We start from the raw sequence: 338,900 nt of genomic DNA, 5'->3' as shown, positions 1-338,900 counted from the left end.
ATCTGCCGTGGACGTTTGAGATTTGAGAAGAGTTGCTCCTAGTACGAGAGGACCGGAGTGAACGAACCTCTGGTGTTCCGGTTGTCACGCCAGTGGCATTGCCGGGTAGCTATGTTCGGACGGGATAACCGCTGAAAGCATCTAAGCGGGAAGCCTCCTTCAAGATAAGATCTCACTGGCACTTAAAGTGCCCTAAAGAGCCGTTCGAGACTAGGACGTTGATAGGTTGGGTGTGTAAGTGCTGTGAGGCATTGAGCTAACCAATACTAATTGCTCGTGAGGCTTGACCATATAACACCAAAATGGTTTCAAGAGTGTGAAGAAAACATACTCGCTGTACTACAGACTACGATACCAACACTGGTTTGATACTTGGTTATTACTATTTCAAAAGTTTTATTGTTAAAGACTCAAGTTCACGAACTTGCGTGTTTTGGCTAAGGCAAACAGAAGCCCCCCAAAACGATCGCAAACCCGTTTGCTTGACGATCATAGAGGCGTTGAACCACCTGATCCCATCCCGAACTCAGAAGTGAAAGGCGCCATCGCCGATGGTAGTGTGGGAGATCCCATGTGAGAGTAGGTCGTCGTCAAGCATCATACAAAGGAAGCCCTGATAGCGATGCTGTCAGGGCTTTTTTGTGTCTGCGATTTTCCTCATCTCAGGCATCAACGCATCAACTCAGTTAGATTGCGCATCCCTTTTGTACCCCGCTTGCGCCTGTCTCATGCTTCGACGCGTCAGCGCGTGACATCAAATGCGTGCGCCTTATGGCATCGACCAGAGAAGGCGTTCAGAAAAACACAGGCATAGCACCACCTGATCCCATCCCGAACTCATAAGTGGCTCTCAACACGCCGCAGGCGCTCACCATCGCCGATGGTAGTGTGGGAGATTACCTGTGAGAGTCCCGCAAGGGCATAGATATCGTCAAGCATCCTACAAAGGAAGCCCTGATAGCGATGCTGTCAGGGCTTTTTTGTGTCTGCGGTTTTTCGCATCTCAACGCAGCTAGATTACGCACCCCTTCTGTGCCTCGCTTGCGCCTGTCTCATACTTCGACGCGTAACATAAAAAGGCTAGGGCTTACTTGATATGTTTTGACTGATTCTCGTAAACACTCTCGAACAACTTAGCTCGATTAGTCGAGTTAGCGGGTTAAATTAAGTTGCTTGCTCTACCTATAGGCGAGTTAGTGCACGGTATTTGACTAATGATAACTACTTAGGAACAACCAAAGCGGCTATGTATATAAAAACTTAAGTTATTTAATATTAACTTAATAAAAGTCTGCTAGGTGATGTGATGTTTTTTCTTCGTGGTTTTATTTATCTATTTGCATTAGTCGGGGTGGCTCACTGTATTTCTTTAGAAGCTTATCAGCTGGGTACGGCTGCAGAGTACAGTGAGTCATCATTGGTAGAGAGAATGCAGGATTTATTTACATTCTCTAGTGCGTTGACTTTTTTGGTGTGCGCATATTTTTCTAAGTCACTGCGTCAGGCATGTATTTTACTCAGTGCTTTAATGTTTATGATGTTTGTCCGTGAATCAGATTCATTCTTGGATCTCTATGTATTCGACGGTGCTTGGCAATTGTTCGTGGGCGGTATTCTGGCGATGACGCTTTATTATTTGCGCCATCAAGTAAAAGAAAGCTACTACTCGTTAAAGCACTTTTCGGAGACCTCTAGCTTCGGGTTTGTTGTGTCTGGTTTGGTTATAGTGTTGGCCTTTTCTCGAATGTTTGGACGAACTAGTTTTTGGCATAGTTTGATGGGCGATGCATACGTACGTTCAGTGAAAAATGTAGTGGAGGAGGGAACAGAGTTACTCGGTTACGCAATAGTCATGATTGCGGCGACGGAGCTGCTTTATTTCGTCTGTGCTGCGGTGAAACAAAATAAAGCCGCTTCACGAGTTACGTCTGATAATTATGCTAAATCTAAGTTAGCTCATTAAGTTCATTTCTCAGCCAGTGCCTTAGCTGCTTAAGCGCTGGTTCATGCCTTCTGCTGTGTTTGTAGGCAATATAAAATCGGTCTTCAGCATTATGTGCAACACAGGGCAGTTTGATTAGCCCATCCTTAGGGTCGTTTTCGTTAAACATATAGTCGTTGACTAGCGCGATGCCTAAGGAGTGCGCTGCTGCCTCATGAGCAAGCATTAGATGGCTAAACCGATGAAAGTTGATGTCATCGGGTAGCTCTTTACCCTGTTCCTTAAACCATCTTCTCCAGTCTTCAGCGTAACTCTCATACATGCTGTAGGACGTAATTAATGGAAACCTTGCTAGTATTTCAGGGTTTGTTTTTAGTTCGTGTTGTAGTTCCTTATCACTGAATACATTAAGCTCAGACAAAAGCTCTTGATAAAAGCTTTGATTGCATACTGGGAATAATCGTTCCGTATAGAACCATTCAAAATCAAATCCTCGTTTTTCACTTTCAATAGTAATAAAACAGTCTGCTGTTCTATCTGATAGCTCAGGCTCAGAGAACGTCATTTCAATAGTGAGATCTAAGTTTGGATATTGTCGCTTAAGGTTTGGTAAGCGTGGGATAAGCCAGTAAACGGCAAATGAGCTGTAAACAGCCAGCCTCAATTTTGTTTCAGTAACACCTTTTACATTCTCCGTTGCCCGAGCTATTTGGTTTAAAGAGCCGGTGATATTGTCAAGATAGAGTTTGCCTTCAGTGGTCAATTCCAGCTTTCTTCCTGAGCGGATAAAGAGCTGCTCTCCAAGGTGATCTTCAAGTGTTTTGATGTGATGAGAAACTGCACTTTGGGTAATGTGCAGCTCGTTTGCGGCAAGTGAAAAGCTATTCAATCGCGCAACGGCTTCGAATACAGGTAGTGTTTTGAGAGGAGGTAGGTTCATATTTATCCATCTAAAAAACTAATACTAAAGTAAATTATATCATTTTATTGAATTCTATATCCTCTCTATACTCCGCGCCAATTAGTAATTTGATGAAAGGTGTATTGCCGTGTCAGGTAAAACAATCAGTAGTGCCATTTTAGTGTTAGTGATGGGTAACTTAATGGCGACAGTATGTGATGTATTGGTAAAGCTTGCCAATGCTAACGAAGCTGTTTTCCAGTTTACGTTTTATCGCGTTCTCTTTATGTGTCTTGTGCTGCTTCCATTTGTTGTCGGCAAACGAGTTGAGCGTCCATTAGAGGGGCTAAAGTTACATATTTTAAGGGGTAACCTTTGGATTCTTACGTCGGTGTTGTTGGTGATTTCCTTATCCCAGCTACCTCTCGCGACGGCGAATGCGGTTTTCTATACAGCACCAATTTTTATCATTTTGTTAGCGGTTATCTTTTATAAGGAGAGGCTCACTAAGACGGTGGTTTTTGCAGCGGTATCTGGCTTCTTAGGTGTGCTAGTGATTCTTAAGCCAAGCTATATTGGCTGGGGGATGTTAAGTGCGTTAGGATTCGCATTCGTTCTGGCTGTTAATAGCTTACTGGTTCGTAAGTTGCCTGAAGGGCAGGGAGCGATGCATGGATTATTTATAGCGCAAATGTGTGCATTGCCTTTAGCCGGTGGCCTTGCAATATGGGAAGGCGGTTCTCTTTCTTGGGAGCAGCTTGGGCTGGCATTTGGTGCGTCGATTTGTTCGGTGCTGTATAGCTTAGGTTGCTTGGTTGGATATCGTTATGTGGCGTCTAGCCAAGTGAGTTCAGCAGAATACTCTGGTCTATTGTTTGCGATATTTGCTGGTTGGTTTATGTTTGCTGAAACGGTTGATATGAGTTTATTGCTTGGCGCTGCTTTAATTGTGGTGCCGCTGATTTATATTGGACGAAAAGACATTATGGCTGAGCGACGTAAGCGCAGAGAGTTGGCCGCGCAGGCATCGGTGCCAGAGTTTTAAGTTATAGAAGTGCCGCTGAAAAAAAGCCCAGTTTGTAAGCTGGGCTTTTTGCTGTTAGTTGCTTTTTGTTGGAGATTTTGGTGGTAAAGAAGAATTGTTCTGTTGTGGCTCACCTGTCTTCAAAAGGTTGAGTAGAGTGGTTCGCTCCATGCTTGCTTTAAGCGCTAAATCCATTTGATATTGGTAGGTGGTTTCCCAGTCAGAGCTGTTTGGTAGCATGTCACTTAAGTCACCAATTGCCTGCCTCATTACTGCAAGGTAGGCCTGAATATTCTCTTCTTGATCAATCAAAATATTCTTTAGTGCATTGGCGCTGCTGTGGCGTAGATAGGTTTTAAGTGTTTCGTTTTCGGCGCTTATGGCACTTAACTGAGTGTTTTGCTGCTCTATACTCTGGCGCATAGCATTCAATTGATTTTCTACTTTGGTTTGTGTCTCTGCCATCATCTCTTCGTTATTGTTTGAAGACGTAAGAAAGTATGTCAGAGCCGCTGAAGCGGATACGCTGATGAGAAAGCAAAGTAAAAAGCTAACGACTAAGCCAATTGGTAGCTTACTTTTTTTGGGTGGGGTGCTGTCTTGAGCGTCCGACTGATCTTTATTTCCTGCTGATTGACTCATAGATACCCTCTTAGCTGCTAGCGATTTGATTACTTCTTATACGTATCGGATAAAACCATAAAGATATAACAACAAATATGCTGGAATTTATTCAGTTTTAGTAGTGTTGCCCTTAAAATACCGCAGATTCTAAATATGTGCTAATAACCTACTAAATTTGTCAGGTAAATACTTGATCAAAATAGTAGGTTTTGTGTATGATCGAAATATTCATTAGCACTTAAGTGGAAAGTTTATGCGCTTAACAACAAAAGGTCGTTACGCGGTAACTGCAATGCTTGATTTAGCGCTGCACACAGACAATGGACCTGTTTCGCTTTCAGATATATCGATTAGGCAAAGTATCTCTTTGTCCTATCTTGAGCAGCTGTTTGCAAAGCTCCGTAAAAAAGAGTTAGTAACCAGTGTTCGGGGCCCAGGTGGCGGATATCGCTTGAGTCGCGATCGAAGTGAAATTTATGTGGCGCAGATTGTAGATGCGGTAAACGAATCTGTAGATGCAACAGGTTGCCAAGGGAAGAGTGATTGCCAAGGTGGTCATACTTGCCTGACGCATCATTTATGGTGTGATTTGAGTGATCAGATCCATGATTTTTTGAGTCAAATTAGTCTTGAGAAATTGGTCAATCGCCAAGATGTTCGGCTTGTTGCCGAGCGACAAAATAAAGACGGCAAGGTGTCGGCTACAGCTTCTCAAGAGAAGATCTCTGCAGCCCTCATCGGTTAACGAACACAACTAGCAGGGCATGTCCCTGGAAGAATGAGTGAGTTTCTAATATGACTGAGCAGATTGATAAGGCGTTAGCTCGAGAGTACGAAGCGGGCTTCGTTTCTGCAGTGGAATCAGAAACCTTCGAGCCTGGTCTCGATGAAGACGTGATTCGCCGAATCTCTGAGGTCAAAGGTGAACCTGAATGGATGCTCGAGTGGCGTCTTAAAGCGTTTCGTGTTTGGCAAGAAATGGAAGAGCCTGATTGGGCTCATCTGTCCTATCCTAAAATTGACTTGCAATCGGTGTCTTATTACTCTGCACCAAAGAGTATGAAAGACAAGCCTAAGTCTCTTGATGAAGTGGATCCAGAGCTTTTACGTACCTACGAAAAGCTGGGAATTCCGTTAGTCGAGCAGCAAATGTTGGCAGGCATTGCTGTTGACGCAGTATTTGACTCTGTTTCAGTTGTAACGACTTTCCGTGAAAAGTTAGAAGAAGCAGGCGTTATTTTCTGCCCTATTTCAGAAGCGGTTCACAAATATCCAGACCTAATTAAAAAGTACATTGGTAGCGTCGTACCGACAAAAGACAACTATTTCGCAGCACTTAACTGCGCTGTGTTTACAGATGGTTCATTTGTCTACATCCCCAAAGGCACTCGTTGTCCAATGGAGCTATCAACTTACTTCCGTATTAACGAGCAAAATACGGGGCAGTTTGAGCGCACCTTGATCATTGCCGATGAAGGTTCTCACGTAAGTTATCTTGAAGGTTGTACAGCACCTCAGCGTGATGAGAATCAATTGCACGCCGCGGTTGTTGAATTGGTTGCGTTGGACAATGCAGAAATTAAATACTCAACGGTTCAAAACTGGTATCCAGGTGATGAAGACGGTAAAGGCGGTATTTATAACTTTGTAACTAAGCGTGGGATATGCCATACCAATGCCAAGATTTCTTGGACTCAGGTAGAAACCGGTTCTGCTGTTACGTGGAAATACCCAAGCTGTGTCTTAAAAGGCGATAACAGTATTGGTGAATTCTATTCTGTTGCCTTGACGCGTGGTCGCCAGCAGGCGGATACCGGTACAAAAATGATCCATATTGGTAAGAACACCAAATCAACGATCATTTCGAAAGGTATTTCTGCCGGTAAGAGTAATAATTCCTACCGCGGTCTTGTGCGAATGAATCCAGGTGCGGAAGGTGCGCGTAACTTTACTCAGTGTGATTCATTACTGATCGGTGATCAGTGTGGTGCTCACACATTCCCATACGTAGAAAGCCGCAATCCATCAGCGATTGTTGAGCACGAGGCGACGACATCGAAAGTAAGTGATGATCAGATGTTTTTGTGTCGACAGCGTGGAGTTGATCCTGAAAAAGCGGTATCGATGATTGTAAACGGCTTCTGCAAAGAAGTATTTAAAGAACTCCCTATGGAGTTTGCCGTTGAAGCGGGCAAACTTCTCGAAATTAGCCTTGAAGGCTCTGTAGGTTAGGTTGAGGAACCCATTGAACATGTCAAACGAAAACGTTTTGTTATCGATCAAAGATTTGCACGCAAGTGTAGAAGAAAAAAACATTCTCAAAGGTCTCAACCTAGACATTAAACCTGGTGAAGTTCATGCCATCATGGGCCCGAACGGTGCAGGTAAATCAACAACAGGTTATGTGCTTTCAGGTCGAGATGGTTACGAAGTAGACAGTGGTTCGGCAACGCTGGATGGTCAAGATCTGTTTGATATGGATGTAGAAGAGCGCGCACGTGCCGGCCTATTTCTAGCGTTCCAATATCCAGTCGAGATTCCTGGCGTTAGTAACCTTGAATTCTTAAAGGTGTCTGTTGACTCTCAACGTGAAGCTCGTGGTGAAGAAGCGCTTACGTCAGCTGAGTTTTTGAAGCTTGCCAAAGAAGCGTGTAAGCAAGTTAACTTACCTGTTTCATTCTTGAAGCGTGGTGTTAACGAAGGGTTTTCAGGCGGTGAGAAGAAGCGTAATGAAATCATGCAAATGATTCTTCTTAAGCCGAAGCTGTGCATCCTTGATGAAACAGACTCAGGTTTGGATATCGACGCGATGCAAGTGGTTGCAAATGGTGTAAACAGTCAGCGTGATTCAGAGCGCAGCTTTATTGTTGTTACCCACTACCAGCGTCTTCTGGACTACATCAAACCAGATTTCGTGCACGTATTAGCAGACGGTAAAATTGTTAAGAGTGGCGACGCCTCTCTAGCGAAAGAGCTGGAAGCACAAGGTTACGCTTGGCTGCAAACAGAGCCTACAGAAGACGAAATTGAGGATTAATCATGAGTGAATGGTTACAACACGCCATCGCTCATGCAGATAGCATCCAAGATGGTTTTGCAGATCAGCGTGCTGTGTCATTGGCGCTGCTGAAAGATACGAAATGGCCTAGCCGTAAAACTGAAGCATGGAAATACACGCCGCTTCGTGCTGTTGAGCGTAGTTCAGCGGTTTTTAAAGAAGAGTCGCCTGAGCTAACGCCAGTAGACGTAGTGGGTCTTGATTTCCTAGAGTTGACGTTTGTAGATGGTCAATTGGTTTCAATGCCAGAAGACCTACCTGAAGGTCTTACTATTGAAATGCAAGAGTCTGATTTGTTCACTACGATTAAGCCTGAACGTCATATTTTTGGCTTAGTTAATGATGTGTTAGCCGCCGATGTCGCTGTGGTTACTGTTGCTGAGAACGTAAAAATTGACTCGGTTTTACGAATCAATAATTTACTAAGCAATGGCGCACAAGGTCATATTCGCGTGGTGGTTGAGCTAGAAGCGGGTGCTGCGTTAAAAGTTGTTGAAAATGCTGAAGCGCATGGCGCGACATTAACAACGGCTTACACCGAATTTCTGATTGGTGTTGAAGCCCATCTCGAGCATTACCGTTTTGCATTGCAAGCGGGTGATAATGTTGCTTTGGGTGGCAGTCACTTTAAATTGCTGGGTAAAGCGACGCTAAACAGCAGCATTATTGGCTTTGGTAGTGATTTGCAACGTATCGATACCGATATCATTTATGCAGGTGAAAAAGCCGAAGCTAAGTTGAATGCGATTTATTTATTAGATGGCACTGAATTATTTGATTTACACGCAAACGTTGAGCATGCCGTACCAAACTGTACAACGGAAGAGAATATTCGTGGTATAGCGGGTGATCGCAGTCGCGCAGTGTTCAATGGCCGTATTCATATTCATCGTGATGCGCAAAAGACGCTTGCAGAGCTAAATAATCGCAACCTTTTGTTGTCTGATAAAGCGGAAATCAATACTAAGCCTGAGTTGGAGATCTATGCCGATGATGTGCGTTGTGCTCATGGTGCAACCATTGCAGAGATCGACAAAAAAGCATTGTACTACCTACAAACACGTGGCGTAAGTCGTTCTCAAGCACAGCTAATGCTGAGTTTTGGGTTTATTAATGAGTTGATTGATCAGATGCCTACTGCTGCACTAGCAGAATGGGTACGTCCGATTATTCGTGATCGATTTGCTCAGATGGAAGTAAAATAAGCGAGAAGCATATGAGTCTTGATGTCGCTGCTATTCGTGAGCAGTTTCCAATTTTAAAACGCGAAATCGATGGCAACCCTCTGGTCTATCTTGATAATGCAGCGACGACTCAGAAGCCGCAGTGTGTTATCGATGCGCTGGTGGAGTATTACTCTCTTTATAATTCAAATGTACATCGAGGTGCTCATCGTCTAGCCGACGAAGCGACGCGTAAATTTGAACACGCGCGCGACATCGTTAAAGACTTTATTAATGCGCCAAAGCGTGAAGAAGTGATTTGGACATCGGGCACAACCGAAGGCATCAATATGATTGCTAACGGTTTGTCTAAGTTGCTGAAAAGCACTGATGAAGTGATTGTGACGGGGATGGAGCATCATGCCAATATCGTTACTTGGCAGCAAGCCTGTAAAGTAGCGGGTGCGACATTACGTACCGTACCCGTGACGGATAAAGGCGAGCTTGACTTAGATGCGTATGTTTCATTGTTAAATGAAAATACCAAACTGGTTGCTTTTCCACATGTATCGAACTCGCTGGGAACGGTTAACCCTATTGCGTGGTTAACAGAACAAGCGAAGAAATTCGATGCGTGGGTGTTGGTGGATGGCGCGCAAGGCATTGCTCATGGTGATGTGGATGTGCAAGCGATAGGCTGTGATTTTTATGCATTCTCGGGCCATAAAATTTACGCACCAATGGGCGTGGGAGTTTTATGGGGCAAAGAAGCATTATTGGCTGAGTGGCCTGTATGGCAAACCGGTGGTGAGATGATTGCAACGGTAACGCTTCAAGATGCCACTTGGAACGTTTTACCGTATCGTCTAGAAGCGGGTACGCCAAATGTGGGTGATGCGATTGCTTTAGGTGAGGCGATTCGTTGGTTCGATGCTTTTGATCATGCTGAGGTTGCGGCCCATGAGCAGGCATTGATGTCTCGCGCAACAGAGCTTGCCAAAGAGTTTGATGGCTTACGTATGATTGGCGAAGCGGAGCATAAAGTCGGAGCATTTAGTTTCGTGCTCGATCAAGGTCACCCAGCTGACATTGGGTTCTTATTGGACCGCCAAGGTATTGCTATTCGTACGGGAGATCACTGTGCCCAGCCATTAATGGCACGTTTTGGTGTCCCTGGAACCGCCCGTATGTCTTTCTCTATCTACAACACAATTGAAGAAGTGGAACTGTTCTTCAAAGCATTGAAGAAAGTTCACATGATGTTGGCCTAGGAGGCATATTATGTCGACAGAAACATTTGATCCGAACCAAAGCGTGTCGTTAACCGATGCAGCACGTAAGTTCTTTGCCTCGAAGTTGACCGCTGAAGCCAGCTTGGTTCGGTTAAGTACAAAAGAAAGTGGCTGTACTGGTTATGCTTACGTATTAGATATTGTAAGTGCGCCAGAAGCAGGTGATGCGATTATAGATTTTGATGGTGTTAAATTGGCCATTGATGATCAGTCATTGACGCTTCTGCAAGGTACTGAAATTGATCTTGTTAAAGAAGGGATCAATCAGGTCGTGAAATTTAATAATCCTAACGTTATAGCTGAGTGTGGCTGTGGCGAAAGCTTTAGTGTGAATTAATAGCATGCAAAAAATGGTCGTAACTCAACGTGAGTGTCCTGCTCGCCGAGTACCGAGTGGTGATCCTACCACCATCCCTGAAGGTCAGTTTATTACGATCAATCAGGCGCTAGGTGGTAACTACACCGTTACTTTTCAAGGTAACATGCTGCGGATTGATGGCACCGATGCGGATGCAATTGGTCAAGAGCCTGAAGTGCTGAGCTTTAATGACGATGGTTCTGGTCAGGTAGTAGAAGATCAAGTTTGGAAAGCGCTTGATAGTGTATACGACCCAGAAATTCCGATTAGCTTAGTGTCTTTAGGATTGATATACAGTGTTGCGATTGATGCAGACAGTAAGCGTGTCGACATTAATATGACGTTGACGGCGCCTGGTTGTGGTATGGGGCCAGTATTAGTCAGTGATGTTAAGTATCGTGTTGCGAAAGTTCCGAACGTTACTGACGTTCATGTGGAACTGGTGTTTGATCCACCTTGGTCTCGTGACATGATGAGTGAAGAAGCTCAGCTCGAAGCGGGCTTGTTCTTCTAACGCATACAGTTTGAGCATAAAATCGATTACAATACCCAGCGGCCAATGCTTAACCCATTGGCCGTTTTCTTTTTGGACCGCACAACAAGCGAGGCATTATGTCTTTACCGACGACAGAAGAAATTATTGATGACATCTCCTTTTTTGATGATTGGGAAGACAAGTACAAATACATTATTGATTTAGGTAAATCACTGCCTGAATTTGATGACGCTTGGCGGACACCTGAGCGCTTAGTGAAAGGCTGTCAAAGCAACGTTTGGATTCAGCCAGGTGCTACGCAAGATCCTGTCAAAGGAGAGGTGTTGACCTTCTCAGTAGACAGTGATGCAGTGATTGTCCGCGGCTTGTTAGGTGTTGTGATGGCGGCTTACAACGAAAGAACGCCGGCTGAAATCATTGGTTTTGATATCGACAAATATTTCTCTGAGTTGGATTTAGAGAGCCATCTTAGCCCGACTCGTGGTAATGGCCTGCGTTCGATTGTGGGTCGTGTGCAAGCCATTGCGAAAGCGTCTGTTTAGTTTTTAATTTTTGCGTTACCTTGGAGAATTTCCATGCAAACACCTGTTTACCTCGACAACTCAGCGACTACGCCAGTTGATCCTCGTGTCGCCGAAAAAATGATGCAATGTTTGACGCAAGACGGCAATTTTGGCAATCCTGCTTCGCGATCGCATTTATTTGGATGGCGTGCTGAAGAGGCTGTTGAAGATGCGCGTTTACAGGTAGCAGAATTGATTGCAGCAGAAGCGCGTGAAATCGTATGGACATCGGGGGCAACCGAGGCAAACAATTTAGCGATTAAGGGGGTGGCGCATGCCAATAAACTTAAAGGGCGTCATATTGTAACCTCTATGATTGAGCACAAAGCAGTGCTTGACCCTTGTCGTCAGCTTGAGCAAGAAGGGTTTGAGGTAACTTACTTACAGCCGAATGCACGGGGTGAAATTACCGTGTCTAGTGTTGTTGAGGTATTGCGTGAAGACACCATTCTTGTGTCACTGATGCACGGCAATAATGAGCTGGGTGTTGTGACAGATATTGCAGCGATTGGCCATGAAACGCGTCAAAGAGGCATCTATTTTCATGTTGACGCTGCGCAAACCACCGGTAAAGTTTCCATTGATGTGAATGCCATGAAAGTGGACTTGATGTCGCTAACCGCCCATAAAACGTATGGTCCGAAAGGGGTTGGCGCTTTGTATGTGCGCCGTATTCCTAAGGTGAAGCTCGAAGCGCAAATGCACGGCGGTGGCCATGAGCGAGGTATGCGTTCAGGTACGCTTGCTACTCACCAGATAGTTGGTATGGGTGAGGCGTTTGCCATTGCTAAAGCAGACATGGTTGAAGACTGTACTCGTATCCGTGCTCTTCGTGAAAAATTATGGGATGGTCTAGCTCAAATGCCTGGAGTACATCTGAATGGTGACGCTGAAAATCGAGTTGTAGGTGTTGTTAACGTGGGCTTCGATGGTGTAGAAGGTGAAGTATTGCTGATGTCATTATCTGATGTTGCGCTTTCTTCTGGTTCCGCTTGTACCTCAGCAAGTTTAGAACCATCGTATGTGCTGCGAGCCATTGGGCTATCCGACGAGTTGGCTCATGCCTCATTGCGTATGTCGGTTGGCCGCTTTACCACGGAAGAAGAGATCGACTTTGTTATTGAAACCGTCAAAAACGCTGTGTTACAACTGCGCGGCGCTTAATAACGGAAAAAAGGATATATTTTCCGTTATTATCCTTAAAAAAGCCTGTGGACGCATACAAATTTCATCAAGACATGCGTATAATCCACGCGCTAAAACTTATTAGTCGAGTCCGCAATATCGCGTACTCTTAGAAATACAATTTTGGAGTTTATCATGGCGCTAGAACGCACTCTATCTATCATCAAGCCAGATGCTGTTGCTAAAAACGTAATCGGTGAAATCTACTCTCGTTTCGAGCGTACTGGTTTGAAAATCGTTGAAGCTAAATTGATCCAACTAGACGACGAGCTAGCGGGTGGTTTCTACGCTGAGCATAAAGAGCGTCCATTCTACAAAGACCTAGTTGCATTCATGACTTCTGGTCCTGTTGTTGTTTCTGTTCTTGAAGGCGAAGGCGCTGTTCTACGTCACCGTGAACTAATGGGTGCGACTAACCCTAAAGAAGCAGCGGCTGGCACTCTACGCGCAGACTACGCTGAATCTATCGATGCGAACGCTGTTCACGGTTCTGACTCTGTTGAGTCTGCTGCACGTGAAATTGCTTACTTCTTCGGTAAGTAATTGATTTTAAACCTCTCTTTTCTTTTTTGGAAAGATGGTTATAGAGAAGCGGGCCTATGGCCCGCTTCTTTGCAGAGGCTTCTGAAAAGATTAACGTTTTTCAGAAGCTTTTTTGTCTACACTTAACGCTTTAGGGCGAATGATTGATATTTATGACTGACACCGCAAAAGTAAACCTACTTGGCCTTTCTCCAGAGAAACTGATTGAGTTTTTTGAGTCGATTGGCGAAAAGAAATTTCGTGCAACGCAAGTGATGAAATGGATTCATCAAAAGGGCGCAGAATCCTTTGAAGAGATGACGGATGTCAGTAAAAAACTGCGTGCGAAGCTTGAAACAATTTGTGAAATTCGTGCACCTGAAATCGTTTCTCAAAACATCTCTACAGATGGCACGCGTAAGTGGATCATTCGTACTGAAGGTGGTCAAAACAACTGCGTTGAAGCGGTATTAATTCCTGATGGTGATCGCGCAACATTATGTGTCTCTTCGCAAGTGGGTTGCTCTTTAGATTGCAGCTTTTGTTCGACAGGTAAACAGGGCTTTAACCGTAATCTTACGGCTGCAGAAATCATTGGCCAGGTTTGGATTGCGATTAAATCTTTTGGTCCAATGGATCCGAGTGGCCCGCGTCGCGTGACAAATGTAGTGATGATGGGCATGGGCGAGCCTTTGATGAACTTCGAGCCAGTAGTGGACGCCATGACCCTGATGATGCATGACAATGCGTATGGCTTATCAAAGCGTCGCGTAACACTGAGTACATCTGGTGTGGTGCCGCGAATTTACGATCTCGTAAAACGTACCGATGTTTCATTAGCGGTTTCATTGCACGCGCCTAACAATGCACTGCGAAATGAACTGGTGCCAATTAATAAGAAATACCCGATCGAACAGTTGCTCGAGGCGTGTCAGCATTATCTTGATAACCTTTCTGATAAACGACATATCACCATCGAATATACAATGATGGCAGGCGTCAATGACCAAGAGGTGCATGCACGTGAGCTCTCGACGTTGTTGCAGGATTTAGAATGTAAAATTAACTTGATTCCGTTTAATCCTTTCCCGAACTCTGGTTACGACAAACCGTCAAATAATCAGACGCGACGCTTCCAAAAAATCTTAGCCGATGATGGATATACAGTAACGGTTCGTACCACTCGCGGTGATGATATTGATGCTGCATGTGGTCAATTGGTTGGCGATTTCATGGATAAAACGCGTCGTTCGCAAAAGTACATCGAATTGCGCCAAGTATCAGAATAAGGTTGTTCAAAAAGGCAGTTTTTAAGTGAATAGGCGTGACTTGTAAGTAACATGTCAGATTTACTTAGAAACTTGCCGTTGATAGAAAAGATTTTCATCATTTTCGCGTGATTGGTTTGATGGGCGGCAACAATCTTGATTTAATACAAAGCTTATAAAAGAAAGCGCTTTTTATTAATATTCAGGCATTTATTGTCCGCTTCATTGGACTTAATCAAACGCTACCATTTTGTCTGTCGTGCGATCCACCCGCATGAAACTGACCATACATTTGGGTAGCCCAGCGCTTCCATGCCTGCTATACCAAGGTAATACCATGACAACTGATTTAGAGATGGATATCGCTCGCGAACAAGAAAGAAAAACGCTGGATATTGGCCAGAGTTTGCGGGCGAAACGTCTGACCCTGGCTATAGATGAGCGCCAAGTGGCGACGGAATTAAAGCTTTCTATCGAGCATGTCTATGCATTAGAAAACAATGATTTCATTCGTTTTCGGTCAACGACGTTTGCTCGTGGCTATATTAAAAGCTATTGCCGTTTGTTGGGAGAAGATCATCGTCCTGTTTTAGCTGCTTTTGATGAGCAGCAGTCCGTAAAAGAAAGCAACATTCGTCCTGTGGACAACGTGAAATCTCAAGCTTCAGGTCGTGACCCTATCTTTGTCATTGTTTCAGCTATCATTGTTGCAATTATTGCGTTCGTCGCATTTTGGTGGCCAGCCCAATCCTCTGAGCCTGATGTGCAGCAAGATCCTGTGGTGCAAGAACAATCTGCCGAGTTAAATGAAAATCAAAACGGTACACCTGTCGAAGAAGAGTCTGTTGAGACAGATGCACCAACTGGTGATCAGGCCGCCTCTGAACTTAATGAGCCTGAGGTGGATTTAGAATCGCTTGATTTATCCGCATTGTCGAATATTGAAACGCAAACAGTCTTGGATGAAGCAGCTGACGTAGTGACAGGTCTTTCGGCAGAAACCATTGCCTTACTTGAAGATGCGGGAGTCGATCCGCAAGACGTTGTTGAAGCCACTCGTGAGCCAGAGCCTGTTCCGGCTCCCATTGAGATTGAATCACCGGCTTTTAATCATGATATTGTGATGACGTTTGATGCAGATTGTTGGACACAAGTACGCGATAGCACAGGCCGTGTTATCTTTTCTGGTGTAAAATCCGCTGGTAGCAGTCTTGAATTAGACGGTCAGGCCCCATATCGAGTAACGTTAGGGTACGCCCGTGGCGTGACTGAGCTCCTATACAAGGGAGAGCCATTCGACTTTTCCACTTATATACGTAAAGATCTAGCTCGTTTTGAGCTTGAGTAGAGATAAGCATGCATTTCGAATCTCCAATTAAACGTCGCCACTCCCGCCAAATTATGGTGGGAAATGTACCGGTTGGCGGCGATGCACCGATTAGTGTGCAAAGTATGACAAACACAGAAACCTGTGATGTTGCGGCAACGGTCGCTCAAATTCGTGCGATGCAAGACGCTGGCGCAGATATTGTACGTGTCTCTGTTCCATCGTTAGATGCTGCAGAAGCATTTAAGTCTATTCGTGAGCAAGTTGATCTACCGCTGGTTGCAGACATCCACTTCGATTACAAAATCGCTTTGAAAGTGGCTGAGTACGGTGTTGATTGTTTGCGTATTAACCCGGGTAATATCGGTAATAAAGATCGCATCCGTGCTGTGGTGGATTGTGCTCGTGATAAGAACATTCCGATTCGTATTGGTGTGAATGCAGGGTCGTTGGAAAAAGACTTGCAGAAAAAATACGGTGAACCAACGCCCGATGCTCTGGTTGAGTCGGCTTTTCGTCAGATCGAATATTTTGATGAACTGGACTTCCAAGAGTTTAAACTCAGTTTAAAAGCTTCGGATGTCTTTATGACCGTAGAAGCCTACCGTAAAATCGCAAGCCAGATTGATAATCCCCTTCATTTGGGGATTACAGAAGCAGGTGGTTTACGTTCAGGGACAGTGAAATCCTCCATTGGCTTAGGCTTATTGTTGATGGATGGCATAGGCGACACCTTACGGGTTTCATTAGCTGCTGATCCCGTGCAAGAAGTCAAAGTGGGTTGGGATATGTTGCGTAGTTTGAAGCTGCGTAATCGTGGCATTAACTTCATTGCCTGTCCAAGCTGCTCGCGCCAAAATTTCGACGTAGTCAAAACGATGAATGAGTTAGAAGAGCGTCTAGAGGACATTAAAGTCTCTATGGATGTTGCGGTTATTGGGTGTGTAGTGAATGGTCCAGGTGAAGCGAAAGAGGCTGACCTAGGTTTAGCTGGCGGTAGCCCAAATAACTTGGTTTACTTAGATGGCAAGCCCAATACAAAAGTTAAAAACGAAACCTTGGTTGACGATCTTGAACGAATGATTCGAGACAAAGCCTTGGAGAAAGAGAAACAAGAATTGAATCTTATCGCTAAGTCATAAGGGCACGAACAGTGGGTCGTAAAGTACAAGCAATTCGCGGAATGAACGACATTCTGCCAGGTCAATCTTCAGTTTGGCAGTATCTTGAAAAAACAGTAGCTCAAGTTGTATCGGGCTACGGCTACCAGCAAATTCGTTTTCCTATCGTTGAGCATACTGAGTTGTTCAAGCGTGGTGTCGGTGAGACAACGGACATTGTTGAAAAAGAAATGTACACCTTTGATGACCGTAATGGCGAATCGCTGACCTTGCGTCCTGAAGGGACTGCAAGTTGTGTGCGAGCTGCAGACCAAGCTGGGTTGTTGTTTAATCAAACGCAACGTCTTTGGTATGTCGGTCCTATGTTCCGTTACGAACGCCCACAAAAAGGTCGTTACCGTCAATTTCATCAGATTGGTGTCGAGTCTTTTGGCATGGCTACACCGGACATCGATGCCGAACTGATTATTTTGTCAGCGCGTTTGTGGAAGAAACTGGGGTTACTTGAACACGTTGAGTTGCAACTGAATACGATTGGTGTTGCCTCAGCGCGTGAATCTTTCAAAGCTGCGTTGGTTGAGTACCTAACACAATACAAAGATCAGTTGGACGAAGACAGTCAACGTCGTCTATCCACTAATCCATTGCGTATTTTGGATTCAAAAGACGAAAATACTCAGAAGGTATTGGTTAATGCACCGAGCCTAGAGGATTTTATCGACGAAGAATCTCAAGCGCATTTTGACCGCCTTCAGGCGATCTTAAAAGCCAATGATGTGCCGTTTGTGATTAATAACAAACTTGTGCGTGGCTTAGACTACTACGGTAAAACAGTATTTGAGTGGGTGACATCGCACCTTGGTGCTCAAGCAACTGTCTGTGCAGGCGGTCGTTATGATGGCTTAGTTGAGCAACTCGGTGGTAAAGCTACCCCTGCGGTAGGCTTTGCTATGGGGGTTGAGCGCTTAGTGTTATTGCTAGAAACGCTAGATTTAATACCGAGCGAAGCAAAAGATACAACCGATGTATTTATGGTGTCATTTGGTGATGCTGCGGAACTTCAATCATTTGTTGTGGCCGAATCGTTACGTAATGCCGGTCAAAATTGGACTGTGTTGCGCCATTGCGGTGGTGGTAATTTTAAAAATCAAATGAAAAAAGCCGACAAGTCTGGTGCGCGATTCACATTGATTATTGGTGATAGCGAAGTAGAAGAGGGCGTTGTGCAGGTAAAAGACATGCAGACGGGTGAGCAGACTTCTTGCGCCAATTCTGATTTAGTCGGTAATTTGCTAGAGAAGCTAAACGGCTAAGGGCACTGCGGGTGCCATCGTTCGCAATAGGATTATGAGGAACAAAGTGTGTCTGAATTAAAGACTGAAGAAGAACAGATTGAAGCGTTTAAAAACTGGTGGAAGAAAAACGGCACCTCTCTAGTGTTAGCTGTAGCCGTTGGTGTAGGCGGTTACTTTGGGCTTCAAGCTTGGCAGAACAGCCAAGCCAATCATATTTCTGAGGCCTCATCGTTGTACCAAAATCTAACCGAAGCAGCGGCGGATCTGGACAAAGAAGAAAACCAGAAAACGGTGCGCTTTATTGCTCAGCAATTAGCAGATGATTACGATGACACAGGCTATGCTGTGTTTAGCCAATTATTTGTTGCGCGCATTGATGCTCAAGCGGGTGATTATGACGCCGCTGAGAGTGCTCTATCAAAGGTTGTAGAGCAGTCAGAAGATGCGTCATTTGATGCCGTAGCAAATATTCGAATTGCGCGACTTCAGGCTGAGCAAGAAAAATACGATGCAGCGATGACAACACTTAGTGCGGTGTCACAAGCTGAGTTTGCTGGACAAGTTGAAGAGCTGCGCGGCGACATTCTATTGGCTCAGGGTAAGCGAAAGCAAGCTCGTGAAGCTTATGAAAGTGCTGCAGCTGCAATGGGAGAAGATGCACAGCATCCTCTATTAGAGATCAAAATGAAGGATTTGGTGAAGGGCTAGTTGACTATGTGGAAGCCAATGATCGCGGCAGCCGTTGTAAGTGCTGCATTGCTACAAGGTTGTTCAACACGACTGTTACCGCCACCTTCTGGCGTCGATCAAGAAGTGTACTTCGATGCTAACTGGCGTACCAAAGTAAATGGTGGCGCAGGTGAGCAAACTGAGACATTCAATATCGTGGCGCAGGATGGCACGCTAGCATTAGTAACGAGTCGCGGTGCTTTATATGAATTGGCTCAAGCAAATGGTCAACAAGTGAAACACCTAGAAACAGGATATCGTCCGAGTGCGGGTGTTTCTCGCGATGGCGATACTTTCTTTTTTGGTACTTTTGACGGTGAATTGGTCGCAGCATCACTGGCTGAGCAAAAAGTACTGTGGACTCAGTCTTTAACGTCCGAAATCTTGTCTGAGACAGGTAACGGTGAAGGCCGTGTTGCGGTTCAGACGGGTGATGGATGGTTAACCGTTATGGACGCCGCGACGGGCAAAACGTTGTGGCGAGATAAAGAAGATATTCCGGCTCTAACCGTTCGTGGTACAAGTGCCCCGATTATCGAAAGCGGCAAAGTGATTGCAGGCTTCGCCAGCGGTAAGGTCAAAGCGTATAACTTACGTACTGGTGACCAGATTTGGGAATACTCAGTGGGTAAACCCGAAGGTCGTTACGAAATCGAGCGTTTGACTGATATTAGCGGCCGTTTAGTATTCGAAAACGGGCTGATCTATTCTGTGGCTTATAATGGCACATTAACTGCGCTCGCACCGCAAACAGGTCGTCCTGTTTGGCAACGTAATATTTCCAGTGCGGTCGGTGTGGATGTGAAAGGTAATGAACTAACCATTATTGATCAAGATAATGTGGTCTATGCACTAAACGCTCGTAATGGTTCTACGCTTTGGCAAAACGACTCGTTAAAAGAGCGCGATTTGGCATCGCCTGTATTTTATAAAGAATACGTAGCTGTTTTGGATCGTGGTGGTTGGATCCATTTGTTAAATCGAACCACGGGTGAAGTGGAAGCGTGGACGCTGGCGGACTCGAAACGTCCTGCTGGCAGTCGCATGGTGTCGAATGATGAACAATTGTTTATACTTACGCCAACAGCGAATGTGACTGCGTTACACTATTGGTAACAGATGTAGTCTAGAGCGGAAGCTCAAAGCACTTTTTAAAGAGGCTGCTTCGCTCAAAAGGCGTAGCAGCCACTTTGTATTTTTATAGGTTGAAAAAATGATCCCAGTTATTGCATTGGTCGGTCGACCCAATGTTGGAAAATCTACTCTGTTTAATCAGCTGACGCGTTCACGCGATGCGCTTGTTGCAGATTACCCAGGCTTAACTCGTGACCGTAAATACGGCGATGGCAAAGCGGGTGAGCACGAATTTATCGTTATTGATACAGGTGGTATCAGTGGTGACGAGCAGGGTATTGATGAGCATATGGCACGTCAGTCGCTACTTGCTATTGAAGAAGCCGATGTGGTGCTGTTTTTGGTTGATGGCCGCCATGGTTTAAACCCTGCTGATGAAATGATCGCCAATCATTTACGTCGTTCTGAAAAGACGATTTACTTAGTGGTCAACAAAACAGATGGTATTAATGAAGACATTGCATTAGCAGACTTTTACTCGCTAGGTATGGGACAGTTGTATTCTATCGCTGCAGCCCATGGTAAAGGTGTGCGATCGCTGATTGATATCGTCATGTTGCCGTTCGCTGAGCGTGTTGCCGAAGCACGCGAGCAAATCGAGTTTAATGCAAAAGGTATTCGTATCGGTGTCATCGGCCGCCCTAATGTAGGTAAGTCGACGCTAGTAAACCGCATGTTGGGTGAAGAGCGTGTAATTGTTTATGACTTGCCAGGGACGACCCGTGACAGTGTCTATATACCTTATAAACGTCATGACAAAGACTACACCTTGATTGATACGGCAGGGGTGCGTCGTCGTAAGCACGTTACTGAAGCCGTTGAGAAATTCTCGATTGTTAAAACACTGCAAGCAATCCAAGACGCTAACGTTGTTATTTGTGTGATTGACTCGCATGAAGACTTGGTTGAACAAGATCTTCATATGATTGGTTATGCCTTGGATGCCGGTCGTGGATTGGTGATTGCCATCAACAAATGGGATGGTCTGAAAAAAGACGAACGTGAACATATTAAGAAAGAAGTTGAGCGTCGTTTAGGTTTTGTGCCTTATGCGAAAGTCCACTACATTTCCGCGTTACATGGAACGGGCGTGGGCGATCTGTATGACACTATTGAGGAAACTTACGAATCTTGTTATGCCAAATGGTCTACCAATCGACTCACTAAGATTCTTGAAGATGCGGTTTCAGAGCATCAACCACCAATGGTAAAAGGCCGCCGTATCAAATTGCGTTATGCTCACCAAGGGGGTTCAAACCCTCCACGTATTGTTGTGCATGGTAATCAAACCAATTCATTACCGGGTAGCTACAAGCGTTACTTAGAGAATAAATTTCGTACCGTTTTAAACATTACGGGAACGCCTATTTCGTTTGAATTTAAATCGTCGGATAACCCATACGCGCCGAAGAAGTAATTCAAGTCAAAAGATATGAAAAGCCCTGCTAGGCGACAACTTAGCAGGGTTTTTTTGTCTGTGCTCGACATTAGTCTTAAAGCTATTGTTCTATAAAAGACGATCCGCTACTTTGAAGGCAATTGGACACACAAAGAAAAATAATAACGGAGCGCTTATGTCTCAATCGGTGGAATTTTCAACCCTACCATTTGCTAGCCATTTCAAATTAGGGGTCATTCGGCTTGCCTCACCCCGCACATTAAATGCTTTAAATCTTGAGATGATTGAAGCGATCTCTGAACAGTTACTCGTATGGCAAGAAGATCCCGTTATCTCAGCGGTTTGGATAGAAGGTGCCGGTGAAAAAGCCTTTTGCGCTGGAGGAAATGTGGTCGATGTGTATCGATCACTGATTGAACAGGATGACAATGGTCTGTTTAGTGAGCGGTATTTTGGTAGTGAATACCAATTGGACTTATTAATCCAACGCTATCAAAAACCGGTCATTAGTTGGGGTCATGGTTATATTATGGGCGGCGGTATGGGACTGTTCATGGGAGGCGATTATCGAGTGGTCATGCCTTCGAGTCGACTGGCGATGCCCGAAATCAAAATTGGCTTATATCCGGATGTCGGTGCCAGCTATTTTTTGAATCAACTCCCCGAACATTATGCGCGTTTCTTGGCGCTAACAGCGTATCAAGTTAATGCGACAGACGCCTGTGAGTTAGGTCTAGCTACGCACTACGTATGTGATGACGCTTATACACAGGTATTGCAGCAATTGGCATCCGGTACGATAGATAATTCTGAGCGTAACCAGGTTGCTCATCATATTGAACGAGTATTGCACGGCTTTACGCTGGCTGATGAGGTGCCTTTATTACGTCCGGAGTTGATGTCTCATGACAAAGCGTTGAAAAACTTAATGAGTGGTGACATCGTCAATATTTATCAATCGATGAAGCAATATCAGACTGATAGCTCAACTTTGCAAGCTGCGCGCGATAACTTTCTTAAAGGCAGTCCGCTGTCAGCCTGTTTGATATTGGAGCAGTTAAACTGGGGGATAGGGCAAACATTAGAATCCGTTTTTCAACGTGAAACCGTATTATCCGTCAACATCAGTGTGCATGGTGACTTTTGTGAAGGAGTTCGAGCTTTGCTGGTCGATAAAGATCAAACGCCTACATGGCAGCATGCGTCTGTGTTAGAAGTGCCAAAAGAGACACTTCATCAGTATTTCGCTCCGAGGGCGGCTAGGTCTCAGATATCGAGCTAGCGGCTTTTTGTTCGCAGTCCTGTAAAACAATTTTAAGTGCGGCAATAGCCGTTTCATTGGGAATTTCATTTTCTTCTAGCAGTGCGATTAAGTCGACGGCTAGTTTAATATGGTCCGGTGCGGAATCTAACGACATAGGGATATTTTCTGCATATTTGCTGTCATGTTATTGGTATAAGCTTTTTCTATAATAAGTAATATAACGACTGTAAAGAAGTAAAATGTTAACACATCCTAGAGGTGCGCGTGGTTACAAATGAATTTTGGTTAGAACGCTGGCAAGCGGGTCGAATAGGCTTTCATCGAGATGAAGTCAATCCATGGTTAATTCAGTATTGGCCTCAGATTGGTCGAGGAGCCAAGGTACTGGTGCCATTATGTGGCAAGTCAGCCGATTTGTTATGGCTAGCGAACCAAGGCTACGATGTAACAGGTGTTGAGCTGTCACCGATGGCCGTGGTTGAGTTCTTTGGCGATAACGATTTAACGTATCAAACAGAGCAAGTTGGCAGTCTAAAAGTCCATACTGCATATGGGTTAGCCTTGCGTATTGTGGAAGGGGACTACTTTGATTTTCACGAAACAGGTTTTGATGCTTGTTATGACCGTGCCGCATTGGTTGCGATACCTGAAGAAAAGCGTGAGCAATATGTACTTCATACAAAGCAGCGCCTCACTCCGGAAGCAACTTTGCTGCTAATTACATTAAGTTATGATGGCGATCAAGCTGGACCTCCATTTTCGGTCTTGGACTTTGAGGTGAACGAATTGTGGGGTGACTGGATACGAAAATTAGCCAGTGAAGATCTACTCCAATTAGATGAACGTTATCAAAGTCATGAACGCACTTTTTATGAAGAAAGTGTGTGGCGGATTACCGGTTAATAATATCCCTATATACCTGAGTATTTTTCTGGGATAATAGCCGTCATTCACGATTCCTGATTCATCAATTTCCCAAGCGAACATCGCTTGGGATAGAGTTCTTATGACCAAACGACACAAAACCGCTCCAGATATATTTTCTTACCCCCAGTATTGGGCCGAATGTTATGGCGTTGCGCCATTTTTACCGACTACCCGCGAAGAAATGGATGCCTTAGGCTGGGACAGCTGTGACGTTATCATCGTCACCGGCGATGCCTATATAGACCATCCAAGCTTTGGCATGGCAGTAATGGGCCGTGTCTTGGAGGCTCAAGGTTTTCGTGTCGGTATTATTGATCAACCCGATTGGCGCAGCCCTGATGACTTCATGCGCTTGGGTCGTCCAAATCTGTATTTTGGTGTGACAGCGGGTAACATGGATTCCATGATCAACCGTTACACGGCCGACCTTAAAGTTCGCAACGACGATGCCTATACGCCTTATGGTGCAGGTGGCAAACGTCCTGATCGAGCAGTTATTGTCTATTCGCAACGTTGTAAACAAGCCTTCCATGACGTTCCGGTGATGATCGGTGGTATCGAAGCGAGCTTGCGTCGTATCGCTCAATATGACTATTGGAATGATGAAGTTCGTCGTTCCGTGTTAGTGGACTCTACCGCCGACATCTTGCTCTACGGTAATGCTGAACGCGCTATTATTGATGTGACTCATGCCGTCGCCGCCGGTAAAAAAATGGATGAACTGGAAAACATCCGAGGTACCACGATTATTCGTGATACGCCTCCAGGTGGCTACACTGAAATCGACTCGACGCGTGTTGATTGGCCGAGCAAAGTAGATAAAATTTATAGCCCCTACGAATACATTCCGGAAGGTAAGTGTCAAACTGGTGAGCAAGAAGACGACGATGTCATGCCGATTCGTGTGATTCCAGCGCCGTTACGTAAAGGTGAGAAACTCAACCCTGAGAAAACCTATATTCGCTTACCGTCTTTTGAAAAAGTATCAAAAGACCCTGTGTTATACGCACATACTTCGCGTATTTTGCACATGGAATCCAACCCTCACAATGCGCGTGCCTTGATTCAAAAGCATGGTAAAAAAGAGATTTGGGTTAATCCACCGCCAATTCCATTGGAAACCCCAGAAATGGATGGTGTGTTCGATTTACCGTACGCTCGTGTACCACACCCTAAATATCAGAAAGCGCGTATCCCAGCCTATGACATGATAAAAACGTCGATCAATATTATGCGAGGTTGTTTTGGTGGCTGTACGTTCTGCTCTATTACTGAGCATGAAGGGCGTGTCATTCAATCGCGTTCGCATGAATCGATCCTAAATGAAATCGAAGACATCAAGCAAAAGGTGCCCGGCTTTACCGGTCACATTTCTGACTTGGGTGGACCGACTTCGAACATGTATACGTTGAACTGTAACGATGATGAGGTTCAAGCGTCGTGTCGTAAGTTGTCTTGTGTGTATCCAACGATCTGTTCAAACCTTAAGACTGATCATAGCGCGACGACGTCACTCTATCGCAAAGCACGCTCTGTGGAAGGTATTCATAAAATCTCGATCGCATCAGGTTTACGTTACGACTTGGCGGTAGAAGACCCCGAGTATGTGCGCGAATTAGTTACGCATCATGTCGGCGGGTTATTAAAAATTGCGCCAGAGCACTCTGAAATGGGTACCCTGTCGAAAATGATGAAACCGGGTATGGGCACTTATGACCGCTTCAAGCGCATGTTCGATAAGTATTCAAAAGAAGCGGGTAAGAAACAGCATTTGATTCCTTACTTTATCGCGGCTCACCCAGGCTCTAGCGATGAAGACATGATGAATTTAGCGGTCTGGTTGAAAGAAAATGACTTCAAGCCAGATCAGGTGCAAACGTTCTACCCATCGCCAATGTCGTTAGCAACAGCGATGTATCACTCAGGTAAAAACCCATTACAAGGGGTGACCTACAAGAGTGAAGATGTTTACATCCCGAAAGACTACAAGCAGCGAACGACTCAAAAAGGCTTCTTACGTTATCATGATCCAAGTAACTGGCCTGCGTTACGTGAGACCTTGCGAGTCATGGGGCGTGCTGATCTGATTGGTAATGGCAAAGGTCAATTGGTACCAGACGAAGAAAAAGACAAGCGTACGCCACGTCGTCCAACGAAAGCCAAACCAGGGCAAAAAACGGGTGCATCGCACTCTAGTAATCGCCCTACGTTTGAAAAAATCGCTGAAAACGAGCGTACTCAGCGCAAGCAAAATAAGACAAATGCGTCCAGCACAGAGAGCCGTCCAGCTAAAACAGGTGGTGGTGCGAACCGTTCAAAATCGAAACGACCTGCAGCAAGCAGAACCCGTTAATAGATTAAGGACGACTGCATACTATGTGGTCGTCCTTTGCACCAACTTGTTCACGTAATAGCAAAAGTACCCTTAAAAAGGTGCATTCTCTTCGAAAATCTCCCATAATTCAGCCCCATTATTGGTATACATTATGCATTGATCAAATTAGACACGGTGCTAACCCGCGTTAATACCTCCACAAGAGGTTTACGTTACTAACCTGCGCTCAACCAAAAGTAAGCGTGATGATTGGGAAAACAACTATGAAACTGACACATCAATGGCTTTCAATTCTTGAAGGCTGCATTCTCGTGGCCCTAGGCCTGCATATTTTGAATTCAGTCGGTCTTTTGATCAGCGGTACCGCAGGCATCGGCATGATTCTGTTAAAACTGACCAGTTTAAGCTTTGGACAATTATTTTTCGTTTTAAATTTACCTTTTTACATTTTAGCGTGGCGCGCGCTCGGCAAAGAATTTGCGTTTCGTACCCTTGCTGCGGTGAGCATATTGTCCCTGCTATCTGAATTGTTCCGTCATATCGTACATCTTGAGGTTCATCCAATTGCTGCGGCGATCTTAGGCGGTATGCTGGTAGGGTTTGGTTTGATCATTTTATTTCGTCACAATGCATCACTAGGTGGTTTAAATATTTTGGCGGTCTATTTAGAGCGTCGTTTTAACATACACGCGAGTCGTACCACACTCATTGCTGACTTATGTGTGCTGTCTGTCGCGGTACTTGTACTCGACGGGTGGAGTCTGCTGTATTCTTTATTAGCATTCCTATTATTAAGCTCGGTTGTTGGGCGCTATCATCGTCCGCCAAAATGGGCGCAAAACAATGAGACCAAGCACGCCTAATGAACGCTCAAAAAGTTGTTATTGATCATTTCGATGAAGAGTTGGTGTCCTATCGAACGTTATTGGATGTTTGCTACCGTAGCGTCCATGCCATTCCTGATGTGATTTATTCACCTGAGCAAAAGTCTGTTTGGGCCCCGGACTGTTTAGAAGTTTCAAGCTGGCGCCAACGGCTTCAAGAACGTAAGGTTTGGGTCGCTTTGGGGGTGCAAAATAAAGAGTGCTTAGGATTTATTGAATTAGATCTAAAGGGCGATATTGAATGCCTTTATGTGTGCCCGCGAGTTCAACGTCAAGGCATTGCAAAGGCCCTAGTGATCAAGGCCAGAGAGTATGTCGTCCATCACTATGGAAATAAAACAGAGTGGCGAGTCCAGGCGTCGGATGCCGCTTATGAGTTTTTTCTGAAGTTTGGCTTTTTACCTACTCAGCGCAATCAAATTGAGCGATTCGGTGTTTTGCTTGAAAACACGAGTATGGCAAAATCCCTGCTATAGCTTTTTAACGAGGTGTTGCAAATGGATAGTCTTGAATTAAAAATCCCACCAGCGTTGTTGTTCATTTTAACAGCGACTGTGATGTGGGCCAGTGCTGGGTGTTTACCTGCATTTGACTCAGTAGGGTGGTTTTTGTGTGCTTTGGGATGGTTCAGTTTTGTCATTGGTGGCTTGTTTTGTGTGCTAGGTGTGTTGTGGTTTGTGATACATCATACAACACCTGATCCGCGTGATCCCTCGCAGTCCAGTACGCTGGTAACATCAGGTATTTACAGCAAAACTCGTAATCCTATGTATTTGGGCTTTGTACTATTATTAAGCAGCTATATGTTTTGGCAAGGTTCGCCGCTGATGGCGCTTTACATCGCTGCGTTTGTTTGTTTCTTGACGCGTTATCAAATTATTCCTGAAGAGCGTATTTTAGGGCATCGCTTTGGTCAGACCTTTCAAGAGTACACCAATCGTGTACCACGTTGGTGGTAAAGTCGATCACATTATAAAAGCCCAAACAGTGCTCTGTTTGGGCTTTTTAGTGTTCGGTTAGCAGGTTTATTTTTTAGAGCTGACTATTTTGGCAGCAATACTGTGTCGATGACGTGGATAACACCGTTTGACTGCTTCACGTCAGCGATGGTGACATGCGCCATACGGCCGTTTTCATCTTCCAGCATAATCGTATCGCCTTTGTAGGTTGCGGTTAGAATACAACCGCCTAATGTGGGTACTGGGTGAGCGCCCATATCATCGTCAATCATGGTTGTGATCGCGCTTGATAGAGCATTGGTGCCGACGACATGGCAGGTTAACACTTCTTGTAGAGCGGCTTTGTTTTCAGGTTTTAACAAGTTTGCTACCGCGCCTTTAGGTAATTTATCAAACGCTGCATTCGTTGGCGCAAACACTGTAAATGGACCCTCACCTTGCAATGTATCGACAAGACCTGCTGCTTTCACTGCCGCCACTAGAGTCGTGTGGTCTTTAGAGTTTACGGCATTTTCGATGATGTTCTTGCTAGCGTACATCGGTGCACCGCCCACCATAGGGTTGTCATGTTTGTCTGCCATGCTGTCATGGCTTGATGGCGTGCTTGAACAGCCAGTAATCGCTAATGCAGTGGTCACCGTTAGTGTTGTAAGAAGTTTCATGGTAGTGCTCCCGTTTTGTTATGAATTATGAACCTTGTACTCCTACACACGTGGCGTTATTCAGAAAGTTTCAAAATTTTTAAAATTAATTTGGATGAAAAGTCATTGCCACACCATTTATACAATGGCGCAGGCCTGTAGGCTTTGGCCCGTCTTCGAAAATATGGCCCATGTGGCTGCCGCAGCGACGGCAATGCACTTCGGTGCGGGTCACGAACCAGCTGCGATCATCTTTGGTGCCGACCGCATTAGGTAGACTGTCGTAAAAGCTTGGCCAGCCGGTTCCGCTGTCAAATTTCGTTGCTGAATCATAAAGAGGTAGATCGCAACCTTTACAGTGGAACAGTCCTGTACGTTTTTCATCGTTAAGTGGGCTTGAGTAGGCACGTTCTGTGGCCTCTTCACGCATGACTTGGTATTCAAAGTCTGTCAGTAGTGTGCGCCATTCCGCCTCTGTTCTCGTTATTTCATAGTTGGCTTCACTGACCGCTGATGCGATTGCAGTCATACCACGGCTCATTAGTGCCACGGCTAACGTGCCTTTTAAAAAGTGACGTCTGTTCATGAGGTGACTCCTATTATTAATATACTTATAAGAGACGTAAAAAAAGCCAAGAAAGTTTCATCTCTCTTGGCTTTAGACGCCGCAAAGTGCGTTTTTCTTACAGTGCTACTAAGTTAAAGTGCCACTGTGTCGGCGACGGCTAACACAGGCCCAGTGGGTTGTCCTGTCGGTGAACCTCCTTTAGGTTCTAAACTAATTGCCATATGCGCATTAGAGAGTCCGGCTAACCAGCTCACATCCAATGAAATCTCTTGGACATTGTTGATGTCTAAGACGCCCAAGGACATAGGCGCGCCATCACCAATCGCAACCCAAAGCTCATAATCTCCCTCTAACGAAGCGGAGCCTTGTAAAGGTTCGATACGCAATTGCTTGTCGTCTACATCGACAAAGACATCAACCACCAGATCCGTTGTTTCAGACACTAAATGTGTTTGATAATTCGCTTCAAATTGAGCAGGAATGGCTAACCAAATGCCTACGGCTAATACCACGGCAGCCGCCATCGCCCATAAAGGCGACCGATATTTCTCTTTTTGGTCGAGTTTAATTAAAGGAATCACGTCTGATTGTGCTTTTAGATAGTTCTCTAGCTGGTGTTTAATGTGTTCTGGAGGAATACTTTCATCCCACTGATCCGACAAGTTTGCGAAATGTTCTGCCCAATAAATATAGGCCGCTTTGGCAACAGGGTCCGTCCGCATTTTTTGTTCAAAGGCTTGCGCGTCAGCTGATGATAGCAGTCCTAATGTGTACTCGGCTGCGACGACATGTTGTTCTGGTGATGAATTCATTGGCCCATACACCCCTGTAATTTGAGTAAGCTACGCCTTAACCAAGTCCGCATCGTGTTCAATGGAACAGAAAATTGTTCTGCCAAATCGGCATAGCTTAACCCTTCTAAGTAAGCGCCTTTTACGGCATCGGCGCGGTCGGGCTCCAGTGTATTCAGACAGTCTTCCAGTTGACGTTGAGTTTGCGATGTATGAGCACATTGCTCAGGGCCATCCAGCTGTGATTCCAGCTCATAGTCTTCCATGGATTCAGTTGGCTTGCTGGCTTGAGATCGGCGTCGATCAATAGCGCTGTTGCGTGCAATGGTGATCAACCATGTCATTGGGCTTAGCCCATTTGACTGGTACTGAACCGCCTTATGCCAGATTTTAATGTATGCCTCTTGAAGAACGTCTTGTGCTGTTGCCTCGTCCTCTAATACACGTAGACAAACCCCATAAAGTTTCGCGCTGGTGCAGTCATAAAGTTCAGAGAAGGCTTGTTGATTTCCTTTGGCTATGTCGATAAGCATTTGCTCGATCTCAGACAATTCGCGCATGGAGCTTCCTTTTTAGAGTGATGTGGCCCATAGGTCATACGTAGCTTACGCTGATAAGTGTAGATTAGATCAGAGTGGTTATTAGTATTAAAGACTGGCACAAACTTAGCAAGTCGCTTAGCATCTGCATCAGCGCCTATTTGCGGCGCATTACAATGTTTTTCAAAATCGTTAGGACATTAGAACATGCCAAAAGCCAGTGAAATTAAGCGTAATACAGCCGTTGATTACGATGGTAAAACTTATATTGTGCGTGACATCGAGCGTTCGGTGCCACAGGGCCGTGCCGGAGGCAGTCTATATCGCATGCGTATGTATGACGTGGTGACTGGTCGTAAAATCGATGAGACATTCAAAGATTCAGAGATGCTAAACCTAGCAGACCTAATTCGTCGTCCAGCGATGTTTTCGTACATGGATGGCGACGACTTCGTCTTTATGGATCAAGAAGACTACACGCCTTATAACCTAAATAAAGAAGCGATTGCTGATGAAGCTTTGTTCTTCAATGAAGAAACGGCGGGTATTCAAGTGGTGTTGGTAAACGATGCGCCAGTCGCATTAGAACTACCACAAGTGGTCGAATTGACGGTAACAGAGACTGACCCATCCATTAAAGGTGCGTCAGCAACGTCACGTACTAAGCCAGCATTATTGTCTACGGGAGCAACCATCCAAGTGCCTGAGTACATCGGTACAAACGATCGTATCCGCGTGAATGTAGAAGAGCGCAAATTCTCAGGCCGTGCTGAGAAGTAACGCTAAAGAAGCTTAGTTTTAAAAGCCGTGACGGTCGTCACGGCTTTTTTATGAGTGATTTACTGGTAGCCCTTGGCTTGTAACGCGAACAAATGCGCGTACTGTCCCGCTTGTTCTAGTAATTGTTCATGGGTACCACGTTCTTTAATTTCACCGTGCTCCATGACAATGATTTCGTTGGCCAAGCGCACCGTCGAAAAACGGTGGGATATCAAAATTGCCATTTTGCTTTGGGTGTGCTCTTGAAAGTGAGCAAATATCTCGGCCTCCGCCGCGGCATCCATGGCTGAGGTGGGCTCGTCCAACACTAATATATCGGCTTTTTCGCGCATGAACGCGCGCGCTAGGGCGATCTTTTGCCACTGGCCACCGGAGAGCTCTTGTCCGCCTTTGAACCAGCGCCCTAATTGTGTGTGGTAGCCATCGCTTAAGTCCCCTATGAAGTCTGTGGCTTTGCCCAACTCTGCTGCTTGGTGCCAGCCGTCTTCATCATGAAAACGTGTTTCATCGCCTGCACCGATGTTCTCACCGACGATAAATTGATAGCGAACAAAATCTTGAAAGATCACACCAATACGAGTCAGTAGGGCCTGTTCATCCCAGTCTTTTAGATCCAAGCCATCCAATAGGATACGACCATGTGTAGGTTGGTAAAGGCGGGTAAGCAGCTTTATTAACGTGGTTTTGCCTGAACCATTTTCGCCGACAATGGCAAGACTGGTGCCTGGGCGAATGTGTAAATCAACATTGTTTAACGATGGCGCAGGATTTCCCGGATAAGAGAAGCTAACTTGCTCAAAACGGATGCCATCCCCCGGCTGAGGGCCAACTGTTTGCCCAATTTGACTTGCTAGCGTTGGCTGTTCGAGGTATTCGTATAGGTTTGATAAATACAGGTTGTCTTCGTACATACCGCTAATACTGGTTAACGAAGAAGCCACCGCACCTTGGCCTTGCTTAAACAGTAATAAGTACATGGTCATTTGACCAAGCGTAATGGCACCGATGACCGTCGAAGTGACGATCCAACCATAAGCACTATAAAACACTAAGGTACCGATAATCCCAAGTGCAAAGCCCCATGTTTCGCGGCGTACTATTAAGCGTTTGTTCTCACGAAACATCTTTAAAAATATGTCTCGATAACGCCCTAAAAAACGTTTGCTCAGCTGGTAAAGGCGCACTTCCTTAATATTGTCTTCGCGTGCCAGCAAAGTCTCTAAGTAGTTTTGCTGGCGAAATTCCGGCGAACGCCAGCGAGCTAATAGAAACGCATCGCCACTGAATTTCGCTTCGGCAATAAACGCAGGCAACGCACCCAACACTAATAGTACTAATGCCCATGGCGAAAACTGCCATAGCAAAACAGCAAAACTGATCAAAGAGATGCCATTCTGCAATAAGGCGAACGTTTTGTTGACCAATGCCAGCGGGCGGCTTGAGGCTTCTCGGCGGGCGCGAACCAGCTTGTCATAAAATTCAGAGTCTTCGAATTGCGCCAGTGAAAGGGATTGTGCTTTTTCCAAAATAGTCATATTGACGCGTTGACCTAATAGCTCTCGTAAAATCGCCTGCAACGCTGCCAACCCTCGTTGACTGCCACTCATAATCAGCACAATAAAGGCTTCGATCATGACGTAATAGAGTGCCGGGAAGTAATCAATGGTCCCAGTGGTTTGATAGCTGTCCATGGCGGCGACCACGGCATCGACAATCAGTTGCCCCACATACGCCATAGCGGCCGGAAGCACCCCTGCAATTAACGTTAGAACAGCGAGGCCAATGGTCAGCTGGGAGGAGGTGGCCCACACCAATTCCAGTGCGCGTTTGCTGTAACGGAACACGCCAAGCATGTTCATATCAATAGTATTGCGGTTAGCATTTGCGCGTTTCATGTAAAGCGTTCCTGTGAGCCTGAACAGATGTTCGTATTGTAACGCTATCCGGGTGTCATCGAATACACTCAAGTCATGGCGTGCGTTTTCAATTTGACTTGGTTTCAGGGCGCCGCTAAGGTTCGAGATTCGTTTTACACAAAGGTTTCAAGAGTGAAGCCTTTTCGGTAGGTACTCATGGCAGATGTGATGTTCAGTAACTTTCCATTCACCGCGGTAGCAGGGCAAGACACTCTGAAATTGGCGTTGATTCTAAGCGCTATTAACCCTCGTATTGGTGGGGTATTGATTGCCGGTCCCCGTGGCAGTGCCAAGTCAACATTGGCCCGAGGGTTAGCCGGAGTCATGCCTCAACACGATGCATTGGATACGCCATTTGTCACCTTGCCGTTAGGCGCGACGGAAGATCGATTACTTGGCTCATTAGACATCGACGCGGTACTTAATGACAAACACGTCAGGTTTCAACCTGGGTTGTTGGCCAAAGCCGATCAAGGCATCCTGTATGTCGATGAAGTGAATCTATTGCCTGACAGCCTAGTGGATGTACTGTTGGATGTCAGCGCCAGTGGCGTTAACCGAGTAGAGCGAGATGGCGTCAGCCACGAACATAAAGCCCGATTTGTGCTGGTGGGCACCATGAACCCCGAAGAAGGCGAATTGCGTCCGCAATTAAAAGATCGCTTTGGTCTTATGGTGTCTTTATCGAATCAATACAGCTTAGAGGAACGCGTGCAAATTGTCCGATTACGGGATGAATATGACCAAGACCCAAAAGGTTTTTGCGATGCCTTTAAATACAAACAGCGCAATTTACGCCAAAGTATTAACCAAGCCAAAACACGCTTAACAAAGATTAAGTGTGCCGATGCTTTACGCATGGATATTGCCAGCCGCTGCCAAGATGCAAACGTTGACGGTGTGCGAGCTGATATTGTCTGGGTTCGGGCCGCTGTCGCTCATGCCGCATGGCGAGGTACGGACACCGTTTCCATTGACGATGTACAAGCGGTTGAAGAGTTTGTGTTAGCTCATCGTCGTCAGCAAGCTCAGGCTCCTAAAAGTTCCGCGCCTCCTAGCTCACCGCCACCGAGTTCAAGGCGCCCGCCAGAGTCGAAGCAGGAGGAAGCAACGCCGGGAAAGTCTTTACCTTCACCGCAGAATGAATCTGAATCTGTTGGTGAGTTTGGTAGTATGCCCCCTGAACTACAAACGACCCAAGACGTGCTTGGGCTAAGTACCGCATTTTTTAGCGAAGCTGTGGTTCGGCCATCCCTTTATGGCTCCTTCGGTGCTGGCAAACAGCGTGGGGGAAACCAAGGTGGTACTCGTCAAGGCAAGCGGCAAACCGGCGCTATTGATATGGCGCAAACGCTGCGTAGCAGTTTAGGACAATGGCCTCCGCAACAATTAGTGCGACGTAAAGGCCGTGAGGGCAAAGTGGTTTTGCATTGTATTTTGCTAGACACTTCCGGTTCTACGTTGAGTGATCAGACCTTTGCTAAAGCCAAAGGGGTGGTACTCGACATTGCTGAGCGCGCCTATTTGCAACGAGAAAGGATCAGTATTTTAGGGTTTGGTGGCGAGCAGGTCGATTGGTTGCTACCACAGGTACGTGCTCCACACAGTATTCGCACTCAACTCGATGCGTTCACAGCCGGAGGCGGTACGCCCATCCATCAAGCGCTTGAGGACGCTGAGCGCTACTTGGCTCAAGTCAAACATCAACAGCCAGATATAGAAGTGTTCAGTTATATTTTGACCGATGGGCGAGTCACAGGTGCTTTTGCGAACCAATCATGGCCGGGACAATTGACTGTCGTAGACACAGAGCTCGCATCGGTTAAGCGTGGTCGTGCTCAGGAGTTGGCGCAAGCCATATCGGCCGTTTACATTCCATTAAGCAACCTACTTGCTCCATAGCAACTTTCAATAGAAGTGATGACAATGACAACAAACGTGGCCTATTGCCCCGCATTATTTTTAACTGCTCCGGCGTCTAACCAAGGCAAAACCACCATTACTGCGGCATTAGCACGTTACTTTACCGAGCAGGGGAAAGTGGTACGTGTGTTTAAAACCGGTCCAGACTATCTTGATCCACAGATTTTAGCGCAAGCCTCCAAGCAGCCTGTTGAGCAATTGGATATTTGGATGGCTGGAGACGAGTATTGTCAAAAAATGCTGTTTGACGCTGCGCAAGAAGCGGATTTAATCTTGGTGGAAGGCGCGATGGGCATGTTTGATGGAGAGCCCTCAAGCGCCGATTTGGCGGCGCGATTCAAGATACCCGTAGCGATTGTTATGGATGTTCAAGGGATGGCGCAAACGGCCGCTGCGGTAGCAACTGGCTTGGCAAATTTTCGCGATGATGTGACTGTCGCAGGATTGATCGCCAACCGTTGTGGCAGTGAGCGTCATGCGCAATTGATCCGTGATGCCTTGCCTAAGAACTTACCGTTATTAATCAGCCTGAAGCGCAATGATGAAGTGATGCTGCCTGAGCGTCATTTGGGATTGGTTCAGGCGTCAGAGGTTGGCGATGAGCTAGAGGCGTGTTTTAGTGCCGCCGTTCGTTGGTTAAGTGAAACCGAAGATACCAGTTTATTAACCCTACCAGAACCGATCGCATTTTATGCGCCAGAAGGAGCGCCTCAAGCAGACCTAGGTACACCGTTGCAGGGCAAAACGATCGCTGTTGCTAAAGACGAAGCCTTTAGCTTTATCTACGATGCCAACCTGCGCGTGTTGCAAGCCCTAGGTGCACAGGTGACGTTCTTTTCACCGTTGCGAGACCGATTGTTGCCGCCAGCGGATGCGCTATGGTTACCGGGTGGCTATCCGGAATTGCATGCGCAAAAGCTTTCTGAAAATCGAGTCATGTCAGATCAAATCCAAACCTTCTTTGCCGCAAATAAACCGATATTAGCGGAGTGCGGTGGGCTGCTGTATTGCTTAGAAACCTTGACTGACCTGGAGCATAACACCTATCCAATGTTGGGATTAATTCAAGGTGACGGTGCCATGCGTGGTAAGCGGGGTTGCCAAGGTATGCAAACCGCTGCGTTACCAGAAGGAGACATTCGCGCTCATGCGCATCATCGTTCTTTAAGTGAAAATACGCCTGAGCCGCTCAGTCATGGCCGTCGCCAACGACATCCAGCGCCGGGGGAGCCTATTTTTCGCGACAAAGGACTGACGGCCAGTTACCTGCATTTATTCTTTGCCTCGAACTTTGCCGCCACAGCCGTGCTGTTTCTTGGCGAGAGTGAGTAATACGGTATGTGGCCGGAAAGCAGTGAGCAAGCCAAACCTCTTCGGTCGGGGTTGACGACAGGGGCATGTGCCACCGCCTGCAGCGTTGCTGCAGCGATGATGTTGTTGGGCAAAATGCAACCAGAGCAAGTGTTTATCACGTTGCCTAAAGGGCAAGAGGTGCCGCTTACTATCACGTCTTACGAGGTTCATAACAACAGTGTGACGGCCTTTACTGTTAAAGATGCGGGCGATGATCCTGATGTGACACATGGTGCCACGGTTTGGGTAACATTAGCGCTAACGTCACAAACAGGCATTCAGTTTGCTGCAGGGCAAGGGGTTGGTATCGTCACTCGCACAGGGTTACTGCTTGATGTGGGCGAACCGGCCATTAATCCGGTACCACGTAAAATGATCTCAGACCATTTAACAGCCTTGGCTAAAGAGCAAGCCTATTTAGGTGGGTTTAAGGTGACGGTTGGCGTTGAAAAGGGTGAGCAGATCGCGCTGAAAACAATGAACCCTCGTTTAGGGATAGTGGGGGGGATTTCGATTCTTGGGACAACGGGAATTGTGCGTCCGTTTTCCTGTGGTGCTTATATCGCATCGATTCAACAGGGGGTTGATGTGGCGCGTGCCAATGGCCATCGCCACATTGCCGCGACAACGGGAAATGCCAGTGAAACGGCCATTCGCGAGCGTGATGCTTTAGAGGATATGGCCTTAATCGAAATGGGTGACTTTATTGGCGCATTACTCAAGCATGTGAGGCGTCTTGAAAATCAAACAATGCAATTAAACAAACTGACGATTTGCGGTGGTTTTGGAAAAATCAGCAAATTGGCTCAGCAGCATATGGATTTAAACTCGCGTGCATCCTCGATCGATTTAATGTCCTTAGCTGAATTGGCGAGTACGCTGGGAGGCAGTGAATCCCTGAAAAAGGCAATGTCTCAGGCGAATACCAGTGTCGAAGCTTTGACGTTTGCTCAGGCTGAAGCGCTGCCGTTGGCGGATGCGGTTTGTCTGCAGGCGCTCGACTTTTGTCGACGATTTATACCTTCGCATATGGATTTAGAGGTACTGGCCATAGACCGTAAAGGGCAGTTTGTTGGGCAAGCCATTGAGCCAAAGGGGCGGTTATGAGAATTCTATTATTAGGCGGCACGGCTGATGGTCGCCATTTGGCGGAGCGATTGAGTCAGTTACGCCATGAGGTGTTGTATTCCATTGCTGGATTAGTTCGAGTGCCGACGCTGCCTTGTGAGGTGCTTGTGGGTGGTTTTACTCAGTTTGGTGGCCTAGCGATGTTTCTAAAAGAGCGGCAGGTAGACTTAGTGATTAATGCGACTCACCCTTATGCGGCGAATATGAGTACAGCAGCGATAGCAGCAGGTGAACAAACAGCTGTGCCTGTTTGGCGTTTTTTACGCTCAGCTTGGACACCCCAAGCCGGAGACGACTGGCGCGAGTACGCTGATAATGACACGTTACTGGAGCAATTAAACGGCTTTAAACGACCTTTACTCAGTGCAGGGCAGATGACGCTTCCATTGCTTCAAGCATTAACATCTCAAAACTCTTTTGAGCAAGGTGTTTGGCGTACGGCAGCGTCGCCGACATGTGATGTGCCCGCCAACATTACTTGGTTAAAAGCCATTGGACCGTTTGATGTAAAGCACGAAAGACAGCTACTCGAAGCGCATGCAATTGATGTGATCGTGACCAAAAACAGTGGGGGAGATTCGACTTCTGCTAAGCTTGAAGCCGCACGTGAGCTAGGTATCCCCGTGTTACTGCATCAACGCCCAACTGTACGGGATGCTAAGCAAACCTTTTCAGATTATTCTCAACTCATTAATGCGGTTCAAGCGATCGTATCAACTTCATCTCGTACTCAGGGAACGCAACAGCAGTGATTTACAAATACGATGCAAGCCCGCAGGGCATCGAGCAGGAAAGCTTTCGACAAATTCGTGCCTTAACCCAATTAGACCATTTACCCCGTGATGCGCAACAAGTCGTCATGCGAGTCGTACACAGCTTAGGGCTGCCAGATATCGCCAAACAGATACGTTTAAGTGATAACGCTTGTGAGATGGGCCGAATCGCCTTGGCGCAAAACTGTCCGATTCTTTGCGATGTAGAAATGGTGAAGCAGGGGGTGACCAAACGTATGATCGAACGCGAGCCTTTGTGCTTTTTGAATCATCCAAAAACAGCTGAGCTGGCTAAAAGTAAAGATGAGACGCGCTCTATGGCCGCCTTAAGTCTTTGGCAAGAGCATCTTGCCGGCAGTGTGGTATTGATTGGCAATGCGCCTACGGCACTGTTTCGTTTGCTGGAAATGATTCGTGCAGGCGCGCCAAAACCGGCGTTGATCATCGGTATGCCAGTTGGTTTTGTTGGAGCGGCTGAATCCAAGCAAGCTCTATGGAATGACCATAAAGTGTTGGGCGTTGAGTGTGTGACCTTACTCGGTCGCATGGGCGGCAGTGCTGTTACATCGGCCAGCTGCAACGCTTTATTACGCTGTAATATCGGCGAATATTATTAAATTCAGGGTAGGGAATGCTGTGAAAATTCATGTTATTGGATTAGGGATAAATGAACAGGCGCAATTACCAAAAGAAGCGCAAGAAGTACTCGCTAAGCTTACCGAGACAGATAAATTAGTGGGCAGTGAGCGCCAGTTGTCGATGGTGAAAATGTATGGCACCACCGCGCAAACGCATCTATTACCTAAACTAAAGGACTTAAAGCATCACATGGATGAATGGGCTTCTTTAGGTGTGCAGCGTGTGGTGATTTTAGCCTCAGGTGATCCGCTGTACTATGGTATTGGTGCATGGGTACATCGTTCCTTTAGTGATCAAGAAGTGCGCTTTTACCCAAATGTTTCCAGTATCCAAGCTGCTTGTCATCGTTTGGGGATCTCCCTGCAGAATGCTCAGGTGTTCAGTGTACATGGCCGCCCGTTGGCCTCGATTCGTACTCAGCTTCATCCATCTAAAACGCTGTTGTTGCTGACCGACAAAACCAACAATCCTCAAGCCATTGCCAAAGAGTGCGTTGAGATGGGACTTGGTTTGAGTGAGTTGTTTGTCTGCGAGCGCCTAGGTTACGAACATGAACGTGTGGTTCGCTATACGGCCAATAGCTTGGCTCATGTGGAAGACGCATTTGATCCCCTAAATGTGGTTATTGTTAATACCAGCGCTCAGCCGGGACGTTTGCCTTCCACACCGGGTTTTAAAGATAGTTTATTCGTCACAGATAAAGGTGATGGTCAAGGGATGATCAGCAAACGCGAAGTGCGTTTAGCAGTACTTTCCTATCTTGGTGTTGAAGCCAAAGAAGTTGTATGGGATATCGGCGCTGGCTGTGGCGGAGTTAGCGTTGAGTTGGCTTACTGGAACCCCGAGAGTGAGGTCTTCGCAATAGAGCATCATGAAACGCGATTATCATGCTTAGAGGCGAATCGTGAGCGTTTTGGTGTGGTCAAAAATCTACATGTTGTGCAAGGGCGAGCGCCAGAGGCGTTGGCTAATTTACCGGTACCTAAGCGCGTCTTTATTGGCGGGAGTGATGGTGAAATGCAGGCGCTTCTCGATGAGGTATGGCAGCGTTTGCCTTTAGGAGGCGTGTTGTTAGTCAATGCTGTGACCGATGCCACGATGATGGAAACCATGACATTTTTAGCAAAACGCGATACGGCGCAAGATGCCTATGATGAAAGCTCAACGCTTCAAGTGTATCGCGGCGAACGATTGGCCGGTAAACGTATACGCCGACCACATTTACCCGTTAGTTTGTGGCGCTTTGAAAAATGTTTATCAGGAGAGAAAGCCTAATGGCGTCACACGGAATTTTATATGGAGTAGGTGTAGGGCCAGGTGACCCTGAGTTATTGACCTTAAAAGCGGTTCGTCATATCGAAGAGGCCGATGTGATTGCGTATCTCGCGGGTGAGTCAGGTCAATCTCAAGCCAAGCAAATTGCGCAGATTGCCTTAGATCGTCGTCAGCCAGAGTTGGATGATATTGTGATCGGAATGCCGATGTCGACGCAACGGGATGCAGCGAATGAGGCTTATGATCAAGGAGTCACCTTAATCGCCTGCGCATTAGAGCAAGGCTTAGATGTCGCTTTTTTATGTGAGGGGGATCCCTTGTTTTTTGGCTCTTTTGCTTATGTGATGGAGCGCTTAATTCATCGCTTCAAAGTACAAGTCATTCCTGGTATTTCCAGTGTTCATGCGGCGGCGTCAGCGTTACAGCATCCTTTGGTGGTATTGAAAGAGTCTTTTTGTGTCATGAGTGGTCGTCATACCCACGAGCAATTGAGCGAAGCGCTTAAGCAACATGATTCCGTTGTGATCATGAAGGCTGGGCGTGCTCGACCGAAGATTTTGCAAGCCTTACGTGAGACACAGCGAGTGGCGGATGCTCAGTATCTTGAGCACATCGGCCGTGACAACGAGCGTATTGAGCGAAATGTGAGTCAGTTGGCGGATGACGCAGGGCCTTACTTTTCGTTGTTTGTGATAACACGTCAAGAGCGAGGTACACGGTGATACGTATCATTGCCTTAACGGATGCAGGGCTGGCGTTGGGTAAGCAACTTCATGCAGCGTTGCCACATAGCCAATTACATTTTAAGCCCCAGCCGTTTGCTGATGTCGTACAAGGCTATTTTCGCGAGGGTGATGCGCTGTTGTTTATTTGTGCTACCGGCATTGTTATGCGTACCCTAGCGCCCGTCATTGCAAGCAAGCACCAAGATCCCCCTGTATTGGTAATGGATGAATTAGGGCAATTCGTGATTCCATTATTGTCAGGACATGAGGGTGGCGCCAATCAGTGGGGGCTGGAAATGTCAGAGTTAATGGGGGCGCAATTGGTTATGACCACGGCTAATGCCTATTTAAATCCAGTGTATACGCTTGGCATGGGATGCGAACGTCATTGTCCATTACCTTATTTAGAAGACTTAATGCTACAAGGGCTGGCACAAATAGGCTTAACACCCGAGCAAGTATCGGGACTTTACAGTATCGATATTAAAGCCGATGAAACACATTTGATTGAATTGGCGCGTAAGTATCAATGGCCTTTTATAACGTACTCAGCTCACGCTCTATCAGAGGTTGAGCCGTTACTGAGTACGCGCTCGGACTATGTGTTTAAAACCGTTGGTGTGTATGGCGTTGCGGAGTCTGCTGCCTTGGTGGGCGCGAGAAGTAGAACAGGCGCCTCACCGGAGCTCTGCTTAAACAAAATCAAGAACACCAAAGCTACCTGCGCGGTGGCTCGAAGTTATCAGGTGTAGGTCAATTAACCTACAGCGTGACCAGTTGTTTAACAGCGGCACTTAACGTGCTTGTTTGCTTGGCAAAGCAGAAACGCACCAAACGCAGGTCTTCTGGCGGCGTTTGGTAAAAAACAGAAATCGGAATGGCCGCGACACCTGCGGTTTCAATCAGCCACAACGCAAATTCGCTGTCAGGTATATCTTGGATAGCACTGTAATCCATCAGTTGGAAGTAGGTGCCTGGCGACGGTGTAAATGTGAACCGGCTGTCGCTCATTGCTTTATTGAAGAAATCCCGTTTTTGCTGATAGAAGCTCGGTAGTATTTCATCGTGTTCGGGGTGCGCCGCTAGATAGTCAGCTAAAGCCAACTGCATCGGTGTGCTGGAACTAAACGTCAGATATTGATGGACTTTTCGAACCTCAGCCATTAATGCCGCGGGGGCAACGCAGTAACCAATCTTCCAGCCTGTTGTATGGTACGTCTTTCCAAATGAAGACACGACAACGCTGCGTTTAGCTAGAGCCTTGTGACGTAACACGCTTTGATGTTCAGCGCCTTCAAATACGATATGCTCGTATACTTCATCGGACAGAACTAATAAATCATGCTGCTCCGCTAACTCGTACAACGCATCTAAATCATTGCTCGAGAATACTGTCCCCGTTGGATTATGAGGTGAGTTAACGATAATGATCTTAGTTTTCTCGGTAACGGCATTTGCGACGGTTTGCCAATCAATGGCAAAGGAGGGTGGCAATAGGGCAAGGTGCACCGGTATGCCCCCATTTAGGCGAATAGCGGGATCATAGGAGTCGTAAGCTGGGTCAAATACAATGACTTCATCACCCTGTTGTACAAACGCTGAAATCGTTGCGAACAAGGCTTCTGTCGCACCGGATGTGACGGTAATGTCGGTGTCTACATCGGCTTGGTGATTGTAGCAACGCGACAACTTGCTTTGGATCGCCTGACGCAGGGTAGGAACACCTGTCATCGGAGCATATTGGTTGGCGCCTTGCTGAATGTAATGACCCACTCGGTTTAATAGCTCGCTTGGCCCATCAAAATCTGGAAAACCTTGAGAGAGATTGATCGCTTGATGTTTGGCGGCCAATTCAGACATTTGCGTAAAAATGGTGGTGCCAGTACTGGGGAGTTTACTATCAAATTGGCGCATAATTTTGTTTCCTTCTAGGCGAAATCGCGTTGCTAATGCTAATTCAGAGTGCTGCGGAGTTAAAGAGTCAAAACAGTTACTGATATTGATGCCCAGCTTTGTTATAAAGTGTCGATTCCGACAGTAGGAGAAATGAATGTCTGGGGAAGTAAACGAAACAAAAGGTCGCCTTACTACGCGTACCGTAGCAATGCCTGGGGATACAAACCCAGCAGGTGATATTTTTGGTGGTTGGGTAGTGTCTCAAATGGACATCGCGGCTGGTATTTGTGCTGGGCAACGTGCTCAGTCACGTGTGGTGACCGTCTCATTGGATGGGATGAGTTTTATTCGTCCAGTTAAGGTGGGCGATATATTAGGTGTTTATACGTATGTGAAAGCAGTAGGGCGTACCTCCATGGATATTCATGTGGAAGCATGGGTTCGCCGAGGACGGATCGGAATACGTGAAAAAGTAACAGAAGGTCTGTTTAAGTTTGTTGCTATAGACGATGCTGGGAAATCAACACCGATTCCAGCAGAAAAAGATCTGCCGGATTATGTTCATGAATCTATGAACGAATTCTAATATCCGTATTTCGCACAATAAAAAAGCAGCCTAAGCTGCTTTTTTATTGAAAATCAACCATTAAATCATCGAGCCAATCGCAAGTTGCTCATTGTCTGAATCAATCATTTTGTTCAGGTCCAGAAGAATCACTAACTCTTCTTCCTTCTGGTAGACACCTTGGATAAACATCAGCGCTTCATCGTTACCGACACTAGGGCTTTGTTCGATTTCACCTTGATACAAGTAAAATACTTCTTTTACAGCATCAACTAGCATGCCTATTTGCTCGCCATCATGTTCAATAATGATAATGCGTGTGTCATCGGAAATAGTACACTCAGGTAAACTAAATCGAACACGAGTATCAATTACCGTTACAACATTACCGCGAAGGTTGACGATACCAAGGACATAAGACTGAGCTCCTGGAACAGGAGCAATTTCACTGTAACGCAAAACTTCTTTGATTTGCATTACATTGATGCCGTAAGTCTCATCCAAAAGTTTGAAAGTAAGGTATTGAAGTAATTCTCCCTTCTTACTTTCAGTAGGCAAATTTCCTGATTCTTTGATTGTCGCTAATTCAGACATGGCTCTAAACCTATTATCAATCCGATGATATGCGCTAATGCGCTGCTCGTTTACTTAGTAGAATAGACGAAATACAACGCATTGGCTTGATAAATTAAGTAACAATTAGTTGTCTTGTTGTATGCCAACAATTGTCCAATTGCCTTGAGCATCTTCAAGGTTTTTCTCTAAATGCCATACTTCATTGGCTTCAGTGGTTTGATCACCTTCTTTGATCCAACCGCTAAAACGTAATGAAATAGAAGCTGTTGAGCCGATAAACTCACCACGAACAAGGTCTACCATTAAGGAAACGACTTCTGTGCGAGGTTTATCTGAACCATATTTAGCACGCTCTTCACGCAACATAGCACAAACATCAGCGCTAAAGTAGTCACTGATTTCTTCGAAGTTGTTGTTGTCCCATGCTTTTTGCAGTGTCACATAATGGTTCTTGGCTTCAGCAATGAAGGCTTGTTCATTAAAGCCTGGCGGAAGTTGGATCTCAGGTTGAGAACCAAAGCCAGAAATACCAGACATCGGTGACGGCTGTACGTTGTCGCGTGTCGAATTGGGCATTTCACGGTACATACCTTGCGCGCCAGCTGTTTGCGCAGCTTGACGTTTCTTGGCAAAGAAGAATTTGTAGATCAAGAAGCCGATCACTGCGAACAGTAGAATATCACCAAAGGAAATACCATCGAATGCACCGCTGCCCATGAGTGCGGCAAATAAGCCACCCGCCAATAGGCCACCTAAAAGTCCACCACCTAAGCCGCCAAGGAAGCCTGATTTCTTAGTAGTACCGCCTGCAGCAGCCGCTTTTGATGTGCTGCTACTTGTCGGGCTAGTTGCACTTTTACTGGTAGAAAAACTTTTACCAAAGCTTTTGCTGCCACCAAGACGTTTTGCTTCCGCATCAGAGGCAAAACCTCCCATACCGATTGCTAATACAAATGCCATAAGTAAGGCATAAACTGATGTTCTCACGTTATTTCTCCAAATCAGACGAAGTTAACCAAACCAACTGCTTTACGAAGGTCAGAGATCAGAGCTCGTGCTCGGGCACGGGCTTTTTCAGCACCGGCCTGTAAAACTGCTTCGATTTCGGCAGGGTTCGCCATAAGCTCAAGATATTTTTCTCTTGGCTCTTCTAGTTGACTATTAATCAGTTCAAAAAGTTCCTTCTTAGCTTCACCCCAAGCGATACCCTCTAAGAATTTTTGGTGCATCTCAGCTGTTTGTTCAGGTGTTGCGAAGGCTTTATAGACATCAAATACGGTAGAGCTATTAGGGTCTTTAGGCTCTCCAGGTTCAAGCAAGTTGGTGACGATTTTGTTAATCCCTTTTTTTAATTTCTTTTCAGTATCAAAAAGTGGGATGGTGTTGTTGTAACTCTTACTCATCTTACGGCCATCTAAGCCTTTTAAAATGGCACTGTCATCGCCAGCGACCACAGCTTCAGGCATGACAAAATGCTCACCAAACAAATGGTTGAAGCGAGAGCCAATATCGCGCGCCATTTCAATGTGTTGAATCTGATCGCGGCCGACGGGAACTTTATTGGCATTAAAAGCCAGAATGTCCGCTGCCATTAAAACGGGGTAGCAGAATAGACCCATTGTGATGCCATAATCTGGGTCTTGGCCTTTATTGACATTGTCATCAACGCTTGCTTTATAAGCATGAGCACGGTTCATTAAACCTTTTGCGGTGACGCAAGTCAGTAGCCAGTTAAGCTCAGAGATTTCAGGAATATCAGACTGACGATAGAAAGTTGCTTTGTCAGTATCTAGGCCACACGCTAGCCAAGTTGCCGCGATTTCTAGACGAGATTGTTTTACACGCTCTGGATCCTGACATTTAATCAAGGCATGGTAATCGGCTAGAAAGAAAAAAGATTCTGTGTCTTCGCGTTGGCTGGCTTCAATGGCTGGGCGAATTGCGCCAACATAGTTGCCTAGGTGGGGTGTCCCCGACGTTGTGATACCGGTTAAAACAATTTCTTTACCCATTTTTCCTTACTCAATCATATAAAAAGGTGTGTGTACCCTATCATAAAAGTTAGGGTACACGTAGCCTAAAACCATCCTATTTCAAACGTGGAAAAGCCACTACTATTTACTCGGTTCGAATCTGACGAAAGGTAAGGTTGATACGTGGTGTGTCGACTTTTTTAGTGGACGGAAGGCTGTGTAACCAATGGCGTTGAGTCGCGCCTTTCATAACCAGTAAACTGCCCGAGTCTAGTTCAACCGAATAGGTTTCTTTAGTGTCTTTATGTTTGAAAGAAAACTTACGTTTTGCGCCAAAGCTTAGAGACGCAATCACACCTTGTTCGACCAGTTCGCGTTCCGCATCACTGTGCCAAGACATACCTTCAGAACCATCATGGTAAAGATTCAATAAGCAGGAGTTGTAATGTTCTTGCGTCTGTCGTTCAACGTGTTCTTTTATTTCTAATAGAAGAGGAGTCCATAACTTGGCTGTTTTGGTGGTTTTAGAGTAAGTGTATTGAAAGGCGTGTTCCGCATACCAGGCTACTTTACGTTTGGTGATGATGTGTTTGCCAAAAATCACGGCTTGATCATGTTGCCAATCGATTTCGTTAAGTAGTTGGTTAAAGTAAATGTGGGACTGCTCTGGTTGAATCAAATGGCCGCAATACGTTACATCGCCATCGTATGGCAAAAGAGACAAAGGCTCCGATTCAATTTGTGAGAAGAGATCTTTCATTTACGTCGATGCCCTTATTTGTGCGAACTACTAACAGATGATTACTCGGTTGTCCCGTATTTCGGATCACTTTGTAATAAGGGAATTATGGTCGTAATGTTATCGTTGGTGGTTTTGCTGCCTACAGCTTTTACTCAATAAGTGGAGATCCGTTAAGCCGCATTTGCATATATAAAATCCCTACGCGCCAATACGAAATGCATAAATAATGCTGTTTTTAGTCTTACTGTGTATTAGGGAGGATATGACGAGTGTTAGGAAGTATGGTGGAGCCTAGCGGGATCGAACCGCTGACCTGTTCGCTGCCAGCGAACCGCTCTCCCAGCTGAGCTAAGGCCCCAATCAATTCAAAGATATGAACTAATTAACGAAAATGGATTTTATGGATGTAGGTATCGCATGTCAATAAAATCAGAGCAACAAAAACAAACCGTTACATGGGAGGTCTATTAATTTACACAATTCCTGTTTATCATGAATCGGCATTTTGGGGGCGTCGGTTTTATTAAGCTCACAGTTTTTTTGCGAATCGAGGGTGCTCAATAATGGAAACAGTTGCTTTTGATCAACTTTTAATGGCGCAACAGCCTATTTTCGACAGGAATCGAAAGCTGTTTGGCTATGAGTTACTGTTTCGGGGAGAGCATGAAGAGCATGCTGTCTTTGATAACCCGCAAATGGCAACAAGCCAAGTGTTGGTCAACTTATGCATGGGCATCAGTGAACTTAATACGCAACTTAGGCAGCCTTTTTTTATCAACATGACAGCAGAGCTTGTGTTGTCAGAAGCTTTTTTTCCTATCTCCCCTGATACCGTCTTCATTGAAATTCTAGAAAATCAAACGATTACGCCTGAATTCATTTTGGCGATTAAAAAATGGCATGGGCTGGGTTTTCGTTTTGTTTTAGATGATTATGAATATTCAGCGTCCTATCAGCCACTTTTACCTTACATGTCGATTGTCAAAATTGATGTGCTCAGTACTCCTCCAAACAGCATTGTCAACGAGATTGAGCGACTAAAAAATTTAGGCTTAAAGTTAGTTGCAGAAAAAGTTGAAAATGAAGCGATGTTTATGTCGTGTCTTGAGATGGGGTTTGATTACTTTCAGGGCTATTATTTATGTCGACCTGAAATAGTTAAAGGGCGACGTATAGAATCGGATACGCAGAATGCCTTACGCCTGCTTAATATATTGCAAGATATAGATGTATGTATTAACGAAGTGTCTAAATTGGTAGCACAGGCTCCCGCATTATCTTTCCAAATGTTACGGTTGCTGAATAGCCCGGTCGTTGGGTTGAGAGTGTCTGTTTCTTCGATTAAAGAAGCCGTTACTTACCTTGGGTTAACGCAGATTAAGCGTTGGACAATGCTAATAGCGCTAAGCGCTAACAATAAAAGCAATTCAACTGATATTAGGCAGCTTTTAGCACGGGCTCGGTGTTGTGAGCTCATAGCGCTGCAATCTAAACATATAAACAGTGATGAAGCGTTTATGGTTGGTTTGATGTCGGGGATGGATGCAATTCTTCAGATTCCAAAAAGCGAGTTACTACAGCAAATTAAACTTAATAGTGAGTTAGAAGACGCATTGAAACAATATAAAGGTAACTTGGGGAAAGTCCTTTACAGTGTAGAGTGTATGGAGCGAGGGATGTTAGAAAAACTTTTCAAACTTCCTATGGGGATTCGTAACCAACTAAGTTCACACTATTTTGAGTCGTTAGTGTGGTCTCAAGGTATTTTAAGTACACTTGAATAATTTTCCACTAAGCCATTGACAGCGTTCTAAAAAACACTAGAATATGCGGCACAATTTCAAAGCCAGTGTGGTGGAATTGGTAGACACGATGGATTCAAAATCCATTGCCTATAAAGCGTGCCGGTTCGAGTCCGGCCACTGGTACCATATTAAAAAAGCCGACTTAGTTCCTAAGTCGGCTTTTTTATTTTCTATCGAGCCCAATAGGCTTGTTCTAAGCTGTCTTCTCGCTCAGGTAGTCCTTTTGATAGCCTTGGAGAGTGTTGGCTTAGAATTTCATAGCTTACACGATTTGCATATTTACAGACTTGCGCGAAAGAAGAATAGGTTAAATGCTTGGTTTCGTGCTTACTGCTGTTTGGTACTTGCTGTTGATGAAAACCATTGGCCGCGATGTCATGTAATAATGCTGATAAAGCGCCATCACCAGCTCCATTCGTATTGCGGATGCGCTCAGGTCCACCCATGTAGGGATCAATGTGCGAATATACTTTTATAGGGGATTGGCAGTCTTTTTTGCGCTGAGGGCGAGAGAATTCCCAGCGATTGAAATCTGCTATCTCAGCGGACTTAATGGGGTGCGTTGTTTCACGTTTATGAACGTCATCACTGTAGCCACATAGATACAGCCCTTCCGCTCCCGCTGTTAGTAGCACCATATCACACCAATCTAAGGCTGTTTGCGCAGCCAGAAGTACGCTTGATTGACCTGTTAATGCTTCCGCTTCTTGTTCGTTCATCGCAACGACAGACACGTAGTCTTTGATAATGTGCTCTATCTCATCACGGTATTCTTCGACTAAATGCTGGGTGCCCAGCGTTAGCACCACGGGAACATTATGCTTGTTTGCCAGTTCTAGACATTTCATTAGTGTGGCTTTGATCGGCTTATTGGCGTGTCGAAGCGGGTAGGCACAGGTAACAAAGGCCGATGCATTAGAAATGATCTCTTCCGTCACAACCTCTGGGCAGATATCGTCCATCGCATTAGGGGCGATAGCAAACGTACGCTCACCATCTTGACTTATAAGTGTAATACCTCGGCCAATGTCTTCCTCAACACCTTGTAAGTGGCTCATATCGACCTTGCTGCTGGTATGACATATGTAGTGATACTCTGGCGAATTAAGCATGATGCTATTAGACATCACTCCAAGCAGAACAGATTTGTCATCGGCTAAAACGGAGTAGTTATGCAAGGTGTTACCAATCGTACCGCCTGCAAAATGATCGGATATTCGTCCTTCTGCGACCAGTTCGCGATAGATTTTGCTCGCGGTTTCTGTGTCGACTAGGTTTGATAAGCCTTTTCGGATACCATGTCGCGCCATAAAATCGTCTTCGACGGCTGCAATAACATCGACAATGGTTTCATCTAAACCGACGATGTAGGTATCTTTGCTTGGCTGAACTTCAGACTTAGGTAAATTGGAATTTGCCTGAGTGACTGGGAAGTAATGTTTAAGTTTGCGTCGACCGGGGAATTTCATCTTTGTAATCCAGCAGTTAATTGCTCTCATTTTAACAAAATATTGACCATACGGGCAGGAAATAAGTGGTATGAATGAACAAGCGCTGATGCGTTACAGTCGACAATTGCTTCTTACTAATTTTGATGTTGAAGGTCAGATGTCACTGTCTGGCAAGCGCGCTGTCATTATTGGGGCCGGTGGCCTTGGTAACATTGCAGCCACGTATCTTGTGGGAGCAGGGGTTGGCTCATTAACACTGATTGATGATGATGTTGTTGATGTCAGTAATTTGCCGCGTCAAGTGTTATATACGCAGGAGGATGTGGAACAACCTAAAGTATCGGCTGCATATAAGCAGTTGATCGCCCGCAATGAACATGTCGATATCGTGCCAATCAATGCGCGTTTGAGTGCCGCAAACATCGATCAATACTTAGATGGCGCCGATGTGATTTTGGATTGCTGTGATAATTTCACTACACGGAAAATGGTGCATCGCTGGGCGTTGGCGCGTCAGTGTCCTTTAGTCAGTGGTGCGGCCATTCGTTGGGAAGGGCAGTTGATCACTTTTCGCTACGACCAAAACGTAACGCCTTGCTATGAATGCTTATACCCTGATTTGTCAGATCAACAGCTCAGCTGCAATAGCAACGGTATTATTGGTCCTGTTGTTGGTACGATTGGAGTTCAGCAGGCGCTTGTGGCCATAAAGTTACTCAGTGGAGTGGGCCAAGTTAAACATGGGTCATTGCAGTTATTTGATGGGCTCAGCGGTGATTGGCGCACTATGCGGTTGTCTCCGGACCCTGAGTGCCCTTGTTGCGGTGCTCAAAATTCATAGAATACCCCTATTTTCTCAATTAATTTTTTTCGGTGTCTATTTGCTAGCGGTTTCTTTATCCTACGCCCATAACGAAGCCGTGTTACACCTCGGCTAGGATATTTAATTTAAGGAGCATTCCATATGAGCGATGTTAAGCACGCTAAATTAATGATCTTGGGCTCAGGCCCAGCTGGTTACACTGCTGCAGTGTATGCGGCTCGTGCCAACCTTAACCCTGTTATGGTAACAGGCATGCAGATGGGTGGTCAGCTAACCACGACAACGGAAGTAGATAACTGGCCCGGTGATGTAAACGGTGTACAAGGTCCTGAATTGATGGATCGTATGCGTCAGCACGCAGAGCGTTTTGAAACAGAAATTATTTTTGACCACGTTAACAAAGTAGATCTACAAAACCGTCCATTCCGTCTAGAAGGCGACAGTGGTGTTTATACCTGTGATGCGTTGATCATCGCAACCGGTGCGAGTGCTCAGTACCTAGGTATGGAAAGCGAGCAGAAATTTATGGGGCAAGGCGTGTCGGCTTGTGCCACCTGTGATGGTTTCTTTTACCGTGGCCAAGATGTTGCCGTGATCGGCGGCGGTAATACGGCCGTTGAAGAAGCGCTTTACCTAGCGAACATTGCTAAAACAGTAACGGTTATTCACCGTCGTGATAAATTCCGTTCTGAAAAGATCTTGTCCGACAAGTTACTTGAAAAAGCAGAGAATGGTAATGTAAACATCGAATGGCACAGCGAATTAGACGAAGTACTTGGTGATGGTTCGGGTGTGACAGGTGTACGTATTAAGAATAATCAAACAGGTGAATACAAAGAGCTAGCGGTAGCCGGTCTTTTTGTTGCCATTGGTCACAAACCAAATACGGACATGTTTGCAGGTCAACTGGACATGAAAGATGGTTACCTATCGGTGCAATCCGGAACACACGGTAACGCAACGCAAACCAGCATTGAAGGTGTGTTTGCGGCAGGTGATGTGAGCGATCATATTTATCGTCAAGCGATTACCTCAGCGGGCACAGGCTGTATGGCGGCATTAGACGCAGAGCGCTTCCTAGATGGATTAGAAGGCTAATTGCCGTTTAGGCTTAGTATTTGCTTAAACGAAAAAAGCCGATCCATTTGGATCGGCTTTTTTATTGGTTCATCTTGTAATCAAACGATTACTGAGCGTTGTAAGCTTCTACGCCTTCAACCAATGCTTTGCGTGCTTCGTCAGCATTCGCCCAGCCTTCAACTTTTACCCACTTACCTTGCTCTAGCTTCTTGTAGTTTTCGAAGAAGTGCTCGATTTGGTCGCGAAGTAGTTGAGGAATATCATTCACATCTTGGATGTGAGTGTATTCTTTGCTTAGTTTGTCATGTGGAACTGCAACAAGCTTAGCGTCCATACCTGCTTCATCAGACATGTTAAGTACGCCAACTGGGCGGCAACGGATGACGGAACCAGCAACCACTGGATATGGTGTGATAACTAGAACGTCAACTGGGTCGCCGTCGTCAGCTAGTGTGTTGTTTACGTAGCCGTAGTTAGCTGGGTAGAACATAGGCGCCGTCATGAAACGGTCTACGATCAACGCGTCCATGTCTTTGTCTACTTCGTACTTAACTGGGTTTGCCTCGGCAGGAATTTCAATGATTACGTTGATGTCGTTTGGCACGTCGCGGCCAGCTGGAATGTGTTTGAAGCTCATGTTTAATATCCACTTGTGTTAAGTAATGGCGGCAATTATAGAAGTTCGCCTCTTTGGATGCTAGTCATCCCAAAGTCTTAGAAGAAATAATCGTTATAGAAAGCTAAAAAAAGCGGGAAAAATGTCCTTAATACGCGTTAAGTTATTGCTTTCTTTCTAAATTTAGCTAGTCTAAGGGTGTGATCAAAATATAGTCGAGAGGACACTGATGACAAAATCTGAGCTGATAGAAATGCTAATAGACCAGCAGCCGCATCTACCAGTCAAAGAGGTTGAGTTGGCTGTAAAGGCAATGTTAGAGCATATGTCTGAAGCATTGGCGAATGGCGAACGTATTGAGATTCGTGGTTTTGGTAGTTTCTCTCTGCATTACCGTGCACCTCGTATTGGTCGAAACCCTAAAACTGGTGAATCAGTTGAGCTGGGCTCTAAGTACGTTCCCCACTTCAAGCCTGGTAAAGAATTGCGTGAATTAGTGAACTCTGTCGCAGATACGAAAGAGTTTGGCTAATTTTCTATCGAAATTTTCTCTGCTCGACGGCATAATAAGCTGAATGACGCAGTATATGGGTGTTTTATGCTTAAATGGCTGAAGCGAGTGGTACTCTTAGTAGTCCTAGCTTTTTTCTTATTTATCGGTCTTTTCTTTGCAATCCGAAACGGACAAGTGATAACGCTTGATCTGGTTTTGTGGCAATCGCCAGAGTTAAGTGTCGCTTTGTATATGATTATTGCTTTTGCAGTAGGCGTCATTTTGGCGTTGGCATCGTCTAGCATGTTGCTTTTTAGATTAGAGCGTCGTGCGCGCAAGCAAAATAAGCAGCTTGTGAATTTACAAACTGAAATTGATAATCTGCGCAAAGCATCTTTGTCTACCGAATTAGCGGAGCGGGAGTAGTCCCTTGACCGAATGGGGCTTATTTGTAGTTCTCTTTGTCGCCTTATTCATCGGTTGGGTGTTAGGGCGTCGTCGCACTAAAGAAAATCAGAAAGAAGATTTTAAAAAAGTCCCAAACGATTATTTTCGGGGCCTAAATCATTTACTTAATGGGCAGCAGTCGGAAGCGATTGATGCCTTCGTTGATTCATTAGAAGTTAATTCTGATACCTTCGATATCCATTTGACGCTGGGTAACTTGTTTCGTAAGAAAGGAGAAATCCAAAAAGCGATCAATATTCATCAGAGTCTATTAGCTCGCCCTGACATCTCACCTAGAGATACGCGACTTGTTCAACTAGAACTCGCTAGCGATTTTATGTCTGCCGGTTTATTGGATCGTGCTGAACGCCTGTTGTTGAATATTGCTGCTCGTAAAACAGAGTTTCAAAAAGAAATCTTTACGTTGTTGGTGGATTTGTATGAGTTCGAGCAGAGCTGGGACAAAGCCATCCGCATGGGTCATCAACTTCAAAGTGATTTCCCCACACGTAAACAAGCTCAGCGTTTAGCGCACTTTTACTGTGAATTGGCAGAAGAAGCCATCAAAAAAGAGCAATGGACGACGGCTTTTCAAAAATACAAATCCGCCATTGATGTGGATGTTGATTGTGTGCGCGCCAGTATTGGTTTATCTGATATTTATCTCAGTCAGAAACGCTACCGTGATGCCATAAAGGAGCTTAAATCCGTAGCCGATCAGGATCATGAGTTTTTACCGATTGTCATCCCTATGCTGCGGGACAGCTACTTAAAAGTATGGGGCAGTGGTGGCTATCTTAAGTTTTTGCAAGAACAGCTTAAAATGCACCCGTCGGCAACCTTAATACGAGCTCTGACGGAACATTACGCGCAAGATGACAAAGAGTTCGCAGAACAGTTTATAATAACGCAGCTTCGTGCCCATCCAACGATTAAGGGGTTTCAAGAGCTGATTGATATGCAGCGCGCGGAATCAGATGGTCACGATCAAGAAAACTTAAGTGTCTTATACGAACTTATTGAACAGTTAACCTCTTCTAAACCAAAACATCGTTGCCGTCAGTGTGGCTTTTCTGGTCATCAGCTGCATTGGCAGTGTCCGAGTTGCAAGAGCTGGGGCACGGTAAAACCGATTCATGGTTTAGAGGGTGAATAGATTTTATTGCAGAGGATTTTAAATGACTTGCCCATCCCCAATCGTTGTAGCATTAGACTATCCGACAATCGAACAAGCTACTGCGATGGCAAAGCGCTTAGACCCAAAATTGTGTCGCGTTAAAGTTGGTAAAGAGTTGTTTACCAAAGCGGGTCCGGCGATTTTGGATGAGTTGCATACGTTAGGCTTCGATGTCTTTTTAGACCTTAAATTTCACGATATCCCCAACACGGTTGCCAACGCTGTAGCGGTAGCAGCCAAAGCAGGTGTTTGGATGGTCAATGTTCATGCCAGTGGTGGTCGTCGTATGATGGAGGCTTCAGCGAATGGACTGGCTCAGATTCACGACCACAATACGCTATTGATTGCGGTAACAGTGCTGACTAGTATGGACGAAACGGATCTAGTGGAAGTTGGTATTGACTTATCGCCACAGGATCATGTGATGCGTTTAGCCAAACTGGCGCAATCGTCCGGTATGGATGGCGTGGTGTGCTCTGCTCAAGAGTCTTCCATGTTGTCTGAAACATTAGGCAAAGACTTTGTGCTGGTGACGCCAGGTATTCGTCCAGCTGGATCAGACCAAGGCGATCAAAAACGTATTATGACGCCAGTACAAGCCATGGCGGCAGGTAGTCATTATCTCGTAATGGGGCGTCCTATTACGCAAGCACAAGATCCTATCCAAGTATTAACTCAGGTCAATAATGAGTTAGGTGTTGTTGCATAAACATTGAGCAGACTTACGTATGTGATATTCTGAAAGCCGATCAAATTGTTGATCGGCTTTTTATTTGATTGGCATGAAGCCATTAACCCTGCATAAGGAGTATGCGAATGAAATCATTACTTAAGCGTATTGTGGCCGTTTCCCTGTTGTCTTTTCCTGTTTTTTCCATGGCGGTAGAGCCTTTAGATATTAATTCAGCAACGTCGGCTGAGTTAGATCTGGTATTGACTGGCGTAGGGCAAAGTAAAGCGGAAGCTATTATTGCGTATCGTGATCAGAATGGCCCTTTTACCACGATTGAAGACCTGACCAAAGTGAAAGGGATCGGCCCGGCGTTATTGGAAAAAAATCGAATGGTGATTCAGGTTAAAGAAGCTGGAGAATAGCGGAAACGAGAAAAGAAGGGGGATCTGGTGATCACCCTTCTTGATGGCATAGTGCTTCAAAAGCCTGATTTTGCGTAAGATAAATCTCACCGGTAAGATGAGAAATGAAAGCGGACCCTTTGAGCCGATCCATTACTGGTCCTTTCACTTCTGAAAGATGAAGCCGAATATCTGTGGATTGTAGACGTGCGCAGATCATCTCAAGACTTTCCAAAGCGCTGGCATCAATCATGTTGACGGCGGTACACATGAGAACGACGTCTTTTACTTGTTTTTGCTCGGCAACCAGTTGATTGATTTTATCTTCCAGCATTCGCGCGTTCGCAAAAAATAAACTTTCATCGATACGAACCGTTAGTACTTCGCAATTTGTTTCCACTTGGAAACGCTCGACATTACGGAAGTGCTCTGTTCCTGGGACACGTCCTACTACGGCTATGTGCGGGTGGCTAGCGTGCCAAAGAAATAGAATCAAAGATAAGCTGACACCTGTTATGATGCCTGCCTCAACGCCGACAAAAAGTACCATAAAGAAGGTTGCCAGCAAGGCGCTTACATCTTGTTTAGAGTAACGCCAAATATGAATAAAACTTTTCAGATCGATGAGCTGTACAACAGCAACAATGATTGTTGCGGCTAATACTGCTTTAGGAAGATAGTAAAACGCGCCGGTTAAAAAGCTTAGTGTCAGCAAGATTAACAGTGCCGTGAAAACCCCCGTCATCGGCGTTTTTGCTCCCGCATCAAAGCTCACTACTGAGCGAGAAAAGCCACCCGTAACAGGGAATCCACCGCTAAACGCAGAACTTAAGTTTGCCGCCCCCAGCCCCACTAATTCTTGATTCGGATCGATACTTTGACGGCGTTTGGCTGCAAAAGATTGAGCCACTGATACGGATTCAACAAATCCCACAATACTGATCAGGATAGCGGCGGGGAGCAAGTCCATCGCCATCTGAAAATCCATCTTAGGTAACGCCAGTGGTGGAAACCCACTTGGTACGTCGCCAACCACTTTGACCCCTTCAGTGTTCAGCTGGAAAACCGCCACGATTAACGTCATGATCACGACGACCAATACAGGGCCGGCTTTGGATGCGAGCTGAGCATGGTGATCAGATAAGCCGAACATGATTAATATTGACTTAAAGTGTTGGCGTAACAGATAGAGTGCTAACACGGCACTGACACCGATTAAAACAGTGTCGACATTAGTTTGAGGTAGATTCGACCACAAGGTGGTCATCATATCGATCAAGTTGTGACCTGATGCCTGTATTCCAAGTAAATGCTTTACTTGGCCCAGTGCTATTAAGATCGCTGATGCGCTGATGAATCCAGAGATTACGGGATGACTGAGTAGATTGGCGAGAAAGCCGAGTTTAAACAGCCCTAGTAACAGTAAAAACAGGCCTGAGATAGCGGCTAACAAGATAACAATCGCTAAATATTCCGCCGTGTTGGGCGCCGCGAATTGCAACGCCGCTGTGCCTGTCATCATAGAAACAACCGCTACCGGTCCGACAGCCAACGTTCTGCTTGAACCAAATAAGGCATAGGCAACCAAAGGCAAAATACTGGCATACAAACCTACGGCAGGCGGAAGGCCTGCTAGCATAGCGTAGGCTAAGCTTTGTGGAATCAGCATGATGGTCACGATGACACTGGCCATCATGTCCGTTTGCATGTCTGTCCGGGTGTAGTCTTTAAGCCATACCGTTGCCGGTAAGTAGCGGAGTAATCGATTCATTGCGAATCCTATACCAAGTTAATGGGAGTTTTAATGTAGCGCGTGCCATTTTCTTCGGCAGGCGGTAAATCCCCAGCGCGCATATTGATCTGTACGGATGGCCAAATTAAGCGTGGCATGCCTAACGTAGCGTCTTTTGTTGTGCGCATGTGACAGAAAGTTGTTTCTGAAATACCTTGATGAATATGCACATTGGCCTGTTTTTGCTCCGCGACACTGGTTTCCCATTGGTAGTCTTCCCGTCCTGGAGCTTTATAGTCGTGACACATAAATAGGCGAGTGGATTCAGGCAGAGCAAAAATTTTCTGAATTGAACGATATAAAGTCGCTGCATCTCCACCAGGGAAATCGCAGCGAGCGGTGCCGTAATCGGGCATGAATAGAGTGTCGCCGACAAAGGCTGCATCACCAATAACATAAGTAACACACGCTGGAGTGTGGCCGGGAGTATGCAGCACTTCCACGGTCGAATGGCCAAACTCAAGCGTGTCGCCTTCTTCAACAAGATGATCAAACTGAGAGCCATCTCGTGCAAATTGAGGCTCTACATTCAATAGCGTACCAAATGTATTTTGCACGATCGTGATGTTGTTGCCGATCACAATTTTTCCGCCCAACGCTTGCTTTAAATACGGTGCGGCAGATAAATGATCTGCATGGACGTGAGTTTCAAGGATCCAGCTTACGGTTAAATCACGGCTTTTAATGTATTCAATAATATTATCAGCTGAGTCGGTTTTTGTGCGACCGGATGCGTGGTCATAATCTAAAACGGAATCGATGATGACGCAGTGGTTTGACGATGTGTCAGTGACAACATAAGAAACCGTAAAGGTGGCTTCATCAAAGAATGCTTGAGTGTGTGGTTGAGCAGACATTTTGCTTACCTCTTTTAAGGTTATAAGGTTATTCCTATATATTATATGTTGTTTGTTATATTAGCAATGTCGAACATAGAGCGATTCAGACTAGTGCAAAGGGGTTTTATACACTTTCTTTCTAATGCCAAGTTCTTGTTGGGACTCAGACCACTAAATTTGTTAGTCTTTAAGGTCTAGCTGATGTAAAGGGTAGGGCATAAACGTGTCGCAAGAGTTTCAAGTAGTTTCACAATATCAGCCGGCTGGTGATCAGCCTGGGGCCATCAAAAAATTGGTGCAAGGCATTGATGCGGGGCTTGCTCATCAAACGTTACTAGGGGTGACGGGTTCAGGTAAGACTTTTACCGTGGCCAATGTGATTTCGCAGGTCAAAAGACCGACGATTGTCATGGCTCACAACAAAACGCTCGCGGCGCAACTGTATGGTGAGTTCAAAGAGTTTTTTCCTAACAATGCCGTAGAATACTTTGTTTCCTATTACGACTACTACCAACCGGAAGCCTACGTTGCCGCATCGGATACCTTTATTGAAAAAGACGCTTCGGTAAATGAACACATCGAGCAAATGCGTTTGTCGGCGACCAAAGCCTTATTAGAACGCGAAGACGTTATTATTGTCGCCACTGTGTCCGCTATTTATGGCTTGGGCGACCCGCAGTCTTATTTGAAAATGATGTTACACATGGATCGAGGCGATCACATTGACCAGCGTTCCGTATTGCGTCGCTTAGCCGAATTGCAATACACGCGTAATGACATGGTTTTTGAACGTGGTAATTTCCGTGTACGTGGCGATGTGATTGATGTTTTTCCTGCTGACTCCGAAGACGAAGCGATTCGAATTGAGTTGTTCGATGATGAAATTGATAACCTTGCGATATTTGATCCGTTGACCAATCGCACGATTCGTAAAGTTCCGCGTGTCACCATTTACCCAAAAACACATTACGTCACACCTCGTGAAACCATCGTCGAAGCAATTGAAAAAATCAAAAAAGAGCTGGACGTTCGCCTAGAGCAATTAAAATCGCTCAATAAATTGGTTGAATTACAGCGCTTAGAGCAGCGAACGAACTACGATTTGGAAATGATGCAGGAGCTAGGTTATTGCTCCGGTGTTGAAAACTACTCTCGTTATTTATCTGGTCGCCCAGAAGGCTCACCACCGCCTACATTGTTTGATTACCTGCCTGACAATGCATTGCTTATTATCGATGAATCTCATGTGACCGTTCCGCAGATTGGTGCGATGTATAAAGGCGACCGATCGCGCAAAGAAAATTTGGTGGAATATGGTTTTCGGTTGCCTTCGGCACTGGACAATCGCCCGATGAAATTCGAAGAATGGGAACAGATTAAGCCTCAGACAATTTTTGTTTCTGCAACGCCGGGTAAATATGAAGAGCAGCATCAAGACTGGGTCGTTGAGCAGATTGTCCGCCCGACGGGTCTGATTGACCCGGAAATTGAAGTTCGTCCAGTGACGACTCAAGTCGACGATTTGTTGTCTGAAATTAATAAACGATTGCCAACCGGTGAGAGGGTTCTCGTCACCACACTGACAAAACGTATGGCAGAAGATTTAACGGACTACCTGCATGAGCACGGTATTCGTGTGCGTTATCTTCACTCTGACATCGACACTGTCGAACGCGTTGAAATTATCCGAGATTTGCGTCTGGGTGAATTTGATGTGCTGGTTGGGATTAACTTGCTGCGAGAAGGTTTGGATATACCGGAAGTGAGCCTAGTCGCGATTTTAGACGCCGATAAAGAAGGCTTCTTACGATCAGATCGCTCCCTCATCCAGACCATCGGTCGTGCGGCCCGTAACGTGAAAGGTAAAGCGATACTGTATGCTGATCGCATAACAGGCTCAATGCAACGTGCCATGAACGAAACCATTCGTCGTCGAGCTAAGCAAGAAGCCTTTAACGAAGAGCATGGCATTACTCCGACAGGTATTACTAAATCGGTTGAAGACATTTTAGAAGGCGCCTATAACCCTGGCGCTGGCAGTCGAAACAAATCGAAGCAGACTCGCAAGGTTGCAGAAAAAGTAAAAGACTATGAAATCGAAACGATGGACGACGTAGCCGAAGTGCGCAAAGCCATGATAGAGCTACAAAAAGAGATGATGACAGCGTCAGAAAACTTACAGTTTGAATTGGCAGCGGGTTACCGAGATCAAATACGTATCTTGCAGAAGAAACTGAAAGACGTTGGTGAATAAGCTAAGGAATCAGACATGGCGTTGACTCTACATACCAGAAACATTATTCGTGTGATCGACAATGGGGTGATTGTAAACTGCGTTATCTTGAAAATGTGCTTGGAGCACGTGGTCGTCAAGTTTCGCGATAAACAGTACAAAGTACCTTATCATTTGATTGATGAAGTCATTGGACACGAGCTACTTGTGGCGCTTGAGGACGAATAAATAGTGAGCGAAAACAATTGCTTAAAAAATTTATTTAAACACTTGATCTGAAAAGCTCCCTGCGTATAATAAGCAGCACTTTAGGACTATAGCTCAGTTGGTTAGAGCGCATCCTTGACATGGATGAGGTCGGCAGTTCGAATCTGCCTAGCCCTACCAGAATTTTAGGTATAAGAATCAAGAGCTTACAGTTTTCTGTAAGCTCTTTTTTTTCGCCCTTTATCCGTATTTTATCCTTTCCTTATCCTTACGCTGACTTTTTTGGTTATGTTGGAAGCTCCTCACGCTTATTATTTCGTCGCTCAGATTTATCTTAGATTAGTTACATAATCAGTCAGCCCTTATCTTTTCTTGACCCTTATAGGGTGTAAAAAAACTTAGCTTTGAGTAAGGTTAGGTGGTTAAGGTAGGCTTGATGTAAGAGACAGTCGGCTGTTTTGCCCATATGCTTTTCACAGGGATTAATAGATGGAATTGAATGAAATTTTTGGTCTTATAATAACCATAGCTTCTTTGTTGATTGCTTATTTGGTTTATAGAATATCCGTTAGAACACATCTTTCTACCAAAGGTAACCAGGATCTCGCGGTCTACAAAACCTTCATATATGAAGGTTATATCGAAGGAGGGTTTAGTCCTGAGTTTAAATTGAGCATTGATCAAAAAGAGTACGGTTACCGTGAGGCTAGGTCAAAAGCACTTAAATCATATTTTGTTGATTCTTGTGCGTGGAGAGAAAGTTCCTCTATCGGCTCAATAGGCACTGAAACCAGTTGGCCATGGGAGAATCAAATTGCTTATCATACCGCAGACTCATTGCAGAATTTGGGGTTGTCGGTTATTTCCGGAAGCGTTCCTGCTGGCCTAGTGTTGATTAGCGTGTCTGATTCGATCATCGATGATTGGCTTATCTGTAAGGATTGGATTAAATCATACAGGGACGTGGAATCAGTGCATCGGCTTGATAGCACAGAAGAGTTGGGTTTTACCTCTTTTCACAGGCGTCATGCTGAATGGATAGTTTTATTAGCTGTCCTGTGGATGAAGAAAAACTGGAAATATAAAAACGCTGACTTAGTTATTGAGTTGTATTCTGATGACGGTTCAGGGCTGTCGATAATGAAGAATCGTTTTCTAGAGATATGTCAGCAAGATAAAGTGCTAATGAACGTAATAACGAGACAAGAAATAAAAGCACTAATTGGTATTAATGTGCCTAAGTAGTGCTCTTGGTAAGGATGAGTGACGATATTATATTCAACCCTCTTCATCCATCAATTTGACCAGTTCCGTTGGTAAACGGTGGTCTTTCCAGTTGATGTCGTTCATATCGATCTTGCTGATGTCTAGCCCCGCAGCAACTTGCAGGGGCTTGGATGCTTCATGGCCATCAATGTAGTGATCGGTCATTTCTACCGTTGCGTGGCCAGCTAGAGCCATGATGTATTCTTTCGGATGACCGGCCTTAAAATACAGCATGATGCCTAGTGCGCGGATGTCGTGAAACGATGGCCGTTGTTTTGGTTCTAAATGATCGTATGCCCCGCTTAAGTCACGGTATTTCTTAAAATGCTTAGTTAAGTAATCTGGTAATACAGCGAATGGATGAGGCTTTGCCGCGATGTCGCGCCGATCGCGTCGTTCAGGGCGGCAGTGAATCAGATATGGGCAATGCGTTGGGCTGGTGATTGCACTGTGAACCGCCAGCCATAAAGGCCCACCCATTTTGATGTTTAAATGAACCGGTGCTTTGTAGTTACGTGTTTTACGCTGGAGTACTCGGATCGATCGAGTCTGTATGTCGATATCCCGAGCGATCTGGATTTCAGTTAAGTCGCTGCGGCGCTGTAGGCTATAAAGCCCAATGTCCATGGCACGCTTTAACCAATCCGGTGCAACTTTGTAGATCTTACAGTAGCCATCCCATGTGTGACGCTGGCGAATACGTGCGTCGGGCTCTTGGGCCTTTAACTGATCGGCAGGGTTGATATCACAGTAGCCTGCGTTAATGGCATAGCGAAAAATCTCACGCATAAGCGGAGCATGCTTTTGTTGCGCATGAGGCGTTTTGGTTTTAAGTAAATTGTTTAGGTCAAACGTGCGCATGTCTTGTACGCGGATTTTAGACCACATTTCCATGTATTCGACTAACTTGCCCAGTTTGATGGATACCGTGTTTTTGGCCTGTTTTTTGTTTTCCAGAGCAGTAAGTAGTGTTTGCTTATACTCATCTAGCACCTGCGACATGGGTGGGTTACTAGGGTTGTAGGTGCGTAACTCTTCTGCGCGTTTCGTGATGCGATTAACCAGTGAGTCTTTATCCGTCAGTGCGATATTAAGTGCCGTGGCCGCATCCACTGCAACCGCGTCACCAATGTTTTTGCCTAATGACTCCAACTTGCCATCCGGCATCTTGTAGTAATAATACGTCCCGCTTTTGTTACGCATGATTTTTAAGTTGCGAGCGAGTCTATTAGGTCTTGGTGGGTTCATCTTAGCTCCGTACCTTTCTTGATTTCGTGCTTTAATAAGATTGCATCAGCGAGTGGATTGCCCGTCGTTATCTGATCTATACGCCTTTCTTTCGGTTTCTCTGGCGTGTCGCCGTGATAACCATACGCAGGTTCCCCGTCAGGCAATACCCATACAAACCATAGTTTCCCTTCTAGTTCCCCTGGTAACTCACCCGCTTTAAGTTGTTTGCGTAGTCGACCCAATTCTTTCTCGGGCTCCATAAAATGCTGCTTTGCATAATCACGCAAGCGTTGCTTGCGTGGCCACTTTGGCTTCATTCCATCATTTACCATGCTTTACCTCCTAGTGAAGGGCGGTCTGCAATAATGGCACGCATCGCGGCTTGTGCCGCACTTTGACCACGACTGATCCGAATACCATAGGTTTGCTCTTCTTCTTGTGAGTCCTTTGTTTTACGGTTATTCCGCAATGCTTGTTCTTGCTCGGGCGTAATGTTTTGCATCAGCGTGTAATGCGTAATGTTCAATTCTGTGAACGTCGCGTTGATGCCAAGCCCTCTTTCGATGGCGTCGTCTACGGCGGCGCGTAAACCTTCCGGTGTTTCCAAGCCTTCTTTTCTAGGCAAAGGCGTTCGGCCTTTGTGCTTTAACTTATCCTTGTTGATCAATAGGGCAGTCATTTGCTCTGGTGTGGCTAAGCGGCGGAGGCGTTTTAATCCAATGCCGATTTCATGTGCAGCACCGTAAGGGCTTCGGCCCGCGTCGATCATGGCGGGGATTTGTGCTGATACCTGTTTATCTGTCATAAGTTTAAGAGTCATTTTCATCACCTATGCTGCCTGTTGCTTTGTTATTTCGTCATAGCGTTTGATGACGTCAACGATCGCATAGCAGACCCAAAGGTACTGATGGGTATACTCGGTGCAGTCGTATTCATAGAAGCAATCAAACTGAAAGTCATGTTTGTTAAAGCGGCTGATAAACTCGTCTGCTTCTTCCTTGTATTCGATGTGCTCTATGTCCATAGCGATCGCGATACGAATCTCTTTGTTCAGGATGATTTCGGCTTCGTCTTCCAAGTCGTCGAGCGGATCGAGGTTGTTTTCAATAAAGCGGCATACCTCGCTACGAAACTCATCAGCTGACCACTTCTTGCCATACTCAGAGCCGCGCGGCTCTGCAACGAGCTTCTCACCCCAGTAACCAGTGTTGATATCTTTGCCACGGAAAAACTCGAACATATCCGGCGTGCGTGTAAACACGTAATCGCCCATATCACCGGTAACCGCTAAATAGCCCGGCCAAGTGGTGATGTTGATCGCATAGATAGAAGAGCCTTTTTCGCCAAAGCGCATATGCCGATATAGGCCATCATCTTTCAAAATGGTTAGCTCATGATTAACGGTGTCTTTGCTAAAGTTATCGAATGCTTTTTGTGTTGTGTCTTTCATGGTTTGTCTCCTTACATTCCGGCCGCTTGTTTCGCGACAACATCGGGTAACACGATGAATGCGCTGGGTTTCTCTACAAAGACCAGTTTCACCGCCTGCGCATGATTGGTTGAGTGCTCGCAACGGATCAGCATTTGGCCTAGCTGAAAAGCATGGCCGTCTAGGCATTCCCGTTTATGTCTGCCAGCACCGCCGCCCATTACAGAGGTACTGATTTCTATGGTGTTGCACTGGCCGCGCACAGTTAACTCTCGATCAATGATCTTCAAGCGAAAAAGAGGGTGCTGCTCTTCATCAAGAACGATAAGTGCTCGACCTGGATAAAGCGTCTTAATGTATGGATGTACCTCGCTCATGCTGCGGTCCCTTTTTTCATAGGCTTGCCAATCAGCTCATCACGCACGATCGCCACGCTTTTTGGGGCGTCAATCGCATAGGCGACCTGTGAACCCAGCTTTGGGCGTGCCCCGATGTGAACGACCGTTGCCTCTGTGCTCGGCGGTACCGTGATGGTGATGCCCTCGTTAGGGCGACGCGTAAGAACTAATGACATGATGTAACTCCTTGTTGAGCTTCGTGCGTTCCTTTAGGGTTGAGTTTCCAACCAAAAAGTAAGGAAGGCTTATGCAAGTTAAAGTTTCGTTTGTTATCAAAACTGATATATCGATCAAGCATTTAAAAACCATTCACTCTGGTTTTATTGAACTTGAGCACATGCCTCGTGTTGGCGAGACATTTAAATTCCCTGCCTTGTTTAATGAGTTCTCTAAACGCTTTCCCGATATCATTGAGCCTGAGGGCGTCATTTTTGATTCAGGTGTAGATCTCGTCGATAACCAAGGCGGTGATTCGTACCTAGTTGTTTATATCCCCACCAGTCGCAGCAGTGAGCGCCGGTTGGCCGACGCTAGGCGTTCGATTCTTGAAATTAACGGTTGGCTCTAGGCGATTAACAAAGCTTTCTAGTTTCTCCAAAATCTCTCGAAGTTCTGCTGACTCGGGAGATTTAAAAGTGCAGACACAGTCATAAGCGTTACTTATTCCCTCCTGTGCAGTTACTAGGTGCTCTAGAAATTTCGCTGCCTCATCAACGTACTTAAGGTTCATATCTCTTCTCCTATCCAAAAACGATCTCTGAAAGCTCACGACGGCCACCGCGTACTCTGATTGTGCGGGTCGTGCGAGTGGTGTGGTGTCGTGCCAGCTCTATGTCTGCACTGTTGAAAAAAGGCGTATCGAGCACAGTCGTCACCAGCGCGGCAAACATCATGGCGATCGCAGTCGCTCTGTGTGTGGTGCGGCTGATTTCGGCTGGCTCGATACGAAACTGAAGATCACCAAGGGCAATGGCCGTTGCTACCGCTTGCGTCAGATTACTGGCGCCGTAATGGCGAATGGCTTTGGTGTGGTGATCTCGAATGGTTGGCTCTGTGCGACAAATAGTTCGCGCAATCTCCTTGCCCTTCATGCCTTGTGCCGACATAGCGAGGATCTCAAGGGCGCGTTTGCTTATCTGAGCGGTGCTGTCGCAGGGGGTAAACGTAATGTTTCTCATGTCGGCCTCTTGCCTAAGTGTTTGTGTTGACTGAAATATAGTATTAAGTAGTATATGTAGTCAACATAAGGAATAAATAAAAATATAAACAAATATACTGTATATGTGTACAGTATATTTGTGGTTTTGGTGGGTAGGTTGCGAGATGGAGGTAGTCTTGCGGGAGGAAGAGAGGTTAAATGATCAAAGGGAAGAGTTGGCAATTAAGCTGGCTAAAGCTCAGTTCGATGGCGATCGCGGTATGATTGCTTACTACCAAATTTTAATTGGTTTGATTGATCAAGATATTGAGGCCCTAGAAGATGTTGATGCTGAAGTTGAGTGATTACATGCGTTACCCAGGTCCGAGATATAAGAAACTAGGACCAGATAGTGGAGAAATGCTCCGCGACGATATTATTTGGCCTTTGTTCGCGAAAGATCACGATTTGGTGATTAACTTGGACGTTAAGGGGTTTGGTTCATCGTTTTTAGATGAAGCGTTTACTGGGCTGGTTTTGAACTACGGATTGAAACGATCTGATATTGAGTTCTTGTTAGAAAACCTGATGTGTGAAAGTGACTGCACTATCGTAGAAGAGATTAGGGAATATATAAATAATGTGCTGAGTGATTAGTCATCACTCAGCTTTAGGTGCATCATTAGCTGCTCGTACACTCTAGAAAAATCAACGGCATCATCCTCAGGTGCTCTATCTTCCTGAATTGAAATGCGTGCATTATATAACTGACAAATTGCAATTAAGCTTGCGTACAGTTCTTGAGAATGCATTTTTCGACCATCCGCTTCGACAGACGAGACCAGTTCTTTTGCGGTTCTAAGAATTAAGTCTGTATCAATCTTATTTGTCTGTGGCGTTTGGTTTGGCTCTTTGTCCAAAAAGCCATTTGGTAACGAAAGGGCGTACTCGATCTGACGGGCCGCTTGGCTGCCAATACGCTTTTTACCATTGAGTGCATAGCTCAACCAGCTTGGGCTAAAGCCTATGCGTTCCGCTACCGCATTCCTTGATATCTTTTCGTTGTACTCTAATGCCGTAACTTGTCTTTCTAAGGACTTTCTTCGCCATTGGTACACCCATGAGTTGTCGAACTCATCTTGATCCATGTCTGCAACACGCATCGCGTCATCAAGGCTGACGTCTAGTAGTGTGCATATCCCTCTCACTTCGTGAAAAAGAAATGGAGTCTTACCAAGTAAACGTCTGTTTAATTGATCCATTGAAATGTTTAAATGCTCCGTAATATCGGAGCGCTCGAAGCGCGATGCATCAACTAAGCGTTTTATTGCTTCGGACACGCGCAGTGCGTCGTCCTTCCCCTCTGTAGTGGGCCTCTTTTTATCGGCGGTCATTTACTCATCTCTGTTTAGTTGTCAGTAATCGCCATTTTTTAATTAATATACAGTTAATTAATTAGTGAGCAATTCTATTACTAATTTTCCTAAATGACACCTTAGGGGTCATATTTGAGCTTTTTCGGTCAATTCGATCGTTTTTTAGGAGAGTTTTAAGAGACTGTGAAATGTGCGAAATTTGCAGGGCGGTTTGTTTTGTTCTTTTTATTCTCTAAAAACTAGACTCAGTATGTTATTTTGTTCTACTATCGCTGGTGTCGCTACTATAGATATTCATGGTTTTTGAGAGAGAATGTGAATTTTTGTGGCAAAAGACCTCAATAGAGGTGCTCCCTAGGCCCGCTGTGAAGCGCCCCGACGGAGCAGAGTAGAGTAAGGAGCATGATATGAGTAAGCCACAACCAAGCGTTGCCAGTGTTCAAGTTAGCTTAGAAGGTCTAAGCGCGAACCTTTGGAGTACGGTTGCCAAGCTTTCCGATGCAGGTTTACGTGATACGGAGGTGTTTCGCCAGTTGGATGCAACCGGCGAAATGGTAGATGGTCTGGTGAAAAGCCTATCAGCTATCTCCGTTCCAACCGAACTCTTTAACCAGAAATGATCTGGTATGCTCGCCAAAGTATGGCTCGCATCGTATTAATGGCGTCAGCTCATTGTCTTTGAGTGTGTATTCCACCTCTCTGACGATGACTGTGGTAACACCCTGCAAATAGCCGCCATCTTGTTGCAGGTCTAATAACTCGCCAAACCTCGGAACAGGGCCTTTTACCGATTCGATGGTTTGAGTAAGCGCGTTATTTTTTGTATAGATCTCTATGATCATGCATTCCTCCTTGTGGGGGTGAGTAAGTGAAATTCATCCAATACTTGGATGCAAAAGACCACGTTATGTGGGCTCTTAGTCGGCACGCTGTGAAGCGCCCGAGCAGAGTTGGAAAGGGGATGTCCTTGTGAAGCTACCACGCCCATTTGGGTTCAGTCTATTAGCTAATAGTCGTCGTGGTAGTGGAACGACTGACCCGCATTTGAGATTGACCCAATCAAACGAAGCTGCATTGCACGCCCCTTCGGGGGCTTTTTTAATCAAGCAGCTCATGAGCTGGGACGATCCAGAACTTTGTAGGCTGGTTGATGCGATCAATCAGCAATTCGGACAACTAGGAGACACATCAATACAAGAGACTAGGCAAGATGCCGACTCGCTAGAGAAGATATTAGATCAACCTTGAGTTGATGTATCTGTGATTTTTTTGACAGGTACAGAGCTATGAGTAATAATTTGAACGTTGCTGCAAAATCAGCACGCTGGATTGCCACCCAGTTTAATTCTCCCAAGGGCCGACGAACCGCCCATGACAGCGGTTTTTTTTCGTCTGCTGCTCGCTCACGCCTGTCTGATTTATGGACGGTGGGGCGACTGTGCCATCTTCGGATGGGCAGGTCTACCTTGGGAGCCTGTTGTGGTAACACAGTCGTCAAACCACCGTCCACCCAATTCCTGAAATTACCACTTCAGCTGGGTGGCTCTAAAATCCTAAGGAGTCACATCATGGCACAATTGCGCCTATTGGTTGACGATCGCCTAAGCGTTTACGCTAAGCGAGTTCGCAACGCTATCAAACTACTGCCTGTTTTCGGCGGTTCCCCTCGCATCCTGTTGGACGAACAGGAGATTTCCCAATTATCCAAGATTTCTGTTGATAAGGTTCGCCAAGCTATCAAAGAGCTACAGCGCGAAGGTTATCTGGCCCGTATGTTTCAGGGTCGCCGCTCCAAATCCAATGTATACGCCTTGCTGAATCCTTCCATGACGGGCGATGCGATGGAGGTTTGGGCATGAAATACGACTTTACACAAGAAGAGCTTCTCGAAGCGTTCGAATACCTACCTGAAACGGGTCAACTGCGTTGGAAAATAGGTACTTTGGAAGGCCGAATTACAGGGCATATTGGTGCATATGGTTATACTTTTCTGACTTTTAAGGGAAAAAAGAGATTCGTGCATCGCATAATATTTCAGATGCATAATGGCTGGCTTCCTGAACAGTTGGATCATATTGATAGAGACAAATCTAACAATAGAATTGAAAATCTAAGAGCCGCTACTAACGCTGAAAACATGAGAAATCGCGGAACTCTAAGTAGTGACAAAAATAAACATAAGGGAGTTTATAAATACGGTAACGCAAAATCTTGGTCAGCTGAAATTTTTGTGGATTACAAAAGAGTTCGTTTGGGTAACTTTGATAGTGAGATCGCGGCGGCTGCAGCTTATAACAAAGCAGCGCTGGAACATCATGGTGAATTTGCCTGTTTGAATGATGTGACTCTATCTGATTCTGAAATTGAAAAAAGCAGAGTGGTTTCTAATTATGGCAAAAAAGGCTATATGGCTGGATTGCCGAAGAAGAGACCCCGAGATTTATTGAAATGGGGCTTCTTGGGTATCTACAAGCGAGGCAATCGCTTTCGTGCTGGTATCAAAGTCAATGGAAAGCACAAGTATTTAGGTTCCTTTAAAACAGCGGAAGAAGCTGCTCGTCGCTATGACGTTGAGGCCATCAAACTCCATGGCGATAAAGCGAATCTTAACTTTCCCCTAAATGAAGCGGCTGGGGGTGATGTATGAAGCAGATAATTTTCATCAATCAGCAGAAGGCTGTTGAATGGGGGTTAAACTTCTCTCAAGCGGCTGTGTTTTCGCACCTTTATGAAGTTGCCAAAGGTAAGCAGTACGAATGCATGATTAGCTACAGCGGAGTGGTTTCCGAATTGCCGGCAGTCGTTGATAAGCCTGATACGGCCTATCGCTTAATTCGCCAGTTGGCCAAGCTTGAGCTGATTTCCCTTGAGTGCTACGAAGGTTATGCGCACTTCACATTGCTTGAGAAAGCGAGGGGGTGGAAGTGAGTATAACCCCAGCTGTGGCGGCCATTGGTCGCCTTGGCTTCACTGGTAATGTGACGCCTAAAATTTGGTACAAGCAAATCTCATTGCCTTCTGGTCGCCCTGATCATAAGGCCATTACTCTATTGTCTGAGATTCTGTATTGGTACCGCCCGACTGAGATTCGTGACGAGCATACTGGTCAGGTTGTCGGCCAACGCAAAAAGTTTTCAGACGATAAATTACAGCGCTCTTATCAGTCGTTTGCAGATGATTTCGGTATGACGAAGCGTGAGGTGCAGGACTCTCTGAAACGCTTGCGTGACGCTGGTTTGATTACTCTTGAGCTACGTTCTAAGACTATTGGCGGTAATTATTACTCAAACCTGCTTTTCATTGAGCCTGTTGCTATCGAAATCGACCGCATTACGTTTCCGAATGTTGGTGAGGGTATTACACCTAACTGTAATACCTCCTCCGAAAATTCGGAGGAGGTCCCACGTGAAAATGTAGGAGGGGTTACGTCGAAACGTGGGACGTATACAGAGATTACTCAAGAGACTTCTCAGAGAAGTAATTTAGATATTTTGTCTGATTCGGATTCTGCTGACGTAACACCCCACCCGCAACCAGAACCGAATCCAAAACCAAAATCAAATCGTGCTTCTGGCGTACCGGAAGATTTCTTGGTCGATCAGCGCATGTTGGATTGGCTGACCGAAAATCAAATCACGACCGACTGGCGAACCGAAACCAGCAATTTCCTTGATCACCACCGGGCCAAAGGTTCGAAGATGGTGGATTGGGTTGCTTCGTGGCGAACGTGGATGCGCAACTCAATGAAATTTGCCCGGCCAGCGGCTCAGGTGCCAGCACCGCCGACGGCTAAGGTTCAAGTCAGCGACAGCTTGTCGAATATTCACGATACCGATTGGTGAGGGGGTTGCGATGCACGATTTGTTTGATGATTTGCCAACAGCTGAGACAGCGTATCGCGAAGCAGCGAGCCACGCACACGATCTGGCAAGCTGGAAACCGAGCCACCCAGTGGTGTACGAAGCGGGCCGCCGCATAGGGTTCTACAAACTGCGCCGCCGTGACACTGGCGGAGGCAAGCGCGCCTTTGAACGTGAATTCAAAAAGGTATGCGACGCATGGCGACGAGGCGAACGCTTCCGCCGCGAAGTGATCGAGCCAAGAGTCACCACCGGCCGCGAGCGATTGAGCGAACAGGAACGCATGCACCGACAGCAGATCGGGCAAACATGTATTCGGGAACTGAAAGCGATGTTGGGGAGGTAGCGGGATGGAGTCAGTAACATTGAAGGCTTTGCAGTTTTATCGCAAGGATGTCCAAAAGCAGTACGACAAGGTTGATGCGATCGTGAACGGTAACCACGTTGAGCAATGGATTGCGGTGCGTAAGCAGTTTGCTGAACTGGTTCAAGGTAAACCGCTTGGAGAGCTTGGCAAAGCTGAGCTTGAGCAAATGCACCAGCTGGCTACAGAGGAAAAACGATTAGCTAGGCTCGTTAAGGCGAACAACTCGAAAAACAGCGGGAAGTGGTGTGATCTTAAAATTGAGCTAGAAGAGATCGACCGTGAGATTGCGAATATCAACTGGCGAATGAGCATGAGGAATGCGGGATGAGTATGTTTAAAAAGTATTTTAGTGCGGTAAAGCGTGTGGATGACCTTGAGGCAGAGGTAGCCGACCTGAGGGACCGCTTGTCTGTTGCTCAGGCTAAGCTAGCGAATGAAGCTTTGCGAACGCTTGAACGCAAAGTTCAGGGGCATTCTGGGAAAGGTTCGAACGGGCCACTGTATCCGATTAACCCCGAAGTTTATGAAGCGTGGGTCATTGAGTCGCAAGAGGGGCACTTCTCTTTTAGACGGCTAATCAACGGGCGGATCAATGAAAGCTACCGCCCGATGGATCAAGACGAGGCGACGCTAGCGGCCACGGCTATTATTCATGGTTTTCAACCACCACGTCGCCTTTATCGTTTAGATAAACCGACTGGTTGAGTGGCGATACTGACTTTCTATTAGCTATGAATGGCTAATATTGTTGATTTAGCTATATGCGGTTAAATGCAGGGAAATAGTCTGATTTCGATTATAGAGTTTGTTGCACTCTTTCTGCTACTTTAACTAGTAGTTGGTAAAAGGAGTTTGTATGGAAAGCAACAACGTAATGATTCTGAAGTATGAGGGCGGTTTAACCGATCATCATGTTATTGATGCGGTGCGTTTTGGCCAATCAATACAAGGTGTGGGGAAACTCTATTCGTCAGTTGGACATTTTCTGTATACCGGAAGTGTTCTAAAGCCGCGTCAATTATCAATGGTACGTGTACATGCTACGGAAAGCGGTGCAGGTTGTTATGAAATTGGTGCAATGCTTGCGGTGGTTGGTGCGACTCAAGATATGTTTTTTACTGATAGTGTGAATGCCTATCGATGGCTCATGGAGAAGATCGTTCACTTGATCCATGGTGAGGGGACTGGTCGAGCAGACTATGAGAAGACAGCAGGTGAGATTATGGACAAAGCAAATGAAGATAAGGCAGTAAGTGAAATACTGGCTCATGGTTTAGTTGCTGCAAATAGTGAGCAAAAAGTTATCCAGTCTGAGTTGATTGCAGCTCTTAGGGACCTTGCTATGAGTAATCAACCGGCTTTAAGGCAAGCAGTCGCGCCAGTTGGACGGGATTGCAATACCTTGACCCAGCTTGGATCGATTAAAACAACTGAGGCGGATGCCGATGCCATTCGCTCAAAAGAGGATTTAGAAGTGGGTGATATGCAAGAGTATCGCTGTGAAAGGATTAGTAGCTTAGATACTGAAACAGGCTCATGCAAACTGAAGATTGAAGGTATTGAAGGCGTGATCTCGGGTAAGATCAGTGATCCTGTTCTGTTTATTCCACATAATCTATATTCGCAAGCACTCGATATGCATTCGCCTTTAATTATCAGTGCTAAGCCGCTCTTGAAAGACGGTGCGATTTGTAAGTTGTATATTGCAGATGCTAAGGCGGTCTAATGAGTATGCGTTTAGAGACTGTTTGGCTTTGGATTAAAGTATGCCAGCATTTTTTCAGGATTGTTGGTGGTGTGTTTTTTATGTTGGCTATCGTGGCCGCGCTTTTATGGTTTAGTGATACATCAAACAATAAGGCGGAGCCGATTGTTGTAATGCTGGGGCTGATCAGTTCATTGTTTTTATCTCTGCCCTCAATCGCAGAATATTTTTTACCTAATAGAAAGCCGGTTAGGCATATGACTCTCGGTGAAATATTGGAATTTATTCCTAAAACTAACCCAGATGACCACTGGAATGGCATATCGAGAAGTTGGACTAGTGAACGTTTTCTTAAAGAAGATCCTCGTCTTCGTTTTAGAGCTAAGTTTGTTGATGATGGCATTCAAAATGAAGACTATAAAGACGAGTGGGCTAATAAGCATCCAAACCCAAGCGCTATAGGGTATTGGTATGAGTTGTATTATGATGGAGCATATTTAGATCGTTTTATACTTGTAGACATTGATGGAAACAAAGCAAGTATTCCACCGCCTTGTTACAAGACAGGAAAAATAAAAAAGCTCGATTATCATGTGGCAAAAATATTCGACTCTAGAGAAACGGTGGATGAATATATTCGAAGGTCAGGCTTAGAAGTAGAGGACTAAATTACTCTTAATAGGCTACGCGGTCTGCTAGCCTGTATTAATAAGCATGTTTCCGAAGCATGTTTATTAATACACACATCATCGTCGTGATGACGAGGAGACTACAATGCGTTGGATGAATCGCAATAAACCGCAATCACTTGGCGGTATTTCGTGGGCGGTGTTAGACCGTCACCTTTCTTATCTTGTTAGTTCGGCTTTAGATGCTGGCTGGCATGGTCAAAGTAACGCCGGCACTATCTGCGATATGCTGGAATCGGGCGTGATGCCTGACTTTCAGGGCGGGGGCAACTCAAATGCGAAGATGATTCGCGAAGTTGAGAAGCTGACCACCTCCGATAGTAAGCTTGGTTACCTATTTAGCGATCTTACCGATATGCAGCGCTTATGTCTGTTTGCTGCGGCGTTGGCCGATGGCCGTAAGAATGAGTGGGGCGAGGCTCCATCCAATGCAGCGATCTGTGCCATGTTGCCAGGCTATGCGGCAGAGCTTCGTTTAAAGGCGCCGCACAAGACACTGCGACCTGAAAACTTCGCCAATCATGTGGCGGCGGGGCGTTCGGCTTTTATTAAGCGTGTTGAGCAGGAGTTAGCTGGTCGCGGTATTAAGCTCTATGAGTAAGCGCATCACAGATACGTTGATTAAGGCGACGCTTGCTGCAGGTGATCGTGAATGGCTATTTGATGATCGTCGGGTGGAATTTCGTGCCAATGCCCGTCGATCGGGCGGTACCTTTTATGATGTGCGTTATGTGGGAAAGCGTAAGGTACGCAAACCATTGGGTAAGTGGCCTGCACTGAAAGCTTCCGATCTATTCAAACGTTTGAGTGAGATACGGGCGCAATTACTCGCGGGCCAGCGCTCGACTTTAAAGGTGGATGGCATCTTAGAGTGTGATTCGCTGTTGCTTTGGTTTGCGGATCACATCGAAGCGGATAAGTCATTTTCCGAGGGTTACGTTGATGTGGCTCAGTCATTTATCAGTAATCATTTATTGGATGCTTTTGCTGGAGTGAAGCTTGGCGAGTTGTCTAGGGCCATTGTGTATAAGCGACTCTATATGCCCAAGCAGGATGCTATGGCGGTTTCTACTATAAAGACGATGTGGGGCGTTTTAAAAAGAGCGTGCTCATTAGCGGGTAAGCTGGAGTTGATCGCCCGTGACCCCTTGGCGGGTGTAGGCTGGCGAGACTTTACCAATGCTAAGGAAACACGCCGATCGGGACGGATTAAGCCTTATCAGTTACCAGAGCTAGCCGAACATATTAACGACTCACAGTACTGGCATCGTTTGTTCTTTATTATGCAGCTGTGCCACGCCACTCGGATTGAAGAAACCAGCCTGGTCGAATGGTGTCATATTTCCCTTGATGATGGGATTTGGTATATCCCTGCAGAGAACACGAAAACAGGTGTTGAACACCGGTTGCCACTGGCCCCTGCAGTGGTTGAGTTGCTACGAGATGCCAAGGGCAAAAGCAAAGGGCGCTTTATGTTCTCCCAGTCCGGTAAGAAGCCAACCCACACCTCAACAATCAGCCGCTGGTACCAGCAGTTGTCTAAAGATTTTGGTCAGAAGTTCACGTCACACGATATGCGCAAACTCGCTCGGGACTACTGGCAAGAGATCGGGGTGGATAGTCGAGTGGCTGAATCGTTGCTTAACCACGCGCAAGGCGATCTGGAAGGCAGATACCAGAGCCGCTACGCATGGCCATTGATGAAAGAAGCGGTGGATGGGATTACTAGAGAGCTGACACAAGCTTAGATTTTTGCGAATCTCTCCAATCTTCTATTGGCTTCATTCTCAAGATTTTCATAAGAAAGACTAGCATGATAGTTAAGTAGCTTTACTTGACTATCGCTGTAATATACATTCTCTATGTTGAAATTAAGTGCCTTAATACTATCTTTTAACTTTTTGGTTAGTCTATAGAAGTGATCTTTTTCAGCTTGGCTTTCATAAATGCTATTAAAAATAATTCTATGTCGTATGATTTTTTCTTTAAGCTCTTTTACTTTTTCTTCGACTTCGTCCATTTGATTTATTGCTTCTTTAAATTTATTACGTTCAGAATCTTCTTCTTCAGTGATTGTCTCGTCACTAAAAATATTAGGGGGCTGTTTGATAAATCTATCAGGATTTGTGTAATAGAGTGGGAAGCTTAATGAATCAATGAACTTCTCTTTTTCATTTTTTAGGTTTTCTTCAATAAAAGTTGAAATATTTAAATAACTTTCTTTATTAAATGTTGAGAAAAATATCAATGTGGAAGTTTCATTAATGCTGAGTAGTGTGGATAATATTCCTTTATTGATACCTATCTTTTCTAATGATTTCTCTATAAATGAAACAGTATTTAGAATTGTTTTTTTATTTTCATTGGTAAAGGTTTTTTTAGGTTCGGTTAAATCCCGGCTAATTTTTATATCTAAGTTGCCTCTTATTTTATTGAACTCATTCATGAATATATTGAAGAAAGCATCTTGTCTTTGTCCTTCAATTGTTTTCTTTTGTTCTCTAACTTCGTCGTGAGTTTCTTGTAACTGTTTTTTTTGAGATTCTAGTGTTTTGTATTGTAGAGCTACTGTGATTACTAATAATATCGTTCCGAATGAGCTGAAAAATGAAGTCGTTACTCCAAATGAATCACCGAATTGAGCTATTTTTTCGATGTTGTCGCTATGTAGTGCTTTCGTTTTAGATTCTATAAAATAAAAGTAAGCTATAAATAATATTAAAAAAAGTGAGGCTAATAATGTACAGAAAAAAATATCTAGCTCACCTTTTTTTTTGTATATATTGAAGGTGATTAGGATGATTGCAGCTAAAGGTAATAATGACCATACAGCAGCGGGTATGCTACCTAAAAATGAGGTGATGTCAGAAATGTTCAATGTGGTTTCTCCTTGGTGAGCTTACGTAACTTGTCTTGCAGCTCTTCAATCTGATCGATGACTATGTGTTGGTGGTCTTCGGGGATTTCTGAAATATCTTGGAAGGTGACTTGCTCTAGATCCTTAAGCAGCTTTAGTAGTTGTTCCATCTTCGTTCCTCCATGAACTGAAATTGAGCACTGAGTGTAGCTGGGGAGGAAAAGTACGTCTACTGACTTGGGTTAAGTAAATGGTTTCTTTGAATACAGAGAAAAGTAAGCCCAGTTTGACTGGGCTTGTGGAGTTGGCATTATTTTTCTAGATCGAATATTTCTTCCAGCTCACGCTTGATGCGGTGGTACTCGCCCATCGCTTCATTACTGAAGTAAATATGTGCAGGAACACCGCTGCTTAGCACCAGAATGATACCTTTTTTGATTTTGCCTTCATCGAAATCAACAAAAGAAAAAGCTTCTATTTTGTTATCAGCAACATAGATAGTTTCGCCCATAGGTAGATCATAGAAGATCAGTTCAATGCCTTCTTGTTGATGGATTGCAATTACTTTGCGGCTCATGTTCATCCTTACTAGTTTAAATTGTTCGGCAATAAGTTATGGAGCCTAACTCAGGCAAATCAAGTTCTCGGCTTGGTTATACTTGTTATCAATGAGTAATCGCACTGGAAGGGATGATAGAACTGAAATATACTGGTTATTTATACAGTAAATTTTGGTGTTTTATGGGTCATTCTGTCTTTGCTCTGGTTGATTGCAATAATTTCTATGCGAGCTGTGAAAAGCTGTTTCGACCTGATTTGAGGTGTAAGCCAGTCGTCGTTCTATCGAACAATGACGGCTGTGTCGTTGCTCGATCTAAAGAGGTGAAAGCACTGGGAATAAAGATGGGGGTTCCGATCTTTCAAATACGTGATGAGATCGAGCAGCATGGCATCGTGTGTTTTTCCTCGAATTATGCGCTGTATGCAGACTTGTCGAGTCGGGTTATGTCTATCTTGGAAGAGGAAGCCCCAAGGGTAGAGATCTACTCTATCGATGAGGCGTTTATGGATTTGACTGGTGTTGCTCACACAGTCGATTTACTTGAGTTTGGTCGTAAGGTGAAGGCGAGGGTGGATCAGCATGTTGGTATTACTGTGGGGATAGGGATTGCACCGACTAAGACATTGGCAAAGTTGGCGAACCATGCCGCTAAGAAGTACCCCGCGACAGGGCAAGTCGTTGACCTTATGAGCCCAGCCCGTCAGCGCCGTTTGATGGCGTTGGTGGATGTGGGTGATGTTTGGGGTGTTGGCCGTCGTATAACGGAAAAGCTGAAAGCGCGAGGTATTCATACGGCCTTGAATCTAGCGGATGCTGACCCAAAAACGATTCGTCGTGAGTTTTCAGTGGTGTTAGAGCGAACCGTTCAAGAGCTCAATGGTATTTCGTGTTTGGAATTGGAGGCGCTTGCTCCAACGAAAAAGCAAATCGTCTGCAGTCGTTCATTTGGTCAGCGCATTACTGAGAGGTCAGAGTTACGTGAGGCGGTGGCAAAGTATATGTCACGGGCCGCTGAGAAGTTACGCGGTGAAAAGCGCTTGGCCAGAGTGGTGCAAGTGTTTGTTAGAACTGGCGTGTTTAATTCTAGTGACCCTCATTACTCAGGGTCTCTATCTGTTGAGCTACCTAACCCCACTGATGATACGAGAGACTTACTGGAAGCGGCGGACGTGTTGTTTAGCCGTATCTATAAAGCGGGTTATCGCTACGCGAAAGCGGGCGTGATGCTGACCGATTTTTACGAACACGGCACCTATCAGCATGATTTGTTTCGCGGATCGTTCGAGCGCAAACAGTCAAAAGAGCTGATGGGCGTGCTTGATCAGATTAATCATAGCGGTTTAGGGAGTGTGTTCTTTGCTTCACAGGGGACCAGCCCACAATGGGCCATGAAGCGAGAACACTTGTCACCCGCTTATACGACACGTTGGGAGGAATTGCCGGTTGTTAGATAGGAAGCATTGCTTCGAGGGTAACTCAAAGATATATTTTGATCACTTTTAGATTGAATTCGCGGTTCTATATCTCAACATAAGGATTTTTGTTCATGGACAATAATATTTTAAGCTTTTTAAACTCTGATTTCTTTATATCTTCATTACAAGCATTTGCCTTAACTATTTTTGGTGCATGGGTTTGGGATACATTTCTGCGAGTTAAGAGGCGATATAGTACTCAACGAGCGGATAGGAAGAGCCAAAAAAGCTTTGCTAGTTACAACCCGGCTGACGATGGTCTTATTAAATTAAATCAATGGTCACTGTCTCACCCTTTAAAAAGGCGTAATCACAAAGTTATTGTTGATCCACAAAGACCTAGCCAAGGATTCATTCCGTCTGAAAAGTTAACGCTTGAATCAGAGAAGCTTCAAAAAGCAGGTTATTCTGGTGATATATGTTATTTGACAGGCGTACAAATAGATCATAATGAGAGTGTTGCTGGTAGAGTTTTTAGTTTAAAGGTAACTCCTTGTGATTATTCAGAGCATATTGCCGCTTGTAAGATAGTAGGATCAGATGACAAAACTAGGAATGAGATCATTTCTCGTATGAGAGACAATCCATTTAAATATTTATCCAATCCGGTCCCCTCAAATATTTTTGTAAATGTTGTTGTTTTAAGTCGTGAAAATTTTCTTGCGGTTAGACGATCTAGGTCAGTAGAGACAGCTAAGGATGAATGGGTTCCAGGTGTTGCTGAAACAATGAAAATCAAAATCGATTTGCCTGGTGATGAGGAGGACTTATTTACATTGTCGCGTAGATGTTTAAAAGAAGAGTTAAACCTTGATGAAGATATGTACGGAGAGATCAATATAGCATGGTTTGGGTTAAGTGAGCTGACTCTTGGTGCAATAGCGATTGCTGTAGTAGAACTAAAAGATGATATTACTGAAATGTATGTTGAAGATTTAGCCAGCAATTCTCATAGTTCTTATGAACAAGATGGTTTCAAGTGGTTTCCCTTAAATGAAGCAAAACTAACTAGTTTTATTGATGGTACTGATAAAGATCTATCTAACATGAGATGGATTAATTTCACAAAGAAAAGCCTTATCGAAGCTTTGAGATTTAAAACTCTTTTTAGACTATGATGCCTGAAACTCCACTTCAGGCCATTACCTATTCCCATTAGACGTTATCTTTCTTTTGCTAAGCTGTACGGATAGTCATCCGTGCAGCTTAACAACCACATCCCCAAGTAGCCCGTAAGTTAGATTCTTTTGTGTTCATTTTGTGTTTCCCTTCTTTTAATTTCCGTCACAATACCGTCACAATATTGCATATTGTATTAGCTTTAAAGTCTTTTGTGCTGTGGCTTTGCGGTCTGTTGCGCAAGTTTCCTATTAAGATAATTGCATTCGCATTTCGCGCGCGTGACGCTTGAATACCTATGAATTAGCGAGTACATTTTGTCCATGCTGTGATTTTTGTGTTCACGGCAAACAAATCAACAGAACCCAGCCCATGTGCTGGGTTTTGCCGTTTCTGGGCCTCGCTTTCTGCGGGGCTTTTTCGTTTCTGGACTGGACGCACCCTATGAAATTCCTACCGGATGAGCTTCTACAAACAGCGGCATTCGTATTGGTCGGTGTGCTAGGTGGAGCTGTGAAATATCTTCGTGACTTTCAACTAAATGCTAAAAAATTCTCGTTAATTCATATGCTTATCGCTGTTTTTACCGGTGGTTTCTTAGGCATGTTGACGTTCTTTCTGTGTGCATCCATGAGTATGCCGCCAGCTATGACAGGCTTTATGGCTGGTGTTGCAGGCCTTATGGGAGACGAAGCCATCAAACTCTTTATAAGCCGTTTTAAGCGAGATCTACCATGAGCATTAATCTTGAACAGTTACGCCAATACATTGTAATTCCAACGCTTTCAAGCCTTGGCATGTATAGCAAAGCCGCGGAACAGCTGGTGATGGGCACGATCACTCAGGAATCAGATGGCACGTTCTTGAAGCAAATTGGCGGCGGTCCAGCGCTTGGCATTATTCAGATGGAGCCAGCGACGCATAAAGACATTTGGTTGAACTTCCTAAAGTACACCGATTGCTTATGTGGCGATATTCGAGAGCTGATCAGTGCTGAGGCCGATGAGGCCTTTGATTCGCGTGGATATCCAGACGAGTTAGAGCTGATTTCAAACCTGAAATATGCCGTGGCAATGTGCCGAGTTCACTATTGGCGTAAGCCTCAACCCCTTCCAAATTCTAATGATATCAATGCGTTAGCAGAGTATTGGAAAGAGCATTACAACACTTTCAAAGGAGCTGGCACTGTTGCTCAGTTCGTTAAAAACTTTCCGGCTGAGCTGTACGGATTAACACTGGAGAATGTCTCATGACAATTAAAGACAATGCTAAGAAAGCGGTCGCAGTAGCGGCTAAGAACAAGCTGGCTACAACCGTGATTGGTTTAGCTGTGACGGCTGCAACTGGTGTGGCATTGCCTGAGCCTGTGACATCGGCACTGGCAGCGTGGGTAATGAGCCTGTTTGGTTAGTAGTTACTATCAGTAAAAGCGGGTCCTTTTGGGGCTTTTGGGTCGTTACGGGTGCTCTAACCGCGGGTTCTCAGTATTTATGAAATTTTTGAATTCCTAGGTTGTTGTTTGGTCAGGTTGGCGAAGTTGGTGTATTTGGTATGTCTAAGTCTAAAAAAGAGCTTGGGCTCGTCAATAAAACTACCCTCGTTAGCAGTCTAGGAATCAGCTCGCAAGCGTTCGACAAATGGGGCGTAAACGCCCGTGAGAAGCGGGGCCGCGAGAATTTCTATGCTGTATTTGATGTGGTGCAAAACCGTGTCGATAACGCCACCCAAAACCTGCAGAAAACCAGCCCCAAGAAAGGGGCTAAAAATGCGCAATTAGACCAACTAGATGAAGACCTTTTGCGAGCTGAGAAGCTCCGAGAGGAAATCCGCGCGCTCACTCTGAAAAATGACATTCTCGAATCCAAGTCGATGCCTGTTGACTTGGTTTTTGATGTGCTTGCTTCGATCGTCACAGAGCAAGTCACCATCCTTGAGACGCTGCCCTTATTGATTAAGCGTCATAACTCCGATTTACCCAGCCACGTTATCGAACAGATACAAAAAGCAATCTCGCAAATGAGCGCAGTGGCTGCGACCCTTGAGGACAAACTGCATGACAAAGTTGAAGATCTTGTCACCGCAGCAGAGGGCAAAATTAAGTGAGGCAATTGAAAAAGCGTTCAGTCTTTTCAAAATCAAAGAGCCACTGACTGCCGTTGAGTGGGCTGACAAACACTTTTACCTGTCCGCAGAGTCCAGTTACATAAAGGGCAAATGGAAAACACGCCCGTACCAAGTCGCAATTCTGAACGCGATGGGTCATGCCGATATTGAAGAGGTCAATTGGGAAAAGTCAGCCCGTGTTGGTTATACCAAACTGATTGTCGCGGCGATCGGTTACTTCATCGAGCATAAAGGGCGGAACATTGCACTTTGGCAACCGGATGATGGTGCCCGTGATTCATTCAGTAAAAAACACATTGATTCAATGATTCGTGATGTTAAACCGGTGCGGTCAATATTCCCGTGGTTTAACGCTAAGCATAAAAATAACACGATCGCGTCGAAAGTATTCGAGACGCAAAACCAGATTTATTTACTCGGTGGAAAAGCCGCCAAGAATTTTCGCGAAATCTCCGTCGATGTCGGTATTTATGACGAGCTGTCCAAGTTTGATAACGATGTCGAAAAAGAAGGTTCACCCTTATCGCTGGGTGATAAACGTTTGGAGGGCTCGGTATTTCGCAAGTCGATCCGAGGTAGTACGCCGTCTGAACATCTAAGTGATGAAGTGCCGTGCTTAATTCATGAAGCGGCCAGCAAAGCTGATCACTACATGCGGCGTTATATTCCTTGCCCGCATTGCAAAACGCATCAAGTGTTGATCTGGGGAAAGGGCGGAAGCGAAGGGCTTCGCTTTGACGCGCATGGTTCTGTTGAAGAGCGTGCAAAATCGGTTCATTACATCTGTCAGTCATGCGAAGAGCGCTTTTACTACAAAGACTATTTAGCGGCTGATGAACATGGCTTCTGGGCCAGTGAAGACGGCTTAAAAACCTACGATGGTTATATTTTCTTTGATGAAAATGGTGAAGTTGTCCAGGCGCCGCGCTCAATCTCGTTTCACTGTTGGTCTGCCTATTCGCATGACTCGCCATGGTCCCAGATCGTGCGCGATTGGATTCGGTACCACGGCACCCGCGAAGGTCTAAAAACCTTTATCAATACAACGCTTGGAGAAGTGTGGGTCGATGAAGAAGACGGCTTAAATCACGACGACTTATTCCGTCGCCGCGAGCATTACGCCGCAGAGGTGCCATTTAACGAATGCATTATTACGCAAGCAGTCGATACCCAAGACGACCGGTTTGAGATTGAAACAGTCGCGTGGATTGAAGGCGAAGAGAGTTACCGAGTTAGCTACGAAAAGCTTTATGGCGACCTAACCCAGCCGCATATCTGGAAAACGCTCTACAAGCGATTAACACGAACATTCACCACGCCAAACGGCTCACTGATTGACCCCTCGATTCGCATGATTGACTCGGGCGGCCACTATACCGATCAGGTATACCAGTTCTGTAAAGAGTCGGGTTCTCGTGAGTTTGTGGCGATCAAAGGTGCCAGCCAAAGCGGCAAGCCGATCGTTACATGGCCTAAAAATCGAAACGAGCACGGCGTGTATCTCGCCATGATTGGTACGGATACAGCAAAAGAAACCCTGCATTCTCGACTCGTTCAGACTGTCGAAGCGGAAACGGCTCACGCCGCTGGAATGTTCCATTGGCCAGTGTCTGACGAGTTCCCGAAACAGTATTTCGAGCAGTTACTCAACGAGCGGCGCAAGCTGAAATACATCAAAGGGCGCCCTGAAATTGTTTGGGACGCAGGCGGTCGACGCAACGAGCCATGGGATTTGGCCGTCTATAACCTTGCGGGTATTCGACTGCTGCAGCAGCGTCGCGGTATTGATCTAAGCCAATACAAAAACACCCAGCGCATTGTCGATGAAGACGATGTTGAAGACGAAGAAAGCGGCACACCCACGATCGCCGAAATCATGCGCCGTAGGAAATAAATATGACCCCACAGCAAAAACTTGAAGAAGCCGAGACCGCTCTACATGAGTTATCTCTTGGAAAGCGCGTGGTTGAGATCGGGCGGGGCGGAAAAACTCTTAAGTTTACCGCCGCCAACATGAGTGATCTTCGCCGTTACATCAACGAATTGAAACAGCAAATAAGCGGCACACAACGCCGCCCAATGAGAGTATCGCTATGACCCAGCCAGCCATTCAGTTCTACGACCATAACAACCGCCCAATCGCAAGTGCCGGTGGCTATGACGGCGCAGGCGATGGAATGGCAGGGCAGACACGAGGCTGGTCGCCTAGCGCCCGAACCGCCGATGCCGCACTTTTGCCAGACCTTGAACTGGGTAATGCTCGTGCTGAGGACGTGGTGCGCAACAATGCCTACGGCGCTAATGCCGTGCAATTGCACATCGACAACATTGTTGGTGACCTGTTTCGACTGAGCTACAAGCCTAATTGGAAGCGCCTTGGCGTTCCGGAAGAAGAAGCCCGCGCTTTTGCTCGCGAAGTAGAGATGCTTTGGAATGAGATCGCAGAAGATCCGGGCTGTTATCTTGATGCTGAGCGCAAGCGTACATTTACGATGATGATCCGCGAGGGTGTTGGTACTCATACGCGCCTCGGCGAGATTATGCGCGTGCCAATCTGGACGAATAGCTACGATTCACCGATCCGCACCGCAATCAAAACCATCAACCCTCAACGGGTATCCAATCCCGATGGCATGATGGACACAGCCCGTATCAAGGGGGGTGTTGAGCAAAACCGACATGGTGCGGCATTGGCTTACCATCTGCGTAACGCCAGTGAATACGGATTAGGCAGCGGCCTTGGTTACAAATGGGAACGAATTCCACGTTTTACGCGTTGGGGGCGCCCTCGCTTTATTCATATCTTTGAGCCGTTCGGCGAGGGCCAAACGCGCGGAGCGAATCAGTTTTTAAATGTGCTTGAGCAGATGCAAATGATGCCCAAGATGCAAAAAACAAAGCTCCAAAACGCCATTGTCAGTGCTATGTACGCCGCCACCGTTGAAAGCGATTTGGACTCCAAAGAGGTGTTCGAAATGCTGGGTGCAGGGAAAGCCAGCACCACAATGACAAACTATCTATCTAAACAAACGCAATATTATGACGAGGTGAATTTAAAGCTGGGCGGCGTCAATGTCCCGCATTTGTTGCCCAATACCCACCTCAATATGCAAACCTCCGGCAATGTCGACAATGGTTATGTTGAGCTTGAATCGAGTTTGCTGCGTACGTTAGCAGCAGGTACCAATTCGTCTTACGAAGAGTTGTCCCGTGATTTTAGACAAAGTTCTTACAGCTCGAACCGCGCATCCATGCTTGTGAGTTGGCGTTACTACAAAGGGCGTCGCAAGATCATCGCGGCCCGTGATGCCACCATGATTTTTCGTTTGTGGTTTGAAGAAATGGTGCTCAGCGGTCAGCTTCGCTTGCCGCGTGCAAAGATGGATTTATACGACGCTCTTGCCGCATGGACTAACTGTACATGGATTGGCACAGGTCGCATGGCCATCGATGGTGTGAAGGAAGTCAAAGAAGCGCTTTTGCGTATCGAAGGTGGCTTGTCTACTTACGAAAAAGAGCTCGCAAATATGGGTGAAGACTATCAAGAAGTGTTTGCCCAGCAAGTGCGCGAAACCGAAGAGCGCAAAAAAGCTGGATTGCCGCCGCCAAGCTGGTCGCAGGTCGAGGCATTTGCACCAGCTGAACAACCCCAAGAGGCCTAACCATGTCAGCCAATTTAAAACACATTGCGAGTCGGGCGCTGGATAAGCCTTTGTTGCTTGATCCTGGCTATGCTCGCACATTCTTTTCTGCTCTTTGTCCTCGCCTCGGAATGGGTATCACTCAAATGGTGGATGCTGATGGCGAGGTGATGACAGGCGAGAAAATGCACATCGAAGCGTCAAGCTTCATGAGTTCACGTGATCGCCAGCGACCTTATCAAGTGATCGATGGCGTGGCTGTGGTGCCAGTATCCGGCACGTTAGTACATAAGTTTGACCACGTTAAGCCCTATTCTGGTATGACGGGTTACAACGGCATTATTGCTCGTGTTCAAGCGGCCATTTCAGACCCCGAAGTAAAGGGAATCTTGATGGATATGGACACACCGGGCGGTGAAGTGGCTGGCTGTTTCGATGCGGCGCAAACGATCCGATCGTTTGCGCAAGAGGGCGGTAAACCACTCTGGGCTCTAGCTGATGATATGGCGTGTAGCGCAGGCATGGCGATTGCCAGTGCCGCCGATCGTCGCCTAATCACGCAAAGTGCTGTGATGGGCTCGGTTGGTGTGGTGATGGCTCACCAGTCTTACGCGGGAAAGCTTAAAGAAAACGGTATTAAAGTGACGCTGATTCATTCGGGCGCGCACAAAGTCGACGGCAACCCATACGAAGATTTAAGCGCTGAAGCATTAGAGAAATTTCAAACTAGCTCCGACACGCTTCGTCAAGAATTCGCCGCTCTGGTATCAGAGCATACAGGTTTATCGGTCGATGCTGTGTTAGCGACTGAAGCCAAGACTTATCGCGGTCAAGAAGCCATTGATATTGGCTTTGCTGATCAACTTGTTAACGGTAATGAGGCGATCGCCATCTTTGCCGATTTCCTCAACCAACCCAAAACCAATATGTCAGGAGTGAGCATGGCCACTACTAATACAGAGCAGCCAGCGGCAACTACGCCAACGGCCCCAGCACAGCCAAGCGCTGAAACAGCGCCGCAAATGAGCGAAAAAGAGCGCATCAAAAGCATCATGAAATGTGAAGCGGCAACTGGTCGCGAAAAGCTTGCAGAGCACTTTGCATACGACACCGATATGAGTGTTGAAGCGGCACAGGCAGCCCTTGCTTTGGCTCCAAGTGCTCAAGCGCCGGATGCAACCAGCCAACAGGCTCATGCTGAAAAACTTGATCAGCTGATGCAGCAAGAAGGCAACCCGAATATCACTGATGATGTGGACCCTTCTGCAGAGATGAGTAATGTGGATGCCATTATGGCAGATTATGAATTGGCTAGCGGCCTGTAACTCGGAGATAGACAATGTCTGATACCTACACTTACACCCCAGTACAAGAATTGGCGAGCTCAGAGCAGCCGCATAACGCCCGCGCGCTGATCGGGGCAAACCAGACGATTGAGCGACTAACGCCGCTAGGTCAGAAAACAGCAGATGGCACCGTAGTGGTTTGGGATCCTGCTGCGACAGATGGCTCACAAAAAGCCGTTTATCTTGGTGCATTCGACGCCACAATTGGCGGTACGGCGGAGTACAAAAAAGTGATCAAGTCAGGTGACTGGAATACTGATGCAATCAAGTGGCCTGATGGTACAGCGGCTACACAAAAAGCGCTGGCTTTCGTCGGTACACCGATTTCCCACCAGCCGATCTAGCATCGCCTAGCTCTTAATTTCTCTTTTCTAATTTCTAAATGCCGTTAACTCGGTAGGAGTTCTCTATGTCTAATTTTGACACGGTCACGTTGCTAGGCGTGAAACAACGACAAAAGCCTTTTGAGGCATTTTTTAAACGCATGTTCTTTGGTACAGAGCTTTTTTCAGAAACTGAAAAAGTTGCTATCGATGAGCTGGTACCAAACCTTCGCTTAGTACCGTTCGTATCGCCTATTGTGGCCGGTACAGTACGCCGCCAAGATGGTAGCCGCACCACATCTTACCAGCCGCCTTACATGAAACCGCTAGATTTAGTTTCACCCAAGCAAATGATGAAGCGTTTGCCAGGCGAAGCGCTAAACGGAAAAATGTCACCAGCCGCGCGCTTGAATGCAACAGTTGCGCAGCTTCTAAAAGATCAAGAAGAGGCAATGGTACGCACAGAAGAGAAAATGTGTGTCGATGCAGTCTTGACAGGGAAATTCGTTATTGAAGGCTCCGAAGAGCACGAAGCAATGGAAGTGGATTATGGTCGTAATGCTGCAAACAACATCACGCTAATTGGTCTAGAGCGCTGGTCTCAGCTGGATAAAGAAACGACCGATATGGCTCAGATCATTGAAGAGCTTGCCGACCTGTCCTCGGGTATTCCAGATCTCATCATTTACGACAAAAAAGCCTATTCAGAGTTCGCCAGCTTCAAATCTGTGAAAGACGGGCTTGATACAAAGGTCGCCAACGGCAACAGTGAGCTGATGCTTGCGCCTGAAATCAAGAAAGTCGTGCAGTTTAAGGGCCGCTTCGGTCAGTACGATATCTGGGTTTACAACGGTGAATACGAAAAAGACGGCGGTGAACGTCAGCGCCTAATGCCGGAATACGGCATGGTTATGGGCCCATCTGTTTACGATGGTGTGATGGCTTATGGTGCTATCCAAGACGTTGAGGCGGGCGACGACGGTGTCGCGCGGGCAAAACGCTGGCCTAAAGTGTGGGTGAATAAAAACCCAAGCGCGCGTTACCTAATGACGCAATCAGCACCGCTGCCAATTATGCCGGATGCCAACGAATTTGTAGTCGCAATCATCGACGGTCCAGTGTAACCACTAGCCAAACCAACACCACAAAAGAGGGCGCATTGAGCGCCCTTTTTGTTTCCGTTTATTACCAATTAGGAGCCTAAACCATGGCCACTGCACAAAAAACTGCTGATGATCAGCAAGACGATCAGAACAAAACTCCAGCGAAGACGGCATCAAAGATGCTGATTGTCACTAAGACGTTCTACACGCAAGGCAAAGACAAAAAGCGCGTTAAGTTCATCGCCTCACCAAAGCCTCAAGACTTGGGCGAACATGCCGCGATGGCCGTAGAAGCAGGCGTTGCACGTCTTCCAACGAAAGACGATGAGTGATCCATTCGCTATGCTCGATGACGCTGTCGTTGAGCATTTTGGTCTCTCTGGGACCGCGACGGATTTAGAGGGCAATGTCACGCCGATTAAAGTCGATGTGAATGACACTTTTCTTGATCTGATGAGCGGTGATGTGACGATTAATGCCAATGAAGCCAAGATTGGTGGCAAAGGCATTAGCTGGATCACAACTGAGCACGAGCTTGAGATTAACGGACGTAAATTCCGTGTCGATCGCGAGCCTGAAGAGGACATTTACGGATGGACCGAAATCTACGTGAGCCGCATTTATGATTCAGATTGATATCGATCCCGCTCAATTGGTGCCGAGTCTTGGGGCTATTGAGCTGACTCAAAAAGAGATCAATGCGGCCGCTCATCGTGCCCATCAACGCACTGCGAAAGCGGTGCAACGACACGTACTGAAAGCGCTGTCTAAAGAGCTTGAAACCAAGAACAACAAAGCCATGCGCCGCCGCATCGTGTTAAAGCGCCGCGACGGTAAGTTTTCGTTGTTTGTCGGTTTAAATGATTTGCCTGTTAGCTCGCTCAAAGGGCGAATGAAGCAAGTTAGCAACGGCGTGGTGTTTCGTAGTCAGCGCTTTGAAAAAGCGTTTATTGCAAAGATGCCCAGTGGCAAGAAGTCCGCCTGGCGTCGCAGAAACAAGAACAGAAACTCGCTTGTTGAAGTAAAAACGCCAATTCAAAGCGATGCGGACTCCGCTATACGCCGTCAGATTTACGACGATATCGTCGAGCTTTTTAGACACCATTTTGAAACAGATATAAAAGGCCGACTGGCTAAAAAGGCAGCGAAATTATGAAGACCACGACGATTGATGGCCTTTATAGTGCTGTCATTAGCAAAATTGAAGCGCTGAACGTGTTCAGTGCGGTGCACGATGAGCTGAATACTAGCAATATTCGCCGTAAAGAATGTGTGGTCGAGCTGGAAAGTGTCGATTTTAGCGACGGCGGCAATGTCTATGAAGGTATCGATAAAGTCTCGGTGACGTTTTCCATCCTTGTTTTCTATCCAGAAAGCCGCGGTAAAAAGCCAGTGCGTGAAGTACGTGAGCTAGCGGTACGTGTTGCCCGACTGTTTAGCGGTGCCAAGATTGAGGGCGGGGACGCTTCCCCCATCCAAACAATGGAAGATAACAGCTTTGATGATTTGAACAGTCATGCTGTTTGGGAAGTGCAAGTGCAAATCGATGATGTGCATTTGGGCGAGTTACCAGAAGAACCAACGCAACCGAGCGAAGTGCTGGCATCGTGGGTACCTGATGTTGGCCCCGATCATATCGACGATTACAAGCCCATTGATCAGAGTCTTCAGTTATGAATACACGCGAGATTGAGCAAGCAATAGCTGCTGTGATCATCATCGCTAATATTCATGAGCTGGACTACGAAACACGCAAGCTCCGTTGCATTCACGGCGAAACTCTGACCGCTTGGCTTCCATGGCCAGCGGAAATCGGCGGCAATTTCATCCGCTGGCGACCGTTGCGCGTTGGTCAGCAAGTGGTACTCGCGTCACATGCGGGTGATCTGACTCAAGCAGCGATCATCGGCATGCTGTACAGCAATGACATCGTGCCCGAAGAAACCAGCGAGTTGATAGACGTTACCGAGTTTACGGACGGCTCCAAGCTGCGCTACGACAGCGAAAATCAGAAATACGAGATCATTGTCGATCAACAGAATGTCACTGTGAGCAAAGACGAGATCAAAGCCACGTTTGCAGACAAAGCCACCGTTGAAATGAACGCTGACAAAGTCAACGTCGAATACGGCGGTAACGCATCGATCTTAATGAACGCGTCACAACTAAAAATCACCCATGGATCAAGTAGCATCACGCTCGATTCGTCCGGTGTCAGTGTCAACGGCGCCCGCATTGAGTTGAATTAATTATGCCTTTTGAATTTTCCTATGGCTGTAATCCAAACGGTGGCGGTGGTGATGAAGGCAACATCCATGAGACGTTTTTCGAGTTGCATGAGCTGACGCAAAATGTCAGCGGTTTTGTGAAGCTTCTTGCTGTTGATGGTGACGAAGATCAGAAAGAAACGGCGTATGTAACAAGCTATGCGTACTCGATTACGCCAGCGTATCCGCTAGGAATTTGGTCAATCAACTCAAGTTTGAGTGAAGGCGTGACATTGCAAGCGAACTCAATTGCAGGCTTCTTTCCGATTGAGTTTGTTCATTATCTCGATAACGGACAATCCATCTTTGCGGATTTCTGGCACGAAGTGCCGATGGGTTCTGAAATTGTTGAATTTCGCCCGAGCACGCTTAGGACGTTTACCTATTCACTGACAGTGACCGCGACCACGTCGTCGGGCGCTGTGTATTCCACCACGCTGGATATGACAGTCGAGCACGACTGGACACCTGGCAAACTAAAACTATTGGAGTATGTCGATGCTATCCGTCGCGCAAATGGGTAAAACCTCAACGGGCCACGGTAGCTATGCGCCGGTGCCCAGTGTAACGGGGGCTAGCACGGTTTTTGTAAATGGCATCCCCGCATTACGTCAAACAGACACGTACGCGCCGCATTGTGTTGGGCCAGCGTGTCACGTTGGCTCGGTGCTAATGGGCTCATCCAGCGTGTATTGCGAAGGGCTGCAGCTTGCCCGTATCGGCGATCCGATCGATTGCGGTGATGTGGTATCCGCAGGCTCTGCCAACGTCTTTGCAGGGGACTAATTATGGGTATGAACGAAACAACGGGCAAAGCGCTCGATGGCTTCGCACATTTGCGACAAAGCATCCGCCGTTTGCTGACCACGCCGATCGGCTCGCGCGTGATGAACCGAACCTATGGCTCAAGGCTGTTTAGACTGATTGATGCCCCTGTTAATCCCGCCACGCAAGCACTCATTTATCAAGCTGTTGCTGAAGCGCTGGATCGATGGGAACCACGCTACGAATTAGAGCAAGTAAGCCTGCATCGCTACGAACAGGGGCGACTAACGCTCAATCTTGTAGGGCGATATGTGCCCACGGGTGAGCGGGTCACAATTGAAAATTTAGAGGTATAGCATGTCATTGGACGCGATTGATTTTACACAGTTGCCCGCCCCGGACGTCGTGCGAGCGCTGGACTTTCAGACCATATTTGACGAAATTAAAGCCGATTTTCTAGCGCGAGACGAAGACTATGGCAATCTAGCAGAGGGCGATCCCGCATGGGTGTTGCTTGAAGTGGCTGCCTACCGTGAGTTCACGATTCGTCAACAAATTAACGACGACGCTCGCGCCGTCATGCTGCCTTATGCTGTCGGTGCTGATCTCGATAATCTCGCCGCGCTGTATAGCATCGAGCGAGCTGTAGTCATTGAAGGCGATCCCACGGCTAAGCCGCCGATTGAAGAAGTGTTGGAAACCGACGCGTCATTGCGCCGTCGCACACAGTTGGCATTTGAAACAGCTGCTGTGGCGGGGCCAATTAACGAGTACATCGCCCATGCGCTCAACGCATCGGGCGAGATTAAAAGCGTTTCTGTTGATGTGCCGCGTTTTGATTATGTGGCGATCCCATCGCAAGCCTCTCAGTATTTACCCGTGGGTACCATTGCCTTAGCTCCTACGTATGATGCTGGGCTCATCGATCCGCAACCGGGTGATGTGGCACTTACTTTGTTGGCCCATATAGGCACAGGGGAAGTGGAGCAAACGCTGTGCGATCAGATTAAAGCCACGTTAGACGATAAAACACCGGTGACAGACACGGTATTTGTGCGATCGGCACAGATCGTTGAGTTTGATGTCTCCGCGACGCTGTATTGCTACGCGGATCTGGGTGCAGAAGAAGCGATCGCCAACGCGACTGCAGCATTAAATACTTACGTCGCGGGTGCTCATCGTCTGGGCTATGACATCACATTGTCAGGTATTTATGCTGCGCTTCATCAAACGGGCGTACAGCGCGTAGAGCTTCACGCACCGACAGCAAACATCATCATCGGCAAGCGTCAAGCAGCGTACTGCACAGGCATCAATCTTGATTACGGCGGGGTGGCTGAATGAGTTCACTATTACCGCCAAACAGCACGCAATATGAACGCGATTTAGAAGCGTCCATGTCACGCATCAGTGATGTACCGGTGCCGATTCACACGCTGTGGAATCCTCAAACCTGCCCAGAAACGCATCTCGCGTGGCTGGCGTGGGCGCTAAGCGTGGAGGGCTGGCACGACGAACTTACCGAGCAAGAAAAGCGCGAGATGATCGCTCAATCAGCGGATTACCACCGTCGCAAAGGCACAAAAGGCGCAATTCTTGAGATTGCACGCTGGATACTTGATATAGCAGACCTTGACCAGCATCGCGCATTTGAGGCGCCGCCGCATTCGTTTCGACTGCGAGTCAGTGATGAGGGACGCATCAAGAGCAAAGCGCACTGGGATCGTTTAGTAAGAATGGTCAACAGTGCCAAAGCGGCCCGTTCTAATTTCTTCTCACTGCAGATCAAAAAGAAAGGCCAGCAAAATATCTATCTCGGCGGAATTATCAATCACGTCACTCAAACAGACCTAGGCCATGGCGTACGCGCTGAGTTTGATCAGCAAAATACATGGTTCGGTAGCGTTATTAATACGGCCACGCGCTCTAACGTGGGTCATGCTGTGACGCCGCTATTTGATACACAAATTCAACTGCAAAAAACCGCTGTGCATTGCAGCGCAAACTACTCTATTGGAGCGATGTTAGATGGCTAACTTCCCCGGACTGATAATGACCGCCGCTGGGCGGAACCTACAAGCCAAAGCCCAAACGGGCCAGCCGCTTAACTTTTCTCGTGTCGCGATCGGTGACGGTGAAAAACCTGCGAATTACGAGCCGCTTGTTGCGCTTGTTGATGAGAAATTGTCGCTGAATATCGTGAATTTCGAGCTGCTAGGCGACGGCACATCGAAACTGCATGTATTACTCACCAATCAAAACGTAGTGGAAGGCTTTTTTATCCGCGAAATCGGTGTGATGGCGATCGACCCAGATACTGGCGACGAGCTGCTATACAGCTATTCCAATGCCGAGCAATATTCCGATTTTCTGCCCGCGTTTGGGGGTGAAACATTCGTTGAAATGCTTTTCGATCTTATTACAGTTGTTGGCAATGCATCTAATGTCACAGCAGTGATTGATGATTTCCTTGCGCACGCGACGAAAGCTGACGTGGATGCCCTAAAACCATTTGTGGTCCCAGTGGGCGGGCAAGTGGATATGCTGCTTAAAAAAGCCACTAATGCCGACGGCGACACGGAGTGGTACGACCCGACCGAGGGAATTCAATTTCGTATCGGCTCCGTGACCGAGGAGCGTACAGCAGTAGAAGGGCAAACGGCCTTTGCACTCATGAAAACGCTGACGAATGGGCTGGCTGTTTACGTCAACGGTCTGCGCATTCCGAACAGCGACTGGTCGTCTGCGGGTGGCTCGCAAGTGGTGTTGGATGAGCCCCTAAACGACGGCGACAAAGTCCAGTTTGTGAATAACGAAGAAGTCAGTACCGCGTCATTGGCTCGCGTCTCGCTGAATGGCCCGAATCTTGTCTATCAGGGGACATCAAACGACTACACGATCACAGACTACGATACGTTTTCAACGTATACAGTGATGTCGAACATTGGCACGGCAACCCATAGCAACGGCGTGATCACGCTGGACATTCCAGCGGGTGCCGAATCCGACGACGGCATAATGATGACCGTTCAACGTAATTCGGGCTCGATGTCATTTAGCATCGCGCTAGGCACGCAAGCTGTTGCACAACCGCAGATCACATCGCCAGAGCACAATGCGACAGATGTTGGCGAAACACTCACGCTCACCGCGTCAGCGTTTCAGACGTATCCTGCAGGCGTAGATACACAAGCCTCGGCCACATGGCGTATCGCTACCGATGCGGCCATGACGAATGTTATTTGGGAATCAGTAGATGACATCGTCAATCTAACAGCCATCAAAGTACCAAGTGGCGTGTTGGCAGAGCTGACAGAGTACTACACCGATGTAGAGCAAACCGGTAACGCGATTGGTACCAGTATTAAATCGAATCCGATTAAATTTACAACGTCAGATCAGTTTGTGCCGACAGTGCCAGGCACGCCATTCGGTGGCGGGTACTACGTGGGTATCATGGACCCGCCAGACGGGCCGCGCTATGCGTTGATTGTTGCACCGAAGTCCGTAGAGGTAACGCTGCAGTATAAAAACTCAGATAGCTTTAGTGCAGGCACAGGGTCACTGTGGGATGGTCAGCTAAATACATCCAATATTGATGATGCAGTTCACCCAGTAGCACAGTATGTGTCTAGCTTGTCGATCGGCGGTTATCATGACTGGTATGTCCCTGCGCGAGATGAGTTTGAGGTTTTATATCGTAAATTTAAATTGTCAACGGACGCTAACAAAACAGGCGCAAGACCGTTGGGTGGATATTTTGGGGAAAACTTAAATAGCGTGCCTGTCGGCGACGCATACTCAGGAGTTGATCCAGTTCAGACGTCTGTTTCTGATTTTATTGTAAATGGGTCGGAGTCACTTGAATCCACATTTTATTGGACCAGTTCTCAATACGATTCCAATGGGTATATGTGGGTCCAATATGCGATTAACGGAGACCAAACATCACGATCCAAAGTTTCTGGATTACGAGTCCGCCCCGTCCGTCGCATCCTCTTAGACTAAAGGTGTCCAGATATGTATGTAATTTATACTCAAGTGGATGCTAAAACGGGCGTCCCAGCATCCCAAACTCTTATGCGCAACGGCCCCAAAATGCCCGAAGGCATTACGTTCTCGTTCGCATTGGAATCTCAATACCCACTTAAAAACGATCAACATCCTGTGTTCTACGGCACAACGGACCGCGACGATCTACCCGAATGGGTCGATATCATCACGCAAGAGCAATTCGAAGCAGATCGCGATGCGGAAATGCAGGCGCGATATGACAAGTTGCTCGCTCAAAAGATTGAGCAAGCCGCCGCCGAGCGTTGGCGTGTCGAAACTGCCGGCATTACGCTGGATAACGGGGCGTTCGTTAATACGGCGGAAAAAGATCAAAACCGCATTAGCAATGCTTACTCATCCCTTAAAAATGGCTTAGTCGATCAAATCGACTTCAAAGGTGCCAATGGCTGGGCGGTGATGACGCTGGTTGAGCTGGAGCCCATTGCTAAAGCGGTTGCTCAGCACGTTAGCACGTACTGTTTCGGTGCCGAGCGTGATGTGACCGATCAACTAAATTCGATGGATTACACAGCACTGCAAACAGCGGATGTGCAGCAGCTTTTTGAAGACGCGTATCAAGCGCGTAAGGAGCTAGATAATGCGTAAAGTCATTTTAGTGGGATTTGCTGTGGCTGTAGTTGGGTGTTCATCAAAAGGTGCGCTCACTGCTGATCAAAAACAAACGCTGATCAGTGAGTACAGTCAGCAAAAGACGTTTGAAATCGAATGTGCAACAGGCTGTCGTGTGGCCTACAAAGACCCGCGCGATCAGTTGCAGTTGCCCAGCGAAACAAACGGCTATGACGTACTCAACACGGCCATTAAAACCGTTGGCGGTATCGCTACATCTGCCATGCCTTATGCCGCGATTGGCGTAGTGGCCACAGAGGGCATTCGTAATTCTGGCGGCAACGGATCGAACAACAGCGCAGCGTACAACGCGAGCTATGACAACGATACGTCTACCGCGACGACAACAGAAACCAGCACGAATACAAGTACGCAAACGGAGTCGGCTGTAAACAGCTCCTACAACGAACGTGTGCCGATTGCCCCCGAGGAATAGTCATGATCCAAAAAAAACCATGGCTCTATCAGTTGGAGCGTGATTACGTTTTCAAACACCCGCTGTTGCGCGGTATCGAGTTTGAAAACGCGTGGGTCACAATCCGAAACGGCACTCTGACGATCAAAAAGAATTACGCATGGGATGGCTGCACACCGAAATGGTCGGTTTTTGGCGTTTGGTGGGTTGGCGTGCCTGACGGCATTCTACGCCTCGGCAAACCGTGGATGTATTTTGCATCTCTGATACACGATGCGCTTTGCCAATTCCGCAATCTGATCAAGATCAGTAAGCGCGCAGTCACGCAAATATTCAACGATGTCATGGAGCGCGATCAATTCCCGCTTCGTCCCGTTTATCGCTGGTTCGTGGACAAGCTCGGGCCTCAAGACTTTCTAATCAACTAAATATACACAGGCCGCGAAAGCGGTTTTTTTGTATCTAAATTTCACTAACAAGCCTCGCATCTGCGGGGCTTTTTCGTTTCAGGAGGCCAGAATGGCTGGTAACGGTTTTCTTCATGGCGTTGAAGTCAATGAGATATCAAATGGATTACGACCAATTGAGCAGGTCAGCTCATCCATCATCGGAATCGTGGGGACGGCACCTGGTGCTGATCCTATGGCGTTCCCACTCAATACGCCAGTGCTAGTAGCAGGGTCTCGCTATGAGGCTGCAAAGCTTGATGTAACAGAAGATGGCACGGGGGGGGGTACGCTGCCTCCGGCGCTTGATGGCATATTTGATCAGATCGGTGCAACCGTCGTTGTGATTCGAGTGCAAGAAGAAATCATCGAAAATGACACGCTGACTAATGTGATCGGCGGAACCGATGCTGATACTGGTCAGTATTTGGGAATTCAGGCACTACTTTCATCGAAGTCTGTTAATGGTAAAGTGCCGCGTATTTTGTGCGCCCCTGGGTTTACGCATCAAAAACCTGTTGATGGAGACGGTAACCCATCAGCCAACCCCGTTGTTGCGGAATTGATTGCCATCGCTGAGCGGATGTCTGCAATCATTGTCGCAGATGGCCCGAACACGAACGATGACGCGGCAGTGCAGTATGGAGCGGACTTCGGTTCCGAGCGCGTTTATGTAATTGACCCGTGGGTTAAGGTTTTTAAAGCGGGTGAAACTGTAATTGAACCCGCGTCCGCTCGCGTTGCGGGTGTAATTGCAAAAACAGACTACAACATCGGATTTCATCAGTCCCCATCCAATCAGCCGATTAACGGCATCATTGGCACAGCGCGAGCCATCGACTTTGAGTTGGGTGACGAAAACTCACGTGCAAACCTTCTTAACGAGCAGAAAATCGCGACAATCATCTACGAGGATGGTTATCGATTGTGGGGGAACCTTTCTCTATCCGGTGATCCTAAATGGAAATATTTGTGTGTGCGTCGTACTGCAGATGTGATCAATGATGCGACCAAACAATCCCATTTCTGGGCCATTGATCGTGGCATTACTACCACTCTTGTCTCTGATGTTGTCGAGGGTATCAATGCTGAGCTGCGTGCCATGAAAAACCGTGGACAAATCATCGGCGGTTCGTGCTGGGCTAACGCTGACTTGAATACGCCAGAGTCAATCCAATCAGGTCGATTATACATCGACTACGATTTCACACCGCCATATCCAAACGAACGCATGACGTTCCGATCAATGCTAGTTAATGGCTACGCAGTAGAGGTAATTGTCTAATGTCTATTGATATTTTAAAGAACTTTATGTTGACCGCAGACGGGTTTGGTGAAGTGGGTTTGATTGATGAATACACGCCTCCATCACTTGAAATTCTAACAGAGTCAATCCGCGGTGGCGGCATGGACAGTGAAGACGCTGTCGATATGGGTATGGCTCCAATGGAAGTGACCTTTAAGATGAATGGCTATCATCTTGATATCTTAAAAATGTGGGGTCTTGGTGAAGGCACAACTAAACCGTTGACGGCGCGTGGCTGGCTACAAGACGAAGATGGGACTAACACTGCTTTAGTGCACAACATGACCGCGCGCATTTTGAAGGTTGAGCAGGACACGTGGAAGGCGGGAGAAAAAAGTGGTGTCGTTATTACGGCTCGGCTGCGTTTTTTCAAAGCAACGCACGGTTCAACAGTTATTCACGAAATTGATGTAAAAGGTGCCACTCGTATTATCGGTGGTGTAGATCAGCTGACTGGAATGCGTACAACGCTGGGGCTATAACATGACGCAACAAACTCAAAACCAAAACGCTCAAGAAGCACCAGCACTAGCATGGCTAAACGAATCTGACGACGGCGAGTCCGTCGTCATTACGCTGAAAAAGCCGATCGAAGTCGATGGTCAAAAAGTCGAAACGCTCACAATGCGTGAGCCGACGGTTTTAGATCAGAAGCTGGCTCAGAGTAACGCCAAAACAAACATTGACATGGAAACTCAGCTGTTTGCCAACCTTTGCGACATTCCTTCTGATGTTGTGATCAACATGAAGCTGTCTAACTATGATCGTTTGCAAACCGCGTACTCGTCTTTTTTAGACTAAGCCTCGACGATATCCGCACTCACTCACTTGCACTTGCGAGTCACACGGGCTGGTCATGGTCCGAGATCCAATCTCTACGAATATCAGAATTTCTCTGGTTTATAGAAGGACTGCCGAAACATGGCGATTAATCAAAGATTAAATACCGTCATTGAAATTGGCGGGGCTGTGTCGCGCACGCTCGTCGGCGCGACTAATAAAGCGCGTGGCCAGCTGAAAGGAATCGGCGGGGCGATGGATACGATCAAGCGTAAGCAAGATCAGATCGAGCGCTTTGATATCAAGGGGCTGCGTGAGACTCGTAACAAACTGCGCGGTGTTGAACACAACATCGCCGGTTTATCGGATGAGATCGAGAAGAGCAAAGCGAAATCGCATCAAGCTGGGCTTGCGTACCGTCGTGCGGGCGATCGTGTCAACGAAATGGCCCGCGAGATGAAAGGGGCGGAAGATCCGACCGGCGCACTAGCTCACGAGCTGGATCAAGCGAAGCGGGAAGCGACGCGATTAGAGCGTGAGTTTAAAGCCGCGAAAAAGGAAACCAGCGGCCTAGAAACGCAAATGCTCGGGGCGAGAAATGAGTCTAACAAGCTAAGCCGTCAGTTTGATGAACAACGCAATGCGGCCAAGTCTGCAAAGAATGCTCTCAAGGAAATGGGCGTTGATACGCGCAAACTCGCAGACGAAACCGCAAGACTGCAGCGCCGCCAAGCTTTACTCGAGAAAACCCAGAAAAGCATCGGACGCACTGGCGACAAATTCGGCAATATGACGCACCGAGTGGGCTCATTTGCCCGCACTGCGTCTGTTGGTTTGGGGCTCGTTGGTGGTGGCCTATTTGCTGTGGCGAACTCAACGAGTGAGCTGGGCGACAAAGCCGCGAAAACCGCCGATAAGCTGGGCTTGCAGATCGGAGCGCTGCAAGAGCTGCGCTATGCTGCGGAACGCTCGGGCGTGTCATCGAATACGATGGACATGGCAATGCAGCGCATGGTGCGACGTTTGGCAGAAGCCAAGAATGGCTCAGGTGCTGCTAAGGACGCGATCGAAGAGTTGGGGCTGTCTGCGCAAGCGCTGGCTAGTATGACGCCTGACGAAGCCATGAACGAAATCGCGGACGCATTGAAAGGAGTAGAAAACCAGTCCGATCGAGTGCGCTTGGCCTTCAAGTTCTTTGACTCAGAGGGCGTGTCCATGGTGAACATGCTCAAGGACGGTAGTGACGGCCTCAAGCAATTGCGCAAAGATGCGCGTGATACAGGGTATGTGCTCAGCGAGCAAGCGGCGCGAGATGCTGAGGCATTTCAAGATGCCTTGCTTAATGCCAAGCTCGGCATGGCTGGCTTTAAGAACACGATCGGCTCCGCGATCATGCCCGTTATTACAGACATGATGGGCGAAATGTCGGCGTGGCTGCGTGAAAACCGTGGTCAAGTGATTGAGTTCTCTAAAAACTTGGCTTCTGGACTGCGTAAAGCCGTGCCGGTGATCGGGCAAGTAGTTCAGGGGCTCACATCGACTGTTCAAACGATCAGTCGAGTGACGGAGACGGTTGCAGGAATGGTCGGCGGCTATGAAAACCTCGGTATGATCGTCGGTACCGTTTTCGCAGGGAAAGCGATCGCGTCGGTGGTTACGTTCGGAGCCAGCCTTGCATCTACTCTGTTCACTGTAGGTAAGCTCATTTTCACGTTTGGCAAATTCGCCATGCTCGCTAATCCAATTGGATTAGTTGTCGGCGCAATAGCAGCGATCGGCGCGGGATTATATCTCGCATATAACAAAGTTGAATGGTTCCGTGAAGTCGTGGATGGAGCTGCCCGTGCTGTTATCGCCAGCGCAAAAGCGTGGGTCGGTGGGGTTGTCGGTTTCTTCACAAGCGCATGGGAAGGCGCGAAAACAGTTGGCCGTGGTTTGATGTCCGTCGGTGAAACCATCGTCAATTTCTATGCCTCTGCATTTAAAACCGTGTTTACGCTCCCGAGTCGTATTATCGGCGCCTTTTCGGGTGTGGGTGACAGTGTTTTAGGCATGTTCAGTGGCATTAAAAACACGATCGTCGGTTTTATCGACTCGATTGTTGATCGAATCGGCAGTGTGATCGACAAATTTTCATCATTGAAAAACGTCGGCAGCACTGTAAAAGGCTGGTTTAGCTTTGGGGATGACGAAGAGCCAGCGAAGAAGGCGCCTAAAATCGGCAAAGCGGTCGAGCAAAGCGGTTTCTTCAGTCGCTTAAATCCGTTTTCAAACGATGAGCCCGTTAAATCAGAGACACAGCAGCGCGTGAAAGACGCCACGGCTCAGGTTGCAAGCAATTCAATTGTGAACGACCAGCGCTCAAACGTCGCAAACAGCTCTACTGTCAATGACCAGCGCTCTAGCGTAGTGAATAACTCAACAGTGAATGATCGTCGCTCAAATGTCGTAAAAAATGCAATTGCAAATGATCATCGATCAAACAGCTCAACGGTCAATGACCAGCGCTCAGCGAAAACCGAACACAACTACACGATCACCAACCACATCACTGTCAATCAGCAACCGGGGCAAGATGGTCGTCAGTTGGCGGCTGAAATCGAGCGCATCTTACGTCAGAAAATGCGCGGTTCCCTCTCTGATCAACCAAGTGGAGCATTCTAATGCCGGATATCATGATGGTTTTGGGAATATTCCCGTTTTCTATTGATACCGCCGCGTATCAGAAATTGACTCGACGTAAGTCGTGGGATTGGCAAACGCAAGCATTGATCGGGCAACGTGACGCCCAGCAATACATGGGACCAGGGGAGGAAGTGATTTCTCTCGAAGGCGTAGTGTACCCGCACTACGCCGGTGGCCCCGTGCAACTGGCGGCACTGCGCGCGATCGGTGACAGTGGATTGCCTCAGCTGATGGTCAGCGGTGCTGGGGTGCCCATGGGTAAGTGGATCGTGTTGTCTGTTGAGGAAGAGCAAGGGCCATTTTTTGAACGTGGTGCACCGCGCAAACAGACGTTCAAGATGGAGTTGAAGCGTTATCAGGAGGGCTTGAGTTTTGCCAGCTTCTTATAATTCAGTGGAACAAGACACGGTTGATTACATTGTCTGGAAACACTACAAAACGCAGTCAGCACGCGTGGTTGAGCGGGTATTTGATGCAAATCCGCATCTTGCTCGACAGCCGCTTGTGCTGCCTGCAGGTGTCGTGATTAATCTGCCCGACCTTGAATTAGTCACAACAACCCAAGGGGTGCGTTTATGGAGTTAATTGAACAAATCGCCCAAGGATTGATTGGCGGTGTCGATGTGGCTCCTGCATTCAAAGTCAAAGCCAACGGCACCGATATTACTAACAAGCTCAATGAACGCTTGATCAGCCTACGACTCACGGACGAGTCAGGCGATAACGCCGATGAAGTCGATATTGCTCTTTCAGATCATGGCGAAACAGAGCTCACTATTCCAGAGCCTGGCACAGAGCTTGAGGTGTCATTAGGCTACGACGGCACACTCGTCGAAATGGGCAAATACATGATCGACGAAATCGAGATCAGCGGCCCGCCGGATACTGTCAATATTCGTGCTCGAGCAGTCGTGCAAACAGAAGGCGCTCAAGGCTCAAAAATACTCATGACAACGCAAAAAACGCGAGCATGGGAAGCCGGTACCACGTTGGGTGATCTAGTGCGATCGGTCGGCGCAGAGCATGGCATCACGCCCACTGTTGCGTCGGAATTCAATACAATCGTATTGCCCCATGTGGATCAAGTGAACGAGTCCGACATGGCGTTGCTCACTCGACTATCCAAACAATACGACGCGATCGCCAAGCCAAGCGGCGACTATCTCGTATTCGCCAAGCGCGGTGACCTCACCACGCCAGCAGGTACCAGCATCCCCGATGTGGATTACACACGCGAACAAACGGGCGGTCACCGATTGCTCATCAGCCGCCGCGTCAAATCCGGCAGCGTCATAGCGCGGTACCGAGATATCCCCACCGCCAGCACGCTCGAGATCAAAGTGGGAAGCGGCGAACCTGCCAAGCGACTCACTAAAACGTATGGTACCGAAGACGAAGCTCAGGCCGCCGCGGATGCAGAATACAAACGCAGCCAGCGCAACGAACAGCGCCTAGAGCTGGATGTTGTGGGTAATCCCTACCTCGTCGCCGGTGGAGCCATCAACGTCAGCGGATTTCGTTCCGGAATAAACGGGCAATGGCTCATAGATCGCGTAGAACACGAAATAACAAAACGAGGCGGGTACAGCTGCGGAGTGCAGTGTAAACAGATATAGTTAGTCAAAACAGGAGGATGTATGAAGTATCTGGTAATTGCACTGGCTCTATTTTCGTCTCTAGCTAATGCAGAAGTCGTAAAACAATCAAAATCAGGGATCTGTCATGACGCAAGCTCCTCATATTATTCGAGGACCAAAATTTTTACATCTTTTGATACGCTAGAAGGTTGTTTGGCGGCTGGTGGCAAGTTGCCTAAAGGGCATAGCTCAGCGGCTAAAAATAAAACAGAAGTTGGCTATAGTCGTGATAAGTTTGGTCATGGCTGGGATGATGCTGATAGAGACTGTCAGAATACGCGTCAAGAAGTTTTGATTTCTATGTCTACTAACCCCGTTCGATTCGCAGATGAGAAACAGTGTCGAGTGACTTTCGGTCGTTGGATTTCGACGTACAGTGGCGAAGTGATCTTTGACGCCTCAACAATGGATATTGATCATGTGGTTCCTCTAAAGTGGGCATGGGATCATGGTGCAGATAAATGGAGTCAAGAAAAACGCGAGCAGTTTGCTAACGATCCAGTGAATCTTGTGGCTGTTGAAGCATCCCTAAACCGTTCAAAAGGGGCTAAAGGATTGGATGAATGGTTACCACCAGCGAACCAAGAGCAGTACAAAGCTAGGTTCAAGCGTATTTTGTTGAAGTATGGTTTCTCTGGAATTTGAAGAAAACCGAAAAGGACAGGACGCACTATTCTAGTGACATAATAGGCCTAATCAAAAGCCGCTCTAAGATTCTTATAGAGCGGCTTTTGATTTCCAATAGGTATGTAAGTGTTTGATTTTATTGCCATCAGGTTAAGGTAAATTACACCACTCTTACATGTATATTTTCTATTTAATTCAGTGGCTTACATTCATAGTGAGCCTACTTTGACATGGATGAGGTCGGCAGTTCGAATCTGCCTAGCCCTACCAAAATTTAAAAAAGCCGAACCCAGTGTTCGGCTTTTTTATGTCTGATTTTTGTCTGCGTTACTTCATATTCTGCGTTTACGACCAGCAGTAGGCTTGAATCTACTGCTGGCTGCATCAAGCAAAGATCTAGTTGAAATCCATTTAAACGATGATTACTGCTTAGGTTTAAGTGCTAGCTTACCTTGTTCAATTGAAAGATCTAATGGAACACTGGATAGCAAGCGAAGCGTGTTGTTTGTCGTGTCTAATGTGTAAACAGGGTTAGACGCTAGGTAACCATTAATCAGCATCATCACTTCTTTACTGACAGGGGCTAAATTACCCTTATAACCGGCGGCATCAATGGTGCTATCTAATAAAGACAACGAGCGTACAAAGATGGCTTTCTTTTCGCTGTCATAGTAAGGCGCGCCTTCCATTTCAAGGCTTAATTTGGCTGGGTATTTAAAGCCAAATACATTGATGCTGGCTGTTGCTAAAGCACTTAAACGCACAACATCTCGTCCATCCGGGCCGATATCCACGGTCATATCGTCAACCGCTAGCTCTAAAGGAATGCCAGCTAATTCTGACTGCTTCTGTAGTTTTCCAAGCTGGCTGTCGAGCACGCTTTCCAGTTCAGCATTAGATACTGTGTAAGTGGATAATTGTGACAACGTCGCACAACCACTGATAATGATGGTCAATAAAACAACGATAAAAGCTTTCATAATGGCGCTCATAAGTTCAAATAGAAACGCTAGTGTACCGTGTCTCAGGTGAGCGTGTAAAAGTTCTCTCGCATCGTTTTAAAGAGTATCCCATTTCTTTTGAGGCCAATAAGAAAACGAGCTTGGATGACTGCTCAAGCTCGTTTTTGATACTACGCTGCTGTGTTAATAATCAGCCGCATGGCATACGCCAATGCACTCACACTGATGATGCCGATTAGATAGAGCAGTGCGAACCACTGCCAAGACTTGAGTTTCATTAATAGCCCTCCTGATAGTCTTCCACCTTACCGGCAAATACACGATAGCCCCAAAACGTATAAGCCAAAATAAGGGGTATGAAAACCAGAATGCCTACCAGCAAGAATTTCAAGCTAGAATCAGGCGCTGCGGCATCCCAAATGGTCAGTTGATTGGGTATTAGGTAAGGAAATAAGCTGACGACTAGCCCTGCAAACCCCAGTGCAAAAATACCAGCAACAAACCAAAACGGACGTACTTCATGGGCGTTATTGTTAAAGCCGCGCCAAGCCAAAAAGGCAAGCAGGCATGAAACAATAGGTAGCGGGCTGAGGTACAAAAAGTTCAACCCATCAAACCATCGAGTACGAATGTCGTTGGACGATAAAACCGTCCATAGGCTGACGGTCAACATGGCCAGCATCACAATGACTAATAAGCGTTTCGCCAGATGAGCCGCGTGTTGCTGTATGCGAGACCGACTTTTCATATAAAGATAACTGGCGCCCAGTAACGCATAACCTGCCATCACGCTAAAGCCGGTTAAAATGGCAAAAGGAGACAACCAATACCAACTGGCTTCGGATATTTGATCCGCGTTGACACCTTGGACGATCGAGCCCAGAATCAATCCTTGGCAAAACGCTGCGATCGCTGAGCCAGCGCTGAACGCCAAATCCCAATATGGGCGAGAACGGTGCGCTTTAAAGCGATACTCAAAGGCGACGCCACGAAATATTAAAGCAAACAGCATCAAAATAATGGGTAAGTAAAAGGTGGAAAGAATGCCCGCATAGGCCGCTGGAAAAGCGGCAAACAGAACAACGCCTCCAAACACCAGCCAAGTTTCATTGCCATCCCACACATGAGAAATCGATCGCATTAAATGATCGCGTTCGCCTTCTCGATCAAACCATGGATATAAAATCCCAACCCCCAGATCAAAGCCATCGAGCAGTACGTACATCAATACCGCAAACCCTAGGATTAGAAAATAAAACAAGATTAAGTCCATTATTTTTCTCCTTCTTCATGTTTTAAGTTCTTTACCCACGCTAACGCGTAGCCAGGTGCTTTCATACCGATGAGTTGCTGTTCTAAATGCGCCATACTTGGCGGCCCTTTCTTAATCAGTTTGCGCATGAAGTATAGATAAACGCCCAGAAGCAAAGTGTAAATCACAACAAACCCAATCAGCGTGAAGAGCACGCGTTCAGCAGGAAGCGGTGAGACCACATCGCTGGTGCGTACTAAGTTGTAAACCAGCCATGGTTGACGACCTACTTCGACCACATACCAGCCCGCCAATACCGAAATGACACCAGATGGCGTAAACAGGGCGAGAGCGGCTAGGAAAGGTTTGTTTTCAAACAGGGTGCCGCGCTTTCTCAGCCATAGGGCAATGAATGTCAGAGCAATCATGCCGAACCCAAGCCCAACCATCACCCTAAAGGACCAGAAAACCAATGGCACATTGGGGCGGTCTTCCGGCGGGACCGCTTTTAGCCCTTGAACAGCACCGTCAAAACTGTGGGTAAGAATCAAACTTCCCAAATTGGGAATGCCCAGTTCGAAGTCATTGGATTCCGTTTCCATATTGGGCATAGCGAACAACAACAGAGGGACGCGCTCTTCTTCAGCGGGCCAGATACCTTCCATTGCTGCCAACTTCGTGGGTTGATACTGTTTAACGTTCAGGCCGTGGTGATCACCAATGTAAGCTTGCAGAGGTGTCAGAATTAAGGCAATCCACATGGTCATCGACAGCCCTTTTTTAGCGAACGCCACATGTTGTTTTTTAAGCAAGTAATAAGCACACACACCTGCGACGACAAAGGTCGCCGTTATCAAAGAGGCCAACAGCATATGGCTCAAGCGATAAGGCATTGATGGATTGAAAATCACCTCAAACCAACTGGCGACATGAAACTGCCCGTCTACGATGGTGTAGCCTTGCGGTGTTTGCATCCAAGAGTTTGCAACGATGATCCAAAAGGCCGATATCCAAGTCCCCACGGCGACTGTGACCGTTGCGAAAAAGTGCAGTTTTCGTCCGACACGCTGCCAGCCAAACAGCATGACACCTAAAAAGCCCGCCTCTAAGAAAAACGCAGTCAATACTTCATAGGCCATTAAGGGGCCTAATACAGGGCCGACAATATCGGAAAATTTCGAGAAGTTGGTGCCAAACTCATACGACAGGACGATTCCTGACACCACCCCCATACCAAAGGTAATGGCAAATGGCTTGATCCAAAATTTGGCCAACTGTAAGTAGCGTGGATCATGGGTTTTGAGCCATAGACCTTCCCAAATGGCAATCAAAGTGGCTAAGCCAATAGTGATGCTTGGGAAGATGATGTGAAAGCTCACTGTAAACGCAAATTGTAGGCGAGAAAGTAACGCTGTATCGAGTTCCATAAGAGAATCCGTTTAAAAACCGTGAAGGGTGATCGTCTTAAATTGAGATAAATAATTTGAATACCTAGGCATTCACGTTTAAAGCGTCCGCTGTTTTAGATGCCTCCCTTGCCAGCGCCTAACGGCAAGGGGTGCAATGGCTAACAAGATAATGCTGATAAGTACCATGCCATCGATCAGTAAAGTTTGAAGTTCCATAGGTGTTGCCTCGGTTTTCGTTATGATTATGAGTTAAGTCATGTTTAATTGGTTAAAGCAACCTATGTGCCAAAGTGGTTATATGTTTTAAGTTATTGAATTTAAAGTATAAAAAATACCATTTGAAGAGAGTGTAAACTATGTTTACGATTAAGGTTGGGTTTTAGGTGTAAACGAGGTTTACGTTTTGATGTTGTCGACAGTGTTTGAGCTTTCTATCTGGGTAACCAGTGTATGTGGTGTACTGGTAGCGGGCTGGTTGATATGGCGCGCCGATAAGCAGCGCGATTTAATGGCTTTAGCAGGCTTTGCTGTGATGATGGCGCTGTGGTGTTTTGGGCACTTAGCGCTCTTTCATGAACAGCATGCAATAGGTATGTTTCTGTTACTGGCTAACCCTCTTATGCCGACCTTCTTTCTGCATTTTGCGGTGCTTTTTGTCAATGAAGGCCCAGCTCAGCGCCCTTGGTTAAACGCTCTTTCTCGATATATGCCCTGTGTCTATCTGACCAGTGTGATGGTGATGATTTACAGCGTTTGGGTAGGGGCAGGGGATACTACTCCGTTGATTGATGGGCGACCATTTTTCATCTTTAACCAACTTGGCGCGATAAATTTAGGTTACACGGTGTTGGTGGGTATCGCGGGTCACGGGGTATTACTTTTAGGGTGGCAGCAGCATTCGGGGAATAAGCGTCGCTCCATTCTCGCTATGTTTGGGGTAGGCGCATGGGGCTTACTATTGGCCACCAGTTTTATTTTCCCTTCTTTGGGGATTAACGTTTTTCCGTATCCAATGTTGCTGTTACCCAGTTACTTGCTGTTGTTGGTTTACGGGGTTGTGCGCTATCAAATATTGGCGGTGAACCGCTTTGCTAACCGAGCGCTGCTGGTGTTGGTTATGATGCTGGTCGTCCTGTGTGTGATTGCGGTCTTGGGGACTTTTTCTGGGCGAATCGGGCTGGTTGCGTTAACCAACGTACCGATCTGGCAGCTCTGGTTGTATTCTCTTGTGGTGCTCTTAATTGCGGCTATGGTCTATCCATGGGTACGACAATTGTCCGAGCGGATGGTGTTTCCTGGCGCCGTGCTCAATGAACAGATACTGGAACACTGGAGTCGTCAGTTGGGTCAGGCGAAATCTTGGCATGACTTGGTGACAGAGGGGGAGTCATTATTACTGCAGCAATTGCGTTTGCCAGTTAGTATCTGTTTATCCGGTCATGCCAAGTCTGATGGGCACTATCTAGTACTTGATAAAGCCGAGTCCGGCTGGTTTTCACACAGTGAAAACAGCGATGACTTAAGCCCCGGTATGCGCTTAACGTTGGAGGTGTTTGGCTCGTTATTTGCCACCAGTTGCGCCGCCTTAGAGCGCTCGTTAGCGTTAGCTGAAACAGAGCGTAAGCGTCTTGATGAACAGCATTTAGTTGAATTGGGCAGCTTGTCTGCGGCCATGGCGCATGAGCTTCGTAATCCTTTGAACATTATTTCCATGGCTTCCTACAATGCGCCTGCGGACACTCGACGACACATCCAAGAGCAACTGACGCGAGCCGATCGACTGGTAAGTGACATGCTGGTCTACTCTGGGAAGATAACTCTGCAATACCAACCGGTTTCAATCAAGCCGTTGGTCAACAGCGTGATTGCATCCCTTAATACGGAAAACGTTTTAATGACGTTGCAACTGGCAGATGACGTAACGGTGCAGGCCGATCCCCATCGTTTACAGCAAGTGTTTATCAATTTAATCGACAACGCTTTGGCGTATGTGCGCAATCAAACAGATGGCTCGATCTGTATTGAAGCTCAAACCGATGCTCAATCATTCATTTGTCGAATTCATAATAATGGCCCAGCGTTGGAGGCATCGCTTCACGGTGATGAATTGTTTCGCCCCTTTGTTACCAAACGAAGCGGAGGCAGTGGTTTGGGGTTGGCCATTGTTAGACGAATTTTAGACGCCCATTTAGGGCAAATTGCCCATCGAAATGACTGTGGTTGGCCGGTGACATTTGAATTTAGCTTGCCACTCAATGCTGTACATCAACCCTCAGGAGAACCCATAGATGTCTGATAAAAGTTATATTTTATTAGTGGATGATGAGCCTGCTTTTCGTGAATTAGCGGGTAGCTGGTTATCCCAGCAAGGCTTCAGGGTTAAAAGTGTCGGTTCTGTCTCAGAGGCATTAGAAGCAAAACAGATTCATGGAAGGCCTGATTTAGTGCTGCTGGATTTATCGTTGCCGCCGCACTTTGACCCGCAAAAAACATTGTTGGCAATGCCTGAATTTGAGGGCTGTCCGATCATCATCATCACAGGGCATGCTGAGCGAGAGTTGTCGCTACAAGCGATCGCTCAAGGCGCTTGGGACTTTATCGCCAAGCCTGTTGACCCCGATATGTTGGCCGTTGTGGTGCGCCGTGCGTTAGCGAAAACACGTTTAGAGCGAGAGCTGCAGCGCTTGCAAAACACCGCACCAAAGCATGGCGCGGAGGTGTATATTGGTTTATCCGATAATGCTCAAAAGATTCGTGCGCTGATTGAGCGTATCGCGCCGACCGACGTGCGCGTCTTAGTAACAGGGCCTTCGGGGACAGGCAAGGAGGTGATTTCTAGGGCGCTGCACGATTTAAGTACGCGTGCGCAAGGGCCTTTTATCTCCGTGCATTGTGGCGCGATACCGGCTGAGCTGCTGGAAAGTGAACTGTTTGGTCATGTGAAAGGTGCGTTTACTGGCGCGGAGAAAGACAAGCAAGGGCTGTTAACGTTAGCGGACAAAGGGACCTTGTTCCTTGATGAGATTGGTGAGATGCCAGCGCCCATGCAAGTGAAGTTATTACGTGTGCTGCAAGAAGGCACTTTCTATGCCGTGGGTGGCCGAACATTGCAGAGCATTGACGTACGTATCGTGTCCGCAACCAACGCAGACCTAGTCGAGTTAGTCAGTCAAAATGCCTTTCGTGAAGACTTATATTACCGCATTAAAGGTGTTGGGATTGAAACGCAGGCGTTAGATAAACGCCCACAAGATATTCCTATTTTACTGCAAACCTTTATCAGCGACTTGGAGCGCAAGCACGCTCGCTCGTTGGCTTTGTCGTCCGACGCACTGCAGTGGTTTAGAAACCGATCGTGGCCCGGCAACGTACGAGAGCTGAAAAACACCCTTGAAAGCGTCGCCGCCATTTGTGTTGCAGGGCAGATAACACTGGAAGAAATCAACCTCTTGAATTTTGACGTACCCGCCATGTCAATCGAATCATCACACAACACAAGCTTATCTATTAACCGTGAGGACATTACGCTAGAGGAATCGTTAGACGTTCAAGTGCAAAAGCTTGAAATCCGCTTAATCCAACATGTGCTTAAACAGTCGGCTGGCAACAAAACCCAAGCCGCGAAAATGCTAGGTTTATCACGCCAAGGATTGATCAAAAAGATTGAACGCTATGGGGTATGACGGATGATGAATACGTGGCTTACAGTGCGTAAATTGTGAACAGTCAAAGTTAGAAGGGTCAGCAAAGAGTAGGAGGTTGACCTTCTCTAGCAGAAAAGCGATCGTATTTCGTTAGAACTCAAGCAACAGGCAGACACGCAAGCGGGGCAAAGCATGTTTCACCGCCGAACAGGCGGCTTAGAAATAATGCCATGCTATTGACCTCTTAGCTCTTAGCTTCACCGCCGAACACGCGGCTTGAGGATTGGCCATATTTAGAGCGTAGCTTTGGTCAATTTTGAATGCATCAAATTGGAAATTCTGTGATGCATGAAAGACTTAAGCTCTCTGAGCCAAAGCGATCAGTTGAAATGCCGGTTTATGGCCTTTTACTTAGGTCGAAATTCAGATAATAAGTGCACCACTCATGGTTGAGTGGCTTGATAATTTCCGGACAGTCATCTAAAAATAAATTAATGGATTATCACGATTGTAGGTAAGAAGCCGATATGTGTCTGTAATAGTTAAAGCCAATGTAGTTATTTTTAGGTTGTTTTTTGACCTGATTATGTAAGGGAAAATTTATAATCCACCTTTTTAAGCTAAAAAACGATAATTTAGACTAAGCTATTATTTAGGTTTCTTTATTATGAGTTTATAGTTGCAGGGATCAGATAAGTTGTATGCGCTGTATGTTGCATGAATCAGTCACTATATCTGTTTATTAGTATGTGCTTATTAAATACAGGTGGCGTGAAGTTTTTTCATGGCAGTACTAATAGGGATTATGACCCCCAACAATAGTAGGATTACTATTGTTTAAGGATGTTAATCAGTGTGTAATATTTGTAAACTCTAATAGAAAGTGCAACGAAAATAAGGGCTTACAAATTGTAATGATTCGTTAGTCATAGGTGAAATGAATTAGGAATGGCTTATAATCACTCTTGTTTAGAAGGGTGCATTTGGCTTGATTACATGATTGCTAACAGCGCGAAGCCCCTAGCAACTATGAATGATCAATAAGGATTGTTTTATGCTGAAGTTGTCTTTGACACATGTTTTTGCTGTCGCTGTCGCGATCAGTTTAGCTTTATCTGGTTTCTTTTGGCCCGCGCTCTTTGTCCTATTTTTGTCTGGATGCTTGCTCGTTTTTTTAGCCCGCCCTAATACTGCTCAAGTACCTGACTCCGATTTGGATGTTCATACTACCGTATCCGCTGCCGATCACACGGAAGCGCACAAGTTATTCCATGATGAATTAGTACCGCTATTAGACATCTGTAATGATGATCTTGAAAATGTACTGACGACTCAGCGAAGCGCCATCGATGTATTAAGCAGTTCATTTGACGATACTCATCGCCTAATTGGTCAACAAGCGGAGTGTATTCGTTCATTGATTAATGATGGTCATGATGGATCTCGTAGCCATAGTGAAGTGATGCAAGAGTTTGCTGATCAAACGGCTGAGACTTTAGATCGCTTTATTAATACCACCGTTGAAATGTCTGCTGAATCGATGGATTTGTTAAGTAAAGTCAGTGAAATTCATGAAGAAATGCCTGTTGTCACTAAGGCGCTTAAAGACATTGATGACATCGCGGAACAAACCAATCTACTTGCCTTGAATGCGGCCATTGAAGCGGCGCGAGCAGGTGAAGCCGGTCGCGGTTTTGCAGTGGTCGCTGATGAAGTTCGAAGTTTATCTAATCGATCAGCAGGGTTTAGTGTCGCAATACAAGGGCAATTGCAAAAGATCCAAAATCAGGTAACTGAATTAACTCGATCAATGGAGAAATTAGCGGCACATGATGTGACTTATATCATGGAGTCCAAGCGTACCATGCAGCAAGTGCTTGAGCATATTGTAGAAAAAGCGAGCAGTGATTCATTGGTTACGAGTGAGTTGGATGGGTTAGCTACCAGTATTGATGAGGCGATTTTCTCGGCGACGCGTGGTCTCCAGTTTGATGATATTAACCGTCAGAATGTTGAGTACACCATTGATACATTAAGGTTTATTGCCGAGCATCTAGAAAGTATCAAACACTCTTCTTTTGAAGATCTTGAACATGTACTGAAAGACAAACTAGAAATCATCAAGCTTCGAAGTAAAGAACGTCACAACCCCGTATCGCAGCAAGATGTGGCCAGTGGCGATATCGATTTATTTTAATTTATTTAGGAAACGCTATGTCTCAATCAGCGGTAATCAGCATTCCAGAGCGATTCGATTTTAGTACTCATAAATGGTTCACAGAAGCTTATGAAAAAGCTTTGAATGATACAAATCAAATCGTATTAGATTTTTCGAGAGTTTCTTATGTTGATTCTTCTGCATTAGGAATGATGGTGTTACTTCGTAGAAAGCTGATTGGTGTCGGTGGTAAAGGGTATATTCGTAATGCATCTGGCACGGCTAAAGACATTCTTGAAATGGCGAATTTCAATACTTTGTTTGAGTTTGAATAGGTCGACTAAATGCCATCTGAAAACTGTGTTCTAATTTTAGAAGATGATATCAGTACTCGATTAATTGTTTCGAAGTCTCTAACAGTACAAGGCATTAACTCTATTGTTGCTGCAAATATTGCCGAGGCAGAAGCACTTATTCCAAAGCATGACATTTGTTTGTTTTTGCTTGATGTGCATTTACCGGATGGCGATTCCACCTCTTTAGTGGCAACACTGAGAGAGACTCATCCTCTTGTTCCTATTCTTATTATGACAGGGGACTATGAGCAAAATCGTGTTTCAGAGTTTTTTGATTTAGGTGTGCGTGATTTTATTAATAAACCCGTTCATCCAATCTTGCTAGCAAGTCGAGTCAGCAGTTTTATTAGAAGCTATGCGACGGAAAAAGCGCTGTTCGAAGCAAATGAAATGTATCAAAGAATTGCGCATGAAAAAGAGCAAGAAGAGGCGTTGGCGCATTACGTCTACAATCACATACTTAAAGTTCACACAACTAAGATTGCTGGATTAGACGTTGCTATTCGATCTTCTGGCCGCTTTTGTGGTGATATGTTGCTTTCGGCTAAAGCGCCCAATGGTAGCTTGATCGTGATGTTAGCTGATGCGACTGGGCACGGTATGGCCGCTGCACTGACGATCTATCCTATGGTGTCAACATTTGCGGCCATGGTAAGCAAAGGATTGTCATTGGGTGCGATCTTGAGGGAGTTGAGTTCAAAGCATAATCAGTCGATTCCTCAGAACCGCTTTGTTGCCGCTATTTTGCTTGAAATTTCGCCAAAAGATAATAGCTTGAAGGTTTGGAACGGTGGGATGCCTGCGGCATTAATGTTTGATAAAACAGGTGAGCTAACAAAAGTTACGTCGAAAAACGTTGCTATCGGTATTTTGCCAGAAGATTTAATTAGTACGAAAATGGAGTCTTTTGAATTAAGCGATATTAAAAAAATAGCCTTGTTCAGTGATGGGTTAATCGAAAACAAAGTCATCGATGGTCGTAATATCCCATTTAGTGAAGGTTATGACATCATTGCCAAAAACCTAGATGACTCTCATGGTTTATTATCGTTGATGCACGGATATGAGCTGTTTGAAGGCGAAAGTAGCGACCACGACGATATGACCCTTGCGGTGTTAGATCTAGAGCTTATACAAGAAGAGCTAAGGGAAGAGGAACCTGAAGACTTACAGATACCAGGCAGTTTTGATTTTTCGTTTGAATTACGCGGTAGTTCATTAAATAACGAAAAGTTCGCGTTTAGTTTGTCAGATTTGTTGAGCACCTACGGTTTTAATAAAGAGTTTTGTCAAAAAGTGTTTACTGTTGTAACAGAGCTATTGGTAAACGCAGTGGATCACGGTATTTTTAATATACCGTCAAATTTAAAAGAAGAAGATTTTATTACCTATCTCTCAATGAGAGAACAAAAAAAAGCCAACGTGTCACCCTCAGATAAAGTAATGATAGAGGTTAAGTGGGATGAAATTGAACACACTTTATTTATCTCTTTAGGTGATAGCGGTGCAGGTTATAAAGTAGAAAATATTGAAACAGCTGATGACACAGCGGCATATGGACGTGGAATCAAATTGATCACCTCTTTGTGCAAAACGTTTTTCTACGATCAAGAAATAAACACTACACATGTTAGTTTGAAATATTAGAGGGCTTTATGAGCAAGAAACTGCTGATCGTTGATGATTCACCATCTGTTCGTCAAATGGTTGAAATGACTTTAAAAGGGGCTGGGTACTCGGTCAAAGCAGCAAAAGACGGCCAAGAGGCGTTGAACTTTTGCAAGGCTGAGCGATTCGATTTTGTATTAACAGACCAAAATATGCCAAATATGGATGGCGTTACTTTGATTAAGTCATTACGAGCAATGCCTGCTTACTCTCGCACGCCACTGATTGTGCTAACAACAGAGGCAAGCGATGCAATGAAGCAAAAAGGTAAAGCTGCTGGTGCGACGGGATGGATGGTAAAACCATTTGATCCGAAAAAACTGCTAGAAGTTGTATCGAAGGTTTTGCGCTAACGAAATAAACCGGGAACGGTCTACTCGGAGAGTAAGATGGATAACTTAAGTCAGTTTAATGATGCCTTTTTTGAAGAGGCACAAGAGCACTTAGAAACAATGGAAACATTGTTGCTGGATTATGATGTGGTTGCTCCAGATATTGAGGAGCTTAACAGTGTATTCCGTGCCGCTCATTCTATAAAAGGCGGCAGTGCAATTTTTGGCTTTACCGCCATGACAGGGTTAACTCATGTCATGGAGAATATGTTGGATCTAGCTCGAAATGAAGAGCTGGAATTAACAAATGAACTGATTACAGTCTTACTCGAAACGGTAGATGTACTTAAAGATATTCTCAACAACTACCGTAATGACGAAGAGATAGATTGGGATACGGTAGAAGTTAGCAAACAGCGTTTAGAGAATGAACTGGCCAACGTAGCGAATGATTTACCGGTCGGTAACGCCACTGAAGCACCTTCGAATGATGGCTCGAACTCTGAGACAGAAGCGGAAGAAGGCTTTGGCTTTTTCGAAGACACTGTTGCAGAGACAGACGAAGATCAAGGTTTTGGCTTTTTTGATGATGAACCCTTAACTCAGCTGAGTTCAACTGAGGGCGAAGAAGACGGTTTTGGCTTCTTTGATGAGAATATCCCGTCAGACTCAGAGGACGATCAAGGTTTTGGTTTTTTTGATGAAGATACAGAATCTGAAGTAAGTCAGAGCGATGAAGAAATAGAAGGTTTTGGTTTTTTTGAACAAGATGATGATGCGCTTAATGTAGACATGACTACAGACGAAGCGGATCAACCTTTACGTAATGACTCGGCAGAATCTAAGAATACTCAGTCATCAGAAGAAGGCTACGGTTTCTTTGATGAGAAGATGAAAGCCCGTCAAGCGCAAGACAAAGTTGATGACGCCAATGGCTATGGGATTTATTCCAACGGTGATGGCAACGCGCAAGCGGCTAATTCTGTTCAGAAGCCTTCGAAGTTTGCAACAAAGTCTAAAACACCCACTAAAAATGCGCCTGAAGCGAAAAGCACAGAAGCCACCAGCATTCGAGTTGAAACCGTCAAAATTGATAAATTGGTGAATTTAGTAGGTGAATTGGTGATCACTCAATCAATGCTCAATCTTATTGGCCAAGACGTGCATGAAGCGATGGCTGAAAAAATGATGACGGCATTGGCTGAGTTAGAGCGCAATACTCGAGAAATCCAAGAAGCCGTCATGTCAGTTCGTATGTTGCCCATCTCCTTTGTATTTAACCGCTTCCCTCGCTTAGTGCGTGATTTGTCGGTCAAAATGGAGAAGCAGATTGAGCTTGTTATTGAAGGTGCGAGCACTGAGATAGATAAGAACTTAGTTGAAAAAATCTCTGATCCACTGACTCACTTGATACGCAACAGTGTTGACCATGGTATAGAAAGTCCTGAGATTCGAGCCGCTAGTGGCAAGTCTGAAAAAGGCACTGTTAGGCTGTCTGCCGTTCAAAAAGGGGGAGAAATCGTTATCTCTATTTTGGATGATGGGGCTGGCTTGAACCGAGAAAGAATCGTTGCCAAAGCGGAAGAAAAGGGAATTGATTTACCTGAACCGTTAACCGATGAAGCGGTTTGGCAACTTATTTTCGCTCCAGGCTTCTCTACAGCGGCTGAAGTCACGGATATCTCTGGCCGTGGTGTCGGCATGGATGTTGTGCGTAGAAACATTGAGTCTCTCGGCGGGCGTGTTGAAATTACTTCGTCGCTAGGAATAGGTACTGAGTTTGTAATCAGTTTGCCTCTTACACTGGCGATCTTAGATGGTATGTGTGTTCAAGCTGAAGAGCAGATTTTTGTCGTTCCATTGGTGAATATTGTCGAAAGCATTCAACCCATGAACGACCAGATACGAGTGATCAAAGGCAGCAAGATTTTATGGGCTCGTGAAGAATATTGGCCCTTGGTTGATATTGGCAAACGGCTCGGCGGTCGAGCGGAAAGTATTAACTCACTCGATTTAACGCAAAGTATTGTGGTACTCGTTGAAACGGCTAAGAGCCGCTTCGGTTTGGTGGTTGACACACTTGTTGGTCAACAGCAAGTCGTTATAAAAAGCTTAGAACGCCATTATCGCCGTGTTGAAGGCGTCGCCGGCGCAACAATTATGGGAGATGGCGGTGTGGCACTTATTCTTGATGTCGATTCTTTGACTCAATTTATCAGTTCAGATTCAGGAGGCGCATCATATGCCGTCAGAGCAGCAGGGTAATGTTTCTTCTATGCCAACTCGTGAATTTTTAACCTTTGTCTTAGGTGATGAAACCTATGCTTTGGATATTATGACCGTCAAAGAAATTCGCGGTTATGAGACCACAACTAAAATTGCCAACGCGCCGAGCTTTATTAAAGGCGTTATTAATTTACGTGGTGACATTGTTCCAATTATTGATTTACGTATTAAATTTGGCATCGGTGAAGCAACGTATAACGAGTGGACGATCGTCATTATGTTAAACATTCACGAGCGTATTGTTGGGATTGTGGTGGATGGTGTCTCCGATGTAATGAATTTAGAAGAAGACGACATCAGGCCTGCACCAGAGTTTGGTGTGGCGTTTGACAGTCAGTATCTGCATGGGCTTGCCGCCTTGGAAGATCACATGGTGATTATTGTGGATATTGAGGCGCTTATCTCAAGTGATGAGTTAGGGATTTTTGAAACGGCCTAGTTAGGTAACAACTTTACCACTTGGTGCTTTTTGCCTAAGGCACATAAAGCTGCAACTTAGGTGACAACAAATATGGGTAGGAAGGCTGAATATTATGTTTAAAGGCTTATTTGCAAAACCATTAGAAGAGGGGCAAGTCATTGCTTCTCAGGCAGAGTTGACCAATTTAAGAGGACAGCTTGAAGCGCTATCAAAATCACAAGCGGTTATTGAGTTTGATCTTAAAGGTAACATTCTTTTTGCTAACGATAACTTTTTGGATGCCTTAGGCTATTCCCTTGATGAAGTTGTGGGTAAGCATCACAGTCTTTTTGTTGATGACGCCTATAGACACAGTCATGAATACCGAGACTTTTGGACTAATTTAGGGCGTGGTGAATTTCAATCTGGTGAGTTCTGTCGTATTACCAAGCAGGGTAAACGTATCTGGATTGAAGCAAGTTATAACCCTATTCTTGATGCGGAGGGTAAACCGTTTAAAGTGGTTAAGTTCGCTTCCGACATTACGGAAAAGAAAAATGAGTCTGCAGATTTTGCTAGCCAACTTGAAGCCATTTCTAATGCGCAGGCGGTCATCTCTTTTGATCTTGATGGCAAAATATTGACGGCCAACAGTAACTTCCTATCCGCATTGGGTTACTCGCTTGATGAAGTAGTTGGCAAACATCACAGTATGTTTGTGGATACCGAGTATCGCCAATCTGAAGAATATCGAGACTTTTGGCGTAAGTTAAACAATGGTGAACACTTTGTGGGCCGTTTTCCACGAGTGCGTAAAGATAACTATGTTATCTGGATTCAAGCGAACTACAGCCCTATTCGTGATGCATTAGGCAATATTTATAAAGTAGTGAAATACGCGACGGATATTACTGCTCAAGTTGAGGCTGAACAGCAGCTACAGTTGGCGGTAGAAGAAGTGAATGATGCCATTGAAGCCGCTGTTTCAAATGATCTTACCAAGCGCGTACCGCTTGATGGCAAGACTGGTTCTTTATTGGGGTTGTGCCAAGGTGTGAACGGGCTACTGTTGTCTATGACCGACATTATTGCTCAGATTAAAGATGCTTCTGATGCAGTCTACACTGGCGCGCGCGAAATCTCTAATGGCAACACAGACTTATCTCGTCGTACTGAGCAGCAAGCCGCCAATCTTGAAGAGACCGCTTCAAGTATGGAGCAAATAACCAGCACGGTACGTCAGAACTCCAATAATGCTAAAGAAGCAACGGGGCTAGCAAGTAATGCCGAAACAGTTGCCATGGAAGGTGGTGAGTTAATTGATCAGGTTGTTGTGACGATGGCTTCTATTAATGAGTCGTCGCAAAAGATCTCCGATATCATCGGCATGATTGATGGCATCGCTTTCCAAACCAATATTTTGGCCTTGAACGCAGCTGTTGAGGCCGCTCGCGCTGGCGAGCAGGGGCGAGGTTTTGCTGTGGTGGCGTCAGAAGTTCGAACGCTAGCACAACGTTCCGCGAATGCAGCGAAAGACATTAAAGGTTTGATTTCGGAATCGGGTGCGAAAATTTCTACAGGTAATGAGCTGGTCAACAAATCTGGCGATACCATGAAAGAAATTGTGTCGGCGATTAAGAAAGTGAGCAACATCATGTCAGAAATCTCTTCCGCCTCTGTTGAGCAGTCTTCGGGCCTTGATGAGATTGGTAAAGCGGTGTCTCAAATGGATGAAATGACTCAGCAAAATGCGGCGTTAGTAGAAGAAGCGGCGGCCGCATCGGAAAGTCTGTTGAGCCAAGCGGATCAACTAGCGTCTAACATGAGTCAATTTATCATTGATGACTCTGGCTCCGTACCTCAGCGTCGTTCGGCTTTGGCTTCACCTGCTAAGCGTGCAGAGATTGCCGCGCCAAGAAAGTCGATCCCTTCACCTAAGAAAACAGCACCGGCTAAAGCGCCCGTTAAAAGTAAACCATTGCCTAAGCCAACAGTAGAAGATGATGACGGCTGGGAAGAGTTTTAATTAATAGTTTGTTTGGAGGGCGGTATAACAGCCCTCTAGGCAATCCTTCTAGACTGTGGTGTGTTTAGTGGTGCCGCATGTATGGAAAGCGCTTCAGCGGATGGCACTCGTTTTGTTCTAGCTTTGATGCTGTCAATTCATAAGGGCATTAACTTCCTATTCTTAGTAAAGGTTTTCTCTATGGATCGCGAATTTGCTTACACCGATGCAGATTTTAAAAAAGTTCGCTCTGAGCTGCGTGCGTTTGCTGGTATTAACCTTGCCGACAGTAAAGTCTCTCTAGTTTACAGTCGGTTGGCCCCTAGAGTTCGTAAGTTAGGCTTAAATTCGGTTAAGCAGTATTTAAGCTACTTAGAAAGTCATCCTGCAGAGCAAGAGAGTTTTATTAATGCTCTTACGACGAATCTAACGTCTTTTTTTCGCGAGCCGCATCACTTCGAGCTATTGCATGAATTTATCCAATCAGGAGAGCAGTGCGAAAAGATTTGGTGCGCTGCGTCGAGCACAGGTGAAGAGCCGTATTCGATTGCGATGACGGTTGTGAAGTCGCTAGGTCGCTTTGATGCTCCGATAAAAATAGTGGCATCGGATATCGATAGTAGTGTTTTAAATAAAGCCAGCAATGGCGTTTATTCCATTGACAAAATAGAAGCGATTGCCAATAAGAAGAATTTTTTTCTGCGTGGTAAAGGCCCCAATACCGGTATGGCTCGTGTTGTCCCTGAGTTACGAAATTTAATCGAATTTAAACAAGTAAACTTGTTGGATAGCAATTACCCTGTCAAATCAGGAATGGACGTTATTTTCTGTAGAAACGTTATGATTTATTTTGATAAAGAGACACAGGTACAGATTCTTGAGAAGCTGCTTGAGAAGCTGCGACCTGGCGGGTTGTATATTGCAGGTCATTCAGAAAACTTCAATCATTTGGGGCATTTGATGACACCGGTCGGTCGAACCGCATATAGAAAGGTGTGAAGGAGGTTTTATGGCGTTAAGAGATGCCGCGCAGGAGCACTTGGCAACAAAACATTACTTTGATCGTCAGTTTGATATCGATGCGATGAAGGTTCTCCCTGGCGAATACTTCGCGACAGACAATGATATGATGATTACGACCTTATTGGGCTCATGTGTTGCTGTTTGTCTATATGACCCAATTTCTCGGGTGGGAGGCATGAACCATTTTCTATTGCCTGAAGGCGATCCAAACGACTTATTATCAGCCACAGGCCGTTATGGAGTCTATGCCATGGAGATGCTGATTAACCATTTAGTGAAGATTGGTGGTCGAAGAGACCGGTTTAGAGCGAAAATCTTTGGTGGTGGCTCTGTTATTAAGGGCATGGTATACAGTAATGTCGGTCAGAATAATGCGGAGTTTATTCAAGGCTATTTGCAAAACGAAGGTATCCCAGTCGATGCTTCCGATCTTTTAGATATCTACCCAAGGCGCGTTAATTTCTTTCCCGTAACGGGAAAGGCGATGATGAGAAAGCTTAAAAATCATTACGATGATGAACTGATTGATAACGAGCAGCGCTATCAAAAAGCAGTGGTTGAAAGTCAGGTTGACTCTGGCGATATCGATCTTTTCTAAATAAGGGATATCCATGCAACATCTTCCAATTCGAGTATTAGTGGTCGATGATTCGGATATTATTCGAAGACTGCTAACTGAAATATTAAATTCTGATCCTGGTATCGTGGTGGTGGGTGCGGCGGCAGATGCGTTTGAGGCTAAAGCGCTCGTTAATAAATTGCAACCTGATGTGATCACTCTTGATGTGGAAATGCCTGAGGTGGACGGCATTCGCTTTTTAGAAGTGTTAATGAAAGTCAGGCCGACGCCTGTCATCATGATATCAACACTAACCCGCTCGAAAGCCGACATTACGTTGAGGGCGCTTGAACTGGGGGCGGTAGATTACATAGCCAAGCCGATTGTCGATGATATTGCTGTGTTCCAGCGTTATTCTGGTACGGTCATTAATAAAGTTAAAATGGCTGCAAAAAGCCATGTTGGTCATGCTACTAAACCTCCCAAAGCACCTGCTCAATTAGCGTCTCGGACTAATCGAGTCATTGCCATTGGCGCATCGACAGGCGGAACTGAAGCCATTGCGCATGTGCTACAACAATTGCCAGCGAGTCATTTTGCTGTGGTGATGACTCAGCATATGCCTGCAGGTTTTACGACTACCTATGCTGACCGTTTGACTCGCAATACGGGTTTTACCGTTATCGAGGCTCAAGGTGGTGAGTTGGTCCGCCCTGGTTATGCTTATTTGGCGCCTGGAGGATACCACATGCGTGTGAAACGAAAAGGCAATGAACTTTATACAGAAGTGTTTGATGGAGAGAAAGTAAGTGGCCATAAACCCTCAGTTGATGTTCTTTTTGATTCCGTTGCTTCAGAAATAGGTAAGTTTGCCATGGCGACTTTATTGACTGGCATGGGAAAAGATGGCGCTCAAGGGCTTAAGAAGATACAAAACTCTGGAGGCTTCACGGTTGCCCAAGATGAAAGTACTTGTGTGGTATTTGGTATGCCACGTGCTGCCATTGAGCTTGGTGCTGCTGATGCGGTTGCGCCACTTGATAAGATTGGTGAGACATTAATCGAAAGCCTTGCACCTAAAAGTGAAAATTAGACGGCGCAAATGTCGCTCTCTCCGCACAAAAGAATCTATGCATGAATGATCAGCCCTTTACTCCCCCCAGCGGTTTGTATCACGAACTTGTTGAGCAAGCTAAAATCTCAGATGACCCTTCTCAAGCAGATGCCTTAAATGCTCTCGATCAATTGTGGAATCAGTTAACCGGTCAAGCAGACATTTCTGATGGACATTTAGGCGTGTACCTTTGGGGAAATGTCGGTCGTGGTAAAACGATGTTGATGAACCTGTTTTTTCAGTCTTTGCCAACAGGTATGGCAAAGCGCCAACATTTCCATCATTTTATGACCGCGTTACATCGAGAGCTTAATACGACTTTTGGGGTTTCCAACCCGCTTGATCAAATTGCTGCTCGCATGGCGAAAGAAGTAAAAGTTATCTGTTTTGATGAGTTCTTTGTCTCAGATATTGCCGATGCCATGTTGCTGGGGAACTTTGTTCAAGCCCTATTCAAAGAGGGGTGCAGTCTCGTGGCGACGTCTAATATAGCGGTAGGTGACTTGTTTCAAAACCAACTGCAAAAAGACCGCTTTGCGCCAGCCATTGAAACCCTTGAACGACATCTACATAGCTTTCATTTGACAGGAAATGTTGATCATCGGTTTAGGCTTCCTATTGATCAGGCAATTTATTTCACTGATAAGGAACGCTTTAATCTATTGATGGCTGATCTATTTTTGATGTCGGAGCAGCAAGGAAGTGAAATAACGATTAATTATCGTAAAATGCCAGTGTTGGCTGAAAATACATGCGCTCTATGGTGTGATTTTAAAGATTTATGCGAGAGTCCGCGTTCAGCGCATGACTACATTGCTTTAGCTCAAAAGTATGACCGTATCGCTGTATCCGGCATTCCAGAGCTCAGCAGTACTCCTTATGAGCATATTAAAGCCAGAGGGACAGAAGATGGTGCAATGGGGTCTGGCTTTACAGGTGAGCGAGAAGTAGTCCATGGCTTAAACGATGATGCAGTGAGACGGTTTATCAGCTTAATTGATGAGTGTTACGACCAGCGTATTAACATGGTGTTTCAAGCCGACGTTCCGTTAGATAAGCTGTATACCAATGGCATCTTGTTATTTGAATTTCAGCGTACATTTAGCCGAATGACGGAGATGCAGACTAAAGGTTATTTAGATATAGAAACCTGCTAATACAGCAGCGATTGAAAGTATTATCTTACGAGCTGTTCTCTTACCGTTTCAGGAAAAAATGATTTCCTAGTCAGTATATTGAGCTTTATCAACCCAGAGCAGTTTTTGTTCTATAAAATTAAGTTATGAAAATAATGTGGCGGATGCTAGATGCAGGTTTTTTGGTATATTTTTCGCGCGGACTTGCGTCGTCTAATTTTACTATTAACGATAGGGTGTGTTCTGGTCACCTTTGGTAATAGTTATCAGGCTATTTATAACGTTCAGCGCAAACTGCTTATCGATAATACGCTAGAAGCGAATCAACGCTATGCTGCAAAAGTAGCCGAATCGGCAGAAATGCTACTAACGTCTGCTCAAGACTCAGTGGCCTTTAGTGCAGAGTTGCTGGCGGGTAATTTTCATTTCTCGGGTAAGCCTGAGGAAGAAATGTACCGTCTTGTAGAGCAATCCGAAGTCTTTAACTCAGCCATTATTGTTAATAATGAAGCGGAAGTCGTTGCGACCTACCCAGAGGGGATTCTTCAGAAAGGTTTTGTGTTGCCTGAGAATACACGCCAGTCCTATTACGAACGTAAACCACTTATTACAAACCCCTTCCATTCCGTTAGTGGCAATACGCTGATTAGTATCTCTCACCCTATTTGGGGTGAACATGGTCATTATTTAGGCTATATATCTGGCACGATCTATCTTAATAAAAATGGTTCGTTATCTCGCTTAATGAAAGATCACTTTTTCACGGATCAAACCTATCTCTATGTTGTTGATCAATTTGGTGAATTATTGTTTCATGTCGATCCAAATCGAATTGGCGAAAATGTCTCGCAACTGCCTCTAATCAAGCAAGCGTTGGGGAGTGCGGAAGGCAGTCAAGAAACCATCAACTCTTTAGGTATCGAGATGGTAGCTGGATATGCATCCGTTCCTTCTGCAAACTGGGGCGTTGTCGTCCAGCGCCCTAAAGATAAAGTAATGAAGTCTCTTAATGACCAAATGCTGAACGTATTATGGGCGAGTTTACCGATTGCGCTTCTTACGTTTATTGTTATTTGGGTACTGGCTTACCTAATTTCGAAACCACTTCGCCAGTTAGCGCGCAGTGCTGCGAATGTAAACGATGTAGACATGCAACGGCAGATTGTCTCTGTACGTTCTTGGTACTTTGAGGCATCCCAGCTGAAAATAGCGGTTCTAAATGCTATTGGATTACTGAATGATAAGATCCATAAGCTCGATGTTGACAGTCATACAGACCCACTGACGCAGCTCCATAACCGCCGAGGTATGCAGCGCCTATTAGATGACTTTGAAGCAAAGCATCTACAGTTTTCAGTATTAGCTTTGGATATTGACCACTTTAAGTTAGTGAATGATTGCTACGGGCATGACACTGGAGACTTGGTTATCCAAGAGTTGGCAAAGACAATGCAAAACTTCATCGAAGACAGCGATATGGTGTGTCGAGTAGGAGGTGAAGAGTTCTTGATTTTCTTACCGAATACAAGTGGTGAGAGTGCTGTAAGTATCGCTGAATCGTTGTGTGAACATGTAGCTAATACTGTCATGCCTAAGGTAAAGCGCATTACGGTTTCGATTGGCGTTGGCTGCGTAGAGAATGACATCGATATGGCTGATATTGACATGGCGATTAAACAAGCGGATACCGCTCTATACGATGCCAAAAACGCTGGACGTAACCGTGTGAAGTCTATGTTAAATTCTCAGTGACATAAGTCGTAGAGCATGGTTGATCTGCACATTCACCAATGTCGCTTTTAATTGTAATGACGTGGCGCGGCGCGTCTGGGGATGTGTATCAAATGTAAGCCGTATTGCTTTGCTTGGGTGACGGCTAGAGTGCTGGGTGAGGCAAGGTGACCTAGGCTGGCAACTTGGCCTCGTACTGCTTTTAGAATTAATTCAGTACTGCAGCGACTGCTCATTAAAATATGGCAGCCTTTTAAGTTACTGGACGTGCTGAGCGCTTTTCCGATGAGCTTATCTAGTGCATTGTGGCGCCCGATATCTTCCGCAAAGCATAAAAACGTGCCTTGCGGGTCCATTAGCATGGCTCCGTGAATCGCGCCTGAAATCCCGCCCACAAGCTGATGGTTTGAGAACTGCTCTTTTGCGGTATTCCACTGCTCGTCGGTTAATGTGGGGGCAGGGCTTAGAGGCGCTAAACATGGAAAGCTTTGTTCTATGGCTTCGATGCCACACAAACCACAGCCACTAGCGCCTTTGCGTTGACGCATAATGCTGGATGAGCGGTGCTGTGCTCGTCCTGTCAGTTTCAGGTTGGCCGTTATGTGCGTGGGTACACCTTCTTGTTGCCCGCTATCTGTTTCGATGTCGATGTCTAAGATTTCATTGGTATGTTCGATTAAACCTTCTGAATGCGCAAAACCAATGACAAAGGCTTCAATATCGACAGGCGTTATTAAGATGACGGCATAATTTAGGTCATTGACGCTGATGGCAATCGGTACTTCTTCGACTAAATCTATTTGATGCTGACCTAGTTCATTCGTGTAATGTAATTGCTGTGTACCACTTTTGTTCATAATGTCTTCAACGCCTTAAACCGATGGAAACGACCTGCGCCCAATTTAACGTAAATAAACAGGTTATGACATGTCTGTTTCAGACAGTCAGCTGACTTTTGTTGCATAAATGATGATGTTATATCGTGATTTTTCTAGCCTTACTCCGTTCTTATGGTCTGCTGTAGAAGAAGATTGAGGTAAGGAGGCGCCTATTTAACTTACTGACTGTGTATCAAGATACTGTAATAGATAGGTTTTCGTAAGATTGTATTACGCCAGAGACTGTCATTTTTTTTTAGACTCAGGCAAGATGTCACAGACCTTTAACAACTACTGATAGAATGCCTGTATTTTTAGGCATTTTATATATTAAGACGGCAGCAGAGAGCTGCCACGGAAAGAAGTTTACTCTCTATGGTTCAACCGAAAAGGAAACCCCGCTGGCTGCCAAGTGGCCCTCGCTTATGGGCACTGGTCTTGGTATCAGTCTTTGTCTTGCTTTTGATGATTTATGAGGCCATGGTCGAGGATGACCAACGCGCTGAAAATTATGATGCCTTACCTAATAGTCGCATCTCGTTAGCGCCGATAAAAACACAAACGCCGAATGCTCCGCCGCCGCCATCCTTAGATTCTTTGGCTCCGCCTGAGTCTATTGGTGTACGTCAGAATGAAGATCAGACCGTTGTAGATCAAGTTACTCAGTCACTTCCTAAACCGCGTCTTGTAGAACATATAATCAAGTCTGGAGACACGCTAGAAGGGATTTTTCAGCGCTATGGATTTACCATTGGTACGCTTTACGATGTTTTAGAAGCGGATCAAGAATATTTGGTATTAGAGCCCCTTCAAGTAGGGGATCGCTTACGGTTTCAGACAAATGATCAAGATCAGTTAGTTCGAATCTCCCGTCGTATCGACCCGAGCCGAACCATTGCTTATGTAAAACATGAAAATGGTGGCTTTGTTTACAAGGAAGAGCGCAAGCCAATCACTTGGAGTCAGTTTGCCAAGCATGGCAATGTTGAAGGTACGTTTTATGTGTCCGCTAAACGTGCCGGCCTCTCTGATGCTAACATTATGATCATCAGTGATTTGCTCAAAAATCGCTTAGATTTTCGTCGAGATATTCGTGCAGGTGATCCGTTTGATGTGGTGCTGAAGCAAGGTGACGTTGACGGTGAAGAAGTTGGTAGTGAGCAGGTTGAAGCCGTTCGTATCAAGGTTCGTGGTCAATATTACCAAGCCTTCTTAAATAGTTCTGACGGACGTTTTTATGATGAAGAGGGCAATAGTCTAACGTCAGCCTTACGACGTTGGCCAACAGCAGTGAAGTACCGGATCAGCTCTGGCTTTAACCCGAATCGTAAGCATCCAGTAACAGGGCGCGCGTCGCCTCATAATGGTACTGATTTAGCGACACCAAGTGGTACTAAGGTGTTAGCGACTGGAGATGGCATAGTGACTCGAACAGCAAATCATCGTTATGCGGGTCGTTATATCGACATAGACAATATCGGCAAATACAGCACGCGTTTTTTACATTTGAGTAAGATATTAGTGCGTAAAGGGCAACGTGTTAAGCGCGGACAAGTCATCGCTTTATCTGGCTCGACAGGGCGAGTTACTGGACCACATTTACATTATGAACTGCATGTAAATAAACGCCCGGTTAACCCAATGCGGGCTAAAATCCCAACGATGCAAGCTATTCCAAAAGATGAGCGAGCGGAGTTCAATAAAGCAATCGCTTCTTGGACAGAGATGATGGACGCGAAAGATCTTTTGTAGAAACAGCTTTAGAATCAAAAAAACCGGCTTCGAAATGAAGCCGGTTTTTTTATGGTAAGCAGCCACAGTGAATCTGAGTTTACTTTAGTCCGCTAGGCTATGCTTTCTAGCTCGGGCGTCAGAGTGAGCATGACGCTGAGTTTTCTGCTTAGTCGTTACTTCATCTGTGTAGGAGAACGTGGCGCGCTTATAAGCCTTTACTCGATACTCTTCTAAGTTGCCTTGCTCGACCGCTTGCAATATCGCGCAGCCAGGCTCATTCGTATGAGTGCAATCATTAAAGCGGCACTTCTCAGCGATCTTAGCTACCAGTTCAAAATCAGACTCTGCACTCATTGCCGCATTGGCTTGCAATTCACGTAGTGCTGGCGAGTCAAGTAATACCGCACCATTCGGCAGTCTGAAGAGCGATTCTTGCGGCTCAGAAAACTGAGTTTCAGGCTCATCAAGATCAACTAGGCTTCGGACTAGACGTGATTTACCTGCGCCAGGCGCGCCTAAAATCGCAATCGTTTTACCTGGCTTGAAAAAACCTTTCAGAGCGTCTAATGGCTCTGCTGATTTTGTATTAACGGTTTCAATCATGAGAAGTGGATTCAATCGTTGAACCAGGTCGCGCTTTTCATCAACAGAGTCACACAAATCTGCTTTGGTAAGTACCACAATGGCATCTGCTTCGGCATCATGAACTAAGTCGTAATAGCGCTTAATTAAATCCAAATTAAACGTGTCGTCTAAGGCACTGACGATTAATACAGTGTCGACGTTAGAGGCGATTAAATGTTCGCCTTGATTGAACAGGGCGCTGCGGTCGAGCTTGCGAACAAAGTGGTTTTCCTTGTTTACAACAACCCAGTCACCAATGGTCATTTCTGGTTGGTGTGATTGTTTGGTCAAGGTAAGCAGTCCACATTCGGACAGCAATTTGTATTGCGAGGGTTCCACTTGGCAAACACGTGCAATGTTATGTGTTTCAAGGTCATCCAATGACAATTGCTGTTGGAAGTAGGTTTGCCATCCTAGATCAAACATTGAGATCGATGCATCCATTAAGATAACTCCAGGCGCAAAAGCACCAACGTACAAAATAAAGAAAAGCCACTAGAATGCAAAAAGTCGCTTTTCCCGTGAGCAATTGGCTATGGTTATAGATAGTGCAGTAACAAACAGCCAACAAATTCGAGATTAGCACAGTGTTTGACCAGTACAAATGTATTTTTAGTGTTTTTAACGCTTTCTAAGTGTGCAATCTCAAGGATAAAAATGGGCATATCTTCTGCATAGATTTACCTATTAAGGCGTAACCGTTAATGTAGCTTAAGGGAGCATCAAAAAAAGCGTGATAAACAAGCATTTAGGTTTATGTGGGTAGGGAGAATAAATATGTTGTTACAAACAAATGTCTATTTGTTGTTGGCGCTCGGTTTTGTCGTGTTAAGTGCTACGACAGCAGATTTGTACTTTCGTAGCGCATGGGTATGGGCAGCGTTGTCGTTTTTTGTCGTAAGCTTAGCGTACATTTTGAACAAGCCAACGATATTTCGAAAGCGTGCAAACGGTACGATACCTATGGCCATACGATGGACGTTATGGCCATTTTTGTGGGCAACACAGTTATACAATGCTATTGCTCGAAGCCAAGATAAAGTGCCTGCGATTCAAGAAATTGAGCCTGGTCTATTCCTCGCCCGTCGCTTATTTCCTTCCGATATTCACTTTCTAAAAAGTAATGATATTTGCGCGGTGCTTGACGTAACAGCGGAATTCGATTCATTGAATTGGACGTTATTAGGGGAAGACATTGATTATTTAAATGTGCCCATTCTTGATCACTCAGTCCCTACTGAAATTCAGGTAAAGCGAGCGCTTAACTGGATTCATACGCACCGAAAGGACGGCCGCAGTGTGGTTGTGCATTGTGCACTAGGTCGAGGTCGCTCCGTTTTCATGTTAGTGGCTTATTTATTAAGTCAACATCCCGATAAAACCCCAGCGGCTATCATTAAACACATTAAAGGCATCCGTCCAAGTGCTCATTTGAACAAACGCCAACTCCATGTCATTACTAAGATGCACCACCAGAAGCAGCTAGTGGTTCGTAACAGTGCTTGGTTGATTGCCAATCCTGTTGCCGGTACGCGTCAATGGCAGGAGAGTAAAGATCAAATTCTCGAACTTCTTTCTCCGTACTATGACCTAACCATTCGAACCACTTCAAAAGAGCATAACGGCAGTTACTGGGCACAGAAAGCCGTAGTGAATAAACCTGATTTAGTCATCGCTTGTGGCGGAGATGGCACTGTGGCCGAAGTCGCGCAAGAATTGGTGAATACTCCTGTAAAGCTCGGGATCATTCCATTGGGTACCGCTAATGCGCTTAGTTACGCGTTATGTGGTGTTGGGGTCAAATTAAACCCAGTTAATACAGCTTGCTTAGCGATAATTGAAGGCATTGAAAGCCGAATTGATACGGCTCGTTGTAACGACGAGGTGATGCTCATGTTGTGTGGTGTTGGTTTCGAGCAACAAATGATTGAAAAAGCCGACCGAGAAAAAAAGAACACCAGCGGGCAGTTTGCGTATCTGCAAGGCCTGTCTGAAGCAGTGGGAGATAATAAAAGTACAAAATATCAGCTACAGTTGGATGATCAACCAGTGATAACGGTGGATACCCCCAGTTTGACCATTGCCAATGCCGCGCCGATTACTACTTTACTAGCACAAGGTCGTGGTGCGCCTGATATTACCGATGGTGTCATGGACTTAACATGGCTATCACCAGATCGACCACAGATACTCAACTTGTTAGAGTTGGTAGGGCATGGATTGACCAGTCGACTGGAAGATCACGATTACGAAGGAATTCATCATGATACGGCTTATCGAGTGGTGTTGACGTCTGACGAAACGATTTCATATGTATTAGACGGTGAAAATCGAGAGGCGGATGAGCTTCACGTTGAAATGATTCCTAAATCATTATCTGTGATGGTCCCAGTTAAGTTGGATAAAGCTAGAAACAAAATAGAAGACCGCCAAGAGTAGCGGTCTTCTAGATCGTTTTATTGCGGGATGCGAATTTTCAGGCTGCCAACAATTTTACCGTTATTATCAACGGTTGGAGCATCGAACTCTAGCTCATATATACTGCGATTTGGACCAAATGTACCGATCAATTTATCATTAATAATAATCTGATAGGTCTCCGTAAAGGTCATATTTAAAGGCTCAGATGTTGAGTTTTCCATTAGGAAATTTTCCTTTAAACGAACCACCCTGGATTCTCCTCGAATCCAGTTGCCAACAAGAGGCTGGGCATTGAATGAAGTCGGTTCTGTTACTTCAAGATTAGACAAGTGAACTTGCAGTAAATCACCTTTACTTGGTGACTCACGGCGTTGTTCAACACGTTTATCAAGCTCGACAATCTGACTAGTCAGATTATTCGTATAAGACGATAGCTCAGCGACTTTACTTTTTAGCATCGCTACATCATCCGTTGAAGGAATAGAAAGGCTTGTTTCATTCAATGGATGACCAAGACGCGTTTCCAGTTCTTGGATGTTTTGCATGGCTAATGTCTGTAATGACTTATATTTGGCCAGCAATTCCTCTTTTGATAACTGGGTCGTCTCAAGTGCTTTCGTGACAACCGGCTCGGTTACATCTTCTGCATCGTTAACGTTTTGCGAACTGTCAATGGTATCCGGTTCGCTAGGTAATGAGGCAGAGGAGGTGGGTTTTGTCGGTAAGGAACACGCGGCTAACAAAAGCGGAAGAAGTACAAAACCTGTACGTAAGATCCTCATGGTTGAAATGATTCCTAGTGATGAAAATGGGGATAGTTATAGTTAACAAGTATGCGGTAATGGGGGAGTGATGTCGAGTGACGAGAGGCCTAACAAGTCGAGGTAAGCGTAAAGTTTCCTCGACTTTTGCGAAGATGGCTTATTGTTGCGAATTCCACTGGATGCAATCGTCCAGTGTAATGCCTTTTCCACCAAATATATCCAATGCGCTACCAATGGTGAGATCGACTTCACCCTTCGATAATGCATGTACACGTTTGAGGTCTTCAAGAGAGCGTGCGCCGCCAGCGTAGGTGACGTCAATAGGGCAGCCTTGACCGAGTAGTGTGACGAGATCTTCGTCAATACCAGCTTGAAGCCCTTCGACGTCTGCTGCATGAATCAGGAACTCATCACAGTGATTCGCTAATTCAATAAGGTTTTCAAGGTTCACTTCCGTTGAAGTAATGGTCTGCCAGCGATCCGTGGCGATAAACCAACTGTTATCAACACGACGACAACTTAAATCTAGAACCAAGCGTTCAGTCCCTGTTTCTCGTTTGATTTGATCTAAACGATCCCATGAGAATTCCCCATCTTCAAATAGGTAAGATGTCACGATCACATGAGACGCACCAGCTTTGAGGTACTCCGCCGCGTTTCGTACAGTAACACCGCCGCCATACTGTAAACCATTAGGGTAGGCGCGTAAGGCGCTTAGCGCTTCTAGCTTATTCAGTTTGTCTTTACCCAGCGCAATCACATGACCACCTTTAATTTGGTGTTCACGATAAAGATTAGCGTAATACGCGGCATCGTATTCGCTAATAAAGTTCTCTTTAGCGCCAGTATCATTCAAGCTACCGCCTACAATTTGTTTCACTTTGCCTTGGTGTAGGTCGATACACGGACGGAATAGTGTCACTGATGACTCCAGTTTTTAATCAAAAGGGGGCTGATTGTAACGAACTTGTCAAAAGATGCGAAGTAGCAATATGCAATCGACATGTCCTGTTACAATTGTTGCGAATGATTAACCAGCACGAGTCAATGTATGCCTTTAACAATATCCAATACGATTGAAATTCCGGATCATGAAATAGAAATGACCGCCATTCGAGCACAAGGGGCGGGAGGGCAAAACGTTAACAAAGTGTCCAGTGCTATCCATTTACGCTTTGATATTGTCAACTCATCTTTACCTGACCGGATAAAAGAGCCTCTATTGGCAATGAAAGACAGTCGAATTTCGAAAGATGGTGTTCTGGTAATTAAAGCTCAGCAATTTCGTACTCAAGAAGCCAACCGAGAAGATGCTCTAGCGCGTTTATTAGAATTAATCGACCAAGTCAAAACCCCCGCCAAAGTGCGTCGACCAACCAAACCCACTAGAAGCTCACAACGTAAGCGTATGGATGGCAAAAAACAGCGCGGACAGCTTAAAAATCAACGTCAGCAAAAGTGGGATTAGCGTATTCATTGCCGTAGGTTATATGAAATAACTGTAAATTCGAAATAGATATAAGCTTATTACTTTTTACGTTGACTCTATTGTATAAAGAGAATCTAATATGCCCGTGCGATGCATTATGGGCGTTATACAGCTTTGTGTTGAAAGGCGATAAGCGATCTTTGATTAAAGTAAGGATTGTGTAAGTTTAATATGAGTGAAGCTATTAGTATCATTTATTGATCTATCGCAATGACCCATAAGCAGCGCTAATCGATAATTCACGTGTATGCCAACCATACATATTGTGAATGATTGGCATTTGTTGGCGACCGAACAAAATAAGAGCATGGACAGTGCCTAGGAAAAAAAGCCGCCGTTCTATTACGTTAGACATGGGTTAAGATCATGATTAATGAAGCAGTTGTAGAGCTCTCGCGATTACAGTTTGCGCTAACGGCTATGTACCACTTTTTGTTTGTACCTCTGACCCTCGGCCTCTCTTTTTTACTCGCAATTATGGAATCTGTGTATGTCATTACTGGCAAACAGGTTTACAAAGATATGGTGCGCTTTTGGGGTAAATTGTTTGGTATCAACTTTGCTCTAGGTGTGACTACCGGTTTGACGATGGAGTTCCAATTCGGGACTAACTGGTCGTACTTCTCGCACTATGTCGGCGATATCTTCGGTGCGCCATTGGCGATTGAAGGCTTAATGGCCTTTTTCCTAGAATCAACCTTGGTTGGTTTGTTCTTCTTCGGTTGGGATCGTCTAAGCAAAGTGAAGCACTTGATGGTGACTTGGCTGGTAGCTTTAGGTTCAAACTTATCGGCGCTGTGGATTTTGATTGCCAACGGTTGGATGCAAAATCCAGTTGGTTCAGAATTCAATTATCAGACAATGCGTATGGAGCTGGTAGATTTTGGCGCGCTACTGATGAATCCCGTCGCTCAAGTAAAATTCGTACACACGGTTTCTGCAGGCTACGTGACCGGTGCGATCTTCGTTTTAGTTATATCGAGTTACTACCTACTTAAAAACCGTGATCTAGCGTTTGCACGTCGCTCTTTTGCGATTGCATCAGCATTTGGCCTAGCTGCAACCTTGAGCGTCATTCTATTGGGTGATGAATCAGGTTACGAGTTGGGTGAGGTTCAACGTGTGAAACTGGCTGCCGTTGAAGCTGAGTGGGAAACACATGAAGCGCCTGCACCATTTACTGTTATTGGTTTTCCTAACCAAGAATTAGAAGTCACTGAATATGCACTTCGGATTCCAGGTCTTATGGGCTTGATTGCTACACGCTCTTTAGACGAAGAGGTCATTGGTCTTAAGGAACTTAAAGAGTACCACCGTCAGCGTATCATCAATGGTATATACGCCAATCAGTTATTAGCGCAACTGCGTCAAGGAAACGAAGATCCGTTAGTAAAAGAAAACTTTGATAAAGTGAAAGATGATTTGGGTTATGGATTACTCGTGACGGCTTTTGCAGACGACATTAATAATGTTACCGAAGAGCAGCTGCAAATGGCGGTTGATTATTCAATCCCGAAAGTTGCGCCTTTATTTTTCGCGTTCCGTCTAATGGTGGCATCGGGCGTGTTGATGCTCTTGGTGTTTGCGGTGGCATTTTATCAAAATGCTCGTCGTCGCATCGGCCAGAGCCGTACCTTCTTAAAGCTGGTCATGTTGTCGTTACCACTGCCTTGGATTGGCGTGGAGACCGGATGGTTTGTTGCAGAGTATGGTCGTCAGCCATGGGCGATTGGTGAAATTCTTCCTGTTCATGTGGCGGTGTCTGATCTTACAACGGGTCAAATTTGGCTCTCAATGGGATTGATGACAGCACTTTATACTGTGTTCTTGATCGCTGAAATGTATCTAATGATTCGTTTTGCGAAACAGGGCCCATCGAGTCTACATACTGGCCGTTATGCGCTAGAAAAAGAAACAGACCAGCTTAAAGCGCGGGAGGTGTAAGATGGATTACGAATTTTTAAAAGTCATCTGGTGGGTGTTAGTGGGGGTTCTGCTAATCGGCTTTGCGATTACTGACGGCTTTGATATGGGTGTCGGTAGCTTGTTGAACGTTATAACCAAAGACGATTCTGAACGCCGTATCATGATCAATTCCATTGCGCCTCATTGGGATGGTAACCAAGTGTGGTTTATCACGGCGGGCGGTGCGTTATTCGCGGCTTGGCCTGTGGTTTATGCCACATCGTTCTCAGGCTTTTATATGGCGATGATCTTGACGCTGGCAGCGTTGTTCTTTCGTCCGATCGGGTTCGATTACCGCTCTAAGTTAGAAGGCACTAAGTGGCGTAAAAACTGGGATTGGTGCATCGGCTTTGGTTCAGCTGTGCCGCCTATTATTTTCGGTGTGGCGTTTGGTAATCTGTTGCAAGGTGTGCCGTTCCAGTTTGATGAATATCTTCGAGTGTCGTACACAGGTTCTTTCTTTGCTTTACTGAACCCATTTGCAATCTTGTGTGGCTTGGTGAGTTTGCTTATGTTGGCAACACAAGGTGGCGCATGGTTACTTATGAAGACAGATGGCCATCTGTACGAAAGAGTTCGTAAGTCAACGTTTATTACCGGCGCTTTGACCGCTGTGTTATTCGGTCTGGCGGGCATTTGGTTAGCATTTGGCATTGATGGCTACGTGATTACTAGTGAATTCGATGGCAATTCAGTTATGACACCTCTGATGAAAACAGCAGAGCTACAAAGTGGTGCGTGGCTAGCGAATTACAGTGCTGTGCCATGGTTGATCTTGGCTCCTGTGATCGGTCTAGGTGGTATGTTGTTAGCCGGCATAATGGGGGCCGCTGGACGTGGTGGCTTAGCTTTCCTTCTGTCTTCATTAGGTATCGCTGGCATTATTATGACAGCGGGCGGTTCAATGTTTCCATTCTTAATGCCGTCTTCGACGTTCCCGAGTATGAGTTTGACTATGTGGGATGCAACATCAAGTGAAACGACGCTGATGATCATGTTTGTCGTGGCGTGTATTTTTGTACCGATTGTATTGTCCTACACCGTATGGAGTTACTTTGTGATGTTTGGTCGATTGACTAAAGAGCACATCGCTAAAAACTCGCATTCACTTTACTAAGATTGAAGCGGGGCAGGGTAACCTGCCCCGCTATAAGGAGTCACTATGTGGTATTTTGCATGGGTATTAGGCGTGCTATTAGCATGTTCATTCGGCATTATTAATGCGGTGTGGTTAGAATTTTCTGGTTACGATGGCGAGTCTCCTGAGGACTCACAATAAGTTTTTAATAAAAGGGTACATTGCCTTTTAGTAAGGTTTAAACATGCGAACACGGGTTAAGTCATCAGAGCAGCAATTTCTATTTGATCTGCAACAGCAGCAAAGAAAGCGCTTTCAAATGGTGAAATGGTTAGGTGTCTTAATCGCTTTTTCCATTGTTATACAAGCTTTAGGGCTGGCAAAGGTATTCGCTGAACTGGTGCTTGAGGGGAGTTTTCCCCTCAATGCTGCTTTGCTAGCAGGTGCCGCCTTTCTTTTCAAAACGGTTTTGCAGTATGTGCGCGAGCAAATTTGTGCCACCGCAAGCCGAACCATTCGTTTTTCCTTACGAAAACGTGTGGTGGAACATCTTACGCATCTTGGTCCGAATCGTTTACAGATCGATGAAGATGCCGGCCTTTCTACCAGAGTATATGAGCAGATTGATGCACTTGACGATTATTTCAGTCGTTATGTGCCACAAGTTTTTCTGGTGCTTTTCATACCATTGACAATTTTAATTGTCGTCATTCCTGTTTCTTGGATCGCCTTTTTCATTTTTGCTTTGACCGCACCGCTGGTCGTTTTTTTTATGGTGATGGTTGGGCATAAAGCCGCCAATGCGAATCGTAAGCAGTTTACAGTACTATCATTGTTGTCGAATCAGTTTATGGATTTAAACCAAGGAATGGCCGAGCTTAAACGGTTAGGTCAAACCGATCGTGCTCGCGAACGTTTGTCTTTGACCGCGAGTGAGTACCAAAAAACAACTATGGGGGTTCTTCGTTTGGCCTTCCTTTCAACGGGTACCTTGGAGTTGTTCTCGTCGGTGGCCATTGCCATGGTCGCCCTGTATTTGGGGTTGGGGTTATTAGAGCAATTGCCTTGGCAAGTGGGCATTGCGCCAGTAAGTTTATTTGCCGCCTTTTATCTGTTGCTGCTGGCACCAGAGTTCTACTTACCGTTACGCCAGCTAGGCAGTGACTATCATGCTAAGCAAAAGGCAGAAGCGGCCGCGACCGATCTACAAGAAATTTTTGCTGCTGAACCGTCTGACTTTATGGCTACATCGTCTTCCAAGCTGCCTGATAAAAAGGGAAATGGTGCGCTGATTGAATTCGAGAACGTCAGTTGGTCTACCTCTGGCCGAGTGCGGCTTGCTGATTTATCTGCGTCCATTTCACAAGGTGAACGTGTCTGGTTGAGAGGGGCGTCGGGTGCAGGAAAGTCCAGTCTAATGTCAATCTTATTAGGCTTTGATCAGAAATTTGATGGGCGACTTTTGATCAAAGGTCAGTTGTTAAGTCCATCAATGCTTGATGAATGGCGACGCCGCTTAGCGTGGTTGCCACAAACGCCTGAATGGATACAAGGTACGATTCGTCAAAACCTAGAGCTTGGTCTTGGGAAGTGTGATGATGCAGACCTGCGTAACGCACTAATCAAAGCACAGTGCTGGGACTTTGTCGGTGGTTTGCGTTTTGGTTGGGATACGCCAATTCATGAAGCGGGTACTGGGCTATCTGGTGGGCAAATGCAGCGCTTATCCATTGCGCGGGCTCTGCTCAGTCAAGCCGATGTGTGGCTGCTGGATGAGCCATGTTCTGGCTTGGATTCAGATACGGCAGAGCAAGTGCTGAATACGTTGGATGAAGTCAGCTTTGGTAAAACCGTTTTAATTATTAGTCACGATACGCATCCTGTTAATTGGGCTGACCAAAAATGGCTGATGAAGGAGGATGGAGTGTATGTCGAAGCGTAATCCCCAATTACTTACGTTTAAATCGTTATTACTGGATAACCCGTTTGGTTTGTTAGTCGCCCTGCTGATTGGTATTGTCGGCAGTTTGGCCGCAGTGGCTCTATTGGGTGTTTCCGGTTGGTTCTTATCAGCGGCTGGGCTCGCCAGTGCAATGGGCACCGCATTAACGTTTAACTATTTCACACCGGGCGCTTTGGTGCGCCTAATGGCTATCCTTCGAACTGCTGGTCGATACGGTGAACAAGTATTCTCTCACGATCATTTATTAGGTCTACTACGTAGTTTGCGATTATGGGTTTGGGATCAGCGTGTTAATACACCGTTAAATCAGGTTCACCGCCAAACGAAAGGCGACTTGTTACAGCGCTTAGTTGGCGATTTGGATCAGATCATAAAGTGGCCATTGGCTGTGGTTATGCCATGGGTTTATGGTTTGTTGGGTTGTGTTGCTCTGCTGGCTTTAGGCGCGTGGGTCGAAGCATCCCTAGTGTGGCCAATTATCATTTACAGTGCTATGCAGTTGCTTTGTCTACCTTGGTTTGCGAACCGTTTAGCGATGTCATCAGTTTACAGAATGCAGGCGTTGTCTGTGCACCGTCGTAGCCGTTTTATGTCGGTGTTTTCAGCGTTGATTACCTTGACCATCCGTGGCCATTGGCAACATTACAGTGAGCGATTAACGCTACTGGATGGAAAACAGCGCAAGCTTCAAGGTCGGCTACAAGGTGTAACATCACTTATTAAGTTGCTAGGGCAAACGACAACATTTTTGTTGATTGGCGTTATGTTTGCCATGTGTCTTAGCGTTGAAAATGAAAGCCTTGTTATCACGCCTACCATTTCAGCGACTTGGTTGGTTGCCTTAGTGTTGGCGACATTGGGAGTAAATGAGCTGATGCAACCTATTGCCAGCGCATTTCTCGCGCAAGGCCAATCTAAAGTTGGCCTGAAGCGCTTAAATCAATTGCAGTGCAGTGCATTGGAGGCAGCGGATAAGTCTAAGTCATTGCCTTCTATCGAGTCATTGATTGTTCGAAACTTTGCAGGTAGCCATAATGATGTTGCATCTTCAGCCTTACCAAGCGTGAATTTTACGATAAGTGGCAATGCACAGATTAAAGTCGTTGGCGCCAGCGGTGCTGGTAAAAGTACGACGTTAGCGGCCTTGGCTGGTGATTTAGATTACCGTGGTGAGGTGATGCTTAATAACTCAACTGTTTTGCTATTCGATAACTCATGTTGGCGAGAGAAGGTGGCCTATCTGCCCCAGCAGTCTGTTATTTTTCAACAGAGTCTACGAGCTAATTTACTACTGGGAAAGCCTGATGCGACGGAGGCTGAACTGTTCGATGTACTACAATTGCTAGGGTTGAAAGGTTGGGTAGAAGCTTTACCTAGTGGATTAGATACTTTACTCGGTGGGCAAGGACGAGATGTTTCTGGTGGGCAAGCACGACGTTTATGTTTAGCCAGAATTCTACTTAGGAAAGCGCCTATCTTAATTTTAGATGAACCCTTTGATGGATTAGACAGTGATAGCGTTAATCGAGTCTGTGGCGCGTTAGAGGGGGGGTTATACAGGCCTCAGTTTTTAATATATGTCAGTCACATTGAATCGGCGTTAGACCAAAATTCGACGCATGTGACACTGTAGACAATAAAAAGGCCTGCGTTTAAAGCAGGCCTTTTTAATGATCGAGCTAGTTAAACATTAGGCTTCAGTGATCTGCCCGTCTTTAGCCTTACGTAACATATCCGCTAAAGTATCTTTGAGCAGTAAACGGCGCTTTTTAAACTCTTCTTCTTCCAGTGTGCTAGCAAGCACAATTTCCTTTTCAATGTTTTCAATTTCATGAGTTAAGAAATGGTACTCTTCAAACAAACGACGGAAGTGCGCATCATTCAATTTTAGCTCGTGGATCTGTTCTTTAAACTCTGGTAACTCGTTTACTAAGCTGTGGTTTTCAATTGGCATTTTAAGTCTCCTTGTTTGTTCTCTTTGACTCTAGACTACGCTTCTTGACCACAAGGTAAATTGATTTTGATCAGTTCTTTGATGGTTGCTTGTTATTGTCGAGCTCTGTACAAATTTGTACAGAGCTTGCTCATTGTTCACTAAAAATTGAGTTCTACTCGAGGTTGACCTTTTTTACTGGAATCGATGTCTGGCGAGCAAAGAAAGATTCGAGACGACTTAATATCCGCGTCTACTAAATAAGCTTTTAGGCTCTCGGCTCGTTTATTGGCAAGCTTCAACAGTGCTTGCTGATCATCGTTGTCTAAAGTCTCAGGTGGTGTCTCTTCGTCCAAGTCCTTTGGTACGCCAAACCCACAGGCTCTTAGTTGTGCTCCATTTCGATCTTTCATGAGTGTGGCTAATTGATCTAAAAATGCTTGTTGTGACTCGTTAATATCACTGTCTCCATACTCAAACTTTAAGGGCTCGACACGTAATCTAAGCGCCTGCTCACCAGCAAATTGCACTAGGGTGATTACATTGGCATATGGAACAAAAGTTTGCATTAAATAGGAGCTAGAGGCTTTATACAGTCCTTGTCGTATGGGTAAAAGGAAAAAGTTTTGCCACTGGAAACTTGGATTGGAAATGTCACCACGCATTGGTAAGTCTAAGATAATGTTGTCATCACGATTTTTTAAGGTGTCCACAGCTAAGTTCAATGGAATCACGCCTACCTTGAGTACGGCGTTACTGCTTTTTTGACCACCTAAGTCAAATTGGCGTAACACAATGTGTGTATTACCATCCAGTTCACCTTCGGTCGCTTTTAAGTCTAGGTCCATATTTAACTGGCCTGAATTAATTCGGTAACCTAAAGCGTTCGCAACATAAGGGGAGACAGGGGGGAGTTCAATTTCTCGTATTTTTGCTTTGGCGGTCATTGTGAGGCGCTCAGCGGTTGGCACAATGGACACATCACTTTCTATTGTCGCGTAATTACCATTCTTAGCCTTTAATAAAATATGCGCCTTTTCACCTTGCGAGCGCGTATTTAGATTTTTTACGGTGAGTTGTTCAATATCTAACACACGACTTAAGGCAGGTGTGATGCCCTGATCTGAGAAGCTAAACTGCGAGTCAGCCGATACCTCTATAGTGTTGATAACCACATAAAAGGGCGTTTCGGCTTCTGTGCTATTTTTGCTGTTCGTTGCTTCGGCTTCAACAGGCTTGCTGTCGATGTTTGCTGTTTCATCTTTGGCTGGCTGCATCGAGCTTGGTAGTATCAAGTTTGCGACACCGCGAGATTCTGAAAGGGCGATACCTGCAATTAACTTGTCAATTTTTACACTGTCGACCTGAACACCTTGCGTTCGAAAGTCTACGTTATTAACTGATAATTTTTCAAACTTGCCAAGTGGTGGTAAGCCTGAGTTTTGCTTTGGTTCCGATGCGACGAAATTGTTGACGGTGATCGATTCGAGCATAGCCACTGGGCCATTCTTGTCAAAATCGATTTGTGAACTGCTGACTTGAATGTCTTTCCAGCTAAGCAAAGTGCCACCGTCAGGAAGCTTAGCGCTAAGCTTGCCTAAGGCTACTTGGCTATTATTGGCTTTCAGATCCGTCATTTGACCCTGATTTAACGAAACGGTTACGCCATCATTATTGATCTCTATCTTGTCCAGCAAGCTTTTCATTGTGTTGTTTTGATCCACTGAAAGATTGGCCACATTCAGTGAATTTTGTTTCGCATTTAGAGCGCTTTTGTAGGCAGATTGCTGCCACGAAACTTGGTTTTTAAAGCCAAAGGTATCGTATTTAAGGGTCGTTTCGGGCTGCGCGTTAGGTAAGTTGCGAAGCGTCGCATTTAACGTCTGTGAAGTAATAGCCGCGTCACTGATGACATTTAAGCTTTCATCAGATTGTTGGACCGAGGTGTTATTCAAATTAACAGCGAGTGAGCCTAGAGAGCCCGTGATGTCCTTGCTTGTAACGGTAGCTTGTTTAAGGTCGAGATCGGAACGGTCACTTTTTATGCTAATGCCTTTTTCTGATTGGCTTAATGCCATGTTCGCTAATTCGATGCCAAAGGAGGCCAGTTGAGCTTTTAAATCATTTTGTTCGAATGCAGCATCATCCATAGAAAGGTTAAAGGTTTGCAGTGCAGCGGTTTTACTGTCTTTAGCTAAACTTACTTTAACAGGCGCTGACAGTTGAAATGCCTTTAAATTAGCTTTGCCGTTGTCTGCTAATTGTCCAGAAAGGTTGTTTGTACTGAGGTCGATTGTTCCCGCGATATCCCCAGTAGCTTCAGGTAGCGACAGTTTCGCAAGTAAGCTGGAAAGATTGGCAGATGCTTGCGCCACATTGATTTGATTATCACCGCTTTTAGCACTCGCTTTTGTCAGTGTAAGTTGGGAGTCACCTTTTTCAATGTTTAAAGTGTTTCCCTTTTTAGTCGCCACCAAATCATTTGAGAACTCTACATTATCGGCTTGTAGAGACTGTTCGCCAGACGATAACGCTAAGCCAGTAAATGTAATTCCAGTATTCGCTGCAAGTTTAAGCTCTGATGCGCTTTGCATTTCAAGTGAAACGTCGGATAAATTGGTTTCAAGAGTTGCCCATGAGGCCTTCTGATCCTTGTCAGAGAAGCTAAACTGCTTAGTATCTAACGTGACCAGAGGTGACGTAAAAGATAGTTTTGGTGCGTTGTTAAAATAATAAGTAGCGTTAGTTTGGCCTTCTAGACTGACGTCAGAAGCGGAAAATAGGCCAATATTTTGAGGTAAAAAGTGATTGATATCAGAACTGGATAATTGAATGTTGCCAATATCAATGCTGGCGTCTACTTGTTCTTTATCTGCGGAGATGTCGCCTTCAATATTAGCGATACCATCGTTAATCGTTGCTTCTAAATTAAATACCCCGCGCCAATTAAACATATCGTGTGACACCTCACTAATGCTAAGGCTGGTAATGGCAAAACGATCATCACCCGCCAAGGTGTTTAGACGAATAGAGGTATCATTGATAGATGCGTTACGGATAAAAAATGTTGGCGCAATAGGGTTGTCTTCAGAGTCTTGGTTATTTTCTGGCTCTTCTGCTGGTGTACTTGCGTCGTTCGAGGCTGTAGGAATACCCGCTATAACCCAACCATTTTCAACTTGGTCTACATCCATGGAAAAACCGTCTATGGAGATATGGTTTACATTGAAAGCGCCAGTAAACAATGGCCAAAAGTCTAAGCCAATACTCAAGTGCTTAAGGGATAAAGTTTGTTGCTCTTTAACCGTGATCGCAACATCGCTAAGAGACAGTCCAATAGGGAAAAGGTCGGGATTGATTTCAGCCGCAGTTAGGTTGGCGTCATGTTGGGATAGGTATTTGTTAGCGGCCCATTTTGTGATCGATGGAATTAAGGCCCAAGTGCTACACAAGACAACCAATGTGGCCGTTGAGATGATTAAGGTCTTCTTCTGCCATGGTTTCATGAAGGTAAACAAGTTAGTCATGAGTACTCCTTACTGATTGACTTGTGTATAGGGCTAGCCTATCTGAACGATTCTACTGGCATGCGTATCTGATCGTAAGTCTAATATTTAGCAAGCAATGATGAATTGTCGAACAATACTCAGATAGCCAAACAATTATAGGCTGTTTGACGTCATTGTGGAGGTGTCTCTTTGCGTAATGGCATGCGCAATAAGTGAATGCTGACAGCTAAACCTATGACACATAGACCAATGGTGGCCCAGAATCGCCAGACAATGAACATAGATAGGGTCATACCTGCCCACATAAAAATGAGTGCTCGATTGCGGGCTTTTTTAGGGATTCCTTGGTCTGATTGCCAGTCCGAGACAATCGGACCAAAATATTTGTGGTTGAGTAGCCATTCATGGAAGCGCTCAGATGACTTTGAGAAGCACCACGCAGCAAGTAACACTAAGGGCGTGGTTGGAAGCAAGGGTAAAAAGATTCCAACAATGCCTGTAATGAGAGACATCCACCCAAAGATTAATAATGCAATTCGCTTACCCGTCATACGAAAGTTCTATCTTAATGTAGATGGCTCAGCATCAACTGGTTGAAAAATACGGCTCTGTACCGCCATGACACGCAAGATTCTGTTCAAATACTGGCTTTAGGGCCGGTATTTGAACGTCTATGGTGAGTAGTGTACGGGCTAGTTAGCTGCACCGAATAACGACTCCATCGTATCTCCTTCACTGTCAGCGACAAGGCTCCAGCCTCCTAATCGTTTCCAGCGATTGACGATCTCACAGAAAAGCTCTGCAGTTTTTTCTGTGTCATAGGCAGCAGAGTGGGCTTCAGAGTTACTGAATTCAATGCCTGCTACTTGACATGCTTTGGCCAAAACGGTTTGGCCAAAGGCTAAACCAGAAAGTGACGCAGTATCAAAGCTTGAGAAGGGGTGAAATGGGTTACGCTTGATCTCGTTGCGGTCAATGGCCGCATTTAAGAAGCCATGATCAAAAGCAGAATTATGTCCCACTAGAATCGCACGTTTACAACCTGTCGATTTCAGTTCTTTTCGAACATTTGAGAACATTTGGCTTAACGCTTCTTTTTCAGCAAGATCATCACGATCAGGGGCAAAAGGATCGATCCCAGTGAATTCTAAAGCCTCTTTTTCAAGGTTAGCGCCTTCAAAGGGTTTAATGTGAAATGACATGGTTTCATAGATATAAAGCTCGCCATTTTCATCCATTCTCAGGATGCTGGCAGCCAATTCTAGGAGGGCGTCTGTTTTTGCATTAAAGCCAGCCGTTTCGACGTCGATAACAATAGGTAGGAAGCCGCGGAATCGATCTTTGATTTCGTGATTAGACAAAAGAGAATCCTTAATTCTGCCGTATGCTCAGAAAATTAATGAGTAGTTGGCGGAAGATGATAACATACATGCTAAGTCTAGAACGAGAACTCTTAACCGTGATAGTGAAACCTTTAATCAAAACCATGCTTTTATTGGCCAGCGCTTTAGCGGCTATGAACAGTCATGCGTTGACTCGATATGAATCTGATATAGAAGAGTCAAGATGGTCCCTGTCCGGTGATATTTTTGAATGTACTTTGGCTCACCCCATTCCACACTTTGGAATTGGTGAGTTTATAAAAGAAGCTGGCGAACCAATGAAGTTTGTTTTGCATCCGCAAAATGAAAAAATTGGGCCAGGACAAGTGTATATTATTTCTCAAGCGCCAAGTTGGATACCGGGAATATCGCCTGAGACGCTGGAGATCATGCCTTATCCAGGCTATGGATTGACCGTTGAAGTGGGTGGTAAAGTCGCCGAGCAAATGTTGACGTCTCTTGATCGAGGTCGTCACCCTGTTGTAACAGGTTCTGCTTGGGAGAATGGACGTGAAAGTGTTGAAGTGGCACTTAGCAACATTAATTTTAACCCTGCCTACGATGAATTTCGGCGCTGCATGGCTAGCTTATTGCCAGTTAATTTTGAGCAAATCGCACGTACCGCCGCGTTATTCCCAACGAACGGCGTAGAGTTAACGGATCGAATTAAGCGTCGACTGGATTTGGTCGCGTTATATGTCGATGCAGACCCCACCATTGAATACATCTATATAGATGGTCATACCGACATTATTGGTTCGCGCCGAGACAATCGCGAATTGTCTAAAGAGCGTGCAGAAAGGGTGACCGAGTACCTACTTAAAAAAGGCATCGCACCTGAAAAAATTGTGTCCCGTTATCATGGTGAGCGCTACCCCGCGGCGGATAACCGTAAGAACGATGGACGTGAGCGAAACCGTCGTGTGACCATTCGTTTAGAGCGTTCAAGCAATAATGCGCAGTCACTATCAGAACCAAGCCCATAAAGACTAAGGTTTAGCGCAACTATCCTTTCTATTTTCAGGAACGCCTCTTGCTAAGCAAGGGGCGAAATTTTACACTTACCGCCTATTTTATTTTAACTGCGCGCAGTCCGTTTCAGAGGCTGTGCTGAGTCTCGTTGAGGAGAAGGAATATAATGTCTGACGTGAAGAAGGTAGTGCTAGCCTACTCTGGCGGCCTAGACACTTCAGTAATCGTGAAGTGGCTTCAAGAAGAGTATCAGTGTGAAGTGGTAACTTTTACCGCTGACTTGGGTCAGGGCGAAGAAGTAGAGCCAGCTCGCGCGAAAGCTCAAGCGTTGGGCGTTAAAGAAATCTACATCGAAGACCTTCGCGAAGAATTCGTACGTGATTTCGTATTCCCAATGTTCCGTGCGAACACAGTATACGAAGGTGAGTATCTTCTAGGTACGTCTATCGCTCGTCCACTTATCGCTAAGCGTTTGATTGAAATTGCTAACGAAACAGGTGCGGATGCGATTTCTCACGGCGCAACAGGTAAAGGCAACGACCAAGTACGTTTCGAGCTAGGTGCTTACGCGCTTAAGCCAGGCGTTCAAGTGATTGCACCATGGCGTGAATGGGACCTAACGTCTCGTGAAACGCTTATGGCTTACTGTAAAGAACATGATATCCCAGTAGATTTCTCTAATGCTAAGAAGAAATCACCATACTCAATGGATGCTAACCTTCTGCACATCTCATACGAAGGTGATTTACTAGAAGATCCATGGGTAGGTGCTGAAGAAGATATGTGGCGTTGGTCTGTATCGCCAGAGCAAGCACCAGATGAAGCAACGATCATCGAGCTTGGCTTTGAAAAAGGTGATGCAGTTTCTATCAACGGTGAAGCAATGTCTCCAGCGACGATCCTTGAAACACTAAACAAAGTTGGTGGCGCGAACGGTATCGGTCGTGACGACCTAGTTGAAAACCGTTTCGTAGGTATGAAGTCGCGTGGTTGTTACGAAACACCAGGTGGTACCATCCTTCTGAAAGCACACCGTGCGATGGAATCTATCACGCTAGACCGTGAAGCGGCTCACCTAAAAGATGAGATCATGCCGAAATACGCGAAAGTGATTTACAACGGCTTCTGGTGGTCTGAAGAGCGTCGTATGCTGCAAGCACTGATTGACGCTTCTCAAGAATTCGTAACGGGTACCGTGCGTTTGAAACTGTATAAAGGTAACGTGATTGTTGAAGGTCGTGAATCTCCATACAGCCTATTCGACAGCACCATTGCAACGTTTGAAGACGATGCAGGTGCCTACGATCAAAAAGATGCAGCGGGCTTTATCAAGCTAAATGCTTTGCGCATGCGTATTGCAGCGCAAAAAGGTCGTACATTCCTAGACCGTAAGTAATAATCTATTGCGTGATTAGCGCTGTGCTAGTCATCAGATAATAAAAACGCCCACCTTGTAAAAGATGGGCGTTTTTTTATGCCATAAAGTCAGCTATTTTAATCGCAGTGAAAAAATGTTTTGATTGACCGTTTGGTTAAAAAATTAAATTCATGTAGGTGTTGTATGACCGTATTTAATGTCGGCTCAATAAATGTTGACCATCTCTATCAGGTTGACCATTTTGTTCGTCCAGGTGAAACCATGGGCTCGTCCAGTTATCAGCAATTACTGGGAGGTAAGGGCGCTAATCAATCGGTTGCTCTCGCCAAAGCGGGCGCGAAGGTTAAACATGTCGGAGCGATTTGCCGCAGTGATACTCACATTATTGAGCAGCTACAAAGCTATGGTGTTGATACAGAATGGGTCGCTAAGGTAGAAGAAACCACAGGCCATGCGATCATTCAGCTTACAGGTGAAGCTGAGAACGCTATCATCCTGCATGCGGGGGCCAACCATACGCTGACAAGTCGCCAAATAAAGAGTGTGCTCGACAATCTACAGCAAGGCGATTGGGTGTTGTTGCAAAATGAGACCAATCTCGTAGCGGAGGCGCTGCAAGCAGCTCAAGAGGCAGGCGCTAAGGTTGCGTTTAATCCTGCACCGATGGACGCTGAATTGACGCGTAAGGTATTACCTTATCTTGACCTGTTAATCGTTAACGAAGTTGAGGCCATGGACTTAGCACAAGTGGATACGATTGAAGCGGCGGCTGAGAAACTGCCTAAGGATTACCCAGATATCGCGGTCATGATGACGCTGGGCAAAGAGGGCGTGCGTTATTTCTCGGCGCAAGAAGACATTCAAGTACCTGCTTTTGTGGTGTCAGCAAAAGATACTACTGCGGCAGGAGATACGTTTATAGGCTTCTGCTTGGCGGAGTTGAGCCAAGGGACACCAATGCAACAAGCGATGACGAAAGCATGTGCCGCCTCAGCCATTTGTGTGACGCGTATGGGAGCGGCACCCTCCATTCCCACGATGAATCAAGTAAACGACTTTTTAGCTCAACATAATTAGAACCAGAACACATAAGAGTGAACCTATGACACGTAAAATTATTATTGATACGGACCCTGGCATTGATGATGCAATGGCCATATTTTTTGCTTTTCAAGCAAAAGAGCTTGATGTGCTGGGTCTAACAACCACTTATGGCAACGTCCCTGTCGATATTGCGACAAAAAATGCCCTGATACTCACCGAGATTGCTGGTGTTGACGTGCCGGTTGTCGGTGGTGTCTCTATTCCTTCAGTCATCGCATCGCGTCCGTTCCCTGACTTTGTTCACGGTGCTGATGGCTTTGGTAATATTGATTATCCGGCACCAACGAAAACAGCTTCGGATCAAACAGCCGCCGAGTTTATTGTTGAACAGGTGCGTAAGTACCCTGGTGAAGTCACAATTGTTGCCTTAGCGCCGTTAGGTAACCTTGCTAAAGCGCTAGAGCTGGATCCAGAGATCGCTAACTTAGTTGATGAAGTGGTGTTGATGGGCGGCACGGCGGTTGAGTATGGCAACGTGTCACCTGTGGCAGAAGCGAACATCATCAACGACCCTCATGCAGCGGATAAAGTGTTTACGGCTCCTTGGCAAGTGACCATGGTGGGACTGGATGTGACTCATCAAGTATTGCTAGACAATACTATTCTAGAGCGAATCAAAGCCCAGAACCCAGAGCTGGGTAATTTCCTTTACGACTGCGCTCAATTTTATATTAAGTTTTACAGTGACCGTTTTGGTGTGGAAGGCTGCTATTTCCATGATGCATCAACCATTGCCTATCTATTAGACCCAAGCATCTTTGGTATTGAGTTGGGTGCCATTCGTGTAGCGTGTGAAGGTATTGCGTTAGGGCAGACCATCTTTGCACCACAAGGCATGGAATATCCAGAACCACATTGGGATGGTGTCCCGATGACTCAAGTTTGCATGGAAGTGGATGGCGAACGTATGTTGAAGTTGTTTGAAGACGTGATGGTCGCAGCTTAACGCAAGGTATACGAACTTATAAAGGCGCCTCGGCGCCTTTTTTTAGCTGTGCGCTTTTACAAATGTGTCGATAAAGGCGCGCTCTTTCTCTGCAATGGAGTGAAACTGCATTTGAATATAGTGTTTATCGTGCTCGTTTAAAATATCTGCTGAGGGGATGCAGATCGCTTTGATGGTTGCTTGCTTACCTTCGTGTATCGCATTCAGCTCTAGTTTTACTTTTTTTGAGCCCATCAGGCCAAATGGGGATTCTACTTCCACTAAGTTATGTGAGATGTGCGTACAGTGAATGGCAGTGCTCTTACCATTGGTAAGGTAAAGCGTGCCTGTCCAGAAGCAGCGAACATAAGGTGAGGAGTGTTTAGTCACAGCATTATCCGTTAGAGTCAGAAATTACATCACGCGACATTATAGTGGTTTCTAGCGGGTATCACAGCGAAATTTTAGATCCACTTGATTTGAGCCTAGGAAGACGTTTTCTCTTTAAATTCGCAGAGGTCTTCAATGATGCAGGCATCACACTTTGGCTTTCTTGCGGTGCAGATATAACGCCCATGTAAAATGAGCCAGTGATGAGCATCGAGTAGAAATTCTTTTGGTAAAAAGCGAATCAGTTTGTCTTCCACTTCTAATACGTTTTTACCGGGTGCAATTTTAGTGCGATTTGAAACACGAAAAATATGTGTATCTACAGCCATGGCGACTTGGCGAAATGCCGTATTCAGCACGACGTTAGCGGTTTTGCGGCCGACGCCGGGTAACGCTTCTAACTCAGCACGAGTTTGTGGCACCTCACTGTTATGTTTCTCAATCAACATTTGACAGGTCTTGATTGCATTCTCTGCTTTGGCATTAAACAAACCAATGGTTTTAATGTATTGCTTAAGGCCATCAACGCCCAGTGCGTACATGCTCTCTGGCGTATTCGCGACAGGGAAAAGTTTGCGTGTGGCTTTATTAACACTCACATCCGTCGCTTGAGCAGACAACAACACGGCTATCAATAGTTCAAAAGGGGAGTCGTATTCAAGTTCAGTCACTGGATTGGGATTTTCGGCACGTAATCGTGTAAAAATCTCATGTCGCTTGGCTTTGTTCACAATCCCCTCCTAGACCTGACTAATCGGTAACACGTACGCGACGAGAGACTTTTTCTTGGCCTTCTTGTGCCTTGGCAACGCGTTGTTTTTCTTTCTCGTCATAGTAGTTCTTTATGGCGATTAGAAGACCTAGGCCAATAAAGGCACCTGGCGGCAAGATGGCGAATAGAACATTTGGGTAATCGCTGAAAAACGTAATCTTCCAACCTAATGCTATGTCACCAAACAATAAGTGCATATCGCTAAATAAGGTCGCTTGGCCGATTAGCTCACGCATACCGCCTAAGACAACCAACACAAACATAAAGCCAAGCCCCATCATTAAGCCATCTACCGCGGAAGGTAACACTGGGTTACGGCTCGCAAATGCATCGGCACGACCAAGAATGGCACAGTTAGTCACGATCAAAGGAATAAAAATGCCAAGAATTTGGTACAGCTCGTAGGTATAAGCCTGCATGATTAGCTCAATACAAGTGGTAAACGAGGCAATGATCATCACGAAGGCAGGTAAACGAACCGCTTCAGAGACGTAGTTACGGATCAATGAAACGGCAATGTTTGAACCCAGTAACACCACAATAGTCGCTAAGCCAAGGCCGATGGCGTTAACAACCGTACTGGTCACTGCTAGAAGCGGACATAAACCCAGTAATTGGACTAGGGCTGGGTTGTTTTTCCAGAGGCCGTTATACAAGATTTCTTGATAATCAGGCCCCGCTGGCGCGGGATTTTCCACGGGTGTATCAGGTGCAAGTGTGTCTTGAGCGCTCATAGCAAATCCTAACGCGACAACAGCGCGTCTTGGTTCTCGTTAAAATAAAGTAATGTATTCTTAACCGCGCGCACAACAGCGCGTGGAGTGATGGTTGCGCCGGTAAACTGGTCGAACGTACCACCGTCTTTCTTGACATTCCACTGCTTCAAAGGTGTGTTCTCAAGGGATTTTCCAGCGAAGGATAAGATCCATTGAGACTTCTGTAAATCCACTTTGTCGCCCAGTCCTGGTGTTTCTTTATGGCTGATCACACGTGATCCCGTAACGACGCCATTTCGATCGATCGCGACCAAGAGATCTAAGTTCCCGTTGTAACCACCAGGTGCGATCGTTTCAAAGATAATGGCGGTCACTTGTCCATCTTTACGAGCAATGAAGGCTGGCACCGGTTCAGATGAACCTAATAACGGATCAGCAGGTAATAGCACTTGTGCTTCGGCAAGGTTATTGTCGTAGCGGTCTGCAGGCAAAATTTCATTAAACGCAGACAGTTGTGCTTGAACAATATTATCTTCAATCGTGTGCTCGGTTAGCTGATGTGTTAATGCAATCAGACCTGCCGTTAATACCGCAAAAAGACCTAAGCCAACACTGTTTTGGCGAATTGAGGTAAAGATGTTCATTATTTTTCACCTCCAATCGTTAGGCCTTTTTTGGCTTTTTTATGACCGTAAGCACGTGGTTGAGTAAAGTAATCGATCAGTGGCGCCGCAAAGTTCATCAACAATACTGCAAACGCAACACCGTCTGGGTAGCCGCCCCATGTGCGAATCACATAAATCAAGATACCGATGCCTAAACCGTATACCAATTTACCGCGGTTACTGGTGCAAGAGCTAACAGGGTCTGTGGCGATAAAGAAAGCGCCAAGCATCACTGCACCAGACGTTAGATGGAAAATCGTCGAGGCCGCATTGTCGGGATCGAGTCCATAGAAAACATTGGCCATCAAGCCCAGTCCAGCGATCATTGCAACGGGCGTGTGCCAAGTAATAATACGTAGCCAGATCAATAGCAAGCCGCCGGCTAAGTAGGCTAAGTTGACGTACATCCAACTCACTAGGTTTGCAGATTGCAAGCCGGCAATAGAGGCGTAGGCTTCGGAGCTCATCAGGCCATCTTTATGCTTAAAAGCGTCCAGAGGCGTTGCCATCGTGTATGAATCAATGGTTGGTAAGCTACCAAAAATAGCCGCTAAGCTATCGCTAAAGCTTGGTACAGCGCCAGCTTGAATAATCTCAGAAGCGCCAATCCACTGTGTCATCGGAACAGGGAAGGAGACCAGACAAATCGCGTAGCCCACCATGGCTGGATTGAATGGGTTGTTGCCCAAACCACCGTAAACTTGTTTCGCGAATATCACCGAGAATGACACCGCAGTCACGGTTAACCACCAAGGTACGGTAGGCGGAAGCGCCAGAGCTAAGAGGACAGCGGTTAATAACGCACTGCAATCACTTAGAGAGAAGCCGATTGGGCGATTGCGCAGTTTCAAAATAAAGGCTTCGCTGAGTAATGCCGTCAAGCAGGCAATAACAAGGTTAATCAAAGTACCGTAGCCAAATAGATACGTCTGTGTGATTAAGCCCGGTACGGTAGCCAATATCACCATTTGCATGACCCAAGATGTGCGACGGCCTGCTCGGTGAGTATGGGGTGATGTAATACGCAATAATGACATTTAGCGATTCTCTTGCGTGTTAGTTAATTGTTCGAGTTTAGCTTCTTCGTCTTGCTGTGTTTTTTCAGCAGCCGCTAACTCCTGTTGCAATGATTCAACCTCAGGGTCTGCTGCCAGCAGTCGCTTTAGTTTATTAACCTGTGCTTTGGCGAGTGCCGCGGCCACTTTTTGTTTCTTCAGGCGTTCTTTGAACTCAGCGCTTTGCTCGTTTGCTTGGGCTTCGGGTTGTGCGCTCGCAGTGCCATTCTGAAGGGCTTGCTCCAGCTCATCAGCATGAGCTTTGGCTTTTTCAACTTGTTGCTCAAGACTTGAGGTGTCTTCAGAGTTCAGTTCTTTGGCTTTTAAGAGCGCTTTTTCCGCTTTTTTGAGCGACGCTTTGGCAATCGCTGCATCAATTTTAAGCTTACGAGTCGCATCTTCGTCTGTGGCTTGAGCTTTACTTTTGGCAGGTTCGGCTGTCACAGGCACATCTAATGCGGCCAGTTGCGCCTCGGCGTCTTTGAGTGTTTTTTCAAATTCAACCGCTTTACCTTGAAGCTCACTGTTTTGCGGGTCTTCTGCTAATTGCTTTTGAATCTTTTTAAGTTTGGTGCTGGCCAACGCAACATCCACTTTGGCTTTTTTGTAGTCATCGGACATGGCTGGCTTTTTAGTCGGTGGTGTTTCAGATACCGGACTGTTATCGAGTGATGACAAACGAGCTTCAGCTTCTTTTAAGGCTTTTTCGAAATCGGCCGCTTTGGTTTTTAGCTCTTCGTTATCGGCATCCTCTGCAAGCTGCTTTTGGACTTTCTTCAGTTTAGTGCTCGCAAGCGCGACATCGACTTTGGCTTTCTTTGCCTCATCGCTAAGCACAGGTTTCGCTACTGTTGCCGGTTTTGTGTCGTTACCGCCTAGTTTTTCAAAGGCTTCTTGGGCGATTTTTAGATCTGCTGAAAAGCCTGAAACTTTGGCTTTAAGTTCGGCGTTATCTGGATCTTCTGCAAGTTGCTTCTCTGCCTTTTTCAATTTGGTGCTGGCGAGAGCGACATCAACTTTGGCTTTTTTAGCCTCATCACTCATTACAGGAGCCGTGGCTTTTTTAGTCGGTGCAGCAGGAGTACTGGCAACTTTCGTTTCCAGTTCACTAATGTCTTTTTTGGTTTCGTCTACTTGAGTTTGCAGTGCACTGATTTCTTCCATGTGCTCTTTTTCTTGTGCTTCAAGTAACGCCTTTTCTAATTTTTTCAGTTTCGCTTTGGTAATGGCTAAATCTATCTTCGCTTTTTTAGCTGCTTCGTCTACCGCGGGCGCAGTAGGCGTTGGTTTTTCTGGCGCTGGCTTAGCAGGCTTTTTCGCGGCAGGTTTTGCAGCAGAGGCACTCTGACGAGCCAAACGCTTGGCTTCTTTTTCAGCTGCTTCGGCTTCTTGACGCGCTTTACGTGCCTCAAAGCGTTGCTTCGCAATGTCTGACTTCACAGCGGCTTCGCGTGCTTCACGGATTTCCGATTTGCTGTGACGGTAGTACTGAACCAACGGAATGCTGCTAGGGCAGACGTAGGAACAAGCACCGCATTCAATACAGTCGAACAGATTGTAGTGTTCTGCTTTTTCATGTTCTTGGCTTTTCGCAAACCACAGCAGCTGTTGTGGCAACAGGCTAGCTGGACACGCTTGTTCACACATGCCGCATCGGATGCACGCTTGCTCAGGGGCTGGCTGAGGTAGCTCTTTTTTGGTTGCCGCCAAAACGCAGTTGGTGGTTTTGACAACAGGAACGTCACTGCTGTCTAGAGTAAAGCCCATCATCGGCCCCCCCATGACAAGGCGAGTGAGTTTTTTATCTTGTAAGTCCGCGTAGTCAAGCAAATGGCTGATCGGTGTGCCAAGCAAGACTTCTACGTTTTGCGGTGCTTTAAGCGCATCGCCTGTGAGCGTGGTTAAACGAGAAATAAGAGGGCGGCCATGCTTAATAGCTTCATAAACGGCCACACAGGTGCCAACGTTTTGACACAAAATGCCGATGTCGGCAGGGTATTGTCCACTCGGTACTTCTTTTTCAGTCAGCAATTGGATCAGTTGCTTTTCGCCACCAGAAGGATATTTGGTCGGTACAACCGCGACTTGAATAGAGCTTTGGCGCTCTTTTAAAAGCTTTTCTAAGGCGGCAATGGCCGTTGGCTTGTTGTCCTCAATACCGATAACAACATGTTTGGCTTCGACCAAATGTTGCAAAATCTCAATGCCAAGTATCAGCTCAAGCGTTTTCTCACGGATCAGCATGTCGTCCGCGGTAATGTAGGGTTCACACTCAGCGGCGTTAATAATGAAGTGGGTTAATGGGTGCTTGTGCGCACCTTGCAGCTTAACTTGAGTTGGAAAGCCAGCACCGCCCATGCCGATGATGCCTTTCTCTGCTAAAAAGGTAAGTACATCGGTTTTGCTAATGTCACGCCAGTTTTCAAGAGGCTCCAGCTCAATCCACTCATCCGCTTGGTCTGGCGTCAGAATGATACACATGTCGCTTAGCCCAGATGGATGGGCGACAGGTCGAGATTCAATCGCACTGATTTGACCTGAAGTAGGGGCGTGTAGAAAGCTCGATAAGAAGCCATTATTAATGGCAATCGCTTGGCCTTTTTGAACGCGATCGCCAACATTGATTAACGGGCGTGATGCTTGACCGATGTGTTGACCAAGAGGCAGAACAAGCTCACTTGGCAAGCTTGGTTTGCCTAACGGCAATGCCAGTGATTGCGCTTTATTTTCTGGTGGATGAATGCCACCATGAAATGCATATACGGGAGGATTAGACTGCTTAGCCATTAGTGAGTAACCTCCGTTTGACGATCTGAGGCAATGATTTGTGCAGGTGCGATGCCCACACCTTGTGGTTTTTCCCACGACCAAGTACGTGATGTCACGCCAACTTCAACCATATCAATACAATCTACAGGACAAGGCTCGACACATAGGTCACAGCCCGTACATTCATCTGAAATAACGGTGTGCATTTGTTTTGCCGCGCCCAGAATAGCGTCCACAGGACACGCCTGAATACATTTTGTGCAGCCAATACATTCGTCTTCACGAATAACAGCTACTTTCTTAATAGGCTCTTCTGCTTCACCGCCATCTAACGGTATTGCTTCCACATCGAGAAGATCGGCTAACGCCTGAACCGTCGCTTGGCCACCCGGAGGGCAACGGTTGATGGCTTCGCCATTAGAGATGGCTTCCGCATAAGGGCGGCAACCAGGATGACCACATTGGCCGCACTGAGTTTGTGGCAAAATGGCGTCGATTTGGTCAACAATCGGGTCCCCTTCCACATGGAAACGAACGTTGGCATAGCCAAGGATTGCACCAAACACGAGAGCAAGTGCAACTAGAATGCCGATGGCGAGTAATACAGTAAACATAAGCGGCTCCTAGATTTGTACCAGACCAGTGAAGCCCATAAATGCCAGTGCCATTAGGCCTGCGGTAATCATACCGATGGCAGAGCCTTTAAAGACAACGGGCACATCAGCCACGTTAATACGCTCACGCATGGCAGAAAACAGCACCAATACAAATGAGAAACCAACCGCTGCCCCGAAGCCATAAAGGATCGATTCAACAAAGCCATTCTGTTTCGAGGTGTTTTGCAGCGCGACACCCAATACAGCACAGTTGGTCGTAATCAAAGGCAGAAAAATACCGAGTACGCGATAAAGTAGCGGGCTGGTTTTGTGTACGACCATTTCTGTGAATTGCACCACGACGGCGATTACCAGAATGAAAGAAATTGTTTTCAAATATTCGAGACCAAAAGGCTCAAGAATAAATTCGAACGTAAGGTAACTGCATAAGCTCGATAGCGTCAGCACGAACGTTGTCGCCATGGCCATGCCAATAGAGGTTTCTAGCTTACTAGAAACGCCCATAAAGGGGCAGAGGCCAAGGAATTGTACCAATACAAAGTTGTTTACCAGTATGGTACTGACGAGTATTAAGAGATATTCGGTCATCTCGCGTCCAATAAATACAGTGGGTGTTTATGGATAAAAAGAGCAGCCGTCTAAAAATAGTTCGGCTGAGCATAACTATACCAAGCTGCTTATAACTAACAAGACTAAAGCGCTGCCTAATTTAGTTTATTTTAGAATATGAATAGCACTCAGCAAGTATAAATTTTTTTAATCACTTAACGTGATAACACCGCCCACAGGTGAGTAAGCGGTGTTATCAGTGCTGAATGATCAAGCCACTTACATGACGCGTTGGCCGGGCTTAGCTCCATCATGCGGTTCAAGCAAATAGATCTCTTCGCCGCCAGGTCCTGCCGCTAAAACCATACCTTCTGATAAGCCGAATTTCATTTTACGTGGTGCTAAGTTAGCCACCATGATCGTTAGCTTGCCTTCTAGGTCTTCTGGTTTGTAGGCGGACTTAATGCCGGAGAACACTGTGCGCGTTTCACCACCAAGGTCTAACGTCAATTTCAAAAGCTTGTTGGCTTTCTCAACGTGTTCGGCTTTGGCGATTTTCGCAATACGCATGTCTACTTTAGCGAAATCATCGAAATTAATTTCTGCTGCGATCGGTTCTTTGCTTAGCTCAGTTTCTTCAGCTGGCGTAGATTCAGCGGCTGGTGTTTCTTTGGCCGCTTCTTCTTTGCCTTCTTCGATCATTGCATCAATTTGTGCCGCTTCAATACGTGGCATCAAAGCTTTGAATTTGTTTACAGTTTTGCCGAAAAGAAGCTCGACACGATTGTCCCATGTCAGTTCTTTGTTTAAGAAACCTTCGGCATCTGCCACCATGTCTGGCATAACCGGTTTCAGGTAGGTGGCTAAAATAGCGAATAGATTGAGTGACACAGTACAGATCTCTTGAACCTGAGGCAAAGTGTCTTCGCTTTTCGCTTTTACCCAAGGCTCTTCATCAGCAATGTAGGTGTTAGCTATGTCTGCAAGACGCATGATTTCACGCATTGCCTTACCGTATTCACGTGTTTCGTAAAGATCAGCGATCAGATCACCCGCATCGATGAACTCTTGAATCATGGCTTCTTGTGCTGGCGCTGCTTGCAGTTGGCCATCAAACTTCTTGTTAATAAAGCTGGCCGTACGGCTGGCAATGTTTACGACTTTGCCAACCACATCAGAGTTCACACGTTGTACAAAATCTCCAAGGCTAAGATCGATATCGTCAACACGAGAGTTTAGCTTGGCAGCAAAGTAATAGCGTAGGTATTGAGGGTCTAAGTGGTTCAGGTAAGTACGTGCTTTGATAAATGTGCCACGTGACTTAGACATTTTCTCACCGTCAACGGTGACATAGCCATGCGCATTGACTGCGGTTGGAGTTCGGTAACCCGCGCAATCTAACATTGCAGGCCAGAACAAAGCGTGGAAGTTAATGATGTCTTTGCCGATGAAGTGATATAGCTCTGCGTCAGAATCTTTGTTCCAGTAGTCGCCAAATTCTAAGCCTTCAGTACGATCACAAAGATTTTTGAAGCTCGCCATGTAACCAATCGGCGCATCTAGCCAGACGTAGAAGTATTTACCCGGTGCATCAGGAATTTCAAAACCGAAGTAAGGTGCGTCACGGCTAATGTCCCATTCGTGCAGCTCAGAATCCAGCCATTCAGCTAGTTTGTTCGCGACTTGGTCTTGGAGTGTGCCGCTGCGCGTCCATTTTTGTAAGAAGGCTTGGTACTCAGGCAGTTTGAAAAAATAATGCTCAGATTCTTTTTCAACCGGTGTTGCACCAGAGTAAACCGAACGCGGGTTGATCATTTCCATCGGCGTGTACGTTGCAGAACAGACTTCACAGTTATCGCCGTACTGATCTTCGGCCTTACATTTAGGGCAGGTGCCTTTAATAAAACGATCCGCTAAGAACATTTCTTTTTCTGGGTCATACGCTTGAGTAATTGAGCGCACAGAAATTTTGCCATTATCGCGACATGCTTTATAGATGGCTTCAGAGAACTCACGATTTTCTGGAGAGTGAGTCGAGTAATAATTGTCATAGCCAATGCCGAAATCTTTAAAATCGGCCATGTGTTCTTGGCGCACGCCTTCAATCAACTCTTCGGGCGTGATGCCATTTTGATCGGCCTTGATCATAATCGCAGTGCCGTGTGCATCGTCGGCACAGACGGCCGTACATAGATTGCCGCGAAGCTTTTGGAAGCGAACCCAAATGTCAGTTTGAATGTGCTCCAGCATATGACCCAAGTGAATAGAGCCGTTGGCATAGGGAAGGGCACTGGTAACTAGAATTTTTCGTTGCGATTGAGCCATTATGAATAAGCCTGCTGGAAATAAAGTGTAAGCGAATAAACGACGCTCCGTGTCGTTGAAAGTTAAACGGAGCGAATTGTATGTACTAATATAAGCGCGACATTATAAGTGGACGTGCTTAACGTGCAAGCATCAGGCTTGCTTTTCCGCATTTTGCCCCCACAATCGGCTTCATAGAAAGAACATATGAATAAGTAGACGCTTAAAAGTCTATTCCTAGGAGAAAACATGTCTGTATCACCTCAGGTGTTAGCGCAACTGTCAGCGTTAGTCGACCTTAACACGAACAAGCCTTATGGCGATGTTTGGCAAGTGGAAGAAAATGCATCCGGTTTGGCGGTTATTGCTACGTTACCTTACCCTGCACAAACGGAACGCGATGCGTTGCAGCAGCGTATTGAAGAGGCGTTGGAGCAAAGTGTGACCTTGGTGCTTCAGCAAGATGTAAAAGCTGCGTCTACGCAAGGCGCTGCCGCGAGCATGAAAGGTGTTAAGAACATTATTGCCGTTGCGTCAGGAAAAGGGGGGGTTGGTAAATCAACAACCACGGTAAACCTAGCATTGGCGATGGCCCGTGAAGGCGCAAAAGTCGGAATTTTAGATGCGGACATTTACGGCCCGAGTCAAGGCCTGTTGTTAGGCTTTGCGGGTGATACCCGTCCAGGTGTGCGCGATGAAAAGTTTTTTGTACCGCCTATGGCGCATGGCCTTCAAGTCATGTCGATGGCGTTTCTGACGACCAGCGAAACACCCATGGCATGGCGTGGTCCTATGGCAACGGGCGCGTTGATGCAAATTCTAACGCAAACTGAGTGGGACAATTTAGACTACTTGTTCGTGGATATGCCACCGGGTACGGGTGATATCCAGCTAACGCTGTCGCAAAAAGTACCTGTTGCTGGCTCTGTTGTGGTGACGACACCGCAGGATATTGCTTTGCTGGATGCTCGTCGTGGTATCGAGATGTTTAACAAGGTGAATATACCTGTACTGGGTGTTGTTGAAAATATGTCGACACACATTTGTTCAAACTGTGGCCATGCAGAAGCAATTTTTGGCGAAGAAGGTGGTAAAGCGTTGGCGGCAGAATACGGCGTAGAAGAGCTGGGGAAATTGCCGCTAAGCTTGTCGATTCGCAAGCTGGCTGATGCCGGTAAGCCTACAGTGTTGAGTGAGCCTGATTCTGATACTGCGATGATTTATCAGTCGATTGCGCGCAAGGTTGGTGCTACTCTTGCGGCCCGTTCTGAACAGTTCTCAATGCCGACAATTGGCATGAGTGATGATTGAGGTAAACCATGCGATTGTGTGACCGTGACATTATCCAAGCACTAGACGATGGTGTCATTTCCATTGAGCCCCGCCCTGATAACAGTGTTATTAGTGGTGTATCTTGTGATTTGCGCCTAGGAAACTCATTTCGAGTATTTCAAGGGCATCCTGCGCCTTTCTTAGATCTAAGTGGCCCAAAAGCAGATTTAAATGCCGCTATTGAGTCGGTAATGAGTGAAGAAATTATTGTCGATGCAGACAAACCTTTCTTTATTCATCCTGGTGAGTTGGCGTTGGGAGTGACAATGGAATCGGTCACTTTACCTGATCACTTAGTAGGTTGGTTAGATGGCCGTTCTTCTTTGGCGCGATTAGGGCTAATGGTTCATGTTACTGCGCACCGGATTGATCCAGGCTGGAGTGGTGGTATCGTTCTAGAATTCCTCAATGGTGGTAAATTACCTATTGCGTTGCGACCTGGTATGACCATTGGTGCGATCAATTTTGAAACCATGTCTGGCCCAGCAGATCGTCCCTACAATAAACGTGATAATGCTAAGTACCGTGGGCAAAACTCTGCTGTTGGAAGCCGAATTAGTGGCGATCAATAAGAGTTTTAGCTAGTCTATTGGGACGAAAGTGGTCAAAAAAGATACAGATGTCGTAAATGCGCAGCTTAACGGCGGTATTCGGCATCTGTTTTTTCGGTCATAGGGCTACTTTCTCTGGTGCAATTCATAGAATAATAACCACATTCAGTTAAGGAGTACTTTATGTCTCAACCGTCTAACCGTGGCGTCGTATACAAAGGCCCAGGCAAAGTCGCTGTAGAGTCTATCCCTTTCCCAGAGCTAGCGCTTGGTGATCGTAAATGTAACCACGGTGTTATCCTGAAAGTTCTTACAACTAACATTTGTGGTAGTGACCAGCACATGGTTCGTGGTCGTACTACTGCTCAAGAAGGTTTGGTTCTTGGCCACGAAATCACGGGTATTGTCCTTGAAAAAGGTGGCGATGTTGAATTCCTAAACGTAGGTGACATCGTATCTGTACCATTTAACATCGCTTGTGGTCGTTGCCGCAACTGTAAAGCTGGCATGACTGGTATCTGTCTTAATGTAAACGGTGACCGCGCTGGTGCTGCTTACGGTTACGTAGATATGGGCGGCTGGGTCGGTGGTCAGTCTGACTACGTAATGGTTCCTTACGCAGACTTCAACCTATTGAAATTCCCTGATGCTGACCAAGCAAAAGAGAAGATCCAAGACCTTACACTATTGTCTGATATCTTCCCTACTGGTTTCCACGGCTGTGTAACAGCAGGTGTTGGCCCAGGTTCTACTGTATACATCGCAGGTGCAGGCCCAGTAGGTCTAGCAGCAGCGGTTTCTGCTCAGCTTCTAGGTGCAGCGTGTGTCATCGTTGGTGACATGATCGAAGATCGTCTAGCTCAAGCGCGTAGCTTTGGTTGTGAAACAATAGACCTACGTGAAGAAGGCGACATGGAAGACAAACTAGAAGTCATTCTAGGTGAGCGTGAAGTTGATGCATTTGTTGACTGTGTAGGTTTTGAAGCACACGGTTGTGGCTGTAACGCTGGTAAAGAAGCACCAGCGACAGTACTTAACTCTGCAATGACAATCACTCGTGCGGGTGGCCAAATTGGTATCCCAGGTCTTTACGTGACTGATGATCCAGGTGCAGAAGACGAAGAAGCGAAAGTAGGTGCACTAAGCATGCGCTTCGGTTTGGGTTGGGCTAAGTCTCACTCTCTTCACACTGGTCAGTGTCCAGTAATGAAGTACCACCGTGCCCTAATGCAAGCGATTCTTTTCGATAAAGTTAAGATTGCTGACGCTGTAAATGTACAAATGATCTCTCTTGATCAAGCTCCTCAAGGTTACGCTGACTTTGATGGCGGCGCTGCGAAGAAATTCGTTATGGACCCACATGGTGAGTTCGTAGCGTAATAGTTCGCTTCGTAATCTCAAAAAGCCACGCATATGCGTGGCTTTTTTGTTTCTAGTGCCGAAAATATTTGTACTTTGTATTAAACTGAATACAGCCATCTTAGTGTTATAACTGCTTAATTAGCCATAGGTAACGCATTATGAATATTGTAATGGGCTTTAACGCAACTCACAGTGATGAAATGATTGAACTGTCGGAATTAGAAGCGATCGAGGAAGACGTTCTGCTTGAGTTTGGTACGCCTTGGTGTGGTCACTGTAAACGTGCTCAAAAGGTTTTAGAGCCAGTTATGAATGACTTTACAGATGTTGCCCATGTCAAGGTGTTAGATGGCAAAGGCAAGCGCTTAGGGCGTCAGTTTCAGGTGAAGCTATGGCCAACTCTTATTTTAGTTCGCAGAGGTAAAGAAGTGGCTCGCGTTATACGTCCTGAGACAGAGAGAGAGCTGCGTCAGTTATTAATTGATTAGTTTGGCAAAGGCACATTATGAAACAGTATAAATATACCGTATTAGGAGCAATCCTTGCGGGTGTCGTTTTTTTACTCACCGTTCTGTTAGACGTGGAATTATTTGAAAAATTGATCTTTTGGCTTAATGAGTTAGAGCACCTTGAAATAGATGAGCTGATCATTCCTGCATTGATTTTCATGGTGTTTTTCGTCATTGACTTGGTTCGTCGTAGTAAAACGAATCAGTTAAACAGCGAAAAATTAAAAATCTATCGTGCGATGGTAGCGTCTACGCATCACGTTTTAAATAATCTTTTGAATCAAATGCTGTTTGTTAAAATGAAGGCAGAAGACACGCCAGGTTTTGATCCAAAGGTTCTGAAAATATACGATACCATTGTCGATGATGCGAAAAGTCAGATTGAAGCACTTAGCAACGTCACCGAAGTAAATGAAGACAACATTACAGACTCTGTTCGTCCCAAATAACCTCTTTCGAGATGCCCCGTTCCATTTTCTTACTACAGTTTAAGGTTTTACTATGCAGTACAAAGGTATCAAGGTAAATGTCATCACTGGCTTTCTTGGGTCAGGTAAAACGACCTTGATTAAACAGTTGTTAGAACAAGTGCCTGAGGGAGAACGTTGGGCCGTGTTAGTCAACGAATTTGGTGAAGTAGGCATCGATGGTGAGTTGCTTAAAGTCGGCGATATTGCCATCAAACAAGTCCCTGGTGGATGTTTATGCTGTGTTTCGTCCGCCGCATTCAGTGTGGGGCTGAATGAGCTAATTAAAACGGCTAAACCTGACCGCATATTGATTGAACCAACCGGTATTGGTCATCCTCATCAAATTGTAGAGCAGCTCTGTTCCAAGCCTTATTATGGTGTCTTAGAGGTTTGTGGGACGATTTGCTTAATGGATGTGCGCAATTTGTCTGATCCACGTTATTTGGGGCAGCCAGCCTTTTTTGATCAGATTGATGATGCAGACATACTTATTGCCAGTAAAGCCGATCTGTACAGCAGCGATGATGAGTTACGTTTTTTACAGTTTGCTAAGCAATTTGAACCCGCCAAGTCAGTCATTGCCTTGAGCGAGCATGGTCGTTTTGATCAATCATGGTTGGATGTGGCTAGGGCGCAGCAGCATAGTCACCACGACCACGACCACGACCACGACCACGACCACGACCACGACCACGACCACGACCACGACCACGACCACGACCACGACCACGACCACGACCACGATGTCGTTACTAGCCAACCTAGTGCTGGAGTAATGTGTTATCAAAAACGAGATCTGGATATGGCCAGTATTGGTTGGGTTGCAGATTCGAATTGGTTTATCACGTCTGAGCGGTTTGAACAGTTTTTGGCGTATTTATCTGAAGCCTCTAACTTTTGGCGCTTCAAAGGTATTATTCGTGTTGATGATCAATTTGAACAGATCAATATGACCCAAACAGAAATGCAGAGAAGAGCAACCGATGAGGTGCTAACCTCAAGATTTGAATGTATTTTTTCGATAACTGATGGTTATGAAAAACATTTAAATGTGCTTCATAAAATCCTCTTCTAAGACGTTTTAAAGGCTTTATTTTTCTGGCACGTGACATGGCATAGAATGTCACTGGCGCGTTTTTGTTATTTAACTTGCTTCGATATGTTATTGAGAGAAGAACGCTTTTCGACAACGCTTAAGGGCATGTTGTTAAACAATCTTTTTTTATAAAAATAATATTGAGGTGAGTACCATGCCTGACTACAAAGCGCCATTGCGTGATCTGAAATTTATCACTGACGAAGTATTGGGGATTCATCAGCATTACGCCGCGCTAGCGGGTGCAGAGGAAGCAACACCTGATATGGTCAATGCCATTATTGAAGAGGGGGCGAAGTTCTCAGAGCGCGTGTTAGCCCCTCTGAACCAAATTGGTGATCAACAAGGATGCCGATTTGAGAATGGCGAAGTAACCACTCCAGATGGATTTAAAGAGGCGTATCAGCAATACGTAGAAAGCGGCTGGCCATCACTCTCTCATGATGTTGAAGTTGGCGGTCAAGGATTGCCTGAGTCGCTGGGCATGATGGTGTCAGAGTTTGTCTCAACGGCTAACTGGGCATGGAGCATGTATCCTGGATTAAGTCATGGCGCCATGAACACCCTTGAGCAGCACGGTACCGAAGAGCAAAAACAAGCCTACCTAACGAAACTGGTTACTGGTGAGTGGACCGGCACTATGTGTTTGACCGAGCCGCATTGTGGTACAGATTTGGGCATGCTTAAAACCAAAGCAATGCCAAACGACGATGGCAGTTACAGCCTGTCTGGCACGAAGATCTTCATCTCAGCTGGTGAGCATGATATGGCAGGCAATATCATCCATATCGTACTGGCTCGTCTACCAGACGCTCCAGCAGGTACCAAAGGCATTTCGCTATTCATCGTTCCAAAGTTTAATGTGACTGATGCTGGTGAAATCGGCACGCGTAATACCGTCAGCTGTGGTTCCATCGAACATAAGATGGGGATCCATGGCAATGCGACCTGTGTAATGAACTTCGATGATGCTAAAGGTTTCTTGATTGGCCCGCCTCATAAAGGTCTTAACTGTATGTTTACCTTTATGAACACCGCTCGCTTAGGCACAGCACTGCAAGGTTTAGCGCATGCGGAATGGGCTTACCAAAACTCTTTAGCGTACGCTAAAGATCGTTTGCAAATGCGTTCCTTAACAGGGCCTAAAGCGCCTGAAAAATCAGCTGACCCAATCATTGTTCACCCTGATGTTCGTCGAATGCTACTGACGCAAAAGGCGTTTTCTGAAGGCGGTCGTGCGTTAATTCATTACTGCTCAATGCTGGTCGATACCGTGAAGGCAGGGTCTCAGGAAGAAAAAGATCAAGCCGAGACGCAGTTGTCATTATTGACGCCAATAGCCAAAGCCTTTCTTACTGAAACCGGTTTTGAATCTGCTAACCACGGGTTACAAATATTTGGTGGGCATGGCTATATTGCCGACTGGGGCATGGAGCAAAACGTACGAGACTGTCGTATTGCCATGCTGTATGAAGGTACAACAGGTATTCAAGCATTGGATCTACTCGGCCGTAAAGTTCTGATGACTCAGGGCGATACGCTTAAAGCGTTTACTAAAATTATTCATAAATTCTGTAAAGCGAATGACAGTGATAAGGGCATCAAGCATTTAGTAAAACCTCTGGCGGCTTTGAATAAAGAGTGGGGCGAGATAACACTGAAAGTGGGCATGAAAGCGATGAAAAATCGTGATGAGGTTGGTGCGGCGTCAGTCGATTATTGTATGTATTCAGGTTACGTTACTTTAGCGTATTTCTGGGCTCGTATGGCGAAGACAGCCCAAGATAAGCTTACGCAAGGGACAGATGAAGAAGCATTTTACAAAGCCAAGCTACAAACGGCTAATTTCTACTTTGAGCGTATTCTGCCACGCACCAAGGCACATGCTGAAATGATATTGGCGGGTTCAAGTAGCTTGATGGCAATGGAAGAAGATCAGTTCTTTTTACGTTAATAATGACCAAAAAGTAATAGTAATAGGGAGACAATGATGAGTAATGCAAAAGAGATCTTTGACACCATGTTAACGCGCTTTGATAGTGACGCCGCTTCTGGCTTAAATGCTATATTTCAGTTTGAATTAGATGATGCAGATCCGTACTTTGTCACCATTGATGAAGGCACAGCAGTCTATGAACAGGGTGAGCATGATGACGCAACGGTGACCTTGTCGATGGACACCGATACTTTAGACGAGGTTATGTCTGGCGAACTTGATGGCATGCAGGCATTTATGCAGGGCAAAATCAGGGCAGATGGTGATATTATGCTTGCCACAAAATTGACTCAGATATTTCCTGTGCCGTAATGAACTTTGCTCAGTAATGAGCATCCCAAAGTATATATATTTTACTTCTCCATATAACGACAATAACGGAGACGCTTTATGCTGAACACCGATGTAGACATGCCCCAAGATAAAGAGCCCGGTAGTTATATTCCTGATCAGTTAAACCCAAAAGGGTTTAACTCGGTCGTTGATGTACTGTCTGAGGCTTGTGAACGCTTTAAAGATTTACCTGCTTTTACCAGTGTTGGTCGAACTCTTCACTATGGCGAGCTGAAACAAAAAGTAGACGCTTTCACTACCTACTTACAGCGTCATACCGATCTAAGGCCGGGGGATCGCATCGCTGTACAGCTACCAAATGTTATTCAATTTCCAGTAGTAGTTTTTGGGGCAATGCAAGCAGGCTTGGTCGTTGTAAATACGAACCCACTGTATACTCCACATGAGCTGGAGCATCAGTTTAATGATGCGGGTGTAAAAGCCGTTGTCGTGTTCGCCAACATGGCTGCTAACGTTGAGAAAATTTTACCTAAAACGGCGATTAAACACGTTATTGTGACTGAAATCGCGGACTTTCACAGTCCTATTAAACGTTTATTGATCAACTCAGTCGTTAAGTATGTGAAAAAGATGGTCCCCGCCTATTCGTTGTCTCAGGCAATAAGACTGAATGATGCGTTAGCGTTAGGCGCAAAGTATCGTCCTGAAATTGCTGATTTGAAGCGAACGGATCTTGCCGTTTTGCAATACACCGGTGGTACAACTGGAGTCGCAAAGGGAGCCATGCTGACCCATGCAAATCTTATTGCAAATATGCACCAGCTGAAAAATCGACTGGATTATTTGCTTAAAGAGGGGCAAGAAACCTTCATCGCGCCACTCCCTCTTTACCATATCTATGCATTCTTAATTCATGCCATGACGTTAGTCGAATACGGCGCCCATTCGATTTTGATTCCTAATCCGAGGGATTTACCCGCGTTTGTGAAAGAGCTTAAGAATTGGCGCTTTACCGGTTTTATTGGTTTAAATACTTTATTTTCTGGATTATGTAATCGGGACGACTTTAAAGAGGTTGATTTTTCAGCGCTAAAACTAACGGCTTCTGGTGGTATGCCTCTCACTCATGCTGCGGCTGATCGCTGGAAAGAGGTGACGGGGTGTACGGTATCCGAAGGCTATGGGTTGACGGAAACATCGCCAGTGGTTGCATTTAACCCTATTGGCCGAGAACAGATCGGTACGATAGGCCTCGCCGTTGAATGTACCGACGTTAAGATTATCGACGATAATGGAGATAGAGTTCAGGGCGGAGAACCGGGCATGTTATGCGTAAAAGGTCCACAAGTAATGCGGGGCTATTGGTTACGCGAACAGGCGACCCAAGATGTGATGACACCAGATGGCTTTTTAATCACAGGCGATGTTGCTACACAACAGTCGGATGGCTATTTGACGATTGTTGATCGTGCTAAGGACTTAATCATCGTGTCAGGTTTTAACGTTTATCCAACAGAAGTAGAAGATGTGATCACGCAGCATCCTGATGTCTTAGAGGCAGCAGCGATTGGTGTTGACGATGAGAAAACGGGAGAAGCGGTAAAAGCATTTCTAGTGCTGAAAGACGGCGCTACATTGGATCAGGATGCTATGCACAGCTTCTGTAGGGAAAACTTAGCTGCTTATAAAGTGCCCAAGCAGTACGAAGTACGTCAAGAGTTACCGAAAACCAATGTGGGTAAAATTCTGCGTCGCGCTTTGCGTAATCCCGAAGCAAATTAGTTGTGTGGCTGTTAGTAACGGCATTTTTTGGGCTAAACTCATTTAAAACTATTAAGAAATCCGGTCACTGCTGCGAGTGTGTGCGGTGGTGATTAAACTTTGTCGGCAGCATCATAATAGATGGAGATAGCAATGTCGGATCATATCAGTGAGCAGGTTGAACATGGCATCCAAATCCTGTCGTTAAATCGTCCAGAAAAGAAAAACGCCATTACTGTCGATATGTATCAAGCTTTAAGTGATGCGCTACATCGAGCGGAGTTGGATAACACCATTAAAGTGACCGTTATTACTGGTACAGGCCCGGATTTTTCTGCTGGTAATGATATTCATGATTTTGTTGAAATTGCTCATGTTCCAGAGAAAATGGCCTCTATTATGTCATTTTTACAGACTTTAACCTCTTACAAAAAGCCCCTGATTGGTTGTGTGGAAGGTTGGGCTGTTGGGGTGGGAGCCACCATGATGTTGCATTGTGACATGGTGTTTACTGCTCGGAATACCCAATTTGTGTTTCCGTTTGTTCAGCTGGGCTTAGTGCCTGAAGCCGCTTCAAGCTTTTTATTACCCCGTATTGTTGGCCATCAGAGAGCATTTGAAATGTTGATGTTCGGTGAACCGATCAATGCAGAAATGGCTTATCAATTGGGAATGGTCAATCACTTGTGTGAGCCCAAAGAAGCATTAAATCTAGCCATGAATTATGCTGAACGGTTAACCAAGTTACCAACCGAAGCAGTGATGTTGTCTAAAGATTTACTGAAGTGCCGCACAATAGATGATATCCAAATGGCACTCATGCGCGAAGGCCGCATTTTTAAGGATCGTTTACTGTCTGACGAAGCGCAGGTTCAGTTTAAGCGCTTCTTAAAAAAAGAGTGATGAAAACTGGCTGAATTACAAAACTTAACTATAGTTAAATAACAGTTTTGAGTGAAAAAGCTCTTAACATCCTACTGGTTTCGCCACCATAAATTTTCGCCCTAATCGATAATGTTTGATTAGGGCGTTTTTATTTGCGCTACGTTCTGGAAAATATTACGTATCAATCCTAGCCCAATCCGCTTAAATCTTGGTACAAAATGTCACTAAACAGAGTCTTTTTTGTTATTGAGGAAAGATACCATCTCTCTAAGCTTAATGAATGAAATGTTAAGACTGCGCCCAAATGCGCAAAAGCGCTCTAAGGCCATAAAAATAAAAGGTGGAGGCGAGTATGAAGTTCGAAGGAAAAACGCTTCGAGTGGTAACGAACGAGTCAGGGATTGCGACCCTGACGTTGGATCTTAAAGACAGTTCTGTCAATAAATTCGGTGCTCAAGCGCTTGCAGAATTGGCGGACGTAGTCACTCAATTAGAGCAAGGCAGCACTGCACGAGGTTTAATTATTAGCAGTGCTAAAGACGCCTTTGTTGTGGGGGCAGATATCACCGAATTCATGGGGTGGTTCCAGCTTGATGATGAGCAACTGACACAAAAGCTAAAACAAACACACGATATCTTCACCAAGCTTTCAAACTTACCCATACCATCCGTAGTGGCCATTAATGGGCTTGCATTAGGGGGCGGCTTTGAACTCTGCCTAGCGTGTGATTATCGAGTGATGGCGGACTCAGCCAAAGTCGGCTTGCCAGAAACTCAGTTGGGTATTTACCCTGGTTGGGGTGGAACCGTTCGTTTACCTCGCTTGATTGGTGTGGATAACGCCTGCGAGTGGATTTGTGGCGGTCAGCAGAAGCGCAGTGATGATGCGATGAAAGAAGGAGCGGTTGATGCCGTCGTTGCCGCAGATCAGGTTGTGGCATCCGCAGAACACCTTATGCAACAGATACTAGACGGTAAATTAGATTACCAAGCGCGTCGTAATGCTCTGCAACAGCCTATGCAATTTTCGTCAATCGAAAAAATGATGATTTTTGAGACCGTACGCGCCGTCGTTGGTGCCAAAGCCGGAAAGCATTATCCAGCGCCGATGGAAGCGATTAAATCTGTCGAAAAAGGCATTTTTCAATCGATTGATAAAGCCGTTGACACTGAAATCAAAGGCTTTGTGAAAATGGCCAAGTCACCCGTTGCGCGATCTTTGGTTGGTTTGTTCTTAAATGATCAGCATGTTAAAAAAGTGGCATCCGGTTACACCAAAAATACCGAACGTGTGGCGCACGCGGCGGTGCTCGGTGCAGGTATCATGGGCGGTGGGGTGGCATATCAGTCTGCTTCCAAAGGCACACCGATTGTAATGAAAGACATTCGCCAAGATGCTCTTGAACTGGGTATAAACGAGGCGAGTAAGTTATTTGGAAAACAAGTCGAGCGCGGTAAGTTAACTACCGATAAGGCCATGCAGGGATTAAGCAAAATTACGCCAGTGCTTACTTATGGCGAGGTAGAGAATGTAGACTTAGTGGTTGAGGCAGTGGTCGAAAATCCAAAAATTAAACAATCAGTATTGGCGGAAACAGAGTCTCATCTGCGTGACGATGCAATCTTGGCATCAAACACCTCAACGATTTCCATCAACTTACTGGCACAAGCTCTGAAACGCCCAGAGAATTTCTGTGGTATGCATTTCTTTAACCCTGTGCACCGCATGCCGCTAGTCGAAGTCATTCGTGGTGAAAAAACCTCTGATGCCACGATTGCCAAGACCGTTGCTTATGCTCAAGCGCTTGGCAAAACCCCGATTGTTGTTAATGACTGTCCAGGCTTTTTAGTAAACCGTGTGTTGTTCCCATATTTTGCAGGCTTTTCGGCCTTGCTGCGAGATGGTGCAGATTACCAAGCGGTTGATAAAGTGATGGAGCGCTTTGGTTGGCCAATGGGGCCAGCTTACTTGCTGGATGTGGTTGGCATTGATACGGCTTACCATGCCGATCAAGTTATGGCAGAAGGTTTCCCTGACCGTATGGGTCATGACGGTGAAAATGCGATTGATCGTTTCTTCTCATTGGGCCGCTTTGGCCAGAAATCGGGTAGTGGTTTTTATCAATACGAACAAGACCGTAAAGGTAAACCGAAAAAGCTTAAATCTGCTGAAGCCGAAAGTATATTGCAAGATCTAAGTGGTGAAACGAAGGCATTTGAAGACAGCGATATCATTGCACGTATGATGATTCCTTTGTGCATTGAAACCGCACGCTGCCTAGAAGATAACATCGTTGCGTCTGCCGCCGAGGCGGACATGGGATTGGTATACGGGATTGGTTTTCCCCCATATTTAGGCGGTGCGCTGCACTATATGGATGAAATGGGGTTAGCGGCTTTCTGTGAGTTGGCCGATCAGTACCAACACCTAGGTAAATTGTATGAGCCTACTGCTATGATGCGAGATATGGCGGCTCAACAAAAACATTACCATCAGTACTAATACCCATAGGAAGATAGGAGCTTAATCATGAAATTAAATCCAAACGATGTCGTTATTGTCGACGCAGTTCGCTCTCCGATGGGGAAGTCCAAAAACGGTGTGTTCCGTAATGTTCGCTCAGAAAACTTATCAGCTGAGTTGGTAAAAGCCTTACTAGCGCGTAACTCTGCGGTCAATCCTGCTGAGATTGAGGACTTAATTTGGGGATGTGTGAATCAAACGCTTGAACAAGGTTTTAATATGGCGCGTGCTGTGGCGCTGTTAGCTGGTATGCCCGTGACGACTGCAGCGCAAACCGTAAACCGTTTATGTGGTTCTTCGATGTCTGCCATTCATACAGCCGCTCAAGCGATCATGACAGGGCAAGGGGATATTTTTGTCGTCGGTGGTGTAGAGCACATGGGGCATGTGCCTATGATGCATGGGGTAGATGTTAATCCGGGGTTGTCCAAGCACATGGCGAAAGCTTCTATGATGATGGGCGTTACTGCAGAGATGTTAGGTAAAATGCATGGTATCAGTCGTGAAGCGCAAGATGAATTTGCCGTTCGATCTCACCAGAAGGCTTATGAGGCAACACTGAATGGACGTTTTACAAACGAAATCATTCCTATTGAAGGACATGATGGCGCAGGCAATAAAGTGCTAGTAGAAGTGGATGAGGTGATTCGCCCAGAAACATCAATGGAAGGCTTGGCGAGCTTGCCAACAGTCTTTATGCCCAAAGGTGGAACGGTTACAGCCGGATCGTCTTCGGCTTTATCCGACGGCGCGTCAGCATTGTTGATGATGTCTGCCGCTAAAGCTCAAGAGCTCGGTCTTACGCCGATTGCGAAAGTGAGAAGCATGGCGGTAGCAGGTTGTGATCCGGCGATAATGGGGTATGGTCCAGTGCCAGCCACTAAGAAGGCGTTTAAGCGCGCTGGACTCACTGTTACCGACATGGATTTGATCGAAGTCAATGAAGCGTTTGCGGCGCAATCCATTCCTGTGTTAAAAGATCTAAAGGTTCTTGACCAGATGGACGATAAAGTCAACTTAAATGGCGGAGCGATTGCGCTTGGTCATCCACTTGGTTGTTCAGGAGCACGTATATCGACGACACTTTTGCATCAGATGCAGGCGCGTGATGCTCAGTTTGGTTTAGCGACCATGTGTATTGGTATGGGGCAAGGTATTGCAACGATTTTTGAACGCGTTTAAATCCGCATGTACGAATAAGTTGTAATGCTTTTTGGAATGAATAAAGCAGAAAGAGCGTAAGTTTTTTCTGCTTTAATTCTGTTAAGGATTACAACGATATGAACGCTGTTATTACACTTCTGAGTATTGCTCTTCTAGCGGTTAGCCAGCCAGCGTTAGCTTTGACCCTGCAATACCAAAACAAAGTAGTCGTCTTTTCTCAGCAAGAGCTTATTGAAAACCGCAACTTTACCCACAAAATGTATGGCCCTTTTCGAAGACAAGAGGTCGTTTATGAAGGTTATGACCTTTCTTTATTCCTGCAACAGAATCTAAACGTTAACGCAAACACTGTCGTCATAGATGCCATTGATGGCTACAAAATGACCTTGAAAAACATCGACTCGCGGCCTTTGATGCTTGTGGTGAAAGAAGACAGTAAGCCTTTATCCATCCGAGAGCATGGCCCGTCTAGAATTATTGAAACAGATCTAGGTGGCAGAGATGTTCGCAATATCTCTTTATTCGATGACTGGGTTTGGATGATTAAGAAGATTGAGGTCATTGATGACTAAACCTTCGAGAACACTGAGTATTTTAGGTGTCGGTTTATTGTCCATTACGGTCGTCATTACTCTGGTGTTGGTGAATACTGTAAGGTTTGATGGTTCGTTACGCGCACTGTTTAATCGTGACCATGGTATTTATGACCATGCTATGGTCGATCGCTCAAAAAAGTATCTTTTGAACGTCCTTCCATTGATAGAGACCCTTAATGATGCAGCAGAAGAGAACTCACTTGTTCGCGAAGAAGCATTGGCGCAATTTGATCTTGCTTATGCCTATTTAAATATTGGCCGCTATTTAGAGCGTTACGAATGTGTTCAACCTGCGTTGGATGATATCTTGACACTGCGTGATGACGTAGAAAAAGGTGCGAAACGTGCTTTTAGATACCAAATATGGGCTGAAATTTTAACGTGTTATGATGACGTGGGTAGAAGCCAAGATGAGCTAAAAGCCAATTTAATTGAGCGCGCGCTAATTGATTCTAGGGCGAACCAGTTTTGGATGAACGTGGGGGTTATCTCGGTATTTGCGCTCGCTATCATGCTGTGGCTTTTGCTTGAAATTCAACACCGCCGCGGACATAAGAGTGAGACAGAAAAAGAGGCATGGCAAAGTAGAGCGATGACCGATCATTTAACGTCTACGTATAATCGTATGGCGCTGCATGAAGCCCTCGAGTCATTAGTGAAGCAATGGCCTGTGGCTAGTGAATCTGTTGGCTTAGTGTTTTACGACATTGATCATTTCAAGCAATTTAATGATTCGTTTGGGCATGTGGCAGGAGATGAGGCATTGCGCCAAGTCGCTAGTACGGTTAACAAACTATTACCCAACCCTTCAAGCCATTACCGATTTGGCGGTGAAGAGTTTTTTATCGTTAACCGAGACGCTGAGCACTCAGAAGTGGTTGCGCTAGCGGATCGAATATTATCAGCAGTACAAAACTTGAACATAGAAAACCCGAACAGCGACACAGGAATGTTAACAGTCAGCGTTGGTGTGTATATGTTAGAGCAGCGTGACTACACGGCTGAAGAATTGATCATGAAAGTGGATGAGCTGCTTTATGTTGCTAAAAAACATGGCCGTAATCGTGTTGTTGACGAATTTACAGGGCAGGATATCTAGCTGATATGAAATTTCTTCTCCAGCTCTGCTCGTTTTAAGAAGTGCTTTTGTTTGAGCGATTTAAGGTTTGCGCGCGCACGTTGCTTCGCTTCAGAAGTTTGGCGTAATTCATAGTTTGGCTCTAATTTAGCCATACGAAGCTCGGACTCATAGTGATCTAAGACATCGTCAATGTTGTCTTGATAATGCTCCTCTAATTTTTCCAGAGCCTGGTAATAGTCATCAAATACTTGGCTAATATTGGCCTTATAAGCGTAATGGCCTGAATCTGATGCATCGCGAGTGAGACGGCTGTGTACACGATAAGCTGACGGTAGGGCCTTATAATCAGAAGCCTCGATCGGACGCTCTTCAAGGTATGTTTCATAGCCCGACGACGTGGAGGTAGAGAGCGCCTCATCAGCGCTTGCAGAAGGCTGAAATAAAGACAACACCAAGATGGATGATAATGAGCCAAGCTGTTTTTTACGTATGATAAGTTTCATCAGGTAGTCCCCCTAGAAAGATCTAACCATTTGAGAATATTTAGTTCGATCTAGCTTGGCAATCCACTTAGTGTTGCTTGCACAGTGTTATGCAATTCCTGATTTTTTCTAGACTTAAACTAGATGGAAAAGTGCTCTGGTTTATGTGTTTCGGTTGTATTACACAGCGTCATTTTTATCTAGGTCTTCGCGCTTTTCAATTTTGTGTTGATCTTCGTTGAGACCGTGCTTCCAGTAACTTGAGATGTATAAATTACCTTTCTCAACGTCACTACGTTCTTTAAAGAACGCACGTAACGCACGCATAGAGCTGAATTCGCATGCGGCCCAAATTGCAACGTTGCCATCTAACCATTTAAGTGTCTTCACATGTTCTAATAGCGATTGACTGTCTTGTCCAGGATTAGGGTTTATGATCCATTTGAGTTCAATGTCGTCTGGTTTTTGCAGTGTTTGGATATCAGCCTCGGTTTGCACTTCCAGAATGGCATAGCCTTTAGACTCGCTAGGTAAGTTGGCTAAATTAACGCTGATAGCGGGTAAAGACGTCATGTCGCCGACAAAAATCATCCAGTCTGCAGATTCTGAAATACGTTTTTTGGGCCCAGGGCCACCCACTTGAATCTGGTCTCCTGTTTGCGTATGTAATGCCCAGAGACATGCCACACCAGAGTCCCCATGCAGTGCAAAGTCGACATCAAGTTCATGTTGGCGTTGTTGACGGATAGTGTAAGTCCGCATCAAGCGGCTACCATCCGTAGTAGGAAATATAAACTTAATGTAGCCACCTTCTTGGTCTTCAGGGAAACCTGCGAGCGCTTCACCACCAAGCGTAACCCTGAGCATATTGGCGGTAACGTACTCTTTACGAATGACCTTTAATAAACGCGATGTTGGCTTTGACACAACAGTGACCTCATAGTTCGGTTCTAATTGAGAATGGATATCAATTTATATTAGCGACTGCTTAAAAGCAATGAAACACACTGTTGCACAATAGTAACTGATTAGGAAAACAAGATTCTGCGTCATGGTGGACATAATTTTTCGTTCTGCTTTCGAAGCAGTTCTGGCACAATCTGTGGCCAAAATTATAAGACTAATCCCCCAAGAACTAAGGCTCTTTATGCAATCCTTACTGCGCACGATTTATGACGATGTAAAACCTCTTGTTGGACAGGGCAAAGTGGCTGACTACATTCCAGCATTAGCAAGCGTCGACCCTAATCAATTCGGCATAGCCATCTTTAGTAATAAAGGTGAGCTTTATCAAATCGGCGATGCTGAGGTGCCGTTTTCCATTCAGAGTATTTCTAAAGTATTCAGTTTAACATTGGCAATCAAGCATTATGGAGAGGGGATGTGGCAGCGTGTTGGCCGCGAGCCATCAGGTTTGCCATTTAACTCATTGGTTCAGCTTGAATATGAAAACGGTGTACCTCGTAACCCATTTATTAATGCTGGGGCGCTTGTGATAAGTGATATGAACCAGTCACGATTTGCTTCGCCACATTACGCAATGAGTGAGTTCGTACGCCGGATATCAGGCAATCCAGAACTCAAAACAGACTTGAAAGTTGCAGACTCAGAGTATGAGTTTCGTCATAGAAATGCGGCGATGGCTCACTTAATGAAGTCTAACGGTAATTTTGAGAATGAAGTTGAAGAGGTGCTGAAAAGCTATTTTGCTAATTGCGCATTGAGAATGAGCTGTGTTGATCTGGCGAAAGCGTTTAACTTTTTAGCGAACAAAGGATTTTGTTCCATCAGTAATGAACAGGTGCTTTCGGAGCAAGAGGCACGACAAGTGAATGCGTTAATGGCCACCAGTGGTATGTACGATGAAGCGGGCAGTTTCGCCTTTCAAGTCGGACTTCCTGGGAAAAGTGGTGTCGGAGGTGGCATCGTCGCGATTGTACCAAATCGTTTTTCGGTGTGCGTATGGTCGCCAGCCTTGAATAAAGTAGGGAACTCCACTGCGGGTGTTGCGGCATTAGAGTCCATGACTAAGCATATAGGCTGGTCAGTTTATTAGTGATGTAAGCCAAACTTTATAGTTTCTTAATAGGTTGGCTAAAAGCTTTACACCTAATTAATAAGTCAATTACTAGAATAGCCTCATTACTTTGTATTATGAGGCTTTATGATTCGTTTCATTCTAATGTCCCGCTTACTCTCCCTGCCTATGTTGTGGATGGGCGTCATCCAGCTAATATTTGCGGAGTTGTCACATTACCTCTTTCAAGATGGTGTGACTAAAGGGTTTCTTACAAGTGCCTTAATGACCATTGTATGCTCTTTAATGGTATTGTTTGGGGCACGAAAATATCGCTTCTCTTCCGTGAATACTAAGGAAGCGATTCTGTTTGCTGTGCTTACCTGGATATCTGTTGGTCTACTTGGCGCTGTTCCTATTTATAGTATTACGCAAGTAAGCTGGACGGATGCAGTGTTTGAGTCGATAAGCGCATTAACGACGACAGGCGCAACTATTTTAAGTGGCTTAGATAGTATGCCTAAAAGTTTTTTAATGTACCGTCAGTTCCTACAATGGATGGGAGGACTGGGGGTTGTGATTTTTGTTGTCGCAGTACTGCCAATGCTCAACATTGGTGGTATGCGACTGCTTAAAGCTGAGACAGTTGGCCCCGTAAAAGATGTAAAGCTGACGCCAAGAGTAAAGAATACCGCACATTATCTTTGGTATGTGTACTTATTGATTACCGTAGCCTGTGCAATGAGCTATTGGCTGGCAGGAATGAGTGTTTATGATGCCATTGCTCACAGTTTAACAACTGTCTCTACAGGTGGTTTTTCAACCCATGATGCCAGTATGGGTTATTTTGAAAGCAGTTTAATTCTATGGGTGAGCTGTATTTTTATGGCGCTTGGGGCGATTAGTTTCTCGTTACATTATAGAGTTGTCGCGGGAAAACGCCTTGCGCTGTATTGGAAAGACGAAGAGTGTCGTTGGTTTTTACTCCTTGCACTATTCTTTTCGTTATTGGTAATGCAGCAGCTACTGCAATTTTCAGATGAAACACATGTTTTAAAAGCCCTAACTCAAGCAACATTTCACGTATTGTCGTTTATGACCAGTACGGGGTACGGCGCTGGCGATTTTACGCAGTGGCAGGGTGCATCGATTATTTTATTACTGGTTGTTGGTTATATTGGTGGGTGTGCAGGTTCTACCGCAGGTGGCAATAAGGTGGTGCGAAATATTATTTCATTTAAAGCCATACTGCTGGAGGTAAAGCAACTGATTCATCCCAGTGCTGTGTTTACCATGCGCTATCAGGGGCGGCCAGTGAATGAACAGATACGGCACAGTGTGATGGCTTTTATGTGTTTAGCGGCATTAACAACAATCTTGCTTACTTTGTTATTAATGCTAACTGGCGTGGATTTTTTCAGCGCGTTGAGTGGCGTTGCTGCGTGTTTAAATGTGTTGGGGCCAGGTTTTGGTGCGTTGGGAAATAACTTTTCGCCGCTTACGGATGTCGCCACATGGTTGTTGTCGTTCACGATGATTTTGGGGCGCTTAGAGTACTTCACTGTCATTGCTATCTTTACGCCTTACTTATGGCGTGCGTAGCGCCAATACCTTTGGGAGCTTGTTTTGAATAAATTCACTAAACCATGGATGCAATATATTGTGTCAGCGGGGGTTCCTGCTGGCATTATTTTGCTGGCGTTGCCCCTTCGACAGTACGTAACAGTGAGTGATGTTATGTTGCTGGGAGTGGCTTGTGTAACGTTTATTGGCTTTCGTTTCGGTAAGAGTGAAGCAATAGTTGCAAGTGTGACCAGCGTACTGTTTGTGGATGTATTATTTGTAGATCCATACTACACCTTGGCGGTCCATAATTTTGATTATTTTGTGAGTTTTGGTGTGATGCTCGCGGTGGGGGTGTTCATCGCACAACTTGCTCAACGCAATCAAATAGTTGAACTTGAAAAGCAAGCCACTATGCGCTTAAAAGAACGAGAAGAGATTCGAGCAAATTTACTTCGCTCGATAGGGCATGATCTTCGTACGCCTCTGGGAACTGTTATGGGGGCGTCCAGTTTGCTAATGGAAGATTCGATTGTGTTATCTAAGTCGCAGCAGCAAGAGCAAATATCTAATATTTATCAACAAAGTTTAATTCTAAAAAATCAGATCGATAAAATGTTGGAACTCAGTCGTATCCGTGATTTGCAAACAACCAGTGACTGGCTCACGTTGCCATGTGTGGATTTAGTTAGCTCGGCTTTTGTTCGTATCAAAGCGAGCCAAATTGACGGTTTTTCGGTGGACTATGGGGTGGATTCGGTGAAAGGCGACAGTGCGTTGTTAGAGATTGCACTAGCCAACTTGATTGATAATGCGAGTCGCCATGGGAGCGCGCCATGCAAAATCCAATTTAGTCGTATTCAAACGGCTTACTGCCTTGAGGTGATCAATGGATTGGGTGAACAAAATACACCTCAAACAGACTCGGGTAACGGCTTGGGATTTTTGATATGTGATGCCATTGCGAAGCTGCATGGTGGAGAGTTTCTTTTTCAGAAACAGTCGAATCAAGTCAGTGCTCGAATTTGTTGGGAGGAGCAGTAATGCAGCACATATTAGTAATTGAAGATGATGCGTCCATGCAAAGTTTTTTGAAAACATTGTGCGAGTCAGCAGGCTTTAAAGTATCTCTTGCCAATACTATCGAACAAGCGTCGGCCGTCATGTCAGGGGCTCTATTGGTTGATCTTTGTTTGCTAGATCTTGGGTTACCTGATGGTAGTGGTCATGATTTTATTCGTGCGTTTAAACCACAGATGACAGCTCCGATTATAGTCATCTCTGCTAGGGATACGGATTTTGATAAAATCACAGCATTGGATTTGGGGGCGGATGACTATGTGGCTAAACCATTCAGTTCAGGGGAGCTGTTAGCTCGTATTCGCGTGTCTTTGAGGCGTTTAGTACAAGAGAATGAAGCAACTCCCTCGACCTTTCATGTTCAGCACTTAAACGTAAATCTTGATGCGCGAACCGTTTATTTAGACGGTGTTGATGACGCTATCCATCTGACACCGATTGAATTTCGGCTACTCGAACTCTTCTTAAAACAACCTAATAAAGTTTTAACGTACAGCCAGATAGGGCGAGACGTATGGGGCAATCAGTTTACGGGGAGCACAGAGAAAATTCGCGTACATATTGCCCAGCTGAGACAAAAAATCGAAAAAATGCCGTCAGCGCCAACTTTAATTAGTAATGCCCCTGGTATTGGCTATCGCCTTAACCATTAAAGGGGGCACAGTGAATGTTGGGCGTATCTGGCTTTAGTTTAGCCTGATACATAGCTCTATCGGCGTTTGTAATGAGATGCGATGGGTCTTCTTGCTGGCCTTTAAAAGAAGTGATGCCAATGCTTGCGTTGATGTGCAGTGTTTCAAGTCCAACGTAATAAGGCGTCTTGAGGGCTTCAATGATTTCTTTTGCACAACAAATAGCGTGCTCTTCGTCTTCTATGTTCTGTAACAGAATGGTGAATTCATCGCCGCCATGTCGAGCGATTTTAATACCAGGGCTGATAAACTGTTTAAGGCGCAGTCCAACCTCACGCAAAATGATGTCGCCTCTGTTATGACCAAAGTTATCGTTTACGTGTTTGAAATTGTTTAAATCTAAAAACATGATGGCATGCAATGCATCGTTACCAGATGTTTGATTAAGTGCTTTGAGGTGGTCTTCAAACGCTACGCGATTCTCTAGACTGGTTAAAGGATCTTTATAGGCAAGGCTCGTAAGATGTTCACGTTCAGCCATATCATGGCTAACATCTTCGATTTGCCAGATAGCCATGTGTCGACCATTATCAAAAGCACTGGATTTCTCCACTTTCAAGATGGCGTGTTTAAATGCCAGATTTGATAGCTGATACAAGTTAGACTGATCGTCTAAAGGAACGATGAGATCGTGTATTTTTTGTCGGTTTAGGGCGTCAGAATCTATAGCCAGAAGCGTCATAAATTTTCGGTTTGCTTGGACAATAAGGCCGTCATCATCGGTAACGGCCACCGCTGAAGGCATGTCTTGCAAAAGTGCTTCAATCAATGTCTTTTCATGTTCTAGTGCGTTTATACGGTTGCGATAGAGCCAGTACGCAGTAACAAAGTTGATCATACCTAATAAGAGTGCAATCGCTTGGAGGAAGCGTATCTTTCCTGTTTCATAACGAGCTTGTTGCTCTATGGCCAGTGCTAGCGCATTCATATTGTTTAACAGGAGATTGTTTTGCTCCGCAAACGCTTGGTTGAGAGCGACATAAAGGCTTGGGGATGGCGTGTTGATGTAGCTCAGCACTTGTGTCCTAAGCGGCAGCCAATTATTCCAGCCTTGTTCAACAAGAGGGTAGTAAGGGCGGTGTTGAAATGACTCAATGGTGACTAATGTATTGTCCGTGTTGATGGTCGTGCCGCCATTACGAAAAGCGCTTAATGTACGATCAAATAAACTAACGCTTTCTTTCAGTGTTGTGAGTTGTGTCTGGTTCGTAGCGCTGGGTGGGGCGTAGAGAAACTCTTTCACCATTTTTTGTGACAGCATACGTTGGCGGCCAGCAAGGTTGAGTTCAATGGTTTGGCTTTGGATGCGTTGTGTTAGCCATATGTTTAAGCCCAGTGCTGTACCATCAAAGATAAAAAATAGAATAATAGAGTAAGTTAAAAATGGGCTTATGCTTCCTTTACGCCAGTTCATTCGATTTCTCCTGTCGAGCCTGATCATTATCAAGTTCCACCGATGTTCTCATAGCCACTAAACCTTCGCCATGACGCAGGTAGCACATATTGTTTTATATGCGTGCTTTAGCATAGTTAACAAGCAAACAACTTGCCAAAAAAAAGGAGGCCAAAGGCCTCCTGTAAAGAACAACACACTATAAGTTAGTGCGGAACTATCTCGACTAAGGTTTCGCCTGGTGTAACGCGATCCCCTTTGATTACATGAACCCCCGCCACTTTACCGGCGATAGGTGCTTGGATTTCAGTTTCCATCTTCATGGCTTCAGTAATTAAAACCGATTGGCCAGCTTTAACATCATCGCCAACATTGACTAATACATCGACAATGTTGCCTGGCATATTGGTCGTAATGTCACCCGGTCCTGTTGCTTTGCCACGTTTGCTACCAGTGATTGCGCCACCGTCGTATTCGTTGAGTGACTCAAACAGAACTTCTTCAGGCATACCATCAAGCGTTAAGTAAACATGGCGTTTACCAGAAGAGTCGCCGCCAATGCCGGTGATTTCAACTTGGTAAGTTTCACCATGCACATCAATTTTGAATTCTGTTGAAACGGGCGCTGATGCTTTAGTCGCTCCAGCGTTAGCAATGGGCTCTAGTGCTTCAGGAACTAAAGTGCCAGCTGCGCGTTGTTCTAGGAATTGCTTGCCAATGTCTTGGAACATGGCGTAAGTCAGCACATCTTCTTCGCTTTTGGCTAAATCACCGATGTCTTTACGTAGGCGGTCCATTTCAGCGCCTAAAGCGTCTGCAGGTCGGCCCTCTATTGGCAGTTCAGAGCCAATCGCTTTGGTACGAACCTCAGGGTTAACCGCTGCTGGCGGATGACCGTAACCACCTTGTAAGTAGCGTTTTACTTCGTTGGTGATGGTTTTGTAGCGTTCGCCCGCCAGCACGTTCATAACCGCTTGAGTCCCTACGATTTGTGACGTCGGCGTCACCAGAGGAGGGAAGCCTAAATCCTCGCGTACGCGTGGAATTTCTGCGAACACTTCACGGATTCGGTCTAATGCTTGCTGCTCTTTTAGCTGATTCGCAAGGTTCGACATCATGCCGCCAGGAACTTGGTTGATCTGTACTGATACGTCTTCTTTCGTGAATTCGCTTTCAAATTGGTGGTATTTTTTACGCACTTCTTTGAAATAGTCCGCGATTTCTGTCAGCAGTTCTAGGTCTAAGCCCGTGTCCCATTTAGTGCCTTTAAGTGCGGCGACTTGAGACTCTGTTGCTGGGTGGCTGGTGCCTGATGCAAACGATGAAATCGCTGTATCAATGTGCTCGGCACCGGCTTCGATCGCTTTTAGCTGACACAGTGGCGCTAGACCCGCCGTAGAATGACTGTGTACAAACAATGGTAAATCCACATTGTCTTTGATCGCTTTCACTAAATCGTAAGTCGCGTAAGGCGTTAGCAAGCCTGCCATGTCTTTGATAGCAATGGAGTCAGCGCCCATATCTTTTAGCGCTTGCGCTTGTTCCACAAACAGCTCTAAAGTGTGCACTGGACTGGTGGTGTAACAGATGGTCGCTTGAGCATGCTTGCCTGCTTTCTTGACCGCTTTGATCGCCGTTTCAAGGTTGCGTAGATCATTTAAAGCATCAAATACGCGGAATACGTCGATGCCATTTTCAGCGGCTTTGGCAACAAATGCTTCAACAACGTCGTCAGCGTAGTGGCGATACCCCAGTAGGTTTTGACCGCGCAAAAGCATTTGTAAGCGCGTATTAGGCAGCGCTTTGCGTAGCTCGCGAAGGCGTTCCCATGGGTCTTCTTTTAAGAAGCGTACGCATGCGTCAAACGTTGCGCCACCCCAAACTTCAAGAGACCAGAAGCCAACCGCGTCAAGCTTGTCGCAGATAGGAAGCATATCTTCGGTGCGCATGCGTGTCGCAATCAAAGACTGGTGTGCATCCCTTAAGATGACGTCTGTAACCTGTACTTTGCTCATTAGGTATTCTCCTTGTTCTCTTCTTAGACCGCTGAGTGCGCAGCGATGGCTGCAGCGATTGCCAAGGCAATTTCACTTGGGGCGCGCTTGTCCGAGTAATTCAATAGCTCAGGGTGATTTGGTACGAAGCTGGTATTAAAAAAGCCGCTTCTAAATTCATCGTTTTTCAGTATTTCTTGGTAGTAATTGGCAGTGGTTTTAACCCCTTGCAAGCGCATGTCAGCGAGCGCACGAGCACCACGATCCAATACATCTTCCCAACTTAATGCCCAGACAACCAACTTCAGACACATGGAGTCGAAGTACGGTGGAATGGTGTAACCTGTGTAAATGGCAGTATCGGTTCGTACGCCTGGTCCGCCAGGTGCGTAGTAGCGCGTAATACGGCCGAAGCTTGGTAAAAAATTGTTCTTTGGGTCTTCCGCATTGATACGGAACTGCAGCGCATAACCACGAAACGAAATGTCTTCTTGGCGGTAGCTCAAAGGCAAACCAGAGGCAACACGAATCTGTTCACGAACAATGTCAACACCGGTAATTTGTTCGGTAATAGTGTGCTCTACTTGAACACGAGTGTTCATCTCCATGAAGAAAATGTCATTGCCGGTTACCAGAAACTCCACTGTCCCCGCGTTTTCATAGCCCACTGCTTTGGCGGCTTTGACAGCTAGCTCACCCACGTACGAGCGCTGTTCTGGTGTTAATTGAGGGCTTGGCGCAATCTCAATCAGCTTTTGGTTGCGGCGCTGAATCGAACAATCACGTTCGTATAGGTGAATCGCTTCCCCTTGACTGTCCGCTAAAATCTGAACTTCGATGTGTTTTGGATCAACGATGCATTTCTCAAGGAAAACTTCCGCAGAACCAAAGGCTTTTGTCGCTTCCGAGATGACACGCGGGTACTGGTCACGCAATTCTTGTTCGCTATCACAGCGACGGATACCACGGCCACCGCCGCCTGACGTTGCTTTAAGCATTACCGGGTAACCGATACTATTCGCCAGCGTAATAGCTTCTTCAATGTCGGCAAGGTTGTCTTCAGAACCTGGCGTCACCGGCACGCCTGCAGAGATCATGCTCTTACGGGCTTGGGTTTTGTCGCCCATCTTCGAGATCACCTCGGCTTTAGGGCCGATAAAGGTGATGCCGCGATCTTGACAGATTTGAGCAAATTCAGCATTTTCCGACAAAAAACCATAGCCTGGATGAATGGCATCACAGCCTGTCTCAACGGCAAGGTTCACGATACGTCGTGCATCAAGGTAGCCTGCAAGTGGGTCTTCACCCATGCTGTAAGCTTCGTCAGCACGCTTTACGTGAAGTGCGTGGCGATCTGGCTCAGTGAAAATTGCCACCGAGCGAATGCCCATTTCGGCACATGCACGTACGATACGAACGGCAATCTCTCCACGGTTAGCAATCAATATTTTCTTCAGCATTATTCTCTCCATGCGCTCAAATCAAGCATGGACTTACAGTATTCTAAAGTTACAAAAATAAATAATTGATATTTTTTTGGTATACCATAAGTAATAGCTTATACTTTATTTAAATATTATATAATTCATAGGCTTAAGATATGGTTTACACGCTTGGTCAGCTTTTAAATAGACTGACATTTCGTCAATTGCAGGTGTTTCAGGTGGTGTTTCATAAGCTTAGCTATTCCAGAGCGGCTGAGGAGTTGGGTTTAACACAACCTGCGGTGAGCGCGCAGATGAAACAATTAGAAGCGGCACTTGGTCAATCCATGTTCGATTACGTCGGTAAGCAGCTCTATGTCACCCCTGCAGGTGCCCAGCTAGAACGAGTGGTGCGAGAAATTTTCAGTGATTTAGAAACGCTACAAATGGATCTTTATCAATTAGAAGGTCAACTCAGGGGGGAGCTACGTTTGTGTGTGGTGAGCTCTGCAGAGATTGTTGTGCCATATTTACTGAAAGGTTTTTTAGAAAAATATCCGCAAGTAGAAGCGCGTTTGACGGTACTCAATCGAACCAACGCCACTGAACGGTTGTTGCAAAACCAAGACGATATGGCGATTACCGGTATTGTGCCGGACACTCGACTGCTTAATCGGCAGCCTTTCTTTGATAACTTATTGGTGCCTGTTGTGCGTCAAGATCACGCCATCCTTCAGAGTCAAACGATGTCTGCGCAGCAGTTTTTTGATATAGGTTTTTTGCAACGAGAAAAAGGATCAGGATCTCGCGCGGCTATAGAAGGATTTTGCAAAGATAATCGTCTTCAGCTGAAGCCTATTATGGAGTTAGGCTCAAATGAATCGATTAAACATGGCGTATTAGCGGGGTTAGGCGTTGCGTTACTGCCGCTTGCTAATGTGATTGCCGAGTTGCGGTTGGGCACCTTGGTGATGCCAACGATCAAAGGGTTCCCCTTGAAGCGTAGCTGGTGTGCGGTGTATCCAAGCAGCAAGCAACCGACACCTGTCATGCAAGCTTTTTTAGATCACTTGCGTGAGGAAGGAGACCGCTGCCTGTCGAAGCAGTTTAGTTATCCCTGATAATTGAGGTGGTGTGTAATTAGAAAACATCTTCACCAAAGATGGCTTCTTTCTCGTTCTCTAAGTCGGCGAAGGTCCAGAAATTAATGCTGTAGGGGGCGACCAAATCCAGCTTCGGGAGTTTGGGGAAGTCCTTTAAGCGTACTTTCCCCTTTCGGAACCGAGGGTTAACACCATTAATTAAAACCTTTTTGCTGGTGAGTGAGTCCGCCGTGATTTCATAGCGTTTCTTTGGCGAGCCAAAAGACTGGAAGCGTAGTCGGTGAACACGTCCAGTCATGTTAATGATCAACAAGGTCATACGATCTTGTTTGTGGCCACCGTGGCAATAAACAATCAAATCAGGATTTTGGCAGCTCACTTGATAGACCTGTTGTCCCATCAAACGTTTCCATAGCCAGCTCACCCAAAAGTCAGGGTTAGGCTTTAAGCTCTTGCGTTGAATTAAGCCGTAGTCTCCGCCAATAAGGGATTGGCGAATCATGACTTTTTGACCCAATTTGGCGCCTCGGCCAAGCTGATCTGCCCACCAAAAGCAAGAGGCAAAGCGATCCGAGAGCTTAGGTTGTCCACCGCATTGAGCTGAGCCTGATTCCCCAGTCCAGAGCTCTGCTTGGGGTTGATGCTTTTGACGATAAGCTTCTAATTGATTTGAGAAAGCTTCAAAATCCAGTAAAGATCGCTGATCGAGCAGCTTTTCAATTCGTGCTGTACGTGTTCTAACGGGGGAACGCTGGCTTTGGAACGGATAGTAATGCCAGTCGACTATGTCGAGTTGTCCTTCAAGTTGTTCCAGAAACCTAGGCGTAATGTTCGATAGATATTTAATGGTCTCACCCAAGTAAGGCCAAAAAGCACTGCCGGGTCCAGCAATGCGACTGTTTGGATTGATGAGTCTGACCTGATTAATAAAACGCTGATAATCGAGCACCAGTTGCTTTGCTCTAGGTTGAGCAGTTAAGCCGTGAAAGGCCCAATAAGCGTTTAACTCGTTACCCAATTCGCAGACATCAATGTTGACACCGTGATCAAGCGTGTATTGCAGCAGCGCCGCGCTGTCTGCCCCATTCCATTTGCCATGCTGATTACGCTCAAAAGCACCGTATTTGAACGTAAACATAAATTTGAGATCGTGTTGTTTGATAAAGCTTAATAGACGATTCCAAATGGCCTCGCTGAGTTCGGGTTCTTTGTCGTGGGGCAACTGCTGACAGCAAAAATAATGGATAGTATCGGCTTCAGAGCCACCAATGCGAAGGTAGGCAGGCTTTAGATGCTCAACGTATTGGCTAAGCTTGGGGTGGTTAAGTTCTAAAGGGGGCACGCGATTAGTGCCGAGTCCTCGGCTTGAGCTTTTACTGCCTTCCCACCACTGTCCGCCAATAATCAGTGATATGTCGATGGAGAAGGATAAGTAACAAGGATCGACCTCATGAATAGGATGCTCTTGCTCTAGTTTGATAAGGTTAATTGACTGTGCCCGCGGTGTCATAAAGCGGCGAAACGGGTTTAGGGTCATAACATTCTCCATATTGATGGGCCAGTGTGCCAAGTAAATATGACATGGAGGTGAAGTTATTAAGACGAAGACGCAAATAGTCTGTATCAAACTATTAGAAAATTTCAGCTGATAGTGAGCCCATTAAGTTGCAATGAAACGCAATAAAGCCAATGATTTAGGTATTGTTATAACAAAAATAGAGACTTAACTGTGAACTCCGCCGCAAACCCTTACGGATTGACTATGCATGAACAGCGCGATGCGCTTTACGCTGAACTGCATTCGCGTCCCTTTCATGTCATTCCTAGCCCAGCACGAATTAGTTACCTCGCTGTAATGATCGATGTGTCTCGAAAGCAAGCCGACTTTGAGCATTTTTGTGAGCTGTACGCCTATTTTGATCAAATTCCGCCAAGTCATGATTCTGTGTGCTTGGAAGCCGATTTTGGTGATGTGCGCATTCGTCGAGAAACACATCTTGAGTTCGTGTCCTATACCGTGATTAATCAAGGTCAGCCATTTCTTGCTGACCCGTTTGCCAATACGGGGGTGAGCCGACTTCCAAAAGAGTGGCTTGTGAGGTTAGGTGGTACGGTCGTCTCAGCTTTCCATGTCGCCATTGAGGATACGACCCAAAAACCGGAGCCGGAACTCGCCGAAGTTAAATCTTATTTTGAAGGGATGCGTCTAGTGGGCAGCCAGCCGCAAGCTGGGGCAGCGCAAGTTTGGACCACCTTTAGAATTCACAGTGATGGTTTTGGGCGCATCTTAGTTTATAACCGTGAAATGAGTAACAGTCAGTTAGGTCGAATGGTGCAGCGTTTAATCGAAGTAGAGTCGTATCGCTTGATTGCCCTGTTAGGTTTGCCCTTAGCGCGACATTACAACCAACATTTAGCGCAGATGGATCGCAATCTTGCAGAACTAACAACTCAGCTGTCGGATGCAAGTCACGATCTAAATGAGCAGGAAGTTTTAAGTAAAATCATTGATATGGCGGCATGGGTCGAGTCGGCCCGTGCCAGTACCACCTTTCGCTTCAGTGCTACATCTGCGTACCATGATTTAGTTTTAAAGCGCTTGACAGAGCTGCGTGAAGACGAGGTTTCTGGGCATTTAACCATTACCGAGTTTATGACGCGTCGATTAACGCCTGCTGTTAGAACATGTAAGGCGACCGGCGAGCATTTAGAAAATCTGTCGCGTCGTATCGATCGTGTTTCAGAGATGATGCGGACTCGCGTTGAAATGTCGATCCAATCTCAAAATCAGCACTTGTTAGCCTCTATGGATCGTCGATCAAAAATTCAGCTTGCCATGCAGCATACGGTTGAAGGTTTATCGGTCGCTGCGATTTCTTATTACAGTGTGGGCTTGATCAAATACTTAATTGAAGCCGCTTATGAAAACGGTGCTCCCATTGATAAAAGCCTTGCTGTCGGGCTGTCAGTGCCTTTGGTTATCGGTGGTGTGTGGTGGGCAACTAGACGAATCCATAAGCGTTTTATGAAGCTTGCTAAAGAGCAGCAAGAAATCGGTGAAGAGCAGCATTAACATAGAGTTGTTATAGATGGACGGTGCTTAATTTCTTAAGTGATAAAATATTTTTATGAATTATTCGATCGATAATAACATTAGCATGTTAAGGTATACAGTAGAAATCATCATAACTATTTAAATGTATACACTTTAAATTATAAAAAGGCATTTTGTCTAAATTTCATTAAATGGGCCGAATCTATGATATATAGGGGCGCTGCAAAAAAGCTTTGATAAAATGGCTACCACTCAAAAAGGATCTCAGATGAGTTATAGAACTGACCGTATAAAAAGTGACTTTACGTCTCAATGGGGGGCACATGACTGATCTGAACAAGCCCCAGCATTCTCATAATCATAGCGACATGAAGACAGATTATGTTGTGGGACAAGATAATATTGTTGGAAAATTAGGTCCGCTAGGCTTCGATATCCACAACCGAGTGTTTATTATTTCTGCACTCGCAGCGATTATATTTATAATTCTTACGTTGGTATTTCCTGAAAAAGCCGGGACCCTTTTCCAATCTATCGTGTCATTTTCAAATGAAAAGCTGGATTGGTACTTTCTCGGCTTAGTTGATTTTTTTATCCTATTTTGTATTTTCTTAGCGTTTTCGTCGTTCGGTAAAGTTCGACTAGGTGGCAAAGATGCAACGCCTGATCACAGTTACCTGTCTTGGTTTGCGTTGCTGTTTACCGCTGGTATCGGAGTGGGCCTGTTGTTTTTTGGCGTGCTAGAGCCTGTTTACCACGCTAACGTTTCCTTGCCGCTAGGCATTACGTCTCCTTTTGGTGCGGATGGTCAGCTAAACCCTGATGCGGTGGCTGAGGCGTCAGCGATGGGATTAGCCGGAACATTTTTGCATTGGGGCATTCATGGCTGGGCTGTGTATGTGATCATGGCATTAGGTTTGGCCCTGTTTACCTATAATAAAGGGCTACCATTTTCGATTCGCTCTGTTTTTTTCCCCATCCTTGGCGACCGTGTCTGGGGTTGGTGGGGCGACATTATTGATATTTTGGCCGTCTTTTCCACCTTGTTTGGTTTGGCGACATCGCTGGGGCTGGGCGCACAGCAGGCAAATGCCGGATTCAATTTTGTGTTTGGCATAGAAGTGACCACGATGACTCAAGTCATTGTCATCTTGGCCGTCACAGCGGTTGCATTGGTGTCAGTCTGGCGTGGATTGGAAGGCGGTTTAAAGAAACTGTCTGAGTTTAATATGATCATGGCTGTACTGTTCTTCTTGTTCGTCCTATTGGTTGGACCGACCATGGTGGGCTTGGAAAGCATTTGGTCAGGCTTATCAACCTATGTTACGGAATTTATTCCTTTATCTGCTCCTTTGGGCCGTGATGATGATGCCTTCCGTCAAGGTTGGACAGTCTTCTACTGGGCATGGTGGATTAGCTGGTCTCCATTTGTAGGGATGTTTATTGCACGTGTTTCACGTGGTCGTACCGTGCGTGAGTTCATTTTCTGTGTCTTGGTGGTACCGAGTCTGTTCATCTTTATTTGGATGGGCGTTTTTGGTGGCATGGCGTTAGATCAAATCTATTCTGATCCATCTGGCAGCCTGGTTAAGAGTTATGTAATTGACAGTTACCGCCCAGAATTGTCGATCTTTGGTTTGTTGAATGACTTCCCATTCTCCGGTGTTGTATCGTGTTTAGCGATTGTGTTGGCGTTGGTGTTCTTTGTGACGTCGTCTGACTCAGGATCGTTGGTCGTGGATACCATTACCTCTGGTGGTAAAATCGATGCACCGCGTCCACAGCGTATTTTCTGGGCGATCGTAGAAGGGCTAATTGCCATCGTGCTCTTGATCGGTGGTGGTTTGTCGGCACTCCAAGCAGGTGTGACCGCAACCGCGATTCCATTCTCTTTGCTGATGCTTGCGATGTGTTACTGCATCATCAAAGCACTGATTGGTGAGCGTCGTTTAATTAGATCTTAATATCTTTGACAGCGTCACTTAAACCTCTGGTTCTCATGGCTGTTTAGCTTTAAGAACCAGAGTTTTTTTGTACTTATGTTATTGTAAATGGCTATTGCCTTTCGTTAGTTAAAGACAAGGATGCCTGATGATCAAAACCATCGCGATTGAAAACTACCGCTCGATTATCAACTTAACCTTACCGCTTGGGCGTCTGAATCTTGTCACAGGTGAGAATGGCAGTGGTAAGTCTAACCTTTATAAAGCATTGCGATTACTCGCCAAAGTGGGTGACGGTGGTTTGGTTCGATCACTCGCCGAAGACGGTGGATTAGAATCAGTTTTTTGGGCCGGGCCTGAGAAAATCACTAAACGTATGCGTTCAGGTGAGGTGCCAGTTCAAGGCGGACCACGTCAAACAAAACGCCAGTTAAAGTTAGGTTTTGCCGGGGAAGACTATGGTTATTCCGTGGCACTTGGTTTGCCCAAATTTGGCGTGGCCATGCCCACTAGAACCCCCACGCTGTTTAAGCTCGATCCCGGCATAATGCATGAGATGATTTGGCACGGAGAATATTATCGACCTGCAGGCGCATTAGTAGATCGACAGGACAATGCCATAAAGCGCCGCGCTGGGCGAAGTTGGGAGGTAGTGTCGTATCATGCGTCCAGTTTTGACTCTATGTTTGATCTGGCGGCAGACTCCCAACAAGCCCCTGAAGTGTTTTTAATGCGTGACCGAATTCGTAAGTGGCGTTTTTACGATCATTTTCGTACGGATCAGGCGGCACCTGCACGCCAGCATCATTTAGGTACGTTTACCCCTGTATTAAGTCATGATGGGCGCGATGTGGCGGCGGCGATTCAAACGATTCTTGAAATAGGCGATGCGGATGCTTTACATGATGCCATTGATTACGCGTTTCCGGGTGCGCGAGTTGAGGTAGTTCGCACCGACGAAGGGCGTTTTATACTGCAGTTCTATCAGCATGGTTTATTACGCCCGTTAAACGCTTCAGAGTTATCTGATGGAACGCTGCGGTATGTTCTGTGGGTGGCTGCGTTATTAACGCCTAGGCCGCCGGAGTTAATGGTGTTGAATGAGCCTGAAACGAGCCTACACCCTGATTTATTGCCAGCCTTAGCTCGCTTAATTAGCTTTGCTGCGGATCACTGCCAAGTCTGGGTTGTGTCCCATGCCTCGCGTCTGATTGCTGCTTTGGAACAATCAGAGCTGTGCCACTCGATTCGTTTAGAAAAAGACTTTGGCGAAACTCAAATCCCAAGCATGGGCATGTTGGATTTACCGCCATGGCACTGGCCGTCCTAATAGTAGATGATTACTCAAGGAGAGAAACTATTCATCAAGTTCGGTTATAACGCGCAAACTAGATGGCCTAGTTCTAAGTGGTGTGTTAAGCCATTTCCCCCAAAACTTCTCAATATCATCTCCTTGAATTCCAAGGCAGCCCTTTGTCCCAGGAAGGTTGCCATCTGGATGGATGCCAAAGCCATATCGGCTAGTATTGAATTGTGGTGTTAGAGGGATAAACCAACCAATTTTTGTGCTTGGATTAATAAACCCTGACGCCATATTCCCCGAATTTCCTATAGCTACCCTGCGAACTTCAATATCGTAATTGCCATCGGGAATAGCGCCTTTACCATAACCGCCTGTAACAACATTGTACTCTTCTGATTGCCAAGTAAGCTTGCCAATCATTCTAGAGCCTTCTCCCTTAGAGCTTTTTGTGAATGTAATGCTACCTGGCATCTCTTACTCCTCTAATAAGTCAAGTAATTCCATTTCATTTAAATTTGTATCTCTTGCAATACGCATGAATCTGTCAGTGTCAGATTGATAAATTTTATTTAAGTCGTTAACGACTACGCTGAGGTTTGCCGAATCCGATAAGGTTAAGACGCTTATCATTGCCAATAGCGCTTTATCATCACTATAGCCGTACAGAGAAAGATAGTCGTATAAGGGATTAGTGATGCTAATCCATTGGCTGTCATTGACTGAAAGTTCTTTGGCTTGACTAACAGAGTGGTCGATGAAGTTATCGAGGTATTGTTTTTCTTGTGTGGCTTTTGCTAATAGAAACTCATAATAATATTTTTTGGTTGAGTCGTTTTCTGATTGATAGTCTCTTTGGATTTTTTCTAGCTCTTCATTCGGGATTTCAAGGTTAGAAAGAGTAAAAAAAGCCGCCTTGTAATCATCATTATCTAGCGCATGTTGATAGGTGTCTTTCACTAAAGTGCTACTACAACCAGAAATAAAATAGGCAAAGAAAATGGCCGATAAAAAAAATGTGAGTCGTTGGGGCACTGTTATCACTCCTTTAATAAACCCTGTAATAATAATTGAATGAGAATTTTCTTGTGTCTAAGAAATGCTATAGATTCGTAAGTAATGCGAAAGCGTATGCGCTCGATGAATGTAAATTGGCTACTCCTAGTTCGCCATAACGCCTTTAAAAGCCTTGGTTTAGTTGCATGTTGTGCTCAATTTCTTATGCATTTTACGTTAGAATACCTGCGAATTTTTTATTGGTGAATTTCGTCGTGGTAGAACAAGCACAATTTTCAAAAGCATTGCTTCATCCCAAACATTGGGTACTTTGGCTGGGAGTCGGTCTAGGGCGCCTAGTGTCTATGTTGCCACTGAATTGGCAAATGGGTTTAGGCAAGGGTATTGGCCGTTTGATGATGAAACTTGCCAAAGGGCGAGTTCATACGGCTAGACGTAACTTGGAATTGTGTTTTCCTGATGCCACTGCAGAAGAGCATCAACAGTTGCTTGAACGAAACTTTGAAGAAACTGGCAAGGCTATTTTTGACACGGTCAGTGCATGGTGGTGGTCCAATAGTCGAGTGCAGCGTCATATGGACATCACTGGGCAAGAGCATGTGCAAAAAACATTGGAGAATGGGCAGGGTGTGATCTTGTTTGCGGTGCATTGTTTACCGCTAGAAATGGGGGCGCGTATTTTCGGTCAGTTTAATCCAGGTATTGGTGTCTATCGACCACACAACAACCCTGTTATGGAATATCTTCAAGTCAAAGGTCGTCTTCGTTCTAATAAGGCTTTGATTCCAAAGCGCGACGTTCGTCAAATGGTCCGCAGTCTGCGTGCACCTGATGTGATTTGGTATACCGCCGATCAGGATTTTGGGCGTTCAAGTGCTGTGTTTATTCCGTTTTTCGAAATGCCTGAAGCTGCGACGATTACGGGCGGCACTATGTTGGCAAAATTAGGCAAAGCAAAAGTGTTGCCTTTTTTCGTAGAGCGTAACGCAGACGACAAAGGCTATTCAATTAAGATCAGTGAACCTCTGGAAGACTTTCCAGGTGAGAGCGAATTGGCCGATGCCATTCGTGGAAATCACATTATTGAAGATCTTATTAGTCGAAATAAAGCGCAATACATGTGGCTGCATCGCCGCTTTAAAACGCGCCCAAACCAAGATGATCCATCGCATTACAGTAAGTAAGCTAACCCTATTTAAAATGGTTTAGCTCGCGAGGTGGGTTTATCCGCGCCTCGCGGCAGAACTTTTATGAGGCATGTTAGAATCAGGTTAAACGGTTGCGGCGACTAACTCGGTGTCGATAGGGCGGTTAAGCTTATCGGCTAAATAATCTTTTAGGGCTTGCGCTTCTTGTGTATCTAGCTCCAAACCTAGTTTAGTACGGCGCCATAAAATATCTTCCGCAGTGACCGCCCATTCATGTTCAACAAGATAGTCGACTTCTTTCTGATATAAATCCGAGCCAAAGCAAGTGCCTAATTCTCCAATAGATTGACTATCCCCTAACAGGACGTATGAAAGCGTTCCGTAGCTACCTGTGAATCGACGGGCCAGTTCAGGCGATAGAAACGGAAATTCTGACATCAGTTTATTGATCATGACGGTGTAGTCATTACTCATGTCTCCACCCGGAAGAGGTTTGGCGTGTGTCCATTCTTTTCCCATTGATGGGAAGTACTGTTTCAGGTCGCTCATAGCTGACAAGGCCAGCTGTCGATACGTCGTAATCTTGCCACCAAAAATACTTAATAAAGGCGCTTTTCCATGGTCGTCTTCTACGTGCAAAGTGTAATCCCGAGTAACAGAGGATGCATCAGAAGATTCATCATTCAACAGCGGTCGCACACCGGAATAGGTCCAGACGATATCCTCTTTTGCCAGTTGCTTTTTAAAGTGTTGATTGGCAACACTTAGAATGTACTGTGTCTCTTCGTCACTGATGGCAACGTCTTTTGGATCACCTTTGTATTCTTCATCGGTCGTACCAATCAAAGTGTATTTATCACGATAAGGAATAGCGAAAACGATCCGTTTGTCTGCATTTTGCATGATAAAGGAATTGGTTTGTTCGTATAAACGAGGCACAACAATGTGACTGCCTTTAATCATACGGATGCCATAAGGTGCTTTGCGCTGTACCTTTTGCTCAATAAAGCTCGATACCCAAGGACCAGCCGCGTTAACAATAGCATTGGCGGTAAATTGCTGACGTTCACCTGTGGCTGTGTTGTTGACTTCAATGACCCATTTGCCATTTTCTCTATGAGCGGACTCGCAGCGAGTACGGGTCATGATCAACGCTCCGCTCTCTTGTGCGCTTTGTGCATTAGCGATAACGAGCCTAGCGTCATCCACCCAGCAGTCAGAGTATTCAAACCCTTGGCTTATCTCAGATTTTAGGGCGCTTGAAGCATCGTATTTAACGCCCTTAGAGCCAGGTAGCTGCTCACGTTTACCTAGGTGGTCATAGAGGAATAAACCTAGGCGAATTAACCATGCGGGTCGTAGGTGAGGTCGGTGAGGCATTTGAAAACGCATAGGGGTGACCAAATGCGGCGCTATTTTAAGCAGAACCTCGCGTTCACTTAAGGCTTCTCGTACCAAACGAAATTCGTAATGTTCCAAGTAACGTAGACCGCCATGAATGAGTTTGCTGCTCGCTGAAGACGTCGCATTGGCGAGGTCATTCATTTCACATAGGGCGACAGTAAGACCGCGCCCGGCAGCATCTGCTGCGATCCCGGTGCCGTTGATGCCTCCCCCGACGACGAAGAGATCGAAATGCGTTTGATTCATGGCTTACCTCTTGAAAAACGAAAACTATATGTTCAAAAACGAAAATACAGTTTCGATATTAGACCTGTATAGGTGGTTTTTCAAGCAGACGATAGGAAAATAAACATCAAAGTTATTCTTTTTTGCGCCATAAAGCGCTAGGGAAATTGGCCTTCTAGCGCTGACAATAGTTTGAAGGGGCGGTCAGTCACACACTTCTAGTTTCACTGAGTGTTCTTTAAGCAATGAGAGGATCGTCTTTGGTGGCTGAGTATCGGTGAATAGTTGGTCTACTTGAGTGATATTACCTAAGCGAACCATAGCATTACGACCAAACTTTGCGCCGTCGGCCGCAAGGAACACATTGCGTGAATTGGCAATAATACTTTGTGCAACACGTACTTCCTGGTAGTCATAATCAAGCAGCGACCCATCCTCTTGATCAATGCCACTAATGCCTATAATGCCGTAATCCACACGGAATTGATTAATGAAGTCGACCGTCGCTTCACCAATGATACCGCCGTCTCTCGAGCGAACCGACCCGCCGGCCACAATGACATTGAAGTCGTCTTTTATACGCAGGATCGATGCAACATTGATGTTGTTGGTGATTATTTTAAGTGCACTATGATTGAGTAGTGCCTTAGCCACTTCTTCTGTGGTTGTCCCAATATTGATAAACAACGAAGCACCGTTTGGGATCTCTTTGGCGAGGTGTTTGGCGATTCTTTTTTTGGCATCTTGATGAAGCGCTTGTCGAGTGTTGTAGTCAACATTTGTTGTGGAGGAATCGTAACTTGCACCGCCATGGTGACGTCGAATTAAATCTTGATCGGCAAGAGAGTTGATATCTCGACGTATCGTCTGTGGTGTTACCTTAAACTGTTCCGCCAGCTCGTCGATAGAGGTGTAACCTTTTTCGCGTACCAGTTGAACGATTCTATCTTGGCGTGTTTGTTGGCCCATACGTGACGTAAACTCCTTGATGACATCTTGCTAAAGTGATCAATTACAGTTTTAATAGAAATATTCGATTTTGAACATTTGTGTTCGAATAACAAAAATAACAAACGCCCATAACCAAGCCAATGCAAATGGTCATGGGCTCGCAGATAAAGAGACATGTTCCCATGAGCCAGTATCTACTTGCGATTGATCAAGGCACGACGAGTAGTCGCGCTATTCTATTCAACACTTCTGGTGTGCGCATCGGTCAGGCACAACAAGAATTTCCGCAAATTTTTCCTAACGATGGTTGGGTTGAGCATGACCCCAATGATCTGTGGCAATCAACGTTAAGTGTGTGTCGTGATGTTCTTAAGGATACAGACATCACCGCTGACGCGGTAGCCTCCATTGGAATTACTAATCAGCGTGAAACGACCATATTATGGGACACCGAAACGGGCAAGCCAGTTTATAACGCGATTGTTTGGCAAGATCGTCGCACCAGTGAGTTCTGCCAATCTTTAGTCGATCAAGGCCACAGTGAGACTGTTCAAGCCAAAACTGGCTTGTTAATCGATCCTTATTTTTCTGCCACTAAGATTCGCTGGATCTTGGAAAACGTTGAGGGTGTTAAAGAGCGAGCTAAAGAAGGCCATATTGCCTTTGGTACGGTGGATAGCTTTTTATTGTGGCACTTAACCTCTGGTCGTGAGCATAGAACGGATGCCACCAATGCGGCTCGTACTATGGCATTCAATATCCATACGCAACAATGGGATGAAGAACTGATTGAACTGCTAGGCATTGGCGATGTGATCTTTCCACAAGTTATGGATTCGAGTGACGACTTTGGCGTCATCGATAAGCAGTGGTTAGGAGCGGAGATCCCCGTGAACGGTATTGCCGGTGATCAACAAGCGGCTTTAGTGGGTCAAGCTTGCTTTACACCGGGAATGGTGAAAAGCACCTATGGTACTGGCTGTTTTATGATCCTTAATACCGGTGAGCAAGCACTTAAATCGGAACATAAAATGCTGACCACTGTTGGTTATCGTATCAATGGTAAAGTCACTTATGCTCTTGAAGGCAGTATCTTTGTTGCTGGTGCGGCGATTCAATGGCTACGTGATGGGTTGAAGCTGTTTGCGGATGCATCGGAAACACAAAGCCTCGCTCAGCAAGCCTTAAATGCTGATACGGTGTATTTAGTTCCAGCGTTCACTGGTTTAGGTGCGCCTTATTGGGACCCTGATGCGCGCGGTGCCATGATTGGATTAACCCGAGACACCAGTGCCGCTGATATTATCAGTGCTGGCTTACGCTCTGTGTGCTATCAAACAAAGGATCTTGTGGGGGCCATGGCACAAGATGGCGCGGAGTTTGATACCCTGCGAGTAGACGGCGGAATGGTCGTGAACGATCTTGTGGTGCAGTTTTTGAGTGATCTTTTGGGTATTACCGTTGAGCGTCCTAAAGTAACCGAAACTACTGCACTTGGTGTGGCGTATTTAGCGGGTCTAAGAATTGGTGTTTATGAGTCTTTAGAGCAAATCAGTGAACTGTGGCAGTCAGAGCATTGCTTTACGCCAGACATGGACGACGGCAACCGACAGACTCTTTACGACGGTTGGCTGGACGCTGTGCGACGTGTGCGCTCTAGTCTCTAAAGTTTTACTGTAAATTCGGTTTTAAATCATATAGAAAGGGAGCATATGCTCCCTTTTTCATTTACGGCGAGATGAGGGTTGCCCTAGCTACATTAAATCTGATGCTTCTTTTAGCACGTATAGTTTGTTTTCATACACGTCTTTAAGCGTCATATTATAAATTTAAAATTAGTTTTTATAGCTTGTGTAATAAGGAAGATAAAAATGATTCGAGTGGTATACGAATGGCACGTTAGCCCAGAAAACATTGCCGAATTCTGCGACGCTTGGAAGTCTACAACACAAATTGTACGAGAAACGTATCCAGGTGCGCATGGCAGTTGCTTACTTGAAGAAGAAAATAAACCTAATCAATTTCTAGCGATTGCTCGCTGGAATTCTAAAGAGGAATGGCGTGATTTTTGGTCTTCGGATAATCCGCCGGAATTAATGAAAATGAGCCAGTTGGCCAAGCTAAAAAATGTAAACGTTTACAATGAAGTTGGCGTGCATCCGGTTTGATTCTTTTGCGCTACGTAGTAAAAAATAGCTAAAAAAGCGCTCAAAGAAAACTTTGAGCGCTTTGATGGTAAAGCCTAAAGTAATTAAGCCATCATATCTTGTTCAGTCGTAGGTTCTTGAACACCAATTACGTCAGTTTCAGAATCGTCTTCAGGCATTTCGTTTGCTACAACATTGATGCTGTAATTACCTACTGTCTTATCACTGAATTGAGTAGCAGTCAGATAGTAAGTGCCAGATACAGAAGGTGTATACATGAATGATTCATTAGCATCTACATTCGTTTCCTCAACAGAGTCTTCAAGCATCACGCCATCTGCGTCAGAAATTGTCAGTAAGGTGGTATTTAGCGTATTGCTTACAATAGAAAAGGTATAGCTTTGATCAGCTTCAAGCTCGATCATGAATTTGTCTTCATCATCTTGGACTTCAAATTCACCGAATACTGGGGTATCAAGCTGAATAGCAGCTGGCGCCTCATTATCTGGGTAGTCATCATTGACGGTCGTATTTCGGAGCATTACACTATATTCACCCATCGAATCACCGCCAAATAAATCAGCAGATAAGAAATATTCACCAGATTCGGTAGGGATAATTGAAATTTCAACATCATTAGAACCTGAATCTTGGATAGCACTGGCTTCTAAAAAGCCTTCGCTGTTTAAAAGCTTCAGGTAAGAACTGTTCATGTCAGAATTACTTTCCATAGTGAACTTATAGGTTTGATTTGCATTCAAATAAACATTGTACCAACCCTCACTGGCAGCTGTATCAAGGTTACCAGACACATTACCAAATTCAGTTAAAGGTAGAACGTTGTTAGTAGGTAGAGATTGTTGTTGAAATGAGTCTAAAGAAGTTGAATTAATACCGTTGCTATTAAAAAACTCAACAACTTGATTAGCAGTAACTCCGCCATAAATTTCAGCTAACATTTCGTTAGTGATTTTGTAAGTATCTGCTACTTGTACAATTCCAGCAGGGTCACTGATATTGTTAATTAGGAATTGACGAGCTTCTTCGACTGAAATGTTGTATTGAGCTAACTGTGTTTCTGCTGACATAACCATCTATCCTTCTAAAGATTTAATAATGAAATACTAAATAGGTCAAAATGATAATTAGCATTTCTCCTCGACATGCTATTAAAGCTAAGTGAAGTCAGTTTGGATGTCCACAAACCTTTTAAGGTAAATAAAAGCATATAAATGCTTATTGATATAGATTAAGGAAAATTTATGCAAGCAGAGGTCAAAAAAAACCGGCACAATGGCCGGTCAAGACTTATAAGGTGGTGATCAAGAAAAGCTTATTCCCAAGAGCGAAGTAGGGCGTCGTAATCGACGGTTTTACCCTGCACTTTTTCGTTGGCAAGCTTGGCTTTTGGTGCGCCTGGTTGGTTAAGCCAGTAAGACGGATCTTTTGGCTCGTTTAGTTTAGGACCACAGTTTTCGTGAACGTTAGCGCGCTCCAAACGGTTAAGAACCTTGTCTTGTGCGGCGGCTAGGCCGTCAAGCGCTTCTTGTGGCGATGCTTCTCCGCTGGCTGCTTGAGAAATGTATTGCCACCAAAGTTGAGCCAGTTTTGGGTAATCAGGTACGTTAATACCGGTCGGCGACCATTGCTCACGTGCAGGGCCTTTGTAGAATTCAACAAGACCGCCAAGGTAAGGCGCGGCTTCTTGCATCTCAGGTGAGTTAATATCAGACTCACGAATTGGCGTTAGACCCACCAATGTTTTCTTCAAAGAAACGGTTTTTGCCGTTGTGAACTGTGCGTACAACCACGCAGCGTTACGGCGGTCGTCAGGCGTTGAGTTCATGAATGTCCACGCACCCACATCTTGGTAGCCAAGCTTCATGCCTTCTTCCCAGTATGGGCCACGTGGAGACGGTGCCATACGCCATTTAGGCGTACCATCTTCATTCACAACAGGCAGACCTTTTTGCGTCATATCAGCGGTAAATGCGGTGTACCAGAAGATTTGCTGAGCCACATTACCTTGCGCTGGTACTGGGCCAGCCTCAGAGAATGTCATGCCTTGTGCTTCTGGTGGCGCATATTGACGTAACCAGTCGACGTATTTAGTGGTCGCATAGACGGCCGCTGGACCATTCGTTGCACCGCCTCGGGACACACTGGAGCCGACAGGATTACAGCCTTCTACTCGGATACCCCATTCGTCTACTGGCAAACCGTTTGGCAAGCCTTTATCACCCGCACCCGCCATAGAGAACCATGCGTCCGTGAAACGCCAGCCTAGAGAAGGGTCTTTTTTACCGTAATCCATGTGGCCATAGACTTTTTCACCGTCAATCTCGCCAACATGAACCGTGAAGAACTCGGCAATGTCTTCGTACGCTGACCAGTTAACCGGTACACCCAGTTCATAGCCATAGATTTCTTTAAATTGCTTTTTCAGCTCAGGGCGTTGGTACCAGTCATAGCGGAACCAATAAAGGTTTGCGAACTGCTGCGTTGGCAGTTGGTAAAGCTTACCGTCTGGTCCAGAAGTGAAGTTCAAGCCAATGAAATCCGCTAAATCCAACGTCGGGGATTTCAAAGAAGGCTCTTCTTCCATCATGTCGGTAATCGGAACGACTTTACCGTAGCGGAAATGGGTACCAATAAGATCCGAATCGTTGACGTACGCATCATAAATATTTCGACCAGATTGCATTTGAGTTTGCAGTTTTTCAACCACATCACCTTCTTGAATCAAGTCATGGTTGACTTTGATACCGGTGATTTCCTCAAACGCTTTGGCTAATACTTGGGACTCGTATTTGTGCGTTGTCAGTGTTTCCGATGCGACATTGATCTCCATGCCACGGAAACGCTCGGCCGCTTTTGTAAACCACGCGAGTTCCTTAAGCTGCTCAGCTTCCGATAGGGTTGAAACTGTGAATTCATTGTCGACCCATTTCTGTGCCGCATCAGAATACTGGTCAGCCCATAGTGATGCGGAATTTAACGCAACAGCAAATGGGATGGCAGCTAAAACGAGCTTCTTTTTATTGTTGTACATGTTTTACCTCAACAGTTGATTTTTAGTTAGTTAGCTTCCGTACTAGATCGTCCTTGGTCTCTCACGCTGACTAGCCCCAGCGCATTAGGATAATCATCCAAACGACGCAGAGCGCAGTTGCGACATAGAGTGAAACATCACTCAATGCCACAAAACCTAGGTGAATAAAGGCACTGGTTAACAGGCCTATGAACAAGCGATCTCCGCGGGTGGTATCGAGAGGCAGAAAGCCTCGACGTTCCACGCTAGGGGAGATCACTTGCCAAGTCGTCATAGCGACGAGTATCAGTGCAATGCCGGCAAAAAAGGCCGCCGTGGGTAATGTCCAAGACATCCAAGCCATGATTTTTCTCCTACACTCGGCCTAGGGCGAAGCCCTTAGCTACATGATTTCGAACAAAATACACCACTAAAATGCCAGGGATGATGGTTAACACCCCCGCAGCAGCCAGTAGTCCCCAGTCCATTCCTGACGCCGATACGGTTCGGGTCATAATCGCGCCGATCGGTTTGGCATCTACGGATGTCAGTGTGCGTGCAAGCAACAGTTCGACCCACGAAAACATGAAACAGAAGAAGGCCGTCACACCGATCCCTGAACGAATCAATGGGATAAAAATCTTCACAAAGAATTTCGGGAATGAGTAACCGTCAATGTAGGCTGTTTCATCAATTTCACGTGGCACGCCACTCATAAAGCCTTCTAAGATCCATACCGCTAACGGCACGTTGAAAAGACAGTGGGCCAGCGCTACCGCAATGTGTGTATCGAATAACCCTACTGAGGAATACAGTTGAAAAAACGGTAGCAAAAACACTGCTGGTGGCGCCATTCGGTTAGACAGCAGCCAGAAAAACATATGCTTGTCACCGACAAACTTGTAGCGACTGAACGCATACGCCGCGGGAAGTGCGACAATTAAGCTGATCACCATATTCATGGATACGTAAATCATAGAGTTGACGTAACCCATGTACCACGTCGCGTCACCAAATATTTTTGCGTAATTCTCTAGGGTAAAATCCTGCGGGAAAAACGATAAACCACTCAAAATCTCAGTGTTCGTTTTAAAGGACATATTGATGAGCCAATAAATCGGCATCAGTAACAATATAAGGTAGACCGTTAAGCCTATGCGTCCTCGCCAAGTCGCGTATTTGGCCTTGCGTTCTGCTTGAGAGAAGACCGGCTGCTGAGGCGCTGTTTGTGTGTACGTCGCCTCTGCAATCGTTTCGTTTTGATTTGTGCGACCTGCAATGGTCGTTTCATTTGACATGATCGACTCCTACTTGTCTTTTTGCATGTTCATGATGGTGGTATAGAACACCCAACACACCAACAGGATGATAAGGAAGTACACCAGCGAGAACGCTGCCGCAGGGCCTAAGTCAAATTGGCCAATGGCTTGCTGAACCAGAGATTGGCTCAAGAACGTAGTCGAAGTACCGGGACCACCGCCTGTTAAGACAAAAGGTTCGGTGTAGATCATGAAAGAATCCATAAACCGAAGTAATACACCGATAATCAATACGTTGGTCAACTTAGGCAGTTGGATGTAACGGAATACGGCCCAGCGGGAGGCTTTATCGATTCGTGCAGCTTGGTAATACACTTCAGGAATGGCGCGCAAGCCGGAGTAACAGAGCAGTGCAACCAATGGCGTCCAGTGCCAAACATCCATCAGTACCACCGTTAGCCAAGCGTGCATGGGTTCGGACGCGTAGTTGTAGTTGATCCCCAACTCCGCCATCATGGCACCAAATAAGCCGATGTCAGCACGCCCAAAGATTTGCCAAATCGTTCCCACAACGTTCCAAGGAATCAGCAATGGAATGGCCACTAGAATCAAGGCTAATGAAGCGCCTCGACCTTTGGTCGGCATCATCAGTGCTACCGCGATGCCCAACGGTATTTCAATAGCGAGAATCGTAAAAGAGTAGATGAATTGACGGATCAGTGCGTCATGCAGACGCGAATCGGTCATGACTTGTTTGAACCATTCAGTACCCACAAAGTAGCGTGTGTATGGGTCAAAAATATCTTGAACTGAGTAGTTCACTACGGTCATCAAAGGAATAATGGCGGAGAACGCAACGATCAAAAAGACCGGCATTACCAACCACCATGCTTTGTTGTTTTCGACTTTAGTCATGGTCAACCTCCACCAAAAATTCGTTGACGTACACCTTAGTCCACTGTTCAGGAAAGCTGACGTAGGCTTTTCCTTGAGGTACCTTCTGGTCTTCGCTTAAACGTGCTTTCATAAGAATGCCGTGAAAGTTAAATGTGAGGATCTTGTAGGTGCCAAGGTCTTCGACGAAGTCCACATCGACAAGGAAGGCGTCGTCATTCGCGCCGTCCCAGACATGAACAAATTCAGGGCGAATGCCCACTTTTACTTGCTGCGCATCCATGTCCTGCAAACGCTTTAGTAGTAACGGGTGTAATGGCAACGTGTGGGTACCAAACGACAGTTCTTTTTCAGTGACCGTCGCGTCAATGAAGTTCATACCTGGGGAACCAATGAAGTAGCCAACAAAAGTGTGGGCAGGGTTTTCAAACAGTTCCCGTGGTGTGCCAAACTGAACGATTTGGCCTTGATACATCACGGCAATTTTATCAGCGAAGGTCGAGGCCTCCAGCTGATCGTGGGTAACATAGACCATGGTGATGTTGAACTGCTCGTGAATTTGCTTGAGTTTGCGGCGCAGTTTCCACTTCAGTTGAGGATCAATAACCGTCAAAGGTTCATCAAACAGAATGGCTGAAACATCATCGCGAACCAAACCGCGGCCCATGGAGACTTTTTGCTTTTGATCCGCAGAAAGGCCTTTGGCTTTACGCTTAAGCTGATCAGAGAGCTCTAGAATCTCTGCTACTTCGAGTACTTTTGAGCGAATCTTATGTTCGGGTACACCAATGTTGCGTAATGGGAAAGCAAGATTGTCATAGACCGTCATGGTGTCGTACACCACGGGAAACTGGAAAACTTGCGCAATGTTGCGTTCTTCAGGCTTAAGTTCGTTAACGCGTTTTCCGTCGAACAGCACTTCGCCGTCCGACGGTTCCAAGAGACCTGAGATAATATTTAATAACGTAGATTTGCCACAGCCTGATGGGCCAAGTAGGGCGTAAGCGCCGCCTTGATGCCAAATATGCTGCATTTCACGAATCGCGTAATCTTCCGGTTTGGTCGGATTGTCGCTGTACGTGTGGGCTAATGAATTAAGAGTGATTTCTGCCATGTTAACGACCTCCTAAGCCAGCTGGCGCGTGGACCAGTCGACCACTTTCGTTAAAGGCGTACAGCTTGTGGGTGGGGAAATACACTTTGATTTGCTGATCAACGTGGTATTCATGTACGCCCGAAAGGTGCAGCACCAAGTCGAAGTGTGGATTGTGGACATGTAAAAAGGTTTCTGAACCACTGATTTCAGCAAGATCTACTTGTACGGGCAGCTCTAAATCGTCATCGGAGTGTGGCACTAAACCTATATGAGAAGCCCGAACCCCAAAGCGGTAATTGCCTGGCTCCAGCGGGCGCAAATCATTGTTAAGCTGAAAGTGCACGGTCTCATCAAAGGTAACTTCCGTTTCGCTAACGCGTCCGGGGACCACATTGATCGGAGGCTCAGAGAACATTTCCGCTGTAATGATGTCTTTGGGGCGATGGTACACCTCAGCGGTTTCACCGAACTGAAGCAGCTTGCCTTCATGAAGTACGGCAGTGTTGCCGGATAACGCTAAGGCTTCATTTGGTTCAGTCGTTGCATACACCGCAATACAGTTGCGTGCTTTAAAAAGCGCGCGCAGCTCTTGGCGTAGTTCTTCTCGGAGTTTGTAATCCAGATTCACCAATGGCTCGTCAAATAAGATGACTTGAGAGTCTTTAACAAGCGCCCTTGCCATGGCGGTGCGCTGTTGCTGACCACCGGACAGTTGTAAGGGCATGCGGTCCAGATAACTGTCAATGCGCAACATTTCAGCGGTTTCTCGAACTCGGCGATCTATTTCGCTGTTAGACATTTTTGCCAAGCGAAGCGGGGAGGCGATGTTGTCATACACCGTCATGTTGGGGTAGTTGATGAACTGTTGATAGACCATAGAGATGTTCCGCTCTCGAACCGGAACCCCCGTTACATCCACACCATTCATCATGATTTGCCCATGGGTGGGTCGATCAAGACCCGCCATAAGGCGCATTAACGTTGTCTTTCCAGAGAGCGTACGTCCTAGCAGCACATTAAATGAGCCAGGCTCCAACGACAGATTGACGTTATCAATCCATGTTTCTCCGTCGACAACGCGGGACACGTTGTTCAGCGTCAGTGACATTGTTTTTAACCCTTTGTTGTTTTTATGGCCGCCACAATGAAGCGGTTTTTGTGTGATACGTTCTTCACTGTGCAGTAAGAGAGTGGCTTGTCGCTTTTCGCAAATGAACACGTATCAATGGTATGGTTTAGCTATACAATCCCTGTGCCAATCCATTAAAAAGTACGTATTTTTGCTTTAAGTAAATGATTTAAAAGGAAATAAATTTATTTCCGGACGTTTTTTTGTTTTTTTCAAATATGAAAATAGTTGTTCAAATTTGTAAATAAAGTGTTCAGTTGAACACTTTATTGAACACTTTCGCGAAAAGATGTTCAGGATTTTGAGTGACAGCGGCTATTTACATTGACCTTATGGACAGGTAATCGCAGAATAGCAAAAGGCTTGTCGCTCCTTGCACTGGAGCTGTAATGACAAATAAAAAACAAGAAGAAACAATAGGTGACGACACGGCAATGCTTAGGCCTCACGTCAACTTAACTGACGAAGAACACAAACAACAAATTGAAGCCTCTTGGTATCGCTGTGAACAATTTGGCCTTGAGCACGCCACAGAGCCAAATTTTTCGACTTTACCCTCTGGGGAATTGAACGATTTAAGGGATCAACATCGTAGCCTGTTGGAAACCACAGAAAACGAGATCATTCCTTATTACGAGAACATCCTCAGCAATTCTGCTTGTATGATTGTGTTAGCCGATCGCCAAGGCCATGTGCTTAACACATGGGGGCAAAAGCGCTTTGGTCGCGGGCAGTATCATGGTCTAGTAGAAGGTAATCAGTGGACTGAGCAGGGCGTTGGTACTAACGCTATTGGTACGGCTTTAATCAGTGGCCGAGCCATTCAAGTTGGTCGAGATGAACACTTTCTCCGAGCGAATCGGTATATGGTGGGTTCTGCTTCGCCCATTTTTGACACCGGCAATGAGCTGCTTGGTGTGCTCGACATTTCTTCCGATGCGTATCTACCGCAAGACCATACCCTAGGCATGGTAAAGCTCATGTCACTGAGTGTAGAGAATCGCTTAATCTTTACTGCTTTCCAGCAAGACCACTTTATATTGAGCTTTAACACCAATCTGACCAGTTTAGACAGCCATTGGTCAGGTCTATTGGTATTGGACGATCGTGGCACTATTATTTCTGCAAATCGTCGTGCGGAAGTCGTGCTCGCACGTGATTTGTCTTTACTCAATATCTCGCAAATATTCGACTGCGATATGCGTGAAATAAAGAATCAACCATTGCATATGCCGATGAAACTACGGGCACTGGGGCGCTATCAATTCTACGTTAAAGCGCTGCCACCCGTGACACACGTGATGAAGGTGCCTGACTATCGCACCAGTGGTCACTATCAGGCGCCAGCTGCGTCTTTGCCTTCTCAAGCAACGCCTTTACCCTCACAGATCCCCGACAACGTCATCCCATTAGATGAACTCGAACACGGTGATGAGCGTGTTCGTCGGACGGTAAAGCAAGCGCATAAAATCATGGAGAAGGACATTCCGATCTTAATTCATGGCGAAACTGGCGCAGGCAAAGAGATTTTCGTGCGCAGTCTGCATTATCACAGTTCACGTTACAAAGAGATGTTGGTCGCTGTTAACTGTGCGGCGATTCCAGCGGAGCTAGTGGAATCAGAGCTGTTTGGCTATGAGAAAGGGGCATTTACTGGCGCGCAAACTAAAGGTTCTATTGGGCTTATTCGTCGTGCGCACAAAGGCACCTTATTCCTTGATGAAATAGGCGAGATGCCGATTGCTGTGCAATCACGATTATTACGTGTGCTGCAAGAGCGAGTGGTGACACCATTGGGGTCGACCGAAGCGTATCCGGTAGACGTTAAACTGATTTCTGCGACCAATCGACATTTGAAAGAAGAGGTCGCCGAAGGGCGGTTCCGGCAAGATTTGTATTACCGTATTTCTGGACTCAATATCGAGCTTCCAGCTCTGAAGTTACGACAAGATAAGCGTGAGCTCATTGCGTATGTCCATGAGCGCTTGCGCGCAGAAGAGCCTGGCCCCGCATTGAGTGATGCCATGTTGGATTTATTAGAGGCGCATCCTTGGCCTGGTAACATGCGCCAGTTAGTCCATGTGCTGAAAGTGGGTATGGCGATGGCAGATGAGGATGAGCTAGAAGAATGGCATTTACCTGATGACTTCTTTGATGATCTGAATAATGGTATTGATAAAGTCGATGCAGATGGAGACCACTCAGATGGGCTAAAAGAGCCGATAGAAGAGACCATCACCAGATTATTAGAAGAGTACCAAGGAAATGTCTCTCGAACTGCGAAAGCTGCTGGGGTGAGTCGTAATACGGTCTATAAATACGTACGTCAAAATACAGATAGTTAAGCTGAGTGAAGAAGCATCTTGTGAAAACCACTCAAGCCGTTAGGATAAACCACTATTATTTATCGACGACACTACTGGAAGGTATATGGACAAGATGTCTTTGAGAACTCTATTTGGTCGCGCTGCATTGGTAAGTGCAGGCATTGCGTTGACAGCCTGTTCAAATCAGCCCGCTGCTGTACAGTACAGTTTACCCATGCAGCAAGCATGGTTTGAGGGTGAAACAGTCTATTACGTAACAACAGACGTGTCTGATCAAGCCATGGCCGAAAGGATAGGGGCCAATTATGCCCCTCGTTTACGTGACGCGATTCCAAACTACCCTAAGCCTCCAAGGCAGAAGACAGTCATCGAGCGAGTATACGGCTTTCCTAATGGAGAGCAGCGTAATGTTTTTCCATCCGCGCCTACTCCAGTAGGACCGCTGAGTACAGATACGGCTTACTCTCCCATTTGGTTAATGTACGCAGTGAAGTGGGTTGACCCTGAAAGCGCGTTTGAACTGACGTCAGAAGATGCTGTGCTTGACGCCGACGCCAAAGGGCTGGTCAATATCGAGCGTACTAATATCGTTGTCAATTGTCCGGTGGTTCCGGGGCCATAAACGCTCAACAAAAAAGCGAAGCTATAGTTTAGTTACTTCGTTTTTAAGCGATCATTTTAAGCCCAAACGCCATCATGACTGCACCGCATGTACGCTCAATAAAACCCTTGTAACGTATAATATGTTGCTTGAAATATTGACCTGTAAACACGCTAGCGATCAAAGCAAACCAAATGCAGTGAGCCAGAGCAATGAATACGCCGTAGCCTATTTCGATAAGATAACCTGTATCCTTGGAAATAACTTGGCTGTAAAGCGCGACAATAAAAAGCATTGTTTTGGGGTTAAATACGTTGCAGATGAATCCTATTACGAAGGGGTGAGACGTGATATTTGTCAATGCACGCTTCGACGATGGAAGCCTTTTTGGATGATCATCTGTGATCGATTGAGCTTTGCTAGAAGGCCAAAACTTGGCTTTTAAATCTGGCCAGAAAGCTTGCATACCAAGCCATATGAGATAGCTTGCTCCAACGATTTTGATGGCGCTTAATAGCCAACTTTGTTGACTTAGCAATAGCCCAAGTCCAAGCATGGTGTACATTAAATGAACGGTCACACCTGCACCAATTCCAAGCGCACATAACAAGCCTGCTTTACGTCCTGTGGAGATGGCTATTTTTGACACCATAGCAAAATCCGGTCCGGGGCTTATGACCGCTAAACAAGTAATAAGGCCGACACTGATCCATTCAAGCGTTAAGTTTTCCATTTAGATTCCTATATGGATTGATTTATATTGTGAATAAATCAATCATGAAATAAAAATTACGCCTTTAATATCGAAAAAAGATAGGAATATACGTGAGCAATTTTCACAGAAAGAGAGTGTTGGCTTCACTTAATGCGTTGCCGCTATTTGAGGCGGCGGCTTTTTATGAAAGCTTTTCAAAAGCCGCTCACAGTTTAAATGTGACCCATGGCGCTGTTAGCCGTGCTGTGGCAACCCTTGAAGAACGACTGGGCGTTCCCTTATTCTATCGACGAAACCGTAGAGTTGTGCTTACTCCGGCAGGCGTCTTATTGCACAATGCGACCAAAGAAAGTTTGGATCGATTGGATGATGCGGTCGAAAAAATTCATCGGCATTCTGTTAGCTCTCCTTTCTTTGTTATCTCGTGCGAGCCGACATTGGCAATGCGCTGGTTACTGCCAAAGTTGGGGGAGTTTTATCGATTACATCCAGAGTTGAATGTTGATGTGCGAATGGCTGGTGGACCGATTGATTTACTATCCGAAGGGTGTGATGTGGCGATAAGGCGCTCGGACTTTGGTGTTCCTGATGATTATCGAGTGACGCCATTTGCTGCTGAGCGGGCAGGCCCTGTATGTACCGCAGCCTATTTTAAGTCTATTGATCAAGACTGGAGAAAAGGCACTCGACTCCACAGCCGCACGCGACCCTTGGCATGGAAGGATTGGTTAAGTCTCGTTGAAGGAGAGAAAACCATATTACAAAATGATAGTGACGCTTCGCTAGAGCGTTATTTCGATCATTTCTTCTATGCATTGCAGGCCGCTCAAAGCGGACTAGGTATGGCGATTGGCTCTTATCCAGTCGTTCAGCAGGACATTGAAGAAGGTTTTCTGATGGCACCGTGGGGTGATGAACTTACAGGCCATTGCTACCAAGTTCTGAGCTTAGACAGGTTAACACCTGATCCAAGAGTGATTGCGTTAGAGAATTGGTTGAAGACGTTGTGCGTGTTGGAAAAAGACGGCTCTTAGTACTTGAAAGAGCCGTCTATAGAGATTTAGCTGTTAAACAAATTGTTGAACAGTTTCAAACCTTCTTCTTTGCCGCCTTTGTTGTAGGCATCCAGTAGAGCAGAACCAATGATAGCGACATCGGCTTTGCCTTTAAGTGCGTCTACATGGGCTTTTTCACGAATACCAAAGCCAACACCGATCGGCGCGCTAGTGTGCGAATTAATTTCAGCTAGGTACTCATCCAATGACTGCTGATCGCCGCCATTATGGTTTGAGTTACCCGTTACACCGGAGCGTGCGACGCAGTACAAGAAGCCAGTCGCTTCTTTTGCAAGAAAGGCGAGACGATCTTTCGGTGTTACTGGCGTGACCAACCACACAGGATCAACGCCGTTTGCTTCGCAATAAGTGCGTAGGTCGGCTGCTTGCTCATAAGGAAGGTCTGGTAGGATCAGGCCTTGAATGTTTTCTTCTGCACAGCGTTTAACAAGTTTTTCTAAACCGTAACGGTACATCGGGTTTAAGTAACTCATTAGAGCAATACGTGCTTGCGGGTAATCACGACCTAACTGACCGATGTCTGTTAGGCATTGCTCAACCGTTAGGCTTTGATCGTGCAGCGCACCGTGACAGGCTGCGACGATCGTTGGACCATCGGCCACCGGATCAGAGAACGGGAACTGAACTTCGATAAAGTCCGCGCCTGCTTCTAGAAGTGTCGCCATCCAATCTAAACTTTCTTGAACGCTTGGGTAGCCGTAAACTACATGTGTCATGGAGAGAATAGGTTTTTGCTGACGCTTTTCAGCAATGTATTGTGCTAACTGACTCATGCTTATGCTTCCCCTTCGTTGTTCAAGTGTTCTTTGTAATCAGCCATGTAATCTTCCAAGAACTCTGGGAAGGTTGCATCGTTCATTGCTTTGGCAACATTAAAGATGTCCTTGTCACCGCGACCAGACAAGTTGATCACGATACGTGATTCTTTTGGCAAGTTAGGTGCATCTTTAAACGCACCGGCAAGCGCGTGTGACGACTCCAACGCTGGGATGATCCCTTCTTTTTTCAGCAACAAAGAACACGCCGCCACCACTTCGTCGTCCATAGCGTAGGTCATCTGAATGCGACCTTCTTGCGCCAAGTGAGCAATGATGGGGGACACGCCCACGTAATCAAGACCCGCTGCGATGGAGTGTGTTTCTTGTAGCTGACCATTGTCATCTTGTAAGAACATGGTCGAAAAGCCTTGAGCGATGCCTTTTTGACCCAAGCCGTTAGACAAACGGATTGAGTGTTGGCCAAGCTCCAAGCCTTTACCGCCGGCTTCAACGCCGATCATTTCTACTTCTTTTTCCTCGAGGAATGGTAAGAACAAACCGCAGGCGTTTGAACCACCGCCCACACACGCATACAAGCGATCAGGGTATTGGCCAAATTGCGCTTGGCTTTGCTCTTTCACTTCTTCACCGATCACCGACTGGAAGTACGCCACCATTTCTGGGAATGGCGCACAACCACACGTCGTACCGATCAAGTAGTGGCTGTCTTCATGGCTTGAAGACCAGTCACGTAATGCTTCGTCTAAGGCGTCACGTAATGTTTGTGCACCTTCAGCAACTGGGACAACCGTGGCACCTAGCTGTTTCATCCAGAATACGTTCGGATACTGACGCTTCACGTCTTTAGCACCCATGTAAATGGTACATTCAAGGCCAAGGCGTGCAGCAATCAAAGCTGTTGCGACACCGTGCTGACCTGCACCTGTTTCAGCGATCACACGTTTTTTGCCCATACGCTTAACCAACAGAGCTTGGCCAATCACGTTGTTCATCTTGTGTGCGCCAGACTGGTTTAAGTCTTCGCGTTTTAGATAAATCTGAGCGCCACCAAAATAGTCCGTAAGGTTCTTACAGAACGTCAAAGGTGTAGGGCGGCCAGAGTAGTTCTGCCAAGTATCTTTCAACTCCGCAATAAACGCTGGATCGTTCTTCGCCTCTTCAAAGGCATGAAGGATTTGCTGCTGGCTAGAGTAGAGAATCTCAGGAATGTAGCTCCCGCCAAACTCACCGTAGTAACCATTATTGCTTTGCATGAAAGACTCCTATCGGATGAAGCAGTGTGTTTAAACACTAAAATTTAATAACTAAACGATAAGGTAAAGTTAATAGAAAGAATCCACCTCGTCAAGGGGTGGGAGATAAATTTCTTTACCATTGCGTTTAGTTAATGGTGTGTGTCGCGAGATAAGCAATGTTCACGCGGTATTGCAGCAAATTGTAGCACTAAAAATGAGCAAGAAAATATGAGAATTCCGCCTGTAAATGGCTTTTGCCACACCATTTCATGACATGTAGCTGGTCTCGTAATGACGCGAGATGTAATTGCTAGAGTGTTTCAAAGGCGTTGAAGGCAAACCTGGAGAGGTATGGCGATAAATCAGCTCTGAAGATCAGTAAAATAGCTGCGAATTAATGAAAAAGGTTGTAGCGTGCACTCGTATTAAATGTACATCATTAGGTCAGGAAAGCTGAATAAATCAGTTGTATTTAGTATCTACTAATAAAAATGTGAACTAAATCTGGTTTACTGACGTTTAAATACCTATGTAATTAGAAGTTCATGTTCTTTATGGCGAATTGTAGTAAATTCAGACACCTGCCCTTGGAGGGGCTATTCATTATACAAGGAGTGTGGTGGTGCTTGACTCGATAGAGTTTTTGAAGTCGATTATAGACTCAATAGCCAGTCAATTAGCGGTCATAGACTCCGATGGTAGGATTGTTTATGTCAATCAAAGCTGGTGTGATTTTGGTAAAGAAAGTGGAGCGTGTTGTGACACAGTCGAATGGGATACCATCAATTATTTAACCGCTTGTGATCAGTCATCTGTTAATGGCGATAACTTTGGCTCGAGTGTGGCTCAAGGTCTTCGTGACTTGATACAAGGCGACACTGAAGAGTTCCAAATAGAGTATCCATGCCACAGCCCAACTCAGAAGCGTTGGTTCATAATGCGTTGTACTCCGTTTGACCAAGGTAACCAGCGTTTTATTGTAATTGTCCATCAAGATGTATCGCAGCGTAAGCTTGCCGAAGAAGCCGTGGAGCGCTTAGCGCGTTTTGATAGCCTGACCAATATTCATAATCGACGTTCTTTTGATGAACATATGGAGGCATCTTGGTCTAAAGCGATAGAGTGCCAACAGAGCGTCAGTTTGGCGATCATTGATTTGGACTATTTTAAGAGCCTGAATGATTATTATGGGCATCAGGCTGGCGATGACTGTTTGGTTAAGGTAGCCCAGTTATTGCAATCCTTAGCCACCCTGCATGGCTTTTTTTGTGCTCGTTATGGTGGAGAAGAGTTCGCCATAATTTGGGTGGAAGAATCGGTCGATAAAACGCGCATTATATGCAATGAGTTTTTACAAGCATTGCAGGCATTGCAGATAAAAAATCCTTGCCCTACTAGCTGTCCTCATCTGACTGCCAGTATTGGCTTAGTAGAGCTAATACCTAATAAAAGTAGTACGGTCAAAGATGCATTTAGGCAGGCTGATGCTTTGCTTTATCAAGCCAAGAAAGAGGGGCGTAATAAGATTCTCTGCCACTCCTTTAGCGAAAAGGCTAGGGCGTAATAAAGCACCAAGTATAAGTTTAATTTATGGCATAATGAGCCCTTTTTTGACATTAATCCATATCAAAAGAGGCTAAAATGCGAGTGCACTCATCCTTCGGTCTAGCAGTATTTTTACTGTCAATCGTTACACTTCCTGCTTCAGCTGCCAGTTTAAATCATGTTTCAGATGAAACCGTTTCACAGCAGCGTACAAAGTTAGCACAGAACACCATAAACACAGGTATTGGCCCGCAGTCTCCGCGCGATATTGATAATACATTAGGCGTAAATCGAGTGGTGTTTAGTCCTGCGCCAAGTTCTGAGAATATGAACTTATGCAATATTCATTTGCATAAAAATGCTGAGCACAAAGGCGGCGAGTTTACGACTTCTGCAGGCAATGGCGATGGTTATGGCTACAACACTGGCTACAAATACTCGGGGCAGTTAACGGCAGCATAGCAGAAACCACTGGCAAAAGCGGTGTGTGCTAACGATCACAGTGCAGTGCAATCGGGTGATACCATCGAGGTGCATTATGTCTATTCTACATCTCAGGTAAAACCTGGTGCTACCTTAGGGGCTTGTGTTGCCAATCCTATTCTGAATCCACAGTTACGAGTAGAAGCTCAGGTATTTGTTGTTGTGAATGATGATCGTGCTGCTGACTTTGTTGATATGGCAAAATTTGAAGACCATAACCAACGAATACAAGCGATCAACATTCCGACTGATACAGGGACTCCGGTTCAATACGCAGGCTCCACCACAGGGCCAAGCTATAACGAAAAAGGCTCACCCTATCAAGTGACATGGAGCGTTCGACCTAACGTTAAAAAGGTGAGTATTGCTTCGTTGGGTAAATGGTGTGAAGGCAATGTATTCGAAGAAGACCATGCCCATGGCGTGCGTGACCTCGTAACCAACCCTGAGTTATTGTCGCCTATTAACTAGATCGCAAATATCAAAGCCGCTAGAAGCGTGGCTTTGAGACAGTTCGTAAAACACTGACCACAGGACGGTGCTGCGTGTGAAAACAAAAACGTACGGGCGTCATTTTCGTGAGAGGCTGGCTTTACGGATGAGCTATCAAGTTTAAACAGCGCTGCTAGGTGGTCCTAGCAGCGCTTTTTTCTTTTGCGCGTCTGATTAAGACTTGATCGTGAAGCGCGCGCTGAGTGTGTTTAGCTCCGTGCTAAGCGTTTTCAGCGTATTCACGGCAACAACCGATTCTTGAGAACCTTCGCTGGTTTGATCTGCCAGTCGGCGTACATTTTCGATGCTGTGGTTAATATCTTCTGCAACATGAGATTGTTGCTCTGACGCTGTGGCGATCTGCTGGTTCATGTCTTGCACATGGCCCATTTGCTCACGAATGTCGTCAAATAAGGTGACTAAGCTGCGTGCATTGTCGGCGTTTTGCGTAGACTTCTCACGGCTTACTTGGATTTTGTCCAATGACTCTTGAGCCCCATTTTGCAATTGTATGATCAGCTCTTCGATTTCTTTCGCAGAATCCTGTGTACGGCTAGCAAGACCACGCACTTCATCGGCTACCACGGCAAAGCCTCGGCCCGCTTCACCAGCACGTGCGGCTTCAATTGCGGCGTTAAGTGCCAACAAGTTGGTTTGTTCAGCAACGGCTTTAATAACCTCTAGCACATTACCAACATTGTCAGAGCGTTGTTTTAAAGCTTCCATTGTCGCGCTGGTTAGATTCAGGTCTTCCGCAAGGTTTCCGATTTCATCGACGGTCGTGCTGACTAAGCTGTGGCCTTTGTTAACCATGCTGTCGGTATTAGTCGCCGCGGTAGCAGCGGTTTCAGCATTGCGTGCAACTTCAGCAACGGTGGCCGACATTTCATTAATTGCGGTGGCGACTTGATCGGTCTCGTCACGTTGGGACTGCATCATGGTTTGGCTGTGTTTAGATATCGCTTCTAGTTGCTCGCTTGTGGCGCTTAGGCTCATGACGCCACTTACGGTTTGTGATATCAGCTCGTTTAACGTCACACTCATGCGGCCTACGTCGTTGTATAGCTTGCCTAGCTCGTCACGACGTTGGGTTGAGAACTGTTGGCTGAGGTCGCCATTGGCGATGGTTTCAACCGCTGCGGTGACTTCTTGCATAGGTTTGGCGATAAGATTGCGAATGACAAAAGCGAACACAATGCCAATGATGACGGCAATAATAGTAATGCTGATCACTAGTAGGTTGACACTATTGCCGTCGCTCAGGCTTTTAGCGCGCTGTGTCTCGCTTAGTTCCTCAAGCTTTTGATTCATCTCTTTGGTGAGTGTCAGCAGTGAGTCGGTGTGCTTGTTCAGCGCGGTGGTTAGTGGTTTATTTGTATCGAGTAGTTTGGTGTAGCCATTAAAAAGATCAAGAAGCTTTTCTTTATGGGAAGTCGCTGTTCCGGTTGTTTTAAGGCTACGAATAGAGGCAATCAGGTCAGGAATATCCTTTTCTTTAACGCTCGCAGGGATAGGCTGCTTCCTCACGACCGCATTGCTAATCGTAAAAACAGTTTTGTACATCTTGTTTTTGGCGTCGATTGCATCAATGATGACGCCTTGGTCATTTGTCGAGCGCAGATCGTTGGTTAGCGCATCGAGCTCAGATAAGATATCGGTGCGTGTTTTAGCGCCAATGGCTGCGGTACTGGTTAACTGCTGACGACCTTTAACAAGCTCTTCAAATGTTTTTTCGTACTTATTGAGTAGTGCCATGGCTTCGTTAACAAGTCGTACGCTGTCTTTCCCCGTATACACGGACAGTGATTGTTGAAAAGACTTATACAGGTCTACACCCACTGTCTCTACTTTTTTATGCGCTTCATCGCCACCTGCTTCAATGTAGTTTAGGCTTGCTTTGTTTAAGTCGAAAACAGCTTGATTGAGTTCTTTTGCGACTTGAACTTTGTCGGCACGTTCTAATAAAGTGCCAACACCATAAATGCTGGTGCCACCAACAATCAGGGTTAGCAATAGCACTAGGCCGAAACCTAACGCAAGCTTTGCGCCAATGGATAGGTTCTCTAAGAGGGTCTTCATAACGATTCCTTAAACTTGTCGAAATTTGAGCGATTACATTCGGTTGATAGGCGTCAGAGAATGGCGCTGACAAAATGGCTCGATTCGTTAGAGTCAAGCAAGGTTTATATGATTTATTGTTGGTCGGGTATATTACTGATTGTATGGGGAATGTTAAGTGTTTGAGTGAGATGATTTGCGGATTTAATTTGCTAAATGTACAAAAAAAAGAATAGGGTCAGAGGTTGTCGGTTTACTTCTACTTTGGGACATTCTGACCAAGGTGCAAAGAGCCATTTTTGTACAGTTCAAGTCTGGTGTCTGGTTAACAGTAGACTTTATGCACGCGTATCAACTTTAGGAGAGTTTCCCATCATTTCAAACTTCTCTAAAAATGAGAGTGCAGATAGATTGCCTTCATTTGAAATTCCTTTGGATTTGTTAAATTCTATACTTCTCTGTATCGCATCAAACATATTAAATTTTTCGTTCATAATGGAGTCTGATTCGGTGGCATTTCGAAACGCACCACCCCCAGTGGGAATTAACACCGCGCTATGTGAAAGGAATTCGGAGGAAAGGTCCGTGTCTCCAGATTTCATAAGTTCATTTGCCATTGCGCGAGCTTCGTTTCGAGACATGTTGGTTGGATCAATAGTTTGAGCTAACGCTCTTAATGAGGTTGTTTTCTGAGGCTCATCAGTCTTGTCCGTCTGACTTGGCGGCAAATTGTTGCTGCCTTTGACGATAGAGGTTGCCGTTGTTGTCTGAAATACATTATTAACCTGCATGATTATCTCCTTTTCAATCGTTGACTGATGAGAAGCAAGGTTTGGGCCATATCGACGTTGTATAGGCTGCATTACAATAAGTTGCAACGGAACATTTTACGCTGCGTTTTAATGGTGTGCTGAGTAAGTCGTTACTTCAAATACCGCTTTGAAAGGATGAAAAATGAACAATCAAAAAGTGGCAATTATTACGGGAGGGAGTCGAGGAATTGGGGCTGCTACAGCAAAAATTTTTGCTCAAAACGGCTATGCTATATGCATTAATTACAAATCTAATGTTGAGTCAGCTAAGGGACTCGCTGAAGAAATTAAAGCGTTAGGCGGTCATTGTATTTCTATACAAGCTGACGTTTCCAAAGAGGATGATGTTCTTCGGTTGTTTGAATGTGTTGATCGAGAGCTTGGGGTTGTCTCTGTTCTGGTTAACAATGCGGGCATCTTAAAGAAGCAGATGCGCTTAGAAGACATGAATGCTAATAGAATCAATTCGATCCTCGAAACTAATGTGACGGGTTACTTTTTATGCTGTCGTGAAGCCGTGAAACGAATGTCCACTCGTCATGGAGGTTTAGGTGGTGTCATAATTAATGTCTCTTCGGGCGCGGCTCGAACGGGTTCACCTAATGAGTACATTGATTATGCAGCGTCAAAAGGTGCAATTGACACGTTAACAAAAGGTCTGTCATTAGAAGTTGCGGCAGAAGGTATCAGAGTGAATTGTGTTCGACCGGGATTGATTTACACTGATATGCACGCTGACGGTGGAGAGCCTGAGCGAATAGAAAGGCTAAAAAGTAAAATCCCAATGCAGCGGGGTGGTTTGCCTAGCGAAGTTGCGGAGGCTGTTTATTGGTTGGCGTCTGAAAAGTCATCATTTTCCACGGGTAGCTTTTTGGATTTAACTGGGGGTTTGTAATGCATACCAAGTGCATAAATGAGGACAGTTAACGCTAGGCATTCTACTTTGTCATTGATACACGTTTTCACGGTTGTTTGAGCGGTGTAATGTGCGGCGAGTCTAGTGGCTCTGAAAGGGTATGTTTAAAATGGTTGGCTTATTACCATGATAAAGGCATCTGAGATATAGGTAGACAAGCTGAGTTCATTTTGACAATATCGAACGCTTTTTGACCAAAATACATTCTGTATAATGCTTCGCGTTTGAAGCAAATGATCGAGCATATTTGATATTTCGTATGAAACAGTTTTCAAAGTTACATCGCCAAATTTTTGCTATCACCACAACATTAGCTTTGATAACCATCGTTATTATCAGTGTCTGCATTGCCTCTCTTTTGTATACACAAGGTATAGATAACGCTGAATCAGTACTTCGTAATAAAAATAGATCTGTCACAACGCTGATAGATGGCTATGTTGCGCCTTTACGCAAAGCCGTTGAATACACTGGTAGCTCTGCTTCAGGTGTTGACCATAGTCGCTTTCGTGAGCAAGAAACACAAGAAAAAATTCTGAGTTTATTTGAGGTACTACAAAACACGATACCTAACATACATTACATTTTTTCTGGCTATGAAGATGGCTTCTTGCTGATTAATGATTACACTGCACCCGAAGGTTTTAATTCCACCATTCGCCCTTGGTATCTGGCGGCAATCAAGTCAAACCCACTAATTTCTGAAGGTGTGCCTTATCAAGACATTAACTCTAAAAAGTGGTTGGTTTCGTTTGGGAAAACACTTTTAGATGCGGATAACAATATTGTAGGTGTTATTTCCATTGATGCGGGAATGGATGCCATTGTTAAAGCGCTGGCCATTCGAGATGAAAAGTATCCGACTATATACAACTTTGTCATGGATACTGAGGGTAAAATACTGATTCATCCTGATGAAACGCTACCTGATACTCTTCATCAAGAAATATTCTCTCATATACCAGAGGAAGTGAATGCTTCAGGCAGCCTTTCTTACGACGATGGAGACCAGAAAAAACTGGCGCACTTTAATCGTATTGATGAGTTGGGCTGGATCGTGGTGACCGAAGTAAATTTGTCTGATGTCCGCCAACCCATTTTAGAAACCATTACATCAACGTTATTGATGATAGTTTTAGGGTCTCTTTTTACGACGTGGTTGATGAGTTACATATTAAGTAGGCATCTGATTTTACCGCTAAAAAAATTACAAAACAGGGTGCAAGAGATTACTGAAGGGAAAGACGAACTAGACCAATATGTTTTCCCTAATAATGAAATAGGTAAAATTTCGGAGGCCATCGAAAAGCTCACTGAAAAAGCTTTAATCCAGAAAAACATTGAACTGAAAGACACAAATGCCTTGCTGAGTACTATTTCTCATACAGATCAACTAACGTCGATTGCGAATCGTCGCAAAATGATGGAAGTGCTTCATGCGGAAGTCAGTCGTTTTCAGCGAAAAAAACGTCCTTTTAGCGTACTTATGTTTGATATAGACCATTTTAAGCGAGTGAATGATACGTTTGGGCACGAAGTGGGCGATCAGGTTCTTATCGAACTTGCTCAAGTCGTAAAAGCGACGATTCGTAATACGGATACATTAGGGCGATGGGGTGGCGAAGAGTTTGTCATCGTGTGTCCCAATACCGATAAAAAAATGGCACTGAATATTGCTGAGAAAGTGTTTTCCGCAGTGCATTTACATACTTTTCCCATGCAGATCAACGTTACTGTAAGTCTTGGACTATCAGAGTTTACCGCCAATCACTCTTTAGAGAGTATTTTGGTCGAAATAGACCAAAAAATGTATCGAGCTAAGCAAGGCGGCCGAAATCAGATTAAGTCATAATGCTTTTGCGCGTGACTGATATATTGAGCATTCAGTGCCTGTTGTTTCACTAAGTTGATTAATAAGTCTGCAAATAAAAGGTGTTTATATGGCAAACCATTTAGGTTCTTGTCTATGTGGTATCGTAAACTTCGAGATACAAGGTGATTTTGACAGTTTTTATCTGTGTCATTGCCACTATTGTCAAAAAGATACGGGAACTTCTCATGCGGCGAATCTATTTTCGCATTCAGCGACGTTGGTTTGGCGGTCAGGTGAGGAAGCTGTAACGTCGTTTACGCTTAAAGGTAGCCGTCACAATAAAAGCTTTTGTAAAGTGTGCGGCTCAGCGCTGCCTTGCACCGTGATCAAGGAGGTTTTAGTTGTTCCAGCTGGATGTTTGGATACTCCGATTTCGATAGTGCCAACTGCACGTATCTTCGCATCTCGGAAAGGGGTTTGGGATAAAGAGCTAATAAGTGTTCCCACGTTTGATGGGTTGCCTGAGTAAGATTGCCAGAAATTGAGGCTTTATTTTTAATTGCCACACCACCTAAGGGTCAAAATGAACGTCGATAAAGCAAAGAAGCGCATTGCAAAACAAGTAAGCAAAGGTTTTAAAGGGTATCCATTGGTTTCGATTGAATACTTTGGTGAGACGCCAGAGTTAGCGACGCAGGTAGTTATTCAGTTCATTGCCGAAGAGGGCGCTGAGCCTCAAGAGCAAAAATTCAATGCTCAAAGTGATGTGCGTAATGACGAAACGATTCAGACGGTGTTGTTAAAAATCATTGAGAGAGCGGATGCGGGCAGTGTGATTGAAATAGCCGGTGTCTCTAAGCTTTAGTGAGATTGCCACTGCGTGTAGTGCTTATCCTTAAAAATAATGCTCGATTGATATATACCGTTGCCGGATATGCTCGATTAAAAGTTTGAGCTTTTTCGGCAGTTGGCGGGTAAACGGGTACACTGCGTAGACGCCGAGGATTTTGCCCACTTGTTGTGGCAGTATGTCGATCAGTTCGCCGTTGCGAAGGTCATGGTACACCAAGCAGCGAGGCAAGTAGGCGATGCCGTGTCCCCCCAATGCGGCTTTGCGCAAGGCTGTTGCATTATCGCTTGAAAATGAGCCCGCCACTTTTACGATGTAGTTTTGTTCTTGTCCTTTAAATTCCCACTCATTTGCCCCTGTTGTCTGATAGGAGTAGAGCAAGCAATTATGCTTCATCAAAGCTTCAGGTGTGTCAGGACGCCCATGGCGCTTGATGTAAGCTGGCGAGGCGCAGACAATCCAATGAGAATCCAAAATGTGTCGCGCGATTAAGCTAGAGTCTTCTAAATGCCCTGTGCGAATCACAAGGTCGTAGCCCTCTTTGACGAGATTCACAAACTGGTTGTCGAGAGACATATCCACGCTTAAGCCTGGGTGCATGCCACAAAACTCAGCTACTGCATCCGCCAGTAGTAATTCCCCTGAAATCGTCGGTACCGACATTTTGATATGGCCTTGAATGGCTTCACCAAACCCTGCGACTGAGTTAGTGGCTTCTTGTGTGGCGAAGGCCACTTGCTTGGCTTTAACAAATAAAGCTTGGCCTGCCTCGGTCAATGTCAGCTTACGTGTGGTGCGGTATAGAAGCTGAACATTCAGCGCTTTTTCTAGGCGCACAATACGTTTACTGACCACTGAATTGGTCAAGTCATTTTGTTCTGCGGCTTTACTAAAGCTTCCAAGCTCTACTACTTGTGAGAATAAGATCAGGTCATCTGAGTGCATTTTATTATGTTGTTTTTGGAAATAATGTTTTTAATTATGAGCATATATTAAGCAAAGATAAACCTTTAGATTTCTTCACAACAAAAATAATCAAACATAGTAGCGCTCTCTATTCTTCGAGGTCAGCGGTGAAAACGGCCGATTTCTTTGTGGGTAGAGACGTTCTTTAGGAGTCTTAAATGAGCGAAATTCTATTAGCCATTATTGCCTTTATTCCCATTATTGTGGCGGGTGTTCTATTAGTTGGGTTTAACTGGCCTGCAAAGAAAGCGATGCCAATCGTGTTGCTATTGACCATGATCATCGCATTCACTACATGGGGGATGTCGTTCAATCGTATTCTGGCTTCTTTACTGCAAGGCTTGGGCATTACTGTGACCGTCTTATGGATTGTGTTTGGTGCAATCTTCCTACTGAATACCCTAAAGCACACAGGCGCGATCACCGCGATTCGTAACGGCTTTACCAACATTTCCCCTGATCGTCGCGTGCAAACCATCATCATTTGTTGGTGCTTCGGCTCCTTTATTGAGGGTGCGTCAGGCTTTGGTACACCGGCGGCCATTGCTGCGCCCTTACTTGTCGCAATTGGCTTTCCTGCTTTAGCGGCTGTGATGGTCGGCATGATGATCCAATCGACTCCGGTATCGTTTGGTGCGGTCGGTACGCCGATTCTGGTTGGCGTGAACAACGGTCTCGATATTCACAATATCAGCAATGCGCTGGCGGAAAATGGCGCGAGCTGGGAATTCTATTTGCAACAGATCACCACCAATGTAGCTGTTGTACACGCCATTGTTGGGACGTTAATTCCAACGCTAATGGCGGTGATGCTAACGCGCTTCTTTGGCGAAAACCGTAGCTGGCGTGAAGGGTTAAGCATCTTGCCTTTTTCATTGTTTGCAGGTCTTGCGTTTACCGTGCCATATGCGTTGACGGGGATTTTCTTAGGCCCTGAGTTTCCCGCACTGGTCGGTGGCTTGGTAAGCTTAATCTTAGTGGTCACAGCGGCGAAAGTGGGCTTCTTAACGCCAAAGACAGCGTGGGACTTTGCCGATGAAAAAAACTGGCCTACTAGCTGGTTAGGCTCATTGAAAATGAATCTAAAAGATGAATCCGAAAAAGCATCTATGAATCTTGTAAAAGCATGGTTCCCATACGTACTGCTGGCTGCAATTTTAGTGGTAAGTCGCGTAAGCACTGATTTCAAAACATTGCTATTGAGCGTCACTGTTGGTTTTAAAGATATTTTGGGCGAAGTGGGTGTTAGTGCGTCGTTCTCACCATTGTATCTGCCAGGCGGTATTTTGGTGTTTACCGCGTTGGTCGCAGCCTTGGTGTAAGGCAAAAATATGAAGGCCTTTAATGATGCGCTAGGAGAGTCCACCAAAACCCTAATTGGTGCAGGCTTTGTGCTGGTGTTTACCATTCCAATGGTGCGTATTTTTATTAACTCAGGGGTGAACGCAGCGGACTTGGCGAGCATGCCTGTCACGACTGCAAATGTGGTCGCTGGTTTAGTGGGTGATGCGTTCCCTGCGATCAGCGCCATGATTGGAGCATTGGGCGCTTTTATTGCAGGCTCTAATACGGTGTCCAATATGATGTTTAGCCAATTTCAATTTGAAGTGGCGCAAGCGTTGAGCGTATCAAGCGCAGGGGTGATTGCTCTGCAAGCGGTGGGGGCGGCAGCAGGCAATATGATTGCGATTCATAACGTAGTGGCGGCATCAGCTACGGTTGGATTGCTTGGCCGAGAAGGTGTCACGTTGCGTAAAACCATTATCCCAACTTGCTATTACCTAGTCATGACGGGGATTGTCGGACTGGTAATGATCTATGGGTTACAGATCACCGACGCACTGATGACGCCTTAACTTTTGTAAAAAGGGCGAACTCTGAGTTCGCCCTTCCTATATTTCTGGAGCGCTATTTATGATTATTTCCGCATCGACAGATTACCGCGCCGCGGCAAAAGCAAAATTACCGCCGTTTCTATTTCATTATATTGATGGCGGCTCTTACGGGGAGCATACCCTGCAACGAAATACAGGTGATTTGGCTGACATTGCATTGCGTCAGCGGATTTTGAAAAATATGTCGGACTTAAGTCTAGAGTCTGAGCTATTTGGTGAAAAACTGTCTCTACCGATTGCGTTGGCGCCAGTAGGGTTAACGGGTATGTATGCTCGTCGTGGAGAAGTTCAGGCTGCTAAAGCGGCTGAAAAAAAAGGTATTCCATTTACCTTGTCTACGGTGTCGGTGTGTCCGATCGAAGAGGTGAGCACCGCCGTGACAAAGCCTATTTGGTTTCAGCTGTATGTGCTGAAAGATCGTGGTTTTATGAAAAATGTGTTGGAGCGTGCTAAAGCTCAAGGCATCAAAAACTTGGTCTTTACTGTGGATATGCCAGTGCCTGGTGCGCGTTACCGTGATATGCACTCAGGTATGAGCGGTTCTAATGCGGCCATGCGCCGGGTTGTACAAGCCATGACGCATCCGGCTTGGGCATGGGATGTTGGTATCAATGGTAAGCCTCATGATCTAGGTAATATCTCTACCTATCGCGGCTCGCCCACTAAGCTAGAAGACTACATTGGTTGGTTGGGGAATAACTTTGACCCATCGATCTCATGGAAAGACTTAGAATGGATACGTGAGTTCTGGGATGGTCCGATGATTATCAAAGGCATTCTGGATACCGAAGATGCCAAAGATGCGGTACGTTTTGGTGCCGATGGTATCATTGTGTCAAATCACGGTGGCCGTCAACTAGATGGCGTCTTGTCTTCAGCTAGAGCCTTGCCAGAGATTGCTGATGCTGTAAAAGGCGATATTAAAATCTTAGTGGATTCTGGTATCCGTACTGGTTTGGACGTAGTACGTATGTTGGCGTTGGGGGCAGACTGTACCTTGCTGGGCCGCGCATTTGTGTATGCGCTGGCCGCTGCAGGCCAAGCTGGTGTGGAAAACGTATTAGATCTGATTGAAAAAGAAATGCGAGTAGCTATGACCCTAACAGGCGCTAAAAACATTCATGAACTTAACCGTGATGCATTGGTGATGGCGTAGCGCCATCACCAAAAGGTCGAGAAGTTCTCCTGTCGTGCGCATCGCTGTTTTAGCAATAATTATTATCGATCGCCTCTTCTCTAGCGAATCATCATTAGGCGTATATGTACCGTTTATAGCTAGAATGTAGATAATAGGTAGTTGTAATGGATGCTGTTTTTCAGGAGGGTGTTTTGTCAGATAAAATAATATTAAAGTCTATATTCGAAACGATCAAATGGATAGTCATTTGGCTTTCTATTGCAAGTCTAGTGCTAGAGATGTTTATCCAAAGGCTGATATTTGATGTTGGGGATTTTTTTGATGTCACGTTAATTCTGATGTTGTTGCTTTTCCGGCACAGACTACAGTTTTCTAAAAGCAGTGGCTTGCTAGAAGAGAAGCTTGGTTTCTACTTTTTAGGTAAAAGTATCCTAAAAATTAGGCATCTTGAGATTAAAGAGATCAGCGTAGAATCAATCTCTACTAGGCAGAATCGAAGTTTTAGTGAAATTGACATACACTACGTAGCTGACAAAGAAAAACAGTGTAGCTATACGTTCAGATGTTTTATGCAATTGAAGCAAGTGAGTTCACTAATAAGTCAATTTTCAAAAGAGAAGAGTGATGATGGAATTGAGCCAGAAAGGGGGCAGGGGACATCACCACACATACTCACAATCGATAAATTTTCCAGTCTTTTTCCTCAAAATACAATATTCGGAAATGCTGAGGCTAAAAAAAGATTTTCGATCTCTCACTATGCTTTACCGCTCCCTGAAAGTAAACGAAGTCCTGTATATTTCACAGTACTATGCTTAGTGTTACTAACTGGCTATATTGCATATTCGACGCAAGATTGGAAAATGTCGATGGCTTTTATGGTATTAACCTATCTAAGTTATTGGGCCGTACGGGCACTTGTTTGTAGTAACTATTATGTCATCCCTACATCTCCGATTGATGAAATAACCATTGACGATAGGGAGTTGCACTTACCTGCATCACTGTTTACTGATAAAAAGCCGCGTACGGTGAATAAGCAGGACATAATCAGTATTGATTCTATATGGAACTATAACTTAAAGGCCAATGATGAATTGATCGGCAGTACCATGAAAAGATCACATCTGATATCAGTTGCCTTTAATACCAGCAAAGGCAACACTATCGAAATCCCTCACTGGAGTGTTGATAGTGAGGGATTGGTATTTTCGTTGCTAAAGCATCATTACACTGTTTCTCTTAATAAAACGACAAAAATGGTGTACCCATTCAAGGTACATGTGAGTGTGTTTTTATTGTTATTTATATCAATGTTGATTTTTGAAAGTCTGTGGTAATTGTTTATGCACTTTAAGTTTTCAGAGTAGTTAGACCGAATATTTCTGTTTTAATGTGGCAAGAGTCCGCCTATTTGATGAGATGACGTGAAATAAACATTGACGTGGTTAGCTGTTGTCTATACATTGAATGCAGCTAGAAACTTAGCGGCTTTTTACATCCTCCATCACGTAGCGTTATTCGTAGTTCTCCGTCCTGTAGTATTTAAAACTTTGTCTTTATTTTCACGCTATTCCGCCTTTAAGGCACTCTTATTTTTGATCTACAGGATACATATTATGTCTACTACAACTACTGGCACTGTAAAATGGTTTAACGAAACTAAAGGTTTTGGCTTCATCGAGCAAAAATCTGGCCCAGATGTGTTCGCACATTTCAGCGCCATTGTAAGCTCTGGCTTCAAAACGTTGGCTGAAGGCCAAGCCGTTGAGTTCGTTGTGACTCAAGGCCAAAAAGGCCCACAAGCTGAGAACATCGTAGCGCTATAATCGAAAATGATTAACGCGTTATAAAAGAAGGGGCTACCGTAAGGTAGCCCTTTTTTTTGCCTGAAACTTTGTTTGATAGTTTGATCAGAAGACAATGATTACGTTGGTTAGTTTTATTGATGTGTGAAATCTTAGTAATTAGGTCATATGGAAAGGTAATTGAAATAAGCATTGACGCGGTGTGGCATTACCTATACATTAAACGCAGCTAGAAACTTAGCGGCTTTTTACATCCTCCATCACGCAGCGTTATTCGTAGTTCTCCGTCCTGTAGTATTTAAAACTTTGTCTTTATTTTCACGCTATTCCGCCTTTAAGGCACTCTTATTTTTGATCTACAGGATACATATTATGTCTACTACAACTACTGGCACTGTAAAATGGTTTAACGAAACTAAAGGTTTTGGCTTCATCGAGCAAAAATCTGGCCCAGATGTGTTCGCACATTTCAGCGCCATTGTAAGCTCTGGCTTCAAAACGTTGGCTGAAGGCCAAGCCGTTGAGTTCGTTGTGACTCAAGGCCAAAAAGGTCCACAAGCTGAGAACATCGTAGCGCTATAATCGAAAACGATTAACGCGTTATAAAAGAAGGGGCTACCGTAGAGGTAGCCCTTTTTTTTGCTTAAAACTTTGTTAGATAGTTTGAGCAGAAGACAATGAGTACGTTGGTTGATTTTTTTATTGATGTGTGAAAGCTTAGTAATATAAGTTCATATGGAAAGATAATTGAAATAAACATTGACGCAGTACCGCATTACCTATACATTAAACGCAGCTAGAAACTTAGCGGCTTTTTACATATCTCCATCACGTAGCGTTATTCGTAGTTCTCCGTCCTGTAGTATTTAAAACTTTGTCTTAATTTCCACGCTATTCCGCCTACATTGGCACTTTTTATTTTTATACACAGGATACATATTATGTCTAATACAACTACTGGTACAGTAAAATGGTTTAACGAAACTAAAGGTTTTGGTTTCATCGAGCAAGAGTCTGGCCCAGATGTGTTCGCACATTTCAGCGCTATTTCTAGCTCTGGCTTCAAAACTTTGGCTGAAGGCCAACGTGTAGAGTTCGTTGTAACTCAAGGCCAAAAAGGCCCACAAGCTGAGAACATCGTAGCGCTATAATCGAAACCGATTAGAGCGATACATAAGGAAGGGCTACCGTAAGGTAGCCCTTTTTTTGTGCTTAATATTTTTGTCCGATGTTGGTGAGATCAAATGGGGCTAAGGCAAGTAAGGCTTACCCGCTAGGCATGGCTCGCCTTGAACGGTGACTCTGTGCAGCCTTCTTGGAGTATCGCCATAATCCGTGATGGCAAAATGCTGAGTGGCGCGGTTATCCCAAATGGCTACAGAGCCTTTCTGCCACGAAAAGCGCACCTGATATTGCACCTGTCGAGCCTTGCTGAATAACGCTGATAGGCGCTGTTGGCTAGCGGCCTCGGACCAATTTATAATGGAACGCGTGAACTGCTCATTGATAAACAGTACTTCTTGGCTTGTTTCTGGATGTACTTGCATCATTGGACGGCGAATAGGCGGGTAGTCTCGAGCGCGCTTGCTAACAACGCTTTCACCATTGTCATCTAAATGGTCGTACCGGCTGTCTTCGAAGGCATGTAATGCATGAATGGTCTCTAACGATCGTAGCTCGGATTGCTCTGCAGCTGAGAGGTCAGCCCATACACCTGCCATATCACACCAAATAGTATCGCCCCCTTGTTCGGGGACAAACTGAGCATGCAAAATCGAGCATTTTGGCGGCACCATTTGCCATGTCATATCGGTATGCCAATAGCTTTTACTGGGCGGGTTTCCAGGTGCAGTTTCAATGATCACGACTTGGTCATTATCTGTCAGATGAGGGAAAAACGGATGGGGGGGTTCTAACGCGCCAAAGCGTTGGCCCAGCGCTATATGCTCTTCTGTCGATAAGGGTTGATCTCGAAAAAACAGTACCTTATGGCGTAGTAGAGCTTGATACAGAGTCTTAAACTCATGGGGATCTAGATCGCTTAGGCTAACGTCTTTCACAAATGCGCCGATCTTTTCATTTACAGGCGTGATCTTCATAAAGTCCTTAACATTAATTCGCGTGAGTAAATACCATGGTAATAGAAAAGGCGTTCTCTGCCACCGGGTGAATGAGTCATGAGTGGTCCAATGGATGGGGGATTGTAAGGTATTTATAAGATAGTGATCGTTTTGTAGAGCTTACTTGTGCACTGTGCTACTTTGTGCGCTTCAAATTTTGCGTCATGGATTTTCCTTACTCTAAGGGAAAGCGAAGGAGTCGTGTAGATGAATAAGAAAGTGGCCTTAGCCTTAGCGGGATTGGTCCTAGGCGCGGTTTGCTCTCAAGATTTCTTTGGAGGGTTGATCGGTGGCATCGTAGGGTTCTTGCTCGGTCAGGCTTGGATTTTTTCAATTCAAGTCAAAGGGTTGGAGCGCGAAGTGACGCGCTTACATTCATTAATAACGCAGACTACGTCTGAAACGGTCACCCAAGACAGCACAGCTTCCGACAATAAATCTGTTGCCGATGACACTGTGCCTGTTATGACCTTCACGTCCTCTTCTGATCTGAAACCTGATACATTTGCTAGTTCAGTCGCAGACAAAACGCCAAAAACCTATAAAGAGTCGGACTGGAATGAGACATCGGCCTCTACCTTTGATGTTTATGATAGTAACTCTAAAGCGCCAAGCTTGTTCACGAAAGCGAGTGAAAAAGTGCGCGATTTCTTTTTTCAGGGAAACCCTGTTGTTCGCGTGGGCATGCTGGTGTTGTTCTTTGGACTTAGCTTTTTAGCGAAGTACGCTTCTGGTGCAGGCCTGTTTCCTATCGAGTTACGTTTGACTGTCATTGCGTTAGTCGCGATTGGCTTGCTGGGTTTAGGTTGGAAAACTCGAACCCGACATAATGGTTATGGTTTGATATTGCAGGGCGGTGGTATTGCCGCACTCTATCTCACACTATTCGCGGCTGGAAAATTGTATACCTTGATGCCGACCAGCCTTGCCTTTGGCTTAATGTTTGTCATTGTCTTGCTTGGCGCCGCTCTAGCGGTCTTACAAAACGCACAAATATTGGCGTTGATGGCGACTGCGGGCGGCTTTTTGGCACCAATTCTGACGTCCGACGGCACTGGTAGCCACGTCGGATTGTTTAGTTTCTATTTAATTTTAAACATGGGTGTACTGACCATCGCGTGGTTCAAGTCGTGGCGCCTGCTGAACTGGGTCGGTTTCATATTTACCTTTGTTATTACGTCGACTTGGAGCGTACTGAGTTATGAACCGGATCTTTACGTTACCACCCAGCCATTTTTACTCGCCTTTTTTGCGTTGTATTTAACGATCTCAGTATTGTTTTCGATGAAGCAGCCGCCAAATCTGAAAGGCCTTGTTGATGGCAGCCTGGTTTTCGGCTTGCCCATCGTCGCTTTCGGTTTACAAACCATGCTGCTAGAGCAGACTGAATACGGCTTGGCGATCAGCGCATTGCTGTTGTCGGCTGTCTACATCGCGCTTGCCAGCATGTTATGGAAGAGATACCCAGAGACTCATCGTTTATTGATTGAATCGTTTATTGCAATCGGTGCAGTGTTTGTCACATTGGCGGTACCACTGGCATTGGATGCGAGTTGGACATCTGCTACATGGTGTATTGAGGCAGCGGGTTTAGTATGGATTGGTGCTCGACAAAAACGCTTATTACCACGTGTTGCCGGTTATGCGATGTATTTGTTAGGTATGATTTCATTGCAGTTTGATGCTAATTTCCATGCCGATTTATTGGCAATTTTTGCAGACAATGGTATTGGCTTATTGATTTTGGCGGTATCGGCATTAGCGATCGCTTTAGTGCTACAGCGTCAAGGTCAGTCTGTTTCGCTTCAAGAGCGATACCTTGAATGGGTGGGCATCGTCATGGGGCTTACTTGGTGGATGATGTTTGGCTTATTAGAGTTGTTAACACGTCTACCTGAGCATTGGGTGTTTGCTGCAATTATCGTCTTTATATCTTTGTCTATGCTGGGTGTCATGGTGCTGAGTGGCCGTTTACGCTGGCCTCATTTGTTGCGCGCGACCTACAGTCTGTTGCCACTGGTGACGCTTTGGATAAGCGGTTTCGCGCTGGTGTGGTGGGCAGGCCTAAGCTCAATGCACCCTTTGGCGAATTTAGGTTGGTTAGCGTTGTGCGTGTTTGCTGTCGTGCAATACCGCTTTCTTTGGTTGCAACGTGAATGCCGAGAAGAGGGCGTTAAAGCAACCATTGAATCAAAGCTGACTCAACATTGGCATGTGCTTACAGCATGGCTGCTGCTAGGTACGGCATACTGGGAACTGCAGTGGTGGCAACAAGAAATGAGTTGGCACCCTATATTGACGCTAGGGCTTTGGTTCATTGCTTTTACAGGGCCCTTAGTGGCGTTGATGACCGTCTTAAAACGAACATACTGGCCGTTCCAAACGTATCTGGTTGAATACAAAGATAGGGTACCGATTCCGCTTATCGCATTAACAGGTTTTTGGTTTGTGGCGGCGAGCCTTGACGCTGGTGAAAGTGGATTTTTCTATTTACCCTTATTGAACCCGCTGGACTTGATGCAGTTGGCTGTGGTCGTGCTGCTGGGTTATTTGTTTAAGCATAATGTACTGGGGCTCGCTTACGTTGATCGAGTCTATCGTATCGGAGCGCCTGCGATACTAGGCTTTATCTGGCTCAATATTTTGGTACTGCGCACGATGCACCATTATGACAGTACGCCTTACAACGCAAACGATCTTTGGCAGTCAAGCACGGTCCATATGGCGCTCTCTATTCTTTGGAGTTTGTGTGCGTTGGTGATTATGAATGCTTCCCGCCGCCTACAGAATCGAAAACTATGGATACTTGGGGCCTCGTTATTGGGGCTTGTGCTGCTGAAACTGTTTACCAAAGACCTAACCGGAACGGGTAACTTGGCTCGTATTATTTCCTTTATGGTCGTTGGAGGCTTAATGTTGCTTATTGGTTATCTGTCACCTATTCCAAGCCGTAATGCTTCTGATACCACGGCAGAAACAAAGGAAGAGCAGGCATGAGTAGTGTGATTAAAAAGCGTTTATCCGCGGGGCTTTTGATGGTGCTTATGACGTTTGCCTTTGCTAGCCAAACGACACGAGCAAAAGAGCAAATGTCTGTTACGGCTATTTATGAAGTGCAAGACGTGGCAGGCGTCTACCTACAAGCAACACTGCCGCACAGTATTTATCGCTACTCCAATAGCAGCCAGCTTACGGATGTGGTGGTACTGGATCGTGATGGCAACGCACTGCCTTCGAAGATAGTGAAAAGTACTCAATCGAAGCGCCAAGAAAGCGATTCGGTTGCATTGGCGTTTTTCCAAGTTTCGACCGATTACGTGCCGAGCGACAGTCTAAAAGGCAATACGCAGTTACAAATAGAGAAAGGTGTGATTGCGATATCAATGGAACAAGGTCATGAGCAAAGCTCGGAAGAACCATTTTATCTGATTGATTTGAGTGAAAGAGCGCAAGCACTGCAAAGCGTAGCGTTAGAGTGGGTGGCGGATACGTCAAGCCAGTATTTACCGGTTACTTTAAGTGGCAGTAATGACTTAGTCAGCTGGACGACCGTCACCCAAGATACTTTAGTAAAGCTAAACAAAGAGGGTCAGGCGTTATTGCGTAACAAAGTTGAGGTTAATCTTGCTGCGCAGCGTTACCAGTACCTACGAATTGATTTTCCCGAACATCGAAATATTCAACTGACCGAAGTGTTGGGTTATCAGCCGCATTCGATTGAGCCAGCCTCTTATCAGCATTGGCAGCTTCAAGGGCGTCTTGCTGAGAAACAGCGTTCCATTGCGAACGGTGATAATCCAGTCTCTGCTTGGGAATATCAACGCGACGATAAGGCGCCAGTGCAAGCACTCAACATCAATCTAGGCCAAACAGCGCACGGTGACACAGTGCGAATATACTCTCGTAGTCGTACTAACAGCGACTGGCGGCTGCGGTTCAACGGTGTTTGGTTTAACGCAAAAGTAGGTGATACGTGGCAACACAGCGAAGCGATGAACCTATCACCGAATACTGATCCTTATTGGCGTGTCGAGTTTAACCCGAACCTGAGCCGCTCAGCTGAACCTGAATTGATGTTTCAATATCCTTCACAAACCGTCCAATTTATTGCCAATAACCATCAACCTTATCAAGTGGCCGTCGTTGCAGAGGTACCTGCTGAGCGCGCATCCGCTAAGGTATTTACGCAGGTAATGAAGAGACAGCAAGTAGATTGGATCAACGCAGATTTGATTAAGCTGGATCGTGTCGCGCGGCCTGATCACTCTGAATCCTTAACTCACTGGACGGATGTTTTGTTTTGGATCACGTTGGTGCTGGCCGTAATGGTCTTGCTTGTATTTGCGCTACGCTTGTTGCGACAGTTACAGCATGAAGACTAAGGTGCTTACCTAACCCCCACCTTGTCGTTAATAAACTTAACAGCGTGTGGGCGGCCTAGATATCTGGCTGCCCACACGCTGTTAATATCAAAAATCCCCTGGTGCACACTGTAAACAGGTTAACCCAAGTTTGCGCCATTGAGCGACGACTGCATCTCGATCATCCAATACTAACCAAGGCGTAAACCCATCGGCATGAATACGTTCAAGTAATTGCTGCTTTACTATTTCATCTGGCAAATGATCAGCATTCATTGGGCGAAGGTAAACGCCATCAAATGGTATGTTGTTTTCTAACATCCATTGTTCTGAATGTTGCTGATGCGACGCTGGTCGGCCTGAGCAGATAAGCACTTTTTCCCCACTGGCTTTTAAGATGTTGACCAACTTGAGTACGTTTTCTATTACTGGGGCATTTTGCATGTACTCGAAGAAAGGGTCCCAGTGTTTTTCTTTGCCCAAAACCCAATGTTTGACCTCTTCGGGGTTAAATTGGGCGAGAGTGCCGTCTAGATCGACAATGACTGCGCTGTGTTTCATAAAAGCTGTCCTTTAAATGGAATAATGTCCCAGCCATGGGAGGTGTTAGTGTTGGGTGTTATAAGCACGGGATCGGCGTTGCCAATTCTGGGACCATAAGGCGATCCAGAAATAACATGTTGAAGGGCGCGATAGATACCAGAGTGGGCGATGATTAAAGGCGCTTCATGCGCGAGTAATATCGTATTAACAGCGTTGACCGTGCGTTCTAAAAAGTCACTCCACGGCTCGCCTTCAGGTGGCGTTTCAAAGTAATTCATATCATCCATAATAGGTTGACCTTCAAAAACGCCCCAATGTCGCTCTCGTAGTTCTGTCATCTGAGTCAGTGTATGTCTAGGTGAGGCTAGTTCGGCCGTTTGTATGGTGCGCATTAGATCACTGGTATAGATAGCCGACCAAGGTCGGTCTAGATAGGGACGAGCGGCTTTTGCTTGCAAAACACCTAGATTAGAAAGCGGGCTATCGGTAGAGCCGCCTATTTTGCCCGCTGCATTGTCAGAACTCTGGGCGTGCCGAGCAAAAACAAAAGGTTTCTTGATCAGTTGCATGGTTAAAGTTCCAGTTGAGACGTGGTTAAAATGCAATTGCCCAAGGACTGACGCCAGAGTGAAATCTCATCCAGCGGGCAAAAGAGGGGAACGCACCGATTACATTGAAGTTGCTCTATTAGCAGAGCTAAATGGGTTGTGGTTGGGTGGACATTCCAGCGAACAAAATGTGCCGTATTATTGGCAACTGCGGATCGCGCATGCGCAGGCAAGTGCCCTGTGTAGATGACATTGTAACGCTCTGTCTGTTGCAAAAGCCGTCCTGCGTCGCCTGAAAATCCTTCAGGATCACCGCATAGAATAATATGTGCATCATCACGAAAATCTCGATCACAAATCATTTTTGCTTGATGACTCAGTGCTGAACAAATCAATGTATCTGAAGTCTTTAAGATGTCAGTTGGCTGAAGGCAATCAGAACCTAGCACCCAGTCATGGAGGTTCTGCGAATCAAACCACAGTGCCATTTCCAATGCTCTACCACTTTGAGGGACAGGCATTAAATTTGGTTTGTCATTTGATAAAGCATTAAGAATGTCTTGTTTGGCTTGCGTTTGAAAGCGATCGTACAAGCCATAAGACGCGTCCAACAGGGCGGTTTTTGCCGGTGGCGGTTGCTCAAAGGGGAACAGCTCGGATTCTGCGCAGAAATCGCCACTGTAGAAAATACCATCGGCTACTTCGAGGTGGATCCATACACCACCATAGGAGTGTCCAGCGCCGCCGGTAGTGACTGTGATACCTGCGACGCACGTTTGGCCGGAATGAGGTAGTACACGTAAATCTAAGTGTTTTGGTAGATAGGCTTGCACTTGCTCTGTTGCAAACACTGGAACACTCTGCGGCAAATCTTTTAGTCCACCGATGTGATCATGGTGATCGTGACTGATCAGCACGGCATCTAAGTCAGTTGGAATCTCCCAGCCCTTGTCGTCAAAGCCTTCTAAGTTGCCACCAGCATCTAATAACAACCTAACAGGTTGGTGGGTATGGTCATAGGTGCTTACCAAAATCGCCGCCGCCGCTTTTCGGTTAAAGCCGCTTAATATTGATACATTAGTCTTCATGATTAGGAGTGAGAGTCCAAGCTTGAGAAAGAGTGATTTGACAAGTCTGTCCAATCTTCAATGGTGTAGGGTGATAGGCATGTAAAAGGTCACCGTTCGTAAGTACGAGATAAATGTCATAGCGTTCACCTCGAAAAATGCTCTCTTTAACGGTGCCGATCAGACCATTACTCGTAGTATTCAAGTCTACGTGCTGGGGGCGGACCAATAATCGGCCTGAATCTGAATGCTCATCTAGACGCTGTAGTAATCCTTCAATGTCAGCTTGATTAAGGCGTTGCAGAGGCACAACCGGCGGTGATCGAAGAATTGAACCTTGGCCAATAAAATTGGCCACCCATTCGCTTTCTGGCCTCAAATACAAGTCTTCAGGTGTACTCCATTGCATCAGCTGCCCCTCTTTTAATACGGCAATTTTGTCGGCCAGTGCCATGGCTTCGGCCTGATCATGAGTTACGTACACCATGGTGGCTCCGGTACGTCGATGAAAGTCACGAAAGGTCATTTCCATGCTGTCACGTAAGTGACGATCCAAGTTCGCCAAGGGTTCATCAAACAGGATGACGTCCGGTTCGGTAATTAAGCTACGTGCTAACGCCACGCGTTGACGCTGTCCACCACTAAGTTGGCTAGGGAAACGATCTTTAAAGTCATCGAGCTGCACGATATCCAATACATTTTGAATGCGTTGTTGGCGTTCGTTGCGAGAAACCTTTTGTATTTTTAAGGGATAGCCAATGTTTTCTAATACCGTCATGTGTGGCCATAATGCATAGGATTGAAAGACCATTCCAAAATTACGCGCTTCCGTTGGGACATGCGTCGTTTCGCTGGATAAACACATTTCTCCATGCTGAATGTTGCCAAGAGTGATGCTTTCAAAGCCTGCCAGCATTCTTAAAATAGTCGATTTTCCACAGCCACTGGGTCCTAACAAAGCAACAAACTGGCCCGGCTCAATATCTAGTGATAGATCATCTATGACTGTTTTCTCGACGAAGGATTTGCTGACATGATTTAAACTGAGTCGTGCCATGGGATTACCCCTTTTGGTAAGCGTGGCGCAAGAATGCTTAAAAGCATCATTAAGGTGGCCACAAGTAATACAACTAACACTGAAATCGCGGACGCGAGCACTGTATCGCCGCTTTCATCTAAATTGAAAATCAATACACCTAGCGTTTCGTTCCCTGCGCTCCACAAAAGAGCTGACACCGTTAATTCATTCACTGCGATCAAAAAGACCAGTAAGGCGCCTGCGAAGAAAGCGGGGGCAGTGAGTGGCAAAATAATGTGTAGAAGACGCTGTAGTGCATTGGCTCCCGTCATTTGCGCGGCTTCTTCAAGTGCCGTGTCAATTTGCGACATAGCGCTGAATATAGGCTTTAAACATACACTTAAGAAACAGGATAAATACGCCAAGAAGATAATGCTCATCGAACCGTAGAGGGTGATATCCAGAATCGGAATCGGGCGTGCAAACAGCAAGATAAAGGCGATGGCTAAAACAATACCGGGGATCGCGTACGGTACTTCTATCAAACTAGTGACCAATATGCGTGTTTTTAGTGGGAGCTTTAATAGGATGTAACCAAGTGGTAAACAGATCACCATCAGTACGATTGATGCGCCACCAGCGAGCAGTAAACTGTTGCTGAATGCACGTGCAGTTACGCCTTGATTTGACAACATCTCTATGTAAGCGGACAACGTAAAAGTTTGGCTGTTTAACGGCATGCCCAGTGCAGGCACAAAGGAACTGACGATTAAGGCAATACACGGAATGATCAGAATAAACAGCAACACTGTGCCTATACTGATTTCAGTTAATGTACGCCATTTACCTAAACGAAAAGAAATCGGCTGAGTGCTTTGGCCAGCTAATGCATATTGACTGCGCTGTTGAAGCCATTGTTGGACCACCATGCCACCCAGTACCAAGACCGAAATCAACATAGAAAGACTGGCTACTTCGCCCAGCATACTTTGCCCGAAGCCCGCCATTTTCTGATAAATAAGCGTTGGCAACACTAAGTAATTCACTGGAATTCCCAGCATGGCAGGAATGCCAAAATTACCCAGTGATGACACAAATGCAAGGGCAGCACCTGCGATCAGAGCACCGCGTGTAAGAGGTAAAATAATCGTTAGCCAAATGGTCAGCTGTGAAGCGCGGGCGATTTTCGCGGCTTCGATAAGGTCTTGTGGTAAACACAAAAGCTGAGACCGAAGGGCTAAAAATACCAACGGGGCATTTTGCACTCCAAGTAGCAAAGCAATGCCTTCAGCCGAGTACATCGGATTGGAGCTACCCAATGTAGGCGCAAGCCCAAAAGTATTGAGTATTGGGCTTGCTGGACCAAACAGTTGTAACCAACTGAGTGCTGACACTTGTGGAGGAATCATCATCGGTAGCATGAATAGAAACACCCAAATCGCACGTCTACGAATATTGGTTAAGGTGATAATGAAAGCAAAGCCAGCGCCTAATACCACTGCAATAAGAGTACCGATGCCTGATGTGTAAAAACTGTGCCCCATCGCCGTCCATGTTTGAGAGCTACTCAATATGTCACTTAGAGGTGAGTGCATACTAACGTTTACACCCTTGAGCGCCTCAATCAGTAAGCGTGTACTGGGCAGCAAGCTAAGCAATGCGATTAATAGAAATATAGAGATGGACAGCCAGCGTAGCTGGCTGTCGGGTTGCTTTAACAACATTTGTAATTACCCTTCGAACACATCACTGAAGCGTTGTTTGTTCGCCTCATTGTCTTTTAGTGTTTGAGCGGCATTAAACTCCATTAACCTGATCTGTTCACGTGCTGGAAAACCTTTTGGCACAGGCATATCAGAGCGAGCAGGTAAGTAGCCTTGATCGAGTACCAATTGCTGGCCTTGTTTGGATAATACAAAATCGACGAACTTCTTCGCGGCGTCTTTGTTTTTCGCTCCTTTCATAATGGCAACCGGCTCAGTCACCATGCTGACCCCTGTTTTAGGAAAGATAAATTCTAGTGGAGCCCCTTTTTGTGCTTCACGAATTGCAAGGAAATCCACGATCACACCATACGGCTTAGTACCCGAAGACACGGCTTTTAGTACGCTACCGTTGCCACCTTGTGCCATGGCTTTATTGTTGTGAAGTGCTTCATAGTAATCCCAACCAAGAGTTGGTTCAGAGGTCAGTGTCGCAAGGTGAATTAAGGCAGCACCTGAATACAAAGGGCTTGGCATGGCCACTTGATTTTTGTATTCAGGCTTCGTTAGGTCAGACCAGTCTGTCGGCGTCTCGGGCGCACGCTGGTGGCGTACGATGCCAGACGTAATCAACTTAGTGCCGTAGTAGTAGCCATCTTTGTTAAACAACGACCTGTCGTACTGACTGCGATTAGGGCTTAGGTATGGTAGTAAGTAACCATCTTGTGCCATGGATTCCATGGTTACGCTATCGGCGATTAATAACACATCTGGATTTACTACATCACTGCTTAGTTCCGCACGCAGCTTAGTCATTAGCTTTGTTGTGCCATCGCGGACCCATTCAACTTCAATCTCTGGATTAGCTTTTTCAAATGCATCGACGGTCATTTGTGCATCTTTATTTGGCTGGCTAGTGTACAGCATCAGTGTCTCGGCAGAGGCCAGAGCAGGGAGTGTTGCGAATAGACCAGTAACAAGAATCTTATTGAGCTGTTTCATGGGTGAAATACCTTCTTAGTTAAGATGTACTGCAACACTAACGCCACACTTTGACATTAAGATGACGATGTACTTTCGTTTTGAGCGAAATGGCTTTCGTTTTATTTATCGCTGAGGAGTTAGGCTGTATGAATCACCGCCAGCTAGACATTGTTCAATGGATTAATCAGCACGGGCGTCAGTCAATTCAAGCCATTGCTTCGGCTTTCGATGTGTCTGTGCAAACCATAAGAAGTGATGTTCGCTTATTACATGAAAAGGGGTTAGTGCTTAGGAGTCATGGGGAAGTGGTGCCATTTCCGAACCGAGAAAACATCAGCTTCACCCAGCGACAGATTCACAACGCAGCAGGTAAAGAGAGCATCGCCCTGCAATGCTTAGAGCGCATCACTGATCATCAATCGGTATTTTTGGGGTCAGGATCAACCGTGGCCGAGCTGGCAAAAGTGTTACATCAAAAACAGGGGTTGCACGTAATGACGCCTAACTTGCACGCAGCACGTATCATCAGTCAACATATGGATGGCGAGCTGACCGTGGCTGGTGGCAGAGTTCGCAAGCGTGATCAGGATGTTGTTGGTGCAGATGCAGTGAAATTCTTTCAGCGGTATCGAGCCGATGTCGGGGTGTTTTCTGTTTCCGCGATTGATAGACAGGGCGTTCTATACGACTTTACGGACGATGATATTAACGCGCTAGAAGCCATAGTCGATAATTGTCATTACCGTATTTTAGTGGTCGACAGTACCAAATTCGAACGCTCATCGCGCTGTGTCTGGACACGCCTCAGTGACATTGACTGCATCATTACAGATCGGCCTTTGGCACCGTATTTACAAAGCAAAATCGCGTCACTGGGGGTAGAGATTGTGGCCGGCTAATTTAGGATTTACACTGTACCTGTTTACTTAGTTATTTTGACATGAAGAGATATTAAACTTAGCCAGTGTAAGTCCATAGGGAGTGCTCTAAGTGATTTCACAACTACCAAAGTGGGTGGAAGTTGGGGCCTTTATTTTGGCGCTCGTTGCCGGCTTTATTAACGCGATTGGCTTACTCAGCTTCGAGCACCAATCCGTGTCTCATTTGTCTGGTACGGCCACATTGTTAGGGACAAGCTTGTTGAGCTTTTCGTTGCATAAAACGCTTCATTTAGTGGGTGTGCTTTTCGCGTTTCTATTGGGCTCCATTCTGTCTGGGTTCTTACTGCATGGGGCAAGTCTAAAGCTAGGTAGGCACTATGATACGGCCTTATTTCTAGAAGCCGTCCTTTTATCTATTTCTTTGGTGTTGTTATATTCTGGGTCATTCTATGGGCATTTTTTTGCGTCGGCTGCGTGTGGTTTACAGAATGCTTTAGCAACCACATATAGCGGGGCGATCGTAAGAACCACACACGTAACGGGCATATTTACGGATTTAGGCATCATGGTAGGCAAGCTACTTAGAGGGCAGCCCCTCGACCAACGCAAAGCGAAATTGTTTGCCTTTATTATTATTGGTTTTGTATTAGGCGGTACACTGGGCGCATTATTGTTTGTAAAATATCAGTTCATGGCATTACTGTTTCCGATCATCAGCTGTGTTTTACTTGCCATCATCTATCGCGAATATGCCAAACGCTGCGGCTAATTTACGCAAAATGACCGTAAAAAAGCCATTTCATAACATTCTTATACAATGTCCCAGTCACGCTTCTTTAGTCGCTAATAAGTGCTTACTTAAACCACACCTTGCCGCCGATAAACTTGTATGCCGGTGTGCCGCGTACTAATGTATCGCGAGCAAATTCTTTTTCGCACTTTGGGCAATGGCAAGGCGTCGTTGTGAAGTCGTCGACAATGCGTTCTTTAAAACACTTTACTAAAGCCCCTTTGCCACCTTTTCGGTATTTAAAAAGAACGGTGTCACAGCTTTTGCAAAAGATATCGACGGTTTTCGTTGGGCCCTTTTTATTCGGTTTCGCCATAAGTAACTGCTCTTCGAGTCTAAAATTTTGGGCATCGTGACGAGTTTAGTGGTCGGTGTCAAAAAATTGAGCTATCAACTATTAACCGTGCTTTATTGGGTAGCTTACTGATCACGTGCCGCAACAGATGAGCGGCTTATCATATTACGCTTTTTGTGCTTTTACTTATTACTCCTTGATTAATCTCTCTCAACGCCCGTATAGTGCGCAGCTTTACGCTGGAAAGCCGACCCCCACGCCCTAACAAGGCGATAGTCTTTGAGTAACCGATGAACACAAAAATATACAAAGAAGTTTTGTATCTAGCCAATGAATTAATGGCCAGTGCGAACAACCAAAATCAAGCAGAGTTCGATGCGTTTTATCAAGAATTGAAACAACTGTGCGATGACAATGAGAGCACGGACAAGGACCATCCTGTCCAGTGGGAAGCGTTGGGCGACTTTACCGATGATTTGGTGCAGGCGATCGTCATCTACGATAAGGCCCTGGCAAAAGCCGCAGCGATTAACTCCAAGGACTACCTGTCTTCAATTGGTATGTCTGCCGCACGCTTAAAAGTCGAATTGGGTGATCATGCCGCGGCCATTGAATACTTAGAGCAGGCTAAAGTTCACAGTAATAAGATCATAGATAAAGAACTAAAAGCTGAGATTAATAACCTATTAACCGAACTTAAAGCGTCATAAAACCCAGAAGACTGGGTTTAACTCACGTCGATCGTGGCTCAGAATAAACCTCTGATTTTAAGAAAAGAGACATCGTATGGAACGTCCCTCCAAGGAACAAATTCGTCAATTACCTTTATATGTTGGCTTAGCTTTGCCTAATATTTGGATCGTTGAAAATGAGCAAGAGGCCGACCATGCGTTGCAGGTTCTGCAGCATCAAACCTGCCTAGGATACGGTACGGAAAGCAAACCTATTTTTGTTAAAGGTGAGGTGAGCCCTGGCCCGTCGCTTATTCAGTTAGCGACAGAAACAGAGGCGTTCCTTTTCCCCACAAGATTTGTTGCAGCGGTAAACGCTGCGAGAGCATTATTATCGAATCCCGAGATTCAAAAAGTAGGGTTTGGCCTCAAAGACGATAACAAAGAGCTGCGTAATAAACTCGATATCGATATCGTCAATACAAAAGATTTATCGATGACATTGAAACGTCTTGCAGGAGACAAAGACAGTATCGGTGCTCGTGCGGCTGTTGCCATGGTATTAGGGGCACGTTTAGGAAAAGGTGCTCAACGCTCAAATTGGGGAGCTTATCCTTTACGCGAGCATCAAATTCTCTATGCCGCGAATGACGCCCACTGCGCTATTGCTATCGTGAATGCGTTGAAAAGCCGCCTTTAAAGGTTTCTTCTTTTGTCATCCAAATTTTCAACGCTATAAGCATCATCAACACAACGTCGAATGATAAAAGCATTTGTGAACGGCAGATGACACTGTTTTCGCAAGCATAACGCGATAAGCGTAATGGATACGTAAAGATCGGCCGGTTGTTTTGGGGTGTTATGCGAGAATGTAGTAGATTTGCAGGCTTTATCAGAGGGGCCTAAAAGGATGTTTGCTTTATGCCCCTTTTGATAGTGTTCAAACCACGGTTTTGCCATGGTAAATGTGACCCACTTAATATTTGTAGAAAGGGAATTTCGTGAAAAGAAAACCTATTTTTGTTTTATCGGCCGTTGTCGTTGCGGCAGCAGTGATTATCCCCCCTGTTTTTATTAAGCCAACGGTACAGCAGCACTTTAGCGCTTGGCAGGAACAAGTTAATCAAACCCCAGGTTATGCGCTAAGCATTGAGCCTGAAGAAGATGGTTGGTTTCGATCTCACTATACTGCGAAATTGTCATACGACATCAGTTTGATTGACCCTGAATTAGCCGAGTTGACTGATAGCGAAGATGGTCTCGTAACAGTGCCACTGCAGATAACGACCGCTTACGGGCCATTGTTTTTTGCTGGGCCTTTCGGTTTTGGTGCCGCACAAGCGACGGTTCAAGTAGATGGCGAAAATCTGCCTGATTTTATCCAATGGAATAAAGACTCGCCATTTTATCAGTTAGAGATTGTCCGTGGCTTTGGCGGCGGCTTCACCCACAAAGATCAGCTAGCAGCATTTGAAGCCTCGCGTTCAGTGGACAATGAAACGCTGATATTTGATGGGTATAAAGGACACGGCACTTATTCGTCTGGTGTATTAGAGCATGATGCGAGCATTGATCGTATTGAGCTTAAAGGTGACAGTCCTGTGTTAATCGAAAATTACACTGTGAATAGTATCTTTCATGCACCTCTAGAAGATTTGTTTAATGGCTCTTCATACAGTTACAGCATGGACGCTGAAATTGAACGTATCAAGTTAGCAGACCTTGTTTCAATCGAGGACATTCAGGCTTCGGCACATAACACATTGGATGATTCAAAAGAGCTGAATGATACGACGATGACAATGACAACGGATGTGATGGCGCTAACGGATTTTGGTAAAGTCGAAGACATTAAGTTAACGATGGCGCTCAATCATATTAGTACTGAATTTTTACGTCGTTATAATGACGCCGTTATGAATGGGCTAATGACAAATGACTCGACCATGCAGCAGTCGCAATTAGTCGAGTTTTTGAAGAATAACCTTGCGTTGTTTTTAGAACCAAAGCCTGAATTTAATGTGACTGAGTTTACCGCTCACTATGGTGGTAACGCATTTGCATTTGGTGCTCACAGCCATATCGAAGCGGGTGAAAACCCTGATGTTAAAGCGCTTGTGTTAGGGCCTGAGGCTTGGTTACCTTTAATTAAAGCGGATGCGTCGCTCACTATAGATCAGCCACTTTTAGAGGCCATGGTATCGCCGTTTATTGCGACGCAACTTGAGCCAATGTTAAGTCAGGGTCACATTACGCAGGAAGAATTTGACAGCATGCTTTCTGACGCTCAGCAACAAATGATCGGTGGCCTTATAGCACAAGGCTTGTTAGAAGAACGTGAAGATGCCTATGTCTCAAATTTTCTTATGGATAAAGGCGAAATGACACTGAATGGTCAGTCGATGAACTTGTAATCTTCAAGAAGATGAATGTACTTAAAAAAGCCCTTTAGACATTGTTTAAAGGGCTTTTTTGTAGCGTCATGCTAGCGAGATGTTTGCGGCTCGACGTACGCTTGAGTCCCCCACAATGGTACCGTTGACAAGCTGTGCTTAAAGCTGCCGTTAGTTTCCTTTGTCGTATACGACACGTACATCAGCGTTTGATTCTCGGCATCGTAAATACGTCGTACTTTCATTGTTTTAAAGAAAATACTTTTCGATTTTCGGAAGACAACTTCACCCGATGAGCTTTTGTCGATGGTCGCGATCATCGCCGGTGTGATTTCACCGGTTTGACGGCAGGCAATGGAACTGTCGCTAGGATCTGAAAAACTCAAATTGGCTTCGATCGAGGCAATATGGCAGGTGACACCGAGGACTTTGTCATCGGTCAGTTTCGAGATTTTAATATCTTTTAAGGTAAACATGCCCAGAGACACATCGCCCACTTCATCGTCAGAGCAACCAACAAGCGCTAAAGAGAAGCAGGTTGCTAACAGTAATTTTCGCATGGTTATTTATCCTTTATAACTTGTCTAAGTCCTTCCCCAGTGTATTACGTAACACATACTTTGCCACTCAAAAAGTTGGACGTTATAGTGCGGTAATTAATTTGTGAAGGGTAACAGGCTAGCGCTTATCATAACGTGTTAAACACTTCTGTTTGCTGACTCTTCGAAGTCACGCTGTGTTTCAAATGCCATTTGCTGCACAACGTTAGATAAAAACGCGAGCTGTGTGTTTTCAGTGATTTTATTGCGGAATGAGTCCGTCACTATTTCATCGCTGACACGCTGTAAAGTTTCATCACGAATACCCGAGTGCATGTCCGCTAAGGTCTCGGCGAAGGCGTTAAGAGACATTTTATCGTTGGCGGTGCTGTCACTTCGAGCGCTTTCAAACGCTACAAGCGTGCTGACCATATTGCCAACATCTTGCTTGTATTCGTCGAAGGTTTTAGCGCTGTATATATTTTCCGATTCATGGCCTTTTACCGAGTGGCCGTTAACCATGTTGGCTTGGTCTTTGGTGGCGCCTAAGAGTATTCTTGAATGATTCACCGCACTGTCGAGGTTTTTAAACACAGCCGCGCCTTCTAATGCCACAACCGTCTGGCCTTCTTCGATGTCAGGACGTTCGATCAAAGTGACATCATGGTAGCGTGAACCATTAACCAATGAGAGAACATCTTGGTTATTACGCAGCTCACTCACCACAGCAACCGCTTCATCAAGGTTCTTTTTATTACTATTCTCTGACACCTTGGCTTGTAGCATCTCATCGAGCCCTATAGTGGTAATCTCAATGTAAGCGCGTTTTTCTGGGTTCGATAAGCCGCTTAGCTCAGATCCCATCGTTTCAAGTTGTTCTTCAGAAAAGTCGTATTGCTCCAACATATTGATCATGCTGGTCACCGAGTCCAAGGCAAAATCGCGTCCCTGGCTTTCTTCATTATCTTTTAACAAGGCTTCATTACCATGCCACGCAATACCAAAGTCTTTTTTGACCTGAGACGTCAGCTCAAAAACCTTGACCGAGTCGACCATATCACCTAATGCGCCAAGTAGGGAGTCGGGCAGTTGGTTGCCCTCTGGCCCCGCTAGTTGTGCCAAACGGTCGCCTAGGGCTGTGTCTAAACCGTAAGCGCTGAGTAAGCCCCGTTGTGATTCATCATTCATCTGGTCCAGTTGCTCGGTTAGAGCGCTAGGATCGTCTGTGGCGACGACAGCAGAGACATAGTTGTGTAGGTTATTGGCGGAAGTGTCATTACGATAAGGGTCAAACCTGATCTGAGTGATCTTTTGGCCGAAGACATTCTGTGTAAAACTGGCGGCTGCGTCGACATCGACTTGCCCTGCGTATTTGGCTGATTGTTCTAATATAGCGCTGCGCTCAGCAGTGTTACTGCTTTTTAGAACATCCATAAATTCAGCGACTTTGTTTTGATAAGAGCGGTCGGCTTCGTTATGAGTTGTGTAATTTGCCGACGCTGGCAGAACCATTGCTTTGATCGTAACGGCTAAATCCTGCAACGCCTCATCATTCATGGATTCCGCCATATCCAGAAATTCAGGGTCGGTCAACACACCCGCATGAAGGAAATCGCGCATGCTGTCGTGATAGAAGAATTGCCCCGCATTAGCCTCGTGTATTGGGCCATCAAGGCGCTCAGCGAGAGCCTTTGCTTTTCCTTTAAGCTCGGGATTATCTTGGTACAGATTAAATGGATCGCCTTTTGGACGAATCAGTGAAAAGGAAGATTCTTCTAAGGTATCACTCTCACTCTGTTGAACCAGCGACGAGTTTAGATCCACTAAAGCGTCTTGCAACCCCGAAGAGGAGGTATTGCTGAGTTGAGATTGGCTAGATCGTTGGGATGAGTAAGGCGTTATTGCCACGTTAATATTGCTCATACCGGTTACTGATATATGTGCCATCTTCAAAGTCCCTTTAATGAATCTGTGCTTTGTTAGCGGCCGAGTTGAATGAAACTTGAGCAACGTTTTTGCCATTTTGCTCGTCTAAGATGGTTCATAAGCTTGTGAATGTGGCGTAAATGTGATGTTTAAGATATTTGTAGAACAAGCACGTACTTTGGTAGTCAATCCAGTTAACAAGAGAGGAAAGTGCTATGTTGATTAAAAATAAGAAACGGTCCGATTGTTCTGAAAATGAGGTCACTGATCAGTCGGTTTATCTAAACCGACGCCAGTTTATGAAAGTCACAGGAGGCGCTGCGTTAGGATTAAGCTTTGGCAATGCCTTTGCAGCACTGCAATCTGGCAATCCTTTAGCACCGCCACAAGCGCTGCAAAACGTTTTTCAAAACATCGCTGAAACGACCTATGGCAAAGGTGAAACGCCTGCACCTTATGATGTGGCGACGTCCTACAATAACTTCTATGAATTTGGATATGGCAAGGATGATCCTGCAAAAAAATCAGGCTCGCTAGAGACGCGTCCATGGAGCATTACCGTTGAAGGTGAAGCTGAGGTTACTGGTGTGTTTGATTTAGATGACATTATCAAAGAATCTGCTTTAGAAGAACGGATTTACCGCCTTCGCTGTGTTGAAGCGTGGTCAATGGTGATCCCATGGGTGGGCATACCGCTGGCGGATGTTCTCAAAAAATTCAAACCTACTTCTAAAGCGAAATATGTTTACTTTGAAACGCTTCATGATCCTAAGCAAATGCCTGGACAGCGAGGTGGCTCAATTGACTGGCCCTACCGAGAAGGCTTGCGCATGGACGAGGCTATGAATCCACTAGCATTACTCAGTGTCGGCATGTATGGCAGTATTTTACCCAATCAAAATGGTGCACCAGTAAGACTCGTACTGCCGTGGAAATACGGTTTTAAAAGTATCAAATCCATCGTCAAAATACGTTTTGTTGAGAAGATGCCGACTTCCACCTGGATGATGCTAGCGCCGAATGAATACGGCTTCTATGCCAACGTAAACCCAGAAGTTGATCACCCTCGTTGGTCGCAAAAAGAAGAGCGAAGATTACCGAGTGGTGTGCTTTTTCCGAATGTCATTGAAACCGAAATGTTCAATGGCTACCAAGAGGAAGTCGCGGATTTATATGCCGGTATGGACCTGAAGAAGAACTTTTAACGTGAAAAAATTTTGGGATCGTAAAGAGAAACCGTACGTACTGATTGTCTTTTTATTACCGTTTTTTTGGATGTTAGGCTCTTTATTATTAGGTCACTATTTTCCGGATCCGGGCAAACTATTAATGCGATTAAGCGGTATTTGGGCCTGTGTATTGATGGCAGCGGCATTGTCAGTTACCCCGCTGATGAAATTTAAGCGTTTAAAAGCACTGACTCGATATCGGCGCTTTATTGGGCTTTCTGCATTCTTCTACGCCATCCTGCACTTTGTGATCTATTTGGTGCTGTTCGCCGGATTGAGCTGGCGTTGGATACGCTCAGATTTGCTTGAAAAACCTTATATTTACGCGGGTGTGCTCGCACTTGTGGTTCTCTTTGTATTAGCCATCACTAGCACTAAGAAAATGATGAAACGACTCGGACGCAACTGGAAGCGTCTGCATCGCTTTGTTTACCTCGCAGCGCTCGCCATCCTTTTGCACTTGTGGTGGCAAGTGAAAAGCGATACTTCGCTCGCGGTGATTTTTTCAGTGATTTTTGCTTTGCTTTTAGGTTACAGAGTGATCGTAAATCGAAAGTATTTAACCTTCAAACGGATGCACTAAGACAAAGTACGATACCTTGAAACGCTCGATTACAGAATATTACATCCTGCTCAGTTTATTCTAATACAATAAAAGATCACCGTTGCTATCAGTAAACAGTAGTATTGAAACAGAGCCCTTAATGCATTGTCTGTTTTACGATCTACACTGTAGTAATTCTTTAGAGCTGTGATAGGACAAGCACTATGAGTGATTTAATCGATCGTCGAAGCTTTTTACGGACACTTGGGGCAGGTGCTGCATTATCGACTGTTGCACTCAAGGCCCCTTACGCCTACCCCAACAAGATGGTTACGTTAAGAGTGATGGGGACGCATGTCACGTTGCAAGAAGAGCTTCGTCAGAGGGCTATGAAAGAATTAGGCATTAACCTCGAATTTACCCCCATGGGAGATGCGGCGTTACTGCAAAAAGCGTCCTCCGATCCTAGTGCTTTTGATCTGTATGAGCACTGGTCTGACTCGATAAATATTTTATGGCAAGCTGGCTCCATTCAGCCCCTTGAAACGGATCGACTGCTGTACTGGCACGAGGTTAACAACCTGACTAAAACAGGAAAGTTAACGGAAAACTCTCATGTCGGTGCAGGCGATGCGCCCAACAAGATTATTTATGTTCAGCCAGATGGATCCCTCGGCTCGAATCCGACAAATCAGCTGAGTTTTATGCCATATGTTCATAATGTGGATTCGTTTGGTTACAACACCCAATATATCCCTGAAGGTATCGCGTATGAGACAGAGTCTTGGTCGTGGCTGCTAGACGAGCGAAACAAAGGAAAAGTAGCACTCATTAACGCACCCACGATTGGTATCTTTGATGCAGCATTGGCCGCCCAAGCACAAGGGCTGATGACATTTGGTGATATCGGCAATATGACCATCAATGAAATAGATCAATTGTTCAAAATTTTATTGCAGAAAAAGAGACAAGGGCACTTCTCAGGTTTTTGGACGTCCGTCCCGCAATCGGTTGAGTTTATGACATCTGGACGCGCCAATATTCAAAGCATGTTTTCGCCAGCGGTAAGTGCCTGTCGAGGTCAAGGTGTCCCTGTTGTTTATGCCGCGCCAAGAGAAGGGTATCGGGCATGGCATGGTGTGATGTGTTTGTCTTCGAACGCCAGTGAAGAAGTGAAAGATGCGGCTTATAGGTATATGAATTGGTGGCTATCTGGTTATCCTGGCGCCTTTATTGCGCGCCAAGGGTATTACATCTCCAATCCAGAGCGCAGTCGAGATTTAATGTCTCAGGCAGAGTGGGATTACTGGTATGATGGAAAAGAAGCGGTCACCGATTTAAGAGGAACGGATGGTAATATTTCGGTGAAAGCTGGCGAAGTGAGGCATGGGGGCAGTTATGTGTCGCGCTTATCAAACATTGCAGTTTGGAATACGGTCATGCAGAACTATGACTACAGTTTAGATAAGTGGTACGAGTTGCTAAACGCTTAAGGAAAAAATGTGCTGTTATCTATCTCTCGCTCAATTGCTGCAAAAGTTGCTTTAGCCTTTAGCTTCGTTATTGTCACGCTTGTCGTAAGCTACATCGTTATGGCTCAGCGTCTCGATACCATCGGCGTGGCCATGAATAACGTGACAGAGATAAGCAGTAATACCATTTCGATCATAAGAATAAACAAAGACATTATCGAGATGCAGCGAGATGTTTCTGTCTACAGCTTATCGGGCAGCGATGCTGTATTTGAAAAAATAGATGAAAACTTTCAAGACATAAAAATTAGGTTAGATTCATTATCCGCTTTCGATACATCAGAAGTAGAAAGTCAATACATTAGCTCGCTTGCTTTGTTAGTTGATGAGCTAGGGCATAACTTAGAGGGCCTTACCTCACTCTATAAATCAAGATCAACTCTAATAGATGTTGTGCTAGAGGATATCTATCATACAGCTATTGCTGAGCTCTATAACTTAAATCAAATGTCTAATAGCGTAGAAAATGAGCTTGTATTAGTAGAGGAAATGAATAAATGGCATACCTTACATCGTAACGCTTGGTTGTTTTTATCTAAAAAAGACTATCATAAAAGAAAACAAGTCACTTCCACTTTAAATGAAATAGCTTCAAGTCGTTTGTTTGGCAAAAGCGAAGAGTCTTTGAGGGTAAATGAACTTGCAAAAGAGTATCGAAAATATTTTTTAAAAAGCATACAGGTTAATCGAAACTATTTTAATCTTGTTAATGTGGTAATGTCCGGTAATGCCATCGAGTTTAGTACATTAGCCAATACGTTAAGAGAACATTCTCAATTAAGACTACAGAAAATAAAGGAACGTGCTAACGAAAGCATCATCACAACAGAAAATATTCTGAACATTTTAAGCATTGCAATTATTTTGTATTTAATATTTCTGGCATTCTTCCTTCATGTCCATATTACTAAAGCCATTACGCTTTTAACAGATAGCTTTAGTCGATTTCTTAGTGGTGATCTATCAGCATCAGTACACCATATCAACCGTAAAGACGAGATTGGTGTACTGGCTCAGGCAGCCAGTCGTTTTCGAGATATGAGTATAGACTTAGACAAAGAGAAACAAGCCGCTATACAGATGTCTAAAGTGAAGTCGGAATTTCTAGCCAATATGAGTCACGAGATTCGCACACCCATGAATGGCATATTGGGGATGGCATCGCAGTTATCTCACACAGACCTAGTCGCGCCACAAAGAGAAATGCTCAATATTATTACGTCATCCGGTGAAAGCTTATTGGTGATTATCAATGATATTTTAGACGTGAGTAAGATTGAAGCAGGTAAAATTGAGCTTGAACAACGCCCCATAGACTTGAATGCATTATTAAAAGACATTGAACTATTATTCAATGGCCAAGCTACTGCTAAAGGCATTCAATTATCAGTCCGCACGTGCCCTACAAACCAGAACATAGCCTTTGTCGGCGATGAAACAAGAATCAAGCAGATACTGATGAATTTGCTGGGGAATGCGATCAAATTCACAGACCACGGTGAAGTCGCCTTAACAACCCACGCTGAAGTAGATTCGAACGATAAAATGACCTTGTTGTTCAGCGTGACCGATACCGGTATTGGTATTGATCCCGACAACATTGAAAAGCTGTTTGGTGCCTTCGCACAAGCGGACACATCCATAACGCGAAAATTTGGTGGTACGGGTCTGGGGCTAACCATCACCAGTCAGTTGCTGTCTCTAATGGGATCTGAACTTGAAGTCGAGAGTGACGTCAAAAAAGGGTCGAGGTTCTTTTTTGAAATTGAAACCGAACAATGCTCCCAAGCCGTATCAGATGCGCAAGCTGAAAAGAGTGATACGTCATCAGAGAATGCCGACTATTCGAATTTAAAGGTGCTGGTGGCCGAAGACAACAAAACTAACCAGATTGTTGTTAAAGGGTTCCTAAGTAAGCTAAAAGTTGGCTCGATTACACTCGCCGAAGATGGTGAACAAGCAATCAATATCTGTAAAACAGAGGTGTTTGATTTGATCTTTATGGACATGCAAATGCCAATAGTTGATGGCCTACAAGCGACCCTAGAAATTAAAAAAATGGATGACTATCGCCATGTCCCCATCATCGCATTAACGGCTAACGTTTTTGAAGACGATAAGAAACAATGTGAAGAGGCTGGCATGTGCGACTTTTTGGGCAAACCGATTAATCTCAAGCAGTTAGAGTGCATTCTTGAAAAATGGTCTAGAGAATCCTAAAGGTATTGATTTGGGGTTTTAGTATTTAGTATGTTGCTTTGTAAGCCTTTCTTTCATTTGAGTGTCCATGCGCAAATCCGATCGTTTATTCCAGCTAACGAATATCCTCAGAAAGCATCAGCCAGTAACGGCTAAAACCTTGGCGGAAAAGCTCGGTGTTAGCGAACGTACGATTTATCGTTATATGGACGACTTATCTGTATCCGGTGTGCCTGTCTATGGTGAAGCTGGGGTAGGTTACTCTTTGTCCGAAGGTTATGAGCTGCCGCCTTTAACATTGACGGCGCAGGAACTCGAAGCGCTGGTATCCGGGGTAAACTTTGTGGCAGCGTTAACCACGGACAGTTTTTCGCAAAGTGCACAGTCTTTGTTAGCGAAGATCGAAGCGGCTCTGCCAGAACATATGTCGCAAACCGATGACAAACGTATAGTGCGGACGCCCGTGTTGGCCACGAAAGACGTGGATCGGTCAGTCTGGGGGCACTTGCATGACACCATTCAAAACCAAGCTCAGATAACACTCCAGTATCAAAGTGCCGATGAAAGAGTGACGCAGTGTGCTATTTACCCCTTGGGGTTGTTTTATTGGGGTGGCAAATGGACGTTGGGTGCTTGGTGTTTCAAACGTCATGCTTACCGTGATTTTCGTATTGATCGTATTAAAGGGTTATTTCAAGCCGAACAACAATCCGTCCCCAATAACGTATCGTTATCTCATTATATTAATCTTCGTCAAGGCGAATCCAACGCATAAAGTCTCTCATTAAGGCTGAATCATCTTTTGTACGAGCGAAATTTTTTCGCGATCTGTAGGACCTCGGTTCCCGAGGGAATTTGTGCTAATGCCTCATTTGTTGAGGCGGCGAGAATTTATGCATTCCATTCGCTTGCGCAATGTCGCTTCGCGACCGTCAGCGCGAATCCAACGCATAAAGTCTCAGATCAAAGCTGAATCATCTTTTGTACGAGCGAAATTTTTTCGCGATCTGTAGGACCTCGATTCCCGAGGGAATTTGCGCTAACGCCTCATTCCTTGAGAAGTCGAGAATTCATGCATTCCATTCGCTTGCGCAATGTCGCTCCGCGACCGTCAGTGCGATTCCAACGCATAAAGTCTCTCATTAAGACTGAGCCATCTTTTGTACGAGCGAAATGTTTTCGCGATCTGTAGGACCTCGGTTCCCGAGGGAATTTGCGCTAACGCCTCACTTCTTGAGAAGGCAAGAATTCATGCATTCCATTCGCTTGCGCAATGTCGCTTCGCGACCGTCAGCGCGAATCCAACGCATAAAGTCTCTCATTAAGGCTGAACCATCTTTTGTACGAGCGAAATTTTTTCGCGATCTGTAGGACCTCGGTTCCCGAGGGAATTTGCGCTAACGCCTCACTTCTTGAGAAGGCGAGAATTCATGCATTCCATTCGCTTGCGCAATGTCGCTCCGCGACCGTCAGGGCAAATCAAACGCATAAAGTTTCTCATTAATGCTGAATCATCTTTTGTACGAGCGAAATTTTTTCGCGATCTGTAGGACCTCGGTTCCCGAGGGAATTTGCGCTAACGCTTCTTGAGAAGGCGAAAATTCATGCATACCATTCGCTTGTGCAATGTCGCTTCGCGACCGTCAGGGCAAATCAAATACATGGAATGCAGTTAATGAGCATCTCTATTAAATCATCCGCTTAGAAGCCTTAGCGTGAAGTTTTCTGCCATCTCTAATATTCAACGTCATCAAGGTGAGGTTGATTGCCCCAGCCAGCAACTCTATCCCTTGGACAAGATAAAATGTCGCGGTAAATTCGCCTAAGCTTGCCCAGTGATGTAAGAAATACGCAGCGGGTATCAAAATGACCACACCATTTAGTGCGATAAACGGCATGCGTTTTTTCTTACGCACAACAAACGTGTTTTGGCTATGTTGGCCCATGATGGCGCCAGTGATGCCCGTCAACGCGATCGCGGGGATCAAGATCCATAAACCCGGCGATAGAATGAGTGATTTGATGCGCACAATGGACTCGGTCGTACCAACAAGTTCAACCACCAGAGTCGATGTGAAGAACAAGGCGATACATAAGGTCGCTACGAGGGCGGCGAAGCGGTGAAGTCTTGGAAGCATTGTGTTCTCTTTGGTGGCTGATATTGGTAATATGTTGTCAAGTTATGAATTGAGCTTAGTTAGTTGACAACATACTGTCAAGGTTAATAATGGATACAAATGGTGAAGTGTTTACTAAAATCGTTTTGGAAGTGTTCAAAGTCAGTGGGCTGTTGAATACAGAAGGCGACCAACTCACCGAGGAGTTCGGTTTGAGTAGCGCTCGTTGGAAGGTTATGGGGGCAATCGTAAAGGCCGATCAACCAGTTACAGTGTCAGAAATCAGTCGTGTCATGGGACAAAGCCGACAGGCCACTCAGCGTGTCGTCGATGTTATGAGCAAGGATGGGCTGGTGCAGCTGTTGGACAATCCCAACCACAAAAAAGCCAAGCTGGTGGCGTTGACCGAAGCCGGAGCGGTTGTCTATGAAAAGCTTGATCGAAAACAAGAGCAATGGGCTGCATCAGGCGCGCAAAAGATAACGCGGGATGAGCTCGACAATGCACTGAGCACCTTGCATAAAATGGCAAACTACCTTGAGCGTAAATGAGCGAAACCGGACCGTTCGCGTGGTGTCGTGCGATGGCACCACTAGGCCATTGTGCATGGTGTGAATGGTGTGAATGGTGCCATGTTTTGCATCGTAATGGCTCCGTTATGTATTAGACAAACGGCCCAAAGCACGTATCGTTAGATCAAGATTAACCAACAAAAGGATACGTGAAATGTGGTCGATGGAATTTTTACTCACCTCACTGGTGGTCGTGTTAATCCCCGGCACGGGAGTGTTGTATACGGTGGCCACAGGGCTTTTTGTGGGGAAGCGTGCCAGTGTCTTCGCAGCGTTAGGCTGTACCCTTGGTATCCTACCGGCCTTGCTCGCAAGTGCGTTGGGGTTGGCGGCGATTTTCCATACCAGTGCGGTGGCGTTTACCGTGATCAAATACGCTGGTGCGGCGTATCTGTTGTATCTTGCTTGGCAGATGTGGCGCGCCTCTGGTGCATTGTCGTTAAACACGACATCCTCCGCCATTCGCTATCGCGACACGCTGTTTAAAGGGTTTTTGATTAACATCCTCAACCCCAAACTGTCGATCTTCTTTCTCGCCTTTTTACCGCAGTTTATTCCCAGCAGCGCGGATAACGCTTTATTGAGTATGCTCATGCTTGGGGCCGTGTTTATGCTGATGACCTTCGCCGTGTTTCTAATCTACGGCTTTCTGTCCGGCTTATTCAGAGATGTGATCGTTCACTCGAAGACCGCCAGCACCGTCATGCAAAGGGTGTTTGCCACCAGTTTTGCTGGGCTTGGGCTTAAACTGGCGGTCAGTGATCGGCTCTAACGGCTTCTCGGTTGCTACACAAAGTTGTCCATGGCTGGAGAGATCTCATCTTTGAAATCGCGCTTTGTTTCAAACGCCATTTCTTGTATTAGATTAGATAAGAACGCAAACTGGGTGTTTTCCGTGGCCTTGTTGCGGATGACATTGGTGTCCAGAGCTTGTTTGACGCGATTCAAAGTTTCGTCACGAATGCCAGAGTGCATGTCATCAAGATGATCACTAAATGCGTTTAGGGAGAGTTTGTCTTTGGCGGTACTATCTTCGCGCATACTCTCAAAGGCGACTAAGGTACTGACCAGATTGCTCACATCGTTTTTATAAAGATCTAGGCTCTTAGCGCTGTATAGGTTTTCTGACTCATGACCGATTTCAGAATGACCGTTGACCATATTGACTTTGTCAGTGTCGGCACCGATTAATGGACGAGACTGCTTGACGGCTGAATCCAAATCTTGGAACACAGCCGCGCCTTCTAAGGCAACGAGGAACGACCCTCGCTCAATATCAGGGCGCTCGATCAATGTGACGTCGTGATAACGTGCCCCGTTTACCAACGACAGTACTTTTTGATTAGTGCGCAGTTCACTGACCACTTCGATGGCTTCGTCTAAGTTCTTTTTGTTAAAGCTGTCCGCTACCTTGCTATGCAGCATGTCCTCTAGCCCGAGAGTGGTGATTTCGATGTAAGCGCGTTTTTCTGTATTCGACAGACCGTTTAATTCGGAGCCCATTGTGTTTAATTGCTCGTCAGAGAAGTCAAAGGTTTCTATCATGTCGATCATGCTAGACACAGAATCCAAGGCAAAATCGCGTCCCTGACTTTGTTCATTATCTTTTAACAGCGCTTCTTCGCCGTACCATGCAAAACCAAACTTCCCGTCTGCGTGCGAGGTGAATGGCGACAGCTTGACCGCATCGGCCATGCTCCCTAGAGCGCTGAGTAACGAGTTGGGCAGGTTTTGGCCATCAGGCCCCGCCAACTGTGATAATCGATCCCCAAGTGAGGGGTCTAAGCCATAGACACTCAGTAAGCCCGTTTCAGCATCGGGAGGCAGTTGGCCCAGTTGCTCGGTAAGCGCGGCGGGGTCGTCGGTTGCGAGAACCGCCGTAATGTAATTGTGTAGAGGATTAGCGGAGGTTTCCCTAGGGTAGGGGCTAAACTTAACGTCGTTCGGTGTCTGACTATAAACATTCTTTCTAAAGTTCGCGACAGCCTCGGTATCCACTTGCGAAGCGTACTCTGCGGACTGACTCAAGATAGCCGCTCGGTCTTCTAAAGAGCTGTTTTCTAAGACATCCATAAACTCAGCGACCTTCTCTTGATAAGATCGATCCGCTTCGTTAGGAATCGTGTAGTTAGCAGAAGCGGGTAACCGCATCGCTGAAACCGTCATCGCCAGCTCGCCAAGCTCTTCGTCACTTAACGACTCGCTCAGATCGAGAAAATCAGGATCGGTCAGCAAACCAGCCTGCAGAAAATCGCGCATACTGTCTTGAAAGAAAAAGTTGTCAGCGTTGGCGTCGTGAATGGGGCCATCTAAGCGTTCGGCGAGGGATTTTGCTTGCTCTAAAAGCTCAGGCGTTTTTTGGTAAAGGTGATAAGGGTCACCCTTCGGGCGGATTAAAGAAAAGCTATCGACCGCTTCAATCTCAGGGGCTGGTTGCGCCAACTGCGCTGCTCGAACCTCTGACAAAGCGTCTTGCATGTCTTCAGCACTGGCTTTACTTACACGCGATTCACTGGTGCGTGACGCCGCGGAAATATGCGTCGTCTGTAAGCTCGTCAACGAAATATGTGCCATGATCCATTCCCTGTGAAGTACTTAGATCTCTTGGGTATCGGCACAGCCGCTCAAGACTTTATAGCGATTTCAAATATCAACTACAGACGCCTTGTACGACCCGATTGCATCGGGGATAGGCTATTAATCCAGATGCCGTTTCATCATAAACCACTCCTTGATCCGCCTTATACCTGAGGAGACGAGATCAGTAGATAAAACGGATCAGGTCATAAAGTCTGATGTAAGCGCTTGCCTTGAAGATCAAATCACGCTACAAAAGGACAAGTAAAGAATCAACATAGCGGTGATCAAAGGCGATATGAAGCGGCATAGTCCAAACAGCCTTTGGTGCTTAGCTAGTTATTTAGCAGGGACGTCCCACCATAAATAAAGCAAATACCCTATATAAACGTAGCCGTTCAACAGTGTTTATAGCCGCAGCTATGCTGCCGTATAACCCTTAATTGTTACACGGCAGGAGAATTTAGTTGATACCTGATGGAATAGAAGAAAAGCATTTGGAGCTTGCTATCCAAGAAATCATTAAGGATGGAATTCCGGTTTCTAGAAAGTCTGTCCATTATGACTATCTGCATGGCAATAAGTGCTACCCTCCCAAGTATGTCATCTCATTGGCCGCTAAATATGCTTTTGGAAATTAACTTCCGTTTAATGAGTTTAACGCCGTGAGAGCAAGAGACTATCTAAGAAGTAGAGGCCATACAGTTATAGATCGTCGTTATGACGCATTGGATATAATAGACAGCGATGACGATGAGTCTTCATTTGCAGAAGGTAAAGAAAAGTACCGCCTTCATCGTTCAAGAGAACGGGATTCCAGCATTACCAAAAAGGCTAAGGTCGCGAGACTAAAAGATACAGGAACATTATCCTGCGACATTTGTGATTTTTATAACAAATACGGAATGCTGGGATTGGGGGTCATCGAAGTGCATCACAAAGTTCCAGTTTCGGAATTAGATGGAGATACTAAAACAAAAATATCTGATTTAGCTCTAGTCTGCTCAAATTGTCATAGGATGCTTCATAGAGAAAAATCAACGATGCATATTTCTGAGCTAAAGAAAATCGCCGAGTCTTATGCGGCATCTGTGTAATCGTTCCGGCCAAAAAACGGCCTCCACTGGACGCGCTAACGCGCGCCGTTTAGCAAAGCGTTATATGCCAAGGTAAGTATGAAGTATAAAATCTTAACTTTTTTAAGCCTTATCCTAATTGCTTGCAGTGATGATGGATACCTCCGGGGTCAAGTTGAACCATCGCATGACGGCAAAACATATTTTGGTGTTATTGATAATAACGGTGGTAATTGTGGGGCTTTACTTTTAGATGGCAAAGCTTGGGATTTACCACTCGGTGAGGTAGCTGAAATACAACCTGGTGAGCATATAATCAATTGTGGAGCAACTATTAGTTTCTTTATTCCTGAGGGAGTGATTTTCAAGTTTGATTATTGGGGACCATAGGCATATAACAAGCGGTTTATGAAAGGATTCGTCAAGGCTTGCTCGGGTTCGTTCCTCACCAATTTTAGCAAGTCTGGACTCGCCACATAACCGGGCGTTAAGTTGCAAGGAGGCGATCGTGAAGGATAAAGAAAAAATAGCAGTATTCATTGATGCTGATAATGCACCAGCCCAAAAGATTGAGAAGGTGCTTTCTGAGCTGGCTCGTTATGGTGTAGTTAATATTCGAAAGGCATACGGAAACTGGAAAAACCAGAATTTGAAACCTTGGGAAGACTTACTGCATGAGTTTGCAATTCAGCCCATACAGCAATTTGACTTAACCAAAGGGAAAAATGCCACTGACATGGCACTGGTCATTGATGTAATGGATGTATTGTATACAAAAGATATTGATGTCATTTGTCTTGTATCTTCAGATTGTGATTTTACTCCGTTAGTAACTCGTTCTTTGGCCGATGGAAAGTTTGTGATTGGTTTCGGTGAGCGTAAAGCGCCATCGGCTTTCGTGAATAGTTGTTCTCGTTTCCTTTATCTTGATGAAGAATGCGAAAAAGAACTCCCTATCCAAAAGCAAACAAAGAGCATAAAGAGTGATACGAAGTTAATAAGTTTGTTGCGACAGGCCATTGAAGCAGTAGAAGAAGGTGACGGTTGGGCAATGTTAGGGCCTATTGGTACACATATTTCTAATCACGCATCCTTTGACCAACGCAATTATGGTTTTAAGAAGCTCAGTGATTTGTTTCAGGCGATTGATCTTTTTGAAATGAAGAAAACAAATGGCACTGTCCTGTGGGTTAAGGATAAAAAGAAAGCAAAGCAACTTAACAAGTCACTACATAGGACCACTGTCACGGCCGCTGAGTGAAGCGTTATGTAAACCAATACCTAACTCAATCCCATCTATCCCTGATGGGTTGCTCTAAAACCTCACCCAATTCCACGCTTGTCTTCAGTTCCGCTGGTTGGCGTTCGACGATCATCTTGCCCCTGCATACCGAGTACAGCACATCGGCTTGTTCGCGGATGACTTCGACGTCGTTGGCGCCGTTAAGCACGATGAAGTTGGCGGGTTTGCCGACGTCATGAGCAAAGATGGGCTGGTGCAGTTGTTGGACAATCTTAACCAAGGGTTTCAACACCTATTAGGCCATTGCGATTGCCAATCACCGAAAACCTATACTCTAAACGTCTTGCGCCATGCACTCGGCGAGACCTGAAATTGGCATTTGAATTTCTCTCGAAAGGCGCTGGTGGATTGGAAGCCCACTTCAGCGGCGATGCGCTCTACGGATAAGTCGCTTTTCTCCAGTAACCCTTGCGCGTGGTGAAGCTTTTCGGTGATCAGCCACTGTCCTACCGAAAGCCCAGTAGCCTGTTGAAATTTGCGGGTAAAAGTACGGCGCGTCATCGCAACCCGATCAGCTAGTTCGTCTAGAGAGTAATGGCGGCTGAGATCTTGGCGCATAAAATCCAGTAGCTGATTGATACGATGATCATTGGTTGGGGCCATAGGCCGTTCGATAAATTGCGCTTGGCCCCCTTCGCGATGAGGTTGCAAGACCATGCGCCGTGCCACGGTATTGGCGATGTCTGCGCCATAGAATTTACGCAAGATATGCAGGCAGCAATCCATGCCAGCGGCGACGCCTGCGGAGGTGATCAAGCGGTCGTTATCCACGTAAAGCGCGTTGCTGTCCATTGCTATGGTAGGGAAGCGCTGGGTGAAGTCTGTTTCTAAGCCCCAATGCGTCGAAGCGCGCTTGCCATCTAAAAGGCCGGCGTAAGCCAACACATAAGCGCCTAGGCACTGACCCACAAGCGTCGCACCGTTTTCATAGGCTTGGTTTAGCGCCTCAAGCAATGCCTCACTGGGGCGCTCTTCGACACTACGCCAATAGGGCACCATCACGATATCGAACTGGCTGAGCTGTGCGAGCGATCCAGCAGTATGTATTTGTATCCCTTCTTTGGAAATGATCGCACCCTCATCCCCCGCGATGATCGTGATCTCAAACAGACTTCGTTTCAGCATTTCCGAACCAAACACCAGACAAGGCACCGAAATATGAAACGGGCTAAATTGATTGCAAGCGATGATCGCCACAGAGGGCAATGCTTTAGAATCAGCCCTTGCATGTTCCATATTCGATTCCTTGTGTAATGCAATAAAGCGCTTAATAGGTGAGGGTGTCGCCATCTGCCGGAATTGCTACGCAAAACTCAATTTGATTAAGCTCGACGTATTCTTGCAGTTCGGCACGGGATAACAGTAGATGGTTCACCGCTTCTAAATGGCTGGCAACGATTTTAGCATGAGGCAGCACAAGGTGGGTTTTTAACACATCCTCTTTGCCCATAATGATCGGGCCGTAGTCCAAAATATGGGCCCAGCCCACATTTAAAATGACCACATCAGGCTGCGCGGCTTTCATCGTCTTTTCAATGGCAGGCGTCCAAACAGAGTCGCCCACAAGGTACAAAGATTGCTCTTCTGGATGGGTAAAAATAATCCCCGTCACTTCTCCCATTCTGGTCGCCATGGCTGGGTTTTCAAACAACATATCATAACCGTGCTGGCATTCGGTTCTAGTCAGCGTAATACCGCGAAACGCTGAACCGTCCTCGATGACTTGAGTATTGTGAAACCCTTGCTCAGCAAGCTTTTGGCGGTCATCTTCATTCTGCACCAGTAGCAACGTATCTTTGGGCACGACTTCCTGCGCCTTCACATCCCAATGATCAGGGTGTAAATGCGTCAACAAAATCACATCCACATCCAAAATCTCCGCAATCGACATCGGCAGAGGCACCGTTGGATTTCGAACATGTGAATTAACAGTACTCGCAAGCCCCGGGTAAGCCCCTTGGTCTGCCAGCATCGGGTCAATCAAAAAGCGCACACCTGCATAATCAATATGTAACGTCGCATTACGTATTTGAGTAATCTTCATCTTTGCTCTCCTGCTTAAGAGTGGTTAAGTCAGGCGCTATAGTAAGACCCGCCGCAATACCGAAAAATTGGCCTTAGAGACATTCTTCAACGAAATTGGGCCAAAGTGTAGGAGAAGCGGTCTTCTTGTATGAGCGAAATCTTTTCGCGATATAACCAGCAGCCTAGGGAGAGATCTCTTGTAAGAACGGACTCCGCTCCGCGATAAGACTAGTAGTCTAGAGAAAGGATCAAAGTTCAAACCTGCCCAATCGCTGACCCTAGATCAACAACACCTAGCTTTTGGTCTAAATGAGTGCACTTCTATATTGGGAAAAGCGCTGAAATAGGGTATTGTCAGGAAATAGTCAACAACCCAAGTGTGTGCGGTACGCACGGTTTATTCGATAAACGAGCATGCGTATTTTAACGAAACGTAGTGTTATAAGAGTACGATTTACCCTCTAAAAATCATGGGGTTAGAGCTCTATGGTTACTGTGGCAGGAAACAATAACGCGCACGCATGGTTTATTAAAAAATGCGCATGCGCACTATTAAACTGTTATGCGCAACAAGCTCGAAGAATATAGGCTCACCGATTTAAGGAGAATAATGTGGGAATAAACTTTTCAAAGAGATCACAAAGCAAGGGTGCTGAAAAGAAAGTTCATCCTTGCGAGATCTACGAAGGATTGGATCGGCATGCTAACAAGGGGCCATTAAGAATACCCGTTCAAGAATCAGTATTGAAAGAATGGTTTGCTGACTATAACGAAAAGCGTGATGTTATATTAAAACTACCGACAGGCGAGGGAAAAACATTAATTGGGTTATTGATACTACAATCAAAGATAAACCAGGGGAAAGGTTCATCACTGTACATTTGTCCCAGTAAATACTTAGCAGATCAGGTTAGAGCACAGGCAGATGAGTTTGGAATACACCATTGCTCACTTGATGAGAACGGGTTACCGGAAGATTTTGTGAATGGTGAAAAAATTCTAATCACTCATGCGCACACACTATTCAATGGTAGAAGCAAATTTTTCGGTGTGGGACAGGACTCGGTTGAAGTTGACAACATTATTCTCGATGATGCCCATAGTTGTATAGAAATCATAAAATCCTCATGTAAACTCCAAATTCCTAGATCTTCTGAATGCTATGTTGAATTGTTAAATCTGTTCAGTGAATCTCTTAACCGACAAGGAGCTGGCACATTCGCTGACATTTCTAATGAGTCAAAAAGTGCGATACTCGCTGTGCCATATTGGGATTGGCAGGATAAGGAACAGGAAGTTGTAAGTATCTTATCGAAATATAATAGAAATCGTGATAAATCTGTTTGGTTTTCATGGGATCTGTTAAAGGATAACATGGCTCACTGCATTGCTGTATTTTCCGGCGGTGAAGTTGAAATATCACCGCGCATACTTCCTGTAGAAAAGTTTGGTGCTTTTGCAAATGCATCTCATAGAGTATTCATGTCGGCTACGATTTCAAATGATTCGTTTTTTATAAGGGATTTAGGTCTTGCAAAGGAAGTTATTGAGTCTCCGCTAAGCTTTAATAAGAAATGGTCTGGGGAAAAGATGGTATTAATTCCATCACTAGTAGATGGTAGCTTGACAAGGGAGGAGGTTATTAATTGGGTTGGAGGGTGGCGTAATACTGGATTTGGTGTTGTCGCAATTACACCTAGTGACTGGCATACAAAAATATGGTCGAAACTCGGGGCAACTCTAGTAAATACTGATAACTTGATTGCGGAAGTAAGTAAACTAAGGCAAGGAGTATTTTCAAATCCTCTTGTCATGGCAGCAAAGTATGATGGTGTCGATTTGCCTGACAACATGTGCCGGGTATTGGTTATTGACTCGTTACCGATTAACGATACAACTACTGAAAAATACATTGAAAGTTGCATTCCCAATAGCACATTCTCGAAAATAAAAACGGCTCAAACTATAGAACAAGGCTTGGGAAGAGCTGTTCGAGGCGAGAAAGATTATTGTGTTGTCCTCATGTTGGGCAGCGATTTAGTCAAGCAAATACGCTATAGAGGATCTCGGAATTACTTGTCTGCACAAACCCGGAAACAAATAGACGTGGGTTTGGAGTTGGCAAAATATGCGAGAGAAGATAAGAAGGGTAATCAGTCATATATTGACATGATTAGTTCAGTGGCCGCCCAATGCTTAAATAGAGATGAGTCATGGAAAACTTTTTATTCTGAAAGCATGGATGACATTGAGCTTGAAGATACGAGTCAGCTAATAGCAGATGAGTTGCTGATATCTGAACGGCAGGCCGAATGCTATTACATCGAAGGAAGATATGACGATGCTGCAAGCAAGTTGCAAACGCTAATAGACCGTAATTCTGAAGCGCTTTCCGCACATGAAAAGGGTTGGTATTTGCAGGAAATGTCGCGGTATTTGTACGCGAAAAACAGAGTGGAAGGAATGGCACTTCAGGTGAACGCGCATAGAACAAATAAAATGCTATTTTTGCCACCTGACGGGTATCAAGTGACTAAAATTGACATTAAGGCACACGAGCGCATTGAAAATATAAGGAAGAGGCTATCGAAGTATGATGATTTTGACGACCTTTTGGTCTATATGGATGACGTGTTTTCCAGTCTGGTTTTCGGCGTAAAATCTGATCGTTTCGAAGGTGCGATTGACGAGATGGGCAAGTTGCTTGGATTTAATACTGAACGGCCAGATAAAAGCTGGAAGGCAGGTCCAGACAACTTATGGGCTATTAAGGATGGCCAATACATTTTTATTGAATGTAAAAGTGAAGTATTACTAACTCGTGCTGAAATAACGAAAGATGAAACCGGGCAATTCAATAACAACATTGCTTGGTTCAAAAGATTTTATCCCGGCGCGAATGTTAGCTATACGATTATTATCCCAACAAAAAAGGTTAAATCAAATACAGGATTTAACGAGAGCGTCTTTGTTCTACGGGAAAGAGGATTAAAGAATTTAGTAAGAAATGCTCGGGCATTTGTTGTTGGGTTTAAGGGAAGTGATTTAAAGAGTCTATCTAATGAGATGATTGATAGATCTATAAAACAGCATAAGTTGACTGCTGATACGTTCCTTGATGAATACTTTGAGCAGACAACCATGATGCCTTAGTGGCACGATATCGCATAACAAAACCATCCAGCGGACGCGTCAAAGGCGCGCGCCGCTGATGGTTGGCGTTAAACTCTTACTAACGATTATCTCCCAACACCCCCAATACCCAATCAACCCCATCTCTCGTTGATGGGGTTGCTCTCAAAACTACCCCAAAACCTCACCCAAACTTCACGCTTGTCTTCACTACCGCTGGTTGCCTTTCAACAATTACTTTGCCTTCACGTACCGAGTACAGTACATCGGCTTGTTCGCGGATGACTTCGACGTCGTCGGCGCCGTTAAGGACGATGAAGTTAGCGGGTTTACCGACGTCGATGCCGTACTGGTCGCTGATGTGCAGCACCTTGGCGCTGTTGTCGGTGATGAAGTCGAGGGCGGTAGAGAAGTCGTCGTAGCCCATCATATGGCAGGCGTGCAGGGCGAAGTCGACTTGGCGCAGCAGTTTGCCGTTGCCGAGGCTGTACCAAGGGTCTTGGATGGAGTCTTGGGCGAGGGCGACGTTGATGCCGGCATCGCGCAGTTCTTTGACTCGGGTGATGCCGCGGCGTTTGGGGAAGGTGTCGAAGCGGCCTTGTAGGTGAATGTTTTCGGTCGGGCAGGAGACAAAGTTAATGCCGGATAGCTTCAACAAACGAAATAGTTTAGAGCAGTAGGCGTTGTTGTAAGAATGCATGGCGACGGTGTGGCTGGCGGTGACGCGATCGCCTAGGCCGCTTTCCAGTGCGGCGGTCGCAAGCACTTCTAAAAAGCGCGACTGCTCGTCGTCAATTTCATCACAGTGTACGTCCACCAATTTGTTGTGCTTCTGTGCCAGTTCGATCACCCAGCGCATGGACTCAACGCCATATTCGCGGGTGAATTCAAAATGCGGGATGCCACCAATCACGTCCGCGCCCAGTTCAAGGGCTTGTTCCATTAAGGCTTTGCCATTGGGGTAAGACAAGATGCCTTCTTGAGGGAATGCGACAATTTGCAAATCCAAGTAGGGGGCGAGCTGCGCTTTTAGCGGCACGATGGCTTTTAACGCGGTGAGCGCTGGGTCGGTGACGTCTATGTGGGTGCGAATGTGTTGCACCCCGTGGCTTATCAATAGCTCGGCGGCTTTGAGTACTCGGCGTTGCACATCGTCTTGGGTCAGTTGCTGCTTGCGCTCGGCCCAGCACTCGATGCCTTCAAACAGCGTGCCGCTTTTGTTCCAGCGTGGTTCGCCGGCGGTCAGCACCGCGTCTAAATGAATGTGGGGCTCAATAAAGGGGGCGCAGACCAGTTTTTGTTGCGCATCAAGGTCGCAGGCCTCCGAGACAACAGACGCTTGAGGAGTGATCGATTTGAACACGCCGTGCTCACATTCAAGGGTAAAGAGTGTGTCTTGGTGACGTAATCGCGCGTTGATGATTTTCATAACCACTTCCTTGGATTTAGTTAGTGGTTTTATAGTTGCACGTTTTATGAAATTTGAGAATCGTTAGTGCTGTCTTATTACACACCAACGCAGACTCAACGTTCTAATTTAGGCCTACATTTGCGTGTGAGGTGTAAGGTTCTTGTAGTCTAGGTGGATTCTTTTTTTGATGCTGTTCATCGCTGGCGTATTTAGTTAGCGTATAGAAAGTTTATAGTCATTACGGAAGGAGGCATTATGAAGCGTTATTGGTTAGGTGGAGCACTGGTTACTCTGACAGTGGCGGGATGTTCATCACATCAGACGTCATCTGAGTATGACGATGTCTCGTTGGCGCAGCTGTCTGGTCAGTGGCAAGTCGAAAGTATTGATCAGGGAGGCATCATAGACAATTCTCATGTCACGGTATTGTTCTCAGAACAGGGTCGTATCAGTGGTTCGACAAGCTGTAATCGCTACTCAGCAAACTTGATCGAGCAAGGGAAGACTTTGAAAGTGGATCAGGCGGTGTCAACACGCATGGCGTGTGCTCCGGCGTTGATGAAGCAAGAACAACGCTTTTTAAGTGCGCTTAAAGAGACGGTCACGATTCGTCGTTTGTCTGATACATGGCTAGTGGCTGAGGATGCGAGCGGCACCCAGAGATTAAAGATGATTGAGATGGCTCCGACTGCGTCAAAGCAAGATGCGGCGCTAGATCAGGTCACTGAGTATAGCTGTCGAAATGCCAATAGCATCGCCAATTTGGGCGTGCGTTTTGTCGGTCCTGATACTGTTGAGTTGTTATTGGCAGAGCAAGCGTTGATGTTGCCGCGAGTTAAAAGCGCATCGGGAGCGAAGTACAGCAAAGGTCATGTTAGCTTTTGGAACAAAGGCGCTGAAGCGACCTTGGCGTCTGGTGATCAAACCTGGCAATGTCGCCGCGCGTCTTAATCTTGGTTCCAGTGGCTACCTACGACTACTTATGGAAGGTCGGGGAGACATTTAACAAACGTATCGAAAGTGATGGGTTTAGAGTAGAAGTACCCTTGGCAAACGGTGCAGCCCAATTCAGTTAAGATATTGACTTGTTGTTGTGTTTCCACGCCTTCAACGACAACGTTGTAGCCGTAGTTTTCTGCTAAGAATAAAATGGCTTTGATGGGGATGTGCGATTGATCGGAGTCATTGATGTTCAAAACAAATGAACGGTCGATTTTTATCGTGTTTATAGGCAGTGCATGGGAGTAAGAGAATGAACTCATACCCGTACCAAAGTCGTCAAGTGCAATGGCGAAGCCTAGATTAGAGATATAATCTAATTGCTTGGCGATGTGGTCAACGTCGAGTGCGGTTTCAGATTCCGTTAACTCGATTTCTAGCATTAAGTGGTTCTGGACCAACAGCTCTTTTGAGACCTGTTCTAAGGTCGCAATGACGCTAGGGTCGAACACATCGTAGCCGTTTAAATTCAATGACAATGGCAGCTGATAACCTGCTGATTGTAATGCAAGTGCCATACGGCACACTTCGTTCACCACGAATAAAGCAAATGACGAACGTATATTGCTTTGCTCAACTAAGTCTAGAAAGTGATAGGGGGAAAGCAGCCCGTCTTCAGGATGGTTCCAGCGAATCAGTGCTTCAGCGCCGACTATATCACTTGTGCGCATGTCTACTTTGGGTTGTAGGTACAGTTCGAACTGCTTTTCTTCAATGGCTGTTTTTAATGCCGCTGAGTATTGCGACACTTTTTGGCTGTTTTGAATCAAGTGTTGCTGGTAGCGCAAATAAGGTAAGCGTTGCTGATTGGCATGATAAATCAGTGTAGAAACAGATGAAATGAGGCTTTCAAAATCACTGACATCTGTTGGGTAGTTTAATTCGACTTCCGTGGGCTCTAGCGAAAACTGAAAGTTATCCAAGTGTTGAGTTTCATTAATGCGCTGTTTGAAGTGGTTAACGCAGTTGGCTTTAGCAACGGGTGTAATAATGATGAAGGTGCTGTCATTTAGGCGGCCTAAAATACACTCAGGATCCACCTCTTGTTTTAATCTTGTGGCCAGCTGTTGTAATACTTGTGTGAGTACAATGGAGCTATTGGTCGCTAGAATTTGTGATAAGTTTCGGAACTTCGCCGCATAAACTGTGTATTCCCTATTAGGGCGGAGAGTGAGGTTGTTTGAGAATAGTTCTCTTAGTGCGCGCTCATTTAATAAGCCTGTTTGCGAATCAGTGTTGGCGGCTTTTATCGCTCGGTAGTTGGAGCTTTCCACGTGCTTCCAAATAAAGAATGCCACAGCAACGGCGCCCCATAGAGCTATCCAAATGACCACTGCGGACGAAATCAGCATTCGGTAAACGACACTGTCGACCAAGTAATCAGAGCTAAGGCTTAATTCACCGACATAAATGTGTGTGGGTGATGTGTTTTGCACCGCTAAGCCATGATGTGTAATGGCGTATTGCTTGCCATTTATTGAGTAATAGTAGTCTTCTACGTCATCAATATTGTGAAAAAAATCATGTTCAACGTACGGCGACATTAAGCGGGCCAGTTCTTTGTTGTTGGGTGTTTTTAGTGTTTCTAATATGTCTGTTTGAGAGGCTTTGTCGATATTTTTTGCATGGAATAGCCACGCGTTGTTGGCTTGCTTGATCGCAACAAACATAGGGGTATCGGTTATAAAGTGTTCTTGAGCAATCTTACGGCTTAGCGTGGCAATGTCTGGTGCTTCTGAGATCTCTTTGCCTAGTGCTCTTTCCAGGTCACTGGTGATTAAAGCCGCGCTGCGGTGCAGCTGCTGTAGTTCCATGGCTTGCACCGTTGCTTTGCCTGACTCATAACCTTCGCCAATAAAAAATGCGCTGATCAATATAGAAACCGTGCCAAATCCTACAAGTGCTTTTTTCCTGATCGACTTAAAATTGAGTTCAAAGCTTTGGTCGTCGTTGTCATCATCCTTTTTAGATAAGCTGGTTAGACCGACCAGTGAGTACATAAAGCACCAGCTTGTCGCGGCGGAGATGATATTCGCGATGCCAAAGACAGCAATAAACCACCCAATCATGCCATTTCCTGATGCATCAACCCCGATTGGACTGATTGAAATAAGTAGAATACCGAGAATAGCCCTGACAGACCGGTCGAGCTTGTTCATGTTCGAACAGCATGAAATTTTTTTAATTTGGTCAATTAGAGGCACTGAGTAAATCTCTAGATTCAAATGATTGGCGCTTCTTGTAAGTAAGGTATTGTAAGCGCTCGAAACATTACCAGTTTACGACATAAAGCATTTTTTACAGAGCAAATTTTATTTGTCTAGTAATCTATTAATAACGTAATAGTAAACTCTATCAGGTAAAGAGTCTTGCGGATTGTAAGTTAAAGTGACGTTATGTATGGATAAGTGATTGCTCATGATGATGCTATCGGTTCTTTGTAACCGTCTGTTTAGCCTTTGGCTAAGAGCTGATATCCTTAACTGTTTCAAGCAGCTTGGTAGTAGACAATGATTCATGATGACAAAGTGATTGAGACGTTAGACGAACTAGAGGCCTTTTTGATTTCGGTGGAAAATGGCGGTTTGGGTCTTAATAATGTTGCGGGGATTGCATTGGCGACCAACAACGCTGATGGACGTCCTTTTGTCGCAGTTTTGGACGACAAGCATCAGTTGTTGATGGGACGTTGGGTGACACAAGATGTGTTTGACAACGGTAAAGATAGGGTTCGAAGAGGCCCGACTAAGCATTAACTGACGGTGAGTCCGTTGCTTTTTTACTGGCAAGATAAGGAATGATCGAATCCTTTGATGATTCCTTATCTATTTATTCGATTTCAATTATGTAAGTGCCTTTTTTTAATGCGGTATGCTTTAACTTTTAAGGACGCATTAAGGCTCGTGTCGTATGCATTGTGTGCACGATTAAGTCATTGAGACGGTAGAGTTTAATAATATTACGAGATGTTTGTGACTATTTAATGCAAATTCTCATGAATAGGTCACCTTTATATAAGTAAATGCGTTATTGGTGCTTTTATCATCAAATATGGCTGTTTTGTCTTATTATAGGAAGCATGTTGGAACGCGTCTTTGAGCTCTATTATTATTTTTAAACAGGTCTAATATCTGTCTTATCGAAACGCAGCGGACATCTCTTCAAGCCCGCAGCCCAACAACTTAAAGGTGAATATTATGAACTTCAAGACTCCAGCACTTATCGCAGCGCTTACTTTGACAGCAACGGCTTCTTTCGCGGCAAGCGACAATAACCTACATGACGATTACCTAAGCGCACAGGCTCAAGCCAAAGCACTTTCTGCTCAGTTAGACACAATGGGTGTTGAATCTAATCCAAATGTTGAATTTAACTCGCCTGCGACACTTTCTCAAAAAGTGGATGCATACGAAGCTAAGATTTCAGACCTTCAAGGTCAATTTGATTCAGCTCACTCAGCGAACTAATCAAAACCTCGTGTTTTAATCGGGATCCCCCTTTAACCCCGATCGACTTAGCCCCAGTAAGCTTTGCTTACTGGGGCTTTGTTGTTTAAGGGATATCAATAGCGGTTTCAAATTTATCTCGCTTCATTGAAATCAAGGTACGAAACTTACGTACATTGGGATCGGAATACAGTAGCCGATCACACAGAGATTCGTAGGCCACCATATCGGTGGTCATCACGATTAAAACAAAGTCGACTTCCCCCGTTACTTGATAACATTGCTTTACCTCCGATGTGTTTTGCACACGCTGCACGAATGCTTGAAATAGGTGTTTGTGATCTCGCTCCATAAAGACCTCCACCACCATATGCAACATGGGCCCAAGTTTGCTTGGCTCAAGTAGTGTAACTTTCCTGGCAATGTAGCCGTCCTCAGTTAAGCGCTTCACGCGTTTTAAGCAAGCAGGCGGGGACAGCCCAATCACTTCCGCTAATTGAACATTTGTCAGACGGCTGTCTACTTGTAGTTGGCGCAGTATATTGCGGTCAATATTGTCGAGTTCGGGCATGATTAATAAAATTTTGTTTGGTGTGATTAAAACGAATTTATCAGCATGTTATGGGCTATTAAAGAGAAATAATTTCTTTGATGTCGATTACAATAGCCGCACAGCAACAGGTTTAAGATGACAGGTATGAATATTGTGTTTCGAGAGAGCGGCTACTTAATTAAAGAGTCGGGGCGAGTGTACTGGACATTGTTAAAAGTGATGGTGCCTGCATTGTTGATCGTTAAAGGGTTAGACATGTTAGGCGGCGTGACCTTACTTGGTCATCTGTTATCGCCGATTATGCAATTGGTCGGGCTGCCTGATGAAGTGGGGATTGTGTGGGCGACATTCATGCTTACCAATATCTACGCTGGCATGCTGGTGTTTTTCAATTTAGGCATTGCGGAAAATTTAAGCGTGGCACAAGTGACAGTGTTAGGTGTGCTGGCATTGCTAGGGCATTCGTTACCCGTTGAAGGTGCGGTAGCAAAGCGTATGGGAGTAGGGTGGCGAGCGACGCTTGCTTTGCGTTTTGGTGGGGCGTTAGTGCTTGGCTTTATATTGCATCAGTTTTATAGCCACTTTGATTTACTACAACAGCCGAGTGAGCTGTTATGGCAACCGCCAGCCAGCACGGACCCTAGTTTTATCGGTTGGTGTCTTAATCAGATCGAAACGTTTGCTTGGATTTACGTGATCATTCTCACGCTAATGACATTACTCAAACTACTGCGAGTATTGGGTGTAGAGCGATTGATGCATATGGTGCTGTATCCCGTATTAAGGATGCTGGGTATTGGTAAAGATGCCGCCAATGTTGCAGTGATTGGAACCGTGCTTGGGCTCACGTTTGGCGCAGGGTTGTTAATTAAAGAAGCGGAATCAGGACGTTTAACGAAACGTGATATTTTCTTAACCATTGGCTTTTTAAGTTTGTGCCATAGCGTGATAGAAGACACTACTTTAGTCTTGCTGCTTGGTGCTGATTTATCGGGTGTACTGTGGGCGCGTTTGGCGTTTGCATTAATCGTTATTGCTATTTTAGCAAGGGTTTCTTTCGTGACAAAGCGGCTAGAGGCGGCCAGTTAGTGCCCGCCAAACTAAGCCAAAATAGCGTGATGTTAGGAATGATCGAATTCATCGATCATTCCTAATCTATTAATTCGATTTCAATTATGTAAGTGCACATCTATTTATTTTTGTTTCGTTTTTATTAAGCATGGATTATGGACGTAACCATAAATAATTATTGCAAATTTTCCTAAGAAGGTGTGTTTTTAAATAGTGTTGTCGTTGTTCCTGTGAATAATATTTGCTAATTTTTAGGCATAAAGAACATATTGTTCTGGTCATGCATGATTGATGCTTTTATCCCTAAATAAGGCGTGTTTTAAAGCTTGTAGCAAGTATTTTGGAACGCTTCACTGAGCTCTTTTTTTATTTTTCAAGAGGTCTAATATTCATCTTATCGAAACGCAGCGCACAGCAATCAACGCCAGCTGCTAAACAAATAAATGACTGAACATAAATTGATTGGTCTAGATAGAAAGGTGATTATTATGAACTTTAAAACTCCAGCACTTATCGCAGCCCTAACATTAACCGCTTCTGCTTCTTTTGCATCTGGCGACGAGAATAACCTGCTTGATAACTACCTAGACGCACAAGCGCACGCTAAAGCCTTGTCAGCGCAGCTTGACACAATGGGTGTAGAGTCAAATCCAAATGTTGAATTCAATTCACCAGCGACACTGTCTCAAAAGCTTGATGCCTACGAAAGCAAAATTGATTCGCTTCAAGCTAAGTTCGATGCGCACAACTCCTCTGCGACTCAAGCTAACTAATATTTAGCTGAGTAACGCAAGCAACGAACAAGCGGCGTATTCGCCAAGACATATTATTTTATTTTAGAGGTGATTATTATGAACTTTAAAACTCCAGCGCTTATCGCAGCTCTTACTCTTACCGCTTCTGCATCATTTGCTTCAGGCGACGAAAACAACTTGCTTGATAACTACCTTGATGCACAAGCGCATGCTCAAGCCATTTCTGCGCAGTTAGAAACAATGGGCGTTGAATCGAACCCGAATATTGAGTTTAATTCTCCTACCACGTTGTCTCAAAAGCTTGACGCATACGAAGACAAAATTGATGAGCTTCAAAATCAGTTTGATACCGTTCGTAGCGCGAACTAATATTGTTGGCTCGTAAGCCTCACTGTTAAATCGCTAGTAAGCAACAAAAGCCCCGACAGGTTTCCCCTGATCGGGGCTTTGTTTTTACAGGCGTTTCAGCTCTTTCCAATCTGCCTATCGTATGTTCTATTTGGCATCTATTAAAACGACTTAAGTGAAGCAGTCATTCAGTGACTGAGAATTTTGACTGGATAGGGAGCAGTTAATGGATATCTTAGAGCAATCTGATGCCGATATTCGAAAGGTCGCCGAGACGATTTGGGGCGATATGGTGAACGGCGCGAACAGCAGAGATTGGGACATTTACTCTCAACATATGCTTGCTGAGTCGGTCACTGAGCAAGCCAGAGCCAGCGTTGAACATCAGTGGCAATACAGCAAGATGTTCACCTCGCTGACAGAGGAACGCGAATTTATGGGCGTTCTAAGGCAAATGGATCATGTTTTGGTGCTGTGGAAGCAGTGGAGCACGAAAGTAGAAGGTGACTTTTTAGTGATGCTGTATCTAAAGAGCGTCGAAGAGAATGTCAAAGTCATTGGATCGTGGATTCGCTAGCGCCAGAAGTATCAGAGAAAGGTTGGTAACAAGCCCTACCTTTCTCTTTAATATGTCAATGCAGACTAAATCCTATGACGCGTTTGGCTAGTTGATTGACACTTGATTACGGCCGTTTTCTTTGGACTGGTACAGTGCTTCATCAGAACGATCTAAAATGATTTCAGCACGTTGATCACTTTGGCAATAGGTAGCAACACCTAAGCTAATGGTAATGTGGCCAATTTCTTCAATCACGGTGTCCTGAACGATTTGTCGAATTTGTTCTGCTCGTTCTGCGGCCGTTTTTGAGTCTGTTTTTGGCAGTAAAATAGTAAATTCCTCACCCCCATAACGTGCGACAAAATCTCCGTCTCGCGTATTGTTATGCATTAGTTCAACCAGTTTTTTCAAGGCTTCGTCACCGGCCTGATGGCCATAGGTGTCGTTTACCGCTTTGAAGTGGTCAATGTCGATCATGATAACGGAATACGCTTCACCGTCCTCGGCTGCTTGCTTGAAGATCTGTGTCATCGCTTCTTCAAGCGCTAAGCGATTGAAACATTGCGTAAGCGGATCTCTTAATGCCAGTTCAGCCAGCTCTTTGTTCGCTTGCTCGAGTGCGTTAGTACGCTTTTGTACGGTGGCTTCCAAATTGGCATTCATTTCTACAAGCGACTGCTCTCGATCCAATAAAGAGGTCATCATCCCTTGTAACGAATTACTTAGACTAATGACTTCTTTCAGGCGACTGTCCGTTTCGGTAAACGATATTTTTCGGCTACCGTTCTTAATCCCTAGAGCGGTTGTCGCTAGGCGTTCAATTGGGCGGCTTAAAGCCCCTGCCAGCTGATAGGCGATAAAGACGCCAATCAAGGTTGCTACAATGCTGATTAGCAATATAACTACTCTCATGTCGTGCACCGCAGACATTGCCACGTCACTAGGCTGACGTACGAGGATTTTCCAGCCAAGATCGGTTGACACTGGAGAGTCCACTAATGCCATTGCGGTTAAGTAGCGTTTACCGTCACGCCATTCGTTGTACTGAAATTCACCTGACGCTGGGATGTTCTTAGGGATGATGGTTGAGTGAATGAGCGCGTTTGGATATAGGACTTCGTTATGTTTGTCGATGATGAATATTTCAATGCCATTGTGCTCTTTTGGCAATGCTGAGTTCAAAACATTGCTGACCCATGCCCAGTTAGAGTGGGCTGCAACAACCCCTTCAAATACGCCGTTTTTGCCATAAACGGGTGCGGCAAAGTCTACCAGCCTGGGCTGTGAACCATCATCCATGGGCGCAATCATGCTGGCTAATAAAAGTGCTCCATGCACATCACCGATAAAAGGTGCCTGACTGCCCAGAATAAACCAAGGCCGTTGGCTGACATCGGCGCCTTGCAGCATTTGTTTACCAGCTACCATAACTTTGCCGTCTGCGTTCGCGTACCCAATCCAAGCATAATGTTCGTAAGAATCTTTTATGCGATCCAACGCCTGTTGCATTTTTTCTTGATTCCGCTCAGTTGCGAACAACGGCCGTTTGCTCAGCAAAATGATTTCTCGTTCTCGCTCTTGTAACGTGCTCGACAGCATATTGGAAACCGATTGAGCGATGATTGCCAGCGACTTGCCACTGGCAATGGTCAGACGATTAGACGAAGCATTATAAATATAGGATACGACAATAATGCCTAAGATAAGCAACAAGCAGCCAAATAACACAGCGATGCGATTACGAAAGCTATTGAACCAATGTAGAGCGGAATGTGTGGGGGATTGAAGGCTGGAATGAGCTTCGTTTTTGGAAGCATGGCTCAAGTTATCACCTTTGGGCATTAGACGTTAATTTGGATACTTATTATTACCTTAATTTATAAGTCTAAGATAGTTGGGATCGAATTAAATGCCTTTGAGTTTAAAAAAAGCGCTTTTATTGGCTTTTATCACCATTTCTATATGCACTTTATCCTGTTATAGCGCTAATCATCCTTCTATTTCACCATTCATCATATCCGCAATTTTCAAAGGTAGTTGTATGGGACATTGGTTTCACGCTGATCGAGGCGTTCCCTTTTAAATTGTGAGATGGATAGAATAATGATGTTTTTAAATATGACTCGTGCGATCAAGGTATGTGTATTTGCCGCTACGCCCCTAGCGTTTTTTGTTGAAGCGTCAGAGTTTGATGCGGACCTTGGTTTGACGCTGTCAGGACAGCAAAACCATGTAATAGGCGAAGAGAATGAAGCTGAGCTTCATCCATATCTCAATCTAAAATACGGCATGTTTGTGGCAAGTCCTGAAGGGGTTGGTATGACAACTAACGTAGGCGAGAGTAATCAGCTGAGTGCGTTATTTTTAATGCGAAAGTCAGTCATTGACCATGATGATAATAAACAACTTGCTTACTTAGGTAAGCGAAAGGATGCGACTGAGCTAGCATTGCATTGGACACACTTTGCGCCGTACGTTGACATTACTGGGGCAGTGTCCATGGATGTATCGGATACTCATGATGGTTATGAGGCTAAACTGATGTTGTCGAAACGAATAGAAACCGCATTAGGTTCATTGATCCCTGCAGCGGCTATTCAATATCAGTCTGATGACTTAGTTGATTATTATTATGGCGTTCGCACGTCTGAAGCCAGCTCTTCTTTTAGCGCTTACAAAGGAAAAGCGAGTACCAACGCCAATGTATCAATGACTCACGTATACCCAATGACAGATCAGTGGCATGTGGCGACAACTGTTGCCTATGATTATTTAGGTGATGGTATCAGTGACAGTACAATTGTGAAGGAATCTGGCTATTGGAGCGGTTCTATGACGGTTTTTTATGCGTTCTAATAAAGTAAAAAGCCAAAATCAAAAAGTAATGGTTGGCGGGTATTGCGGCATCATCGCAGGACTTTGTTTTCTATTTGGTATGCTGGTTTATGTTTGTTTCTTAATGGAGTACCGCTTTGGCGATATAAACGAGCCTTTCGCGTCGCAAGTTCGTACTATGGCTGAGCATGCGTTATTACTCTATGGATGGTATTTCATCATTTATATTGTGTTTGGGTTGGCGCTTTTAGGCTTTCAAATAGGGATACAGCCCTATCTAAAAGTAGGTGGTCTACAACAGGCTTGTGCTGTACTGGGTTATCTTTGGGTTGGTTTAACGCTTACGACAGGGATGTTAGCGAATGTCGGAAACACTATGATTTTGCAGGTTGTCAGTTTCGATAGCAGTTCGGCTATGTATTTGTGGTATGCCTTACAAATGCTGATCGATGGTCTTGGCGGTGGCCATGAGATAGTGGGCGGCGTATGGATGTTGACGCTGGGTGCAGCACTTATTTCATTTAATATATATGGGTTAGGCTTAAAAGTGTTGGCGTTTATCATTGGTTCTATAGGTGTGCTTTCGTCTGCTCCGGGATTATCCATGTTGGGAGGAGCCTTTGGCCTAGGCTGCATTGTTTGGTTTTTAATAATAGGTGCGTTAATGATTAAACATACGAGTAAGCGTTATGCTTAAGGTCCCTTTCACTCGTTTCTGGCGACAACATGAACTATTAAAAGACAGTATTACGGTTATGCTTTACTGTAGTTTGATCGCTGTGGTGATCTGGATTACCGAAGCGGGTGAGTTTTGGATGACATTGCAAATATCACTGATTTTTGGTGTGGCTTGTCTGTCTAGTATACGTCTTAGCATTCATTATCTAACAGATCGTATCTCTGTTCGCGCCGCGACAGTTTTGGGGTACTTTGGTGGTGTCGTCATTGGTATGGCGTACTTATTCTATGAGGTATACGATTCCTTTCAGGCGATTCTAAACGCTTCTTGGTCGGACTTATTGCTGAAAGTTGTGTTCAGTATGCTGGTTACGTATATTTTTTATAATGCGCATCGATTGAGCCGCAAAGAAAGAGAGCTCCAAGAACAGAAGATGAAGTCGCTTTTACAAGCGAAGCAGTTAGCTGAGTCCAACTATCAGGTGTTGCAATCTCAGATAGAGCCACATTTTTTGTTTAATACGTTGGCTAATATTCAGGTGTTGATTCATATTCGTCCGCATGACGCCCAGCAAATGTTGGATGACTTAACAAGTTTGTTGAGAGTGTCTATGAGCAAAGTGAAACAACCGCGTATTACACTAACAGAAGAGCTAGATTTGGTAGCCTCGTACTTGTCTATTCAGAAAATCCGAATGGGAGAAAGATTAAGTTTTCAGATACAAAAAGAAGGTGATATTAGTGACGTTGAGTGTCTCCCTTTTTTGCTACAACCATTGGTTGAAAATGCTGTTATACATGGTATTGAGCCAAGCTTGGAAGGTGGAAATATAGAGGTAAAAGTATTAGTGGATGCGAGTAACTGTTATGTGACTATTTTAGATACAGGTTTAGGGCTGACGTCAAACTGGAGTCAAACTAGTGAGACAGACAATCGTCATGGCATTGCGTTGAAAAATATTCGTCAGCGTTTGCAACTTATTTATGCCGATAAGTCGAATTTTTCAATTCGTAATGTCTACAACGATGAGCAGCAAGTCGATGGCTGTTTAGTTGCCTTAAGTTGGCCTCTCTTCAATGATACAACGGTGGGTGAGTTGCATTTTTCAGGAGGCGTACATGGCCAACGCTAATCTAACCAACTCAGGGCATTCTTCTATGTGTGTCATGGTCGTTGATGATGAACCATTATTGCGGTTTCATTTGCAAAGATTGCTACAAGAGCTCTGGGAAGGTGTTGATCAAGTTATTACTGTAGGCTCAGGGTTAGAGGCGATTAGTATGGCTCAAGAAATCAATGTCCATGCTATTTTTATGGATATTAAGATGCCAGGTATTAGTGGTATTGAAACCGCTAAACAGCTTAGAAAAAGTGGCTTTAGTGGGCATTTAGTCTTTGTGACAGCTTATGATGAACACGCAGTAGCTGCATTTGAACATGAGGCACTGGATTATTTACTAAAGCCCATTGAGGAAAAACGTCTTTATGAGTGTATTAAACGCCTACAGAGTCGCTCTCAAACAACAGTCAAGTACGAGCTTGATTCGGACCAGCTGACGCGATTGCTACCTCGAACCGAAAATGTAAATACACTTTCATGGATAAATGCTTCACGAGGAGACAGCATTCATGTCATAAAAGTTAGTGATGTTTTCTGTTTTATTGCTGAAGATAAATATACCTCTGTGATCACCGCCGATGGTGAGTTTCTTATCCGTAAAACAATTAAACAATTAGTGGATGAGCTAAATCCAGATGTATTTTGGCGAATACATCGATCAGCTATTGTCCAGGTTAGCTGTATTGAGTGCGTTAAAAAGGATGATCAAGGGCACTACTTTGTCTTAATTAAAGACTTTGAACGTGTTCTTCCTGTAAGTCGTAATAACGCTCAATTGTTTAAACAAATGTAGAATGCAAACATCAAAGTATGAGCTGTTGAGTCTGACGTCAGCCGACACAGCTTGCGGTTTAAAATGAGCCCTTCATAATACGGTGCCAATTTGATAGTTATGTTGTTTGCTTATGCGCTTGGATAAATTTGTCTGCAAAAGTACTGAACTCACAAAAACTGAGGCAATTCATCACATTCAGCAGGGCAGGGTGACGATTAATGGTGAACCTGCTGTGCTGGAGGCAACTCAAGTTCATGAAAATAATGATGTACGACTGCTCGGCGAGCGGCTGGTTGCTCGTCCTTTCCGTTATATCATGATGCACAAACCTGCCGGCACAGTGTGTTCCAACATCGACGAAGCTTACCCCTCGGTTTTTCAACATTTGTCAGTCGATAAACCGAATGAGTTGCATATTGCCGGGCGCTTGGATGCGGACACGACGGGGCTGGTGTTGATCACGGATGACGGTCGCTGGTCATTTCACATTACACAGCCGAATCGAGGCTGTCGCAAGGTCTACCATGTTTTGTTATCACGGCCTATTGCGGACGATATCGCGCAGCGTTTTGCTAAGGGTATCCGGTTGCAAGGTGAAGCGGCAGCGACATTACCAGCACAGTTAGAGATAATCACGTCGACTGAAGTACGCTTAACCTTAACGGAAGGCAAGTTCCATCAGGTAAAACGTATGTTTGCTACGGTGGGTAATCGAGTGGTTGGTTTGCATCGTGAGCGCATTGGTGATGTTGTACTCGATGTCCCTGAATCTGGCTGGCGCTATTTAACCGTTGATGAAGTACGGTCTTTTACGCGTTAAGTTATTGATTAATTGACTCATCCTCGTAATCTCGCAAAGATATACACACAATTCTATGTAGAGTCGATACATGACCATCGGACGTCAGCGTTACCGCCTGTTGCAAGGGCTACTGCCTTTGTCTAAATCCCGTTTTTCGCAAGAAGCCATTGCGGGCCTAACATTGGCCGCGCTCGCGATTCCTGAAGTAATGGGTTATACACAAATTGCAGGAGTGCCGGTGGTGACGGGGCTTTATACCATGCTGCTGCCTATGTTGTTATTCGCTGTATTTGGGGCATCGAGACAACTGGTGGTCGGTGCTGATTCAGCCACCGCAGCGATGTTAGCCACGGCATTAGCGGGTATGGCGCTGGCTGGTTCGGATGATTACATGGCCATGGCTGGAACTCTGGCGTTGTTGGTCAGTGCGATGTTGCTTATTGCACGCTTACTCAACTTAGGCGTGTTGGCCAATTTCTTATCGCGCACCGTATTGATCGGCTTTCTTAGTGGTGTTGGCATACAAGTTTCCTTAAGTCAAGTATCGGGAATGCTGGGCATTGAGCATGAAGGCGTCAGTTCATTAGCACACTTAGTGTTGCATTGGCCGGCATTGAATAGTTTGAATATTTACACGCTAGTCGTGTCTTTATTGACACTTATTTTGGTGGTTGGGATGCGTTTATGGTCGCCGCGGATACCGGGCGCGTTACTTGCCGTAATCGGCGCGATGATTGTGAGTTGGCTACTGGACCTACAAACACATGGCTTAGCTCTCGTTGGGGCCGTGCCGAGCGGTTTGCCTACACTCCAGTTCCCTGTGTTTATGTTAACGTGGGATCAATTTACACAGCTGATTCCAACCGCGTTTGCCATGTTTATGGTGATTATTGCGCAAAGCTCTGCCACCTCTCGTGCTTATGCTGCGCGCCATCAAGAAACAGTCGATGATAATGCCGATCTGATTGGCCTTGGCATGGCCAATTTAGGCGCGGGTTTATCCGGTGCGTTTGTGGTCAATGGCAGTCCAACCAAAACTCAAATGCTGGACGGTTCCGGAGGTCGCAGTCAACTATCTCATTTGATTACGGTGGCGGTGGTTGTGGCGGTGTTGCTGTTTCTAACAGAGCCTTTGGCGTACCTACCTCACGCTACGCTGGCGACGATTGTGTTTTTGGTCGGCATTGAATTGATCGACATTAAAGGACTCCGAGATGTGTGGTATGAGCGCCGCTGGGAGTTTTGGGTGGCGTTGACTACGATGATTGCCGTTGTCGTTCTAGGGGTTGAACTGGGTATTTTGGCTGCCATTGCCTTGTCTCTTCTGGTTCATACTCGCCATGGGTATCGGCCGGTGAACAGTGTCATTGTACCCAATGGTCATGGTCGCTGGCGTGGGGTGCCACTTAACAACAATGCTCAGTTGATGCCGGGGCTGCAGGTGTATCGCTTCACTCATGGGATGTATTACGCCAACGCGGCGCTGATGAACCGAGAGGTCTTGTACTTAGTGAACAGTGCTCGACCCGCATTAGATTGGTTTTGTATCGAAGCGAATGCGGTGGATGATGTGGACTATACCTCAGCAAAAACCTTGCTTTCTCTCGTCGACGAATTGCAAAAATGTCACGTTAGGCTTGTTTTTGCAGAAGTGTCGGATCGGGTTCGCGAAGAATTGGATCGTTCTGGCATTACTGAACAGGTGGGCGAAGACGCTTATTATCAATCCGTTTCCGATGTTGTTGAAGCTTATAAAGTACACGCCCATTCATGAATGAGCCGATACGTTGGACTCTATAAACACTGATCTAGCTCTATATTCTACGGCTTTGACATAGTTGCTTGCGTTTTAGCCCTGTCGCCCGACAACAAAACCCCGGTGAGCTCTGCTTGTCGGGGTTTTGTTGTATCTGAATGTTAAAAATAGATGGGTCTTTATAAAAACTGAGCTATAATGCTGTATAAATATACAGCATATGGGGATCGTTATGCGTGTGACATACCTCGGTTCTGCGGAGTCGGCCGCTTTTCTTGCGTCTAAGCAGATGGCTATTCCGCTTTATGTTGAGTCTGTCTCGGCAGGCTTTCCATCACCTGCTCAGGATTTTGTTGAGCGCTCATTAGATCTAAATGAATTATGTATTCAGAATCCCAGCTCGACCTTTTTTGTGCGAGCACAAGGGGATTCTATGGTCGAGGCGGGGATTCATTCTGGAGACGTGTTGGTCATTGATCGCTCTTTAAGTGCTAAACACGGCGATATTGTGATTGCCTCGATTCATGGTGAGTTAACCGTCAAAGAGTTGCAGCTGAAACCAACAACCGTGTTGCGTCCTCATAATAAAGCGTATCCGGTGATCCCGATTTCGGAGCACTCCGAGTTGGAAATATTTGGCATTGTGACCGGCGTAGTGCGTAGGTTGGAGCGGTGAGTTCTATTTTTGCTTTAGTGGACTGCAATAACTTTTACGCCAGTTGTGAAAAGCTTTTTCGTCCGGATTTAAAACATCGTCCGGTGGTTGTGTTGTCGAACAACGATGGCTGCGTTGTCGCGCGTTCAAAAGAAGCAAAGGCGTTGGGAATTAAAATGGGCGTGCCCGTGTTCCAAATACGAGATCAGATCGAGCAACATAATATTGTGTGCTTCTCATCCAACTACGCATTGTATGCGGACTTGTCGCAACGAGTGATGTCTTTGTTAGAAGAGGAAGCGCCGCACGTCGAAATTTACTCAATTGACGAGGCCTTTCTGGATTTAACAGGGTTAGATGGTTGTGTGGATGTTCTAAGTTTTGGACAACATCTCAAAGCTAAAGTCGATCAATGCACTGGTATTACGGTAGGGGTGGGCATTGCGCCGACTAAAACATTGGCTAAACTCGCCAATCACGCGGCAAAAACTTATCCTGCGACAGGCTCAGTGGTAAATTTAATGGAGCGTGACCGTCAGCGCCGTTTGTTGGCATTGCTGGATGTGTCGGATGTTTGGGGGGTCGGAAGACGTTTAAGTAAGCGTCTATATGAACGCGGCATTTACACTGCGCTGGATTTAGCCGACGCCAATTCAAAGGTTATTCGCAGTGAGTTTTCGGTGGTATTAGAGCGAACGGTTCAAGAACTTAATGGGGTGTCTTGTATCGCGCTTGAAGACGCAGTGCCAGTGAAACAGCAAATTGTCTGCAGTCGTTCATTTGGTACACGCATCATCGAAAAAGAGGCATTAAAAGAAGCCATTGCTAAGTATATGGGGCGTGCCGCTGAAAAACTGCGCTCTGAGCAGCGGTTAGCGCGAGTGGTACAAGTGTTTATACGAACCGGTGCGTTTAACCCCAATGATGCCTATTACACGAATGCATTGACCATTGAATTATCTCATCCAACGAATGATTCCCGTGACTTACTCAAGGCGGCTTATGAGGTACTCGAAAAGCTTTATCGCCCTGGTTACCGATACGCTAAAGCGGGCGTTATGCTGACAGACTTTTATGAGCATCATGCCTACCAACAGGATATGTTCCAAGCAGATCCAGTACGCAAGGGGTCAAAAGCACTGATGGAGGTAATAGACAACATTAACCACAGTCGCCTTGGAAAGGTTTTTCTAGCAGCGCAAGGCACTTCAACCCCTTGGTCAATGAAGCGCGATCACTTGTCACCAGCGTACACGACGCAATGGTCTGACTTGCCTATCGTGCGTTGATGCGTCCCAATATCGAATAAATCGACTGAATCGCATTGAAGAAACAGATTTCAAATGAGTAAGTCTGGGGCGTTGAAAATCCGTCTATAGTGCTTTGTTCGACTTACTATGTGCTGATATGAGTAGATTGCGCAAACTATGTACACCTGTTGTTTAAATTCCGTTTATAACTCAAGTTAAATTAGACTGTATTTGCGAACTTTAGCTGGTTTAGAGAATGAATGGTTAGCTACTTCCATTATTCTTGCATTAATAACAGTAGACAGCACATTTACCGAAATTAATGGAGGAAAGTTGAAACGGAGTTTTTAGACCTTTTCTTATTCCGCATGGCCTCTAGTATTAATAACATCGAAACGCAAAACGTTGAGTGCAACGAAAGTTAACACGCAAACGTTTAATGTTTAATAAAAGAGACCTTAGCAGGAGGCTCATCATGAAAAAGTTAATTGCAATCACATCAGCTGTTTTAGCAACCTCTGCCATCACATCGCCAGCGTTTGCCGACAACATCTCTGATGATCTTCGTATGGCTGAAGCACGTTACGAATCAATGGCAACTGAAATAGAGTCCGAAGGCTACCAAGTTGATTCGTTGTATACGGAGCCAATGACGACGTCACAAAAGCTAGATACCGTAAAAGAAAAAAACATGGAGCTGAAAGGCGTACTAAATAGCCTTGAAACGTCGCAATAAAAACGCAGCTAAAATTTTCTAAGCTATTATTTTTTAAAGCATATAGGTGAATGATATGAATTTTAAAACACCCGCTATGATCGCAACGCTAACGTTAGCCGCTTCCGCTTCTTTTGCCTCTGGCGATAACAATCTACAAGACGACTACTTAGATTCACAGTCGCATGCAAAAGCACTTTCTGCTCAACTTGAAACGATGGGCGTTGATACTAACCCAAACGTTGAATTTAATAGTCCGACGACATTATCTCAGAAAGTAGACGCTTACGAAGACAAGATTGACACATTGCAAAGCCAATACAATGAACACAGTACTTATTAACACTGTGTATTGGTAAATAGAGCTTTATTCCCCTTTAGCTCTTGATAAAAATAAAGCCCCGATTACTCGTTAATCAGGGCTTTGTTTTTATATGGCCGAACGAAAGAACATTAATGAAACTCATTATTCATTGGATTAAAGACAGGACTGTTGATAATGATTTTTTCCAATCGTCGAGTCGCTTCGTTAATTTTATTCGACGTAAATAAAGTGACTTCCATATCCGGTAATTCTGGAAACTCTCTGTGAACGACTAAATCCTCTTCGAGTGTGTGATACGGAACAATAGCAATGCCAATGCCAGCGCGAACAGCCGCCAGTACCCCGGCACGGCTTTGGCTTGTAAACGCAATACGGTAGGGGATTTCAGCCTTTTTAAGTGCTTCACAAGCATAGTGCCGATGCTTACAGCCCTCATCAAAAACCACGAGAGGCAATATCGCCTGTGTATGAACGAAATGGTCTTTTGAACCAATCCACACTAATTCGTCTCGGCGCAGTCGAATGCCGCCTTCCGTATCCGCCACCATTTCAACCAATGCGATGTCCAGCTTACCTTTATCCAATAAATCGACTAAGTGGTTTGGACGGTAATCACAAAAGGCTTCAAGTTGTGCCTCTGGATAGCTCAAAATGAAATCTTGTAAAATCGGTGCGAGCGTTCGAGTTGCGTATTGGTCATGTGTACCAAGACGCACTACGCCATTAATGTCCATATTCTGAAAAGAGCCGACGATTTGATCATGCAGATTCAACAGCTGCTGCGCATGGGTAGTTAATTGGACGCCCACGGCAGTAAGTCGAACCCCATGCTGACCTCGTTCCATCAATGGGTTTTCAATCAAATCTTCCAAGCGATTCAGCTGCATGCTCACCGTGGAAGGGGCCTTATGCAGCAGTTTTGCGGCTTCGGTTAAATTTAGAGTATCCGCCACGACCATAAAGGTTCGCAGTAAATTAATAGGTAAATCGTGCATGGCGTTTAGTTTTCAATAAAGTTGAACGTAGAGTTGAATATTTATCGATTTACTGAATAAAAGCAAGCCCCTAATATGGCGCTCATAGGTTGCATCGGCGACTTACCGAAATTCCATATATCGTTTTAAGCAGGAGAGTGTGCTATGCGCATGGCGATTACATTTGGGTTTAATCAAGTTATTAGTCATGGCTTCGGTCTGTTCTTATTTGCTGCATTGGTGCCGCTGATGCAAGAGTCAATTGACATTACCAGTTGGCATCTTGCCACCATCGGTGCGCTGACGCAGTTGTCGTATTTAGGCGGCGCGATGATTCTCGGTATTATTGGCCATCGTATGGACTCAGGTCGTCTTTTGATTGGCACGGGGATCTTAACCAGCTGCTTATTATTTTCCATGGCGTGGCTAAACGATCCATTGATTATCACATGTGTATTGACGGTCATGGCCGCGAGTGCAGCGATTAGCTGGGGCGGGATTGTCGAAATGGTGACCAGTTTTGGCCGTTTAGACCGTACCTCAACTAATTTATCCATTGCTTCAAGCGGAACCGCATGGGGTTACAGCTTAAATGGTTTGATTATCTTGCTGGTCGTACCGGTTTTTGGCTGGCGCAGTGGTTGGATCGCAGCGTCTGTGTTTGGTTTGATTACTTTGTTTGCGACCATTACTTTGCTGCGCCACATGCGTCAAAACAAAGAAGAGCACGATATTGAAGTAACGTTTGCGATGACGTCTCGTCAATTGTTTGCGACAGTATTCAAAGAACGTACAGCATTTTTATCTTGCTTGGTGTTGTTCTTAGTTGGTCTTTCTACGATGACGTTCTCTACTTGGTTGAATACGTTCTTAGCGCAACTGAATTTGCCTGCAGCATTAGGTGGTTACACTTGGAGTGTAATCGGTATGACGGGTATGGTCGTCGGCTTCTTTGCGGGTAAACTTGCTGATAGTAAAGGCCATGGGATTGCGTTGTTAATCATCTTTGGTGCCTTTGCTTTGGGATTATTAGCTTTCACTTATGACCCAGCGCGCTTTGTTCTGTTAGCGGGTCTAGGCTACGGCTTAATGTACTTCCCGATTTGGGGAATTGTTGCTGGTTGGGTAAGCAAGCACTATAGCTCAAAAGCAACCATGCAGATCAACGGCATTGGTATGGTGACCTTTGGTTTAGGCGGTGCGTTAGGCAACTTGGCGGCGGGTGCGATTAATGAATTCACCGGCAGTTTGATGAATGTATATTGGTTGATCACAGCGATGGGATGTGTGTTGTTTGTGTTGGCGGCGTACATTTATTTAAGTGATCGTAAGCCAGTAGATGAGCAACCTCTGGTCGGTGCTGTTTAAACCATCTATTTAAAAAGACGAAGCCCCGCTAAGGTGTTCTTAGCGGGGCTTTTTTTATTGCGATAACATCACTCTGGCTGTTTGCTTAGGGCCGCATACGCCACTGTGAAAGCGCCTTCTTGAAAGGCTTTTAGTCCAGTGTCAGAAAAATGGATTGGCAATGGGTTATGCTTGATGATGTCTTTCATCGTAGCGTTATTCATTAACTCAACGCTTAAGCCATCAATGAGCTGAACAGCCGCTTCCATTTTGAATCCAACGGCACCACCGGCGAATTTTCCTTTAGTTGGTCGTTCGCGAATAACGACATGTTCAACCTTGTAATCTTCAAACAGCTTCTTCAGCATAAATTGAAATTTACGCATGGCTTCTGCGTCATCAGAGTGCTTCATTGCATGGCGCACCTGACGGCAATCCGGCAGTTGAAACAACCCATCTTGTTTAGACAATAGGCAAAGAATAATTTCGCTGCCTTTGATTTCGATACCACATGTAACCATAAGAATGTCCTAGCTGAATGTCCGAGCCGCATTATCGCACATCGTCAGTAATCATAAAGTCCCAACATCGATTGGCAGGCAAGTTGTGTGCTTAATTTCTTCCATAGCAAAGCTAGACGACACATTGCTTAAGCCATCAATGTCTTTGATGAGCTTTTTATAAAAACTATCGAAGGCATGAATGTCTTTTACGGCAACGCGTAAAAAGTAGTCCCATTCGCCAGACATGCGGTAGCAGTCGACGACCTCATCGAAGCTCAAGATACGCTCTGAAAAGAACGTCAGCCAAGCATTATCATGACGTAGGGTTTTGATATGAACGAAAACGGAGATGCCTAAGTTGATCTGACTGCCGTCCAGCAAGGCAACGCGGGATTTGATAATGCCTTGCTCTTCCATGCGCTTAATACGCTTCCAGCAGGGCGAGGTCGAAAGGTTGACCCGTTCGGCGATGTCTTGAATGGCGATAGTGCAATCACGCTGTAGAATATCTAGGATTTTTAGATCAATGCTGTCCATGGTTATTTTTTCTATTATATGTGTATTTAAAAGCATAATTTGCTTAAAAATAGCATTTATAGGTAAAAAATAGCTAAGCATTTTCCCACCAAAAGATTACATTTAAAGCAGATAAAACAGTCAACGAGGAGTGCTATATGAACTGGGTAAGTGATGCCATCGCGAAAATCAATGCGGATTATCAACGCTCTGCGGATACGCATTTGATCAAACTGGAGGGGTTAAACTTTCGAGGCATTGATATTTACCTGAAAGATGAAAGCACGCATCCAACCGGCAGTTTGAAGCACCGTTTGGCACGTTCATTATTTCTCTACGCACTGTGTAACGGCAAAATAAAGCAAGGCACGACTGTGGTCGAAGCATCGTCTGGCAGTACAGCCGTATCAGAAGCGTATTTTGCACGAATGCTTGGGTTACCTTTTATTGCGGTGATGCCTAGTTCAACGGCACAAAGTAAAATTCGTCAAATTGAACAGTATGGAGGGCAATGCCATTTTGTTGCTTGCGCCACGCGTATGCATGATGAGGCCGTTAATGTGGCACAACAGGTACAAGGCCACTTTATGGATCAGTTTCTCTATGCAGAACGAGCGACGGACTGGCGCGGGAGCAATAACATCGCGGAGAGTATGTTCGGTCAGATGGCATTAGAGCCACACCCGGTGCCGCATACAGTAGTCATGAGTGCGGGAACTGGCGGTACATCAGCGACCATTGGGCGTTACATTCGTTATCAAGGCTTGGACACACAGTTAGTTGTTGTTGACCCAGAGTACTCAGCATTCTACGACGGTTATACAAACAAAGATTCAAGTATAACCATCGGACGAGGCAGTCGAATAGAAGGTATTGGGCGTCCTAGGGTTGAAGCGTCGTTTCAGCCGGATGTGATTGATGCCATGTTAAAAGTACCCGATGCAGCGAGTGTGGCAACGATGCATTGGTTAGCACAACAAACTGGGCGCAAAGCTGGGCCTTCTACAGGCACCAATCTTTGGGGCGTGTTACAGGTTGCAAAAGCGATGCAGGCAAATCATGAGGCTGGCTCTATTGTCACCTTGATGTGTGATGGTGGTGAGCGTTATCAGGACACCTACTATAACCCTGAATGGGTGGCGCGCGAGTTAGGTGATATTGAGCGTTACCTAAACGAGCTGAGTGTATTCAGCTCGTAAGGGATGCGCTAATAGAATAGCTGTCTTAGCGTTTAACACAGACGAATAATGCGTTACCTGAATTAACCTCTAACGGTTGTAGAGTGTCGTAATTGTGCTCAAGAACAGTGACTTCAAAGTAGGGATCAAGCATTTTTGTCAGTTGCGCAAAGTCGATGGCGACCATCGGATGGCTATCTTGCCAGCATTCCACGTGCTCATCTGTTGTTTTACGGATGCTTAGACGCAGCTTTTGTTGATCACCTTGTCCTTCATAATACCAACCCGAACGAAAATCAAAGCAGCTGTTATCTTGATGTGTTGAATGCGCAACAGAAGATTGATTGTCGATATGGTCTTTGTCGACGGCATTAAAACAGAATACCCCGCCCGCATTGAGGGCCTTAGCGACTGCGCCAATACAGTGTTGTAGCGGTTGCAGCTCGCCAGTGTAATGGATTGAATACAAAAAACAGGTAATCAAATCGACTGGCTGATCAATACGAAACTCACACATATTTTGTAAAGTGAAAGCGGCTTCTGGGCAACGGATTTGCGCCTGATCAAGCATTGGCTGGTTCAGATCTAGACCTTGGCATTGGTAACCGTGATCTAAAAAATGTCGGATATGAGGGCCAGTACCACAGCCAATATCGAGATGAGATACGCCTTTGTTACCAAAGATTTGATGGAGGCGGTGGACACAATCACTTTGTGCTTGGTAATTAATATCGGCACACATTAAGTCATAGTAAGCTGACAAGTCAGTATACAAAACCGTTTCAGACATATTGGCAGCTCTGGGAGAAGAAAAAGGTCGTGCATCATAGCGTCGAAAATAGGCTAAATCCACTTAGAAAATTAATTTTTTAATGTGATCAAAAGAGTCGATGGCATGCTGTATGAAGGGGTGGGCTTTTAATACGTCATATCAGCACCATTAATAAAGCATACTGCTCTATAAAGGGCATTGAAACAACGCCGATATTAACGGCTAAGAGAGAGTGTTTATGTTTATTGCGATGAATCGTTTCAGAGTCAAGCTAGGGTGTGAGCATGAATTTCTTGATATTTGGCGCAACCGCGACTCTTATTTAGAAGATGTGCCTGGCTTCAAATCGTTTAATTTACTGCAGGGGCCGACGACGGAAGAGTACACACTGTTTTCCTCCCATGCTACATGGGAATCACGTGAGGCTTTTGAAGCGTGGACAAAGTCTGATGCTTTTCGCAAAGCCCATGCGAATGCCGGTAGCCGACGTGAGATCTATTTGGGGCATCCTCAGTTAGAGTGTTTTGAAGCTGTCATCTAAATTGCCTATCGTAGAAAGCATTTCATCAACAACAATAAAGTAGGTTTCACAATGAAAGTTGCAGTATTTTGTGGCGCCAGCAGTGGCAATGACCCGCGCTATGTCGAAACAACTAAGGCATTAGGGAAATATTTTGCAGAGCAGGGAGTGGACGTTGTCTATGGTGGTGGCGATGTCGGTCTAATGGGCACTATTGCTGATGCCGTGCTGGCTCATGGTGGCAAAGTATACGGTGTTATTCCTGAATACTTGAAAAGCAAAGAGATCGCACATGAACATTTAACAGAGTTACATGTGGTCGCCGATATGCATGAGCGTAAGGCTAAAATGGCCGATCTTGCGGATGCTTTTGTAGCGCTACCGGGTGGCGCTGGCACATTAGAAGAAATTTTTGAGGTATGGACATGGGCACAATTAGGTCATCATGCTAAACCGTGTGCTTTTTACAATGTCATGGGGTTTTATGATCCACTTATGTCAATGGTACGACAGATGAGCGAAGCTGGTTTCATTCGCCCTCAATATGTTGATATGTTGATCAACACCGATCAGGCGGATGAACTGCTGACGGCATTAAAAACCTATCAACCACCTAAAAAGAAATGGGGCTAAGATCAGAGCACCTAACCTGAATTTTTGAAAGAGAAAAGCATAATAAAAGTGTCCATTAGGATTGAAATGGGCACTTTTTATAGCTGACCTATAATCATTAAATTTTTCATGATTAATGTGTTGCGTATATTTTGGTCTTTACAGTATGCTGTTTTCTATATATCTACCTATGGTAAATGGCTATGGTATGAGTACGAGGCAGAGTGGAGTGCACTACGCCAGTACCTATACCGATTATCATCTCTTTAAATTATATTGCATGCGTACATTTTTGTAGGGACAGACGTATGCGGAACCTTACCTAACTAGGTGATTAATGGGTTTGCTAGACCGATACTACGCGGTAATTGATACATTGCCTGATCATATGTTTTTGTTTTCTGAATCGGGACGTTATCTTGACGTGTACGGTGGCGATGAGAATAAGACTGGATTTGACTGTAAACCATTCATAGGTAAATACCTCCACGACGTCATGCCACATCACTTGGCGGATGACTTCCTTTCCCTTATTAGAACCGCCATTCATCTGCAGGAAACTCAGATCATCAAATACAAATTTGATGAAGATGAGATGATTGAATTGCCCAACCATGTCATGGTGCCAAAGGAGATTTGGTTTGAAGGTACGATTAAGTATTTACCCATTATTGAGCAGGGCGAACGTGTTGCACTGTGGATTGCAAAAAACATCACCCGGCAGCACTATTTGGAATTAGAGCTGAAAACCCTGTCTGAAATTGATGAGCTGACGGGGATTTTAAATCGCCGTTCCTTCTCGAATATTTTAAAAACACACGTTCAAGATTATCAGCACGGTGCTAAGCCATTCTCTTTGATTCTGTACGATATTGATTTATTTAAGCGAGTAAACGACACATTAGGACATACGACTGGTGATGAAGTGATTCAGCATGTCGTTGACGTGTTTCGTTCTGAACTTGACCCCGAAGTATCGTTTGGCCGAATAGGGGGGGAAGAGTTTGCGATATTGCTCCCTGAACAAGACATACATGACGCTTATGAGTTTGCTGAGAAATTGCGGCAAAGGCTTGAGAAATCTCCGTGCGAAACAGAGCTGTACGAAATTGAGGTTACGGTGAGCATGGGATTGACACAGGTCCATGAGAAAGATCTTGATACGCTCGCTTTAATCTCACGTGCAGACAAAGCCATGTACCAAGCGAAGAAAGAAGGACGCAATAAAACCTGCAAATACTCGAGCTTAAGTGAGCGTGAATACGCAGAGTTAGACCAACATCACTGGTTTAAAAAAAAGTGACCCTTAGCAGGCAAAATACTGAAGATCAACCAAGGTCTGCATGGCTGAAAGATAATTGTTGAACATCATCATAACAAAGTCAGCTAAAGGTTGATGGAATAGCCACAGCCCAGCGATCGCCGCAAAAAACACTATGGCTACGTTCATCTTTTTGGAAGATGATGCCTGTTGAGTATCAGATGATGTGTGAGTATTCATAAGTGTATCGACATATTTCCATAGTTTAAAAATTGAAGCAAAAAAGAAAGTCTTTATTATTTAGATCAATACTGAATATAGAGTAAATAAAAAGACATATTTACGGTGTAGAATGTCAGGAAATCTTCAAATAATTGATCTAGGTCAATTTTATTGAATTCTTAACGATAAGGTACCGTAAATGCGCTTTAGCCATAAAATCGTCGCTGCTTCGACATTCTTGTTACTTTTGACCGTTGGTCTACTAAGTATACAACAGCTTGTTACCGTGAGAAGCGAAGTTGAAAATTTAGTTTCAAACAGTTTGAAAGAAATGGTGGGTGGTGTGCAAAATACCATTCGATCAGAAATGACCAACAAAAAAGCAATGGCCTACATGGCCGCTGAAACACTGGCATTGAACCCGAATGATCAACAGTTTGTTAAGGATGTTCTCGAAGAAAAGACATTCAAAAGCAGCTTTTTAGGCGCTGGCTTTGGTTATCAAAAAGATGGCGCTATTCTTGAAAACGTTGATGATTGGAACCCAGATAGCAGTTATGACCCGCGTCAGCGTCCATGGTACAACTTAGCGAAAAACAGCGGAAAGCAAGCTGTCACCGAGCCGTATTTAGATATGGCGTCAGGCAAGATCGTCATTTCGATTGTCAATCCGATTTACGATGGCAATCAGTTTGTTGGAACATCATTTTACGATATGGATCTAGGTGGTTTATCTGATCTGGTTAATTCGATTAATTTATTTGATGCGGGCTACCTATTCATAGTTACTGATAAAGGCACTGCCATTGCACATCCTAACACGGGGAATAATGGTAAAAAATTATCGGAACTGCTGCCTGGCGTCAATTTAACCGCGGGTACTCAAACCGTTTCTATTGATGGCACGGATCATATCGTTAACATCACACCCGACAAAGAAGAGGGCTGGTTTATTGTTGCGGTCATTGATGAAGCGAAAGCGTATGCCGCGCTAGGCTCTTTACGTAACAATGCGGTTATCTTCAGTGTCATTGGCTTGTTAGTCAGTTTTGTTGTTTTAACCATAATGATCAAAGCCTTGTTACGTCCATTAGACGGTTTAAATCGTGCCATTCAAAACGTTTCTAAAGGAGATGGCGACTTAACTAAGCGCATTGAGGTAAACAACACGCCTGAATTTGCGAGTTTGGCAACAGGCTTTAATAGCTTTACCGAGAACCTACAGTCACAAATTCAACAGCTTAAACATCTCGGTGATGAGATTGTTGAGTCGGGTAATGAAACGGTAGAAGACTCGAACAAATCCGCTGAAGCGACACGTAAGCAGATGCATGAGTTAGATCTATTGGCCACAGCCATTCATGAAATGGCAATGACGGCAAATGAAGTGGCACAAAGTGCGCAAAGCGCTTCTGAAGCGGCTCAGGATGTCGATCGAAATACCATTGAAGGCTCGAGTGTGGTGAGTGAAACCGCACGCTCAATTGATAGTTTGGCGGAACGTATTGAGCAAGCCGTAGCGCAAGTTCGTGCTTTAGAAAGCGCGACGTCGAATATTGAAACCATTTTAAGTGTGATCAATGACATCGCAGATCAAACCAACTTGTTGGCGTTGAATGCTGCCATTGAAGCCGCTCGTGCAGGTGAAAGTGGTCGTGGTTTTGCGGTTGTGGCGGACGAAGTGCGTACTCTGGCACAGCGTACTCAAGAGTCGACCACCGAAATACGCAGTATGATTGAGCAGCTACAAGCCGGATCGACAGCGGTATCTAACGCGATGAATGAAAGCCGAAATACCGCCTCTGAGGCGGTTGAGAAAGCCAAGTTTGCTGACGAAGCACTGCGCAAAATCAGTGTCTCAATTGAGCGTATCAGTGATATGAACATCCAAATCGCCTCGTCGGCGCAAGAGCAAAGCCATGTTGCAGAAGACATTAGTACCAATGCCGTGAAGATTAAAGACTTGTCGGTACAAGTGTCCGATCTAGCGGATTCTTCTAATGCATCAATGCAAAAGCAGCGTGAAAGTACCAGCGCCCAGAAAGCCCTGTTGGATCGTTTTATTGTATAAGTCTTTAAGACCTATGTTGTAATTTTGAAAGCGTCTCTTATGAGGCGCTTTTTTATGCGATGATGATAAAGAGACAGTAGCCTTTCAAAGTAAGGAGTCTAAGGTGATAAGAGCCATGACCGAAGCAGATTTTAAAGCGTTTTGGCCGACGTTTTCTGCCGTTATTAAAGCACAAGAAACCTACGCTTATCGTGCAGATATGACCCAAGAGCAAGCGTATGAGATCTGGTGTATGTTGCCCGCAAAGACGTATGTATTTGAAGAAGAGGGTGAGGTATTAGCGACGTATTATTTAAAAGCGAATGCGATGGGCCCAGGCGATCATGTGTGTAATTGCGGTTATATGGTCAGTGAAAAAGCTCGAGGGAAAGGTCTTGCACGTAAGTTATGTGAGCATTCACAGCAAGTCGCTCGAAATTTGGGTTTTACAGGGATGCAGTTTAATGCGGTTGTCTCTACCAATCGCGTGGCTGTGCAGCTTTGGCAAAAACTTGGGTACGACATCATCGGTACTGTACCTAATGCATATCGTCACGGCCGATTAGGTAAAGTGGACTGCCTGATCATGTACAAAGATATTTCACAGGATTAAAAAGCTACCAATGGCTTCGTGATCGTTGGTTTTTATCAGATGATTATATGTTTTCCTGAAGGAATAAGCAGGTCGATATCAATAGACGCTTTCAGGAAATCACAAATAACTGGATAGTTTGTTCACATTTCATATCAATTTAGTGTTTTTTAGAGAATTTTAACGGTGTTAATTTTAGCTGCCTTTTTAGAGTTTATAGTTTTGGGCATGATCTAAATAGGATTAGGCAGGCGTATGCTGTGCGACTTAATTACCATAACAACACGATATTGATAGCGAACTAGAGAATAACTGGGAGTAAAGTATTATGAAAACCATAGGTTACGCGGCACATGATTCTGATGCACACATGGTGCCGTATCATTTTGAACGCAGAGATTTGCGTGCCAATGACGTGGCGATTGAGATTTTATACTCAGGTGTCTGTCACTCAGATTTGCATACGGTAAACGGTGACTGGGGCCCACAATCCTATCCTTTAGTACCTGGCCATGAAATCGTAGGTGTGGTGCAGTCCATCGGTACTGACGTTACCAAATACAAGATTGGCGATAAAGTAGCAGTAGGATGCATGGTCGATAGCTGCCAAGCCTGTGATCAATGTGATAAGGGCGAAGAGCAATACTGTCGCAACGGATTAACCATGACTTATGGCTCACCAGATCGTATTTCGGGTGACATCACACAGGGCGGCTATTCAAAGCATATCGTTGTGCGTGAAGAGTTTGTTCTGAGCTTGCCTGAAAATATGGATCTTTCTAAATCTGCGCCAATTTTGTGTGCGGGCATTACTACCTATTCACCGCTGCGTACATGGGGCGTGAAAGAAGGCTCTCGTGTTGGTGTGATTGGCCTTGGTGGTCTTGGGCACATGGCGGTTAAATTAGCGGTTGCCATGGGGGCTGAAGTAACGGTATTGAGTCGCTCTAAGAAAAAAGAGCAAGATGCAAAAGCGATGGGCGCACTTGGTATCTTGGCATCGTCTGATGAGGAAGCCATGCAAGCGGCGGCAAACTCTTTTGATCTAATTATTGATACAGTGCCTGCTAAGCATGATGTCACACCTTACACACAACTGCTGGACATTGATGGCACCTTGGTCATTGTCGGTCAGGTAGGGCCCTTAGAAGAACCGATGACAATACCTTTGATCACTGGTCGACGCCGTATTGCAGGCTCTTTGATTGGCGGTATTGAAGAAACTCAAGAAGTGCTTGAATTCTGTGCCAAACATAATGTTTATCCTGAATGTGAAATGATTAACGTAGATCAAATCAATGATGCTTTCGAGCGTATGGCGAAAGGGGATATGGCGCATCGTATCGTCATCGACATGGCTTCTCTAGCGGCAGAGTAATCGTCAGTTAAGCGAATGCGTAGAGCAGTGGTGATCATCACTGCTCTTTTCTATTGTTAAGGTGAGGTGTGCAGTGGCGCCACAAACGTTTACGCAAATGCCATCAAACAGTGAGTTGTCTGTAGAGCTCAGTCGAACGTTGAAGCAGATGGCGTCATTGTTAACAACGTTGACGCCTTATGACGGGTACTTTCCATTATTAGAAAACCAAGTACACGTTGCTCGGTCCGCAACACTTTCAAGTCAACAGCACTGTCTGTTGGCACTTCCAAGTATTTGTATTGTGCCGCAAGGCGCAAAACATGTGTCGGTGATGCAAGCCGGTGTGGAATATACCGAAGATGCTAGCACTATGGTGGTCTACGCCGCGGAAGTGCCGTTAGATTATAAAATCATGCAGGCAAGTCCGGAAGAACCGTATTTTTGTTTGATGTTGCCACTTAATAAAGACCGATTAATTGAACTGATTCCTCGAGTGTTTCCTAATGGTGTGCCAAAAACTGACAAAGCCAGTTCTGTGTACGTCAAAGGCAATGATCAACGAGTAATGAAAGCCTGTGTACGTTTACTTGAGCTGATTGTCGAACAGGAATACGTAGATTTGTTGGTGCCGATGGTCATCGATGAAATTCTGATTAGACTGCTAAAAAGTTCAGTCGGACCTGCTATCGCTCAGCTTGGGGTGGTGGATTCCCATGCTCAGAAGGTGTCAAAGGCGATTACTTGGCTCAAAGATCACTACGCCCAGCCGATCAGAATGGAGCAGCTGGCTACGCTAAGCGGTATGAGTGTGTCGTCTTTTCATACGCACTTTAAGTCGATTACTTCGATGAGTCCTTTGCAGTATCAAAAAACGGTTAGATTGCAGCACGCTCGTCATTTGATCCGCTCACAAAGTATGGATGTAAGTCGCGCCGCATTTGAGGTGGGCTATGCCAGCTCCTCTCAGTTCAGTCGTGAATACTCGCGAGCATTTGGTGTGTCGCCCAGCCGTGATATGCAGCCGTTTTAGCACATCCTTGGTGAGTCATTCTTCACCTTCTTTCATGTTTTTCAAACGCTTACTCAACGCAGGCTGTGAGATGCCTAGCATACGTGCGGCCAGCGATTGATTATGATTAGAACGATTCATCGCTTCTTCTACCAACAGTCTGCTTAATTGCGTCAATGTGGGCAGAGGTTGGTCTTCTGGGAAACGCACAGAGCGCTCAAATACATCTTTCGAGTGATTCCCCAGCAACTGTTCGAAGACGCTAATATTTAAGGTTTCTTGTTCGCTTTGGCTGACTGCGTCGAATACTAAGGCGCGCAGTTCACGTACGTTGCCTGGGAAGGAGTAGTCTTGCAAATGCAGCGCCAATGCATTGGGAATGTTTAAATACGGCTTTTGCAATTCATCACAAGCTTGACGCATAAAGTGGTCAATCAATAAGGGAAGGTCGTTTAAACGCTCGCGCAGCGCTCGGATACTGACCATATGAGTGCGCAGCCGATAGTATAAATCTTTGCGGAAGGTGCCCTTTTGCTGTTGCTCGGCTAAGTTCTGGTGCGTTGCCACGATGACACGTGCTTGGATGCGTTTTGGGCGATCACTGCCGATAGGGTAATATTCTCCCTCTTGCAGAAGACGTAATAACTTTACTTGAGAGGTGGCGCTTAGGTCGCCGATTTCATCCAAAAATAGAGTGCCCCCCGCCGCGCTTTCCACTAAACCTTGGCGTACTTTATCGGCACCAGTGAACGCGCCACGCGCATGTCCAAAGAGTGTGTCTGAGAAGATATTATCATCAAGACCCGCCACGTTGACCGTGACCAACGGGCCTTTTCGACCACTCAACTCATGAATTGCCCCAGCGATTAGTTCTTTACCGACGCCGCTTTCACCCGTAATCAGTACCGGTTGGCTGCTTGGTGCGATGGATTCTAAATAACGAAATGTCGACATCATATTGGGATCAGCGGTAATAAAACCGGCAAAATGGTCGGCGTTATTCAATTCACTGGATAACAGCTGGGCGCGCAAGGCTTGGTTTTCCAAGCTCAGTTCTTGTGTATGGATCGCTCGCTTGATGGACTCTAATATCTGCTCTTGGTCGGCAGTTTTAACAATGTAGTCGAATGCGCCTTGCTTCACACAATTGACGGCGGCATCGACTTGATTTAAACCGCTAAAGATAATGACACTGACATCTGGGTACTCTTCTGTCAGCCATTTCAGTAATTCTTGTCCAGAGATAACGGGCATGGTCAGATCTAACAGCACTAAGCCAATCGTGTGCTCAGACATCAAGCTTTGTACTTGCTGTGGTTCAGAGCACGTTAGGATGTTGTTTAAGCCATAGCGCTCTAAGGTCAGTGACATGCTGCGCAAAAACGAAGGTTCGTCGTCCACTAACAGGATATTAAATTGTGGGTAGGCCAGCTGATTCAAACGTAAGTCCTCTTAAGTGAAACATTAAGGTGCAATAGGAAAGCTTGCCACGGCGACAGTGCCTTTGCCTAAGGTTGATGAAAAAGACAATCGACCTTTGTGTGCTTTTACAATGCCCGCAGACACAGACAGCCCTAACCCTGTTCCGCCATGATCGCGTTTCGTGGTAAAGAACGGCTCGGTTAAGCGCGCTAGGGCTTCTTGTTCGATTCCGCACCCTTCATCTTCTACAACAACAAACACCTCTTTTTGGTCGGCACTTAGGGTGGTAGAAATCGCTAATGTGGCACTTGGGTGCTCAATGGCATCGCATGCGTTTAAAACAAGGTTAATGATAACTTGTTCTATACGTTGTGGGTTACCCATTATACGCGGCTGGCGTAAATCCAGGTGCACATTGAAATGATCCGTAGCACTGCGTATGGATTTGTCGACTAGACGAATGCTGGTTTCCACGACCTGATTTAAATCCACTTCTTGAGACAAAGCATCGGGTTGTTCCCGAGCAAAGTCTTTTAAGTCGTTGACGATATTGCGGATCCGATCTGTGCTGTGTTGCATCTCATCGAGTAAATAGGGAATCTCAGCTTTCAGGCGTTGATAAGGCAGTCCACCCAGCATGATGCCTGGATTTTCTTGCTCGATCTCATCCAAATAGGGCAGTGCATCTTCCCAAGCGCCGCGCAGGATGGGGAGATTCAGCATCAATAAACCGGTTGGGTTGTTGATCTCATGTGCCACCCCTGATACCAATACACCAAGAGACGCCATTTTATCGGCTTGAATAAGTTGTTCCTGCTGCGCCTTGATTTGCAGAGAACGGCGCTCCACTTCTTTGCGCAGCATGCGGTTCCAGATCATGATGCCACCTAAGATAAACAGCAATGCCAAAATCGTATAAAACGCATATTGGCCGAGCTTTTTCCAGGGCACTTTGGACTGTTCTAGGGTGCCAAACCATTTGTCATAGATAGCTTGCTGTCGCCCCGTGTTTTTTAAGATGGCTAATCCTTCACTGAACAATGCGATCAGGTCTTCATTGGCAGGTAGAGCGCCATAGCTCAAGCGTTGTCCGGCCACAGGCCGTGCGATCGGCTCTAAATTGCTCAGCCCCATTTCTTTGCTAAGGTACAGGCTCGGCGAGTTAGCTGTTAAAGCAAAGTCGTGTTTGCCAGAAGCCAATAAGCGCAAGGCTGCAGAATGGGTTGCAGCAGGAATGATGATGGCATCAGGCACATTACGTTGTAAATATTCGTGCATGATGCTGGCATTTTGAACAATAACTTCGTAACCAGCAGCCTCTTTAATGTCGTTGACGTGCGGCCCATCTTTACGCGCAAACAAGGATTGATTCACGATCGAGTGGGGCGAGGAGAAGATAATGGTTTGAGCACGTTCGTCTGAATAGGCAATATTTTGTAGGGCATCAAAGGTGCCGTCTAATAACCCAGTATAAGCGCTTTGCCAGTCGGTCATGGTGAGTTCGATATCAAAGCCCATGACTTCCGCGATGGCGTAACTCAGTTCAACGGTATAACCCGTAGGGGTACCGTCTTCATCAACAAATTCGTAAGGTGGGTAATTATAGTCCGCCGCAATGTGGACCACACGTTTCTGCATGCCAAGAGAAGGGCCGAGATGTTGTTCTGCCAGCGTAAAGGGGGTAAAGCAAAGAGCCAAGATAAGCCAAATGAACTTGCGCATCATGTGATCAAACTATCTACATATATAAGTAAGGTGGTGAATCTTAACGGCTATTTTAAGGGATGAGAAGCTGTCAAATGGGGTTTGGGTTTTATGCTTATAACAAAAGTTATAAGTATAAAAAAGGTTATATCTCAGCCCCGAAGGTGCGGTATTACGCGCTATAACGTACTCAATACCGTCACTTCAAAGCGGATCTATAACCTTAGTTATAGGTTGTCGTGTTCATGAAAAGCGTAGTGATTTTTAAATTATTTAATAAAATCAATCGCTTATATTTATTTCTTAATGTTGGCACTTTCTTTGCGATGTAGATACTCGTTTTGACAAATTAATAACAAAATAAAGACATAACGAGGAATTCTCAATGAAGAAAGTAATGCTTAAAACGGCTTTGGCTACCGCGTTTACTGCTGCTGCAACCGTATCTATTGCAGACACTCAATTTGTATCAATCGGTACCGGTGGTGTAACAGGGGTTTACTATCCAGCGGGTGGTTCGATTTGTCGTATGATCAACAAAGATCGTAAAGAGCACGGCATTCGTTGTTCTGTTGAGTCTACGGGTGGTTCCGGTTACAACGTCAACAGCATTCGTGCCGGTGAACTAGAGTTTGGTGTTGCTCAATCCGATGTACAAGCCGCAGCGATTGAAGGCAAAAACCAATTCGAAGGTAACCCTTTCCCTGAGCTACGTTCAGTATTCTCTCTTCATCCAGAACCGATTCACTTAATGGCACGCGCCGATTCTGGCATTAAGACGTTTGCGGACCTAGAAGGTAAGCGCGTTAACATTGGTAACCCAGGCTCAGGCAACCGTTCTATGATGGAATTGCTGATGTCCGAAAAAGGCTGGACAACGGACAACTTTGCGTTTGCAGCAGAACTAAAATCGTCTGAAATGTCACAAGCACTGTGTGATGACAAATTTGATGTCACCATCTTCGTTGCGGGCTTACCAAATGGTTCCGCTCAAGAAGCGACGACAACGTGTGATGTACGTATGATTCCATTGGATGGTGACGTTGCGAAAAGCATTCAAGCGAAACACGCTGAATTCTCTAAAGCGGTTATCCCTGGCGGTATGTACAACGGCAACCCTGATGATGTGACGACCTTCGGCCCGAAAGCGACCATCGTAACGTCGGCGAATGTATCGGATAAAGTGGTGTACCAAATGACTAAAGCCGTGTTTGAAAACTTCGAGTCTTTTAAACGTCTGCACCCGGCTTTTGCGCCACTTCAACCTGCTGAAATGGCCACTTCTTCATTGGTTGCACCGCTGCATCCTGGTGCCGAGAAATTCTACCGTGAACAAGGCTTAGTGAAGTAAGCCACAACACTCTGTTGCATTGTTCGTCAAAGCGTCAGTCTTGCTGGCGCTTTTTCTTCTCTATGTTCGAACTTAGGAATTTTCTATGTCGACACAATCATCCACCGGTTTAGATACCAACAAATTAGATGAGATGGTGGCCGAAGCCGATACGGGCAAACGCTCACCGACCGGTCGTTTTGCGTTGGGCTTGTTGTTCCTCGTACCGTTGTGCTGGTCTTTGTTTCAATTATGGATTGGCTCGCCATTACCGTCCCAGTTTGGTTTTGGTTTTATTAATGACACTCAGTCGCGCGCGCTGCATTTAGCCTTTGCCGTGAGTTTGGCGTTTATGGCATTTCCGGCGTTTAGTCGCAGTCCAACAAAACATATCCCCATTATTGATTATGCATTGGCGCTCATTGCGGCCTTTTGTGCATCGTATTTATTTCTGTTCAACGATGAGCTGGCTATGCGCCCGGGCCTTCCCACTACTACGGATTTAGTCGTTGCGGGCATTGGCTTGCTGTTGACGCTTGAAGCCGCGCGTCGTTCTCTTGGACCACCGCTAATGATGGTGGCCATTGTGTTCTTGGCCTATGTGTTTTTTGGTGACGCGTCTTGGTTGCCAGAAATTTTACGCTGGAAAGGCGCCTCATTTGAAAAAGCCATGACGCACATGTGGCTGACAACAGAAGGGGTGTTCGGGATTGCCCTAGGCGTTTCTTCGGGTTTTGTATTCTTATTTGTTTTGTTTGGCGCTCTGTTAAACCAAGCTGGCGCGGGTAACTATTTTATTCAAGTGGCGTTTGCCTTGTTAGGGCACATGCGTGGTGGTCCGGCCAAAGCGGCGGTTTTGTCGTCGGCGATGACAGGATTGATTTCAGGCTCCTCGATTGCCAATGTGGTGACCACGGGTACCTTTACCATTCCGTTGATGAAGAAAGTGGGCTTTAGTCCAGAGAAGGCTGGTGCTGTCGAAGTGTCGTCTTCGGTAAACGGCGTCATTATGCCACCAGTCATGGGCGCCGTAGCGTTCTTGATGGTGGAGTATGTGGGCATTTCGTACATTGAAGTGGTTAAGCATGCATTCCTACCGGCCACTATTTCATACATTGCGTTGCTGTACATCGTCCATCTTGAGGCGCTAAAAGCGGATATGCGCGGTTTGCCACGCGTAACGCCTGCACGTCCTTGGAAAATTGCCATTCTGCGCTCCGGTATTATTTTATCGAGCATGATGATCTTGGCTGGCGCGTTGTACTACTTAGTGTTGGCAATCAAGTTTGTCTTGGGGGATTGGTCCAATATCGGCTTACTGTTGCTTGTGGTCGTAGGCTATTTAGGGTTGCTCTTTATTTCGGCGAAAAATAAAGATTTAGACATGGGCGATGCCAATGGCGAAATCGTTAAGTTGCCTGTGTTTGCAGACATCTATCGCACCGGCTTGTACTACTTAGTGCCATTGGTCGTACTGGTGTGGTTCTTGATGGTCGAGCGAAAGTCTCCTGGTCTATCCGCCTTTTGGGCCAGTATATTGATGGCGTTTATCTTGTTAACCCAAAAGCCACTGAAAGCTTGGTTTCGTCAGCAGCAGGGCATTGGTCAGCAGTTTAAGCAGGGGGCTTGGGACCTGATTGAAGGTTTGAACACGGGTGCGCGAAATATGATCGGCATCGGTGTGGCGACAGCGACAGCAGGCATTATTGTCGGCACAGTGACGTTAACCGGTGTGGGTCAGGTAATGGCCGAATTTGTCGAGCTGTTGTCCGGTGGCGTGCTTATCATCATGCTACTGATGGTGGCGTTGATCTCACTAATTTTAGGCATGGGCTTGCCTACTACAGCCAACTATATTGTGGTGTCGTCGCTGATGGCGAGCGTTGTCGTGGAGCTGGGCGCGCAGTCGGGTCTCATTGTGCCAATGATTGCCATCCATATGTTCGTGTTTTATTTCGGCATTATGGCCGATGTGACGCCACCGGTGGGCTTAGCGTCGTTCGCGGCGGCTGCGGTCTCAGGTGGGGATCCAATTAAAACGGGCTTTACTGCATTCTTCTATTCAATGCGTACGGCATTGTTGCCCTTCCTGTTTATCTTCAATACGGACTTATTGTTGATTGACGTGACGTGGTATCAAGGGGTGATCGTCTTTATTGTCGCGCTGTCGGCGATGTTGATCTTCGCGGCGGCGACGCAAGGTTACTTCTTTGTTCGCAGTAAGCGTTGGGAAAGCGCGGTGTTACTCTTGGTTGCTTTTACATTGTTCCGTCCGGGGTTTTGGTTGGATCAGGTAATCGCGCCGTATGAGCATTACCAAGGTTCAGAGTTAACTCAATACATTGATGAGCATCCAACGCTAGAAAGCGTGCGTTTATCGGTTGAAGGTGAAAACTTAGATGGCCGTTGGATCGAGAAAACCGTTGATTTGCCGTTGACTCAAACGGGCTCAGCAAGTGATCGCCTATTCGATGGTGCCGGCCTAGAGGTGCGTGACGAAGATGGTCAGGTGTACATCGATAATCTTGCATGGGGTGGCGTGGCCGAACAAATGAAGCTGGATTTCGATTGGGAAATTTCGGGCTTTGATGTGGCCAATGAGCGACCTGCAAAAGAATGGTTTTTTATTCCGGCATTCCTGTTAGTGCTTTGGATTATTCGACGCCAGAAAAAGCGTTTAGTTGAATAATACCAAGCCTCAGGTTTTCGTTTGGGAATAGCCGGAGCATTGCTCCGGCTTTTTTATGCGGTTTTACAATCAAAAGTGCTGATGAGAAGAGGTCAGTCATTTCTTATTAGGTCATGAAATTTGAATGAACTATGTTCTTTTATAATCCGATCAGATTTTTTGTGCCGGTCATGATAGCGTTGTCCCTAACTTATATTGCTTTATGGTTAGCCGAGACCCAATGACCTTGATTATTTTGACTGTTATGACGGCACTGATTAGTTTTGTGACGTTCTTACCCATGTGTCGAATCTCCCACTGGACGGTTCGAAGTTGTGATTTCCCACGTTTACAGTTTGCCGTCTTGGCGGCTGTGTTATTAACGGTTCAATGGATAGTGCTACCATGGGATGATCCCATTTCTTGGGCCTTAATCGTGATGACAATAAGCTGTTTGGCCATTCAGCTTTGGTGGGTATTGCCTTATACGGCGTTATTTCCAAGAGAAGTGAAAAACGCTCATGAAGTTAAACCAGAGCGATTGATTACGCTGTTAACTGCTAATGTGCTAACGCCGAATCGTCAGGCTCATAAGCTGGTGGAGCTGGTGCAATTGCATAAGCCTGATGTGCTGGTGACATTGGAATCGGACAAGTGGTGGGAGAGCCAACTAAGCATTATCGAATCAAGTCTACCGTACACCGTAAAGTGTCCGCTTGATAATCTGTATGGCATGCATGTCTACTCTCGTTTTCCTTTGGGTGATACCTCACTGAGCTTTCTGGTAGAAGACGATGTGCCTTCTGTACATACAACGATGGCTATGAAGGATGGCAGTGTCATCCGAGTGCATTTTCTTCATCCTGCCCCACCAAGCCCAACTGAAAACGAAGAGTCTGGTGAACGCGATGCCGAAATCGCTATTGTTGCGCGCAGTGTCGCAGATTGTGACATGCCAGTAATTGTGACGGGTGATTTGAACGATGTCGCATGGTCTAGAACAACGCGATTATTCCGTAAAGTGAGTGGCTTACTGGACCCAAGGGTTGGCCGCGGAATTTATTGTACTTTTCATGCCGATTATCCCTTTTTGCGTTGGCCGTTGGATCATGTGTTTCACAGTAAGCACTTCACCTTAAGCCATATTGAGCGTATGCCTTCAATTGGTTCAGATCATTTTCCTTTATTGACGCGTTTGGCGTTAACGCCCAGTGCCGGTGTTGGCCAAGAGGCCGTGGCAGGGGATCATGACGATGAGCAGTTAGCGAAAAACATGGCACGGGAAGAAAGCGTCAGCAAAAGTGATGTGCCTGAGCCGGGCAAAACTTGTTAAAGGATGATTGATTGTGAATATAGCAACGGAAACCTTATCGACACCTGATATGTACCACTTGCTTGTCGGTGGCGTAACGCCGCGACCGATTGCTTGGATCAGCACGGTGTCAGAAGAGGGGGTTCATAATATTGCACCGTACTCTTTTTTCACCGTAGTCAGCGTGACCCCGCCAGTACTGAGCTACACCCAAGTTAACCCTCGTACTGGTGACGATAAAGATACGCTTAGAAACCTTTTGCATAACCATGAATGTGTGGTGCACATAGTCAATACGGCCTCTCTTGAAAAGATGAACCAATCGTGCGCGAGTCTGACACCTGAGCAGAGTGAGTTTGATTTCGCTAATATCGAATCTGTGGCCAGCCAGGTTGTTGCGCCATTGTCGGTGGTGGATACACCAGTGCGTTATGAGTGTCGTCTTCGTGATGTGATACGTATTGGTGAACACGCGGGCGCGGGTAGCATGGTGTTACTGGATGTGGTCTCGGTCTTTGTGGCAGATGATCTTTACCAAGAGGGAAGCATTGCGCAGCCGGCGTTGGACAGTGTCGGCAAGATGGGTGGCGATTTCTACAGTTACACAAAAGATTTAAAAGCGCTTTCTCGTCCATAAAGCGCTATTTTCATTGAATCGTTAGCATGGCTAACCATTACTGTTATGGTTATTATCGAAGGCAATGAATGCATTGATTTAAAGGGGCTTTTCATGTCGGACGATAAGTCGTTAAATGCCAATCCATCTTACGAGCATCTAGTTCATATCAAAGATCACTCAGAAGTGGCTTTATATGAGCTTATTCCTGATGTTGTGTGGTTCTTTGATTTGGATAAGCATGGCTGGTGGTGGGGTAACTCTGCCGCGGTAAAGTTTTGGGGCTTAAGCCATGTGGATGAGCTGATTAATAAAGACTTGTCTGGTGATACTCAAGGCGCAAAAGACCGTACTGCTCAAACTTTTGAGCTAGCGGTACAAAATGGCCTCACCATTGATCCATGGACGACGTATCCAAACGGCAAGCCTAAAACTCTTTATATGCGCCACCGTGCGGTTTTGCTTGGTCCAGAGAAACATCGTGGCATCATTGCGTTTATTAACGAAGAGGTAAACCTCGGGGAAACACCAGAAAACCTATTGCTAGTAGAAGCCATGCGTTATACCAATGTGGCGGTCACCAGTTTTAGTTTTGATGGTGCGCCGGTTGTTGAAAATCCAGAAGCCACTGAAGCCTATAGGCACATCTCACGTACCGATTTACCTACTGCCCAGTCTTTTTTCAGTGCTCGATTTGTTAACCCAGCGGAAGGTGAAGCGATATTAGCGCAAGCAATAGAGTGTAAAGGAGGGGAGTGGACATGTCAGGTTAAGACTTCTCATGGAGAGCGTATTCACAACTTAGATATTCGCATGACACGACACCCATTGTCGGGCGATTTTTTATTATTGATGTCTGAATACGATGTCACGCCTTTGCATAAAGCGTTAGAGGTGGCGCAAAACGCACAGGAAGAGTTGCGCAAATTAGCCCACTATGATGCCGTAACCGGCATTCCTTCCTTACGTTATTTGATGGATCAAGAGCAGCGCTTAATGGCCTATTCATCAAAGCAGCAGTTAAGCTTGGCGATTTTATATATTGATTTAGATGGCTTTAAAGACGTGAACGATAACTGCGGTCATGAGACAGGTAACCGAGTACTGACGCAAATAGCGCAGCGACTTAGTCAGGCTTCTGAAGGGGTGGGTCAGGCAGTCCGCTTGGGTGGCGATGAATTCTTAATATGGTTGTCGGATAGCAAAGATCGCGCTATCGCTACCGATATGGCAGAAAAACTATTAGGCTTGATTCATCAGCCTATTGAAGTTTCTAAGTGTTGCCAGATTACCGTGAGTGCCAGTATTGGTGTGGCTTTCCATCACTCAGAACAGCAGTCTCTAGACGATATTATTCAAGCCGCTGATCATGCCATGTATACGATCAAGCACGCAGGTAAGTGCGGAGTACGAGTCGCACCGGAAAGCGTTTAGTTCAAGCGCGCTGGGCCACAACACATAATTTTACGGAATATTGGCGAATATTAATAAAAAGTAACGGTTATTTTATCTTCACTCCTTTATGCTAGAAAAAGAGTAAAGATAAATATGAGGTGACTTTAGCATAATGTTGCAGCCTACGACGTGTGATCAAAAGTTCGCCATCACTCATGTGTTAGATATTGATGCGCTGCGCAATGTGCTAAGTCGTTTTCAATCTGCTTCAGGTGTTTCTGTTTGGATCTCGGAACAAAATGAGCAATTCATAGTTGCGGGTTCATCAAATTACGACGCCTCGTTTTGCTTTCAGTTTGTCGTCCATATTGATGACTGTCTTCCGGTTGTTTTGTCTCTAGATGGTCGATCTTTTAAAGTAGGCGAGTCTACTCTCCCTTTGTCCGTGCCTACGGTCGTCAATACTGTGCGTGCAGGCATTGTCGATGTATTGCAAGTCATGGTTGAAAAAGAGCTTCTGGCTCGAAAAAACAGCCAGAATGATATTCAACTTGAATCGCCATTTCATCTGCAGACCATTTTAGATGCATTGCCCACACCAATGGGGTGGTCCAATGCTGAAAACGATAATATAGAATATATTAATGCTGCTTTTGAAGCGCTGTTTGGTTACAAGCAAGCAGACATACCGAATCTAGGGCAATGGTTCGAAAAAGCTTTTCCCGATGAAGCCTATCGCCAAAGAAACCGTTTACTTTGGCAAGAGCAGGTTGTCCAGAGGAAACGAGGTGATACAGAAACACAGGTGCAGCCTGTCGAGGTTACCTGTAAAGATGGCTCTGTACGCAATGTGTTGATTAGTGCGACTTCCGTAGGTAAAAAGCGTCTGGTTAATTACAGCGATATGACCAGTTACTGGCAGATCCAAAATAGATTGTCAGCGCACCGCGAAATGTTGGAAATGATTGCTAAGGGGCAATCTCTTGCTAGCATTCTGGAAAAAATTGTATTTCAAGTGCAATCTGAATCCAAGGACTCTATTTGCAGTGTGTTACTGCTCGATGAACATAATAAACTTCGTAGCGCTGCCGCTCCCGACCTTCCTGAATTTTATACAAAAGCCATTGATGGCTTAAAGATTGGACCTTCAGTTGGCTCCTGTGGGACTGCATCCTACCTAAAAGAAAGAGTGATCGTTGCGGATATCAGTGAGCATGAATATTGGCGCGGCTTTGAAGCGCTTGCTGCCCGTGCGAATCTAGCGGCTTGCTGGTCTGATCCCATCCTGTCTTCTTCTGGTGAGGTATTGGGTACGTTTGCCATTTACCATCCCTACGCCACATATCCTACACAAGATGATATTGATTTAATTTCTTTCGCAAGCAATTTAGCGAGTGTCGCCATCGAAAATAGACAGTCTCGCGATGAGCTTGAGCGTAAAGCATATTATGATGATTTGACAGGGCTTGCTAACCGCCGTTACTTTTTTGAATATGCTAGCAAAGTGCTTAAAGAGTTACTGAGTGTTAGCGGCTACTTCAGCATGATCATGTTGGATATTGATCATTTCAAATATGTGAACGATCAATATGGGCATGAAATAGGCGATTTAGTACTCAAAAAAGTAGCGCAAACAATGACGAAAACACTAGATGATACAGGTTTGGTGGGGCGTATTGGCGGAGAAGAGTTTGCTGTTATTTTGCCGCATATTGGAAAGCAAGAAGCTTTTGATATAGCAGAGTGTTTGCGTATAGCGGTTAGCGGATTAATGGTTACTACGCCGAATCAGGATCACGTAAAGATCACGATTTCTGCCGGTTTAGCGCAATGTTGCGAGGGTGAGGAAGGCTCAATTGGCATTGATCAATTGTTTAAACGAGCTGATACCGCGTTGTATCAGGCAAAAACAGCGGGTCGAAATCGAGTCATGGTCTTCAACATGGCCCAGTAAGGCTTAAATCGTATTAAGCCTTACTTAAAGCATCGTTCTTGTATGGATTTACATACTGAACTGTCGTTCCTTTCGGGTGATTAATCCAGTTGTTTTGCACCTTCTTCAATGCTTCGTTGAATAATCGGTGAAATGGTAGAGCCTTGTACGATGATTGAAAAGATCACCACAATGTAGGTCACAACTACCACGAGCGTATGGTAATCAGCGCCATTAACCATCAATTGGCCCTGCGGGATAGATGCGGCCATGGCCAATGCTAACCCGCCACGTAAGCCGCCCCAAGTTAGAATTTTGACTGAATGCGGATCGTACTCGCGGAACCTGCGAAAAAGCTTGTACACGGAGCCAACGCTGATAAAGCGTGCAAGCAAGACCGCCGGTATCATCAAAATACCTAAGCCTACCTCTGCCCATGTAACGGGCAAAACCACCAGCAGCAAGCCTATCAAGATAAACAGCAATGAGTTTAAGAACGCATCAATGGTGTGCCAAAAGTGGCTCATCGTCGTTTGGCTTGCTTCCGAGAAGCCTTTGCTGTGCGTGACGTTACCAATGAATATACCGCTTACCACCATCGCTAACGGGCCGGAAATGCCAATGACGTTGGCCAGTGCATAACCCGCCGTAGGGATACACAAGGTAATCAGTAATTCAATGCTGGTGTCATGACTGGTACGAATCAACCAGTGAGCGATCAAGGCCATGACTAAGCCAAATAGCACACCGCCCACCGCATCGACTAAAAACAGCTCTGCTACACCAGACATCGTTGCGGTTTCACCAGAGAAAGCCACTGCGAAAATAGTAGTGAAAACCACCAGGCCTATACCGTCGTTGAATAGGGATTCGCCTTCAACTTGCACGGATATTTTCTCGGGTGCATTCATCTTTTTAATAATGGCTAATACTGCAATGGGGTCAGTCGGACTAATTAAGGCACCAAATAGCAAGCAGTATATAAAGGGCAGCTCCCAGCCTAATAGATGGAATGTGAAATAGCATAAACCGCCGACAATAAACGTCGAAATCAGCGTTGAAAAGAGCGCCATGATGGCGATTTCCCAGCGTTGATTTTTCAGCAGTTTTAAATCGATCTCTAAGGCTCCGGCAAAGAGCAGAAAGCCGAGCATACCGTTTAACAGCAGCATATTAAAATTCAAGCTGGCAACAGAGGTAGTAATGGATTCGGTAAAGCTATTGTCATAAAACTGAGTGAAGCCCATCAAAAGAAGGGATATCACAACCGAACCTGTGGTAATGGCGATGGTGGTTTGGAGTTTTAAGACATATTGATTACTGAAGGCGATTAAAATCGCGACAACAGATAATAGACAGAGGAAGTACCAAGCGTTCATAAGAGTCCCAAGGGTAAGCATGTTTACAACTAAACGCCCTCAATTGCAGAGTTTGAATGGCTAGGTTGGCAGCATGCTGTCGACGCTTAGTTTTAAACACGAGAACGGCGCATAGTATATGCCTCTCCTGTGAAAAAGTTTCGACCGAATGGGTGAATCCTAAAAATACGCTTAATCTGGCTAAATAAGTAAAAATAATGCTAGCTAGGTAAGGTTTGAATTAAATCAAAGAAATGGGCGGGTAGATCTATAGGGCGGAAGGAAACAGCACTGCTAGGCAGTGCTGTTTAATGGGGCGATTAAGCGAATACGAAATACTTACGTACTGTCTCAACCACTTCCCAAGTGCCTTTCATGCCTGGTTCGATAACAAATACATCGCCGCCTTTAAGGTGCTTCGGCTCTTCGCCTTCAGGCGTGATAATGCAGTAACCTTCAAGGAAGTGGCAGAATTCCCATTTGTCGTATTCCACTTCAAATTTACCAGGAGTACAGATCCACGTACCCATGATCTTGCTACCATCTTCAGATAGGTAAGCATTTAGGTTAACAGTGTGTGGTTCGCCTTCGATGCGTTTCCATTTCGTTGCATCAACAACAGGTGTTGGGCACGTTTCGCGCATTACAGTGATGAAATCAGACATGTAAGTTCCATGATTAAATTAAGAGAACTAGCATTGTAGTGCGCTCATCAACGCAAGGGTTGTCCTAGCCCGACGCATTCCTGCGAAATTATGTCGTTATGCTCAATATGATGCATTCCGTTTTTTCTCTGTGACGCCATAAAAAGCCGTTTCGTTTTGCATTAGAGGTCTTAAAAGCGGTCAGGTTTATAAGATTAAGCCTGCACATTCTGTCTTTCATCATAAAAATAAACCGCCATAACGATCAGTAAATTTATAGCTGTCGCTATTGGGTAACTTTGTTGTCGTTTTGTCCGTGCGCAATGACTAGCATCATAATGTCGCTAAAATAGTTAACCATAAGCGACAGGTTAGAGTGATTTTGATTGGTTGAATCAAGCACGATTGATGATTATTTGAAATGCTAAACCTATAAAAATGTTGATAAATGTCACTATTTCCAATAAAAAACCGTGCTAACAATAAAAATAGACGAGGCGGAGTAGGTGTTCAGGGATTGTCGTTTATGACTGTTTAATAGTGCTAAAGTGTCGCTTATTAGGTATTAGTAATATTTAATATAGGTATTATGTAAGCATTGTGTAACACGGTCGCTCTTACAGGGTGTATGACCGCTCCAATAAAAATTGGTGGCATTGATTTGATTAAGGCAGACGTGTCTAAAGCAATGATTAATACCGCTTAACGCGACAGCTTAGGTTGCTCGTATTCAATAAAAAAAGGAACAAATGACATGAAAGGCATCCAGACAAAACTGAAAACGTTGGTTTCAACAGCCGTTGCTACGGCTTGTTTGATGAGTGCTAGTGCGGATGCGCTGACACTGCGTTTAGCGACGGATTCTGGCACAGCAGGTTCACCAGCGGGGGACGCGCTGAAAAAATGGGGTGAGCTAATTGAGCAGAAATCAGATGGTGAAATTGAAGCGCGTGTTTATTACCAGAATGAATTAGGTGGTCAACAAGAAGTGTTTGATCTTCACGTTGCAGGCGATGTTGATGTGATGTTGAACTGGCCCATGACGTCATACGATAAGCGCATTGGTGTTATTTATACACCATACATGACGCTTTCTTGGGATGAAGCGCTGAAAGCATACAGTCCAGGTGGCTGGGTTAATAATATGTTGGGTGGTGTTTACCAAGACATCGGTTTGAAATTCTTCGGACCTTGGCCAGAAGGGTTCAATGGTGTTGGTTCTCGAGGCAAATACGCTCTGAATATTGAAGACGCTGAAGGCCTTAAAGTTCGTACCATGACCGTATTCCCTGCGCCTCAAACGATGCAAGCATTGGGTTACCAAACGGCTGCAATCGACTGGGGTGAAGTGTACACGGCCTTGCAAACAGGTGTGGTAGACGGTGAAGCTGGCAACGTTATCTACTGGGATTACGAGTACTTCCGCGATTCATTGGATTACTTTGTACAAACCAAGCATTTCTTTATGACAGGTGTGCTGTCTATGAACTCTGATTCATGGGAAAGCATGAGTGAAGAAGAGCAAAAAATTGTTCAAGAAGCCGCGAATGAAATCATGAACGATCAATTTAAAGCAGCAAAAGAGCAAGATGATCATTACATTGCCGAAGCGCAAAAAGCTGGCATGGAATATTTCGAGCCTTCTGATGAGCAAATTCGCGAGTTTGCCAAGGCTGCACGTGAGCAAGTTTGGCCGCTAATGGATGATGAGATCGGTTCTGAAATCATGGATGTGATTCGCGAAAACGCTTCACCGTTATAAGTTTTACATTGAAGTACCTCCTTTTAGACCAGCCCGCTAGCGGGCTGGTTTTTTTCTTACGCTGGAGAAACCATGATAAGTAAGTTTTTTTCTGGATTAGACAAGCGTGTTGGCTGGTTACTGGAAGCTGCGGCCTTTGTGTCGAGTTTGTTGGTTGTTGGTTTAATGTTGTTCTTGGTGTTGGCGCGTTACGTATTCGGCTGGTCCATAGTCGGTCTGCTTGAGCTCATCATGCTATTTGGCATGTGGCTATATATGTTGGGAGGCTTGATTGCTAGCCGCCGAAATCAGCATTTGGTAGTCGATTTTATTGAGCTAAAAATCAGCGATGAACGCATGAAATTGATGCATAAAGCGCTGATTTCACTGATCACGTTTGTTATTTGTGTATTTTTCATTGTGTTGGCTTACCGGATGTTGGCATGGGGTGTACGCCGCCCGCAAACGTCTCCGGGTATGGGGATTCCACTGTGGTTACCACAGGCTTCCATTATGCTCGCCGCTGTGGGTTGTACCTGTTATGCATTACGTGACTTTATTTGCTCGGTTGCGGGTGCTCGTCGTTTAAAGAAAGAGGGTCAGTAGTATGGACGGTTTTATAGCAATTGGCCTTCTGTTGTTATTCATGATCATTGGTGTGCCTGTTGCGTGGTCATTTGCCGGTGTATTGGCATTTTTGGTATACGCTTACGACGCCAACCTGAATACGTTGATGATGCAAGGTTACCGCTCACTTGATTCTGTTATTTTGATCGCTCTGCCTTTATTCGTATTGACGGGGTACTTGATGCAAAGCGGTGGTATTGCTAAGCGTCTAGTAGACTTTATTGAAGTGATGATCGGTAAGCGCCGAGGGGGCATGGGCGCGTCTATGGTGGTGGCTTCTGGCATCTTTGGTGCCATCGCCGGCACAGCAACCGCGGCGGTTGCTTCGATCGGTACTATTATGATTGGGCCATTGGAGCAGCGCGGTTATCCACGAGGTTACTCGTCTGCGCTGTTGGGAATCTCCTCTTTATTGGGCATTCTGATACCACCTTCAATCACAATGATTCTGTTTGCCGTGGTGACGCGTCAGTCTGTGGCGGCATGCTTTGCAGCCTCGGTTGGGCCAGCATTGTTGCTGATTATTGGTTTGATTGCCGCGAACCGTTTTAGTGTGGGTCGCTTCTTTGATGAAATCAATGTTGCGGCTTCCGCTGGTATGGACAAAGCGCCGAGCAAAGGCCGCGCGGCCATTCGTGCTTTCCCAGCATTGTCGCTGCCCATTATTATTTTGGGTGGTATCTATGGTGGTATTTTTACACCGACAGAAGCGGCAGCCGTCGCTGTGTTTGCGGCCATGTTGATCGGTTTCTTTATCTATAAAGATCTGACGATTCCTACGTTCAGTCGAAGTGTGGTGTCTGCCGCGGAAACAACCGGTACGGTGATCTTGATTTTACTGTTTAGCTTTATGATCGGTCGTATTTTGGCGATGGAACGTATACCTCAGGACCTGACGCAGCTCGTTGGCAGCATGATTGAAAATCCACTAATGATCTTGATTGCAGTGAATATCTTTTTGATCATTGCAGGGATGATCATGGATGACGTATCAGTAACGGTTGTCGTGGCACCTTTGTTTATGCCACTGATGGTTGAAAGTGGTGTGCATCCTGTGCATTTTGCTTCAATCGTGGCTTGTTCTGTGGTGATCGGGGCGAACAGCCCGCCAGTCGCGCCGATTCTTTATATGGCGTGCCGTATTGGTCAAGTGTCGATCCATCGAACAGTGATGCCGGCTTTGGCGTTAATGGGTTTTGTGGGCATTCCGGTAATGCTAATCACGACCTTTGTACCTGAATTGTCCTTGTTCTTGCCGCGTTGGCTTGGCTTTGTTTAATCAGGGTTATTCATGTTAATTAAAAGGCCAGCAATACGGCTGGCCTTTTTTGTTCGACACCTTTTCATTTATGAAGGGTGTCGAGCACGTTGAATACAGTCTAGTAGTGATTGCGCGGCTTGCTTAGGGTCATCCGATGTACAAATCGCCGAAACAAGAGCTATGCCATGAACGCCGGTACTCGCGATCTCGGCTAGGTTATCTGGTCGAATGCCACCAATGGCAACGATTGGTTTTTGATACTCTTTCAGTGCTCGCATCAGGCCATCCAACCCCCAGTGGTACTGAGTATTTGTTTTAGTCGGCGTTGGGTAAATCGCGCTGAGTCCAATGTAGTCAATCGGCAGATGTTTCGCTTCATCCAGTTGTGCCCAGCTTTCCACTGACAGCCCAAGCAATTTGTCGGGGCCGAGCAGTTGACGAGCGATGGTCGCTGGCATATCACTTTGCCCTAGATGAACGCCATCCGCATCGACGGCTAATGCGACGTCGACACGATCATTAATGATTAAAGGAACATTGTGGTCGGCCAACAAAGGCTTGATGGCCAACGCACGTTTAATAAAGGCCTGCACGTCATGATGCTTTTCACGCAGTTGAACCATGGTGACACCGCCGGCAACCGCCTGTTCGACAACGTGCATGAGCGATGTTAAATCGAGGTTTTCATCGGTGACAAGATACAGGGTGTAAGGTGACATGCAGGCTCCTATTGCCGGATTATAATTGCGCTAATTTCAAGCGCGCGAGTAGGGTGTCATCGTCGAGTGCAAACAAGGCATCAAGCAATGCCGTTTGCAAGCTGCCGGGGCCTTTCGCCTCCTGTCCGGCAATTTCTCCAGCAACACCCATGACCGCAGCCGCCGCTAGGCCGGTCGTCTCGCCAATGGCGGCAAACGCGCCTGTTAAGGCTGACAAAGAGCAACCGGTACCGGTCACTTGAGGCATCATAGAATGACCATTGCTTAAAGAGAACACACTGTCTTTGGTCACAATGTAATCCACCGCGCCAGAAACCACGACATTTGCCTGGTGCTCATCGACCAAGGCTTTCGCGGCACTTAACGCCGCTTGACTGCTGTCTTGCGCGTCCACCCCTTTGCCCTGCGACGCATCTCCAGCCAGAGCAATGATTTCCGACGCGTTGCCACGAATGATCAAACGCTCAGCCAGTGCAGCAAAGCTTCGTGACGTTGCGGTACGAAACGCCGTCGCACCACAACCGACTGGGTCTAAAATGACTGGCGTTTGATTGGCATTGGCTTGTTCAATAGCAAAGGCCATGCGTTCCACCCAGACTTTATCGAGCGTACCGATGTTGATGACCAAGGCGCCCGCAAACGCCATCATGTCTGCCATTTCCTCTCGGGAGTGGGCCATGATAGGCGATGCACCAATGGCCAGTAAGGCATTTGCAGTGTTGTTCATGACCACGTAGTTGGTGATGTTGACGACCAACGGCTTTTGTTGACGCAATGACGTTAGTGCTTGCGCGATCAGTTCAGGTGTCATGCATTAGCCCTCTTGCTTGATGTGGTCAAAGCCTTGCTGCCAGAAAGCAATCTCCATACGTGTCGCGGTACGGAAGGTCTCGACGAGTCGTTGGCCTTGTTTGCTGTTTAATTCAATGTCCGCCAATAGGCTATTAAAGTGCTGTGCGCCTTGGGCGACATGGCTTTGGAAGTCTTCGCTGGCGTATAGGTCTAACCAAGAACGGAATGGATTGCCATCGAGCTTAGTGTCAGGTGATTGCATACGTTGGTTGCCAATCGCAGCGTAACCAATTGAACAAGGTGCGAGTGCCGCATAAAGGCTGACCAAGTCACCACTCATGCCCGCATCCAAAACAAAGCGAGTATAGGCGACCGTGCCAAAGGCTTCGTCTTCTTGCTCCATTTCGACTTCGCTAATGCCCCATTTTTTGCAGTATGCCACATGATGGGCGATCTCAGTGTCGAGCAGAGCTTGCACACTGGGTAGGGCGCGACGCATGTCTTCTAGGTTATCGGCTTTGTAAATGGCCAATGCATAAGCACGCACGTAATGCTTTAGGAATAGGAAATCTTGCTTGAGATAATGTAAAAAGCAACGCTCGTCCAGACTTCCATCCGCGATTTGCAGGACAAAGTCGTGCTCGATGTAGGCTTGCCACTCGTCCGAGCAAGCATCAACCAAATCTTGATATTCCATGTCAGTCTCCTAGTTGATAATTGGGTTGTAATCAGCGGCTTTCGGCAGCGTTTTAATAATGCCGTGATCAAACATAAATTGAGCGTAATGATCGTAACGCGCCAAATCCACCGCTGCTGGGCGCAGCGCGAAGCGTGTTAAAGAGTCTTCCCATGCCATAGCATTTAACTCATTGTCCAACGTGTCTGGCGAGTAGGACACAAACTCATTCCACGCGGCATCAGGATGGTTCACAATGTACGTCGTGGCTTTTTCAATCGCGCTGTTGAAGGCTTTGATCGCGGCTTTATCGTAGGTTTTACTGTTGGCAACGAATATTAATTCATCGTAACTTGGCACACCGTGCTCTTCTGGGTAAAACGCCGTCGCTTGGTAGCCTTCCAATTCCAGTTGATTGCTTTCAAAGTTACGTAGCCCGCCCCAAATAGCATCGACCTTGCCTGAGGCTAAAGAGGCTGACAGAGACCAGCCCACATTGATAATTTCGACCTTATCGTAAGCAACGCCGTGGTGTTTAAGCATGGTTCCCACTGTCGCTTCTTCAGTACCCGCAATCGAAATACCGATTTTTTTGCCATTTAAATCAGCAGGCGACTCAATGCCACTTTTGTCCATTACAATCAGTGTATTCAGGGGGGTTGCAACAAGAGTGCCCGAACGTATCAAAGGCAGGCCCGCTGCAACATCAATGGTGAGCGTTGGCTGATACGAAATGGCCATGTCGACTTTGCCAGCGGCAACAAGCTTAGGTGGCATACTAGGATCAGCCGGCTCTTGGATAGTGACCTCAAGGCCTTGTTCCGCAAAGTACCCTTTTTCATGTGCGATCACGATTGGGCCATGATTTGGGTTCACGAACCAGTCCAGCATCAGAGACAGCTCGTGATCAGCGGCGAAGCTTGGGCTAACCATAGACGCGGCCATGGCCGATGAAGCGGTGATGCGAAGTAGTGTTTTCATAAAATAGTGCTGTCCTTATTGTGCGTGCCAGGGAATGAGTTTTTTGAGGAGCCAGTCGACGCTAAAGTACAGCGCGACCGAAAAGAGAGACAAAATAAACAGTGCGGCGAACATCTCATCGATCATCATTCGCGCATTGGCTTGCAGCATGAGGTAGCCCAGTCCAGCACTGGAGCCGACCCATTCACCCACCACCGCACCGATGGGCGCGATGACCACGGCAACGCGTAATCCCGAACCCAGTGCGGGTAACGCGGCAGGCAACTGAACATGCCAAAGACGCCGCCAACGATTGGCACCTAAGGTGTGCGCCAAATCCAAATAACCTTGCGGTGTACTGCGTAACCCGTCATAGCAGCAAGTCGTCACAGGGAAAAAGATAATAATGGCGGCCATGGCGACTTTTGAGGCAATACCATAATCCAGCCAGAGCATCAAAATGGGCGCGATGGCAAACACTGGAATGGCTTGGCTGGCGATTAAAATAGGCAGCAACCAGCGTCTAACCGGCGCAAACAGCAACATTTGCAAGGCAAAGAATAAACCGATAGACACACCGAGCAGCAAGCCGATTAATATTTCTTGCGCCGTTACCCAAGTATGTTTAAACAAAATGGTATAGCGCTCGGTCAGCACGTCAAAGACCGACAAAGGAGTGGGTAAGATAAAGCTTGGCAAATCCCAAATCGTAATCGCCCCTTGCCAAAGTACGACTAAAACAGAAATTGAAATGAGCACTTGCAGTGCTTTTTTCAGCCACGAGATGCGTCGTGAGCCGATTGGAGAAAGTGGCTGTGCCAAGACATTATGCATGGTCAACCTCCAGCCGCTCTAGTATCTGCTCTTGCAGCTGCGCCGTGTCTGAGTCTAATCGTCGTGGCGGCTGGCTTGATAAAGGTGGTAGGGGACGGGCGCTGGCGGGGTTGCCTTCAAATACATAAAGCTGATGACCAAGGCGCACCGCTTCTTGCGGATCGTGCGTCACCAGTACGACGGTTTTATGTTTCAGTAACTCAAACGACAGCGTTTGCAGCTTATGACGCGTCACCGCATCAAGCGCCGAAAATGGCTCGTCCATTAACACTACAGGCTGGTCTTGCATCAGGGTACGTGCCAAGGCGGCACGTTGGCGCATACCGCCTGACAGAGTTTGCGGCAACGCTTGAGCCTTATCGGCCATATCGACTTGCTCTAGCAAGCGCAGTCCTTGTTGACGTATGGCTTCTGTCACGGGCTGGCCTTTTAAACGATAAACTACGCATACGTTGTCTAGCACGCTTAACCATGGCAACAGTAAATCCTGCTGTGCCATGTAAGCGATACGGCCCGCTAATGGCTGACCGTCACAGGTAAGAATATCGCCTTGCCAATGCGCATCTTCTAACAATCCAGCCAGTTTACGCAGCACCGACGTTTTGCCACAACCGCTACGGCCAAGTAAACAGGTCCACTGATTAGCGCGAAACGTAAGACTTAAATCCTGTAATACAGGCTCAGAAGTGTGTCCATAGGCCAGCCGTGCATGCTGAATTCTAATAGCAAAGGCGTCTGTCATTATGAACGCTGTGCAAACGAGTAGAAGTGATGAACCGGACCATGGCCTTGACCAATGTCTAGCTGATCCGCGTGGGCAATGGCTTGGCTGATGTACTCTTTTGCTTGTTGAGTCGCGCTGGGTAATTCAAAGCCTTGAGCTAAAAACGAGGCCAGCGCAGACGACAATGTACAGCCCGTGCCATGGGTGTTTTTCGTTTTAATTCGAGGACTGGCGTAAGAAATCAGTTGTTCTTGAGTAATCAGCCAGTCAACGCTTTCTGCCGTATCGGCTAAATGCCCACCCTTGAGTAACACCGCTGCGGTCGGCAGTAATTTTAACGCTGGAATTAAAGCGAGTGCGGCTTCTTGGTTCGTGGGGGTGCCGCAGCCTAACAGTGCCGCGGCTTCAGGCAGATTCGGAGTGATGACCGTCACCCACGGCAGTAGCTCAGTTTTAAGCGTTTCAATGGCGCTGTCTTGCAACAGCCTATCGCCACTGGTCGCCACCATCACAGGATCAAGCACTACGTGCTTAGGCTGGTATTGGCGCAACTTCTTAGCCACCACTTTGATGATGTCAGAGTCGGCCAACATGCCAATTTTCACGGCTTGAATATTGAGATCAGTAAACACTGCATCAAGTTGCGCTTTGATGTGCGCGAGCGGAATAGGGTGGACATCGGTGACGCCGAGGGTGTTCTGTGCAGTAGTCGCAGTAATGACGGTGCAGGCATAACCACCTGTCGCAGAAATGGCTTTAATATCGGCTTGGATGCCCGCGCCGCCGCCACTGTCGGAACCGGCGATGCTAAGTGTAATAGGTGTGCTCATGTTTGTTCCTCTACGGTGTAAAGGAACAGGTATGAGAGCTGGAGAAGATCACGAGTGACGGGCGTCAAACGGATTCAAGATCACTACCTATAGTTCCCTACGCCAGTATTAACTGAATCAGGTTCAACGGGTCTCGCTTCAGCGATCTCAGCATTTCTGCCCCCCGACTATATGCAAAAGATACTACCAGCTCTTTCGCAAGGACACTAGACAATCATCAACATACGATATTTGTCGGACCTCGCTCTGCGAGGGAACAGCCCTGCAAACCAAACGCCACTTCATCAGCCACCCACCCCGCTTCGCTTCAATGTTTGTGGAAGAGAGAATTCATGCATTCAATTCGCTTGCGCAATGTCGCTTCGCGACCGTCAGCGCGAATCCAACGCATAAAGTTTCTTTTCAAGACAGAATCATCTTATGAGAGCTGAATCAGGTTATTTATTCCCTAAAATACTGTTACTTATCTTGGCGACGTCTCTGATAGCAAAGTGACAGAACGGCTTCGCGTCATGCTGCCATGGGACAATGGCAGTTAGCATTAGCGCTTAGTGAGGTTGATGCATAAAACGGATCAGGTCAAAAGGCCTGAGGGAAGCGCTTGCCTCTCTGGTTAAATCACGCTACAAAAGGGTACATTAAGAACCAATATAGCGGTGATCAAAGACGATCTGATGCGGAATAGTCCAAACAGACTTTGGTATTAAGCAAGTTATTTTACAGGGACGTCCTACCATGAAAAAAGCAAATCCCCTATATAGACAACGCAGCCGTTCAACAGTGGGTTATAGCCGCAGCTACGCTGCCGTATAACCCTTAATTGTTAACAAGGAGGTATCAATGCTAGATTTTGAAAAAAGTGAATTTGCGGATTCTATTTATTATGCCGATCTATTTAGAATTGACAGCAAAATATGGATGATCATGGGCTATGGGAAAAGTGAGGCCGCTAGAATCGCCTCAGATAACGATCGTGGTAACGATTTGTCGAGAGACTGTGTTGCTCTAAAAGTAAGCGGTAAAGATTTATTTGGGCGATATGATCCGGGGGCCTTAGGCGCTCATCACGATGAAAGTAGTGATCTTCATAAATTTCACAAGATCGATTATATCGCTTACTGCTTGTCTCCTGAGCAAACAGAAGAAGTATTTTCTTCAAACACAAAAGAAATTCTGGCTTGTGAGGCGGGGCTGATGAGTAAATTGGCAGTTGTCTATCCATATCCAGCATATTCAGCGCAATTTGTTTTTACTCCTCAAGAAATTGAAGCGTTGGCTAATCCAGAGCGCAGGGCTTTTAATTTTCTAAAGAAAATCAATGACACAGGGTTTAAAAACTTAGTGTTGGTGCCTTTCATGACTGAATTAGAATCAAAAGCAGAGTTATATAAGAGCTATGTGCCAGAAATTGCTTAACAAAGCCAAGCACAATTGCCCATTCAAAATACGCATGGGCGGTACCTCGCTGTCGCTCGGCCTTTGTTGGTGGCGTTATGCCCAAGGGAAATGACGATTAATGAATCAAGATTGGATTCTTCAAAAGAAAGAAACACGCCGGACTTTTTCAAAGTCAACTTGGGTGCCTTTGAGAGCATCCATTAACGATGAAGAAGGTGATTGTAAATATACAGGGCATGTTGTCGAGTACTTTGGTTGCGGTTCTGTAGCATTTCCTCCAGAGCACAGACAAATAGCTGAGAAAGCTGGCTGGAGTGATATTGGTATTGGGTGTACTACCAAACCTCACGCCTACGAAGATGGTTATTATTCTACAATTGAACAGTACCAATGGAATGACAAAGAACCAATTGGAATTCATCTTGTATTTGAACATCCTCAACCTATCGTTGGCGGAACTTTATGGGTATTAAATCCTGACTTGGTTGTAGCACTTCGGCTTATAAAAGAGGGGAATAACTGGGTAAGGCCAGAAGAAAATTTTATAGTAGTAGCTCGGGAAGTTCTAGATGACAAAGGGCAGCAGCGGCTGATCGAAATAAAGAGAGAGTTTCTTCTGGACTATTTAGCAGCTAGAAATTTATCTCTAAAGCTATCGTACTATCGGCAAAGAGTGGAAAACGTACCAACACTTGAAAATAGCGAATACGCTGGCCTGGAGGACCACCAAGAAGAGAGGAATGACGGCCGATATGAACTGCTAATTCGCAATTTGAATGATGTATTTGGTGGTAGCTGGGCAATGTTTCGTGCTTGGCGTACAGATGTAGATGAAGAGGAAGATGCTCCTTTAATGGGGCCGGAAACAAACGAAAATACTGATTATGAAAAGTCTGAAGGAAACAAGTCCGGTTATGATGGTGTACGGGTGGAAGGAGAATTTTGGCGGGATGAATGGATTAAACACCAAGGCATAAGCAAGCGCGTTAGAGGGGATGCTGATACAAACCTACCGCAATTCATAGTTGAAACAGATAGCAATCGCATTGCATCATCTGAGCTAAACAATGAAGACGTTGGAAGATGGCTGTGGTTTCGTTCAAGTGTTGTAAATGAACTGTTGGGGCTTCGAGGATTCTCACTTGAATGGTATACTGCCGAAACAGGTTCTATTCACTCAACGTCTGGTTATCGAATTCACTTTGGAGTCAACTCAGCGGATTTCATTACCGTTTATGCTTATGACATCGCTCGCCTCCCTTCATGGGAACAGCACTTATGGGGCGCACATAATGCAGTCCCAGAGGGCAAGGTTTCCAGTGAGTTATTAGATTCTCAAGTGAAGGCTCAACCCGCATCCACACATGCAGTAGAGGAGTTGCTGTTCGAAGTAATGAGCATGCTAGAGAATGGATTTAAGCAAGAATTTAGTGTTTCTCTTTTCTCACATGATATAGACCGTATAGAAGCCTTAAAGAAAATATCCAGATTCGAAAGTAAAGATCAGGCGTCATTGCTAAGGCTAGCAAAAGAAATTGTACGCGTTTTCTCTGACCGGCTTAATGTAAAAGATTTGCGGGCGTTATCAGTGCATGCGAATAAGGACAAACTTGGCTCAAACAAACTACTGCAAGATATATTATCCCAGAAAGTTGGAGATGATACTGCTCGTAAAGTCTTTAGGCCAATTGTAGGTGCTTATGATATGCGAGTAGGTGATGCGCACCCGACAAGTTCAAAGATCGGAGAAGCCTTAGAGCTTGCCGGAATTGACACTGAAAATTCGTTTTTAAGGCAAGGACAACAATTGATTTCCAATGTTGGGCAGTCAATTTGGTGGATTGGTAAGATGATGTTTGAAAAGCCTAAAAAATGATTAGGCTCGCAAGATGTTATAACAAGGAGCTGCTGTCGGACAAATTTTTCGCTGCGCTCCAAATTTGCCGTAGAGCGCGGCGTTACCATTCAAATTAGGGGATTGAAAGCTTGGTAGGCGAGTAGCTGTTTCGTTTTGCTGATCTTCGGTCGCCGTTTATAGCCTACTTTTTGGTAGTAGTTAGATAAGATTAACTCTGTACCCACTGCGGCGTGGGGGGGGGCAAATTCGATGGCGATAGTAATCCAGTATTTGGATGGAATATTAAGACGTTGTAAAATGGGAGCAAAAGATATGTCGATTCTGCCGCGTTTACTTTGGTTAACAATGCGTCCAGTGAGGTAATATACGCTTATCCTCCTTGTCCATAGTTTAGGGTGGTATAAAAGTATTTGGCAATAATTAATGTTATTAATAGATATAAAAAAAATAAAGAAGTGGAAAGTATCATTGTTTTGCTTTTCCTTTTTCTTTTGTGACCTAAAATGAAAAAATATATACCGAGTAGTGATAAAGGTATTAACGTTAATTGAAAATATTTTTTCATAGCTAATTGATATTCACTTATATAGCCGTCAGCGAATCCGACTTTATTTATAAAAAATAGATACAGAGTGATACTTAGTAGAAGTGTAAAAGTGCCTAAGAAGTATGAGAGAACTCTCTTACCTATGATTTTCATATAGCGGCAACCTCATAACTTCTGGAAACCTTACATCGAGTAACTAATGGTGCATAGCCAAATTGATGCTGAAGTTGCCACCAAGCTGTAATGCCAACGCTATCGGCTCTAGAAAATAGTCCATCACCTTTAGCACCAAACTCGAGCAAGTCATCATCATCTAACCCAAACACATCATAGAAATAATAATCTAAATTTATGATGTATTTTTCTATATCAGGGAAATAATTATAGGATGTAGCAAAGACATAGACATACTGAATACCGTTTATCATTAATCCTAAACCGTTTCCATAGTCTCCGGATCTTAAGAAAGGGGTCCCATCATTAAAAGCTGGAACGCCAAGGTTTATAGGAACATTAATATTCTCAATAGACCAGTTTGCATTTTTTAATGCCTGATGTATTCTTGTTTGTCCAGCCGTTATTGGCGGATGCTCTGGAGCTTAAAACGCACGATTGCAAAAACTTTTTATGTTTTGATGGTTTGATGCCAAGGTATTTAGTCTTTGATCAGAGAATACTTTGACTTCATTGTTCTTTTTTAAAAAGCTATTAAATAAGTCACTGGTTAAATCGGTGTTGGCATCACTAGCAAATATATTTACTAATTGCAATATTTTTGATTTTAGCTCTGCTTCTGTAGCGCCGACACCAGAGCCATAGGGTATTTTTCTACGCAACCCATAATTAAGATCGGGGCCAAATATGGGAGCTACACAGGAAGGAAGTGCTTCATTATCTATAAACTCTGTAGTCGGATCTAAGTACGAGTCTTGAGCAAAGGCAACCAGTTTAGGACGCAATAGCTTACAAAAATTTAGGTTTAGCATAAAAGTCCATTTTGTTTGCATCAGGATTAAAACTTTATAATTGATGTTACTCATTAAGGATGTTCAATAAAACTGTATATTTAAAGTTTTACGTATTATTTTCAGTCAGTTGTCTAGTTAAAATGATACCCATCTTAAAAAAAGTGGCTGTTTATCTTGGTGATTTTTCTGAGAGCCAAGTGACAGAACGGCTTTGCATTAAGCTGCCATGGGACAATGGCAGTTAGCGTAAGCGCTTAGTGAGGTCAGTGCATAAAACGGTTCAGATCATAAAGCCTGAGAGAAGCGCTTGCCTCTCTGGTCAAATCACGCTACAAAAGGGTACATTATGAACCAACATAGCGGCGATCAAAGACGATCTGAAGCGGCATAGTCCAAACAGACTCTGATGTTTAACGAGTTATTTAACAGGGACGTCCCACCATGAAAAAAGCAAATTCCCTATATAGACAACGCGGCCGTTCAACAGTGGGTTATAGCCGCAGCTACGCTGCCGTATAACCCTTAATTGTTAAATGCCACGGAGAGTCATGGATAAACCGCACCAAAGAATAGGCGCAACGTCAAATGCTCATGTAGGAAGAGATTTTGAATTGGCCGCACAAAAGTTTTTTGCCAGCGAAGGGCTTGCTCTTGAGCTTAATATAAAAATCCCTGTTGGCATCGGCGAAATCATGAAAGACCATGCATTTGATTTGGGCTGCCTAAAAGAAAAAGTACTAATTGAGTGTAAGTCACACAAATGGACTGCGCCAAATGACAATGTACCAAGTGCTAAGCTAACCGTTTGGAATGAGGCTATGTACTATTTTTTAGCCACCCCTACGAGTTATCGAAAAATAATGTTTGTACTTCGTGATTATAGTGAGAAGCGTAAGGAAACATTAGCGGAATACTATATTCGTACTTATAGCCATTTGATTCCAGAAGGTATTGAGCTGTGGGAGTACGACGAATCAACAATGTCAGCAGTGCAGTTGGCATTTAACAAGTTTGGCCAGCAGGACGTGCAAAAAGCCGCGTGCCCCTAAGCAAAGCGTTATCATTCAAATTATAGGATTGAAAGCTTGGTAGGCGAGTGGCTGTTTCGTTTGCCTTATCCTCGGTCGGCGTTGAGGGTGAGTGTTCTGTTAGTCGCTAAGTGCATTAAAAAAAGATGCCCGGTCAGGCATCTTTTTTGGTCTTACTGTAGCCATTAACCGCCAAAGTTCACGATATCCCAGGTGATGTCTTCGCTGGTGATGCCGACGATTTCGATTTCGCCTAATTGTCCTAGGTCGACTTCTAGTGTGTGGCCATCGTGTTCGATGTCTTCTATATGCTGCATGAATTCTTCAGCGCTGCTGATGCCAAATTCTTGCGAAAGGTTAATCTGATCACCTTCACTGGCGTTGAAATTAAAGATTTTCAGATCATCGCCCACATTAAAGCTAACGCTGTCTTGCTGATGGGGGTTTAAAATCAGCACGGTATCTTCTTGATCCTCAGTGTTTAATGGCTCAAAAGGGTCTGTCGATTGGCGATCGCTGTCATGGTTATCGCGGACAAATTCTTCGGAGAGTTTGTGGTATTGGCCGTCGTTGTTTATATCTTGGTAGACCGTCTTCTCGAAACCTGAACGCTGAGGTTCAAACTCTGTGATGAGGTTGTTGTTGATCTCAAAACTGTGATTAAAGATCGATTCGCGCTCTACATCGCCATCTGCTTCGTATTCGGTTTTTCCGATGACGACATTATCTTGTACGTCGAACGTATAGTAATCTTGGCCAGTTGTACTGTGACTGTAGGTCGTTTGACCTTCTACAAAGATGCCGTCGTTGTCATCATCGGTAAATGCGGTTAATTCTAAGCCACCATCGTCTCGCTCTTCTTTGTAGACGATGTTGTTTTCAACATAGTAACGCTCATCTACATCGATTTTTTCTTGCTCCCAGCGGCCATCGTCCCATTCTAAAATGCCGACGACGTGGTTATTTTGAATGTTAAAACGGTATTGATCAGACATTATGAACTCCTTGTAGTGGCGGGACGATTAGTTAATGGTTAGGTAATCGACTTCAAATTCATTTGTGTCGTGTTCGCGGTCAATCTCGCCGTAAAGTGTGACTTCTTGTCCGTTTTTTAAGGTGATGTGACGGGTAATATCATCATCAATTTCTACCGTGATTTGACCGCTGGCATCGCTAAATTCGTAGCGTTCGTGACCAAGAGATTTACCCAATGTGCCGGTAAGAGTGGCTTGAGTATTGTCGCGAGCATTTAACGTATCAGATACGTGCATGTCATTGGCTGCGATAGTCACAGTGCTAGCGGCGAGTAGGGCGGTAGTCAGTAGTAATCTCTTCATTGTTCATCTCCTTTTGGGTCGTTGTTAATGAAGAGAATACTGGGCTTAGATGAAGTTAACCTGAAGTGGTAATTGCATGAGAGAAGGTAAGTCTATTAGGTGGCTTACGCCTTATATTTGCTCAGATCTCCACTATGACTGACTAAAACTAGCGTCAAGCAAATTAAGAAAAAGATACGAAGCGTGTGGGTATAGTGGGATATTTAATGTTTGACGGCCAAAGTCCGCAACAAGCCTTAAGAACCAATAAGGTAAAAGGCTACCCAAGCGATGTCGATTTGATGAAATATTACGCGTTTCTAAAGCATCTCACTAAGGTTGCCAGAAAGGCAGTGACTACATAGACAGTCATTAAGAAAGACTTTACTGTTACCGTCTCAAAATCAAGGAGGTGAAAATGAGTGTGCTCAAGGAAGCTAGGGCAGGGTGGTTTTACTCGCTATTAGGCGGAGTAGTTGCCTCTTTTATTTATTCGATCGTAATATCTGTCTTTTCGGTTAAGGTGCTCTTAGATTGGCACTCTAGCAATGGTTTTATTGATGTGATTATTTTCGCTGTTGGGTCGTTTTTGCTTGCTTCGATTATGAGCTTTATTCCAACTGCTATTGTGTCGGCTCTTTTCGGTATTCCGCTTTATTGTTTACTCAAAAAGCTGAAGTTAGCAAATCCTTTTCTTATTACTCTTATCGGTGGTGTATTTGCTTTCTTTGCGGTGAAAGGAGGAACGTCGATGGGTGACCTTTTATTCGTGCCATTCGGTGCGATACCTGCTTTCCTGTTTTGGCTTGGGGCCAATGCATGGAGAGTGCAATCTGCAAAGGAGCTTAGTTCTCAAGAGAATAAAGAAGTGGGCCATAGCTGAAAGAATACCCCACATAGCTGCAAGATTACACTTTTAGCTTCTCCTCTAGTGCGGTGCATGGCCGCCTTGTCGAGGTTAAATTTGACCAAGCTTTTGCACAGTGATAAGGCGCAGGTTAAGCTGTCTAATACTGGTCTTAGATGAAGTTAACCTGAAGTGGTTATTGCATGAGAGAAGGTAAGGCATACTTTTAGCCCAGGTTGGGCATTGTCAAAGTGCAACGAGGCCTGGTGTATCGCTGCAATACGCTGACAGATGGTTAAGCCTAGGCCTAGACCTTCGCCTTTACTGTCGAGGCGGCGTGTCGAGGTATCGATTGTGTTGAGTAAGTTTTCTGGCGCGCCTTGGCCGTTATCTTGTATCACCAGTTGCTGTTGGCTGAGTGTGATTTGAACGGTCTTGCAGTCGTTACTGTGGCGCAAGATATTGCTCAGCAAGTTTTCGATAAGTACCTGCAGTAGGGTGGCATCACCTTGGACTGAGCAGGGGGCAATGTCAGTCATTAGCTCGATGTTTTGGTCTGTAAAGCGGCCTTGATATTTGTCTAAAATACCCTGCATACGTGCATCAAGTACCACGGTTTCAAAGTGCTTTTTCCAATGTTGCTGCTCTAAGCGCGCTAAGGTTAGCAGTTGCTCGACAATGCGGTTAACGCGTTCGGTTTCGGACTTGATTGATTCTATGTCTGGGTCAGGGCAAGACAGTTCGAGTTTAATGGTAGTTAATGGGGTACGGAGCTCATGAGCCACGTCATTGGCAAATTGACGCTCCCGTGTCAGCACCTCATCGACTTCTGACATTAAACGATTCAGTTTATTGCTCAGCATTTGGATTTCTTGATTACGGGTGCCACAGCTCAATGGGGACAGATCATCACTGCTACGACGATCAAGTTCTTTAGATAAGGCTGTTAGGGGGCGCACAATCAGCCGTACAAGCCAGATCAAAATGAATACGCTCAATGCAGAGCCGATCAGCGTTGGGGCGGTAATGTCTTCTGCGATATCACCAATGATGTCGTCGGTTAAGTCATCACGGCGAAACATTTGTACGACCAACCCGTCTTCGTCATGTTGATAACCGTGCCAGCCGTAATCCTCAAAATCCGCTTTGATAAAATCGGAGCCTCGCTCTACAAGGGGGCGTGTGTGATCTAAGTTAGAGACTTGCCAGCCTTGCTCAAGGTCATAAACCGTCACCCATATTGTGTCTTCATCATCGTTACGAATGTGTTCTTTTAGAAATACAGTGAGCTCTTCTGGTGTGGCGTCCGTTGCCACCAGCATGGCATTTAATAAGTCTGCGTTTTGTTGCAAATCGTCTTCCAAGACTTCGTTGAATTCTTCATCGGCCGCTAAATAGGTAATGAAAACCCCCATCAAACTGGAGATGATCATGGACGCACCTAAAATCCATGCGATGGTTTTAATGCTGAAGCTTTTTTGGGCTGATTTCATGGTTTCACCAAGCGGTAACCAAAACCGCGTACGGTTTCAATGCGTTCTTTGCCAATGATTTTTCGTAAAGCGTAAATATGAACGTCTAGCGTATTGGATTCGGAATCATTAGCGAGGCCATAGATACGTTGTAGAAGGCGCTCGCGATGCACTTTATTTCCTGCCGATTGCAAAAGCATAAGCAGTAATTGTGCTTCTTTTTGTGGCAGATTTAGAGCGTCGCCTCTGAGATAAAATTGATCTAATTTTTGATCATAGCTTAAATCGCCGTACTCACAGATTTCCTGTTGGCGGCCCTGGTGTCGTCGTAGTAACACGCGTATGCGCGCTTGCAACTCTTCTGGTTCAAACGGCTTTACTAAGTAATCATCCGCTCCGGTATCTAAGCCCTGCACTCGATCGTCTAATCCGTCTCGCGCTGATAAAATGAGAATAGGCTGATCAGCGTTTTCTTGACGTAATTGCAATAGCCAGTCGATGCCATCACCATCGGGTAACCCGAGATCGAGCAAGATTAAATCGTATTGCGCCGCTTGAAAGTGACTCTTAGCACTCGCCAAATTGCGTACCCAGTCTACCCGATAAGTGCGACTTAAAATCTTGAGCAAGACATTGCCTAGGCCTAAATCATCCTCGACCAGCAATAAATACATAGTGCATCCTTATGTTGAAACGCCAATAGCTAAAAAACAGCTACCCAGTGTGGATTATCCTTTGCGTAAGGTGAAGTTTACATGAAGTCATCCTAGGTCAGTAAGGCTTAAACCACCTTGTTGTAAGACCTCGCATTGAAAGAGACAAGGTCTGCAATGCAAATATCTTTCCTCAGAAGTCAGTACTCGTTAAAGTTCAAGTGTTATGATATAACATTTCTTTTGATGTGATTATAACAACAACGGAGATACTATTTATGATCAAACGATTGGGCGGTGCGAGCTTGTTGGCCTTAGGTCTTTCTACGTCGGCATTTGCCGATCACCACAAAGAGGAAGACGTGACTGTATACCGCGTCTTTGTCGGTGATCATGAAGCAGCGCAGGTGACCGCTTTTGATTTGAGCGCGCCAGAAAAGCGCTGGACCTTTGCAACCAAGGGGCAAGTAAAGCTTTACCCGGTAGCGGGGCAGAGTGTAATTGCAGCGGTGCAGTCGTTTGATGACCAGGTGAATTTCATTCGTTCTGGCCTGAGCTTTCAAGATCACGGAGGTCACTCTGACATTGAAGTGACAGAGCCAAGTGCAATCCCATTGCCTTTAGAAGGTGCGCGTCCATTTCACTTGTTAGAGCACGATGGCTATGTGTCGATTAATATGGACCAAGGAGGCTATTCTGTCGTGCTGGACAGTCATGAGCTCAGTGAAGGTGAATTTCAGCGTTATGACATTGCACTGAATCATGCGCATCATGGTGTAGTGGTGCCTTGGGGCAAACAATGGTTATCGAGTGTTGCAGCGGATAAAGCTGAGGAGGGCAGTTTACCACCGAGAGTAGGCATTCAAGCTGTCGACGTTAAAGGTGTTGCAACGGGCAAGATGGCGACCTGTACTGGGCTGCATGGCGAGTCATTCTCAGGTGAATACTTAGCTCTAGGTTGTAAAGAAGGTGTATTAACGGTTACAGCAGGCGCTAACGGCCCTGAATATAAGATGCTGCCATATCCTGACCGTTTTCCAGAAGGTGAAATGACGGGGCATCTGATTGGTACAAAATCGTTTCAGTCGTTCTTTGGTAGCTACGGCAAGAAAGGCGTCGTGACGATTGATCCGACGGCAGAGCCAGCCATGCAATTGGTGGAGTTACCGTTTCGTCGCGTCGATTTCACAGTGGACCCAGTGAAGATTAAATACGGTTATGTGTTGACGGAAGACGGTCGTTTGTACCGCGTAAACCTATTGAGTGCCAAGATCGAAGCCAGTACTCAAGTAACCGAGCCATACAGCTTGGAAGGGCATTGGAATGATCCACGCCCACGCTTAGCGATGGCCGGTGATGAAATTATCATCACGGACCCGAATGCCAGCCTGATTCGTCGCATCAGCACAGAGAGCTTGTCGGAGATCGGCACAATTGATGTAGAGGGCATGCCTTACAACATCGCAGTGATTGGTGGCAGTGGTTTGTCCCACTAACTAAGGCTATAATTAGTTAAGCTATTAAAAAGCGCTTCTGGTTTCAGAGGCGCTTTTTTGCATTAAGCAATATGGAGCAGATGAAAAAGGACCTAAACTACTTACTTTAAGATGGGAGAGTGCTTAGAAAATCATAGCTTGAACGCATACTCTCTATTAGACAGAATTACAAAACATTTACAAATGCTAATATTTAGATGAGGGAGGTGATGAGATATTATATTTTAAAGAATAGAGTTTGTTGGAGTTATATTCGATATTTTTAGATAGATTCAATTAAATTTTCAGATGATTTGCTCAGGGAGAAAAGGATTATATGAAGCGCATTAATATTAAGTTTAATGATCTATGCGAAGGAAGGATGGAGTGCGTTGGTTTGGGGACATTTCGATGCTTAGGCAAAAAAGGGGTAATGTACCCTATAGATCTAACAATTAATCCATTATTTCCAGATGTAAAAAAACATCCGTATTTTAGTGAAGAATATGTATGTAATTACCCTGATACTGGACAAATTAGTGTTCCATGTCAGATGAATTACTCGATTTTGATCTGGGGGCAACGCGGTATTTATATACATGAATGGCCAGGAACAGCTACTTATGAAGGGAATGGTGGGCCAACTGCTGGCTGTATTCATGTTGAAAAGGGTGATGCAAAGAAAATTTATGATTGGATAAATGAAAAAACTAGAATAGTAATTAGTTATCCTTGGTAGGCGTTTAAAATGAAAATATCTATGAACGTTGGGAAGATTTTTCTGGTTGTTACTTTTTTTACACTGTCTGCATGTGGTGTAAATAGTGGTAAAGGAATAGAACAATATATTGGACTTTATGAAATAGTAAGTGCAGATTGCGTAGTGACCGATAGTTCATTAAATCCATGCGAAAATACGTTTTTTTTGGAGATACTGAAAGGGCAATTTATCGGAGTAGAGAATAGTGATTTAGCATATGTTTTTTGGAGCGGCTATCCAGAAATAGACCCTAATCTTCAGTATACTTCTCATCTTATAGCTGATTACTCTACGAAAATGATAAGTGATAAAAGGTTTTGGCTAAATAAAGATAAAACTAATCAAGAGTATTTGATTTTTAGAGATGGAATTTTAGTCGGATATTACGCTGATTATCTTGATAGAGAAGGGAAAGTCAAAAAAATTGAATACACTCTAAAATCTGTAAGACGAGGAGATAAGCCCTCTTATCGATTGAATTATCCAGGCAATACATAACAAAAATTCAGATAATGAAGGAGTGAGCTCAAAATTAGTTTGTCTGTATAAACTTGAAGCACTTTTAGTCTCTGGTATCGCTCTAGCATGGTAATGATTCTATGAATTCGTCGATGAATCTGATTTTGATCTCGACCCTCTTGATGATGAAAGAAGTGCTATTATCAACCGAGAACAGCGTACGACATCTGAAATCAAGGATATCGTACTTGAGCTTTGTGTGCGTTATAAGAATTGGATTCTTGTTTTCACCACCGATGGCATCCGTATGAAGAGATACTGTATGTTCAGCTACTGGACAGCGAATGGAATGTGCTGGATTCGATAACGATTGGGGCCATGTACAGTACAGGTTGGCTTTCTGAGGCGTATTTCGTTTTGCCCAATAGGGTGTGCTTTCGCTTCATCGGTGATACCGATTGGTCCATCACTATCCTAGACTCTGCTAAGTTCGGGACACCTTTTATCTCATCGATAAAAGGTGTCCGCAGGATATATCAATGGCACTATTACTTACAGGTGCAAGGCGAGCCAAAGCCTGAGGTGTTAGCACCGAAGTAATGTAGTGCCAAAGTAATCTGGGGCAACGCCTTCGCCTTGCCATTCAAGCGATCAAGCCAGCTTTGCTCTAAACGGGCTTTTTTTATGCTGTTCAAAGCGTGTTTCGTGTTACCCATTACACCGTTTTCCCCTTAACCCAACGAACCCCTTTTCGATGACCCTATGCGACCATTTTCAATGGTAACGCGTTTTTAGCCGTCGTTTCCGATGAAGGAGTTGAGATATTTCGTTGTATAATTGATTATATAGCGTAATAATTGTGCGGCTTAATTTAAGCGCAAATTCAGTTAATAAGGAGGGTGACATGAATGTTGTTAAGTATTTGCCATGGTTAGCGATGGGGCTAACGGTGACAAATCAGTCGTGGGCGGAGCAGCAGGTGCATGCGGCGGTGGCTGCGAATTTCACTGGGGCGATGAAGTCTGTGGTTGCGCAATTCGAGCAAGACACTGGCCATGATGTGCTGCTGTCGTTTGGTTCGTCCGGTAAAATTCTGGCGCAAATCCAAAACGGAGCGCCGTTTGATGTGTTTTTATCGGCCGATCAAGCTAAGCCACAAGCGTTGCAAGACAAGGGGCTTGTGCAAGAGGGCAGTCGTTTTACCTATGCCATTGGTGCGCTCGCTTTATGGTCGTCTCTGCCAGATTTTATTGAAAACGATTATAGCCGTTTGACGTCGGATGATTACAATAAGCTGGCATTGGCAAACCCTAAACTCGCGCCGTATGGCTTGGCTGCAACGGAGGTATTACAAGCGTTAGGTTTGACGGATGCCACGCAAGCTAAATGGGTGCAGGGAGAAAATATTGCCCAAACTTATCAATTTGTCGCGACGGGCAATGCGGATTTAGGCTTTGTGGCGCTGTCGCAAATTATGTCAAAAGGGCATGTGACAGAAGGTTCCAGCTGGATTGTGCCAAGCGATTTATACAGTCCTATTCGTCAAGATGCGGTATTACTAAAAACGGCTAAGGACAATTCTGCCGCCAAGGCGTTGCTGGCGTATCTACAAAGTGATGCGGCGCAGCAGATCATTCAGTCTTACGGTTATACAACAGAGTAACAGGCGAGATGTTTACAGCAGCGGATTTGGATGCCATTTGGCTTACCTTGCGGTTAGCTTCGATAGTGACGGTGCTATTGTTAATCGTTGGGACACCG

338 protein-coding genes, 3 tRNA genes, 2 rRNA genes, 1 pseudogene and 1 riboswitch (2 of these 345 only partly in view) are annotated in these 338,900 nt (G+C 45.4%); of the genes and pseudogenes, 229 read left to right on the top strand and 115 right to left on the bottom strand.

Features of this window, described 5'->3' with window-relative positions:
- From ACPUEK_RS16420 to ACPUEK_RS16410, 3 genes are all read left to right on the top strand, one after another.
- Positions 1-291: ribosomal RNA gene (locus ACPUEK_RS16420) — 23S ribosomal RNA — on the top strand (it extends 2,596 nt beyond the left edge of the window).
- Positions 292-481: 190 nt separating this feature from the next.
- Positions 482-596, top strand: a 5S ribosomal RNA gene (gene rrf / locus ACPUEK_RS16415).
- A 710-nt stretch (positions 597-1,306) separates the two neighbouring features.
- Complete coding sequence (locus tag ACPUEK_RS16410) at positions 1,307-1,963, top strand: hypothetical protein (protein ID WP_425641495.1); 657 nt, start codon at positions 1,307-1,309, stop codon at positions 1,961-1,963.
- Here ACPUEK_RS16410 and ACPUEK_RS16405 read toward each other — a convergent pair.
- The gene (locus ACPUEK_RS16405; RefSeq protein WP_417504041.1) at positions 1,947-2,882 is read right to left on the bottom strand and encodes a LysR substrate-binding domain-containing protein; all 936 of its coding nucleotides are present in this window, start codon (positions 2,880-2,882) and stop codon (positions 1,947-1,949) included. The two genes, ACPUEK_RS16410 and ACPUEK_RS16405, sit on opposite strands and share 17 nt — an antisense overlap.
- Positions 2,883-2,991: 109 nt before the next feature.
- Between ACPUEK_RS16405 and ACPUEK_RS16400 the strand changes: the two genes are divergently transcribed.
- Positions 2,992-3,888 (top strand): DMT family transporter, encoded by an 897-nt coding sequence (locus tag ACPUEK_RS16400; RefSeq protein WP_067218047.1) that lies wholly within the window; start codon positions 2,992-2,994, stop codon positions 3,886-3,888.
- Positions 3,889-3,942: 54 nt separating this feature from the next.
- Here ACPUEK_RS16400 and ACPUEK_RS16395 read toward each other — a convergent pair whose 3' ends face one another.
- Positions 3,943-4,509 (bottom strand): hypothetical protein, encoded by a 567-nt coding sequence (locus tag ACPUEK_RS16395; RefSeq protein ID WP_067218049.1) that lies wholly within the window; start codon positions 4,507-4,509, stop codon positions 3,943-3,945.
- A 235-nt stretch (positions 4,510-4,744) separates the two neighbouring features.
- On the opposite strand from ACPUEK_RS16395, the gene iscR reads away from it, so the two are divergent.
- The 18 genes from iscR to ACPUEK_RS16305 all read left to right on the top strand — a co-directional run bounded on the left by iscR (position 4,745) and on the right by ACPUEK_RS16305 (position 22,683).
- Positions 4,745-5,236 (top strand): Fe-S cluster assembly transcriptional regulator IscR, encoded by a 492-nt coding sequence (gene iscR / locus ACPUEK_RS16390; protein ID WP_425641494.1) that lies wholly within the window; start codon positions 4,745-4,747, stop codon positions 5,234-5,236.
- A gap of 50 nt (positions 5,237-5,286) precedes the next feature.
- The gene (gene sufB, locus ACPUEK_RS16385) at positions 5,287-6,723 is read left to right on the top strand and encodes a Fe-S cluster assembly protein SufB (RefSeq protein WP_067036280.1); all 1,437 of its coding nucleotides are present in this window, start codon (positions 5,287-5,289) and stop codon (positions 6,721-6,723) included.
- A 19-nt stretch (positions 6,724-6,742) separates the two neighbouring features.
- Positions 6,743-7,528, top strand: a complete 786-nt coding sequence (gene sufC / locus ACPUEK_RS16380; protein WP_067036283.1) for a Fe-S cluster assembly ATPase SufC — start codon at positions 6,743-6,745, stop codon at positions 7,526-7,528.
- Positions 7,529-7,530: 2 nt separating this feature from the next.
- Positions 7,531-8,754: a Fe-S cluster assembly protein SufD gene (sufD, locus tag ACPUEK_RS16375; protein ID WP_067036286.1), complete on the top strand. Its 1,224-nt coding sequence runs from the start codon at positions 7,531-7,533 to the stop codon at positions 8,752-8,754.
- An 11-nt stretch (positions 8,755-8,765) separates the two neighbouring features.
- A complete protein-coding gene (locus tag ACPUEK_RS16370; protein ID WP_067036289.1) occupies positions 8,766-9,983 on the top strand; it encodes an aminotransferase class V-fold PLP-dependent enzyme in 1,218 nt (405 codons plus the stop codon).
- A gap of 10 nt (positions 9,984-9,993) precedes the next feature.
- Complete coding sequence (locus ACPUEK_RS16365) at positions 9,994-10,341, top strand: HesB/IscA family protein (RefSeq protein WP_425641493.1); 348 nt, start codon at positions 9,994-9,996, stop codon at positions 10,339-10,341.
- 4 nt (positions 10,342-10,345) lie between these two features.
- Positions 10,346-10,876, top strand: coding sequence for a putative Fe-S cluster assembly protein SufT (gene sufT, locus ACPUEK_RS16360; protein WP_067218067.1), 531 nt, complete (start codon positions 10,346-10,348; stop codon positions 10,874-10,876).
- A 98-nt stretch (positions 10,877-10,974) separates the two neighbouring features.
- Positions 10,975-11,400: a SufE family protein gene (locus ACPUEK_RS16355; protein ID WP_067036299.1), complete on the top strand. Its 426-nt coding sequence runs from the start codon at positions 10,975-10,977 to the stop codon at positions 11,398-11,400.
- A gap of 33 nt (positions 11,401-11,433) precedes the next feature.
- Positions 11,434-12,585, top strand: a complete 1,152-nt coding sequence (locus tag ACPUEK_RS16350) for an IscS subfamily cysteine desulfurase (protein ID WP_425641492.1) — start codon at positions 11,434-11,436, stop codon at positions 12,583-12,585.
- Between the two features lie 156 nt (positions 12,586-12,741).
- The gene (gene ndk, locus ACPUEK_RS16345) at positions 12,742-13,149 is read left to right on the top strand and encodes a nucleoside-diphosphate kinase (RefSeq protein WP_067036305.1); all 408 of its coding nucleotides are present in this window, start codon (positions 12,742-12,744) and stop codon (positions 13,147-13,149) included.
- 152 nt (positions 13,150-13,301) lie between these two features.
- Positions 13,302-14,417: a 23S rRNA (adenine(2503)-C(2))-methyltransferase RlmN gene (gene rlmN, locus ACPUEK_RS16340; RefSeq protein WP_425641491.1), complete on the top strand. Its 1,116-nt coding sequence runs from the start codon at positions 13,302-13,304 to the stop codon at positions 14,415-14,417.
- A 316-nt stretch (positions 14,418-14,733) separates the two neighbouring features.
- Positions 14,734-15,744 (top strand): RodZ domain-containing protein, encoded by a 1,011-nt coding sequence (locus tag ACPUEK_RS16335; RefSeq protein ID WP_425641490.1) that lies wholly within the window; start codon positions 14,734-14,736, stop codon positions 15,742-15,744.
- 8 nt (positions 15,745-15,752) lie between these two features.
- Complete coding sequence (ispG, locus tag ACPUEK_RS16330; RefSeq protein WP_067218074.1) at positions 15,753-16,865, top strand: flavodoxin-dependent (E)-4-hydroxy-3-methylbut-2-enyl-diphosphate synthase; 1,113 nt, start codon at positions 15,753-15,755, stop codon at positions 16,863-16,865.
- Between the two features lie 11 nt (positions 16,866-16,876).
- Positions 16,877-18,157 carry a histidine--tRNA ligase gene (gene hisS / locus ACPUEK_RS16325; protein WP_425641489.1) on the top strand — a complete coding sequence of 427 codons (1,281 nt, stop codon included), beginning with the start codon at positions 16,877-16,879 and terminating at the stop codon, positions 18,155-18,157.
- A gap of 48 nt (positions 18,158-18,205) precedes the next feature.
- The gene (locus ACPUEK_RS16320) at positions 18,206-18,847 is read left to right on the top strand and encodes a YfgM family protein (protein ID WP_425641488.1); all 642 of its coding nucleotides are present in this window, start codon (positions 18,206-18,208) and stop codon (positions 18,845-18,847) included.
- A gap of 6 nt (positions 18,848-18,853) precedes the next feature.
- Positions 18,854-19,984: an outer membrane protein assembly factor BamB gene (bamB, locus tag ACPUEK_RS16315; RefSeq protein ID WP_067218078.1), complete on the top strand. Its 1,131-nt coding sequence runs from the start codon at positions 18,854-18,856 to the stop codon at positions 19,982-19,984.
- Between the two features lie 97 nt (positions 19,985-20,081).
- Positions 20,082-21,419, top strand: a complete 1,338-nt coding sequence (gene der / locus ACPUEK_RS16310; protein WP_067036322.1) for a ribosome biogenesis GTPase Der — start codon at positions 20,082-20,084, stop codon at positions 21,417-21,419.
- A 157-nt stretch (positions 21,420-21,576) separates the two neighbouring features.
- Complete coding sequence (locus ACPUEK_RS16305; protein ID WP_067218081.1) at positions 21,577-22,683, top strand: enoyl-CoA hydratase/isomerase family protein; 1,107 nt, start codon at positions 21,577-21,579, stop codon at positions 22,681-22,683.
- Here the strand turns inward: ACPUEK_RS16305 and ACPUEK_RS16300 are convergent.
- Positions 22,661-22,819 carry a DUF2496 domain-containing protein gene (locus tag ACPUEK_RS16300; protein ID WP_067218084.1) on the bottom strand — a complete coding sequence of 53 codons (159 nt, stop codon included), beginning with the start codon at positions 22,817-22,819 and terminating at the stop codon, positions 22,661-22,663. The two genes, ACPUEK_RS16305 and ACPUEK_RS16300, sit on opposite strands and share 23 nt — an antisense overlap.
- A 110-nt stretch (positions 22,820-22,929) precedes the next feature.
- Here ACPUEK_RS16300 and ACPUEK_RS16295 point away from each other — a divergent pair, with 110 nt between their 5' ends.
- From ACPUEK_RS16295 to ACPUEK_RS16275, 5 genes are all read left to right on the top strand, one after another.
- Positions 22,930-23,568, top strand: a complete 639-nt coding sequence (locus ACPUEK_RS16295) for a thiopurine S-methyltransferase (protein ID WP_425641486.1) — start codon at positions 22,930-22,932, stop codon at positions 23,566-23,568.
- Positions 23,569-23,671: 103 nt separating this feature from the next.
- Positions 23,672-25,945, top strand: a complete 2,274-nt coding sequence (locus ACPUEK_RS16290) for a YgiQ family radical SAM protein (RefSeq protein ID WP_067218087.1) — start codon at positions 23,672-23,674, stop codon at positions 25,943-25,945.
- A gap of 245 nt (positions 25,946-26,190) precedes the next feature.
- Positions 26,191-26,790 carry a YitT family protein gene (locus ACPUEK_RS16285; protein ID WP_425641485.1) on the top strand — a complete coding sequence of 200 codons (600 nt, stop codon included), beginning with the start codon at positions 26,191-26,193 and terminating at the stop codon, positions 26,788-26,790.
- Positions 26,790-27,287, top strand: a complete 498-nt coding sequence (locus ACPUEK_RS16280) for a GNAT family N-acetyltransferase (protein ID WP_425641483.1) — start codon at positions 26,790-26,792, stop codon at positions 27,285-27,287. Before ACPUEK_RS16285 ends, ACPUEK_RS16280 begins: the two co-directional genes overlap by 1 nt.
- Positions 27,288-27,308: 21 nt before the next feature.
- Positions 27,309-27,770, top strand: coding sequence for a methyltransferase family protein (locus ACPUEK_RS16275; protein ID WP_425641482.1), 462 nt, complete (start codon positions 27,309-27,311; stop codon positions 27,768-27,770).
- 83 nt (positions 27,771-27,853) lie between these two features.
- Here ACPUEK_RS16275 and ACPUEK_RS16270 read toward each other — a convergent pair whose 3' ends face one another.
- The 4 genes from ACPUEK_RS16270 to ACPUEK_RS16255 form a co-directional block, all read right to left on the bottom strand.
- A complete protein-coding gene (locus ACPUEK_RS16270) occupies positions 27,854-28,432 on the bottom strand; it encodes a fasciclin domain-containing protein (protein ID WP_067218097.1) in 579 nt (192 codons plus the stop codon).
- A gap of 85 nt (positions 28,433-28,517) precedes the next feature.
- Positions 28,518-28,997, bottom strand: coding sequence for a peptide-methionine (R)-S-oxide reductase MsrB (gene msrB, locus ACPUEK_RS16265; RefSeq protein WP_067218101.1), 480 nt, complete (start codon positions 28,995-28,997; stop codon positions 28,518-28,520).
- A gap of 113 nt (positions 28,998-29,110) precedes the next feature.
- Positions 29,111-29,791 (bottom strand): anti-sigma factor, encoded by a 681-nt coding sequence (locus ACPUEK_RS16260; protein ID WP_425641480.1) that lies wholly within the window; start codon positions 29,789-29,791, stop codon positions 29,111-29,113.
- Entirely contained in the window at positions 29,788-30,330 is a 543-nt protein-coding gene (locus ACPUEK_RS16255) for a sigma-70 family RNA polymerase sigma factor (protein WP_425641479.1), read from the bottom strand. Before ACPUEK_RS16255 ends, ACPUEK_RS16260 begins: the two co-directional genes overlap by 4 nt.
- 186 nt (positions 30,331-30,516) lie before the next feature.
- Between ACPUEK_RS16255 and yeiP the strand changes: the two genes are divergently transcribed.
- Complete coding sequence (yeiP, locus tag ACPUEK_RS16250; protein WP_067218107.1) at positions 30,517-31,089, top strand: elongation factor P-like protein EfpL; 573 nt, start codon at positions 30,517-30,519, stop codon at positions 31,087-31,089.
- Positions 31,090-31,148: 59 nt separating this feature from the next.
- Here the strand turns inward: yeiP and ACPUEK_RS16245 are convergent, their stop codons facing one another.
- On the bottom strand, positions 31,149-32,984 hold the full coding sequence (locus ACPUEK_RS16245; RefSeq protein ID WP_425641477.1) for an ABC transporter ATP-binding protein: 1,836 nt from the start codon (positions 32,982-32,984) through the stop codon (positions 31,149-31,151).
- Positions 32,985-33,161: 177 nt separating this feature from the next.
- Between ACPUEK_RS16245 and ACPUEK_RS16240 the strand changes: the two genes are divergently transcribed.
- The 8 genes from ACPUEK_RS16240 to ACPUEK_RS16205 are packed head-to-tail and all read left to right on the top strand — an operon-like array spanning position 33,162 to position 41,573.
- On the top strand, positions 33,162-34,907 hold the full coding sequence (locus ACPUEK_RS16240) for an AAA family ATPase (protein ID WP_425641475.1): 1,746 nt from the start codon (positions 33,162-33,164) through the stop codon (positions 34,905-34,907).
- A 24-nt stretch (positions 34,908-34,931) separates the two neighbouring features.
- Positions 34,932-36,260 (top strand): cobyrinate a,c-diamide synthase, encoded by a 1,329-nt coding sequence (locus tag ACPUEK_RS16235; protein ID WP_425641474.1) that lies wholly within the window; start codon positions 34,932-34,934, stop codon positions 36,258-36,260.
- Positions 36,261-36,266: 6 nt separating this feature from the next.
- Positions 36,267-37,388, top strand: coding sequence for a cobalt-precorrin-5B (C(1))-methyltransferase (locus ACPUEK_RS16230; RefSeq protein WP_425641473.1), 1,122 nt, complete (start codon positions 36,267-36,269; stop codon positions 37,386-37,388).
- Positions 37,385-38,161, top strand: coding sequence for a precorrin-6A/cobalt-precorrin-6A reductase (locus ACPUEK_RS16225; protein WP_425641471.1), 777 nt, complete (start codon positions 37,385-37,387; stop codon positions 38,159-38,161). Before ACPUEK_RS16230 ends, ACPUEK_RS16225 begins: the two co-directional genes overlap by 4 nt.
- The gene (locus tag ACPUEK_RS16220; protein WP_425641470.1) at positions 38,158-38,799 is read left to right on the top strand and encodes a precorrin-8X methylmutase; all 642 of its coding nucleotides are present in this window, start codon (positions 38,158-38,160) and stop codon (positions 38,797-38,799) included. The genes ACPUEK_RS16225 and ACPUEK_RS16220 overlap by 4 nt, the downstream gene beginning before the upstream one ends.
- A gap of 19 nt (positions 38,800-38,818) precedes the next feature.
- On the top strand, positions 38,819-40,096 hold the full coding sequence (gene cbiE / locus ACPUEK_RS16215; protein ID WP_425641469.1) for a precorrin-6y C5,15-methyltransferase (decarboxylating) subunit CbiE: 1,278 nt from the start codon (positions 38,819-38,821) through the stop codon (positions 40,094-40,096).
- On the top strand, positions 40,096-40,818 hold the full coding sequence (gene cobI / locus ACPUEK_RS16210; protein ID WP_425641467.1) for a precorrin-2 C(20)-methyltransferase: 723 nt from the start codon (positions 40,096-40,098) through the stop codon (positions 40,816-40,818). The genes cbiE and cobI overlap by 1 nt, the downstream gene beginning before the upstream one ends.
- On the top strand, positions 40,815-41,573 hold the full coding sequence (locus ACPUEK_RS16205; protein ID WP_425641465.1) for a cobalamin biosynthesis protein: 759 nt from the start codon (positions 40,815-40,817) through the stop codon (positions 41,571-41,573). The genes cobI and ACPUEK_RS16205 overlap by 4 nt, the downstream gene beginning before the upstream one ends.
- A gap of 10 nt (positions 41,574-41,583) precedes the next feature.
- On the opposite strand, the gene ACPUEK_RS16200 is transcribed toward ACPUEK_RS16205, so the two are convergent.
- Positions 41,584-42,735 carry a pyridoxal phosphate-dependent aminotransferase gene (locus ACPUEK_RS16200; RefSeq protein ID WP_425641463.1) on the bottom strand — a complete coding sequence of 384 codons (1,152 nt, stop codon included), beginning with the start codon at positions 42,733-42,735 and terminating at the stop codon, positions 41,584-41,586.
- A 136-nt stretch (positions 42,736-42,871) separates the two neighbouring features.
- Between ACPUEK_RS16200 and ACPUEK_RS16195 the strand changes: the two genes are divergently transcribed.
- Positions 42,872-43,303 (top strand): acyl-CoA thioesterase, encoded by a 432-nt coding sequence (locus ACPUEK_RS16195; RefSeq protein WP_067036386.1) that lies wholly within the window; start codon positions 42,872-42,874, stop codon positions 43,301-43,303.
- Positions 43,304-43,363: 60 nt separating this feature from the next.
- Here the strand turns inward: ACPUEK_RS16195 and ACPUEK_RS16190 are convergent, their stop codons facing one another.
- From ACPUEK_RS16190 to ACPUEK_RS16170, 5 genes are all read right to left on the bottom strand, one after another.
- Complete coding sequence (locus ACPUEK_RS16190) at positions 43,364-43,876, bottom strand: chemotaxis protein CheW (protein ID WP_082866155.1); 513 nt, start codon at positions 43,874-43,876, stop codon at positions 43,364-43,366.
- 105 nt (positions 43,877-43,981) lie between these two features.
- On the bottom strand, positions 43,982-44,845 hold the full coding sequence (locus ACPUEK_RS16185; RefSeq protein ID WP_067218141.1) for a Tim44 domain-containing protein: 864 nt from the start codon (positions 44,843-44,845) through the stop codon (positions 43,982-43,984).
- A 14-nt stretch (positions 44,846-44,859) separates the two neighbouring features.
- Positions 44,860-45,870, bottom strand: coding sequence for a tryptophan--tRNA ligase (locus tag ACPUEK_RS16180; protein ID WP_067218145.1), 1,011 nt, complete (start codon positions 45,868-45,870; stop codon positions 44,860-44,862).
- Between the two features lie 106 nt (positions 45,871-45,976).
- The gene (locus tag ACPUEK_RS16175) at positions 45,977-46,591 is read right to left on the bottom strand and encodes an alpha-ketoglutarate-dependent dioxygenase AlkB family protein (protein ID WP_425641462.1); all 615 of its coding nucleotides are present in this window, start codon (positions 46,589-46,591) and stop codon (positions 45,977-45,979) included.
- Positions 46,592-46,855: 264 nt separating this feature from the next.
- A tRNA-Ala gene (locus ACPUEK_RS16170) sits at positions 46,856-46,931 on the bottom strand.
- Between the two features lie 205 nt (positions 46,932-47,136).
- On the opposite strand from ACPUEK_RS16170, the gene ACPUEK_RS16165 reads away from it, so the two are divergent.
- Positions 47,137-48,357 carry an EAL and HDOD domain-containing protein gene (locus ACPUEK_RS16165; RefSeq protein ID WP_425641461.1) on the top strand — a complete coding sequence of 407 codons (1,221 nt, stop codon included), beginning with the start codon at positions 47,137-47,139 and terminating at the stop codon, positions 48,355-48,357.
- Between the two features lie 61 nt (positions 48,358-48,418).
- Positions 48,419-48,504 (top strand) — tRNA-Leu (locus ACPUEK_RS16160).
- Positions 48,505-48,548: 44 nt separating this feature from the next.
- Here ACPUEK_RS16160 and ACPUEK_RS16155 read toward each other — a convergent pair.
- Complete coding sequence (locus tag ACPUEK_RS16155; protein WP_425641460.1) at positions 48,549-49,847, bottom strand: inosine/guanosine kinase; 1,299 nt, start codon at positions 49,845-49,847, stop codon at positions 48,549-48,551.
- Between the two features lie 70 nt (positions 49,848-49,917).
- Here ACPUEK_RS16155 and ACPUEK_RS16150 point away from each other — a divergent pair, with 70 nt between their 5' ends.
- Together ACPUEK_RS16150 and trxB are read left to right on the top strand one after the other, a co-directional pair.
- Positions 49,918-50,670, top strand: a complete 753-nt coding sequence (locus ACPUEK_RS16150; protein ID WP_425641459.1) for a HesA/MoeB/ThiF family protein — start codon at positions 49,918-49,920, stop codon at positions 50,668-50,670.
- 123 nt (positions 50,671-50,793) lie between these two features.
- Positions 50,794-51,750: a thioredoxin-disulfide reductase gene (trxB, locus tag ACPUEK_RS16145; protein WP_425641458.1), complete on the top strand. Its 957-nt coding sequence runs from the start codon at positions 50,794-50,796 to the stop codon at positions 51,748-51,750.
- 88 nt (positions 51,751-51,838) lie between these two features.
- Here the strand turns inward: trxB and ppa are convergent, their stop codons facing one another.
- Positions 51,839-52,369: an inorganic diphosphatase gene (gene ppa / locus ACPUEK_RS16140; protein ID WP_067036423.1), complete on the bottom strand. Its 531-nt coding sequence runs from the start codon at positions 52,367-52,369 to the stop codon at positions 51,839-51,841.
- A gap of 208 nt (positions 52,370-52,577) precedes the next feature.
- On the opposite strand from ppa, the gene ihfB reads away from it, so the two are divergent.
- The 5 genes from ihfB to ACPUEK_RS16115 all read left to right on the top strand — a co-directional run bounded on the left by ihfB (position 52,578) and on the right by ACPUEK_RS16115 (position 55,560).
- Positions 52,578-52,880 carry an integration host factor subunit beta gene (gene ihfB / locus ACPUEK_RS16135; protein ID WP_067036425.1) on the top strand — a complete coding sequence of 101 codons (303 nt, stop codon included), beginning with the start codon at positions 52,578-52,580 and terminating at the stop codon, positions 52,878-52,880.
- A 66-nt stretch (positions 52,881-52,946) separates the two neighbouring features.
- Positions 52,947-53,267 (top strand): lipopolysaccharide assembly protein LapA domain-containing protein, encoded by a 321-nt coding sequence (locus ACPUEK_RS16130; RefSeq protein ID WP_067036428.1) that lies wholly within the window; start codon positions 52,947-52,949, stop codon positions 53,265-53,267.
- A 4-nt stretch (positions 53,268-53,271) separates the two neighbouring features.
- Complete coding sequence (gene lapB / locus ACPUEK_RS16125; protein WP_067218168.1) at positions 53,272-54,444, top strand: lipopolysaccharide assembly protein LapB; 1,173 nt, start codon at positions 53,272-53,274, stop codon at positions 54,442-54,444.
- Between the two features lie 22 nt (positions 54,445-54,466).
- Positions 54,467-55,174 (top strand): orotidine-5'-phosphate decarboxylase, encoded by a 708-nt coding sequence (gene pyrF, locus ACPUEK_RS16120; RefSeq protein ID WP_067218171.1) that lies wholly within the window; start codon positions 54,467-54,469, stop codon positions 55,172-55,174.
- Positions 55,175-55,281: 107 nt separating this feature from the next.
- Positions 55,282-55,560: a ComEA family DNA-binding protein gene (locus tag ACPUEK_RS16115; protein WP_067218174.1), complete on the top strand. Its 279-nt coding sequence runs from the start codon at positions 55,282-55,284 to the stop codon at positions 55,558-55,560.
- 31 nt (positions 55,561-55,591) lie between these two features.
- On the opposite strand, the gene ACPUEK_RS16110 is transcribed toward ACPUEK_RS16115, so the two are convergent.
- Positions 55,592-57,310 (bottom strand): SulP family inorganic anion transporter, encoded by a 1,719-nt coding sequence (locus ACPUEK_RS16110; RefSeq protein ID WP_425641457.1) that lies wholly within the window; start codon positions 57,308-57,310, stop codon positions 55,592-55,594.
- Positions 57,311-57,318: 8 nt separating this feature from the next.
- Positions 57,319-58,188 (bottom strand): MBL fold metallo-hydrolase, encoded by an 870-nt coding sequence (locus ACPUEK_RS16105; protein ID WP_425641456.1) that lies wholly within the window; start codon positions 58,186-58,188, stop codon positions 57,319-57,321.
- Between the two features lie 205 nt (positions 58,189-58,393).
- Here ACPUEK_RS16105 and uvrB point away from each other — a divergent pair, with 205 nt between their 5' ends.
- The 4 genes from uvrB to ACPUEK_RS16085 all read left to right on the top strand — a co-directional run bounded on the left by uvrB (position 58,394) and on the right by ACPUEK_RS16085 (position 61,855).
- The gene (uvrB, locus tag ACPUEK_RS16100; RefSeq protein WP_425641455.1) at positions 58,394-60,424 is read left to right on the top strand and encodes an excinuclease ABC subunit UvrB; all 2,031 of its coding nucleotides are present in this window, start codon (positions 58,394-58,396) and stop codon (positions 60,422-60,424) included.
- A gap of 15 nt (positions 60,425-60,439) precedes the next feature.
- On the top strand, positions 60,440-60,631 hold the full coding sequence (locus ACPUEK_RS16095) for a hypothetical protein (RefSeq protein WP_417503968.1): 192 nt from the start codon (positions 60,440-60,442) through the stop codon (positions 60,629-60,631).
- Positions 60,632-60,713: 82 nt separating this feature from the next.
- Positions 60,714-60,790 (top strand) — tRNA-Val (locus ACPUEK_RS16090).
- 309 nt (positions 60,791-61,099) lie between these two features.
- Complete coding sequence (locus tag ACPUEK_RS16085; RefSeq protein ID WP_425641454.1) at positions 61,100-61,855, top strand: hypothetical protein; 756 nt, start codon at positions 61,100-61,102, stop codon at positions 61,853-61,855.
- Between the two features lie 33 nt (positions 61,856-61,888).
- Here the strand turns inward: ACPUEK_RS16085 and ACPUEK_RS16080 are convergent, their stop codons facing one another.
- Genes ACPUEK_RS16080 through ACPUEK_RS16055 form a run of 6 tightly spaced genes read right to left on the bottom strand, consistent with a single transcriptional unit; the run spans position 61,889 to position 65,109 of the window.
- Positions 61,889-63,124: a hypothetical protein gene (locus ACPUEK_RS16080; protein WP_425641453.1), complete on the bottom strand. Its 1,236-nt coding sequence runs from the start codon at positions 63,122-63,124 to the stop codon at positions 61,889-61,891.
- The gene (locus tag ACPUEK_RS16075) at positions 63,121-63,438 is read right to left on the bottom strand and encodes a hypothetical protein (protein WP_425641452.1); all 318 of its coding nucleotides are present in this window, start codon (positions 63,436-63,438) and stop codon (positions 63,121-63,123) included. Before ACPUEK_RS16075 ends, ACPUEK_RS16080 begins: the two co-directional genes overlap by 4 nt.
- Entirely contained in the window at positions 63,432-63,926 is a 495-nt protein-coding gene (locus ACPUEK_RS16070; RefSeq protein WP_425641451.1) for a hypothetical protein, read from the bottom strand. Before ACPUEK_RS16070 ends, ACPUEK_RS16075 begins: the two co-directional genes overlap by 7 nt.
- Before the next feature lie 9 nt (positions 63,927-63,935).
- Entirely contained in the window at positions 63,936-64,556 is a 621-nt protein-coding gene (locus ACPUEK_RS16065; protein ID WP_425641450.1) for a hypothetical protein, read from the bottom strand.
- Positions 64,557-64,567: 11 nt separating this feature from the next.
- Positions 64,568-64,912, bottom strand: a complete 345-nt coding sequence (locus ACPUEK_RS16060) for a hypothetical protein (RefSeq protein WP_425641449.1) — start codon at positions 64,910-64,912, stop codon at positions 64,568-64,570.
- On the bottom strand, positions 64,909-65,109 hold the full coding sequence (locus tag ACPUEK_RS16055) for a carbon storage regulator (RefSeq protein ID WP_425641448.1): 201 nt from the start codon (positions 65,107-65,109) through the stop codon (positions 64,909-64,911). The genes ACPUEK_RS16060 and ACPUEK_RS16055 overlap by 4 nt, the downstream gene beginning before the upstream one ends.
- Before the next feature lie 71 nt (positions 65,110-65,180).
- Here ACPUEK_RS16055 and ACPUEK_RS16050 point away from each other — a divergent pair, with 71 nt between their 5' ends.
- Complete coding sequence (locus ACPUEK_RS16050; RefSeq protein ID WP_425641447.1) at positions 65,181-65,501, top strand: hypothetical protein; 321 nt, start codon at positions 65,181-65,183, stop codon at positions 65,499-65,501.
- 172 nt (positions 65,502-65,673) lie between these two features.
- Here ACPUEK_RS16050 and ACPUEK_RS16045 read toward each other — a convergent pair whose 3' ends face one another.
- Positions 65,674-66,111: a LuxR C-terminal-related transcriptional regulator gene (locus ACPUEK_RS16045; protein ID WP_425641446.1), complete on the bottom strand. Its 438-nt coding sequence runs from the start codon at positions 66,109-66,111 to the stop codon at positions 65,674-65,676.
- Positions 66,112-66,256: 145 nt separating this feature from the next.
- Here ACPUEK_RS16045 and ACPUEK_RS16040 point away from each other — a divergent pair, with 145 nt between their 5' ends.
- Positions 66,257-66,436, top strand: a complete 180-nt coding sequence (locus tag ACPUEK_RS16040) for a hypothetical protein (protein ID WP_425641445.1) — start codon at positions 66,257-66,259, stop codon at positions 66,434-66,436.
- Positions 66,420-66,728, top strand: coding sequence for an STAS-like domain-containing protein (locus ACPUEK_RS16035; RefSeq protein WP_425641444.1), 309 nt, complete (start codon positions 66,420-66,422; stop codon positions 66,726-66,728). The genes ACPUEK_RS16040 and ACPUEK_RS16035 overlap by 17 nt, the downstream gene beginning before the upstream one ends.
- Here the strand turns inward: ACPUEK_RS16035 and ACPUEK_RS16030 are convergent.
- Entirely contained in the window at positions 66,725-67,465 is a 741-nt protein-coding gene (locus tag ACPUEK_RS16030; RefSeq protein WP_425641443.1) for a hypothetical protein, read from the bottom strand. The genes ACPUEK_RS16035 and ACPUEK_RS16030 overlap by 4 nt on opposite strands.
- Positions 67,466-67,854: 389 nt before the next feature.
- Here ACPUEK_RS16030 and ACPUEK_RS16025 point away from each other — a divergent pair, with 389 nt between their 5' ends.
- Positions 67,855-68,067, top strand: a complete 213-nt coding sequence (locus tag ACPUEK_RS16025; RefSeq protein WP_425641442.1) for a hypothetical protein — start codon at positions 67,855-67,857, stop codon at positions 68,065-68,067.
- Here the strand turns inward: ACPUEK_RS16025 and ACPUEK_RS16020 are convergent.
- Positions 68,026-68,289, bottom strand: coding sequence for a hypothetical protein (locus tag ACPUEK_RS16020; protein ID WP_425641441.1), 264 nt, complete (start codon positions 68,287-68,289; stop codon positions 68,026-68,028). The two genes, ACPUEK_RS16025 and ACPUEK_RS16020, sit on opposite strands and share 42 nt — an antisense overlap.
- A gap of 127 nt (positions 68,290-68,416) precedes the next feature.
- Between ACPUEK_RS16020 and ACPUEK_RS16015 the strand changes: the two genes are divergently transcribed.
- The 12 genes from ACPUEK_RS16015 to ACPUEK_RS15960 all read left to right on the top strand — a co-directional run bounded on the left by ACPUEK_RS16015 (position 68,417) and on the right by ACPUEK_RS15960 (position 75,816).
- The gene (locus ACPUEK_RS16015; RefSeq protein WP_425641440.1) at positions 68,417-68,695 is read left to right on the top strand and encodes a hypothetical protein; all 279 of its coding nucleotides are present in this window, start codon (positions 68,417-68,419) and stop codon (positions 68,693-68,695) included.
- A 320-nt stretch (positions 68,696-69,015) separates the two neighbouring features.
- Positions 69,016-69,306, top strand: coding sequence for a hypothetical protein (locus ACPUEK_RS16010; protein ID WP_425641439.1), 291 nt, complete (start codon positions 69,016-69,018; stop codon positions 69,304-69,306).
- The gene (locus ACPUEK_RS16005; RefSeq protein ID WP_425641438.1) at positions 69,303-70,094 is read left to right on the top strand and encodes an AP2/ERF family transcription factor; all 792 of its coding nucleotides are present in this window, start codon (positions 69,303-69,305) and stop codon (positions 70,092-70,094) included. The genes ACPUEK_RS16010 and ACPUEK_RS16005 overlap by 4 nt, the downstream gene beginning before the upstream one ends.
- The gene (locus ACPUEK_RS16000) at positions 70,091-70,375 is read left to right on the top strand and encodes a hypothetical protein (RefSeq protein WP_425641437.1); all 285 of its coding nucleotides are present in this window, start codon (positions 70,091-70,093) and stop codon (positions 70,373-70,375) included. Before ACPUEK_RS16005 ends, ACPUEK_RS16000 begins: the two co-directional genes overlap by 4 nt.
- Positions 70,372-71,289 carry a hypothetical protein gene (locus ACPUEK_RS15995; RefSeq protein WP_425641436.1) on the top strand — a complete coding sequence of 306 codons (918 nt, stop codon included), beginning with the start codon at positions 70,372-70,374 and terminating at the stop codon, positions 71,287-71,289. Before ACPUEK_RS16000 ends, ACPUEK_RS15995 begins: the two co-directional genes overlap by 4 nt.
- 10 nt (positions 71,290-71,299) lie before the next feature.
- A complete protein-coding gene (locus ACPUEK_RS15990) occupies positions 71,300-71,653 on the top strand; it encodes a hypothetical protein (protein WP_425641435.1) in 354 nt (117 codons plus the stop codon).
- 4 nt (positions 71,654-71,657) lie between these two features.
- Positions 71,658-72,002, top strand: coding sequence for a hypothetical protein (locus ACPUEK_RS15985; protein ID WP_425641434.1), 345 nt, complete (start codon positions 71,658-71,660; stop codon positions 72,000-72,002).
- A complete protein-coding gene (locus ACPUEK_RS15980; RefSeq protein WP_425641433.1) occupies positions 71,999-72,379 on the top strand; it encodes a hypothetical protein in 381 nt (126 codons plus the stop codon). The genes ACPUEK_RS15985 and ACPUEK_RS15980 overlap by 4 nt, the downstream gene beginning before the upstream one ends.
- 151 nt (positions 72,380-72,530) lie before the next feature.
- Positions 72,531-73,400, top strand: coding sequence for a hypothetical protein (locus tag ACPUEK_RS15975; RefSeq protein ID WP_425641432.1), 870 nt, complete (start codon positions 72,531-72,533; stop codon positions 73,398-73,400).
- Positions 73,400-74,047 (top strand): hypothetical protein, encoded by a 648-nt coding sequence (locus ACPUEK_RS15970; protein WP_425641431.1) that lies wholly within the window; start codon positions 73,400-73,402, stop codon positions 74,045-74,047. The genes ACPUEK_RS15975 and ACPUEK_RS15970 overlap by 1 nt, the downstream gene beginning before the upstream one ends.
- A 106-nt stretch (positions 74,048-74,153) precedes the next feature.
- A complete protein-coding gene (locus tag ACPUEK_RS15965; RefSeq protein WP_425641430.1) occupies positions 74,154-74,669 on the top strand; it encodes a hypothetical protein in 516 nt (171 codons plus the stop codon).
- Positions 74,662-75,816, top strand: a complete 1,155-nt coding sequence (locus ACPUEK_RS15960; protein WP_425641429.1) for a tyrosine-type recombinase/integrase — start codon at positions 74,662-74,664, stop codon at positions 75,814-75,816. Before ACPUEK_RS15965 ends, ACPUEK_RS15960 begins: the two co-directional genes overlap by 8 nt.
- Here the strand turns inward: ACPUEK_RS15960 and ACPUEK_RS15955 are convergent.
- The 3 genes from ACPUEK_RS15955 to ACPUEK_RS15945 form a co-directional block, all read right to left on the bottom strand.
- Positions 75,813-76,946 carry a hypothetical protein gene (locus ACPUEK_RS15955; protein ID WP_425641427.1) on the bottom strand — a complete coding sequence of 378 codons (1,134 nt, stop codon included), beginning with the start codon at positions 76,944-76,946 and terminating at the stop codon, positions 75,813-75,815. The genes ACPUEK_RS15960 and ACPUEK_RS15955 overlap by 4 nt on opposite strands.
- Complete coding sequence (locus ACPUEK_RS15950; protein ID WP_425641426.1) at positions 76,943-77,095, bottom strand: hypothetical protein; 153 nt, start codon at positions 77,093-77,095, stop codon at positions 76,943-76,945. The genes ACPUEK_RS15955 and ACPUEK_RS15950 overlap by 4 nt, the downstream gene beginning before the upstream one ends.
- Before the next feature lie 140 nt (positions 77,096-77,235).
- Positions 77,236-77,502, bottom strand: a complete 267-nt coding sequence (locus tag ACPUEK_RS15945; protein ID WP_425641425.1) for a hypothetical protein — start codon at positions 77,500-77,502, stop codon at positions 77,236-77,238.
- Positions 77,503-77,666: 164 nt separating this feature from the next.
- Between ACPUEK_RS15945 and umuC (ACPUEK_RS15940) the strand changes: the two genes are divergently transcribed.
- From umuC (ACPUEK_RS15940) to ACPUEK_RS15775, 34 genes are all read left to right on the top strand, one after another.
- Positions 77,667-78,941: a translesion error-prone DNA polymerase V subunit UmuC gene (gene umuC / locus ACPUEK_RS15940; protein WP_425641424.1), complete on the top strand. Its 1,275-nt coding sequence runs from the start codon at positions 77,667-77,669 to the stop codon at positions 78,939-78,941.
- A 92-nt stretch (positions 78,942-79,033) separates the two neighbouring features.
- On the top strand, positions 79,034-80,080 hold the full coding sequence (locus ACPUEK_RS15935) for a hypothetical protein (RefSeq protein ID WP_425641423.1): 1,047 nt from the start codon (positions 79,034-79,036) through the stop codon (positions 80,078-80,080).
- A 445-nt stretch (positions 80,081-80,525) separates the two neighbouring features.
- Complete coding sequence (locus tag ACPUEK_RS15930) at positions 80,526-80,819, top strand: phage holin family protein (RefSeq protein WP_425641422.1); 294 nt, start codon at positions 80,526-80,528, stop codon at positions 80,817-80,819.
- On the top strand, positions 80,816-81,334 hold the full coding sequence (locus ACPUEK_RS15925; RefSeq protein WP_425641421.1) for a hypothetical protein: 519 nt from the start codon (positions 80,816-80,818) through the stop codon (positions 81,332-81,334). The genes ACPUEK_RS15930 and ACPUEK_RS15925 overlap by 4 nt, the downstream gene beginning before the upstream one ends.
- Complete coding sequence (locus ACPUEK_RS15920; RefSeq protein ID WP_425641420.1) at positions 81,331-81,492, top strand: hypothetical protein; 162 nt, start codon at positions 81,331-81,333, stop codon at positions 81,490-81,492. Before ACPUEK_RS15925 ends, ACPUEK_RS15920 begins: the two co-directional genes overlap by 4 nt.
- A 140-nt stretch (positions 81,493-81,632) precedes the next feature.
- Entirely contained in the window at positions 81,633-82,184 is a 552-nt protein-coding gene (locus ACPUEK_RS15915) for a hypothetical protein (protein ID WP_425641419.1), read from the top strand.
- Positions 82,135-84,099, top strand: a complete 1,965-nt coding sequence (locus tag ACPUEK_RS15910; RefSeq protein WP_425641418.1) for a phage terminase large subunit family protein — start codon at positions 82,135-82,137, stop codon at positions 84,097-84,099. The genes ACPUEK_RS15915 and ACPUEK_RS15910 overlap by 50 nt, the downstream gene beginning before the upstream one ends.
- A gap of 2 nt (positions 84,100-84,101) precedes the next feature.
- Positions 84,102-84,302 (top strand): gpW family head-tail joining protein, encoded by a 201-nt coding sequence (gene gpW, locus ACPUEK_RS15905; RefSeq protein ID WP_425641417.1) that lies wholly within the window; start codon positions 84,102-84,104, stop codon positions 84,300-84,302.
- Entirely contained in the window at positions 84,299-85,867 is a 1,569-nt protein-coding gene (locus ACPUEK_RS15900) for a phage portal protein (protein WP_425641416.1), read from the top strand. The genes gpW and ACPUEK_RS15900 overlap by 4 nt, the downstream gene beginning before the upstream one ends.
- Before the next feature lie 2 nt (positions 85,868-85,869).
- A complete protein-coding gene (locus tag ACPUEK_RS15895; RefSeq protein WP_425641415.1) occupies positions 85,870-87,171 on the top strand; it encodes a S49 family peptidase in 1,302 nt (433 codons plus the stop codon).
- Between the two features lie 14 nt (positions 87,172-87,185).
- Positions 87,186-87,536, top strand: a complete 351-nt coding sequence (locus tag ACPUEK_RS15890) for a head decoration protein (RefSeq protein ID WP_425641414.1) — start codon at positions 87,186-87,188, stop codon at positions 87,534-87,536.
- Positions 87,537-87,601: 65 nt separating this feature from the next.
- Entirely contained in the window at positions 87,602-88,639 is a 1,038-nt protein-coding gene (locus ACPUEK_RS15885; RefSeq protein ID WP_425641413.1) for a major capsid protein, read from the top strand.
- Between the two features lie 83 nt (positions 88,640-88,722).
- Complete coding sequence (locus ACPUEK_RS15880; protein WP_425641412.1) at positions 88,723-88,950, top strand: hypothetical protein; 228 nt, start codon at positions 88,723-88,725, stop codon at positions 88,948-88,950.
- Entirely contained in the window at positions 88,943-89,254 is a 312-nt protein-coding gene (locus tag ACPUEK_RS15875; RefSeq protein ID WP_425641411.1) for a hypothetical protein, read from the top strand. Before ACPUEK_RS15880 ends, ACPUEK_RS15875 begins: the two co-directional genes overlap by 8 nt.
- Positions 89,241-89,774, top strand: coding sequence for a hypothetical protein (locus tag ACPUEK_RS15870; protein WP_425641410.1), 534 nt, complete (start codon positions 89,241-89,243; stop codon positions 89,772-89,774). Before ACPUEK_RS15875 ends, ACPUEK_RS15870 begins: the two co-directional genes overlap by 14 nt.
- A complete protein-coding gene (locus ACPUEK_RS15865) occupies positions 89,771-90,295 on the top strand; it encodes a hypothetical protein (RefSeq protein ID WP_425641409.1) in 525 nt (174 codons plus the stop codon). The genes ACPUEK_RS15870 and ACPUEK_RS15865 overlap by 4 nt, the downstream gene beginning before the upstream one ends.
- Positions 90,292-90,867, top strand: a complete 576-nt coding sequence (locus ACPUEK_RS15860; protein WP_425641408.1) for a phage baseplate assembly protein V — start codon at positions 90,292-90,294, stop codon at positions 90,865-90,867. Before ACPUEK_RS15865 ends, ACPUEK_RS15860 begins: the two co-directional genes overlap by 4 nt.
- A 2-nt stretch (positions 90,868-90,869) precedes the next feature.
- Positions 90,870-91,409: a hypothetical protein gene (locus ACPUEK_RS15855; protein ID WP_425641407.1), complete on the top strand. Its 540-nt coding sequence runs from the start codon at positions 90,870-90,872 to the stop codon at positions 91,407-91,409.
- Positions 91,384-91,671, top strand: a complete 288-nt coding sequence (locus ACPUEK_RS15850) for a PAAR domain-containing protein (RefSeq protein ID WP_425641405.1) — start codon at positions 91,384-91,386, stop codon at positions 91,669-91,671. Before ACPUEK_RS15855 ends, ACPUEK_RS15850 begins: the two co-directional genes overlap by 26 nt.
- 2 nt (positions 91,672-91,673) lie before the next feature.
- Complete coding sequence (locus ACPUEK_RS15845) at positions 91,674-92,006, top strand: GPW/gp25 family protein (RefSeq protein WP_425641403.1); 333 nt, start codon at positions 91,674-91,676, stop codon at positions 92,004-92,006.
- Between the two features lies 1 nt (position 92,007).
- Complete coding sequence (locus ACPUEK_RS15840; protein WP_425641402.1) at positions 92,008-92,994, top strand: baseplate assembly protein; 987 nt, start codon at positions 92,008-92,010, stop codon at positions 92,992-92,994.
- Positions 92,991-93,686, top strand: a complete 696-nt coding sequence (locus ACPUEK_RS15835; RefSeq protein WP_425641401.1) for a phage tail protein I — start codon at positions 92,991-92,993, stop codon at positions 93,684-93,686. The genes ACPUEK_RS15840 and ACPUEK_RS15835 overlap by 4 nt, the downstream gene beginning before the upstream one ends.
- Positions 93,679-95,658, top strand: a complete 1,980-nt coding sequence (locus tag ACPUEK_RS15830) for a phage tail protein (protein ID WP_425641400.1) — start codon at positions 93,679-93,681, stop codon at positions 95,656-95,658. The genes ACPUEK_RS15835 and ACPUEK_RS15830 overlap by 8 nt, the downstream gene beginning before the upstream one ends.
- 12 nt (positions 95,659-95,670) lie before the next feature.
- The gene (locus ACPUEK_RS15825) at positions 95,671-96,309 is read left to right on the top strand and encodes a hypothetical protein (RefSeq protein WP_425641399.1); all 639 of its coding nucleotides are present in this window, start codon (positions 95,671-95,673) and stop codon (positions 96,307-96,309) included.
- Positions 96,302-96,769, top strand: coding sequence for a hypothetical protein (locus ACPUEK_RS15820; RefSeq protein ID WP_425641398.1), 468 nt, complete (start codon positions 96,302-96,304; stop codon positions 96,767-96,769). The genes ACPUEK_RS15825 and ACPUEK_RS15820 overlap by 8 nt, the downstream gene beginning before the upstream one ends.
- Before the next feature lie 2 nt (positions 96,770-96,771).
- Positions 96,772-97,176: a hypothetical protein gene (locus ACPUEK_RS15815; protein ID WP_425641397.1), complete on the top strand. Its 405-nt coding sequence runs from the start codon at positions 96,772-96,774 to the stop codon at positions 97,174-97,176.
- A 91-nt stretch (positions 97,177-97,267) separates the two neighbouring features.
- Positions 97,268-98,479 carry a phage tail sheath subtilisin-like domain-containing protein gene (locus tag ACPUEK_RS15810; protein ID WP_425641396.1) on the top strand — a complete coding sequence of 404 codons (1,212 nt, stop codon included), beginning with the start codon at positions 97,268-97,270 and terminating at the stop codon, positions 98,477-98,479.
- Positions 98,479-98,982: a phage major tail tube protein gene (locus tag ACPUEK_RS15805; RefSeq protein ID WP_425641395.1), complete on the top strand. Its 504-nt coding sequence runs from the start codon at positions 98,479-98,481 to the stop codon at positions 98,980-98,982. The genes ACPUEK_RS15810 and ACPUEK_RS15805 overlap by 1 nt, the downstream gene beginning before the upstream one ends.
- A gap of 1 nt (position 98,983) precedes the next feature.
- Complete coding sequence (locus tag ACPUEK_RS15800; protein ID WP_425641394.1) at positions 98,984-99,301, top strand: phage tail assembly protein; 318 nt, start codon at positions 98,984-98,986, stop codon at positions 99,299-99,301.
- 120 nt (positions 99,302-99,421) lie between these two features.
- A complete protein-coding gene (locus ACPUEK_RS15795; protein ID WP_425641392.1) occupies positions 99,422-101,944 on the top strand; it encodes a hypothetical protein in 2,523 nt (840 codons plus the stop codon).
- Positions 101,945-101,958: 14 nt separating this feature from the next.
- Positions 101,959-102,354, top strand: coding sequence for a phage tail protein (locus ACPUEK_RS15790; protein WP_425641391.1), 396 nt, complete (start codon positions 101,959-101,961; stop codon positions 102,352-102,354).
- On the top strand, positions 102,338-102,550 hold the full coding sequence (locus ACPUEK_RS15785) for a tail protein X (RefSeq protein WP_425641390.1): 213 nt from the start codon (positions 102,338-102,340) through the stop codon (positions 102,548-102,550). The genes ACPUEK_RS15790 and ACPUEK_RS15785 overlap by 17 nt, the downstream gene beginning before the upstream one ends.
- A 38-nt stretch (positions 102,551-102,588) precedes the next feature.
- Positions 102,589-103,581 carry a contractile injection system protein, VgrG/Pvc8 family gene (locus ACPUEK_RS15780; RefSeq protein ID WP_425641389.1) on the top strand — a complete coding sequence of 331 codons (993 nt, stop codon included), beginning with the start codon at positions 102,589-102,591 and terminating at the stop codon, positions 103,579-103,581.
- Between the two features lie 21 nt (positions 103,582-103,602).
- Positions 103,603-104,247: an HNH endonuclease family protein gene (locus tag ACPUEK_RS15775; protein WP_425641387.1), complete on the top strand. Its 645-nt coding sequence runs from the start codon at positions 103,603-103,605 to the stop codon at positions 104,245-104,247.
- Positions 104,248-104,651: 404 nt separating this feature from the next.
- On the opposite strand, the gene ACPUEK_RS15770 is transcribed toward ACPUEK_RS15775, so the two are convergent.
- The 3 genes from ACPUEK_RS15770 to ACPUEK_RS15760 all read right to left on the bottom strand — a co-directional run bounded on the left by ACPUEK_RS15770 (position 104,652) and on the right by ACPUEK_RS15760 (position 107,870).
- Entirely contained in the window at positions 104,652-105,209 is a 558-nt protein-coding gene (locus ACPUEK_RS15770) for a DUF1439 domain-containing protein (RefSeq protein WP_425641385.1), read from the bottom strand.
- A gap of 259 nt (positions 105,210-105,468) precedes the next feature.
- On the bottom strand, positions 105,469-106,464 hold the full coding sequence (gene cydB, locus ACPUEK_RS15765) for a cytochrome d ubiquinol oxidase subunit II (protein ID WP_425641384.1): 996 nt from the start codon (positions 106,462-106,464) through the stop codon (positions 105,469-105,471).
- Positions 106,464-107,870, bottom strand: a complete 1,407-nt coding sequence (locus ACPUEK_RS15760) for a cytochrome ubiquinol oxidase subunit I (RefSeq protein ID WP_425641383.1) — start codon at positions 107,868-107,870, stop codon at positions 106,464-106,466. Before ACPUEK_RS15760 ends, cydB (ACPUEK_RS15765) begins: the two co-directional genes overlap by 1 nt.
- 388 nt (positions 107,871-108,258) lie before the next feature.
- Here ACPUEK_RS15760 and ACPUEK_RS15755 point away from each other — a divergent pair, with 388 nt between their 5' ends.
- The 14 genes from ACPUEK_RS15755 (at position 108,259) to ACPUEK_RS15690 (ending at position 126,285) form a co-directional block, all read left to right on the top strand.
- Complete coding sequence (locus ACPUEK_RS15755; RefSeq protein WP_425643039.1) at positions 108,259-110,148, top strand: ATP-binding protein; 1,890 nt, start codon at positions 108,259-108,261, stop codon at positions 110,146-110,148.
- A complete protein-coding gene (locus ACPUEK_RS15750; protein ID WP_425641382.1) occupies positions 110,141-111,535 on the top strand; it encodes a sigma-54-dependent transcriptional regulator in 1,395 nt (464 codons plus the stop codon). The genes ACPUEK_RS15755 and ACPUEK_RS15750 overlap by 8 nt, the downstream gene beginning before the upstream one ends.
- 994 nt (positions 111,536-112,529) lie before the next feature.
- Complete coding sequence (locus ACPUEK_RS15745; protein WP_425641381.1) at positions 112,530-113,693, top strand: methyl-accepting chemotaxis protein; 1,164 nt, start codon at positions 112,530-112,532, stop codon at positions 113,691-113,693.
- Positions 113,694-113,710: 17 nt separating this feature from the next.
- A complete protein-coding gene (locus ACPUEK_RS15740; RefSeq protein WP_425641380.1) occupies positions 113,711-113,989 on the top strand; it encodes an STAS domain-containing protein in 279 nt (92 codons plus the stop codon).
- 9 nt (positions 113,990-113,998) lie between these two features.
- Positions 113,999-115,657 (top strand): ATP-binding SpoIIE family protein phosphatase, encoded by a 1,659-nt coding sequence (locus ACPUEK_RS15735; protein ID WP_425641379.1) that lies wholly within the window; start codon positions 113,999-114,001, stop codon positions 115,655-115,657.
- Positions 115,658-115,665: 8 nt separating this feature from the next.
- Positions 115,666-116,031 (top strand): response regulator, encoded by a 366-nt coding sequence (locus tag ACPUEK_RS15730; protein WP_067036509.1) that lies wholly within the window; start codon positions 115,666-115,668, stop codon positions 116,029-116,031.
- A gap of 36 nt (positions 116,032-116,067) precedes the next feature.
- Positions 116,068-118,275, top strand: coding sequence for a chemotaxis protein CheW (locus ACPUEK_RS15725; RefSeq protein ID WP_425641378.1), 2,208 nt, complete (start codon positions 116,068-116,070; stop codon positions 118,273-118,275).
- Positions 118,253-118,735, top strand: coding sequence for a chemotaxis protein CheW (locus tag ACPUEK_RS15720; protein ID WP_067036515.1), 483 nt, complete (start codon positions 118,253-118,255; stop codon positions 118,733-118,735). The genes ACPUEK_RS15725 and ACPUEK_RS15720 overlap by 23 nt, the downstream gene beginning before the upstream one ends.
- 94 nt (positions 118,736-118,829) lie before the next feature.
- Positions 118,830-120,722: a methyl-accepting chemotaxis protein gene (locus tag ACPUEK_RS15715; RefSeq protein ID WP_425641377.1), complete on the top strand. Its 1,893-nt coding sequence runs from the start codon at positions 118,830-118,832 to the stop codon at positions 120,720-120,722.
- A gap of 81 nt (positions 120,723-120,803) precedes the next feature.
- Positions 120,804-121,700 (top strand): CheR family methyltransferase, encoded by an 897-nt coding sequence (locus tag ACPUEK_RS15710; protein ID WP_425641376.1) that lies wholly within the window; start codon positions 120,804-120,806, stop codon positions 121,698-121,700.
- Positions 121,701-121,710: 10 nt separating this feature from the next.
- Positions 121,711-122,322, top strand: a complete 612-nt coding sequence (gene cheD, locus ACPUEK_RS15705) for a chemoreceptor glutamine deamidase CheD (protein WP_067218241.1) — start codon at positions 121,711-121,713, stop codon at positions 122,320-122,322.
- 13 nt (positions 122,323-122,335) lie between these two features.
- Positions 122,336-123,376, top strand: a complete 1,041-nt coding sequence (locus ACPUEK_RS15700) for a protein-glutamate methylesterase/protein-glutamine glutaminase (RefSeq protein WP_425641375.1) — start codon at positions 122,336-122,338, stop codon at positions 123,374-123,376.
- 41 nt (positions 123,377-123,417) lie between these two features.
- Positions 123,418-124,554 carry a cell division protein ZapE gene (gene zapE / locus ACPUEK_RS15695; RefSeq protein WP_425641374.1) on the top strand — a complete coding sequence of 379 codons (1,137 nt, stop codon included), beginning with the start codon at positions 123,418-123,420 and terminating at the stop codon, positions 124,552-124,554.
- 150 nt (positions 124,555-124,704) lie between these two features.
- Positions 124,705-126,285, top strand: a complete 1,581-nt coding sequence (locus tag ACPUEK_RS15690) for a sensor domain-containing diguanylate cyclase (protein WP_425641373.1) — start codon at positions 124,705-124,707, stop codon at positions 126,283-126,285.
- 47 nt (positions 126,286-126,332) lie between these two features.
- Here ACPUEK_RS15690 and ACPUEK_RS15685 read toward each other — a convergent pair whose 3' ends face one another.
- The gene (locus ACPUEK_RS15685; protein WP_425641372.1) at positions 126,333-127,121 is read right to left on the bottom strand and encodes a formate dehydrogenase accessory sulfurtransferase FdhD; all 789 of its coding nucleotides are present in this window, start codon (positions 127,119-127,121) and stop codon (positions 126,333-126,335) included.
- Between the two features lie 396 nt (positions 127,122-127,517).
- Here ACPUEK_RS15685 and ACPUEK_RS15680 point away from each other — a divergent pair, with 396 nt between their 5' ends.
- A complete protein-coding gene (locus ACPUEK_RS15680; RefSeq protein ID WP_067218259.1) occupies positions 127,518-128,894 on the top strand; it encodes a peptidoglycan DD-metalloendopeptidase family protein in 1,377 nt (458 codons plus the stop codon).
- 84 nt (positions 128,895-128,978) lie between these two features.
- On the opposite strand, the gene rsgA is transcribed toward ACPUEK_RS15680, so the two are convergent.
- Entirely contained in the window at positions 128,979-129,944 is a 966-nt protein-coding gene (rsgA, locus tag ACPUEK_RS15675; protein WP_067218262.1) for a GTPase RsgA, read from the bottom strand.
- Positions 129,945-130,277: 333 nt separating this feature from the next.
- Between rsgA and ACPUEK_RS15670 the strand changes: the two genes are divergently transcribed.
- The gene (locus ACPUEK_RS15670) at positions 130,278-131,939 is read left to right on the top strand and encodes a diacylglycerol kinase family protein (protein ID WP_425641370.1); all 1,662 of its coding nucleotides are present in this window, start codon (positions 130,278-130,280) and stop codon (positions 131,937-131,939) included.
- A gap of 17 nt (positions 131,940-131,956) precedes the next feature.
- Here ACPUEK_RS15670 and ACPUEK_RS15665 read toward each other — a convergent pair whose 3' ends face one another.
- Together ACPUEK_RS15665 and hisA are read right to left on the bottom strand one after the other, a co-directional pair.
- The gene (locus ACPUEK_RS15665) at positions 131,957-132,703 is read right to left on the bottom strand and encodes a hypothetical protein (protein ID WP_067036544.1); all 747 of its coding nucleotides are present in this window, start codon (positions 132,701-132,703) and stop codon (positions 131,957-131,959) included.
- Positions 132,704-132,842: 139 nt separating this feature from the next.
- A complete protein-coding gene (hisA, locus tag ACPUEK_RS15660) occupies positions 132,843-133,607 on the bottom strand; it encodes a phosphoribosylformimino-5-aminoimidazole carboxamide ribotide isomerase (protein ID WP_067218269.1) in 765 nt (254 codons plus the stop codon).
- A 129-nt stretch (positions 133,608-133,736) separates the two neighbouring features.
- Here hisA and arfB point away from each other — a divergent pair, with 129 nt between their 5' ends.
- From arfB to ACPUEK_RS15630, 6 genes are all read left to right on the top strand, one after another.
- Positions 133,737-134,153 carry an alternative ribosome rescue aminoacyl-tRNA hydrolase ArfB gene (gene arfB, locus ACPUEK_RS15655; protein ID WP_425641369.1) on the top strand — a complete coding sequence of 139 codons (417 nt, stop codon included), beginning with the start codon at positions 133,737-133,739 and terminating at the stop codon, positions 134,151-134,153.
- Between the two features lie 387 nt (positions 134,154-134,540).
- A complete protein-coding gene (locus tag ACPUEK_RS15650) occupies positions 134,541-136,118 on the top strand; it encodes a cytochrome ubiquinol oxidase subunit I (protein ID WP_417503940.1) in 1,578 nt (525 codons plus the stop codon).
- 1 nt (position 136,119) lies between these two features.
- Positions 136,120-137,256 carry a cytochrome d ubiquinol oxidase subunit II gene (gene cydB, locus ACPUEK_RS15645; protein WP_067036557.1) on the top strand — a complete coding sequence of 379 codons (1,137 nt, stop codon included), beginning with the start codon at positions 136,120-136,122 and terminating at the stop codon, positions 137,254-137,256.
- A gap of 45 nt (positions 137,257-137,301) precedes the next feature.
- Entirely contained in the window at positions 137,302-137,418 is a 117-nt protein-coding gene (gene cydX, locus ACPUEK_RS15640) for a cytochrome bd-I oxidase subunit CydX (protein WP_067098109.1), read from the top strand.
- Positions 137,419-137,461: 43 nt separating this feature from the next.
- On the top strand, positions 137,462-139,159 hold the full coding sequence (cydD, locus tag ACPUEK_RS15635) for a thiol reductant ABC exporter subunit CydD (RefSeq protein WP_425641368.1): 1,698 nt from the start codon (positions 137,462-137,464) through the stop codon (positions 139,157-139,159).
- On the top strand, positions 139,146-140,813 hold the full coding sequence (locus ACPUEK_RS15630) for an amino acid ABC transporter ATP-binding/permease protein (protein WP_425641367.1): 1,668 nt from the start codon (positions 139,146-139,148) through the stop codon (positions 140,811-140,813). Before cydD ends, ACPUEK_RS15630 begins: the two co-directional genes overlap by 14 nt.
- 57 nt (positions 140,814-140,870) lie before the next feature.
- On the opposite strand, the gene ACPUEK_RS15625 is transcribed toward ACPUEK_RS15630, so the two are convergent.
- The 4 genes from ACPUEK_RS15625 to rnt all read right to left on the bottom strand — a co-directional run bounded on the left by ACPUEK_RS15625 (position 140,871) and on the right by rnt (position 145,983).
- The gene (locus tag ACPUEK_RS15625) at positions 140,871-141,134 is read right to left on the bottom strand and encodes a YdcH family protein (protein WP_067036566.1); all 264 of its coding nucleotides are present in this window, start codon (positions 141,132-141,134) and stop codon (positions 140,871-140,873) included.
- Positions 141,135-141,274: 140 nt separating this feature from the next.
- On the bottom strand, positions 141,275-144,640 hold the full coding sequence (locus ACPUEK_RS15620) for a DUF748 domain-containing protein (protein ID WP_425641365.1): 3,366 nt from the start codon (positions 144,638-144,640) through the stop codon (positions 141,275-141,277).
- A gap of 152 nt (positions 144,641-144,792) precedes the next feature.
- Positions 144,793-145,173 carry a YbaN family protein gene (locus ACPUEK_RS15615; RefSeq protein ID WP_067036572.1) on the bottom strand — a complete coding sequence of 127 codons (381 nt, stop codon included), beginning with the start codon at positions 145,171-145,173 and terminating at the stop codon, positions 144,793-144,795.
- Between the two features lie 141 nt (positions 145,174-145,314).
- Positions 145,315-145,983: a ribonuclease T gene (gene rnt, locus ACPUEK_RS15610; RefSeq protein WP_067036573.1), complete on the bottom strand. Its 669-nt coding sequence runs from the start codon at positions 145,981-145,983 to the stop codon at positions 145,315-145,317.
- A 68-nt stretch (positions 145,984-146,051) separates the two neighbouring features.
- Here rnt and ACPUEK_RS15605 point away from each other — a divergent pair, with 68 nt between their 5' ends.
- From ACPUEK_RS15605 to ACPUEK_RS15590, 4 genes are all read left to right on the top strand, one after another.
- A complete protein-coding gene (locus ACPUEK_RS15605) occupies positions 146,052-146,990 on the top strand; it encodes a flagellar protein MotY (RefSeq protein WP_231872571.1) in 939 nt (312 codons plus the stop codon).
- A gap of 152 nt (positions 146,991-147,142) precedes the next feature.
- On the top strand, positions 147,143-148,372 hold the full coding sequence (locus ACPUEK_RS15600; RefSeq protein WP_067036576.1) for an argininosuccinate synthase: 1,230 nt from the start codon (positions 147,143-147,145) through the stop codon (positions 148,370-148,372).
- Positions 148,373-148,537: 165 nt separating this feature from the next.
- A complete protein-coding gene (locus tag ACPUEK_RS15595; RefSeq protein ID WP_425641364.1) occupies positions 148,538-149,431 on the top strand; it encodes a ribokinase in 894 nt (297 codons plus the stop codon).
- A 25-nt stretch (positions 149,432-149,456) separates the two neighbouring features.
- Entirely contained in the window at positions 149,457-150,404 is a 948-nt protein-coding gene (locus tag ACPUEK_RS15590) for a nucleoside hydrolase (RefSeq protein WP_425641363.1), read from the top strand.
- A gap of 42 nt (positions 150,405-150,446) precedes the next feature.
- On the opposite strand, the gene ACPUEK_RS15585 is transcribed toward ACPUEK_RS15590, so the two are convergent.
- The 9 genes from ACPUEK_RS15585 to metG all read right to left on the bottom strand — a co-directional run bounded on the left by ACPUEK_RS15585 (position 150,447) and on the right by metG (position 160,241).
- Entirely contained in the window at positions 150,447-150,773 is a 327-nt protein-coding gene (locus tag ACPUEK_RS15585) for a hypothetical protein (protein ID WP_067218292.1), read from the bottom strand.
- Positions 150,774-150,868: 95 nt separating this feature from the next.
- Positions 150,869-151,504 carry an endonuclease III gene (nth, locus tag ACPUEK_RS15580; RefSeq protein WP_425641362.1) on the bottom strand — a complete coding sequence of 212 codons (636 nt, stop codon included), beginning with the start codon at positions 151,502-151,504 and terminating at the stop codon, positions 150,869-150,871.
- A 19-nt stretch (positions 151,505-151,523) separates the two neighbouring features.
- The gene (locus ACPUEK_RS15575; RefSeq protein WP_082866158.1) at positions 151,524-152,279 is read right to left on the bottom strand and encodes an electron transport complex subunit E; all 756 of its coding nucleotides are present in this window, start codon (positions 152,277-152,279) and stop codon (positions 151,524-151,526) included.
- 8 nt (positions 152,280-152,287) lie between these two features.
- Positions 152,288-152,905 carry an electron transport complex subunit RsxG gene (gene rsxG, locus ACPUEK_RS15570; protein WP_067218295.1) on the bottom strand — a complete coding sequence of 206 codons (618 nt, stop codon included), beginning with the start codon at positions 152,903-152,905 and terminating at the stop codon, positions 152,288-152,290.
- On the bottom strand, positions 152,905-153,963 hold the full coding sequence (rsxD, locus tag ACPUEK_RS15565) for an electron transport complex subunit RsxD (protein WP_425641361.1): 1,059 nt from the start codon (positions 153,961-153,963) through the stop codon (positions 152,905-152,907). Before rsxD ends, rsxG begins: the two co-directional genes overlap by 1 nt.
- Positions 153,964-156,768: an electron transport complex subunit RsxC gene (gene rsxC, locus ACPUEK_RS15560; protein ID WP_425641359.1), complete on the bottom strand. Its 2,805-nt coding sequence runs from the start codon at positions 156,766-156,768 to the stop codon at positions 153,964-153,966.
- Positions 156,768-157,364 carry an electron transport complex subunit RsxB gene (gene rsxB, locus ACPUEK_RS15555; RefSeq protein WP_067036598.1) on the bottom strand — a complete coding sequence of 199 codons (597 nt, stop codon included), beginning with the start codon at positions 157,362-157,364 and terminating at the stop codon, positions 156,768-156,770. The genes rsxC and rsxB overlap by 1 nt, the downstream gene beginning before the upstream one ends.
- A gap of 9 nt (positions 157,365-157,373) precedes the next feature.
- The gene (gene rsxA / locus ACPUEK_RS15550) at positions 157,374-157,955 is read right to left on the bottom strand and encodes an electron transport complex subunit RsxA (protein WP_055463267.1); all 582 of its coding nucleotides are present in this window, start codon (positions 157,953-157,955) and stop codon (positions 157,374-157,376) included.
- A gap of 240 nt (positions 157,956-158,195) precedes the next feature.
- Positions 158,196-160,241, bottom strand: coding sequence for a methionine--tRNA ligase (gene metG / locus ACPUEK_RS15545; protein ID WP_067218303.1), 2,046 nt, complete (start codon positions 160,239-160,241; stop codon positions 158,196-158,198).
- A 228-nt stretch (positions 160,242-160,469) separates the two neighbouring features.
- Here metG and apbC point away from each other — a divergent pair, with 228 nt between their 5' ends.
- The 14 genes from apbC (at position 160,470) to ACPUEK_RS15475 (ending at position 175,859) form a co-directional block, all read left to right on the top strand.
- On the top strand, positions 160,470-161,531 hold the full coding sequence (gene apbC / locus ACPUEK_RS15540; RefSeq protein ID WP_067036603.1) for an iron-sulfur cluster carrier protein ApbC: 1,062 nt from the start codon (positions 160,470-160,472) through the stop codon (positions 161,529-161,531).
- Positions 161,532-161,539: 8 nt separating this feature from the next.
- A complete protein-coding gene (dcd, locus tag ACPUEK_RS15535; RefSeq protein WP_067036606.1) occupies positions 161,540-162,124 on the top strand; it encodes a dCTP deaminase in 585 nt (194 codons plus the stop codon).
- Positions 162,125-162,286: 162 nt separating this feature from the next.
- The gene (fdhA, locus tag ACPUEK_RS15530; protein WP_067036609.1) at positions 162,287-163,483 is read left to right on the top strand and encodes a formaldehyde dehydrogenase, glutathione-independent; all 1,197 of its coding nucleotides are present in this window, start codon (positions 162,287-162,289) and stop codon (positions 163,481-163,483) included.
- Between the two features lie 140 nt (positions 163,484-163,623).
- Complete coding sequence (locus ACPUEK_RS15525; protein WP_156489044.1) at positions 163,624-163,953, top strand: thioredoxin family protein; 330 nt, start codon at positions 163,624-163,626, stop codon at positions 163,951-163,953.
- Positions 163,954-163,970: 17 nt separating this feature from the next.
- Positions 163,971-164,423, top strand: coding sequence for a hypothetical protein (locus ACPUEK_RS15520; RefSeq protein WP_067218306.1), 453 nt, complete (start codon positions 163,971-163,973; stop codon positions 164,421-164,423).
- A 52-nt stretch (positions 164,424-164,475) separates the two neighbouring features.
- Positions 164,476-165,519 carry a CobW family GTP-binding protein gene (locus ACPUEK_RS15515; protein WP_425641357.1) on the top strand — a complete coding sequence of 348 codons (1,044 nt, stop codon included), beginning with the start codon at positions 164,476-164,478 and terminating at the stop codon, positions 165,517-165,519.
- Positions 165,520-165,694: 175 nt separating this feature from the next.
- Positions 165,695-167,494 carry an acyl-CoA dehydrogenase C-terminal domain-containing protein gene (locus tag ACPUEK_RS15510; RefSeq protein ID WP_425641356.1) on the top strand — a complete coding sequence of 600 codons (1,800 nt, stop codon included), beginning with the start codon at positions 165,695-165,697 and terminating at the stop codon, positions 167,492-167,494.
- Positions 167,495-167,530: 36 nt separating this feature from the next.
- The gene (locus tag ACPUEK_RS15505; RefSeq protein WP_425641355.1) at positions 167,531-167,848 is read left to right on the top strand and encodes an SCP2 sterol-binding domain-containing protein; all 318 of its coding nucleotides are present in this window, start codon (positions 167,531-167,533) and stop codon (positions 167,846-167,848) included.
- Between the two features lie 78 nt (positions 167,849-167,926).
- Positions 167,927-169,612, top strand: coding sequence for an AMP-binding protein (locus tag ACPUEK_RS15500; protein ID WP_425641354.1), 1,686 nt, complete (start codon positions 167,927-167,929; stop codon positions 169,610-169,612).
- Between the two features lie 132 nt (positions 169,613-169,744).
- The gene (locus ACPUEK_RS15495) at positions 169,745-170,494 is read left to right on the top strand and encodes an enoyl-CoA hydratase-related protein (RefSeq protein WP_067218320.1); all 750 of its coding nucleotides are present in this window, start codon (positions 169,745-169,747) and stop codon (positions 170,492-170,494) included.
- A gap of 334 nt (positions 170,495-170,828) precedes the next feature.
- Positions 170,829-172,979, top strand: a complete 2,151-nt coding sequence (gene fadB / locus ACPUEK_RS15490) for a fatty acid oxidation complex subunit alpha FadB (protein ID WP_425641353.1) — start codon at positions 170,829-170,831, stop codon at positions 172,977-172,979.
- Positions 172,980-173,006: 27 nt separating this feature from the next.
- A complete protein-coding gene (gene fadA / locus ACPUEK_RS15485; protein WP_067218325.1) occupies positions 173,007-174,182 on the top strand; it encodes an acetyl-CoA C-acyltransferase FadA in 1,176 nt (391 codons plus the stop codon).
- Between the two features lie 98 nt (positions 174,183-174,280).
- The gene (locus ACPUEK_RS15480) at positions 174,281-174,736 is read left to right on the top strand and encodes a hypothetical protein (protein WP_067218328.1); all 456 of its coding nucleotides are present in this window, start codon (positions 174,281-174,283) and stop codon (positions 174,734-174,736) included.
- Entirely contained in the window at positions 174,729-175,859 is a 1,131-nt protein-coding gene (locus tag ACPUEK_RS15475; RefSeq protein ID WP_425641352.1) for a GGDEF domain-containing protein, read from the top strand. Before ACPUEK_RS15480 ends, ACPUEK_RS15475 begins: the two co-directional genes overlap by 8 nt.
- Here ACPUEK_RS15475 and ACPUEK_RS15470 read toward each other — a convergent pair.
- Both ACPUEK_RS15470 and ACPUEK_RS15465 read right to left on the bottom strand, forming a co-directional pair.
- The gene (locus ACPUEK_RS15470; RefSeq protein ID WP_425641351.1) at positions 175,856-176,344 is read right to left on the bottom strand and encodes a hypothetical protein; all 489 of its coding nucleotides are present in this window, start codon (positions 176,342-176,344) and stop codon (positions 175,856-175,858) included. The two genes, ACPUEK_RS15475 and ACPUEK_RS15470, sit on opposite strands and share 4 nt — an antisense overlap.
- A gap of 159 nt (positions 176,345-176,503) precedes the next feature.
- Positions 176,504-177,250 carry a siderophore-interacting protein gene (locus ACPUEK_RS15465; protein ID WP_425641350.1) on the bottom strand — a complete coding sequence of 249 codons (747 nt, stop codon included), beginning with the start codon at positions 177,248-177,250 and terminating at the stop codon, positions 176,504-176,506.
- Between the two features lie 220 nt (positions 177,251-177,470).
- On the opposite strand from ACPUEK_RS15465, the gene glsB reads away from it, so the two are divergent.
- The 4 genes from glsB (at position 177,471) to ACPUEK_RS15445 (ending at position 181,636) form a co-directional block, all read left to right on the top strand.
- Complete coding sequence (glsB, locus tag ACPUEK_RS15460) at positions 177,471-178,379, top strand: glutaminase B (protein ID WP_425641349.1); 909 nt, start codon at positions 177,471-177,473, stop codon at positions 178,377-178,379.
- Positions 178,380-178,487: 108 nt separating this feature from the next.
- Entirely contained in the window at positions 178,488-179,942 is a 1,455-nt protein-coding gene (locus ACPUEK_RS15455) for a TrkH family potassium uptake protein (RefSeq protein WP_425641348.1), read from the top strand.
- Between the two features lie 24 nt (positions 179,943-179,966).
- On the top strand, positions 179,967-180,947 hold the full coding sequence (locus ACPUEK_RS15450; RefSeq protein ID WP_425641346.1) for a sensor histidine kinase: 981 nt from the start codon (positions 179,967-179,969) through the stop codon (positions 180,945-180,947).
- Positions 180,947-181,636 (top strand): response regulator, encoded by a 690-nt coding sequence (locus ACPUEK_RS15445; RefSeq protein ID WP_425641344.1) that lies wholly within the window; start codon positions 180,947-180,949, stop codon positions 181,634-181,636. The genes ACPUEK_RS15450 and ACPUEK_RS15445 overlap by 1 nt, the downstream gene beginning before the upstream one ends.
- Here ACPUEK_RS15445 and ACPUEK_RS15440 read toward each other — a convergent pair.
- From ACPUEK_RS15440 to ACPUEK_RS15430, 3 genes are all read right to left on the bottom strand, one after another.
- Positions 181,626-183,089, bottom strand: a complete 1,464-nt coding sequence (locus ACPUEK_RS15440) for a diguanylate cyclase domain-containing protein (RefSeq protein WP_425641342.1) — start codon at positions 183,087-183,089, stop codon at positions 181,626-181,628. The two genes, ACPUEK_RS15445 and ACPUEK_RS15440, sit on opposite strands and share 11 nt — an antisense overlap.
- Positions 183,090-183,274: 185 nt before the next feature.
- The gene (gene oadA, locus ACPUEK_RS15435; RefSeq protein ID WP_425641341.1) at positions 183,275-185,083 is read right to left on the bottom strand and encodes a sodium-extruding oxaloacetate decarboxylase subunit alpha; all 1,809 of its coding nucleotides are present in this window, start codon (positions 185,081-185,083) and stop codon (positions 183,275-183,277) included.
- 23 nt (positions 185,084-185,106) lie between these two features.
- Positions 185,107-186,522: an acetyl-CoA carboxylase biotin carboxylase subunit gene (locus tag ACPUEK_RS15430; protein WP_067218354.1), complete on the bottom strand. Its 1,416-nt coding sequence runs from the start codon at positions 186,520-186,522 to the stop codon at positions 185,107-185,109.
- A 140-nt stretch (positions 186,523-186,662) separates the two neighbouring features.
- Between ACPUEK_RS15430 and ACPUEK_RS15425 the strand changes: the two genes are divergently transcribed.
- On the top strand, positions 186,663-187,607 hold the full coding sequence (locus tag ACPUEK_RS15425; RefSeq protein WP_067218357.1) for a LysR family transcriptional regulator: 945 nt from the start codon (positions 186,663-186,665) through the stop codon (positions 187,605-187,607).
- Positions 187,608-187,626: 19 nt separating this feature from the next.
- Here ACPUEK_RS15425 and ACPUEK_RS15420 read toward each other — a convergent pair whose 3' ends face one another.
- Complete coding sequence (locus ACPUEK_RS15420; protein WP_425641340.1) at positions 187,627-189,126, bottom strand: glycoside hydrolase; 1,500 nt, start codon at positions 189,124-189,126, stop codon at positions 187,627-187,629.
- 225 nt (positions 189,127-189,351) lie between these two features.
- Here ACPUEK_RS15420 and ACPUEK_RS15415 point away from each other — a divergent pair, with 225 nt between their 5' ends.
- The 3 genes from ACPUEK_RS15415 to ACPUEK_RS15405 all read left to right on the top strand — a co-directional run bounded on the left by ACPUEK_RS15415 (position 189,352) and on the right by ACPUEK_RS15405 (position 193,917).
- Complete coding sequence (locus ACPUEK_RS15415; RefSeq protein ID WP_425641338.1) at positions 189,352-190,662, top strand: DUF3422 family protein; 1,311 nt, start codon at positions 189,352-189,354, stop codon at positions 190,660-190,662.
- A gap of 305 nt (positions 190,663-190,967) precedes the next feature.
- Positions 190,968-192,608 (top strand): BCCT family transporter, encoded by a 1,641-nt coding sequence (locus ACPUEK_RS15410; RefSeq protein ID WP_425641336.1) that lies wholly within the window; start codon positions 190,968-190,970, stop codon positions 192,606-192,608.
- Positions 192,609-192,735: 127 nt separating this feature from the next.
- Positions 192,736-193,917 carry an AAA family ATPase gene (locus tag ACPUEK_RS15405; protein ID WP_425641334.1) on the top strand — a complete coding sequence of 394 codons (1,182 nt, stop codon included), beginning with the start codon at positions 192,736-192,738 and terminating at the stop codon, positions 193,915-193,917.
- 27 nt (positions 193,918-193,944) lie between these two features.
- On the opposite strand, the gene ACPUEK_RS15400 is transcribed toward ACPUEK_RS15405, so the two are convergent.
- Together ACPUEK_RS15400 and ACPUEK_RS15395 are read right to left on the bottom strand one after the other, a co-directional pair.
- Positions 193,945-194,361: a hypothetical protein gene (locus ACPUEK_RS15400; RefSeq protein WP_425641333.1), complete on the bottom strand. Its 417-nt coding sequence runs from the start codon at positions 194,359-194,361 to the stop codon at positions 193,945-193,947.
- Positions 194,362-194,364: 3 nt separating this feature from the next.
- Positions 194,365-194,922 carry a hypothetical protein gene (locus ACPUEK_RS15395; RefSeq protein ID WP_425641332.1) on the bottom strand — a complete coding sequence of 186 codons (558 nt, stop codon included), beginning with the start codon at positions 194,920-194,922 and terminating at the stop codon, positions 194,365-194,367.
- Positions 194,923-195,158: 236 nt separating this feature from the next.
- On the opposite strand from ACPUEK_RS15395, the gene ACPUEK_RS15390 reads away from it, so the two are divergent.
- Positions 195,159-196,088: an LpxL/LpxP family Kdo(2)-lipid IV(A) lauroyl/palmitoleoyl acyltransferase gene (locus ACPUEK_RS15390; protein WP_425641330.1), complete on the top strand. Its 930-nt coding sequence runs from the start codon at positions 195,159-195,161 to the stop codon at positions 196,086-196,088.
- 87 nt (positions 196,089-196,175) lie between these two features.
- Here ACPUEK_RS15390 and glpD read toward each other — a convergent pair whose 3' ends face one another.
- Together glpD and ACPUEK_RS15380 are read right to left on the bottom strand one after the other, a co-directional pair.
- On the bottom strand, positions 196,176-197,702 hold the full coding sequence (gene glpD / locus ACPUEK_RS15385; RefSeq protein ID WP_067218378.1) for a glycerol-3-phosphate dehydrogenase: 1,527 nt from the start codon (positions 197,700-197,702) through the stop codon (positions 196,176-196,178).
- Positions 197,703-197,885: 183 nt separating this feature from the next.
- Positions 197,886-198,650: a DeoR/GlpR family transcriptional regulator gene (locus ACPUEK_RS15380; RefSeq protein WP_067218382.1), complete on the bottom strand. Its 765-nt coding sequence runs from the start codon at positions 198,648-198,650 to the stop codon at positions 197,886-197,888.
- A 164-nt stretch (positions 198,651-198,814) separates the two neighbouring features.
- On the opposite strand from ACPUEK_RS15380, the gene glpK reads away from it, so the two are divergent.
- The gene (gene glpK / locus ACPUEK_RS15375; protein ID WP_067218386.1) at positions 198,815-200,299 is read left to right on the top strand and encodes a glycerol kinase GlpK; all 1,485 of its coding nucleotides are present in this window, start codon (positions 198,815-198,817) and stop codon (positions 200,297-200,299) included.
- A gap of 204 nt (positions 200,300-200,503) precedes the next feature.
- The gene (locus ACPUEK_RS15370) at positions 200,504-200,800 is read left to right on the top strand and encodes an antibiotic biosynthesis monooxygenase family protein (protein WP_425641328.1); all 297 of its coding nucleotides are present in this window, start codon (positions 200,504-200,506) and stop codon (positions 200,798-200,800) included.
- An 83-nt stretch (positions 200,801-200,883) separates the two neighbouring features.
- Here ACPUEK_RS15370 and ACPUEK_RS15365 read toward each other — a convergent pair whose 3' ends face one another.
- The 7 genes from ACPUEK_RS15365 to ACPUEK_RS15335 form a co-directional block, all read right to left on the bottom strand.
- Positions 200,884-201,867: a hypothetical protein gene (locus ACPUEK_RS15365; RefSeq protein WP_425641326.1), complete on the bottom strand. Its 984-nt coding sequence runs from the start codon at positions 201,865-201,867 to the stop codon at positions 200,884-200,886.
- A 245-nt stretch (positions 201,868-202,112) separates the two neighbouring features.
- The gene (locus ACPUEK_RS15360; RefSeq protein ID WP_067036694.1) at positions 202,113-203,831 is read right to left on the bottom strand and encodes an ABC transporter substrate-binding protein; all 1,719 of its coding nucleotides are present in this window, start codon (positions 203,829-203,831) and stop codon (positions 202,113-202,115) included.
- 70 nt (positions 203,832-203,901) lie between these two features.
- Positions 203,902-204,174 (bottom strand): DUF2160 domain-containing protein, encoded by a 273-nt coding sequence (locus tag ACPUEK_RS15355; protein WP_067218390.1) that lies wholly within the window; start codon positions 204,172-204,174, stop codon positions 203,902-203,904.
- A 10-nt stretch (positions 204,175-204,184) separates the two neighbouring features.
- Positions 204,185-204,934, bottom strand: coding sequence for a carbohydrate ABC transporter permease (locus ACPUEK_RS15350; protein ID WP_197467788.1), 750 nt, complete (start codon positions 204,932-204,934; stop codon positions 204,185-204,187).
- A 183-nt stretch (positions 204,935-205,117) separates the two neighbouring features.
- Positions 205,118-205,984 (bottom strand): carbohydrate ABC transporter permease, encoded by an 867-nt coding sequence (locus ACPUEK_RS15345; protein WP_067036700.1) that lies wholly within the window; start codon positions 205,982-205,984, stop codon positions 205,118-205,120.
- On the bottom strand, positions 205,977-207,077 hold the full coding sequence (locus ACPUEK_RS15340; RefSeq protein ID WP_067036703.1) for an ABC transporter ATP-binding protein: 1,101 nt from the start codon (positions 207,075-207,077) through the stop codon (positions 205,977-205,979). The genes ACPUEK_RS15345 and ACPUEK_RS15340 overlap by 8 nt, the downstream gene beginning before the upstream one ends.
- Before the next feature lies 1 nt (position 207,078).
- Positions 207,079-208,167: an ABC transporter ATP-binding protein gene (locus ACPUEK_RS15335; protein WP_067218427.1), complete on the bottom strand. Its 1,089-nt coding sequence runs from the start codon at positions 208,165-208,167 to the stop codon at positions 207,079-207,081.
- Positions 208,168-208,622: 455 nt separating this feature from the next.
- Between ACPUEK_RS15335 and ACPUEK_RS15330 the strand changes: the two genes are divergently transcribed.
- Positions 208,623-210,533 (top strand): sigma-54-dependent Fis family transcriptional regulator, encoded by a 1,911-nt coding sequence (locus tag ACPUEK_RS15330; protein WP_425643038.1) that lies wholly within the window; start codon positions 208,623-208,625, stop codon positions 210,531-210,533.
- 85 nt (positions 210,534-210,618) lie between these two features.
- A complete protein-coding gene (locus tag ACPUEK_RS15325; protein WP_231872573.1) occupies positions 210,619-211,137 on the top strand; it encodes a DUF7482 domain-containing protein in 519 nt (172 codons plus the stop codon).
- Positions 211,138-211,180: 43 nt separating this feature from the next.
- On the opposite strand, the gene ACPUEK_RS15320 is transcribed toward ACPUEK_RS15325, so the two are convergent.
- Positions 211,181-211,849 carry a LysE family translocator gene (locus ACPUEK_RS15320; protein ID WP_425641323.1) on the bottom strand — a complete coding sequence of 223 codons (669 nt, stop codon included), beginning with the start codon at positions 211,847-211,849 and terminating at the stop codon, positions 211,181-211,183.
- A 92-nt stretch (positions 211,850-211,941) separates the two neighbouring features.
- On the opposite strand from ACPUEK_RS15320, the gene ACPUEK_RS15315 reads away from it, so the two are divergent.
- Positions 211,942-212,865: a LysR family transcriptional regulator gene (locus ACPUEK_RS15315; protein WP_067218398.1), complete on the top strand. Its 924-nt coding sequence runs from the start codon at positions 211,942-211,944 to the stop codon at positions 212,863-212,865.
- Positions 212,866-212,891: 26 nt separating this feature from the next.
- On the opposite strand, the gene trpA is transcribed toward ACPUEK_RS15315, so the two are convergent.
- On the bottom strand, positions 212,892-213,680 hold the full coding sequence (gene trpA, locus ACPUEK_RS15310; protein ID WP_067218402.1) for a tryptophan synthase subunit alpha: 789 nt from the start codon (positions 213,678-213,680) through the stop codon (positions 212,892-212,894).
- 2 nt (positions 213,681-213,682) lie between these two features.
- On the bottom strand, positions 213,683-214,939 hold the full coding sequence (trpB, locus tag ACPUEK_RS15305) for a tryptophan synthase subunit beta (RefSeq protein ID WP_425641321.1): 1,257 nt from the start codon (positions 214,937-214,939) through the stop codon (positions 213,683-213,685).
- 604 nt (positions 214,940-215,543) lie between these two features.
- On the opposite strand from trpB, the gene ACPUEK_RS15300 reads away from it, so the two are divergent.
- A complete protein-coding gene (locus ACPUEK_RS15300) occupies positions 215,544-216,485 on the top strand; it encodes a diguanylate cyclase (protein ID WP_425641319.1) in 942 nt (313 codons plus the stop codon).
- Positions 216,486-216,562: 77 nt separating this feature from the next.
- Positions 216,563-217,420 (top strand): annotated as a pseudogene (locus ACPUEK_RS15295) (delta-class carbonic anhydrase).
- A 195-nt stretch (positions 217,421-217,615) separates the two neighbouring features.
- Here the strand turns inward: ACPUEK_RS15295 and ACPUEK_RS15290 are convergent.
- Together ACPUEK_RS15290 and ACPUEK_RS15285 are read right to left on the bottom strand one after the other, a co-directional pair.
- Positions 217,616-219,520, bottom strand: a complete 1,905-nt coding sequence (locus ACPUEK_RS15290) for a methyl-accepting chemotaxis protein (protein WP_425641317.1) — start codon at positions 219,518-219,520, stop codon at positions 217,616-217,618.
- A gap of 317 nt (positions 219,521-219,837) precedes the next feature.
- Positions 219,838-220,290: a hypothetical protein gene (locus tag ACPUEK_RS15285; RefSeq protein ID WP_425641315.1), complete on the bottom strand. Its 453-nt coding sequence runs from the start codon at positions 220,288-220,290 to the stop codon at positions 219,838-219,840.
- A gap of 163 nt (positions 220,291-220,453) precedes the next feature.
- Between ACPUEK_RS15285 and ACPUEK_RS15280 the strand changes: the two genes are divergently transcribed.
- The 4 genes from ACPUEK_RS15280 (at position 220,454) to ACPUEK_RS15265 (ending at position 223,905) form a co-directional block, all read left to right on the top strand.
- Positions 220,454-221,206, top strand: coding sequence for an SDR family oxidoreductase (locus ACPUEK_RS15280; RefSeq protein WP_425641314.1), 753 nt, complete (start codon positions 220,454-220,456; stop codon positions 221,204-221,206).
- A 280-nt stretch (positions 221,207-221,486) separates the two neighbouring features.
- Complete coding sequence (locus ACPUEK_RS15275; protein WP_425641312.1) at positions 221,487-223,079, top strand: sensor domain-containing diguanylate cyclase; 1,593 nt, start codon at positions 221,487-221,489, stop codon at positions 223,077-223,079.
- A gap of 88 nt (positions 223,080-223,167) precedes the next feature.
- Positions 223,168-223,569, top strand: a complete 402-nt coding sequence (locus ACPUEK_RS15270; RefSeq protein WP_425641310.1) for a GFA family protein — start codon at positions 223,168-223,170, stop codon at positions 223,567-223,569.
- Between the two features lie 54 nt (positions 223,570-223,623).
- Positions 223,624-223,905: a hypothetical protein gene (locus tag ACPUEK_RS15265; protein ID WP_067220861.1), complete on the top strand. Its 282-nt coding sequence runs from the start codon at positions 223,624-223,626 to the stop codon at positions 223,903-223,905.
- A gap of 30 nt (positions 223,906-223,935) precedes the next feature.
- Here the strand turns inward: ACPUEK_RS15265 and ACPUEK_RS15260 are convergent, their stop codons facing one another.
- Complete coding sequence (locus tag ACPUEK_RS15260) at positions 223,936-224,835, bottom strand: LysR family transcriptional regulator (RefSeq protein ID WP_067220857.1); 900 nt, start codon at positions 224,833-224,835, stop codon at positions 223,936-223,938.
- Between the two features lie 179 nt (positions 224,836-225,014).
- Here ACPUEK_RS15260 and ACPUEK_RS15255 point away from each other — a divergent pair, with 179 nt between their 5' ends.
- From ACPUEK_RS15255 to ACPUEK_RS15225, 7 genes are all read left to right on the top strand, one after another.
- A complete protein-coding gene (locus ACPUEK_RS15255; RefSeq protein WP_425641308.1) occupies positions 225,015-226,178 on the top strand; it encodes an L-lactate permease in 1,164 nt (387 codons plus the stop codon).
- 9 nt (positions 226,179-226,187) lie between these two features.
- Positions 226,188-226,712, top strand: a complete 525-nt coding sequence (locus tag ACPUEK_RS15250; protein WP_425641306.1) for an L-lactate permease — start codon at positions 226,188-226,190, stop codon at positions 226,710-226,712.
- Positions 226,713-226,770: 58 nt separating this feature from the next.
- A complete protein-coding gene (gene lldD, locus ACPUEK_RS15245) occupies positions 226,771-227,907 on the top strand; it encodes an FMN-dependent L-lactate dehydrogenase LldD (protein WP_425641304.1) in 1,137 nt (378 codons plus the stop codon).
- Positions 227,908-228,053: 146 nt separating this feature from the next.
- Positions 228,054-229,229, top strand: coding sequence for a hypothetical protein (locus ACPUEK_RS15240; RefSeq protein WP_425641303.1), 1,176 nt, complete (start codon positions 228,054-228,056; stop codon positions 229,227-229,229).
- 279 nt (positions 229,230-229,508) lie between these two features.
- Positions 229,509-229,718: a cold-shock protein gene (locus tag ACPUEK_RS15235; protein WP_067035771.1), complete on the top strand. Its 210-nt coding sequence runs from the start codon at positions 229,509-229,511 to the stop codon at positions 229,716-229,718.
- Positions 229,719-230,069: 351 nt separating this feature from the next.
- Positions 230,070-230,279, top strand: coding sequence for a cold-shock protein (locus ACPUEK_RS15230; RefSeq protein ID WP_067035771.1), 210 nt, complete (start codon positions 230,070-230,072; stop codon positions 230,277-230,279).
- A gap of 359 nt (positions 230,280-230,638) precedes the next feature.
- Positions 230,639-230,848, top strand: a complete 210-nt coding sequence (locus tag ACPUEK_RS15225; RefSeq protein WP_067035774.1) for a cold-shock protein — start codon at positions 230,639-230,641, stop codon at positions 230,846-230,848.
- Between the two features lie 99 nt (positions 230,849-230,947).
- Here ACPUEK_RS15225 and ACPUEK_RS15220 read toward each other — a convergent pair whose 3' ends face one another.
- Positions 230,948-231,796 carry a TauD/TfdA dioxygenase family protein gene (locus tag ACPUEK_RS15220; protein ID WP_425641301.1) on the bottom strand — a complete coding sequence of 283 codons (849 nt, stop codon included), beginning with the start codon at positions 231,794-231,796 and terminating at the stop codon, positions 230,948-230,950.
- A 228-nt stretch (positions 231,797-232,024) separates the two neighbouring features.
- Here ACPUEK_RS15220 and ACPUEK_RS15215 point away from each other — a divergent pair, with 228 nt between their 5' ends.
- Complete coding sequence (locus tag ACPUEK_RS15215) at positions 232,025-234,814, top strand: DUF2339 domain-containing protein (RefSeq protein ID WP_425641300.1); 2,790 nt, start codon at positions 232,025-232,027, stop codon at positions 234,812-234,814.
- A complete protein-coding gene (locus ACPUEK_RS15210) occupies positions 234,811-236,199 on the top strand; it encodes a DUF3999 family protein (protein WP_425641299.1) in 1,389 nt (462 codons plus the stop codon). The genes ACPUEK_RS15215 and ACPUEK_RS15210 overlap by 4 nt, the downstream gene beginning before the upstream one ends.
- A gap of 87 nt (positions 236,200-236,286) precedes the next feature.
- Here the strand turns inward: ACPUEK_RS15210 and ACPUEK_RS15205 are convergent, their stop codons facing one another.
- The 6 genes from ACPUEK_RS15205 to ACPUEK_RS15180 are packed head-to-tail and all read right to left on the bottom strand — an operon-like array spanning position 236,287 to position 242,059.
- A complete protein-coding gene (locus ACPUEK_RS15205) occupies positions 236,287-236,739 on the bottom strand; it encodes a polynucleotide kinase (protein ID WP_425641298.1) in 453 nt (150 codons plus the stop codon).
- Positions 236,736-237,290 carry a histidine phosphatase family protein gene (locus ACPUEK_RS15200; protein WP_425641296.1) on the bottom strand — a complete coding sequence of 185 codons (555 nt, stop codon included), beginning with the start codon at positions 237,288-237,290 and terminating at the stop codon, positions 236,736-236,738. The genes ACPUEK_RS15205 and ACPUEK_RS15200 overlap by 4 nt, the downstream gene beginning before the upstream one ends.
- Positions 237,291-237,292: 2 nt before the next feature.
- Positions 237,293-238,357 carry an MBL fold metallo-hydrolase gene (locus ACPUEK_RS15195; protein WP_425641294.1) on the bottom strand — a complete coding sequence of 355 codons (1,065 nt, stop codon included), beginning with the start codon at positions 238,355-238,357 and terminating at the stop codon, positions 237,293-237,295.
- The gene (locus tag ACPUEK_RS15190; protein ID WP_067035795.1) at positions 238,347-239,393 is read right to left on the bottom strand and encodes an ABC transporter ATP-binding protein; all 1,047 of its coding nucleotides are present in this window, start codon (positions 239,391-239,393) and stop codon (positions 238,347-238,349) included. Before ACPUEK_RS15190 ends, ACPUEK_RS15195 begins: the two co-directional genes overlap by 11 nt.
- The gene (locus ACPUEK_RS15185) at positions 239,375-241,078 is read right to left on the bottom strand and encodes an ABC transporter permease (protein WP_425641292.1); all 1,704 of its coding nucleotides are present in this window, start codon (positions 241,076-241,078) and stop codon (positions 239,375-239,377) included. The genes ACPUEK_RS15190 and ACPUEK_RS15185 overlap by 19 nt, the downstream gene beginning before the upstream one ends.
- 6 nt (positions 241,079-241,084) lie before the next feature.
- Entirely contained in the window at positions 241,085-242,059 is a 975-nt protein-coding gene (locus ACPUEK_RS15180; protein WP_425641290.1) for an ABC transporter substrate-binding protein, read from the bottom strand.
- Between the two features lie 128 nt (positions 242,060-242,187).
- Here ACPUEK_RS15180 and ACPUEK_RS15175 point away from each other — a divergent pair, with 128 nt between their 5' ends.
- Together ACPUEK_RS15175 and ACPUEK_RS15170 are read left to right on the top strand one after the other, a co-directional pair.
- Positions 242,188-242,940 (top strand): DeoR/GlpR family DNA-binding transcription regulator, encoded by a 753-nt coding sequence (locus ACPUEK_RS15175; protein WP_425641289.1) that lies wholly within the window; start codon positions 242,188-242,190, stop codon positions 242,938-242,940.
- 91 nt (positions 242,941-243,031) lie between these two features.
- Entirely contained in the window at positions 243,032-243,691 is a 660-nt protein-coding gene (locus ACPUEK_RS15170; RefSeq protein WP_425641287.1) for a YoaK family protein, read from the top strand.
- A gap of 85 nt (positions 243,692-243,776) precedes the next feature.
- On the opposite strand, the gene ACPUEK_RS15165 is transcribed toward ACPUEK_RS15170, so the two are convergent.
- Positions 243,777-244,028 carry a hypothetical protein gene (locus tag ACPUEK_RS15165; protein WP_067220829.1) on the bottom strand — a complete coding sequence of 84 codons (252 nt, stop codon included), beginning with the start codon at positions 244,026-244,028 and terminating at the stop codon, positions 243,777-243,779.
- 269 nt (positions 244,029-244,297) lie between these two features.
- Here ACPUEK_RS15165 and ACPUEK_RS15160 point away from each other — a divergent pair, with 269 nt between their 5' ends.
- From ACPUEK_RS15160 to ACPUEK_RS15150, 3 genes are all read left to right on the top strand, one after another.
- A complete protein-coding gene (locus ACPUEK_RS15160; protein WP_425641285.1) occupies positions 244,298-244,717 on the top strand; it encodes a tetratricopeptide repeat protein in 420 nt (139 codons plus the stop codon).
- Positions 244,718-244,793: 76 nt separating this feature from the next.
- Positions 244,794-245,378: a 3'-5' exonuclease gene (locus ACPUEK_RS15155; protein WP_425641283.1), complete on the top strand. Its 585-nt coding sequence runs from the start codon at positions 244,794-244,796 to the stop codon at positions 245,376-245,378.
- Positions 245,379-245,679: 301 nt separating this feature from the next.
- Complete coding sequence (locus ACPUEK_RS15150) at positions 245,680-247,092, top strand: DUF945 family protein (RefSeq protein ID WP_425641281.1); 1,413 nt, start codon at positions 245,680-245,682, stop codon at positions 247,090-247,092.
- A 71-nt stretch (positions 247,093-247,163) separates the two neighbouring features.
- Here ACPUEK_RS15150 and ACPUEK_RS15145 read toward each other — a convergent pair whose 3' ends face one another.
- Both ACPUEK_RS15145 and ACPUEK_RS15140 read right to left on the bottom strand, forming a co-directional pair.
- The gene (locus ACPUEK_RS15145; RefSeq protein WP_067035824.1) at positions 247,164-247,631 is read right to left on the bottom strand and encodes a CreA family protein; all 468 of its coding nucleotides are present in this window, start codon (positions 247,629-247,631) and stop codon (positions 247,164-247,166) included.
- A gap of 138 nt (positions 247,632-247,769) precedes the next feature.
- Positions 247,770-249,557, bottom strand: a complete 1,788-nt coding sequence (locus ACPUEK_RS15140; protein WP_425641279.1) for a hypothetical protein — start codon at positions 249,555-249,557, stop codon at positions 247,770-247,772.
- A gap of 194 nt (positions 249,558-249,751) precedes the next feature.
- Here ACPUEK_RS15140 and msrP point away from each other — a divergent pair, with 194 nt between their 5' ends.
- The 5 genes from msrP (at position 249,752) to ACPUEK_RS15115 (ending at position 255,815) form a co-directional block, all read left to right on the top strand.
- A complete protein-coding gene (msrP, locus tag ACPUEK_RS15135) occupies positions 249,752-250,741 on the top strand; it encodes a protein-methionine-sulfoxide reductase catalytic subunit MsrP (protein ID WP_425641277.1) in 990 nt (329 codons plus the stop codon).
- A gap of 1 nt (position 250,742) precedes the next feature.
- Complete coding sequence (locus ACPUEK_RS15130; protein WP_067220807.1) at positions 250,743-251,348, top strand: sulfite oxidase heme-binding subunit YedZ; 606 nt, start codon at positions 250,743-250,745, stop codon at positions 251,346-251,348.
- A gap of 185 nt (positions 251,349-251,533) precedes the next feature.
- Positions 251,534-252,802 (top strand): ABC transporter substrate-binding protein, encoded by a 1,269-nt coding sequence (locus ACPUEK_RS15125; RefSeq protein ID WP_425641275.1) that lies wholly within the window; start codon positions 251,534-251,536, stop codon positions 252,800-252,802.
- A 9-nt stretch (positions 252,803-252,811) separates the two neighbouring features.
- On the top strand, positions 252,812-255,061 hold the full coding sequence (locus ACPUEK_RS15120) for an ATP-binding protein (protein WP_425641273.1): 2,250 nt from the start codon (positions 252,812-252,814) through the stop codon (positions 255,059-255,061).
- 67 nt (positions 255,062-255,128) lie between these two features.
- Positions 255,129-255,815, top strand: coding sequence for a helix-turn-helix transcriptional regulator (locus ACPUEK_RS15115; protein WP_425641271.1), 687 nt, complete (start codon positions 255,129-255,131; stop codon positions 255,813-255,815).
- A 913-nt stretch (positions 255,816-256,728) separates the two neighbouring features.
- Here the strand turns inward: ACPUEK_RS15115 and ACPUEK_RS15110 are convergent.
- A complete protein-coding gene (locus ACPUEK_RS15110) occupies positions 256,729-257,178 on the bottom strand; it encodes a hypothetical protein (RefSeq protein WP_067220792.1) in 450 nt (149 codons plus the stop codon).
- An 89-nt stretch (positions 257,179-257,267) separates the two neighbouring features.
- Between ACPUEK_RS15110 and ACPUEK_RS15105 the strand changes: the two genes are divergently transcribed.
- Together ACPUEK_RS15105 and ACPUEK_RS15100 are read left to right on the top strand one after the other, a co-directional pair.
- Positions 257,268-257,708, top strand: coding sequence for a MarR family transcriptional regulator (locus ACPUEK_RS15105; protein ID WP_067220789.1), 441 nt, complete (start codon positions 257,268-257,270; stop codon positions 257,706-257,708).
- Positions 257,709-257,883: 175 nt separating this feature from the next.
- Complete coding sequence (locus ACPUEK_RS15100; RefSeq protein WP_067035870.1) at positions 257,884-258,501, top strand: LysE family translocator; 618 nt, start codon at positions 257,884-257,886, stop codon at positions 258,499-258,501.
- 14 nt (positions 258,502-258,515) lie between these two features.
- On the opposite strand, the gene ACPUEK_RS15095 is transcribed toward ACPUEK_RS15100, so the two are convergent.
- Positions 258,516-260,303, bottom strand: coding sequence for a hypothetical protein (locus ACPUEK_RS15095; RefSeq protein ID WP_425641269.1), 1,788 nt, complete (start codon positions 260,301-260,303; stop codon positions 258,516-258,518).
- 668 nt (positions 260,304-260,971) lie between these two features.
- Here ACPUEK_RS15095 and ACPUEK_RS15090 point away from each other — a divergent pair.
- The 3 genes from ACPUEK_RS15090 to ACPUEK_RS15080 all read left to right on the top strand — a co-directional run bounded on the left by ACPUEK_RS15090 (position 260,972) and on the right by ACPUEK_RS15080 (position 262,643).
- Entirely contained in the window at positions 260,972-261,403 is a 432-nt protein-coding gene (locus tag ACPUEK_RS15090) for an HNH endonuclease (protein WP_425641267.1), read from the top strand.
- Positions 261,404-261,481: 78 nt separating this feature from the next.
- Positions 261,482-261,772 (top strand): hypothetical protein, encoded by a 291-nt coding sequence (locus tag ACPUEK_RS15085; RefSeq protein WP_425641266.1) that lies wholly within the window; start codon positions 261,482-261,484, stop codon positions 261,770-261,772.
- A gap of 118 nt (positions 261,773-261,890) precedes the next feature.
- The gene (locus ACPUEK_RS15080; protein WP_425641264.1) at positions 261,891-262,643 is read left to right on the top strand and encodes an NYN domain-containing protein; all 753 of its coding nucleotides are present in this window, start codon (positions 261,891-261,893) and stop codon (positions 262,641-262,643) included.
- Positions 262,644-262,668: 25 nt separating this feature from the next.
- Here the strand turns inward: ACPUEK_RS15080 and ACPUEK_RS15075 are convergent, their stop codons facing one another.
- Genes ACPUEK_RS15075 through ACPUEK_RS15065 form a run of 3 tightly spaced genes read right to left on the bottom strand, consistent with a single transcriptional unit; the run spans position 262,669 to position 264,729 of the window.
- A complete protein-coding gene (locus ACPUEK_RS15075) occupies positions 262,669-262,905 on the bottom strand; it encodes a hypothetical protein (RefSeq protein WP_425641263.1) in 237 nt (78 codons plus the stop codon).
- 47 nt (positions 262,906-262,952) lie between these two features.
- A complete protein-coding gene (locus tag ACPUEK_RS15070) occupies positions 262,953-263,921 on the bottom strand; it encodes a GlxA family transcriptional regulator (RefSeq protein ID WP_425641261.1) in 969 nt (322 codons plus the stop codon).
- Positions 263,922-263,952: 31 nt separating this feature from the next.
- A complete protein-coding gene (locus ACPUEK_RS15065; RefSeq protein ID WP_425641259.1) occupies positions 263,953-264,729 on the bottom strand; it encodes an MBL fold metallo-hydrolase in 777 nt (258 codons plus the stop codon).
- Between the two features lie 593 nt (positions 264,730-265,322).
- Here ACPUEK_RS15065 and ACPUEK_RS15060 point away from each other — a divergent pair.
- Positions 265,323-267,863, top strand: coding sequence for a DEAD/DEAH box helicase (locus ACPUEK_RS15060; protein ID WP_425641257.1), 2,541 nt, complete (start codon positions 265,323-265,325; stop codon positions 267,861-267,863).
- Between the two features lie 163 nt (positions 267,864-268,026).
- Here the strand turns inward: ACPUEK_RS15060 and codA are convergent, their stop codons facing one another.
- Positions 268,027-269,271: a cytosine deaminase gene (gene codA / locus ACPUEK_RS15055; protein ID WP_425641255.1), complete on the bottom strand. Its 1,245-nt coding sequence runs from the start codon at positions 269,269-269,271 to the stop codon at positions 268,027-268,029.
- Between the two features lie 237 nt (positions 269,272-269,508).
- Between codA and ACPUEK_RS15050 the strand changes: the two genes are divergently transcribed.
- Entirely contained in the window at positions 269,509-270,204 is a 696-nt protein-coding gene (locus tag ACPUEK_RS15050) for an META domain-containing protein (protein WP_425641253.1), read from the top strand.
- Positions 270,205-270,233: 29 nt separating this feature from the next.
- On the opposite strand, the gene ACPUEK_RS15045 is transcribed toward ACPUEK_RS15050, so the two are convergent.
- Positions 270,234-272,411 (bottom strand): EAL domain-containing protein, encoded by a 2,178-nt coding sequence (locus tag ACPUEK_RS15045; RefSeq protein WP_425641251.1) that lies wholly within the window; start codon positions 272,409-272,411, stop codon positions 270,234-270,236.
- 351 nt (positions 272,412-272,762) lie between these two features.
- On the opposite strand from ACPUEK_RS15045, the gene ACPUEK_RS15040 reads away from it, so the two are divergent.
- Positions 272,763-273,008, top strand: coding sequence for a hypothetical protein (locus tag ACPUEK_RS15040; RefSeq protein ID WP_425641249.1), 246 nt, complete (start codon positions 272,763-272,765; stop codon positions 273,006-273,008).
- 441 nt (positions 273,009-273,449) lie between these two features.
- Positions 273,450-273,719, top strand: coding sequence for a hypothetical protein (locus ACPUEK_RS15035; protein WP_067035896.1), 270 nt, complete (start codon positions 273,450-273,452; stop codon positions 273,717-273,719).
- Positions 273,720-273,804: 85 nt separating this feature from the next.
- On the opposite strand, the gene ACPUEK_RS15030 is transcribed toward ACPUEK_RS15035, so the two are convergent.
- Entirely contained in the window at positions 273,805-274,269 is a 465-nt protein-coding gene (locus ACPUEK_RS15030; protein ID WP_425641247.1) for an Lrp/AsnC family transcriptional regulator, read from the bottom strand.
- 126 nt (positions 274,270-274,395) lie between these two features.
- On the opposite strand from ACPUEK_RS15030, the gene ACPUEK_RS15025 reads away from it, so the two are divergent.
- The 4 genes from ACPUEK_RS15025 to ACPUEK_RS15010 all read left to right on the top strand — a co-directional run bounded on the left by ACPUEK_RS15025 (position 274,396) and on the right by ACPUEK_RS15010 (position 277,002).
- A complete protein-coding gene (locus ACPUEK_RS15025; RefSeq protein ID WP_425641245.1) occupies positions 274,396-275,340 on the top strand; it encodes a hypothetical protein in 945 nt (314 codons plus the stop codon).
- A gap of 470 nt (positions 275,341-275,810) precedes the next feature.
- On the top strand, positions 275,811-276,095 hold the full coding sequence (locus tag ACPUEK_RS15020; protein ID WP_067035905.1) for a hypothetical protein: 285 nt from the start codon (positions 275,811-275,813) through the stop codon (positions 276,093-276,095).
- Between the two features lie 78 nt (positions 276,096-276,173).
- Positions 276,174-276,446 carry a hypothetical protein gene (locus tag ACPUEK_RS15015; RefSeq protein ID WP_067035908.1) on the top strand — a complete coding sequence of 91 codons (273 nt, stop codon included), beginning with the start codon at positions 276,174-276,176 and terminating at the stop codon, positions 276,444-276,446.
- 205 nt (positions 276,447-276,651) lie between these two features.
- Positions 276,652-277,002 carry a hypothetical protein gene (locus ACPUEK_RS15010; protein WP_425641244.1) on the top strand — a complete coding sequence of 117 codons (351 nt, stop codon included), beginning with the start codon at positions 276,652-276,654 and terminating at the stop codon, positions 277,000-277,002.
- Between the two features lie 87 nt (positions 277,003-277,089).
- On the opposite strand, the gene ACPUEK_RS15005 is transcribed toward ACPUEK_RS15010, so the two are convergent.
- Positions 277,090-278,808 carry a sensor domain-containing diguanylate cyclase gene (locus ACPUEK_RS15005; RefSeq protein ID WP_425641243.1) on the bottom strand — a complete coding sequence of 573 codons (1,719 nt, stop codon included), beginning with the start codon at positions 278,806-278,808 and terminating at the stop codon, positions 277,090-277,092.
- Between the two features lie 279 nt (positions 278,809-279,087).
- Between ACPUEK_RS15005 and ACPUEK_RS15000 the strand changes: the two genes are divergently transcribed.
- The 10 genes from ACPUEK_RS15000 to ACPUEK_RS14955 all read left to right on the top strand — a co-directional run bounded on the left by ACPUEK_RS15000 (position 279,088) and on the right by ACPUEK_RS14955 (position 287,914).
- Positions 279,088-279,840, top strand: coding sequence for a MipA/OmpV family protein (locus ACPUEK_RS15000; protein WP_425641242.1), 753 nt, complete (start codon positions 279,088-279,090; stop codon positions 279,838-279,840).
- The gene (locus tag ACPUEK_RS14995; RefSeq protein ID WP_067220738.1) at positions 279,830-280,516 is read left to right on the top strand and encodes a hypothetical protein; all 687 of its coding nucleotides are present in this window, start codon (positions 279,830-279,832) and stop codon (positions 280,514-280,516) included. The genes ACPUEK_RS15000 and ACPUEK_RS14995 overlap by 11 nt, the downstream gene beginning before the upstream one ends.
- Positions 280,509-281,630: a sensor histidine kinase gene (locus ACPUEK_RS14990; protein WP_067220736.1), complete on the top strand. Its 1,122-nt coding sequence runs from the start codon at positions 280,509-280,511 to the stop codon at positions 281,628-281,630. Before ACPUEK_RS14995 ends, ACPUEK_RS14990 begins: the two co-directional genes overlap by 8 nt.
- The gene (locus ACPUEK_RS14985) at positions 281,617-282,411 is read left to right on the top strand and encodes a LytR/AlgR family response regulator transcription factor (protein ID WP_425641241.1); all 795 of its coding nucleotides are present in this window, start codon (positions 281,617-281,619) and stop codon (positions 282,409-282,411) included. Before ACPUEK_RS14990 ends, ACPUEK_RS14985 begins: the two co-directional genes overlap by 14 nt.
- 112 nt (positions 282,412-282,523) lie before the next feature.
- Positions 282,524-283,213, top strand: a complete 690-nt coding sequence (locus ACPUEK_RS14980) for a pseudouridine synthase (protein ID WP_425641240.1) — start codon at positions 282,524-282,526, stop codon at positions 283,211-283,213.
- A 70-nt stretch (positions 283,214-283,283) separates the two neighbouring features.
- A complete protein-coding gene (locus ACPUEK_RS14975; RefSeq protein ID WP_425641239.1) occupies positions 283,284-284,969 on the top strand; it encodes a SulP family inorganic anion transporter in 1,686 nt (561 codons plus the stop codon).
- Between the two features lie 214 nt (positions 284,970-285,183).
- A complete protein-coding gene (gene umuD, locus ACPUEK_RS14970) occupies positions 285,184-285,627 on the top strand; it encodes a translesion error-prone DNA polymerase V autoproteolytic subunit (protein WP_067035930.1) in 444 nt (147 codons plus the stop codon).
- Positions 285,624-286,895, top strand: a complete 1,272-nt coding sequence (gene umuC / locus ACPUEK_RS14965) for a translesion error-prone DNA polymerase V subunit UmuC (RefSeq protein ID WP_425641238.1) — start codon at positions 285,624-285,626, stop codon at positions 286,893-286,895. Before umuD ends, umuC (ACPUEK_RS14965) begins: the two co-directional genes overlap by 4 nt.
- A gap of 436 nt (positions 286,896-287,331) precedes the next feature.
- The gene (locus ACPUEK_RS14960; RefSeq protein WP_067035937.1) at positions 287,332-287,592 is read left to right on the top strand and encodes a hypothetical protein; all 261 of its coding nucleotides are present in this window, start codon (positions 287,332-287,334) and stop codon (positions 287,590-287,592) included.
- Between the two features lie 55 nt (positions 287,593-287,647).
- Entirely contained in the window at positions 287,648-287,914 is a 267-nt protein-coding gene (locus ACPUEK_RS14955) for a hypothetical protein (RefSeq protein ID WP_067220726.1), read from the top strand.
- Between the two features lie 110 nt (positions 287,915-288,024).
- On the opposite strand, the gene ACPUEK_RS14950 is transcribed toward ACPUEK_RS14955, so the two are convergent.
- A complete protein-coding gene (locus tag ACPUEK_RS14950; protein ID WP_425641237.1) occupies positions 288,025-288,891 on the bottom strand; it encodes a LysR family transcriptional regulator in 867 nt (288 codons plus the stop codon).
- Between the two features lie 144 nt (positions 288,892-289,035).
- Between ACPUEK_RS14950 and ACPUEK_RS14945 the strand changes: the two genes are divergently transcribed.
- A complete protein-coding gene (locus ACPUEK_RS14945; protein WP_425641236.1) occupies positions 289,036-290,238 on the top strand; it encodes an MFS transporter in 1,203 nt (400 codons plus the stop codon).
- A gap of 68 nt (positions 290,239-290,306) precedes the next feature.
- Here the strand turns inward: ACPUEK_RS14945 and ACPUEK_RS14940 are convergent, their stop codons facing one another.
- Positions 290,307-290,738, bottom strand: coding sequence for a DUF3010 family protein (locus ACPUEK_RS14940; protein ID WP_067220721.1), 432 nt, complete (start codon positions 290,736-290,738; stop codon positions 290,307-290,309).
- Positions 290,739-290,789: 51 nt separating this feature from the next.
- Complete coding sequence (locus ACPUEK_RS14935) at positions 290,790-291,257, bottom strand: Lrp/AsnC family transcriptional regulator (protein WP_425641235.1); 468 nt, start codon at positions 291,255-291,257, stop codon at positions 290,790-290,792.
- Between the two features lie 137 nt (positions 291,258-291,394).
- Here ACPUEK_RS14935 and ACPUEK_RS14930 point away from each other — a divergent pair, with 137 nt between their 5' ends.
- Positions 291,395-292,435, top strand: a complete 1,041-nt coding sequence (locus ACPUEK_RS14930) for a PLP-dependent cysteine synthase family protein (RefSeq protein WP_067035953.1) — start codon at positions 291,395-291,397, stop codon at positions 292,433-292,435.
- A 25-nt stretch (positions 292,436-292,460) separates the two neighbouring features.
- Here the strand turns inward: ACPUEK_RS14930 and ACPUEK_RS14925 are convergent, their stop codons facing one another.
- Positions 292,461-293,204, bottom strand: a complete 744-nt coding sequence (locus tag ACPUEK_RS14925) for a class I SAM-dependent DNA methyltransferase (RefSeq protein ID WP_425641234.1) — start codon at positions 293,202-293,204, stop codon at positions 292,461-292,463.
- Between the two features lie 220 nt (positions 293,205-293,424).
- Here ACPUEK_RS14925 and ACPUEK_RS14920 point away from each other — a divergent pair, with 220 nt between their 5' ends.
- The 3 genes from ACPUEK_RS14920 to ACPUEK_RS14910 all read left to right on the top strand — a co-directional run bounded on the left by ACPUEK_RS14920 (position 293,425) and on the right by ACPUEK_RS14910 (position 295,621).
- On the top strand, positions 293,425-293,727 hold the full coding sequence (locus ACPUEK_RS14920; RefSeq protein WP_067035959.1) for an antibiotic biosynthesis monooxygenase family protein: 303 nt from the start codon (positions 293,425-293,427) through the stop codon (positions 293,725-293,727).
- A gap of 51 nt (positions 293,728-293,778) precedes the next feature.
- A complete protein-coding gene (locus ACPUEK_RS14915; protein WP_067035962.1) occupies positions 293,779-294,339 on the top strand; it encodes a TIGR00730 family Rossman fold protein in 561 nt (186 codons plus the stop codon).
- 316 nt (positions 294,340-294,655) lie between these two features.
- Complete coding sequence (locus ACPUEK_RS14910; RefSeq protein ID WP_425641233.1) at positions 294,656-295,621, top strand: diguanylate cyclase; 966 nt, start codon at positions 294,656-294,658, stop codon at positions 295,619-295,621.
- A 3-nt stretch (positions 295,622-295,624) separates the two neighbouring features.
- Here the strand turns inward: ACPUEK_RS14910 and ACPUEK_RS14905 are convergent, their stop codons facing one another.
- On the bottom strand, positions 295,625-295,819 hold the full coding sequence (locus tag ACPUEK_RS14905) for a hypothetical protein (protein WP_067220703.1): 195 nt from the start codon (positions 295,817-295,819) through the stop codon (positions 295,625-295,627).
- A gap of 181 nt (positions 295,820-296,000) precedes the next feature.
- Between ACPUEK_RS14905 and ACPUEK_RS14900 the strand changes: the two genes are divergently transcribed.
- The 4 genes from ACPUEK_RS14900 to ACPUEK_RS14885 all read left to right on the top strand — a co-directional run bounded on the left by ACPUEK_RS14900 (position 296,001) and on the right by ACPUEK_RS14885 (position 300,833).
- The gene (locus ACPUEK_RS14900) at positions 296,001-297,872 is read left to right on the top strand and encodes a methyl-accepting chemotaxis protein (RefSeq protein WP_425641232.1); all 1,872 of its coding nucleotides are present in this window, start codon (positions 296,001-296,003) and stop codon (positions 297,870-297,872) included.
- Positions 297,873-297,987: 115 nt separating this feature from the next.
- The gene (locus ACPUEK_RS14895) at positions 297,988-298,464 is read left to right on the top strand and encodes a GNAT family N-acetyltransferase (protein ID WP_211564821.1); all 477 of its coding nucleotides are present in this window, start codon (positions 297,988-297,990) and stop codon (positions 298,462-298,464) included.
- Positions 298,465-298,771: 307 nt separating this feature from the next.
- Positions 298,772-299,821: an NAD(P)-dependent alcohol dehydrogenase gene (locus ACPUEK_RS14890; protein WP_067035979.1), complete on the top strand. Its 1,050-nt coding sequence runs from the start codon at positions 298,772-298,774 to the stop codon at positions 299,819-299,821.
- A gap of 73 nt (positions 299,822-299,894) precedes the next feature.
- On the top strand, positions 299,895-300,833 hold the full coding sequence (locus tag ACPUEK_RS14885; protein WP_425641231.1) for an AraC family transcriptional regulator N-terminal domain-containing protein: 939 nt from the start codon (positions 299,895-299,897) through the stop codon (positions 300,831-300,833).
- A gap of 15 nt (positions 300,834-300,848) precedes the next feature.
- Here ACPUEK_RS14885 and ACPUEK_RS14880 read toward each other — a convergent pair whose 3' ends face one another.
- Both ACPUEK_RS14880 and ACPUEK_RS14875 read right to left on the bottom strand, forming a co-directional pair.
- Positions 300,849-302,252 carry a sigma-54-dependent transcriptional regulator gene (locus ACPUEK_RS14880; RefSeq protein WP_067220693.1) on the bottom strand — a complete coding sequence of 468 codons (1,404 nt, stop codon included), beginning with the start codon at positions 302,250-302,252 and terminating at the stop codon, positions 300,849-300,851.
- 24 nt (positions 302,253-302,276) lie between these two features.
- Positions 302,277-303,959, bottom strand: a complete 1,683-nt coding sequence (locus ACPUEK_RS14875; protein ID WP_425641230.1) for a transporter substrate-binding domain-containing protein — start codon at positions 303,957-303,959, stop codon at positions 302,277-302,279.
- A 364-nt stretch (positions 303,960-304,323) separates the two neighbouring features.
- Here ACPUEK_RS14875 and ACPUEK_RS14870 point away from each other — a divergent pair, with 364 nt between their 5' ends.
- The 6 genes from ACPUEK_RS14870 (at position 304,324) to ACPUEK_RS14845 (ending at position 313,213) form a co-directional block, all read left to right on the top strand.
- The gene (locus ACPUEK_RS14870) at positions 304,324-305,289 is read left to right on the top strand and encodes a TAXI family TRAP transporter solute-binding subunit (protein ID WP_417503742.1); all 966 of its coding nucleotides are present in this window, start codon (positions 304,324-304,326) and stop codon (positions 305,287-305,289) included.
- Positions 305,290-305,374: 85 nt separating this feature from the next.
- Positions 305,375-307,957 (top strand): TRAP transporter permease, encoded by a 2,583-nt coding sequence (locus ACPUEK_RS14865; protein WP_067220682.1) that lies wholly within the window; start codon positions 305,375-305,377, stop codon positions 307,955-307,957.
- 220 nt (positions 307,958-308,177) lie between these two features.
- Entirely contained in the window at positions 308,178-309,269 is a 1,092-nt protein-coding gene (locus ACPUEK_RS14860; protein ID WP_425641229.1) for an endonuclease/exonuclease/phosphatase family protein, read from the top strand.
- Positions 309,270-309,282: 13 nt separating this feature from the next.
- Positions 309,283-309,885, top strand: a complete 603-nt coding sequence (locus tag ACPUEK_RS14855) for a flavin reductase family protein (protein WP_425641228.1) — start codon at positions 309,283-309,285, stop codon at positions 309,883-309,885.
- Between the two features lie 93 nt (positions 309,886-309,978).
- Entirely contained in the window at positions 309,979-311,298 is a 1,320-nt protein-coding gene (locus ACPUEK_RS14850; protein WP_425641227.1) for a GGDEF domain-containing protein, read from the top strand.
- A gap of 133 nt (positions 311,299-311,431) precedes the next feature.
- Entirely contained in the window at positions 311,432-313,213 is a 1,782-nt protein-coding gene (locus ACPUEK_RS14845; RefSeq protein WP_425641226.1) for a diguanylate cyclase, read from the top strand.
- Positions 313,214-313,293: 80 nt separating this feature from the next.
- On the opposite strand, the gene ACPUEK_RS14840 is transcribed toward ACPUEK_RS14845, so the two are convergent.
- A complete protein-coding gene (locus ACPUEK_RS14840) occupies positions 313,294-314,571 on the bottom strand; it encodes a cation:proton antiporter (RefSeq protein ID WP_425641225.1) in 1,278 nt (425 codons plus the stop codon).
- Positions 314,572-314,870: 299 nt separating this feature from the next.
- Positions 314,871-315,215 carry a cupin domain-containing protein gene (locus tag ACPUEK_RS14835; protein WP_067036007.1) on the bottom strand — a complete coding sequence of 115 codons (345 nt, stop codon included), beginning with the start codon at positions 315,213-315,215 and terminating at the stop codon, positions 314,871-314,873.
- A gap of 733 nt (positions 315,216-315,948) precedes the next feature.
- On the opposite strand from ACPUEK_RS14835, the gene dctP reads away from it, so the two are divergent.
- The 3 genes from dctP to ACPUEK_RS14820 all read left to right on the top strand — a co-directional run bounded on the left by dctP (position 315,949) and on the right by ACPUEK_RS14820 (position 318,841).
- A complete protein-coding gene (dctP, locus tag ACPUEK_RS14830) occupies positions 315,949-316,956 on the top strand; it encodes a TRAP transporter substrate-binding protein DctP (RefSeq protein WP_067220666.1) in 1,008 nt (335 codons plus the stop codon).
- A 72-nt stretch (positions 316,957-317,028) separates the two neighbouring features.
- Positions 317,029-317,541 (top strand): TRAP transporter small permease, encoded by a 513-nt coding sequence (locus tag ACPUEK_RS14825; protein WP_067220663.1) that lies wholly within the window; start codon positions 317,029-317,031, stop codon positions 317,539-317,541.
- A 1-nt stretch (position 317,542) separates the two neighbouring features.
- Positions 317,543-318,841 (top strand): TRAP transporter large permease, encoded by a 1,299-nt coding sequence (locus tag ACPUEK_RS14820; protein WP_067220658.1) that lies wholly within the window; start codon positions 317,543-317,545, stop codon positions 318,839-318,841.
- Positions 318,842-318,909: 68 nt separating this feature from the next.
- Here the strand turns inward: ACPUEK_RS14820 and thiE are convergent, their stop codons facing one another.
- The 7 genes from thiE to thiD are packed head-to-tail and all read right to left on the bottom strand — an operon-like array spanning position 318,910 to position 324,358.
- On the bottom strand, positions 318,910-319,542 hold the full coding sequence (thiE, locus tag ACPUEK_RS14815; protein ID WP_425641224.1) for a thiamine phosphate synthase: 633 nt from the start codon (positions 319,540-319,542) through the stop codon (positions 318,910-318,912).
- 19 nt (positions 319,543-319,561) lie between these two features.
- Entirely contained in the window at positions 319,562-320,353 is a 792-nt protein-coding gene (gene thiM / locus ACPUEK_RS14810) for a hydroxyethylthiazole kinase (protein ID WP_425641223.1), read from the bottom strand.
- Positions 320,354-320,356: 3 nt separating this feature from the next.
- Positions 320,357-321,031, bottom strand: coding sequence for a thiaminase II (gene tenA, locus ACPUEK_RS14805; RefSeq protein ID WP_425641222.1), 675 nt, complete (start codon positions 321,029-321,031; stop codon positions 320,357-320,359).
- 9 nt (positions 321,032-321,040) lie between these two features.
- Complete coding sequence (locus ACPUEK_RS14800) at positions 321,041-321,991, bottom strand: ABC transporter substrate-binding protein (protein WP_425641221.1); 951 nt, start codon at positions 321,989-321,991, stop codon at positions 321,041-321,043.
- A 15-nt stretch (positions 321,992-322,006) separates the two neighbouring features.
- Positions 322,007-322,804, bottom strand: coding sequence for an ABC transporter permease (locus ACPUEK_RS14795; RefSeq protein ID WP_425641220.1), 798 nt, complete (start codon positions 322,802-322,804; stop codon positions 322,007-322,009).
- Positions 322,797-323,546, bottom strand: a complete 750-nt coding sequence (locus ACPUEK_RS14790; RefSeq protein WP_425641218.1) for an ABC transporter ATP-binding protein — start codon at positions 323,544-323,546, stop codon at positions 322,797-322,799. Before ACPUEK_RS14790 ends, ACPUEK_RS14795 begins: the two co-directional genes overlap by 8 nt.
- Complete coding sequence (thiD, locus tag ACPUEK_RS14785) at positions 323,546-324,358, bottom strand: bifunctional hydroxymethylpyrimidine kinase/phosphomethylpyrimidine kinase (RefSeq protein ID WP_425641217.1); 813 nt, start codon at positions 324,356-324,358, stop codon at positions 323,546-323,548. Before thiD ends, ACPUEK_RS14790 begins: the two co-directional genes overlap by 1 nt.
- A 77-nt stretch (positions 324,359-324,435) precedes the next feature.
- A riboswitch (TPP riboswitch) is annotated at positions 324,436-324,534 on the bottom strand.
- A 664-nt stretch (positions 324,535-325,198) separates the two neighbouring features.
- On the opposite strand from thiD, the gene ACPUEK_RS14780 reads away from it, so the two are divergent.
- Positions 325,199-325,774, top strand: a complete 576-nt coding sequence (locus ACPUEK_RS14780; protein ID WP_425641216.1) for a hypothetical protein — start codon at positions 325,199-325,201, stop codon at positions 325,772-325,774.
- 100 nt (positions 325,775-325,874) lie between these two features.
- The gene (locus tag ACPUEK_RS14775) at positions 325,875-327,632 is read left to right on the top strand and encodes a hypothetical protein (protein ID WP_425641214.1); all 1,758 of its coding nucleotides are present in this window, start codon (positions 325,875-325,877) and stop codon (positions 327,630-327,632) included.
- A 678-nt stretch (positions 327,633-328,310) separates the two neighbouring features.
- Here ACPUEK_RS14775 and ACPUEK_RS14770 read toward each other — a convergent pair.
- Both ACPUEK_RS14770 and ACPUEK_RS14765 read right to left on the bottom strand, forming a co-directional pair.
- Entirely contained in the window at positions 328,311-328,589 is a 279-nt protein-coding gene (locus ACPUEK_RS14770) for a hypothetical protein (RefSeq protein ID WP_425641213.1), read from the bottom strand.
- A 171-nt stretch (positions 328,590-328,760) separates the two neighbouring features.
- Positions 328,761-329,201 carry a hypothetical protein gene (locus ACPUEK_RS14765; RefSeq protein ID WP_425641212.1) on the bottom strand — a complete coding sequence of 147 codons (441 nt, stop codon included), beginning with the start codon at positions 329,199-329,201 and terminating at the stop codon, positions 328,761-328,763.
- Between the two features lie 476 nt (positions 329,202-329,677).
- Between ACPUEK_RS14765 and ACPUEK_RS14760 the strand changes: the two genes are divergently transcribed.
- Entirely contained in the window at positions 329,678-330,178 is a 501-nt protein-coding gene (locus ACPUEK_RS14760; protein WP_425641211.1) for a hypothetical protein, read from the top strand.
- Positions 330,179-330,342: 164 nt separating this feature from the next.
- Here the strand turns inward: ACPUEK_RS14760 and ACPUEK_RS14755 are convergent, their stop codons facing one another.
- Positions 330,343-331,152 (bottom strand): hypothetical protein, encoded by an 810-nt coding sequence (locus ACPUEK_RS14755; protein ID WP_425641210.1) that lies wholly within the window; start codon positions 331,150-331,152, stop codon positions 330,343-330,345.
- 27 nt (positions 331,153-331,179) lie between these two features.
- On the bottom strand, positions 331,180-331,494 hold the full coding sequence (locus tag ACPUEK_RS14750) for a NirD/YgiW/YdeI family stress tolerance protein (protein WP_425641209.1): 315 nt from the start codon (positions 331,492-331,494) through the stop codon (positions 331,180-331,182).
- A 397-nt stretch (positions 331,495-331,891) separates the two neighbouring features.
- On the opposite strand from ACPUEK_RS14750, the gene ACPUEK_RS14745 reads away from it, so the two are divergent.
- Positions 331,892-332,356, top strand: a complete 465-nt coding sequence (locus ACPUEK_RS14745) for a hypothetical protein (RefSeq protein ID WP_425641208.1) — start codon at positions 331,892-331,894, stop codon at positions 332,354-332,356.
- 146 nt (positions 332,357-332,502) lie between these two features.
- Here ACPUEK_RS14745 and ACPUEK_RS14740 read toward each other — a convergent pair whose 3' ends face one another.
- Positions 332,503-333,813 carry an ATP-binding protein gene (locus ACPUEK_RS14740; RefSeq protein WP_425641207.1) on the bottom strand — a complete coding sequence of 437 codons (1,311 nt, stop codon included), beginning with the start codon at positions 333,811-333,813 and terminating at the stop codon, positions 332,503-332,505.
- Positions 333,810-334,466, bottom strand: a complete 657-nt coding sequence (locus ACPUEK_RS14735; RefSeq protein ID WP_425641206.1) for a response regulator — start codon at positions 334,464-334,466, stop codon at positions 333,810-333,812. The genes ACPUEK_RS14740 and ACPUEK_RS14735 overlap by 4 nt, the downstream gene beginning before the upstream one ends.
- A gap of 257 nt (positions 334,467-334,723) precedes the next feature.
- Between ACPUEK_RS14735 and ACPUEK_RS14730 the strand changes: the two genes are divergently transcribed.
- The 3 genes from ACPUEK_RS14730 (at position 334,724) to ACPUEK_RS14720 (ending at position 337,178) form a co-directional block, all read left to right on the top strand.
- Positions 334,724-335,941: a hypothetical protein gene (locus ACPUEK_RS14730; RefSeq protein ID WP_425641205.1), complete on the top strand. Its 1,218-nt coding sequence runs from the start codon at positions 334,724-334,726 to the stop codon at positions 335,939-335,941.
- A 316-nt stretch (positions 335,942-336,257) separates the two neighbouring features.
- On the top strand, positions 336,258-336,659 hold the full coding sequence (locus ACPUEK_RS14725; protein WP_425641204.1) for a L,D-transpeptidase family protein: 402 nt from the start codon (positions 336,258-336,260) through the stop codon (positions 336,657-336,659).
- Between the two features lie 9 nt (positions 336,660-336,668).
- Positions 336,669-337,178 (top strand): hypothetical protein, encoded by a 510-nt coding sequence (locus tag ACPUEK_RS14720; RefSeq protein ID WP_425641203.1) that lies wholly within the window; start codon positions 336,669-336,671, stop codon positions 337,176-337,178.
- Between the two features lie 509 nt (positions 337,179-337,687).
- Here the strand turns inward: ACPUEK_RS14720 and ACPUEK_RS14715 are convergent.
- Positions 337,688-337,855 (bottom strand): hypothetical protein, encoded by a 168-nt coding sequence (locus ACPUEK_RS14715; protein ID WP_425641202.1) that lies wholly within the window; start codon positions 337,853-337,855, stop codon positions 337,688-337,690.
- 188 nt (positions 337,856-338,043) lie between these two features.
- Here ACPUEK_RS14715 and modA point away from each other — a divergent pair, with 188 nt between their 5' ends.
- Together modA and modB are read left to right on the top strand one after the other, a co-directional pair.
- Positions 338,044-338,802, top strand: a complete 759-nt coding sequence (gene modA / locus ACPUEK_RS14710; protein ID WP_425641201.1) for a molybdate ABC transporter substrate-binding protein — start codon at positions 338,044-338,046, stop codon at positions 338,800-338,802.
- 8 nt (positions 338,803-338,810) lie between these two features.
- Positions 338,811-338,900, top strand: partial view of a molybdate ABC transporter permease subunit gene (modB, locus tag ACPUEK_RS14705; protein ID WP_067038394.1) — the 5' end (the start) only. The gene runs 600 nt beyond the window's last position; the window shows 90 of its 690 coding nt (coding positions 1-90); the start codon lies at positions 338,811-338,813; its stop codon lies beyond the right edge, outside the window.

Origin of the sequence: Marinomonas gallaica, from assembly GCF_049821165.1 — a bacterium.
Lineage (GTDB): Bacteria > Pseudomonadota > Gammaproteobacteria > Pseudomonadales > Marinomonadaceae > Marinomonas > Marinomonas gallaica.
The sequence above is the reverse complement of the archived record's forward strand: the minus strand, read 5'-3'. Positions and strand labels throughout refer to the sequence as shown.

Coding starts and splice junctions, on each gene's coding strand:
- ACPUEK_RS16410 (WP_425641495.1), top strand. CDS start 1,307: ATGTTTTTTCTTCGTGGTTTTATTTATCTATTTGCATTAGTCGGGGTG.
- ACPUEK_RS16405 (WP_417504041.1), bottom strand. CDS start 2,882: ATGAACCTACCTCCTCTCAAAACACTACCTGTATTCGAAGCCGTTGCG.
- ACPUEK_RS16395 (WP_067218049.1), bottom strand. CDS start 4,509: ATGAGTCAATCAGCAGGAAATAAAGATCAGTCGGACGCTCAAGACAGC.
- iscR (WP_425641494.1), top strand. CDS start 4,745: ATGCGCTTAACAACAAAAGGTCGTTACGCGGTAACTGCAATGCTTGAT.
- sufB (WP_067036280.1), top strand. CDS start 5,287: ATGACTGAGCAGATTGATAAGGCGTTAGCTCGAGAGTACGAAGCGGGC.
- sufC (WP_067036283.1), top strand. CDS start 6,743: ATGTCAAACGAAAACGTTTTGTTATCGATCAAAGATTTGCACGCAAGT.
- sufD (WP_067036286.1), top strand. CDS start 7,531: ATGAGTGAATGGTTACAACACGCCATCGCTCATGCAGATAGCATCCAA.
- ACPUEK_RS16370 (WP_067036289.1), top strand. CDS start 8,766: ATGAGTCTTGATGTCGCTGCTATTCGTGAGCAGTTTCCAATTTTAAAA.
- ACPUEK_RS16365 (WP_425641493.1), top strand. CDS start 9,994: ATGTCGACAGAAACATTTGATCCGAACCAAAGCGTGTCGTTAACCGAT.
- sufT (WP_067218067.1), top strand. CDS start 10,346: ATGCAAAAAATGGTCGTAACTCAACGTGAGTGTCCTGCTCGCCGAGTA.
- ACPUEK_RS16355 (WP_067036299.1), top strand. CDS start 10,975: ATGTCTTTACCGACGACAGAAGAAATTATTGATGACATCTCCTTTTTT.
- ACPUEK_RS16350 (WP_425641492.1), top strand. CDS start 11,434: ATGCAAACACCTGTTTACCTCGACAACTCAGCGACTACGCCAGTTGAT.
- ndk (WP_067036305.1), top strand. CDS start 12,742: ATGGCGCTAGAACGCACTCTATCTATCATCAAGCCAGATGCTGTTGCT.
- rlmN (WP_425641491.1), top strand. CDS start 13,302: ATGACTGACACCGCAAAAGTAAACCTACTTGGCCTTTCTCCAGAGAAA.
- ACPUEK_RS16335 (WP_425641490.1), top strand. CDS start 14,734: ATGACAACTGATTTAGAGATGGATATCGCTCGCGAACAAGAAAGAAAA.
- ispG (WP_067218074.1), top strand. CDS start 15,753: ATGCATTTCGAATCTCCAATTAAACGTCGCCACTCCCGCCAAATTATG.
- bamB (WP_067218078.1), top strand. CDS start 18,854: ATGTGGAAGCCAATGATCGCGGCAGCCGTTGTAAGTGCTGCATTGCTA.
- der (WP_067036322.1), top strand. CDS start 20,082: ATGATCCCAGTTATTGCATTGGTCGGTCGACCCAATGTTGGAAAATCT.
- ACPUEK_RS16305 (WP_067218081.1), top strand. CDS start 21,577: ATGTCTCAATCGGTGGAATTTTCAACCCTACCATTTGCTAGCCATTTC.
- ACPUEK_RS16300 (WP_067218084.1), bottom strand. CDS start 22,819: ATGTCGTTAGATTCCGCACCGGACCATATTAAACTAGCCGTCGACTTA.
- ACPUEK_RS16290 (WP_067218087.1), top strand. CDS start 23,672: ATGACCAAACGACACAAAACCGCTCCAGATATATTTTCTTACCCCCAG.
- ACPUEK_RS16285 (WP_425641485.1), top strand. CDS start 26,191: ATGAAACTGACACATCAATGGCTTTCAATTCTTGAAGGCTGCATTCTC.
- ACPUEK_RS16280 (WP_425641483.1), top strand. CDS start 26,790: ATGAACGCTCAAAAAGTTGTTATTGATCATTTCGATGAAGAGTTGGTG.
- ACPUEK_RS16275 (WP_425641482.1), top strand. CDS start 27,309: ATGGATAGTCTTGAATTAAAAATCCCACCAGCGTTGTTGTTCATTTTA.
- ACPUEK_RS16270 (WP_067218097.1), bottom strand. CDS start 28,432: ATGAAACTTCTTACAACACTAACGGTGACCACTGCATTAGCGATTACT.
- msrB (WP_067218101.1), bottom strand. CDS start 28,997: ATGAACAGACGTCACTTTTTAAAAGGCACGTTAGCCGTGGCACTAATG.
- ACPUEK_RS16260 (WP_425641480.1), bottom strand. CDS start 29,791: ATGAATTCATCACCAGAACAACATGTCGTCGCAGCCGAGTACACATTA.
- ACPUEK_RS16255 (WP_425641479.1), bottom strand. CDS start 30,330: ATGCGCGAATTGTCTGAGATCGAGCAAATGCTTATCGACATAGCCAAA.
- yeiP (WP_067218107.1), top strand. CDS start 30,517: ATGCCAAAAGCCAGTGAAATTAAGCGTAATACAGCCGTTGATTACGAT.
- ACPUEK_RS16245 (WP_425641477.1), bottom strand. CDS start 32,984: ATGAAACGCGCAAATGCTAACCGCAATACTATTGATATGAACATGCTT.
- ACPUEK_RS16240 (WP_425641475.1), top strand. CDS start 33,162: ATGGCAGATGTGATGTTCAGTAACTTTCCATTCACCGCGGTAGCAGGG.
- ACPUEK_RS16235 (WP_425641474.1), top strand. CDS start 34,932: ATGACAACAAACGTGGCCTATTGCCCCGCATTATTTTTAACTGCTCCG.
- ACPUEK_RS16230 (WP_425641473.1), top strand. CDS start 36,267: ATGTGGCCGGAAAGCAGTGAGCAAGCCAAACCTCTTCGGTCGGGGTTG.
- ACPUEK_RS16225 (WP_425641471.1), top strand. CDS start 37,385: ATGAGAATTCTATTATTAGGCGGCACGGCTGATGGTCGCCATTTGGCG.
- cobI (WP_425641467.1), top strand. CDS start 40,096: ATGGCGTCACACGGAATTTTATATGGAGTAGGTGTAGGGCCAGGTGAC.
- ACPUEK_RS16200 (WP_425641463.1), bottom strand. CDS start 42,735: ATGCGCCAATTTGATAGTAAACTCCCCAGTACTGGCACCACCATTTTT.
- ACPUEK_RS16195 (WP_067036386.1), top strand. CDS start 42,872: ATGTCTGGGGAAGTAAACGAAACAAAAGGTCGCCTTACTACGCGTACC.
- ACPUEK_RS16190 (WP_082866155.1), bottom strand. CDS start 43,876: ATGTCTGAATTAGCGACAATCAAAGAATCAGGAAATTTGCCTACTGAA.
- ACPUEK_RS16180 (WP_067218145.1), bottom strand. CDS start 45,870: ATGGGTAAAGAAATTGTTTTAACCGGTATCACAACGTCGGGGACACCC.
- ACPUEK_RS16175 (WP_425641462.1), bottom strand. CDS start 46,591: ATGAAAGATCTCTTCTCACAAATTGAATCGGAGCCTTTGTCTCTTTTG.
- ACPUEK_RS16165 (WP_425641461.1), top strand. CDS start 47,137: ATGGAAACAGTTGCTTTTGATCAACTTTTAATGGCGCAACAGCCTATT.
- ACPUEK_RS16155 (WP_425641460.1), bottom strand. CDS start 49,847: ATGAAATTCCCCGGTCGACGCAAACTTAAACATTACTTCCCAGTCACT.
- ACPUEK_RS16150 (WP_425641459.1), top strand. CDS start 49,918: ATGAATGAACAAGCGCTGATGCGTTACAGTCGACAATTGCTTCTTACT.
- trxB (WP_425641458.1), top strand. CDS start 50,794: ATGAGCGATGTTAAGCACGCTAAATTAATGATCTTGGGCTCAGGCCCA.
- ppa (WP_067036423.1), bottom strand. CDS start 52,369: ATGAGCTTCAAACACATTCCAGCTGGCCGCGACGTGCCAAACGACATC.
- ihfB (WP_067036425.1), top strand. CDS start 52,578: ATGACAAAATCTGAGCTGATAGAAATGCTAATAGACCAGCAGCCGCAT.
- ACPUEK_RS16130 (WP_067036428.1), top strand. CDS start 52,947: ATGCTTAAATGGCTGAAGCGAGTGGTACTCTTAGTAGTCCTAGCTTTT.
- pyrF (WP_067218171.1), top strand. CDS start 54,467: ATGACTTGCCCATCCCCAATCGTTGTAGCATTAGACTATCCGACAATC.
- ACPUEK_RS16115 (WP_067218174.1), top strand. CDS start 55,282: ATGAAATCATTACTTAAGCGTATTGTGGCCGTTTCCCTGTTGTCTTTT.
- ACPUEK_RS16110 (WP_425641457.1), bottom strand. CDS start 57,310: ATGAATCGATTACTCCGCTACTTACCGGCAACGGTATGGCTTAAAGAC.
- ACPUEK_RS16105 (WP_425641456.1), bottom strand. CDS start 58,188: ATGTCTGCTCAACCACACACTCAAGCATTCTTTGATGAAGCCACCTTT.
- ACPUEK_RS16095 (WP_417503968.1), top strand. CDS start 60,440: ATGGCGTTGACTCTACATACCAGAAACATTATTCGTGTGATCGACAAT.
- ACPUEK_RS16085 (WP_425641454.1), top strand. CDS start 61,100: ATGGAATTGAATGAAATTTTTGGTCTTATAATAACCATAGCTTCTTTG.
- ACPUEK_RS16080 (WP_425641453.1), bottom strand. CDS start 63,124: ATGAACCCACCAAGACCTAATAGACTCGCTCGCAACTTAAAAATCATG.
- ACPUEK_RS16075 (WP_425641452.1), bottom strand. CDS start 63,438: ATGGTAAATGATGGAATGAAGCCAAAGTGGCCACGCAAGCAACGCTTG.
- ACPUEK_RS16070 (WP_425641451.1), bottom strand. CDS start 63,926: ATGACTCTTAAACTTATGACAGATAAACAGGTATCAGCACAAATCCCC.
- ACPUEK_RS16065 (WP_425641450.1), bottom strand. CDS start 64,556: ATGAAAGACACAACACAAAAAGCATTCGATAACTTTAGCAAAGACACC.
- ACPUEK_RS16060 (WP_425641449.1), bottom strand. CDS start 64,912: ATGAGCGAGGTACATCCATACATTAAGACGCTTTATCCAGGTCGAGCA.
- ACPUEK_RS16055 (WP_425641448.1), bottom strand. CDS start 65,109: ATGTCATTAGTTCTTACGCGTCGCCCTAACGAGGGCATCACCATCACG.
- ACPUEK_RS16050 (WP_425641447.1), top strand. CDS start 65,181: ATGCAAGTTAAAGTTTCGTTTGTTATCAAAACTGATATATCGATCAAG.
- ACPUEK_RS16045 (WP_425641446.1), bottom strand. CDS start 66,111: ATGAGAAACATTACGTTTACCCCCTGCGACAGCACCGCTCAGATAAGC.
- ACPUEK_RS16040 (WP_425641445.1), top strand. CDS start 66,257: ATGGAGGTAGTCTTGCGGGAGGAAGAGAGGTTAAATGATCAAAGGGAA.
- ACPUEK_RS16035 (WP_425641444.1), top strand. CDS start 66,420: ATGCTGAAGTTGAGTGATTACATGCGTTACCCAGGTCCGAGATATAAG.
- ACPUEK_RS16030 (WP_425641443.1), bottom strand. CDS start 67,465: ATGACCGCCGATAAAAAGAGGCCCACTACAGAGGGGAAGGACGACGCA.
- ACPUEK_RS16025 (WP_425641442.1), top strand. CDS start 67,855: ATGAGTAAGCCACAACCAAGCGTTGCCAGTGTTCAAGTTAGCTTAGAA.
- ACPUEK_RS16020 (WP_425641441.1), bottom strand. CDS start 68,289: ATGATCATAGAGATCTATACAAAAAATAACGCGCTTACTCAAACCATC.
- ACPUEK_RS16010 (WP_425641439.1), top strand. CDS start 69,016: ATGGCACAATTGCGCCTATTGGTTGACGATCGCCTAAGCGTTTACGCT.
- ACPUEK_RS16005 (WP_425641438.1), top strand. CDS start 69,303: ATGAAATACGACTTTACACAAGAAGAGCTTCTCGAAGCGTTCGAATAC.
- ACPUEK_RS16000 (WP_425641437.1), top strand. CDS start 70,091: ATGAAGCAGATAATTTTCATCAATCAGCAGAAGGCTGTTGAATGGGGG.
- ACPUEK_RS15990 (WP_425641435.1), top strand. CDS start 71,300: ATGCACGATTTGTTTGATGATTTGCCAACAGCTGAGACAGCGTATCGC.
- ACPUEK_RS15985 (WP_425641434.1), top strand. CDS start 71,658: ATGGAGTCAGTAACATTGAAGGCTTTGCAGTTTTATCGCAAGGATGTC.
- ACPUEK_RS15980 (WP_425641433.1), top strand. CDS start 71,999: ATGAGTATGTTTAAAAAGTATTTTAGTGCGGTAAAGCGTGTGGATGAC.
- ACPUEK_RS15975 (WP_425641432.1), top strand. CDS start 72,531: ATGGAAAGCAACAACGTAATGATTCTGAAGTATGAGGGCGGTTTAACC.
- ACPUEK_RS15970 (WP_425641431.1), top strand. CDS start 73,400: ATGAGTATGCGTTTAGAGACTGTTTGGCTTTGGATTAAAGTATGCCAG.
- ACPUEK_RS15965 (WP_425641430.1), top strand. CDS start 74,154: ATGCGTTGGATGAATCGCAATAAACCGCAATCACTTGGCGGTATTTCG.
- ACPUEK_RS15960 (WP_425641429.1), top strand. CDS start 74,662: ATGAGTAAGCGCATCACAGATACGTTGATTAAGGCGACGCTTGCTGCA.
- ACPUEK_RS15950 (WP_425641426.1), bottom strand. CDS start 77,095: ATGGAACAACTACTAAAGCTGCTTAAGGATCTAGAGCAAGTCACCTTC.
- ACPUEK_RS15945 (WP_425641425.1), bottom strand. CDS start 77,502: ATGAGCCGCAAAGTAATTGCAATCCATCAACAAGAAGGCATTGAACTG.
- umuC (WP_425641424.1), top strand. CDS start 77,667: ATGGGTCATTCTGTCTTTGCTCTGGTTGATTGCAATAATTTCTATGCG.
- ACPUEK_RS15935 (WP_425641423.1), top strand. CDS start 79,034: ATGGACAATAATATTTTAAGCTTTTTAAACTCTGATTTCTTTATATCT.
- ACPUEK_RS15930 (WP_425641422.1), top strand. CDS start 80,526: ATGAAATTCCTACCGGATGAGCTTCTACAAACAGCGGCATTCGTATTG.
- ACPUEK_RS15925 (WP_425641421.1), top strand. CDS start 80,816: ATGAGCATTAATCTTGAACAGTTACGCCAATACATTGTAATTCCAACG.
- ACPUEK_RS15920 (WP_425641420.1), top strand. CDS start 81,331: ATGACAATTAAAGACAATGCTAAGAAAGCGGTCGCAGTAGCGGCTAAG.
- ACPUEK_RS15915 (WP_425641419.1), top strand. CDS start 81,633: ATGTCTAAGTCTAAAAAAGAGCTTGGGCTCGTCAATAAAACTACCCTC.
- ACPUEK_RS15910 (WP_425641418.1), top strand. CDS start 82,135: ATGACAAAGTTGAAGATCTTGTCACCGCAGCAGAGGGCAAAATTAAGT.
- gpW (WP_425641417.1), top strand. CDS start 84,102: ATGACCCCACAGCAAAAACTTGAAGAAGCCGAGACCGCTCTACATGAG.
- ACPUEK_RS15900 (WP_425641416.1), top strand. CDS start 84,299: ATGACCCAGCCAGCCATTCAGTTCTACGACCATAACAACCGCCCAATC.
- ACPUEK_RS15895 (WP_425641415.1), top strand. CDS start 85,870: ATGTCAGCCAATTTAAAACACATTGCGAGTCGGGCGCTGGATAAGCCT.
- ACPUEK_RS15890 (WP_425641414.1), top strand. CDS start 87,186: ATGTCTGATACCTACACTTACACCCCAGTACAAGAATTGGCGAGCTCA.
- ACPUEK_RS15885 (WP_425641413.1), top strand. CDS start 87,602: ATGTCTAATTTTGACACGGTCACGTTGCTAGGCGTGAAACAACGACAA.
- ACPUEK_RS15880 (WP_425641412.1), top strand. CDS start 88,723: ATGGCCACTGCACAAAAAACTGCTGATGATCAGCAAGACGATCAGAAC.
- ACPUEK_RS15875 (WP_425641411.1), top strand. CDS start 88,943: ATGAGTGATCCATTCGCTATGCTCGATGACGCTGTCGTTGAGCATTTT.
- ACPUEK_RS15870 (WP_425641410.1), top strand. CDS start 89,241: ATGATTCAGATTGATATCGATCCCGCTCAATTGGTGCCGAGTCTTGGG.
- ACPUEK_RS15865 (WP_425641409.1), top strand. CDS start 89,771: ATGAAGACCACGACGATTGATGGCCTTTATAGTGCTGTCATTAGCAAA.
- ACPUEK_RS15860 (WP_425641408.1), top strand. CDS start 90,292: ATGAATACACGCGAGATTGAGCAAGCAATAGCTGCTGTGATCATCATC.
- ACPUEK_RS15855 (WP_425641407.1), top strand. CDS start 90,870: ATGCCTTTTGAATTTTCCTATGGCTGTAATCCAAACGGTGGCGGTGGT.
- ACPUEK_RS15850 (WP_425641405.1), top strand. CDS start 91,384: ATGCTATCCGTCGCGCAAATGGGTAAAACCTCAACGGGCCACGGTAGC.
- ACPUEK_RS15845 (WP_425641403.1), top strand. CDS start 91,674: ATGGGTATGAACGAAACAACGGGCAAAGCGCTCGATGGCTTCGCACAT.
- ACPUEK_RS15840 (WP_425641402.1), top strand. CDS start 92,008: ATGTCATTGGACGCGATTGATTTTACACAGTTGCCCGCCCCGGACGTC.
- ACPUEK_RS15835 (WP_425641401.1), top strand. CDS start 92,991: ATGAGTTCACTATTACCGCCAAACAGCACGCAATATGAACGCGATTTA.
- ACPUEK_RS15830 (WP_425641400.1), top strand. CDS start 93,679: ATGGCTAACTTCCCCGGACTGATAATGACCGCCGCTGGGCGGAACCTA.
- ACPUEK_RS15825 (WP_425641399.1), top strand. CDS start 95,671: ATGTATGTAATTTATACTCAAGTGGATGCTAAAACGGGCGTCCCAGCA.
- ACPUEK_RS15820 (WP_425641398.1), top strand. CDS start 96,302: ATGCGTAAAGTCATTTTAGTGGGATTTGCTGTGGCTGTAGTTGGGTGT.
- ACPUEK_RS15815 (WP_425641397.1), top strand. CDS start 96,772: ATGATCCAAAAAAAACCATGGCTCTATCAGTTGGAGCGTGATTACGTT.
- ACPUEK_RS15810 (WP_425641396.1), top strand. CDS start 97,268: ATGGCTGGTAACGGTTTTCTTCATGGCGTTGAAGTCAATGAGATATCA.
- ACPUEK_RS15805 (WP_425641395.1), top strand. CDS start 98,479: ATGTCTATTGATATTTTAAAGAACTTTATGTTGACCGCAGACGGGTTT.
- ACPUEK_RS15800 (WP_425641394.1), top strand. CDS start 98,984: ATGACGCAACAAACTCAAAACCAAAACGCTCAAGAAGCACCAGCACTA.
- ACPUEK_RS15795 (WP_425641392.1), top strand. CDS start 99,422: ATGGCGATTAATCAAAGATTAAATACCGTCATTGAAATTGGCGGGGCT.
- ACPUEK_RS15790 (WP_425641391.1), top strand. CDS start 101,959: ATGGTTTTGGGAATATTCCCGTTTTCTATTGATACCGCCGCGTATCAG.
- ACPUEK_RS15775 (WP_425641387.1), top strand. CDS start 103,603: ATGAAGTATCTGGTAATTGCACTGGCTCTATTTTCGTCTCTAGCTAAT.
- ACPUEK_RS15770 (WP_425641385.1), bottom strand. CDS start 105,209: ATGAAAGCTTTTATCGTTGTTTTATTGACCATCATTATCAGTGGTTGT.
- cydB (WP_425641384.1), bottom strand. CDS start 106,464: ATGGACTTAATCTTGTTTTATTTTCTAATCCTAGGGTTTGCGGTATTG.
- ACPUEK_RS15760 (WP_425641383.1), bottom strand. CDS start 107,870: ATGGAACTCGATACAGCGTTACTTTCTCGCCTACAATTTGCGTTTACA.
- ACPUEK_RS15755 (WP_425643039.1), top strand. CDS start 108,259: ATGTTGTCGACAGTGTTTGAGCTTTCTATCTGGGTAACCAGTGTATGT.
- ACPUEK_RS15750 (WP_425641382.1), top strand. CDS start 110,141: ATGTCTGATAAAAGTTATATTTTATTAGTGGATGATGAGCCTGCTTTT.
- ACPUEK_RS15745 (WP_425641381.1), top strand. CDS start 112,530: ATGATCAATAAGGATTGTTTTATGCTGAAGTTGTCTTTGACACATGTT.
- ACPUEK_RS15740 (WP_425641380.1), top strand. CDS start 113,711: ATGTCTCAATCAGCGGTAATCAGCATTCCAGAGCGATTCGATTTTAGT.
- ACPUEK_RS15735 (WP_425641379.1), top strand. CDS start 113,999: ATGCCATCTGAAAACTGTGTTCTAATTTTAGAAGATGATATCAGTACT.
- ACPUEK_RS15730 (WP_067036509.1), top strand. CDS start 115,666: ATGAGCAAGAAACTGCTGATCGTTGATGATTCACCATCTGTTCGTCAA.
- ACPUEK_RS15725 (WP_425641378.1), top strand. CDS start 116,068: ATGGATAACTTAAGTCAGTTTAATGATGCCTTTTTTGAAGAGGCACAA.
- ACPUEK_RS15720 (WP_067036515.1), top strand. CDS start 118,253: ATGCCGTCAGAGCAGCAGGGTAATGTTTCTTCTATGCCAACTCGTGAA.
- ACPUEK_RS15715 (WP_425641377.1), top strand. CDS start 118,830: ATGTTTAAAGGCTTATTTGCAAAACCATTAGAAGAGGGGCAAGTCATT.
- ACPUEK_RS15710 (WP_425641376.1), top strand. CDS start 120,804: ATGGAAAGCGCTTCAGCGGATGGCACTCGTTTTGTTCTAGCTTTGATG.
- cheD (WP_067218241.1), top strand. CDS start 121,711: ATGGCGTTAAGAGATGCCGCGCAGGAGCACTTGGCAACAAAACATTAC.
- ACPUEK_RS15700 (WP_425641375.1), top strand. CDS start 122,336: ATGCAACATCTTCCAATTCGAGTATTAGTGGTCGATGATTCGGATATT.
- zapE (WP_425641374.1), top strand. CDS start 123,418: ATGAATGATCAGCCCTTTACTCCCCCCAGCGGTTTGTATCACGAACTT.
- ACPUEK_RS15690 (WP_425641373.1), top strand. CDS start 124,705: ATGCAGGTTTTTTGGTATATTTTTCGCGCGGACTTGCGTCGTCTAATT.
- ACPUEK_RS15685 (WP_425641372.1), bottom strand. CDS start 127,121: ATGAACAAAAGTGGTACACAGCAATTACATTACACGAATGAACTAGGT.
- ACPUEK_RS15680 (WP_067218259.1), top strand. CDS start 127,518: ATGGTTCAACCGAAAAGGAAACCCCGCTGGCTGCCAAGTGGCCCTCGC.
- rsgA (WP_067218262.1), bottom strand. CDS start 129,944: ATGGATGCATCGATCTCAATGTTTGATCTAGGATGGCAAACCTACTTC.
- ACPUEK_RS15670 (WP_425641370.1), top strand. CDS start 130,278: ATGTTGTTACAAACAAATGTCTATTTGTTGTTGGCGCTCGGTTTTGTC.
- ACPUEK_RS15665 (WP_067036544.1), bottom strand. CDS start 132,703: ATGAGGATCTTACGTACAGGTTTTGTACTTCTTCCGCTTTTGTTAGCC.
- arfB (WP_425641369.1), top strand. CDS start 133,737: ATGCCTTTAACAATATCCAATACGATTGAAATTCCGGATCATGAAATA.
- ACPUEK_RS15650 (WP_417503940.1), top strand. CDS start 134,541: ATGATTAATGAAGCAGTTGTAGAGCTCTCGCGATTACAGTTTGCGCTA.
- cydB (WP_067036557.1), top strand. CDS start 136,120: ATGGATTACGAATTTTTAAAAGTCATCTGGTGGGTGTTAGTGGGGGTT.
- cydX (WP_067098109.1), top strand. CDS start 137,302: ATGTGGTATTTTGCATGGGTATTAGGCGTGCTATTAGCATGTTCATTC.
- cydD (WP_425641368.1), top strand. CDS start 137,462: ATGCGAACACGGGTTAAGTCATCAGAGCAGCAATTTCTATTTGATCTG.
- ACPUEK_RS15630 (WP_425641367.1), top strand. CDS start 139,146: ATGTCGAAGCGTAATCCCCAATTACTTACGTTTAAATCGTTATTACTG.
- ACPUEK_RS15625 (WP_067036566.1), bottom strand. CDS start 141,134: ATGCCAATTGAAAACCACAGCTTAGTAAACGAGTTACCAGAGTTTAAA.
- ACPUEK_RS15620 (WP_425641365.1), bottom strand. CDS start 144,640: ATGACTAACTTGTTTACCTTCATGAAACCATGGCAGAAGAAGACCTTA.
- ACPUEK_RS15615 (WP_067036572.1), bottom strand. CDS start 145,173: ATGACGGGTAAGCGAATTGCATTATTAATCTTTGGGTGGATGTCTCTC.
- ACPUEK_RS15605 (WP_231872571.1), top strand. CDS start 146,052: ATGCTAAGTCTAGAACGAGAACTCTTAACCGTGATAGTGAAACCTTTA.
- ACPUEK_RS15600 (WP_067036576.1), top strand. CDS start 147,143: ATGTCTGACGTGAAGAAGGTAGTGCTAGCCTACTCTGGCGGCCTAGAC.
- ACPUEK_RS15595 (WP_425641364.1), top strand. CDS start 148,538: ATGACCGTATTTAATGTCGGCTCAATAAATGTTGACCATCTCTATCAG.
- ACPUEK_RS15590 (WP_425641363.1), top strand. CDS start 149,457: ATGACACGTAAAATTATTATTGATACGGACCCTGGCATTGATGATGCA.
- ACPUEK_RS15575 (WP_082866158.1), bottom strand. CDS start 152,279: ATGAGCGCTCAAGACACACTTGCACCTGATACACCCGTGGAAAATCCC.
- rsxG (WP_067218295.1), bottom strand. CDS start 152,905: ATGAACATCTTTACCTCAATTCGCCAAAACAGTGTTGGCTTAGGTCTT.
- rsxD (WP_425641361.1), bottom strand. CDS start 153,963: ATGTCATTATTGCGTATTACATCACCCCATACTCACCGAGCAGGCCGT.
- rsxC (WP_425641359.1), bottom strand. CDS start 156,768: ATGGCTAAGCAGTCTAATCCTCCCGTATATGCATTTCATGGTGGCATT.
- rsxB (WP_067036598.1), bottom strand. CDS start 157,364: ATGTTTACTGTATTACTCGCCATCGGCATTCTAGTTGCACTTGCTCTC.
- rsxA (WP_055463267.1), bottom strand. CDS start 157,955: ATGACCGAATATCTCTTAATACTCGTCAGTACCATACTGGTAAACAAC.
- metG (WP_067218303.1), bottom strand. CDS start 160,241: ATGGCTCAATCGCAACGAAAAATTCTAGTTACCAGTGCCCTTCCCTAT.
- apbC (WP_067036603.1), top strand. CDS start 160,470: ATGTCTGTATCACCTCAGGTGTTAGCGCAACTGTCAGCGTTAGTCGAC.
- dcd (WP_067036606.1), top strand. CDS start 161,540: ATGCGATTGTGTGACCGTGACATTATCCAAGCACTAGACGATGGTGTC.
- fdhA (WP_067036609.1), top strand. CDS start 162,287: ATGTCTCAACCGTCTAACCGTGGCGTCGTATACAAAGGCCCAGGCAAA.
- ACPUEK_RS15525 (WP_156489044.1), top strand. CDS start 163,624: ATGAATATTGTAATGGGCTTTAACGCAACTCACAGTGATGAAATGATT.
- ACPUEK_RS15520 (WP_067218306.1), top strand. CDS start 163,971: ATGAAACAGTATAAATATACCGTATTAGGAGCAATCCTTGCGGGTGTC.
- ACPUEK_RS15515 (WP_425641357.1), top strand. CDS start 164,476: ATGCAGTACAAAGGTATCAAGGTAAATGTCATCACTGGCTTTCTTGGG.
- ACPUEK_RS15510 (WP_425641356.1), top strand. CDS start 165,695: ATGCCTGACTACAAAGCGCCATTGCGTGATCTGAAATTTATCACTGAC.
- ACPUEK_RS15505 (WP_425641355.1), top strand. CDS start 167,531: ATGAGTAATGCAAAAGAGATCTTTGACACCATGTTAACGCGCTTTGAT.
- ACPUEK_RS15500 (WP_425641354.1), top strand. CDS start 167,927: ATGCTGAACACCGATGTAGACATGCCCCAAGATAAAGAGCCCGGTAGT.
- ACPUEK_RS15495 (WP_067218320.1), top strand. CDS start 169,745: ATGTCGGATCATATCAGTGAGCAGGTTGAACATGGCATCCAAATCCTG.
- fadB (WP_425641353.1), top strand. CDS start 170,829: ATGAAGTTCGAAGGAAAAACGCTTCGAGTGGTAACGAACGAGTCAGGG.
- fadA (WP_067218325.1), top strand. CDS start 173,007: ATGAAATTAAATCCAAACGATGTCGTTATTGTCGACGCAGTTCGCTCT.
- ACPUEK_RS15480 (WP_067218328.1), top strand. CDS start 174,281: ATGAACGCTGTTATTACACTTCTGAGTATTGCTCTTCTAGCGGTTAGC.
- ACPUEK_RS15475 (WP_425641352.1), top strand. CDS start 174,729: ATGACTAAACCTTCGAGAACACTGAGTATTTTAGGTGTCGGTTTATTG.
- ACPUEK_RS15470 (WP_425641351.1), bottom strand. CDS start 176,344: ATGAAACTTATCATACGTAAAAAACAGCTTGGCTCATTATCATCCATC.
- glsB (WP_425641349.1), top strand. CDS start 177,471: ATGCAATCCTTACTGCGCACGATTTATGACGATGTAAAACCTCTTGTT.
- ACPUEK_RS15455 (WP_425641348.1), top strand. CDS start 178,488: ATGATTCGTTTCATTCTAATGTCCCGCTTACTCTCCCTGCCTATGTTG.
- ACPUEK_RS15445 (WP_425641344.1), top strand. CDS start 180,947: ATGCAGCACATATTAGTAATTGAAGATGATGCGTCCATGCAAAGTTTT.
- ACPUEK_RS15440 (WP_425641342.1), bottom strand. CDS start 183,089: ATGAACTGGCGTAAAGGAAGCATAAGCCCATTTTTAACTTACTCTATT.
- oadA (WP_425641341.1), bottom strand. CDS start 185,083: ATGAGCAAAGTACAGGTTACAGACGTCATCTTAAGGGATGCACACCAG.
- ACPUEK_RS15430 (WP_067218354.1), bottom strand. CDS start 186,522: ATGCTGAAGAAAATATTGATTGCTAACCGTGGAGAGATTGCCGTTCGT.
- ACPUEK_RS15425 (WP_067218357.1), top strand. CDS start 186,663: ATGGTTTACACGCTTGGTCAGCTTTTAAATAGACTGACATTTCGTCAA.
- ACPUEK_RS15420 (WP_425641340.1), bottom strand. CDS start 189,126: ATGACCCTAAACCCGTTTCGCCGCTTTATGACACCGCGGGCACAGTCA.
- ACPUEK_RS15415 (WP_425641338.1), top strand. CDS start 189,352: ATGCATGAACAGCGCGATGCGCTTTACGCTGAACTGCATTCGCGTCCC.
- ACPUEK_RS15410 (WP_425641336.1), top strand. CDS start 190,968: ATGACTGATCTGAACAAGCCCCAGCATTCTCATAATCATAGCGACATG.
- ACPUEK_RS15405 (WP_425641334.1), top strand. CDS start 192,736: ATGATCAAAACCATCGCGATTGAAAACTACCGCTCGATTATCAACTTA.
- ACPUEK_RS15400 (WP_425641333.1), bottom strand. CDS start 194,361: ATGCCAGGTAGCATTACATTCACAAAAAGCTCTAAGGGAGAAGGCTCT.
- glpD (WP_067218378.1), bottom strand. CDS start 197,702: ATGAATCAAACGCATTTCGATCTCTTCGTCGTCGGGGGAGGCATCAAC.
- ACPUEK_RS15380 (WP_067218382.1), bottom strand. CDS start 198,650: ATGGGCCAACAAACACGCCAAGATAGAATCGTTCAACTGGTACGCGAA.
- glpK (WP_067218386.1), top strand. CDS start 198,815: ATGAGCCAGTATCTACTTGCGATTGATCAAGGCACGACGAGTAGTCGC.
- ACPUEK_RS15370 (WP_425641328.1), top strand. CDS start 200,504: ATGATTCGAGTGGTATACGAATGGCACGTTAGCCCAGAAAACATTGCC.
- ACPUEK_RS15365 (WP_425641326.1), bottom strand. CDS start 201,867: ATGTCAGCAGAAACACAGTTAGCTCAATACAACATTTCAGTCGAAGAA.
- ACPUEK_RS15360 (WP_067036694.1), bottom strand. CDS start 203,831: ATGTACAACAATAAAAAGAAGCTCGTTTTAGCTGCCATCCCATTTGCT.
- ACPUEK_RS15355 (WP_067218390.1), bottom strand. CDS start 204,174: ATGGCTTGGATGTCTTGGACATTACCCACGGCGGCCTTTTTTGCCGGC.
- ACPUEK_RS15350 (WP_197467788.1), bottom strand. CDS start 204,934: ATGCCGATTTATTGGCTCATCAATATGTCCTTTAAAACGAACACTGAG.
- ACPUEK_RS15345 (WP_067036700.1), bottom strand. CDS start 205,984: ATGACTAAAGTCGAAAACAACAAAGCATGGTGGTTGGTAATGCCGGTC.
- ACPUEK_RS15340 (WP_067036703.1), bottom strand. CDS start 207,077: ATGGCAGAAATCACTCTTAATTCATTAGCCCACACGTACAGCGACAAT.
- ACPUEK_RS15335 (WP_067218427.1), bottom strand. CDS start 208,167: ATGTCACTGACGCTGAACAACGTGTCCCGCGTTGTCGACGGAGAAACA.
- ACPUEK_RS15330 (WP_425643038.1), top strand. CDS start 208,623: ATGCTTAGGCCTCACGTCAACTTAACTGACGAAGAACACAAACAACAA.
- ACPUEK_RS15325 (WP_231872573.1), top strand. CDS start 210,619: ATGGACAAGATGTCTTTGAGAACTCTATTTGGTCGCGCTGCATTGGTA.
- ACPUEK_RS15320 (WP_425641323.1), bottom strand. CDS start 211,849: ATGGAAAACTTAACGCTTGAATGGATCAGTGTCGGCCTTATTACTTGT.
- trpA (WP_067218402.1), bottom strand. CDS start 213,680: ATGAGTCAGTTAGCACAATACATTGCTGAAAAGCGTCAGCAAAAACCT.
- trpB (WP_425641321.1), bottom strand. CDS start 214,939: ATGCAAAGCAATAATGGTTACTACGGTGAGTTTGGCGGGAGCTACATT.
- ACPUEK_RS15290 (WP_425641317.1), bottom strand. CDS start 219,520: ATGAAGACCCTCTTAGAGAACCTATCCATTGGCGCAAAGCTTGCGTTA.
- ACPUEK_RS15285 (WP_425641315.1), bottom strand. CDS start 220,290: ATGCAGGTTAATAATGTATTTCAGACAACAACGGCAACCTCTATCGTC.
- ACPUEK_RS15280 (WP_425641314.1), top strand. CDS start 220,454: ATGAACAATCAAAAAGTGGCAATTATTACGGGAGGGAGTCGAGGAATT.
- ACPUEK_RS15275 (WP_425641312.1), top strand. CDS start 221,487: ATGAAACAGTTTTCAAAGTTACATCGCCAAATTTTTGCTATCACCACA.
- ACPUEK_RS15270 (WP_425641310.1), top strand. CDS start 223,168: ATGGCAAACCATTTAGGTTCTTGTCTATGTGGTATCGTAAACTTCGAG.
- ACPUEK_RS15265 (WP_067220861.1), top strand. CDS start 223,624: ATGAACGTCGATAAAGCAAAGAAGCGCATTGCAAAACAAGTAAGCAAA.
- ACPUEK_RS15260 (WP_067220857.1), bottom strand. CDS start 224,835: ATGCACTCAGATGACCTGATCTTATTCTCACAAGTAGTAGAGCTTGGA.
- ACPUEK_RS15255 (WP_425641308.1), top strand. CDS start 225,015: ATGAGCGAAATTCTATTAGCCATTATTGCCTTTATTCCCATTATTGTG.
- ACPUEK_RS15250 (WP_425641306.1), top strand. CDS start 226,188: ATGAAGGCCTTTAATGATGCGCTAGGAGAGTCCACCAAAACCCTAATT.
- lldD (WP_425641304.1), top strand. CDS start 226,771: ATGATTATTTCCGCATCGACAGATTACCGCGCCGCGGCAAAAGCAAAA.
- ACPUEK_RS15240 (WP_425641303.1), top strand. CDS start 228,054: ATGGATGCTGTTTTTCAGGAGGGTGTTTTGTCAGATAAAATAATATTA.
- ACPUEK_RS15235 (WP_067035771.1), top strand. CDS start 229,509: ATGTCTACTACAACTACTGGCACTGTAAAATGGTTTAACGAAACTAAA.
- ACPUEK_RS15230 (WP_067035771.1), top strand. CDS start 230,070: ATGTCTACTACAACTACTGGCACTGTAAAATGGTTTAACGAAACTAAA.
- ACPUEK_RS15225 (WP_067035774.1), top strand. CDS start 230,639: ATGTCTAATACAACTACTGGTACAGTAAAATGGTTTAACGAAACTAAA.
- ACPUEK_RS15220 (WP_425641301.1), bottom strand. CDS start 231,796: ATGAAGATCACGCCTGTAAATGAAAAGATCGGCGCATTTGTGAAAGAC.
- ACPUEK_RS15215 (WP_425641300.1), top strand. CDS start 232,025: ATGAATAAGAAAGTGGCCTTAGCCTTAGCGGGATTGGTCCTAGGCGCG.
- ACPUEK_RS15210 (WP_425641299.1), top strand. CDS start 234,811: ATGAGTAGTGTGATTAAAAAGCGTTTATCCGCGGGGCTTTTGATGGTG.
- ACPUEK_RS15205 (WP_425641298.1), bottom strand. CDS start 236,739: ATGAAACACAGCGCAGTCATTGTCGATCTAGACGGCACTCTCGCCCAA.
- ACPUEK_RS15200 (WP_425641296.1), bottom strand. CDS start 237,290: ATGCAACTGATCAAGAAACCTTTTGTTTTTGCTCGGCACGCCCAGAGT.
- ACPUEK_RS15195 (WP_425641294.1), bottom strand. CDS start 238,357: ATGAAGACTAATGTATCAATATTAAGCGGCTTTAACCGAAAAGCGGCG.
- ACPUEK_RS15190 (WP_067035795.1), bottom strand. CDS start 239,393: ATGGCACGACTCAGTTTAAATCATGTCAGCAAATCCTTCGTCGAGAAA.
- ACPUEK_RS15185 (WP_425641292.1), bottom strand. CDS start 241,078: ATGTTGTTAAAGCAACCCGACAGCCAGCTACGCTGGCTGTCCATCTCT.
- ACPUEK_RS15180 (WP_425641290.1), bottom strand. CDS start 242,059: ATGAAACAGCTCAATAAGATTCTTGTTACTGGTCTATTCGCAACACTC.
- ACPUEK_RS15175 (WP_425641289.1), top strand. CDS start 242,188: ATGAATCACCGCCAGCTAGACATTGTTCAATGGATTAATCAGCACGGG.
- ACPUEK_RS15165 (WP_067220829.1), bottom strand. CDS start 244,028: ATGGCGAAACCGAATAAAAAGGGCCCAACGAAAACCGTCGATATCTTT.
- ACPUEK_RS15160 (WP_425641285.1), top strand. CDS start 244,298: ATGAACACAAAAATATACAAAGAAGTTTTGTATCTAGCCAATGAATTA.
- ACPUEK_RS15155 (WP_425641283.1), top strand. CDS start 244,794: ATGGAACGTCCCTCCAAGGAACAAATTCGTCAATTACCTTTATATGTT.
- ACPUEK_RS15145 (WP_067035824.1), bottom strand. CDS start 247,631: ATGCGAAAATTACTGTTAGCAACCTGCTTCTCTTTAGCGCTTGTTGGT.
- ACPUEK_RS15140 (WP_425641279.1), bottom strand. CDS start 249,557: ATGGCACATATATCAGTAACCGGTATGAGCAATATTAACGTGGCAATA.
- msrP (WP_425641277.1), top strand. CDS start 249,752: ATGTTGATTAAAAATAAGAAACGGTCCGATTGTTCTGAAAATGAGGTC.
- ACPUEK_RS15125 (WP_425641275.1), top strand. CDS start 251,534: ATGAGTGATTTAATCGATCGTCGAAGCTTTTTACGGACACTTGGGGCA.
- ACPUEK_RS15115 (WP_425641271.1), top strand. CDS start 255,129: ATGCGCAAATCCGATCGTTTATTCCAGCTAACGAATATCCTCAGAAAG.
- ACPUEK_RS15110 (WP_067220792.1), bottom strand. CDS start 257,178: ATGCTTCCAAGACTTCACCGCTTCGCCGCCCTCGTAGCGACCTTATGT.
- ACPUEK_RS15105 (WP_067220789.1), top strand. CDS start 257,268: ATGGATACAAATGGTGAAGTGTTTACTAAAATCGTTTTGGAAGTGTTC.
- ACPUEK_RS15100 (WP_067035870.1), top strand. CDS start 257,884: ATGTGGTCGATGGAATTTTTACTCACCTCACTGGTGGTCGTGTTAATC.
- ACPUEK_RS15095 (WP_425641269.1), bottom strand. CDS start 260,303: ATGGCACATATTTCGTTGACGAGCTTACAGACGACGCATATTTCCGCG.
- ACPUEK_RS15085 (WP_425641266.1), top strand. CDS start 261,482: ATGAAGTATAAAATCTTAACTTTTTTAAGCCTTATCCTAATTGCTTGC.
- ACPUEK_RS15070 (WP_425641261.1), bottom strand. CDS start 263,921: ATGGAACATGCAAGGGCTGATTCTAAAGCATTGCCCTCTGTGGCGATC.
- ACPUEK_RS15065 (WP_425641259.1), bottom strand. CDS start 264,729: ATGAAGATTACTCAAATACGTAATGCGACGTTACATATTGATTATGCA.
- codA (WP_425641255.1), bottom strand. CDS start 269,271: ATGAAAATCATCAACGCGCGATTACGTCACCAAGACACACTCTTTACC.
- ACPUEK_RS15050 (WP_425641253.1), top strand. CDS start 269,509: ATGAAGCGTTATTGGTTAGGTGGAGCACTGGTTACTCTGACAGTGGCG.
- ACPUEK_RS15045 (WP_425641251.1), bottom strand. CDS start 272,411: ATGAACAAGCTCGACCGGTCTGTCAGGGCTATTCTCGGTATTCTACTT.
- ACPUEK_RS15040 (WP_425641249.1), top strand. CDS start 272,763: ATGATTCATGATGACAAAGTGATTGAGACGTTAGACGAACTAGAGGCC.
- ACPUEK_RS15035 (WP_067035896.1), top strand. CDS start 273,450: ATGAACTTCAAGACTCCAGCACTTATCGCAGCGCTTACTTTGACAGCA.
- ACPUEK_RS15030 (WP_425641247.1), bottom strand. CDS start 274,269: ATGCCCGAACTCGACAATATTGACCGCAATATACTGCGCCAACTACAA.
- ACPUEK_RS15025 (WP_425641245.1), top strand. CDS start 274,396: ATGAATATTGTGTTTCGAGAGAGCGGCTACTTAATTAAAGAGTCGGGG.
- ACPUEK_RS15020 (WP_067035905.1), top strand. CDS start 275,811: ATGAACTTTAAAACTCCAGCACTTATCGCAGCCCTAACATTAACCGCT.
- ACPUEK_RS15015 (WP_067035908.1), top strand. CDS start 276,174: ATGAACTTTAAAACTCCAGCGCTTATCGCAGCTCTTACTCTTACCGCT.
- ACPUEK_RS15010 (WP_425641244.1), top strand. CDS start 276,652: ATGGATATCTTAGAGCAATCTGATGCCGATATTCGAAAGGTCGCCGAG.
- ACPUEK_RS15000 (WP_425641242.1), top strand. CDS start 279,088: ATGATGTTTTTAAATATGACTCGTGCGATCAAGGTATGTGTATTTGCC.
- ACPUEK_RS14995 (WP_067220738.1), top strand. CDS start 279,830: ATGCGTTCTAATAAAGTAAAAAGCCAAAATCAAAAAGTAATGGTTGGC.
- ACPUEK_RS14990 (WP_067220736.1), top strand. CDS start 280,509: ATGCTTAAGGTCCCTTTCACTCGTTTCTGGCGACAACATGAACTATTA.
- ACPUEK_RS14985 (WP_425641241.1), top strand. CDS start 281,617: ATGGCCAACGCTAATCTAACCAACTCAGGGCATTCTTCTATGTGTGTC.
- ACPUEK_RS14980 (WP_425641240.1), top strand. CDS start 282,524: ATGCGCTTGGATAAATTTGTCTGCAAAAGTACTGAACTCACAAAAACT.
- ACPUEK_RS14975 (WP_425641239.1), top strand. CDS start 283,284: ATGACCATCGGACGTCAGCGTTACCGCCTGTTGCAAGGGCTACTGCCT.
- umuD (WP_067035930.1), top strand. CDS start 285,184: ATGCGTGTGACATACCTCGGTTCTGCGGAGTCGGCCGCTTTTCTTGCG.
- ACPUEK_RS14960 (WP_067035937.1), top strand. CDS start 287,332: ATGAAAAAGTTAATTGCAATCACATCAGCTGTTTTAGCAACCTCTGCC.
- ACPUEK_RS14955 (WP_067220726.1), top strand. CDS start 287,648: ATGAATTTTAAAACACCCGCTATGATCGCAACGCTAACGTTAGCCGCT.
- ACPUEK_RS14950 (WP_425641237.1), bottom strand. CDS start 288,891: ATGCACGATTTACCTATTAATTTACTGCGAACCTTTATGGTCGTGGCG.
- ACPUEK_RS14945 (WP_425641236.1), top strand. CDS start 289,036: ATGCGCATGGCGATTACATTTGGGTTTAATCAAGTTATTAGTCATGGC.
- ACPUEK_RS14940 (WP_067220721.1), bottom strand. CDS start 290,738: ATGGTTACATGTGGTATCGAAATCAAAGGCAGCGAAATTATTCTTTGC.
- ACPUEK_RS14935 (WP_425641235.1), bottom strand. CDS start 291,257: ATGGACAGCATTGATCTAAAAATCCTAGATATTCTACAGCGTGATTGC.
- ACPUEK_RS14930 (WP_067035953.1), top strand. CDS start 291,395: ATGAACTGGGTAAGTGATGCCATCGCGAAAATCAATGCGGATTATCAA.
- ACPUEK_RS14925 (WP_425641234.1), bottom strand. CDS start 293,204: ATGTCTGAAACGGTTTTGTATACTGACTTGTCAGCTTACTATGACTTA.
- ACPUEK_RS14920 (WP_067035959.1), top strand. CDS start 293,425: ATGTTTATTGCGATGAATCGTTTCAGAGTCAAGCTAGGGTGTGAGCAT.
- ACPUEK_RS14915 (WP_067035962.1), top strand. CDS start 293,779: ATGAAAGTTGCAGTATTTTGTGGCGCCAGCAGTGGCAATGACCCGCGC.
- ACPUEK_RS14910 (WP_425641233.1), top strand. CDS start 294,656: ATGGGTTTGCTAGACCGATACTACGCGGTAATTGATACATTGCCTGAT.
- ACPUEK_RS14905 (WP_067220703.1), bottom strand. CDS start 295,819: ATGAATACTCACACATCATCTGATACTCAACAGGCATCATCTTCCAAA.
- ACPUEK_RS14900 (WP_425641232.1), top strand. CDS start 296,001: ATGCGCTTTAGCCATAAAATCGTCGCTGCTTCGACATTCTTGTTACTT.
- ACPUEK_RS14895 (WP_211564821.1), top strand. CDS start 297,988: ATGACCGAAGCAGATTTTAAAGCGTTTTGGCCGACGTTTTCTGCCGTT.
- ACPUEK_RS14890 (WP_067035979.1), top strand. CDS start 298,772: ATGAAAACCATAGGTTACGCGGCACATGATTCTGATGCACACATGGTG.
- ACPUEK_RS14875 (WP_425641230.1), bottom strand. CDS start 303,959: ATGATGCGCAAGTTCATTTGGCTTATCTTGGCTCTTTGCTTTACCCCC.
- ACPUEK_RS14870 (WP_417503742.1), top strand. CDS start 304,324: ATGAAGAAAGTAATGCTTAAAACGGCTTTGGCTACCGCGTTTACTGCT.
- ACPUEK_RS14865 (WP_067220682.1), top strand. CDS start 305,375: ATGTCGACACAATCATCCACCGGTTTAGATACCAACAAATTAGATGAG.
- ACPUEK_RS14860 (WP_425641229.1), top strand. CDS start 308,178: ATGACCTTGATTATTTTGACTGTTATGACGGCACTGATTAGTTTTGTG.
- ACPUEK_RS14850 (WP_425641227.1), top strand. CDS start 309,979: ATGTCGGACGATAAGTCGTTAAATGCCAATCCATCTTACGAGCATCTA.
- ACPUEK_RS14845 (WP_425641226.1), top strand. CDS start 311,432: ATGTTGCAGCCTACGACGTGTGATCAAAAGTTCGCCATCACTCATGTG.
- ACPUEK_RS14840 (WP_425641225.1), bottom strand. CDS start 314,571: ATGAACGCTTGGTACTTCCTCTGTCTATTATCTGTTGTCGCGATTTTA.
- ACPUEK_RS14835 (WP_067036007.1), bottom strand. CDS start 315,215: ATGTCTGATTTCATCACTGTAATGCGCGAAACGTGCCCAACACCTGTT.
- dctP (WP_067220666.1), top strand. CDS start 315,949: ATGAAAGGCATCCAGACAAAACTGAAAACGTTGGTTTCAACAGCCGTT.
- ACPUEK_RS14825 (WP_067220663.1), top strand. CDS start 317,029: ATGATAAGTAAGTTTTTTTCTGGATTAGACAAGCGTGTTGGCTGGTTA.
- ACPUEK_RS14820 (WP_067220658.1), top strand. CDS start 317,543: ATGGACGGTTTTATAGCAATTGGCCTTCTGTTGTTATTCATGATCATT.
- thiE (WP_425641224.1), bottom strand. CDS start 319,542: ATGTCACCTTACACCCTGTATCTTGTCACCGATGAAAACCTCGATTTA.
- thiM (WP_425641223.1), bottom strand. CDS start 320,353: ATGACACCTGAACTGATCGCGCAAGCACTAACGTCATTGCGTCAACAA.
- tenA (WP_425641222.1), bottom strand. CDS start 321,031: ATGGAATATCAAGATTTGGTTGATGCTTGCTCGGACGAGTGGCAAGCC.
- ACPUEK_RS14800 (WP_425641221.1), bottom strand. CDS start 321,991: ATGAAAACACTACTTCGCATCACCGCTTCATCGGCCATGGCCGCGTCT.
- ACPUEK_RS14795 (WP_425641220.1), bottom strand. CDS start 322,804: ATGCATAATGTCTTGGCACAGCCACTTTCTCCAATCGGCTCACGACGC.
- ACPUEK_RS14790 (WP_425641218.1), bottom strand. CDS start 323,546: ATGACAGACGCCTTTGCTATTAGAATTCAGCATGCACGGCTGGCCTAT.
- thiD (WP_425641217.1), bottom strand. CDS start 324,358: ATGAGCACACCTATTACACTTAGCATCGCCGGTTCCGACAGTGGCGGC.
- ACPUEK_RS14780 (WP_425641216.1), top strand. CDS start 325,199: ATGCTAGATTTTGAAAAAAGTGAATTTGCGGATTCTATTTATTATGCC.
- ACPUEK_RS14775 (WP_425641214.1), top strand. CDS start 325,875: ATGAATCAAGATTGGATTCTTCAAAAGAAAGAAACACGCCGGACTTTT.
- ACPUEK_RS14770 (WP_425641213.1), bottom strand. CDS start 328,589: ATGATAAACGGTATTCAGTATGTCTATGTCTTTGCTACATCCTATAAT.
- ACPUEK_RS14765 (WP_425641212.1), bottom strand. CDS start 329,201: ATGAGTAACATCAATTATAAAGTTTTAATCCTGATGCAAACAAAATGG.
- ACPUEK_RS14760 (WP_425641211.1), top strand. CDS start 329,678: ATGGATAAACCGCACCAAAGAATAGGCGCAACGTCAAATGCTCATGTA.
- ACPUEK_RS14755 (WP_425641210.1), bottom strand. CDS start 331,152: ATGTCTGATCAATACCGTTTTAACATTCAAAATAACCACGTCGTCGGC.
- ACPUEK_RS14750 (WP_425641209.1), bottom strand. CDS start 331,494: ATGAAGAGATTACTACTGACTACCGCCCTACTCGCCGCTAGCACTGTG.
- ACPUEK_RS14745 (WP_425641208.1), top strand. CDS start 331,892: ATGAGTGTGCTCAAGGAAGCTAGGGCAGGGTGGTTTTACTCGCTATTA.
- ACPUEK_RS14740 (WP_425641207.1), bottom strand. CDS start 333,813: ATGAAATCAGCCCAAAAAAGCTTCAGCATTAAAACCATCGCATGGATT.
- ACPUEK_RS14735 (WP_425641206.1), bottom strand. CDS start 334,466: ATGTATTTATTGCTGGTCGAGGATGATTTAGGCCTAGGCAATGTCTTG.
- ACPUEK_RS14730 (WP_425641205.1), top strand. CDS start 334,724: ATGATCAAACGATTGGGCGGTGCGAGCTTGTTGGCCTTAGGTCTTTCT.
- ACPUEK_RS14725 (WP_425641204.1), top strand. CDS start 336,258: ATGAAGCGCATTAATATTAAGTTTAATGATCTATGCGAAGGAAGGATG.
- ACPUEK_RS14720 (WP_425641203.1), top strand. CDS start 336,669: ATGAAAATATCTATGAACGTTGGGAAGATTTTTCTGGTTGTTACTTTT.
- ACPUEK_RS14715 (WP_425641202.1), bottom strand. CDS start 337,855: ATGGGTAACACGAAACACGCTTTGAACAGCATAAAAAAAGCCCGTTTA.
- modA (WP_425641201.1), top strand. CDS start 338,044: ATGAATGTTGTTAAGTATTTGCCATGGTTAGCGATGGGGCTAACGGTG.